A 420,635-nucleotide genomic window follows, 5' to 3' on the forward strand; every position below is an offset into this window, starting at 1 on the left:
GAGCGTTGCCGCGAGCACCATGCCCATGTCGCCGCCGTGCTCGAGCAGGGCGGCGCACATCGTATCGCTCAGTCCCATTCCGGACAGCAGCTCGCTCATTTCCCGGTCGAGAAAGGCATCCAGGGCGGACAGGATTCCCAGCATGAAATAGCGTGGTGCCGCAGCGGGTTCGTGGCGTGCCCCAAGCAGCTCGCAGAAGCGCGCCCGTGCCATCGCGATACGGGTGAGTTCGCGCGGTTTGCCGGCGATGTTGGCCAGCACCAGCAGATAACACCACCCGCGCACGCGCTCGAGCCCGAGACGGACGATCGCCTCGCGCAACGATTCGATCGGCAGGGCGCGCCGGTAGAGCGGCGAATTGACCAGCTTGATCAGATTGAAACCGAGCATCGGATCGGATGATATGGTCACCGCCAGCGAATCGAAATCGATTTCCGGACGCGCCAGCTGTGCCATCAGGCCGATGATCGCGTGGCGTGCCACGCTGCTCCGGTCGCCGTGCAGAAGCTGCGGGCGGGCGAGGAAATAACCCTGGAAATAGCTGAAACCGAGGTCGACGCAGTGATTGAACATCTCCCAGGTCTCGATCTTCTCGGCCAGCAGTCGCAGCGGGTAGTTTCTCAGCTGGCGGACTTCCGCGCGCAACTGCACCTCGCCCAGCTCCAGCACATCCAGCTTCACGATATCGGCGAGTTCCACCAGTGGCTCGAGCGAGGGATGGTGCTGGAAATCATCGAGCGCGATGCGAAATCCCTGGTCACGCAGCCGGCCGAGCCCGGCCAGGATCGCGGGCGTGACCTGTACATCCTCGAGCACCTCCACGATCAGGTGGCGTGGATCCAGGGGCGGCGGGTTGATGATCAGGTGGTGGGTGAAATTGATGAACGCGGGTTTTCCTTCGGTCACCTGCATGATGCCCACCGCCCCGAACGCAGTGAGCAGTACCCGCGAGGATGCCTCGTCGCCATCGCCGATGTTCGAGTGATCGGCATGCAGCGAACGGTGCAACAACTCGAATGCCACGACATTCATCGAGGCATCGTAGATCGGTTGTCGCGCGAGCAGAATCGCCTTGTCAGGCATGTGGAATTTACTCGGCCAGTGCCGTCTGCACGAAATAGGGATTGCGGATCAGCTGTTCGCCCGGTTGTACCAGCGGCGTGCTGCGACCCTGCAGGTAAGCGTAGACCACCGCGAACGAGAGCACATTCTGCACATACTGCCGGGTCTCGCGAAACGGGATGGTTTCGACGAAGCGATCGTGCTCCACCTTGTCCGGCAGGCGGCGCAGCCATTGGCGCACACGCCCCGGGCCCGCATTGTAGGCTGCCGCGGCCAGAATCCGGTTCTGCTGGAAGTCATCCAGCATCATGCGCATGTAGCGGCTGCCGATGGTCACGTTGGTGGACGGATCCAGCAGGTCCGAGCTGCCGCGGTAACGGATACCTGCGCGCCGCGCGGTAAGCTGCGCGGTAGCGGGCATCACCTGCATCAGCCCGAGAGCGCCAGCCGGCGATTTCACGGTGGCGTTCATCGCGCTTTCCTGGCGCGCGATCGCGTACAGCCAGGCATTGTCCATGCCCTGACCGCGTGCGGCGCCGTCGAACTGTTTGCTGAACAGGATCGGAAAGCGCAGCTCCAGGTCGTCCCAGTTCTGCACCGAGGCGAGCGTGGTGATCGCCAGCTGGTGCCAGCCCCACTGGTCGGCGAGCTTGGCCGCCGCCAGGCGCTCCGCGAGCGGCATGGCGAGAATCGTGTGCTGCCATTCGCGGCGGGATTCGGGACCGTTTCCGATCAGGAAGAATTCACGCGCGCGACTGATTCCGGGGTTGCGTCCGGTCGCGGCAAGCAGCTCGTCGCTGACCGGTACCGGAACATGCTGCATTTCGTAGGGCATGCCGAGCCGGTCGGCGGCGAGGAAGCCATAGTAGCTGCGTGTCGCGCGCACGCGGTGATAACTGTTGCTGATCTCTTCGCTCGCAGAGAGTGTGTTGCCGGCTTCCCTGGCGCGCGCGCTCCAGTATTCCCAGCGCTGTTCCGTGACCAGCGCGGGCGGCAGTATCTGCAGCGCGGACATCACCGGCTCCCAGCCGCTGCCACGCAGCGCGTAGCGCACGGCGTCCTCGCTCAGCGCATCGCTGCGTGCGGCCGGTTCCAGTCCGAGTATCCACTCCAGGGCCTCGCGCCCCGAGTTCGAGGCCATGTTGGCGGCGATGCGCGGTGCGACGTTGCGCATCGATTCGGTGTCGAGCACGCCACTGCGGGCGTAGCTTTCGAAATTGCGCCGGGCGCTGACGGTATTGGACCCGGCAAGTTTCAGCAGGCCAAACTCCACGATCTGCGAGTGCCGCGGATTGCCGCGCCTGAAACGCTGCGTGTTGCCCACCAGCGCCGGATTGTCCTTGATCTGCAGATAGAGCGTGGCATCGGCGGTATGCGCCGCATCCATGAAGCGCGTCAGGTAGCGTGCGACCTGGTATTCACCCGCTCCCATCGCGAGGTTGAAGCGCTGCCATGCCATTGCGGAGCCGGGGTTGCCGCGCTTGTACCAGGCCTGGAACAGCGCGTCGCAGCTCTTCGGCAACGAACGCGGACTGAGCCACAACGCGGAAATCCGTTGCTGTGCCGCGGCGCTCTGGCCGGTCTGCAGCAGCGCCCAGGCCTGTACACAGCGGCGCTCGATATTGGCCGGATCATCGACATAGTAGTGCAGGTAGTCGTCCCAGCGCTGCTGTGACTGCAACACTTGCAGCCACGCCGCGCGTAGCCGGGAGGCAGGCAGTTGTCCGGCATGGCGGGCGAGAAACCGGTCGATCTCGCCGGGGGAGGCGGAGGAGATGCGCCGGCGCAGTTCCTCCAGTTCGAGATAAGGGTAGAGCGGATAGCCCTGCAGGGAGGCACGATGACGCTCGAGTGGTTTCGCGTCGCCCCGCGTCAGGGCGGTGAAGGCGCTCCGGTACTGGGCGCGTTGTGCCTCGAGCGTATCCGCCACCACTGCCTGTGCCTGCAGCAGCAGCAAAAATGAAAAAAGCAGCCCAAACCGCAGACTGCCCACCATCAGCGCTTACCCTGCTTCACTTCTCCGGTGCGTTCACGCGCACTGCCAGCACGTCACGGCGCGCACCGTGCAACACGCCATTGGCGGTGGACCCCATCAACAGCGACAACCCGTGACGCCCATGACTTCCGACCACGATCAGGTCGGCGCCGATTTCCTCGGCCACGTGATGGATTTCGGTCTCGGGTCTGCCCACTACCAGGTGACGATTGCCCTGCGGAATATTGAGCGGGTCGCAGAGAGCGCTCATGTGCGCGCGCGCCTGTTTGTGGATTTCTTCCTGGATTCCCGAGAAATCCATCGGGATGTCACCGCCGTAGGCAAAGCTGAGCGGTTCGATCACGTGTATCACGCTGAGCGTGGAGCCAAAGGCATCGCGCAGCGCCACGGCACGCGCCACCACCTGCTGCGATTCACCGCTCAGATCCAGCCCCAGCAATATGTGTCGATATCCGCTCATGGCCCATGACTCCCTTTCGATTGACGTCCGGCGAACGCTTTCCGCTAACATAGCCGAAAATCCATCGTTGCCGCAAATGCGCCTCGGCGTGCCGCAGGCAGTTCCCGCTCGGGAGAAGGCGTGAGTACATTTGTGCTGGTCGCAGGCCTGACTTTCCTGTTCGTGTTCGGTGCTGCGCTCGGTATGCGACCCTCGCCACGCCAGGCGCAGCTGGCGCGGCTGCGCGCCGCCGCGACAGCCAGGGGTCTGCGGGTGCGGGTGGCACCCGCGACACCTGGCGGACAGATCTCGCCCAACCTGGTGGTATATGTGCTGTCATGGCGACTGGAGCAACTCGAACAGGCGCGCGAGCTGCGCTTTCAGGCCGTGCTCGAGCCGTCCGGCGGCTGGCGCGCGCAGGCGCCTCCCGGCTTGGAGCAAGAGCAGCTGATCGGGATTCTTGGCGACCTTCCCGCCGGTGTGACGGAACTCACGGCGGTGGCCGATGGTCTTGCCGCACGCTGGGATGAGCGCGGTGCGGAGCACGAGGTGGAGCGTCTTGCCGCCGCTCTCGTGACGTTGCGCGAAGCATGTCTCGGGGGAGGCAACCGATCGTCCCCGGCCCAGGGTCGCACTTGACCCTGCGGGAGGCAGCCCTTATATATGGCGCCTCTTTTGGATCCCTCCCGTCGCACAAAATCTGGAAATCAAGCACCAACATGGGCAAGGCACTGGTCATCGTGGAGTCGCCGGCGAAGGCGAAAACCATCAACAAGTATCTCGGCCGCGACTATGTCGTGAAATCGAGCATCGGACATATCCGTGACCTCCCGACCAGCGGCAGCGCCAAGACCACCGATCCGGCAGCGCGTGCCAGGAGCGCCGCCGCGACCCGCAAGATGGGGGATGCGCAGAAAGCGCGCCATCGGGAAAAAAAGGCCCGCGAACAACTGGTCAATCGCATGGGCGTGGACCCGGAACATGGCTGGAGGGCCAATTACCAGATCCTGCCGGGCAAGGAAAAAGTCGTCGCCGAGTTACGCAAGGCGGCAAGCAGCGCCGACACGATCTATCTCGCGACCGACCTCGATCGCGAGGGGGAGGCGATCGCCTGGCATCTGCGCGAGGCCATCGGCGGCGACCCGGGAAAGTATCGCCGGGTAGTCTTCAACGAGATCACGCAATCGGCGATCAAGGAAGCCTTCGCCGAACCGGGTGCCCTCGACATGGACCGGGTCAACGCCCAGCAGGCACGCCGTTTTCTCGACCGGGTGGTCGGTTATATGCTCTCGCCGCTGCTGTGGGAGAAAGTGGCGCGCGGTCTGTCGGCGGGGCGGGTGCAATCGGTGGCGGTGCGCTTGCTGGTCGATCGCGAGCGCGAAATACGGGCGTTCATCCCCGAGGAATTCTGGGAGCTGCACGCCGCTGTGCTGAGTGACGCGGATCAGCCGCTGCGACTCGAGGTGCGCCGCGAGGGCGAGCAGAATTTCCGTCCCGGCAACCGCGAGGACGCCGAGCGCGCGGTAGAGGCGTTGCGCAAGGCGCGCTTCGTGGTCAAGGCGCGCGAAGACAAGCCCACGCGTACCCGGCCCTCCGCGCCCTTCATCACCTCGACGCTGCAGCAGGCGGCCAGTACCCGTCTCGGGTTCAGCGTCAAGAAAACAATGATGATGGCGCAGCGCCTGTACGAAGCGGGATTCATCACCTACATGCGTACCGATTCCACCAATCTGAGCGCCGATGCAGTGGCCGGGGTGCGCGAGTTCATCGGCGAGAAGCACGGCGCACGCTATGTGCCCGAGAGCCCCAATGTCTATTCGAGCAAGGCGGGTGCACAGGAAGCGCACGAGGCAATACGTCCCTCGAACGTGCGGTTGGCACCCGAGGCCATCGACGGTGTGGAGCGCGACGCGGTGCGCGTCTACGAACTGATCTGGCGGCAGTTCGTGGCCTGCCAGATGCCTGCGGCCGACTACCTCGGCTCGGTGATCGATGTCGCAGCCGGAGACTTCGAACTGCGTGCCCGAGGCCGGATTCTGAAGTTCGATGGCTTTCTGCGGGTGCTGCCGGCGGGGCAGCGCAAGGACGAGGACATTGAACTGCCGGACGTGCCGGTTGGCGCCGGGTTGCGACTCCAGGAATTATTGCCGAGCCAGCACTTCACCAAGGCACCGCCGCGCTATACCGAAGCGACGCTGGTACGCGAACTCGAGAAACGCGGCATCGGTCGTCCTTCGACCTACGCCGCGATCATCTCCACCATTCAGGATCGCGGCTACGCCCGGCTCGAAAGCCGGCGTCTCTATGCCGAAAAGCTCGGCGATATCGTCAGTGACCGGCTGACCGAGAAATTCGAGGACCTGATGGACTACGGCTTTACCGCCGGCATGGAGGGCTTCCTCGACCAGATTGCCTCCGGCGAGCGCGACTGGATCAAGGTGCTGGATGATTTCTACGCCGATTTCTCCACCCGCCTCGCCGCGGCCAAGGCAGCGGACGGCGGGATGCGCGGCAATGTGCCGGTGGAAACCAGGATCGAGTGCCCGAGCTGTTCACGGCCCATGCAGATCAGGACCGGGAGTACCGGGGTGTTTCTCGGCTGTTCCGGCTATGCGCTGCCGCCTGCCGAGCGGTGCAAGGCCACGATCAACCTGGTCCACGGCGACGAAGTGGTGCACGACGAGGCCGAGGAAGACGAGGAGGCCGAATCCAAGGTGCTGCGCACGCGCCATCGCTGCGCTATTTGTGGCACGGCGATGGACAGCTACCTGGTTGATGCCCAGCACAAACTTCATGTCTGCGGCAACAACCCCGACTGCCAGGGCCACGAGGTCGAGGAGGGACGCTTCAAGCTCAAGGGTTACGACGGCCCGCTGATCCCGTGCGACAAATGCGGCCAGGACATGCAACTGAAGACCGGACGCTTCGGCAAGTACTTTGGCTGTACCGCCAGCGATTGCAAGAACACGCGCAAATTGCTGCGCAATGGCCAGGCGGCGCCGCCGAAGATGCCGCCGGTGCCGATGGAGCATCTGCGCTGCCTCAAGGTGGATGATTTTTACGTGCTGCGCGACGGGGCCGCAGGCTTGTTTCTCGCAGCCAGCCGTTTTCCGAAGAACCGCGAGACGCGCGCTCCGCTGGTCGAGGAATTGCAGTCGGTGCGCGATCTGATCGACCCCAAGTACGCGTATCTGCTCGATGCGCCGACGCGTGATCCGGACGGGAATCCGGTTCAGGTGCGCTACAGCCGCAAGATGCACAGCCAGTTCGTGATGAGTGAACACGAGGGCAAGGCAACGGGCTGGCGCGCCTATTTCCGCGACGGAAAATGGGTGGTCAGCAAGGAAGCGTAGAACCGCGGTTCGGGTCGCGATGGTCGCGGCCCGTCATACGATGGAGGAGGCCGATTTGGCGGCATCTCTGCTTGAAATCGTCGAAATCGCCAATGGCGAATTCGTGCTGCAACGTGCCGGTGGTGAAGGCGGGCCGCTGGTGAATATCCGGTTCTCCGATGAATCGAGGCAGTATCTCGCGGATGCGCGTCTGGAAATCGCCAAGGCAATGATCCAGGCGGGTATCCAGGCCGCGGCGCAGATGGCCGGCGGCGATGCGGAGCTCGATTTTGTCGGCGGCGCGGACGACGCGGATCACATCCTGCACTAGAAGTCTGCGTCCGGTTCTGCCGCGCCGGCTCCCCTGGCCCGCCGCGCTCAGGTGTCGAGCCTGAGCACCCCGACACTGATACCCTCGAGCGTGAAATCGTGCTCGCGCATATCGATGCGCAGCGGTGCGAAATCCGCGTTTTCCGGCAACAATTCCACGATATGGCGCTCGCGGGTGCGGTGCAGGCGCTTTACCGTCACCTCGTCATCGATGCGCGCGACCACGATCTGGTCCTGGCGTGCCTCGGTGGTGCGATGCACCGCCAGCAGGTCGCCGTCGATGATGCCCGCATCCTTCATGCTCATTCCGGATACGCGCAGGAAATAATCGGCACGCGGCGAGAACAGTGCCGGCGGAACCTGCACGTGCTGCTCGATGTGTTCGCTTGCCAGGACGGGACTGCCGGCAGCGACCCGGCCGACCACCGGAATTCCGGATTCGCCGCTGAGACGGATCCCGCGCGAGGCGCCGGCGGTCATTTCGATCATGCCCTTGCGTTCGAGCGCACGCAGGTGTTCCTCGGCGGCATTCGGTGAACGGAAACCCAGTTCGCGTGCGATATCGGCCCGGGTTGGCGGATAACCGGTGTTGTCGATGTAACCGCGGATCAATTCCAGTACCTGGTTCTGACGATCGGTCAGCTTGCTCATCGATGGTATCCCGGGGCAGTGATGAGCTGTAATTATATACAGTATCCGTTCGATCGCAAGCCGTGTCATTGCCGCGGTCGTCGAAACTGGCGGACGAGTCGATACCAGTTTCCCCTCCGATCACATACCGTCGCGGGATTGTCGAGACCGCTGGTGCTGGCGGTGCCCGGAAGGAGATCGGGTACTCTGGCGCAGCCGCAGCGCGGTGATCGACGGCGTGCTCGTTGCCGTTCGCTGCCGGTCGCTGCCAGGCGTGACGCTCAGGGAAAGGTTTCAGTGCCGCGATCGCGCTCCGCGAACGGACGGGCCACAGGAGTGCCGCTCAAACGCGATGCCGGCGTCTGTGACACTCATTCGCTCCAGTCGTCATCGATGCCGATCTCCTCGGGCTCGATCTGGTTCAGTGCGCCCGACCAGTCTTCCGGTCGCTGCGTATCATCGGGGTCGGCAGAATCCTCCTGGCTCAGCTCGAAGCCGCTGCGCCAGTCTTCAGGCGGTGCGATGCCGGCCAGGTTCATTTCTTTCCAGGTGTCGAGGTCGTACTCCTCGACTTCGCCATCGAGGTGCTGGATCTCGACAGTCTCCTCTTCCTCGTCAAAGGCGACGACTTCGAACACACTGCCGACTTCGGCATTCTGGTACCAGTTGCCGATGATGGGTTTGCTGCTAGCCATGACCAGCCCTCATTTGCCAGAACCTGTTCATGGGCCAAAATACCACGTTGACCGGGTGTGTCCAGCCCTTCCTCGATTTACCGGGCGGGAGCCTTACGCGAATTGCAGAACAGGAGAGTCCAAGGCATGACAGGTACGCGCAAACTGGCGATCATCGGCGGCAGCGGAATCAGCGGTATTGACGGTTTCACGCAGGATGACGAGGCGAATTCGCCGACCTCCTGGGGTCAGCCATCGGCGCCGATACACATCGGAACGCTCGCCGGGCTGCCCGCCTTGTACCTCGCGCGGCACGGCGAACCCCATGCATTGGCGCCACATCGCATCAACTACCGCGCCAACCTGCAGGCGCTGGCCGATCTCGGCGCCACCGATGTGATCGGTCTCGCCGCGGTGGGCGGAATCGAGGCGAGTGCCGCGGCGGGCACCCTCTGGCTGCCGCTGCAGCTCATCGACTACACCAGCGGGCGCGACAGCAGTTTTTTCGATGGCGCACCGCTGGCGCTGCACCATCAGGAGTTTGCCGATCCCTACGATCGCGGCCTGCGTTCGCTGCTGGAGCGAGCGGCCGAAGGCGCGGATATCCGCGTGCAGGCGCGCGGAGTCTATGGCTGCACCCAGGGGCCGCGCCTGGAAACCGCCGCGGAAATCGCCAGGATGCGGCGCGACGGGTGTGATCTGGTGGGCATGACCGGGATGCCGGAGGCGGTACTGGCGCGCGAACTCGGTTTGTCCTATGCGTGTCTCGCGATGGTTGTGAACCGTGCGGCCGGGCTGCAAGCGCAGCCGATCTCCCTGCAGCAGATCCAGAGTGAGGCGGCGGGGTGTGCGCAGCGGATCGCGCGCCTGCTCGAGCGGGCTGCGCGGATGCTCGCGGGCTCAGGGAGCCGGGGTTGACTCCGTTGCTACGGGTTGCGCGGCGGGATCATAGGGTTGGAGTTTCAACAGCACCGCAAACAACGGGTGATCGATGTAGTGCACTTCGCCGAGCCGTACCCGGCGCGTCTCGGCCAGCAGTACGGAGCGCGTGGCGCGTAGCGCCGCGGTGGCGATCTGCTCGATCGATTCGGGTTCGAGCAGATCCGCTACCGGCTGCGGGACCGCTGGCAGATCGACGCCCGCGGATTGCGCGCCCGGAACCGGCAGGGGTGTGAAATCATTGAGCCACAGGCGCGTTTCCACCTGCAGGGAACGCGAGCGTGTCACGCTGATCGAGCCCTCGAGCTCGAAATGGTCCGCGTAGGTTTCACCGCCGGTCAGCAGGATATTGGAGCGAGTGCCGCGCGCCGGCGCCGGCTGGCGCCAGGCAAACTGTCCCAGCAGCCGATAGGCCGCGGAGCCGGCAATACGCGCGGCGGCATCATCGAGCGCGCGCATGCCGTGCCCGAGCTGCACGAACGGCTGCTCCGGTGCAAGGAGTTCCGGGGAATCGGACGCTGCGGTGAGCGATTGATCCGGCACTTCGGGTTGACTGAGGATGTGGATGTCCTGCGGATAACCGAGATCGGGTGCGCTTGGCCAGGCTTCATCGCCAGCGAGCGAGCTGTCGAGCTGCCGGAACACGAGTACCTCGACTTGCAACCAGGGCGCACCGGAACCATCTTCTTCCTGCGCGCGTGCTGGCGAGCTGGCGCCGACGAGCGCTGCCGCGAGCAGTGTCAGGGCGCATCCGAGCGTGCGCAGCGAGCGTGAATCCGTGCTCATGTTTTTCTTGTCCGGGTCGGGGTCCCGGTGCCGGGTCGGCTCAGGCGATCCATCAGATCCTCCACGAAAGCGATGCGGGTGGATACCTCCTCGAGCGCCTCGACAAAGCGTAGCCGGGTGCCGCCATCGAGACGGTAACGGCGTGGATCGTGCTGTACCAGGTCCACGATCGTCAATGGGGCGACCGCGGTATCGGCGGTGAACTCCACCACGCCGCCCGTCGCGGACGCTTCGATGCGGGCAACGCCGAGGCCCTGGCAGCGCACCCGCATGCGCGCGATGCGCAACAGGTTGCGCGTGCCCGGGGGGAGCGCTCCGAAGCGGTCGATCATTTCGCTCTGCAAGCCGTCCAGTTCCGCATCGCAGGCGGCGGAGGCGAGCCGCTTGTACATGATCAGGCGATTGTGCACATCCGGCAGGTAATCGTCGGGAATCAGCGCCGGCACGCGCAGGTTGATCTCGATCGCCGGGCGGAATGCCAGCTCGGTATCGCTCATGCGCCCGGCACGGATCGCGGCGACCGCGCGCCCCAGCAGTTCCATGTACAGGCTGTAGCCGATCGCCTGGATCTGGCCGCTCTGTTCCTCGCCGAGCAGTTCGCCGGCGCCGCGGATCTCGAGGTCATGGGTGGCGAGCAGGAACCCGGCGCCGAGGGATTCGGTGCCGGCCAATGCGTCGAGCCGTTTCAGGGCATCGGGCGTCATCGAGCGTTCATCGGGCGTCAGCAGGAAGGCGTAGGCCTGATGGTGCGAGCGTCCGACCCGGCCGCGCAACTGGTGCAGCTGCGCCAGTCCGAACTTGTCGGCGCGTTCGATCACGATGGTGTTGGCGCTCGGAACATCGATGCCGGTTTCAATGATCGTGGTGCAGCACAGCACGTTGAAGCGCTTGTGGTAGAAGTCCGACATCACCCGCTCGAGTTCGCGCTCGCGCATCTGTCCGTGGGCAACGCCAATCCGCGCTTCCGGCAGCAATGCGCTCAGCTCGGCGGCGCGGCGCGCTATCGATTTGACCTCGTTGTGGACCAGGAACACCTGGCCGCCGCGGCGCAATTCGCGGCTCAGCGCATCCTTGACCAGGCTGTTGTCCTGGCGCTGCACAAAAGTCTTTACCGCGAGCCGTCGCGCCGGCGGGGTGCTGATGATCGACAGATCGCGCAAGCCCGCCACCGCCATGTTGAGCGTGCGCGGAATCGGTGTCGCGGTGAGTGTGAGGATATCGACCGTGGAGCGCAGCGCCTTCAGCTGCTCTTTCTGGCGCACACCGAAACGGTGTTCCTCGTCGATCACCAGCAAACCGAGATCACGATAGGCGACGTCGGCCTGCAGCAGGCTGTGGGTGCCGATCACGATGTCGATCTCGCCCCGGGCGACGCGCTGGAGTATGGCTTTCTGCTCGCTGCCCGATTTGAATCGCGACAGTGTTTCGATGGTGACCGGCAATTCCGCGAAGCGGTCGGAAAAAGTCTCGAAATGCTGTTGCGCCAGCAAGGTGGTGGGCACCAGTACCGCGATCTGCTTGCCACCGTGGACGGCGACGAAGGCGGCGCGCATGGCGACCTCGGTCTTGCCGAAACCCACATCACCGCAGATCAGCCGGTCCATCGCCCGCGGCGCACACATATCCTCCAGCACCGCATCGATCGCGCCGAGCTGATCGGCTGTTTCCTCGAACGGAAACGAGGCGGCGAAATTTTCATAGGCGATCCCGGGATGGGTGAAGGCATGGCCGGGGCGCGATTCGCGTCGCGCATGGATCTCGAGCAGTTCGGCGGCGACATCGCGGATCTTTTCCTCGGCCTTGCGTCGCGCGCGTTGCCACAGGTCGCTGCCGAGGCGAGCCAGTGGTACCTGCTCGGTATCGATGCCCGAGTAGCGATTCACCATGTCGAGCGCCGTCACCGGCACGAACAGCTTCGCTCCCTCGGCATATTCGATGCAGAGGAATTCGGCGCGCTGCCCGTCCACATCGAGCGCCTGCAGTCCGAGGTAGCGCCCGACACCGTGCTCGATATGCACCACCGGCACGCCGACGTTGAGCTCCGAGAGATTGCGGATCGAGGCCTCCCAGGACTCTCCCGCGCGCGCCCGACGCCGGCGCTGCAGCACGCGTCTCCCGAACAGCGCGGATTCCGCCACCACCGCCAGTGCCGGATCGTCCAGCACGAAACCATCGCCAAGCGGCGCGATGACCAGGGCGCAACGTGCGCTGCCGCCGATGAATGCGTCCCAGCTATCGAGCGGCTGCACGGTGGCGCCGGCTCGCGTCAGCAACTCGTGCAGCATCTCGCGCCGCCCCGGCGAATCGGCGCAGAACAGGATGCGTGGCACATCGAGGCCGAGGATTTGCGTCACCCGCGCCAGCGGTTCCTGCACGGCACGACCCGGCGCCTCGGGGAGCGGTGACACCGAAAAATTTCCCGCTCCGGCGCGCTCGGGCTGCGGGCCGGCGGAAAAGCCGATGCGGGTGAATCGCTTCAGTTCGCGACGCAACCCATCGGGTGGCAGATATATCTCGGCGGGTCCGAGCAGCGGGCGGGTGATGTCCGAGCCGAGGCTCTCGTGGCGATCGCGCACCGATTGCCAGACGCGGTCGGTTTGCTCGCGCACCGTATCCTCGACACACAACAGCGTTTCCCCGGCGAGGTAGTCGAACAGCGTGGCGGTGGCCTCGAAGAACAGCGGCAGGTAATACTCGATGCCGCCCGGTGCGATGCCCTGGCAGATGTCCTGGTAGTCGGGGCACAGGCGGTGGTCGTTGTCGAAGCGTTCGTGCCAGCGGCGACGAAACGCGGTGATCGCCTCGTCATGGAACGGAAATTCCCGGCCCGGCAGCAGACGCAGTGCATCGAGGCTGTCGAGCGAGCGCTGCGTTTCCGGATCGAAGCGGCGCAGGGTCACGATCTCCTCGTCGAACAGTTCGATGCGCACCGGGGCATCGAGCCCCATCGGAAACAGATCGACGATCGAGCCGCGTACCGCGAATTCGCCGTGCTCGAACACGGTATCCGTGACGCGGTAACCGGCCCGGTCGAGGGTCGTGCGCAGCCGCGCGATCGACAGGTTCTGGCCAGGTTGCAGCGCCAGCGCAGCCGCGCTCACGAAAGCAAGCGGCGCGACCCGCTGCATCAGGGTCGCGATCGGTACGATCAGTATCGCGGGCTGCGCATCGGCAAGCCGCGACAGTGCCAGCAGGCGGTCCGAGACCAGGTCCTGGTGAGGTGAGAAGCGGTCATAGGGCAGTGTTTCCCAGTCGGGCAGACGCAACACGGGCTTGGTGGTGTCGTTGCCGAGGAAAAAGCGCAACTCGTCCTCGAGACGCTCGGCGGCGGCGCTGTCGCCGCTCACCACCGCGACCATGCCGGGATGGGCGCGAGCCGCCATGGCGAGGGCCAGGGCATCGGTGCCCGGGAGCAGGCCACCCCAGCGAAGATGATCGCCGGGGCGCGGCAGGGGAGGCGAAAAAAGCGGTGTTTCATGCGGATGGCAGGCACTGGTCAACGGTGAATGGCGCTGTTGCGGTGGTAGTTGCGACTGACCATAATACGCCGCGACCGGCGTACCGATGAAGCCTTCGGGTGCCGTAGTACCGATCATTTTTCGAGGTTCCCTACATGAGCGAGCGCAAGCGGCCGAAACCAGCAGACTACTTTGCCGACTGGAAGCAGCGCGAAGCGCTTGCGGAGGCGATGATCCCGGTGGTGGGGAGGCTCTATCGCGAACGAAACCTCAAGGTCTATGTGTACGGCCGCTCGCTGGTGGCGCAATCGGTGCTCGATATCATGAAGACCCACCGTTTCGTGCGCCAGGTGGAGAAGAACGAGTTGTCGGAGTTCGATACCTGGCCGCTGGTCGAGGCGCTCGGTGCGATGGATCTCGGTACCGGGCATGTCGATATCGGGCGTCTGACCGTTGCCTACCACGCCGGGCCGCAGGCCGCCGGATTGTCACCTGCCCAGTATCTCGCGACGCAGCTTGCCGGGCTGGTTGGCAGCAAGGCGAAGCCGGTGACGCAACCACGCGACGTGGTGCTGTACGGCTTTGGCCGGATCGGCCGGCTGATGGCCCGGCTGCTGATCGAAAAAGCGGGGGGTGGCGACGTGCTGCGCCTGCGCGCGGTGGTGGTGCGTCGCTCGAGCAGCGATGACCTTGCCAAGCGCGCCGCGCTGCTGCGCCGCGATTCGATCCATGGTTCGTTCAAGGGCACGATCCGGGTCGACGACGAGCGCAACTCGTTCATCGCCAACGGCAACGAGGTCAAGCTCATCCATGCCGATGCACCCGAGAACATCGACTACACCGCCCATGGCATCAACGATGCGATCGTGATCGACAATACCGGCAAGTGGCGTGACGAGCAGGGGCTTTCCCGGCACCTGCAATCGAAGGGCGTCGCCAAGGTCATCCTGACCGCTCCGGGCAAGGGCGCGCTGAAGAATATTGTCTACGGCGTGAATCACGACACGATCACGGAATCCGACCGCATCATCACCGCGGCATCGTGCACCACCAACGCGATCGTGCCCGCGCTCAAGGCCATCGACGAGCAGTTCGGAATTGTCTCCGGTCATGTCGAAACCGTGCATGCCTATACCAACGACCAGAACCTGATCGACAATTTCCACCCGAAAAACCGTCGTGGACGCAGCGCCGCCCTGAACATGGTGCTCACCGAGACCGGAGCGGCCAGTGCGATAGCCAAGGTGCTGCCGTCGATGGCCGGAAAACTTACCGGCAATGCCATCCGTGTCCCGGTGCCGGACGTCTCGATGGCAATCCTGCACCTCACGCTGTCGCGCGAGACCTCCGTGGTCGAGGTGAACGAGTTCATGCGCTGGGCATCGCTGCATTCGCCGCTGAACAGGCAGATCGACTACACCGCGTCTCCCGAGGTCGTGTCATCGGATTTCGTGGGTTCGCGCTCCGCCTGCATCCACGACGCCCAGGCGACGATCGTCAGCGGCAACCATGCGATCCTGTACCTCTGGTATGACAACGAGTTCGGCTACGCCTGCCAGGTACAGCGGGTGCTGGAGCACGTCGCCGGCGTGCACTACGCGGTGTACCCGGCTCCCGAGGCAGTGAACTGGAACTGGCCACAACCATCCTGAAAGCCATGACCAGATCAATAATCGGTGATGTTTCCGGTGGCACGCGGCCGGTGCGCCCTTTATACTTGCGCGCCATTCGAGGGGTGCTCACCGTCCGGTGACCGATCCGGGCCGTAGAGACGCGTTGCCCCCTCTCTCCACCGCAGAGCGATGTCCACGGCAATGAATGAATGCCGCAGTCTGTAACTCGTGGTGGATTTCTGTTCAAGCCTGGCAGGGTAGCTATGATCTCGATACGCCGTGGACTGGATTTGCCCATCAGTGGAGCGCCGGAGCAGGTGATCCATACCGGCCCGAAAATCCGTACCGTGGCAGTGCTGGGCCCGGACTACCCGGGCCTGAAGCCCGGCATGCTGGTGCGGGTCGGCGACCGGGTGGCGAGGGGCCAGGCGCTGTTCATCGACAAGCGTGCCGAGGGGTGCAGTTCACGGCTCCCGCGGCGGGCACCGTCGCGGCGATCAATCGTGGCGACAAGCGGCTCCTGCTCTCGGTCGTGATCGATGTCGATGGCAGCGAGGAGCGTGAATTCGCGCGTTACGAGCCGGCACAACTCGCCACGCTTGGTCGCGAGCAGGTGCGCGACAACCTGGTCGATTCCGGACTCTGGACGGCATTGCGCACCCGCCCGTTCAGCAAGGTGCCCGCGCCGTCCACGACACCGCACTCGATCTTTGTCACCGCCATGGACACCAGTCCGCTGGCCGCCGATCCGGCGCTGGTGCTGGCCGCCGAAGCGGACTCGTTCAGGCAGGGCGTGCAGGTACTGGCCGCGCTCACCGACGGCAAGGTCTTCGTGGTCGGAGGCGCCGGTGGGGCGACGCCGCGCGTCGAGGCGCCGCGCGTGGTTCACGAGGAGTTCGCGGGCCCGCACCCGGCCGGACTGGTGGGTACCCATATTCACTTTCTCGATCCGGTGCACGAACGCAAGACGGTGTGGAGCATCGGCTACCAGGACGTGATTGCGATCGGCAAGCTGTTCACTACCGGTCGTTTGCATTGCGAGCGCGTCATCGCGCTGGGAGGCCCGTCGGTTGAACGCCCCCGGCTGCTGAAGACGCTCCTCGGAGCGAGCGTCGAGGAACTCTGTGCAGGCGAGATCGCCGGCGGCGAACCGCGGATACTGAGCGGCGGCGTGCTCGCCGGTCGTTCGGCGCGCGGATCGCTGGCCTTTCTCGGACGCTATCACACGCAGGTGTCGGTGTTGCCCGAAGGCCGGGAGCGCCTGTTGCTTGGCTGGCTTTCGCCCGGGGCAAAGCGTCACTCGATGATGCGCATCTACCTCTCCAGCCTGTTCGGGCTGAAGCCGGTGGCCATGAACACATCGACCAACGGCAGTCCGCGGGCACTGGTGCCTATCGGTGCCTACGAAAAAGTGATGCCGCTCGATGTGCTGGCAACACCGCTGCTCAAGTCGCTGATCGTCGGTGATGTGGAAGTCGCCGCGAAGCTCGGCGCGCTCGAACTCGACGAGGAGGATCTTGCGCTGTGTACCTACGTGTGTCCGGGCAAATACGAATATGGTCCGATCCTCAGGGACAACCTGACCCGCATCGAGATGGAGGCTTGAATGAAGGCTCTTAGGCGGTTTCTGGACCACGTCGTCGAACCCCATTTCGAGAAAGGCGGGCGCTTCGAAAAGCTGTTCCCGCTCTACGAGGCGCTGGACACCTTCCTTTATTCCCCGGCGAGCGTGACCGGAAGTGGCGCGCACGTGCGTGATGGCATCGATCTCAAGCGGGTCATGATCACCGTATGGCTGGCGGTGTTCCCGGCGATGTTCTACGGCATGTACAACCTCGGATTCCAGGCCAATACCGCGATGGAGGCGATGGGGATCGCGGCCAAGACCGATTGGCATGGCTGGTGGATCGCCCTCGCCGCGGGCTACGATCCGAACAGCGTGTGGGACTGCTTCTGGCATGGTGCCTGTTATTTCCTGCCGATCTACATGGTGACCTTCGTGGTCGGAATCGGCTGGGAGATCCTGTTTGCCTCGGTGCGTGGTCACGAGGTCAATGAAGGCTTCTTTGTCACCTCCATCCTGTTTGCGCTGATCGTGCCACCCGACGTCCCGCTGTGGCAGGCGGCACTCGGGATCAGCTTCGGGGTGGTGATCGGCAAGGAAGTGTTCGGCGGCACCGGCAAGAATTTCCTGAACCCGGCGCTGGTCGGGCGTGCCTTCCTGTTCTTCGCCTACCCCGCGCAGATGTCGGGCGACACGGTGTGGACCGCGGTCGATGGCTTCAGCGGCGCGACGGCACTGTCGCTCGGCGCCAGTGGCGGGCTGGACCTGATCACCCGGCATATGAGCTGGATGGATGCGTTCTTGGGGCAGATGCAGGGCAGTATCGGCGAAACCTCGGTACTCGCGATCCTGATGGGCGCGGCGCTGTTGCTGTGGACCGGCATTGCCTCGTGGCGAATCATGCTCGGAGTGGTCATCGGCACCGTGGCGATGGGCCTGCTGTTCAATGCCGTCGATTCTGCCACCAACCCGATGTTCGGGGTGCCGTTCTACTGGCATTTCGTGGTCGGCGGCTGGGCTTTCGGCACGGTGTTCATGGCCACCGACCCGGTGTCGGCGGCGATGACCGAAACCGGCAAGCTCGCGTTCGGCATCCTGATCGGCGTCATGGTGATGCTGATCCGGGTGGTGAATCCGGCATTTCCCGAGGGAATGATGCTCGCGATCCTGTTTGCAAATATCTTCGCGCCGTTGATCGACAGTTTCGTGATGCGCGCCAACATCAACCGGAGGCTGGCACGCAATGTCAACGCCTAAGAAGGAAACCACCGGGAAGACGCTGCTGGTCGCTTTCGTTCTGTGCATCGTGTGTTCGGTGATCGTGGCCGGCGCGGCCGTGTCGCTGAAGCCGATCCAGAGCAGCAACAAGGCCCTGGACCGCAAGACCAATATCCTGGCGGCCGCCGGCATGCTCCCCGGGGGCGAGCACAGCCGTGCCGAGGTCGAGGAACTGTTTGGCCACTTCGAAGTGCGCCTCGTGGACCTGGATACCGGCACCTATGCCACCGAGCAGGATTTGGCGCGTCCGGAACTCGATCCCGCGCGCTACGACCAGGTCAAGGCGGCGAAGGACGCCAAACTCTCGGCAGCGCTCGACGATGTCGAGGATGTGGCGAGCATCGGACGCCGCGAACGATTCGCGCAGGTCTACCTGATCGAGGACCAGGGCAGGATGGAGAAAATCGTGCTGCCGATCCGCGGTTACGGGCTGTGGAGCACGCTGTACGGCTTCCTGGTCCTGGAGGGCGATGCGAGCACGGTGGTCGGCCTGTCCTATTACGACCAGAAGGAAACCCCCGGGCTTGGCGGCGAAGTGGACAATCCCAAGTGGAAGGCGCTGTGGCCGGGCAAGCAGGTCTACGACCAGGACGGCAAGGTATCGATCGATATCGTCAAGGGTGGAGTGGATCCGGCGAGCCCGCTGGCGCGACACCAGGTCGATGCGCTGTCCGGCGCGACACTGACCAGCAACGGCGTCGAGAACATGCTGCATTTCTGGCTCGGTGAGCACGGTTTCGGACCCTATCTCAGCAAGATCCGCGGAGGGCAATCCTGATGTCCAGGACCCGGGAAATTCTTATTTCTCCGATATTCGTCAACAATCCGATCGCGGTGCAGATCCTCGGGATCTGCTCGGCACTGGCGGTCACATCCAGCCTCAAGACCGCGCTGGTGATGTCGATCGCACTGACACTGGTCACCGCGTTCTCGAATCTCGCGATCTCGCTGTTGCGCAACCACACGCCGAGCAGCATCCGCATGATCGTGCAGATGATCGTGATCTCCTCGCTGGTGATCGTGGTCGACCAGATCCTGCAGGCGGTGGCCTACAGCATCGCCAAGCAGTTGTCGGTGTTCGTCGGTCTCATCATCACCAACTGCATCGTGATGGGGCGTGCGGAAGCCTTCGCGATGAAAAACCCGCCGATCCCGAGCTTTCTCGACGGCATCGGCAACGGGCTCGGCTACAGCGCGATGCTGATGGCGGTGGGCACCGTGCGCGAGTTGTTCGGCAGCGGCAAGCTGTTTGGCTTCGATGTGCTGGCGCAGGTCAACAACGGTGGCTGGTACCAGCCAAACGGTCTGCTGCTGCTGCCGCCGAGCGCGTTTTTCATCATCGGCCTGTTCATCTGGCTGCTGCGCAGCTGGAAGACCCAGCAGGTGGAAGCCAGGGAATTTCACATGGCACCGCAGAGCAAGCCGCAGGAGGTAGTGTGATGGAACATCTCCTGGCGCTGCTGATCCGCTCCGTGTTCATCGAGAACATGGCGCTCGCGTTCTTTCTCGGCATGTGCAGTTTCATCGCGATCTCGAAAAAGGTGGAAACGGCGTTCCAGCTCGGGGTCGCGGTCGTGGTGGTACAAACCATCACGGTACCCGCCAACAACCTGATCTTCCATTTCCTGCTGCGCGACGGAGCGCTTGCATGGGCGGGGTTCCCGGAGCTCGATCTGGGTTTTCTCGGTTTCCTGAGCTATATCGGCGTGATCGCCGCGATCGTGCAGATTCTCGAGATGTTCCTCGACAAGTACATGCCGGCGCTCTACACCGCGCTCGGCGTGTTCCTGCCGCTGATCACCGTGAACTGCGTGATCATGGGCGGCTCGCTGTTCATGGTCGAGCGCGATTACGTGCTGAGCGAGAGCGTGGTCTATGGCTTCGGTTCCGGTCTTGGCTGGGCGCTGGCGATCACGGCGCTGGCAGGTGTGCGTGAAAAGCTCAAGTACAGCGATGTGCCGGATGGATTGCGCGGCCTCGGCATCACCTTCATCACGGTGGGACTGATGGCGCTCGGGTTCATGTCATTCGGCGGTATCTCGCTCTGAGCACGGCATTTCGGGACGATCGAACATGGTAGACGTAGGGACGATTTTTGCGGGTGTCGGGATGTTCACGGCGATCGTGATGTCGCTGGCGGTGCTGATACTCCTGGCCCGTTCGCGGCTCGTCAGCACCGACGATGTCAACATCGAGATCAACGACGATCCCGAGCGCGCGCTCACCGTGGAGGCGGGCGGCAAGCTGCTGACCACGCTGGCCAATGCGGGCATATTCCTGTCATCGGCCTGTGGCGGGGGCGGTACCTGCGGCCAGTGCCGCTGCCAGGTGCTCGACGGTGGCGGTACCTTCCTGCCGGTCGAGGAAGGCCATTTCACCCGTGGGCAGTTGCGCGACAATTGGCGGCTTGCCTGCCAGGTGGCGGTGAAGCAGGACATGAAAATTCATGTTGAGCCCGAGTTCTTCGGAGTGAAACAGTGGGATTGCACCGTGGTGTCGAACGACAACGTCGCGACCTTCATCAAGGAACTGGTGCTGAAGCTGCCCGAGGGTGAAAGCGTGGATTTTCGCGCCGGCGGTTATGTGCAGCTGGAAGCGCCGCCGCACACGGTGCACTACAAGGATTTCGCGGTCGATGCGCAATATCGCGCGGACTGGGAGCGTTTTCATTTCTTCGACCTGAGTTCGACCGTCAAGGAACCGGTGATCCGCGCCTACTCGATGGCGAACTATCCCGACGAGAGAGGGGTGCTGAAGTTCAATATCCGCATCGCGACGCCGCCGCCCGGTTCCAAGGGCATTCCACCGGGGCAGATGTCGTCCTACGCCTTCGGCCTGAAGCCGGGTGACAAGATGCGGGTATTCGGTCCGTTCGGCGAATTCTTTGCCAAGGACACCCGGGCCGAGATGATATTCATCGGCGGTGGTGCGGGCATGGCGCCGATGCGCTCGCACCTGTTCGACCAGTTGTGCCGCATTCACAGCGATCGCAAGATCACGTTCTGGTACGGTGCACGCAGCCTGCGCGAGATGTTCTATGTCGAGGATTTCGACAGGCTGGCCGCGGAAAATCCCAATTTCAGCTGGCACGTTGCGCTTTCCGACCCGCAGCCCGAGGACAACTGGAGCGGACTCAAGGGCTTCATCCACCAGGTGCTGTTCGACAATTACCTGAAAGATCACCCGGCGCCGGAGGACTGCGAGTACTACATGTGCGGGCCGCCGATGATGAATGCGGCAGTGATCAACATGCTGGAGCACCTGGGTGTCGAGAAAGAGAATATCCTGCTGGATGATTTCGGCGGCTGATACGCGCCGCGGCATCGCGCAGCGAACGGGAGCAACGGTGTTGCTCCCGTTGTTGTTTGTGCTGCTGGCGATTGCTGCCTGCACTCCCGGACCCGAGGTATGGCGTTTCGAGGGCGATACCATGGGCACGACCTACCACGTTACCGTGGTCGAGCCGCCCCGCCGGCTGAGCCAGCCGGCGGCGGGCGAGGGCGTCGATGCGGCGCTGCAGCAGGTCAATGCGCTGATGTCGACCTACCGCCCCGAGTCCGAGGTTTCGCGTTTCAACGCCGCGCCGCCCGATGCATGGTTCGCGGTATCGCCCGAAACACTCGACGTTGTCGAGACCGCGCTGGAAATCCACGCACTCAGCGCCGGAGCGTTCGACATCACGGTCGGACCATTGGTCGATCTGTGGGGGTTTGGCGCCGGCGCGAAGGGGGCGGACCGGGTGCCCTCGGAACAGGACATCGCGCGCGCAGCGGCACGCGTTGGTTCCGCGGCGCTGAGCGTGCGTCGCGAACCGCCCGCCTTGCGCAAGAGCGCCGAGCGCGAAATCGATCTGTCCGCGATCGCCAAAGGCTATGGCGTGGATCGTGCGGCGCTCTGGCTCGAGGCCGCCGGGGTTGCCAACTACATGGTCGAAGTCGGCGGCGAGGTACGCACCGCGGGCAACAATCCGGACGGTCATGAATGGCGCATCGGCATCGAGGCACCGGAGCTGATGCGCGGCCGGGCCCTGGCGGCGATCGCGGTGAGCGGGAAATCGATTGCCACGTCCGGTGATTACCGCAACTACTTCGAGCGTGATGGCAAGCGCTACTCCCACACCATCGATCCCGCCACTGCACGCCCGATCGAGCACGGTCTTGCCTCGGTCACGGTAGTGGCGCAGGACTGCAAGACCGCCGATGCGCTGGCAACCGCGATCGATGTGCTCGGTCCGGCCCGGGGCATGGAACTCGCCGAGCGCGAACAGATCCCGGTCTATATGCTGGTGCGCGTGGGCTCGGGCTTCGAGTCGCGGTCCAGCACCACGTTCCAGCCGTATCTGGATGGGTTAGAATGAGGGCGAGGTGAGCACAATGGCAACCCTGTTTTTCACGCTGGCTTTTTTTCTGTTGGTGACCGCGGCGATGGCCATCGGCGTGCTGGCCGGTCGCAAGCCGATCCAGGGCAGCTGCGGCGGCATGAGTGCGATGCTCGACGCCGACTGTCCGGTTTGCGGCGGCAATCCCGCCAAATGCGATGCGGTGGATCCCGATCTTCCCTACGACGCCAGCGACACCGCGGCGGGTCGGGCTGCGCCGCGCCAGTGATCAGCTTTCGGAACCCCGAAGACTGAGCCACAACGCCATCATGCGCGTGGGGTAATCGGTCACCACGCTGTCGATTCCGTGCGCGTGCAGGCGCCGCACCACCTTCGCGTCGTTCACGGTCCACGCCGACACCGGGAGGCCGCTGGCATGAGCGGCAGCGATACGCGCCGGTGTGCACAGCTTCCAGTGAAGGACCAGCAGCTCGACGCCCAGTTCGCGCGCCAGCGTCAGTGGATCGGGTCGCGTGCGATCGGTGATCAATCCGCGGGGGATCCGGGCGTCGCAATCGTGAACCGCACCGAGCAGCGCGGCGTCGAAGGATGTCACCGTGGCGCGCGGGTGCAGCGCGTGCTCGCGAAACAGCGCCGCGAGCCGCTCGGCCATGAGCGGCCGCTGGGCACTGCTTACCGGTTTCGCCTCGAGCTGGAAGTGGAGGATCTCCGGGAATTCCTCGAGCACGCGGCCAATCACCGGTACCGGTTGCGGGGTGGGGCAGTCAGGGCCGCCGCGTCGGGCATCGAGGCGGGCGAGTTCCTGCGCCGTCAGCTGCGCCACCGCACCACGTCCATTGGTAGTGCGATTCACGGTATCGTCGTGAATCACCACCAGTTCGCCATCGCGTGAGAGCCTGAGATCGAGTTCGACCCGGACCACGCCGGCACTGATCGCGCGGTGAAACCCCGCGAGGGTGTTTTCAGGTGCTTCGCCGCGTGCGCCGCGGTGACCGTAGATCAGCAAGCGCTTTGCGCCCACAGCCGCTGGCGCGCGAGATAGCTCTCGCGGCACAGCTTCACGTCGGCCAGAAAACGCGGCAGTTCATCGAGCAGCAATGCCTGCGGTCCATCCACCAGCGCCTCTCGCGGCCGGGGATGAAAATCCACCAGCACCAGGTTGGCACCCGCGATCACGCCCTGCGCGGTGGCGTGCGCGACATCGAGAATATGGTCGGGTGCCGCATCACGCGATCCCACCGAGTGCGAGGGATCGATGCACACCGGCATCCGCGTCAGGCGCTTGATCACCGGGACGTGGGCGAAATCGACCATGTTGCGATGTGGCGCTCCACCATCGCTCTTCATGCCGCGCAGGCAGAAAATCACCCGTGAATTGCCTTCGCTGGCAAGGTATTCCGCGGCATTCAGCGATTCGTTCAGACTGATGCCGAAACCGCGCTTGAGCAACGCCGGGTAGGTTTGCTGGCGGCCGATGGCTTTCAGCAGCTCGAAGTTCTGGGTGTTGCGGGTGCCGATCTGCAGCATCACGCCGGTGGGTCGGCCGAGTTTTTCGAGACAGGTGTCGATTTCCTCGATGTGGCTCTCGTGGGTGACCTCCATGGCGATCACGCGAATGCCGTGCTTGCCAGCGAGTTCGAATACCCACGGCAGGCAGCTGCCGCCATGGCCCTGGAACGAATAGGGATTGGTGCGCGGCTTGTAGGCGCCCATGCGGGTGCAGAGCTGGCCTTCGCTCGCGAGCGCCGCCAGCATGGTCTCGACGTTTTGCGGATTGTCGACCGCGCACAGACCTGCCATGACGTGCAGCGTATTCTGCGAAAAATTGACACCGTTATAATCGAAGCCCGCCAGCCGCTGCTCGTCCTTGTGCCGGCCGAGCATGCGATATTCCTCGGAAATCCGCACCGCGCGCTCGACCGCGGGCAGGGCTTCGAGTGCGTCCTTGTCGAGGGTGTGGGTGTCACCGAGGAGATAGATCTCGGTCAGTTTCTGTTGCTGGCCCTGCACCACGTGGCTGCGCATCTCGATGCGCGGCAGCGTCCGCAGGTATTCCCAGGTCTTGCGGTATTCCTCGCTGGATTCATCGGTGTTCGGGTGCAATATCAACAGCATGGAATTCTCTCGGGTGAAGGTGCCGCGCGCGCAACGGCATTCAGGGAGCAGGCGGTGGTGCAACCGGCGTGTGGCGCAGTACCGTGTGCAGCACGTGGTTGTACTCGAAATACACGAAGAATTCCGGGTAGTCCCAGCGACTGATCGGCGGCTGGCCGACCGCTGCCTGGCGTGCCGCGGGCTCACCCCAGCCGGCAAGCACGGTTTCCATGCTGGTGCCGCGTTCGGGCACGTGCGCGGCAACCGCGGCCGAGCCCTGCGCGCCGAGCGGTACCTTGATGACTTCCGCGCCAAGCAGTGCCGACCAGCCGAACAAGACCAACAAAGCGATTGCGCGGATCATTCCCGGCCCCCTTTCTTGCGTTGCTCCGCCATCTGTACCTGCATGACGTGACGGGCGATGATCTGGCGGTCCGCATCCTGCAACCGCTCGAAATTGACTGACACATGGGTGCTGCCGCTTCGTTCCGGCACCAGCTTGACCACGCTCGCGTAGACCGCGATGCCCACGTAGGCAGGCAGCAGCGTCATGCGGATCGCCAGCACGCTGCCCAACGCCGGTGGTGTGGCGCAGCTGAACGAGAGTCCGCCCTCACTGAGCGAAATGGTCTGCTCGCTGCCACGTCCGAGCTCCGGAGTCAGACTGGCGATATGGCGGGCCAGCAGATCGAGCTTGCGGTTGATATGGCCGAGATAGGCACCGAGCCCCCGATCCTGCTCGCCGAGTGTGTGCAGCAGGTGGCTGTTGTCCTGGTCGAGACGGCGCATTTCGCGCAACAGGTTGAAGTGCTCGTTGTCGGGAAAAAAATTCTCGGCCGGTTTGGCGGCGGGCGCATGATCCCCGACCAGGCAGTGGCTGATGATTACCGGGCAGTCCACCCGGTAGAAATCGCGCTGGTTGGCAGTGGGACTGGACATGATGGTACGCCAGGGATTTCGCGGTTTGCTTGCCCGGCAGTATAAGCGCCGTTTCGCGGACTAAAAAGTGCTGTAAATACCACGCCCGTGTGGGGGCTCGGACAATTGTGCTTAAATGCCGCGATGTTTCGTCCGTTCCCCCTTTTCATCGGTCTGCGCTATGTGCGTGCACGGCGGCGAACCCGGTTTATTTCGGTGGTTTCCGCAGTGGCGCTGTGCGGACTCGGGCTGGGCGTGATGGCGCTGGTGGTGGTGCTGTCGGTCATGAACGGTTTTGATCGCGAGTTGCGCAGCCGGATCCTGGCACTGGTGCCGCACGTATTGGTCGTCGGCTCTCGGGCAATCGTCGATTGGGAGCCGCTCGCGGCCGCGCTGGAGCGCGAACCGGGTGTCCGCGGCGCGGCACCTTTTATCGGCGGCACCGCGATGCTCAGCACGCCGGGAATCGTGCGTGGCGTCGAGCTGAGCGGAATTCGCCCGCAGTATGATGCGCGGGTGTCGGTCATCGGACAATACATGCAGCAGGGGGCGCTGGAAAATCTGCAGCCAGGAAAATTCGGAATCGTGATCGGCAATCTCGTGGCACGCTCGCTCGGCCTCGGGATCGGCGACTACGTCACGGTGATGCTGCCGGAAATATCACTGACGCCGGCCGGGGCGTATCCGCGGATGCGTCGTTTGACCGTGGTGGGCATTTTTGCAGTGGGCGCCCAGGTGGATGCCAGCACCGCGCTGATTCAGCTCGAGGATGCGGCGCGACTCTACCGCACCGGCAAAGGGGTGCACGGGGTGCGTCTCGCACTCGACGATCCGGACCAGGCGCCACGGGTACGCGCACGCATTGCCGGATCGCTGCCACCCGGTTTGCATGCCGAGGACTGGAGCACCACGCAGGGCACGCTGTTTGGCGCGATCCGCATGGAGAAACGCATGGTCACGCTGTTGCTGCTGGTGATCGTGGCGGTCGCGGCATTCAACATCGTTTCGATCCTGACCATGGTGGTTGCGGAGAAGCGTGGCGCGATCGCGGTGCTGCGCACCATGGGCGCCTCGCCGGCGCAGATCATGGCGGTGTTCACGGTGCAGGGCACGCTGATCGGCGTATCGGGAATCGCCGCGGGTCTTGCCGTGGGCATACCCGTCGCGCTCAACATCAGCGCGCTGGCCGCGTGGCTGGAGCAAGTGCTGGGGGTTCGCCTGTTCAATCCGGCGGTGTATTTCATCAGCTATATTCCATCCCATCCCGAGATGGGCGACCTGTTGCTGATAGCCGGGTGCGGGCTGGCGCTGAGCGTGCTGGCCACGCTCTACCCGGCACGGCGCGCGGCGCGTATCGGCCCGGCGGAGGCGCTGCGTTATGAATGATGGCGAGGCGGTGCTGGAGTGCCGCGCATTGCGCAAGCTCTACCGCCAGGGACCGCAGGAACTGGTGGTGCTGAACGACCTGAACCTGCGGGTAAGGCGCGGTGAGCGGCTGGCGATCATCGGTCAATCGGGCTCGGGCAAGAGCACCTTGCTCAATATGCTGGGCGGTCTCGATCTGCCGAACGCGGGCGAGGTGCGGGTCGAAGGGCGTGTCATCAGCGAGATGAGCGAGCGCGAGCGCGGGCTGCTGCGCAACCGTGCGCTCGGCTTCGTCTACCAGTTTCATCACCTGCTCGGTGAGTTCGATGCGCTCGAGAACGTGGCGATGCCGTTGCTGATCCGCGGCGAGGCGCCGCGGACTGCGGCGGCGCGTGCGCGCGTGCTGCTCGAGCACGTGGGTCTTGGCGCACGGCTCGATCACAAGCCGGGTGAGCTCTCCGGCGGCGAGCGCCAGCGGGTGGCGATTGCGCGCGCGCTGGTTGCCGAGCCGCGCTGCGTGCTGATGGACGAACCCACCGGCAATCTCGATCGCGGCACCGCCGCGGGCATCCACGCGATGATGGATGCGCTGAACAAGGATCTGGGCACCAGCTTCGTGGTGGTCACCCACGATCCGGCGCTGGCGGCACGCATGGATCGCGTGCTGACGCTGGCGGAGGGGCGCCTGCTCGAGGCTGCGGCATGAACCCCGGCGGATGGCGTTTTCCGCTGCGGGTCGGGTTTCGCTATGCGAGCAGCACGCATCGCGGTGCGCTGGTCGCGTTCATATCGCGTGTGTCGACGGCGGGCCTGGTGCTCGGTGTGGCGCTGCTGATCGTGGTGCTGTCGGTGATGAACGGCTTCGATCGCGAGCTGCGCGAGCGTATTCTCTCGCTGGTGCCGCATGTCTCGCTGCAACCCATCCAGCCGGTGCGTGACTGGCGCGCGCTGGTCGCTGCGGTGGAAGCGCATCCCGAGGTGCTCGCCGCGGCACCCTACGTCGATTTGCAGGCCCTGCTGATGTATCGCGGCAAGGTCGTGCCGGCACTGATCCACGGCACGGAGCCTGCGTTCGAACGGCGTATTTCCTCGATCGACCGCTATCTCGCCAAGGGCACCCTGGATTTGCTCGACGCAGACGCGGATACGCTGCTGCTGAGCGATACGCTTGCGCACAAGCTCGGCGTTGGCGTCGGCGAAAGCCTGCAGGTGATGGTGCCGGACGTGAACGCGGCGGGGCAGGTGATGCCGCGGGTGCAACGCGTGCTGCTCGGCGGCGTGTTCGATACCGGCACCGAGGTCGACAATGCGATGGCGCTGGCGGGCCTCGGCCTGGCAACGCGATTGCGCGGCGCGCCCGGTGTCGTGCAGGGCGTGCGCTTCCAGGTGCGTGATCTGTTCAGCGCACCGCGGGTGGAGCGAGAGGTGATCCAGGGGCTTGGCATCGAGATCCATGGCCTCGACTGGACCCGTACCCATGGCAATCTCTACGAAGCCATCCAGCTGTCGCGCAACATGGTCGGGATCCTGTTGTTCCTGATCATCGCGGTGGCGGTGTTCAACGTGGTCTCGACCCTGTTCCTGATCGTGAAGGACAAGGAGGGCGATATCGCGATCCTGCGTACGCTCGGCGCCAGCCCTGCCGACATCATGGGGGTGTTCATGGTGCAGGGCACGTTGATCGGCCTGGCCGGTGCCCTGTGCGGGGGGCTGATCGGCTGTGTCCTGTCGCTGTTGATCACCGATGCGGTGGCATTGCTGGAATCGTTGCTCGGCGTGCAGTTTCTCAAGGCGGAAGTGTACCCGGTGAGCTATCTGCCCTCGCAACTGGCGTTCACCGATGTGGCGAGCGTTTGCGCAGTGGCACTGGCGATGAGTTTCGTGGCGACGCTGTACCCTTCGTGGCGGGCCGCGCGCATGCAGCCAGCCGAGGTGCTGCGTTACGAGTGATCGCGTTTCGCGTCGCGGCGCTCACGCTGGCGCTGGCGCCATTTCAGCTGCACCCCGATGCGCCACGCCAGGCGCGTCAGTATGAACGCCAGGGTGCCGAGAACCAGTCCGGTGCTGAAGCTGCCGAGCAGCAGGGGCTGCCAGATCACGCTCATCTGGTGTTCGAGCCAGTTCAGGGATAACTCGAAGTCGCTCGCCTGGGGACGCAATCCGAGCATTTGGGCCCCGAGGCGATAGGTGGCGTAGTAGATCGGCGGCATGGTGAGCGGGTTGGTGATCCACACCAGCACTACCGCAAGCGCCACGTTGCAGCGCAGCATGATCGCGGCCGCGGCGGCAATGAGCATCTGCAGTGGCAGCGGAATGAAGGCCACGAACACCCCGACGAACATCGCCGTCGATACCGAGTGACGATTGAGGTGCCAGAGGTTGGGGTCGTGCAGACGCGTGCTCAGCATGCGCAGCGATTTGTGATCGCGGATTGCGTGCGGATGCGGCAGGTAGCGCCGGATGAATTTGCGTGCCATCGCTTGGTCCCGGAAATACGCGCGGGTCATCGAGGCAGGCGCAATGCCGACGCGCGGCGAAGCATAGGGGTTATGTCACAGCCAGACAAGCAGACCGCGGGCAAGGGTTTGGGCCGGTTGAATTCGCATACCTCGATGCTTTGACCCCCCGGGCGCGCCTGAAACACTTGCAGGACCGGAGCCGATAGGGCTCAATGGCCCACGCTCATCCAATGGACTGGAGAGACGCAGATGCTGGCAGGGATGCTGGCGGTCGCCACCGGCATCGTGGCGACTACCCGCCTTGGTTCATTGCCTGGTGCCGCCCCGTTGATCGCGGCGCTGCCGTTGCTCGTCCCGTTGCTGTTTTCCACGCGCGCCGCGCTGCGTACCGGCGGCTGCCTGTTGCTCGGGCTCGCCCTGGGCATGCTGCGCGGACACGAGATGCTCGCGCGCGCGTTACCGGCGGAGCTGGAGGGACAGGACCTGGCGGTGCGGGTCTGCGTGGAGGGTCTGCCCGAACGCTTTCTCGATGTCCGTGGCGAGCGTTGGCGATTTCGTGCCCGGGTGCTCGATGCCCTGCCGGGTGCGCGCGGTGCGTGGGCCGCACGCCAGGGACGCCGGGTCGAGCTGAGCTGGTATGGCGCAGGAGACTTTCGCCCCGGGGATGCCTGGTCGATGACGGTGCGGCTGCGGGCGCCGCGCGGATTCGTGAACCCGGGCGGTCGTGACTACCAGGCGTGGCTGCTGGCGGAAGGAATCGACGCCAGCGGTTATGTGGTGGGTAAGGCGCCGCATGCGCGACTCGCGGCGCGGGGGTGCGGCGCGCACCTCGACCGCCTGCGCTGGAGCCTGCGTACACGCCTTGCGGAACTGGTCGGCAACGAACCCCAATTCGGCAAACTGCTGGCGGTGACCATCGGTGACGATTCGCGGTTCCGGCCTTCCGACTGGGAGGTATTCGCGCTTACCGGCACCACCCACCTGATGGTCATCAGCGGCATGCATATCACTCTGGTCGCGATGCTGGCGCTGCTGGGCGCGAAGCGGGTTCTGCGGCTGTGGCCGGGACTGCACGGGCGGGTGCCGGCGCAAAGTGCGGCGATATGGGCCGCGTTCCCCTGCGCGCTGCTCTACGGTGGCCTGGCGGGCTGGTCGGTGTCAGTGCAGCGCGCGTTGCTGATGCTGGCGGTGGTGTTCGTCTTTGGTGTGGCGGAGCGCCATCTGCGCGCCTGGCTCGCTTTCGGGTGCGCGCTGCTGCTGGTGCTCGTGCTGCAGCCGATGGCCGCGCTGCAAACCGGGTTCTGGCTGTCATTTCTTGCCGTTGCGGCCTTGATATTCGTTTTTTCCGGGCGGGTGCGCCGGCCAACGCGGCTGCAGTTGCTGTGGCAGCCGCAGCTGGTGATCGCAATTGCGCTGGCGGGCCCGCTGCTGCTTGCCGGCCAGCCCCAGGCAATTCTGGCACCGCTGGTCAATGCGCTGGCAATTCCGCTGGTAGACCTGGTCGTGGTGCCATGCGCCCTGCTTGGTTGTCTGCTGTTGCCGCTGGGTGATGTCCTGGCATGGCCATTGTTGCGCATGGCGCTGCTCGCGCTCGATCTGTTGTGGTGGCTACTCGCGCACGCGGCGAGCTGGAACCCACCGCTGCCCGAGGGTGGTGGGGTGAGCGTGGAAACGTGGCGGGTACTGCTGGCACTGGGCGGGACGATCTGGCTGTTGCTGCCGCGTGGCTTCCCGGCGCGTGCCATTGGCCTGGTGCTGATGTTGCCGCTGCTGCTGCCGGCGCGCGCTGCACCGGCAATGCTCGAACTATGGGTGCTCGATGTCGGGCAGGGCTCCGCGGTGATCGTGCGCACCCGCGAACACACCCTGGTCTACGATACCGGCCCGCGCTTCAGCGAGCGCTTCGATGCCGGGCGGGCGATCGTCGCGCCGGCATTGCGCAACACCGGCGATCCGCGGGTCGATCTGTTGCTGATCAGCCATGCCGACGGCGATCACGCGGGCGGTGCGGCGGGCCTGATGGATGCGTTGCCGGTACGCGAGGTGCGTGGCGGCGAACCAGTTGCCGGTATCGAGCTGGCGCCGTGCGAACGCGGGCAGCACTGGTCCTGGGACGGGGTGGACTTCGAACTGCTGCATCCTCCCCCCGGGAGCAGCGGGACCCGCGACAACGACCGCTCCTGCGTCTTGCGGGTCAGTGCCGCGGGACACCGATTCCTGCTCGCGGGCGACATCGAAGCGCTCGCCGAGGCGGAGTTGTTGCGCCAGGATGCGCAGGCCTTGCGTGCCGAAGTGCTGCTGGTACCGCATCATGGCAGTCGCAGTTCCTCCACCGCGGCGTTCGTGGCAGCGGTCGCGCCGCGTTATGCGCTGGTCTCGGCAGGTTATCGCAATCGTTTCGGTCATCCGCATCCGGCGGTGGTCGAGCGTTATGCGGCACGTGGCACGCAGTTGCTGAATACCGCGTACGAAGGCGCGATCAGGATGCGTGTGGCCGAGGATGGCAGCCTGGAGCAGCCCGTGGGCTGGCGATCGCACCGGCCACGTTTCTGGTACGCGCAACCCGGCGGCGCACCGGATTGACGCTCAACGCCCCGCGAGCGGTGTCGCCGGTGCCACTCCGAGCCATTCGCGGATGCGCTGATCACGTTCGAGGCCGCTCACCATCGAGGCACCCGCATCGCGCAAGGCGATGATCGAGGCTGCCTTGATGGCGTCCTCGCTCGATTTCAGGAACGCCGTCGGGGTCTTGCCATACGCGGTGAATTGCCAATGACCGATCTCCGCGCCATGACCATCGCGGATACTGAGGTCGTACTTGATCCAGATCTCGAATACCGTGGCCCGGGTGTCGGCGGGCAGCGCGAACTGGAACTCGGCGATGCTCGGCACGATCACCGCCGCCAGCCCCTCGCCCGCCGCGTCGGCCGAATCCAGTTCGCGCACGCTGCGGAACATCGCCGCAAAAATGGTGCGGAACACCTGCAACTGGGTCGGCCCGATGCTGATGGTCCACTCGCCGCCGGCGACGTTGGGGCGCTCCTCATGGTGCGTGAAGCTGCCGAACTCGGGTGGAAAATACACCCCCACGCTGACCGGCAGCGGCTCGACCAGCGGCTGCGGAAACTCGTTCAGTGCCTGCATGTTCACCACGTTCGGACCGCAGCCGGCGACACCGATCAGCAGCATTCCCAACAGCAACAGGAGTCTGGGCATGGTCATCTCTCGTGAATTCGTCCAATCATAAGCGCAAGCGCGCCACGCCACAAAGCCAGCCTCAGCGGAAATCGTTCAATCCGACGAAGGTGCCATTGTTGCGCCACGAGAGGTCCCGCATCAGCGTCGCGAAGCGGATGCCGGTGATCTGCATGTTCGCCGGATTCGCGAACTGGGTCGGAAATCCGACCGCGTGGATGCGCACCAGGCGCTCGCCGTTGGCGGATTCGCCATTGATCCGGTCGACCACATCGATCACCTGCGCGATCGAGTTGCCGGTGAACTCATCGCCGAACACATAAAGACTGATGCGCCGCCCCGGTTGGTAGAACGTGCGGATGGCATGCACGATGCCCTCCACCGGGCTGCTGTTGCTGTACGGGTTCCAGCTGGCAAAGCGCTGGATGATGGCCTTGCGTCGTGCCGGGGTGTCCGGAATCCACTGTCCGCGATAACTCGAGAACATGTACCCGCCCTCGTCGTCGAGCACCTGTATGCCCTTGACCTTCGGATAGAGGTTCAGGATGTTGATCAACTCGCGCTGGGCGCGTGGCCAGGCGTAATTGAACATGCTGCCCGAGGTGTCGATGATGAAGATCACGTACTCGCTGTCGACCGGGATGCCGCCGATGCTGTCGTTGCGCCGTCGTCCCTGTGCCCCCAGCAACCGTTTCATCTCGTCGCTGAGACGCTGGCGCGCCTGTTCGAGCTGGCCAATCAGGCGGCTGTTCACGGCGGAATCCTTGGGTGTCGCGGCGTTCTCGCCCCGGATCGCGGAGAGATCACCATCGAGGCGTGCAACGTACTCAAGCACCTCGGACAATTGTTCGCGCCGGGCGGTGAGATCGCGGTTCAGCACCGTCGCTTCGCCGCGCAGGCGGTACAGTTCTTCCTGCAGTGCGGCGATGTGTCCGTTGAGGTCGCGGGTGCTGTCCTCGAGCACCATCGGCTCGGTGATCTTGGTGATCATCAGCAGCAGGATGATCGCGCCAAAGCCGCAGCAGATCACATCGAGAAAGGAGAGGTTGAATTCTTCCTGCGCGCGCCGTCTCCTGCTCATGGCCAGTCCTTTGCGGGTGCCAGAAACGCTCCGCGTGTCGCTTGCGCGAGTTGCCAGAACGCCGCTGCCGCCATCGGGTCGCCTTCCATTGGCGCGAGAATCACGTTGACCGGGATGCCGTTCGGCAGTCGATCGAGCGCCTGGTTGAAGAACTTCAGACGATCGCGCCCGCTCACCTTGCCGGTGCCGATGCTGCTGCCCTGGGTGGGCAGGCCGTCGGTGATCAGGTAGATATTGTCGGGTCGTGGCGACATCGCCGCCGCCGCCGCGAATGCCGCCGCGAGGCTGGTCCCTTCGGCGGGGGTGACCGAGCGCAGGCTCGCCACCGCGGTATCGAGTTGCTTGCGCTCACTGACCTTCAGCCATTTGCCCGCGCTGTCGGCAAGCGCCGGCTCGGCCCTGGTATTGAACAGGACGATCTGGTACTCGCTGTCGCGCGGGAACTGGCTGCTCAGCCAGTCCACGGTCGCCACCGCGCGCTGCCATTTGGCGGCGCGCCGCTGCACCGGTTCGGGCATGTTGCGCATCCGGATCACGTTGACCAGGCTGTGATCGAGCATGCTGGCCGAGCGGTCCAGCAGCACCAGGATGCGCTTGCCGCCCAGTTTCAGGCCGGTCAGGTACTGACGGTCACCGTCACCGCGGAATTCGCGCACGTTCTCGCCTGTCTGCTTGTCGGCCTCGGCGCGCAGCCGTTCGTTCTGCTTCTCGAGCTGGCTGAGGTCCGTCTTGAGCTGGTTGATGTGCTCGGTCTGGGCGAGAGTGTCCTTGTCGAGCGTGGAAAGTTCCTGCTTGCGCCGCTGGATCTCGCTGATGATCTGTTTCGAGCGCCCCTTGGCCTCGGCGGTCGAGTCATCGACCAGAGCGATCGTGTTGCGGAGTTCCGCCAGGTTGACTCGACCCTCGCGCACCTCGCGTTCGAGAAAATCGACCTCCCCGATCAGATCGTGATTCATGTTCCGGGATTTTTCCGCACCGGCATGGTCGATGATCAGGAACACCAGGATGGTCGCGCCGAAACCACAGGACATGATGTCCAGGAAGGACAGGCTGAATACGTTGAAGCCGCGTCGCTTACGCGCCATTGCCGGTGACGGATTCCTCGACGATCAGACGCATACCGGTGTCGCCGTGGTCGGGGAGGTTGATACGGGTACCGGCGCTCACACGCAGCGAGCGCTGCAGCGTCACGCCATCGACCTGCACCGTGGTGCCGTTGACGGAGCTCACCCACCATGCATTGGCCTCCCAGCTCAGCACCAGCGTTGCATGGTCCAGCGCCCGCCGGCTGAGTTGCCAGTTGGCGCGCTCGTCGCGGTGCAGGTACAGGCATCCCGGGGCGAGACGCCAGGCACGTGCACCGAGCACCAGGTGCGAGGGCACGACAGCGGGTGCGTGATTCACCGAAGCCTGAGGCCGCGCCGGGTCCGGGGCGACGCTGCCGCTTGGCACCGGCTGCGCCGGCAGGCGGGTCACGAAGCGCAATGCCTGATCGTCGCAGCGGATGATCGCGGCGTGGCGCAGGCAGGCACGCGTCACCGCGCCCGGTTCCAGCGCCGTGGCCGCGCCGAGGAACTGCCCGATCCGCGGCAAGCGCGCGATGCGCGGGCTGAGCAGCAGCGTGCCGGAGTCTGCGGCAAGGGCCTCGCTGAGTTGCAGATACAGCGGGCGCACGGCTTCGAGCATATCGGCAACGCGCAGCTTGGCGTGGTAGCTGTTGCCGCCGTTCAGCAGGCCCGCGCCGACATCGGACTGCTGGTTCAGGATGTCCAGCCATTGTGGCATCTGGTCATAGAGTTGCTGTTCGGTAGCCGCCGAGTGCAAGGGGTCGAAGCGGGTCTGCTGGATGAATTCCGCCGCCACGTGCCTTGCCCAGCGCTCCTGCATCTGCAGCAGGCCGGTACCCGGCAACACCCGTACCCCGACGCGCTGCAGGGTGTCGCCCTCACGTACCAGCCGGGTCAGCACGCACTGGTGCAATTGCAGGTCCAGGTGCAGTGCCGAATCGGCAATCGGGACGGAGCTTGCCGCGGCCAGCGCGGCATCGACCAGCCCTGCCGCCCGAAACGGACAGCGTTGCGCAATGCCGAGCAGGATCGCGAGTTGCTCCTTGCTGAAGCTGCCGGGCACCGCGAAGATCAGTTCATCCGGTTTGCCGGCTTCCTCGTGCAGCTGCAACAAGTGCAGGTAGGCGAGGTCGGCATGGTGGCGGGCCAGGGCGCGGGCATGGTGCAAGGGTTCGGTGCCAAGCCGCATCCAGAACTGGTTCAGTGTCTGGCGCGGATCGATGCGCGCCTGCGCCTGCGCCGCGGCGCCGATCAACACCGGTTCGCGACCGATGTTCGCGTAGCCCGGGCTGCTCGGGCACAAGCTCCGTTCATCGCCGAGCGCGAGACCGGTATCGTTGAATTCGAGCACGCACAAGGACACTCTCAGCTCTCCCGGGTGACCTTGAAGTGCCCCAGCAGGCGCAGATCGCAATAGGATTGTGCCGCGAGAACCAGGCGTTCCTGCTGGAGCTGCAGCTGGTGCATCAGGAACATCAGGAAAATGCTGATCACCAGCGCCACGAAGGTCGAGTTGAAAGCCACGCCGAGCGCGGCGGTCACGCCCGCGATATCACCCGAGACCGCACGGTGTGCCTCGCTGAGCGCCATGCCGATACCGCGTACCGTGCCGATGAATCCGATCGAGGGAATTGCCCAGCCGATATAGCGGATCATCGACAGTTCGGAATCGAGCCGATCGCCTTCGCTGTCACAGACCTCGTGTATTGCGGCTGCGGCATCCTGAATGCTGCGGGTCGAGGAGAAGCGCTGCAGCCCGGTCAGCAACGCACGCGCCAGCAAGCCCTCGCGCTCTGCCGTGGGCAATGCCTCGATCGGACGCAGGTACTCGCGCGCATCCTCGGGCAGGATGCTGGTGCCACCCGGAATCTGGATCAGGCGGCGCTCGAGCAACTGCCGTTCGTGCACCAGGGTGCGTGCCTTGAAACCCATGATCGCGATGCACCACAGCATCAGCACCAGGCAGCTTTCCTGTTCGTAGTCCTTGAGTATGGTGTAGGCGGATTGCTGCTGGGCACCGACATCACCGGCCGCGATGCGCTCCTGTGCCGCTTTCTGCATGAATTCGGCGCGGGGCCAGATGAGGCTCACGTACAGCGTGTGCACCACGATCAGCGACAGCAGCAGGGCAAACAGCTGGAACAGGAATTCGGAGGCGAAGATGCGTTTCATGATGGGCTGCCGTATTCAGATATCGGCGGGAAAGGAGACCGACAGGTCTTCGGAAATCTGTTCGCTCGGTTCAAAGCGCTCGCCGGCCGGTGCGCTGGCCGGGCTGGCTTCGGTCGTATTATCCGCCGCCTCGGCCGGCGCTTGGGGCGCCGGATCCTCGGCAGTTGCGTAGCCCGTCTGCAGACACAGCATCAGCAACAGCATTCGCATCATTCGAGGTACCTCGCAAGACGGAAGCCGACATCGGCGCGGGCCTCCTTGCCGTAATCGCGAAACGCAAGGCGCAACTCGGTGATGCCGCCGTGGCGCCAGCTGGCACCGCGAATCACGTGGAATTCGCCGAGCTCCGGGCCCAGCGGATCGCTCACGCGGGTTGCGGGCACGGCTTCGTAATAGTCGTTGACCCATTCTGCCGCATTACCGCTCATGTCGAAAAGCCCGTGCCGGTTCGGCGTGAAACGCTTGCGCGGTGATGACACCGGGAATCCGTCATCGTAACCGGCGATGACATCGCCGAGCAGCGAGGCGCTGCTCTGGTCGGCGAAATTGCCGGCTTTCGCGGGCGGTGGCAGCGTGGCTCCCCAGGAAAAACGCAGATTCGTCCCGCCGGGTTGCACGGTTGCCGCCCACGCCCATTCGGCTTCGCTCGGCAACCGGTAGCCGGGGCTGCCCGCGTTGAATCCGGTGACCGTATTGCCCTCGGTGCGGTAGAAATCGGGCAATCCGTCGCGCTTGCTGAGCCAGTTGCAGAACAGTGCCGCGTCTTCCCACGACAACAGGCTCGCCGGTTGGTCGTCGCCGTTCAGGCTCTTGCCCTTGAAATTGCCCGATGAGTGGGCGCCGCGATACATGCGGAATTCCGCGTTGCTGACTTCCGCGACGCCAAGATAGAACGGACGCCGCATCCGCACCTCGTGCAGGGCCTCGTTCGCGCGCCGCCCCGCCTCGCGTCGCGAGGAGCCCATCGAGAAGTCGGCAGGGCGCAGCAACACCAGCTCCTGGCCGATGCCAGTGGTGATGCGGGATTTCACTGCGGCGAGTTTTTGCTGTGCGACGGTGCGCAGGTTCACGTTGAACGTCTGGGGGAAGCCCGGGCGTGGCGTCACGCTGAGCGTTTCGCTGGCGAAACCGCTGCGCCGAATCGTCAGTTTCTGTGCGGTCGAGGGGAGCCGCAGCGTTTGCGATCCCTTGCCGAGCAGCCGCTCACCGGAAAAAATCTGCGCATCCGCCGGCTTCACGTCGAGGCGCACCTCGCCGGTGATCGGGCGCAATTCCAGTACGAGTTGCTGCCCGGCACCCGTGCCCGGGCCGAGTTTGCGGACGGCCCGTTCATAACCTGCCTTGAAGGCGATCAGTTCGTGCGTGGCGGAAGAATCAAGCGCCAGCTCCAGTGGCGTGCTGCCCTGGAACACCCCGTCCACGGTCACGCTCGCGCCGCTCGGACGCGAGCTGAGCTGCACCCGGGCATCAGCGCGGCGCAGCGCCACTGGCGGCAATTGTTGCCGCTCGCCGGCGCTGGCCTCGATGCTCAGCGCGGCATCGGCGAAACCGGCGAGTTGCAGGGCCAGCGTGCGCCGTCCGGCCATAAGTTCCACCTCGGTGGGCGTGACCCCGAGTTGGGTTCCGTCGAGCAGTATGCTGGCCCCTGCGGGTTGCGTTTCCACCCGGTAGGTTCCCCAGCCGGGCGCGAGATCCAGCGCCAGGCTTTGTTCGATCTCCATGCCTTCGATTTCGAGCGCCTGCTCGCGGGGCAAAAAGCGCTCCGCTTCGAGGCGCAGGCGGTGTGTGCCCGCGCTCACGCCGAGCGGGGCGGCATTGCTGTATCCGGCATCCACGCCGTCGATCAGCACCCGGGCGGGTACCGGGGCGGTGGTGATCAGCAGCAGGCCGGGGAGCTTGTCCAGTTCCACCGTCAGCTGCTGGTCGCGGGCCTTGCTGATCAGCAGTTGCTGTTGCCGGGTCGCGTAGCCTTTGGCGCTGACGGTCAATTGATAGTTGCCGGGGCGCAGCAGCAGCCGCGATCCGAGCGCCAGATACCCGCCGCCATCGATCGCAAGCTCGGCTTCGGCCGGCACGGTACGGATCTCGATGGCGCGTGCGCTGAGCAGAAACCACAATGCCAGCAGGGCGAGGATCAGGGCCGCTGCAATCGCCATCTGGCGGCGCCCGGGGCGTTTCAGCGCCGTGCCGGTGGCCGCGACCGGTGGCGTGTAATCATACGGACGGATGGGCTGGTCGTCCCCGGATGAGGGTCCGTTGCCGGGATTCATATCTTTTGGCTGCACTGGACGCTGACCGGAGCCGGAGCGAGGCCGGCACGCACCACGAACTCGATCCGCACATCGCGATACCCGTTGCGCTGCCCGACCGCGATGTATTTGCCGGGCAGCAGGTCCAGAGTGGTTGCGTCGAAACTGCCCAGGCTGCCGACCCGGAACACCGTTACCTCGGTCTTGTTGTCGGAGACCAGGCGCACCGCTACGCTGGTCCGCAGTTCCGCGAGCAATTTGCGACCGGCATCGATCTGGGCCAGCAGGCGCGGGCCGGGAACCGCAATGGCCGCGGCGCTGTCGAGCAGTTTCTGACTGGCATCGAGCGCCGCGGGGGAATTCAGACGTTCGGGCTCGGCGACCATGCGCTGCAGGGCACCATCCAGCGCCAGGCGCGTCTCGGCTACCTGCTTGCCCTCGCGGGCCGGGCCGAGCGAGGCATCGATGGCCAGTGCCGCGACATAGGCCTCGAGCGCAGCCTGCCACTGTTCGGACTGGCTCGCTTTGTCACCGCGCGCCAGCAGCTCGCCGATACGTTGCTGGCTCAACTGGAATTCCACCTGCTGCAGACCCTCGCGCGCTTCCGCACCGCCCGGCTTGAGCTTGAGAGCAGCCTGGAATTCGGTGCGTGCAGGCGCCAGTTTGCCCGATGCGAGCGCGGCGTAGCCGCCCGAGAGGCGGGCTCCGTACTGGTCCTGCGTGCGCCTGGCCTGCAATGCCGTCAGCGCCTGTTGCGCGGGGGCGAACGTGTTGTCGATGGCGAGCGCCTGGCGGTAGGAGACGGCGGCGGCATCAAAATCGCCGGCCGCCTCGGCGCTGGCGCCACTGGCCATCGCTGCGTTCAGCGGGGCGATATTGGCGGCGCGCTGCAAGCCGCTCTGGGCGTGCTGATTCGCGGCATCGATCGCCAGGGCGGAGTTGAAAGCGGCCGTTGCCGCAGGCTCGTCCGCGGCCGCAAGCGCCGCGTCGCCGGTGGCGAGTGCCGCTTGCAGGCGGGCATCGATGCCCTCGAGCAGCGTCTGCATCCGGTCGCGACCGCCGAGATAGTGTTGCTCCGCTTCCTTGAAGCGTTCGGTGCGATAAGCCTCGTCGCCGGCGTGTGCGCTGGCGATGGCCTCGGCATATTCGGTCGGGGCCCAATTTTCCGCACCGCGCTCCTGCAGTTCGAACTGCAGCGCCAGCAGCGCGTCGAGTGCGGTCTTGGCGGCCCCCCGTTCGCGCTCCGCCTGGGCCTTTTCCCACGGCGATACCGCGTTGGCTGGTGCTGCGGCACCGCTGCCCGCGGCAGCGTTGGCAGCTGCGGCGGATTCGGCTGGCGCGGCGGACGGTTCACCGACAAATTCGGGCAACACGAAAACAACGGCTGCGGCCACCAGCAGCAATGCCACCAGCAGCAGCGCGACCGGCGAGGGTTGCGCGGCCACGCGCGCCGGTGGCGTGGTGGAGGCGGCGGGGGAGGATATATCCAGACTGGCGGGCTGGATGCGTTCGAATTCGTCGTGGCCCATGAGTTGGCGGATCGCGGTCTCTTCGGTGTGCAGGGGCTCAGATACTACCGGTCTCGGCGGCATAGATGCCATGAAGGATTGCACGCCATTGGGTGTACTGGTCCTCGACGGTGCCGGTCAAGGTCACGCTGCGCTCGTCGAGGTCGATCACCTGCGGGCTGATTTCCGCGCCAAGCGAGCCACCGAGTTCCAGCAATGTCTCGGCGTGCATCTTGGACTCGGCACGCTTGTCCATTCCGCTCTTGATCATGGAGGCACCCCCGATGACACCGATCGTGCCGGCCGCGCGGCTGGTGCTGCTGTCGCCGGTGGTGGCTGCGGCGGCCCCTACCAGAACCGCGGCGATGCCGGCAACGGTGCGCAGTGTCGCTTGCTGGCGCAATTCCTTGTAGGCAAGCGACTCGGTGTAGCTTTCCTTGCGCCAGTCCTGGTAGGGACCCGACATCTGCCGGGCGAAGCCGTTGTAATAATCCTGCAGCGTGTCCACGAACAGGTTGTCACGCTCGCGGATCTGGCGGATGCGCGCGAGCATGGGGTCATTGTCCGCCGGCAGACGCTGGATCCGGGAGATGCCCTTCTTGTCGGTCTGCAGATAACCGCCAAAGGCCTGCGGCGAAAAGCTTTCGGCAAAACGCAACTCGCTGATGGTGCGCAGTTCGCGGACTTTTGCCGGCTGCAACCGGGCGCGATACAGCGCGAGATCATTGACGATGCGGTTGTAGACGTCCTGAAACGGGTCGGGGCCGCGCTTGGCATCGTAGCTGTATTTGCTCGCCGTGCCTTCATAGCGGCGCGTGTACCATTGCGCGCCGCTGGAATCGCTGGCGGTGATCTCCAGTTGCAGTTCCTCGCCGGTCGATTCGATGATCCTGCCGTCGAGCACGATATCGGTGACCCCGGTTTGTGCCGGCTCGACTCTCACCGCACCCCAGTGACCGCTGCGCTGCAGGGTATCGACCAGCACCGTCGGGAAAAAACGCGCCTCGGCCTTGCGGATTTCCGGGGCGGTCATGATCTCTTTCTCGTCCAGCATTTCGAGGCCCGGATCGAACAGCCGCACACCGACATCGAGCAATTGGTCCTCGGGCATCGCGGGGTCGCCGGTGATGACCGGCGTCGTCTCGGTGGTGCGCACCGTGCTCGAAGCACAACCTGCCAGCAGCAGCATCATCGCGGCGATCAATACGCCCGCGAGCCTCGGAAACCCGCGGCCTTGCGTCATCAGGATTTTCCCTTGGCGGTGTTCACGTACTTGCGGTATTCATCCCACAGCTTGGCACGCAGCTCCGGGTCCTTTTCCTTCATGGCCGCCTCGCGGATCTGGCGCGCCACCACATCGTCATCGGAGCCGTCGCGGATATCCGGCGGGACGGTGTTGGCACTGGCGGTATGCTGGTAATCACCCTGGCGCGCGCTGCCACCGCCCGCGCTGGACATGCCGCTGCCACTCGAGGTGTCCCCCTCGGTGCGCGCCGGCATCGCGGCGCCGTAACCGCCGGATTCCGTGCCTGCGCCCTCGGCGCCGTTGCCGTCGATCATTGCGACGCTCTCGTCGCGTGCCGCGGAGTTGCCCAGTTCCTCGCTTTGGGCCTGGCTGCGTTCGCGCTCGCCCAGCAGTGCGCCGTCAAAACGACCCAGCGAGGTGTTGAGTTCGCGATTCAGCTCGGCGAGTTCCCCGCCGCCGCCGCCCTGCTCGGCACCCTTCATCGCTTCGCGCACGCCTGACAGGGACCCGTCCCCGGTATCGATTGCGGAGCCCACCGCTGGCGTGGCATCCCCCGCAGTGCCGGCGGCGCCACCCTGCGCTGCACCATCGGTGTTGCCCTGCGCGCGGCTCTGCTCCTCGAGGCCGGGTTGCGCGGGTGTGCGTTGCATCGCCTCGAGCGCGGCGTCGAGCACCTCGGCCTCGCTCTCGGCCTTGCCCTCGGCTTCACTGCTCGCTGCCGCTGCCTGTTCGCTGTCCTCGAGGCTCACCTGGTCGCTGCTCGCGCTGTCCTGCCCGTCCGCGGACTCCGCTGCCTGTTCACCTGCTGGCGCATTTTCTTGCCCGGACTTCGCGGACGCTTCACTCTGCGATCCGGGGGAAGGGGTCCGCGACGCCGTCGAGGGTTGCGAGGCGCCCGGCGAACCCGAGGCCGCGGGCATCGAGGATGAACTCGACGGGCTGCTCGGTGGTGGCTGTGGCGTCGAGGGTGCGGTCGAAGTGGTCTTGCACGCGGCAAGCGTCAACATCAGCAGGACGATCGGCAACGATCCGGGACGCATGGCTATACCGCTCATGGTTGATAGAAATATCGGTAGGTCAGGCCCGAGGTGGCGGCGGGTTCGCCGTCGGCAAAGCGCGGCCTGAAACGGGTGGCGCGCAATTGCCTTTGCAACTTCGTGACACTCTTGTCGGCGGCGGCAGGAACCGACTCCAGCACCTGGAAATCGTCCGCCTGGCCTTTTTCGTTCACGGCGAAGCTGAGCAAAATGTACGCTTGCGGCCGGGTTGCGGGATTGACCGGCAGCGTGTAGTCCTGCGGCAGTAACGGCAAGGCCTGTGGCTTGCCGAATACCTGGTCGATGACGCTGGCCGGGTCATCGCCGCCCTGCATGCCTTCGGCATAGGCCTCGCGGTAGGTGTCGAGCGCGGTCTGGGTGCGATTGAAAAGCTGGTGCCAGTCGCCCAGCTCGGCCACTGCCTGACTGCGTTGCAGGGTGGTGCTGTCCGGATCCTGTCTGCGGATTTCCACCGCGCTGCTGAGCGCATCGCGACCGTCACTGAAGCTGTTGATCAGGTAGCTGGGCTGGCGCGTGAACGCGGCGTCATCCGCGGTGTCGAATCCGGTTTCCGGGATGTCCGGAGGTCGGTACGAGGCGAGGTAGTAATCGGCCAGCGCTCGCTGGCGCAGGCTGTCGGCGATCCGGGGGTCATTGGCGGGGTAGTTCGCGCGCATGATCGTTGTCGAGGAGTCGTTGAGATTGCGTGCCGTTATCAGGTGATTGAGCGGTTGCTCCCCGAGATCCTGCAGGTAGGCGCGCATATGCCATGCCGACAGCTTGTCCAGCATGGGCAGCAGGCGCGGATCGTTGTTGCCGTAATTGCGGTGATGGATCTGGAACATCTGGTGATAACGATTGCCGACTTCCTCCCATTCACCGAGCGCTGCGTAGCTCTCGATCAGCAACTCGAGGATTGGCAGGTCCGCGGTGCTGTACAGGCCCTCGTTGACACGGGTCACATGGGCGGCGCGATTGAGCACCTCGGCCGCCTCGGCGTGCTTGCCATCGTTCTGATAGGCAATGCCAAGCCCCAGCAGATATTGCGACAGGGCAGGATCGTAGGCGCCGCCCGCGCTCTCGACGGTGCTCACTGCGTCCAGGTAGCGTTGTTCGATGGGGTTGGCCGGTTCCGCCGCAGTGTCTGGTTGCGCGTCTTCGCCCGCCACGTCCTGTGCCGCGTCGATCACGGTTTCCGGAGCGGCGGCGGTCGGTGTTTTCTGCGTGGCCTGCGCCGGAGTTTGCGCTGCTGCTTCGAGTGGTGCTTGCGGCGCGGCGTCGTTCGAGTTTTGCCCTGTGGCATCGAGCGGCACCTCCTGTGCTGCATCGACCGTGGCTGGCGCTGCCGCTTCAGCCGGCATTGGCGCAGCGGCTTCGACAGGAGGCTGTGCTGGCGCGTCGATCGCTGCTTCCCGCGCAACGCCTGGCGTGGTGCCCGGAGCTGCTTCGACCGACACGTCCTGCACTGCGTCGACCGTGGCATGCTCGGTAGCTGCGGCAGGCACATCCTCGGCGGCGCTCGACGCGGATCCGCCGAGCAGGCAGCAACCCAGCAGCACCCGGCTGCCGAAACGTTGCAAACTGTCGCAAGAGCGCTTCACCCGTAATAAACCCTGTCTGCGTTGTGACGCTGGATTTGACCGCTTGCGGCTGCTGCTGGTTCCCCATTCTGCACCCGCCGGAGTTGTCTGCGGCTATTCTAGCGCCGCCGCTGCCATGCCGCGAGCATGGTCAGGGCAGGGTCGCAAGTTGGCCAAGGCGGATAGCCGCGCGATATAGTCGCTGCTGGCGGCGAGGGATATGGAGCAGCGCAATGACGGTCGAATCGCGTAACAAGGCTCTGGTCGAGCGTTTTTTCGCAGCACTCAGTGCCGGTGATACGGCGCATATCGTGGCGGCGTATGCCGAGGATGGCGCCGTCTGGACCTCGGGGCGCACCCTGATATCGGGCACGTTCGGCAAACAGCAGATCCGCGAGAGCAGCGGGCGGATCTTTGATGCGTTTCCCGATGGGCTGGAATTCACGATTCACGGGATGACGGCCGAGGGCGAGAGGGTGGCGGTGGAGGCAGAGTCGCGTGGCCGGCACGTCTCCGGCGCGATATACAACAACCTCTATCATTTCCTGTTCGAGTTCCGGGACGGGCTGCTGGTCAGGCTCAAGGAATACATGGATACCGAACTGGTCACCGAGATTCTGTGCGCGGGGCAGCGCCCCGCGACCAGGCACTGAAATATTCAACACGAGGAGGAGTCGGAAATGGCGAATTGCGAAGTTGCCGTAGGGATGTTCGGTTTGCACAACGTCTATGGTGGTGATGCGCGGGGTTATATCGAGGCGGCACGGCTGGCCGATGCCGCCGGCATCGATCAGGTAGTGTTCACCGACCATGTGGTGATGGGTGAGCACACCGAGCGTTATCCGTATGGCGCGTTCCCGTTGCCGCCGAGCGAGCCCTGGTTCGAGCCGCTGACCCTGCTCGCGGCAATCGCCGGCGGCACCACGCACATTCACCTTGCGACGGGTGTGCTGATCGCGCCGCTGCGACCGGCGGCGCTGCTGGCAAAGATCTGCGCCACGCTGGATGCGATTGCGCCGGGGCGGGTCGAGCTCGGCGTGGGCACGGGTTGGCAGCGCGAAGAGTACGATGCGGTCGGAGTCGATTTCGCGCAGTGCTGGACCCTGCTCGATGACGGGGTGCGCGCGATGCAACTGCTGTGGCGCGAGGCGCCGGCAAGTTTCAGTTCGAAGACGGTGAATTTCGAGCGTGTCTACAGTACGCCGTTTCCCGCCTCCAGGGGCATCCCGATCTGGTACGGCGTCAAGCCGACACCGCGCCAGGCGCAACGGATCGCGGAGCTCGGCGCGGGCTGGATTCCCATTTCCACCAGCTGCGATTACGTTCGCGAAGGTGTGGCGTGTATCCGCGAGGCGTTCAGCGCCGCCGGCCGCGATCCCGCGTCACTGCGGGTTCGTGCCCACGTGCCGACGCATTACGATGCCGGTGGCAACGGCGATCTGCAGCGCTCGATCGATGATATGGGGGCGATGCTGGAGGCGGGCGCCACGGTGCTGGAATTCGAGCACCACCCGTATATCCGCGAGCCGGCACAGCTCGCGGATTTCTATGCCCGGCTGGTGGAGGCGCGCGCTGCCTGCTGAGCTGCGATGCGGATTCCGGGCTCCCCTGGAGGGAGCCCGGTAGTTCGCGAGCAGAGACTCAGCGGCGACTGTAGGCGCTCATGCCCAGGCCAAACTGGGCGATGAGGTCACGCATGACCTCCGCGACGCCGCCACCAAAGGTGTTGATCTGGCACTTGCGGTAATGCTCCTCGAGATCGCCATTCAGCGCCGCGCCGGGCGATCCGCGGCGCAATCCTCCCGCCATGCCGGTCACGTTCAGCATCAGCTTGTCGACCGCGATCAGGCATTCGGTGCTGTAGGCCTTGATGGCGGAGGCAAACGCGGGGTCGGGTTCGCCGGTATCGAGCTGCCAGGCCATGCGCCAGTTCATCAGCCGCATCGCCTCGAGGCGCGCATACACTTCCGCCAGTGACGACTGGGCCCAGGGCAGGTCGGCGATCCGTTGTCCCCCGATCTCGGTGGTTTGTGCCCAGTTCAACACCCGTTGCAGCAGGCCCCAGCCCTGTATGCCGATTGCGGCGAGTCCTACCCGTTCGTGATTCAACTGCGCGGTGATCAGCTTCCAGCCACCGTTCAGGTTGCCGGCAATCATGCTGGCGGGGACCCGAACATTGTCGTAATAGCTGGCATTGCTGCGAACGCCGCCGACGGTGCGGATCGGGGTAAAGCTGAACCCGGGCAGAGTGGCATCGACGATGAAAATGGTGATGCCCTTGTGTGGCGGATTGACGTCGGGGTCGGTGCGGGTTGCGAGCCATATGTAGTCGGCCGCCTCCGCGCTGCTGGTCCAGATCTTGCTGCCGTTGATCACGTAGTCGTCACCGTCGCGCACCGCGCTGGTCTTCAGCGACGCCAGGTCGGTACCCGCGCCGGGTTCGGTATAACCGATGGCGAAATGCAGCTCGCCGGCGGCCATGCGCGGCAGCAGCGAACGCTTGTGCTCCTCCGAGCCGAGCGCGATCAGGGCCGGTGCCACGGTATTGATGGTCACGAAGGGGAGGGGGATGTCGGCGAGCTGTGCCTCCTCGAAAAACACCAACTGCTCGGAGCTCTTGCGCCCCTGCCCGCCGTATTCGCGGGGCCAGCCGAGTGCGAGCCAGCCATCCTTGCCCAACTGACGGATCACGGCCTTGTACGCATCGCCGCTCTCATTGCCGCGCGTGGCTTCGCGCAATTCGGGAGTCATCAGGCCCGCAAAATAATCGCGTAGTTCACGGCGCAGGGCTTTCTGGGTATCCGTATAGTCGATGTACATGGTGGTGCAATGCTCCTTGAGATGCCGGTCGTCACGAGCCGGCATGCACATGATATTGAAATTGGATTCAATTTCAACAACAATACGCCCAATGGAGCGGAAACACGAGATCATGGCCAAGACGCCTGCACCCGGACGGCCCGCGCGCGGCATCGCGCCGCGACGCGATCGCGCCGGGGCGCGCTCGGCCCACAGCGCGCGGGGCGAGCAGGCGCGGGCGCGCATCAAGGAAGCGGCCACGAGAGTGCTGGAGCGGGTTGGCTATCGCCAGATGCGGGTCAGCGATGTCACCGGCGAGGCCGGCGTGGCAACCGGCCTTTTTTACCATTACTTTCCCGATCTGAAAGCCCTGACCATCGAGGTGCTGGGCGATTTCATGACCCGCTTCGAGGCGCTCGAGGAAATCGAGCGCGGTGTGGCAAAGGGTGACTGGTACGCGCGCAGTCATGCGCACAACCGGCTGGTGGTGCGCAGCTATGCGCGCAACCCGGGCATCATGCGCTGCATGGTGCAACTCGGGGACGAGGCACCCGAGTTCGGCGAGCTGTGGCGCACGAGCTATCACCGGCGGCTCGAATTGCTGGTGCGCTCGTTGCCACACCTGTTTCCGGCGGCGCGTCTTTCGAGCGCCCGGGCGCGCATGATCACGATCATGCTGGCCGGCATCGGTGAACACCTGTTGTCGGAGTATTATATCGTGCGCACGCCGGAGCTGACGGCGCTCGCGCTCGGTGAGGAAGAAATGAGCGAGTGGATCACGGTGATGTTCTACCGTGCGCTGTTCCTGGAGAATCCGCCGCTCGAGCGTTTGCAGTTTGCCGCGCAGGTTGCGGACCTGCGCCGCCCGCCAGCAGTTTCGGCGCTGGCGGCGCGGCCATGAGCCCCCATTTCCGTTGTTGAGGACGTGTCATCGTGAGTGATTTGAACGAAAAGCTGCAGCAGTACCTGGGTCGTCCCTGCGGACCCTTCAACAGTTGGGACGAGGTCAACCAGGCCATGATCCGGCACTGGTGCGAGGCCATGGGCGACGCCAACCCGGTCTATACCGACCCCGAGGCGGCCGCCGCCTCGGTTCACGGTGGCATCGTTGCTCCGCCGACCATGTTGCAGGCATGGACGATGCGTGGTGTGACCGGCCAGTGGGCGACAGGCTCCGATAACCGTGAACCGTTCGAGGTGTTCGAGCTGTTGACCGAGCTGGGCTATCCGGCGGTGGTCGCGGTGAACTGCGAGCAAACCTATGCGCGCTACCTGCGACCGGGCGACCGAATTCATCACACCTCCCGGATCGAAGCGATTTCCGCGGAGAAAAGCACGGCGCTGGGTACCGGCTTCTTCGTCACCGAGCTCGAGGAATTCTGGGACCAGAACGACGAGAAAGTCGGCGACATGCGCTTCAGGGTATTCCGCTACCGGGCACCGGAGCGCGCGCAAAGCGCACCCGCCGCTACCACCGCGGCACCGGCGCAGGTCAAGCGCTTCCGCCCGGTCGAGAACCACGACACGCAGTTTTTCTGGCAGGGCGCGCGGGAAGGCAAGCTGTTGATCCAGCGCTGCACGAGCTGCGCCACGCTGCGCCACCCGCCTGGTCCGATGTGCCCGGCCTGCCAGTCGCTCGAGTGGGAGGCCGTGCAGAGCAGTGGCAAGGGCGTGGTCTACAGCTTTGTCGTGATGCATCACCCGCAGATCCCGCCGTTCGAGTATCCGAACACGGTGTTGCTGGTGGAACTGGAAGAGGGAACCCGGCTGGTGAGTCAGCTGGTGGATGCGAGCGCCGCGGACATCGATATCGGCACGCCGGTCGAGGTGGTGTTTCGCGAGGAGGATGGCCTCGCCTTTCCGCTGTTTCGTATCCGGGGAGGTGCGTGATATGGAATTTTCGATAGCGGAAGAAACGCGCTCGGTACAGGAACTCGCGGCACAGATTTTTGCCGACCAGAGCGGTGATGCGCAACTCAGGCGTTTTGACCGGGGCGAGGTCGCCTACCACCTTGAACTGTGGCGTTTGCTGGCGGAAGCGGGATTGGTGGGCGTTGCGCTGGCCGAGGACTATGGCGGCAGCGGCCTGGGCTTTTCCGGCTTGTGCGCGGTATTCGAGGAGCAGGGCAGGCACGTGGCCGCGTTGCCGCTGCTGGCATCGAGCGTACTGGCAGCGCTGCCGCTGGCGGAGTTCGGTTCCCCCACGCTGCGTGACCGTTGGTTGCCGCGGGCCGCGAGCGGCGAGGTGGTGCTTACCGGCAGCAGCCTCGCCATGAAAGGCGAGCTGCCCGGCTGCCGTGAGGATGGCAAGGACTGGATACTCGATGGCCGGCTCGATTTCGTGCCCTATGGTCTGGATGCCTCGGCGGTGCTGGTGCCGGCGCTTGCGGCGGACGGCTCCTGCAATCTGTTCATGATGGCGTGCGATGCGGCAGGCCTCGGGTTCGAGCGCCAGCGGGGCACCAATCACGAACCGCTCGATACGCTCACGTTTGACTCCGTGCGGGTGGCCGCGGACGCGATGCTGGGTGAGGCGGGCGCGGGCGAGGGCATCCGCGAATGGATCGCCGAGCGTGCGGCCACGGCGCTTGGCTTCATCCAGCTCGGGGTGCTCGCGGAGGCGTTGCGCCGCACCGCGGCCCATACCGTGGAGCGCAAGCAGTTCGGCAAGCAGCTGGCGGCTTTTCAGGCGGTCGCGCACCGCGCGGCCGACGCGTATATCGATATCGAGGCTCTGCGCTCGACCCTGTGGCAGGCGGCGTGGCGCATCGATCAGGGCTTGCCGCCGAGTTCCGCCGTCGCCGTTGCCTCCTGGTGGGCGTGCGAGGCCGGTCACCGGGTCGGCCATGCCTGCCAGCATCTGCATGGCGGGACCGGCGCGGATCTCGACTACCCGATCCACCGTTATTACCTGTGGGCACGGCAGAACGAGTTATCTCTGGGTGGCGGCAGCCGGATTCTTGCCGGCTTCGGAGCCGAACTTTCCAAACAGCAAATCGAGATCGGACTATGAGCACGCTGCAACCAACACGCAAATTTTCCGAGGTGAGTGTCGGTGATGAACTCCCGCCGCTCAGCATCGATATCACCACGCGGCTGATCGTGTCCGCCGCCATTGCGAGCGGTGACTTCCAGGATGTCCACCATGACAAACCCGGTGCGCAGGCGCTCGGCTCACCCGATATCTTCATGAACATTCTTACCAGCAACGGGCTGGTGGGACGCTACGTGACTGATTGGGCTGGTCCGAATGCGCTGCTGCGCGCGGTCAAGATCAAGCTCGGAGCTCCGAATTATCCGGGAGATACGATGGTGCTGAAGGGACGGGTCACGGCACTTGGTGGTGGCGACGAGCAGTTGGTCGAGATCGAAGTCGGCGGCAAGAACGGCCTTGGTTACCACGTCACCGGATCGGTGACGGTTGCCTTGCCCTGAGGAGAGCGCAATGAGCGGGAACAGATTTCTCGGCGGCAAGACCGCGATCGCCGGGCTGGGCGCCACCGAGTTTTCCAAGAATTCCGGTCGCAGCGAGATACAGCTCGGCGTCGAGGCCATCAAGATGGCGCTCGACGATGCCGGGATCGGTATCGACGAGGTCGATGGCATGGCCTCCTACACGATGGACAACAACCCCGAGATCGAGTTGTTTCGCCTGCTCGGCGGCAAGGAGCTCAAGTTTTTCTCGCGTACCCATTACGGCGGTGGCGCTGCCTGCGCGCCCCTGTTCCATGCCGCGATGGCGGTTGCGACCGGGGTCTGCCGCGCGGTGGTGGTGTATCGTGCGATGAACGAACGCTCCGGCTTTCGTTTTGGCCAGGGCGGTTTGATCAGTACCGATCCGAATTCTTTCGAAACCGTGCATTTTGGCTGGTACATGCCCTATGGTTTGTCGACGCCGGCATCCTGGGTGGCGATGTGTGCGAAGCGTTATCTGCACACCTACGGTGCCAGTCCCGATGATTTCGGCCGGGTTTCGGTATCCACCCGCGATTTTGCCGCCACCAACCCGGCAGCGTTTTTCCATGGCAAGCCCATCACGCTCGATGATCACCGCAACTCGCGCTGGATCGCCGAGCCGTTGCGGCTGCTCGATTGCTGCCAGGAGAGCGATGGCGCGGTGGCAATGGTGATCACGTCGCTCGAGCACGCTCGCGATCTGCGTCAGAAACCGGTGGTGATCCGTGGCGCGGCCCAGGGCGCGGCCGGTGATCTGCAGATGATGACCGGCTTTTACCGTCCGGACCTCACGGAAATTCCCGAGATGGGACTCGTTGCCCGGCAACTGTACGAGATGGCGGGTATCGGTCCTGACGATATCCAGACTGCCGTGCTGTATGACCATTTCACACCCTTCGTGCTCCCCCAGCTCGAGGAATTCGGCTTTTGCGGACGCGGCGAGGCCAAGGATTTCATCCGTGATGGTCATATTGCGCGCGGCGGCAAGCTTCCGGTCAACACCCATGGTGGACAGATCGGAGAGGCCTATATCCATGGCCTCAACGGTGTTGCGGAAGGGGCGAGGCAGGTGCGCGGCAGTGCGGTAAACCAGGTGTCCGGCGTGGAGCACGCGCTCGTTACCGCCGGCACCGGCGTTCCGACCAGCGGTCTGATTCTCGGGGTCGATTGAGGCGGCGTATTGTAAATTTGCCGCTTCGGGCACACGGTGCATCGCGGGCTTGCCGGCATAGTTGCTAGAATGGACGCATCAATTGGTCTGGATTGAAAATCCGATGCGTGGACTTACCGGTGTTTTTCTGCTGCTCTGCGCCCTCAACGCGAGCGCGCTGACCTTGAGCATGCCGCCGCCCGGCGAGGATATCGTCGGGGAACTCGTTACGGTGCGTATTGCCAGCTACAGCGATACCCTCCCGGTCTATGCCGAGCACTACAGCGTCGGATTCAGGGAGATCGTGGCGGCCAACCCGGGGGTAAACCCCTGGGTGCCGGGTGAAGGCCGCGAGATAGTGCTGCCGGTCGAGTTCATCCTGCCGCCCGGTAACCGCGTGGGCATCGTGATCAATCTCGCCGAGTTGCGCATCTATTACTACCAGCCCGATGGCCAGACGGTCGTCACCTACCCGATCGGTATCGGGCGTGAAGGCTGGGAGACCCCGCTGGTGAGCACCACGGTGCTGAGCACCATCAAGAACCCGACCTGGGTCCCCCCCCCATCGATCCGTGCCGAGCATGCTGCCGCGGGTGATCCGTTACCTTCGGTCGTGCCGCCCGGTCCGGACAACCCGCTCGGCGGCTGGGCGGTGCAACTGGGCGCCAAGGGCTATTTCATCCACGGCACCAACAAGGATCTCGGCGTGGGCATGCGTGTGAGCCATGGGTGCATGCGGATGTACAACGGCGATGTCGAGGAATTCGCGCAACTCGTCAAGCGTGGCACGCCGGTGCGCATCATCAATGCACCGGTCAAGGCCGGGTGGAAAGGCGGCAGTCTCTACGTCGAGGTGCATGATGCGCTCGAGGAGCAGCGTGCTATCCAGGTGCCCGAGGCCGATGTCGCGGATGCGATACATATGGCGCTGCGCGTCAATTCCGTCGATGTCAACTGGGTCCAGGCCAAGGCTGCCGCGGTTCACCGTTCCGGCCTGCCGGTGCGGGTATCGACCGAGAGCATCGCGATCCGCTAAAAGGGTTCCCACATTTTCTCTGCCCTCGCTTCGCAATGAAGCGGGGGTCACGTTTATCTCGCTGCTGAACCTGAACCGTTAGCCCTGGGTCGACGACGCGCCCTTCCCGGTTTATTGCTCGCAAATACTTGCACCGGCCTCCGCAATCCGATGTGGCGATCGCAGACCGGTGCGGTATGGGCGGCGTGGATCCAAAGAATTCTCGTAATTGCGGCACAAAAAAACCCCGCATCAGCCGGGTGTGAACACCAAGCCGTGCAGGGCGGTATCAGCAAGGTCGATTACTGGCCGAACCCGGCCAGTTTCAACTCACTTGCGGCAGCACTTCTCGGCCATGCGGCTGACAGCTTCAACTGCATCGTTTGCAGTCTTCTGTGCTTCGGCGGCAGCAGCGGCTGCGGCATCGGCAGAGGACTGGGCACGGTTTGCCGCAGCTTGTGCACTGTTGGCGGTCGTCTCTACGGTGCCAACGCGGGCTTCGAGAGCGTCAAGACGGTCGTTGCAAGCGCAGCCGCTCAGCAGGGTGACAGCCAGTGCTGCAGACAGGAGTGCAGCTTTCTTGGACATAGTACGCATCGTGGTCTCCTTGAGGTTCAATCATGCGAACGGGTGATAAGCAGGCAAATTTTTACATATTCCCCCCCGAAGTCAATGTGACATATTCATCATTTACGCCTCTAATCAGGTTTTCGGGCAAATTGTCCGGGAATAGTGATCGTTACCGACCATTTCGAGGGGCAAACCCGGGAGCGGGCACATGCCGACCTTCGCCGATGGCAAGCACCCTGACCCGTGCAGGGTCCATTCTGTTGCCGGCGATCGCCGCGGTAACACGGTGTTGCTGCACACGGTGCGGGGGGGGTTGCCGGCAGGTTTGCAAGCGCCAGGGCTGTGTTCATTGCGGCCGCCCACCCCGCGCAGCCATGCCGTAATACGCATCGTTGCAGCGCTTTGCCCATACTCCGTCGAGCAACTTCGGGAACACGCGATCAAGAAACATCGCGATACCCTGCGCAAGGGGTCTGCCGGAGACCACCACCACGTCTTCGGGATGTTCGATCAAGTGGCACAATGCCGCGGCGGGCTTTGCCACCGGGTGCGGGGTTTCGCCGCCCGGATTGCCGCCCGCCTCGGTCATGGCCTCGGTCATCGGGCTGCGGGTCGCGCCAGGGCAGAACGCGCTGACCTTGATTCCCGAGCCGCGCAATTCGCGACGCAGGGTACGGCTGAACGCAAACAGCCCCGATTTTGTCGCGCCGTAAGCGGCGAAACCCGGTACCGCAAGCAGCCCCGCCGACGAGAAGACATTGACGATGTGGCCCGATCCCTGGTGCCGCATCACCGGAACCGCCAACTGGCACATCCGCAGGGGTACATACAGGTTGACGTCGATCAGCTTGCGCAGCCGTGCCGCTGGCGCCTCCTCGAAATGACCGCCAATCAGCAGCCCGGCGTTGTTTATCAGGGCGTCGACCCGACCGAAATGCGCGATCAGTTCCCCGAAGACCACGTCGAGCCGAGCATCGTCCGTCAGGTCCAGTGCCCATCCGCGATGGCGCGAGGACTCACTCAGTTCCGAACGGAGCGCCTCGAGCAGTGCCGGGTCGCGGTCGAGCAATGCCAATCGAGCGCCGCCCTTTGCCAGCATCCGTACCGTGGCCGATGCGATGCCTCCGCTTGCCCCGGTAACCACGATCACCTTATTGGCCAATCTGCTGCTTCCTGCTTCAATCATGAGTCCAGCCTCCACCTGCGTCGTGCTTTCAGTATTGCCGATCAGTAATTTTCCTGTCCGTTACAGTACGGTTAAGCTTGGCAGGATGTCATTCGGGATACGATCATGAGCCTCTCCAGCGAACAGAAGATCGAAAGTCTGCGTCGAGTACTGCGTATCCGCTATTTCGAGGAGGCGGTCGGCAAAGCCGTGCGTGCCGGGCTCATTCCCGGCAGCTGCCACTCGAGCGCCGGACAGGAGGCGGCCATCGTCGGGGCCTGCATGGCCCTTGGCGCGGATGACTACGTGACCGGCACGCACCGTTCGCACGGCCACCCGATCGGCAAGGGCGCGCAACTCGACGCGCTGATGGCCGAGTTGATGGGGAAGTCGAACGGAATCTGCGGGGGACGCGGTGGTTCGATGCACCTCGCGGATGCCAGCGTCGGAATCGTCGGGGAATCGGCCATCGTGGGCGGCGGCATTCCGCTGGCAACGGGCGCCGGGCTCTCCGCACAGGTGCTTGGCAACGGCCGCGTATCGCTGTGCTTTTTCGGCGATGGGGCGGCAAACCAGGGCACGTTCCACGAAAGCCTCAACATGGCCTCGGTCTGGAAGCTGCCGGTCGTCTACTTCTGCGAAAACAACCGGTACGCGGCAACCACGCCGATGGCGCTTGCGCACAGCGTGACGGATATCGCTGCCCGCGCAGCTGCCTACGGAATGCCCGGCGAGATCGTGGACGGGCAGGATCTCTTCGCGGTGCACGCGGTTACGGCGTGCGCGGTAGAGCGCGCGAGAGAAGGTGGAGGGCCAACGCTGATCGAAGCCAAGACCTATCGCTACGATGAGCACGCGGTCAATCTCTTCATCCCGACACAGTACCGCAGCGACGAGGAGATGGCGCTTTGGCGTGCGCGCGATCCGCTCGTGTTGTTGCGTGCCCGGCTCGCTGCCGAAGGGGTCGCGCAGGAGGAGCAACTCCTGGATCTGGAAAAGGCGGCACGCGAGGAAGTGGCCGCGGCACTCGCGCACGCAAAGCGCAGTGCGGAGCCCGGTTTCGAAACCGTGTTCGAGCATCTCTACAGCAATCCGATTCACCCGGCGCCGGAGCTTCGCTAATGGAAAACAGCAACGGTGAAGTACGCGAAACCAGCTATTTCGAGGCGATCTTCGAAGCCGAACAGCAGGAAATGGATCGCGACGAACGCGTAATCCTGATCGGAGAGGATATCTATCTCTACGCCGGAAGCGGCCTGCTGAACGTGGATCCCAGGCGCTTGCGCAGCACGCCAATCTCGGAAAACAGTTTCTGTGGCATGGCGGTGGGCGCGGCGATGACGGGTCTGCGCCCGGTGGTCGATCTGACCATTGCGAGTTTTGCCTACCTGGGTTCCGACCAGATCATCAATCAGGCGGCCAAACTGCATTACATGACCGGCGGCAAGGCGCGGGTTCCCGTGGTTTTCCGCGCCTCCATGTGGCACAACGGCTCCAATGCGGCCCAGCACTCCGATCGCCCCTATCCGATGTTCATGAATGCGCCGGGGCTGAAGATCGTCGCACCCGCCACCGCCGCCGACATGAAAGGGCTGCTCAAGTCGGCGATCCGCGACGATGATCCGGTGATGGTGTTCGAGGACAACGATCTCTGGTTCCGCAGGGGACCGTGCCCGGCCGATCCCGACTTCCTCGTTCCGATCGGTGTCGCGGACATCAAGCGCGCTGGCGGGGATGTCAGCATCGTCTCGGTCGCCGGTTGCCTGCCACACGCGCTGTCGGCGGCCGATGCGCTCGCCGCAGACGGGATCGAGGCGGACGTCATCGATGTGCGGACGCTCGTTCCGCTCGATCGCGCAACCATACTGGCCTCGGTTTCCCGCACCGGGCGCCTCGTCATCGTGGACTACGCCCATCGCAGTTGCGGTGCCGCCGCGGAAATAGCCGCGATCGTGGCTGAGGATGGTTTCGAGTCGTTGCGCAAACCCATTCAGCGGGTCACCACACCGGACGTCAACATCCCCTTTGCACCTAGCCTGGAGAGGCCGCTGTACCCGTCTGCCGAGCGCATAGTGGCGGCCGTGAAGCGTTTGATCTGAGATGGCACCTTTCGCCACAGGAAACCGGAACATGACAACAACGGTCAGGATGCCCCAATGGGGCATGGGCATCACCGAGGGGGCCGTGCTGCGCTGGCTGAAGCAAGCGGGCGATGCCGTTGTGGAAGGCGAAGTGCTCGCCGAGATCGAAACCGCCAAGGCGGTTGAGGAGCTGGAGTCTCCTGCCAGCGGAACGATACGCGAACTGCTGGTCAAGGAAGGTCAGTCGGTGGCCGTGCGCGAGCCGATCGCCCTGATCGACGATTGATTGCCACCCGCTGCGGGTTCGGCTGCAAAAATAATGGTACCAGAGGGGGGACTCGAACCCCCACGCAGGGCTACTGCAACGGATTTTGAGTCCGTCTCGTCTACCAGTTCCGACACTCTGGCGTTTGGAAGGGCGGCATTATAGCAACGGACTTCGTGCCGGCAAGCGCAATTGCCATGGGGCGTCCCCATCTATACCCTTGCCGCCTTGTCTTCTCCGGTACGCCATGAAAGTCAGCGACTTCCGATACCCGCTTCCCGCCGAACTGATAGCGCGCGAGCCACCCGCGGCCCGTTCCGGCAGTCGTCTGCTGTGCCTCGATGCAATGCGCGCAACACTGCAGCACCGCTCGTTTGCCGAGCTGCCGCAGCTGCTGCGGGCCGGAGATCTGCTGTTGTTCAACGATACCCGGGTGATTGCGGCGCGGATGTTCGGCTGCAAGACCGCCACCGGTGGCGGTGTCGAGCTGCTGGTGGAGCGGGTGCTCGATCCGCACCGGGTGCTGGCGCAGGTCAGGGCCAGCAAGCCGCCGCGCCCCGGGAGCGAACTCGATCTGCTCGACGGGGAGGGCAATGCTGCGGTGCGGGTGCGCGTGATCGAAAAGCACCGCGACATGTACGAGATCGCATTCCCTGCCGATCGCACCGCGCTCGGCGTGATGCAGGCCATTGGTCATGTGCCACTGCCGCCCTATATCGAACGTCCGGATGACGCGCTCGACCGCGACCGCTACCAGACCGTTTACGCGGCGCGGGACGGCGCGGTTGCCGCACCCACGGCCGGCCTGCATTTCGACGAGGCGATGCTCGAGCGGGTGCGTGCCATGGGTGTCGAAACCGGTTTTCTCACCCTGCATGTCGGAGCCGGAACCTTCCAGTCGGTGCGTGTCGGCAACGTCGAGGAACACCTCATGCACGCGGAGTATGTGGATGTCTCTGCCGATTTGTGCGAATGCGTGCTGCGGGCGCATGATGAGGGGCGGCGCGTGATCGCGGTCGGAACCACCACCCTGCGGGCACTCGAGGCGGCAAGCACGGATTCGGGTATCCATCCGCTGCAGGGCGAAACCTCGATTTTCATCTACCCCGGCTATCGCTTTCGCTGCGTCGATGCGCTGATCACGAATTTTCATCTGCCGGAATCCACGCTGCTGATGCTGGTCTGCGCCTTTGCCGGCACGGTGCGGGTGCTCGATGCCTACGATTGCGCGGTGCGCGAACGCTATCGCTTCTTCAGCTACGGCGATGCGATGTTCATCCGGGGCGAGCGACCGGCGCTGCTCAAGACACGTAAAGGTCGTGCCAATGGCTGAGTGTTTCATGCAATTTTCGCTGGCGGCGAGTGATGGCGGCGCGCGTCTCGGACAACTGCGGTTCCCGCGCGGGGTGGTCGATACTCCGGCGTTCATGCCGGTGGGCACCTACGGCACGGTCAAGGGCATGCTGCCGCGCGATCTCGAGGAGATCGGCGCGCAGATCGTGCTGGGCAACACCTTTCACCTGATGTTGCGTCCTGGCACCGGGATCATCCGCCGGCTCGGCGATCTGCACGGCTTCATGGCGTGGCAGCGACCCATCCTCACGGACTCGGGCGGCTTCCAGGTATTCAGCCTCGGCGATATGCGGCGCATCAGCGAGCAGGGTGTGCACTTCAAGTCGCCGGTGGACGGAAGCCCGGTGTTTCTCGATGCCGAAACCTCGATGCGGGTGCAGCGCGAGCTCGGCGCCGATATCGTGATGGTTTTCGACGAGTGCACCCCGTATCCCGCGGACACCACGCAGGCGCGCCAGTCGATGGAGCTCAGCCTGCGCTGGGCGGCGCGCTCGCGCGCGGCGCATGCCGGCAACCCGGCTGCGCTGTTCGGCATCGTGCAGGGTGGCATGTACCCCGGGCTGCGCTCGGAATCGCTCGCGGGTCTGCGCGAAATCGGATTCGATGGCTACGCCATAGGCGGGTTGTCGGTCGGCGAAAGCAAGCAGGAAATGCTGCTGGTGCTCGATCACCTCGCGCCGCTGCTGCCGGTGCCGCGGCCGCGCTACCTGATGGGCGTCGGCACGCCGCAGGACATACTCGCTGCCGTGGCGCGCGGCATCGACATGTTCGATTGCGTGATGCCGACCCGCAACGCGCGCAATGCCTACCTGTTTACCAGCGAGGGTGTGCTGAAGATCCGCAACGCGGTCAATCGCGACAGCGAGCTGCCGGCCGATCCCGATTGTGCCTGCTACACTTGCCGCAATTTCAGCCGTGGCTACCTGCATCATCTCGATCGTTGCAACGAGATTCTCGGCAGCCAGCTCAACACCCTGCACAACCTGTTCTTCTACCAGTCGCTGATGCGCCGGATTCGCGAGGCGATCGCCGCGGGGCGGTTCGAGACTTTTTGTCGCGAGTTCCTGGCGCGTTACGAGCGCCCCGCAGTGGAGCGGGCCTGAGATGCTGCAGATACTGCGCGAACGTATTGCCGCAACGCGGGATGTCGATCAGCACGCCGATGCGGCGGTGCTGATCGCGATCACCCGCGAACCCGAGCCGAAGCTGATCCTGACGGTGCGCGCCGGTCACTTGTCTTCTCATCCCGGCGAAGTCGCGTTTCCGGGTGGCAAGCGTGATCCCGGCGATCGCTCCCTGGTCGCGACCGCTTTGCGCGAGAGCTTCGAGGAGATCGCGCTCGATCCTGCGGCGGTCGAGATCCTGGGTGCCGGGCTGCAGCGTCGATCGCGCTTCGGTTTGCAGGTGCGACCGTTCATCGGCATCGTCGCACCCGACCTGGTGCTTGTTCCCAACCTTGCCGAACTCGATTCGGTGTTCCGGGTGCCGCTGCGCCATTTTCTCGAGCGCGACAACCTGCGTCTCGATGAGGTCGAGCACGAGGGCCGCATCTGCGATCTGCCGCGGTATCCGTGGCGCGACAAGCAGGTCAGTGGGCTGACGGCGCTCATGCTGATCGATCTGCTCAATACCGCTTTCGATTTTGGCGTCGATATACGCCGCTGAACAACAAGGGGGCGACAGTGATATACGAACTCGACGGGCGCAGGCCGAAGATCGATTCGAGCTGTTTCGTCGCGCCCAACGCCGCGGTGATCGGTTCGGCGACAGTCCATGCCGGCGCCAGCATATGGTTCGGCGTGACGGTTCGCGCGGATCGCGAAACCATCACCATCGGTGCGCGCAGCAATATCCAGGACGGCAGCGTGCTGCATGCCGATCCGGGCTTTGCGCTGCATATCGGCGCGGATGTCACGGTCGGACACCAGGCGATGCTGCATGGCTGTACCGTAGGTGATGGCTGCCTGGTGGGAATCGGCGCGGTGGTGCTCAATGGCGCGGTGATCGGCAGAAATTGCCTGATCGGGGCCAAGGCGCTGGTGACCAGGAACATGCAGGTGCCCGATGGCGCCGTGGTGATGGGTTCGCCAGGTCGGGTGATACGCATACTCGATGAGAGCAAGCGTGCCGAACTGGCCGCGAATGCGGTGCGCTATGTGAGCAACGGGCGTTTGTTTCGCGAATGCCTGAAGGCGATGCACGATGGCTGAGCCGTCGACGGTCAAATCGCCATGCGTGAACATCTGCGCGCTGGACGAGGACGATATCTGCACCGGCTGTTATCGCAGCGCAGCGGAAATATCGGAGTGGACGCAATTGCCCGATGAGCAGAAGCGGGCGGTCATCGCCGCGGCCGATCGGCGTTATCGCGAGGCCTGGGAGCCTGTCGGTCCCGGCCGCCCGTAGCGCGACGCGTGCTCTACTGACGCAGCGCGCGCACCTGCTGGATCACCTTGCCCTGCAACTGGAGAATCTCCAGGTAGTAATTCCCGATACGCAGTCCGACATGCGCCTCCGGTATCGTTTCGAGGTATTCGAGGATCAGGCCGTTCAGCGTTTTCGGGCCCTCTACCGGAAGCGACCAGTGCAGCGAGCGATTGATCTCGCGGATGGATGTGGCGCCGTCGATGAGATAGCTGCCATCGCCCTGCTGGACGATTTCGGGTGAGTCATCGCCGAGATTCGAGGTGAATTCACCGACGATTTCCTCGAGGATGTCCTCGAGCGTGACCAATCCGCGCACCGAGCCGTACTCATCGACGACAATGCCGATACGCCGCTTCTGTTTCTGGAAATTGAGCAGTTGCGTGTTGAGCGGGGTGCTCTCGGGAACGAAATAGGGCTCGGAGCTGGCACGTTGCATGGCGTCGCGATCGAGTTCGTCATTGCGCACGTACGTGCTGACGGTACGCAAATGCAGCAAGCCCAGGATATTGCCGATATCCTCGCGATAGAGGACCACCCGGGTGTGTTCGCTGGCGCGGAGTGCGGCAATGATTTCCGCATCATCGCGGCCGAGATCGATACCGTAGATCTCGTGACGCGGCACCATGATGTCGTCCACCGTCACTTCCTCCAGATCGAGGATATTGAGCAGCATGCGTTTGTGGCGCGCCGGGATCATCGGCCCCGCCTCACCCACGATGATGCGCAACTCCTCGGAGTTCAACGCGTCATCGGGTCTTTTTTCCGCATCGACCCCGATCAGCCGCAGCAGGGTGTTGGATACCTGGTTGATGGCCCATACGGCCGGGTACAGCACGTACATCAGGGCGTTGAGCACGTAGGCGGCGGGCAAGGCGATCCGTTCCGGGTGCAGCGCCGCCAGCGTCTTGGGCGTAACCTCGCTGAAAATCAGGATCACCACGGTCAGCGTCACCGTGGCGATCACGATTCCGGCATCGCCCCACAGGCGGATCGCGATCACGGTTGCCAGCGCCGAGGCCAGCACATTCACCAGGTTGTTGCCGATCAGGATCAGGCCGATCAGCCGGTCGGGCCGCTCCAGCAGGCGCGTGGCAATACGCGCACTGCGGTGCGTTCTGCGCAGATGCTTGAGACGATACCGGTTCACGGACATCATGCCCGTTTCCGAACCGGAGAAAAAGGCCGACATCATCAGGCAAGCAGCGAGGATGCCAAACAGCAATTCCATCGAGGAATCGTTCAAGCGCGACAGGGCCTTGTTTCAGGACGGAAGTTCATGTTGAAGAAGTTTGCCCGTCAAGGCAACAGGGGTGGCATTTCAGAGGCCCGGACGATGCAGGACGAATTCGAGCACAATCTTGCTGCCGAAATACGCCAGGATCAGCAGCGAAAAGCCTGCGAGGGTCCATTTGATCGCGGTGATTCCGCGCCATCCCAGCTGGTGCCGGCCCCAGAGCAGGGTGGCGAATACCAGCCAGGCAATGATCGAGAGCACGGTTTTGTGGGCCAGGTGCTGTGCGAAAAGATTCTCGAAAAACATCGCGCCGGTCACCAATGACAGCGCCAACAGCACTTCTCCGGTCCAGATCAGGCGAAACAGCAGGCTTTCCATGGTCTGCAACGGTGGCATCATGTCCACCACGCCGTGCAGACGACGATGTTTGAGACGGTTGATCAGCAGCCCGAGCGCGGCCGCCTGCACCGCGGCAATGGTCAGGATGCTGTATGCCATGATCGACAGCAGGACATGACTGCCGATCCCCCAGCCCAGATGTTGCAGCTGTGCCTGGGGCGCGTGCAGGAACAGGGCGCAAAGCAGCGCGATGACGGTCAGCGGGTAGAGGATCAGCAGCAGGTTGGCCAGCGGCAAGCGCCAGCTGGCGCTATACGTCAGCGTGGCTATCATCCAGAAAAAAAGCGAGCCGGCATTGAACAGTCCGAAATCCAGCCCGTCGCCGGCGAACAGCGCCGGGCTGAGGCTGAGCATGTGCAGCAGCAGCGCGGGAGCGGCGAGCATCCTGGACAGTTGCAGGGCGCGCACGCGCGAGCCGCCCTCGTGCAGGGCGAACAGCTGCGCTGCGAGGCTCGCGAGATAGAGCAGGCAGGCCGCGATTCCGGGCAGTACCGATGTCATAACGCTGCGCAAATTCCGGATTGAGGTGTAACGGCGCGATTGCGGGGGAGTTCGCGCCATTCTACCGAGCGCGGGCGCATGCGTCACCCGGCGCGCGGGAAAGCGCCGGGCGTTTCTTCGCCCATGGTGCCTCGGCTATACTGCGCGGCGCCTTTTTTCTTTCTTGCCGCTTGCGGCTCTCACTCACGGATCATCCTGCCCATGTTCGAGAATCTCAGCGAACGCTTGTCGGAAACGCTGCGCCGTGTTGCCGGCAAGGCGACCCTGAACGAGGAAAACATCAAGGATACGCTGCGCGAAGTGCGCCAGGCCCTGCTCGAGGCGGATGTGGCGTTGTCGGTGGTCAAGGATTTCGTGGAGCAGGTGCGCGAACGGGCGCTGGGGCAGGAGGTCATGAAAAGCCTCAGCCCCGGACAGGCCTTCCTGCGTATCGTGCAGATGGAGCTCGAGCGCGCCATGGGCAGCGCCAACGAAACGCTCGACCTCGCGGTGCAACCACCCGCCGTGATCCTGATGGCCGGCTTGCAGGGCAGCGGCAAGACCACCAGCGCCGCGAAGCTCGCGCGCTGGCTGAAAGAGAAAGGCAAAAAGGTGCTGCTGGTCAGCGCGGATGTCTACCGCCCGGCGGCGATACGCCAACTCGAGAGCCTGGCCGAGACCGTGGGCGTCGGGTTCTTTCCCAGCAACGAGGGGCAACTCCCGGTCGCGATTGCCCAGAGCGCGCTGGCCAGCGCGCGCATCCAGTTTGCCGATGTGCTGATCATCGACACCGCGGGGCGCCTCGCGCTCGATGAGCGGATGATGCAGGAGATACGCGATCTGCATGCGGCCACGCGGCCGGTGGAAACACTGTTCGTGGTCGATGCCATGACCGGCCAGGATGCCGCGCAGACCGCGCAGGCGTTCAACCAGGCGGTGCCGCTGACCGGGGTCATCCTCTCCAAGGCCGATGCCGATTCGCGTGGTGGCGCTGCGTTGTCGGTGCGGGCGGTGACCGGCAAGCCGATCAAGTTCCTCGGCGTGGGCGAGAAGACCGACGCATTGGAGCCGTTCTATCCCGATCGTATCGCCTCGCGCATTCTCGGCATGGGCGACATCCTGTCGCTGATCGAGGAGGCCGAGCGCAAGCTCGATCGTGACAAGGCCGAGAAACTCGCGAAGAAGATCAAGAAAGGCGGCAAGGGCTTCGATCTCGAGGATTTTCGCGACCAGTTGCAGCAGATGCGTGACATGGGTGGTATCTCCAGCATGCTCGACAAGCTGCCCGGCATGGCCGGGCTCGCGCAGGCGGCGCAGCAGAATGTCGATGTGCGTCAGTTCGCGCGCATGGAGGCGCTCATCAACTCGATGACACCGAAGGAGCGGCGCAACCCCGATATGCTCAATGGCTCGCGCAAGCGCCGGATCACGCTCGGCTCGGGAACCTCGATCCAGGATCTCAACCGCCTGATGAAGCAGCACAAGCAGATGCAGAAAATGATGAAGAAGCTCGGCAACAAGGGCGCGATGCAGAACATGATGCGCGGCATCGGTGGCATGCTGCCGCCCGGAGCGGGTTTCCCGAGGCGGTAATAATTACCGTTCCCCTCGCGGACGACTCTCCAAGTATTTCAAAGCCAAAGGGTTTCCCTTAGAATGCTCGCCCTTTGCGGGTCCGGCCAAATGCAGTGTCGGGCCCTGCCCCAGCGATGCACCCGGCACCAGAAGCAGGAACAGCAGTAATGGTAACGATCAGACTTTCACGTACGGGCGCCAAGAAACGTCCTTTCTACCAGATCACGGTCACCGACAGCCGCAGCGCGCGTGATGGCCGGTTCATCGAGCGCGTCGGGTTCTTCAACCCCATCGCCACCGGCAAGGAAGAGCGTCTGCGCCTCAATCACGAGCGCATCGATTACTGGGTGGGGCATGGCGCCATCCTGTCCGAGCGCGTGGCCAAGCTCGTTCACGACGCCAGGAAGGGTGCGCAAGCGGCCTGAGGTGCGGGTGACGACACCAGCGGCGGACGACTTGGTGGTGCTGGGTCGTATAAGTGGTGTTTTTGGCGTCAAGGGCTGGCTCAAGGTCTGGTCCTATACCGATCCGGTTGAAGCAATTCTCGATTACCCGGTGTGGCAGATCAGGATGCCGCAGGGGTGGGAAAGTTGCGAGTGGGAAGGCGGACAGCGGCAGGGGAAGGGCATCATCGTCCGCCTGCCGGGCTGCGACGACCGCGATGCGGCGCGGCGCTTCGTGCAGGCCGATGTAGCGGTGCCACGCAGTGCGCTGCCGCGCCTGCCGGCCGATGAGTATTACTGGTACCAGCTGGAAGGATTGCAGGTATACGCGGTACGGCCGCAGGCGGAGCCAGTGTGGCTCGGGACCGTCGATCACCTGCTCGAGACTGGTGCCAACGATGTGCTGGTGGTGGAGCCCGCCGAGGGCAGCCTGGACGAGCGCCAGCGACTGATACCCTGGGTGCCCGGCAAGGTGGTGCTCGGGGTCGATCTGGCCAGGGGCGAGATGCAGGTCGACTGGGACCCGGATTTCTGATGCGCGGAGCGTCGTTGCAGCCATGTTGAATATCGGCGTGGTGACGATCTTCCCGGAGATGCTCGATGCGCTCACCGGGCATGGCATCGCAGGGCGCGCGTTTCGCGAGGGGCTCGCGGCGCTCAGTTGCTGGAACCCGCGTGATTACGCGCTGGACCGGCATCGCTCGGTCGATGATCGCCCCTACGGGGGCGGGCCGGGGATGGTGATGATGGCGGCGCCGTTGTGTGCGGCGATACGCGCCGCCAGAGCGGCATTTGGCGCCGGGGCGCGGGTGATCTATCTCTCGCCGCAGGGTGTGCCGCTGACCCAGGCGCGGGTGGCGGAATTGGCAACGGGCGGACCGATCATCCTGGTCGCCGGGCGTTACGAGGGCATCGACGAGCGCGTGATCGAGCGCGAGGTCGACGAGGAGTTGTCGCTCGGCGATTATGTGCTGAGCGGAGGTGAACTGGCGGCGATGGTCGTTGCGGATGCGGTGGTGCGATTGATTCCCGGAGCCCTCGGGCACGGCGAGTCGGCAGCGCAGGATTCCTTTTCCGGGGGCCTGCTCGATTGTCCGCATTACACGCGACCGGAGGTTTTCGAGGATTGTGGCGTTCCGGAGGTGCTGCTGAGCGGCAATCATGAACGCATCCGGCAGTGGCGGCACCAGCAGTCACTGGCCAGGACCCGGGCGCGGCGCCCGGACCTGATCGGCGCGGAGCAGGGCAAGGATCAGACAGAAGGGGTGGTGTGATAACACGCACCGCATGAAGGGCAGGCGCCCGGGCGTATACAACGTCGGGCAGATCATCGGAGGAGAGGGTCATGCAGAACACTATCATTGGGCAGATCGAAGCGGAGCAGATGAGCAAGAGCGTGCCGGAATTCTCGCCCGGTGACACGGTCGTGGTCGAGGTGCGCGTGGTTGAAGGCGAGCGCGAGCGTCTGCAGGCATACGAGGGCGTGGTGATCGGCAAGCGCAATCGCGGCTTGAACTCGGCATTCACGGTGCGCAAGATCTCGCATGGGGTGGGCGTCGAGCGTACCTTCCAGACCTACAGCCCGGCGGTGGCCAGCATCCAGATCAAGCGGCGCGGCGATGTGCGCCAGGCCAAACTCTATTATCTGCGCGAGCTGAGCGGCAAGGCAGCGCGCATCAAGGAAAAGCTGAGTGTGAAGCCAGCTGCCGAATAAGCGCTGCGACAGCGATTGACCAAGGTGGCTCCGGCCACCTTTTTTGTACCTGCCGTCACCAGCCATGACCCGCGAATCCGACGATACCGTGATCGAGAGCTTTCTCGATGCGTCGTGGATGGAAAAAGGACTGAGCGCCAACACGCTTGCCGCCTATCGTCGTGACCTGACGGGCTTTGCGCGGTGGCTGGAGCGGAATTCATCCTCGCTTGCCGGCGTCGACCAGGCACTGATACTGGAATACCTCGCATCCGGTTTGCAACGCGGCAGTTCCGCGCGCAGTGCCGCACGCTTGCTCTCCTGCCTGCGCAACTTTTATCGTCACCAGGTGCGCGAGGGACGCATCGACTCCGACCCGACGCTGCAGGTGCAAAGTCCGCGCATCGGGCGACCCTTGCCGAAGAGTCTCGGCGAGGACATGGTGGAGCGCCTGCTGGCCGCACCCGATGTGGCTACGCCGATCGGTCTGCGTGACCGGGCGATGCTCGAGTTGCTCTATGCTTGTGGCATGCGGGTGAGCGAGCTGGTTACACTCGAGGTGGCGCGGCTCAACCTCGGTCAGGGTGTGGTGCGGATAATGGGGAAGGGTGCGAAGGAGCGCCTGGTGCCGGTCGGAGACGAGGCGCTGGCCTGGGTGCAGCGCTATCTGCGCGAGGCGCGGCCGCTGATGGTACCCGATGGCAGCAGCCCGGTGCTGTTTCCGGGTCGCGCCGGCAAGGCGATGACGCGCCAGACATTCTGGCACCGGATCAAGCATCATGCGCGTACCGCCGGCATCGCCCAGGCACTCTCGCCGCACACGCTGCGCCATGCCTTCGCCACGCACCTGCTCAACCATGGTGCCGATCTGCGGGTGGTGCAGATGCTGCTCGGGCACAGCGATCTCTCGACCACGCAGATTTACACGCACGTGGCGCGCGAACGACTGAAACAGCTGCACGCGCGTCATCATCCGCGCGGCTGACATGAACCAACCGCCCGCCCCGGGTTCCAACCCGGCAGGCTTCCATGAAACCGAGGGAGATATACAGTGACGAACATCCGCAAACTCGTTGTGCCTGCGAGCGCAGCCATACTGATGATGGTGCTGGGCGCTGGCAGTGCGACGCTCGCCGCTGACGATGTTGCCGCAGCCATACTGGCGCGGCTGCAGGCGGCGCGTCCCGACCTGGAGTACGGGACACCCCAGCCGAGCTCCATGAGCGGTCTTTACGCGGTACAGGTCGTGGACGGGCCGCTGCTGTACGTGAGCGAGGACGGCGCGCGTTTCATCGCGGGTGACTTGTTCGAGGTGCAGGGTGCCGGACAGGGCTTTTCGAATCTCGCCGAGGTTGCGCGCCAGCAGGAGCGCAAACAACTGATCGCCGAGGTCAAGCCGGAGGACATGATCATCTTCGCGCCGCCCGAGCCGAAGGCGACCCTGACGGTGTTCACGGATGTCGACTGCGGTTACTGCCGCAAGCTGCATAACGAGATTCCCGAGCTCAATCGGCTCGGAATAGCGGTGCACTACCTGGCGTTTCCGCGCCAGGGTCTGTCCTCGCCTTCCTATCGCAAGATTGCCACTGCCTGGTGCGCTACCGACCGTCAGCAGACGCTGACGCGACTGAAGAACGGTGAGAAGGTGCCGGACAACGTGTGCACTCCCAACCCGGTAGCCGCGCAGATGCTGCTCGGCGAGCGTGTCGGAGTGAGTGGTACACCGGCGCTGGTGCTCGAGGATGGCACCCTGATATCCGGGTATCGTCCGGCGAAGGAACTGGCCCACCTGGTCGGGATAAACTGAAGCCGCTGCCAATGGCGGCTGGCGGCGCAATCGACGCGCCGTCCGCGGCCGGTTTTCACGGTGATTCCCCGCGGTAGTCCTGCTATCATCGCGCGCCGTGTCATGCGCCGGGCGATGGGTCCGGGCTTGCCGCCGGCGCCCCGTGCGGGCCCGATTGGCGCATCAATCAACGGGAGTGACTCTTGGATCCGATCAGGGTGGGCATCTGTGGTTTTGGGACGGTCGGTTCCGGAACCTTCCGGGTGTTGCAGCGTAACCGTGACGAAATCGCTGCCCGCGTGGGACGCGATGTCACTGTCACCCATATCGGCGCGCGTCGGGACAATTCGCAGTGCGACACGGGCAATACCCGGGTCAGCCGCGATGTGTTTGCGGTGGTGCGCGACCCCGAAGTCGATATCGTCGTCGAATTGATCGGCGGCTGCGAGGTCGCACGCACGCTGGTGTTGCAGGCCATCGAGGCCGGCAAGCATGTGATCACCGCCAACAAGGCCCTGATCGCCGAACATGGCAACGAGATTTTCGCGGCGGCCAGCGCACGCGGCGTCAGCGTGGCGTTCGAGGCGGCGGTCGGTGGCGGCATCCCGATCGTCAAGGCGATCCGCGAAGGCCTGGCCGCCAACCGCATCGAGTGGGTCGCCGGTATCATCAACGGCACCGGCAACTACATACTCTCCGAGATGCGCGAGCATGGGCGCAGCTTTGCATCCGCCCTCGCCGAAGCGCAGGCGCTGGGCTATGCCGAGGCCGACCCGACTTTCGATATCGAGGGGATCGACGCCGCGCACAAGGTGATGATCCTCGCCTCGCTCGCCTATGGCATCCCGTTGCAGTTCGACAAGGTCTACACGGAGGGCATCAGCACCCTGTGCGAGGAGGATCTGGCCTACGCGGCCGACCTCGGCTATCGCATCAAGCATCTCGGCATCTGCCGGCGTACCGCGCAGGGCATCGAGTTGCGGGTACATCCCACCCTGATCCCGGATGACCGCCTGATCGCCAACGTCAACGGGGTGATGAACGCGATCCTGGTGCAGGGAGATGCCGTTGGCCCGACGCTCTATTACGGGCCGGGTGCCGGAGCCGAGCCGACGGCGTCCGCGGTGGTCGCCGATATCGTCGATGTCGCGCGTACGCTGACTGCGGATCCCGGGCACCGCGTGCCGCATCTGGCGTTCCAGGCCGATCGGATGTCCTCGGAGCCGGTGCTGCCGATGGACGCGGTGCAGACCTCCTATTATCTGCGGGTCGCCGGCGTCGATCGCCCGGGTGTGTTGTGGCGGGTGGCGCAGATACTCGGCGAGGCCGGCATCAGCATCGAGGCGATGATCCAGAAGGAAGCTCCCGAAGGGCAGGAGACCGCGACGATGATCCTGCTGACCAGCCGTACCGTGGAGTTGCAGATGATGAACGCGATTCGTGCGATCGAGGCGCTGGACAGCACGCGCGGATCGGTCACCAGGATTCGCATGGAAAAGCTCGACGGTTGATGAGCGTGCAGCGAGGGGGAGGATTGCGGTGAGATACATAAGCACCCGCGGACAGGCACCGGCGCTGGCTTTCGAAGATGTGTTGCTGACCGGACTGGCGCCCGATGGCGGACTCTACGTACCCGAGACGCTGCCGCGCTTCGAGGCCGCGCAACTCCTGCGCTGGCGATCGCTTGGCTATGCCGAACTCGCCGCCGAGATCATGCAGCCCTTCGTGGAGGGCTTTCTCGAGCCCGCCGAACTGCGTGCCATTACCGCCGAGACCTATGCGGATTTCCGTCACCCCGCGGTCGCGCCGCTGGTGCAGCTCGGGCACAACGAGTGGCTGCTCGAACTGTTCCATGGCCCGACACTGGCGTTCAAGGATTTCGCGCTGCAGCTGCTCGGCCGGTTGCTGGAACGCTCCCTGGCGCGTCGCAATGAACGGGTGGTGGTGCTCGGTGCGACCTCCGGTGATACCGGCTCCGCCGCGATCGAGGGCTGCCGGCGCTCGCAGCACGTCGATATCTTTATCCTGCATCCGCACCAGCGCGTTTCCGAAGTGCAGCGGCGCCAGATGACAACCGTGGCCGGCGACAACATCCACAACCTCGCGATCCAGGGCAATTTCGACGATTGCCAGGAGATGGTGAAAAGCAGCTTTTCGGACCAGTCGTTTCTACCGTCCGGGCGCCGCCTGGTGGCGGTGAATTCGATCAACTGGGCGCGCATAATGGCCCAGATCGTGTATTACTTTTATGCCGCGCTGGCGCTCGGAGCACCGTCACGCAAGGTGTCGTTTGCGGTCCCGACCGGAAATTTCGGTGATATCTACGCCGGCTACCTGGCGCGGCGCATGGGTCTGCCGGTCGAGCAGCTGGTAGTCGCCACCAATGTCAACGATATCCTGCACCGTTTCCTTGCCAGCAATTGCTACCACCGGGCGCCGCTGGCGCACACCCTTTCGCCGAGCATGGATATCGTCATTTCCAGCAATTTCGAGCGCGCCCTGTTCGATTTCCACGATCGTGACGGTGCCGCGATCGCATCGCTGATGCAGCGCTTCCGCAATGAGGACGTCAGTGTTGCACCGGAGGTGATTGCGCGCGCGCGCGCCGAGTTCGGCAGCTGCAGCGTCGACGACGAACAGACCTGCGCGACTATCGCCACGGTGTTCCGCGAGTCGGAGTACCTGCTCGACCCGCACTCGGCGATCGCGGTGCGCGCGGCGCGCGCAACGCGTACCGACGCCGCGGTGCCCATGATCGCACTCGCCACCGCGCATCCGGCCAAATTTCCCGAGGCGGTGCTGCGTGCCGGCGTGACGCGCGCGCCAGGTTTGCCGCTGCATATGCAGGACCTGTTCGAGCGCCCGGAACGCTGCACCGTGCTGGCGCACGATCTCGCTGCGGTACAGTCTTTCATCCGCGCGAACCTGTAGGTCGTGCGCGAGGTCCGGCGCCGCACCAATCCGCACCGGTTGCCGGCGCTCGGAGCCCTCCCGGGATGGCTCACCCGCATCTATGCGGCGCGCGGCATCGATGATCCTGCCGCCCTCGATCTCCATCTCGACCGCTTGCATCCGCCCGCAGCCATGCGCGATCTGGATGTCGCCGCGCGTCGTCTTGCCGATGCGCTGAGTGCCGGGGAGGCGATACTGATCGTCAGCGACTATGACGCCGATGGTGCAACGGGTACGGCCCTGATGCTGCTTGCGTTGCGTGCCATGGGTTGTTCCAGCGTGGATTTCCTGGTGCCGAACCGGTTCGACTATGGCTACGGACTGAGTCCCGAGATCGTCGAGCTCGCCGCAACGCTGGATCCCGCGCTGATCGTCACGGTCGACAACGGCATTGCCAGTATCGCCGGTGTGGAAGCGGCCGCGCGACACGGCATCGAGGTGCTGATCACCGACCATCATCTGCCTGGAGCGCGCTTGCCCGCAGCCTGTGCAATCGTCAATCCCAACCAGTCCGGTTGCGATTTCCCGAGCAAGCACCTGGCCGGCGTGGGAGTGGTGTTCTATCTGATGAGCGCATTGCGCGGGGTGCTGCGCGAGCGTGGCTGGTTCGGCGCACGCTCTGTCGAGGAACCCAAGCTGGCGCAGTTTCTCGACCTGGTGGCGCTCGGCACCGTGGCCGATGTGGTGGCGCTCGATCACAACAACCGCATCCTGGTCGAGCAGGGCCTGCGGCGGATACGCGCCGGTCGGGCTCGCCCCGGTATCACTGCGCTGCTGGAAGTGGCCGGGCGCACCGTGGAGCGGACCGTCAGCACCGACCTCGGTTTCGTGGTGGGGCCGCGCATCAATGCGGCCGGGCGGCTCGATGACATGGCCTATGGTATCCGTTGCCTTGTCGAGGACGATCCGGCGCGCGCACGCGCGATGGCGAGCGAACTCGATGCGCTCAATCGCGAACGGCGCGAGATCGAGGCCGGCATGCAGCAGGAGGCGCTGCAGCTGCTCGATGAGGAGTTGCTCGGCGACAGCGAGCTGCGCTGGGGCTTGTGTCTGTTCCGGCCTGAGTGGCACCAGGGCGTGGTCGGCCTGGTGGCATCGCGCATCAAGGAGCGGCACCATCGCCCGGTCATTGCCTTCGCACCGGGGGGCGACGGTGAGCTGAAGGGATCGGCGCGCTCGATTCCCGGTTTCCACCTGCGTGATGCACTGGCTGCAATCGACGCACGCAACCCCGGGCTGATCGTGCGATTCGGCGGACATGCGATGGCTGCCGGGCTGACGCTGCACGCGCAACAGCTCGAGGCGTTCGCGGGAGCTTTCGACCAGGAGGTGCGACGGGGGCTGGACCAGGATGCGCTGCTCAGCGTGCTCGAATCGGATGGCGAACTGGCGCCCGATGAATTGTCGCTCGCCAACGCCGAACGCTTGCGCGAGGCGGGCCCCTGGGGGCAGCGTTTCCCGGAACCGCTGTTCGATGGCGAGTTTCATCTGCGCAGCCAGCGTCTGGTGGGTGAGCGTCATCTGCGCCTGGTGGTGACACCGGTCGGGGTCACGAATCGCATCGCGCTCGATGCGATTGCATTCAATGTCGACCCGAGCTGCTGGCCGGCACCGCAAACCCGCCGCGCGCGGCTTGCCTACCGACTCGATGTGAATGATTACCGCGGGGTGCGCAGCCTGCAGTTGCTGGTGGTGGATATCGTGCCGCTTGCCGCATCGCATCCGGAGGCGTCGTGATTCGGAGCAGCAGCCGGAGCTGGCGCCTGGGACTGGCGTTGTCGTTGACCACCGCGGTGCTGTGGGGAGCAGTGCCGTTGGCCATGGTGCCGCTGGTCGCTGCCGTCGATGCAGTGACGATCAGCTGGTTTCGTTTCGTCGGCTCCGGGCTGATGCTGCTGGCGCTGATCGCAGCCAGCGGCAATCTGCGTCGCCCCCGGCGCATCGCGCCAGTGGCATGGTGGCTGTTCGGTCTCGCCGTGCTGACGCTGGTCGGCAACTACGTCCTTTACGTGTCGAGTCTGCGTTACATAGGAGCCCCGGTTGCGCAGACCGTGGTGCAACTCGCGCCGGTACTGCTGATGCTCGGCAGTCTGTGGTTGTTCGGCGAGCGGTTCACGTGGCTGCAATGGACCGGTTTCATGGTGCTGGTGACAGGCATCGTGGGCTTTTGTGCGGAGCGGCTGCGCCTTACCGGATCCGGAGTCGATGTGTTCGGCACCGGCGTGCTGCTGATGGTGCTGGCGGCGCTGTTGTGGGCAGTTTACGGACTGGCCCAGAAACGGCTGCTGCATTTCCTGCCCTCGCAGATCGTGCTGTTGGGTATCTACCTGGCCGGTGGGATGGTGATGCTGCCGGCAGCCTCGCCGCGCGACCTGCTGCACCTCGACACGGTCCAGGTGGCGTTGCTGGTGTTCCTGGCGCTGAACACCCTGATTGCCTACGGTGCGTTCGCGGAGGCACTCAATCATTGGGATTCCTCCAAGGTGAGCGCGGTGCTGGCGGTGCAGCCGCTGACCACGCTGTTCGGTGCGCATCTGCTCGGCGTCTGGCTGCCGTTGCAGTTTCCGCAAACTACACTGACACCAGCCGTGCTGTTCGCCTCGCTTGTGGTGGTCGTGGGCTCGGTATTCTGTGCGCTCGGTGGTCAGTTGGGGGCCAGGCCGCCGCGCGGGCCAGACCGCTCATCCGGTTCCGATTAGGTCCGATGCCACGCCGGCGCAGTGCTTCGGTGACCTCGAATTCGAAATGGGTTGTCTAATTTGCATAACCGATGATTACGGCAATCAATACCAGTATCGTCATGATCAGGCTCAGGCGTCCGGTAGTGACGGCGCGACGCCACAGCTTGCTCTGTGACCGATCATCGAGATTCGGTGCATCCTGGGCGGGTGGCGAGCTGAAAAGAACCTGAAGAATCCCGGCTTTGCCTTCGGCCATGCCCAGATCGTGCAGGGGAAGATCATAGTGGCGCATGATTTCCGACACATGACTACCGAGTGTCGACATCTCATACGCAGTACCCAGGGCACGATCCTCGCCCAGAAAAATGGCATCTCCCGAGCGCAGACGCAAGGCGTAACTGCGATGCATATTCGAGGCAAGGAATCTACCGTAGGACTCCAGACGGGTCTCGATCGACTCCATTTGAATGGCTGGAATCCGCCCGCAATATCGATCGACATGATGAGACAGGGAACGTCCCGCAGGTAGCCGCAGATCAAGCTTGTCATCCTCGAGATGCACCTGCCAACCCCATACGCTGCGCATGTCGCGCAGCACATACAGAAACAGGATCACCATCACTGCGGCACACATATATCCCACTATACCAAGCACCACCTCACCGTTGATGAGTGCCAGGGTCGTGCCGGCAAGCATGCCCAGACAGATAACACCGATGAGGGTCGTGGCGAACACACAGAAAAACACCCGTGCGGCCGGCATACGCAGCGTCAGGGAATCGTCTTCGTCGTTTATCATGGAGGTCGCTCCCTCTGGCTTGAGTTCTTTTTGCGTCGACTGGCTGCGACGAGATCAACGCCTCGATGATCGATTTCAGAAGGATAGGGAAAACAGGGCGGACATGGGAGACAAATTTCAGGGTAAATCCGAACTGTGGATGTACGGCCCCGGCTTGCGGCGCAGCATCGGTGCCCGGGTATCGGGGGTGCGATCCCGGGGTCGCGATTTCCGGGCTTCGCACGCTGACTGCGGCGATCTTTTCCGGATAACTGGCTCGAAGCGGCTGGAGTCCGCGGCGCGCGCTCAGTTACACTAGCCGGCCTTTTTTGCATCCACCTTTACCGCGGGAGCGGCGTTGCATGGAAATCAATCCGCTGCAGAATCTTCTGACTGACCTTCGCGAGCGCGCGCAGGGCCTCAGGGGGTATCTTTGACTATGCCGTCAAGAAAGACCGGCTGACGGAAGTCGAACTCGAGCTGAGCGAACCGAGTGTCTGGGACAGGCCCGAGCGCGCCCAGGAACTCGGCCGCGAGCGGGCGGCGCTGGAAGTGGTGGTGCAGACGCTCGAGTCGCTCGACAGCGGTCTCAGAGACTCCTTTGACTTGCTCGAACTGGTGCACCTGGAAGACGATGCCGAGACCTTCGCGGCGCTGACCAGCGATGTGGCAGCGCTCGAGAAACAGGTCGAGACGCTCGAGTTCCGCCGCATGTTCTCGGGCGAGCACGACCCGGCCAATGCCTACCTCGATATACAGGCGGGATCGGGCGGCACCGAGGCACAGGACTGGGCCGAGATGCTGCTGCGCATGTACCTGCGCTGGGGCGAGGCGCGGGGCTTCGACACCGAACTGATCGAATGCAGTGCCGGCGAGGTCGCCGGTATCAAGAGCGCCACGATCCATTTTCGTGGCGAATATGCCTTCGGCTGGTTGCGTACCGAGACCGGTGTGCATCGGCTGGTGCGCAAGTCGCCCTTCGATTCGGGCAATCGCCGCCACACCTCGTTCGCCTCGGTGTTCGTATCGCCCGAGATCGATGACGAGATCGAGATCGACATCAACCCGGCCGATCTGCGCACCGATACCTACCGCGCGAGCGGTGCCGGCGGACAGCACGTGAACCGTACCGATTCCGCGGTGCGCATCACGCATATGCCGAGCGGCATCGTGGTGCAGTGCCAGTCACAGCGCTCGCAGCACCAGAACCGCGATTTCGCGATGAAACAGTTGCGCGCCAAGCTCTACGAGATGGAGATGCAGAAGCGCAATGCCGTGGCGCAGGCACTGGAAGACAGCAAGGCCGATATCGGCTGGGGCAGCCAGATACGCTCCTATGTGCTCGACCAGTCACGGATCAAGGATCTGCGTACCGGTATCGAAACCAGCAATACCCAGGGGGTCCTCGATGGTGACCTCGACCGTTTCATCGAGGCTTCGCTGAAAGCGGGGCTGTGATCGCCGAGGAGCGAACACCATGACCGAAACCAGTGCCACAGCGGCGGACGAGAATCGCCTGATCGCGGAACGCCGTGCCAAGCTCGACGCGTTGCGTCGCGTGCGCAATCCCTTTCCCAACGATTTTCGCCGTGACAATCTCGCCGACACGCTCCAGCGCGAGCACGCCGATGACACGCGCGAGCGGCTCGAGCAGCTGGGCAAGCGGGTCAAGGTCGCGGGGCGCATCATGCGCATGCGCGGACCTTTCCTGGTGATCAGCGACGTCAGCGGGCAGATCCAGCTCTATGTCAATCGCGAATTGCTTCCCGATGCAACACGGGCGGAGATCAAGACCTGGGACATGGGTGACATCGTCGGCGCCGAAGGCTTGTTGCACCGCTCCGGCAAGGGTGATCTGTATGTCGACATGGACCAGGCACGCCTGCTCACCAAGGCGCTGCGTCCGCTGCCCGACAAGTACCATGGCCTGGCCGATCGCGAATTGCGTTACCGCCAGCGCTACGTCGATCTGATCATGAACGAGGAAACGCGCCGGCTGTTTCGCGCGCGTTCGCTGACGCTGGACTCGTTGCGTGACTATCTCACCGACCGGGATTTCCTCGAAGTCGAGACGCCGGCCATGCAGAGCATTCCCGGCGGTGCCGCGGCGCGGCCTTTCGTGACCTATCACAACGCGCTCGACCTGGAGATGTTCCTGCGTATCGCGCCCGAGCTCTACCTCAAGCGTCTGGTGGTGGGCGGCTTCGAACGGGTGTTCGAGGTGGCGCGCAACTTTCGCAACGAGGGGCTGTCGACACGGCACAATCCCGAGTTCACGATGCTCGAGTACTATTTTGCCTACGCCGATTACCGCGATGCGATGGATCTCACCGAGGGCATGCTGCGGGCGGCGGCGCAGCGCGTGACCGGCGCCACGCTGCTCGACTACCAGGGCGAGCAGCTCGATCTCGGCAAGCCGTTTGTCCGTATCAGCGTGTTCGACTCGATCCTGCAGTTCAATCCGTCGTTGAGCGCGGCGGATATCGACTCGCTGGAGCGTGCCCGCACCACGGCCCGTCATCTGGGGGTCGAGGTCAGGCCGCAACACGGCTTGGGCAAATTGCAGATGGAGATTTTCGACAAGACCGTGGAGTCGCGTCTGCGCCAGCCGACGTTCATTACCGCCTATCCGACCGAGGTGTCGCCGCTGGCACGGCGCAACGACGAGAATCCGTTTATCAGCGATCGTTTCGAGCTGTTCATCGGCGGACGTGAGCTCGCCAACGGGTTTTCGGAGCTCAACGATCCGGAGGACCAGGCGGCACGCTTTCGCGAGCAGGTCGCGATGAAGGAGGCGGGCGACAGCGAGGCAATGCATTTCGACGCCGACTACATAACCGCGCTGGAATACGGCTTGCCGCCGACGGCCGGTGTCGGGATCGGGGTGGACCGGCTGGTCATGTTGCTGACCGATGCGCCGTCGATCCGCGACGTGCTGCTGTTCCCCCATTTGCGACCGCAGGCCTGAGTGTCGTGCGCGAGGTGACAGGCGTTATACTTCGGGCAGGTCGTGCGCCCCGCCCGATCCAAGCCGACAGGAGATCGCCAACGATGGCGCGAGCCGCTGCTTCCTGCCTGCCAGCATTGCTCGCGGCATGTTTGGTCGCGGGCTGTCAATCGGGGCACAGGTCGACGTCGCCGGTCAGCGTCGACGAACCACATTCCGGTGGCGCAAGGGTTGCCAAGCCATCTCCGGTTCCGCTTGCGGCGCCACCGCAGGGGCCATCGGCGCCGACACCGACCACGGCTCCCGAAGACTTCGGGCAACTGCTCAGAACTTCCTATGCCGCTTACCAGAGCGGCGATTACGAGAATGCAATGCTCGGTTACGAGCGGGTTGTCGGGCATGCGGAAGATCCCCGTGACCAGGTGCGCTCACTGATAAGCCTGGCGATGATCCGCCTGCTGCCCTCGTCGAAGATGAAGGATGCGCAAGCCGCGGCGATCATCATGGAGGAGCTCGAGCGCCGGGTGAAGCAGAACGATCTGCAATACGAGTTTTTCGGAGAGCTCGAATTGCTGGAGCTGATCCAGGGACGCGAAGGCGAGAATGCCCGGTTGCGTGCCGCCAATGCCCAATTGCGCAAATCCCTGGCCGACAAGGAAGAACTGGTGCGTCAGCTGCGCGCGCTCAGTGTCGATGGGGGTTGATTCGCGGCGTCATCCGCCAGCTGCCCGGTTCGCGCCAGCACCGAGTCGATATCCGTTCCCTCGTGCAGGATCAACTGGTCGAGCTGCGCCCCGAGACGCTCGCGCGCATTGGCATGAAGGCCCGCTCCCTCGAGTACGAATACCGGTACCTTGCGCAGCGAGCGGTTGCGTCCGAGTTCCTCCGCCAGCGAAAACACATCCTCGCTGGGCAACCCCAGTGACAGCAGTATCAGGTCGGGCGGATTCTGCCTCGAGATGGCCAGCGCCTCGCCGGTGTGTTCGGTCGAGCTCACGTACCATCCCTGGTTGCACAGGCCGGCGATCAGCTTGTCGCGCGCATCGGAAGCGCTCTCGATCAGCAATACATGGCCCGCGCGGTCCCTGGGCGTCAGCCGTTCGAGGGTCTCTGCCAGACGGCGGCGGTTGACAGGCTTGTCGAGAAATTCCGCCGCACCGTGCTTCAGACCCTTGTCGCGGGCATCGAGCATGGACTGCAGGATCACCGGAATATCGCGCGTTTCGTCGTTGTCCTTGAGCACCGAAAGTACCGCCCAGCCATCCACCCCGGGCATCACCAGGTCGAGCACGATCAGGTCGGGGCGTTGCTCGCGCGCCAGCCGCAGGCCATCGTTGCCGTTGTCCGCCTCGAGCACGTGACAACCTTCCTGGCGCAATACCCGCGCGGTGATATCGCGGGCATCGGCGTCATCATCGATAACCAGCACCGTGTGCGCCGCGGTGTGCCGGTTTTGCGCGGGTCCGGCATCCGCATTGGCGACGGGGTCTGCTTGCATATCGGCGGCTGCCGCAGCCGCATCGACCGGGAGCTCCACCACGAACGTACTGCCTTTGCCCGGCTCGCTGCCGGCACGGATGGTACCGCCCAGCAATGCGCAGAATTCATGACACAGCGACAGACCGAGGCCGGTACCGCCGTACTTCTTGGTGGTCGAGGAATCCGCCTGCACAAAGGGCTCGAATACCGCATCGAGCTGTTCCGCGGTCATGCCGATGCCGGTATCGCTCACCCGAAAGCGCAGCCAGGGCATGCCTGCCTGGTCGAAGCTCTCGAAATCGATGTCCACCATGCCGTTATCGGTGAATTTGCAGGCATTGCTCAGCAGGTTCGAGAAAATCTGCCGGAAACGCGTCTGATCGCTGACGATGCCGGCCGCGAGCGGTTCGCCCGTGATGCTGATGGTGTTGTTGTTGCGCCGGGCGAGCGATTGCATGGTGGTCGCGAGTTCGTGCAGCACATCCAGCGCATCGAAGGGTTCGCGATACAGCGTCATCTTTCCGGTCTCGATCTTCGCCAGGTCGAGCACGTTGTTGATCAGCGACAGGAGATGCTGGCCGGCGGTATGGATACGCTGCATGTCCGCCGCCAGTTCGTCCGCGGGCAGCTCGGGTTCTTCCGCTGCCATTTCCACCAGCATCTCGCTGTAGCCGATGATTGCGTTCAGCGGGGTGCGCAGTTCGTGACTCATATTGGCCAGGAAGCCGCTCTTGGCGGCGTTGGCACGATCAGCCTGTACCCGCGCTTCCTGTACTTCGGCAACCGCGGCCTGCAGCTTGGCCGCCATGTCGTTGAACGCCGTCGCCAGCTGGCCGAATTCATCGCTCGAGAGAATCGGTATGCGGTACTCGAGATCTCCGCCACCGACCCGGACGGTGCCTTCGCGCAGACGCCGCAGCGATTCGTTGGTATGGCGGGTCAGCAGGAAGCCGAGCAGCGCGGTGAGCGCGATGGAGCTCAGGAACACCGCCAGCGTGACACGCCCGGTAACCCGGCCGGTGCGTTCCACCAGCCCGCTCTGCGCCCGCGATACATCCACGACCGCCGTCTCGAAACGATTGAGCACGGCCAGTGTCTGCCCGTGGAGGGTTTTCAGATCCTCGGCCGAGATCGTGCGCCGTGCCGGCCGGCGCAGATCCTGCAGGAACTGCTCCCAGTCGCGAAACAGTACCGTGGACTGGGTCGCCAGTGCCTGGTAGGCGTCGCGTGAATTCTGGTTGGTGTTGCGCGCCATGCGCCCGATCAGCGCGCGCATCTCGGTGATCTCGCGTGCTGCGCGCTCGGCTTCACCGGCGGAGATACCCTGGCCGGCTGAATCGCGCAACGTGGCCAATACCAGCAGTTGCTTGTGCAGGCTGTCGAGATCCTGGCGCAGAGTCGCCGTGTTGACCTGTCCGCGCACCGCATCGCTGACCGCATCGAGCGACTCGCGGATGGTGTGATTGCCGATGGAGAAGGTCACCACGTTCACCGCGAACAGGGCGAGAACGCCGAAGATCGCGAGGCTGAGCCGTTTGGCCAGTGTCATGGGCGTGGCCCCGGTCCGCGCTCGAGCAACGCGGCGATTTTTGCCAGCAGGCGGGTGAAATCGAGCGGCTTGGTTTCGTAGTCGTCGCAACCCGCGCGCACTGCGCGCTCGCGATCGTCGGACATGGCATGCGCGGTGAGGGCAATGATCGGCAGGTGTGCGCCGCGCGGATCGTCCCTGATCTCGCGAGCCGCGCTCCAGCCATCCTTCAATGGCAGGTTCATGTCCATCAGCACGATGTCCGGCAACTCGCCGAGGGCGGTGCTGACAGCCTGTTCGCCGTCAATGGCCAGCAGTACCTCGAAGCCCTTGCGCATCAGGCGCCGCGACAGCATGTCGCGGTTCATCTCGTTGTCTTCAACCAGCAGGATGCGCTTCATGACGCGACTCCCGCACCGGTCTCGGCGCGCACTCCGGTGATCGAGTAGACGGTCACTTCCGCGGCCATGCCCTTGGGTTGGGCGGTAAAACGGCGTCCCGTTTCCACCGCGCCGCCAACCTCCCCGATGGTGCTGGCCGATGCGAGTATCTCGCCGCCGGCCGTATAGGATTCGATGCGCGCGGTGAGATTGACGGTGTGCCCGACCACTCCATATTTGCTGCGCCGCTCGGAACCGATATTGCCGGCCACCACCTCACCGCTGTTCAGCCCGATGCCGATGCTGATCGGCGGCAAACCCAGTTCATGGTTGCGCCGGTTGATCCCCTCGACTGCCTCCTGCATGCGCAACGCGCAGACGATGGCCCGCAGTGCGTCATCCTCGCGGGTGACCGGGGCGCCGAAAATGGCAAGGATGCCATCGCCGATGAACTCGTCCACGGTGCCGTGATGTTCCATGATGATCTCCGACATCACGCCCAGGTAGTTGTTGAGCAGTTGCACCACCTGCCCGGGTTCGTGGCGCTCGCAGATCAGGCTGAAATTGCGGATATCGGCCATCAATATCGTGACCCGGCAACTGCTGCCGCCGAGATTCAGTCCCTGCGGGGTCTCGAGCAGCGCATCGACGATCTCGTCGGAGAGATAACGGCCGAAGGTGTTGCGGATGAAGCGCTCGTTGCGTTCCAGTTCGCGCCGGTACGCCTCTTCGCGATCATGCCAGCGTTTGCGCTGCAGCCCGGCATTCAGGCGCGCCTGCAGCAGTGTCGGGTTGAAGGGCTTGTTGAGATAGTCCTCGGCACCGGCCTCGATGCAGCGGATGACACCGCCGGTCTCGCTGAAACCGGAGACGATGATCACCGGTACCGCGCGCAGGCGCGGATCCGCCTTGATTTGCTGCAGTACTTCCAGGCCACTCATCCCGGGCATGATCAGGTCGAGAAACACCAGGTCAACCGTGGTGTCCTCGAGGATTGCCATGGCCTCCGGGCCCGAGGCGGCCGTCAGCACGCGATGCCCCTGGCGCAGCAGGTAGCGGGTCAGCAACTCGCGGCTTTGTTCGCTGTCGTCGATGACCAGCAGCCGGCCGCCCGGCGTGCCCGCTTGCTGTTCGGACCCGGTGAGCGGGTGCTGCGTCGCCCCGGGTCCGGCGCGCGGTTCCCCGGCGAGCACCTCGCCCACCGTGTTGCGCAGATCCTCGAGCGCGCGCGCGAGATCGGGGTGCAACTCGGCGGCGTGATCCTCGACCAGGAGTTCCACGTAGCCGCTGATCGCCCCCAGATGGTTGCGCAGGTCGTGCAGCAGTCGCTGGTGGTCGGGCTTGTCTTGTTGCGGCGCGAGACTGTCGGCGGCGCGCGCGGCCGCAAGGCTGCATTTCTCGAGGTCGGGCAGCAGGGCGGGTGCGTGCAGGTCTTCGGCCAGGGAAATCGCGTAGGCGACCTGCCGCTCGATCGAGCCGATGGCGGACAGCAGCGAGACGGGATCGGCGGTTTCGGTGGCGGACATGTGCGGCCTTCGGCTGACGAAGTCTCTTTTATACCCGCATTGGGTGTGCGCAGGAAACCCTGCCCCGGGGCCTCATAGGGTAACCACGAGCCGATGGAGAACATGCCAGGACGGGGTCAGGGGCGATGCGATGATGGTGCTTTGGCCGGGGAACCTTGTGCTATAGTTCCCCGGAGTTGTCGGAGTGACGAAAATCTGCGCGTGACCGGGAGGTCGGAACCGCATGTCGATGCTACCAAAGGTGGAGTTGTTTGCGGGCCTGTCGGAGGACGAACAGGCCGCGCTCGAGGGTTCCTGCGTTACCCGAAACTATCCGCGAAATACCGTGGTGATCAACGAAAACGATTTCGCGGATTCGCTGTACGTGATCGAAAGTGGACGGGTGAAGGTCTATTGCAGCGACAAGAACGGCAAGGAATACATCATGAACACCCTTGGGCCGGGTGACTACTTCGGCGAGCTGGCCCTGCTCGACGATGACCGGCGCTCGGCCTCGGTGCGCACGCTCGAGAAATCGACCTTCACGATCATGTTCAAGGACGAGTTCCACGCAACCATGGGGCGGCACCCGAATATCGCCCAGACGCTGATGCGCAATCTCACCCGACGGGTGCGCAAGCTCACCGAAAACGTCAAGAGCCTGGCACTGCAGGATGTCTACGGACGGGTCACCAAGGTGCTGATGACGCTCGCGGAACCGCGCGGCGACAAGCTCTATATCGAGGAGCGTCTCACCCAGCAGGACATTGCCGACCGGGTCGGTGCGTCACGCGAAATGGTGGCGCGGATCCTCAAGGACCTGGCCATCGGCGAGTACATCAGTTTCGAAGGCAAGAACATCATCATCAACGGCAAGCTGCCCACCAGCTACTGAGCCGTTCGCGTAACTATTCACGAGCCTGGCGGCCTTTTCAGGCGTGGGCGCGATGTTATAGTCCGGTCATCGATGCATTCAGCCCCACGGGCCACTGTACATCACGATAGCCATGACCGGACGCAAGACAGAACATACCTGGTGGCAGGAGATCACCCGCAGCGATCGCTTCAACGGCGTCGAGTGGCTGTTGCTGGGCGTATCGGCATTTGCCCTTGCCGGTGCGCTGATGGTGCTGACGCAGGTGCTGGTCTGAGCTTGGGCTCAGCTCTCGGCACTGCCGAAAACGTCCAGAAGGTCCTCGCACAGACGATCGAGTTCCAGTGACATCAGGGCGAAATCCGCATCGAAGCGTGCGGCTGCGTCCAGTTCCTCGTCGTTGCCGCTCTCGCGTTGCACGATTTCCGCGAACTTCAACCCCTTCAGCGCCAGGTCCTCGGCGAGCACGAAGTTGAGCCGGTCGTTCCAGCACAGGCCCAGCCCGTTGACCTGCTTGCCGGCCTCGAGATGGCCGCGGACCTCCTGGGTGGCCAGCTCCTGCTGGCGGCAGCGCACCACATTGGCCTGGTGCAGGGTGTCGCGCATATCGACGTGCTGGCCGAGGCGAAATGGCCGTGGCAGCCTTCCTCCGGCCAGCCAGCGGGTCATCAACTCGGTCGGGTTGTGCTTGGGTACCAGGGGCTTGATCGGCAAGCGCCCGATGCTGTCGCGCAGCAGGTTGAGCAGATCCTCGGCCTTGGCCGGCGTGGCGGCATCCACCAGCAACAGCTCGCGTCGCGCGGCCAGGAACGCACCGGTCTGGTAAGAGCGGGTCAGCGCCCGTGGCAGCAGGGTCTGGATCACATCGTCCTTCAGGTCGGCACGTTCGCGGCGTCCGAGCTTGCGCGCTTCCCGGGTTTCCAGATCGAGGATTTTCTCGTCCAGCACCTCGCGTATCGCCGCGGGCGGCAGCAGCCGTTGCTGGGTACGGGCGCACAGCAGGTGAAAATCGCCGATCGTGTGCACCAGCTGCGCGGTGTTGGGCCCCATCGGCGGCACCCAGCCCATGCGCGAGGATTCCATCCCGGAGCAGGGCCGAAACGCCGATTCGAGCAATTTTTCGCCGAGTTCCCCGATCGGGCAGGGCAATGCTTCGCTGAGACGGTAGATACGCAGGTTCTTGAACCACATGGTCGGGGCCGGGCTGTTGCGAGGGCTGCGGATTATGGACGAACGTGCTGCCGATGACCACGCGCAATTGGTACCCCGATGAAGCCTCCACTACAATGCCCGGGTCCCGGAACCAGAAGAGTGCATGCCTGTGTGGGAGCTGATCAAATCCGGTGGCTGGCTGATGCTGCCGATCATTGCCTGCTCGATAGGCGCGGTTGCCATCGCCATCGAGCGCTGGTGGACACTGGATTACCACAAGGTGGTGCCGCGCAACACGCTGGCCGAATTGTGGGACTGGATCCGCAAGAACGAACTCAGCGCCGAGCGGCTGCGCGGTCTCAAGCTTTCCTCGCCGCTCGGGCGCATTCTGGCCGCAGGCATCAGCAACTCGCACCATGGGCGCGAGGTAATGAAAGAGAGCATCCAGGAAGCCGCCAGCCACGTGATCCATGATCTCGAGCGTTATCTCAACACGCTCGGCACCATTGCCGCGATCACCCCGCTGCTCGGTTTGCTCGGCACCGTGGTTGGCATGATCCAGGTGTTTTCCGACGTGATGCTGCACGGCACCGGCAATGCCGAGCTGCTGGCCGGGGGGATCTCCAAGGCGCTGATCACCACCGCGGCCGGGCTGAGCGTGGCGATCCCCTCGCTGATCGTGCACCGTCATTTCCTGCGCCGTGTCGATACCATCGTGGTGGGGCTGGAGCAGGAGTCGATCAAACTGGTCGATGCGATGCACGGCGGTCGCCCGGTGGATGTGAAAGAGAGCCGCGCCAGGTGAAGTTCCAGCGCAAGCAGCGCGTGGAGAGCGGCATCGATGTGACGCCGCTGATCGATGTCGTGTTCCTGATGCTGATTTTCTTCATGGTCTCGACCACGTTCACGCGCGAAGCGCATCTGCAACTGACGCTTCCCGAGGCCGATGCGACCCCTTCGGTGGACGAAGGCGAGCGCCTGGAGATCATCGTCAGCGCGACCGGTACCTACGCCCTGAACGGCAAGGTGCTGGTCAACACCCAGATCGAGACGGTGATGGCGGCGCTGCGCGATCAGTCGGGCGGCGATACCGCACAACCGCTGGTGATCACCGCCGATGCCAAGGCGACGCACGAGCTGGTGGTGCGGGTGATGGACGCGGCGGGGAGACTCGGCTTCGTGAACCTGAGCATCACCACGCGCCTGCCTGACGAGGGCGGTTGAGGCGCGGCCCCGGCTCCATCGACCACCACCCTGCGAGGACCGACCAGTGAGCTTTACGGTAGTGATTCCCGCGCGTTTTGCTTCGACCCGTCTGCCGGGCAAGCCGTTGCTCGAAATTGCCGGACGACCGATGCTCCGCCACGTCTACGAAAGGGCCTGCGCCTGTGCCGCCGGCCGCGTGGTGATCGCCACCGACGACGAGCGGATCCGCAGCGCGGCCGAGGCCTTTGGTGCCGAGGTCTGCATGACCTCGGCCGAGCATCCGTCCGGCACTGACCGGCTGCAGGAGGCGGTGGCCGCGCTGGGCCTGCCCGAGGAGGCGATCGTGGTGAACGTGCAGGGCGATGAGCCGTTGATACCGCCGCAGGTGATCGACCAGGTGGCGGCCAATCTCGCCGCGCACCGCGACTGCGGCATCGCCACCCTGTGCGAGCCACTGAGTGAACTCGCGCAGTTCAACGATCCGAATGTGGTCAAGGTGGTGCGCGGCGAGAACGGGCGCGCGCTGTACTTCAGTCGTGCCCCGGTGCCCTGGCCGCGCGATGCGTTCGCGCGTTCGCGCGATCGCATGCCCGCGGGCTTTCATGCGCTGCGTCATGTTGGCATCTACGCCTACCGGGTGGAATTTCTCAACCACTTCGTCAACTGGCGGGTGGGTTACCTGGAGGCGCTGGAGTCGCTGGAGCAATTGCGCGCGCTCGAACACGGCGTCGGGATTCACGTGGACGAAGCCTGCGTCGCGATACCCGCGGGTGTCGATACGCCGGGCGACCTCGAGCGGGTCAACCGCCTGCTGGCCGGCGCGCGCCGCTGATCATGGAAGTTCTCGAGAACGCGTCGCTCACGCATTGCAATACCCTGAGGCTCGAGTCACGCGCGCGCTGCCTGGTGGCGGTGGATTCGCCGGATACGCTGCGCGAAGTGCTGGCGCTGGCGCGCAGGCGCGCACTGGCGCTGCGGGTGCTCGGCGGTGGCAGCAACGTGGTGCTGCGCGAGCATATCGATGCCCTGGTGCTGCTGATGCGTCTGCAGGGGCAGGAGTTGTTGCAGAGCTCGGACCAGCGGGTGGTGGTGCGCGTGGCGGCCGGTGTACCGTGGCACGCGTTCGTGCTCGATTGTCATCGGCGCGGCTGGTACGGACTGGAAAACCTCGCCCTGATACCGGGAACGGTTGGCGCCGCGCCGCTGCAGAATATCGGTGCCTACGGGGTGGAGATCGGCGAATTCGTGCGCGAGGTCGCGGCCTTCGATCGCGCCTCGGGAGATGCCGTCACGCTCGATCACGCGGCGTGCCGGTTCGCTTACCGTCACAGCATCTTCAAGGGCGAACTGGCCGAGCAGCTGGTGATCGGCTCGGTGACGCTCGACATTCCGATCGCGCGTGCGCCGCGCAGCGACTATCCGGTCCTGCGTGAAAAACTGCAGGCAATCGAATCGCCCGCGGCGGGGGATGTGCTGCGCGCGGTGATCGCCATCCGCCAGGCGCGTCTGCCCGATCCGGCGGTGTTGCCCAACGCAGGAAGTTTTTTCAAGAATCCGGTCATCGACGAGCAGCAATTCGCACGCTTGCGTGTGCGTGCTCCCGGCGTGGTGCATTGGCCCTACCAGGGTGCGGTGAAACTCGCCGCCGCCTGGCTGGTCGACCAGGCGGGATGGAAAGCTCATCGCAGCGGTGATGCCGGTGTGCATGCCAACCAGGCCCTGGTGCTGGTGAACCATGCGCATGCCCGCGCCAGCGATATGCTGGCGCTTGCGGCACGCATCCAGGCATCGGTCAGCGAGCGCTTTGGCGTCGAGCTCGAACTCGAGCCCGCGGTGTATTGAATGAGTGTCACGGTGCGCCACGCGCACGGCGAGCGCATCCCGATCGATGACGGAGGACTGCTGCTGTTTGGCGACGCCTTTGCGAGTGACGGCGCGCAGCTGATGGAGTCGCTGCTCGTCGATGTGCGCTGGACCCGGCATCGATTGCAGCTGTTCGGGAAACGCATCGATGCGCCGCGCCTCAGCGCCTGGCACGCCGAGCCGGGGTGCAACTACCGCTATTCGGGTCTCGACCTCGAGCCCGAGCCCCTCGATCGTGCATTGTGTGCCATGCGTGAGCGCATCGAGCGGCTGACCGGCCAGGTGTTCAACAGCGTGTTGCTGAATCTCTATCGCGACGGACAGGACAGCATGTCCTGGCACAGTGACGACGAGCCGGAGCTGGGACCGGCGCCGGTCATCGCGTCGCTGAGTCTCGGCGCCACGCGCCACTTCCGTCTGCGCCGGCGCGGACAAACGCGTACCACGCTCAGCCTCGATCTCGAAGGCGGATCGCTGCTGCTGATGGAGGCGCCGCTGCAGCAACACTGGCAGCACTGCATCCCGAAGACCCGCCGGCAAACGGGCCCGCGCATCAACCTTACGTGGCGGCAAATCCTGCCGCATTCCAGTTCGCCGGTGAGTCTGACCCGAATGGGTCAATGATCGATTCGCGCGCGAGAAATCGCTGGACAGTATTCGCGCGGCTGTAATATTTTCGCTCTCCCTGTTTCCGCAAGCGCCACCGAGCAGGCAGTACCGCGGCGTTCCTTGCACCAGTCGGAGGGATTCGGCATGGGCACTGCAGCTTCCGAGCACGCCATTTCCGTGCTGATGGTCGATGATCACGACATCGTGCGTCGTGGCATCGCGAGCACGCTGGGGGAAATCCCCGATATACGCATTCTCGGCGAGGCAGCCTCGGGCGAGGAGGCCATCCGGCTCGCACGCAGCCTGTGTCCCGACGTGGTGCTGATGGATCTGCGCATGCCGGGTATCGGTGGACTGGAAGCCGCACGCCGAATTCATATCGCGCTGCCCGCGACCCGCATCGTCGCGGTGACTGCCTGGGATGCCGAACCGCCGCAGCGCTTGCACAAGAGCGGAATTTCCGCCTGTGTCGGCAAGAACGTGGCACGGGCCGAACTCGAGGCGGTGATTCGCCGCGTCTGCGAGGGGCGGCGAAGCGCGGCGTGCGCGGTCGCGACGGCGCAGGTGGACGCAGGCACAGCAAATCCCTTCGATCTCCTGACGGGCCGCGAAATGCAGGTTTGCGCACTGATGCTGACCGGCGAGAAAGCGGTGCAGATCGCCCGCGAGCTGTTCATCACCACCAAGACCGTGCACACCTTCCGCTACCGGATTTTCGAGAAACTCGGTGTCAACGGCGAGGTGGGGCTGACCAGGCTCGCGGCCTGCCACGGGGTGATAGGCGCACAACCGGCCTGAAGGCTGCGGCTATAATCCCGGCTGCCGCCGCGCAGCGGGCGCGGCTTCCTGCGGGAACTCACGATGACCGGCTTCGATGCCGCATCCTATGTGCGCAACCTCACCGAATTGCCGGGCGTCTACCAGATGTACGACGCCAGTGGTGCGCTGCTTTATGTCGGCAAGGCGCGCAATCTGCGCAAGCGCGTGGCGAGCTATTTCCGCGACAGCGGGCAGGGCGCCAGGACCGAGGCGCTGGTAGCACGTATCGCGGAGATCCAGGTCACCGTTACCGGCAGCGAAACCGGTGCGCTGCTGCTCGAGCAGAACCTGATCAAGAGCCAGCACCCACCGTTCAATATCCTGTTGCGCGACGATAAATCCTATCCGTACATATTCCTGTCGCAGGGGGAGCAGTTTCCACGGCTGGGTTTTCATCGTGGCGCCAAGCGCGCGAACGGGCGTTATTTCGGCCCTTTTCCCAGCTCCTCGGCGGTTCGCGAGAGCCTGAACCTGCTGCAGAAAGTGTTTCGCGTGCGCCAGTGCGAGGACAGTTTTTTCCGCAATCGCTCGCGCCCCTGCCTGCAGTACCAGATACAGCGTTGCTCGGGCCCCTGCGTGGGCCTGGTGGATGAGGCCGAATATGCCGAGTCCGTGCATGACACCGCATTGTTTCTCGAGGGCAAGAGCACGGTGCTCGCAAGCGAGTTGGCCGACCGGATGGAGCGGGCCGCGGCGGCACTCGAGTTCGAGCGCGCCGCCGTGCTGCGCGACCAGATCAGGCATCTGCAGGCGGTGCGCGAAAAGCAGTTCATCGAGAGTGGTGACGGCATCATCGACGTGATTGCCGCGGCCGCCGGCCCCGGAGCGGCCTGCGTACAGGCGTTGTTCGTGCGTGATGGCCGTATTCTCGGCAGCAAAAGCTATTTTCCGCGCTGTCGCATCGAGGAATCGGCGGCCGAGGTGCTGGCCGCGTTCGTGCCCCAGTTTTATTTCGGCGCCCGGGGCGAACGGCAGATTCCCGCCGAAATCCTCGTCAGCGAGCAGCTCGAGGACGCCGATCTGCTGAGCGAAGCCCTGGCCGGGGCGGCCGGGCGCAAGGTCGCCGTCAGCACCCGGGTGCGTGCCTCGCGCGCGCAGTGGCTGAAACTTGCCGTGCAGACCGCGCAGCAGAACCTCGGCGGCTTTCTCGCCAGCCGCCAGCGCATGCACGAACAACTCGCCGAGCTCCAGGACGCATTGGGTCTCGAGGCGGTGCCTGAACGTATCGAATGTTTCGACATCAGTCACAGCGCCGGCGAGCTGGCGGTGGCATCCTGCGTGGTGTTCGATGGCGGTGGTCCGCTCAAATCCGATTACCGGCGCTTCAATATCGAGGACATCACACCCGGTGACGATTACGCGGCGATGCGCCAGGCACTCGAGCGCCGCTATACGCGGCTCAAATCGGGCGAGGGCAGACTTCCCGACCTGTTGCTGATCGACGGTGGCAAGGGGCAGATGAGCGAGGCGCTGAAGGTGCTGGAAGAATTGCAGATCGAGGGCGTGACGGTGGTTGCGGTCGCCAAGGGAACGACCCGCAGGCCCGGCCTCGAGACCCTGGTCGTCGGACTGGAGCGCCGCGAACGCGTGCTGGCGCCCGATTCGACCGCGCTGCACCTGATCCAGCAGGTACGCGACGAGGCGCACCGCTTTGCGATCAGTGCCCTGCAGAAGCGGCGCGGCAAGAAAAGCCGTGCCTCGCCGCTCGAGGGTATTGCCGGGGTGGGACCCAAGCGGCGGCGCGAGCTGTTACGCTATTTCGGAGGCTTGCAGGGCATCGAGCGTGCCAGTCTCGAGGAACTCGTCCGGGTGCCGACGATAAGCCGCAGAATTGCCGAGGATGTGTATGCGGCGTTTCATAATCAATAGAATGTCCCGGCTACGGGCCTGACGGTGCTGCAATGAATATTCCGAATATGCTGACGTTGTTCCGCATCGCGCTGATCCCGGTGTTCGTGCTGGTGTTCTTCCTCCCGTTTCACTGGAGCTACATGGCCTCGGCGGTGATCTTCGTGCTCGCTTCGCTGACCGACTGGCTCGATGGGTACCTCGCGCGGCGGCTCGACCAGTCGACCTCCTTTGGCGCCTTTCTCGATCCGGTTGCCGACAAGCTGATGGTGGTGATCGCGCTGGTGCTGCTGGTCACCCAGCAGGATACCGTGTGGTTCACGGTGCCGGCTCTGGTGGTGGTGGGGCGCGAGATCCTGGTTTCGGCGTTGCGCGAATGGATGGCGGAAATCGGCAAGCGCACCAGCGTTGCGGTGTCCTACCTGGGCAAGGTCAAGACCTTTCTGCAGATGATCGCGATCATCGTGTTGCTGGCCGTGGACCCGCACAGCGGCGGTCATTACCTGGCCCTCGGCTACCTGATGTTCTACGTGGCGGCGCTGTTGACGCTGTGGTCCGCGGTGGTTTATGTGCGCGCCGCGTGGGGCGATCTGTCGGATGCGGCGACGCGGCGCGCGCCGGAAAAATGACCGGCACGCCGTTCTTGACACTCGGGCTTCGCTCACTAGAATACGCAGGCCTTCCAGTTGAAGTGCAGATACGCGGGAATAGCTCAGTTGGTAGAGCGCAACCTTGCCAAGGTTGAGGTCGCCGGTTCGAACCCGGTTTCCCGCTCCAGATTCTCCGGCCCTCCCAGAGGGTTGTTGAAAACTCTCAAGGCGCGGTGGCAGAGTGGTCATGCAGCGGACTGCAACTCCGCGCACGCCGGTTCGATTCCGACCCGCGCCTCCAAATACGGAAAACGCCCGGACGCGACGCTACCGCCCCTGATTTGGTAGCATCGCGCGGGCCAGTGTGTTCCGCATGCCTTCCCTGCCCGGGTGGCGAAATTGGTAGACGCAAGGGACTTATGACGATTGAGCACCCGGTTCGGAAACGGCCGGCGTGAATGGGGTCAAATTCGGGGAAACCTCAGCACCCAAGGTGGTGGCAATCCCGAGCTAAGCCCTGGCATTGCCAGGGAAAGTGTAGAGACTTGACGGCCCCCGCCTGCAGGCCCGCCAGGGTCCATGGCGAAGAGAAAGTCCAGACCACGAAAGCGCGCAAGCGCCGCGGCGAAAGCCGAAGTGGCAAGAAAATCCCTCGGCCGGTAACGGCCGTACCGGTTCGATTCCGGTCCCGGGCACCATATCCTCCTCTCATATCATCCAGTAAAGCCGTATAAAAACCTGTGAATACGGGATATTGTGCGATTCAATAATCCCAGGGGACTCGCGTGGACCGAAAAAGCGGTTTACGCCTCCTAATCTACCCGACTCACTTAGGGAGATCAGCATGAAGATCGTATTTGCTGCCTTGCTATTGTCCGTATTGCCGCTCGTCAGTCATGCCGACAACCTGGATATCAGGACCGGTGCCTGGGAGGTTACGCAAAGCACGGCGGTGGCGGGCATGATGATCCCGGAAGATACGCTGGCAAGCATGCCGCCCGCCCAGCGCGCCAAGGTCGAAGCGGCGATGCGCGCGCGTGCGGGCAAGGTGAACAAGACGGTGATGCACACTTGTGTGACCAAGCAGGATCTCGACCGCAATGAGCTGCTTGGAAAAGAGAACGCGAACTGCAAGCGCACGGTGATTACGCAGAACACACGGCACCTCGAGATCGAGGAGACTTGCACGGCACCGGAGCCCCGCACGTCCCGCTTCAAGTTCGATGCGACGTCGGCGGAGGCTTACACGGGCACCATCGACGTGACCCAGGGTGGCGGGGGTCAGGTACATGTCGATATGAGCGGTCGCTGGACCGCCTCGACCTGCAAGAAAGGCGACGATGACTGAGCCGCAGGAGGGCATTGTTACAGCTTGAGAAATCGCCGGAAAAACTGCCGCGCACCGGCCGCGGTCCAGTTATCGTGATCTTCGCCGTAGGCATCAAGACCATCAAACTGCCAGTGTGTCAGGCAGTTCCAGGTAAACAGGTTGGGATTGATATGAAACCCAATCTTGTTCAAGCCCCGGCCTTCAGCACGCAATGCGCGCCCCAGGGCATCCTCTGCCTCGATCAACACACGGGTCGGGCAACCCGTCCCGGGATCGCGTTCCAGCACCGTACGCTTGCCGCTCGCCAGTTTGGCATACTCGCCATTGCGCAGGTAATAACCGTGAATGTGGAGGTAATCGCCTTCGGTAAACGCCATGCTGATCATGTGAAACGCATTCCGGTCATCGGCGGTTGCATAGCTGTAGCCGCTGGCGACGGCACCGCTGCCGTGAATGTCGGCACCGAACTGGGTGCGGTGGGACCATGAGCGGTCACGCATACCGTAGCTATCGACCCGGTAGGTCTGATCCGCGAGGCGAATACTGCCCAGGTAACGACCTGGCTGCTCAAAATGACTGCCGGACAAATAGTTGGGCTCCGCGATCGCGCTAAAGCAAAGGTTCACCTCGGCTTCACCGGCATCGGGGTCCAGATAGTGCAATTCGAATTTTTGCATCGGCTCCAGGCAGCGAATACGCATGCCGTTGGCGAGTGAAATATCGCTGAGCTCCTGCCTGGGCATCGGCAGATGCCAGAAGTTTTTGCCAAACCGGATAGTGTGCGGCTGGTGCCCCGAATCGTCCCAGAAGAACGCGCCCGCCGCAGCAACATTCTGGTTGGTACGAAAAAAGGGATAGAGCTGGCCAGACAGGCGATGTTCAGGCACGGCAAACGTCCACCAGCAGGTTTCCGTCCAGTAGGGATCATCATCCTCGGGTGGATGAAAGCAATCATCAGGGTGCATTTCAGTCATCATCGCTCGTGCCCTTCCAGCATCGCCGTCATCATGGCCGCTACCGGATTTTCCAGCCAGATAGTGTGATCCTCCGGAATCACACCGCGCTTGACCCAGCGGTTCATTACCGACACCACCAGCACCGAATAGCGTACTGCCGCATACAATTCGTAAAAATGCAGGTCGCCAAACGCATGGCCGCTGCACTGCTCAAAACAAGCCTGTTGCTCCTGCCGGGTCAACTCCCCGGGCAGCCGCTCAATCCCCTGCGCCTCGTGGGCATAGCGATCGAACATCAGCCACCAGCCGATGTCCGTGGCAGCGGGCGCCAGCGTCATGGATTCGAAATCACAGACACACTGGCAGGTGAAATCCCGCCAGATCATATTGCCGGGGCGTGCGTCGCCCCAGCAAATGACCGGCTCGCCGACGTCAATCACACCGCTGCGCAATTGCTCGAACAACCAGGCAAACGCGCGATCCATATCGGGATGCACCCGCCCCGCCAGCTCCTGCCTCGCGTGCTCCCGCCAGAGCTGCAGATCGCGAACCAGATCGGGGCCGCCATCAACCAGCCACTCGGCGCCCGCTGCACGCCAGTCAACCCGGTGAATCTTCGCCATGGTCTCCAGACCGTGTTGCAGCATCTGTTTACGCTGCTGCGGCAAGGCTTCAGTGAAAAACCCTTCGAAGGTGTAAATTGGATCCTCGATAGGCACATCACCACCGATATACTCCATCGCAAAAAACGGCAACCCCAGCAACGAGGGATCCGGCTCCAGAGCAATCAGCGGAGCGACCGGCACTTCACTGTGGCTGTGGAGCAATTCAATCGCCCGGTACTGCTGCTCGATCGCGGAAGAAAACGCGCTGCAGTGCTTGGGGTAAACAATGCTGGACTCCGGTTCCATGCGCACTACGACGCGCTCCGTGCGGGTTTGACCCGCGCGAGTGACGCTTGCCGGAATAATCATCGTAGTCGCCGAGTAGCCACTGCCCTCCGGCTTTGCCATACCCTCGGCGATCGTCAACGCATCAACGCCCGCCCAATGTTGCAGCAGCCATTGCTCGAGCTTCAGGCTGAATTGCGTATCCGTTTCCATCGCCCGGGCTCTCTGCTGTTATTTTCAACCGCATGGTAATCGATAAGCGATGGCGTGGCTCCAACGTGTGACAGACCCAAGTCGGGGGACACCGCGTTTTGCCACGGCTGAACAGCGGCGGTTCATGCGTAACCGTGGCGAGTTTCATGGTCGGGGTGGATGACCGAGGTGCGTCCCGCGCGGTGCGGCAATCCCGATCACGGGGCTTGATATCGTGGTCAGCAAGGCAACTGTGACTGCAACAAGCTGCGGAAACTCACTTCTCGAACGCCCGGATGATCTGCCGCAGGCCGGCGAGAAACTGGGTATCCTCCGAGGAGGATGCAATCTGTGCGGCCAACTCGACGACCTTCGGGTATCGGTTACGCGAGAGCACTTCATAGCGGGCTTTGCGCTGGCGCAATTGCTCCTCGTCATCCCCATCCGTAGCCGCAAGCCCGGAGCCATGCCCCATCAACACCACGGCACCAATGGTATAGGCCATCGCCGTGTGAAACAGCCGGGCCGCCCGCTCGGCCGGCAACCCGGCCCGACACAGCACGGCGAGTATCTTTTCCATGACAGCCAGCGCGTTACCGGCTTGGTAGATGGCACCATTCAGCAACGGGATGATGCCTGGGTGTTCGCAAAGTGCCTTGCGCATCAGCAGGTAGGATTGCGCCAGCCACTCTCTCCAGTCTTCTGCCTCATGATTGGTGACGTCGTAATTTCCCACCACCAGGTCGACCAACTCGTCCTCGATCTCGGTCTTGTTCTTGTAGTGACGGTAGATCGCCATGGGGGTAACCCCCAGCGCGGCCGCCAGCTTGCGGATCGTCAAACCCTCCAGGCCGTCGCTGTCCACGATGGCCAGCGTCGAGCGCAGGATCAGCTCCCGCGACAGTGCCGTCCGTCCGGCTTTCGCTTTATCGAATTTCTTTGCAGCCATATCCGGTTTGAGTTCTTGATCGACTACAGGGTCGCCGCATTCTAGCAACCATCCTCCCTGCCGAGCCTATAGTCGCCGAAGTTGACTCAGATCAAGCGACAGGCACAAATTCCAGAAAGTGCATCTACATTGAAGTATACGATGTATACCGTATAAAAATCAGTACACCTCGCTTGAAGAATACGGGCAAACGACGGGAGATTGTCACCATGCACGCTAAAGGGCTGAGCATTCCTGCCAGTGAATTATCCCGGCCAGGTGCCGAAATCTGGCAACAGGCAGAGCGCACCAGAATACCCCTGGCCGGTGTTCCGCTGTCACTGCAGCCCACGGAATTCATTAAAAATACCTTCCGCAATCAGCCGGTTGGCACAACCGCGGAGCTGCAGTTCAGCGCTCTGCACAACGGCGAGGTGATCGCCCTGCGCCTGGAGTGGGCGGATCCCGATCGGGACACCGATATCGATGACAACGACCACTTCCCCGATGGCGCGGCGCTGATGTTTCCGTTCAAGGGCGATGCCCCCCTGGTCACCATGGGTTCCAAAGAGCAGCCGGTCAACGCCTGGCACTGGCGCGCCGACCGCGAGGGCGTGGCACATAACAATATCGCCGTCGGTCTGGGCACCAGCCGGGTGACCAGCGGAGCGGAGATCAGCACCCGTGCCAATCATGAAAATGCGCGCTGGCAGGTGGTATTCCTCCGTCAACTGCAGCGTCAGGGCGTGGATACCACCGTGCAATTCAGCCCGGGCCAGACCACCCGGATCGCCTTTGCGGTCTGGCAAGGCAGCAATGGTGAACGTGCCGGTCTGAAAGCCTTTTCTCCCGGTTGGCACGAATTCACCCTGGCCTGAATCGACAGGAGCGCAGTGATGTCTCGAAATCCCGGCGGATCAAGAAATCAGACCGGTCGCATGATCGACGGTGAGCTGCAGCAATCGAAGCGTCAGCTGGCCATGGTCTTTGACCTGAACAAATGCCTGGGCTGCCATACCTGCTCCATTGCCTGCAAGACCCAGTGGACCGGTGAAGAAGGCATGGAAAACATGTGGTGGACGGTGGTCAATACCATGCCCGGGGAAGGCACTCCGAAAAGCTGGGAAAGCATGGGCGGCGGCTTCGATGGCAACCACAATGCCAATCCCGGCCGGATCCCCTTGCGGGATGAATACGGCGAGGCGTGGAAGTTCAATCACAAGGAGGTCTTTGAAGGCGGCAAGGGCAAGAATGCTTATCTGCAGCCGGAGAGCAAGAAGGGGAAACCCGACTGGGGCGCCAACTGGGACGAGGATCAGGGTGCGGGCGAATATCCCAACTCCTACTATTTTTACCTGCCGCGCATCTGTAACCACTGCTCCCACCCGGCCTGCGTCGAAGCCTGCCCCCGGGGTGCGATCACCAAGCGCGAGAAAGACGGCATCGTGCTGATCAACGAGAAGCGTTGCAAGGGTTATCGCTTCTGCATGGCCGCCTGCCCCTACAAACGCATCTACTTCAACCCGTTGAAGGACACCAGCCAGAAATGTATTTTTTGTTTTCCCCGCATCGAGAAAGGGGTGGCACCGGCCTGTGCCCGCCAGTGTCCGGGGCGTATGCGTTTTGTCGGCTATCTCGATGACGAGGACGGACCGGTTCACCAGCTGGTCCACAAGTACAAGGTTGCGCTGCCGCTGCACCCGGAATACGGCACCGACGCCAATGTTTTTTATGTTCCACCGCTGTCGCCACCGAAGCTGGATATTGACGGCAAGCTGCTCGAGGACCAGCCGCGGATACCCATCGAGTACCTGCGCAATCTGTTCGGCGAGCGCGTCGACGGGGTGCTGGAGACCCTCAGACAGGAGATGGGCAAAAAACAGCGCGGCGAAAAATCCGGGTTGATGGACTCATTGATCGTCTACAGCTGGCCCAGGGACATCTTCCCCGGCTTCCCCGAAGATCCAGCCCGCCTGGAGCAGGTATTGAACAAGCCGATGGCCCGCAACATCGGCAATGGCCCAGGTGCTGCGGGCGTCAATACCCTCCCGGATGACGGCGTCTTGTATCAGGAAATAAAGCTTCAGTCATAAGGAGGTCGCCATGGCCACGGGTGTGAATCGGCGCTCATTCTTGAAAGGTAGCGCTAGCGCCTCGCTGATGCTCTGCATGGGGCAATTGAGCTGGGCAGCCGGAGCGGGCCGGACGGCCTTCACCGATCTGCTGGCGGGAGAGAATATCGTCTATGACGGCTTTCAGGATTTGTACCGGGAGAAGTGGCAGTGGGACCGGATTGCCAAGAGCACCCACTTCGTCAACTGCTGGTATCAGCGCAACTGCAGCTGGAATGTTTATGTAAAGAACAACATCGTCTGGCGCGAGGAGCAGTCGGCCACCTATGAGCAGGTTGACCCCAACGTGCCCGACTTCAACCCCCGCGGCTGCCAGAAAGGCGCCTGCTACAGCCAGCGCATGTACGACGCAGGGCGCCTCACCCATCCGCTGAAACGGGTCGGGGAGCGCGGCGAAGCCAAGTGGATGCGCATCTCGTGGGAGGATGCGCTCAACGAGATCGCCGACAAGTTCATCGATGTGGTCACCACTGATGGTGCCGGTGCGGTGACCTGGGATCCGGGCACAGCCAATGCGGGCGGTGGCGCCTCGGTGGCTACGCACCGGGTTGGTCATATCCTCGACACGCCGTTGATCGACGTAAACACCGAAGTGGGGGATCATCACCCCGGAGCCCAGACCACCGTCGGCAAGATCTCCTTCTCGGGTTCCATGGATGATCTGTTCTATTCGGACCTGATCCTGATCTGGGGTGGCAACCCGGTCTACACCCAGATCCCCAACGCCCACTTCATCAACGAGGCCCGCTATAACGGTGCCCACATCGTGACCATCGCCCCGGACTTCAACGCCTCCTCGGTGCACGCCGACACCTGGCTGGGGGTCAATCCAGGCAGCGATGCGGCGCTGGCCCTGTCGCTGGTGCAGGTCATCATCGAGGAAGGCCTGCACCAGAGCGAGTTCATCAAGGAGCAGACCGATCTGCCGCTGCTGGTGCGGATCGACAACGAGCTGTTCCTGCGCGAGAGCGATATGGAAGAGGGCGGAGCCGAGGATCTGTTCTATGTCTACGACGCGGCCAGCGGGCGAGTCAGGCAGATGAACAACAAGACCCTGGCACTGGCGGAACTGAACCCTGCGCTCGAGGGTGAATACACCGCCAACACCAGGGACGGGCCGGTGCGGGTCACCACGGTATTCAGCAAGCTGCGCAAGCAGGTCAACGACAGCTATACCCCGGAACAGACTTTCAGCACCACCGGCGTACACCCGGACAATGTGCGCAAACTGGCGCGCCGGATCGCCAACGCCAGAGCCGCGGTCTGCGTCGCCCAGTCCAGCTTCTCCAAGTACTACCACGGTATGGAGATGGAGCGCTGCCAGATCCTGGTGCTGACCATCTGCGGCCAGATCGGTAAAAAAGGCAGCGGTATCACTGGCTTCCCGGCCATTTCCCCGGACGGCGGCGCCTCGTTTGTGAACCTGCCGGGTGGTCTGCCCATTTCGCTCGGCACCCTGGCGGTGGCCAAGGATGTACTGCCCACCATCATCAAGGGCAAATTCAAGGGCAATACCATGGAGGCCATCCTCTATGAGATTGTCCAGGATGCGTACCGCGATGGCGGATACGTGGCGGGCAATCTGTTCTATTACAACGTCGGCTTGCAGGCGCTGTACGGCAGCGCGAAAAAATACGACCCCACGATGAAACGGGAGCTGAACGATTTTCTCGAGGAATCCTACAGCAAGGGCTGGCAGATCCGCCCGGAACAGACCCGACAGCGTATTTTCTTCGAGATCGGGGGCAATATCCTGCGTCGTGCCCGGGGCTACGATGTACTGGAGAAAACCCTGGTCAAGGAGCTGGACCTGCTCGTCACGGTGGACTGGCGGATGAGCAACACGGCCCTGCACAGTGACTACGTGCTGCCGGCGGCGGGCTGGTACGAGAAGGACGATATTCTCTGGGCGACTCCGCTGTCGCCCTATATTCATATCATCAGCCGTGCTACCGAGCCCCTGGCCGAATCCAGATCAGACTGGGCGTTTCATTGCCTGATGATGAAAGCGATACAGAATCGCGCCAAGGCGCGTGGTATCAAGTACTTCAAGGATCGCAAAGGTCGGGATCGCCGCCTGGACGATGTCTACGACCAGTTCACGTTCGGTGGCCAGTTCCACGAGGACAATCCCGAGGCGTTCCTGGAAAAAGTCTTGGAAAACACCACTAACCTGGACGGTATCACCTGGGAAGAAATCAAGGAAAAAGGCTTCCAGCGGGTCACCGGCCTGGGCAATCACTTTATCAATATCGGCAATGCCACCGATATCAAGCCCAATGAGACCATTACTGCCAATACCTGGCACACCGAAAAAAAAGAGCCTTGGCCAACCCTGACCCGTCGGCTGCAATTTTATATCGACCACCCTTATTACCTGGAGCAGCAAGAACAGTTGCCGGTGCACAAGGACAGCCCGAAGATCGGCGGTGACTACCCGCTGATGCTGGTGGGCGCGCACACTCGCTGGTCCATCCACGCGGCCTGGCGCGACCAGCCACATCTGTTGCGGCTCGGTGGTCGCGGCGAGCCAACGGTGTGGATCAATACCGAGGACGCCACAACTCGGGGTATCAAGGACAACGATCGGGTTCGCGTGTTCAACGACATCAACGGTTTCGAGACCTTGGCCAAGATCGTGCCCAGCCTGCGTCCCGGGCAGGTCATCATTTACCACGCCTGGGAGCCCTATCAGTACAAGAACCACAAGTCCTATGGCACACTGACGCCCAGCCCACTCAATCCGTTGTCGGTGGCCGGTGGTTATACGCATCTGCAGCCGATGCCGGATGCCAACACGGCGGGACCCACCGATCGCGATACCCGTGTCGAGGTTGAACTGATCAGAAACCTGGCGTCATGAGCAATACAGCGGTCATCACGGATAGCACCTGCGACCTGGAGTCCGCGACCGTCGTTCGCAGCAAGCTCCATCAATTGTTTGCGCTGGCGATCACCTACCCCGATAGCGAGTGGGTGGCCGCAGTAAAGGCTGGCGAACTGGCTGAGAACCTGATGGGACTGCTGGGGCAGCTGGATGAGAACCTGCTCAGGGAAATCGACCGCAACGCCCTGTGTGACAGCGGCGCCGACGAGACGGCCCTGGCGGTGGAGTACACCCGCCTGTTCGACGTCGGCGGTGGTGACTCGCTGGTTTCTCTCTACGGAGGCCACCACCATGGCGGGCGCACAACGGCCATGGAAGAGGTGCTGCGCTTCTACCATCACTTCGGCTTGCAGTTGGATCATTCCCGGAACGAGCTGCCGGATCATTTGATCAGCGAACTGGAGTTTCTGCACTTCATGACTTTCCAGGAGGCCAGAATTGAAGCCCGGGGACAGGACGCCAGCCACTACCAGCGGGGGCAGAAAGATTTCATTGAACGCCAGGTCGGGCGCTGGTTTCCCAAATTACGGGGCAAGCTGCAGGATCAGCAGCCACTGCGCTATTATGCGGTGCTTTTTGAATTGCTGGGCCGGTTCCTGCAGCATGAGCAGCAACGGCTGAGCCCCATATTTGTGCGTGCGGCAGGCTGAATGACGCGCCGATTGAGAGGCTAAAAGCCCGGCATGGAAGACATAGCCAAACTTGAAGGCCTGATGCAGGCCATGAAGGTGGACGGCAAGCTGATTGCCTTCGAATACACCCTGAGCACTGGTAATGGAGAGATCATCGATTCCAATGTCGGGCAGACCCCGATGTTCTTTCAAACCGGTGTCGATGAGTTGCTGCCGGACCTGGAGGAAGCGCTGCTCAGCATGGCGGTCGGGGAACGCAAGCAGGTGCTTATTCCGCCGGAACGTGCCTATGGTCCGATTACGGAAAAAGCCCACCGCGTGTTCCCGCTGGCATCGATACCCGAAAAGGCCCGCCGCATCGGGCACAAGCTGATGTCCCGCACGCGCGACGGCGCAGAGCGGATGGTGGAAGTGGTCGCCGTCGGGGACGACAAGGTGGTGCTGGATTTCAACCACCCGCTGGCAGGTCAGAGCCTGCACTTTGATGTGACGGTCATCACCAGCGAGCAACTTTCAGGCGCTTGACCTGACGCGTTGCAGCCTGTCACCGGGGCACAAGTGTCAGTGGCGAGCGCGTTCGCAATCCGCGCGCAGCCGAGCGTTTGCTGCAATTGCGCGAAGTGCTGCATACCCGGGTTGGCTCAATCAGAACGCCACCACGCGCTGATCATCGGTTGGGGCTTCACGCGGGCGGGACTCCGCTTCCTCTTCGCACTCGAGTTCCGGCCTAACGGTAGGTCCGGAACATGTCCCGGATGTCCGTTACCAGGATCGCGGGCTCCTCCGCCGGCGCGAAGTGGCCACCCTTTTCGTGGACCCGCAGGAAGACGCGGTTGTAGTAACTCTCGGTCCAGGCCGTGTCGCCGGGGGCCATGTCGGGCTCGAATAGGGTGATGCCGGTGGGGGCGGTGACGACGGGCTGACCCGCGTGGTCGGGCTTCCAGGGGTTGCGGCCCGCTTCGGCGTAGTAGCGGACGGAGGTCGCGAAGCTGTCGCTCAGCCAGTAGATCATCATGGTCGTGAGCAGCTCGTCCTTGGTGAAGCGGCTCTCGACGTCGCCGCGGGTGTCGGCCCAGCTGCGCCGACGCTCGAGGATCCAGGCGCAGAGGCCCATCGGCGAGTCCTGCATCGCCCAGGCGAGGGTCTGGGGATCGAGGTGCTGAACCGCGACGTGGCTCGCGAACTTGCGCTCCCAGGCGAGCAGCTCCTGCTTCTCGCCGGTGCCCCGCGCGATGGTGTCGAGGCTGCCGCCGATCGACCAGGGGCGGTCGCCGGAGAAGAACTCGAGGGGGGCGAGGCCGGTGATGTGGACGCCGTGGACGCGATCGGGGTAGCGGTGGCCGAGCTGGAGGGTGACGAGGGCGCCCCAGTCGCCGCCGTGGGCGCAGAAGCGATCGTGGCCTAACACATCCTTCATCAGGGTCGCCCAGAGGTCCGCCGTCCGCCACCAGTTGATGCCCGTCGTCGTCAGCGGGGTCGAGAACCCGAAGCCCGGAAGCGAAGGGACGACGACGTCGAAAGCGTCGTCCGGATCGCCGCCGTGGGCAGCGGGATCGGTCAGGGGACCGATCACCTTCTGGAAGTCCCAGAAGGTCCAGGGCCAGCCGTGGGTCAGGAGCAGAGGGCGTGTCCGACGTCCCTTTCCCTCGATCTGGAGGAAGTGGATCGGGATGCCTTCGATCTCGACGCGGAACTGGCGATGGGCGTTCATCGCCTTTTCCTGCGCTCGCCAGTCGTAGCCGTCCCGCCAGTACGCGACGAGCTCCCGGAGGTATTTTCCGTTCGTGCCATAGCGCCAGTCATCGTTCCCGAATTCGGGCGCCCAGCGGATGTTCGCGAGTCGCCGCTGCAGGTCGTCGAGGCGCTCTTCGGGAACCTGGATCGTGAAGGGAACGGGCTGCGGGGCGCTCATGCGGATTCCTCTCGTGACTCGCTGGAACAGGGTTCGGGATCGCCCGCGTTCCACGCGCCGTGGCGCGCGTGCTGGCGGCTTCCCTGCCGGGCCGTCGCGCTGGCGGATACCGCTGCATGGCTTGCCGTCGGCGACAAGCGACAGATGCCGTCGCAACTCTAGCAAATGCAATGACTCGACAGCGAGGGCGAACCGCTGGCGTCATGAAGCAGCAAGCGCCGATCAGCACCATGAATGTTTTGTGAATTGATCTTCTCGCGCGAATTCATGATCATGGTGCGATCAGTGTTGATTGCCGTACAACTTTCGAGGATTGATTCATGCCGACTCGCCAGCAGATCGAACACGCCATTCATACGCATTTCGATACGTGGAACAAGCAGGACAAAAGCGGTTGGATGGCCAATTTCGCCGTCGATGCCGTACTGGAGGATCCGGTCGGTGGTCCGGTCAAGACAGGCCGCGAAGGGGTGGAAAAAAGCTGGGATAATTCGTTCAAGGAAGGGCACTTCTGGACCATCGAGCCCGTGCTGATGCAGATCTGCACCAATCAGGCTGCACTGCACGTCAGAAGCAAAGGCAGCATCGACGGCAAGTCGATCGAAGTTGAAGGTATCGAAGTTTATACGATCGACGATGCCGGCAAGATCGCCTATATCCGCACGTACTTCAACCCGCCGGCCGGAGTGGCACTGGACCCATACTATTCGCAGGCGGCCTGTTCACCAGTGACCACGAAGATATCCAGCTGAGTTTCGCGGCACTCGACGACCCCACTCGGGTGACGCTGTACAACGCCGGCAAGGCGAGCATCAAGGGCGCCGAAGTCGATTTGACGGCAGTGCAGTCTCGTCTGTCGAACCGCGAACTCAGGCGATGCGCTGGCCGGCATGCCGACCCGCCCTGCGTCCGAAAAAGCTCGCCTGTCCGAGGCCGGTCCCGCTGGCATAGCCGATCCCATCCTGCGCGATTGTCGAGGCCGCGCTGCCTGCGGCGTATAACCCCGGTATTGCCACGCCCTGCGAATCCAGCACTTCGGCATGCTCGGATACCCGCAGCCCACCGAGCGTGAGTCCGCAGAGATACTGCGCCTTGCCGAGTGTCAGGTCGAAGGCCGCGAATGGAGCGGTATCGAGGGGTTTCAGCCAGTCCGGATACTTGTGAAAGACGGGGTCTGCTCCATTCGCTGCGTGGCGGTTGTAGTCAGCCAGTGTTTTCTGCAGCGAGCCGGGCGGCAGATTCAGCCCGGTTTCCATTTCCACGATGCTTTCCCAGCCGTCGATCAACGGCTGGCACTGGTATTCGGGATAGGCAAAGATCTCGGCATCCACGATCAGGTACGCGGCGCTGCCAGGTTGCGCGAGCGTCATCGCGCCGGTACGGCCGTGATAGGAATCTTCCGCGACAAAGCGCTCGCCACGGGTGTTGACCACGATTCCTTTCAGCAGGCGCGCATCGGGATAGAACGGTGAAGTGATCAGCGTGCCGTGCATATGCCGTGTTTCTCCGCCCGCGGCTTCGCCGATCAGGATGCCGGAGCCGTCATCATTTAACGTGCCCTGACGCTCGACCTGCGCGAGTTGGGGGATATAGCGTGCAACCAGTTCCTCGTTCCTGTTGAAGCCGCCGGTTGCAATCACGACGCCGCGGCGCGCGCGGATATCGCGTGGCCCGCCTGACATCATCAGGCGAACACCAACCACGCGCTGCTGCGCATCGATTACCAGCGCGCTGGCGCGTGCATCCACCACCAGACGGACACCCGCATTGTGTGCGCTCTCGCTCAGCGCACGCATCGCGAACGCACCGCCCTGATCTCCCTCGATCGCGACCTTGTGGCCGCGCGGCGCGGGCCTGGCCTGTTCGCGATAGGGCCAGACCTTTTCGTTGCCGCTCCAGATCAGGCAGTCCTTGCCCGCCTGCAGCACGGTTTTCTGCGGATGATAGCTGCGTTCGAACTCCACGCCGTGGGCTTCCAGCCAGTGGAAATGCTCAACGCTGTGCTCGCAGTAAGCGCGGATGATCGCGGGTTCGGGTTCGGGAGAAACCGCGACGAGGTATTTGTACATTTCCTCGACCGAATCCTCGAAGCCGCAGGCCGTCTGCACCGGCGTGCCGCCGCCGAGATAAAAATGTCCGCCCGCCAGTGCGCTGGTTCCCCCGGGCCCGGATGCGCGCTCGACCAGCAGCACATCGGCCCCCGATTCGCACGCCTCGATCGCCGCGCAGGTACCTGCCATGCCCGCACCGAGCACGATCACATCGGCCTCGTCGGACCAGTGCGCGATTGTCTCCTGATTCACCAGCATTTGCGTCTCTCCCTCTTCCACATGCTCACGACGCGTGATGATCGGCCGGAAAAGCGGTGATCGCAACGTCCTGCCTTTTCCAACGGAACATGAGCCTGAAGCGGAGCTTCAAACTGAATCACCCCTTCAGTATGATCTCGTAGTGGAAGATACTCATCATTTGCGTGAACTGATTCACGCCGAAGCGGAGTATCCGCAACGCGGGGCGGGCCATCTGCGGCTCTGTTTGCTCGCGGCCAGAGCGTAAGTATGTCAGCCGAGCAACGTTTTAAGACACTTCACCAATAAAAAGGAGGAACTGGAATGACGCCGGAAGACCTGGTTGAGATCGAGTTGATCAAGCAGTTGAAGGCCCGCTACTACATGCTGATGGACCAGAAGCGCTGGTCTGAATGGGCAAATGTGTTCTGTGAAGACTGCACGATCGACTCAACCCAGGACGGCGCCCCGCTGATTCACGGTCGCCAGGCCTTCGTCGATTTCCTGTCGCCGATGCTGCAGGAGGTCAAGACCTGCCATCATGGCCATATGCCGATCATCGACCTGACAAGCCCCACAACGGCTGTGGGCACTTGGGCCATGGAAGACATGCTCTGGTTTCCCGAAGGCCACGAGAGGCGTTTTCTTTGGGGCGTCGGCTGGTACTTCGAGAAGTATCGAAAGGACAACGACGGCCAGTGGCGCATCCTCGAGTTGAAACTCCGCAGGACACGCGTCGAAGTAGACGGCAAGGAAGTCTTCGCGCCGGACGCTCCCCCAATGATCGGGCTACGGTGAGCGGTACCCGGTTCTCAGTAATGATTCCGCCAGTGACAGACAATAAAACCCGCGCGTGGAAATCGTGATCTCTGATCAGGTTGGCCGCGCAGAGGCACGTTCACACTGCTTCATGCCAGGCTTGCAAACCTTCCCCCGGCTGGGCTGGGCGCATCCACCCCGGCCGGGGTTCCTTGACCCAAGCACTTTACTGGCGTAACACTGATTCAACGGCACCCATCAAGGGAGTTCACAATGAGCGTTTTGCTTCTGCTGATCAGCGCGCTGGTATTGATCTATCTGGGAATAGGCGGAACCCCTGCGGCCACCGTGCTGGTGATTGCAACGATCATCGGCGCAAGTATCGACGAGTGGCACTTTTTGAGTCTGTTTCTGGGCGGCGCTGCCCTCGCCCTGAGCTTGATGCTGCTGTTTCCCGGCAAGCTGCGCAAGGAAAGGCTGAGCAGCCCATTATTACTCTGGGTTCGAGGCAAACTGCCAAAGTTGTCCGATACCGAAGCGCAAGCGCTGAAGTCCGGCACCGTGGACTGGGACGGTGAACTGTTCTCCGGCCAGCCCGACTGGTCAAAATTACTCGATGCCGCCCCGGCCCACCTGACTGACGAAGAGCAGGCTTTTCTGGATGGACCGGTGGAAGAGCTGTGCGCCACGCTCGATGACTGGAAAATCACCAACGAACTCTACGATTTGCCGGAACAAGTCTGGGCCTTTATTCGCAATAACGGCTTTTTCGGTTTGGTGATCCCGAAACAAGACGGCGGCAAAGGCTTTTCCAACACCGCACACTCTGAAATCGTGATGAAGTTATCCACCCGCAGTGTGTCTGCTGCCGTTACCGTCATGGTGCCCAACTCTCTCGGCCCGGGCGAGCTGTTGATGCATTACGGCACCGACGCGCAGAAACAACACTACCTGCCCCGGCTGGCGGGCGGTACCGAGATTCCCTGTTTTGCGCTGACTTCACCGATTGCCGGTTCCGATGCGGGTGCAATCCCCGATAAAGGCATCGTGTGCAAAGGCGAATGGAATGGTGAACAGGTACTGGGTCTGAAAGTGACCTGGAACAAGCGTTACATCACCCTGGCCCCGGTCGCCACTCTGATCGGGCTGGCTATCAAGGTGTATGACCCCGACCGGCTGCTCGGCGGTGATGATGAAGTTGGTGTGACCTGTGTCCTGGTGCCTGCGGACCTTGACGGTGTGCACAGCGGTGCGCGCCACCTGCCCATGAACACCGTTTTCATGAACGGGCCTACCTGGGGCACGGAAGTGTTCATTCCCATGGATCAGGTCATCGGCGGGCAAGAGATGCTGGGCCGTGGCTGGACCATGCTGTTGGAGTGCCTGTCCATCGGTCGCTCTATCTCACTGCCAGCACTGGGCACCGGTGCCGGCAAGGTCGCGTGCCTGGCTGCCGGCTCCTACGCCCTGGTGCGGGAACAGTTTGGCCGTTCCATCAGTCAGTTTGAAGGCGTTCAGGAAGCACTGGAACCGATCGCCGGTTATACCTACATGATGGATGCCGCACGCTTGTTGACCGCGGGCATGCTCGATCGTGGCGTCAAACCGGCCGTGCCCTCGGCCGTGCTGAAGTACCGCAATACCGAGCTGATGCGCGAGGTGATCAATCACGCCATGGATGTGGTGGCCGGGCGCGGGGTTATTGGCGGGCCGCGCAACTTCCTGGCGCGCGCCTATCAGGCCGTCCCGATTGCCATTACCGTTGAGGGCGCCAACATCCTGACCCGCACCCTGATGATATTTGGTCAGGGCGCCATTCGCTGCCACCCCTATATCGTCGAGGAAATAGCAGCCGCCGGCATGGACGACCAGCATGCGGCGCTCGACAAGTTTGATGGCGTGTTCTACCGCCACCTCGCCCACACCACCCGCAACGCCTTGCGTGCTCTGGTTCTGGGCCTGACCCGCGGCATTCTGGAGCCGGTACCGGATCAGGGCGACATTCGTCCCTGTTACCGCCAGCTCGCGCGCTTCTCTGCCGCTTTTGCGCTGATGACCGATGTCACTCTGCTCACGCTCGGTGGTGGCCTCAAAGCCCGCCAGCGCTTGTCGGGGCGCATGGCAGACTGTCTGGTGCACCTGTACTACGCTTCCGCCATCATCAAACAATGGCATGAAGAAGGGTATCCGGCGGATCAACGCTCCCTTGTCGAGTGGGGGCTGAAAACCTGCCTGCGCGATCTGCAAATCCAGATGCGGGCGTTGATCATCAACTTCCCGGTACCCTCGCTGCGCTGGCCGCTGCGCTTGCTGGTCTTTCCCCTGGGTGCCACCGGGCTCAACGGCCCTGGTGACAAGCTGGGGACCAAAGTTGCCGCCACTATTGTGCAAGACAAACCAATCCGGGACCGTATCGCCCGCGGCTGCTACCGCACGGACGATCCGGACGACCCGCTGGGGCGGGTGCTCAATGCCTACAATCTGGCCAATGAGACCCATGAAATGCGCGAACGCCTGCACCAGGCCATCCGCAACCGCAATGAAGACGAGCTCGATGCCATTGCCCTGTTGATGGGCCACGAGCGTAAACAGCTGGTGGATTGGGCCTGTGAACAAAACATCATCCAGGGGGCAGAGTGTGACAAGCTGCTGGAAGCACTGACCGCACTGTACGACGTAATTCGGGTGGATGCCTTCGATGCCGACGGCCTCAAGGCACTGGCAACCGCTACCGCAGGCAAACGCCAGGTGATCGAACGACCGCCCATAGAGTAAGTGCGGTCCGAGGCAAGGAATTTCTTCAAGCCAACCAACTGCCTGCCCCAGTGCGGGCTCGGTTGTATCCCGACCGGGAGACCGTTGGTCTTTCTCAAAAATGCAACTCCGCCAGCCCCGGTCTCGAGGTGCAATGGGAATCGTCGCCAGTCCTTGCGGCTCTATGGGCCTGCGGCTATAGTCCCCGGAGCCTTTTTCCAGAGGCGGTCACGCCGCAGGGGGGTTGTTCGCCAATGGGATACATTCACGGAGGCAAGGTCGTTGCCAAGGCGCTGCGCGCCGAAAACGTTCCGTTCATCTTCACCCTCTGCGGTGGTCACGTGATGTCGATTTACGACGGATGCCTCGACGAGGGCATCCGGGTGATCGACGTGCGCCACGAGCAGACGGCGGGACACGCCGCCGACGGTTGGGCGCGTGTGACCGGGCAGCCCGGAGTCGCGGTGGTGACCGCCGGACCCGGATTGACCGACGCGGTGACCGCGGTGGCCAGCGCCCACCGGGCCAATGTTCCGATGATCTGCATCGGCGGCCAGGGCCCGCGGGCATTTCAGGACATGGGCTCGCTCCAGGACATGAATCACGTCGAGCTCATGCGGCCGATCACCAAATGGTCGGTGAGCGTTCCGTCCGCGAACCGCTTGGCGGAGTACGTTGCCACGGCCTTTCGCAAGGCGACCACCAACGTGCCCGGCCCGGTATTCCTGGAAATGCCGATCGATTTGCTATTCGAGCAGGTCGACGAGGAACAGGTGGTGTTTCCCAGGCAATACCGTACCGAAGCCGGAATCGCCGGCGATCCGCGGGCGATAGAGAAGGCCTTCGAACTGCTGCGCAAGGCCGAGCATCCGCTGGCGATCGTCGGCAGCCAGTATTGGTTCTCGAAGAATCGCGAAGCTTACGGCAAGTTCGTCGACACCTTCCAGATGCCGATCTACGTGAACGGCGCTGCCCGTGGCAGCCTGCCTCCGGGACATCCGCATTTCTTCCAGCAGACCCGCAAGGATGCGCTCAAGGGAGCGGATGTCGTCCTGATCTTCGGAACTCCACTCGACTTTCGCCTCGGTTACGGTCGTCCGTCGCACATCAACGCCTCCGCGAAGCTGATTCATGTCGATCTCGACGGCGGCGAGCTCGGCCGTAATCGCGCCTGCGAGGTCGGCATCATCGGCGACACCGGTGTGGTGATGAGCCAGCTCACGGAGCTCGCCGAGTCTGAGGGGTTCCAGTCGAGCCGCTACCAGCCATGGGTCAGCACTCTGCGCACGCTCGAGAACGACAAGTGGGAGAAGATGCAGCCGCAGATGAATTCCGATGCCGACCCCATCGATCCGCTGCGTGCCTGCAAGGAGATCGACAGCGTCGTCGATGACGATACCTTCATCATCGGGGACGGCGGTGACTTCGTGGGCACGGCCGCCTACACCGTTCGGCCGCGCAAGCCGGGGCACTGGCTCGATCCCGGGCCGCTAGGGACGCTCGGCGTCGGCCCGGGATACGCGATGGCGGCCAAGCTCGCCAACCCGAAGAGCAAGGTGTTCATCCTCTACGGGGACGGGGCCTTCGGCCTGCACGCCATGGAATTCGAGGCGATGGTGCGCCAGAAGATCAACGTGATCGGCATCATCGGCAACGATGCCGCCTGGATGCAGATCCGGCGCGGTCAGGAGCAGCTCTACGGCACGGAGCGGTCGGTCGCCTCGGCGTTGAGCCACACGCGCTACGACCGGGTCGTCGAGGCGCTCGGAGGCCACGGCGAATACGTGGAGAAGGCCAGGGACATCCGGCCGGCGCTCGAGCGTGCGATCGCCTCCGGAAAACCGGCGCTCGTCAACATCAAGCTCGGACGCAGCGACTTTCGCAAGGACTCGGTTTCGGTCTGAGCGGGGCCATGGATCGGACCGCGGGCATTGTCGCCATTGGCAACGAGACCCCGTCGGGCAAGGTCGCCGACACGAACTCGCCCTTTCTCGCGGGGGAACTTCGCCGCATCGGGGTGGACCCCAAGCGCAACGCGGTGATCCCCGACCGCGTCCTCGGTTGACAGAGAGTGGACGGCAGGCGGAGTTGCTGCCGTGGACATTCGTACTGGCCACCAACGCAGGGGCATTCAGGAGGTGAAAAATGAAAAGCTCGTGTCTGTTGACGCGCCGTGCAGACATGACACGGCAGGCGTTTCGTGAGTATTACGAGTGCAGCCATGCACCATTGGGAATGAGATATTTCCCATTTCAGAAGTATCTGCGCAATCACGTATTGGAGTCGTCTTCTGAAATCGACTTCGACGTGATCATGGAGAGCTGTTTCAGCGATCAGGTTGACGTTGCGGCCATCAACCATGGCGATGTGCGCTCGATCATGGATAGAGATGAGCGCACGTTCATGACGCAGGACTTGATCCGCTCGGCCAGTGTCGATGAAAAGGTACTTGGCGGGCCGCCGATCGATATCGCGGCACCGGGTACGCGGCGCCTGATGCTCCTCTTGAACGTGAGGGACTCAGCGATCCAGCCCTCTCTCGACGAGATTGCCCGCCCGTGGGCAACAGATTTGGCATGTCTGCCCGGGGTAAAACGCGTGAGTCTGGATACGGCCAAGCGGCAGGTTGCCGGATATGGAGGCTTTCCCTGCGCTGCGATCCTCAGTCTTTGGCTGGAAGGCAGCATTCCTTCGGTCAATGCACTCGCCGCTCCCGATCCCCTCAAACTTGAAACTTGCGTGCTGACACAAGTCTACGAGACGCCTTCGGAGGAGCTGGCCGCCCGATACCGTTCCTGATCGGCCGCCGACAATTTCCTGCGCGCCTGTGACGTCAAGACCGGTGAGCAATTGTGCTAAGGTCGGCTCAGTGAGCATTTGCTGCTTGCAGTATCGAATCAAGACGCAACATCGGGCCAGGCCCTAACAATCAAGGAGTTTTCAGATGAGCTTCAGCTTCGATTTCAAGGCCAAGGCGGTTCTGGTCACAGGCGGGGCATCGGGCATTGGCTATGCCACCGCCGACCTGTTTTCACGTTCAGGCGCGGATGTTGTTATTGCCGACATCAACGAGGAAGGCCTGAAGGCTGCCGCCGCAAAGCTGAAAGCAGCGCATGGCGGCAAGCTGTTCGCCGTGTCCTGCGATTCCTCCAACCCCGATAGCTGTACCCGGCTGATCGACGAAAGCCTGAAGCTGCTGGGCAAGCTGGACATCGTCTGCAATATCGCTGGCGTTCTGGCAAATGGCCCGACCGAGGATTTTTCGGATGAGAGGTGGCTGAAGGTGCTTTCCGTCAACCTGAACGGTCCCTTCTTCATCAGCAAGCGCGCGATCCCGCATCTGCTGGAAAGCAAGGGCTGCATCGTCAATGTGGCATCGGCTGCCGGGTTGGTCGGCATTCCTTATGGTGCCGCGTACAGCGCTTCGAAATCGGGCGTCATCGGGCTGACCAAGGCGATGGCCGCCGAATATGCACGCCGCGGCGTGCGGGTGAACGCCATTTGCCCGGGTCATGTACTGACGCCGATGACGGCGGGCGGCGCCGATTTCGGCCCCGGTAGCGACATGGAACTGTTAAGCCGCCTGTCTCCGCTGACCGGCAAGGGTTCAGACCCTTCGGAAATGGCGGCGGCGATCGCCTATCTGGCGTCGGATGCGGCGGTCAACGCCACGGGCACGATCCTGAGCGTCGACGGTGGGCAAACAGCAATCTGAGCGGGAGAGAATTTATATGATCGACCTGGAAACGCTGATCGCCGAGCGCGAAATCGCTCGTGCGCTCGCCGGCTTCGCCCGTGCGATGGACGAACGGAACTGGGCTGGCATTGCCGAGATCATGATCGCCGGGGCCAGCGCCGATATCGGTACCGGTCCATTGGCCAGCCGCGACGACATTGTCGCCAACATGCGCTCCTTCCTCGACGATTGCGGGCCGACGCAGCATCTGCTCGGCAATCTGGTGATTGATGTCGATGGCGATGAGGCATTGAGCCGCTGCTATGTCAGCGACATGCACCTTGGGCTGGGCGACAAGGCCAGGCTGAGCTTTTCAACGCTGGGCGAATATCACGACAATTGGCGCAAGATCGGCGGGCGCTGGTGGATGGTCCGGCGCCGCAAACTGAACCGTGCCCATATCGGTGACATCAGCGTGCTTGGGGCCGGGCCGGACAACTGGAGCGGTTGAGCGCCCGCTCTTGTCCGCCAAACGCAAAGCGTCGGCAGCTTATTACCGCCGACGCTTTTTGCTTTTCCGGTGCTGCCGTGCGATCAGCCATATTGCCTGACGATCTCTTCAGGCACCGGCTTTTGCATTTTTCGGGCGGGGTTTGGTCTTCTTGCGAATCGCAGCCTTGCCGGTGCTGCGTGGCTGCGGCTTCGAGCTTGCTTCGAGTTCCGCCAGTGAATCCTCCAGATACTGCAGTATGCGCTGCATATGGGGCACGGTCTTGCGACAGGCGACCAATCCGAAGTCGACCAGATCATGGCGACTGATCACGGTTATGTTGAGGGCGCCGCCATCGATGATCAGCGAAAGCGGATACAGGCCGCTGAGCCTGGCGCCCTGCCAGAACATATGCTGTCGCGGTCCAGGCACGTGCGAGACGATCACATTGGCGAGGTTTTTGTCGGGGTTGCGTCCCAGCAAACCGCTCAGTGCGCCAGGCATCATCATGGTGGCCGCGTAGGCCGTCAACTGGCCGGGAGACAGCTTCTTGATGCGCTCCTTGTTGTATTGCATACAGTTCTTGATCGCGACGAGGCGCTCGATCGGGTCTTCGACGTTGGTCGCCAGATGCGCCAGCGTGAAAGCAATCTCGTTGCCTGCCGCGTCACTGCGCCGGCGCCGGACCGATACGGGTACGCCGGCGATCAGGGGAGCATCCGGCAGGGTGTCGACCTCCGCGAGATAGCGACGCAGGGCACCGCCGCACATGGCCAGAATGACATCGTTACTGGTCGCCTCGTGGGCTTTGGCGACGGCCTTGATGCGTGGCGTCGAGTAGGACTGCGCCGCAAACCGTCGCGTACCCGTAACCGGCTCGTTGAACAGGCAGCGAGGCGCCTGGCCGCCAATTACCAGGTTTGGATTGGCGGCCCGGTAATCGTCGATGCTGCTGCGTAGTTCGCGCAGCAAGGGCATGACCGACTTCACGCCTTCGCGAGTCAGCGAACGCAATGCGGCAATGCCGCCGACCGCCGGCGTCGGTACGGGCAGCGGTTGCGCGTTGTCGGACTTCATCGTCTCGACTTCCCAAAAGGCAGGCAGGTGCAGGGAATCCTCGACGTTCGTCGCCATGCATTTCACCAGCAAGCGGATCCCGGCAACGCCATCGACTACCGCGTGGTGGATTTTCAGGTAAACCGCGATTCGACCGTCCTCGAGACCTTCGATCAGGTAGATGCGCCACAAGGGGTACGCGCGATCGAGGTGGCCTCCGTGGAGACGCGAAACCATGGAAAGCAGTTCACGGACACGACCAGGTTCGGGCAACGCCAGATGCACGAAGTGGTGTGCAAGGTCGAAATCGCTGTCTTCACGCCAGTAATGCAGGCCATTGCGGCGAACCAGGCGCCAATTGAAGGGTGGGGCGGCCTTGGTGGACTGGCGCAATTTTTCCGCGAGCCGGGTCGCGAAATCCCCGGGAGCGCCGGCGGGTGGCTCGAACAGCATGAGCATGCCCACGTGCAGCGGTTGCCTGCGGCTCTCCAGCCGCAAAAAGGTGTCGTCCATCATGCCGAGCTTTTTCATGGCGATTGCATCCCTCGACCTTGTCAGCGGTTTCGTGTCTTGCAGGATACCAGCCGAATGCCGGCTCCTGCGACTGCCCGGGCATCTCGTCGCATCCAACGGTAACAGTTCGAGGCGGATCGAGCGCAAGAGTTCCAGGTGATCGCGCGGTGCACCCCGTGCGCGATCACGTGACGCGCAATACGATCTGCAGCATTTGCGTTCACTGCCGCATAGGCAGACAGATACTCGACCGCGACAAGCGCACCTTGAATTCGTCGGATCCGGTTCTCCGCGGTGATGCTGCCGGACGGCTCGCCCACCCGCATCGATTCGTCGGATGCCTGCACGTTCGATGCGGGAGTGCCTCAGCAACAGCCTCAGGGCATAATGGGGTCCGGACGATGTCGAAGTTCTGGATTTTTGACTGCTGAAAAAGGGAGAAGCCATTGGACAAGGTAATCTATGCGGTTTGGCGCAAGGATGGCACCAGCCGGGAAGAGTTCAACCGAATCTTGAGGGAAGAGGCCGCACCGAAGATTGCCGCACTCGATAATGTGCGCGGGCTAAGGCTCAATCTTCAAGACGCGCATGTCGTCCGGGCCGAGCCGCTACGCCAGACGGCCACGGATCCGCAGATCGATGCCGGCGTTCAGGTGTGGATGGATGTCAGCCACGACGCTTTCCGCAAGCCGATCGACGATATTCTTGCCGGCATTTCGAAGAACATCGGTGCATGGCAGGTGACGGAATCCGCCATCATTCCCAACAGCAAGCACCCCCCATGCGCGGGCGAGCGCACCGCAGGCTGGTCGCAGTTCTGCTATCTTCAGAAGCCCGAACGCCTGAGCTACGACGAGTGGCGTGACCATTGGCAGAATAGCCATACGCGGGTGGGGATCGATACCCAGTCCAATTTCGAATATCGCCAGCATCTGGTGGTTCGCGCTCTTGTCCCCGGCCCCAACGACTATGTGGCCATGGTGGAGGAATGCTTCCCCGCCGATGCAATGGACCATCCGGAAGTATTCTTCGACGCTGCGGGCGACCCGAAAAAGTTCGAAGACAATGTCAGAATAATGATGAAAAGTTGCGAAGGCTTTATCGACATGGGCGATCCGCAGACGATCGACGTGCTGCCGACCAGCCAATATGAGATCAAAAGGCCGGTCTGGAAGTAAATTTCCGATCTGAATGAATGGCCTGCCGGAAAGCGTCCGGCATACGGCTCGGCCAAGATCATTGGCGATGCCAAACCGGTAGCGCCCAATGATACGGGCGAAGGCCCGGAGCAGAATCGCCGCGTTGCCGCAGTCATGCTGCCCGCCGGATAACGATTCGAGAAGCCCTGCCAGCCCCGTTCGGCGTGGATCACCCGTCCACCGGAACGGGTGCTCCGGCGTATCACCCGCGCAAACGAGTACCGTGCGAGGCGGATTTGCTGGCAAATGAGGTGGTGTCAGCACTGCTACCAGCATGGCAACCGGCAAGTTCTCCGATGTAGGGATCGAAAACCACTACCTGCGGAGCAGCTCCGGAAATTTGCCGTGACGAGATCGAACGGATTGGGGATAGCAATCCTTTCATACTGCAGAAGGGCGATTTTTCATGCGAAGGCAAGATTCGGGTGGGCGTTGACGGTCAAGGGCAAAAGCGCTGCGATGAATTTCCATACGTGGCAGCCAGAATGCGCTTGCGCTCTTCATCGCTGGCCAAGCCGTCAGTCATCATTGCGGTTGCGGCGGATTCCATCCTTTGTCTTAGATCGGCTCTGTTCCATCGTATATCCTCGATGCTGCACATCGCGGCAGCCAGTTTTTTCAGTTCGTGCTCGACGTTTCGCGGCAGCGGATCTTTCAGAATGATCAGATCCCGATCGTCGATGGGTCGATATGCGAAAAGAGGACCTTGCTGGTCCGGCAGGTATCGTTTCATTACCCGCTCGTTCGCTTGCACAAACGAGGCCCGTGCCATACTGACAATATCGGCGGGTAACAGGTTGTAACTCATTTTGGTTGCACCGGGTATCAATGTGGCTATCCGTGCAAACTCCTGGTGAAAGGCAGCGCCGGATACCATGCCGTTCAAGCTTTGTTTGAGCGCCACCATTGCCGGACTCAATCCTGAATTGGTATCCCGCGCCGGAAACTCGAAACCGGTCAGATCATTTGTACCGAGTGCGTCGAGAAAGTCCGCCCCGATGTCGTTGCGGATCAGGCGTGCCCGGTCATAAACCCGGACAGATATCTGCTCGCGGCCTGTTACCATTTCCTGCGTATCGAAATACTGGTCGTAGAAGCCACGACTCTTTGGGCCAAGCTTGAACGCGGGATTTCCTCGGATTTCCCCGCCCTTTATGGCTTGCACGTAGGCTGAAACCACGTCTTCCATCTGCTCCCGGATATAGGTGACAAGTCTTAGCTGGAGGTTCGTCCGAGCCAAGCCGGTGAGCAGTTGCCGGTACTCGTCCGGTGACCAGAGAAAAAAATACTCGCTGGACAGAATGAGACTTTCCGCTGGTGACTGGTTCAACGCCCATCGAACCTGATCGACATGGTTTCGACGTTCCTCACGCAGTTGGGACCACCTTCCATGCACGTCATGCGCGACGGGTAACAAGCTCTTCGCGAGTCTTACCGCGTTCCCGGACGTAGTATGTCCCCCGGCAGCTTTTGAAATATTTTTTGGATCGCCAAGCGTGGGGTAATCGAAGCCCGCTTCGAGCAGGCGCTCACGATTGAGTGCAAGGAATGTCTGCAGCGCCGATGTTCCCGTTTTCGGGTAGCCGGCGTGGATTATCAATTCCTTGACGGACATGTCATGAACTCCGGGATAGCGCGCGCCCCGCAAACTGATTGCGCCCGGACACCTGCGGACTCGTCTGCCCGCAATCCCGACACGTGTGTTGCCATGCTGTTTTCCCGAACTACGGACGAGTGGAAATCTGTAAAAGTGCAATATGATCAGTTGTGTTCATCGCGTCAACGATTGACCTTCAATGGGCCAGCGCCCGCACACCACGGCGAACTCGGCGCGATTTCCGGACATCAGCGCCTCCGCGTCTCCCGCGCACCGTCCCGCCGCGCGCTGGCGCGCCGGAACACGGATGCGCCAACGGATTCATTCTCCCGTGAATTGTGGCTCGCGCTTTTCCTTGAACGCGCGCGGCCCCTCGCGCGCATCGTGCGTCATCATGACTTTGGCGGACTCCTGCGCTTCGCGCGTGAACGCATCGCTCCACGACTCGGTGTGACTCTCGAGCGCGGTACGCTTGATGGCGGCAAGTGCGAGCGGGGCGTTCGCCGCGATGCGCGCGGCGAGTGCCTCGGTGCGTGCGATCAGTTCGTGCGGTGCGACGACTTCGCTGACGAGGCCCCAGGCGAGCGCGGTCTGTGCGTCGATGGGCTCGCCGGTCAGCAGCAGGCGCATCGCGTGCGCGTAGGGGATCTGGCGCATCAGCCGTACCATCGAACCGCCGCCGGGCACGATGCCGACCTTCGGCTCCGGCAGGCCGAACTGCGCATGGCTCGCGGCGATACGCACGTCGGTTGCCTGCAGCAATTCGCAACCGCCACCCAGCGCGCGGCCGTTGATGGCAGCAATCACGGGTTTGTAGAGCGGTTCGCCCTTCAGCAGCATCCTGTCGCTGATCGCGGGGTCGGCCAGCAGGCGCTCCTCGACCGCATTTTCCGGCTTGCGCGTGCCGGTCCACAGCGGTATCAGTCCACCCAGATCGCCGCCGCAGCAAAAGTCGCGCTCGCCCGCGCCGGTGAGCACCGCGACGCGGATATCGCTGTTGTCGCGCACCTCCTGCCAAGTGTCGGCGAGGGTGACGAAGGCCGCGGGGCTCAGTGTGTTGCGTGCCTCGGGCCGGTTGATCGTGATCCATGCGACCGCGCCGCGGCATTCGAACAGGATGTCGCTCATGGGGAGAATCCTCGCATTGATCGGGTGTCGGCGCCGGGCGCCAGCGCGATTGCGGCGCGAAGGAGCGGCGCCCGTCGGGGCGCATGCCCACGGAAGCATCCTTCACCTGGCCGTCGCGCATTGTAAGCACAGTCGGGACGCGGGCAACCCGGTACCGCTCGCACGGTACATGAAAGAGTGTTCACGTCCTGATTGACTTGTATCCGGGTCATTGGCAATGTTCAGACGCCAGATACGGGGGGGGCCGGCGTCGCCGACCCGGGCTGAGGCCCGATGGCAGGAAACGGCGAGGCATGAAATGAAGCAGCTGCAGACGATTTTTTCCGCCATGGTGTTCACCGGCGTGAGCCTGGCCATGACGGCGACCGGGGCGGGTGCGGGCGAACCCGGCCTGATGCAGGGCTTTCCGCCGGCGCCGGAGCAACAGGTGTTGCGCACGAACTTCATGGTTCCGCCGAACAACCGCTGGGCCTTCCAGCACATCCGCGAGTTGCAGCCCACGCGCGAGGTCTGGCGCGGCGATGGCCCCGTCTCGAAGCTGTCTGAAACAGCGGCGGATCTCGGCAAGATAACGGCAGCGGTGCGCGATGGGCGGATCATCAGCCTCGACCAGCTGCTCGAGGAGTCGCACACCGACGCGTTCCTGATCCTGCACCACGGCAAGCTCGTGTTCGAGCGCTATATGAACGGCCAGCAGCGCCATACCCAGCACCAGATGTTTTCGGCCACCAAGTCCTTTGTCGGCACGCTGATGCTGTTGCTGATCGAGCAGGGGCGAGTCGATCCGGCACGGACCGTTGCCTCCTACGTGCCGGAGCTCGAGGACAGCGGCTTTGGCGACGCCACGGTGCAGCAGGTGCTCGACATGACCAGCGCCATCGCGTACTCGGAAGTCTACGACGATCCGAACTCCGATATCTGGCGCTATGGCTGGGTATTCGGCCTGTGGGGCGCGCCACCGGCCGGCTACGACGGACCGCTGACGGTTTACGGTTACCTGCCCACGCTGAAGAAACAGGGCGAGCACGGACACGGATTCCATTACGTGACGCCGAACACCGATGTGCTCGGCTGGATCATCCGGCGGGTAACCGGCAAGTCGGTGGACCACAACATCGAGGAAGTGCTGTGGCAACCGCTCGGCGCCGAGCGTGACGGTTACATCTGGCTCGATGCCGGTGGCACCGAGATGGCCGGCGGCGGGCTGAACATCACGGCGCGCGATGCGGCGCGCTTTGGCCAGATGATCCTGCAGGGCGGCAAATTCAACGGCCGGCAGATCCTGCCTGCCGCGGTGACTACGCGAATCCTGCAGCACAAGGGCGATCCGGAGGTGTTCACGCGCATCTACAGCCAGTTCGAGGGCACCGAGTGGTACGGCACGATCGCTTACGCGTACCACGACCAGTGGTGGACCTTCAACAACGCGCACAAGGCAGTCAGTGCGATCGGCGTGCACGGCCAGTACATCTACCTGGATCCGGTTGCGAATATGGTAGTGGTCAAGCAATCCTCGAGCCCGGACGCCGAAGGTGGCGCCAACGAGTCGAACGACACCGACGGTCCGCTGCTCTATCAGGCGCTCGCCGAGCAGCTGATGAAGCGCTAGAGTTCAGCAGTCCCCGGGGCGTTGCACGACACGGCACGCGCCAGTGCCGATAACCTCAGTCCGGTTGGGCCTGTTCTCCGGATAGCTCCCCGAGATGGAACAGCCCATATCCTGAAAGCACCACCTGCGGCAGCGCCATGCCGACCACCACGCCCGGCTTGTCGGCGCGGATTTCGTTTGATGCGTCGGTAAAGGGATCCGTAACCGTCGCGAGCAATTGGCCACTGCTGACCGTATCGCCGAGCTTGGCTACCGGTAGATAGACACCACCCTGGCCGCGCGGCACGCGGACCCAGTATGACTTGCTCAGCAGCTGCGCGGTGCCCGTCGATTGCTCCGATTTGAGCATGCCGAGATGGGTCATGACACCGAGCACGCCTTGTGTGCCGCGGACGATTTCCGCCTCCACGAATATGTTTGGCGGTCCTGATTCGTAGATGATGGCGGGGATGCCGATATCCATGGTCTCGCGGCGCAGGCTGCCTTGCGGACCGCTGCCCGGCACGATGATTCCCAGGCCGAAGCTGCGCGCCATTGCCAGCGCACCGGGGTTCGTGGTGTCGACGCGAATCTGTGCCAGGTTGGTGCGCAGGTTCGAACCCGTGTGCAGGTCGACCAGGTGGGTGCAGCCGCGGATCACGCCGGAAAACACGGCGTCGGCGAGGATCGCCGCCACACTTCCGTTGGGGCTGCCCGGAAAGTAGCGATTGAGATCGCGCCGATCCGGAAGGTAGCGGTTTGCAGTGCGGAAGCCCGAGGCATTGATCGCCGGCAGAACGATCAGCGTGCCAGCCAGCGCGTTCGGGTCAACGCTGGAGAACACCCGGCGCGCGATTTCGACACTGTTGACCTCGTCGCCGTGAATACCCGACGTGACGCACAATGTCGGACCCGGCACCGTACCGCGGCTCGCGAAGATGACGAAATCGATGAAGCTGCCCTCGAAGCTGCGTGCGCCGCTGAAGGAGAATTTTTTTCTGACGCCGGGTGCGATCATCTCGCGCGCAATCTCGACCGGTCCCCAGTCGGCGCGGGCGCAGTCCGCCGCTGCCAGCCAGAATGCCAGCAGCGATGTGATCAGGGCGCGCTGTCGGAGGCGCGCAGCCGACTGCCGCCCTCGCGGGTGCCGGTGCTTGAACAGGTCGACGAGTGGCGCAACGAAGCGTCCAGGGAGCCGGATCATAAGCAGGGAATCCATCAATTTCAGGGGTGGTCAAGGTGGGAGGATAAGTAGCACAAAAGGGCTGTCTGCCGAAAGCCCCGGTTGCGCAGCGCGTCAGGCCCCTGGGTTGCTCAGTGCGTAGTCACGATTTCCAGGCGTAGCGATTCCAGCTCGGGCGCGTCCGGTGCGACCGCTTGTGCGCGCTCGAGAAATACCGTGGCCAGATCGCGATCGCCGCGCTCGAGCGCGCTGCGGATCATGAGCCGATATTGCGTCACGATGTGCTGCAGTCCGGTGTGCGCCTGGGCGTTGTCGGGGTCAATGGCCAGTACCGCGAGGTAGTTGGCCCAGGCGCTGTCCTCGAACGGTGTCGTCAGGCGCCGCTCGCGCAGTGCCACTTCCGCGCGCTGCACCACGTAGCGCGCCTGCTGCGCCAGCCGTGCATCGACCACGACCGGCGGCGGTGTTTCCGCCGGCGCCACTTCCGCGCTGTCAGCCACGAGCGGCGGCGCGTCTGCCGCAACCGTTGCAGCCGCATCCTGCGCGACAACCGGCGGCGCGGTCGCAACCGGTTGCGCTGGCGCCGGCAGCGGTTCGGTCGAACTCGCAGCCGCTGGCTCGCTTGCAGCATCGTTCGTTGCCGCGCTCACGAGTGCGTCGAGCGCGGCGACATCGTATTGCTCGGAGGGCAATTGCACCGGGTCGGAAAACATCAACTTCAGTGCCGCTGCCACCAGCAGTGCACACACCACGGCGGCAGCTGCCAATCGCTTCGGGCTCGCTCCCGGTTGGGCAGGTTGGGTTGGGCGCTGCTCGCTGGAGGGGGGGGCAGCGGTGGTGTCGTCATCATCATCATCATCATCGCCGGCAATATCGCCGAGCTGGTCCGCCACCGTGGCGTGCGGCAGCTTCAAGCCTCCGGCCTTGAAGCGCGCAATCAGGCGCGAAACCTCCTCGATCTCCGGAACCTTGTCTTCGACGGCCTCGGGAATGCTGTCGTTGCGCGGCGCTCGGATCCTGGCCTCACGCCCCAAACTGCCTGGCGGCAGCTGCAAGGCAGCGCCGTTCCCGGCATGGCGTGAGCTGGTCTTGCTTCCTGGCCCACTCAGCCCGGCACGCAACGTCGGCAGGCGAGCAACCACGACATGCTCGAAAGCGCCGAGCAGCAACTGGAGATGCTCGTGCTCGATATGCAGTTCGCCGCAGCAGCGCACGAACGACTCCACGCTCCGGCGTGCGGTCAGCGCCTGGGCGGGCAGGGTCGGATTGCCGCTGTCCCGGGTTTCGGCGTCGTGCTCATCCGCACGCTTCAGAATCATTTGCAATGTGTCGGCAAGCTCGCCCTCGAGCACGCTCGAATGCAGCGACGCAAACGGGACGACTACCGCGCCTGGGGCCGGCGCCTCGAGCAGGCGGCGGATATCGGCGCGGAACGCGGCGCTGATTGCCACCTGGCGCGCACGCAGTTCACGCACTGCCTCGATGCAGCGTCGGTGTGCGGCCTCCGGGGCTGCGCAGGCGGTGTAAAACAGGGCGTCAAGACAGTCATTGAATACCTCGGTGACTGCCGCGTCCATGGCGGTGCAGACCCGGTCGGTGACATGGGGTACAGGCACAGCGGACACCGGGTCGCGCAAGGCGCTCTCCGGGGCGATATTCTGCAAGCGCGGATCTGGGTGCATCATGCTGTTTAGCAAGATCCGGGCACAAAAACATTTTATCCAGGGAAAACATCGAGATATCTCCGCTGCCGGTATGACTCAGAGGCCCCGATAGTTAAATATCTCGACACTACTGTGCCGAGCGCTCGCGCCCCTCTTCGATGTTCACACCGCCTGCGTGCCGTGACACGCCTTGGCCTCAATCATTGCTTTGCGCCTGGTCTGCCCCCGACGCACGCGCCCTGTCCAGCGCGGCACGTGCGAGCGCTGCCCACTTGCGCAACATTTTTTCCGCTTCGGTGCGGTTGGTCAGCGATGTTTGCCAGGTCATCCGGCCCATGTCGCGGGCTTCCTCGCGGTCAGCCGCTCGCGCCAGGATCTCGCCGCTCGCGCCATCGAACAGCTCGATGTAGAGCGTCATCGCGCCGGCGCTGGTGGCGAAGCTGCGGCTCCTGCCGGCAGTCATCACATCGGGTGCGGTGATATCGAGGTCGATTATGGCGGGGCGCAGGATCAGTACATCGTCGCCGCCTTCGGTGACGATTTCATAACCGCCCTTGTCTTGCAGTTCCTCGACAAAGATCTTGCGGAACTCCTCGGCGAGATTTTTCTTGATCCGCTCCATATCCGCGCTGCCGATGCGCAAACCACTGCTATTCTGGTCGCGCTGCCAGTTCTTGCGAAACGCGACATGACAGTCGAGCAGCGCCACGCGTTTGTAGGACGAAAGGTCTGCACCGGGTCGGGTGTAGAGCATCTGGGCATTCGGGCTTTTCACCCGTTCCAGCCCATCGTAGCTGGTCTCGGCGGGCTCGCCGCCCGATGCCGCACCCGACAACAGGCACAGGAGCAAGGTCGTGGCGCAAATGCGTGGAATGCCGAAGTGCATAAATACCTCCCCAGGTCACATGGTGTTCAGCCACAGGATATCCGGTATCCATGCGGGTGCGCCAAGGCTTTTTCGCGCACGGCCTCTACCCGACCGGTACGCACCGTGCCTGCCGCCGCGCACAGCGGCACCCGCGCAACCCGGACGCGGCAAAAGTATACTGTCGCCCGTTGTGCACCCGAGGAGGCTCGCAATGAGCATCGACTGGAATCATTTCACCCCGTGGGCCTCGTTGTCCGGGGGTATCCTGCTGGGACTGGCGGCCGCGTTCTTTATCCTGGTGAACGGCCGCGTGCTGGGCATCAGCGGCATTCTTGGCGGAGTGCTGCGTCCGAGCCCGGCAGATGTGGGATGGCGCCTGGCGTTTTTGCTCGGGCTATTGGCCGCGCCGCTGGTGTACCCGCTGGTGGCCACCGCACCCGAGGTGCGCATCGATGCGGGCTGGATCACGCTGGTGGTTGCCGGGATGCTGGTCGGCGCCGGTACGCGTTACGGGTCGGGTTGCACCAGCGGACATGGTGTATGCGGGTTGTCACGACTGTCGCCACGCTCGCTGGTGGCCACGCTTGCATTCATGGGCGCGGGATTTGTCACCGTCTACCTGGTGCGTCACGCGCTCGGCTGATCACCGGATTTGCAGCAGGGGAGTCTTCCATGCAACGTGTTTCCGAATTCCTGGTCGGTTTGCTGTTTGGCATCGGCCTTGTTCTTTCCGGCATGACCGATCCTGGCAAGGTGCTCGGATTCCTCGACCTGGCGGGCGACTGGGATCCGTCGCTGGCCCTGGTGATGGGTGGCGCCATCATGGTCGGCGTGTTCGCATTCGCGGTTGCGAAGAAGCGCACCACGACCTTTCTCGGTGGTGCATTGCATCTGCCGACCGCCAGCGACATCGACCCGCCGTTGATCGTCGGCAGCCTGGTGTTCGGCATCGGCTGGGGCCTGGCGGGTTTCTGCCCCGGCCCGGCACTGGTATCGCTGGGTGCCGGGCAGCCGAAGGCGCTGGTCTTCGTGGCGGCAATGATCGCGGGAATGATGCTGTTCGACCGGGGCCGGCGGTGGCAGCCCGGCCGGTCGTGAATTGGCGCTTCATTGCACACGCATCGCGTCGAGCCGCGAATGCCGATGGCGCAGCCCGGCTGCGGTTGCCGGCAATAACCTGATCTGGCGCGTTGCGATCCCGGAGGCTGATGCATGAAAACCTGTTCCGTCGTTGCGCTGCTGGGCGGCACCGTTCCCGTTGGCGAAGTCGTGCGGGTCAATGGCTGGGTTCGTTCCAAGCGTGATTCGAAGGCCGGCATTTCGTTTGTCGAAATCCACGACGGCAGCTGTTTTCATTCGATACAGGCAGTGGTCCCGGACAGTCTTGGCAACTACCGGAGCGAGGTGCTGCAGATCGGCACCGGATGCTCGGTTTGCGTCACCGGTGTGCTGGCAGCTTCCGAGGGCAAGGGGCAGGCGGTTGAAATACAGGCGAGCGAAGTCGCCGTGCTCGGATGGGTGGAAGACCCCGAGTCCTATCCGATCGCCAAGAAACGGCACAGCTTCGAATACCTGCGGACGGTGGCGCATCTGCGGCCACGCACCAACACCTTTGGCGCAGTCACCCGGGTACGCACCACGCTTGCAAATGCGATCCACAATTATTTCTACCAGCGCGGTTTTCACTGGATCAACACTCCGATCATCACCGCCAGCGATTGCGAAGGTGCCGGTCAGCTGTTTCGCGTCAGCACCCTGGACCTGGCGAATCTTCCCGTGGGGCAGGGCGGCAAGATCGATTTCAGCCAGGATTTCTTTGGCGCCGAGTCATTTCTGACGGTATCGGGGCAACTCAATGTCGAGGCCTACTGTCTGGCGATGAGCAAGGTCTACACTTTTGGCCCCACGTTCCGCGCCGAGAATTCCCACACCAGCCGTCACCTGGCCGAATTCTGGATGGTGGAGCCGGAGATCGCTTTTGCCGATCTCGCCGCCAACGCCGACCTCGCGGAGGATCTGCTGACCAGCGTGCTGCGGACCGTGATGGACAGGTGCGAGGACGACCTGGCGTTTTTCCAGCAGCGTATCGACAAGGACGTGCTCGACAGGCTGCGACTGGTGATCGACTCCAGATTCGAGCGCATGGAATATTCGGAGGCCGTCGCGATTCTCGCCAGCTGCAAGGAACGCTTCGAATATCCCGTGAAATGGGGGCTCGATCTGCAATCGGAGCACGAGCGCTACCTGACGGAAAAGCATGTCGGGCGGCCGGTGATCCTGATGAACTACCCGGCCGGGATCAAGGCGTTCTACATGCGTCTCAACGATGACGGAAAAACGGTGGCGGCGATGGATGTGCTGGCACCGGGAATCGGCGAGATCATCGGCGGCAGCCAGCGCGAGGAGCGGCTGGATGTGCTCGACCGGCGCATCGACAACGAAGCGATGAAGGAACAGTTGTGGTGGTACCGTGATCTACGCCGCTACGGTACCGTGCCGCATGCGGGTTTTGGCCTCGGGCTGGAGCGCTTGCTGCTCTACGCCACCGGGATGGAAAATATCCGCGATGCGATTGCCTTTCCGCGTACGCCGGGCAGCGCGCATTTCTGAGCGCGTGTTGCCTGGCGGGGCGCGCGTCATGCCATGGCGCGGCATGATGCCCCGTACGCTCCGGGCATCCGGCACGGCGCGCACCGTGGCGCTTGCACGGGAATTGCAAGCGGCGGGAATCGAATCGAGGCAAGTCGTGCATGCGCTAACCATCAGCGAGCTTGGTGACAGCACGATCGTGCTGTGTTTCGGCAACCGTATCGAGGCGGACGTCAACGCGCGGGTTCTCGCGGTGTTCGGGCAACTCGCCGCCGCCGCCTTGCCGGGTATCGTGGACCTGGTGCCCGCCTACAGCACGCTGACGGTTTTCTTCGACCCCGATGTCCGGGATGCCCGGTCGTTGGGCGCCGTGCTGCGGCGTATCGTCGAAGAAACGCGGTTGCCGCCTGCACCGTTGCGACGGATCGAACTGCCGGTTTGCTACGAGGGTGAATACGCGGTCGATCTCGAAGCGGTCTGCGAGCACAGCGGGCTGAGGCGCGAGGAGGTGGTGCAGCGCCATCGACAGGTCGATTATCGGGTGTGTTTCATCGGCTTTGCGCCGGGCTTTCCCTATCTCTCCGGGCTCGATGCGGCACTGCATATGCCGCGTCGTGCCACAGCACGGCTTGCGGTGCCGGCAGGATCGGTGGCTATCGGCGGCGCCCAGACCGGTGTTTATCCGGGCGTCACACCGGGTGGCTGGCACATCATCGGACGCACCCCGCTCGAGCTGTTCGACCCGGCGCGCGAGCCCATGTGCCTGCTGCGCGCAGGTGATTCCTTGCGTTTCGTGCCGATTGCTGCTGCCGATTTTGTCCGGCTGCGAAAGAGCAAGTCCGCGGCTTACAACCCATGATCCGGGTAATCGCAGCCGGCATCTGCAGCTCGCTGCAGGATCTCGGGCGCATTGGATGGCAAGCGCAGGGTATCGGTCCATCGGGTGCCATGGATGCCTGGGCCGCACGGGTCGCGAACGTGCTGCTCGACAACGACGAGAACGCCACGCTTCTCGAGATGTGTGTGAACGGCGCACAGCTGCAGGTCGAGCGTGCGAACTGGTTTGCACTCACCGGCGCCGATATGGATGCACGGATCGACGGGCAGGCGGTGCCGTTGTGCCGGCCGGTGTGGTTCGAGCAGGGTAGCAGGATCATGTTTTCGGCCGCGCGTCGCGGTTGCCGCGCTTACCTGGCGGTGCGGGGAGGCTTTGCCGCCGATCGCTGGCTGGGCAGCACCGCCACCGATATCCGTGCCCGGCGTGGCGGCATCGACGGGCGCGTGCTGCGGCGCGATGATCTGCTGCGCTATCAGCGCGTTGCACCCGTCGCAAGCCCGCGCCGCGTTACCTGGTCAACCTGTCTCGCGCTTCCTGCGGCGGATTCTCCTGTTGAACTCGCGCTGATTCCCGGCCCCGCGCTGATGCAACTCGAGGTCGCGGCACGACGGGTGTTCGAGGAGCGTGGTTTCACGGTGAGCAAGGATGCCGACCGGATGGGACTGCGTCTCGGGGAATCGTTGCCCTCTGCCGACCGCGTGCCCGCGATACTGTCGCAGGCGGTGATGTTCGGCGCGGTGCAATTGCCGCCCGATGGAAAGCCGATAATACTGGGCGCGGATCGCCAGACCACGGGCGGCTACCCGCTGCTTGGCGTGGTGGCCGGCGTCGATCATCGGGGAGTGGCGCAGTTGCGCAGTGGCGATTGCCTGCGGTTCAGGCTGCTGGATGTGGCGGGCGCGCAAAGCGCGTGGCGGCTGCGCGAGCAGCGGCTGCGACGATTCCGCCTGGCGGCCCAGGCATGGTGGCGAGGGTGTGCATGAGTAGTGTGATCGACCTCAATGCGGATATCGGAGAAAGCCATGGCGCATGGCGCATGGGCGATGATGCGGCCCTGGTACCACTGGTTTCCTCGGCGAATATTGCCTGCGGTTTTCATGCCGGCGATCCGCGGGTGATGGCCGACAGCGTGGCGCTGTGCCTGCGCCATGGCGTGAATATCGGTGCCCATCCCTCCCTGCCCGATCGCGAGGGCTTCGGGCGCCGGCACATGGATATCTCGCTCAGCGAGATCTACCAGGGCGTGCTCTACCAGGTTGGCGCGCTCGCGGGGTTTGTGCGCGCGCAGGGCGCGGTGCTGCGTCATGTGAAGCCGCATGGCGCGCTTTACAACAGGGCGGCAACGGATCGCGCGGTTGCCGATGCGATTGCGCGCGCGGTGCACGATTTCGATCCGCGGCTCGCCCTGGTCGGGCTTGCGCGATCGCAACTGATCGAAGCCGGGCGCGCTGCCGGTTTGCGCATGCTCGCCGAAGGGTTCGCCGATCGGCGTTATGGCGGCGCGGCGTTGCTGGTGCCGCGCGCTGATCCGCGGGCGCTGATCGCGGACATTGACGAGGCTGAACGACAGGCGTTGCGCATCTGCCTCGAAGGCCAGGTTGTCGGCATCGAGGGAACGGTACTCGCGCTCGATGTGGACACGTTGTGTATTCATGGTGACGAACCGAACGCACCCGCGTTTGCGGCCCGGCTGCGCGAGCGCCTGCTCGCCCGGGGCGTGAGGATCGGGGCGCGCCGCGAATGACGCCGGCAGGCGGCTGGCACCCTGCTGATCGATCGAGGCGTGATGGGAGCCGGGTTTGCCCGGCTGACGCACGATTCTGAATGCAACGTAATCCGGCGGGCGTTTACTCGGATCGTGCTGCTGCTATATAAGAACTGCATACCGGCCGTCGCGGCCAGAACCGGAGCATATTCCCATGACGCTGTTACCGACCACCGAACTGGAAGTGTGCGAGTCCAAGCGCAGTCGCAATCCACCGATCCCGATCGGCTGGTATGCGGTCGCGTGGAGCAAGGAGCTGCGCCGTGGCGAGGTGCGGCCATTGCATGCGTTCGCGCGCGAGCTGGTGCTCTATCGCACACGTTCCGGTCAGGCGGTGGTCCAGGATCCGTTTTGTCCGCACATGGGCGCGCATCTCGGGCACGAGGGCAAGGTGGTTGGCGAGACCATTGCCTGTCCGTTTCATGGCTGGCGTTATGACGCTGCGGGGATTTGCGTGGAAATTCCCTATTGCGAGGAAATTCCCGCGCGCGCGCTGCGCAGCTGGCATGTCAGGGAAGTCAACGAGATGGTGTTCGTGTGGTATCACCCCAAGGGCTACGAACCGGCGTGGCAGGTGCACGCTGTGCCCGAGATCGGCGCACCGGACTGGAGCGAACCGCGCCACATCGAGTTCGAGATCCCGGTCCATGTGCAGGATATGTGCGAGAACACCTGTGACCCGGTGCATTTCAAGTATGTACACAAGATGGTCAGCGTGCCGCCATCGGATATCAGCTTCGATGACGACGGGCGCGTGATGACCATGGTCACCGAAAACAAGGCCGCCGAGTTTCCCTGCGTGCTGACCGCGACGGTGCACAATATCGGCCTCGCGGAAGTCCGCCTGAGCTACGGTCCCGGCGCGGAAATGATCACCTATTCGAGCTCCCTGCCGATCGACGAGAACCGTACCCTGACACGCTGGTCGCTCACGGTGTCCAACAGCATCGTGGATATAACCGGCGATCAGCACATCAATGGCATCATTGCCGGTATCCAGCAGGACCTGCCGATCTGGCGCAACAAGGTACACAAGACCCAGCCGGTGTTCTGCAAGGCCGATACCGGGCTGGTGCAGTTCCGCAAGTGGGTGCGTCAATTCTATGTGAACTGAAAAAACCGGTTAGGCGTGCCGGACAGGAAATTCCCATCCCATCGTTTCATTGGCGGGAGATATCGATGGCGACACAGAGCATTGCATCGTTGCGGCAGCGAGCGGGCAGTTTCGACTGGGGACATGCGGTCGAAATCGCCGATATTCGCGGCGCGGTGGCGATCACCGGCGTGGGAGAGAGCGCCTACAGCGGAGCCTCGGGCAGGAGTGCGAAGGCGATGGCGCTGGAGGCGGTCGAGCGCTCGATTGCCGATGCCGGCCTCACACCCGCCGAAATCGACGGTCTGATGTCGACACGCAATGTGGCGGACCAGATAACCCCCGCGGATTTTCACGCGCATTTCGGCACCGCGCATGAGCTGTGGTACAGCGAGGAGGGTGGCGCGATGATCTGGGCCGCCACCTGTGTGGCGCCGGCGGCGGCCGCGCTGCGCGCGGGCAAGGCGCGTCATATCGTGAACGTGTTCGCGGTCGACTGGGCATCGCGCCGCGCGGCCGGCACCGGCACACCGGGCGACTGGCATGCCGGGGAGTCGATGAAAGCCTGTTTCGAGTTGCCCTACGGCTGGTATCCGCAACCGGTGTACATGGCGACGCAGGCTTGCCGGCATATGCATGATCATGGCACCACCGCCGGGCAATTGGGGGAGATTGCGGTGGCATTCAGGCGCCACGCCAACGGTCATCCGGACGCCGTGATGCGCTACAAGAAGCTGGCGATGGAGGACTATCTCGCCAGGCCGATGTTTGTTGACCCGCTGCGCATCGAGGATTGCTGTCTGGTCTCTGATGGAGGCGCGGCGTTCGTCATGAGCACGCCCGAGCGCTCGCGCGATATGCCTCATGTGCCGATAGTGGCCGAGGGCGTGGGTCACGGCATGATCGACACCACGCCTTATATCAGCCAGCAGAAAATCCTGACTGCCACGCCGCAGACGTTCTCCGCGCCGTGGGCTTTCGCGATGGCCGATATCACGCCGCGGGAGATCGATGTGCTGGCACTCTACGACTGCTTCTCGATTACCGCGCTGATGATGATCGAGGACATGGGCTTCTGCGCCAAGGGCGAAGGCGGTGCCTTTGTCTCGGGAGGGCGTCTGCATTTCGATCGCCCACGCGCCAACGGCGGCATTCCCTGCAATACCCATGGCGGTTTGATGTCGCATGCTTATGTGCTCGGCATTGCGCACGTGGTGGAACTGGTGCGCCAGTTGCGCGGCGAGGCAGCCAACCAGGTGCGTGATGCGCGGGTTGGCGTTTACGGTGGCTTCACGGCGGCGGATGCGTCCGCGCTCGTTTTGAGGAGAGCCTGAGATGACACCGTTCGGACCCGAGAGTGACGATCCGCTTGTCGAACCTTTCTGGCGCGCCGCGCGCGAGGATCGGCTGGTGCTGCCCTACGATCGCGACAAAGACGCCTGGTGCTGGTATCCACGGGCGGGAGCACAATTGCAATGGCGTGAAGTGGGAGGTGGCGCGACGCTGGTTGCCTGGTCTGTCGTGCGCGGCCCGGTAAATCCCCTGTTTGCGCAGCCCTATGCACCGGCACTGGTTACGCTGGATGCAGCACCGGGCGTTCGCCTGGTAACGCGCATTGTCGATTGCGTGTTCGAATCGCTGCGCTGTGACATGCCGCTCGAACTCTGCTTCCGCACCCTGAAACCGCGCGCCAGGGCGGAGTTCCGCGCACCGGTTTTCCGTCCGCGTGATGCTGCACTGCGCCCGGTGGCGAACGGTTGATCCCAATGTGTCGGCGAGATGGGCACTGCGCCGCAATGCGTTTTTTTGCTGCAGTGACAATCGCCCGCGGGAAAAAAATTCGCGCCGTCCTCGCCGCGCGATCGGTGCGGAAGATTATTTTTCCTGGTGCGTTTGCGGATGCCAAATATTTCCACACGCGTTGGTTTGAAATGTGCTATTTAAGTTAGGTGGAATCCGCGTGGATTCCCATCCATCAGCAACGGGAGATAACCGATGGCAGAGACGAAACCGGCGAAGAAGCCTGCAGCCAAGAAGGCGGCAGCCAAAAAACCTGCAGCCAAGAAAGCAGCGGCGAAGAAGCCTGCTGCGAAAAAGGCGGCGAAGAAACCTGCAGCGAAGAAAGCAGTGAAGAAGCCTGCAGCGAAGAAGGCGGCGGCAGCGAAGAAGCCTGCAGCGAAGAAAGCAGTGAAGAAGCCTGCAGCAAAAAAGGCAGCCGCGAAGAAGCCTGCAGCGAAGAAGGCCGCAAAGAAGCCCGCAGCAAAGAAAAAAGCAGCTGCGAAGAAGTAAATTCTTCGTCTCGGGAGCACATGGACGTGCCAGGCTGATTTTTTCTCCGTGCTCCGCGACATCGCATCGGAGCAGCTTGCCGCTGACGCGGCGCAACGGTCCCGGGAAGCGGCCGCAACCCACATCAAGAGCGCATCGAGTCGCGCTCAGGGTGCTCGTCTCCCCCCTGATTTCATGATCGGTTTCCTCGTCTCCACCGGCAGCGCCCTGTTTCTTGCCTGGGTGATGGTTATCGCGGGAGCGCGCAAACTTTGCGCTCCGCTTAATCATGCCGCGCATATCGATGCCTATGAACTGCTGCCCGATGCGAGCGGCAGGCTGCTGGTGGTTCCGCTCGCGCTTGCCGAGATTGCCGCGGGTTGCGCACTGGTGATCGGGAGCACCCGGGATGCCGGTGCGGCGCTTTCGCTGTTGTTGTTGCTGATCTACAGTGCGGCGATCGCGATCAACCTGTGGCGCGGGCGGGTCGATATCGACTGCGGCTGCGGCGTCGGGGTGCGGCTCAGCGCCTGGTTGCTGCTGCGCAACGCGATACTCATGTTTTGTGCGGCGGTTGTCTGCTGCATTCCCGCTGGTGATGGGGAACGGCCAATCTGGCCGGCGGTGCTGGTCTCGATCCTGCTGGCGCTGTCATACAATACGGGCGAGTTCCTGCTGCGGCGCGATGAGTTGCTGCGCGATGACTGAGCGAACTGATTCCCGGAGGGGGCAATGGCCGAATTGAGTTTTGTGATCGAGAACGGTGTCGGAGTCATCACCCTGGATCGGCCCGAGACGCTCAACGTGTTCTCGAACCCGATGATCGAGGAACTCGGCGAGCTCTACCGGCGTTGTGATTCCGATGCCGAGATCAGGGTCGTGGTGCTTACCGGCACGGGAAAGGCGTTTTCCGCCGGTGCCGATCTTTCGCAGGGCGACGTATTCGCTGCGGCGGGCGAGATGGAAATCACGTCCTGCCCGCTGTCGATGCAGGCCTGGGAGGTGCGCAAGCCGGTGATTGCGGCATGCAATGGGCATGCGCTCGGTATCGGCCTGGGCATCGCGATGCAATGCGATATGCGGGTGTTCGCACTCGAGGCGAAGTACGGATTCCTCCAGAACCGCCGCGGTGTGGTTGCCGATTTCGCCATCGAATACCTGCTGCCCCGACTGATCGGCTTCGAGCGTGCGTTCGAAATGATCGTTCGCGGTGTCCGCATCGATGGCGCACAGGCCCTGCGCTGGCAACTGGCGGGGCGCGCCGTGGCTGCCGACGAGGTGCTGGCAACGGCGATGGAAATCGCCACCGACATGGTGGCGAACTGTTCGCCGCTGGTCATGGGCATGCACAAGCGCCTGCTCTGGCGCGGGCTCGATTCGCTGCGGGACGAATTCGTCGCGCTGGAAACACGGGCGTTGGTTCACAGCGTGCGTCAGGCCGATGCACTGGAAGGCGGAATGGCTTATGTCGAGCGGCGTGCTCCGCGCTGGCAGGCTTTCGAGGAGGCGAACTGGCCCGGATTTCTCTGAGCAATCACCGGCCGGCTTTGGCGTCGGTGTGTGGCGCCAGACCCATTCCGCCAAGCGGTTGAACGAACACTCCGTCACAGCTTGCGGTCAGGGTGTCGTTGGCACGCATTTCGGCGCGAACCCAGGTTTTGCGGCCCTCGACTTTTTCCACCCAGCCTTTCAGCGCGAGCACGGTATTGAGCGGCGTGCGTTGCAGGTAACGAATGCTCAGCGTGCCAGTCATGCCCGGTTTCCCGCCGAGTGCCTGCGCCATACCCATGAACTGGTCGAAGATGGCCGCCACATAGCCGCCGTGCAGGCTCTCGGGTGGTCCTTCGTAGGCCCAGCCGGTCGTGACCCTGCCGTGGGCGAGATTGTTTTCAAACCAGATGTTCAGCGGCGGTGCCAAGGGATTGCTGATCCCGGACAGTGGATTCAGCTCGTGCGCAAGTTGTCTGAAATTGCCGTGATTGCCATCCTTCACGAACGCCGCGCGCCCGAGTATGCGCGGCTGCGTGGCCAGCGAAGTCACGTTGGCTTCCAGCGCGGCGGCAAGCGCGTGAAGATCGGCTGTGGCAGGCGTGCTGCTGACCAGCAGATCGTTGAGTTCGCGCAACGCGCTTGCGACACGGCGCTTGGCTTCCCATTCCGCACTGATCGCCGGCGTGATTTCTTCCGCCGAGAATGGATCGATCTGTACTTCTTCGGTCACGACTGTGTCTCCATCTTCGGGGGCAACGCGGCACGGGCAGCACCGATCAGCCCGGGGTTGGCTGTTTCAATCAGGAAAACCGGGATTCGCCGCATGTAATCACTCCTTGGACCCTTTTCCTCGAAGCGCTGGCGGAAGCGGCTCGATTCCAGGAAGGGGCCGAAACGCGGCACGATGCCGCCCGCGATATAAACCCCTCCCTCGGCGCCGCAACACAAGGCCTGATCACCTGCGGCAGTGCCCAGGAAGGCACAAAACTGTTCCAGTGCGGCGGTGCACAGCGCATTCGATCCGTCGACGGCGCGTGCCTGGATCTCGGCGGCGCGCAAGCCGGGGTTATCGGCGCCGCTCTCTTCGCAGATTATACGGTAGATCCGTTCGAGTCCCGGGCCCGACAGCAGCGCTTCGCGGTACACGCCCTCGCCGGAGCGCAACAGCGCGCCAAGCAGGCGCAATTCCGTCGCATCGGATGGTCCGATCGAGGCATGCCCGCCTTCGGTTGCGATCGGCTCGAAGCCGGCGCGGGTCTCGATCAGTTGCGCGACGCCGAGACCGGTTCCCGGCCCCAGCACCGCTTTGGGACGCCCCGCGACCGGCGAGCCGCCGCCGAGTTGCCGCAACCCGGCGGGAGCAAGTGAGGGAAGCGCGATCGCGATCGCCTCGAAGTCGTTTATCACTCGCAGATCGTCGAGGCCGAGCGCCGCGCGCGTATCGCTGACCGAGAACGACCAGGGGTGATTGGTCAGCGACACGCGGTCGCCGTGCACCGGACCGGCAACTGCGAAGCACGCGTGGCGCGGTTTTCCGGTGCATTGGGCGAGATAGCTGCGCGCTGCATCGAGCAGCGTTGCGTGCTGGTGGGTGCCGAGGCTACGCATGTCGTGCAATGCGCCGTCGGAATCGGCCAGGGCGAAGCGGGCATTGGTGCCACCGATATCGGCAACCAGCCGCGGGACTGAAGCGGGCATGAAATCCGGAGTGCTCCTGCTCGACAAGGGCCAGGCGAGATTCTGGCTGCGCCAGCGGACGATATCAATGCATACTTGCCGAATGTCGTGCCAGTGAGCTCGAGAGCAGTCCGTTTCCGGAGACTTCGATGAGTACTGCTGCGGCCGGTGACCGCGTGCGTTGGAGCATCGCCTGAAGCGGCCTTAATTCGCCGGGCTGCAGATGAACACCGGGATATTGCGCCTGGTGCGTGCCTGGTAATCGTTGAAACCGGGATATACCCCGACCGCGATGGGCCACACGCGGGCTTTTTCCTCGGCACTTGCCTGGCGCGCGATCATGCGCCGGGTGATGCCCCGGGCGGTGATGCCGAGTTCGGGGTTCGCAGCGATGTTGTAATACCAAGACGGGTTCGTGCTCATGCCGCCCTGCGATGCGATCAGGATCACCTGTTCGCCGTCGGGCACGTGGATCAGCGGGACGATGCGCTTTCTGCCGCTCCTGCGCCCGGTCATTGTCACCAGGCAGATCGGTGTTCCGTCGGGAAAGCGGTTCATCAGGCGCCCGTTGCTGGCGCGGTAGACAAACACGTTGAGGCGGGTAAGAACTCTCATAGCGCCATGGATGAGCCCGTTGTACTTCTCGGGTATCGGTTTGACTGTTCTGGTGGTTCTGCCCATCGTTTCGCTCGGTGCTCGCCGACGAGGCAGGGAGCCGGCCGGGGAGATTTCTTGAAGGGCGCCATGGTATCCGCGGCGCCGCCGTTTTCCATCCCCTCGGCGAAGGGCGAAGGGCGAAGGGCGAAGACAAACGACTTGACCCTTGGCGCGCAGCGCGGTTGTATTGGCGCGGATGCTGTTCCGGACGCCGGCCCAATGACTGCCAGATTCACTTCGACCCGCGGCGTAGCGCTCGCGAGTCTGCTCATGCTGTTGTTCTGTGCCACGGGATCGCGCGCCGTGCCGGGACCAAAGCTGGACCTGCCTCTCGCCTGCCGCCTGACGCAAACGTGCTGGGTTGCCAATTACCCCGATGCGGATCCAACGCCGTTGGCGCGGGATTTCCGGTGCCGCGCGCGCACCTACGAGGCCCATGACGGTGTGGATTTCGCGCTACGCGACCTCGCCGCGATGGCCAGCGGGGTGGCGGTGCTGGCCGCTGCCGCCGGCACGGTGATCAATGTTCGCGACGGCATGCAGGATGTGGCGGTGACCGCGCAGGCCGCGCGGGCCCGGGTCGAGGGTCGCGAGTGCGGCAACGGTGTGTTGCTGCAACACGAGGACGGCTGGCAGACCCAGTACTGTCATTTGCGCCAGGGCAGTGTGAGCGTCAAGCCGGGTCAGCAGGTCGAGCACGGCGCGGTTCTGGGAATGGTGGGGCTGTCGGGGCAGACCGAGTTTCCCCACCTGCATTTCGCGCTTCGTTTCAACGGCAAGCCGATCGACCCGTTCACCGGCAAGCCCCTCGAGGCCGGTTGCGGAATCGCCGCACCTGCGCTGTGGCAGGGAGATATCGAATACGAGCAGGTTGCGCTCTACAACGCCGGAATCGCCGCAGGTGTTCCGGACATCGACGCGATCAGGCAGGGCAAGGGGGGCGGTCAGTCGCTGGATCCGGAGGCCAAGGCACTGGTGATCTGGGTCGATATGCTCGGCGTGCAGGCAGGTGATCGCTTGCGTTTGCGGATCGTGGCGCCTGACGGCACCAGCGTGGTCGATTCCGAACAGACACTCGAGAAGACCCAGGCACGGCGCTACGTTTATGTCGGAGCACGTCGCAGGAATACGCACTGGGCGCCGGGTGAGTACATCGGCGACATCATCCACACGCGCACGCTCGACGGCAGGCCGCAGGCAACGAAGCTGGAAATCCGGGAATCGGTGCAAGCCGCCCCGAATTGAGCACGTTGCGGCGCATTGATGCAGGTCAACACCATCAGCCAGCGATTGATCTTGAATTGGCGTGCGGAGGGTTTGCGCCAATGCAGTTCACCATTTCTGCGCGTGGCAAGGAAGCACGGCAGCCGATTCAGCAGTTCATCAAGATCAATTTTCCGGAAATTCCGCCTGGGCAAACGGAAAGTTTTTTTGGTTTTGCCGAGGCCTGCACGCTTTACGGTGGCCGCTTTTTCACCGCCCCGGAGATCAGCAGGTACGATCTGCGTTCCATGTACGAGATGGGTATCAACTTTCGCATCCCGCTGACCAATCATTACGCGACGGCCGAGGAATACCAGAGCTGCCGCCCGTTCCTCGACAAGCACCATCGTCCGGGAAACTCGGTCATCATCACCAACGATGAGCTTGCGCGCTGGATCCGCTCCGACTACCCGGATTACCGGATCGAGGCCAGCGTGATCAAGAACATCAAGAGCCTGATCCGGATCGAGCAGGCACTGGAACTGTATGACACGGTTATCCTGCCGATGAGCGCCAACGAGGACGAGGCCCTGCTGCGATCGATACCGGACAAGAGCCGCGTCACGCTGTTCGCCAACGCGGGCTGCGCGCTGTCCTGCCCGTCGAAGATCTGTTACACCAGCGTTTCCCGGGCCAACAAGAGCGGAGATTCCTCGCTGTGGCGCTGCTCGCAGTCGATCAAGCCGAGGGATATCCTTGGCATGATCGATTTCGATCTCGATCACCTGCGGAGTCTGGGTTTCCAGCGATTCAAGTTGCTGCGCTCGAGACCCGGTCAGAAGACCGGGTTCTGAGGACGGACGGCGCGCCGCCACGCAAGGCCGTTTTCAAGCCCCGGTCGCGCCGGATTCGGTTGCAACGAACGCGCCTATTCTTTCCAGGTAGCTCTGTACGGTTGCGGGCGCCAGGTTCCACATCGGCGGGGCGGGGCAGAGGTGGTTTGCCACGCTCCAGAGCGGCTCCAGCTTTGCCGCAACTTCCTTCATGGATCCCGTCGCAACGAAGGTCTCGACCATCTCGTCGCTGACATGATGATTGAACGACGAGATATCCTTGTTGGCCTCGATGCCTGCCTGGCAGGCGCGGGCCTCGGCTCCGAAACCGTTCATTTCAAAGAACGATTCGTACTGTACGGCGCTCGCATAATAGGCGACGGTGGAGCGCGCATCCGCAATGGCTTCGGCCTTGTTGTCGTTGATTGCGACCCAGGGCCAGATGCTGACACAGACATCTTTTCGCTCACGCCCGTGCTTGCGCAGTTCGTCCAGATAGGCGGGTGCCATATGCTCGATGGTCCAGTCGATGGACCACATCGGGTGCCCGATCACACCATCCGCTATCTCGGCGGCCAGGCGCACCAGCTTTTCCCTGAGGGCTGCTATCCAGATCGGAATTTTTGCCCGGTAGGGCGGGGCGGTTTGCAGCATCGCTTCGAAACCCGCCGCGAAGTAGGTTCCTGCATAAGGCGCCAGGCCCAGATGCGCGCCCGCCTCGATATGGCGGATGGCAGCCACGGTGTCGCGAAGATGTGCCAGGGGTTTGATCTCGGGCGTGCCGAAGACGCCCGATGTCCAGCTGGAAATGCTGCTGCCCAGACCCAGCACGGCCCGGCCCTCGCTGATGCGATCCAGATCCATGATCGCCATGGCGGTTTCCATGGGGCTGCGGGTGGCGGCAATGGCGATACCGGTGCCGAGCATCAGCTTGCTGGTGACGGTGCTCGCTGCAGCCAGCGCCACGAACGGAGGTCCGTATACCTGGGTGGCGAAGGTGCCCTCGAAGCCGAGCTTTTCATACTGTTGCGCCAGACCGGCGAGTTGAGGTGCTGGCAATACTGGAAGAACCGCCCAGAATTTTCTGGGTTCTCCGATGGCGTTGGTCTTTTTCATGGAATGGCCTCGTTGCCTGGGTTACGGGTATCGGCAAGGCAGCTTATCCAATTCCTGTTGGCGGCGAAAGGAACAGCTTCTCGCGCGCGGCGAGCCGCAGCGTGATCTTTCCCTGCGATTGCGGCTTGTGCATGACTTGCTCCAGGCGGCGGCTAATGCGCGGCAGTGGCGAATTGCGGATCCGCCGGTGCCTTCGCGTCCAGCGGCGGTGCCGAATGGCGCGAGCTTCTGAGCAGCATTACCAGCGGCAGCATCACCACGAAACTCACTGTCGTCAGCATGAAGACATCGATGATCGCGCCGATCTGTGCCTGTTGTCCGACCTGCTGCGCGATCAGCGCCATGGCGCTCGGATCGGCGGTCGTCAGGTGCAGCGGCCCGAGGTAGCGGCTGACCGCGGGATTGAACGGCGTGATATGCGCGCCGAGTTCGTTCCACAGCACCTGGCGCTGGTGGCTGAGCACGCTGGTCACGATCGAAATGCCGAGCGCTGAACCGAGGGTGCGCAGCAGGCTGTAGATACCGGCGGCCTCGGCCATCCGTGAACGTGCCAGGGTGGCGTAGGCGATGGTCGACAGCGGCACGAACATGAAGCCGAGCCCCATGCCCTGCACGCATGCGGGCCAGATCAGCCACCAGGTATCGATCTCGAGCGAATACCAGCTCATCGCCCAGGATCCGAATGCGCCGCACAGCATGCCGCCCGAGACCAGCACCCGCGCATCAACCTTGCCGACCAGACGCCCCGCCAGGAACATGCTGATCGCGCTGAACACGCCGCGCGGGGCCATCACGATCCCGGTGGTCATGATCGGATAGCCGAGCAGGGACTCGAGCAATATGGGCTGCAGCACCATCGAGCCGTACATCCCCACACCGAGCGCCATGATGATCAGGCACGCCGTCAGGAAGTTCCAGTCGGAGAAAATCCGCACGTCGAATATCGCCTTTGTGCCAAGCCGCAGGCTGTGCTCCACGAACGCGAGAATCCCGATGATGCCGAGCACGGCGGCCACGCGGATATCGGTAGCCGCGAACCAGTCCTGCTGGGTGCCGCGATCGAATACGTATTGCACGCCGGCGACGCCGCAGGCCAGATACAAGAGCCCTGGCCAGTCCATGCGGCGCGTCTTGCGCGCCGTGTCGGGTACGAAACGCGCCGCGAGTACCAGCGACAGGATGCCGACCGGCACGTTGATGTAGAACGCCCAGCGCCAGCTGGCCACATCGGTCAGCCAGCCGCCGAGCGTCGGACCCAGCACCGGCCCGACCATCACGCCCATGCCCCAGATCGCCATGGCCTTGCCACGCTCCTCCGGCGGATAGGCATCGCTCATGATGGCTTGCGACAGCGGTGACAAGCCGGCACCGAACACGCCCTGCAGCAGACGGAATCCCACGATCTCGGTCACGTTCTGCGCGATCCCGCACAGTGCCGAGGCCACCACGAAGCCTCCGATGCAGAGCAGCAGGAGGCGCTTGTGACCCAGGGTGTCGGCGAAGTATCCGGTGAGTGGCATGAAGATCGCGGACGAGACCAGGTAACTGGTGAGTACCCAGCTGATCTGGTCCGAATTGGCGTTCAGCTGCCCCTGCATATGCGGCAGCGCGACATTCACGATCGTGGTGTCGAGCACCTGCATCAGCGTTGCCGACATGACGGAAAAAATGATGAATATGCGCCCGGCCGAAGGGCGCGCGACAGCGTTCATGCAGCGGCGGGATCCATGGCTACCAGCACGCTGCACTTGACCCTGGCCAGCAGGATTTCCTCGTCCGACTGGCTCCACCAGCGCGCGAACACGCTGCGCGGCCGGTACCCGAGCACGATCAGATCGGCCCCGATGCGCTGTGCGGTTTGCGGGATATGATCGAAGGGGTTGCCGAACACCAGCGCGCCCTCGCAGCGGATTCCGCGCTCATTCAACCATTTCACGCCTTCCTCGAGGAGCGCTCGGGCAGTGCTCTCCTGGCAGCCGATCAACTCGGGGGTGACTCCCTCGGGTACCGCGGTCGACAGCATGCTGCGGCAGATCGCGAGCAGGAAGGTGTCGGCGTTCATGGCCGCCGCGATATCCGCGCCCTGGCGCAGCGCGCGTCGTCCTTCCTCGGTTGCGTCGTAGCAAAGCAGGATTTTATTGTACATGGCGTTTTTCCCTTGTTATTGAACCCGTACCGATACCTGCGCGCTGGTGCCGATCCGCAGCGGAAAGCGTGCATCGAGCGTGGTCAGGCGGATGCGAACCGGCACGCGCTGGCGCACCTTCACCCAGTTGCCGGTGGCGTTTTGCGGCGGTAGCAGCGAGAACGCGGCGCCACTGCCGCCGCTGATGCTCTGCACCTCGCCATCGAAGGGATGCTGTGGATACATGTCCACGGTGATGCTGGCATGCTGGCCGGGATGCAGCCGCTCCACCTCGGTTTCGAGGAAGTTCGCATCGACCCAGAATTCGTCAGCGTCGATGATCGTGAACAGCGGTTCCATCGCCTGTACCGTGCTGCCGGCGCGCAGCGTCAGGTTGGCGATCTGTCCATTGCCCGGGGCGAGCACATGCGTGCGCTTCAGATCGAGCGTGGCTTTTTCGACCCTTGCGATCGCTGCCTGGATCGTTGCGTTCTCGGGGCCGCGGCCACCGAGCGCGCTCTGTGTCTTCAGCAGGTTCGCGGCGGCGGCATCGACCGCGGCGGCGGCCGATTCGGCCTGTGTCTGCGCGGTTTCACCGGCCTGTTCGGACAGAAATTTCCTGTTTACCAGGTCGAGAATGCGCCGCTCGTTCGACTTTGCGATCTGCAGTTCCGCACGCCGCTGCACGAGTTCCGCTTCCGCGGCCTGCACACTCGCGCTCTCCTGGTTGACTGACTCGCGCGCGACCTGGAGCAGTGCCCGTGCCTCGTCGAGCGCCAGCTCGAAACTCTCGGGGTCGATGTCGAACAGCTCGTCGCCCGTGTGCACCGGCTGCAGGTCCTGTACGTAGAGCTGGCTCACGGGCCCGGAAACCTGTGCTGCGATCTGTACCACGTGCGCCCCGACATAGGCGTTTTCGGTGACGCAAAAGAGTTGTTCATGTTGCCAGTAGCGCCAGGCCATGAGGCCCGCGGCGCCGAGAATCAGCAATGTGATGAGAGGCTTGAGCAGCTTGCGTGGCGCAAAACGGCTGGCCGGCGCGCGCGGGGCGTGCGGCTCGTCGGTGGGTGGGCTTTCCTTCATGCTCGTTCGGTCTCAGCCGGATTGCCGGCGCAGTGGATGTCTGACAGGAGCGAGAGGCCGGGACGCGACTGGGCACGCTTGCCGACGACGCCATGATAACGCTGATCGTGAGGATCGTTCATTGCCACTGTGTTGCATGGCGATTTCATCCAGGCACCGGTGCCGGCTGGCCATCGTCCGGATTGCGCAGCACGAACCCCGGCACCAGCATGCCGCGTTCGAGCAGCGCCGCGTTCCATCGCGGATCGTGCGCGATCACGAAGCGAATCGTGGTGGAAGCCAGTTCCGTGGCAAACCAGGCGATCTGGGGATTGAGCTGCAGGTGATCCTCACCCGCCAGCAGTCCGATCAGCACCCCCTTGCCGCGGTGCTCGTGAAGATTGCGGGCGTTCCAGACGATATCTCCGAGAAAGGCATACTCGGCACCATCATGCATCCGCACATAGACGATCTGGCTGCCCGGTGTGTGACCGGGAGCCGCGATCAGCACCACGCCCGGTGCCAGCCTGTGCATGCCCGTGTAGGCGGCGGGTGGCAAAGCCGCGATATCGGCGGCGGTGAAGCCCGCTTCGAGCATGCGCCCGCTGCCGCGTTGTGCCGCGGTGATATACATGCGCGAGACGACACCGGGCTCGCCCATCGCCGAGGCCAGGCCACCGATATGATCGTAATGCTCGTGGGTCACCACGATCCGGCTGGCTTCGCGCAATGCCGCGCGCTGGTGTTCCCACGCGGCGTCGTGGTAGGAGCCCATCAGCGGCATGGTTTCGTGCAACGCCCGACCCTGCACCGCGTCGATCATGATCGACGGCCCGTTATCGTAGACCAGCTGATAACTGCGAAATTCCATCGGCTCGCGTGACCAGCCGCCGCCGGCCATCAGCATCCAGCCGAAAAATTCACCTTCTGCAACGAGTTCGGTATGCACGGAGCCCGGGCCGCCGGATCCGGCCAGGGCACGCGCCGCTTCCCAGTCCACCGAGTAATTGCCAGGCGCGGGCAGCGCATCGTATTCGAACAGGTACCACCACAGGCCGATCAACGATGCGCCGACGACGGCAAGTATCGCGCTGACTTTCATGCTGACTCCGCGACCGGGGGGGTGTAATCAGCAGCCAGTGTACTTAAATACCGCCGGATTTGAGTAAACTGTTCCGATTTGGGAGGTTGCGATGAAACAGACACCGCTGCATGCATTGCACCAGGCGTTGGGTGCGCGGATGGTTCCATTCGCGGGTTACGAGATGCCGGTGCAGTACCCGAATGGCGTGCTGCGCGAGCATCTGCATACCCGGACCCACGCCGGGCTGTTCGATGTGTCGCACATGGGGCAGGTACTGGTGCGCGGAGCCGGTGTCACCGCGGCGCTCGAGCGACTCGTACCCGCGGATCTCGAGGGACTTGGCGTCGGGCGGCAGGTGTATTCGCTGTTCACCAACGAGGCCGGCGGGATACTCGATGATCTGATCATCACCCGCTGGGGAGAGGAGGAGTTCTTCGTGGTGGTCAATGCCGCCTGCAAGGAGCTCGACCTGGCGCACCTGCGCGGCGGTCTCCCGGGGCAGGAGGTGACTGAACTCGAGGATCGCGCACTGCTTGCCTTGCAGGGGCCGCGCGCCGCCGAACTGTTCGGGTCCGTGGTACCGGCGGCGTGCGGACTGGTATTCATGAACGGAGTGCACGTGGATATCGACGGTGTCGCATGTTTCGTGACGCGCTCCGGCTACACCGGAGAGGACGGCTTCGAGATCTCGGTGCCGGCGCCGGCAGCAGCCGAACTGGCGCGGCGCCTGCTCGCCATCGACGGCGTGTGGCCGATCGGGCTGGGGGCGAGAGATTCGCTGCGTCTCGAAGCGGGCCTGTGCCTTTACGGTCATGACATGAACGCGACCACCACACCGGTGGAGGCCGGTTTGCAGTGGGCGATTGCCAAGGTGCGTCGCCCGGGAGGGGCGCGCGCCGGTGGTTATCCCGGTGCCGCGAAGCTGGCCGAGCAACTTGCGGGGGGTGCGGCGCGCAAGCGTGTCGGCCTGGTCGGCGATGGCAAGACGCCGGTGCGCGAGGGCACGGTGATCGTCGACGAGAACGCGGTTTCGGTCGGTCGCGTCTGCAGCGGTGGTTTTGGACCGAGCTTCGGCGGGCCGATTGCGATGGCCTATGTCGACAGCGCCCATGCCGCGATCGGCACCCGGCTGCAGGCGTGGGTCCGTGACAAGCCGCGTCCGGTCACGGTGGCAAAAATGCCGTTCGTGGCGCCGCGCTACTTCCGCGGCTGAGCCGCGAGTTCGGCAAGGATTCGCTCCAGCACATCCTCCATGCCGAGCCGGTCGCAATCGATGCGCAGTTCGGCATGGTGCAGATAGAGCGCGGTACGCTCGGCGAACAGCGCGGAAAACTCCTGGTCGGGCCGGCGTGCGATGCCGCGGGTTTCATAATCGCGGATGCGGGCGCGCAGTTCCGCGAGCGGTACGTCGAGATACACGATGCGACTGGCACTGGCGAGGTGGCGCATGGCGCGCTCGCTGTAGATCACGGAGCCGCCGGTCGCGACGACCCGCCGCTGCGGATCGAGCGCCAGCAGCACGGATTCCTCGATGGCACGCAGCCCGAGATAGCCTTCGCTGTCGAGGATCTGCTGCAGGGTGCGCTGTTCGCGTACCTGGATCACCAGATCGGTATCGACAAAGTCGAGCCCCAGGCGTTTCGACAGCAGCACCCCGATGGTGCTCTTGCCGGCGCCGGGCATGCCGATCAGGGTGATGCCGGTACGGTTCATCGCGATGCGCTATACATTATTGCCGGTAAGGGGCATTCTCCGGGCTGGTGCAGTCAATCGCAAGGTTAGAGGCAATCGTGATGGAAAAGAGCGCGCAAGCACGCCAGCTCGGCTGGCAGGCTGTGGAGACGCAGCGACGACGGCTGGAGAATTTCAGTCTGCGCGAGGCCTTTGGCAGCGATCGCGGACGGGCGGCCCGTTATCGTTTGGATGCGGCCGGCCTGACGCTCGACTATTCGAAAAACCTGTTCGACGAGCAGGCGCTCGCCTGTCTGCTCGGGCTTGCAGCGGCCTGCGAGGTCGAGCAGCAGGTGCGCGCGCAGCTCGGCGGTGCCACGGTCAATGGCACCGAACAGCGGGCGGTGCTGCATACCCTGTTGCGCGGCAGCGATGCGGGGGTGCCGCTGGCGCAATTCGAAGCGGTGCGGGCCACCCGCAGCCGCATGGCGGAACTGGTCACGCGGGTGCGCGAAGGGCAGTGGCGGGGCTGGAACGGCGCCGTGATCCGCAACGTGGTGAATATCGGTATCGGTGGTTCGCATCTCGGCCCGCAATTTGCCACCGAGGCACTCGCCTGGCTGGGCACGGCGGAACTGCGCTGTCATTTCGTGGCCAACGTGGACCCGCGTGACCTGGACGTCGCGCTGGCCGGACTCGACCCCGCGACCACGCTGTTCGTGGTTGCATCGAAAACCTTCGGCACCCTGGAAACCCTGGCCAATGCGCGTGCGGCGCGGGCCTGGCTGCTGCAATGCGGATGTCCGGAGCAACAGCTCGAGCGCCATTTCGTGGCGGTCTCGGCGAATCTCAAGGGTGCCGTGGATTTCGGTATCGCGCCCGCGCATGTGTTGCCGATGTGGGATTGGGTAGGGGGACGTTATTCGCTGTGGTCCGCGATCGGGCTGCCGATAGCGTTATCCATCGGCAACGAGCAGTTCGAGGCACTGTTGCTCGGCGCCCATCGCATGGATATGCATTTTCGCGATGCACCCCTGGCCGCGAACATGCCGGTGCTGATGGCGCTGCTCTCGGTCTGGTACCGCAATGCCTGGGGCTGCGCGTCGCAGGCGGTGATCCCCTACGACCAGGGCCTGGCACGCTTGCCGGAATTCCTGCAGCAGCTGGTGATGGAAAGTAACGGCAAATCGGTCGATCGCGACGGGCATGCGCTGGCGCGCGCGAGCTCGGGCGTGATCTGGGGCGCGCCCGGCACCAACGGGCAGCATTCATTCCACCAGATGCTGCACCAGGGCACGGACCGGGTGCCGGTGGATTTCGTGCTGCCGCTCGTGACCCACAGTCCCAATCATGAGCAGCACGCGCACCTGGTCGCCAATTGCATCGCGCAGAGCCAGGCGCTGATGATCGGGCGCACGCTCGGGGAGTCGCGCGCGGAGTTGCTCGAGCGCGGTGTCGAGCCGGCATCTGCTGAATCGCTCGCGCCGCACCTGGTGATGCCGGGTAACCGGCCGAGCAATATCCTGTTGCTGCGCGCCGTCACCCCGGAGACGCTCGGCGCCCTGCTTGCGCTGTACGAGCATCGCACCGCGGTCGAGGGCATGCTGTGGAACCTGGATTCCTTTGATCAGTTCGGAGTGGAACTCGGCAAGCGGCTCGGTACCGAGGTGCATCGCGCGATGTGCTCCGAGGCAAGCGCCGAAGTGGCCACCGACAGCTCGACTGCCTGGTTGATCGATGCCTATCGCCGGGCGCGGCAGCCGCAGTGAATACCACGATGGGACCCTTGCAGGGCAAGACCGCTCAACGAGCCGGCGCGGCCGCAGCCGCTACAGCCAGATCATCAGGCCCAGTTCGAAGCGATGGCTGAGTAGTTCGTTGAACGGGTACAGCCGGATGCGCATTTCCTGCAGACCGGAATTGACCGGTTGCAGATCGGTGGCATAAATGTGCGCGCCATCGGCGGCTTCACGCGCCTCCAGCACCACGCGCTGCGCCTTGCCTTCGGCATTTTCGGGTGCGGGATCGATCAGGCATTCCACCACCACTTCGCTCGCCTGCAACCCGTTCAGACCGACACTCACGCGCAACGGCACCCGCTCGTCATGGCGTACGGCGCTCGGTGGCTCGCTGGCGAGCCGCACGCTCACTCCCGGCCACTGGGCGCGCACCCGCTGTTTCCAGCCGGCGAGTTCGCGTGCCGCGCGGCAGTTGTCGGCGAGCAGGCGTTTGTGTTGCTCGCGCGCCGGGCAATAGAGCCGCGTTACGTAGTCCATCACCATGCGCAGCGAATTGAAGCGCGGGATGATCGACTTCATCGAAGCCTTTGCCTTCGCGACCCAGCCGGCCGAGAAGCCGCGCCCGTCGCGAGCGAAGTACAACGGCAACACCTCGTGTTCCAGCAGGTCGAGCAGATCCTTGGCCTCGTCGCGGTTGCGCTGCTCGAGGTCGAGACGCGGGTCGCGCGGCACGATGCCCCAACCGTTCTCGCCGTTGAATCCCTCGCCCCACCAGCCATCGAGCACGCTGAGATTGAGGACGCCATTGATGGCCGCTTTCTGCCCCGAGGTGCCGCTTGCCTCGAGCGGGTACTCGGGCGTGTTCAGCCACAGATCGACGCCTGATACCAGGTGCCGCGCGAGACGGAAGTCATAGCCTTCGAGCAGGATGATGTGGCCCTGGAATTCGGGCTGCTGCGAGAACTCGTGGATCACCTTGATCAGGTGCTGACCGGGGGCGTCGCTCGGGTGCGCCTTGCCACCGAAAACGATCACCGTGGGCCGCGCGGGATCATTCAGTATGCGTGCCAGGCGTGCCGGATCGGAGAACAGCAGGGTCGCGCGCTTGTAGGTCGCGAAGCGGCGCGCGAAACCCATCACCAGGGTATCGCTGTCGGGGTTGCTGATGAAGCGCGTGATGCGCGCGATGGTCGATTCGCTCTCCCCGTTTCTGCGGCATTGCACCACTACGCGGCGATGCAGTTCCTCCAGCATCCATTCCTTGAGCTGCTTGCGTACGCTCCAGAACTGGTAGTCGGAAATTTCCTCGATGCGTTCCCAGTAATCGGGATTCAGCAGCTCGCCGTGCCACTCGTCGAAGCGCAGGTCGAACAGGTTGAACCATTCCCCGGACAGGAAGGTCGGGACGTGCACGCCGTTGGTGACGTAGGTGATCGGGTTTTCCTCGGGTGGAATCTGCGGCCAGATCGCGTGCTCCATCTCGGAGGCGATGCCGCCGTGGATGCGGCTCACGCCGTTGTGGAAGCGCGAGCCATGCAGCGCCAGCGTGGTCATGTTGAAGCTGCCGTTCGGTTCGGGCACGCTGCCGAGAGCCAGCAGATCGCGGATGCCGACGCCGAGACCGCTCGCGTAGTCGCGGAAATAGGTCTCGAACAGGCTGCTGTCGAAAATATCATGGCCGGCTGCCACCGGGGTGTGGGTCGTGAACACCGTGCCCGCGGCCACGATTTCCAGTGCCGTGGCCAGTTCGTGCCCCTGTTCGACATGCTCGCGGCAACGCTCGAGTACCATGAAGGCCGCGTGCCCCTCGTTGATATGCCATGCGGTCGGCTTGAGCCCCATGCGCCGCAGCGCGCGTACGCCGCCGATGCCGAGCACGATTTCCTGTTCGATGCGCGTTTCGCGTCCGCCGCCGTAGAGTTGCCGGGTGATGCTGCGGTCGGCGTCGCGGTTCTCGGGCAGATCGGTATCGAGCAGGTAGAGGCGGATATGGCCGATCTTGGCTTCCCAGACGTGCGCCGCGACCACCCGCCCCGGAAAATCGAGATCGATGCGCAACCGCTGCTCGCCTTCGAGCACCGGGCGTATCGGCAAGTCGCGAAAATCTGAAGGCACGATCTGCGAGACCTGGTTGCCGTGGCCGTCGATGGTCTGGGTGAAGTAGCCGTTGTGATACAGCAGGCCCACGGCGATGAACGGAATACCGAGGTCGCTGGCTGCCTTGCAGTGATCGCCGGCAAGGATGCCGAGGCCGCCGGAGTAGATCGGAAAGCTCTCGTGCAGGCCGAACTCGGCGCAGAAATAGGCGACGAGGTCATCCTGCGGGTCGAGGTAGGCGCGACATTCCGGGCGGATGCTGCGCTCGATATACGCGTCATAACTGCTGAGCACGCGCCGGTATTCCTCGACATAGGTACGGTCCTGTGCGGCGTCGTCGAGAATCGCCTGCGAGACGCGGCGCAGGAACACGTGCGGATTTGCCCCGCAGGCTGCCCACAGCGGACGATCGAGGCGCGCGAAGAGGGCGCGCACGCGCCGGTCCCAGCTGTATATCAGGTCATCGGCGAGTTCCTCCAGGCGCACCAGTGCGGCCGGTGTGCGCGGTTGTACCTCGAGACTGAAACGGCTGCCGGGCATGATCACGTTACTCTTCTGGAATTGTGCACAGTATACCCGCATGACGTGGCGGATCCGTCAGGGTCGGATCAGGCATCGGCTGCCATTTCCGCAATGATTTCCTGGTAGAGACTCTCGTAGGCGCGGGCGCTGTGGCGCCAGGAGAAATCGCGGTTCATCCCGGCAATCTGCAGTTGCTGCCAGGCGCGGGGGTCGGCGCGCAGCGTCAGCGCGCGGCGCGTGGCCGCGGTCAATGCCGTCGCGTCCTCGCCGGCCATCACGAAGCCCGTGGCGCTGCCGTCGGCCAGTGTCGCGGCGTTGGCATCGGTCACGGTGTCGGCAAGCCCGCCCACGGCACTCACCACCGGGATCGTGCCGTAGCGCATGCTGTACATCTGGTTCAGACCGCAGGGCTCGAATCGCGAGGGCATCAGGAAGATGTCCGCGGCCGCCTCGATACGGTGCGCCAGCGCCTCGTCATAGCCGATGCGCAACGCAACCTGGCCCGGATACCTGCCGGCCACCCGCTCCAGTGCGGCCTGATACCGCGGCTCCCCGCTGCCGAGCAGAACGGCCTGTACCTGGTTCGACAGCAACTCCGGCAGGGCCTCGAGCAGCAGGTCGATGCCTTTTTGTTCGGCCAGCCGGCCGATGAATGCGAGCAGGGTCTGTTCCGGATCCGCATCCAGCCCGGTTTCGGCTTGCAGGGCGATCTTGTTGGCGCGTTTGCGCCCCAGGCTGGTGGCGCCGTAGTGCACCGCCAGCGCCGGATCGCTCATCGGGTTCCAGGCGAGGGTGTCGATGCCATTGAGAATACCGCTCAGCACCGCGCTGCGATGGCGCAGCAAGCCCTCCAGGCCGTGACCGAACCGGGTAGTCTGGATCTCGCGGGCGTAGCTCGGGCTCACCGTGGTGATGCGATCGGCAAGGATCAGGCCGGCCTTGATGAAACTCCATTGCCCATGAAATTCGAGGGCATCGGGGTGCCAGTACCTGCGCGGTATGCGCAGCGCATCGAACTTGTCCTCGCCGAACATCCCCTGGTAGGCCAGGTTGTGAATCGTGAACACCAGTGCCGGGCGCGGGCGGCGGCTCTGCAGCAGCAGCGGCACCAGCGCGCTCTGCCAGTCGTTGCAATGCACCACGTCGGGTTGCCAGTCGATGCCGAAGTCGCCGCTGGCGAGCCCCGCCGCGGCGCGGCACAGCAGCATGAAACGCTCGGCATTGTCGGGATAGGGATGGCCGGCGCCGTCATGGTAGGGATTGCCCGGACGGTCATACAGCGGCGGGCAGTCGAGCAGCCAGGCCTTGTTGCGGCTGTTCGGCAGATGGGTCTCGAGCAGGCGAACGGCGTGTCCGTCGATCTCGCCGCCGGCGACCGGCTTCAGGCCCAGCGCCGCGGCGGCCGCAAGCGCATCGCGATAGCCGGGCAGCAATACGTGGGCCTGGTGGCCGAGTGACTGCAGCGCCCGCGGCAGGCTCGCCGAAACATCGGCGAGACCGCCGGTCTTGATCAGTGGATACACCTCGGAACTGACAAACAGTATGCGCATGCGCGGATTGCCTTCAGGCCGGTTTCAGCACGATCGCGGCCAATGGCGGCAGCGTCAGGGTCAGCGAGAACGGGCGGCCCATATGAGAGCGCGGCTCGCTGTGCAGCTGCTCGGCGTTGCCGCTGTCGGAGCCGCCATAATAGCGCGAGTCGCTGTTCAGAAGCTCGCGCCAGGCACCACCCTGCGGCACGCCGATGCGATAGCCGTGGCGTGGTACCGGCGTGAAGTTGAGCAGCACCACGCAGACCTCGCCAGCCGCCCGGCGCAGGTAGGCGAGCACCGACTGCGTGGCATCGTGGCAGTCGATCCATTCGAAACCGTCCTGCTCGAAGCAGCGTGCGTGCAACGCCGGCTGCTCGCGATAGAGGCGGTTGAGATCGCGCACCAGGGTGTGGACGCCGCGGCCGCGCGGATCGTCGAGTGCCTGCCAGTCGAGGGCGCGGGCATGGGACCACTCGCGTTGCTGGGCGAATTCGCAGCCCATGAACATCAGCTTGGCACCCGGGTAGGTGTACTGGTAGGCGTAGAGCAGGCGCAGGTTCGCGAAGCGCTGCCAGGTGTCGCCGGGCATCTTGCCGATCATCGAGCCCTTGCCGTGCACCACTTCGTCATGCGAGAACGGCAGCAGGAAATTTTCGCTGAAGGCGTACAACAGCCCGAAACTCAGCGCGGAGTGGTGATAGTGGCGGTGTACGGGGTCGTGCGCCATGTATCCGAGGGTGTCGTGCATCCAGCCCATGTTCCATTTCATCGAGAAACCGAGTCCGCCGAGCCATACCGGCCGCGTTACCTGGGGCCAGGCGGTGCTTTCCTCGGCGATCGTGAGCGTACCCGGGTGCGTGCCGTGAGTCAGTTCGTTCAACTCGCGCAGAAACTGCATCGCTTCGAGGTTTTCACGCCCGCCGTGCACGTTGGGGCTCCAGTCATCGGCCTCGCGCGAGTAATCGAGGTACAGCATCGAGGCGACCGCATCGACCCGCAGGCCGTCGATGTGGTATTCCTCGAGCCAGAAATTGGCGCTCGCGAGCAGGAAGTTGCGCACCTCGTTGCGGCCATAGTCGTAGATCAGCGTCCCCCAGTCGCGATGTTCGCCGCGCCGCGGATCGGCATGTTCGTAGAGTGCCGTGCCGTCATAGCGCGCAATACCGTGGTCATCGCGCGGGAAATGCGCGGGTACCCAGTCGAGCAGCACGCCAAGGCCGCGCTGGTGACAATGGTCGACGAAGAAGCGGAAATCCTCGGGGCTGCCGAAGCGGCTGGTCGGGGCAAAATACCCGGTGGCCTGGTAACCCCAGGAATCGTCCAGCGGATGCTCGGTCACCGGCATCAGCTCGATGTGGCTGAAGCCGAGGTCGAGCACGTAATCGGCAATCCGCGGCGCCAGTTCGCGATAATTGAGGAATCCGCCGTCCGCGGCACGGCGCCACGACCCGAGGTGCAGTTCGTAGATGCTGAGCGGGGCGTGCAGCCAGTTCCAGTTGCGCCGCGCGTCCATCCACTGTTGATCGCCCCACGCCGGCGTCCCGTTCGCGCGGATCACCGACGATGTCGCGGGACGGAACTCGCATTGCTGCGCGTAGGGATCGGCCTTGAGATGCACGCTGCCGTCGCGGCGCGCGCGGATTTCGAACTTGTAGAGCACGCCCGGCCCCAGCCCGGGGACGAACAACTCCCATACCCCGCTGGCGCCGCGTGCGCGCAACGGGTGGCAGCGGCCGTCCCAGCGGTTGAAATCGCCGACCACGCTGACCCGTTCGGCGTTGGGCGCCCAGGTGGCGAAGCGGGTGCCGCTGATGCCGTCGACCTCGCAGGGATGGGCTCCGAGCACGCGGTAGATATGCCAATGACGCCCCTCGCCGAACAGGTGCAGATCCAGATCGCCGATCTGGGGGGCAAACTCGTAGGGATCGATCTCGCGGTGTTCGCCGCCGGTTTCATCGCGCCAACTGACTTTGGGGTGCGCGGGGAGGGAGCGGGCGTCGGCCACGAAAAGAGCCGTGTCGCCGACACGGCGCGCCTCGATGCGTAGCGCACCGAGCCAGACGCGATCCGCGTGCGGGCGCCAGATACGCAGGCTGTTCCCGTGCCTGCCGAGTACCGTGAACGGGTCATGCAGCCGCGCCCCGAGCAGGCGGCGCAGCTCCTCGCTGGCGAGCAATCTGGCGGCTGTACGCTTGTGATCCACGTCAAGGCTTGATTGTATCGGCATAATGCAGGTGTATTGCCTGGCGCTGAGAGATGTCATGATTAAAAAGGATTATCGGCGGGCTTACAAATACCGCGTCAGCGTACGGAGTCTTTTATGATCAATGCGAAGGGCAGTGGGCGCTTCGTCAGCCGCCTGACCCGCGACACGCTGGCGCTGATACTGGCCGGTGGGCGCGGGTCGCGACTGAAGCAGCTGACGGACTGGCGCGCCAAGCCCGCCGTTCCCTTCGGCGGCAAGTTCCGCATCATCGATTTTCCGTTGTCGAACTGCATCAACTCGGGAATCCGCCGCGTGGCGGTGCTCACGCAGTACAAATCGCATTCACTGCTGCGCCACATCCAGCACGGCTGGGGGTTCCTGCGCGCCGAGCTGGGTGAATTCGTGGAATTGCTGCCGGCCCAGCAGCGCATCGAGACCTCGTGGTACGAGGGCACCGCCAACGCGGTGCTGCAGAATCTCGACACCATCCGTCAGCACGATCCCGCGTTCGTGCTGATCCTCGCCGGCGATCATGTCTACAAGATGGATTACGGCAGCATGCTGGCCGCGCACGCCGAGAGCGAGGCGGATGTCACGGTGGGTTGCATCGAGGTGCCGCTCGAGCAGGCCGGTGCCTTTGGGGTGATGGCGGTCGACGAGCAGTACCGCATCACCGAGTTCGTCGAAAAGCCCGATCATCCCCAATCGCTGCCGGGGAACCCCGGACGCGCGCTGGCATCGATGGGTATCTACGTGTTCAGCACCGGCTTTCTCTACGAGGAACTTCTGCGCGATTGTGTCGCAGCCGATTCCTCGCACGATTTCGGACGCGATATCATTCCGTCCATCATTCACCGCAGCAGGGTGATGGCCTACCCGTTTCGCGACCCGCTCACCGGCATGCAGGCCTATTGGCGCGATGTGGGCACCATCGATTCATTCTGGGAGGCGAACATGGAACTGATCGGCGTTACGCCGGAACTCAATCTCTACGACGCCAAGTGGCCGATCTGGACGTACCAGGAACAGACACCACCCGCGAAATTCGTGTTCGACGACGAAGGCCGGCGCGGCATGGCTGTGGATTCGATGGTGGCCGGTGGTTGTATCGTGTCGGGCTCGCGGGTGCGCCGCTCGCTGCTGTTTACCGACGTGCACGTGCACTCATACTGCAGGATCGACGACTCGGTGGTGTTTCCGCAGGTCGATATCGGGCGCCATTGCCGGATCCGCCGCGCGGTGATCGACCGGCGCTGCATGGTTCCGCCTGGCACCGTAATAGGCTACGACCATGCCGAGGATGTGCGTCGTTTCAACGTCTCCTCCAAGGGGGTGGTGCTGGTGACCCCGGAAATGCTGGGCCAGAAGGTGCACCATGCCTGAGAACGCGCACATGCAGGTGATCCTTTGCTGGCATATGCACCAGCCCGAATATCGCGATCTGCGCAATGGCAGCTACCAGTTCCCTTGGACTTATCTGCATGCGCTGAAAGACTATGTTGACATGGCGGCGCACCTCGAAGCCGAGCCCGCGGCGCGCGCGGTGGTGAATTTCGCACCGGTGCTGCTCGATCAGATCGCCGATTACGCGAGCCAGCTCGAGGCGTGGATGCACCGCGGAGCGGCGCTCGGCGATCCCCTGCTCGCGGCCCTTGCCGAGCCGCCGGTCCCCGCCAATCCGGATCTGCGTCATGCGCTGATGAAGCAGTGCCTGCGCGCCAACGAGAAGCGCATCATCCAGCGCTTCCCGGCCTACCAAAAGCTCGCTGAAATGGCCGCCTGGATCGACAGCAACCCCGGCAGCCAGCTCTACGTCTCCGATCAGTACCTGATCGATCTGGTGGTGTGGTATCACCTCGGCTGGATGGCGGAGACCGTGCGCCGCGGTGACCAGCGGGTGCGCGCACTGCAGGACAAGGCGCAGGGTTTCACGGTGCACGAACGACGCGAATTGCTGCAGGTGATTCTCGAGCAGCTGCAGTCGGTCATACCGCGTTTCAGCCGTCTCGCCAAGCAGGGGCGGGTGGAACTGGCGATGAGCCCCTACGCGCATCCGATACTGCCGCTGCTGCTCGATATATCGGCCGGCCAGCAGGCGCAGCCCGATGCGCTGCGGCCCGCGGTCGATGCCTACCCGGGTGGCCGGGAAAGCGCGCGCTGGCACCTGCGCCATGGCCGCGAGGTGTTCGAGCGTCATTTCGGCATGCGCGCGGGCGGTTGCTGGCCGTCCGAGGGTGCGCTCAGTACCGAGACGCTCTGCCTGCTGGCGGAAGAGGGCTTTGCGTGGACCGCGAGCGGCGAGAGCGTGCTGCGCAACAGCATCGGCGCCGGCAGCGAGCTGCAGCGCCACGGTGCGGATGCCAGCTGCAGGCACCGTGTCTATCGCGTGGCGGGGCAGCCGATCGACTGCTTTTTCCGCGATGACGGGCTGTCGGACCTGATCGGTTTCGAGTATTCCGGCTGGCACGCCGAGGATGCGGTCGCGAACCTGGTTCACCATATGGAAAATATCGCCGGCTCCTGCCCGGATTGTCGCAACTGCGCGATCGTGGTGATACTGGATGGCGAGAACGCGTGGGAATACTACCCCGAGAATGCCTATCATTTTCTGAGTGCGCTGTACCGCGAGCTGGCCGCGCATGCCACGCTGGAACTCGGCACCTTCAGTGAATTTCTCGAGCGCAACAGGCCGCAGCCGGTGCAACTGCCGAGGCTGGTTGCGGGAAGCTGGGTCCATGGCACGCTGTCAACCTGGATCGGCAGTGCCGAAAAGAACCGCGGCTGGGAGATGCTGGTCGATGTCAAGCGCTGTTATGACAGCGTGCTTGCGGCCGGAGCGCTCGATCCGGAGCAGCTGGAACGGGCACGGATGCAGCTTGCCGTCTGCGAGGGCTCGGACTGGTTCTGGTGGTTTGGTGATTACAATCCGGCGCAATCGGTCAGCGATTTCGAGCGGCTCTATCGCCAGCATCTCGCCAATCTGTACCATTTGCTGGGCGTCGAACCGCCCGCCTATCTGTCCGAGTCGTTTACCCATGGCAATGGCGCACCGCAGCGCGGTGGCGTCATGCGCATTGCCAGCGACAAGCCTGCGTGAGCGCTGCCGGCGGTCTTCTGGCCGTACGGCGGGCAGGCGTGCTGCTGCATCCGAGTTCATTGCCGTCGCCCTACGGTGACGGCGATCTTGGCCATGCGGCCTATCGTTTCGTCGAATTTCTGCAGGCCGCGGGTTTCAGCGTGTGGCAGACCCTGCCGCTTGGCCCCACCCACGAGGATCGATCGCCGTACAACGCGCTGTCGGTGCATGCCGGGAATCCACGCCTGATCAGCGTCGACTGGCTGTACGATCGCGGGTTGCTGGATCGCGCACATCTCGATTCCCTGGTGCGCGAGCCGGGCGACCGCGATGCGGTACTGGCATCGGCGGCCGCGCGTTTTGCCACGCGTACCGCGACCGATCCCGTGCTCGCCGGACGCTATCATGAGTACTGTGCGGCGCATGCGCATTGGCTGGAACCGTATGCGCGGTTCGTGGCGCTGCGCGAGGCCCACGGCGGGCACCCGTGGCATCAGTGGCCCCGCGCGCTGCGCGATCGCTCGCCGGACGCCCTGCGCGGCGCCAGCGCCGCGATGCAGACGCGGCTCGCGGCACTGCGTTTCGAGCAATTCGTATTCGCCGAGCAATGGCAGGCATTGCGTGAATACGCCCGCGCCCGCGGCGTTTACCTATTCGGTGATGTGCCGATCTTCGTTGCCCATGACAGCGCCGATGTCTGGGGCTCGCGCAATCTTTTCCGGCTCGACGCCGATGGCATGCCGACGGTGGTGACCGGTGTGCCGCCTGATTATTTCAGCGCGCAGGGCCAGCGCTGGGGCAATCCGCACTACGACTGGGCGGCGATGGCAGGCGATGGATTCGACTGGTGGCGCCGGCGCATCGCCAGTGCGCGTGAACGCTTCGACCTGGTGCGCATCGATCATTTCCGGGGGTTCGAGGCATGCTGGGAAGTCCCGCGCGATGCGCCTGATGCGGTAACCGGGGCATGGGCCAGGGCACCGGGCGAGGCTGTGCTTGGCGCCCTGGTCGAACACAGCGGTGCGGGTACCCTGGTTGCGGAGAATCTCGGCATCATCACGCCCGAGGTGGAAAAATTGCGCCACGCGTACGGCTTGCCGGGGATGCTGATCCTGCAGTTTGCCTTCGATGGCGACTGCGCCAATCCCTACCTGCCGCACAACCACGAAGCGTTCAACGTGGTCTATACCGGCACCCACGATAACGACACCACGCGCGGCTGGTTCAAATCGCTGGATGCGGACACCCGTGACAGGGTGCTCGACTACCTCGGCTTGCCGGGCGAGCGAATGCCCTGGCCGCTGATTCGCAGCGCGCTGTGCTCAGTCGCCTGTCTCGCGATCCTGCCGTTGCAGGATCTGCTGGAACTCGACTCCAGCCACCGCATGAACCGGCCCGGGATCGCGGATGGAAACTGGCGCTGGCAATTCCGGGATGGGCACCTGGATGCGGCGCTCGCGGTGCGGGTGCGTGCGCTGCTGGACCGCTACGGACGGCTTGCCGTGGTGCCGGTGCCTGGCTGAGACGGTGCGCGAGGGGATTTCTGAAGAACCTTGCCGGCAGCCGCTTATCATTGACGTGCGTCATGGCAGTATCATGTGCGAGCGACGATACTTTTTCGCCTTGCTGAGAGAGGTGAGAGCGTGGAACGCCGCCATCATTTGCGTGTGCCGATCGATATCGAGACACTGATCTACTGTAGTGGTTTGCCTGTTGCCACCGGTCTGATCCGTAATGCCTCCCGTTTTGGCGTGTTGCTCGAGACCGAATGCCAGGAACTCCATCGTCACCAGCCTGTGCAGCTCGAGTTTCGGCGCAGTGGCGAGAGCACCGATATACGGCACCGGGTTACGGCGCATGTGTTGAGGCGCACGATTGTAGGTGTGGGGCTGGAAATCGATGATGCGGATAGTGTATCGACGCTTGTGATGGCTTCGCTGGTCGATGCGCATACGGTCACCGCGCTGGAGCAGGCGACCGACGACGAGCCGGGCGCCTGAATTTTTCAACCACTGTTCCCTGGAGGGATTTGTCATGGCACTCAAGGCAAAAAAGAAAGCGGGCACACGCGGCAAGACGCCTGCACCAGCGGGAAAGAAGTCGACATCGGTGTCGCGGGCACTGACGCCGTTCGAGGAAATGGACGTGTTGTTCGATCGCCTGTCGCGCGGATTGATGTCGCGCATGGGTTTCCCGGCGCTCGGCGAGGCCGGCTGGCCGTTCCAGGCGCACGCGCCCAAGGTCGATGTAATCGACCGTGGCAAGGATCTGCTGGTGCGGGCGGAGATTCCCGGTATCAGCAAGGAAGATCTCAGCATCTCGCTCGGTGACCAGACGGTTACCATTCGTGGCGAGACCCGCAAGGAGACGAAGGAAGAGAAGGGCGATTATTTCCGCCGCGAGATTTCCAGCGGCAGTTTCCAGCGTACCCTGGCGCTGCCCTCGGCGGTTGCGGGCGATCAGGCCAAGGCCAGCTTCAACAACGGGGTGCTCGAGCTGGTATTACCGAAAATCGAGAATGCCGGCGCACGCAAGCTGAATATCGACTGATCCATCGCGCCGCTCGGCGCAGGCGCAAGGACGCCCCGGGAGCGGTGCTTCATTTACCAGCGGAGTGCTCGGGATATGGCTGAGACAAATCGTGGCTTGCGTATCGGGCTGATGGGACTCGGCCAGATTGGCCGCCAGATCTACCGGCAAGCGGCTGCCAGCGAGGACATCGAGATCGTCGCGGTCGCCGATATCGGCAGGCCGGAAGTTCTGCAATACCTGCTCGAAACGGGTGGCGACAAGACGTTTCGCTGCCGGATCGAGGGTAATTTCCTGCGCGGCGAGGGCTCCTGTTCGCGGATGCTGCAACTGGTAGCGCCAGGAGACGTGCCGTGGGATGCCTTCGGGGTCGATTGCGTGATCGATGCCACCGGTCGTTATCGCCGTCGCGAACATGCCGAGCGTCAGCTCGCTGCGGGCGCTGGACGCCTGATCATGGCGACGCTGCCCGTGGATGCGCCCGATCGCCTGCTGGTACCGGGAATCAATGAGGCCGCAGCCAGTGCCGATGACCGCATGATCTCGGCGGGTTCGCCGACCACCAATGCGCTGGCGCTGCTGCTCGATGCGCTCGATGCGGCAGTGGGCGTGGAATACGCCACGATGACCACCATCCACGCTTATACCAGCGACCAGTCGCTGCAGGATTATGCCCAGGACGATCAGCGGCGCAGCCGCTCGGCCGCTCAGAACATCATTCCCAATGCCAACGAATCGGCTGCATGGGTCGAGCATCTGCTGCCGCGTTTTGCGGGGCGGCTGTCCGGATATGCACTGAATGTGCCGGTACAGCGCGGTTCGCTGCTCGACCTGAACTGCGTGCTGCGCAAGGGAGGTGTGGAAGTCGCTGCGATCAACGATGCCATGCGTGCCGCGGCTGCAGCGCGACCCGAACTGATCGCCGTGGCCGAGGATCCGATCGTGTCCTCCGACGTGATCGGTTGCCGCCATTCGCTGCTCTTCGATCTGATAGCCACCCAGCGGGCGGGCGCCCGCATGGCGAAAACGCTTGGCTGGTATGAAACTCTCGGGCATGCCTGGCGCGTGCTCGACGTGGCGCGCCTGTACGGGGCACTGTCTTCGGGAGACCCGCAATGAAAGTCGCGATCAATGGTTTCGGCCGTATCGGCCGTTCGGTTTTCCGCATTCTGGATCAGCGCGCCGATATCGACGTCGTCGCGATCAACGACCTGTTCGATGATGACGGCTTGTTGTACCTGTTGCGCTACGACACGGTGATGGGTCCGTTTCCCGGGCCGCTGGCGCTGGAAGACGGCTGTCTCGTGACTGCCAACGGCCGCACCCGGATGCTGTGCGAGAAGGACCCGACCGCGCTGCCGTGGAAGGCGCTCGGTGTGGAGGTGGTGATCGAGGCGACTGGCAAGTTCAGGCGTCGTGAACAGATTGCTCAGCACATCGTGGCGGGCGCCACGCGGGTCGTGCTCACGGTGCCGGCCAAGGATGAGATCGATTACACCGTGGTACCCGGCGTGAACGACGCCGGTCTCGATCCCGGGCACCGCATCATTTCCGCAGCCAGCTGCACCACCAACTGCCTGGCACCGGTGGCCAAGGTGCTGAGCGATCATTTCGGTATCGTCGAGGGCGTGATCAACACCGTGCATGCCTACACCAATGACCAGCGGCTGGCAGATGTGCCACACAGCGATTTGCGGCGCAGCCGCGCCGCGGCCGAGAACATCATTCCCACCTCGACCGGCGCGGCCAAGGCAGTAGGCCAGGTGCTGCCGGCACTGAAGGGCAAGCTCGATGGTATTGCCTCGCGGGTGCCGGTTCCCAATGGCTCGGTGGTCGATCTGTTTGTCGAACTCGCGCGGACAGTGACGCGTGCCGAGGTTCACGCCGCGATCGCGGCAGCCGCCGAAACACCCGCACTGAAGGGGATCCTGCAATACACGGAGCAGCCGGTGGTTTCTTCGGACATCATCGGTAACCCGCACTCGTCGATATTCGATGCCGGCTTCACCCAGGTGCAGGGCGGTCGCTTCCTGAAGTGCCTGAGCTGGTACGACAACGAGTGGGGCTATTCGAACCGCGTCTGCGATCTGCTGCGCATCATGGGGCAGTGGGGTTGAGGGAAGCGCGCCAACCTTGTGTGTTCGCCCGCGGCTAGCCCGGGTCGGCTTCCGCTCCGGCGCTGATTTTCAGCAGCGCGCGGAACGCCTGGCGCGCGCTGCCACCGGCAAGTACGCGGTCCACCTCCCGGATCATCGGTACCGCGACGCCATGCGCCTCGGCGAGTGCGAGTGCCACCGGCGTGCTGCGTACGCCCTCGGCCACCATCGACATTTCGTCGAGGATCTCCCCGATGCTGCGCCCGCGTCCGAGTTGCTCTCCCACATGCCGGTTGCGGCTGAGCGGACTGGTGCAGGTGGCGACCAGATCGCCGAGACCGGCAAGCCCCGCAAAGGTCTCCGCGGAGCCGCCAAGTGCTACCCCGAGGCGGGTAATCTCGGCCAGGCCGCGGGTGATCATCGCCGCGCGCGTGTTGTCACCGGCACCCATCCCGTCGCCCATGCCGCAGGCAATCGCGATCACGTTCTTGAGTACTCCACCGAGTTCGCAGCCGACGATGTCGGTATTGGTATAGACCCGGAACAGCCCGGAACTGAACAGCGGCTGGAGCTGACGCACGATCGCCGGGTCGTTCATCGCGAGCACGCTCGCTGCGGCACGTCCGGCCAGGATCTCGCCCGCGAGGTTGGGTCCGCTCAGCACACCCACCGGATGTCCCGGCAGAAGCTCCTGGACGAGCTGGCTCATGCGCAGGTGAGTCTGCTGCTCCAGGCCCTTGCTCAGGCTGATCACCGGTACCCATGGACGCAGGTGGTGATTCAGTTGTCCGAGAACCGTACGAAAGCCGTGGGAAGGCACTGCCATCACGATCACGTCGGCCTGCGCGACCACCGTTTCGAGGGAGGCGTCCGCGCGCAGTCGTGGCGGGAGCTTTATGCCCGGCAGATAGCGCTCGTTGGCCCGCCCGGAATTGATCTGCGCGGCGATCCGCGGATCGCGCGACCACAGCGATACCCGGGCATTGCGGCTCGCCAGTACCGCGAAGGTCGTGCCCCAGGAGCCGGCACCGAGAATGGCAACCGAAAGTTTCATGGCGTCGAGAATAGCATGGCGGCTGTTGCGGGCCGGCGAATGCGCCGCTTGCGATTGAGCTGCGGATGGGTTTCTGATAAGGTCGCCTCCCATCCTCGTGGAGCGTCGCTCTGCGTTTTTAGCCCCGGCTTATACCGATATTTGCAAGGCTTCGCATGACGCGCTTGATCTTCGTCACGGGTGGTGTGGTTTCCTCGTTGGGCAAGGGCCTTGCCTCGGCCTCGCTGGCGGCGATTCTCGAAGCGCGCGGTTTGCGCGTGACGCTGCTCAAGCTCGACCCCTACATCAATGTCGACCCCGGCACCATGAGCCCGTTCCAGCACGGGGAGGTGTTCGTGACCGAGGACGGCACCGAAACCGACCTCGATCTCGGGCATTACGAGCGTTTCGTGCGCACCCGCATGACGTGTCGCAACAACTTCACCACCGGCAAGGTCTACGAGGAGGTGCTGCGGCGCGAGCGTCGTGGCGATTATCTCGGTGGCACGGTACAGGTAATCCCGCACATCACCGACGAGATCAAGCGGCGTATCCTGGCCGGTGCCGAGGGTTTCGATATCGCGCTGGTCGAAATCGGGGGTACGGTGGGCGATATCGAATCGCAACCGTTCCTGGAGGCGAGCAGGCAGTTGCGCGGCGAGCTCGGTGCGGGCCACACCCTGTTCATCCATCTCACGCTGGTGCCCTATATCCGCTCCGCGGGTGAGACCAAGACCAAGCCGACCCAGCACTCGGTCAAGGAAATGCGCTCGATGGGCCTGCAGCCGGACATCCTGCTGTGCCGCTCGGAGGTGCATATCGACGTCTCCTCGCGGCGCAAGATCGCGCTGTTCACCGATGTGCAGGAGCGCGCGGTGATATCGGTGCCCGACGTCGACATGATCTACCGCCTGCCGTTGTTGCTGCACGAGGAACACCTGGACGATATCGTGGTCGAGAAATTCGGAATCGAGTGCCCGCGCGCCGATCTTTCCGAATGGCAGAGCGTGGTCGATCGCAAGCGCAATGCCACGCGCCGCGCCACGGTGGCGATGGTGGGCAAGTACATGGAGTTGCTCGATGCCTACAAGTCGCTGAACGAGGCGCTGCTGCACGCCGGCATCCATACCGGAACGAAGCTCGATATGCGTTATATCGATTCCGAGCAGATCTCGCGTGAAGGCACCGCGCTGCTCGAGGGCGTGGACGCGATCCTGGTGCCCGGCGGTTTTGGCGAGCGCGGCGTGGAAGGCAAGATTGCAACCGTTCGCTATGCCCGCGAGCAGCGTATTCCGTACCTCGGCATCTGCCTCGGGCTGCAGGTGGCGGTGATCGAATTCGCACGCAACATCGCCGGGCTCACCGCGGCCAACAGCACCGAGTTCAATCCCGCGACGCCGCATCCGGTGGTGGCGCTGATCACCGAATGGCAGAATGTGGATGGCAGCACCGAGCGGCGCAGCGAGAGTTCCGATCTCGGCGGGACCATGCGTCTCGGCGCGCAACTCTGCCATCTCGAGGAGGGCACCGCGACGCGTGCGATGTACGGCAAGGCGCAAATCATGGAGCGTCACCGGCATCGTTACGAGGTGAATGGCAATTACCTGGCGCGCCTGCAGGAGAAGGGCCTGCAGGTATCGGGCTGGTCCACCGACCGCTCGCTTGTCGAGGTGATCGAGCTGCCGGATCATCCGTGGTTCGTGGCCTGCCAGTTTCATCCCGAATTCACCTCCACGCCGCGAGATGGACATCCGCTGTTCAGCGGCTTTGTCGAGGCCGCTGCCCGCTGTGCAGAGGAGAACGGACGTGGCAGCTGAGCAATTGAACCGGGTCGTCAGGGTCGGAGCGATCGAGATCGCCAATGACCGGCCGTTCGTGTTGTTCGGCGGCATGAATGTGCTGGAGTCGCGCGATCTGGCGCTGCGGGTTGCGGAAAGTTATGTCGAGAACTGCGCGCGACTGGCCATTCCCTATGTGTTCAAGGCCTCGTTCGACAAGGCCAATCGCTCCTCGATTGCCTCGTTTCGCGGCCCGGGTCTCGAGGAAGGTCTGAAGATTTTCCAGGAAATCAAAAGCACTTTCGGCGTGCCGGTGATCACCGATGTGCACGAGGCGCACCAGGCAGCGCCGGTGGCGGAGGTGGCGGACGTGATCCAGTTGCCGGCATTCCTGTCGCGCCAGACCGACCTGGTGGTCGCGATGGCGAAAACCGGTGCGGCGATAAACATCAAGAAAGCGCAGTTCCTTGCGCCGCAGGAAATGGGCCACATACTCCGGAAATGCGAAGAAGCCGGCAATACCCGGCTGATGCTGTGCGAGCGTGGCAGTTCCTTCGGCTACAACAACCTCGTGGTCGACATGCTGGGTTTTGGCATAATGAAGCGCTTCGGCTATCCGGTGATGTTCGACGTCACCCATGCGCTGCAGATGCCGGGCGGGCGCGCGGACTCGGCCGGCGGGCGGCGCCAGCAGGTGGTGGAGCTCGGCAAGGCGGGTATGTCGCAGGGGCTGGCGGCACTGTTTCTCGAGGCGCATCCCGATCCCGACAATGCCCGCTGCGATGGCCCTTGCGCCCTGCCGCTCGATCGCCTCGGTGATTTCCTGGCCCAGATGAAGGCAATGGATGAACTGGTCAAGAGCCTGCCGCTGCTGGAGATTCGCTGAAGCGCCGAGCTTGCCCCGGAATTTCTGCAATTGGAGAGTGTGACGATGTCGCTAATCGCTGAAATCAGCGCCATGGAAATCCTTGATTCGCGGGGCAACCCGACGATTGAAGCGCGCGTGCGGCTGCAATCCGGTGCCGAGGCCAGTGCCTGCGCCCCGTCGGGAGCATCCACTGGTTCGCGCGAGGCGCTGGAACTGCGCGACGGGGACGCCGCGCGGTACAACGGCAAGGGTGTGCTGAAAGCGATAGCCGCGGTCAATGGCGAGATCCGTGCGCTGCTGCGTGGCCGGGACGCGATCGACCAGCGCGGTCTCGACGAGGCGATGATCGCGAGCGATGGCACCGAGAACAAGGCGCGGCTCGGCGCGAATGCGATCCTCGCGGTATCGCTGGCCGCTGCAAAGGCCGCGGCCATTGCCCGCGGGGTACCGCTCTACGCGCATATCGCGGAACTGAACGGCACACCGGGCAGGTTTTCGATGCCGGTACCGATGATGAACATCATCAACGGTGGCGAGCACGCCGACAACAATGTCGATATCCAGGAATTCATGGTGCAGCCGGTCGGGGTGAGCAGTTTCGCCGAGGCGCTGCGCTGCGGTGCCGAGATCTTTCATGCGCTGAAGAAGGTTCTGCACGGTCGCGGGCTCAGCACGGCGGTGGGGGACGAGGGTGGCTTTGCTCCCGACCTGCCGTCCAACGAGGCCGCGCTGCAGGCGATCATCGAGGCGACCACGGCTGCCGGCTACCGGATGGGCGAGGACGTGACGCTGGCGCTCGATTGCGCGGCTTCCGAATTCTATCGCGAGGGGCGTTATCGGCTGAGCGGCGAAAACCGCGAGTTCGATGCACCCGGATTCGCCGGGTATCTCGACGAGCTCGCGCGCCGTTATCCGATCCTGTCGATCGAGGACGGCATGGACGAGAGCGACTGGGATGGTTGGGCGGAGCTGACCAGGCTCAGTGGCTCGCGGGTTCAGCTCGTGGGTGACGACCTGTTCGTCACCAACACGCGCATACTCGCGACCGGTATTCAGCGCGGTATCGCCAATTCGATTCTGATCAAGTTCAACCAGATCGGCACGCTGAGCGAAACTCTCGATGCGATCGCGATGGCACGCAAGGCCGGCTATACCTCGGTCATCTCGCACCGCTCGGGGAAACCGAGGACACCACGATCGCCGATCTCGCGGTCGGTACGGCGGCCGGCCAGATCAAGACCGGTTCCCTGTGCCGCTCGGATCGCGTTGCCAAGTACAACCGCCTGTTGCGCATCGAGGCCGAACTCGGCAGCGCCGCGCCCTATCGCGGGCGCGCGGAGTTTGCACGTGGCTGAGCGCTGCCGGAAAAACACCGCGGCAATTGCCGCATCATGGACTAGACTCGCCTGATGATTTCCTGGAAGTGGATAGCCTTGTCGCTGGCAGTGCTGCTGACGGTACTGCAGGCGAGCCTGTGGATCGGGCAGGGAAGCATTGCCGAGGTGGTCGCGCTCGAGCGTCAGCTGGGCAGCATGTCCGCCACCAATGAAGAGCTGCGTGCGCGCAACGAGCGCCTCGAGGTGGAGGTGGCGGAGTTCAGGAACGGGCTCGACAGCGTGGAAGAGATGGCGCGTGAGGAACTCGGCATGGTCAGGCAGGGCGAGACGTTCTATGTTGTAGTCAAGCACTGAGCGTGGGCCGGCGATGAACATTTGCGTTCTCGTCGCTTCGTTCCATGCGCGTTGATACGCCGCGCAGTATTTGGGCGGTGGTGCCTGCCGCCGGCACCGGTTCGCGTATCGACGCCGCGCTACCCAAGCAATATCTCCGTATCGCCGGGCGCATGCTCGCCGAGCACACGCTCGAGGCGCTGCTTGCGGTTGCGCGGATTCGCGAACTCGTGGTGGCCATTGCGCCGGGAGACACCCGTTGGGCCACACTGCCCGCGAGCCTGCGCGAACGGGTGCGGGTGGTTGCGGGCGGTGCGGATCGCGCGGGGTCGGTGCTCGGCGCGCTGGGCGGTTTTTCGCGCCTGCCCGATGATGAGGACTGGGTGCTGGTGCACGACATGGCGCGCCCCTGCGTGCGCACGACGCAGGTCGAGGCGCTGATCGCCACGCTCGAGAACGACGCGGTTGGCGGCCTGCTGGCAATTCCGGTGGTCGATACCCTGAAGCGCGCCACTGCCGGACAGAGAGTGGAGGCGAGTGTTGCGCGTGAGGGCTTGTGGCGGGCGCAGACACCACAGATGTTTCGCTTCGGCCTGCTGCGGCGCGCACTCGGCGCCGCGCGCGATGCGGGCGTCGGCGTTACCGACGAGTCGATGGCCATCGAGCGTCTGGGCTACGCCCCGCGCCTGGTCATGGGCAGCACCGATAATATCAAGGTGACGATCGCGGAGGACCTGGCATTGGCCGAATACCATCTGAAGGGCGGCGCATGAGAATCGGCCACGGCTACGATGTGCACCGCTTCGGACCGGGTGAGGCGGTGGTGCTGTGCGGCGTGCGCATCCCGCATACGCACGGCGTGCTGGCCCACTCGGACGGCGATGTCGCGCTGCATGCCCTGTGCGATGCCTTGCTCGGGGCGATCGCCGCGGGTGATATCGGACACCATTTTCCCGACACCGATGCGCGTTACCGCGGCGCCGACAGTCGCACCCTGTTGCGTGCCTGCTTCGCGATGGTTGGCGCGGCGGGTTTTGCGCTCGCCAATGCCGATATCACCATCGTGGCGGAGCGTCCGCGCATCGCGTCGCACGTGGGGGCGATGCGTGCCCACATCGCGGCGGATCTCGACAGCCCGCTGGCGGCAATCAGCGTCAAGGCAACCACGAGCGAGGGGCTGGGTTTTTGCGGTCGCGGTGAAGGGATTGCGGCCCACGCGGTGGTGCTGTTGTGTCGGGCCGACGAGGCGGACGCGTGAATATCCGTGGCATCGGGATGACCTCGCAGCGCACCCGCGAGCGCCTGGTGGAGCGGCTGTTCGAACAGGGCATCAGTGACATTCGGGTGATCGAGATGATGCGCACCACGCCACGGCATCTGTTTCTCGACGAGGCGCTCGCGCATCGCGCCTACGAAGACGCCTCGCTGCCGATCGGCTTCAATCAAACGCTGTCGCAGCCCTATACCGTCGCGCGGATGACGGAGTTGCTGCTGGCCGGTGGCGGCATCAGGCGGGTGCTGGAGATCGGCACCGGCTCGGGTTACCAGACGGCGGTGCTGGCGCAGCTCGTGGACGAGGTCTACAGCGTCGAGCGGATACGCGACCTGCTGGAGCGTGCGCGCACGCGGCTGCGCGAACTGAAATTGCGCAATATCACGTTGCGCCACGCGGATGGCTTTTCCGGATGGGCGGAAAAGGCGCCCTTCGATGGCATTCTGACCACTGCCGCGCCGTTGGCGGTGCCGCCCGGGCTGGTTGCACAGTTACGTGTCGGTGGCCGCCTGGTGATTCCGGTCGGCAAGGATGATGCGCAGCAACTGAGCGTCGTGACCCGCACCGAAGACGGGTTCGAGACGCGCGTGGTCGAGCCTGCGCGTTTTGTACCGCTGCTGGGAGGAACCGTAAGATGAGCGCGAATTCGGGCAAGGCCATGTTTGCCGTTTATCTGCGCGGCATGGCAATGGGGATCGCCGACCTGATCCCGGGGGTCTCGGGCGGCACCGTCGCGCTGGTGACCGGCATCTACGATCGCCTGGTCGGTGCGATCGCGGCCTTCGGACTGCCCAGTCTGCGGTTGCTGTTGCGCGGAGAAATCCGCGCGTTCTGGACTGCGATCGACGGGACCTTTCTGCTGGTGCTGGTGGCCGGTGTCGCGAGCAGCGTGCTGTCGTTGGCGGGGGTGCTGGGACGCTTGCTGGAACAGGTGCCGCAACTGGTATGGGCGCTGTTTTTCGGGTTGATCGCTGCCTCGATCCTGCACTTGGCGCGGATCGTCGGGAGGTGGCGGCCGACCCTGCTGTTGGCGCTCGCCGCGGGTGCGGCGCTGGCATGGTGGATTACCCATCTCGGAGTGATGGAGCCGAGCGATTCGCGGCTGTGGGTCGTGTTCTGCGGCATGATCGCCATCTGTGCCTGGATTCTGCCGGGTATCTCGGGAAGCTTCGTGTTGCTGGTGCTCGGCATGTACGAGCACATCATCGGCGCGATACACGAGTTCGAACTGTCTACACTGGCATTGTTTGCGATCGGCTGTGCCAGCGGACTGATGTTGTTCACGCACCTGCTGCGCTGGGCGCTGGCGCGCTATCACGCGCTCATCATGGCGCATTTGACCGGTTTTCTGCTGGGATCGTTGCCGTTGCTGTGGCCCTGGCAGGCAGACAACGGACAACTCGGCCGGGAAATGCTGCTTCCTGCCGGCTACCTCGCCGCCAGCGGCCGTGACCCCCAGATCCTGGCCTGCGTGTTGCTCATGGTCTCCGGTTTCACGATCGTCCTGTTGCTCGAGTATCTGGGCCGAAAACACGCATCCTGAACCGCTTTATGGGCAGCCAGGCCTGCTCGGCAATGCCGATAATTCCAGGTTTTTGTGAATTAGTACCAATTTATCACCTAAATTGGGTTGACAAAGCCTTCGGATCGGCGCAAATTCGCTTTCAGCAAAGTTCAACAAAATCATACCGATAAAATAGGTTCTTAAACAGAACGCGCACCTAAGGCGCGCAACTTAACAAAAATGCGGGGCGTTGATATGACTACGCCGAGACACACTAGCTGTTGCTGAAATGAATGTTCGGAATCCTGATTCGAGTCGCATTGCTTACCGTCAGCCTGCTTGCAGGGCTGGGTGGGTGCGCGGGTCGAAACTATTACTCGGACGTGCCGGAGCCCAAGGCAAGTCCCGCGCAGACCAGGAATGCCTCGGCGGCGGGCGGATACACCGTCAAGCCGGGCGACTCGTTGTACTCGATCTCGTTCTCGACCGGTTCGGACTGGCGCGAACTGGCAGCACTGAACAGCATCGCACCCCCATACACGATCTACCCTGGGCAGACCCTGCGTCTTGGCGCCGTGGCACCTGCCCCGCAGCAATCGAGCGCGGCAGTGCCGGTGGCACGCACGATTGCGGCCCCCGATGCGGGTGGGCCCGTCAGCGCCGCGCCTGCGGGCTCGCTGCCGTCCGTCCCGGCGCCTCCGACTCCTGCTCCACCACCCTCGGCCAGCGCTCCCGTGATTGCGCTGGCCGCGCCGCCACCGCGCCCGGGGGCCTGGCAGTGGCCGAGTGCGGGACGCATGATTCGCGGCTTTTCGGGTGGCGCGCAACCGCACAAGGGTGTGGATATCGAAGGCAAGTCCGGCGATCCGGTGCTGGCGGCAAACAGCGGCAGCGTGGTGTATGCGGGCGACGGGGTACGCGGTTACGGCAACCTGCTGATCCTGAAGCACGATGCAACGTTTCTCAGCGCCTATGCGCACAACAGCAGGCTGCTGGTCAAGGAAGGCGATGTGGTTAACGGCGGGCAGAAGATTGCCGAAATCGGCGACAGCGGTACCGATCGTTTCAAGTTGCATTTCGAAGTACGTAAACAGGGGAATCCGATTGACCCCCTGACGATTTTGCCCCGTCGATGAACGGCGCAACAAAAACAACCACGAAGGGAGACAGACCCATGGGACTCGAGGCCAGCGTACAGTTCGAAGACGACCCCCGAATCGCGGCCGATGGCGAATTCGAGGCTGAACTCGTCGAGCAAGCGGATAACGAAACGGAGAGTGCGGACAGCGAGCGCGAGGACGATGCGCTGGCGACGCGGCGCGAGGAGCTCAGTGTCCAGCGAACCCTCGATGCAACCCAGATGTACCTCAGCGAGATCGGTTTCTCGCCGTTGCTCAGTGCCGAAGAGGAGCGCCACTTTGCGCGGCTCGCGCTGAAAGGCGATGCGGCGGGGCGCAAGCGCATGATCGAGAGCAACTTGCGCCTGGTGGTCAAGATTTCACGCCGCTATCTCAATCGCGGATTGTCGTTGCTCGACCTGATCGAGGAAGGCAATCTCGGTCTGATCCGGGCGGTCGAGAAATTCGATCCCGAGCGCGGCTTCCGTTTCTCGACCTACGCGACCTGGTGGATTCGCCAGACCATCGAGCGGGCGATCATGAACCAGACCCGCACCATCCGGCTGCCGATACACGTGGTCAAGGAACTGAACGTTTATCTGCGGGCAGCGCGCGAGTTGACGCAGAAGCTCGATCATGAACCGACCGCCGAGGAAATTGCGGAGCTGGTGGACAAACCGGTCGAGGACGTCAAGCGCATGCTTGGCCTGAACGAGCGCGTGACCTCGGTCGACGTGCCGCTCGGTCCCGATTCCGATCGCTCCCTGCTCGACACCATCGCCGACCAGCAGGTATCCGATCCGGCCGAACTGCTGCAGGACGAAGACATGCGCGAGAGCATCGCCTCGTGGCTGGAGGAACTGAGCGACAAGCAGCGTGAGGTGATCGCGCGGCGCTTCGGGCTGGCCGGCTACGAGGGCGCGACGCTGGAGGAAGTGGGACGCGAGATCGGGCTGACCCGCGAGCGGGTACGGCAGATCCAGGTCGAGGCCTTGCGGCGTCTGCGCGAGATACTCGAGCGTCAGGGGCTGAGCGGCGAGGCAGTCTTCAGCTGAGGCAAGGGGGGCCGGGCGTCGGCCCCGTTGTGATCAGCGTTCCAGGTATTTCAGCTTGTCTGGCACGCCGTTCCATTCGTCGGCGTCCGGTAACCCGTCTTTCTTCTCGGTGATGTTCGGCCATACCTGGGCCAGTTCCGCGTTCAGCTCCAGATACGCGGATTGGTCCGCGGGCAGCTCGTCTTCCGAGAAGATCGCATCCACCGGGCATTCCGGTTCGCACAGGGCGCAGTCGATACACTCGTCCGGGTGTATCACCAGGAAATTCGGGCCTTCATAAAAGCAATCGACCGGGCATACCTCGACACAATCGGTATGCTTGCACTTGATACAGTTGTCTCCAACGACGAAGGTCATGTCGGGTGCGCCTCTCGCTGACGGTTTGGGATGGAATTCAAGGGCCGCAAGTCTAGCATGACAAGCTTCGCTGCGAGCGCCGCAGGCTCATGAATATTCAGTAAATTGTGCGGGCCAGCGCACTGATTTCATAGAGTATTTCAAGAGCCTCCCGGGGGCTGAGCCGGTCCGGTTCGAGCTCCGCCAGCCTGCCGAGCAGCGCTTCGCGACGCGGGTCCTGGCTGCCGAACAACTGGCCCTGGGCGGGGCTGCCGGCGGCGGGGACTGCGACGATCGCGGCGGCGCCGCTTTCGAGCTCCTGCAGTTTGCGCCGCGCTTCCCCGATCACCGCTTGCGGCACACCGGCCAGTGCCGCCACCTGCAGGCCGTAGCTGCGGCTCGCCGGCCCCGGTCGAACCGCATGCAGGAACACGATCCGGTCGGCATGCTCGGTGGCATCGAGATGCACATTCGCAATGGACGGGATGGTCTCGGGCATTGCGGTCAGTTCGAAATAATGGGTCGCGAACAGCGTGAACGCGCGCTGCTGGCGCGCCAGGCGCGCGGCCGCTGCCCAGGCCAACGACAGCCCGTCGAAGGTGCCGGTGCCGCGGCCGATCTCGTCCATCAGCACCAGGCTGCGGGCGGTGGCGTTGTGCAGGATGGTTGCGGTCTCCGCCATTTCGACCATGAAGGTCGAGCGCCCGCCGGCGAGATCGTCGGAGGATCCGATACGGGTGAAGATGCGGTCGACCAACGGAATGCGCGCGCTTGCGGCCGGCACGAAACTGCCGATATGCGCGAGCAGCACGATCAGCGCGGCCTGGCGCATGTAGGTGGACTTGCCACCCATGTTCGGGCCGGTGATGATCAGCATGCGCCGCTCGTCGTCGAGTTCGAGATCGTTGGCGATGAACGGCTCGCTCGATACGCGTTCCACGACCGGATGTCGGCCACCGGTGATCAGCAAGCGCGGTTCGTCGCCGAGCAGCGGGCGGCAATAGTCGAGGGAGTGGGCGCGTTCGGCGAGTGCGGCGAGCACATCGAGCTCGGCCAGCGCGGCGGCGCAGTTCTGCAGCGCGCCGAGTTCCTCGAGCAGCGTGTCGATCAGTTCCTCGTAGAGTCCTTTCTCGCGGCTCAGCGCGCGCGCCTTGGCACTGAGTGCCTTGTCCTCGAAGCCCTTCAGCTCGGGCGTGATGAAACGCTCGGCATTCTTCAGCGTCTGGCGGCGAATGTAGTCGGCCGGTGCGCGCTCGGCCTGGGCGCGGCTGATCTCGATGTAATAGCCGTGCACGCGGTTGTAGCCCACTTTCAGGTTCGCCAGCCCGGTGCGCTGCTGCTCGCGCTGCTCGAGTGCGAGCAGATAGTCGCTGGCGCCGGTCGCGAGCTGGCGCAGCTCGTCGAGTTCCGCGTCATAACCGGCGGCGATTACCCCGCCGTCGCGAATCACCATCGGCGGGTTCTCGACCAGCGCGCGCTGCAGGCGTGCGACAAGGTCGGGAAATTCGCGGGCACGCGCCCCGAGTTCCGCCAGCAAGGTGGATTCGAAGCCAGCACAGGCATCGCGCAGCGCGGGCAGGCTGACGAGCGCGCCGCACAGCCGGCCCAGATCGCGCGGGCGCGCGGAACGCAGCGCGACCCGCGCCAGGATGCGCTCCATGTCGCCGATCGCGGCGAGCAGTTCGCGCGGGGCGCGAAAACGCGCATCGTCATGCAGTTCCGCGATCGCCGCCTGGCGCGCGTTCAGCACATCGAGCCGGCGCAATGGGCGCCGCAACCAGCGCCGCAGCCAGCGACTGCCCATCGCGGTACGCGTGGTATCGAGCACCGAGGCCAGGGTGTGGTCGTCACCACCGCTGAAATTGGTGTCGATCTCGAGGTTGCGCAACGACGCCGCATCGAGCGCGACCGAATCCTCGCGCGCATCGGCAACCAGGGCATTGATATGGGGCAGGGCGCCGCGCTGGGTTTCCTGCGCATAGCGCAGCAGGCAGCCGGCCGCGGCAATCGCCAGCCCGAGCTGGGCGCAGCCAAAGCCCTCGAGATCGCGGGTGCCGAACTGCTGGTTCAACAATTGCGTCGCGCTCTGCGGATCGAACTCCCACGGTGGGCGGGTACGCAGGCCGTTGCCGCCGCGCAGCGCCGCGCGCCGCGCGGTGTCCTCGCTGGCCAGCAACTCGGCCGGCTGCAGGCGGCGCAACTCGCTCGCCAGCGCGTCCTCGCCGTTGACTTCGAGCACCATGAAACGGCCACTCGAGAGATCGAGCGAGGCGATACCGAAGCGCTCGGCGGCTTCCGCCACCGCCACCAGCAACGTGTCGCGGTGGGCGTCGAGCAGCGATTCGTCGGTCAGCGTGCCCGGCGTGACGATGCGCGTGACCTCGCGCTCCACCGGGCCCTTGCTGGTCGCCGGGTCACCCACCTGCTCGCAGATCGCCACCGACACCCCGGCGCGCACCAGGCGCGCGAGATAACCATCGACCGCGTGGTACGGAACTCCGGCCATCGGGATCGGCACGCCATTCGAGGAGCCGCGGCTGGTCAGCGTGATGTCGAGCAGCTCCGCGGCACGCCTGGCGTCGTCATGGAACAGCTCGTAGAAATCGCCCATGCGGTAGAACAGCAGCTCGTGCGGGTGCTGCGCCTTGATGCGCAGGAACTGCTGCATCATGGGGGTAGGAGCGGATTGTTCGGCTGGCGCCTGGCTCACGTCCTGCGGTATCCCGAATGGCTGGTCAAAGGGCGGCATTGTAATGGGCCGCGGTCGGTTCCCGCCATTCGCGCGATGCGGCTGAAGACCGATTGTCGGCGTGCTTCAGAGGCCGGATTGAATTCCGCGCCGCGCCCCACAGTGTGCGCCGCCCACCTCAGAGTCGCGGCGGCAACTCCCGGGCCATGGCGAGTTTTCCAGTTTCACCGGAATACGCATCGGCCGCGCGACCGCTGAATTGTTCGCCGTGAACGGATGCCGCGTGCTGGCCGTGGAGCTTCCGCGTCACGGGCTCGGCGAGGCCTTCCTGGACGATCCGTCGTTCCGCGAATTCTGGGACAAGAAGGCACCGATGGGCCGGCTGGGCGAGGCGCAAGACGTCGCGCGCGCCGCGCTTTTCCTCGCCACCGAGGACACGCGCTTCGTCTCGGGCGCCGGCCTGCTGGTGGACGGGGCGCCTGGGTCAATTTCTAGCTGGATGTTGCGAAAGCGCCCTGCGGCGAACGAGCGATCCCCGACTCGGGGTTCGCACCGATCCTGTCAGCGAATACCGCGTGCACCCATCCGCGCCGGAGCCATCTCTGAGTCGGACAGGAAAGGCTGACCGTAGCGCGCGTAGCCGTCCTTCAGCATCAACTGCACGGCGGCGTACTGGCCCTTGCTGAAGTCGTAGACCTGCGCGGATGAGCCCACGACGACGCCGCCATGGGCGTAGTCGGGCAGGCCATTGCTGAGCAGCAGGCGGAACAGCTTGTCGGAATGGTCCCAGCCCTCGTATGCGAGCGCGAGCCAGGTGTCCTCGTCGAGATAGAAGCGCTTCTTCTTGGCCATGTGCCGTGCACCGGGCACTGGCGTCGCCTCGACTTCCCAGACGCGGCGCAGTTCGTAACGCATCTTGTCGGGATCGAAGTGGTGCGGACCCAGCAACTGCGACGGCTCGCCGCGCAGCAGGTGCATGCGGTAGTTGTTGTACGGCATGTACATGAACTTCCTGCCCTTGAGTTGGAAGTCGAAGCGGTCCATGCGTCCGGCAAACAGGTTGATCTCGTCGAAGAACATCACGCCGCCCATCTGCGCCACCGGGGTGTCGTAGGCGAACTCCGGTGCCAGGCGCACGCGGCGCTGCCCGGCCTGATAGCTCCAGGCGCGCTGGTCGTCGATGTCGTAGCGCAATGCGTACCAGAGCAGCGTCTGCGTGCCGGCCTCGCGCGTGGGCTGGATGGTCGTGGAGAGGGGGCGCAGGTAATAGATGCCCGCCCCCTCGTAGGGTTTCTGCTCCGGATTGAAGTAGGGGTAGTCCCCGATCGTTACCGTCTGGAGCAGCATCGTGGTCGCGCCATTGGAGTTGACCAGGAAGGCCGAGGAATTGAACTCACCCGGCGTGGTGTAGAACAGCAGGTGGTTCCACATGGCCTCGTAGCCGTTCTTCGGGATCGGAAACGGCGTGCCACCCCAGCAGCCGTAGACGCCGACACCGTTGGCGCTGGTCTTGCACTCGGGGTTGCGGGCGTTGGCAAGCGAGTTGTTGCTGATGTACTCGGGAACCCACGCACTGCGGCGCGTGGGGTAGATATCCATGCGGAAACTCGGATAGCGGCGCATGAGCTCCATCTGCGCCTCCATGAGCTTGTCCTTGTACTGCTCCATGTTCTTCGCGTCGATGGAGAACAGCGGTTTGTCCTCGGGATAGGGATCGGGCCAGATCCCGCTCTTCGGGTCGAAACCGGGTGGCGCCTTGATGCCGCCGGTATAGGCGGGGTAGCTCCCGTCCGGCGTGCCGGCAATCTCGGCGCCCCAAGGCGTCAGTGTCGTGCCGAGTTGCGCGAGTTCCTGCTCGCTCACGGCCGCGTGCGTCATGGCACACGCCAAGCCCAGTGTCACGCTCGCGCCAACAGCCCGCAGAATCCTGTGGAAGCTCATATCATCTTTATCCCCGTCTCGTTTTCTTGTTCCCCTCGATAAACGATTGCCGCAACCGCCATTGCGGGCGTGCCCCCGTCAACGCAGGCCGCGATGGGTCATGCTTGCCGGCGCCAGCTCGGTTTCGGACCACCACGGCACGTCCATCCGGATGTAGGAGCCGGGGTAGAGCTGCGTCTGCAGCGCGGTGTACTGCCCGCGGCTGATGTCATAGGACTGCATCGACGAAGCGAAGCTCAAGAAGCCGCCGTTGTGGTAGTTGATGGCGCCATTGCTGAACATCACGCGGAAGAGCTTGTTCGAGTGGTCCCAGCCCTCGTAGGCGATGGCCGCCCAGGTGTCCTCATCGAGATAGAAGCGCTTCTTCGAGGCCATGTGCCGCACGCCGGGGTAGGGCGTCGCCTCCACCACCCACACGCGGCGCAGCTCATGGCGCACCATCTCCGGCTTGTAGTGGTGCGGATCCAGCAACTGCGCAGGGTCGCCGCGCACGAGGTGCATGCGCCAGTTGTGGTAGGGAAGGTACATCAGCTGCTTGCCCTTGAGCTCGAACTTGAAGCGGTCCATGCGACCCTGGAAGATGCTGATCTCGTCGAAGAACATCGTGCCGCCCATCTGCGCCGAGGGCGTGTCGTAGGCGAACTCCGGCGCGAGGCGCACGCGGCGCTGCCCCGGCGTGTAACTCCAGGCACGCTGGTCTTCCTTGTCGAACTGTAGCGGATACCACAGCATCGTCTGCCCGCCGACGTCGCGCGCCGGTAGCAGGTTGAGGTTGTGCACGCGCTGGTAATACTTGCCGGCTCCCTCGTATGGGGTGATATCCGGGTTGTTGTAGCAGAACTCGTTGTAGGTTCGCGTCTGGACCAGCAGCGTGATCGCGCCGTTGGCATTGACCAGGTAGCCCGTGGAGACGTAATCGGCGTTCTTGTTGCTGCGCAGCGCGTGGTTCCACATAGCCTCGTAGGCGTTGCGCGGGATCGGGAACGGCGTGCCGTTCCAGCAGCCGTAGACGCCCACCCCGTCGGGGCTGGTCTTGCACTCGGGATTGCGCGCATTTGCCAGCGCGCCCTTGATCCAGTAGTCCGGAAACCACACGTCGCGGTGCGTGGGGTAGACGTCGATGCGGTAGGTAGGGTAACGGCGCATCAGCTCCATCTGCCCTTCCATCAGTTTGTCCTTGTGCTGCTCCATGTTCTTGGCGTCGATGGAGAACAGCGGCTTTTCGTCGGGATAGAGATCCGGCCACACCCCCTTGTCCGGGTCGAATTCCGGCGGCGCCTTGGCGTCGCCCGCATAGGCGGGGTAGCTGCCGTCCGGGCTGCCGGCCTTCTCCGTGCCCCATGGGGTCAGCGTCGTACCCAGCAACCTGAACTCCTCCTCGGTCACCGCAGCGTGCGATGCCGCGCAGATCAACCCCAGCGCGATTCCGGCCAGGCAAGCACCGATCTTTCTCGTAATCATGGCGTATGTTCCCGCTGTCCAGTAACGAATGGAAGTCGATCCACATTTGACGGCCCCGTTCGTCCGCCACGGATCGCGGCCCCGCGAGTACTCTCTTTTTCTGCCCGGGGGACACGCTCTCTTGTGACATTAAGCGAATTTCTGCAACAACCTTTGCGATGGATCAAGGTAGATGCACGAGACGACGGAATAGATTCCACAAGCACATTGCCCGTGTGCCGGTCGCCCGCGCAGCGCGGCGACCGACGCCAGGGCAAAGCCATTATTCGAAGCAAGAAACCAAGGGGGTTGCCGTGGATACTGACAAGCACTTCAGTCGCGCGCCCGCCAGGGCGCTTCGCCGCACTGCACTGGCGCTGGGCATCGCCGCCGCGGGTATCGGCAGCGGCGCCTGGGCGCTGGACATCGCCACCGGGAACCCGGACCTGGCGGTGAAGTGGGACAATACGGTGCGCCTCAGCGCGGGATGGCGCGTCGAGGAAATCGACGATGCCTTGGGCGACAACTTCCAGTACGACGAGAGCGACTACAAGTTCGAGCAGGGCGACATGATCGCGCAGCGCCTGGACCTGTATTCGGAGCTCGATATCATCTGGCGCCGCGACTACGGCGCGCGGGTGGCCGTCGCCGGCTGGTACGACTACGCCTACCACGACAGCGACATCGAACAGAACCCCGCGCTGGCGAACCTGCCGGGCAGCTACATCGGCAAGGAGTATTCGGACCTGACCGAGGACTTCTATTACGGACCCTACGGCGAGGTGCTCGACGCCTTCCTGTTCGCGAACCACACCGTTGGCGAGGTTCCGCTATCGTTGAAGGCAGGACAGTTCACCACGTACTGGGGCATGTCGCTGTTCTACTCCGGCGGCATCGCGCAGAGCCAGCACCCGATCGACGGGCGCAAGGGCGCCGCGAACCCGGGAAGCGAGGTCAAGGAACTGTTCCTGCCGCTGACGCAGATCAACCTCCAGGCGCAGTTCACGCCGACGATAGCGGCCGAGGTGCAGTACTACTTCGACTGGGCCAATACGCGTTCGCCCGAGGGCGGCACCTTCCTCGCGCCGGCCGACCTCACGCTCCAGGGGCCGCAGCAACTCGGCGGAGACCCGCTCGTGGGGGCCAACCTGCAGCGCCGCGCGCCGCTGGAACCGGAGCACCAGGAGGGCAACTGGGGCGTGAACTTCAAGTTCAACCCCGATTTCCTGCGCGGGCAGACGCTGGGCCTGTACTACCGGGAATTCGACGAAAAAATCCCCTGGGTGTTCCTCGCCCTGCCGACGATGGACAACCCCAAGCCGTTCGGTTACCGGGCGGTGTACGCCGAGAACACCAAGGTCGCTGGCGTCAGCTTCGATGGTCAGATCGGCCAGTGGGCGGTCGGCGGAGAAGTGGGCTACCACATGGACACGGGCCTCAAGTCCACGGGCTTCGCGTTCGCCGAGGACGGTGCGCGCGGCGACACCTGGCACGCATTGGTTAACGGAATCTATCTGCTCGACCGCGGCGCACTGTGGGACACCGGCAACCTCGTGTTCGAACTGAGCTACGACCGCCTCGACCACGTTACCGAGAACGAGGACCTGTTTGTGCGCGTCGATCACGGCGACACCTGCACCATAGGGCGCGGTGGCCCGCCCGGCAGCTGGAAGGACAACTGCGCGACCAAGGACGCGTGGGGCCTGAGCATCCGCTTATCCCCGCAATGGCTGCAGGTGCTGCCGAGTCTCGACGTCCAGATGCCGATCAGTTACCAGACGGGACTGGACGGCAACTCCGCGATCTCTGCCTACGGCGTCAACGAGAAGGCGACCACGCTGTCGATCGGCGTGCAGCTCGATTACAAGGTGATTCATCGCCTGACGCTGCAGTACGACGACTTCTTCAGCACGCGGCACACGGTGAACGACGTGGCCGTCAGCGGCAACGGCGGCAGCTACGCCACCACCGACCGCGGCCGCGTCAGCATCACCTACAAGGTAGCTTTCTGATCTACGTCGAGGGAGAGTAGCGCGTACGACAGGAACCCGGAACCGACAACAAGGGCGCAAGAGCATAATATGAAGTCGATCATCTGCAGCACCTTCGCGGCGTGCGTGGTTTCGCTGATGCAGGCAACCACGGCAGCGGCGCAGGGTGCGTTCGTTGACCCCCTCGACGCGCCGGCCGAAGCGAGCCCGCTCGCGCAGCACAGCCAGCTGCTCGCGATAACGCGCGCGGGCAGCAGGCTGGTAGCGGCGGGCATGCGCGGGCACATCCTGTATTCGGACGACGACGGCCGCACCTGGACCCAGGCCAAAGTGCCCGTCAGCGTGGCGCTGACCGCCCTTTCCTTCCCCACGCCGGAGCAGGGATGGGCTGCAGGTCACAGTGGCGTGGTGCTGCACTCCGGCGATGGCGGCCAGAGCTGGGAACTGCAGCTCGACGGGCGCCGCACGGCCACGGACATGATCGCCTTTTACAAGGGCCTGGCGGGCGGCGGTGACGAGGCCGCGGCACGGCTCGCGCAGGAGTTGCCGATCAACTGGCAGGACGGCCCGGAGCAGCCTTGGCTGGGCGTGTGGTTCGCAGACGAGCAGCAGGGATTCGTCGGTGGCGCGTTCAACCTGATGCTCGAGACGCGCGACGGCGGCCGGAGCTGGACCCCGTGGACGCATCGCGTCGACAACCCGGACGCGCTGCATCTCAATGCGATCGAGAAAATCGGTTCCGCGCTCTACATGCCATCTGAGCGGGGCGTGGTGTTCCGGATGCGCGAGGGCGAGGAGCGCTTCAGAGCGCTGCAGACCGCGTATACGGGGAGCTTCTTTGGCATCTGCGGCGACGAGCGCGTACTGCTCGCCTACGGGCTGCGCGGAACCGTCTACGCGAGCACCGACCAGGGCGCGAACTGGTCGGCACTGCCGCCGGCGATCCCCGTCGCGCTGACCGCCTGCGTACGCGGCGCTGACGGTCGCTTCCTGCTCGCCGCGGCATCGGGGCACGTGGTCGCGGTCACACTGGATGCCAACGGTCCCGGCGCCATGCCGCAGAACGGCGCGCCCTGGCCGCTGGCGGGCATCGCCCTCGGCGCCGACGACCAGCCGATCGGCGTCGGGATGCGAGGCATCTGGCGCGCAGGGCAGTGAGTCGCGAGGCATGCTGCCGGATCCGATCATGACAACAACAGGATTCACGACTCCATGAGCGCCAATATAGAACGCATCGACCTGCCGGTCATCAAGAATCCCGCCGACTTCGACGACCAGTCGGGCGACGCGCTGGAGCGGCTGATCTTCAACCACCGCCCCCTGGTGCTGCTGCTGGTCGCACTGGTCACGCTGGTGCTGGGCTTCCAGGCCACCAGGCTCAAGATCAACGCGAGCTTCGAGGACATGATCCCGCAGTCGCATCCCTTCATCAAAAACTTCTTCGCGTATCGCGACAGTATCAGCGGACTGGGCAATTCGCTGCGCATCGTGGTCGAGAGCAGGGATGGAGACATCTTCGACAAGGACTATCTCGAGGTAGTGCGCGAGGTCAACGACAGGATCTACCTGCGCCCAGGCGTCGATCGCGCGTGGATGAAGTCCGTCTGGACACCGGCCACGCGCTGGACCGAGATCACCGAGGAGGGCTACCGCGGCGGCCCGGTGATGCCCTTCGACTACGACGCATCGCCGGAGTCGGTGACCCAGTTTCGCGTCAACGTGCTGCGCGCGGGTCTCATCGGCCGGCTGGTGGGTTCGGACTACAAGTCGAGCATGATCGTGGTCCCGCTGCTGGAGCGCAATCCCGAGACCAACGAGCCGATCGACTATGCCCAACTGTCGGACTTCCTCGAGGACGAGGTGCGCAGCCTGCAGAGCGACCGCTACCCGATCCGCATCATCGGCTTCGCGAAGCTGGTCGGCGATCTCATCGACGGCATCGAGGTGGTGTCGGTTTTCTTCGCGATCTCCGCCCTGATCGCCACGCTGATCCTCTACCTCTACACGCGCGATGCGCGCAGCACGGCGTTGCTGGTCGGCGCCGCGCTGCTTGGCGTGCTGTGGCTGCTGGGCATGCTGAAGCTCTGCGGCTACGTGCTCAACCCGTATTCCGTGCTGGTGCCCTTCCTCGTGTTCGCAATCGGACTGTCACACGGCGCCCAGAAGATGAACGGCATCATGCAGGACGTCGGACGCGGTACGCACCGCTACGTGGCGGCGCGCTACACCTTCCGCCGGCTGTTCGTGGCGGGGCTCACCGCGCTGCTCACCAATGCCTTCGCCTTCGCAGTGATGCTGCTGATCGACATCCCCGCAATCCGCGACCTGGCGATCACGACAAGCATCGGCGTATTGATCCTGATCTTCACCAAGCTGATCCTGATCCCGGTTGCACTCTCCTACATCGGCGTCGGCGAGAAGGCCGCGAAGCGGAGCCTGGAGACGGGATCGACCACGGGCGACAAGGGCCTGCTGGGCACGGCTTGGGAAAAGATCGGCCATTGCTCCGAGCCCAGTTACGCGATACCGCTGGTCATCGCGGCGATCGGGCTCGGGATTGCATCCTTCGCGACCAGCCATGCATATCTGCAGATCGGCGATCTCGACCCCGGCGCTCCCGAACTTCGACCCGATTCGCGCTACAACAAGGACGTTGCGTACATCAACGCGCACTACCGCATCTCCGGCGACCAGTTCGCCGTGATCACCGTGACGGGGCCCGAGGGGATACGCGACTACGCGACACTGGTCGAGCAGGACCGCCTCGCCTGGACCCTGCAGCAACTGCCGGAAGTGATCGCCGTGGAGTCCCTCGGCAGCAGCGTTCCGCTGATAACCATGGGCACGAATGAAGGCAACCCCAAGTGGATGGACATTCCGCGCAGCAGGCAGGTGGCGAGCCTCGCGGTGAACACGGCCACGACCAACTCGCCCGAGCTGCTGAGCGGCGACGCCGCGGTGGCGCCGGTGGTCGCCTACCTGCGCGACCACAAGGCGGAGACGCTCGCGCGGGTTGCAAAGACGGCGCAGGATTTTTCCGACGCGCACGGCTCGGAGCAGCGCCAGTTCCTGCTCGCCGCCGGCTCGGCGGGCATCGACGCGGCCACCAACGAGGTGGTCGCCGTCGCCAACTACCGCATGCTCGCGCTGGTATACGCCTCGGTGGTGCTGCTGTGCTACATCACCTTCCGCAACTGGCGCGCCGTGATCGTGGCGCTGGTGCCGCTCGCGATCACCTCGTTCCTCTGCGAGGCGCTGATGGTGGCGCTCGGCATCGGGATCAAGGTCGCGACACTGCCGGTCATCGCGCTCGGCGTCGGCTGCGGCGTCGACTACGCGCTCTACCTGGTCTCGGTGCAGCTCGCCGCGCAGCGCAGCGGACGCTCGCTGGAGCAGGCCTACCGCGATGCGCTGAACTTCACCGGGCGCGTGGTCTGCCTTGTCGGCATCACTATGGGGGCCGGCGTGGTCACCTGGGCGTGGTCGCCGATCAAGTTCCAGGCCGACATGGGTATCCTGCTCGCCTTCATGTTCATCTGGAACATGATCGGTGCACTGCTGCTGATTCCCGCACTCTCACACTTCCTGCTGGAGACACCACATGCCGCGCGCTAGAGCCAAGCCGGTCCTGACGAAAGCCAGGCCTGTCCGCGCCGAAGCCGCGCAGGTCGCGACCAAAGTCAAATCGTTCCGAACCGGGGCGCCGACGCAGCGCAGGGCAATGAAGGTGCTGATCGCCGTCGACGGCAGCGTTTATACCCGCCGCATGCTCGACTTCCTGATCCGTAACTTCGGCGCCAATGCCGAACCACCGGATTTCACCGTGCTGCACGCCGTGACCAGGGTCTCGGCGCACGCGCTCACCGTGCTCGAGCGTAGCGTGATGAGGCATTATTATCAGGACGAGGCCGCCACCGTGTTCCGGCCGATCCACCGGCGCTTCGACAAGCTCGGGATCAAGGCGGATTTCATCTACCGGGTCGGCAATCCCGCGGCAGTGATCGCCACCGCCGCCGAGTCCGGACGCTTCGACGTGGTGATCATGGGCTCGCAGGGAAGCCACGCGCTGAAGCGGCTGGTCATGGGCTCGGTGGCCACCCGCGTGATGGCGCAGTGCAAGGTGCCGGTGCTGCTGGTGCCGTAGGCGCGGCTTCAGGGGGTCTCGCGAAACGCCTTCTGACCGCGCGAACACGCTGGCTTTCGGGTGTACGAGCGGGCCATGCCCGCGATATCGCGCGCATGGTGCGGGCGGAGCCCTGCCGACGCAAGGGTCCATGCGCCGAGCACATCGGGAAGTGGCCACAGCACGTCCAGCAGGCAGGCAGGCAGGCAGGCAGCGCCGCCGGCGGTGAGCGCCGTGTGCAGCGGCACCAGCAGCCACGCCGGACCGGGCCGCGAACGCGCGAAGGAATGGTCGACCACCAGGCACAGGAGCAGGGTCGCAGCGAGGAGCGCCAAGCCGGTCTGGACAGGCAGGAGCAGCGCCACCCACCCCGCCAATGCGGGTACCACGCCGCGCCATGCAGAAGCGCCCTCAAGGCCGTCACGAACCGCGTAGCCCCACTGCAGCGCACCGACGAAGCTCGCGATCACGGCAGCATAGGCCCGAGCACCTCCAGCCAGCGCTTCTCCGCCGTGAGCAGGTACAGTCCCGCGCTGCCAATGAAGGGGATCAGGCCTGACCACCCCAGCACCAGTGCCGGTAGCGGAGCGGATTCTGCAGCCTTTGGTGTCGTATCGTCGTTCATGCACCATCTACACTGCGGAATCGGCGTCGAATCGCCGGTGGCTGCGAAACGCAGCCCTCAGCACTCGACAATGGGCCAATCGGCCGCATCGACCACGTAGCGCGCTGTACCGGGCGCACGCCCCCCCCCAGGCGCGGTTGAATTCGCCGTTGGGGTCGAAGATCTCCGCCTGCTTCTCCAGGTTGAAATGCCGGCCTCCACGCGGGTCGCAACCGACGCCGGCGATGTGTTGCCAATTGCCGTAATTGCTCGCGACGTCGTAATCGACGAGGTGCATCTCGAAGAAGGCCGCGCCGTAACGCCAGTCGAGACCGAGTTCGTTCACGAGGCAACTCGCCGCGATCTGCCGGCCGCGGTTGCTCATCCAGCCCGTTTGCACCAGCTGGCGCATCAACGCGTTGACCAGCGGGTGATCGGTGTCGCCCGTGCACCAGCGCGCGAAGGCCCGCAGCTCGAAGCAGCACGGCGCGCGGTGCCTGCCGATGCCGTCCGACGCGAACAGGCGCACGCCATCGACGCGGGCGCGCCAGTGGAAGAACTCGCGCCACAGCAATTCCTCCCAGAACCCGCGCGTGGACTCGTTGCGCGTTTCGTCGCGCTCGAAGCGCAACAGCTCCAGCGCTACCTGGCGTGCCGACCAAGCCATGGCGACAGCCAGGCCGAGGCATAGAGGCCGTCCAGCGCATTGCGCGTGTTCTTGCAGTGCGCAGCCGCGCGTTCGCGCCACGTGCAGTCGTGCAAGCGTCGCTCGCCGGCAGAGCGGTGCCGCCGCGCGCGGCGAAGCGATCGCAAGCGCGAGGGCGGCGAACCTCGCCGCGCGCGGGGGATCACCACGCGTACCCGCAGTCCGGCCGCCGGGAGTGATCCGGGCTGACGGTACGCTCCTGCATTCTTGTTGACCTGCCGCAATGCAAGCGTGTCGTTTTTGGGCGCCAAATCACTCCTGCGGCGCGAGGATTCCGACATGGCCATCACGATACCCCCGCTGGATGCGATGTTCTTCCTGTCGGAAATGCCCGCGAGTCCGAAGCACGTCGGCGCGCTGCAGATCTTCGAGCTGCCCCCGCGCGCGCCGAAGGATTACCTGAAGAAGCTGGTCGCCCGCATGAAATCGCAGCCGCCCGTGCCGCCATTCAGCTACTGGCCACTCTTCCCGCGCACGGGCATGCCGCAGTGGCAGGTCGACGAAAACCTCGACATGGATTACCACGTGCGCCACTCGGCGTTGCCGGATCCGGGCGACACGCGCCAGTTGCTCGACACGGTAGAACGCCTGCACGGCGGCATGCTCGACCGCCAGCGGCCGTGCTGGTTCTGCCAGGTGATCGAGGGGCTGCATGGCAATCGCTTTGCCGTCTACACCAAGATCCACCATGCCTGCATTGACGGTATGTCGGGCGTGCGGCGCATGTACGCCGCGCTGTCGGCGTCGCCGACGAGCACGGTCTTCACGGCGCCGTGGGCCTTCGAGGAGAAGACAGCGCCGCCACGTGCGGAACCGGACATCGCCACGCGCGTCGCTGCCACCGGGCGCACGGCGCTGGCGCAGGCCAGGGCTGTGGCCGAACTGTCGGGGACCCTGGCGCGGATGAGCCTGCAATGGATGAAGGTCGAATACAGTTTCCACCAGGTTCCCTTCGACGCGCCGCGCTCGCTGATGAACCGTCCGCTCACCCGCGACGCGCGCGCGGTGGGGATCTGCACGCTGCCGCTCGATCGCGTCAAGGCTGCGGGCCGGAGGCTCGGCGGCAAGGTGAACGACGTGGTACTCACCGTGGTCGATGCGGCGCTGCACGAATATCTCCGGCACAGCGGCGCGCCGAGCGACGCGGCACTGGTGGCGCTGTGCCCGATGTCGCTGCGCGAGGATGGCGACCACGCGGCCAACACCCAGGTATCGGCGCTGCACGTGCGGCTGGGCGATCCGCAGGCGGACATGCGCACGCGCCTCGGCCAGGTGATCGACTCCTCGGCGAAGTCAAAGCAGCAAGCACGGGAAATGTCGCGCGATGCCCTGCTGGACTTCGCGGTACTCATGTTCGGAGCCTACGAGCTCCTGGAGCGGACCGGGCTGCAGGAGCGGATTCCCGCCTCCTATAACGTGCTCGTGTCGAACGTCCCCGGCCCGACGGGCAGCAGGATGTACCTGCTCGGTTCGCGCCTGATCGCCAGCTACCCGATATCGACCTTCCTGCCCGGCACCAACCTCAACGTTACCGTACTCTCGCACGGCAACAGCATCGATTTCGGCGTGCTGGCTGACCGGCTCGCGATGCCAGACGTGGCGCGCCTGACCGAGTCGATCGTGCAGCGCTTCGCCGAACTCGAGCGCGCGTTCGCGAAACCTCGTGCGAGCCGCGCGCGAGCGGGCAGCAATGCGCTCCGGAGCAAACCCGCGGCGCGGCGCTGAGCAGAGCGCCCGCGCATCACAGGTAGCCGATCTCGCGCGCGTTTGCGAGCGTCACGCGTCGCGCGAGTCGGCGCGAGATCCGCATCACGATCGCGCTGCTCCAGCGCGAGCAGATAGTCGCTCGCGCCGGTCGCGAGCTGGCGCAGCTCGTCGAGTTCCGCGTCATAACGGGCGGCGATCACCCCGCCGTCGCGAATCACCATCGGCGGGTTCTCGACCAGCGCGCGCTGCAGGTGTGCGACGAGGTGCTGCCCGCGCTGTCGCTCAGACAGTGGGTGGTGAGCTCCCCCCTTCGCGCTGCGTTTCCGCTTCGCGTCGCGCCCCGATGCGCTCGCCAAGGCACTGGAGGTGATCTGCCGGCTGCTCGGCACGCACCTCGCACAGGGCTGGCTTCACGCGCAAGGAGGCGGCCACCGGAGCGGTGACGCTGGTGCAGCGTTTCGCCAGCGCACCGAACCACCGCTGGCGGGCCGAGAGGGGTCGGAGGAAAGCGAAGGGAAGCGCGCAGTCCGAGCGCTCTGCCATAGAGCGCCACGCAGCCATGACGTGGGCCCAACGGCTGAAGCGCGTCTTCAGCATCGACGTCGAGACCTGCGTGCGCTGCGGCAAGGCAGTGCGGGTGATCACGAGCATCGAGGAGTCGGGGCTGATCGAGCGGATCCTGGCGCATGTGAGAGCGAACGCGCAGACGAGCACGGCCGCCGTCGACGGGGCCGCCGGAGAGTGCGTGAGCGGCGCACACGGAAGGCGCGCGAACTTGCGCGCGTGGAAGCTGCGATCAGGGATCGGCAGGGAGCTGTGCTGCGCTCCGGTGTGGTGCGGAGGGATCTGGGGGATTGATCGGACTGCGAAGGATCCTGACCATCCCCGGTATCGAGCGGCAGGTAGGGGAAATTCGCGGGTTGGCACCCGCCAGAACACCGTGGGGCAGAGGCCGGTATGGCGGGCCTCGGTCAGGTAGAGGCTTTATCCTTCCTATACTTCCGCTGATGGTCAAGCCCTCGGCCGAAGGCTCTATACTTACGCATATCTGTCCTTACGATCGTCTCCACGGTCTTCCAGTCCAGAGGTTTTCCGACGGACGTTGAGGACATCACAAATTGGATTTTTCTCGGGATTTGTCATGACTAAACGCTTTCAGCTATTGCTTGTCTTATCCTTGATCTTCGGAACTACCGGATACGCGTCTGTTGCGGACGATAGCGCGGACCTTCGAGCCAAAGATCACCTCGCTCGGGCGATCGATCTTCTCGATACCTATCGTGGCGATAGCACCAAGCTGGAAACAGCGAAAACGCTGTTGGAAGAGATCGTTCAGAAGGACCCGGACAATGCTGCCGCATTTCGCGAGCTTGCTCGGTATTACATAATGAGAGGACACATCAGTTACCAGGATTTCCGACCTGGTTCGCTGGATGCGGCCGAGGCTTCCTTGAAGAAGGCACTCGAAATCAATCCCGATTATGCAGAAGCATACGTGCTTGCTGGTCATTTGTATCGACTCATGAAGCGACCGGTCGACGCAAGGAATGCGCTGTCCAGGGCTGATGCTCTCGGCACCGAGGATCCCTGGCTTCAGAATAACTGGGCAGACGTTTTGCTGGATGACGGCAAGTACGAGGAAGCTGCACAGCGATATCAGAAGGTAATAGATAGTGAAACCAACAACCAAAAAGCCATGGTCGTGGCTTTCGAAGGGCTCGGTGCGTATTACAAAAGTATCGGTCGCCTTGACGAGGCGGATGCAATCTACAGAAAAACAATTGCGTACGAACCAGAAAGTGCGTGGAATCACGGCAACTACGCCCAATTCCTGTTGTGTATGCGGGATGATTACGAGACAGCCATGGAACAGGCAGCCCGCGCCTTGCAGATAATGAATTATGGTGTCGGACGCAACATTCTCGCTTCGGCCCTGTACAGGAAATGGGCCGATCAAATCATGAAAGGGGAGACCGTTGCGGCAAACGAGTCCTTCGCAAACGCAGCGGCGAAAGCGTCGGGATCGCCGACCCAGATAGTTGCCTCGATCTGCGGTAATTGCGCAGCACTAAAGGCAGTGCGCAATGTCGAAAGCTGGTCCGCGATCAGGCGTTGAGATTGGTTGACAGCAGTTCGTGGTGTAACTTTGTTTCCATGAATTGGAATTCGAGATACGGGAGAGACTTGACCTTCCTGATCTTGCCAGGTATCTCCCGGGATCGGAGGCGAAGCACTGGCTTTCTGTGCAGGTATGTATGGTGATTTCAGCTTTTTGGTGCGAAGGCGATGGCGAAAGAGCATTTCCTGTCACTGAAAACTGGAGTTGCGTAGTCGGCTTTTCCGGGCAGCGACACGAGCTCACGAAAGATGCCGTGCGGCTCACTGGTGAGGGCTTTGTATGAATGGATCAGGGTCAGGTCGCCTGCGAGCAGCTCGACGCATGAAATCGCCGCCCTGACTCGAATGGATAGGTCAGATTGGCCATTTGATTTAGAATTTTCCGGAAACCGCATCTGCCCCGTGATCCGAGCCTGGTCGCCATGCGTCCGGTCCATCCACGGTGCGCTTCTGGATATTCTGCAAGCAACAACATTCCATGAACGAATTGACGCCAGGGACTTTGGGTTGGGATAGCTGGTTCGAAGCACAAGCGGAAAGCATGTGTGGCACGGAACTGTCTGCCGCCCGCGTGGTGACGGTCGACCGCGATCGGTTTCTTCTGCTGGATTAGGCTGGGTCTTTCCCTGCAAAGCTGGCCGGAAAGCTGATGCATGCGTCCGAATCATCGGTGGAGCGGCCGTGTTTCGGTGACTGGGTTTGCGGCAGGAAACCCGAGTCCGAGTTCGATGATTCCGGCGTGATCCACGGGATCTTCGAACGGAGGACCTGGCTGCGACGCAAGTCTGCCGGCGATTCGATTGAATACCAGATGATCGCGGCAAATATCGATTTCGTCGTCGTGCAATCCTGCCACTACGATTTCAACCTCAAGAGGCTGGAGCGCTACCTGGTAATGATCGGGGAAGGTGGCGCGACACCTCTTGTGCTGCTGACCAAGACCGACCGGGTGACAGCGGATGTGTTGGAAGACCAGATTGCGCAAATCAGGAGTGCAGGCATTAGCGCGCGGGTTGCAACGTTGAGCAACCTCACGAGGGAGGGATTCGATGAACTGGAAGGGCATTCTTGCTCCCGGCAAGACCTGTTGCTTTGTCGGATCCTCAGGCGTCGGGAAGAGCACGCTGATCAATAGCCTTGCAGGCCGCGAGCTGCTCGAAACAAAGGCAGTAAGCAGCAGCGGTGAAGGCCGTCACACCAGCGTTCGAAGAGAACTCATTGTGCTTGAAAGTGGCGCACTGCTCATCGACAACCCCGGCATAAGGGAATTTGGTGTGCTCGGAGCGGAGAACGGAATCGAGGCGAGCTACGCTGACGTTCTGGCATTGGCGTCGCAATATGTGACGATCATGCCGCCCGTCGGGAATCAATTCGAAATTTACGATGTTCCCGCGACAGAGCTACGAGCAGTTCCTCCGCACCTTGAAAAAGGCCGAATTGAAGCGCGACGACACATGTCCTGCCCCGGGTTCCACAGCGTAGAAATCGCCTTACACTGGGCCCAAGGAATCCGGGGCAGGCCAGGATAGCCAATACACTGCCGGAGCGAACTTTGGTTTTCGCTCCCAGAGGAGGTCAATGTGGCGGAAATTCAGGTAGCGCATCCTCTGAGTCAGGCGATTTATGAGGGTGTGCTGGAAAAACCTCCCTGGAAGACACTGCTGAAATATCTCGAAGACTATATGCAGGTACCCAGCGCCACGCTGGTGTTGCGCCGGCCTCGATTGTCCGATCCGGGGCTTACGGTGTATCTGTACTCAGGCTCGGATACCGGCGCCCTGGAGAATTTTCAGACGCGAGGATATCTCGATTCGCCGTTTGCTGAGTTGCCCGAGAAAAAGGTCTTCACCCTCCACGACCGTGTTACACGTTCCGAGCTCGAATCTCTCGCTTTTTATGAGTACCTGAATGCCTATGGTGTGTCCGATCTGATTGGCTTTGATGTCCATGACAAGCAAAGCCATATACGGCTCAGATTGCGGTTGGTACGTATAGGTGATACTCCGGCATTTTCCCGGGATGATCGGGTCCGGCTGGAGAGCATCGTCCCGTTGATGAATAAAGCGCTGAAGCTATTTGGCGCATATGCGCATAACAGCTTTATCGAAGAGTTGTACGAGGAGCTTCTGGGCTCGATGGATATCGCTTCTGTAATTGTCAACGCAAAGCTGGAAGTGCTTTCGGCCAATTCACAGGCAAAGCAGATTCTCGTCTCCGGGGATGGCGTGTTTTTGCGGCACGATTCGCTTCGTTGCAGTCATAACTCCGATCAGAAGAAATTGGAAGAGGCATGTCAAGCGCTGTTGCGGGTAGCTCGTGACGATGAGCAGATCCGGCGCACATCCAGCATTTCAATCGATCGTACGAGTTCAGACATGAAATGGGATGTGCACATTCGCAGAGTATCAACGCAAAATGTGGTGTTCGATGACGGAGGGCCGGAACTGGTGTTGCTTTTGCAGGGGCCGGTCCGTGACTGTGCACCCAGTCAGTCACGCTTGATTCAAGTGTTCGGGCTTACCCCGGCCGAGGCGAAACTGACTGCACACCTCATCGACGGTCTGACACTTACCGCTGCGGCGGAGGCTCTGGGGATATCTCGAAACACTGCCCGGGCACAACTTTCGTCCATCTTTGCCAAGACAGGAGTCAATCGCCAGACGCAGCTCGTCAGGTTGGTTTCGGATGCATGCGCTACGCATTGGCAGTGAGTGCGGAGCCCCCGAGCTTTAGTACAAGTGTACGATGCTGGTCCGGCAAAGCCGCTGTTAGTATCGGTCCCAATGCTGCGTCTTGGACGTTTGTGACGCGTGGCAAGGGCGCATCATTCGGAAATATTCAATTCGTGTGGTTCATATGACGACTTACGCAACACTTGAAGATATCGAAAACTGCATGAATAACGGTTGGACGGATGGGCTTCCGGTCATCCCGCCATACGGCAGTCTTGTCGATGTGATGCTGGGCGCCATGGGCTGGCAGGCACACGATATCGTTGGGGAGATACCGAGTCAGAATATCGTCGTAAGGGCCGAAAAGGCTGCGGCAACCGCTGTGATGGCCGGTTGCAAGCCCGAATATGGCTCGTTGCTGAGAGCCCTGACCGAGGGGCTTCTGGATCCCCTTCTCAATCTCAGCGGGGCCGAAGTTACCACCGGTGGCGCAGCTATTCTGGTGATTGTCAGCGGCCCCGTTGTCGAGCAACTCGGCTTTGAACATGCGACGAATGCACTGGGCGCCAATTGTCGGGCCAACGCCACCGTTGGCCGGTTTGCGCAGATGATGCGCTACTTTTGCGGTCGGGGAGGTGGCGTTTTGCAATCCCACGGCACGATAGGCCATCCCGGACGAATCAGTTTTTGCATCGCCGAACACCCGCAAACGGAGTGGGGGCCTTATCACACCCAGTATGGCTTGCCGGAAGATGCGTCTGCTGTCTCCCTGATGTCCACTGAAGGCCCCAATTCAGTCAATAACCACTACGGTAATACGGGCGCCCAGATCCTGGACACCATTGGCGACTGTCTATGCCACTATGGTCAAACCGCCTGGTATTACAGATCCGGCGGATTCGTGGTTGTAATCCCGCCTGACCACATGGCCCTCGTGGGCAAAGACTTTAGCCGCGAACAGGCCGTGGAGTACATTTATCAAAACGCGAGACGCCAGACCGATCAGCTTGCCGTGGTGGGCCGTATTGCCAAGCCCCCGATTGCATTTGCTGAAGTCGAGCCAGGTGTGCTGCGTTCGCCGTTGAAAAGCCGCGAACAATTGACATTCATGGAGTGTGGGGCCGCTGGCGGCCGGTTTTCTGCGGTAATCCCGCGCTGGGTCGGCAGTACTCACGCTGTCTGCAAACAAATAGTTTAAACGCTGAAGAAAGGAGATTGTAATGACACAAACATCCAACAAGGGGCCGGGGAAGGAAGGCAACAATCCACCGGCCAGGCAGTTGACCAGTTGCGGCGATGTCAGCTGTGAGCTGCTGGTCGATCCCATCCCCAGGCCCACACCCGATCCGATAAAAGTCAGCCTCAAGCCCCGTGTGGCGCGGGTAACGTTCCTGGATCACCACAAGCCGAACTCCAAGGTCATCATGAAATATGCGCAAAGCATATTGCGCGACCGGGGAATTGAGGTCAGGGACGAGATCCTCATAAAGGATGACGCCAGCGTCCGAATGCCGGATGCCCTGCTGCGATCGCTCTCCGGGGAGGGGGGGCTGGTTCTCTGCGGCATATCGGATTGAGGCAGTTGTTCGTCGGGCAGTTCGCTTGACTCAATAGCATTACAGCGAATCGGTGTCGCCGGTTTCGCGATATTGACGCAACCTTTCGGGGACCAAGTCGATCGGTGCATGACCTATCAGCCTTCTGATAGACCATTGCCCGCGATTGTCGTGGATCATCCGACGCAAATGGTTGAAGACGATGTGTTGCATCGTCGCGCTGGGCAGATTGCCAATGCGGTCCAGCGCTTGCTCAATGATGAAGAACCGGAGAATCCGCAGTGATGAAAAATGTATTATCGATACTCGGCACCGGAGTGTATCTCCCGCCCGCACGAGCGGTGCGGGAAGTGGTGCTGGAGGCAGGTCAGGATCCCAGCGCTTACCAGGGGTGGGCCAACTGTTGTCACGCTCTTGCCGAGGATCATCCAAGCACCATGGGTACCACGGCCTTACGCAGGGCGTTGGAAGATGCCAAGGTAGAGCCCGCCGAGCTCAAGCTGGTTCTGTTTGCAGGCATGTCGCGCGATTACCTGCCTTCATGGTCTGTGGCGACTGAAATCATGAAAGCCTGCGGAACCGGGGGCCATTGTATGGGCCTGGACATGACTGCGGGTTGCCTGGGCGCGCTATCCGCACTGGATATGGCGCAGGGTTGGCTGGCGGCGCGCGGCGGCGGAGTGGCGGCAATCGTCGCGGCTGAGCGCTGGACCTACACCATCGATTACACGTCGATTGAAAATCTGGGGCTATGGGGGCACAGCGATGGCGCTGCAGCGACCATCGTCAGTCACAATACACCTCATGACGCAAAAGCCATTTTTTGCGGTGCCGAGTTTGTCAGCCAGAGCGATCTCAATGGCACAGTGCTCATTGAGTATGGGGGAACGCGTCATCCGATCGCACCGGCTGGCGTAAAGCCTTTCGAGCGCAAGCTGATGGGTCTGAGCCGGCATGATTTGCGCCAACGCTACTCCGATGGCTATGCCAATAGCATGCAAGCCCTCAAAGCACGGTTTGATTGCAACGTCGAGCGGGTGATCATCAATCAAACCGCCAATCTGTTTTTGAATTTGATTGCTTCGGTCATCGAGATACCTGTCGAGAATTTTATTATTACGGGTCACGAAACAGGGCATGTCGGTTCTGCGGATATTTTGATTGGATTGGACAGGCTTCTGCACGCCGGTGGTATGAACGAGCCGTACCTGATGGCGGGAAGCACGCCCTATGCATTCGGTTCGGGTTTGATGATGCCGGTGTAGGATTGGTTATTGCCACTGGAAAGTGGCGGAAGAGGCAGGAGTCGAACCTACCAGGCGCGTTACTGCGCGCCTCACTGGTTTTGAAGACCAGGCACCCCACCGGGGATATCGCTCTTCCGTTGTATCTGAAATCGTGTTCAGCCTCGCTGCTTTAGTCGGGCTGCATCCGGATCTGAAATCACTCGCAGGTTTCCGCTTCTTTTGGTAAAGCCGATTTGATCAAAGAACTCCAGTATTTCAATGCTCAGGTCTCTGCCCAGGCCAAATACCTGCTTTGCCTCGATGACCGAAATCCCGCCCGAGGCGTCCGTGAACTGCTCTACCAGCCGGGCCAGTTCCCTGAGCGTGGCCGGTAGCGCCAGTCGTTTCTCGCCGATCTCGAAGAGATCTCCCGTCTTGATTGCGGGGCGAGTCAGTGTTTCCAGTTGCTTGGCATCAAAACCGGTATCCCTCTGTATTTCAGAACGCAGGGGAATATTCAACCCCCTTGCCTTCATCCGCGTCTCGAGTTGCTGCCACTCCCGTTGCACCCGGGGAGACAGGGTGGGCCTGTGCCCGAGCGCCCGGATCAGTTGCTCCTGATGGACGATCCGAGCTGCGCGAACTCGGTCATCCAGCACCACCTTGAACAGGTGCGCAGGGACCCGAGGGTGTACCAGTGCCTGCAACGCCTCGGGCCGTATTCCGGGTTCCATGGGACGTGCGCCATGCCACTCGGCCAACTGCTGGTCCAGACAGTCAACATAGCTCTCCCACAGCTCGCGGGACAGGATAAGCTCGTCCCCATCAGTATGGATCCTGACGAGGTTGCCGGCGTTGAGCGGGGGACGGGCCAGCAAGCCGTTCATCTCTTCCTGAGACAGGTTCCAGATGCGTTTACACTGGCGCAGACTGACAATATCGCCATTGTTGAACAGCAGTTGACCGAGCACTGCTCCCGGCTGTCCCATTTCCAGCGCGTCGAGTTGCTTGAGACGATTGCTGCGCGATTTTCCCCGCTGTGGTGCTTGCGGATCGATTACGACACCGCCTCCCAGGGTAGAACTCTCATTGTCATCCCGCAGTACAAAACGGTCGCCGGCGAAAGCGAGCACGCCCCGGTCCAGGATCAATTGAACACGTTGGCCCGAAGGACTGTCTTCGCCGCGATCGAGGAAATAGGTTCGGGCACCCATGCGCCGGGTGCCAATGTAGAGTTTCACTCTACCCAGGTGTTTCAATGACCGTCCCGATCCTGCAACTGTCCAGCAGCGGGTATCCAGGCGACGGGCGGGCAAGGCAGTGGGATGCGCGCACAAAAAATCTCCCCTGTGGACCTGCTCCAGAGAGACCTTGCCGGCGAGATTCAGTGCACAGCGTTGTCCGGCGTGACCTGCGCTTGCAGGTCTTCCCTGGGTATGAATTTCTCGTACCCGGACCTTTATGTGCTGTGTATTGCTCCCGGCTGATGCGTGCAGTCGCAGCTCATCCCCGGCGTTGATGGAACCCGACAGGCAGGTGCCGGTGACTACCACTCCGGCACCTTTCTTGATGAATACACGGTCGATGTACAGGCGAAACTGCGCTTCGGTCGCGCGTTGGGGGCAGTCCCGCAATTGATTGTCCAGAATCGACCGAAGCTGATCCAGGCCCTCACCTGTGCGGTTGGAAATTTCGCACAGGGGCGCATCGGGAATGAGGGCGCCGGTCTGCTTTGCGACCTGGTCCAGTCGAGCCCTGTCGACGAGGTCGCTCTTCGTTATGACGCCCGCGAATCGCTTTACGCCCAGCAGGCGCAGAAGTTCCAGGTGTTCGAGTGTTTGCGGCATCGGCCCGTCGTCTGCCGCCACTACCAGCATGCCGAGGTCGATGCCACTGATCCCGGATATCATGGTGTTTATGAAGCGGTGGTGACCAGGCACATCAATAAAGCCAATGGGCTCGTTTGCCCCGGCTTCTCCAAATGCGTATCCGAGTTCTATGGTCAGCCCCCGCTGTTTCTCTTCCGCCAGCCGGTCCGTGTTTGTCCCGGTCAAGCGCTGTATCAGGCTGGTTTTGCCGTGGTCCACATGACCCGCTGTGGCGACTAGCATGACAGCGCATCCCTGAGTTGGGGAAGCTGTTGCAGGAAAAGCGATTCACAGTCCAGGCAGCGCAGGTCCAGCAATAACCTGCCGTCGTGGATCCGGCCAATTACAGGGCGTGGCAGCTTGCGCAGTTCCGTTGCCAGGCGTCTCAGGTCGCTGTCCCGCCCCGCGACGGATTCGATGGCGATGGCGAAGCCGGGAATCGTTTCGACCGGTAGCGCGCCGCTGCCGATCTGACTGAGGCAGGGGACTGTCGCCGCCCGGAATGGTTGTGGCAGGTAGCTGGCAAGTCCATCGCACAGCCGCACCGCTTGCGCTTCGATCTCGCTTGCCGGGCGCGTCAGTTGCCGCAGGGTCGGCAGTGTTTCCGTCAGGCTCTCCGGGTGCCGGTACAGTTTCAGTACTTCGGACAAGGCCGCCAGTATCATGCTGTCCACGCGGAGCGCGCGCTTCAGCGGATTCCTGCAAATGCGCTCGACCAGCGATTTCTTGCCGGCAATGATGCCGCACTGTGGTCCGCCGAGTAATTTGTCACCACTGAATGTAATCAAGTCCATGCCATTGGCGATGTAATCCGCGGCTCGCGGCTCCCCCGGCAGGCCGAGGGCGCTGAAGTCGACCAGACAGCCACTACCGAGATCCGCCACACAGGGCAGACCGTGTTCATGCGCCAGTGCCGCGAGGGCTTTCTCGTCCACCGCTTGGGTGAAACCCTCCAGCCGGTAGTTGCTGGTGTGAACCTTCATCAACAATGCAGTTTGCGGAGAAATTGCCGAGCGGTAGTCCTTTAGGTGCGTGCGATTGGTTGCCCCCACCTCTACCAAAGTGCAGCCTGAGGATTCCATTACCTCCGGCATGCGAAAGGATCCGCCGATCTCGACCAGTTCGCCCCGTGAGACCGGCACTTCCAGACCCCTGGCCAATGTGTTCAGCGCCAGCACTACGGCCGCCGCATTGTTGTTGACCACGGTGGCGGCTTCGCTGCCGGTGAGCTCGCAGATCAGTGACTCGACATGGCTGTCGCGGTTGCCCCTCTTGCCGGTCTCCAGATCGTACTCCAGGTTGTTGGGAAACATCGCGGCCTGGCAAGCCGCCTCGGCGGCTGCAGCCGGGAGGCAGGCTCGGCCCAGGTTGGTATGCAGGACGACGCCCGACAGATTGAAGACGGGGCGGATACCACGCGCGTCACTGGCGGACAGCTGTGCGCTTATTGCGGAATGAATTGCAGAAATGCTCCTGGCGGATCGCTGCTCCGTGTTGACGTTCTCGCGGATTTCGCACAAATGCGCGCGGATTGCCTTGCTTACCTTCTGGTGACCCCAGCGCGAGACCAGATCCTGCGACTCCTGCAGTACCCGGTCAACTGATGGCAATTCGCTTCTGATGTCCCGGTCGCCGGTCATCACATACGCCCTCTGCTAGTAACCCGCAGCCGTATCAACGACGCCCTGCAGTGGCTGATCGTTGGAAAAAGCCACCACATTGGCAAAAAATGGCGCCAGCAAACGCTCGACCATATTTGGTCCGCTCCAGGAGATATGGGGGCTGAGTAAAACTCGCGGGTGTCGGTAAATCCAGTGGCCAGCCGGCAGTGGTTCGGGTTCCACGACGTCGAGAGAGGCGCGGCTTATGTGGCCCTTGTCCAGGCTCTCGCGCAGCGCTTCCTGGTCGACAAGGTTTGCGCGGGACACGTTCACCAGGTGCGCGCCCGGTTTCAGGGCTTGCATGGACTGGGCTCCCATCAGCCTGTCGCTCTGGGGTGTGGAGGGTAGCGCGAGTACCAGGTGGTCTGAGCGCTGTAGCAAGTCATGCAGGTCCTCGAGTAGTTCGACGCCCGGAATCGGACTGGTGCGGTGTGTGCGAACCTTGGCAATGATGTTCATGTCAAATGCCAGTGCTCGTTTGGCGATAGCCTGGCCGATAGCCCCAAAGCCGATAATTCCCAGGGTCTTGTTTTCAAGGCACCCAAGATTGGCCGTGTACCAGGCCTGGGGCGGTTCGCTAATCCAGCGATCCGGCAACTGTTTTTCATGCGCCAGCAGCATGGCCATAACCCACTCGGCAATAGGGCCTGCGGTGGCACCGCGGGAGCAGGTTACCAGTTTGTCCTCGACCAGATGGAGCGGAAATTTGTCGACACCTGTTCCCAGGATATGGACCCAGCGCAGCCCCTCGCAGCGTTCGATGAGAGCCGGCAACCGGGTCCCTCCCGCAGCGGTACCGAGAAGGGCGTCAGCAACCATGCGCTCGCCCGGTTCATCCGTGCTCGGCAAAACGAAGGCCTCGATGCCGGGCGCGAGGCAGTGCAGTTGGTCGATCAGGCCGGGAAGTTCTGTCTGCAAGGCTATTCGCATGACCAGGTTCCAATGAACGAAGAGGAAACCATATCGCCTCCGTAATCGCTGAAGTATGGGGGATCGGAACTGCCGACGTATCGTACGACTGTACTATGTGCGAGACGTTTGCCGCAGTGCCGGATCGAATCGCGATTGCACCGCTTGTATCCTGCAAATATCAGATTCCGGTTTTCTCCCCCCAGTTGCTTTCGGTGCGCTGACAGATGATTTGCGGCAACTCGCTGTGATCACCCGCCGGTCGACGAACTGTTTCAGAGTCTTTCGCAGAATCATGCGCATTCACGATTTTAGCGACACCAATCGTACAGATGTACTAAGCGTGCTGTTGGCTCGGTCACTATACTCGGCGCCCTCAGGTGATTCATGGCTTCCGAAATCGGATCCCGATGACGCGATGATGTGGTCTTCAAGGGCTAAAGTGATGTTTTATGGTTGGCGTATAGCGGGTGGCAGTTTTCTCTCGCAGGCTTTTGCGGTTGGATTCTTCACGTATGCGGTAAGCCTCCTCACGCAGCCGGTGCGAGAGAGTTTTGATGTCAGCGTCGAAACGGTGATCTACAGCCCGACCCTCGGCAGTTGCCGCCACTCTGCTCGTTCCTCTTCGTCTACCACACTGATCCTGACCATGCGCTTCTTCCCGCAAGTGATCCTCTGTTTGTTGTCTGGCGGCTTGCCACCGCAGGCCGTTGGGAGAGGCGGTGATATATCCATACCCCTGTAGCAGGGGGTGACCTTCACATCGCAAAAGGAATCATTCGTGACAATACATCATCGTCTTATCATCCTGGGTTCGGGTCCGGCAGGGTACACCGCGGCGGTATACGCGGCGCGGGCCAACCTGAATCCAGTCGTGATCACCGGTATGCAACAAGGGGGGCAGTTGACGACCACCACCGAGGTGGAGAACTGGCCGGGTGGCCACGCGGAACTGCAGGGCCCGGAACTGATGCAGCATATGCAAGCCCACGTGGAGCGTTTTGGCACGGAGATCGTTTTCGATCACATCGACGAGGTGGATCTGAAGGCCCGCCCGATGGTACTCAAGGGCACCGCCAGCTATACCTGTGACGCCCTGATCATCGCGACCGGCGCCTCCGCGCAGTACCTTGGCCTGCCCAGCGAGAAAGCCTTCATGGGCAAGGGCGTCAGCGCCTGCGCCACCTGTGACGGTTTCTTCTACCGCAACAAGAAGGTGGCGGTCATCGGCGGCGGCAACACGGCGGTGGAGGAAGCTCTGTACCTCGCGAATATCGCCTCGGAGGTGGTACTGGTGCACCGCCGTGACGCCCTGCGCGCGGAAAAGATATTGCAGGATCGTCTGTTCGCCCGCGAGAAGGAAGGCAAGGTCTCCATACTGTGGGACAGTGCACTGGAAGAGGTACTTGGCGATGGCAGCGGCGTTACCGGTATGCGGCTGAAGTCGGTCAAGGATGGCGGCAGCACCAATATCGAACTCGCCGGCGTGTTTATCGCCATCGGCCACAAGCCCAATACCGATATTTTCGCCGGCCAGTTGGAGATGAGGGATGGCTACCTGAAGATCAACAGCGGTACCGAGGGCAATGTGACGGCTACCAGTGCACCGGGCGTCTTTGCTGCCGGTGACGTGGGCGACCACATCTACCGCCAGGCAGTCACGTCCGCAGGTTTCGGGTGTATGGCGGCGCTCGATGCAGAAAAGTTCCTGGACACCCTGGGCAGCGATCGGTGATCACACGTTGAGGCAGGTGGACTTCAGCCGCTTTCTCGGTCATACACTGGCTCGCTTGCGAGGCTCGTTCAAACTGATCGGGGCTCATGCAGCCAATATGGCTGTGGCGTCGCGGTCGGTGTTTTTCGCAGGAATATTGGTTCGTCATCGACCGGTGTTCAGGCCGCGTAGCCACCGCCCGTGTACCAGGTGATGAACTCTGCCGTGTGGGGCGCCTGCAACGCGTTGACCAGGGGGTCGACAGCAACCTGCACCACCGCCGGTCGCCCGGCCGCGAAGGCGCGCTCGACCGCCGGGCCGATGTCGGCGGTACGTTCCACGTACTCGCCATGGGCGCCATAGCCTTCCGCGATCTTGTCAAAGCGAACCTGCCCCCATTTCACCTCGACATCGTTATCGGGACCGAACGCCTGGTAGAAAACCGGGAGTTCCATGCCCCAGGCTGCGTCACTGTTGACGATGATCACGATCGGCAGATTCTTGCGGACCGCCGTTTCGAGTTCGGATATATGAAATTGGAAGGCGGAGTCTCCGGTGATCAGGCAAACCCGCCGCGTATCACCCACGGCGAGTTGCGCGCCGATGGCATAAGGCAGGCCGACGCCGAGGTGACCGAATTTCGATGTCCACAGGATGTCGCGTGATGCGCGCAAGCTGTAGAACAGCGCCCACAGCGCCGTCGAGCCGCCGTCGCGCACCATGACAGTATCCTCGGGCATTACCCGGGTAGCCTCCACGACCATCCGCCCGGGATGAACCGGATACGTATCCGGTGCGTTGGCCACCAGGCCATGAAAGAACGCGTCGAGTTCCTGTCGCCAGCCGGGCAGCCTGGGGTTGGGTGCACGCGCACCGCCCGCTTCAACCGCCTCGGACAGCTGGGGCAGCACTGAACGGAGATCGCCGACCAGCGGTACGTCAATCGCCCGGTTGACACCGATGGCAGCGGGGTCGCGCTCGATATAGATCCATTTGCGTCCGCTATTGCCATTGGCCCAGTGCATTCCGCAACCATAGTGCAACTGCTCGCCAATGGCGGTACCCACCGCCACGACCACATCGGCTTCGGCGACCGCTTCGTTGGCGGGTCCGACCGAATAGGGCAGCACCTGTGGATCCGAGATCGGCAGGCAGCCCAGACCACCCCAGGAGGGGATCACCGGACATTGCAGCGCCCGCGCCAGTCGTTCGAGTTCGGCGTGACCGCGCGCGGTATGAATTCCGGTACCCGCCAGCACAATCGGCGACTTCGCCGCGCGCAACAGCGCTACCGCTTCCGCAATGGCATCGGGGTCGGCCTTCTGGCGCACCAGGCGGTACGCCGCAGGTGGCGGCACGGGCCCGAGATTCACGGCCGTGTCGACGTGGTCCTGTGGAAACTCGACGTAGACCGGCCCCGGCGACCCGGTCATGGCCTGTCGAAACGCCTCGTGCATCACCTCGTCGACCTGGTGGGCAAATTCGATCACCCCGACATATTTCATCGCCGCTTCGAAATACCGCGGCTGGTCGGTGTATTGGAACTTGCTGCGTCGCACCTGGGCATCGAGCATGCGCGGTCGCTGACCCGCCAGAAAAATCACCGGGATGCGTTCCTTCGCGGCGCAGATCGCCGCGGGAACCAGGTTCGCGACGCCGGGACCCTGGTTGCCCACGATTACCGCCGGTTTGCCGGTCATCCGCGACAATGCGTCAGCCATGAACGCGCCGGCCTGCTCGTGGTGGGGTGCAATGACATCCCAGCCGCGTGCGGCCGCTTCGTGGTGCATGCGCGCAAAGCCCGGGTCGGGGATGCCAAACAGCGTGCGGATGCCTTCGGCCTCCAGCAGTTCGATGATGCGTTGGGATACGTTGGTGCGGGTGGTCATGGAACAGGTTCTCCGTGTCGATTCGGTTCGCGTCACAGCAAGGCGGATGTCTGCGCGGGCAGGTAGCCTAACGCCTCGGCCGCCGGTTGCCGGCGTCAGTTGCGGTCAACGCAACTCACAAATCCGGACAGCCACCGCCATATGACCGGAATAGTGACTGCCGCAGTCCACGGAAGTCATGGTGGCCGGTTCCGTGCTGCCGGACAATCGCGATGGCGGCGCCGGACAGCGCCTGGTTGAAATGATCGAGGACTCGCACAGCTCATGGAAAACCGGCAACCATTCAATCTGAAAGACAAGACGGCGTTCATCACCGGCGGTGCCTCGGGCATCGGCCTCGGTACCTCCATCCGCTTTGCCGAGTCGGGAGCAAGGGTCGTGATCGTTGATATCCAGCCGCCGCCGGAAGCGGTTCGCGAACTGGGTGCGATCTATCTCGATGTCGACGTCAGCGACCGGGAAAGCGTGCTGCAGGCATTCGAATCTGCCGAGAAAACGGTCGGCAAGCTCGACGTGATCATCCACAACGCCGGCAAGCCGGGCAAGGGTAAACACATAACCGAATCCGATGAGGCGGTGCTGGACGACGTCATCGCACTCAACTTTTACGGCACCTATTACATCCTCAAGTATGGGCCGGCACACATGAATGACGGTGGCTCGATCATCACCACCGCCTCCGTTGCGGGGTTGCAGCAGAACGAGGGATTTTTTGATTACAGCGCGACCAAGGCGGCGACCATCAGCATGACCAGGACCGCGGCGGTCGAACTGGGCGGCCGCGGCATTCGTTGCAATGCGGTGGCGCCCGGGCCGATCAGGACGCCGATGCTGCCACCCGGCCATCTGCTCAACACACTGGCCAGGCAGTTGTCGGCCGTCGGCCGGATTGGCGAAGTGGATGATCTGGTCGGCGTGTATCACTTCCTGGCCAGCGACGAGAGCAGGTACGTCACCGGGCACACGCTGGTCGTCGATGGCGGCAGACTTGTCGGCTTTCGCAACGAGGTCCTCGCCAGGTTGGCGGATTAGGAGCGTGCTGCGAGGCGTTCGGCGGGTTGCTCACATGGCAGGTCCGGATGGCCCTGGAGCATTGCGTGCGCATCGTGTCTGACGGGTATCGCTCCAGCGCTTGCTGCGCAACGAAAATCTCGTGACCATCGGGCGTGGCAGCGGAAAACAGCTCGATTGTCATGGCTGATCAGCCGGTAAAGCGAGCTCTATGCCCGGTTGGGTTTCGATCTGTGGAATGCCGTTCAGGTCGAAGGTCCACGGCATGGCCGAGCGGACCCAGATCTGCAGGCGGGGCACCAGTTCGGCGTGTTGCCGCGCGGTACCGAGGCGCAACGAGTAGTTCTTCGGGTTGCTGAGGTGCGCGCCGTGAAGCTGGGTGCCGCATTCGGGGCAGAACGATATCGCGCGCGTACTGCCGCTTTCCGCGGTCTTGAGGTAAACCCTTGGTGTGCCACTGAGCAAGCGGAATTTTTCGATATCGACCAGCACGCCGGTGCGGTACGCGCCCGTGCTGTTCTGGCAGTCGGCGCAATGGCAAATCATGACCTGTTCCGGGTCGATCTCGGCTTCGTACCGCAGATACCCACACATGCAGGCGCCGTCTATTTTCATTGCAAATCTCCTTGTTGCGAGCGGCTGACTGCCGCGAGGGAGGGATGCCGGTGCGGCTGTGTGCAACCGTTCCCGATGAGGTGCGGCAAACCACGCCGTGCATCGGGATCCCGAGAAGGTGACCCGGGTTCACACGCCATGCGCTAATGGATTTGGCAGCACGGTTTTCTGTTGTTGCATCGCCCGGTACTGGCGCGGACTGATGCTTTTCAATTCCAGAAAGCGGCGATTGAAATTCGACAGGTTGCAGTAGCCGCAGCGCTCCGCTCTTGATGATTGATGGCACTGCGCGACTCCGGATTGATACAACATGAGGACTCCACGGATTATATTCGCGGGCCGCGGGCGCGGCGACTAATTGTCCTATTCCCGGATGGCAATTTACGCGCCGCGCTTCCAGCAGGGATAAGCCCATGCTTCTCGATATGGCTCGCGTCGAGGAACATGGTTGCCCTCGTAAACAGCGCGGGCAAGGCCGTGCTGCGCAATGAGGCTGCCTCCGTTCTGATGACGAATCCGCTGTATACATGGCGTATTCGATGGAGCACCAGTCATGGAAAGGCTTGCGGACAAAGCTGACAGCAATACGTGATTTGCGCTGTTGCTTCCGGGCGTTGCAATCTACACTGCCCCGGCACATGCGATAGTTCGCCGTGTGCGATCCCGGATACAAGGAATGGCACAGACAGGGCAGCCGCATATGGTCATGAACAACAGCAAGTTTCTCGTCACGGGCGCCACCGGGCAGCTGGCTCCGTCGATCGTGCGCGAACTGGCGCGCAGCCACACGGTGCATGCGATCGCGCGTTTCGGTGCCGCGGGCAGCCGCGAAAAACTCGAGGCGCTTGGCGCGCGCTGCATCGCCTTCGACTACACCCGCGACGACCTCGACCAGCTCGATCGCGACTATGACTACGTGCTGCACTTCGCGACCTACCAGGTGCAGGGGAGCGAGGATTTCGACGAGGCCATCCGCGTCAACGCACTGGGCACCGGGCGGCTGATGTACCACTTCCGCAACGTGAAGGCCTTTTTCTTCAGCTCGACTGCATCGGTATACCAGCCGCGCGGGACCACTCCGCACAAGGAGACGGCGCCGCTCGGGGACAGCATGCGCGGCTTCACGCCCACCTATGCGATGTCCAAAGTGGCGGCCGAGGCGGTGGTGAAGTTCGTGTCGCAGCAGTTCGGCATACCCACCGTGATCGCGCGGATGAATGTGTCCTACGGCCCCAATGGCGGTCTGCCGGTGATTCACCTCGATGCACTGCGCAAGGGTGAGCCGATCCATCTGCACAGTAACAAGCCGAGCCTGTACAACCCCATACACGAAACGGACTACCATGAAAAGATGGTCGCGCTGCTGGCGCATGCCTCGAGCCCTGCACTCACCGTGAACTGGTGCGGCAGCCAGAGCGTCGGCGCGGAGCAATGGTGCGGATATCTTGGCGAATTGCTCGGCGTCACGCCGCGCTTTGTCTATTCCGACAGCATGATTCCGGGCACACCCTGCGATCCCGCACTGATGCACAAGCTGGTCGGCGAGACCCGCATCGACTGGCGCGACGGCATGCGCGAACTGGTCGAATGCGGCGCCATGGATCCGCGCACGCATTAGCCGCCCAAAGCCCAAGGAGCCCGAATGGAATTTGTGATCTGCTTCGATATGCGCGCACCGGATTTCGGCGCACCGCTGGATGAGTTGTACCGCGCCGCGCTGGAGATGAGCGCGTGGGCCGACGGGATCGGCTTCAACGTGGTCGCGCTCGGCGAGCACCACGCCGCCGACGATGGCTATCTGCCCTCGCCGTTGCCGATGGCCGCCGCGATCGCCGCGCGCACCACGCGGGTGAAGATCCGGCCCAATGTGCTGCTGGCGCCGCTTTATGAGCCGGTAAAGCTTGCCGAGGATCTCTCCATCGTGCAGCTATTGAGCGGCGGGCGCCTGCAGATCGTGATCGGCGCCGGTTACCGGCCCTACGAGTTCCAGATGTTCGGCACACGTCGCGAGGACCGCAAGGAGCGCTATCTCGAGGTGTTCGAAGTGTTGCGCAAGGCCTGGTCCGAACCCGAGTTCGAGTACCGCGGACGCAAGGTGCGCATCACGCCGCAGCCGGCAACAAAGCCGCCGCTGCTGATCGGCGGCACTCACCCCGCGGTCGCGCGCCGTGCGGCGCGCATCGCCGATGGCTTTTTCCCGCCGGGCGGCGAGAACTGGGATGTGTACCGTGCCGAGCGTCTCAAACTGGGCAAGTCGGACCCCGGCGAGAAATTTCATGCGCTCGGCCCGATCTATACCCACATCACCCACGATGTGGAGGCTGCCTGGGAAACCATTCTCCCGCACGCGCGGCACTGCGTGAATTCGTACTCGGAATGGACCGTGGAAGCCTACGGCGCCGCGGCCGGGCCGTTTGCGAAGGGCGTCGATCCCGCGGACCTGCGCAGGAGCGGTGCCTACCGGGTGCTCACACCGGCCGATGCGATCGAGATGATCAATGGTCTGGACGATTGCAGTACCTTTATCCTGACCCCGTTGCTGGGAGGCATCGATCCGCAATTTGCGTGGGCCGGGCTGAAACTCTTCGAGCAGGAAGTCTGGCCGCATGTACGGCAGCGCGCCGCCGATATGCCGATTCCGGGTGTGGATTGATGGCTGGATGTGCGTTCCGACGCCCTCGGCAACCAATCGAGGGCAGCGATACCGGTTTGCCAAGCGCGAAGGCACAGGCATCATCGGGCCGATTGGTCACCGGTTGTGCAATCCGCGATCCGAACGAAGTGGGTGGCGATGGGATCACGGCAAATGCGATCGTGCTCGGTCTGATCGGCACCGTGCCGGAAGAATGCTCGAGCGACGCCGAAAGGTATTTCTCCACGGGACGCATCGACACACCCTCGGATATAGGTGCCGCAGCGATTTATCTCGCCTCACCGGAAGCTTCGTGGGTGACCGGGTGAGTCGACCATCGACCTGCTGAACCGCCTGGATGCCGCAGTGGAAAGAGCCGTCGACGAACAAATCCATATCGACGAGATCCACGCCTGAGCTTTTGGCAACTGGGTATTCGCCGTGCGCTTGCGCTCGAGCGGGCGATCCGCTGCTCTGTTCGCGGCCTGACACGGCAGCTTTCCCGGCGACGCCGGCGGCGGTTTTTGCCCCGCCTCGATTGCAGTATAGTGAGGCTTGTTGCCGGTCCGGGCCGCCACGGCAGGGAATTCCGGGCAGGCAGCTGTCAGGGCTGGATATTTTCCGAAAACACTGTTTAAATATACAGCGCTGGGTTTTTCTGCACTATCAGCACTTCAAGGAATCGAAAATGGACGCGAACAAACAGAAAGCATTGGATGCGGCGCTGGCGCAGATCGAGCGCCAGTTTGGCAAGGGAACCGTGATGCGCATGGGTGACCGGCAGCACGTGGCGATCCCGGCGGTCTCGACCGGATCGCTGGGTCTCGACATTGCGCTCGGCGTCGGCGGCTTGCCGCGCGGACGGGTGGTGGAAATCTACGGGCCGGAGTCATCGGGCAAGACCACGCTGACGCTGTCGGTGATCGCGGAATGCCAGAAAATGGGCGGTACCGCGGCATTCATCGACGCCGAGCATGCGCTCGATCCGGGCTATGCCGAGAAGCTCGGGGTCAATGTCGATGACATGATCGTGTCGCAACCCGATACCGGCGAGCAGGCGCTCGAGGTCGTCGACATGCTGGTGCGCTCGGGTGCGGTGGATATCGTCGTGATCGACTCGGTGGCGGCACTGACGCCGCGGGCCGAGATCGAGGGCGAGATGGGCGATACCCATGTCGGCCTCCAGGCGCGCCTGATGAGCCAGGCGCTGCGCAAGATCACCGGCAATATCAACCGTTCCAACACGCTGGTGATCTTCATCAACCAGATCCGCATGAAAATCGGCGTGATGTTCGGTTCCCCGGAAACCACGACCGGAGGCAATGCGCTGAAATTCTATTCCTCGGTGCGCCTCGACATCCGCCGCATTGGCTCGGTGAAGGAAGGCGACGAGGTGATCGGCAGCGAGACGCGGGTCAAGGTCGTGAAGAACAAGGTGGCGCCGCCGTTCCGGCAGGCGGAGTTCGACATTCTTTATGGCCGTGGTATCTACCGCATGGGTGAAGTGATCGAGCTGGGCGTGAAGCTCGGCCTGATCGAGAAATCCGGTGCCTGGTATTCCTGCAAGGGCGAGCGCATCGGACAGGGCAAGGCCAATGCCGCGCGTTATCTCAGTGACAATCCCGAGCTGGCTGCCACGCTGGAAGGGGAGATCAGGGCACTTGCGCTGAGCGTGCCGGTAAACGAGGTCAGTGTCGAGGAAACCGAGGAAGCCTGAAACTTCGCGCGGGAGCTGATCGTTTGACGGGATTTCGCTCCACAAAGCAGCTCGATGCGGATCCGGCGGCAATCCGGCGCGCGGCAATGAACCTGCTGGCGCGCCGGGAATACGCTCCGGGGGAATTGCGGGCGCGGCTGGTTGCGCGTTTCGGCAGCGAGGCGCCGATCGACCCCGAACTCGAGCGGCTTGCCGGGGAAGGCCTGCTGAGCGAGTCCCGCTATATCGAGGCCTTCGTGCGCATGCACCGCAATCGCGGGCATGGGCCGTTGCGCATTCTGCGCGAACTGGAACGGCGTGGCGTGGAGCCCGGGCGGGCCGAGGCGGGCGTCGAGCCGGGCGCGCGCGAATGGTACGAGCTGGCTCGTGCCTGGCGGCTGCGGCGCTTTGGCGCCGGCGCGCCGGCGTCGGCCGCGGAATGGCAGAAGCAGTCGCGGCATCTGCAGCAGCGCGGATTCAGCGGCGAGCATATTCGCCATGCTTTGCGTGATTTGCCGGACGATGCTGTCGCACCTGGCAAGTATCCATAGGTGTTTCCGCTCTACGATGACAATATCCGGCTGCGCTGGCCGGTGGTCACCGCGCTGCTGATCGCCCTGAACCTGCTCGTCTGGCTGCTGCTCCAGGGGCTCGGCACGGAACTGCCGCTGGCGCGCTCGCTGTGCCTGCACGGGCTGATTCCCGCCGACCTGCTCGGCACCGCGCCGCTCGGTCTGCAGATTCCGCTGACTCCCGAGCTGAGTTGCGTGATCGACGGTGAAGGCAGCTGGATGAGTCTTTTCAGCTCGATGTTCATGCACGGTGGCTGGCTGCATCTGCTCGGCAACCTGTGGTTTCTGTGGGTGTTTGGTGACAATGTCGAGGACGTGATGGGCGCGCCCCGCTACCTGCTGTTCTACCTGCTGTGCGGGCTGACGGCAGCAGCTGCCCAGATCGTCACGAATCCTGCGAGCGTGGTGCCGATGGTCGGTGCCTCGGGTGCGATCGGCGGCGTGATGGGTGCTTATGCCCGCATGTATCCCCGGGCCCGGGTGCAGACCCTGTTCGTTCTCGTGTTCTATTTCTTCAGGGTGTCATTGCCCGCGCTGGTGCTGCTCGGCTACTGGCTGCTGGTGCAGGTTGCCGGCAGTCTGTACGCGCCGCGTGGCGGTGGCGGGGTCGCGTTCTGGGCCCATATCGGCGGATTCATGGGCGGAATGCTGCTGTCATTCCTGATGGTGAGCCCGGCCCGGCTTGCCGCACACAAGCAGCTGCAGGCCGAGCGGGCCCTGCTGGTGGATCACGACTTCTAGCGCACGGCCCGAGCGCGTAATCCGTCGCTCTCGTTACAGCGTTTTCAGTTCCGCATCGGCAAGCAGCGGATCTTTTTTCAGAGCCGCTGCGCCGGGCGCATTGGTAATCACCGCGAGGCTTGCGCGTGCCGGGTCGAGATAGCTCGCGCCCACCCGCTGCAGGTCATCGACCGTGACCGCAAGCACCCGGGCACGGAACTCGCGGTGCTGCGCACGGGTGCGTCCGAACAGGTTCTCGTGAAAATGCTTCTTGGCCTCGCCGGCCGGCGAGCCGGGCTTGTCGAGGCTGCTGATCACGCCGAGGATCGCTTCCTCGACCTGTTGCCACTGGTGGGGCGTATTCTGCAGCCAGTCGAGCGCGGCGTCGAAATCGTCGAGCGTGGCGCGGGTGCGCGGATCGCGGTAGGAATAGAAGCGAAATGCCGCGATTCCGGAATCCTGCGAGGCGCCGCCACCGTATGCGCCGCCCTGCTCGCGGATCGCCCGATGGAGGAAGCCGTTGCGCAGAAAGCCGCCGAGCACGGTCAGTGCGGCCGCATCGGCGTGCGCGATCGGAACTGTCGGATAGGACTTGGCGCAGAAATTCACCTGGGTGCTGGTCTGCCAGATTTCGCGGACCGTATCGCGCACCGGCGCCAGCGCCAGCGGCGTGTCCGCGGCGGGTGCTGCCGGGTTCTGCCAGCAACGCTGCAGTTCGTCCGCGTTGGCCTCGGTGTGTTCGGCATCGCTCACCAGCAGCAGCTGGCGCGGCGCGCCCAATATGGCCTCGTGCAGGGCCGCGAGCCGGGCTGCAAAGGCGGCGATATTGGCCTCGTCCTGGAAGCTTTTCTCGATGCGGCGGGTGCGGCGGATTCCCTCGAGTCCGGAGAGCGAATGCGCCAGCAACGCGGTCGGGCTCATGCGACTCGAGGCCGCGCTCATGGCCAGGGCATGACCGCTGCCGGTGATCGACTGGTCGCGCCGTGCACGCATCTGGCTCAGCAATTCCCCGATGCGCTGCAATTCATCGAAACGCGCGTGCTCGAGCGTTTCGCGCAACAGCGCGAACAGCTCGGTGGCATTGCGTGCCAGCGCTTTTGACGACAGCACCAGCACGCCGCGCGTGCGTTGCTCGTCATCGAGCGCACCGCGCACCGTGGAATGGGCGTTCAACCCGCCGCTCAGTGCCGCCTGCAGCGCCTGGGTCTGCAGATAATCGCGGCCGCCGCTGCCGAGTTCGGTCAGGAAGTCGGTGTAGTAGGGCAGCAGTTCCAGCAACTCGTTCCCGAGTGCGGGCAGTTCGACGATCACCTGCTGGTAGACGATCCCGTTGGTGCCGCGTGCGTAGGCCGTGATCGGGGTGCTGGCCGCAATGGGGCGTGATTCGATTTCCGGTACATCGGCCGGCACGTCCGCAATCGTGACCCGCGGCAGGCAGCTGTCGTCGGGGCGCCCGTTCTGCCGTTCCAGCAAGGTGCTGGCGGTCGCGACGATTTCCGCTGCCTGTTGCTCATCGAGCCCGGCGCGGATTTTCGCCAGGCGCTGCTCCTCGGCGTGGCGCCGGCGTGCGGCAAGTTCGGTGTCCGGTTTCAGCAGCAGGCGCACGCGGTGCGGATTGTCGAGCAGCAGCTCGCGTACCAGGCGTTTGACGTAAGCGGGATCCTCGATATCGCGGTGCAGCTTTTCCAGCACCGGCTCCAGATTCAGTACCGCCACCGGATCGCCGCGGTGCACCGCACCGGAAATCGCCATCAGGATCAGTTGCAGTCCGAACGGGTAGCCATCGCCGCCGATCTCGCGCTGGTGCAGTTCCAGCTGGTGCAGCACCGAGCGCACCTGCTCGATCGGCACGCCATTTTCGGCAATGTCCTGCAAGGTATCGAGTACCAGCGATTCGACATCCTGGGCCGCGCTGCTCGCGCAACCCTCCAGGCCGCAGCTGAACACGATCTCGCGGTGCGAGTCCTCGAGCCCGCACAGCGGCGAGGGTGCGCTGCCGAGTTCGCTGGTCTCGAGCGCCTTCTGCAACGGCGATGAGCTGTTGTCGAGCAGGATGCCGTTCAGCAGGTGCGCCTGCAGCAGTTCCTCGAGGCTGGTCGATTTGCCGAGCAGCCAGCCGAGCACCACGTGACTCTTCTCGCTGGCATCGCCTTCCTCTTCCCATGCATAGGATTCCTCCACCGCGAGCGGTGCGACGTAGCGCTTCTCGTCGGGCACCTCGATATGCACATCGAGCGCCTCGAAGCGCTGCAGCGCGCGGTCCTCGAAGCGCTGGTGCAGTTCCGCCACCGGGATGTCGCCGTAGCTCATGAACACCGCGTTGCTCGGATGGTAATGGCTGCGGTAGAAATCACGCAGGCCCTGGTAGCTCAGGTCCGGGATGTGTTCCGGATCGCCTCCGCTGTTGTAGTGATAGGTCGTGTACGGGAACAGGTATTTGCTCAGCGTCTGCCACAGGGTGCTCGAGATCGAGCTCATGGCGCCCTTCATTTCGTTGTAGACCACGCCCTTGAATTCGAGCGGGCTGCTGGTATCGCTGGGCGTGCTGAATTCGAGGCGATGTCCTTCCTGGGCAAAATCGAGGGGATCGAGATTGGCGAAGAACACCGCGTCGAGGTAGACATCGAGCAGGTTGAAGAAATCCTTGCGGTTCTGGCTCGCGAACGGGTAGGCGGTCCAGTCGCTGCTGGTGAACGCGTTCATGAAGGTGTTGAGGGAGCGGCGCGTCATCATGAAAAACGGATCGCGCACCGGGTACTTCTCGCTGCCGCACAGCGCCGTGTGCTCGAGGATATGCGCAACCCCGGTGGAATCCTGCGGCACGGTACGCAATGCCACCAGGAACACGTTTTCCGTGTTGTCGGTGGCAATATGGAAATGCTGGGCGCCGGTGACGCGGTGGCGATATTCCTCGATCACCGCGTTGAGCGCGCTGATCGGTTCGCTGCGCACCCATTCGAAGGCGTTGTGCGTGGTTTCGCTCGCGCGGGTTGCGGGGGCTTGCTGATCGGGACTGTTCATGACGGGTTCGGGATTTCCTGCGCTGATTCACGGTGCCCGGAGCTGCGGGCGATGAGACGGCGATTCTATTGAGGCGTGGCGGCGGGGGCAATCGGAGGTAATGCCACCTGCAGGCAGAACAGCCACGGCCAGTGTTTGCCGCTGACCCACAGTCGCCCGCTCGGCGCGTGCCAGGCAATCCCGTTGGGGACATCGGCCGTGCGGCGTTCCGCCGCGCTCAGCAGTTCGCCGACATCGATCTTCCAGGCGGCCTTCCCGGTCACCGGATCGATACCCACGATCCAGTCGCTCAGCCAGATATTGGCGAGAATCCAGCCCTGCGCCCATTCGAGCTCGTTCAGCAGTTTCAGTACCTTGCCGCCGGCGCGCACATGCAGTTCCTTCACCACGTGGAAATCGGCCGGGTCGCGCCAGCGAAGTATCGCGCTGCCATCGCTCTGGATCAGGTGCGTGCCGTCGCTGGTGAGCCCCCAGCCCTCGCCGCGATAGCGAAATCGCTGCAGCGGTTTGAGCTCCGGCAGGCTGTATTGCTGGGCGATGCCTTCCTGCCAGGTCAGCAGCAGCAATTGCCCGTTCTGGACCGTCAGGCCTTCGGCAAACCATTCGCGCTCGAGCCCGATACTGGCGACGGGTGCCGCTGAGAGCAGGGTGCGACTCACCAGCCGCGACTGCCGGTAACCGCCCCCGCTTTCGAGCAGGGTATCGCCGTCAAATGCCATTCCCTGGGTGAATAAGGTCTGGTCGTGCGCAATACGCTGCTCGATCACGAAGGGGAGTTCCGGCAGCGCCGCCAGCGGATCGTCGGCGCGGCACAGCGATGACCACGTCAGCAACAGCGACAGGATCGCTACGCGGGTGCCGCGATAGCTCATCGCGCGTTGCTCCTGACGATGCCGCGCAGCAGGAAGCGCGCGGGTGACAGGGCACGGCTGATGGCGTCGCTGACCGGCGCCGGCTCGCCGCACAGATGGGCGGCGATCATCTCGGCGCACAGCGGCGCGCTGGTCATGCCACGCGAGCCGTGGCCGATGCTGGCATAGAGGCCACCCTGATAACTGCCAAGGCGCGCGATGGGTTTGCGTGCGTTGCGTGCAAGCGCGGCAAATTCCGCCGCGCATGCCGCGGCATCGGGCACCGGTCCGGCCACCGGGAGACGGTCCGGCGTGGTGGCGCGCAGCCCCACCCGGGCCGCGAGATCGGCGGGTGCAATATCCCGCACCACATTGCCGGGCAACAAGCGCGCGAGGCGTTCGAGGTTGTCACGATGTTCGGAATCGGTGGCGCCGTGGCCGCTGCCGTGCGGCTCGAAACTCGCGCCGCAACAGAGCTGCCCGTCGAGCATCGGTGCGACATAACCGTCGCCGCTGATTACGCAGTGCGGTGCTTCGAGAATCAATGCGCGCGGCACCAGCGTGATCTGCCCGCGCACCGGCGTGAGTGGCACTGCAGCCGGGCCGAGCAGACTATTAGCGGCCAGGCTATTGGCAATGATCACCGCCGCGGCGGTGAAATCGCCCTGTCCATCGGTGCCTGCCAGCCAGCCATCGCCCGCGCGCCGCAGCGTTTCGACCCGCACCCCGAAGCGGGTACGGATGCGCGGATGGGCGAGTGCCCGGGTGCGGGCGGCGTTTGGCGCGACCCAGCCCGATCCCGGCAGGAACAAACCATCGTGCTCCACACGAGCGCCACACAGGCGCGAGGCCTGCGCCGCATCGACGAATTGCACCAGCCGATCGAGCGCGGCATAACGCTGGCGCAGGCGCGCGAGCAATGCCTGGTCTTTGCCGGTGGTATAGAGTTGCAGCATTCCGCAGGCCGAGCGCTGCGTGGCATCGTCCCCGAGCAGGGCGCGGTAGAAACGCAGTGCATGAAGATAACCGAGCAGGGTGAATTCGGCGTGCGCGGAATCGCCCAGCGCCAGCTGGGTGAACAGCATGGCCTGGGATGCGCCGGTAGCGGGGCCGTCGGCGCTTTCGAGCACGCTCACCTCCCAGCCGCGGCGCGCCAGTGCCAGGGCCGCGGTGCAGCCGGCAATGCCGGCGCCGATCACCAGCGCGCTGCGCTCGTTTGTGCGCGGGTGCATTGCGATATGCCAGGGTGTGCTGCGCGCTACAGGCGTCATGGGTGCGGCACGCTGATCACGATGCGCGCTGATCATGTCGCGCTTGCGTCCGAAGCCGGGAATCTTGCGCACCGTGAAGCCGTGCGCGGTGAGCGCGTCGCGTACCGGGGCGGCCGCGCTGAACGTACTGAGCGTGGTGCCGGGGCGGCTGAGCACCGCGATCTGGCGGAGGACCTCATCGCTCCACATCGCCGGGTTGCGCGCCGGCGCAAAGCCGTCGAGGAACCAGGCATCCGCCGTCGTGACCGGCGCCAGCGGGTGCGCCGGGCCGAACTCGCGCAGCGCATCCAGCACATCGCCAAAGAACAGCTGCAGGCTGACCCGGCCCGCCCCGAGTTCGATGCTGTGCAGGCCGGGCAGCAGGGGCGGCCAGTTTGCCGTCAGCTGCGCGCTGCAGGACGCGAGCTCGGGCCAGCGGGCCAGGGCCCGCGCGAGGGAAGCAGTCTCCAGCGGCCAGGCCTCGAGACTGCGAAATACCAGCCGTGCGCCGGGTGGCGCCACGCGCTCCCACAGTTGCCACGCCAGCAGGAAGTTCAGCCCGGTGCCAAAACCGGTCTCGCCGATCACGAAGACCGCGTGCGAATCGCGGGGCAGCGCGCTCCAGCGCGCCTCGAGTGCGTTCTGTTGCAGAAACACGTATTGTGATTCGGCCAGTCCGTCGTCGCGGCTGTAATAGACATCGGCGAACATTTGCGAGTACGGCGTGCCGTCATCGAGCCATTGCGGTTGCGCGGGTACGACGGCCAGAGGAGGGAGCGTGGAATCAGCAGACATCTGCAGCGCACTTGCCGGTGGAAGCGGCGATTGTAGCAATCGCGGGTGCCGATGACGACGCGGATGAAGCCGGGTTGGCGGCAGGCGGTTGTACGCTGCGCTGCCGCACTGTTGCTGGTGGCTGCGGCAAACAGTGCGGGGCAGGGCGCGGCGATCGATGACCGCGAGGGCGTGGTGCGTCTGGCATTGGCCACCGAGCCGCCGAGCCTCGATTCGGTACGCGCGACCGACCAGGTCAGTGCCTTCGTGCTGGCGCATATCGGTGAGGGCCTGCTGCAGTACGATCGCGACAACCGGCTCGCGCCGGCGGTTGCCGAACGCTACGAGCTGAACGATCGGGGAGCCACCTTCTGGTTGCGCCGCGATGCGCGCTGGGAGGACGGCTCGCCGCTCACCGCCGGGGATTTCGTGTATGCATGGCGCGAAGTGCTGCGCCCCGCCAACGGCGCGCAGTATGCACCGCTGCTGTTTCCGCTGCTCAATGCCCGTGCCATAGCCGCGGGCGAGGCGGCGCTCGAGACGCTCGGCGTCAGCGCAGCGGAAGATTACCGTCTCGAGCTGCGGTTCGCGGAACCCTGTGCCTGGTTTCCGGCGCTGACCGCATTGATGACACTGCTGCCCCTGCCGCGGGAGTTTCATGCCCGCCAGGGCAGTCGCTACGCGGCCGATGCCGGCCGCATGCTGGCCAACGGACCGTATCGGCTGGCACGCTGGGTGCACGGCGCCGAGTTGGTGCTGGAGCAAAACCCCTGGCACCGCGACGCTGCTACGCTCGGCATTCGCCGGATCGAGATTCCCTATATCACCAGCGACTCCCGCGCCGAGCTGAACCTGTTTCTCGACGGGCGTATTGCGCTGGCCAATGTGCCCGGCGATGCGCTCGGCCAGGTGCTGGCGCAACGCCTGCGCTTGCGCCAGTTCCGCGATGGTTACGTGTGGTTTCTCGGCTTCAATTTCCGCGCCGGGCGCTTGACCGGGAACCGTGCGTTGCGCCAGGCGATACAGGCGGCGATCGAGCCGCGCGAAGTGGTGGATCAGGTAGTGCGCCTGCCCGGAGTGCGGCCGGCAGAGTCGCTGTTTCCCTCGGTGCTGCGTGCCGGCGAGCGGCGTTTCATCGATGCCTGGCCGCTGGCGCCGGTCGAGCGCTCGCGCGCGCGGGCGCAGGAGCTGATCGAACAGGCGCGGCGGGAACTGGGCGGCGACGAGGTGGCGCCGCTGTACCTGCTGAGTTCGGAAGATCCGGTTTCGGTCAAGCTCGGCGAGTATCTGCAGGCGCGGCTGGCGCAGACGCTGGGTCTGGATGTGCGCCTCGACCGGCAGATTTTCAAGCAGCGTATCCAGAAGATGAACAGTGGCGACTACGATATGGTGCTGGCCAACTGGGGCCCGGATTTCGATGACCCGCTCACCTTCGGCGAGTTGTTCGCCTCGTGGAACCCGGTGAATCGTGGCCGTTTCAGCAGCAGGGAATACGATCGCCTGGTACGTGCGGCGCAGACCGCGAGCGATTCCGCGGCGCGCCTTGCCGCGATGAACGGGCTGCAGATATTGGTGCGCGATGAAGTGCCGGTGATTCCGCTCTACGAGAACGCGCGCCTGTATGTCCAGCATCCGCGGCTGCGCGGTGTGGTGCGCGCGCCGTTCGGCGGTGATCCGATTCTGCGCCATGCCTGGCTGGGCCCGCCCTGAGGATGCGCGGCTCAACCGGCTGGTGGAGCAGCACTACCCCGGTTTCGTCGCGCACTGCAAAAGCCCTCTCGCGATTTCTCGAGCACACTCACTGACCGCGTCCCGGCATTGGTGTACGCTGCCGCACTGGATGCGCGCATGACGCGCGCAATGCACCCACAGCAGTCCGGAGACTTGCCATGCCGCGTCTTGTACGCACCCTCGCGATCTGCCTTGCTCTAGCGCTCGGTATCACGCTGCGCGCCGGCGCCGAAGACGGCGCCAGACCCGTTCTGGACGTCTACAAGAGCCCCAGCTGTCATTGCTGCGGGGACTGGATGAAACATCTCGAGCAGCAGGGTTTCAGCACCATCGCCCATCACCCCGCCGACCTCGACAAGCTCAAGGCCGACAGGGGAGTGCCTGAGGGCTACACCTCCTGCCACACCGGTGTCAGCGCGGGGGGCTATGTGTTCGAGGGCCATGTGCCGGCGAAATTCATCCGCCGCTTTCTCGCCGATCCACCGGCCGGCGCACGCGGACTCGCGGTGCCCGGCATGCCGCTGGGCAGTCCGGGCATGGAGAGCGACGACTTCTTCATGCCCTACAAGATCTGGTTGCTGAAGAGCGATGGCTCGGTGGAGCTCTACGCGAGCATCGGCAGCGCCGCCGAGCAGTTCGACGATTGACCGCGCAGCGCGCGCATGCGCCGCAGTGTGAGTCCTTTCCAATCCAGAGATGAGCCTGAAGAGGCCGGGTTGAGCGGATAATCGCTGCCGCGCCGCGCTACACCAGGCAGCAAGCCTGATACGACATCGAGATGCGTATGGTCATAAGCGAAGCGCATAACAAAACACCGGCCGCCGCGGAGCCGGAGCAAGCCCGCAGCACACCCATGGCTGCTCTTGGCCTCGCGGTACTCGGCGTGGTGTACGGCGATATCGGCACCAGTCCCATTTACGCCCTGCGCGAAACCTTCTCCGGCAGGCACCCCTTGCCTGCCACGCCAGACAATATCCTGGGCATCCTGTCGCTGATTTTCTGGTCGCTGGTGCTCATCATCTCGCTCAAGTACATGGTCTTTGTGTTGCGCGCTGACAATCGCGGCGAGGGGGGCATTTTTGCCCTTATCGCCTTGCTGCGGCCCGACGCCGACCGCGGCAATCCGGCGCGGCGCGGCCTGATCCTGCTCGGTATATTGGGTGCGGCCATGTTGTATGGCGGCGCCATGATTACCCCGGCCATCTCGGTGCTCAGCGCCGTCGAAGGCTTGGAGGTTGCTGCGCCCGCCCTGGAGCGCTTTGTCATCCCGGCGACCATCGGCATCCTGGTGGCACTGTTTGCGTTTCAAAGCCAGGGCACGGCCCGGGTGGGCGCCATCTTCGGTCCCATTACCTTGCTGTGGTTTCTGGTGTTGGCGGTGTTGGGGGTGCACGGCATCGCCCAAGCCCCCGAAGTGTTGCTGGCCATCAACCCGACCTATGCCCTTGCCTATTTCCACACCAACGGGGTGAATGGCTACCTCGCCTTGTACGGCGTATTTCTGGTCACCACGGGCGGCGAGGCGCTGTACGCCGACCTGGGCCACTTCGGCCGAGTGCCGATCCGCCGGGTGTGGTTCGCGGTGGTGCTGCCTGCTCTGTTGATCAATTACTTTGGCCAGGGCGCGCTGCTGGTTGCGGACCCCCAGGAAAGCCTGCACCCGTTCTTTCACCTGGCCCCGGAATGGGCGCTTTATCCGCTCATCGTGCTCGCCGCTGCAGCCACCTGCATCGCTTCGCAGGCCGTCATTACCGGGGTGTACTCGCTGACGCGCCAAGCCATTCAGCTAAACCTGATGCCGCGGTTTACGGTGCGGCAAACCTCCGCCGAGGTGCGTGGCCAAATCTATATGCCAAGCGTCAACTGGATCATGATGGTCGCCGCCATCAGCCTGGTGCTGGCATTCAAAACCTCGGGGAACCTCGCCGCCGCCTACGGGGTAGCGGTCAACTCCACCATGGCCATTACCACCATATTGGCCTTCCGGGTGGCGCGGGAGCGCGGCGGCTGGGGTTGGCCGTCCTCACTGAGCTTCCTGCTGGTGTTCATCGCCATCGATCTGGCTTACCTCGGCTCCAACCTGATGACGATCCCCGATGGCGGCTGGCTGCCCATGGTGATTGGAGTGGTGTTGTTCAGTGTGATGACCACCTGGCGCCAGGGTTCCTTCCTGGTGGCCGAGCACATTGCAAAATCGACCATCACGCTGGAGACCTTCATCGGCCGCATCGCCGCGGAGTCGATCCCGCGGATCGCCGGCACGGCCATTTTTTTTACGGGCAGGCTGGAGCACACACCCCCGACCTTGCAGCAGTTCCTGCACCGCACCGGGGTACTGCATCAAGACATTGTGCTCACCACGGTGCTGATCGAGCCGGTCCCCAAGGTGGATGCGGAGAGCCGGATCGAAATCAGCCCCCACGAAGCCGGATTTACCCGGCTCGTCATTCGCTACGGTTATATGCAGGGCATCAATATTCCATCGGACCTCGCCCTGTGCGCCGAGCGCGGGCTGGCCCTGGACCTGGCAACCCTCAACTACTTCGTTGGGCGCGTGAGCCTGCTTGCTGACCGCAAGCAAAAGGGCATGGCGCCCTGGCGAGATCGCTTGTTTTCCCGTATGGCCGCCAATACCGAGGACGCCACCGCTTCCTACCAGCTGCCACATGCACAGACGATGACGATAGGCTTTACGATCGGTATTTGAAGTGCGGAAGCAGCCGCGCACGGCATTCACCCGGCGAGCATGTAGCCTGCCATGCCCATCACAAAGCCCAGCACTGCGCCAAGTGGCGGTGCCCAGTGTTGCTCCAGCCTGACCTTGGGGGCGATATCCTGGAAGATGGAATACAAAATCCCGCCCGATGCCATCAATACGATCACCGCGACCACGCCTGGTGTATCGCGCAACCAAAGATAACTGCCGACACCTGCTGCCGGTCCCAACAAGGCCATCAGGCAAAAAATAACGATGATGGTTTTCCCGTTCATCAGGGCGGGCTGCTTCAGTTCCCGATAGGCATTGAAGCCCTCGGGGATATTTTGCAATGCGATCAAGCCGGCGATCAGCAGGGCATCATTGCTCTCCATCTCGAAGGCCGCACCCAAGGCTATGGACTCCGGCACAAAATCCATCAGCATGGCCGCCAGCTGGCTGGCCGGAGTATTGAGCTTCACCAGGTAGATATCCAGGGCCATAAAGCCCAGCGCCCCGGCTACCACGCACGTGGAAGCTGCCAGCGGAGTCAACTCGGCAATACCGGTAGGTACCAACACCAGAGCCACAGCGGACAGCAGTGCCCCGCCGCCAAACGCAATGGCGCTGTGGCGAAACTCCTCTTCCAGCCAATGTGGATGGATGTTTTCTACACGCGCAAGAAGAGCGCCCAGTGGCATCGCCAGACCGGCGCCCAGGGTCAAGATCACAAGAATGAGCAACTCGGTCATGGCTGTGCCTTGCGTCCTGGAAGCGTGTCTCGATGCGCGCCAGGGCCTCGCTGACCAACCATTGGTAGCCGACCAACATGCATCACCGAGTGGCAAGCGATACCATACCCGAACCAAGAGACGATTAACCAGCCGGGTCCTGACGCAATATCAAGGCACCATGAAAACAGGCTCTTCCGCAGAATCTGTGGGTTGAATCCATGGATTTGTGGACAGTCGGCTGCGCCGATACCCGCCTGAGCGCATTCGCGCTCTCCCGTGGATAAGCCGTGGAAAACACTTCGCGTTTGCCACCGCTTACCCACCGGCCGGCGGCTGTCCACAAGCTCCACAGCACAACAACAATTTGCTGCTGAAAATCGAAATACAAAAATCGATCGCCACGATTGATTCGCTCGACGGCACACCGGATACGTCGCGGCGCCATCACGGCGTCCACACAGAGAAGCATCCCGACCCCGACTCTGAGAAAATGCAGGTGCTAGCCAAACACTTGTCACAGACCGGGAGCCGGGATGCAACTGACGACTATCCTCAATCGCGTGCAGAAATTCAAATGCTTTGTGTATACGTCGATACGCTGGGCAGGCAGCCCCGCGCGGCCAGAGCTGGAAGTCCTGGTGAGCGAACGACGGAACAGCCGTGCACGGTGCTCGGGTTGCGAGGCGCCGCGCGCGGGATATGACCGCTTGGCGCAGCGCCGCTTCGAGTTCGTGCCGCTGTGGGGGATCAAGGTGTTTCTGCTGTATGCACCGCGGCGCGTGGACTGCCCGCGCTGCGGCGTGAAGGTCGAGCGCATGCCGTGGGCCTCCGGCAAACATCAATTGACCGACGCCTATGCCTGGTTTCTCGCCCGCTGGGCGCGGCGCTTGTGCTGGAAGGAAGTGGCCGAGGTGTTCGGCAGTTCGTGGGACAGCGTGTTTCGTGCCGTGGAAATGGCTGTCACATGGGGTCGAGCCCACATGAGCCTCGACGGGGTGAGCGCCATCGGCATCGACGAGATCGCCTGGCAGCGCGGGCACCACTACCTCACGCTGGTCTACCAGATAGATGCGCACTGCAAGCGCCTGCTGTGGATCGGCGAGCACCGCAAGATCAAGACCCTGCTGCGCTTCTTCCGCTGGTTCGGCCCCGCGCGCAGCCGGGAGCTCAAGACCATCTGCTCGGATATGTGGAAGCCCTACCTGAAAGTGATCGCCAGGAAGGCTGGCGCCGCGGTGCATGTGCTCGACCGCTTCCACATCATGACGTACTTCAGCAAGGCGATCGACGAGGTGCGCGCCAGCGAGGTCAAAACGCTCAAGGCGAAGGGCTATGACCCCGTGCTCACCAAAACACGCTGGCTGCTGCTCAAGCGCCCGGAGAATCTCAATGACAAACAGGAGACGCGGTTGGCCGATCTGCTGCGCTACAACCTCAAGTCGGTGCGCAGTTATCTGCTGAAGGAGGAGTTCCAGTTCTTCTGGCAGTATCGATCGGCGTACTGGGCCGGGAAGTTCCTGGATCGATGGTGCACGCAAACGATGCACTCGCAGATCGAGCCGATGAAGAAAGTCGCACGCATGTTGCGCCGTCATCGGCCGTTGCTGCTCAACTGGTTTCGGGCCAAGGGGCAGTTTTCCAGTGGCATTGTCGAGGGATTCAACACCAAGGCGAAACTGACCTCCAGAAAAGCCTTCGGTTTTCGGACCTTCCACGCCATGGAAATCGCCTTGTATCATGCACTTGGCGCTCTACCCGAGCCGAAATTTACCCACAGATTCTGCTGACGAGGCGTTTTTGTAAGTGGGCTCATGACGGCTTGCACGCTTATATTCTCGTGATCCATCCGTTGGGCGGCTCGACGATCGCCTTGCGGAGCCGGTAGGCCCTCTGGGTGATGGGAAATTGGCAAAGTCGCGTTCATGGATTCGACCACTGGCGGCGGTCGTCAGCTGGCGGCGGTCGTCAGCTGGCAGCGGATTGTCATCAACCGGCAGCGGAGCGTGCACACCAGAGCTTGGCGGTCTCGAGATCGGGTTCGACACCCTGGCCCAGCTCGTAGACTATGCACAACTGCCACATCGCTTCGCGCGATGCGCCATCGGGCGCTTCGGCCGCCATTCGCAAGCAGGCCAGCGCCGGCTCGTAGCGGGCGTTTCGATAGAAGCTCATTCCCGCTCCATACAACTCGGCGGGAGAACGCTCGTCGGACGCGCTGCAGAGGGGTGTCTCCGGTAGCGGTTGAACCTCGCTAACGGCCAAGGATGCGGGTAGCGTCCGGCGTTGCGCGGCGAGTTGCCCGAGGTCGGCGGCATCGTACAGAAACCAGTCGTCCTCGACGGTCTTCCGACTGTAGAACACTACCATCAACACACCCGACTCGAGTTTGTTGCGCCTGAGCGCGAGCGAACCGTCGTCGGTTACTGCGAAACTGAACCTCCACCAATCGGACAGGGGCATGGCGAGCAGACCCAGACCCATGGTGGCAATGGGCATTGTGACCATGAACAGCGGATCGTAGTTTTCCTGCCCGCTGCCAACCCAACTCGTATGCGTCGGGGTTGTCGCAATCGTCCAGCGACCCTCGTGGCAGCTCGAGTCGGCGAGATCGAGCAATTGCTCTCCGACCTTGAGTTGCGCGCCATCGACGATATCGAAGCTGCTGATCCTGAGCTTGTTTCCGGGCGCGTTCTCGATGGCGACATGGGTCACACCGTCGCCCTGGCTGTGGACGCCAAGGACCTGGGCAAGCGTTGGCGCCGCAAAGCCCGAATCCTTGCCAAGATTCTCGCGACCGCTGGCGTTGGCAAACATCCCGAGCGGCGGCGCACAGCGTCGGCTCGCGGCAGGCGGGAGCGATGGCCACTGCGCCGAATAGGCGGTACGCTCCGGCGCGACGATTCCGCAGGCGTTCAGGAATATCGTGGTCAGGCAAAGTGCTGACGCGGCTATTGGCCGATTCATCTGCAGATCCTCCGCTGCCCGGGCGTGTCGTGCATTTGTCGCGTGGCACATGGCCTCCGCCGAGCCTGGCACCCGGCGGCAATCATGCAGGGTGATGGGCTATCGCACATCCTTCCATGACGGATGTCAACCGGAACGCGGAACATGGGCAGCCATGGTCGGGGATACGGGTCCAGCATCCGCGGCTGCGCGGTGTGGTGCGTGCGCCCTTCGGTGGTGATCCGATCCCGCGCCATGCCTGGCTGAGCCCGCCCCGAGACGCGCGGTGGCGATTGCCACTCGCCGCTTTTGGTCTTAACTTGGCGTAATGGCAAACAGGGCGCGCAGGGAGATCTCGAATGCACTATCGGTCCGGCGGCCCGCGTCCGTGATTCGCGTGGCCCCATGACGCTCGAGCCATTCACGGATTTGCTGCACCTGCTGGTATTGCTGCTCGGCGTGGCGGCATCGGCGCTCGGCGCCGGCCATGCGTTGCTGACCAAGCGCGATCCGCGCAGCGCGGCCGCGTGGGTGAGCCTGTGCCTGTTTTTCCCGCTGCTCGGGGTATTGCTGTACCTGGCGCTCGGCAACAACCGCATCCGCACCCGTGCCCAGCGCCTGCACCCGCTCATGACGATTGCGCAGCCCGGTTCGCTCGCAGAGCCGGATCCGTGCGACGCCGAGAGCCTCATCGCGGCCGAATACCGCAACCTTGCGCAACTGGGACGCGCCGCCAGTGGCAACGCGCTGCTGACGGGTAACAGCGTCGAGGCTCTGCACAACGGCGACCAGGCCTACCCCGCGATGCTCGCAGCGATCCGTCGTGCCCGCCGTTATGTCTACCTGGCTACCTATATTTTTGATTCGCGCGGTATTGGTCGCGAGTTCGTCGCTGCGCTGGCCGAGGCGCAGCAGCGTGGTGTGCAAGTGCGGGTGCTGCTCGATGGTTTCGGCGAGTTGTATTCCTTTCCACGGGTCGGGGCCGCGCTGCGCCGTGCCGGTGTCGAGGTGCAACGCTTTCTGCCACCGCGTCTGTTTCCACCCAATTTCTCGATCAACCTGCGCAATCACCGCAAGATCCTGGTGGTCGACGGCGCGGAGGCATTTACCGGTGGCATGAATCTGCGCACCAAGCATGTCTCCGGGTCCGAGGACCACCCGCCACGGGTTATCGATGTGCATTTCCATCTTTGCGGACCGGTGGTCGCACAGATCGAGCGGGTATTTCGTGCCGACTGGACGTTCTGCTGTGGGCGCGTGCCCCTCGTGGAGCCGGGTCCGCAGATGTTATCGGGCGATGCGGCCGAATGTCGCGTGATCGTGGACGGCCCCGATGAGGACCTCGACAAGCTGATGTGGGTACTGCTCGGGGCGATCTCGCTGGCGCGCACCAGCATCCGTATCATGACGCCTTATTTCCTGCCGCCACGCGAGTTGGCCGTGGCGCTGCAGATCGCGGCCCTGCGCGGCGTGGCAGTCACGATCGTGCTGCCCGCGCACAATAATTTCCCGTTCATGACCTGGGCCGCCATGCACAGCATCGGCTTTCTGCTGAAATCGGGAGTCAGGGTGCATTTCCTGGACGGCCCCTTCGTGCACAGCAAGCTGTTCCTGGTGGATGATTACTATGCCCAGATCGGTTCCTCGAACCTCGATCCACGCAGTCTGCGACTCAATTTCGAAATCGCGGTGGAGGTCTACGATCACACCTTCGGTGCAGAGTTGGCAGCGCATTTCCGTACGAGCCTCGAACACGCGCGCGAACTGCAGCACGGCGACTGGCGCGGTCGGAGTCTGCCGCGCCGTCTGCGCGATGCCTTTTTCTGGATGTTCTCGCCGTATCTCTAGCCCTGTGCGACGTGATCGGCTAATTTAGGCGCCCCTGCAATCCCGGACAGCTTCGGCAATGAGCGATACCCAGAACGTCAGCATGGAACCCCACCGCGTCGTGACTGCAGCGGTCAACCTGCTGCACGTCGCGTTCATCAAGGCCTCGCGCGCCCAGGCCAAGCGTCATTTTGCACGGGTCCAGGGCGGAGGCGTGCTCGATCTGGCCAAGCTGCGGCTGGAGGATCGCTCGGAGCTCCTGTTCCGGGTGGCGCTCGATCATGGCCAATACCGTGGCCGCCTGAGTTTTACCGCATTTCGTCACGCGCTGCCGCAACTGCTGGGGCGGCTGGCCGAGCGGGTGCGCATGAAGGGCGATCTGAATATCTACAGCAGCGAGGAAACCGGCGCCCTGCTGTTCAATGTGCCGGCGATCATTACGGCCGATGGCACCAGCAATGTACTGATGCTCGGCATGGACAAGCCCGAGGCCGGCGTCGCGGTTCTCAGGTTGCAGTTCCTCGATCCGACGCAGTTCGAACAGCCGAAGACCACGTCGTAGGAATCCGCGCCGGCGCTTTCAGCCGAGCACGCTGACGCGTGGCTCCGCGGGCCGCTCGATGCGTATCTTTTCCGCTGCCGGCAACACGTTGGCCACACCCGACACCACGGTCTTGCCGTGCTGGTTGCGCGCAACGGTCTGCAACTGCACGAAGTTTTTGCCCGGTGTCTTGCCGCTCACGGTCAGCTCGACGGTGATCGTGTCGCCGATGCGCACGGGTCGCTCGAAGCGCAGCTCCTGCCCGAGATAGATCACACCGGGCCCGGGCAGCTCCATTGCTATTGCCGCCGAGATCAGCCCCGCCGTGAACATGCCATGGGCGATGCGTCCCTTGAACTGAGTTGTGGCGGCGAATTCCTCGTCCAGGTGTACCGGATTCACGTCGCCCGAGACCGCGGCGAAAAGCCGCACGGCCTCGTCGGTGACCACCCGGCTGTAACTCGCGCTCTGGCCGATCACGAGTTCATCGAAGCTAAAATTCTCGAGCAGGCTCATCGCTGTTTCTCCGCTGGCTTGGCGCGCGGATTATTGCAGCGGCGCGGGTCGATTGCCAGTTGCAAAGCTTCTTGGGTAGAGTGACCGCCTGTTTCGCAGCCCTCAGCACAAAGGCATCGCCATGAGCATCCAGACACTCGTCGAGCAGGCGCGCAGCGCCGCGTCCATGCCGCGGCAGATGGGCGATCCTGCCTACACCAGCATCAATGCGCTGCTGGCGAGCGCGGTCGCGCGCTTCCCCGACAACCCGGCGTTCACCAGCCTCGGGCGCACGATCAGCTATCGTGAACTCGATCGGCTGTCGGCAAATTTCGCGGCGTGGCTGCAGCAGCACACCGATCTCGAGCCCGGCGACCGGATCGCGATACAGATGCCAAACCTGATCCAGTATCCGGTGGTGTTCTTCGGCGCGATGCGTGCCGGACTGATCGTGGTGAACACCAACCCGCTCTACACGCCGCGCGAGCTGGAGCACCAGTTCCGCGATTCGGGCGCCAGGGCGCTGGTGTTGCTGGCCAATATGGCGGCCGGCGCGCAGCAGGTCCTGAAGGACATCGGTATCCGTCACGTAGTGATCACGGAGCTGGCCGATCTGCATCCGTTGCCGCGCCGCCTGCTGCTGAACGCCGGGGCCCGCTACCTGAAAAAAATGGTGCCAGCCTACGACATTCCGGGCGCGGTTGCTCTCAATCGCGCGCTCGCGCTCGGTGCGCGCGCGACACATCGGGAAGCGCAGTCTTCACTCGATGATGTCGCGGTGCTGCAGTACACGGGTGGCACCACCGGCGTGTCGAAGGGCGCGATGCTCAGCCACGGGAATATCGTCTGCAACGTGCAACAGGCCGGCGCGCTGTTCTCGACCTACCCCTTCCGCGAAGGAGAGGAATTGCTGGTGCTGCCGTTGCCGCTGTACCACATCTATGCCTTCAATGCCTGCATGACGATGATGGCACGCGGCTGCCATACCGTGCTGATTCCCAACCCGCGTGATCTGCAGAGCCTGGTTGCGGCGTTTCGCGAGTTTCGCCCGAGCGGATTCGCCGGGCTCAACACGCTGTTCGTGGCGCTGTGCAACGACGATGGATTCCGGGCGCTCGATTTCACCCGTCTCAAGCTGACGATGTCGGGAGGCATGGCGCTCACGATGGATGCGGCGCGGCGCTGGCAGGAAGTCACCGGCATCGAGATCGTCGAGGGCTACGGCATGACCGAAACCTCGCCCTGCATATCGGTGAACCCGGTCAACGCCAACCGGCTCGGCACCATCGGCGTGGCCGTGCCTTCGACCGAAGTGCGCATACTCGATGACGCCGGCGTGGAGCTCGGCCCGGAGCAGCCCGGCGAACTGTGCGTGCGCGGGCCGCAGGTGATGCTCGGCTACTGGCAGAATCCCGCCGAGACCGCCAAGGTCATGACCGACGACGGCTGGTTGCGCACCGGGGATATCGCGATCGTGACGCCGGAGGGTTATCTGAAAATCGTCGACCGCAAGAAAGACATGATCGTGGTGTCCGGGTTCAACGTGTACCCCAACGAGATCGAGGATGTCGTGGTAGCGCACCCTGATGTGCTCGAATGCGCCGCGGTGGGCATCAAGGACGAGCGCACCGGCGAGGCGGTCAAGGTCTTCGTGGTCCCGCGTAACCAGACCCTGACCGAGCAGTCGCTGAGTGATTATTGCCGCGCGAATCTGACCGGCTACAAGATGCCGCGTCAGTTCGTGTTCCGCGGCGAGCTGCCCAAATCGAATGTGGGAAAAATCCTGCGCCGCGAGTTGCGTGACGCATGAAGCCGCATGCCCGATGAACTGACGCCGGACAGGCAATCCGCACCCGCCAATCGCGAACTCGGAGAACGCATCGGGCAGGCGATGAGCGCCGCACGCGGTGCGCTGCTGCGCCAGTTGCGCCAGCTGCGTGATCTGCAGCAACGCGGCCAGGCGCACGACCAGGTGCTGGCGCGGCTGCTGGAAGGAATCGCGAAATCCGAGGCGGAGCTCGTGCGCCGTCGCGGCTTGCTGCCGCAGGCCCTGAGTTACCCGGAGGAATTGCCGGTCGCGCAGCAGCGCGAGCGTATTCGCGAGGCGATCGATACACACCAGGTGGTGATCCTGGCCGGTGACACCGGTTCCGGCAAGACCACCCAGGTGCCGAAACTGTGCCTCGAGCTCGGACGCGGTGCGCGCGGCATGATCGGGCATACCCAGCCGCGACGCATCGCGGCCCAGGCGGTCGCCGCGCGTATCGCCGAGGAACTCGGCAGCGGCGGCGATACGCGCGTTGCATCGCAGGTGCGATTCAGCGACCGCTCGACGCCGGATACGCTGATCAAGCTGATGACCGATGGCATCCTTCTCGCGGAAATCCAGCACGACCGGCGTCTCGGGCGCTACGACACGCTGATCATCGACGAGGCGCACGAGCGCAGTCTCAATATCGATTTCCTGCTCGGCTACCTGAAACGCCTGTTGCCCGAGCGCCCGGACCTCAAGCTCATCGTGACCTCCGCGACCATCGATGTGCAGCGTTTTGCGCGCCATTTCGACGATGCGCCGGTGATCGAGGTGCAAGGGCGCACCTACCCGGTGGAAGTCTGGTACCGCCCGCCGCCCGAGCAGGATGCCGATATCCCGCAGGCCATCGTGGCGGCAATCGAGGAGCTGATTGCCGGCGAGCGCGGCACGGCGCATGCCGGTCGTGGCGATGTGCTGGTGTTTCATGCCGGCGAGCGCGATATTCGCGAAACTGCCCTGGCAATCCGCAAGTCCGCGCTCGAGCACATCGAGGTGCTGCCGTTGTATTCGCGGCTGTCGCAATCGGAGCAGGCGCGCGTGTTGCGTCCCCGGAGCCGTGCCGGGCGACGCATCGTGCTCGCCACCAACGTGGCCGAGACCTCGCTCACGGTGCCGGGCATCCGCTACGTGATCGATCCGGGGATGGCGCGCATCAGCCGCTACAGCGTGCGCTCGAAGGTGCAGCGCTTGCCGATAGAGTCGATTGCACGCGCCAGCGCCGATCAACGCAAGGGCCGCTGCGGACGGCTCAGTGACGGTATCTGCGTGCGGCTCTACAGCGAGGTGGATTTCGCGGCCCGCGCGGCATTCACCGACCCGGAAATCCTGCGCACCGGCCTGGCCTCGGTGATCCTGCAGATGCAGGCGCTCGGCCTCGGCGAGGTGGCGCGGTTTCCGTTTCTCGATCCGCCCGATGAGCGTCAGGTCAATGACGGCGTGCGCCTGCTCGAAGAGCTCGGCGCGCTCGAAGGCAAGCGTCTGAGCGCCACCGGGCGCAAGCTCGCTCGCCTGCCGGTCGATCCGCGTAGCGGGCGCATGTTGCTGGCCGCGGCCGGACTCGGCGCGCTGAGCGAGATGCTGGTGGTGGCGAGTTTTCTCAGCATCCAGGACCCGCGCGAGCGACCGGTGGAAAGGCAGCAGGCCGCCGACCAGAGCCATCGGCGTTTTGCCTGCGAGAGTTCCGATTTCGTGTCGGTGCTGAACTTGTGGCGCCATGTCGAGGCGCAGCGCCAGGAGACGAGTGCAGGGCAGTTCCGGCGCATGTGTCAGCGGGAATTCCTGTCATGGCTGCGGCTGCGCGAGTGGCGCGATATCCATCATCAATTGCGCCTCGTCGCGCGCGAACTCGGGCTGCGGGAGAATCGCGAGGCGGCCAGTGACGAGACCCTGCATCGCGCGGTGCTGGCCGGCATGCTGACCCATATCGGTATCCGCACCGAGGAGCGCGATTACGAGGGGGTGCGCAACCGGCGCTTCTCGGTGCACCCCGGATCGTTCCTGTTCCGCAAGCAGCCGAAGTGGGTGGTGTGCGCGGAGCTGGTTGAAACCACCCGGCTGTATGCGCGCGTGGTGGCCGCGATCGATCCGGACTGGGTGTTTCCATGGGCCGATCCCCTGGTCAAGCGCGAACATCATTCGCCGCGCTGGGCGGCGCGCAGCGGCAAGGTGCTGGCCGCGGAGTGCGTGCGTCTTTTCGGCCTGGTGCTGTCGGACAATCGCAGCATCGATTTCGCCCGCGTGGATCCACCCGCGGCGCGGCGCATTTTCATCCAGAGCGCACTGGTGGAAGGTGATTACCGCAGCCAGCGCCGTTTCTGGACCCACAACCGGGGCCTGCTGGCGGAGATCGAGGCGCTCGAAGCCAAGGGACGCCGGCGTGACCTGCTGGTCGAGGACCGGGTGATCTTCGAGTTCTACGACGAGCGCCTGCCGGATTCGGTACTCGATCATCCGACGCTCGAGAAGTGGCTGCGCCAGGAGCTGCCGCGCCAGCCCGAGGTACTGTGCATGCAGCGCGAGAGTCTGCTGCGCAAGCTCGGCGACGAGGTGTCCGGGGCGCAATTCCCCGACCAGCTGGAGTGGCGCGAGTTACGCATCCCGCTGATCTATCTCTACGAACCCGGGCACGCCGCCGACGGCGTCACGGCTGTGCTGCCGCTGGCGCTGCTGGAGAAGTTTCCGCGTTGTCTGGCCGAGTGGCTGGTGCCGGGCCTGTTGCGCGACAAGGTAATCGCGTTGCTGAAGGCGCTGCCGAAACACTATCGCCGGCTGCTGGTGCCGGTGCCGGATGCCGTCGACCGGCTGCTCGCGAACCTGGAGCCCCGCGACGAGCCGTTGACGCAGGTTCTCGGAGAGCGCATCAGGCAACTGTGCGCGGTGCAGATACCGCGTGAAGCGTGGCGCGGCGAGGAGGCGCTCGATCCGTTCTATCGCATGAACCTGCGCCTGGTTGCGGCCGATGGCGCGGTGGTTGCGCAGGGCCGTGATATCGGCGCGTTGCGGGTGGCCAACGTGGATCGCGCGCGCGGCGAGGTGCAACGCGCGGCGCCGGCAGCGCTGGCCCGCGTGGACATCCGCACCTGGGATTTCGGGGCGTTGCCACAGGACGTGCGCGTGGCTGGTGCCGGCGTCGAACTGCATGCCTACCCGGCGCTGTGCGACCGTGGCGAGAGCGTCTCGATCGAGACGCTGCCGGATGCCGATGCGGCGCATGCGATGCATCGCGCCGGGGTGCGTCGCTTGCTGCTGATCGAGTGCGCGCAGGCCGCGACCTACCTGCGGCGCAACCTGCTGCGCAATGCGCGCACCCTGCTGCCACTCGGTGCGCGTTTCGAGCGTGCGGCGCTGATCGAGGACCTGTTGCTCGGCGCGGTCGATGCGTGTCTGCCGGAAACCGGCGATTTGCCGCGCGAGGCGGGGGAATTCGCGGCGCTCGTTGCCCGCTGTCGTGCTGGCATCACGCCACAGGCACAGGCGCTCGCGCAACTGCTCGAACGCATTGCGGAGCAGATGCAGGCCATACAGGCCGCGCGCGCAGTGCTGCAGCAGGGTGCGAGCGCCGGGGCCCGCCGCGATATCGAGGCCCAGCTCGAACGCTTGCTGCACGCCGGTTTCCTGCATGCGACGCCAGCGCGCTGGCGCGAACGCCTGCCGATATACCTGAAAGCGATCGCGTGCCGTCTCGAGAAGATCCCCCTGCGCCGTGCGCGCGATCTGGAGTGCGTACACGAACTCGAACTGCTGCAAACGCGAATGGAAGCATTCCTGGTTCGCCATCCGGAGGCGGCGGCGCGCTGTGTGGAATACCGCTGGATGCTCGAGGAGTACCGGATTTCCCTTTTTGCGCAGCAGCTCGGCACCGTGGTGCCGGTATCGCGCAAGCGGCTCGACAGGTTGTGGGAGGATGTCACGCAAGGATCCTGACGTGTCGTCATTATCGTTGTCGATGGGCTACACTTGCGCCTTCCCGCGCCCCGACCAGTCATGTCAATGCCCGAACTCGTCAATCAGGAATCGCTGATGGTCCCCGTGACCGGCAAGGTGCAGCTGCATCTGCGCCGTCTGTGGTGCGGCAACAAGGGCGCGGGCGAGCCGGTGTTGATGCTGCACGGCGCGGCCGAGGACGGCCATATTTTTTACTCGCATGCGGGGCGCGGACTCGGTTGCTACCTGGCCCGCGAGGGTTTCGATGTCTTCGTGGCGGACCTGCGCGGCAAGGGCAAGAGCTGGCCGGCGATCAACCAGAACAGCGATTTCGGCTTCCATGAGCTGGTGACCGAGGACATCCCGGCGCTGTCGGCGACCGTGGCGCGTCTTGCCGGCGGCCGTGAACAGACCTGGATCACGCATTCGCTTGGCGGCGTGCTGGCGGCCGCCGCGCTGGCGCGCAGCAACCCTGCGGCGCTCGGTGTGCGCCAGCTGGTGCATTTCGGGGCGCGTCGCCAGATCCATGTGCGCGGATTGCGCCGACGCCTGCTGGTCGACCTGTTGTGGAACCGGATCGGTCGTATCGCGGTGGCCTACGAGGGATACCTGGCGGCCGACCGTCTGCGTCTCGGAACGGCACGCGAATCGGAGCGCTGTTATCACGACGGCGTCAACTGGTCGAGCCGCGAGCAGTGGATCGATTCGGAAGACGGCTTCGATTATGGCGCGTCCCTGCGCAAGCGCGTATGGGTTCGCAGCCTGTATTTTGCCTCCGCCAGCGACCGCGCTTTCGGCAGCCCGGATGATGTGCGCGATTTCATGCACGAGCTCGGGCGCCATGATGGGCGGATGCTGGTGCTCGGTCGGGCCGGCGGAAACCTGCACGACTACTCCCATACCGGCATGCTGCTGCATCCGGACGCCGAAACCGATCACTTCCCGCAACTGCTGGCCTGGCTGCGCGAGGCCTGAGTCGGCATTCTGTACCCGCCACGCCAAATGAAGTAAAAGGGTGAGGCGGAACCGCGAACCATCCGTACCTGTTGCGGTCGTATCGGACTGACGGGTCGAATTGCGAGCGTGGCCCTGCGTTTGATTCAAACAGTGACCATTGCGAGGAGCAAAGACATGACAAGCAAATCCATCAATCCGCTGGCGGCAGCAATCGGGGCCTCTCTTCTGGCGAGCACCCTGTCTCCGCTGGCCTCGGCCGACAGCAATCCGTTTGCGCTGAGCGAGCTGACGGCGGGGTACCAGCTGGCCCAGGGTGAAACAGCCGAGCCGGCCGAGGGAAAGTGTGGCGAAGGCAAGTGCGGTGACAAGAAAACCGATGCCGAGGGCAAATGCGGTGACAAGGCCGATACCGAGGGCAAATGTGGCGATGCGAAGCCGGCCGAAGGCAAGTGCGGCGCCGAGGGCAAGTGTGGCGAGAATACGCCCGACGGATACTGAAGACGGATTGTCGCTGTGAATACCCGCCTGTTCGGAGCGGGCCTGGGCTTGCGGCGGGCCCTGCTGGGCCCGATTGCCACCCTTGATGCCGGTGCCATCGATTTTCTGGAAGTGGCCCCGGAGAACTGGATCGGCGTGGGCGGGCGGCTTGGGCGGCAGTTTCGCGCGCTCGCCGGGCGCTACCCGGTGATGCTGCATGGCCTGTCGCTCAATATCGGCGGTTTCGCACCGCTCGACTTCGACCTGCTGCGGCGCATCAAGGCGTTCATGCGCGAACACGATTGCCCGGGTTACAGCGAACATCTCAGTTACTGCGGTGACGAGGGGCATCTCTACGACCTGTTGCCGATCCCGTTTACCGCCGAGGCCGTGCGCCACGTGGCCGCGCGGGTGCGCCAGGTGCAGGATGTCCTGGGGCAGCGCATCGCACTTGAAAACGCCTCTTACTACGTAGCGCCTGGCCAGGAGCTGAGCGAGCTCGAATTCATCAACGCGGTGCTGGCCGAGGCCGACTGCGAACTGCTGCTGGATGTGAACAACATCTATGTGAACAGCATCAACCATCGCTACGACGCCGGTACATTTCTCGCGGGTCTGCCCGTCGAGCGTACCCGCTACATGCATGTCGCGGGGCATTATGTGGAGGCCGAGGATCTGCGCGTCGATACCCATGGTGCCGATGTGATCGACCCGGTGTGGGAACTGCTCGACCGGGCCTGTGCTCGCTTCGGCGTGTTGCCCACCCTGCTCGAGCGCGACTTCAATATCCCCCCGCTCACTCGATTGCTGGCGGAAGTCGGCGAGGTACGCCGCATCCAGCAGCGCCACCTCGAGCGCGCGCCGCTCAGGCAGGGACTGGGCGCATGAGCGATGGCGTCGCCGCGCAGCAGCGCGCATTCACCCGCCATATCCGCGACCCCGGTGCCAGTCCGTGCCCCGACGGTGTCGAACAGCGGCGCATGCGCATCTACAACGAACTGGTATACAACACCATCGAGGGCTTCGTGGCGGGCGGATTTCCGGTCCTGAGAGCGCTGTTCGATGAGCGCGAATGGCAGCAACTGATCCGCCGCTTCGTGAGCAGCCATCGCTGCCAGACGCCGTATTTCCTGGAGATTGGCCAGGAGTTCCTGCGTTTCATCGAATCCGCACCCGACAGCGGCGGAACACGGCGCCCGTTCCTGCTGGAACTGGCGCATTACGAGTGGGTGGAGATTGCGCTGGACGTGGCGGACGCTGAAATCGCGGCGCCGGACATCGATCCAGGCGGCGATCCGATGACGGGCATCCCGGTGCTCAGCCCGCTCGCCTGGCCGCTGTCCTACCGGTTCCCGGTGCACCGTATCTGCCGTGATTTCCAGCCGCCGCAGCCGGGCCCGGATCCGACTTGCCTGGTCGTGTATCGCAACGCCGCCGATGCGGTGAAATTCATCGAGAGCAATGCGGCCACGCTGCGCATGCTGGCGCTGATGGATGGCGAGCAAAGCAGCGGGGAAGCAATCTGCGGCACCATCGCGGGCGAGCTCGGGGTTGCGCCCGCGCAGTTGCTCGAATCCTGTCGTGACACCTTGCTGCGTTTGCAGGCGCTGGGCGTAGTTGCCGGCACCCGCGCCCCGCGCCGATACCCGACGGAAGACCGGTTTCACATCCTGTGCTAACCTTGCGCTCCGATTGCGCAGGGTGGCTCGCATATGAGACTTCGGTTCGCCTGGGCTGGCACCGTTACGGCGTTGATGTTCGGCCTGCTGCTGGGCAGTGCGGCGGCATGGTGCGAAGTGGGAGAGCCGGATCCGCTGGAGGGTTTCAACCGGGGCGTGTTCGAGTTCAACGATGTGCTCGATCGCAACCTGCTGAAACCTGTCGCCAAGGGTTACCAGACAGTCACGCCGCAATTCGTCGATACCGGTGTCAGCAACGTCTTCACCAACCTGGGCAAGGTGCCGGCATTCATCAATCACGTTTTGCAATGGCGCCTGGCCGAAGCGGGCAGTGACGGGCGCCGTTTCGTGGTGAACAGCACGCTCGGCTTGTTCGGGCTTTTCGATGTGGCCAGCAAGCTTGGTATCGAGCAGTACGATACCGACCTGGGAGTGACCCTGGGCCGCTGGGGTGTTGGCCCGGGCGCCTATATCGTGTTGCCATTGCTCGGGCCGAGCACCGTGCGAGATGGCGTCTCGCGCGGGGGAGACTTGTTCCTGCACCCCTTGTTCTACGTCGATGACGACACCACGAAGTGGTCTCTGCGCGCACTCGAGATGGTCGATTTGCGCGCCGATCTGCTGTCGGTCGAGGAGTTGATCACCGGTGACCGCTACGTCTTCCTGCGCAATCTCTACCTGCAGCGCCGCGAGTTCCTGATCACCGGCGAGTTGCCCGAGGATGATTTCGGCGACGAGGATTTCTGAGGCGTGAGGCGCCACCCGCTTGCGTGAAACGCCCCGCAGCGTGGCGCACGCGCCCCGATTGCCGCCGCACCTGATCGGTGCTTCAGGAGCGCTGGGCGGCGGCACCGGCCTCGAGCTTGGTACGGATGAATTCGGAATGCGGAACGTAGATCAGCCCCGCGATCTTGCGGATCAGGTGCTCCTCGTACCTGTCGACGTCGCCATCGGCATACGCCACCTGCCACATCGAGCGCAACAGCGCGGATTTTTCCGCATCCGTGAACTCCTCGTTGATCACCCGGGTGAACGCGTAGCTCGAGGTCGCCTCGTGTGCTTCGGCCTCTGCCAGCGCCAGCAGGGTGTCGAGTTCCTCGTGACTCAGCCCGAAGCAGCGGTGCAGCATTTCGCGCATGGTGACCTGTTCGCGCGGATCGTGCCGGTAATCGGCGCGTGCGACCTCGATCAGCAGCGCCGCCGCGGCCAGGTGCCGGCCGTGCGCACTGTGCGCGGGCGCCTCGCCCGGCGCCAGCGAGGCGGCGATGAAATCCCGGATTCGTGACAGCATGACGTGGTCCTCAGGCCGATAGTCGGGCGTCGTCAGGCAGTGTCATGCGCGATACGCAGGCCGCCGCATCACGCAGCACCTCGATACCTGCCCCGTCGCGATAACCGTGCTCCGCGATATGACGGCGGAAGCGCCGCCCGCCCGGGCAAGCCTGGAACAGGCCGAGCACGTGGCGGCTGATCTGGCACAGGCGCCGCCCTCCGGCGAGCTGTCGCTCGACGTAGGGCAGGAACGCCTCGAGTATCTCGTGACGCGACGGCACCACGTGATGGTCATCGAACAACAGCGCATCTGCCGCGGCCAGCAGGTACGGATTGTGATAGGCCGCGCGCCCCAGCATGACGCCATCGACCGAGCACAGATGCGCCGCGGCCGCCTCCAGGCTGTCGATTCCGCCATTGATCACAACCGTGAGCGTCGGAAAATCCTGCTTGACGCGATAGACCGTCGGATAATCGAGTGGCGGTATTTCGCGGTTCTGCTTCGGGCTCAGCCCGCTCAGCCAGGCCTTGCGCGCATGGATCACGAGGGTCTCGCAGCCGGCCTCGGCCACCTGGCTCACAAACTGCTGCAACTCGGCATAACTGTCACGGTCATCGATACCGATCCGGCATTTGACCGTCACCGGTACGCTCACCGCCGCGCGCATGGCTGCGACGCAGTGCGCCACCAGTTCGGGCTCCGCCATCAGGCAGGCGCCAAAACGCCCCGATTGCACCCGATCGGAGGGGCAGCCGACATTGATGTTGATCTCCCGGTAACCCCATTGCTCGCCGATGCGCGCGCTTTCGGCCATCTCGCGCGGATCGCTGCCGCCGAGCTGAAGCGCCAGCGGCTGCTCAAGCGCATCGAAACCCAGCAGGTGCTCGCGATCACCGTGCACGATTGCGGCGCTGGTTACCATCTCGGTGTAGAGCAGGGCGTGCCGGGTGATCAGGCGCAGGAAATAGCGGCAATGGCGATCGGTCCACTCCATCATGGGCGCGACGCACAAGCGCCACCTGAGCGCATCGTGTTCCAGCAGGCTTTCAGCCACGGTTGATCCCCGGTTCGAAGATTCGCTGCGCAATTTGGCGCGTTGCGTTGCGTGCATTGTCGCAGCAATTTCAGTCGAGAAAAACGCCGGACAGACTGGTAGGACAGGTTCCGGGATGAATGTCTGGCAATGGAGTGGTTTCGCACACGCGCCGCCATAGCGGTACGGGCAGCCTCAATGACATGCGGTGAGCGGTCGTCAGCCAGCCATTTTTACGGCTGACAACTGCCTCGCAGGGCTCGCCGCGAGCATCTCCACCCCGTCGACAAGTTGTTCGAACACAGCAGAAAAATCTCGATTTCTTCCAGCGCTCCTTCATCATGAAATCTTCGGCGCTGGCCGAATCGAGTATCCGAATCGATGTCTGGATGACTTCTTCCCTGGATATGCGAGGGGGCCTGCCCCGCCTCTTTCTGTTCTTTTCCGCTTGCGATCCAATTATACTTACTAATAAGATATTACGATATTTTATCGTGCGGCTATTTTGAATGACAGCGCGCCGACGCCGACTTTCCGGAGAAATTTGCCTGCCAAAAAGGAACCATCATGACCCAGAGACTTGAAGGTAAAGTAGCCATCGTCACTGGCGCCAGCCGCGGTATCGGCGCCGCCTTGGCCATTCGCCTGGCGGCGGAAGGCGCGAAGGTGGCGCTGGTCGCGCGCACCGTTGAAGAGGGCGACAGCCGCCTGCCCGGGTCACTAAACTCCGTGGCCGGGCGTATCCGGGATATGGGTGGAGAGTGTATCTGCATCGCCGCTAATCTTGCGAAGGAGAAGGAGCGCAGTCATATTGTTCCCGAGACCATTGCCCGGTTCGGTGGCGTCGATATTCTGGTCAACAACGCGGCGTGGTGCCGCTACCAAGCCACGCACGAACAGCGGCTGAAAGACGTTCGGCAGACCTTCGAGATAAATGTGGTCGCCCCTCTTCACCTGACGCAACAGGCAATTCCAAGCATGAAGGAGCGCGGCGCGGGATGGGTTGTCAACCTGTCAAGCGCGACCGTTAATCTCCCCGATCCGGCCCCGTACGATTTCGAGAAGCGCTACACGATGTTCAACCTGCATGCCGGTCCTTCCATGTATGCCGCCACCAAGGCGTGCCTGGAGAGAATGACCGCGGGGCAGGCCGTTGAATTGGCCCAGTACAACATTGCTGTCAATACACTGGCTCCGGTGGAGGCGGTGATGAGTGAAGGCGCCATTGAAATCGGTACCGTCGACGCGGAAGCGCACCTCGAGCCGGAAGAAGCGATGGCAGAAGCATGCCTGGAACTCAGCTCCCGTCCGGCCAGTGAGCTGTCGGGTCGAATACTACTCAGCCTGGACTTGTTGCGAGAGCTGGGTATGAATACTGTCAGGACGCTGGGCGGAAAGGAAATACTACCTGACTATACTTTCTGACAATGGCAGCGGCCACTTCGCTTCCGAGCGCCAAAGCACGGGCGGGAAGCCCGGCGATCATTGCAAATGAAGCGGCGACCTCTAACCAGATCTCGTCGCGATTTTTTAGCGGACCGGCTAACGCGCCGCGGCGATCGTGCTTGCGTCCTTCGTGGAATGCCAGACGCAGTAGCGCTCCTCTTTCTTCAAATCCTGGAAACCCGGGGGAAGGTCGATTGACAGCTTGCAGCTGGGGAAAAAAGGCTGGGATATGCGCTCTTCGTACAGGCAGGTCTTCCACATGGCAATCGAAAGGAATCGCCATGCACTGCTGACTGGTATGGTCCCGGCCGTGTGGAGCCAGGAAGTTGGCAAGCGGCATGGCCGTGCGCCCGTTGTATTTCCCTGCGATCTGTTTCTATTTCAGGACATGAGTTTTCAATGATGGTCATTGATAACCGGACTCTGGCCCCGCTTGCATGAAATCACCGGCAAGCTGTCTATCCCATCCCGTAAGCAGAGCCAGGTAAGCTGGCGGAAGCCCACTCATGTATATAACGACGCTACCGCATACCATCGATCACCGATTGTCTACCGGTAACATGGAAGTCACCGTGCTCACCTGCAGCCACCCCGCATCCTTTGAAGCCGTCCTGGACGTGCCCGCCCACACGCTGAGCATGTCACTGTCACCACTCGCACGGGTGCTACCTGGACAAGCACGGCAACGAGGGACCATGGCTGCAGATGGGTGATGTGGCCTGCATGCCCAAAGGCAAGCAACTGAAGGTCATCGCCCTCGGGGGGTAATCACTCCTGTCGTGGAGAGTATGGTCGACCACAGCCCGTCTCCCAGCGATCGCGGTCGGCGGCTGGAATCGCCCCTGCGGGTCAAAAAGTCAACCAATCGAGATCATATCGAGCTTCGCTTGTTTTATTTTAATTATCGATAAGCTATATTTACACAAATAGCAGCATTATCGAGGAACAAGCCCTTGTGTCACAGGAGATAGCCACCAATCTCCGCCCCATTGCCGACCCGCTGCACGCCCAGTCGTTCATCGCACGACGGATTTCAGTATACGACGTCGGCATACCTTCCAATTGTTGTCTCGCGGCTCCGGGCCCCCTGCAAGCAGCCGGATAACAACGCGAGGATCGCCGGGCCCTGTGTGCTCGCCTTTTGCAGGAGCAAGCAAACCATGGACAATACCGTTAGTCCCAACAGCAATCCCGTTGGGCATCTCCTTGAAGCTGACGAACTGTTTTGCCACCAGATCATGGATTCCTTCGCCTGCGTCGGCACAACCGACCGGGACTGGACCGAGAAGGTTTGCGCCATGGCCATGGCGCGCGACGGTAGCCTGCAACTCGGATTCGGCCTCGGCAAGTACCCCAATCGCAATGTCATGGATTGTTACGCCGGAATTTCCCGCGGCAAGGAGCAAATTACCGTGCGGGCGAGTCGCCAACTCTCGCCCAAGCCAAACCTGACGGCAATCGGACCGATTCGCTATGAAGTCGTGGAGCCTCTGAACAAGGTGCGTTTTATCCTGGAGCCCAATGAGGTTCAGCCCATCGCATTCGACTGCCTTTTCGAGGGTCGCGTACCGGCAAGATTCGAGGACCGGTCTCACATTCGCCAAGGCTACCGGGTCATGACGGAACTGGTGCGCTACCACCAAACCGGCGTAGCTTCCGGCTGGATCGAGGTCGACGGGATTCGCAGCGAGATCACGTCCGAACACTGGGTCTCCACCCGCGACCATTCCTGGGGAGTGCGCTACGGCGTGGGGCGATCACCGGGCGCACTGGAACCTGCCAACGATGGCTCAGGTGAGGGTTATGAGTTTTTCTGGAGCCCGAGCTACCTGGAGCGTGCCGACGGCAGTCACTATGCCCTGTTCCTCAACTTCAGCAGGGTGACCAGCGGGCAGAGCCAGACTAGAACGGTGATGTCCGCCGTGGAGCATCCGGACGGTCGGGTCGAGCGCATCGCCGACATCGTGCCTGACCTGGACTACGACCCGGCCAACCGTCGCTTGAGGGGAGGGCAACTCGACTGCACCATGGCAGATGGCTCTGTGCGCGTGATAACGCTGGAAGCCATGTCTGAGACGGGCTTTCACCTGGGGGCCGGTCTGTATTTCGGTTTCGAGGGCAACTACCACGGCGACTGGCGCGGAAAGCGCCATGCGGATGGAGAGCGCATCGAAGACTGCACGACGTTTGAAAACACCCGGCGCCTGCACCAGATTCGCGACACCGTGATACGGATTCACGACCCCGTCGGTGGAGGCTCGGGCTGGGGTAACTGGCAGCCGATCATCATCGGCGACCACCGGCGTAGCGGACTGAAAGCGGCGGATTCTTTCTGGTAAGCACGGATTCATCGATCGCCTGGTGCGATGCGGGCAACATGACATTGGACAAAACCATGATCACAATAGACCTGTCAGGGAAAGTAGCTCTCGTCACAGGGGGCAGCAGGGGGCTGGGCAAGGCCATGTCACTCGGACTGGCCTTAGCAGGCGCTGACGTGATTGTCGCCAGCCGCAAGCTGGAAAGCTGTGAGGAGCTCTGCAAGGAGATCCGCAAGCTGGGCGTCAGGGCACTGCCTGTCGCTGCACACATGGGTGACCTCGGCGATATCGACAACCTGATCGAACGCGCCGTATCGGAGATGGGCAAGGTCGACATCCTGATCAACAACGCGGGCATCAACCCCGCGGTGGGCGGGCTCTCCGACCTGCAACCGGAGATGTTCGACAAGCTCTACAACGTCAACCTGAAGGGCCCCTGGTACCTGGCATCAAGGCTTGCGCCCAAAATGGCGGCAACCGGCGGCGGCAGCATCGTGAACGTCATCTCCGTCGGGGGTATCAAACCATCCGCCTACATGGGTTTCTACGCCATCCTGAAGGCCGGTCTCAACGCCATGACGCGCATCATGGCGGCAGAGTGGGCGCCCATGAAAATCCGCGTCAATTCCCTCGCACCCGGCAGCTATCACTCTGACCTGTTCGACAAGAGTGCAGCCGTTTTGCCTGGTTTCGAACAGGGCGCTATCGACGCCTGCCTGATGAAACGGGTTGCCGACACAGAGGAAATCGTCGGTCCGATACTGTACCTGGTCAGTGACTTCGGCAGTTATACCACCGGCACCACTTTGGTGGCCGATGGCGGCTATCTCGTATTGTGAGGCAAGCAATATGTACGAAACGGTAATCCTCGAAAAAGTCACTCCCGCCATAGCCAGGCTGACGCTTAACCGTCCGCAAGCGCGGAACGCTCTGAGCTGGCAACTCATGCAGGAACTCAAGCAGGCGCTTCACGATATCGACATCGATAACGACTGCCGCGTGGTGATCCTGACCGGCGCCGGGAGGTCTTTCTGCGCAGGACTCGATCTGATGGACCAGGCTGATCCGGCAAGTATCGAGGCTGCGGTAGGAAAGATGAAAGCCGGGCCCCGACTTGGCATGCGGTCCCAGGAGTACATGTCGGAAATGACACTCATGCTGCGAAAAATCCAGCAGCCGGTGATCGCCGCTGTGAACGGTCATGCCTACGGCGGCGGGCTGGGGCTGGCGCTGGCCAGTGACATACGTATTGCCGGTAAATCCGCAACATTCTGCACCCAATTCATTCGCCTGGGCATATCGGGCTGCGACGTGGCCGTCAGCTATACCCTGCCACGGCACATCGGGGCGTCGAGGGCGCACGACATGATACTGAGCGCGAGGGTCGTCGATGCCGCGCAGGCGGAATCCTGGGGACTGATCACGCGGTTGGTGGAAGATGAGGCGCTACAGGATGCGGCACTGGAACTGGCCGAAACACTGTGCGATTTCAGCCCTTACGGTCTTGTCTCCACGAAGCAGGGCATGTGGGCCAACCTGGATGCCGGCTCCATGGAAGCAGCAATGCATCTCGAGAACCGGAACCAGATACTCAACGGACTTTCCGGAGATGTCGAAGAGGCCGCCGCTGCATTCTTTGAAAAGCGAAAACCCGATTTCGATTGAGCAAGTCAAGCAACACACAGCTCCCGGGAAAGAGTCACATCAATGGCGCCGGCATGCCGCGCATGGCTGCGAAAAAAGGAGTAATTCGTGAACTTTGATTTTTCAGCCGACCAGCGTCTGCTGCAGGAGGCGGCGCACAGGATGCTGGCTGCAACCAGCACTTCGACGGCGGTGCGCAAGATCCTCGAGGGAGACGCACCTTATTCTGAAGCCGTTTGGCGCGAGCTGATCAACATGGGGGCGGCCTCGGCGGCGATCCCGGAAGTGTATGGCGGTTCCGGTATGGGCTATCTGGAGCTGTGCCTTGTTGCGGAGGAAGCCGGCCGCCACCTGGCGCCCGTACCATTGTCGTCGAGCTTCTACCTTGCCGCCGAGGCGCTGATTCATGGCGGCAGCGACGTGCAGAAACAACAATGGTTGCCACGCCTGGCCTCGGGTGAATTGATCGCCACGGCGCACCTCGGAAGCGTTGAAAGCTACCTCGACGGCAGCGCAAACAAAGTCGCCGGAGGAAAACTGACGGGAAGATATGTGTTGCCGGATGGTATGGTGGCGGGCCTGGCTATCGTGCGTGTGGAAGAGAATCTGCTCGCCGTTGACCTGACAGCACAGGGCGTCACGAGAAAAGCCATTACGTCACTGGACCCCACCCGCCCCTACGCGCAAATAAACTTTGATGCGACTCCGGTCGACGTACTCGCCGGTGAGGCATCGACCGGGGCCGTTGCGGCCAGGGTGCTCAACGGCGCGGCAGTGTTGCTGGCATTCGAACAGTTGGGCGGCGCCGACCAGGTGCTGCAAAACACCAAAGAGTACTCCCTGGAACGCAAGGCGTTTGGGCGGCAGATTGGCAGTTTCCAGGCGCTGAAACACAAGATGGCGGATATCTACACCGCCAATCAACTGGCACGTGCGCATGTTTACTACGGCGCGTGGGCCCTGTCCTCGGAGGCGCCGGAGTTGGCATTGGCGGCCGGTGCCGCGCGTGTTTCCGCGACAGTGGCATACAACAGTGCGGCGGAAGAAAGCATCGAAATTCACGGCGGTATCGGTTTCACCTGGGAGATGGACTGCCACCTGCACATGCGGCGCGCCCGCTTTCTGGCGCAAGTCATCGGTACTGAACATGCCTGGCGCGCCCAACTGGCGAACGAACTGATCGGGGAGGCCGCGTAGGCGGGAGAAACAGCAATGGATTTCAGAGACACCCCTGAGGAAGCGGCATTCCGGGTAGAGGTTCGGGCATGGCTCGGGGTCAATGCCACGCCTCGCACCAGCGATGATGAGCGATTTGACGCGGGCATGAGTGAAGCGGAACGCATAGCTGCCGCCCGTGAGTGGCAACGCAAAAAGGCGCAAGCCGGTTACGCAGCTATCACCTGGCCAAGGGAATTCGGGGGAATGGGCGGCACGCCGATACAGCAGGTTATTTACGGGCAGGAGGAAGAGCAGTTCCTGGTACCCCGCCAGGTGTTTGAAAACAGTTTGGGACAATGTTTGCCCACGGTGGCCATGTGGGCAAAACCTGAACTGACGGCGCAGTATATTCCACGGGGACTGCGCGGCGATGACATCTGGTGCCAGCTTTTCTCCGAGCCGGCGGCCGGCTCGGATACCGGCGGCATTCGCACCCGTGCCGAGAAGCGGGGTGACGAGTGGATTGTCAATGGACAAAAGGTGTGGACCTCCGGCGCCCACTTCTGCGATTACGGCATACTTCTGGCCAGGAGTGACTGGGAAAAGCCCAAGCAGAAGGGCCTGACCATGTTCATGCTGGACATGAAAGCGCCGGGTATCGAAGTTCGTCCCATTCACCAGATGTCCGACGAGTATGAATTCTGCGAGGTTTTCCTCACCGATGTACGGATTCCCGACAGTCATCGCCTCGGCGACGAGTGTGACGGCTGGAAAGTCATGCTGAGCACGCTCATGCACGAGCGCATGTCGCTGGGTGGAGTACTGCCATCAAACCTCCATGAAGGCCTCATCGACCTGGCACGCAAAGCGCTCTGGAACGGAAAGCCGGCTGTGGAAGATGATCGCGTCAAAGCCCGCATTGCCGACGCCTACCTCAGTCAGAAGGGTGTCGAACTCATTATTTCCCGGGGGATTACTGCCCTTTCCAGGGGACAGCAGCCGGGGCCGGAAATGTCGATTCTCAAGCTGGTCGCGGGCAAGGGTATTCTCGATATCGCGGGGTTCGCCATGGAACTGGCCGGGCCGGAGGGCATGCTCAGCCACGAGGTCCTCGGCAAGGAGTGGGCCTTTCTGCAGCGCCTCTGGCTATCTGCTCCCGGAATACGCCTGGCCGGTGGCACCGATGAGATCATGAGAAACACGGTCGCGGAGCATGTGCTGGGCCTGCCGCGCGAAATGCGGACAGATCGCGATATACCCTTCCGGGAGTTGGAGCGCTAGACGGAGACATATGAAATGAGCAGCATCAGGACGTTCAATTTGGCTGATCTGCTAGGCGTGGTGGTGGAAACGGTGCCACGGGGACGGGAAGCGTTGGTCTGTGGCTCTAGGCGGGTAAGCTATCAGGAGTTTTACGAGCGGGCGAAGCAATTGGCGCTTTGGCTGCGCAGCCAGGGGATCGCGGCCGGCGATACCTTGGGCATCCACGCGTACAGCAGTATCGAGTTCATGGAAGCAACGTTCGCTGCCTATATGATCAAGTCGATACCGGTCAACGTTAATTATCGTTATACGGCCAGCGAGGCCTGCTACATCTACGACAACGCCCACCTCAAGGGGCTGGTCTATAACTCGGCAGTGGAAGATTGCGTCGCAGACGCCTTGCTGCCAAACCACAAACTCAAGGTGCTGCTGCGCATCGGTGAGCCGGGCAATCGCCTGACACATGCCGTTGCTTTCGAGGATGCGGTTGCTGCGGGCACCGGATCCCTGGAAGACATCGAAGTCAGTGATGATGACCTGTTCATGCAATACACGGGCGGCACGACCGGCAGGCCAAAAGGCGTGCTGTGGTCCCACAAGGCAATCTTCCATGCAGCGTTCGCCGGTGGCGGCAGTCTTTGCGAAGCGGGTCCAATCGAGCATCCGCAAGAGTTGGCGGATCGCGTCAGGGAGACATACCCTTTACGCATTTTCGTCCTGGGTCCATTGATTCACGGCAATGGCATGTGGGCCACGACCATAGCACTGCTGGCGGGCTGCACCGCTCTGTTGAACGATCGGCCCGATCTGAATATCGAAAACATCCTGGATGTGGCGACCCGGGAGAAAGTGAACGTTCTAAACGTGATCGGCAACGCCATGGTGATTCCTCTGCTTGACGCCCTTAAGAGCCACCCCGAGCGCTGGGATCTTTCCAGTATCGTCTGCGTCGCCAACGGTGGTGCCATGCTTTCTCCCGACGCGGCTGATCGCCTGCGTGCTTGCCTGCCGTCCGCTGCCGTAATCGTGAATTCGATGGGCTCAACCGAGACAGGTGTCTCGGGTGCTGGATGCAAGCCTGGCGACGGCGGCCTGATTCGCCTCAAGTCGAGCGATACCGTTGACGTGGCCGTCGGTGGCGAGCGTTTTGCGCACCCTGGGGAGATGGGCATTCTGGTTCGGATGGGCTACATACCAGAGGGCTATTTCCGCGATCCCGGAAAGACTGCCGAGACGTTCGTAACCATCGACGGCAAGCGCTGTGCCATCAGCGGCGATATCGCCCGGCGGGAAGAGGACGGATCCATCACCATATTCGGACGTGATTCCCAGTGCATCAACACCGGCGGCGAAAAGGTGTTCGTTGAAGAGGTTGAGGAAGTACTACTTGCCAACGACTCGGTCAAGGATGCCCTGGTGTTGGGAATTGAAGATTCCCGCTGGGGCCAGAAAGTCGTGGCAGTGATAACCACCACCAGCGCTACCGGTGAAAATGTTGCTGCCTTGAAAGATCATTGCCGAATGAAGCTGGCGGGTTACAAAGTGCCCAAGGAAATCGTCTTTGTACCCGAGGTACCCCGTAGTCCCGCGGGAAAAGCCGATTACGCCGCAGCTCGGTCCCTGGCCGAGAGTGCGCTGGCAACCACACAATAGTTGCGCCACCCTTCGCATCCGCAGCGATTCACGGTCCAGTCTCAAAACACCCCTCTCGCAATGTTTGACATCATCAACCTGCGGTCTGGGCACCGTCTATGGGCAGAGCGATGCCGGTAACAAACCGCGCTTCGTCCGAAGCGAGGTAAGCCACGGCCGCGGCAATCTCCTCCGGCTCGGCCCCTTCCAGCAACGGCGCCAGCCTGCCCATCAGTGCCATGTCTGCTCCATCGGGCATCGCGAAATTCGCGGTGAGGGGCGTCTTGACCAGACCGGGGCAAACCGCATTGACCCGTACCGCCTGCCCCGAGTACTCCAGAGCCAGCGACTTGCTGAACATCAACACTCCTGCCTTGGTCGCACAATAGGCTGAATTGTATGCTTGGCCCACCAGGCCCGCACTGGATGACATGTTGACGATATTTCCTTTGCTCTCGATCAGATGCGGCATGGCGGCGCGACACATGAAAAACACCCCGTCCAGGTTGATACCCATGGCGCGATGCCACTGCTCGTCGGTGATTGACGTCAGGTTGTTACAGATGGCGATGCCGGCGATATTGCAGAGGATATCCAATCGGCCAAACCGTTCGATACAGCTGTCTACCGCTTTCCGACAATTGGCGGAGTCGGTGACGTCGAGCTGCACCGCCCGACTCTTTGTGCCTTGCGCAAGCAACCCGGCTGTTTTGGCGAGCCCCTCTTCGTTGATATCAGCCAATAGTAGACTGGCGCCTTCATTACCCAGGCGAAGGGCTGTGGCTCGCCCGATTCCCGAGGCAGCACCAGTGACCAGCGCGACTTTTCCTGTAAATCTGTTCATTGTTTCTCCCTGGAATATGAAGGCCCCGCCGCTAGAAGACAGTACCCACGCGCTGACCCGAGTTGCATCTTCCGACAACAAAAAAGCTGCGTGGAGGCGAAAGCTCTCGGCACCTCCCACGCGTGCCTGGTTTTCGCGCCCCCAGCGCGACGCTACGTGGCGCACAACCGCTCGGAAGTTGGCAGTGTGTGCACCACGATTCTGCCATTTTCAGTGTGTTTTGGCTCAAATGCCGGCGTTCACCCGGTGCAGAACCACCAACCGCCAGCGGATGAGTGCAAACGGGACGGATCAGATCGTGCTTTGGACGAACTCCGCCACTGCCACCGGATCGTTGACCGGACGAGGGTTGAACATGGTACTCGGATCACTCATGACGCCAGTTACAAATTGCTCGAACTGTGCCTCGATCTGATCGCCGGCAACGAGTTCGGACAGGCGCCGTGGCTGCCCTATTTCCTTCATGAGCACCTCAACGGCGTCAGCGGCCGCTTCGGCCGCGGCAACGGCGCTCATATCATGGGTATCGACGCCCAGGGCAATTGCGACTTCAACCAGCCTGGTCGTGGCGAAATCCCGGTTGAAACGCATTGCCGCGGGCAGTGCGATGCCACAGCCGGTACCGTGGTGCAAGCCAAACAGAGTGCCGACCGTGTGAGAGTAGCAGTGAGCAATGCCCAGACCCGTGTTAAGTGCAATGCCGGCCAGCGTCGACGCCGCCAGCATGTTCTGACGGGCGACCAGATCACTGCCATTTGCCACTACTTTCGGCAGATTATCTTTGATCATCCGGATCGACTGTAGCCCGAGGGCGATACCGACAGGATTCGCATCCGGGTTTACCACACTTTCGACAGCATGTGTCAGCGCATCCATCCCGGTCCCTATACTCAGGGATTTTGGCAGTCCGGTCACCAGCGTCGGATCCAGGATGGCAACGTCCGGATATAGATTGAGACCGTTGAGGAAAAATTTCCGGTGCAGGCGGCTGTTGGTGATCACCGCCGTCGCCGAGACCTCGCTTCCGGTGCCGTGCGCAGTGGGAATCGCGATGTGCGGCAGAAGTTTATTTTCGAAACGCAAAAGATTCATATTCTGGATTGCCGAGCCCCCGTTTGTCAGGGCTACCAGCGCAAGCTTGGTGCAGTCAATGCAACTGCCGCCCCCCAGGCTGATCAGACTGTCCGCACCGATCTCGCGGCAGTAATCAAGGGCTGCCTGAGCACATTCGTAAGGGGGGTCCGGCACTACCTGATCGAATACACCAGCGCAGCGATCACCAGCGGCTTGCAGGGCGCGGTCAAGCAGGCCCGCTTTGCGTACCCCGGGATCGGTGATTATCACGGCTCTTTTTGCTTCGAGCTTGCGCAGTTCGCTGTTGAGACCGGCCAATGCTTTCGGTCCACAGACAATCTTGGTTGGCGATAGATGAGTGAACTTCTCACCCTTGGGATAGGGAAACACCGAGCCGAAGGTGCTGCGGTTGACAGTGGCTTCGTTAGAGGTGTAGATCGACTTTAGCTGTGTATAGTGCTTCAGTCCTTCCTCGCCGAACTCACGGCCGATACCGCTGGCCTTGCAGCCACCGAACGGAACAAAATCGGAAAGCATGGATATGTCATTGATCGACAGGATACCGGTACGGACCCGGTTGGCAATGGTGCGCGCCCGCTTTATGTCGGTGGAGTAAACTGCTCCGGCGAGGCCATAATCACTGTCATTCGCGATGCCAATGGCCTCGTCGTCGGTTTCAAACGGGATAACCACCAGTACAGGTCCGAAAATTTCCTCGCGAGCCACCTGCATGGTGTTGCTTACGCCGGTGAGAATGGTGGGAGCGTAGTAATGGCCATTTTCATACTCGGGCCCTGTCAACCGGTGGCCGCCGCAGGCAACCGTGGCACCTTCGGCCCTGCCGATCTCGACATAGCGCTCAACAGTTTCAAGCTGTTTTTTGCTGCTCAATGGTCCCATTGCAGTATCGGGCAGCAGTTGGTAGCCAACTTTCAGATCCTGAATCCGCTCACACAGCCGTGCGATGAACCGGTCATGGATCTTGCCTGATAACAGCAGGCGCGAACCGGAGATGCATACCTGACCGGCATTCTGGAAGTTCGCAGCGATGGCGCCATCGACGGCAACATCGATGTCGGCATCATCCAGGATGATATTGGCCGATTTTCCACCCAGTTCCAGGGTCACCGGCGTAAGGTTTCTGGCAGCAAACGCCATGGAGATCCTGCCTACCTCACTGCTTCCCGTCAGTGAAACCTTGTCTACCCCCGGATGCGAACAAAGCGCTTGACCAACACTCCCGCCCGGACCGGTGATAACGTTCAGAACCCCCTTGGGAATACCGGCCTGGTTTGCCAGCTCGGCGATCATCAGCGCCGAGAGCGGCGTAGACGAGGCGGGTTTGAGCACCATCGTGTTGCCCATGACCAGAGCGTGAGCTATTTTCCACATTGCCATGGAGTACGGTACGTTCCATGGCGTGACGGCTGCACAGACACCAAGAGGCTCTCGACGGACAGTATTTTCGCCAAAAGCGAAAACCGAGCCCGACATTGACACATTTTCCTCCCAGGGAAATTTGTTGGCGGCATACCAGGCCAGATTGCGCGTCGAGTTGCAGGCGACCCACAAGCCACCGGCGGCCCAGCTCAAAGGACTGCCGTTGCTGCGGCTGTCGGCAATGGCTATCTTGTTGCAATTCACCTCAACAAGGTCGGCAAACTGGAACATGATGTCGGCACGGTCGCTGGCTGACATACGGCTCCATATGCCAATGTCAAAGGCCTCGCGCGCGGCTTCCACGGCAGCATTGACGTCGCGTTCATCGCAACATGGAACTTCTGCGAAGAATTCTCCGGTCCCCGGATCGATGACTTGCATCGTTTGGCCGCTCGCCGCACCGACTGATTCACCGGCAATAAACATTTTGTAACTATCCATGGATCCCCCTTGGTACTGCTGTCTCAATAAAATACCGCTTCAGGTTGATGTCCGGCTGAAGCCGCGCGCACATCATCCCGATCAACGTCAGGCCCACACGTCGCGGTCACCGGAAACCACCTGCCCGATCAGGCGGCGGCTGTAGATGTATTCGTCAGTGCACGCGGGGCGCTCCATTTCGCCGAACAGGATGCGTCGCTGCGAGAGGCGGATCTCGACCACCGCCTGCTGCAGCAGGCCATAGCTGATATACCAATCAATGTCGTGCAGTCGAGCGCCGGTCCGTCGCTCGTAGGCCGCGACAACCTCGTCGCGGCGCAGGAAACCGGGCATCGCGTCGATGCCCGCCATCAGCTTCGCCACGTGGCGGAAATACCGGTGGAAGAAAATCAGGTAGCCGACGTCCATCTCGCGCGGACCGAGCATCGCGAGTTCCCAGTCCAGCACGCCAACCGCCCGGAAATCTCGCCACAGCACGTTTGCCGGGCGCGCGTCGCCCCAGTTCACTACCGCCGCGCCTTCGTGCGAGGGCCAATGCGCTTCCAGCCAGTCGAAGAGTCGCTCCACGGGTGCGAAGCGCATGCCACTGCGACCCCACTCGTAGAGCGCGCGTTCGCGGGCGAAATGGCGCCTGAGCGGGGTGACGCCGTCATGAGCTATCTGCAGGAATGCGGTTTCTTCCGCGCTCGCCTTGATGCCATGGATTCCCGCCATCACGCAAAGAAGTTCCTGCTCCACCTGATCCTGCTGCGCCGCCGGCGCCCCGGCGAGCCAGCCACCGAAGACATAGGGAGGGTTGTCGGGAACCATCTCGCCGTCGATGCGTTCCATCACGAAGAACGGGACGCCGAGCGCCTCGCTTTCGCATTCCTGCCACGGCACCTTCGGGACCGCAACGGCGCTCCTGCTGCCGACGAGACGCATTACTCTCGTCTGCATGTCGAAGTCGTAGCGCGGAAACAGCGGGAACGCATCGGCGGGTGGCGGCAACCGTGCGACGAAGCGACCGTTGCGTGCGGCGCCGTTTTCGTTCCAGCGCATGTCGAAGAGCAGTGTCTCGCTGGACATGCCGGCCTTGCCGGGGCTGGTGAGCGGCGAAAGACGCGGATTACTTCCCGGACCCAGCGTTCGGGCGAACCACGCACCAAGCCGCGCGTGAAGTTCGACGGGATCGCGGTTGGAGGTGCGCATCTGATCGAGGTGCTGGCGAATCGCTGCCGGCTCAGTGAATCGCCGGTGAAGGCTTGATCTGCCCGGCTAGGCGCGCCTCCTCGGCGCGCAGGAAACGCTCCAGCAACCGGACGAGCTCGATGTAAAAACGCGGAGCCCCGTGCGCCTTCAACCGCGAGTGCAGGACTGGTATCCAGGCGCCCGGGTGGCGCGCGATGAAATCGTGCTGCGCGCGCAACACGCCTTCGGTACTCTCGCCCGCGCTGGCGAGTCCGGCCTCCTGGTATGCGAGGTAGTGCAGGAACTCGAGCTCGGTCAGCAGGTGATCGGGTTCCTCGCGCTGCCCCTCGGACAACGACAGGCCGAAGAAGTCGTAGAAACGCACCAGTTCCTCGGTTGCCTCCATGCCGGCGCTGCCGTAGCAACGGCCCTCGAGGGAGCAGCACGGTCCGTTTTCGCCGGCCACGAAGAGACGGGTGAATTCGACCGGCAGGAACTCGTCGTGCGCGCCGCAGTCCTGCAGCGCCTCCCAGTCCACTCCCACGAGCAGTGCCGGGTCGACTGCGCCGAGCAACTGTCGCAGCGCGCCCGCCAGCACGCCGGATCGTATCGCGTCCATGCCTTCATGATCCGGGTGCGAGAGCGCCGCGGTGAAAGCCGCATAGACAAGGCTGCGCGATGCATCTGCCAAGGGGTGTGCCGGCGTTTCGACTGCGTTCATGCCACGTACTTCTTCATCTCGACGCGGGTATCCCGGTCGTTTCCGGTGAACTCGTACCAGCCGACCTCGTTTTGCAGGTGACCGTGTTTGCCCGCGAACTGCGTCACTTTCACCGGGCTCGCGGATACAGAATCGTTGCTCCTGCCGGTCAGGAACTGGTTAGCCATCCAGGCGTGGTAGATGTGGACCTGTTCCGGTCGCATGCCCGGTGTCAGCTTCACGCGTGCCACGAACACGCCGACGTCGTTGCGGAACTCGGCGAAATCATGATCGGCAATACCCCGCCGTGCGGCATCGCCCGGGTTCACGAATACCACCGGCTCGCCGCGCTGCAAGCGCAACAGCAGGTCGAGATCGCGCCACATGGTGTGGATGCTCCAGCGCGTGTGGCCGCAGGTCATCGTGAGCGGATAGGCGCCACCCGACTGCGGAGGCTCCTTGTGAACCGGGAATTCCTCGCCGACCTCGATGAAAAACGGATGGTCCACGTAGAACTGCTGCCGCCCCGTGGCTGTTGGCCACGCCATCTTCTTCACCACCATGTCCTGATAGGGCACCAGGGGCTCGTCGATGCGGTAGTCGCTCGTGCCGCACCACATCTTGCCCATCTGGCTGACGCCTGTGTAGCGCATGGCGCCCTTGTTTGCGCGCAAACCCTCCAGCGTGATGCCGCGCGTCGCCGGTGACAGCGCGAGAATCATGCGCATGAGCTTCTCGTCCTCGCGTGGTCCGATGCGCTCCTTGTCGCTGAAGCGCCAGTACGCCCTGGACAGGTCGTAGGGCACACCGCGATAGGTACGTACCTCGGTGATCTCGCGTCGCCTGGCTTCGGCGCTCACGCGCTTCATCAGCAGCGAGAGGATTTCCCAGTCGGCTTTTGCCTCGCCCAGCGGCTCCACCACCTTGTCGCCGAGATGCAGATAGGGCGGATACGCGACCGAGTACTTGAAGCCGAGCTTCTCGTAGGGTCCGGCCGTGGGCAGCAGGATGTCGGAATGCCGTGCGGTGTCGTCCATGCGCAACGTCACGTCCACGACCAGCTTTGCGGTCTTGAACAGCGTGTTCTCCAGCTGATCGCCCATGCGGCGATGGCGGAACGGGTTGCCGAACATGTTGAAGATGATGTCGGGTTTCCCGAGTTCCGGGCCCGGCACATTGTGGATCTGGCCCGAGGCGATCGCTTCCTCGAGAAACTGCTCCGGCGTACGCGGCAACGTGGGGTCGTTGTAGGCGGGATCGAGCTGCACCTCGCGGGTGCCGCCGTTCAACAGCATCATCATGGATCCGGAGATGTAGGCCGGGCTCGCCGCCTGCTGCTTGCCGACCTCGGCCAGTGCTCCCCAGATTGCCGCGGGATCGTCGGGTGTCAGATCGCTCGGATGATCAACGAACGCGGCGAGCATCTTGCCGTCAAGCTCGAAGAATGTCATTTCCTGCCAGCCGCCACCCATGCGGCCGTTGTTGCCGGTGAGCGCCGCCATCAGGATCTGCGAGCGCTGTACCAGATCGCCGTGCAGGATCTTGCCCATGGCGGCACCGGCATAGATCATCGCCGACTTGGCGGTGGCGAATTCACGCGCGAAGCGCCGGATGACGTTGGCATGCACTCCGGTGATCTTCGCCGCACTCGCGAGGTCGTAGGCCGCCAGCTTGTCGCGCATGATCGAGAAGCCACTGCGCAGTGTCACCTTGGCGCCCGTGAGCAACGTCACGGTCGCGCCTTGCGGCTCCAGCACCGGGTGATCGTCGGGCGTCAGCTTCAGCGTCCGCTGTTCCGCCGCCACGGCCATGGAACTGCTGGACCACACCACCTGCTGCCTCTTCCCGTCCCACCAGCCGAAACACTCCTGCCGTCCGCCGGTCACCACGTCGGCCTCGCGCAGGAACTGCCGCGTGTCCGTGCGCACCAGCAGTGGCAGGTCAGTCTGCTCGATGATGTACGGCACATCGTGAAGATTCTCGTCGACGATGACCTTGCAGGCGGCGAGCGCCAGCGCCGCATCGGTGCCCGGCCGCGGGGAAATCCATAGGTCGGCGTGTATTGCGGTGGGGTTGAAATCCGGCGTGATCGAGACAATCTTCGCGCCGCGGTAGCGCACCTCGGTCATGAAGTGGGCATCGGGGATGCGCGTGGATACCGGGTTGCCGAACCAGTTGACGAAATAATCGGTACGGAACCAGTCATCCGACGAGGCCCCCGGTACCGGCATGCCCAGCGTGGAGGTCGCGCCGGTCATCAGGTCGCCGACGCCGGCGAAGTTCTCGGTGACGGGGATGCCCAGCTGGTTGAAGAAACGCACCATCGCGATCCAGCTCGGACCGAAGTCGCTGTTGTTGCCGTTCTCGCAATAGGCACCGACGCCGCCGCGCGTGGACAGCGTATCGACCAGCGCCGTGGCGATCTCCCCCAGCGCTTCGTCCCAGGTGATCCGCTTCCAGCGGTTTTCGCCCCGTGCCCCGACGCGCCTGAGTGGATAACGCACCCGGGCCGGACTGCGATATAGCGCAGCGGCGGAGGCGCCTTTCTGACACCCGCGCGGACTGTAATCGGGCACACTGGCATTGGTTCGGGTGTAGGGCGCGGCCTGTTCCTCGCGCCACACGATGCCGCCGCGCACGTACAGGTTCCAGGCGCAGCCGCCACTTGCACAGTTGTTGCAGGAATGAGTCCCCACTCCCACGCGGTCCCAACTCCATTTCTTGCGGTAGACGTCCCGGTAATTCCGATACTCGCGCGCGCCCGGCGGCATGCGTCCGTCGGCGAAGGCGGGCTTGAGGTTGTGCAGGTCCAGCAACAGCGTGGCCGCTCCCACGGCCGCGCCCTCGAGAAACCTGCGCCGGCTGATGCCAGATGAGGATTGCATCGCTCTCTCCTTTGCGACCTGGGCGCAGTGGCGCTATTCGACCCAGCGCACGACGGACGCCGCCGCGGGATCCTGGTCAAAACCACCGAACATGTCCTTCCATTCGTAGGCGATCAGCAGCTGCATCAGCTCTGAACTGCCGGTGACACGCATCTTCTCGCGTTCGGCCTTGACCGTGGCCAACGCATCCAGCACCTTCGGACCGAAGAGGCCCACGAGGTATTCATCGGGAATGCGCGGTGCGTTATCGTCGATATCGCCATCGGCGCCGAAGCTGGCCGGACCGATCGGTGGGACGTAGAACACGTTCGGCTCGGTGCCGTATTCGGGGTGCAGGGGCAGCGCCACTTTCCACTTGTCCACCAACTTGTAGATGGGCGCATCGGGATCATCGCGATACCCGACGAAGCGCACCCGGCCAGGGCACTGCCGCGCACAGGCCGGCGCAACGCCGGCGTCGATACGGGGAAAACAGAAGATGCATTTCTGCGCGACTTTCTTCTGGTGGTTGAAGTAGATTTTCTTGTACGGGCAAGCCGCCTGGCAGAAGCGGTAGCCGCGGCAACGATCCTCATCGACCGTGACGATGCCGTCGTCCTCGCGCTTCTCTATGGCCTGGCGCGGGCAGGCTTCCTTGCACGCCGGATGCGTGCAGTGATTGCAGATGCGCGGGAGGTAGAAGTGGAACGAATTGGGAAATGTGCCGCCACCCTCGTCCTCTTCCCAGTTCGGGCCCCATTGGGGTGCCTCGCCCAGGATCTCCAGGCGCGTGCTGCCGCCCTTTCCCTCGTAATAGATCTCGTCGTGGTTGAAATTCCATGCCTCGCCGTAATCGTTTCGCCCGGGCAGCTGGCCAGGCCTGGCGTTGCCGCCGGCATCGAAGCCACCACCCATCGTTTCCCAGTTTTTTGGCGTGCCCTTGCCGGGAACGGTATTGACGGTGTTGAACCACATGTAGTCCATGCCGTCACCCTGGGTCCAAAGCGTCTTGCAAGCCACGGTGCAGGTGTGGCATCCGAGACACTTGTTCAGGTCCATTACCATTGCGAGCTGGCGTTTGCTTGTGCTCATGTCTTTCTCTCCAATCAGGTGATGCCGTCCAGCACGAGTTCATGCCAGCCTTCGTGTGGCCCCAGCGCGAAGGCCTTGATACCCGCGCGCTCACCCTGGCTACCTTCCCAGATCGCGAGGCTCACGCCGATACGGCCGCCCGCGCCCAGCTGCGCAACCGGGCGCGAAGCCGTGGCCCGCATTGCTCGCGCGATCACCACGCGCCATTCGCCATTGCGATGCTCGCCCTGCACCTTGACCAGCTCGCGATCCAGGGTCTCGGTCGTGCCCAGCCCTTCGCCGCTGACGTGGCGACCCTGGCCGGCCTCGTCGGCACGCCAGTACCAGGCATTCACCGGCATGCCGGGAGCGCCCATGCTCATCAGGGGAGCTTTGGGGACGGTCGGAAACAGGATCGCGGCGGCATCCGGAAAGCCGGTGTCATCCTGCCCTGCGGCGCCAGTATCGGCCGAGGCATCCTGCCATTGCAGGCGGAAGGCGATATCACTGCCGTTGTGCGCCACCGCCACTGTCACGGACTTTATCGCACCTATCGTGCCGTCCGGAAAGGCGGCACGCACCGCCGATGTGGGCTGCAGCGCCGAGGGTGTGCCGCCAAGCGCAATCACCTCGACAGGTACCGGACGCCATAGCTCAGCCTCCGGGTCCAGCAGGGCCTGTAACCGCGCATCGCGCAGGAAAAGCGCTCTCATCGTTTGCTGCCTCCAGGTCGTACCGCACGTCGGTTCGAGATGTTTCCGCGTCCGGGGCTGACGCCCAGCGCCCCGAACGCTTTACTTATAGATAAGTTTTATCCGGATCGAGACGATCTGGATCAAGATTTTGTGGGACTGTTCCGAATTTCATTCCGCGGACCTGGATATCGCCCTGTCGTTCAGCCCGCGCATCGCCCTGCCGTAGCGCGGGCAGCGGGCCGCACGGCGCCGGAAGCGGCGCCGACGCAATCGCCTGTCCACCAACGCCGTGGCCAAGTTTTTTCCATAGGCCTACAATCAGGCGCAGCGGCGAGCTGCTGGCATGAAGCCAAATCGGCGTCCGCAGCCGTGAGTTCATGAATATTTCGGGCTAGTATTCATGGCGTTCGTCACATCCGGGGAATTCGTACATGCCACGACCCACCAAGCCGAAACCTGCGGCGCTACGCAAGATCGCGGCCAAGCCTGCTGCCGGGCATTCCACGCGTGCGGCAAATACGCCGGCCCGCAAGGGCCGTGTCGGCCGCCCGAGCCGGCTGTCGCGGGAGATGATCATCGATGCCGCGCTGAAGTTGCTGGCGACGCACTCTGTCGAGGAGTTCACCCTGGCGCAGGTGGCCAAGCAACTCGACACCGTGTCGATGGCGCTCTACAACTACTTCCCGAGCCGCGAGGCGTTGCTCGTCGAAGTTGCCAATCACATCGGCAAGCAGTTCACCATGCCGCCGCCGAAGCCTGCACAGGACTGGAAAACGACGCTGCGTGACTGGCTGTGGACGCTGCGCGAACTCGGCGAGAAGTATCCGGTGATTTTCAAGATCGCCGGCGTCGACGGCAAGACCTCGGCCGGCTGGCTTCGTATCACGCGGGTCCCCGGGAGGACGCTCTACGACCTGGGCTTCCGCGGCAAGGAGCTGGTGCTCCACAACTGGCTCTTCTGCCTCAAGGCACACGCGCTGCTGCATGCGGAGATCAGTGACGCCCGGTTCCATTCACCGGTGTCGCTGTCGCGTCTCGAGGAGCTCGAACCCGAGGAGCAGCAACACTTCCTCATGTTGCGGCCGTTCCAGGCACAACTCACCGGCAGCGACGTGATGGAAGCGGGATTCGCCGACCTGGTGGACAACATCGAACGCAAGCTCCCGATCAAGGCAAGGCGGCGGCGCTGAGGGGCGCATTGCGAGTCTGATCAGTCGACGCTCCACAGCACGCCACGATCAACGGAGCGCAGGTCCCGCGTACCGGTCAGGGCCATGGTCACGTCGAGCTCGGCGCGGATCAGTTCCAGCGCGCGCGTCACGCCGGAGTTGCCCATCGCACCAAGCCCATAAAGAAAAGCCTTTCCGATCATTGTGCCGTGCGCACCGCGCGCCAGCGCCTTCAGCACGTCCTGACCGCTACGCACGCCACTGTCGAACAGCAACTCGGTGTCGCTGGCCACCGCATCCGCGATTTGCGGCAGTGCCTCGATGGCGGCCGGCGCGCCGTCGAGCTGCCTTCCACCGTGATTCGAGACCACGATGGCATCAGCACCGGCGCGCACGGCGAGGCGAGCATCTTCCGGGTCGAGGATTCCTTTGATGATCAGTTTGCCGGGCCAGAGGCTTCGCACCCACTCCACGTCCTTCCAGCTGAGCGAGGCATCGAACTGGCCTGCGATCCACTGTGACAGCGTGGTGAGTCCGCGCCCGGTTGGTGCATAGCCTGCCAAGTTGCCGAAGCTGCGACTCTTCGCCGCAAGCATGCCGAGCGCCCAACGTGGCCGACACATGCTGTCGAACAGCGTGCCAAGCGTGAGCCGCGGCGGCACGGATAGCCCGTTTCTGATGTCGCGGTGGCGCTGGCCCTGTACTTGCAGGTCAGCAGTCAGGATCAGCGCGGGACACTCGGCGGCCATGGCGCGCTTGATCAGTTCAGCGATGAAGCCGCGATCGCGCATCACGTAGAGCTGGAACCAGAAGGGCTGCCGCACCGCCGCGCGCACCTGCTCGATCGAGAGAATCGACATGGTGCTCAGCGCGAAGGGTACGCCAAAGGCCTCCGCGGCCTGTGCCGCGTGGATTTCGCCGTTGGCGTGCATCAGTCCGGCGAGCCCGGTCGGTGCGAGCGCGACAGGCATGGAGACCGGGGCGCCAAGCAACGTGCTTTGAGTGTCGCGTGTCGAAACATCGATCATCACCCGCTGGCGCAGCCGGATGCGGTTCAGCTCTTCGGCGTTGGCGGCAATCGTGATTTCGTCATAGGATCCGCGGTCGACGTAGTCGAAGATCGCGCGCGGTACGCGGCGCATCGCGAGTTGCCGCAGGTCCTCGTTACAGGTGATCACCGCCATCTCAGACGATTCCGGAGTGGCTGCCGGCCGCTTGCGGGCGTTGCGACGAGATGCCGGCGCGGTACCCTGCGGCACGGAAGCAGGCGACGGGGTCGATCGCGCCGCCGGCCCGACGCCGGGCCTCGGCCAGGATCGGTGAGACGTCGCAATGAAAGGCGCGCTTCAGCGTGTTGCTGGCCATCAGCGCGTCATTGGTTTCCTGGAATCCCTCCAGCGCCGGGCGGTCGACCAGCAGGGCCTGCACGTAGCAGCGCTGCACGGCGCCTGCCGAATTGATCAGGCTTTCGATCGGGTCGGTTACGTTGTGTGACTGGTCGAGCAGGTAGGAGGGATCGAAGCCCGCCGCCGCGCGGTACTCGGCATCCACCAGTTCGTTGAAGATCAGGAACAGCTGGTAGGGATTGATCGAGGCGCTGTCGAGATCGTCGTCGCCGTACTTGCTGTCGTTGAAGTGGAATCCGGCCAGCTTCCGGAACTGGATCAGCCGTGCCACGATCATCTCGATATTGACGTTCGGCGCGTGATGCCCGAGATCGACCAAGGAATGGGCCTTCGGACCGAGCTGCATCGCGCACAGCGCGCTGGTGCCCCAGTCCTGGATCACGGTGGAGTAGAAAGCCGGTTCGTACAGCTTGTGCTCGATGAACATCCGCCAGTTGTCGGGCAGCGCGGCATAGATCACGCGCGCCGATTCGAGATAGCGTTCCAGCGCGCGCACCAGATGCTGCTGGCCCGGGAAGTTGCCGCCGTCGCCCACCCATACGGTCAGCGCACGCGAGCCAAGCTGGCGACCGTACTCGATGCAGTCCAGGTTGTGCGCGATCGCCTGCTCGCGTGCCTTCGCCGAGGTGTGCGTCAGCGAGCCGAACTTGAAGGACTCGCATTGTCCGGGCTGGTCCTGGAACGTATTGGAATTCACGGCGTCGAAGCCGAGCCCGAGTGCCGCCGCTTGCTCGCGCAGCGCGGCGTAGTCCGTGACGCAGTCCCACGGAAAGTGCGGTGACACGGTTGGCGTGCAGCGGGCAAGCGTGTGGATGACGGCGCAATCCTCCAGTTTCTCGAAAATATTGCGCGGCTCCGCAATGCCCGCAAAGCGCGCGAAACGCGTTCCCCCGGTGCCGACGCCCCAGCTCGGCACCGCGACCGCGAAAGCCTGTGCTCGCGTGGTGATCTCCTCGATATCAATGCCGGTGCGTGCGAGCTGCTCGCCGAGCGAGGCGTAGTCTTGTGTCAGAAAGGCCTCCAGCGGGCGATTCTGCGCGGCGATGAAATCGACGCTAAACGCGTTCATGATCGCACTCCTCAGCGGGTGAACGACGGCGCGTGGCCGGCGTCGACGTTGATGATGTTGCCGGTGGATTTGGCGGAACGCTCCGAGACCAGGAAGTACACGGCTTCGGCGACGTCCTCCGGGTAGACGTTGAGCTTGAGCAGGCTGCGCTGGCGATAGTGTTCCTCGAGCTCGTCCTCGTCCATGTTGTAGGCATCGGCGCGCTCCTGGCGCCATTTGCCGCTCCAGATCTTCGAGCCGCGCAGCACCGCATCGGGATTCACGACGTTGCAGCGGATGCCGAGCGGCGCACCTTCCAGCGCCACGGCGCGGGCCAGCTGGACCTCGGCTGCCTTGGCGGTGCAGTAGGCCGAGGCATTCGGCGAGGCGACCAGCGCATTCTTGCTGGCGATAAAGGCGATGGCACCTCCGCAGGCCTGGCGCTTGAGCAGACGGAAAGCTTCGCGCGTGATCAGGAAGTAGCCAGTTGCAAGGATCGAGATGTTGCGGTTCCAGAGTTCGAGGCTGGTGTCCTCGAGCGGTGCGGAGTTGGCAATTCCGGCGTTCGAGACCAGGATGTCCAGGCCGCCGAATTCCACGGCGGTTGCGATGCCCGCGCAGGCAACTGATTCCTCGACGGTGACATCGCAAACCACCGCGCGCACCGCATCGGAGCCGTATTCCCTTGCGAGCGCCACGCGCGTTTCCGCGAGTGCCGCGGCGTCGATATCCGCCAGCACCACGCAGGCGCCATCCTGGAGCAGGCGGCGCGCGGTTGCGGTACCGATGCCGCCCGCGCCGCCCGTGACCAGTGCCACGCGTCCCGCGAGGCTGCGCGGCTTTGGCATGCACTGCAGCTTTGCTTCCTCCAGCAGCCAGTACTCGATATCGAAGGCTTCCTGTTCCGGCAGCGCAACATAGGTATCGGCATGTTCGGCCTCGCGCATCACATTGATGGCGTTCACATAGAATTCCGCGGCGATGCGCGCGGTGGCCTTGTCGCGTGCAAAGCTGAACACCCCTACGCCGGGAACGAGATAGATCACCGCATTTGCATCGCGCATAGGGGGGCTGTCGGGGCGAGCACAGCGCCGGTAATACGCGGCATAGTTCTCGCGGTAGGCTTCGAGCGCGCCCGCGAGCGTGCTTTCGCAACGTGCGATCTCGGCCTCGCGCTCCGCGGCTGACGGATCGAAATCGATCAGCAGCGGACGAATCTTTGTGCGCAGAAAATGATCCGGGCAGGAGGTGCCCAGCGCGGCAAGCGCCGCGAGCCCTGCGGAGTTCACGAATTCGAGCACCGCGGGCGAATCGTCGAAGTGGGCGATCTTGTGTTGCGAACCACTGATCAGCCCGCGTATGCGCGGCATCAATGCGGCGGCGACACGGCGTCGCTCCGTGGCTTCGGCAATACCGGCATGACGCGTGCCACCGAATGCTTCTGCACTGCCGTTAGCCGCGAGCCACTCGCCGGCACGGCGCACGATGCGCAGGGTGGTTTCGTAACAGACCCTGGACGTATCGCCCCATGTGAACAGGCCGTGCCCCTGCAGCACCGCGCCGGCAAGCTGCGGGTTGGAGCTCGCCAGTTCGCCGAGCCGCAATCCCAGATCAAATCCCGGGCGCTGCCACGGCAGCCAGCCGATCTCCACGCCGAAAATGGTCTGCGTGAGTTCGCGGCTGCGCCTTGTGCAGGCGATCGCGATCACCGCATCCGGATGCACATGATCCACATGCGTGTGCGGGATGAAGGCATGCAGCGGGGTGTCGATGCTGGCTGCGCGCGTGTTCAGCGCAAAGGTGCAATGCGCCAGGTAGCCGACCATCTCGTCCTCGTGTGCGAGGCCGCGGTAGAGCTTTTGCATCTGTTCGAGTTTTTGCAGATAGAGCGTGGCAAAACCATCGAGCTTCATGCTGCCGAGATCGTCGCCAGAGCCCTTGACCCACAGCACCGGGACCTCCGCGCCGGTCAACGGATCCTTGTCCGGCAGCTTGGCCGAGGTATTGCCGCCGCCGAAATTCGTGATGCGCAGATCCGCGCCGAGCAGGTTTGAGCGGTACAGCAGCAGCTCCTGCTCGCTCAGCCGGGCGGCGCGCGCTTCGTCCCAGAGATTTTCGATCGTGTGCAACAGGAGGGCCTCGCGCGGGTGAATATTAAAATAGTTTATCAGTCCGATGGATCACAAACAATCACAAACAATCACAAACGGTCATCCGTAAAATGATCATCATCGACGGTTTCAAGGTGCGTTTCAGCTGCGAGCCTTGTCGATCAGGATTTCCGCGTTGACCCGCACCTCGAGCTCCCGCTCCGGCGTGAGCCGTATTCGCCGCCACCGCCCCGGCACCGAGGCGCCCGACCCACAGGGTATTGATCAGCTGATGGCCGGCCTGGACCGTGTTGGCCAGCACGATCGGCGCGGCCATCTCGGCCAGCGGCCGCAGGGTGGAGCCCTTGCGCACGCTGTTCACCACGTCATGGTTGTCGCAACCAGCAGTTCCTGCACCTCGGGCAGCCATTGTTCGTCAAAGCCTGCGGCGTCGGAGCTGTAGCCGAGCAACTGGCGCAAGATCACTGAGCGTCGCTTCAGCAGTGCCAGATCGGTGGTCATCGGTCGCCACCACCGCGCGCAGCTCACGGGCGAGCTGCGGATCGAACACATTGGCCGCGATCGCGTAGCCGGCATGATTCGAGGCCGGCCTTGAACTGCGCGAGCTCCGTGGTCGGTTCTGGCAGCGGGCTCTCGACCTCCAGCGCGATCATCGGCCCGTTGCTGGCAGGGAAGCAGGGCTGGGAGTGCGAGTTGCCCGTGGACATTGACTGTTTGTTTCCAGTCTGGTGGGAGGGTAGCAGCATAACTTACTACTAAAACAATCAAAAGTAATCAATAGATTGCAAAATAGATCGTAGTTGAGTAAGGTTGATCCTCCGCAATCACGCCACGCGCGTTATGGCGGCTCTGCACCGCCGCAAGGAGCGAGTGGGGCAGGGATCATAACAACCGGACGGGTCAGCCATGCTGGAGCAACAACGTCAGCGCCTCATCCTCGATCTTCTTGAAGAGAAGCAGTTCGTGCGCCTGCAGGAACTGGTCGACACCCTGAATGCCTCGCCGGCAACCGTTCGCCGTGATATCAACAAGCTCGCCGCGGAGGGACTGCTGAGCAAGATCCACGGCGGCGCGCAACTGAGCGCGTCCGGGCTGGCTCCCAGAGCGCCGCGCCAGCAACTGCAGGGTGCGGCGTTCCTGGCGAACCTGGAGCGCCAGGTGGCCGAGAAGCGCGCGATCGCAGAGCGTGCCGTGGCGCTGTGCCAGGACGGGGAAACGATCCTGATCAACGGCGGCAGCTCCACCTTCATGATGGCCGAATTCCTGTGCGCGCGTGATATCAACGTGCTCACCAACTCCTTTGCACTGGCCGGCGTGCTGCTGGAATCCGGGCGGTGCCGGGTCACCCTGCCCGGCGGGGAGCTGCATCGCAAGCAGAACATCATCGTCAGCGCCTTCGACGAGGACCTGATTCAGCGGTATCACGGGCGGCGCATGTTCATGGGCACGCCTGCCATCGGTGCACACGGTGTAATGGAGTCCGACCCGATATTGATACAAGCCGAGCAGAAACTGCTGCGCCAGGCCGAACAGCTGGTGGTCCTGGCCGACAGCAGCAAGCTCAATGCACGCGCCGAACTGGTGTTCTGCCCGCTGGAGGAAGTCGATATCCTGATCACCGACAGCGGTATCGATGCGGACACGCGCGTGCTTTTCGAAGACGCCGGTATCGAGCTGATCGTGGTCGAACCCGTTGCAGGCAACACGCAAACGCGTGTCGCAGGAGAACAAGGCTGATGCAGAACGACGAATTCGAGCGCACGCCCGTCACACCCGGACGGCTGCAGCCGGCGCGGCATTTCGCGGCAAATTATGCCGGCGAGCATGTGGCCGGGACCGAGTTCGTGATCGGCGCGATGTTCGTGGCCTGGGGCGTATCCACGGGCGACATCCTGTGGGGGCTCCTGTGGGGCAACCTGATGGCGGTGCTCAGCTGGGGGCTGGTGTGCGCGCCGATCGCGGTGCAGACGCGGCTCACGCTGTACGCCTATCTGGAGAAGATCGGTGGCCCAGGCATGATCCGCGTCTACAGCGTGGTCAACGGCGTGCTCTTCTGCATACTCGCGGGAACCATGATCACGGTCTCCGCCTCGGCGATGCGCATCCCGCTGGGCATTGCCCCGCAGGTCGACTGGTACCCCACGAGCGTGGCTTTCGTGGCGCTGGTGCTCGTGATCGGTGCGGTGGTGGTGTGGATCGCACTGCGCGGTTTTCGCGGCGTGGCGCGTTTTGCCACGGTCTGTGCACCATGGATGGTTCTGATGTTCGTGCTGGGCGCGATGGCGATGCTGCCGGTGCTGGCGGCGAGCACGGATGGCGTGCAGGCGAGTTCGGGGATTGCCGATTTCGGCACCATCGCCGATCGCTGGATCTGGCAGGGAACCGGTGCCGGTTCGGTCGGTATGTGGCATGTGGCGGCGTTTGCGTGGATCTGTAATCTCGCGATGCATGGCGGTCTGTCCGATATGAGCGTGCTGCGTTTCGCGCGCAGCCCGAGCTATGGCTTTCTCTCCGCGAACGGCATGTTCATCGGGCATTACATGGCGTGGGTCTGTGCCGGCATCATGGGCGCGGGCGCCGCGCTGCTGTTGAAGAGCAGCATCTCGGTACTCGATCCGGGTGCGGTGGCCTACCAGGCGCTTGGTTCCGCGGGCATTGTTGCAGTGATCGTTGCCGGCTGGACGACCGCAAACCCCACGATCTACCGCGCCGGGCTGGCGTTCCAGTCGCTCAACCCGCGCTGGGGTCGCGCGCGCGTCACGATGATCACCGGCGGCGTCACGACCGTGATTGCGTGTTTCCCGTTCGTGTTCAGCCGGCTGATGGATTTTGTCGGGATCATGGGGCTCACGCTGGCGCCGGTCGGCGCGGTGATCGTGGCCGAACACTGGCTGTTTCCGCGTCTCGGGCTCACGCGTTACTGGGCGCACTACGCGGGTCTGCGCACGAATTTTGCCGCGCTCGCGGCATGGGCGCTGTCGTTGCTTCTCGCGCTGGCGCTGGTCTGGAGCGGGACGCTGCATCTCTTCTTCCTGCTGATCCCGACCTGGATCGCGGCAACCGTGATCTACCTCGTCCTCGCCAGCTTCAGCGGTGCGCGCGTCGCGCACGCCGAGCAGGCTGCCCGGGATGAGGGCGCGCTGCGACAGCAACAGGCCGCGGAGCGGCAATACCTGGATAACGAGCAGTTGTGGCGCGCCAGCACGGCGCGCGCCAGCGCAAACCCGCGTCTGCAGTTCAGCCGGCTGTTTACCCTGCTTGCGCTCGCGTGTTGCGTGTTCTCGGGGCTGGCGGTCTTCAACGGGACGATCGAACTGGCAACGCTGCGCGACTGGTTGATCGCGCCGACCGTGATTTACCTCGTGGCCGCGACGATCTGGATGCGCGAAAAGGAATGCCGTGATTCGGAAATCCCGCCGGCATGAGCTGCACGCTGATTTTCGACATCGGCAAGACGCATGCGAAGGCAATCGTGTTCGATGCCGTTCTGCAGCCCGTCGCGCGCCGCCAGCGTGCAAACAGCGTGCTCACTACCGCGCCCTATCCGCATCTCGATGTCGACGGCCTGTGGCAGTGGATGCTCGAGGCGATGCGCGATAGCGCAGCGCAACACCGGATAGAGCACATCATTGTCACAACGCATGGTGCAACGGCGGCGCTGATCGATCCGGCGCGCGGCGAGAACGGGCTCGTTCTGCCGGTGCTCGACTACGAACACTCGGGGCCGGAAGAATTCGCGGACTACGAGGCGCGGCGACCCGCCTTTGCGCAAACCTTTTCGCCGGCGCTGCCGGGTGGCCTGAATCTCGGGCGGCAGTTGCACTGGCTGCGCACACGGTTTCCGAAGGACTTCGCGCGTGCGCAGGCCGTGCTTCTCTACCCGCAATACTGGACATGGCGTCTGAGCGGCGCGCTGCTGAGTGAATGCAGCTCGCTCGGTTGCCATACCGATCTGTGGTCGCCGCGGGCGCGGGATTTTTCCGTGCTGGTTCCCGCACTCGGGCTGCTGGGCAAAATCCCCCCGCGGCGTGTGGCCTGGGGGTCAGTGCAACTGCATGCCGATATTGCCGATCGCACGGGGCTTACGACGAACTGTGCGGTGCATGCCGGAGTGCATGACAGCAACGCGGGTTATGCACGTCAGCTGAAACTTGCGCTGGGCCGGCCATTCGTGCTGGTCTCGACCGGTACATGGGTGGTGTGCATGGCATCGCATGGGGCGCTGGAGGCGCTCGACGAGACGCGCGACATGCTCGCCAATGTCGATATCCACGGCAACCCGGTCGCCTGCGCGCGCTTTATGGGCGGGCGCGAGTTCGCCGCGATCTGCGGATTGCTCGGCGCCGATCCGGACGCCGATGTGAGCGTCGAGGATGTGCAGGCCGTTGTGGATGCCGGCGCGCTGGCGCTGCCAAGTTTTGGCGGCGCCAGCGGACCGTTTGCCGCATCAGCGGGACGAATCGTCGGCCAACCCGCCAACGGTGCCGCGCTTGCCACGCTCTACACGGCGCTGATGATCGATCAGCTGCTCGATCTGCTGGCGGCTCCCGGCGAGATCGTGATCGAAGGTGCGCTTCTTGCGAACTCCGTGTTGTGCCGGTTGGTGGCGGCGCTGCGCAATACACCCGTGGGCCTGTGCGGGACCGGCGATTCGAGCGCGCTCGGCGCGGCCATGCTGTGCCATTGGGAGCGCGAACCCGAAATGGCGCCCCTACAGCACTGCGAGCCGTGCACGCTGCGTGGACTCGTGGATTACCGCGCGCGGTGGCGCATGGCGGCTGCGGACCAACCACGGCAGCGATCAGGACAATCGGAGATCAATGCATGAAGACTGGATGGAAGTGGTTCTGGGGTGTGACGGCGCTGCTGGTGCTGCTCGCACTGGTGGCCGGTGGCGCCTACTACAGTGAGATGCGTGCGAACGGCTTTTTCCGTGACCCCGTATTCGAGACCGAAAGGCCGGCGCTGCCGCCGCTGGAGCATCCGGCGGTGCTGGTTTTCTCGAAAACCAATTCCTTCATTCACAAGGAGGCCATTCCGGCGGGGAAGCAATTGTTTGAGCAGATCGCGGCGGAGCAGGGCGCGAGCATTTTCCTGAGCGACAGTGGCGGCGTTTTCAATCCGGAGGATCTCGCGCATTTTGATGTGATCGTCTGGAACAATGTGACCGGCGATGTGCTGACCGCGCAGCAACGCCAGGCCATGCGGCATTGGCTCGAACAGGGCGGCGGCTTCCTGGCACTGCACGCGGGTGGCGACAACAGCCATGAGGTCTGGCCCTGGTACCTCGACACCGTGATCCGCGCGCGCTTCATTGGCCATCCGCTGTACCCTCAGTTCCAGCAGGCCACCCTGCACATCGAGCAGCCCGCCGATCCGATCGTTGCGGCTCTCGAGGAAGACTGGGTTCGGACGGATGAGTGGTACTCCTTCGACAACAGCCCGCGCGCGTCGGATGTCCGCGTGCTCGCAACGATCGACGAAAACACCTACTCCCCCGGCAGCTTTTTCGGGAAGCCGCTGGCAATGGGCAGCGATCACCCGATGATCTGGAAGCACTGTGCTGGCGCCGGCCGGGTGTTCTATTCGGCGCTGGGGCATACCGCGGAGAGCTATTCGGACCCGAAGTACCGGGAAGTGCTCATGCGCGCAATTGTCTGGGCTGGCCGCCTGGACCCAGCTGCCGCGCTGCCCGCGGATCCGCTCATCTGCGAAACCAATTGAACAGGAGGAGAAAATCATGATGAACCGACGGAAAATGTTGCTGGCAGTTGCCAGCGCGATGGGCGGTGCCATGCTGGGATCGGCGACGCTGCGGGTGCTGGCCGGCGAGGTGCCCGCCGCCGCAGCTTCGCGCGCGCTGTTTGACGCGAATACCTCGCAACTGGTCAGCGTGCTCGCGGAGATGATCATTCCCGAGACCGATACGCCCGGCGCAATCGCCGCGGGCACTCCGCAATTCATCGAGATGATGGTCGCGGACTGGTATACCGATATCGAGCGCGGGATTTTCTTCGACGGACTGAAACAGCTCGACACGTTCTGTAAAGCCTCGCTCGGAACCAGCTTCATCGAGGCGAACGCGAAGCAGCGCATTGCCGCGCTGGACGAGGCGGAAAATCAGGCGGCTGCCTATGTGAGTCCCTTTCCGGGTGGTACGGTTGCCGCCGCGATCTCAAAAATCGTCGACGAGAACACGCCGTTTTTCGCCAAGCTAAAGGAACTGACCGTGATCGGCTATTACAGCTCGGAAGTCGGCGCGAAGCTGGAACTGGCCTACAACCCGATGCCGATGCGCTACGAGGGCGATTACGCCTACGTGAAGACAGGGGGACGCCAGTGGAGCTATTGATCATGCGCCGCGCCGGATACGGCCACTGGGCAGGAGTCCGCAAACAATGAAAGAACAATTCGACGCAATCGTTGTTGGTTCCGGCGTGACCGGTGGCTGGGCCGCCAAGGAATTGACCGGCAAGGGTCTGAAAGTGCTGATGCTGGAGCGCGGTCGCCCGCTCACGCACGGCAAGGACTACGTGACCGAGCACATGCCCCCGTGGAAGATTCCCTTCGGTGGCAAGCCTCTGCGCGAACTGTATGCGCGCGATTATGCGGTGCAGAGCAAATGCTACGCCTTCGACGAGACCACGCGCCATTTCTGGGCCAAGGACAGCGAGCAACCCTACACGCAGGCACCCGATGCGCCGTTCAACTGGCTGCGCGCCGACGTGGTGGGGGGCAAGTCGCTGCTGTGGGGGCGCCAGGTGTATCGCTGGAGCGATCTGGATTTCGAGGCCAACAGATGCGACGGGCACGGTATCGACTGGCCGATACGCTATAGCGACATCGAGCCGTGGTACTCCCATGTCGAGCGCTTTATCGGCGTCAGCGGACAGGCGGAGGGTCTCGCGCAGCTGCCGGACAGCGAATTTCAGCCGCCCATGCAGATGAACGTGATGGAAGCGGCCGTCAAGCAGCGCATCGAGGCGCAGTTCCCGGGACGCAAAATGACGATCGGGCGAGTGGCGAATCTGAGCGAGCCGCTCGGGGATCGTGGCGCGTGTCACTACTGCGGCATATGCCAGCGCGGTTGCTCGACCGGAGCATATTTCAGCAGCCACAGCTCCACCTTGCCGGCGGCACGCAAGACCGGCAATCTCGAGCTGCGCGCCAACAGCGTCGTGGAAGGCCTCGATTACGATCCTGCGGGCATGCGGGTCGCGGGCGTGCGGATCGTCGATACCGTGACCGGCGAGCGTACGCGCCTCACCTCGAAACTGGTGTTTCTGTGCGCTTCCACGATTGGCAGTCTGCAGGTGTTGCTCAACTCGCGCTCGGACAGCTTCCCGGACGGATTGGCCAATCGCAGCGGCATGCTCGGCCGCTACGTGATGGATCACCAGAACGGGGTATTCGGTTTCGGGATGTCCACGGAGTTTACCGGCAAGTACTACTACGGTTACCGGCCAAACGGGATCTACATCCCACGCTTTCGCAATCTCGATCCGCGGCGGCCCGAGGGCGAGTTCCTGCGCGGTTACGGTTTCCAGGGCATGGCGCTGGCGATGGAGGGACGCATGATGGCGCCTTCGATCCCTGGCTTCGGGGCGGTGTTCAAACAGGCACTGCGTCAGGCGCCGATGTGGTCGATGTTTCTTGCCGGCTTCACCGAGTGCCTGCCGTACCGCGACAACCGCGTGACGCTGGACAGCAGCCGCGTCGATCGCCATGGCATACCGCAGGTCCGCTTCGACGTGCGTTTTCGCGAGAACGAGGAAAAGCTGCGCCTCGATGCCGCGGCCCAGGCCGAGCAAATGCTGAAGGCGGCCGGGCTACTGAACGTGATGACCATGGCCAATCCCTCGGTTCCGGGTGACGCGATACACGAGATGGGCGGCGCCTGCATGGGGCGCGATCCGGAGAGCTCGGTGCTGAACGGCTGGAACCAGGCGCACGACGTGCCGAACCTGTATGTCACGGACGGTGCCAGCATGAGTTCCGCCAGTTGCGTGAATCCGTCGCTGACCTTCATGGCGCTCACGGCACGCGCGGCAAACCACGCCGTCGAGCAGCTGCGCGCCGGCGCGGTGTAGCGCGATTCGGACGCGCGAGGGCCAGGACAATGACAGGTGTGCGCGCACGGCTCGGGCTCATGATGTTCCTGCAGTTCTTCGTGTGGGGTACGTGGTTCGTGACACTCGGCACTTTCCTCGCAACCAATCTGCAGGCCAGTGGCGCGCAGACCGGCATGGCCTTCGCCACGCAGTCTTGGGGCGCGATTATCGCGCCGTTCTTTATCGGGCTGATCGCGGACCGCTTTTTCAATGCCGAGCGGATTCTGGGTATCCTCCACCTTGCAGGCACGGTGATGCTTTACTGCCTGTTCTCGTCCGCGGATTTCGCGACGTTCTATCCGGTCGCGCTTGCCTACATGATCACCTATATGCCGACGCTGGCATTGGTGAATGCCGTCGCGTTCAGGCAACTGGTCGATACCCGCGAGGAGTTTCCGGGCATACGCATGTGGGGCACGATCGGCTGGATAGCGGCGGGTCTTTGCATCAGTTTCGTGTTCGGGTGGGATGATGCATCGGGCCTCGCCGCCGGCGCGCTGCGCAACACGTTTGCGCTGGCGGCGCTCGCGTCGGCGTTGCTCGGCGTATACAGTTTCACGCTTCCGGCGACCCCGCCCCTTGGCAATGCGGCAGCGGGCATCGGCGAACGCCTCGGCATCACCGCACTCGGCATGCTGAAAGATCGCAGTTTCGCGGTGTTCTTCTGCTCCGCCATACTGATCTGCGTGCCGCTGGCGTTCTACTACCAGAACGCCAACCTGTTTCTCGTTGAGAGCGGAGTGGCGAATCCTGCCGGCAAGATGACGATCGGCCAGGTTTCGGAGGCGGGATTCATCTTGCTGCTGCCCGTTTTGTTCAGTCGGTTCGGATTCAAGACCACGCTGCTGATCGGCATGTTCGCCTGGAGCCTGCGCTACACCTTGTTCGCGCTGGGCAACGCGGGTGATTTGCTGTGGATGTTGCTGGCGGGCATTGCGTTGCACGGTATCTGCTACGACTTCTTTTTTGTCGCCGGTCAGGTATATACCGACGCACGTGCCGGGGAGCGATTCAGGGCCTCGGCACAGGGCTTGATAACGCTCGCGACCTACGGGATCGGCATGCTGATCGGCTTCCAGGTCGCGGGTATGGTCAGCGATCTCTATACGCTCCCGTCCGGTCACGACTGGCGGCTGATCTGGCTGTTCCCGGCAGGTTTCGCCCTTCTGGTGTTCAGCGTTTTTCTGCTGTTGTTCCGTGACAACACCACGATAGGGGAGACGAACCGGTGAGCGCACGGCGTATCCCGCTTGGCTTCATCGGTGGCGGCCCGCGTTCGCTGATCGGCGGCGTGCATCGCGCCGCGGTGATGCTTTCGGGTGAATTCGAGCTGCGGGCCGGGGTGTTTGGCACTGACCAGGCGCGTGGTCGCGCGTTCGCCGAGCGCATTGGCGTCGCAGCCGGGCGCAGTTACGCGGACCTGGAGGAAATGCTCGCTGGCGAGAGCCGCCGCGCGCCGGGGGAGCGAATCGAGGTGGTCTCTGTGCTCACGCCCAACCACCTGCATTTCCCAATGGTGGACCGGCTGCTGGATGCGGGGCTGCACGTCTTTTGCGAGAAACCCTTGAGCTTGAGCGTGGTCGAGGCGCTGGCGCTCGAGCGCAAGGCCGTGACGCGGGGGTGCCAGGTCGGCGTGGCCCATACCTACACCGGTTACCCGATGGTCCGGCAGATGCGCGCACTGATCGCGGGCGGTGCGATTGGCGCGGTCCAGAAGATCGATGTGCAGTACTACCAGGGCTGGATCAATCCCGCGATGCACGACGCGGCACTGCGCGACGAGGTGTGGCGTCTCGATCCCGCACGCTCCGGGCCCAGCTGTTGCATCGGCGATATCGGCGTACATGCTTTCGATCTGGTTGAGTACGCCACGGGCCTCAGGATCCGGCGGGTGCTTGCCGAGCTCGACAGCTTTGGCCCCGGAAAAGCGCTCGACGTCGACGGCACGGTGCTGTTCCACACCGACAACGGCGTGCGCGGGCTGCTCCGTGCCAGCCAGATTGCCACCGGCGAGGAGAACAATCTCCGGATCGCAGTCTACGGACGCAGCGGCGCGCTCCGCTGGTGTCAGGAGCAAGCTGCCGAACTGCTGCAGTTGCGCGAGAACGGTCCGCGGCAGCTGTACACGCCGGGGCACGGGTTCAACACCGAGCTCGCGCGCATGGCCAGCCAATTGCCACCGGGGCACCCGCAGGGTCTGGCCGAGGCCATGGCCAACCTCTATCGCGGTTTCGCCGACGGACTGCGAGGGATTCCCGGTGCCGACACGCGTTATCGCGACATTGGTGCGGGTGTGCGCGGCATGCGCTTTATCGAGGCGGCGCTCGCCTCGAGCCGTGACGGGTCGAAATGGACAGACATCGAGCGAGTGCAGGGGCAGGCATGAACACGCCCGCGCGCTTCGCGCCGCGTCACATGAAGCTGGGAGTGCTCACGGCCGCGTTGCAGGAGCTTACGCCGCGCGCGCTGCGTGATGCCGACCCCGACCTCGCGATCGAGCACTGGCTGGATTTCGCGCGCGACATCGGCGCACCCTGGATCCAGCTATCGGCGGCCTTGCACCCGCATATGAGCGACGTGCCTGAAGCTGCACTGCTGGACCCTGTCGCGAACACGCTGGATCTGCGCCAGCCGTTCGACACGCACCGCGCCGCGCGCGTTCTCGCCGCAATGCACTCGAGTGGAGTGGGCCTGTCGGATCTGGGGTACTTCGACAACATGCTGGTTGCGGACGATAGCCTGCGGCGGCGCAAGCACGAATTCATGTTGCGCGTGTTCGATGCCGCGGTGCTGCTTGGCGTGGATGCGGTCTGCGGTTTCGTGGGGCGCAATGCGCAGCTGCAGATGGACGCAAACCTGCTGATGTTCGAGGAGGTCTTCGTGCCGCTGCTGCGCGAGGCAAAAGCGCGTGACCTGGTGTACCGCGTGGAGCAGTGCCCGATGCCCGGCTGGACCGTCGGCGACACCTGGTACAACAACATTGCCTATGCGCCCGGTCCATGGATCGCGTTGTACCGGATTTGCGAGAAGCACGGTGTCGGCGAGCAATTCCGTATCCATTACGACCCCTCGCACGCGATCCTGATCGGACAGGACACGCGCTCGGTATTTCGCTATCTCAAGGACAGCGGTTACGCATTCCTGATCGCCGGCTTCCATGTCAAGGGGCAGGTGATCGATCCACGTGGGCTTGCGGCCTGGGGTTACGGCGGGCAGACCATGCAGCGTGGCGACTGGTGCGGCGCCGAGCCTGCGAAGGATCCTGCCGACTTGGCCCAGGCGTGGAAGAAACAGACGGTTTTCGCCGAGCACGAGTTGCCTGGAACGGCACGCCATGACCCGCTCGCCTACCTGCAGAACCGCTCGGTCGACTGGCTGGACCACCAACTCGCGGCACGCGAGTTGTTGCCGCTCGATCCTGCGAATACTTTCCTGATCGTGGAACATGAGTATCCGCCGGCACGGATACAGGATCGTGCGCTCCTCGCGCCGATCCTTGCGGGTTCGCTTGCCTTTGTGAAGGCGATCGACCAGGCCGCCGCCGCGATGTACGCGCTGCAGCACGAGGTGCTCCCGAGCCAGGATATCCCGGTGCAAGGTGTTGGGCGTGAAGCGTTCCGGTCCTGACGCGGGTTGCGCGGTGCGGGGCGCGCGGGGTCGCGGCGATCTGCTTCGCGCAATGATTCCATCATCTTGTCCGGAAGTCACAATTAATTTATTATTAAACTAATAGTAAGATACAATGGATTGCACCTGGGTTTCACGAAGATAACTGTCGATACGATAACCGACAATCCGATGTCCGCGATGCGGCGGCTGAGCCGGGATCTTTCAAACCACAATTTGTCCACGAGACGGGAGATTGAGCCAATGAAAAGTTCTGCCATGATGCTGTATCGGCAAGCTCCACCCGGCGCAGCGGGTAAAACGACCCTGCGCCACAGCGCGTTGTTCCTCGGCATTGTCGCCGGGGTGGCAGCGATGGCGCCGGCAGCGGCGCAGTCACCCGGGAGTGTCCTGGAACTGGAAGAGATCGTCGTCACCGCGACCCGGCGCGAGGAGAGTGCGCAGGACGTGGCGGTCTCGATTGCCGCCCTGAGCGGCGAACAGTTGGAGAAGCTCAAGTTCTTCGAATTCGACGACATGGCCGAAGCGACCCCGGGACTCTCGATGACGAACACCTCGCGCGAGCCCGGCGTGATCGCGGTGCGAGGCGTGGGTTATGCTCCCAATTCATCTGCGCCGCCGGCCGTCGATATCTACATCAACGAATTGCCGGTGAACTCGGTTTACGCGTTCAACAGCATCTTCGATATCGAGCGGATGGAATTGCTGCGCGGTCCGCAGGGCACTCTGCGTGGCCGGCCCTCGCCGGCTGGCGCGGTGACCCTGACTACCCGGCGCCCGGATGTTTTGGAATTGGGTGGCACGGTCTCCGGCTCGTTCTCGGACGCCGACGCACAGAACTACCAGGGCGCGCTGAACGTCCCGATCGTGAAGGATAAGTTGGCGCTGCGCGTGGCGGGGGTCAAGAACACCAACGAGGGCCCCGGGGGAAAGACCATTGGCGGCGATGAACCATCGGTTGATGACGAGGGCGTGCGTGCCACGCTGCTTTTCCAGGCGACGGACGATCTGAGCTTTCTGCTCACCCACCACTACATGGAGCGCGAGCTCGAGCACTTCACTCTGGTCGAGGGGCCGGGTGCCGGGTACAACGGGCCGGCCATCAAGTCGCGGGATCGTCGCGGCGTGGTTGACGGTATCGGAGCGCAGGAGCTGGATATCGCCATCACCTCGCTGCAGGCAAACTGGGATATCGGAGAGAACCGACTCGTCTATATCGGTGGCTACCAGGATCTCGAGGACAAGGACGCAGATGATCTGGATGCCGCCAACGCGGTCGCGAACTACTACGCCCCGAAGCAGGTTGCGACGGATTTCAATGTCACCACGCACGAGTTGCGGCTGGAATCCACGGGTGACCGGCGTGTCGATTACAACGTCGGGCTCTGGTACAGCGATACCGAGACCAAGACCTCGGTACAACAGGTCGCAGAACTCTCCGGTGCCTTCGGCTACCCGGGTGTACCGCAGGGGCCGGCAAACCCGGATTTTCTGCTCGGTGTCGATATCCTCATTCCCACCGATTCGGAGAACACGGCGGTATTCGGGCATCTCGAGTTTCATGTGAGCGACAGCCTGGACATCGGCATGGGTGCCCGCTATCTCGAGGAAAAGTCCACGCGCGCGCAGACCCTCGCAACCGGCTCCGCGCTAAACGCGGTCGATATGAGGGCATACGGGCTCACGGAACCGCTGATCGGGATCGTGTGTAACGCAGGTCTTTTCCCGCCTCCCTTTGCAACAGGGCAGTCCTATCCGAACACCTGCAATGTGCAGGTGGATGCCTCCACGTTCTACCAGCCGGTCGATGATGAGTGGGACACCTGGGTCTATGATGTGTCCATCAAGTATCACCTGGACGACGACACCCTGCTGTACCTCACGGCCGCGCACTCCTGGCGTCCGCCCGGCGTCACGGTCGGGATCACGGCGCCGATACCCGATAACATCCTGTTCGGCCCGCCCGAGGAATCCGATGCCTTCGAACTCGGCTTGAAGTCCGAGTGGCTGGATCGGCGCCTGCGCCTGAACGCTGCGCTTTTCTACCAGGAGTTCGACGGTTTCATCGGACGCTTCGAGGATGTTCCCTACCTCAACTCGGACACGGATCTGGTCTCCTCGGGTGGCTTCACCTACAGTGGCGATGCGATCACCTATGGCGCCGAAGCCGACCTGTTATTCCTGGTCAGCGAGAACTGGACCGCGCAGCTGATGCTGAGCACCCAGAAGGGCGAGTTCGACGATGCCAGCGTGCCGTGCCGCGACACGAACTTCGACGGATCGGCCGACAACGGTCCCAATCCGCCGGCGGCGGACTGGGGCGCGCCGGGACCTGTCGCTTTCTGTACCAGCAGCGATCCTATCTCCAACCTGCCTGACTGGAGCACGACGCTGCAATCCGAGTACGTTATTCCGGCAGACTCGCTCGAGTACTACCTGCGCGGCCTGCTCAACTACCAGCCCGAGAACGACAACTTCACGACGGGTTTCGAGCGTGACTCGTTTGCGCTGCTCAATCTCTATGCCGGCGTGCGCAGTGCCGACGGGCGCTGGGACCTGACGCTATGGGCCAAGAACGCGCTCGACGAGGATACGCTGCTGCAACTCGATTCCGAGTGGGTGCTGGCGGGATTTTCTTCGGGATACCGCGGTGTGAGTGTGCAGCCCGAGCGCGAGATCGGCCTGAGCCTGCGCTACGCCTTCGGGTCGGGCTGAGAGCATCGAAGTAAAAGGATGACGCTGCAGATCGATAGGATTCGGGAATCTAACCGGCCGCCTGCGACGACCCTTGGATGACTCGACGCAGCACCGGCTCAAGGTCGGCGCAGCGCACACGACGGATGGACTTGCGGGAGCAAAGCGCATGTTGCGTCGCATAGTGATCATTTTCGCAGCGCTTGGCGCGCTAGTCGTGGTGCTGGCGGTTGCCGGTGGCGGATGGTATCTCCACAAGACGGACCAGCTGCTCGTACCGCCGCCGGATCCTGCGGGACAGGCGAGTATCGCTTCCCGCGCACTTCCCGAACCGACGCTTGCGGCGCCTGCACCCGACCTGGCTGGAGCTTTCAGCTGGGATACGATTCTCGCGCCGCCGAAGTCGGCACGCGCGTGGACGCGCTGGTGGTGGCCGGGCGGCGATGTGGACGTCGCCGGACTGACGCGTCAGCTCGAGGAGCTCGACATGGCCGGTTTCGGTGGGGGCGAAATACAGCCCTTTATCAGCGGCATGATCGCGATAAAGGACCAGCCCACCTGGGACCGGGTCTACGGATTCGACAAGCCCGATTACTACCGGACGCTGGACGCCTTGCTGTCGGAGGCCGAGGCGCGCGGCCTGCAGTTCGACCTCACGCATTTCAGCGGCTGGCCACCGGGGGGTCCCGAGATCAATCTCGATGACAGCCTGACCGTGATCGTATATGGAGAGGAACGCATCTCGGGTGGCAAGAATATCGTGCTCGAGTTGCCGAAGCCGCAAGCGGGCGCGAGCGAGTACATGTTCACGGCGGTCGAATTCGCGGGTGCGGACTTCATCAATTTTCCCTCCGATCATGCCCGGCTGCTGAGCGTTGTGGCGGCGCATCCGCAGGGGGAACATGCCTGGAGTCCGTACAATCTCGATGACACGGTGCGTCTCGACCCGGATTCCCTGCAGGTACTGACGGACAAGGTCCAGGACGGAACGCTGCGCTGGGACGCGCCGCCCGGCGAGTGGCAGATCATCGCGAGCTACCTGATGCCCTCCGGCGAAGTGCCGATGGGTGCGGCGCAAAAACCGCAGGGTTTCGTGGTCGACCATCTGCGCAAGCCGCAGGTGTTGGGGCACTATGAATACGCATACGGAAAACGCACTGGCTTGGCGGCACATTACGGTAAGGGCTTGCGTGGTTTCTTCAATGACAGCCTGGAGTTCCGCCTGACGCGCATGAGCGTCGAGGACATCCTGTCCGAGTTCCGCGCGCGTCGCGGCTATGCGCTCGAACCCTGGCTCCCGGCCATATATGTCGAGGGCAAGGACAGCGTGTATTTCACCGAGATTCTCGACGTACGCGCGGCGCCCGAATTCTCGCTGACGGCGCTTGACGATCGTATCCGTCACGATTACCAGAAAACGTTGTCGGATCTGGTGATCGAGCGTTTTGTCGATGGTTCAGCTGCATGGGCGCACAATCGTGGTCTTGTTTCGCGCGCGCAAAGCTATGGCATGGATATCGACATCCTGCGCGCCCTCGGTGCCAACACGATTCCCGAAACCGAGCAGCTCTGGGCGGGTGGATCGGACCTGGGTCTGAAGATGGCGAGCTCCGCGGCGGTGCTCTATGGCCGGCCGCTGGTGAGCGCCGAGTCCTTCGTCTGGATCCAGCGCGACTGGACCACCACCGCGCGCAAGCTCAAGGCCGCCACTGACAAGCTGTTGCTGGCCGGCGTGAACCACATCATCTACCATGGAACGCCATACTCCTGGAGCGGAGGGCCCGACAAGCCCTTCGGCGAGGAGGGCTGGTCGCCGTTCAGCGGCCCGCAGAACCCCGCTCATTTCTCCTCGATCGTCGGGCCGGGAAATACCGCGCTCTGGCCCGATGTGCCCGAAATCAATCGCTATATCGCGCGCAGCCAGAACCTGCTGCGTCAGGGCAAACCCGCGATCGACGTGCTTATCTACTATCCGTTTCTCGGTTTTCACGGCGCGAACCCGGAGGGTGGCGCAACCGAGCCGCTGCTCAATGGTTCGTTGCCCGACGCGGATCCTCCGGGCGCGGCCATTGAAAGCCCGTTGCTGACCAGCGGCAAGAAGCTGCTCGATGCGATATTCACCGTTCCTGCCGAACACCAGGACGCGCGCGATGCATGGGTGCGCCAGCTGCAGCCGATCGTGCGCGAGCTCGACGCTCGCGGCATCAGCTGGGGCTGGGTCAACGACCATGCGCTGCAGCATGGGGATGTCGGTGTGCGCAAGCTGCCGGCGTCAGGCGGCAGCTACGGGGCAATATTGCTCGCCGATGCGCCGATGATCGAACAGCAAACGCTGGATGCGCTCGCGGGGCTTTCCGCCGCGGGGGTGCCGATCGTGTTCAGCGGTGAACTGCCTGCGCGCCAGCCCGGCTTTCTCGACGCGGAGAAGGGCGACGGTGAAGTGCGGCAAGGCGTTTCTCGCTTGATCGCGGCCGGTGCACAGCACCTGTCTGCGCAAGCCGGGGCGCTTGCAGAGGCGCTGCAATCCCGGCTGGTGTCGCCGCTGCGTCATCTGACAAAGGGCTCGATCCGCAGCTATCGCCGGCAGCTCGATCAGGACCAGGACATCATCCTGTTTGCCAATCAGGATGCCGGCAGCACCCGCCTGAAGATCGACCTTGTTGCGGGGCCGCCCTTGTGGTGGTTCGATGCGATGAGTGGTGCGGCGTGGCCGGCCGAAACCGCGGATGGCGAGCTGTCGCTGTCCTTGCGCGGCTTCGAGAGCCGTTTCCTGGTTCGCGGCGTTGCGATGCCGGAATCGATGGCCGCGCGCGAATCCGATGGCGCGGCTAGCGAGCATGCCACGCGCCGCTGGGCGCTCACCGATTGGTCGCTTGCGATCGACGGGCAACCGGGTGTGCGCAAGACGCTCGCCGACTGGCGCGATGATCCGCAATTGCGCCACGCCGTCGGTCCGGGTGTCTACACGCACGCTTTCACGCTCGATGCACCTGTGGCCGGCGCGCGTTACCTGCTCGATCTTGGGCTGGTGCAGGGCTCGGCGCTGGTGCGGGTCAACGGCGCGGACATCGGACGCGCGAGCATGCCGCCGTTCCTGCTCGATATCGGCGCGGCCCTGCTGCCGGGAGAGAACACCATACAGATCGAGGTGCTTGCACCGTTGCGTAACCACTTTGCGGGACGTGGGCTGAACGGTGATCCGCGCTATGCCCACATGAAGGTATATGCGAACCAGTTGGTCGCCGCAGGGCTGGTGGGTCCGGTCAGCGTCGCGGAGCTTGGGCAGTAGGTACATCGCCTGCGCTTGAGATGTGCGTGCTCTCGGAATGCGCATGGGAGCAGGCGCCGCCCGCGACAAAAACCGACAGTGAGGAGCAGGACATGATCTTGGCGCGGGATCGTATCGAAATCTCGGCCAATGCGCTGCCGCGCCTGCAGGCGCTTTACAGGGAGCGCTACATGCCGGCAGTGCAGCCGCGTGGACTCGCGCTGCTCGACGAGCGGGTCGCACCACTGCTCGTGCTTGCCGATCGGCTCAACATCTTGTGGCTGCGCACCGCGGTGCTGCTCGCTTCGTGCTACGACCCGGTGCGTCTTGCGGAGGATCTCGCAGTGGCCCAGATCGTCAGCGATGGACGCATGGAACTCGGACTCGGTTTTGGTTACCGCAATAGGGAATTCGCGATGTACGGTCGCCGCGTGGAGGATCGCTTCGATTTCACCTGCACTACAGCGAAGCTGCTCAAACGCGCGTGGACCGGTGAGCCGTTTGACTACGAGGGGCGCCCGTGCCGGGTTTCCCCGGTGCCCGGCAAGCCAGTCCCGATCCTGCTTGGAGGCATGGCGCCGCGGGTTGCGCGCGCAGCAGCGCAGCTTGCCGATGGTTTCCTGGTGCCGTTGTTCACGGCGGATGTCTGGCAGCCGTATCGCGACGAGTGCCTGAAACTCGGAAAGCTGGACCCCTGTGCCTACCCGACGCAGGGGCCGACGTTTCTGTGGATCTCGGAAGAACCCGAGCGGGACTGGGAATGGATCGCGCCCCACGTGCTGCATGTGCTCGACTCCTATTCGCGCTGGACCAGCGAGGCCTATGGCAAACCCACGGGGCCTTACGCGGGCGGCATGACCGCTGAGACGGTGCGCCAGAGCGCGGCCTACCATGTGCTGAGACCCGCGCAAACGGTCGAGCTGGCGCAGGGTCTCGGAGATCACAGTTCGCTCTATCTCACGCCATTGCTGGGCGGCATCGATCCGGCACGGGCCTGGAAGATGCTGCGCCTGTTCGAGCGCGAAGTGTATCCGCATCTGCCGCGCGGCAACACACCGCGCTGGGGCATGGCCGAGGGCTGATGGCGGCGCGGCGCAAATCGAACGTGCCCCGGAAAAAATTCAGACTGGGGAGGAGCTACTCATATGGCCATCAAGACATCGGGCATCGATCACATCCACCTCAATGTCCGTGACCTCAAACGCCTGCTCGGCATCATGAACCGGTTGTTCTGCACCGAGACGACACCAGTCGGTCGTCTCGAGCCGCTTGGCATGTACAACGCGACTATGAAGCTCACGGGAGCCGACACCAGGCAACCGTTTCTTGACCTGTTCCAGCCGGCGAGAGAGGACAGCGATGTCGCAAGGATCATCCGCGACCGGGGTCCCTCGGTTTCCTGCATTTCGTTTCGCGTCGAGGACATCGATTCCGCCGCGGAACACGCCGCGAGTTGCGGCTTGTGCGAAGTCTCGCGTTTCGGTTTTCGCGGCATGAAACAGGTACAGTACGACACGATCGAGGAACTCGGATTCGATCTCGAGTTCGTTGAGTATGCCGCGGATTTCGAGGAGCAGCTCGATGCGATCAAGCTGCGGTTACGGGCCGGCGAAAGCGTCGATGGATTGAAATATGTGGACCTGTAGAAAGAAGCCCGCCCCACGCACCAGGAGCACGACATGAGCAGCAGACTGAAAGGCAAAGCGATCATCGTGATTGGATCCGGCAGCGGTATCGGTGCCGCGACGGCACGCCGCCTCGCGGAGGAGGACGCGCGGGTCTGCGTGGCCGATATCAATATCGAAGGCGCCGAGACTGTCGCGGCCGGGGTCGTTGCTGACGGCGGCGACGCCTTTTCCCTGTACATCGATCTGGCGGACGAGGGTTCGGTACAGGCAGCGGTTGGCGCGGCGATCGAGCGTCTCGGCGGTCTCGACGGCGTGCATATCAATGCCGCGGATCTGCACGTGATCATGAGCGACAGCGATGCGCTGAGCGTGGACCTCGAGGTCTTTGATCGCACGCTGGCCATCAATCTGCGCGGCCATCTGCTGTGCACGCGCGCGGTGCTGCCGCACCTGCTGGCGCGCGGTGGCGGGGCGATCGTCTACACCTCCTCCGGCGCCGCGGACTCTGCCGAACCGGTGCGTCCGTCCTACGCGGCCTCGAAGAGCGGTCTGAATGCGCTGATGCGCCACGTGGCCTCGCGTTGGGGTGCCGAAGGCGTCACTGCGAACTGTGTTGCGCCTGGTTTTACCGTGACGCCGGAGATGGCGGCAAGCGGAAATCTCACACCGGAACTGCTGGACGGCTTCAAGGCACAACTACCCAATAGCCGTCTCGGCCGTCCCGAGGACATCGCTGGCGTTGTTGCGATGCTGCTCTCCGAGGATGGGCGCTGGATCAACGGTCAGGTCTTTAACGTAAACGGTGGTGCGCTGATGCGCTGATCTCTGCATCCGTGATTATGTGCTTCGAGGCAATGAAAACCGATGACAATGAAGCGCAATGCCGGTGTTTGCGTTCTTGCCCTCGTGGCTGCGCTGGCCTCTCTGACCAGCTGCGACGACATGAATGACGAGGGTGCGAATCGGCCCGTCATCGCCGGGGAGGCGCTCGCGGATCCTGCCGTCATTCAACACGAGAGTTTGTACTATCTCTACGGCACCGCGGCGAATGCGAATCACTACGATGTCTTTGTGTCGCAGGACGGACAGTCGTGGGAAAAGCACGGAACCGTCTTCGCCAGGGACAGCAATCTGCTCTGGGCACCGGATGTCTTTCCTGATCCGCCGAGCGGCAGGTTTTACCTTTATTATTCGCTCGAATTCAGCGCCGGCGTTGCGGTTGCCGATTCTCCGCTGGGCCCGTTCGTGGACACGGGCATCCTCATCGAGGATGCCATTGACGCACACATGTATTTCGAGGACGGACATTACTTTCTGTATTACGCGACGACGGGAGAGAAGATCAGGACTCTCGAGCAAATGGGCAAGCGGATATTCGGCGGAATGCTCGAGAGTCTTTTCGGCGATGAGGAGAGCATGCTCAGCTCTAATATCTATGTTCAGCGCATGCGCTCTCCCACGGAGACCTCCGGCGAAGCCGCGCTCCTGCTGCAGCCCTCAGAGCCATGGGAAAAGGGTTACAGCATGTGGGTGGTCGAGGCCCCTTGGTTGCTCAAGGAAAAGAACCGCTATTACCTGATGTACTCGGGCGGCCCCACGCACGAGAGCAGCTATGCGATCGGCATTGCGACCGCCGACAGTCCGTTGGGTCCATTCCATAAAAGTGCACAGAATCCGCTTCTGTACAGCACATCCGATGCTGCTGTGTTTGGCAGAAAGGTTGATGGACCGGGCCACCACAGCGTGGTCCGCGAGAACGACGGCAGGTACCGGATCTATTTTCACCAGAATGCCTCCCGCCTGAACCTCGGCATGGGGAGACGCTATACGGCCCGTGGCGAGTTGCTCATCGATGACGCCGGAACGCTTGAAGTGCGACTCGGAGACGATTCGCAGTTACCGAGAAATCACGCGGGAACCCGCGGCTCCCGCCATGGCGCACGGCCTTGAGCAACCGGTGATGCTGGTCTTCAGTTTAGGCGCCGTCGATGATCTGCGGTGGGGCAACGGGACGGAAGTTTTCTGCGAGCTCGGGAATGATGTCGATTCTCCCTTGATGCATGGGAATCAGCTGACGTCCATCTGGATTACTTCGTTGATGTGCCCTTCCGGGTCCAGCACGAAGGCGACGCGCAGACCGAATTCGGGGATGTCGCGGATCGGCTCCGGTACGCTGCCTCCGGCGGCCGTGGCGCGCCCGACCAGTGCTTCCAGATTCTCGGTGACATAGCCCTGCACCGATTCCCCGGCCGATGGGCCGATCGAGTCCATGTACGTGATCAGGGTCAGCGCCGGTCCGCCCTGGTAGGTCGACTGAAAAGTGATCTCGTCGATAGCGCGACCGAACATCGCATCCTGGTGCCGGTTGAATGGAATCAGCCCGAACACCTCCTGGTAGAACGCGGCCATCGCGTCGAGGTCGTGCACGAAGGTTTTGGCAAAACCGTATTGCGTCGCACGAGTGGTACCGAATGGGCGGGGGTCTGTCATCGAAATATCCTTTGCTCATGTTCGTTCTGCGTCGGTTGCGGCCAGTTTCTTCCCGTCTTGTCGAGACCCGGATCATGACCATATGCGACCTGTGTGTAGAGCGGCGTGACGCTTGCGCCCTCGGGATAGCTGCACGGCCCGCCGATATCGTATGCCGCATTCAGCGTGGCGATGAATTCCGCATCGTGCAGCGGATCGCTCGGCGTGCTGATCTCGATGCCCTTGGCACGCACGTCATCGATCAGCATGTTGATCGCCTGCTCGTGCGTGAGATCGTGCGTGCCCTCCATGTTTTTCTTCAGCTCCGTGAAGTCCTCGAACACCTCGGCCGACCAGTGCACCAGGAAGCGCAGTTCGCTCGTGTGGTGGCGCGCGATGACGCGATCGCCGGTCTTCAGCAGCCAATGATCGCGGTCCGCGGGGTCGCCGGAAAAGCGGGTGCTGAAGTCGAGGCCGGCCGGACGCTGCTGTTCCAGCGCTCCGTTAGCCTCGCCGCGGTGGAACATCATCTCGTTCTGCACCAGCACGCCACGGTTCCACACCGGCGGGGCCAGGCGTTGCGGCGGCATCAACGGGCCGTCCGGCCAGTAGCTGAAGCCGCTGTGCGGATCGAGCGAGAACCAGGTGATGACCTGCGCCATCTTGATCAGGTAGTCCGTGAACAGCCCCGACTTGCCCATCACGCTGCACAGCCACGTCGGCGAATTTTCGTAGCGCACGCCGCGGAAGCTCGGCGAGTCGAGGTGCCCCGGGTCGGTGTTGCCACAGGGTCCATTCACGTTGAACAGCATCATCTGCGGCTTGGCGTATTGCGCGCCCCAGTAGGATTTCGCGAGCTCTAGGAAGCAGGCGTTGTAGAAGCAGTCCTCGATCTCGGGATGGAGCGCGGCCGAGTAGTTGGCGTAGAAGCCGCGAAAGGTCGGCGTCAGGAACATATCCAGCGTGGGTGTGATGCCCGGCGGAAAGCTGCCGGACATGGTCGCCAGCAACTCGTCTGCCGAGGCGAAGTGTTGCGCAATGATCAGCTTCCAGGGGCCGTGCCGGCGTACCACGTCGAGCAGTCGCTCGCGCTGGTCCTCGGTGTAGACATCGTGCAGTTCGCGGGGCGGGGCCGCCGGCTGCAGCAGGTCGGACAATTCCTTGCGTCGTGCGTCGCTCAACATGAGTGGTCCTCGTGTGTGGATTGTATTCGGGGATGGATTGGCAGTGCTTCAGTAATGAGCAGACAGAAAAGCACAGACTTCGCTGATTGCGATTCGCGCCAGTGGCGGCAGGCCGCGCGGGCGTGCTCCGCAACTGCGTCACGGCCCGGCAGTCGTCAGAACCTGCGGGGAAGGGGTGTTCCGGCGCCAGGCGGTAGTCGACCGAAACCAGCATGGAGTTTGCGCCGCGGGCGAGTGGTTGCGGCAAGGGTTGCGAGCGTGTGGGCGGCCATGGAGGCGCAGCACCGTGACGCCGAGATAGGAACGCGGGTCGTCCTCGCCCAGCTCCTCGCGTTCGAAGCATGTCAGCACTATCAAGAGCGTTGGCACATTGCCTTCGGTGAGCGCGACTCGCAGATCGGCGGTCGGTGATGGGCAGCGCTGCGGTATGGGCGATCGATGAGAGTGGGGCGAGAGCGTTCATTTGAATCTCGGGTTGCGGTGGGGCAACGTAGTGACTATTGAGCATTCTAGCAGTGGCGACGGTTAATTTACTTACAAATATATTAAATATTTCACGAGATCCTTTCCGGTTGGCGTGGCATGCTGATAAAGGTAAAACGTGCGGAGATTGCGCGTGAGGATCTTGCCGCCGGGATTGCGCGGCAGGGCGTCGGTGAAATCACCCGCTTTGGACACTTGACATGATAGAGATTTTGTACCGAGAGCTCCCCGGCTGATGCTGAAGAGCCAATCTCGCCGATAAGCGGGGATCTAATCGCAAGGACCTGGCGATGTGGGCGATTGCCGGCGGGACACCGCGAGCTTTCCTGTGCCCAGTGCCACACTCCTCTTGGCGGCGGCAACGAGCGGCCGCTGCCGGCCCTGAGCGCAGGAGTGGGACGCGAAGACTATGCTCGTGTCAGTCATGCAGGAATCGAACATGGACAATGACGGACTCGCGGATATCCGCCAATCGGTGCGAAAGCTGTGTGAGGGCTTTCCGGGGGAATACTGGCGCAAGCTCGATCGCGAGCGCAGTTACCCGAGCGAGTTCGTCGCGACGCTGACGCGCGCGGGCTTCCTGTCGGTACTGATCCCGGAACAGTACGGCGGCGCCGGGCTCGGCATCGAGGCGGCGGCCGCGATACTCGAGGAGATTCACCGCTCGGGCTGCAACGGCGGTGCCTGCCACGCCCAGATGTACACCATGGGTGCGCTGCTCAAGCACGGCACGGCGGAACAGAAGGCGCGTTACCTGCCAAAGCTGGCGAGTGGCGAGTTGCGCCTGCAGGCCTTCGGCGTGACCGAGCCCGACAGTGGCACCGACACCACGCGCATCACCACCTTTGCGCGCCGCGAGGGCAAGAGCTATTTCGTCAGCGGCCAGAAAATCTGGATCAGCCGCGCCGAGCATTCGGACCTGATGGTGCTGCTGGTGCGCACCACGCGTCGCGAGGAGTGCGCCCGGTCATCGGACGGGCTGAGCGTGCTGCTGGTCGATATGCGCGAGGCGCTCGGCAAGGGGCTCGTGATCCGCCCGGTCCGCACCATGATCAACCACGCCACGACCGAGCTGTTCTTCGACGAGCTCGAGGTTCCGCTCGCCAATCTCATCGGCCAGGAAGGCAATGGCTTTCGGCATATTCTCGATGGCATGAACGCGGAGCGCATCCTGATCGCGGCGGAATGTATCGGCGACGGGCGTTTTTTCGTGGATCGTGCGGCGGCCTACGCCCGCGAGCGCTCGGTGTTCGGGCGGCCGATCGGTCAGAACCAGGGTGTGCAGTTCCCGATCGCGCGCGCCCATGTGCAGCTCTCGGCTGCCGCCGAAATGGTGAACAAGGCAGCGGCGATGTACCAGTCGGGCCAGCCCTGTGGCACCGAGGCCAACATGGCCAAGATGCTCGCCTCGGAAGCCAGCTGGTATGCTGCCGACATGTGCGTGCAGACCCATGGCGGTTTTGGTTTCGCGGAGGAGTACGACATCGAGCGCAAGTTCCGCGAGACGCGCCTTTACCAGGTCGCACCGATAAGCACCAACCTGATCCTGAGCCATGTCGCCACGCATGTGCTGGGATTGCCGAAATCCTTTTGAAGACTGGCGGAGCAGCGATGCCGGACCTCGCACATCTGCGCTCCTGGATCGGGCGCGAAGAAATTGCCCACGATGTGGCGGGCGCGGGCCCGCTTGCCGGGTTGGCGGCGCTGCTCGATCGCGAGCAGCCGTTTGCGCAAAGCCTGCCGCCGCTGGCGCACTGGCTCTATTTCCTGCCGTATGTACGCCAGTCGCTGATCGGTGCCGACGGTCATCCGCTGCGCGGCGGCTTTCTGCCGCCGGTAGCGCTGCCACGGCGCATGTGGGCCGGCGGGCGGATACGTTTCGTGACGCCGATCGGGCTCGGTGCGCGCATGCAGCGCCGTTCCGTAATCGATGAGATCAAGCGCAAGAGCGGCGCCTCGGGCGATCTGGTTTTCGTGACGCTGCGTCATGAAATCAGCGCCGACGGCGAACTCGCACTGGTCGAGGAACAGGACCTGGTGTATCGGGGCGAGCAGGGCGAGGCGCGCCCGGAGGCTGCAACCGAAGCCAGACGCACGGCTGATCGCGAGGAGATCGTGAGCGTGGATCCGGTGCAGTTGTTTCGTTTCTCGGCGCTGACCTTCAACAGTCACCGCATCCACTACGATCGCGACTATGCGCGCGTGGTCGAGGGCTACCGCGGGCTGGTAGTGCACGCTCCGTTGCTGGCGACCTTGCTGGTGCATTTCTGGCTGGAGCAGGATTCAACCGCACCGATCCGCAACTTCAGTTTCCGCGCCCTGCAACCGTTGCTCGACGATGCACCGTTTGCGTTGTGTCTGAAGCGGCGGGTCGCGGGGGGCGAACTGTGGACGCGTGACCATGCCGGGCGGGAAACGATGCGTGCGGAGCTCGATTGCGCGCCAGGGTAGAGGTGCGCGGCGACCCGGCTCAGCGCATCACGCCCACCGGCGGCGGGGTGCCGGGTGGCGGGTAGGCGGGCGCATGACTGGCCGCCGCGGTGTGCTGCGACACGAATTGCCCGGGCAACTGATTGCCTTTGGCGTACATGCATTGCATATAGGCGATGTCGTAGCTGCGCTGCATCTGGTACGACGATCCATACATGCCATCGCTGCCCGCCGCGCTGCCGATCAGCAATCCGGTGCCGGCGCCAATCGCCGCACCTGATCCCGGCTCGCCGGATGCGGAGCCGATGATTGCACCGGCGGTCGCGCCGAGTGCCGTACCCACCGCCGCGCTGCGAACGGCATTGTCCTCGGCGGCGCTGGCGGCGGGGGCCACCACACCCTGCGCATACTGCTGACAGCTCAGAGAGTCATTCTGGAACTCGTTGAAGTTCTTGTGCGCTCCCGGGAGGACCATCACGGTAGGTGCAGTGGGCACGCTCGCGCAGCCATTCAGAAGCACGCTCGCGGCCAGTGACAGTATCGGGACGCTCAGGGTCGGGGCAATTTTCATATAACACCTATCGCGCCAGCTGTGGCGCACCTCCGGTTTGCGGGACGACTGACAGCCAGGTCGTATTGCAGTGCTGTACGTAGGGGTGGTAGCCGGCGGGATCCTCGCAGTAGAACCAGTAATTGCTGGTCGCGGGTGCCGCCGGCTCCCGGGAAACGTAGACCTCGGGCGCGGGCTCGGGGATATACACGCGCGATTCGATCACGCGCTGAACCGGGTACGCTCCATAGGCATAGGGGTACGGATAGCCGACGCCATAGGCATACGGATAAGACCATGCTCCCCACCAGCCCGGCCCACCCAGCGCGACACCCCAATAGCTGCCGTGCCAGTTGCCACCATGCCCGCCGCCGCCGTGCCAGCTACCGTGGTGGCCACCACCGCGATGACCGCCGCCTCCACGGCCGTCGGCCAGTACGGAGCTGCCCGGCGCCAGCGCCAGCAGCATCGCGACCCCCACGACAAAAGCCTTTTTCATGCAATTCGCTCCATGGCCGGAAAAACATCTCTCGATCACGATCGAAAGACGGTTGTCGCAGTAGGTAACGAAGAGCGATGCCCGCGGTTGACAGTTTCGTGAAAAGATTCGATGGGGGAGAGCCGGGGTCTGGCCGAATCCACCGAAGGAACATCAGGCGGACAACACACGGCATCGATGTCTATACCTGCCCGGTCGATGTGCTGCGGCGCTGATTTTGGTGATGCGCTTGAGTTAATATCGACCAAACAGCACGACCTAACGTCGTCAAGTTCACATCGATGTCCCCTCGCTGAGATAGACAAGGCCTTTATCCAGCAGGCGAACAGTGAACAATCCATCAACGTGATGTTGCAGATCCAGCGAGAAATTATGAAAATTGATCTGAGCAATAACGTAGCGATTATTACCGGTGCTGCTTCCGGTATCGGTGCAGCCAGTGCGTGCCAGTTTGTTGAAGCCGGTGCTCAGGTCGTGGTCGCTGATCTCAATGATGAAAACGGTGAAGCACTGGTTGCCGGGTTAAATGCGCTACGGTCCGGCAGTGCGATTTATCAACATTGTGACGTGACCGATCCGGTCGCGCTGGAGCAGCTGTGTCAGCTGGCGGTTGATCATTTCGGCCGTTTGACGATCATGGTCAATAATGCCGGTCGCGGTGGCTTGGGGGAAACGCCGGACATTCCCATCGAAGAATGGAAAAGCATTATCGATATTGATTTGAACGGTGTGTTTTATGGTTCTCGTGCCGCGATCCCTCATCTCAAGCAGGCGGGGGGCGGTGTAATCATAAATACAGCGTCTTTATCGGGCCAGCGCGCGGATTACGGGTTTGGTGCTTACAATGCAGCCAAGGCTGCAGTCATCAACTACACGCGCACTTTGGCGCTGGATCACGGCAAGGATAATATCCGGGCCAATGCGATTTGTCCCGGCTGGATTGCTACGCCGCTTACTGCTGCTATCGGGGAAATTGAGCAGATTGCTTCTGCCTTGCAGCAGGCGATTCCTTTGCAACGGCCTGGCAAACCCGAAGAAGTGGCCGCAATGATCAGTTTTTTGGCATCGCCTCTGGCTGGCTACATTACCGGCGCTGATATTGTGGTTGATGGGGGTTTGGGGGTAAGTAATGGCCAGCCGAATATTCCGGCGATCTTGGCGGGGATGTCTTAGAGGGGCGGGCGAGGCGCAGGGTTTCTCCATGGGACAACCGAAGTGACAGCGACTGACGAAACCAGCAAGATCACCGCCTGGCTTGAATCGAATTTGCGAGGGACGGTCGTGCGCATCGCCCGGCAGGCGCGCTGGCGGCCGGTATGGTTCGCGGATCTGGAACGCGAAGACGAACGGCTCGAACTCTGCGTCCGGGGTGACCGTACGGACATGCGGCTGATCTTCCCGCTCGATCACGAGATGCGGTTCCAGTCACTCTTGCATGGCCACGGCATCCCCGCGGCCAAGGTGCATGGGTGGATCGATGACCCGTGCGCCTATGTCATGGACCGCGTGCCGGGACGGGAAGACTTTGGCGGGCTAACGGATGCGCAGAAGTGCGCGGTCGTGGATGACTATGTCCAGATTCTTGCCCGCATGCATCGCCTCGACATCAATCCATTTGTGCAGGCCGGGATCGCGCGCGCTGCACGCCCGGAGGACTCGGGACGCATCGGCCTGCGGCGATACGAGGAAATGTTTCGCGCGGCGAAGCAGCATCCCGAGCCGTTGATGGAATTCTGTCTCGGGTGGTTGCGACGCCACCCGCCCGACTCCAGGGGTCGGGAAGCGCCGATCGTCTGGGACTCCGGACAATTTCATCATCAGCACGGCCGCATCACCGCGGTGCTCGACCTCGAGCTCGCGCACATCGGTGATCCGATGATGGACCTCGCGGGCTGGCGCATACGCGACACGGTGCTCGGGTATGGCGATTTCACTTCGCTCTACCGGAAATACGCCGAACTCACGGGGGTCCCCGTCGACCTCGACGCCATCCGCATTTACCTCATCGCTTTTACCTTGACGAATCAGCTTGCGTTCGCCGCCGCGCTGCGCAACCCGCCGCCGGAATCCGATCTGATGATGAACCTGCGCTGGTGCGGTGAAACCAATCTGTTCGCGACGGAGGCGTTGGCAGAGTACCTCGACATCGAGCTTCCGACGGTGGATATGCCGGCGCCGCGCGGCTCGCGCGCCGCGCCAGGCTACGGGCAACTTGCGGGGTCGTTGCGGCAGCTCGAGACCGACGACGAATTCCTGCGCTATCGGGCGCGAATGGCGTTTCGCCTCTCCCGCTATTTGCAGCGTCACGACGAGATCGGCGCGGTCGTGGCAGAGTCCGACCTCGACGACCTGCACCAACTTCTCGGCAAACGGCCGCCAACGTGGCAGGACGGTGAGACGGAGCTGGAGCGTTTCGTGCTGGCAGACGCCGATCAGGGCCGTCATGACGAAGCACTGATCCAGTTGCTGCATCGGCGCAACCTCCGGGCGCAAATGCTGTTGGGACCGCCCGGATCGGCCATGACCCGTCACATTCCGATGCAGCGTTTCCCGCGCACATGAAACGCCGCACGGATCTACAGGAAAGCGTAAATATGTATAGCGGCAAAGATTCCAGCCCCTTCGCAGCGGAGGGTGGCAAGACAACTCGTTATGGTGAAGATGGCTACGAGGTGCTGCTGATCGATGAGCCCTCTGCCGGCATCCGCCGACTTACCCTCAATCGGCCCGAGAAACGAAACGCACTCAATCACCAGTTGCGTGGTGAGCTGCTGCATGCCCTGCAGGCCGGCGATGTCGACCCATCGGTCAAGGTCATGATCGTGCGCGGCGCCGGCAAATGCTTCTCTGCCGGCTATGACCTCGGTGGCGGCAATGCCGGCCAGGACTACCCTTTCCCCACCGCCGGCGGCGACAGCCAATGGCCGCGTCACGTGGTGGAAGGCTGGATGAAGATCTGGGATCTCGCCAAGCCGGTGATTGCACAGGTCCACGGCTATTGCCTTGCGGGTGGCAGCGAGTTGGCCACTGGCTGCGATCTGGTCTACGTCGCCGATAACGCGCAGATCGGGTACCCGGCCGTTCGCTTTGGTGTGCCCGATATGCAATTTCACCCATGGCTCATGGGCATGCGCAAGGCAATGGAAATGCTCTTGACCGGAGATTCCCTGAACGGCAAGGAAGCGGTGAGTTATGGCTGGGCCACCCGCAGCTTTGCCGAAGAGGAGCTTGAATCAGGAACCGTGGAGCAAGCGGAACGTATCGCCAAAATCCCCGGCGATGTTCTCGCGCTCAACAAGCGTGCCGTTCACCGACAGATGGAAGTCATGGGTTTGCGCGATGGTTTGCGGCAAGGAACCGAAATTTGCGCGCTGGCCACTCACCAGGCGAGTTTCAAGGCGTTTATCGAAGCCACCGAGGGTGGCAGGAAGCTGACGAACGCATTGCAGGACCGGGATCAGGAATTCGGTGATTACCGGACCGACAATGCTGAAAAATCATGATCAGCAGACGCGACTGACAAGATTTTGTGAATGAATATCTGGATTATTTCGAGGATATCGATATCGGCAAGCGCTATGTCGCCACTCAGCCGTTTCGCGTGAGCCGGGACGATATCGTCGCGTATGCGTTGATGTGGGATTGGCGCCCGCATCATGTTGACGAGCAAGCGGCGAGTGAGTCCTTGTTTCAGGGGCTCGTTGCGTGTGGCTCCCATGTGTTCGCGATCTGGACGCGCCTTTCGCTTCAAGCCCAGAGCGAGTCCCGGGCCCAGGCGGTGATGGCGGGTCTCGGTTGCGAGATGCGCATTAGGCTTCCAGTGCGGCCCGGCGACGAGATTTCCTATTCCGGCGAGGTCGTGGCCAAACGCGAATCGAAGAGCCGCGGCGACGCAGGAATCATCGAGACGCATCATGAATTGCACAATCAGAACGGAGACCTGGTATTTCAAGTGGATGCCGTGACCCTGGTTCGAACGCGGCCGAGCCGGTGAATCGGCAGGATGTGTGAGAGGGGCGCGTTGGCTTCGGGGGGGGGCGTGGCTTTATTCTTGCTTCGGAGGAGATTCACGAATGATTCCGCCAGTCGTTTCGAGCCGAGTGAATTGAAGTGGTCCCGGTCTCTGTACAAAAAACTGATACCGTCGTCGGGATAACAAAACTGTAAAACTGGTGGGCAGACTTGCGCGAAAATATCAAAAATCAGAATATTTTTATTTGCGTTCCGCAGTCTGGTTAGTTGTTTCATCACTGCGTCAATGGCCGGAGCAATGTCTGCTCGCGCTACAGCACAATTTTTTCTCTCGTCGATGTCGCATTCGCGCACATCCGTAAAATTGAACATCGGCGGCGGGCCTGCAAGTACCAACGACACGCCTCGTTTTTCAAGTTCTTTGGCCAACCCGGAGACACGGTCACTCCATTCGGAAATGTTTCCTTGGGGTGTTGTGGGGTTTGTGCGCGCCAAATATAACCGTGCAATGAGTACAATATCGCCCGGTTTCAGATTATCCAATACCTCGTTGAACAGCATTTGTCTCGGAGCATACTCAATGCCGTTGCTGGCGGGAAAAGAGTGACCCGGCGTCTCGACCAAGTGCACCCCGAATCCCTTCGCCTGATGCAGTTCGTAAAGAAGTCCCTGCAGATGACCAGCGTGACTATCCCCAATGGCCCAAATCATCGGCATTCCGGAGCCGGGTACGGGTGGAATAGTACATCGCTCAAACGTCTGTGGCGTCAAAGGTCGTCGATCGTCGACTGCACACGTGTTGCCATACGGCAGCCCAGAATCCAGAAGTGGAAGGAATGCTTCCGGGTGGAGTACCACCGCATCTTGCCCAACCGGGGAATCTTCGCTGTTGAGTGCGAAAAACGCAGACAGGCCCAGTACAAAACTGCAGGTAAAGGCCATGGCTATGTCCAGCGGCTTGCTCCTGCTCCAGTTCGCCGCTCGCAAAGGTCGTTCTATGAACTGGTATGAAAAAATCGCGGCAATTCCCATGGTTACCACATAGATGCCGGAAATTCGCCAACTTGCACTCAGCAATAGCGGTCCCAAAGCAACCACAGGCCAGTGCCAGAGATACAGCGAATACGAAATTTTGCCAACGTACACCGCAGGAGGCAATGAAAGCATCCGCCAGGAAATATTATGGCTGGAATTGAAAAGTAGCAGGCCAGTCAAGCCGACCGCCACAGGGGTGGAGAGCGTCGCATAGCCCTGGGGCACGAAAAAACAAAGCACAAGCGCAACTAGTGCGCAAGGAGATGCGAGCGCCAGGATTCGATGAATTCGTGTGGAATCAAATCTGTTTGTAGCCTGATATATCAGCGCGCCAGTACCAAGTTCCCAGAAGCGTGTCGGCATAAGATAATAAGCGGCTACCTGATTGACATCGTACAACCAGAGGAAAAATAAAAATGAGAGCAGGCTCATTAGCACTATGGAGGCCGGGTATATATTCGGGGGTCTACGTGCTTTTCCAAAAATTGTCAGCCAAACGATAATCGGAAAGACAACATAAAATTGTTCCTCAACCCCCAGTGACCACATATGAGTGAACGCATTGAACTTGGATGAAGGGGAAAAATAGTCGAGTTCAAAATTGAAAAGTGTGATATTGGCAACGCCAAAAAGCGCGGAAATTCCAGTTAGTATCGAATGTCGCGGGAAAGGATCGATCAAAAACACCACGACACCGGTAGTCGCCACACAGGCGATCAACGCAGGCATCAGTCGCTTAACCCGTCGGGAAAGAAAATTCGAATAGAAACCGGAAAAAGTCGCTTGATTCTGTCCCAGAATAGAAGCGGAAACGACAAAGCCGGAAATTACGAAGAATACGTCCACCCCAAGAAATCCGCTGGATAGAAGCGTCTTTGGAAGGTGGTTTGCGATTACCGCAAGGACTGCAATAGCTCTCAATCCGTCAATATCAGAGCGATAGGTCGGCTTATTATTATTCAACTCTGCCGGTGCCCTAACTGATCGAACGATTGTTGGTATTATGGCGCGGCGGTTTGTTTTCGAACAGCAGAATTACATCCCGATTATGAAATGGCCTGGTAACTACTCACCCCTCCCGCTCGGGCGTACAACTCGCCGGATAGGGCCAGTTGGATCGCGAAGAGCGGGTTGACGCCTTGATAGGCCATCGATTGCAAATAGCTCGATATCCGACAACAGGCCTCGGCGTAGCGTTGCTGTCGGAAGCGGCCAGAGACCTCCCTTTCGCTTCAAGCCCAGAGCGAGACCCGGGTCCAGGCGGTGATGGCGGGTCTCGGTTGCGAGATGCGCGTAATGCTTCCAGTTCGGTCCGGCGACGAGATTTTCTATTCCGGCAAGGTCGTGGCCAAACGCGAATCGAAGAGCTGCGGCGACGCAGGAATCTTCGAGACGCATCATGAATTGCACAAGAAGAACGGAGACCTGGTATTTCAAGTGGATGCCGTGACCCTGGTTCGAACTCGACCGAGCCGGTGAGTCGGCAGCATGTGGGAAAGGGGCGGGCAGGAGGAGAGGGGCTCTATGCTTCCTATACTTTTACAGTCCGTGCGTCCCGCGGCGTGCGGGATACTTGCATCGACCACACCCCTGCCCGGTGGCGGCGGCATCCTCGAGCCCCACTTGCCGACCGCGCCACCGGCAGGCATGGCCGTTGCCATGGTGCGCCCCACCTCCTGCCGATGAACGACACCCTGGTGCAAACCGTCACCCTCAGCACTCATGGCCTGGCCATGCTGGCCTTCGCCGCGATCGTGTTCGCGATCTTCATCAGCGACCGTGTGCCCATCGCCACCGTCAGCATCGGCATCCTGGCCCTGCTGCCGATCGGCTTCGTGCTCTTTCCGCTGCGCACCGCCGACGGCTCCTTTGACCCGCTGACACTTTTCTCCGGCTTCGGCCATCCGGCGCTGGTAGCGATCTGTGCGCTGATGATCGTCGGCCAGGGCCTGGTCGTCACCGGAGCGCTGGAGCCGGCGGCGCGGGTGCTGGCCCGCTGGATGGCAGCGAAACCGGCGCTGGCGCTGGCCGCGCTGCTGCTCGGCGCCGCGTCGATCAGCGGCCTGGTCAACGACACGCCGGTGGTGGTGCTGCTGATCCCGCTGATCATCGCAGCCGCGGCACGCGCCAAGATGTCGCCAGCGGCGATGCTGCTGCCGATGAACTACGCGGTGCAGATCGGCGGCATGACCACGACTATCGGCACTTCGACCAACCTGATCGTCGTCGCGATCGCGGCCGAACTCGGCGTCGGCCCGTTCTCCCTGTTCAGCTACTACTCGCTGGTGGCGCTGGCAGCGCTGCCGGCGATCGGCTACCTGTGGCTGATCGCGCCGCGGCTGCTGGCAAAAGTGAAGGTACCGACCGAGCAGATGTCGAGCGAGGTCTTCGACGCCGAACTGCATGTCGAGCCCGACAGCTGGCTCGACGGTCGCGAGCTGCGTGAGGCGCTGAAGGCCACTGGCAACCGTATGCGGCCAGTCGAGATCCGCCGCGGCGCGCGCACTGTCGTGCCGCTGCCGTCGCTGAAGTTCTGCCCCGGTGACCGCATCGTGCTGCAGGACACGCCTTCGGACCTGAAGGACTTCGAGACCAGCCTGAAGGCGGCGCTGCACCGTGTCGGCGACAGGCCCGAGAACCTGGTGCCGAAGAAGGGCGACGACGAAAACAAGGACAAGGACAAGGACAAGGACAAGGACAAGGACGAACCGAAGGATGAGCCGAATGACGAGCCGGAACCTTCGAAGTCGGTGGTGGCGCAGATGATTATCTCGCCTACCTCGCCGCTGGTCGGCCGCTCGGTACGCCAGGAGCACATCGCGCGCCGCTACGACGTCGTCGTCGTCGGCCTGCGCCCGCGCGCCGACAGCAGCGCCTGGCAGCGCGAGAACCTGCCCGACCGTGCCATCAACGCCGGCGACATCCTGCTGCTGCAGGGCGAGCCGGCGGCGATGCAGCAGGCGCAGCGCGACCGCATCGGTCTGCTGCTCGACGAACGCTTCGCGTTGCCGCGCCAGGACAAGGCAGCGCTGGCCCTGATCACGATGGCCGCGGTGGTGCTGCTGGCCGCGATCAAGGCGCTGCCGATCGCGCTGGCCGCGCTCGGCGGCGTCGTCGTGCTACTGCTCGGGCGCTGCTTGTCCTGGGAGGACGTGACGCACTCGCTGTCGGTCAAGGTCATCCTCCTGGTCGCCGCCAGCCTGGCGCTGGGCAACGCCCTGCTGGTCAGCGACGCCACCGCCTGGTTGGCACAGCAACTGGCGTCGGCCTCGCAGGCGCTGTCGCCGGCCTGGGTGCTGGTGCTGCTGATGGGCCTGATGGGCCTGCTGACGAACTTCGTTTCGAACAACGCCGCCGCAGCCATCGGCACGCCGCTGGGCATCGAGCTGGCGCGCCAGCTCGGCGCGCCGCCCGAGGCCTTCGTGCTGGCGGTGCTGTTCGGCTGCAACCTGTGTTACCTGACGCCGATGGGCTACCAGACCAACCTGCTGGTGATGAACGCCGGCGGCTACCGCTTTGGCGACTTCGTGCGCGTCGGCACGCCGCTGTTCCTGATCATGTGGGTGGGTCTGTCGTACGGCCTGATACTGAGCTACGGTATGTAGGCATGTCGGCTCCGGCCTGGTCCTTGGCGTGGACCAGCTCGTGGGTGCGCTACTGGATGCGCTGCTACTTCCCCTCCGATTCCTGCACGTCATGAACGATGGCAAGGTTGTCATGGGACAAGGCCGGGAGTATTTTGGCCCGGGGGAGAAATTCGTCCGAGGATTGCGGGGTTTGGGAAGGATCGGGACGAAAGATTTTCAGGCAAATCTTATTTTGGCTGTGATTTTCATTGGCTGAAAAGGTGCGGACGGAGGACGAGGACTCCTGCTGACCCTCGATGACATGGCGGCCGGCAATCACGTCACCGGTGGAAAATCCGCAACGGGAATTCATGCGCGGCTCCTCGCTCGGAAAAGCAGAGGGTCACAAGGACGGCGTCGGTCTCCCGGACCAAACCGGAACGGCGGGATTTCTACCTTGGTTTGGCACGGATTGTTTGGGAGACGATGCCCGATGGCGCATGAATTGAGCAAATCCATCATGAAGTCCCTGCTCCAGGCCAGACAGGCTTTGGACGACTTCCTCGCCCAACCCGCCCATGTCGGGGATATTCAGAAGATGGCCGGTCTTTTGGCCGACTGCTTCCACCAGCGGGAATTCACCCAATGTCATCCGTGCCTCCGAAACTGCCCGCAAGGCGGAGCTGAAGGTTTTGCTGTTACTGGGCAAGGGCGGCGGGGCTTTGCAGGGTTTTTGGGGCGATGAACTCTGGGTTGGCACCACAGCCACGCAACGGGTTCAGGATGTCCACATGACCGTCCTCCACATCCTGGTTGAATCGGTGGAACGGCTGCTTTTTCCCGAAAATTACGGCGAAGAGTAAAGATCCGGACCGGTCAGGGAAGATTCAACGCGATTTCATTTTCGCCAGGGCCCTTTCCGGCAAAATTGTGCATTCGCGAAGCGCACACGCGAAGGTGGTGTGCCCGCTGAAGATGCAGTACCGCAACGGGACGACACGCATGAACGGACACTGCTGCGCGAGGCAATGGGTGATATGGCCGGACGACGTATCAGTTACTGAACAGGAAATCCTCTGATGAATGACAGCACAAAGCCCCTGAGCTTCCCCGCCGCTGCGCTACCGTGGATCGAGAGCGCCACGGGGGGACGCATTCTCGAACTCACGCGCATGGTGGTGCGCCGCGAGGCATGGCGCGTCGTGGTGGACGACGGCAGCGCCACGCCACGATCCTGGTTCCTGCGGATCGATCGCGCGATCGCCGCGGGCAAACCCTATCCGCGCGATCTGGCGCGCGAGACCGGGTTGATCCGGTTTCTGCAGGCAAATACCGGGATCCCGACCCAGCGCATTCTTGGCTGGAACGACGAGCACGCGGTGGCGATCCAGTCCTTCGAGCCGGGACGCGCGGACCTGCACAACGTCTCACGCGAGGAACAGCATGACGTGATGATGCATTTCATGGACATCATGGCGGAGATGCACTCCCTCGATGTACACGGGATCGGACTGCCACGCTTCGAGATCCCGCCCACGCCGGAGCAGCATTCGCTGATGGAGCTGCACGCGGTGGACGATCCCCGACTGGCGACGCTGCCGGTGGATTCCAGTACGGTATTGGGGGCGTTTGGCAAACGCTGGTTGCTCAACCATGTGCCGACCAGCGTGGAGCGCACCGTGCTGTTGCAGGGCGACACCGGACCCGGTAATTTCCTGTTCGAGGATCATCGCGTGACCGCGGTCGTGGATTGGGAGTGGGCGCATTATGGCGACCCGATGGAAGACGTGGGCAATCTGTGGGTACGCGATTTCTTCACCCCGAGCTGTGGTGGCGACCTCACGCCATATATCCGGCACTACACGCAAAACGCCGGCATCACACTCGATCGGCAGAAGGCGATCTACTATCTCGTGCACCAGCTGGTGCGCTCGGTATTCACGCTCCCCGGGCTGGTGCGCCGACCCGACTGGAGGAGCACGGTCGCCCTCAACCTGGGTTACCAGGCGGTTTGCGACATCACCTGCTGCGAGGCGCTGGGCATGTACCACAGCCTCGCGGAGCCGCGCTTCGAACTCCTCGATATCCCCGAAGACATTCACGACGGACGACCCGGCATGAATGAGGACGGCGAGCTCTACCAGTTGCTGTCCGAACAGCTGGAACGCGGCATCGCACCGGAGTTGCACAACGACTTTGCCCGCAACATGGCCCTGGGCGCTTCCGGCATCACACGCTACCTGGAGCGGCGGCACCTGTACGGCGCGGCCGCGGATTCGCTGGAGCACTCGGGTATCGATGCGATTCTCGGCGTGCGCCACGCATCGCTGAAAGAAGCCCGCCAGGCGTTCATGACCCGGCTGCCGCAACTGCAGGCTGCAGACGAGGAGCGCGTGATTCGCCACTGCTGGGGTGTGGCGCGGCGCAACATGCAACTGATGGAACCGCTGGTTGCGCGCTGGAGCTACTGCAAGCTGCCCACGTTGAACTGATCCGTGTTCCGGGCGTGGCTGCATCCGCCCGGGTGTGCCACGTAACAGGCAATTCGCAGGCATTGCTCCTTGAGGATTGCCGTGGCTCCCCCTGATCACCCGCAATGCTATGCTCTGGCCTTCTTCGGAATCGATGACAGGGAGCTTGCCGTGCAACGACGTGACACGCTGAAAGGATTGCTGCTGCTCGGCGGTTTCGGTTTCCCGGCAGCGGTGCAACGGGCACTGGCCGCGGGCCTCACGCCAGAGGGTAGCGCCGCCGGTATGTTCGATGTGCCGGCGCGGGCGCTGGTCGCGGCGCTGGCCGAGCGCATCATCCCGGCGACCGATACGCCGGGCGCCGTGGAGGCTGGGGTGGTCGATTTCATCGAACAGATCGTGTTCAGCTGGTACACGGATGCCGAGCGCGCGATATTTCTCCAGGGACTGGAGGACGCCGGGGCGATGGCCACGACGCGGTTTCAACAAGACTTCGCGACGCTTGATGGCGAGCGTCAGGACCAGTTGCTGGGCGAACTCGAGCAGCGTGCGCTGGCTGTGGCAAAGCCTGCTGCGTTTTCCCTGCAACCCGACCTCGACGAGGACCTCTCACCGTTTTTTTCCAAGCTGAAGGAACTCGTCGTGGTGGGTTATTACACCTCCGAAATCGGCGCCACCCGGGAACTGCGCTACGAGCGCATGCCGATGGTTTATCGCGCCGATGTGCCGCTGGCCGAGATCGGGCGTGCCTGGGCAAACGGCATGAAGGACTGAGGGCGATGCCGATGAATACGGATTTCGATGCAATCGTGGTGGGTTCGGGCATCAGCGGTGGCTGGGCGGCGAAAGAGCTGAGCGAGAAGGGCTTGAAAGTTCTGGTGCTGGAGCGCGGCGCGCCGTTGACGCACGGCGAGGATTACGTTGGCGAACATCGCGCGCCGTGGGAAACACCCCTGCGTGGCAAACCGCTGCGCGAGCTGTACAAGAGCGATTATGCGGTGCAGAGCACCTCGTTTGCCTTTGGCGAGAACAACCGCCCGTTCTGGAACAACGATCGTGAAAACCCCTATGTGATGGATGGCGAATCGCCGTTTCTGTGGATGCGCGGCGCCGTTGTGGGCGGCAAATCGCTGATGTGGAGCCGCCAGGTTTATCGCTGGAGCGATATGGACTTCGGCGCCAATGCCCGCGACGGGCACGGCATCGACTGGCCGCTCCGCTACGCGGATATCGCGCCATGGTATGCGCATGTCGAACGCTTCATCGGGGTCAGCGGCGCAGCCGAGGATATCCCGCATCTGCCGGATGGCGAATTCCTGCCGGCCATGGACATGAACGCCGGCGAGAAGCACCTGAAACGCGAGGTGGAGCAGAAATTCGCCGGTCGCCGCGTGATCATGGGTCGAGCGGCGGTGCTGACCCGCGAGCACAACGGGCGCGGCGCCTGTCATTACTGTGGACCATGCGAGCGCGGCTGCTCGGTGGGTGCGTATTTCTCGAGCCTGAGTTCCACCTTGCCCGCCGCGGCGAAGACCGGGCGCTTGACGCTGCGTGCCAACAGCGTGGTCGAAGGGCTCGATTACGATCCCGCCACGCGCAAGGTGAGTGCCGTGCGCGTCATCGACAGCACAAGTGGAGAACGGCTGCGCTTCAGTTCCCGCCTGGTATTCCTGTGTGCCTCCACGGTTGGCAGCACCCAGATCCTGCTCAATTCACGCAGCGACAGCTTTCCCGAAGGGCTTGCCAACGGCAGCGGGACGCTCGGTCGCTACCTGATGGATCACACCAACGGTCTTGGTGCGTTCGGCCTGTTTCCGAACCTGCTGATGGATCGTTATTACAGTGGCAACCGTCCCAACAATATCTATATTCCGCGCTTCAGGAACCTCGGTGCCGGGGGTGATGCAGCGGAATTCGTTCGCGGCTATGGTTTCCAGGGCGCCGCGTTTCGCACCAACTGGTCGATGAACTACCGGATGCCCGGTTTTGGCGCCGGGTTCAAGCAGACGCTGCGTTATCCCGGGTACTGGGCCATGTTCCTGGCGGGATTCGGCGAGTGCCTGCCGCAGCAGCGCAATCGCATGTATCTGCACCCGAACAAGGTAGACCGCTTCGGCATTCCCCAGGTCGCATTCGATTTCGCCTGGCACGACAACGAGAAGCGCATGTGCCGCGATATCGTCAACGAGGCAGAGGCGATGCTGAGAGCGGCAGGCGCGCAGATCGTGATGCGCCTGGAGGAACCGGAACCGCCCGGCGGCGCGATTCACGAGATGGGGAGCGCGCGCATGGGTCGCGATCCGGCGCAGTCGGTTCTGAACGGCTGGAACCAGGCACATGAGGTCGAAAACCTGTTCGTCACCGATGGTGCGGCGATGAGCTCGACCGCATGCGTCAACCCCTCGCTGACCTACATGGCGCTGACCGCGCGCGCCTGTGATTACGCCGTGGCACGGCTCCGTAGTGCGTAGCACCGCACCCATCCGCTTCGCGGGTCGAGACGAGGAGACACTTCGAGCATACGTCCGTCACCAGGAGCACGAAGATGAGCGCCTGGGGCAGATGAATCGGCTGCGTTGATTAGCCGCCGCGCTTGCTCAGGGCTGACTCCGTTTGCCTAGCCGACCCTGCCAGGTATCACCACCCACTCGGGTTCATCGAATTCCCCGATGATATTGATTTCGCATTTCTGGTAGTGCTCTGCGAGGATGTCGCGGACGATCTTGCTTCTGTTGTCGTCCTTTTGGTCTCGCGCCTGGCGGGATTCCCAGTTGGCGATAGCCAGCAACCGGTTTGGATTGTTGAGGTCACGGTGCAGGCGAGTGCCGAGAGCGCCCGGTGTTTGCTGGATGATTTCGCTGGCGCGAATCCAATTGGCTGCGTATTGCTCCACGGTGAAGCCCGGTTTGACAATAACTTCGAAGATAAATTTCATGTATATCCGACGCCCCCCGCTTCGAGTAGCGATATTGTTCAGAGTCTTCCGGGCATTATAAGAGCGTCGTCGCGCAGTCGTTCCATTGAACGATTCCACATGGGCACTCTGATTGGGTTTTGCCCGGCTCGATCAGCTCGAGCCACGATGCTCAGCCCGCGCAGAGACCGCCGTCCAGTGCCAGCGCCTGTCCGGTCATGAAACTGTTCTCGCGCGCACAGGCCCACAGCATGGCCTGCACGATCTCGGGTGGTTCGCCGAGACGCCGCATCGGAATGGCCGCCGCCATGTTGTCCAGGGTGCGGCTGTGTCCGCTGTGCAGCAGCTCGCCGAGGATCGGGGTGCGGGTGTAGGCGGGGCATAGCGCGTTCACCCGGATGTTGCGTTTCGCATACTCGAGCGCGGCGGTCCTGGTGAGGCCGATCACTCCATGCTTGGCCGCGGCATAGGCGGCCATCATCGGGGCGCCGCGGATACCGGCAACCGAACTCACGTTGAGGATCACGCCGCCGCCCTGCCTGAGCATATGCGGCAGTTCGGCGCGCATGCACAGGAACACGCCTTTCAGGTTGACCGCCACATTGCGATCGAAGGTCTCCTCGTCGCAGTCGGCCAGCCGCGTCAGCGCATGCCCGATGCCGGCATTGTTCAGCGCCACGTCGATGCGACCGAAACGCGCGATGGTTGCGGCCACGAATTGCTCGACCTCGCTTGCGCGCGCCACATCGCAACCCATGCTGAGTACATTGCCCTCATCGAGCCCCTGCCCGCGCACCGTTTCGTGCAATGCCTCCACATTGATGTCGCTCAGCGCGAGCTGTGCCCCCGCGGCAGCAAAGCTCTTCGCCGCGAGCCGCCCGAAGCCGCTGCCCGCGCCGGTTATGAGGACCACCTGGCCGGTGAAATCGCAAGCTGTCATACAACACTCCCCGTGGACCGGAATTCAACCGGGCATTGGCAAACCGTTTGCCGGGTTCTCAGCCGGGAGCTTGCGCCCCGGTCTGCGGTGCCGCGGCGCGACGCGCGAGCGTCACCCGGGAACCGTTGCGCCGCCCCAGCACGCCGCAGATCCACACCGAGCAATCCATCAGCCGTTCGAGGTCGATGCCGGTGTCGATGCCCATGCCGTGCAGCAGATAAACCACGTCTTCGCTCGCGACGTTGCCCGAGGCGCCGGCCGCGTAGGGACAGCCCCCCAAACCGGCGATGGCGGCATCGAACACCGCGACGCCGGATTCGAGCGAGGCGTAGATGTTCGCGATCGCCATGCCATAGGTGTCGTGGAAATGACCGGCCAGCTGCGCCACCGGAACCTGCGCGCTCACCGCCTCGAGCATGGCGCGGGTGCCGCCCGGGGTGCCGGCGCCGATGGTGTCTCCGAGGCTGATCTCGTAACAACCCATGCCGTGGAGGGCCGCCGCCACCGCGGCCACGGCGCGCGGTTCGATGGCGCCTTCGTAGGGGCAGCCCAGCACACAGGATACGTAGCCGCGCACCCGCACGCCGGCATCGATGGCGGCTTGCATCAGGGGTTCGAAGCGGCCCAGCGATTCGGCGATCGAGCAGTTGATGTTGCGTTGCGAGAAGGATTCGCTGGCGGCCGCAAACACCGCGACCTCGGTGGCGCCGGCTGCCAGCGCCGCCTTGAAGCCCTTGAGGTTCGGCGTCAGCACCGGGTACGAGACACCGGGCAGGCGCACGATCCGCGCCATCACCGCGGCATTGTCAGCCATCTGCGGTATCCATTTGGGCGAGACGAAGGAGGTGGCCTCGATGGTGCGCAGTCCGGCCCGGCCCAGGGCGGCGATCAATTCCACCTTGAGCTCGGTGCCGAGCAATTGCGGCTCGTTCTGCAGTCCGTCACGCGGACCCACTTCGACCAGCCGGACCTTCGTTGGCAAAGTCATGGCGCTCTCCACGGACGGCGGGTGCGTTGCTCAGACCGTTTCGGTCAGCGCGAACTCCATTGAGGTTACGGTCACGAATTTGTCGGCGCTGAGGCTGCGCTCGCCGTCCCAGCGGTAGGCGGCAAGCTTGCCGCCCGGCTTGGCAACGCTGTAATCGAGACAGCCGATATTCGGTGCCAGTGGCGCCGGCTGGCCGCTCAGCCAGTAATGACCCATGAATACCGGAGGATCCTGGCGGCTGTATTCGAGCAGGTGATCACCGGTGATATCGTCATCCGGAATCTGGGTGGCGAGCTTTTCCGAGCCGAGGTAGGCGGCGCGGTAATTGCGCGCCTCGCCATCCCACCAACGCACCCGGATGTGATGCCGCTCGGTGCCTTCCTTGTCAAAGAAACTGTGGCCGCTCGGCAGCGCAATCTCCTTGCCCTTGAGCAGGGTTTCGACCGCCTTGAACTCCCAGTTGCCGTGGGTGCAGGAGGAGTAGAGCAGGCTGTTGCTGAGGCCGCCCGCGTGGTTGTAGTTGTTGCTGATCCGGGCAATCGCCTCGCGGTCCCAGCAGGCATGGACGATGCGCAGGTCGCCGAGGTCCAGCCACATCGGCAGCCGCCCGAACCAGTCGATCAGCTCGTGGTAATCGTCGGTGTATTCGTAGGCATCGAGGAATACCCGGTGCTGCTGGTAATTCTTGGCGTTGTGGTCACGGAAAAAACCGCCGCCGGAGCGTGGCGTGGCATAGGCAATCGCGTTGAATTCATGGTTTCCCATCACCGCGAGTGCGCTGCCGCGCTCGATCATCGGCCGCACGATGCGAATCACTCCGCGCTGGTGCGGTCCGCGGTCGATGAAGTCACCGAGAAAGATCACCTTTCTTTCGGGGTGGCGATAGACGCCGTCAAACAGCGAGTACCCCAGCCGCCCGAGCAGGGCCTCCAGTGTTCGCGCGTGTCCGTGGATATCGCCGATGATGTCGTAGCCTGCTTGCACTGCCGCCTCGGTCGGGGGTGGATTCGATATTTATTCTAGTCGAGGAGACGGTCGGGGCGCGACCGCGCGGCGCTCCTTCACCCGGAGGCGTGGCGTCGCGACTGCCCGCGAAAGGCCAAAACATGATCAAATCGCCTCCAACGGCGTAAATAAAGGGGCTGAGGTGATGAAAAAATGGCTGTTGCGGATCGCGCTCTTCCTGCTGGTACTGACCCTGAGCGGTGCCACGGTGATCTACTTCGGCTTGCGCGAGCTGGGCTTTTTCCGGGAGCCGGTTTTCGAAACCGGAGCGCCGCTGCTGCCGGAGCTGCGCCATCCCGCCGTGCTGGTATTCTCGAAGACCAATGCATTCATCCACCGCGAGGCCATCCCGGCCGCGCAATCCGCGCTGCGCCGGATCGGCAAGGCACGCGGCTGGTCAGTGTACCTTTCCGACAATGGCGCGATCCACAACGCGCGCGATCTGCAGCGCTTCGATGCCGTGGTCTGGAACAATGTCACCGGTGAGGTACTCGATGCCGGACAGAAACGCGCACTGCGCGACTACCTCGAGCAGGGGGGTGGATTCGTGGCGCTGCACTCGAGCGGCGACAGCAGCCACGAGGACTGGCCCTGGTACATGAAATCGATCATTCGCGTGCGTTTTGTCGGACATCCGATGCTGCCGCAGTTCCAGCGCGCCACGGTGCGCATCGAGCAGCCCGCGGATCCGATCATGGCCGGGGAAGAGCGCGCGTGGACCCGCGAGGACGAGTGGTATTCCTTTGCCGGCAGTCCGCGCGCGGACGGGGTGAGAATCCTCGCCACGCTCGATGAACAGAGTTATCAACCCGAGGCCTTTGGAAAGTCACTGCGCATGGGTGCGGACCATCCGGTGATCTGGAAGCATTGTGTGGGCGCCGGGCGCGTGTTCTATTCCGCGATGGGACACACCGCCGAGAGCTACGCCGAGCCGCGCTATCTGCAGCTGCTCGAGCGGGCCGTGACCTGGGCGGCGCGGCTCGAGCCGCAGGCTGCCGCGGGCGGAGCGCCATTGTCGTGCGAGGAAGACGCCGGTGGCTGAGCCCGTACCGTCCGTCTCGTGGATGAAGAGTACCGGTATGCGCGGCGGGTTCAGGCTTGTCAGCTATCGGGTTTGATTACCCTGATGGCGTTTTCAGGCAGCAATTTTGGCCAGACCGCGTCGCGCCACGGGACACCGGGCATATTGCCCCGGATGCGAGCGAGTGCAAGGCCCATCGGTAAACCCATCGGTAAAGGCGTTGACCCGGACCGGCCGCATGATATTATGAGTACCGGTAGTTTCGTAAATTGGGGTGCTTGCGATGACGATCGACTACGATCCCTTTTCGGATGCGGCGATGCGCGATCCGTTCCCGCTCTATGCCGCGATGCGGGCCGAGGGCGGTCCCCACTACATCGCGAAGTACAACGCCTGGGCGCTGGCGCGCTTCGAGGATGTCTGGGAAGCCAGCATGCATCACGAAGCCGATGTGACCTGGACCGCTGGCGCGACCCCCGCGCAGCTGCTGCTCGGCGATCCGATACCGCGCGCCTTCACCACGATGGACGCGCCGGAGCATCGCAAGTGGCGTGGCGTGATCAGGCGCGAATACACACCCGAAGCCGTGCGTTTGCATGAGCAGCGCTTGCGCACGCTCGCCCGCGAGGTGCTCGATCCGCTACTGGCGCGCGGGGAGTTCGATGCCTATGCCGATTACGCCAACCGCGTGTTCTGCCTGAACTCGGGATTCAACCTCGGCCTGCCGCGCGAGGATGCCCTCACCTGGCGCGCCCTGATCGACGAGCTGATGCACCGCGATCCCGGACAGTGCGGTGGCAGTTCGTCGCGCAATCAGTACGCGGCGACGCAACTCGCGGCCTATATGCACGACTACGTACAACGTTTGCGTGTGGATCCCGGGCTCGCCAGCGGTCATACGGCGGCCTATCTGAACGCCGAGATCGATGGCGAGCGGCTCGACGACGAAGGAATGGTCAATATCCTGATGAATTTCCTGATTGTCGGATCCGAGACCACGCCGATGGTATGCGCTGGCGCGCTGCATTACCTCGAGCAGCATCCGGCGCAGAAGGCGGCGGTGCTGGCGGACCATGCCCTGATACCGAGGTTGTTTTTCGAGACCTGCCGTTATGACCAGCCGACGAACATGTTGTGTCGGCGCGCGAAACGTGATTTCACGCTGGGGGGTGCGCAGATCCGTGCCGGGCAGGACCTGCTGTATATCTACGCCTCGGCCAACCGCGACGAACGGGAATTCGTGAACGCCGCGCAATTCGATATATTCCGCAATCATGAGCGCGACCTGACGTACGGCGCCGGCGGGCACAAATGCCTGGGGATGCATCTGGCCACCATGGGCGCGGTGATCGTGCTCGAGGAACTGCTGGCATCGATACGGGATTTCGAGGTTCGGCTCGACGGCTGCCGGCGCGCCTACGGTGAGCATCTGTCCGGATTCGAACGGGTTCCGGTGCGGGTGCATCTTGGTTGAAGCGCCGGTCCGCGCGGTGCCCCGCGGGGCCATGGAGGAACATTGAAAATCTGCTCCCTCGGTTATATCGGTATCGCTGCGCCCGATCCGCTGGCGTGCCTGGAGTTCGCCACCCACATCGTCGGAATGATGCCGGCGCGGGCCTGTCCGGGCGAGGACTGGGGCGTGCCGGCACGGCCGGGCAGGGGTCCCGCCAGTGCCGGCAGCGGTAAACTTGCCGATGGCAGCGTGTATCTCAAGCTCGATGACTGGCAATGGCGCATCGCGGTTCATCTGCGGGCGGGGCGCCCGGGACTGCTGTACCTTGGCCTGGAGCTTGCGAGCGAACTCGCGCTCGAGCAGGCGCTCGCCGAGTTGCGTGCCGCCGGATGCGAGGCCCGGCGCGGCACCGATGCCGAGGCGCATGCACGCGCTGTCGCCGGTATCGTCCATACGCGCGACCCGATGGGCAATGCCATCGAGCTGTTCTACGGCCCGGTCAAGGATCGCAAGTTCAACTCGCCACGGGGCACGCGTTTTTGCGCCGCCGGTCTCGGACTCGGGCATCTGAACCTGCTGGCGGCGCCGCTGGTCGAGGCGCGTGATTTCTATACCCGCGTGCTCGGATTCCGGCTGACCGACTTTATCCGTTTTGGCGCCGGTGACTCGGCCAATTTCTTTCATTGCAATGCCCGTCATCACAGTATCGGCTTGCTGAAAGTGGGAGAGCTTGCGGGTGTCCATCACCTGATGCTGGAACTCGAGAATATCGATCTGGTCGGTCAATGCCTGGAGCGGGTCGAAGCCGCCGGTTTGCAGATCACCTCGACGCTGGGCCGCCATGCCAACGACCGCATGCTGTCGTTCTACATGGCGAGTCCCTTCGGCTTCGAACTCGAGATCGGTTGCGAAGGATTGCGGATCGACGAGCAGTGGACGCCGGCGGAGTTTGTCGAGGGCGATATCTGGGGCCATCGCGGGCTGGATCCGGAAACGATCCAGCGCAATCTCGCAGCGGTGGGTGACGAATGACAGGCAGTGGCTGCGCGGCAGCGCGCGTAATATCCAGCCTGCGCAAGCACGCCATTGCAGGGGAGTCGAATCGATGGCGGTGAAATTGCAGAAGGCTGCACTGGATGCGGGTATCGTTACCATCGATGGCGAGCGCGCGGCGCACTTCTACGGTGAGGTGCTGGGGCTGCCGCTGGCCGGTGAGGTGCGGCTGCCCGATATCGGCCTGATTCGCCGCTACGCGGCCGGTGACAGCACGCTGCGGGTATTCGTGCCGGATACCAGGCCGCAACGGGAGAGCAGCCGTGATGGCATGGCCAGCCAGACCGGGATCCGTTATCTCACGCTGACGATTTCCAACCTCGATGAAACAGTTGCCGCGGTGACGGCTGCCGGATACAAGGTACCCGTTGCGATCCGCGACCTGCGACCGGGGGTGCGGGTGGCGCAGGTCGAGGATGCCGACGGCAATGCCATCGAATTGATGCAGCAGGACTCCTGAGTACACGCCATGAAATCCGAAATGTCGACCCGGTCGCGCCGGCGCATCGATACCCATCGTGGCGTCGGGCAGGCGTGAACCGCACCGTGAAGAAAAATTCGGTTGCGGGAGTCCGCCGTGGACGCCCGCGCAGCGGGGCATCGGAGCAGGCGATCCTGTCCGCGACTCTGGAGTTGCTGGCCGAACTCGGTTTTCGCGCGGTAACGGTCGATGCGATCGCTGCCCGTGCCGGCGCCAGCAAATCGACCATTTATCGCCGCTGGCCGACCAAGGAGTACCTGGTCATCGCGGCATTCGCGCAGACACCGAACCTCGCACCCGGCAGGCAGGGTACGATGGCGGAGCAGTTGATAGACGTGATCGCCCAGTTCGCCGGGTTCATGCAGGCCACGCCGCTCGGTGGCGTGCTGCCCGCGTTGGCCGCGGAGCGCACCCACAACCCGGCGCTCGATGGTGCCTTCGGTCCACTGGTGCGCGCGCGGCGCAAGCCGCTGCTCGATATCGTTCGCGCAGGGATCGCCGGTGGTGAATTGCCCGCGGGAACCAATGCGGAATTTGCCGCGGACATGTTTACCGGACCGGTGCTGCAACGACTCATGGTCCTGGGGCTGAAAACCGATCGGCGCTATGTGCGCCAGGTGGTGCTGACCGCCTGCGCCGGGCTGCGTGCGGCGCAGCCAGGTCGCGCGGTGCGGCGGCGCAGCGCAACGGAGGTGACGGGCGGATGATATTGTTGCAGGGCAGGGCGGCGGCCATAAGCGGCGCGGGTGGCGGCATCGGTCGCGCGCACGCGCTGCTGCTGGCGGCACACGGTGCCGCGGTGGTGGTCAACGATATCGACCTCGAGCGTGCGCAACAGGTGGTGGCGGAAATCGTCGCCAGCGGTGGTCGCGCGCTGGCCAATGGCGCGAGCATCGCGACGCGCGCCGGCGCCGAGGCGCTGGTGAGTGCCTGTGTGCAGGAGTTCGGCGCGATCGACCTGCTGGTGAACAACGCCGGGAACCTTCGTGACCGATCCTTTCTCAAGATGAGCGACGAGGAATTCGACAGCGTCTGGCAGGTGCACGTGAAAGGCAGTTTCTGGTGTGCCCAGGCTGCGGCTCGTCAGATGTGCGTTCAGGGCCGCGGCGGGGTCATCATCAATACCTGCTCGGGCTCGCATTTCGGCAATTTCGGGCAGAGCAATTACGCCGCGGCAAAAGGTGCCATCGCGTCGCTGACCTATACCTGGGCCATCGAACTGGCGCGCCACGGCATTCGCGTCAATGCGATCTGTCCGGTCGCGGCAACGCAGATGACACAGGGGATCATCAGCGGTCCGGATCCGGAGCAGGCGGCGATCTTCTGGGCGCCGGAGCGTAACAGCCCGCTGCTGGTCTACCTGGCCTCGGACGAGGCGGCCAACGTCAGTGGCCAGATCTTCGGTACCGGTGGCGAGCGGCTCGCGCATATGGTGCAGCCGCATTACGGCAAGACGCTGATCCGCCCGGGAGGATGGACCGTGGAAGCGGTGCGTGAGCAATTTCAGCAACAGATGCCACAGGAGTTCGATGTGTTCGGTATTTCCGCGAAACCCTATCCATTTCACGACGGGGTCAAGCCCCCGTCCCGGGATTGAGTCCATGGTTGGCATCATCGCCTGTGGCGCCGCGATACCGGTGCGCCGTTTACCGTTGTCATTGCTGGCCGGCAGGAGCGCAATGCCAGGCTCGCCGGAGCGCGCGCTGGCGTGGTCCGACGAGGATGCAATCACCCTGGCGGTCGCGGCGGCGCGCGACTGCCTGGTCGATTGTGATCGCAGCCGGATCGATTTGCTGCTGTTTGCCAGTACCACCGGCCCCTATGTCGAGAAGCTGGGCGCGGCGATCGTCGCGGCGGCGCTGGCGCTGGCACCGGGCACGCGCACCCTCGATGTCGCGAATTCGCTGCGTGGCGGCACCCAGGCGCTGCTGCTGGCGCTCGATGCGGTGCGTGCCGGTTCGGCGCACAGCGCACTGGTCGTGGTCGCTGATTGCCGCCAGGGAGCCCCGGGTTCCGCGCTGGAAGCAAACGGCGGTGATGCGGCTGCCGCGTTTCTGGTGGGCAATGGCGATGCGCTGTTCGAGGTGATCGACAGCGCCACGTGCAGCGCCGAGATCGTGGATGTGTGGCGCCGCCCCGGTGATCGTTTCGCCCATTCCTGGGAAGAGCGCTTCGTGCTCGCCCACGGCTACCTCGAGCCGATGCTCGCGGCGCAGGCGCAACTCGCGGCAAAAGCCCGGATCGATCTGTCCGCCTGCACCCATCGGCTGTTCTCGGCGCCCGATCGCAAGGCGCACCAGGCACTGCAGCAAGCGCTCGGTCCCGGTGCGTTGTCCCGGGAACCGTTGTTCGGCAGCGTGGGCAGTTGCGGCGCGGCGCATGTGCTGCTGCAACTGGTCGCGCTGGCCGAGACCGCGAGCCCCGGCGATACCGCGCTGCTGCTCAATCACGGCGACGGTGCCGATGCGCTCGGGCTGCGTTTTCATCGTGCGGCAAAAGCCCGCTTTCCCGCCCGGATCGCTCACCGCCTGGCGCTCTCGGGTATCGAGCAGTACCGGCGTGCCCGCGAACTGCTGGTCGAGGAGTACCAGGGGCACGATTTCCAGGGGATCTCGGCCACGGTCCATTATCGCGATCGCGGTGACGATCTAGCGCTCGCGGGGCAGCGCTGCGAGTGCGGGGAACCGCGGTTTCCGCGCGCCCGAATCTGTGTTCGCTGTGGCCTTGCGGACCGCTTCGGGGAGGAGATCTATGCCGAACGCGGCGCCACGTTGCTGACCTATACGCTCGATGCATTTTTCCCCTCTCCGGATCCGCCCACCGTGGTTGGCGTGGTGCAGGTGAACGACGGTCCGCGCATCCATGTGCAACTCACCGATATGCCCGCGGGCGAGGTGCGGATCGGCATGGCGCTGGAATTCGTGCTGCGGCGCATGCATTGTGTCGGCGGACGACCGAATTATTTCTGGAAATGCCGGCCACCGGGAGCTGCGTCATGAGTCTGAGAGACAAGGCCTCGATCGTCGGCGTGGGTTGCAGCGCGTTTGCCGAGCACTGGGATCGCAGCGCCGAGGACCTGATCGTGGATGCGGCTCTGGAGGCCTATGCCGATGCCGGCATCGACGAACCGCGCCGCCAGATCGATGCGATCTATGCCGGTTCGCTGTACGCGCCGATGGGCCCGGTTCATGTCACCGAGGCGCTCAGGCTCTACAAGCCGATCACCATGGTCTACAACTACTGTGCCACCGGTACCGAGGCGCTGCGCGCCGCGGTCATGGCGGTCGCGGCCGGTGCCCACGATACCGTGCTCGCGCTCGGTTTCGACAAGCCCAAGGATCGTGGTGTGTCGGGCCCGAGCGTGAATATCCGCGGCGTGCGCGGCCTGCCGGAAACACCGGCCGGCTGGTTTGCGTTGTGCGCGGCGCCGTACTTCGAGCGCTACGGCGCGGGGCGCGAGGACCTGGCGCGGATCGCGGTAAAGAATCATCACAACGGTACGCTGGCACCGAAGAGTTTCCTGAAGCGCGAAATAAGCATCGAGGACGCGCTCACGGCGCGCATGATCGCGTGGCCATTCGGGCTCTACGATTGCGCGGCGCAGACCGACGGCGCCGCGGCGGTAATCGTGACCCGACGCGATCTGGCCCGCCGTCACCATGATCGTGCGGTACAGGTGCGCGCTATCGCCAGCGCGTCGGCGGCGCATCCGCATGGCGATCCTGATCATGATTTCCTGCGCTGGAAACCGACCATCGCGGCGGCCGAGGCGGCCTATGCTATGGCAGGCATCGTGAATCCGCTGCGTGAAATTGATGTTGCGCAGTTGCACGACTGTTTCACCCTGACCGAGCTGCTGAGCTACGAGGATCTCGGTTTCATCGCCAAGGGCGCGGCCCGCGAGCACATCGCGGCCGGCACTTTCGCGCTCGGCGGCGAGTTGCCGGTCAACACCGACGGCGGGCTGAAGTCCTTCGGGCACCCGACCGCCGCCACCGGTCTGCGCATGATCTACGAGAATGTGCTGCAATTGCAGGGGCGTGCGGGCGCGCGCCAGGTGTCGGGTGCGGGCACGGCGCTCAGCCACAATATCGGCGGTTATCCGACCGGGTGTGCCGTCTGTATCCTGAGCATGGAGTAGGCAATGGCGTTCAGCACCCTGAACTATCGGGTCGAGGATGGCGTGGCGCTGATCACGCTCGACCGGGTGGCGGCACATAACGCGGTCAATTCGGTGATGAGCCGCGAATTGCCGCTGGCATGGCAGCGCTTCGACAGCGATGACAGCGCGATCGTGGCAATCGTGACCGGGGCCGGTGAACGCGCTTTCTGCGTAGGCGCGGATCTCGCGGATCAGCCGCAAATGGACGGCGAAGGTCGTGACGGTACGCTCGCGAGCATGCGCTGGACCTCGTTGCAGAACCGGGTCTGGAAACCGGTGATCTGCGCCGTGAACGGCATGACGGTGGGCGGCGGTCTGCATTTCGTGGCCGACAGCGATATCGTGCTTGCGGCCGAGCACGCGACGTTTTTCGATACCCACGTGAAGGTTGGTCTGGTGGCTGGGCTGGAGCCGGTCTGCCTCGCGCGCAGAATGCCGCTGGAGGCGGTACTGCGCATGACCCTGGTCGGCGGTGGAGAGCGGATTCCGGCGGCGCGTGCGCTGGCCCTGGGGCTGGTCGGCGAGTTGGTGCCGGCAGCGGATTTGCTCCGGCGCGCCCTGGAAATCGCCGCCATGATCAAGACCAATTCGCCGGCGGCGATGGCACGCAGCAAGCGCACGATCTGGGAAGCCGCGGACCGCGGACTTGGCGCGGCACTGGAAAACGCCTGGCACAGCATCATGGAACACAACACCCATCCGGATGTCGAGGAGGGTGCACGCGCGTTTCTCGACAAGCGCGCGCCGTGCTGGCGGCCCTACAGCGAGCGCTGAGCGTGGAGTACCAGGATATCCGGGTCGAGCGTATCGGAGCCGTGCTGCTCATCCATCTCGATCGCCCCGCAAAGCTCAATGCCTACACGCCGGACATGGGCGATGAACTGGTGCATGCTTATCGCGCAGCGGCCGCCGATCAGAGCCTGCGCGCGGTGATCCTGACCGGCAGCGGCAGGGCGTTTTGCGCCGGCGCGGACCGCGCGTTCCTCGCTGGCGAAAAAGCGCGTTCGGGCAAGCGTCTCGGCGAGGAGGAATTCATCGGCGGGTTTGCCGCGGAGCTCGCCGCATTGCCGTTGCTGAGCATTGCCGCGATCAACGGCGTGGCGGCGGGCATCGGTGTCACGGCAACCTTGCCGATGGATCTGCGCATCGTCGCTGCCGATGCGCAACTGGTATTGAATTTCGCGGAACTCGGCATCATGCCCGGCCTTGGTTCGACCTATTTCCTGCCGCGCCTGGTCGGTGTGGCGCGGGCCAGCGAACTGTTGCTCTGCAGCCGCCGCATCGATGGCGAGACCGCGGCGGCAATGGGCCTGGCGAACCGCGCGGTGGCGGCCACGCAGGTGCTGCCCGCGGCGCTGGAGCTGGCGCATGCGCTGGGCGATTGCCGGCGCGAGGTGGTGACGGCGATCAAGCAGGGCCTGGCGCAGGGTAGCGCGGGCACGCTGACCGAGGCGCTGCGGCACGAACGCCAACTCGCGGCGCGACTGCGTGGGTCAACCTGAGGTTCCGATGCGATGACAGAGATCAGCCTGGATGACAAGTACACCGCCACCGGCGGGCGCGTCTACCTGAGTGGCGCGCAGGCGCTGGTGCGCTTGCCGTTGATGCAGCACCGGCGCGATCGTGCGGCGGGGCTGAACACCGCGGGATTCATCTCGGGTTATCGCGGCTCGCCGCTCGGCGTCTACGATCTCGCGTTGTGGCAGGCGCAGAAATTCCTCGACCAGAACCAGGTCCGCTTCGTGCCGGGCATCAACGAGGACCTGGCCGCAACCGCGGTGTGGGGCTCGCAGCAGGTCAGGGAACTCGGCGAATCGCCGTATGACGGCGTGTTCGCGCTGTGGTATGGCAAGGGCCCGGGTGTCGATCGCTCCGGCGATCCGCTGAAGCACGGCAATTACGCCGGCAGCGCGCGCCACGGCGGCGTGCTGGTGCTGTGTGGCGACGATCACGGTGCCCGTTCCTCGACCACCGCGCACCAGAGCGATCATGCGCTGATCCATTTCGGCATGCCGATTCTTTATCCGGCGACGATCCAGGAATACCTCGATTTCGGGCTGCACGGGTTTGCATTGTCGCGCTATGCCGGCTGCTGGGTGGGTTTCAAATGCGTAACCGACGTGGTGGAAGGCTCGGCATCGGTCAGCGTCGAGCCGGGGCGTGTGCGCTGCGTGGTTCCCGAGGACCATGTGCTGCCCGCCGCGGGTCTCAATATCAAGCTGGGACTCTTTCCGCTGGCCGCCGAAGCGCAGATGCTGGCGCGGCTCGAGGCGGCGCAGGCTTACGTGCGCGCCAATCGCCTCGATCGGGTCATCTGGCCGCAGCCGCGCGCGCGCCTCGGCATCGTCAGCACCGGCAAGACCTGGCTCGACGTGATGGATGCACTGGCGCAGCTCGGAATCGATGCCGTGCGTGCCGCCGAGCTCGGTGTGTCGGTCTACAAGGTGGCGCTGGTGTGGCCGCTCGAGCCGCAGGGCATCGCGGCCTTTGCCCGCGACTGCGAGCAACTGCTGGTGATCGAAGAAAAACGTGCGGTGATCGAGGAGCAGATCGCGACGCTGCTGTACAACCTCGATGGCGCGAGCCGTCCGCGGCTCAGTGGCAAGCGCGACACGGAGGGTGCGGCGCTGGTCCCGGCCGGGGGTGAACTGAACCCGATGCTGCTGGCACGAATCATCGGCGGACAGTTGCTGCAGCTGGTACCGGATGCGCGGCTCGCAGAATCTTTGGACGCATTGCAGGAGTCGGTGCAACAGACCGGTTTTGGCAGCGGGCAGGGCGCGCTGATGCGCTTGCCGAGTTTCTGCGCCGGGTGTCCGCACAATACCTCGACCCACGTACCGGAGGGTTCGATTGCGATGGGCGGTATCGGCTGTCACGGACTGGCGTCGTGGCTACCCGATCGCAGGACCATCGGCATGTATCACATGGGCGGCGAGGGGGCGGCGTGGATTGGGCAGGCGCCGTTCCTGCAGCGTGAGCATATATTCCAGAATCTCGGCGACGGCACATATTTTCATTCCGGGCTGCTCGCGATCCGCGCCAATGTTGCGGCCGGCAGCAACATCACCTACAAGATCCTGGTCAATGGTGCGATCTCGATGACCGGTGGGCAACCGATCGAGGGGCAGAGTTTCGACGGCGGTATCACCGCGCCGAATATCGCTCGCCAGGTCCATGCCGAAGGCGTGCAGCGCATTGCGCTGGTGACCGAGGATCTGTCGCGCCATCGGCAGCGCTCGAACTATCCCGCGATCACCACATTTCATCATCGCGACGAGCTCGATGCCGTGCAGCGCGATATCCGCACCCATCCCGGCGTGTCGGTGATCATCTACGAACAGGCCTGTGCCACCGAGCGCAAACGCCTGCGCAAGCGGGGCAAGTATCCCGATATCGCGAAGCGCTACCTGATCAGCGAAGAAATCTGCGAAGGGTGCGGCGATTGCGGGCTGCAGTCGAACTGTATTGCACTGGAACCGAGCGAGACCGCGTTCGGGCGCAAGCGCCAGATCAACCAGTCGGTCTGCAACAAGGATTTTTCCTGCGTGAAGGGCATGTGCCCGAGTTTCGTGACGGTTTATGGCGGCAGTCTGCGCGGCGCCGTTGGCGGCGCATCCGATGCATTCGACGAATCGATATTCGGCGATTTGCCGCAACCCCGGCAGCTGGCGCAGGCGAGCGCCTGCAATATCCTCGTCGCCGGTATCGGCGGCAGCGGGATCATCACGCTCGGTGCGCTGCTTGGCATCGCCGCGCACATGGAAAACAAGCCGGTGAGTGTGCTCGATATCACCGGCCTCGCGCAGCGCAACGGTGCCGTGACCAGCCATATCCGTTTCATTGCCGGCGAGGAACTGGAGCTCGCCACGCGCATACCCGAGGGCGCAGCGGACCTGGTATTGGCAGCTGATCTCGTGGTCGCGGCCGGAACCGATGTGATGGCGCGCATGTCGGGTACGCGCTCGGCGCTGGTGTACAACTTCCATATCGCACCCACCAATGCCTTTGCGCTCAATCCGGATCTCGATTTCGACAGCAGCGGCATGGAGAATTCGCTGCGTGCACGCACCCGCGACGGTGCACTGCTCGGTGTCAATGCCACGCGCATCGCCACCATCCTGCTCGGCAATGCGATTGGCGCCAACCTGTTCCTGCTCGGCGCGGCGTGGCAGCGGGGCCTGATTCCGCTGTCCTGCGCGAGCCTCGAACGGGCCATCGAACTGAACGCGACCGCGATCGAGATGAATCGCCGCGCGTTCCGGCTCGGGCGCCTCTCGATAGCACATCCCCAACGCCTCGATGCGCTGCTCGAGCAACAACAGCCGCTGCGCATCGTCGCGGCACCGCGGGATACGCTCGCGGAACTGATCGCACACCGGGTCGCGTGGCTGGTCGCGTACCAGGACGAGGCTTACGCGGCGCGTTTCGAGAAGCTGGTGCGCCGGGTGATGGCGGTGGAGCGCGATACCTGTGGCAGCGCCGGGCGACTCAGCGAAGCGGTGGCGCGCTACTACTCCAAGGTGCTGGCCTACAAGGACGAATACGAGGTCGGGAGGCTGCTCGGTGGCGAGGCGCTGAAACGCCAGCTCGAGACCCGGTTCGAGGGCGATTACCGCATCGCGTTCAACCTGGCGCCACCGTTGCTGGCCCGGCGCGACCCGCTTACCGGACGCTACCGCAAGAGGGAGTTCGGTGCCGGCCTGATGCCGCTGTTCGCGCTGCTGGCGAAACTCAAGTTCCTGCGCGGCACCGCGTTCGATATCTTCGGCTATTCCGCGCACCGGCGGCGCGAGCGCGCGCTGGTGGCCGAGTACGAACAACTGGTGCAAACGCTGCTCGGCGGGTTGCACCGCGGCAACCAGGACATCGCGGTGAAGCTGGCGTCGCTGCCCGAGCGGGTGCGCGGCTTCGACGTGGTGAAGGAAGCGAGCATGGACGAGGCGCGGCAATTGCAGCAGACACTGCTGGCGGAGTTCGCTGCCGCCGCGGTTCCGGTCACGGTCGCGGCATGACATCGCTTGCCGATGAGTTCGACAGTACAGTCTGACAACCGCATTGCCGAGGGCTTATGGATCGTTCACTGACAGACACGGAAAAGAACCATTACGTGGCGTGGCTGCACTCGCCCAGCGTCTCTTCCCGGACCCCTGACGAAGGGATCATCGCTTTCAAGCTGGGTTGCTTGCTGCATGTGCCGCCGTCGCGCGTGCTCAAGGCATTGCGCGGGGTGCCGGGAGTCGATCCGCAGCTGTGCCGCACCGTCGAGGAATTTGTCGCGGACGATCCGACGTTGCATTTCGTCGGTGAGGCTCCCGATCGGCTGATCAGCCTGCAAGGCGCTCCGCGAGTTGCTCGATAGCCCCGATTATATCCGGCATGCAACGGGTTGGTGCCGTTCTCCGGCGTGTACTAAACGTCGAACGTCACCATCACCTTGGCCGAATGCGTGGTGTCGCGTGCCATCGCCAGGGCCGCCATGAACTGCGGGAACGGGAAGCGATGGCTGATGATCGGATCGACATCGAGGGCGGTATCCGAGAGCATCCCGATCACCTCGGGAAATTCCCGCGGATAGCCGATCGATCCCTTGATCGCGAGTTCCTTCATCAGCAGCAACTGCAGATCGAGCGGCGCGGGCTTCTTGTGCAGTCCGACCACGACCACGCGCGCCCCGACAGGAGCAATGCGCACGATTTCCTCGAATACCGGAGTGACACCCGCCGCGTCGATGAACAGCGTGCTGCCCACGGTCGGCATGCCGTACAGATCGGCGTGTCCGTGGGCGCCGGAAAGTCGCTCGAAGGTGTTGTCGCGGACACCGTTTATGCACGTGTTGGCACCGAGTTCGGCGGCTCGGCGCAACCGTTCATCGGACAGGTCCACCACCGCGATATCGCGCACACCCTTGTGGCGCAGCGCCACGATTGCGCCGAGCCCGATGCAGCCGGCGCCGAAGATCACCACCTTGTCGGCAGGTGTGGGCAGACCGGTGTTGACCGCGTGCATCGCGACTGACAGCGGCTCGACCAGGGCCGCGCGTTCGAACGACATGGTTTGGGGGATCGCGTGCACATTCACGCCCAGCCGGGCGTTGCGTACCACCAGGCGCGGGGTGAAGGCTCCTTCCGGGCCGCCATTGCCGATATTGTCGGCGCTCATCGGATCGACCACGATGCGCATGCCGGCGTGGATTCCCTCCACCCGCTCGCCAAGCTCCACCACGGTGCCGGAGAATTCATGGCCAAGCGCCATCGGGCCCGCGGTCGCTACTGGCATGCCGCCCATTTCCACGTAGCCGACGTCGCTGCCGCAGATGCCGCAAGCCGCGGTGCGCACCACGATATCGTCGGCACCTGCCCGAGCCTCGCGCGCGGCGTCGAGACGCACATCGTCGGGGCCATGGATGTTTACCTGCAACATGGAATTCTCCTTTGAAAACGATGACACTCAGGCGTCCGCACGCACCTCGGGGAAGGCCTTGAAATAGAAATCGAAACGCGCGCGCAGCCTGGCCGGATCGACGCCGAAATCGCCTTTCAGATCGTAGACTACCCGACCGTCCTTGCCGCGCGGGTGCTGCTCGAGATAATTCAGCAGCCCGGCGCGGATATCTTCGGGCATGCCACTGCCGGCGAGCGCGTGGATGCGCTCTACCGTCTCCAGTTCATCGGCCATGAAGCAGTGGAACGGGACATCGAGGCTTTGAGTGGCGGGCCACACGGGGCGATCACGCACACAGGCGCGCAGCATATGCTCCACCCGATCGCTCCAGTAGCGGATCAAGGCTTCTGTATCGACGTGTTCGCGGCGCATGCGCTCTCCATAGGCGACCATGGTGACCGATGACTGGATCACCGCGACCGGATCGCGGTGCGTGATCACCACCGTGGCATCGGGAAAAACCGAGCGCAGCACCGGCAACTGCTCGAGATGCTGCGGGCACTTGAGTACCCAGCGATCCGGGCCGTGCAAATGCTGCAGCGTTTTCAGCACGTTGCGCATATAGCGGTAATGCGGGGTCTGGTCGCTCGCGTAGTAATGATCGCGCCAGCGCGGGGAGGGACTCAGCCATTCGAAGTTGTAGGACGCGAAATCGGGCCCCATCAATTCGAGTTCCTCGTGGATATGATCGGGGTGCATCGGATGCATCGCGGCGAGGCGCGGCAATATCGCCTGCATGCCCTCCCACGCCTCCATGCAGCGCCGGTAGCGGGGGTCGGTACCGTCGGCGAGCGGTGCTTCACCGGGCAGCGGCAGCGGCTCGTAGGATTCCCACAACGGCAGCGAGCGAAAACGCCGGTCGGTGGCCAGCAGATTGACCAGGTGGGTGGTGCCCGAGCGGGGCAGACCCGCGACGATGATCGGCTGGCGGATCTCGGTGTCGAGGATTTCCGGATGACGGTTCCACAGGTCCTGCAACAGGAGGCGGTTGCTGGCATAGCGCACCAGGTAGTTGCTGAGAGTCAGGCGCTGCAGCGGAATCATTCCGGTATCGGCGCCCCATTCGTCGACGAGCAGGCGGAGGCGGGTGCGGAAATCCTCCGGACCGAAGTCCGCGAGTCCGGTTCGCGCGCGCGCTGCGTCCAGCACCGCCTGCTCGCTCAGTTCGACCACGAGGTTGCGGGTGGCAGCGATCGCCGCGCTCTGGGGCGCGCTCAGGCGCGGATTGCACAAATCGTCCAGGCGTATGATTTCGCTCATTGCCATGATTACCCTGGCGAAGTGGATCGAAGGGTCGTTATCGATGGCATGCGAACCCCGGGATGAAAAATCTGGCCAGCGCGCAATATAGCCGATCGCCACACGGTTCTGGCAAGGATGCCGCGGGTGATCGATTGCGTTAACGTTTGTTCATATGCGCGGACGGCAGGCTCCGCGAATAGCGAGCAATTTCCACGTCCTGACCGCGGTACCGGCCAACGGCCGAGTTGCTGTCGGGGATGGGTGTCAGCGTTGTGGCAGTGGCAATTGCCGGCACCCCGGTCCCGAGCGGAGGCGGCGAGGAGGACCGGAAACCCGGGGCGCTGCACTGCCTGGCGTTTGCCGCCGTGTTCCTGGCCCTGCTGCTGCGTCTCCTGGTGCCGCGGAACGCGCGATCGAGGGTGGATCGGGCAGGTAGGTATAGCCGTGGCGCAGCTCCGGGCCTTCATTTATGCCGCTGGAATGGATGGCGGCAGCGCCTCATGTGGCGTATGCTGTGCACATGAATGAATCAAAATCCCTGCCAAGAAAGGCGTCTTTCTGGAAGACCGAGCCGTTCAAACTGATCGAACTTCGTGAAGTCGCAGCACCTGATGGCATCGAAAATGAAGACGGTACCTGGTATCGCTACCTGATCAGCCAGGGCGACAAGCCCATCCAGGGACATCGCCAAGGCACGCTCGCCAGCGTCAAGGAAGCGGTTGACGAGTTCGTGCTGCGGCTGAACGAGCGCCGCCTTGGGACCACCGGGCGCGTGCATTTCACGACCGGCGCGCGCAAGAGCACGCGTCAGCCCGCCGCAGAGGCTGCCTCCAAGAGCGACTGATCCCGGACGGATCGGCCCGGATCTCCTTTACTACCTGCAGACCGCAGGTGCGCGGCGCGTTGCTCATGCCTGTCAGCGCGTGGCTGGATTCCTCAGTGCTCGACGTGGGACTGCAGTATACCCGGGTGGCGTGGGTATACTGGCAACCGGATTCGCGGGAGTGCCGATGAAAATACACTTGGGCGGATGTCATTGCGGCGCGGTGCGCTTCGAGGTCGAGGCGTCTGCGCGGGTGACGGTGACCGAGTGCAACTGTTCGATCTGCCGGATGACCGGCTTTCAGCACCTGATCGTGCCGGCGGCGCGCTTTCGCCTGCTGTCGGATCCCGCGCTGCTGGAAAGTTACAGCTTTGGTACCGGTGTGGCCAGACACCTGTTCTGCAAACACTGCGGCATCAAATCGTTTTACGTGCCGCGTTCGAATCCCGACGGATTCAGCGTCAACCTGCGTTGCCTCGACGAGGGCAGCGTGGAGTCGGTCAGGATCGTGCCCTTCGACGGGTGTCACTGGGAGCAGCATGCGCAGGAACTCGCGCACCTGAGCAAGGACGGATGAGCGCGATCACGCTGCGACCCTGCACCGCGAACGATGTGGATATCGCGGTGCCGCTGATCCACGACTCCGGTCCGATCGCGTTTCGCTACGTTTTCTCGCAGGACCACGAAGCGCAGTCTCTCGAATTCCTCCGCTCGGCGTTCGTGAAGGGCTCCGGGCAGTTCGGTTGCGCCAATCACCTCGCGGTGGAGCGTGATGGCGCCATGGTTGCCGTGGCGGCGTCGTGGGATGCGCGCGCCAACCTGCGCCACACCCTGATCGCCGCACGCCAGATCCTCGGCTTTTACGGCCTCGCTGGCGTGGGGGTGATCGGACGCGGCATCCGCATGGAGCGTGTGGTCAAACCTGCCGTGGCGGGAGTGGCTTATCTCGGGCACCTGACGGTCGCGCCTGAATGCCGCGGCCAGGGCATCGGGCGCGAAATGCTCGGGCAATTGCTGCAGCGCGCGCGCGCTGCCGGTCATGTGCGCGCGGCACTCGATGTGGCGGTGAGCAATCCGCGCGCCCGCGCGCTCTACCAGGGGCTCGGGTTTCGGGTGCTCGACACACGCCGGTCCCGCCTGGTCGGGCGCTGGGGCAGCGTGGTGGATCACGAGTACATGGAATGCGATCTTGCGCGGTCCAGCCTGGATGCGCGTGGAGCGTCGCCGTGATCGAACCGGAACCGCTGCCGCTACTCGCGGCAGCGGCCGGGTCCCTGACAACAACAATGTACCTGCGGAAAAGGAGAACACTGCGTGGAAGATTTTGATGTTTGCGTGATCGGCGCGGGTTATGGCGGAGCAACGGTTGCCGCCTTGCTGGCACATGCGGGCTGGCGCGTCGCGCTGGTCGAGAAAACGGCGCGGGCGGGCGGCAAGACCCAGACCACCGAGCGCAAGGGATATCACTTCGAGATGTTCGGGGCGGTGGGCATTCCGGCGCACAATTCGCGCTTCCACGAATTGGTGGAACTGCTCGGGCTGGGCGACAGGGTGCACTTCGTGGTGCCCGAGGGCAATGCCGCCTCGGTGCGCTACAAGGCGACCGATGGCGAGTGGCGCACGATGTACGCACCGCTGATCGCCAGTGGCAGCGCCGGGGAAATGGAGAGCCTGAAGCGCGTGTACGGGGTGAATGATGTCGAGTTGGGAGCGCTGGCGGCGTTTTACGTTGCGCTGTTCGCGGTGGATGATGCGGCGCTCGCCGAACTCGAGAACACCGGGATGCTTGGCTGGATGGCGCAGTTCGATCTTGCCGCGCCGCTGCTGAGCCAGATCTGCATGAACCTGAATACCCTGTTCGTGGTGCCGGTGAACCGGCTCGCGGCCTCGGAGGCGATCCCGGTGCTGCGCGCCCAGGCGCTGGGTGGCGCGGGGCGCTACCACATGGGCGGTTACGGCCGCGTGGCCGAGGCCTGCGCGGATTATGTGACGGCGCATGGCGGTGCCTACTTCACCAAGCGGCGGGTGCGGCGAATCGTGATCGAGAACGGTCGCACCAGCGGCGTCGAAACCGATGACGGTGTGATCCGGGCGCGCGTGGTGGTCTCCAATGCGGGCATCCAGCCGACGGTCCTCGATCTCGCGGGTGCGGCCAGCTTCCCGCCGGAGTACGTGCAGCGAGTCGAGCGGCTCGAGCCGAGCTGGGCGATTGCCGGATATCGCTACGTGCTGGATGCGCGGGTGTTCGATGCGGCACTGATCCCGGTGTTTTCCGACCAGAGCTGGCTCGATGACGAGCGCTTCGCGCGGATGGAACGTGGTGAGTGGCCCGATGTTCCGTTGATCGCGATCGACGTGGCATCCGAGTTCGACGCCTCGCTGGTCCCGGTGCCGGGGCACCAGGTGGCGAACTGCCAGGTGTTCTGCTCTGCCGATCCCCGGTCCACGATGTGGGAGGAAGCGATCCGGCGGGCCGATGACATCCTGAACGAGCTATGGCCCGAACTGAAGAACCACATTCTGCGCAAGGAGCCCTACGGGCCAAAGCAGGTGTCGGGAATGAGCCGTGATTCAGCCGTACCCGGGGCCGGCGGCGAGGCGGTGGGCATCGCCCAGGTGGTGGGGCAGGTGGGACGCGACAAGCCTGCGGCGCGTACGCCGTTGCCGGGCCTGTACCTGGTCGGGTGCGATGCCGGAGGCAGCGGCTCCGGAACCCACCAGGCGGTGGATTCCGGATTCCGTGTTGCGCAGATGATCGACGCGGATCTGCGGGCCTGAGCGCTTCGCTCAGGATTGCTGCTCGCGCTGGCGGTGGATCTCGGCCGAGGTGAACGCGCTCATGTTGAATATGCCGCGGGGCGATACCGAGGGAATCACCACGTGCGCGGGCTTGCTGAAGCCGGTGAAGAACGGTCCGATCAGCAAGGCATCGGTGAGCGAGCGGATGATTCCGAGCGCGATATTCGCCGCGTCGAGGTTCGGCATCACCAGCAGATTGGCGCTGCCACTGAGATTGGCGTCCGGAAAGATGGTCTTGCGCAGCTGCTCGTTCATTGCGGTGTAGGCATGCATCTCGCCATCGATCTCCACCTCGGGGTGCGCCTCGCGCAGGACCCGCGCGGCAGAGCGCATTTTCAGCGCACTCGGGTACTGCGAGGTGCCGAAATTCGAGTGTGCCAGCAGCGCGACTTTCGGCGTAACCCCGAAATGGCGTACCAGGTCGATACTGGCGAGCGTGGTCTGGATGATCTGCTCCTCGCTCGGGTCGGGTGTCAGGAAGGCATCAGTCAGAAACAACGGTCCGCTCGGCAACAGCAGCGCGCACAACGATGACACGTGCTGTGCGGGATCGCCCGGTCCGAACGCACCGCGCACCGTGCGCAGATGATCCGCGAACACCCCGACCTTGCCGCAGATCATGCCGTCGGCCTCGCCCAGTTCGACCAGCACCGTCGCCAGCGCGGAGGCATTCGATCGCATCGCCATCCTGGCCGCGGCAACCGACACGCCCTGGCGCCCGACCATGCCGTGATAACACTCCCAGTAGCGCGGGTTGGTGTCGGCTTCCTGCGGATCGACGACGAGCACGTCGCGGCCGATCTCGAGATGCATCGACAGCTTGTCCATACGTGCGCGGATCTCGGTCGTACGCCCGATGAGAATCGGCTGGGCAACGCCTTCGTCCACGACCGATTTGACCGCCAGCAACACGTCCTCGTTTTCGCCTTCGGCGTAGACGATGCGTGCCTGGTGCTTGCGCGCGATGTCGATGAAAGGCTGCATGAACAGCCCGGAACGATTCACGAATTCGTGGAGCTTGCGGCGGTAGGCTTCCAGATCCTCGATCGGGCGGGTTGCGACACCGCTCTCCATCGCCGCTTTAACCACCGCAAGTGGTACGTCCTCGATCAGGCGCGGGTCGAAGGGCTTCGGAATCAGGTACTCGGGGCCGAATTTCAGCGTTTCGCCGGCGTAGGCCAGCATGACTTCGTTCGGTACCTCCTTCTCGGCGAGTCCGGCGATCGCCTTGACGCAAGCGGCCTTCATCGCATCGTTGATGGTGCTCGCGCCGCAATCGAGCGCGCCGCGGAACATGAACGGAAAACACAGCACGTTGTTTACCTGGTTCGGATAATCCGATCGTCCCGTGGCCAGTATTGCGTCGGGACGCGCCGCCAGGGCTTCCTCGGGCATGATCTCCGGGGTGGGATTGGCCATCGCGAGGATCAGCGGATGGGGCGCCATCTTCCTGACGGATTCGGCTTTCAGCACGCCCGGGCCCGACAGGCCCATGAAGATATCCGCGCCATCCATCGCCTCGTCGAGCGTGCGCAGGGGGGTTTCGCGCGCGTACTTCTGCTTCCACGGGTTCATGCCCTCGGTGCGCCCGAGATAGACGACGCCGGAGCGATCCACCAGAGTGACGTGTTCCGGCTTGAGCCCCATCGTGACCAGCAGGTCGACGCAGGCGATACTGGCGGCGCCGCTGCCCGAAACCACCATCTTCACGTCGCCGATCTGCTTGTCGACGATGCGCAGTCCGTTGTAGACCGCCGCCCCGGCGACAATCGCGGTGCCATGCTGGTCATCGTGGAATACCGGGATCTTCATCCGCTCGCGCAGTTTCTGCTCGACCAGGAAGCACTCCGGCGCCTTGATGTCCTCCAGGTTGATCCCGCCGAAGGTGGGTTCCAGCGCGGCGATGATATCGACCAGCTTGTCTACGTTCTTTTCGTCGATCTCGATGTCGAATACATCGATGTCGGCGAATTTCTTGAACAGCACGGCCTTGCCTTCCATGACCGGCTTGGCGGCGAGCGGCCCGATATCACCGAGCCCGAGCACCGCGGTGCCATTCGTCACCACCGCCACCAGGTTGCCGCGGATAGTGACGTTGGCGGCTTCGTTGGGATCCTTCTCGATCAGCTCGCAGGCATAGGCCACGCCCGGCGAGTACGCGCGCGCCAGGTCGCGCTTGTTCGCCAGCGGCTTGGTCGGAACGATGGCCAGTTTCCCCGGTGCGGGGTCGGTGTGGTAGCGGATCGAACTCTCGCGGAACGAGTCTTCCATGGGTCGGGGCTCCAGCAGGCGTGGTGCGGGTGCCTGCGGCACCCGGGTTTCAGAGAGGGGCGGGATTATAAGGAGTGCGGGCGCCCGCTGGCTACGCGGATCTACTTTTTGACCCAACTGCCGTCGGCGCCCTGGATATATTGTCCGGGCGGGGTTTTCTGAATGGCTTTCTGCGCTGCCAGCGCCTCGACCGCGCGCAGCTCGAGCTGGTTCTTGTTCGCGATTTCCTGGTAGCTGCTCCGCCGTTCCTGGTTGACTCGGGCGAGCAACTTGCCGATATCGCCCGGTGCCTGTTCCGTCACCAGACCGAGATAACCGTCACGCTGCTCGCCGATCCATCCCGCGCTCTTGGCTTCCTGCACATCGAGCGCCTGCACGCCGATCGCCCACAGCAGTGCCGTCAGTGCCACGAACATTTTGACTGTGTTACGCATGGTAGTCTCCATTGGATGTCCGTTCAGGGCGTGGTGGAATCCTCCCCGCCGCTAGAACAGACCGTTGTCCTCGTCGAACAGGGTGTCGAGTTCGCGATCGACCTTGACGCGGATCTCGTGCTCGATCTTCACGTTGAGGTTGATGGTTATGGGCTCGTCGGGTGCCTCGACCTTGACCGTGGGGGTGCAGGCGAGCAGAACCACGCTGGTGGTGAGGAGGGCGATCAGGGTCTGCTGGTTCACTGGGTTCTCCCGGGTATCGGTTTGCGCACGGCGCCAGCCGGCAGATTCAGCGTTTGGGATCCGCGACGCGCTTGTCCAGCCACTCGGTTACCCGGTTGCCGGCGCGCAGGCCTTGCAACAGGGTGCGCAAGTTGGTCTCGACTGTCAAATTCAGATGCACCGGTCGCGTGGCGTCGAGTTCGGGATTGCGTCCGCGCAACGCGGTCTGCAGGGAGAGCTTGCCATCGGCTGCGTAGTCGAGCGTTGCCTCGATTGCATCGAACTGCAGGTTCGAGAGCGCCTTGCGCGCCGTGACCAGTTCGGCCGGTTCCGCGGCACTGCCCGCAGCCGGGCGGTAACGGATCACGCCACCGTGCTCGCTCGCGACCCGGCCGGCCTCGACGGTCAGCTTGCCAGCGCTCAACTTGAGCGGGAGGCTGCCACCCACGGAGCCACTGAAGCTCAGATCCGGATTGTCGAGCAGGCGGGCGATGCGCTCCATGTCGATGGCCTTCAGGGTCAGCGTTGCGGCCAGTGGATCGGCATCCAGCGGCCCGGTATCGGACAGCTCGAAGCTGCCGCCGAGCACTTCGCCGCCGACCTGGTTCAGCCGCCAGCCGTCCGGCGCGTGCTCGAGTCGGCCGTGCAGGCGGTTGAGCGTGATACCGGCGTTGACGCTGTCGATGCGCGCCTCGAGCGGGGCGAATGCCGCCATTGCTCCATCACGGTAATCCACGCTGAACGGCGTGATATCGAGGCCTGCAATACCGATGCCCGATACCATCGCGAACATGCGCGTGGCCTCGCCATCGGCGCGCATTCGCAGGTGCCCGGGGGCCTGGTCGAGACGCAGCGTGGCGCGCACCCTGGCAGCCTGCAGGTCGCCGCCAAACAGTGTCTGCCGTGGGCCGAGCAGCGTGCCCAGCAAGCCCTCACCCCATTTCCATGGGTCCGTATCGAGCGTGGCGCGGGCACGGGTGGTGGATTTCGTGTTGTCATGGGTGACGCTGAAATCCAGCAGCCGGCCGATTGCCTTCGTGTCGAGCTGGCCGCGTGCGGTGAGCGCCGCGCTGTTCCCGCTTGCGTTCAGCAGCAGGGCGAGAGGCGCAACCTCGTGCTTGCGGTAATTGGCATGCAGCACCGCGTTCAGTGCGCCTTCCCAGCGACCGTTCTGCCAGGATGCGTTGTCGATTGCACCCTCGGCGTCGATCGTGGTGGCGAGCGTGCTGTTGGCGAGCTGCGCGCTGAAGCGCAGCGGTGGGGCGAGCAACGGGGTATCACCGCCGGCCCAGACGGCGGCCGCCGCGATATCCGCGTGCAGGGTGTCCAGGTGCCACTCCTGCCAGGCCGCGTCTTCGATGTGCAGCGCTCCGCTGTCGAAGCGCAGTGTTTGCGGGTTGAAATCGGCATCGAGATGCAGCGTCAGCGGGGCCCCCAGTATCAGTCCGGTGTTACCGGAGCTCGCGGTGCAGCTGTCAACGGTAGCACTCGAGACTCCCGTGGAAAGAACCTCGAGCCTGGCCTCGCAATGCCAGCTTGCCGCGCCGTCCGCGGTTGCGAGCTTGCCACTCGCCTGCAGCGTGGCCTGCGCCAGTGCGGTTCGGGCAGCGAACAGATCGCTGCTGCCGGCAGCGCGGATCTCGAGCTCGCGCAGCTGTTGATCGCGCAGGGTGATTTCCGCCGCCTGCAGCGTGAAGCGCCAGTCGGCGCCGCTGTCATTGGCGAGAATCGTCAGCGTTCCGGATGCCGCAAGCGGGGCGCCGCTTTGCCATGTCAATTGCCACGCCGGTTGCTGCGCGGAACCGGTGTCCGCCTCCCATTGCAGCGACACCGCCGGTGAGCCAGGCGCGCGCAACAGCGCGTTGCCGCTGGCGGCGCCGTGCTCGAAGTCGATGCTCCCTTCGATCAGCGGCGCGCCGTCGGCGTCAGCAATGGAGAAATGGCTGGCCTGCGCGTGCATGCCCGCGATGCGCGGCCACCACTCGCTGTTCCAGAAGCGTGGCAGCGGCGTGAGGCTGGCGTTCGCGGGGTCCGTGGCCGCGAGGCGCAATTCGAGTTGCCCGGTTTCGATCGATTGTGGCGCCAGCGTCAGCGGCCACCAGTGCTCGATGCTCCAGCGCCAGCGTGTGGCACCCAGTTTCAGCGCGTGGCCATCCTGTTCTGCGGACAGCAAAGCGAGTTCACCGCCGAATGCCGAAACCCGCAACCCGCGTACCTCGTGCACCACCATGCCCGCGGGCAACTGCCGGTTCAGCATGCCCAGCAGCGTTTCCGGGTGACGGTTGAGCCACATCGCGGTTGCCGCCATCAGCAGCGCGAGGCACAACAGCAACAATGACAGTATGGTTCGGATGCGATGTTTGAGCATGGGGGCGATTGTGCCGCTTTTGGACGGTTTATACGATGCCGGCGCACGCTAACCGCACCCGCTTGCCTCGCTGCGTCGAATCGTTGCTGCGCCGCTATCGTGCGCACCAGGGGCGCGCCCTCGAGGCGCGAACACCGCGGGAACTTTGTGCGCTTTCGCGAGCCCAATGGTTCGTTATACCCGTGACTGGAAATCGACGGGCGTGGCGGTCGACTGGGCGCCACGCGGCGCAGCTCGCAGTGGGCGAGGGTATTGCGTAGCTCGATACTTTTTGACGCCGCCGTGGAAAAAGGTAATTGAACATGGACTACCAGGCACGAACGCTGGCCAGCGGTTTTGCATTTCCGGAGGGGCCGCGCTGGCGCGAGGGGTATTTGTGGTTTGCGGATCAGCACGATGGACTGGTGCGCTGTCTGTCGCCTGTTGGCGCCGTGATCGAGGTGTTCCGCCTGCCGGGAAATCCCTCGGGCATCGGCTGGTTGCCCGATGGTGACATGCTGGTGGTGTCCATGCATGAGCGGCGTCTCTATCGCCGCACTTCCGGAGCGCTCGTGGTGCATGCCGAACTGGGCGTGGTGCACGCGCACCACAGCAACGATATGGTGGTCGATGGGCAGGGGCGCGCCTATGTGGGCAATATCGGTTTCGATTTTCATGGCGGAGAAGAAGTACGCAGTACGGCGATGGCGCTGGTTCTGCCCGATGGCACGGTGGAGCTCGCGGCAGATGGGCTGGCGTGCCCCAATGGCACCGTGATCACGCCCGACGGCCGCACCCTGATCGTCGCGGAGTCCCTGGCCAGTCGTCTCACCGCGTTCACCATCGACGAGGCGGGGCGTCTTGCGGACCGACGGGTGTTTGCCGAGCTGGCCGAAGCGGGTGTGCCGGACGGCATCTGTCTCGATGCCGAGGGTGGTGTGTGGGCCGCGCTGCCCTATGCCCGGGCAGCGGTGCGGGTATGCCAGGGCGGAGCGATCACGGACCGGGTGCCGGTCGAGGGTGCGCTGCCCTACGCCTGTATGCTGGGCGGCGATGATCGGCGCGATCTCTACCTCTGCGTTGCGCCCGATCACGATCCCGCAAAAACGCTGGAGTTGCGTGGCGGGCGCATCGATGTGGCCCGCGTCGCGGTGCCGGGCGCCGGTTGGCCGTGAGCGCCCGCGAGTGATCGGATGCGATGCGGATTGCGTATCCGGCATGTATGCGCCGTCGCGCAAGGAGCGAACATGAATCGACGCAAGGTATTGAGCGGGTCGCTGAAGTTGCTGGCGGCGAGTCTGCTGCCGTCAATCCCGAGAACCGTGCTGGCCTTCGACAAGCTCGCCAAGTCGAACGCGGAATGGCGTGCCCTGCTGCCCGCGCCAGCCTACCGTGTGTTGTTCGAGGAGGCGACCGAGCCGGCGCGAAGCAGCCCGCTCGATGAGGAGAAGCGCGCCGGAACCTTTGTCTGCGCGGCCTGTTACCTGCCGTTGTTCGACAGCGAGAAGAAGTACGAGAGCGGCACCGGTTGGCCCAGTTTTTTCGATGTGCGCGCAGACGCGATCGGCACCCGGACCGATTACCGGCTGATCTTGCCGCGAACCGAGTACCATTGCGCGCGTTGCGGCGGGCACCAGGGACATGTGTTCAAGGACGGCCCGCCACCGACCGGGCTGCGTTATTGCAACAACGGGCTTGCGCTGCGCTTCGTGCCCGCCGCCGACGCCCTGCCGGAGTTACGCACATGAGCCTGTTGCGGATACTCGTCCTCGGGCTCGCCGCAGCTTTTGCGGTGGTCCCGGCGATTGCCGAGGAGAAACTGGTGGAGGCGCCTGCCACGGCGGTGTTCGCCGGTGGCTGCTTCTGGTGCATGGAGGCCGACTTCGAGAAATTGCCGGGTGTGATTGCCGTTGAGTCGGGCTACAGCGGCGGGCATACCGCGAACCCGGACTACAAGACGGTGGGCAGCGGCGATACCGGCCATGCCGAGAGCGTGCGCGTGCATTACGATCCGGGTGTCGTGAGCTACGCTCGACTGCTCGATTATTTCTGGCGTCATATCGATCCGACCGTTGCGGATCGCCAGTTCTGCGATATCGGCAGCCAGTATCGCGCCGTAATTTTCTACGCCGATGAAGCGCAACACCAGGCGGCCGAGAGCAGCAAGGCTGCGCTGCTCGCTTCGGGCCGCTTCAAGCAAATCCGCACCGAAATCGTGCCCGCCGCGGAGTTCTTCGTGGCCGAGGACTATCACCAGGACTACTACAAGAAAAATCCATTGCGCTAGGCCTATTACCGGCGTAGCTGCGGGCGCGATGCGCGCGTCGCCGAGCTGTGGGGAAGCGCGTACTGACGCGCGGTGCGCCGCGGGTGCCTACAGGCAGATCCGGGTGACCCGTTTGCTGACGCCGGTGAGCAGCTGATAGGCGATGGTTCCGGCATGAGCGGCGATGGTCTCGACCGGCAAACCCTCTCCCCACAACACGGCAGCATCACCGATACGCACATCGGGCAACTCGCCGACATCGACCGTGATCATGTCCATCGAGGGTCGGCCAGCCAGCCGTGCCATGCGGCCATTGATCAATACCGGCGTCCCGTCGGGCACCTGGGTCGGATAACCGTCAGCATACCCTGCACTGATCGTCGCGATACGGGTGTCATGCGGTGCGACCCAACGCCCGTTGTAGCCCACCGCCGCACCTGCGGGCACATCGCGCAAGGCGATCACCCGCGCGGTCAGCGTCATCACCGGACGCAATTCGCGGTAGCCGGCAATCGGGGTGACACCGTAGAGCATCAGGCCCGGGCGCACCCAGTCACGATGACTTGCGGGCCAGCCGATGATGCCGCCCGAGTTGGCAATGCTGGCCGGCAGGCACGCCGTTGCATTGGCGCTGTCGAAGCGCTCGATCTGGGCCACGGTCAGCGGGTGAGCAGCTTCCTCGGAGCGTGCGAAATGCGTCATCGCCACCAGCCGGGTTGTCGCCTGGGCGTCGAGCAGCCGCTGGCGCACCGCGGCGAGTTGCGCGGGCGCAAAGCCGAGCCGGTTCATGCCGGTGTCGATCTTGATCCATGCGCCGAAATCCGCCGCCGGGGGTTCGTGTCCGAACAACGCCAGTTGCTCGGGCTGGTGCAGTACTGGCGTCAGTGCATGGGTGCGGCAGAGCTGCCACTCGGCGCGGTCCAGGAAGCCCTCGAGGATCACGATCGGACGCGTGGTTTGCTCGCGCAGTTCCATGGCTTCGTCGATATGCGCCACCGCAAACGCGTCGGCTGCATCGAGTGCCGGCAGCAGGCCGCGCAGGTCGTGGCCGTAGGCATCGGCCTTGACCACGGCCAGCAACTGGCTGCGCGGTGCCAGGCGACGTACACACTCGAGGTTATGCCGCAGGTTGTCGAGATGGATGTGGGCTTCGATCTTTAGCGCCATGAATCGTTGATGCTGCGTGCTGTCGGGACGCGCATCATACCCCGCCGGGCTGGGGCAGGTACTCAACTCGCTGAGCAGTGGCGTGCCGATTGCGGAACGGGTCAGTCACGATATCGTGAAAGGGGTATGGGGGCGCATCATCGAACCACTGCACGAGATCATCCAGATCAAGTGCCTCGTGGCTGGACAATGATACTGTAAATACATACAGTTATTCCCGGGGCGAAGTTAATGCCCGGGAGGAATCAGGTGAACGTTGCAGCGGGACCACAAAAGGGTCGTGGCGCCATCGGCAATCCCCGGGGGCGCTTCGACGCCATTACGCGCGAGCGCGTCGATGACGGATGGGAGCAGGATGGAGCCGCGCCGGCGCGTGCGCTCCAGGAACTGCTCCCGGAGCAGGCGCGCACCATCATCGCGCGCAACAGCTCGCCCGACGTTCCGTTCAGCCAGTCGATAAACCCCTATCGCGGTTGTGAGCACGGCTGTATCTACTGCTACGCGCGTCCGACCCACGCGTATATCGACCTGTCGCCGGGGCTCGATTTCGAACGCCGTATCCGGTTCAAGCAGAACGCACCCGAATTGCTCGAACGTGAACTCGCGCATCCGCGTTATCGCTGCGAGCCGATCATGCTCGGCGCCAACACCGATCCCTACCAACCGGCGGAGGCCGGACTCGGCATTACCCGGCGTTTGCTGGAAGTGTGCCTGAAGCATTCGCAGCCAGTTTGCGTGATCACCAAGTCGGCGCTGGTGCTGCGCGATGCGGACCTGCTCGAGGAACTGGCACGCCGCAGGCTTTGCCATGCCCATATCAGCGTCACCACGCTCGATGACGCATTGAAAAGAAAACTCGAACCGCGCACGGCTTCGGGCAGGGCACGCCTGCGCGTCGTGGCGGATCTCGCCGCGCGCGGTATCGCGGTAGGTGTGCTGGTGGCGCCGGTCATTCCGCTGATCAATGACGCCGGGATCGAGGCCATTCTCGAGTACGCTGCACAAGCCGGTGCGCGTCGTGCCGCCTGGATCCTGCTGCGGCTGCCACACGAAGTCGGACCGCTGTTTCGCGAGTGGCTCGCCACGCACTATCCAGAGCGCGCGGAGCATGTGATGAGCCTGATCCGCCAGAGCCGCGAGGGGCGCGAGAACGACTCGCGTTTTGGCTCGCGAATGCGCGGTTCGGGCCCCTACGCCGACTTGATCGGACAGCGCTTCAAGCTGGCCGCGCGGCGTTTTGGCTTGAATGATGCAAACTGGCCGGCACTCGATACCGGCCAGTTTGCCGCGGTCCACAACCCGCCGCCCCAGCTTCTGCTGTTCTGATCCGATGAGGTATGCTGCGCGCTCGAGATACTGACGGGGCCGCGGCGGATCCCGCAGCCATTGACGATTCGCACGCTGCGTTTGTATATCGGCTTTCGCAATCCGGTGCGCCTGCACTCGGCGCTGAGTTAGCGGTGACCAATGGAGTTTGAGCGGACGTGCAGCTAACCAGAGAGTGTCGACTTTTTCGCAGGAATTCCCCCGCCATACCGCTTCGCGGGCCCGTCGTCGGTTGAACTCAAACGCTATGCGTCAACACCGCGGACTGGAAGCTTGTTCATGAGTCCAACAGTTTTTCGCAAAGGCGGATTCCGGTTCTACTTCTTCTCGCGCGAAGAGCCCCGCATACACGTCCACGTGCACTGCGCAGACGGAGAGGCAAAGTTCCGGCTTGAGCCTCAAGTCGGACTGGCGCAGAATCCTGGCTTAAACGACCGCCAGCTTCGGGCTGTGCAGTCACTCATTGAGGCACACGAGCATGAAATCCGCGCCGCGTGGGCAAAGCATTTCGGAGGCTGAAGTTACAAACGTATCGGTTCACGGCTTTTGGTTGCTGCTCACTGAGGAAGAACTGTTTGTTCCATTTGCACATTTCCCCTGGTTTCGGAACGCTACTTTCGGTGCCATCACGCGCGTTGAATGGCCGTCTCCAAACCACTTGTACTGGCCGGACCTGGACATCGACCTGGCCGTTGAATCGCTCCGTCATCCAGAGAGATTCCCTCTGGTATCCAAAGTTGACGCATAAACAAATCGCGGCAGCCAAGGTGATCCTGGTCGCTTCGCTCCCCGCGCCGTGAGTCTGAGCTCGGCCGCGGCAACGTACTGACTTGCGCTGTCCTTGACCCGGAGATGCCTGCCCCGCAAATGTTTGGCGCGTGCGTTGGTGCAGAAGAAGGTAGCTCGTGTGCGTCCGCTATCCAGGGCCGTTCTGTCGTGGGGCATTGCAACAGGGGCAGGCATTATGAGCAGCTTATTTGTCGTCCTGGTCCATGGCCGTGGCACGACTAACAGGTGCTCCATACAGTCAGTCCTGCCTATGGTCGACAATGCGCTACAGCCGACGTTGGTCTCCTCGCTTCACTCCTCGACCCTCGCGACCGAACTCCACCGTTACAGGTCATTTGAATGAATATCTCCCAGTCTCAAAGACCCCACGCGTTTTCGTCGAATCTGGTTCGCAAGTTTTTTGCATGGATCTGCTTGGCAGTTTCTGTCCCATGGTTACTTTGGGTAATGGCTGCGGGCATCATCGCAGTTCCGCCGCCGTCTTTTCTTTCTATTAACGGTCTGCACAGGTGAGGTGCGCGCTTTCACAGGAACCAATGAATCCTACAAAGTGGTTGCACTCATGCAGGCAACTTTCGTCAATGTCAGCAGATGACGCCTGACCATTCATAAATGGACTCCCCCCCGAAAAGCCACTCGCTCAACCGGCCTCATGCGCATGCTGGACACACCCGACTCACCGATGCGGGCAGCCTCAACTGCTTTGTGATCGAGCCGAAAGACTGCCTGGAACGAATCCCCTGAACCAGGCGCTCTTGTCAGGGATCGAGCTCCGCTGCGAGCGCCGCCTCGATTGCGAACGGATCAAAACCGTGGATCCTGCGACTCCCGATCACCACGAGCGGCGTGCCCTGGCCGCCCATGGCGTAGAACGCCTCGCGCGTCGCGAGTGCTTCATTGATATTGTGCTCGCGATAACTGATGCCGCGAGCCTGGAGATAGGTGCGTAGTGCACGGCAGTAACCGCATCCCGCCGAGCTGTAGAATTCGACCCGCGGCACCTCCTCAGCGCCCGGTGAATAAGTATCGGAAGGGGCCTGTTCCGCGACGGAAAATCCCGGCAGAAGCAGCGTGAACAGCATCGCGACCACGGCCCTGTGCAACGTCATTTGGCTCATCCCGAACAGCTGAAAACATCTTGTCATGCGCCGTACTCGTTTGCCTTATGACACGCTGGTGTCGAGCCAGTCCGCGGCCATGCGTCGGGTAGAGTAACATCCCGGTTGGCACTTGCGCTCGGGCTTCCGACACCCATCTCCAACCGAGCATGCCAATGCTGGCGCTTCCGGGGAAAGCGCACTCACGCCGGTGACCTGCCTGGTTTCCTCGGCCCATCCGCCAGAGCAAAAGAACTTCGGACGCGTCACACCGGCGCTTGTTTCCGGCGGCAACGCCCCGGCTTCTGCTGTTCCGATCCGATGAGGTATGCTGCGCGCTCCAGTTACTGACGGGGCCGCGGCGGATCCCGCAGCAATAACACCATCCGCCCGCGGTCATTGTCGCAATGGCGCGCGAACCGCAATCGCGTTCGCGCCCTTGGGGGAAGCCCGGTGTTTGCGAACCTGCCCGAAATGCGGTCACTCATCTGCGCGTTCTGTTCCCGGGGCCGTGCATGAAGCTCGGTATCCGGTCCAGCGCGCTGCTGATGATCCTGGTGCCGACACTGTTGCCGGCGCTCGTGCTGAGTTCCTGGCTGACCCGCGAACGGGTCAACGACGCACGCGCGGAGCTCGAATCCCGCGGCGAGCGCGAGTCGATGTACCTGGCGAACGCCAGCGAACTGGCGCTGCTGGTTGGTGACAGCGAGACGCTGAAGCGCCTGGCGGAGAGCAACCTCAGGTCTACAGGTGCCGCGAAGGCGGTGCTGTTTCTGGATCCGGAGGGCGCGGTGCTTGCCGCCGCGGGATCGGCATGGGAAGTCGGGCTTGCGCGGCAATGCTGGATGCATGCGGCGGATTGCTCGGGTGGAGAGCAGCGCTACCTGTTCGATCGCGCGGTGCAGGCAAACGAGTTCGCCGAGGATGCCGCGGCTTTTGCCGGCGCGCAGCGGACCGGGGTTGCGAATCCGCAGCTGATCGGTCTTGTGGTCCAGTCCTTCGACCCTCATGCTCTGGCAACGATCCAGCGCGCGATGCTGCTCAAGAGCCTGCTGATCACCATCGCCGCGCTGCTGACCGCGGCGGTGCTGGCGCAGCTGTTCGCGCAACGCCTGACCGAACCGATACGCCGCCTTTCAGCGGTGGTGGCGCGCATCCGCGCCGGCGAACTCGGAGCGCGTACCACGCCGGGCGGCGCCGGGGAATTGCGCGAGCTCGAAGAGGGTGTCAATGCAATGGCGGACCGGGTCGAGGAGGCCAGTGCGGAGCTGAGCCGGCGTGTCGACGAAGCTACCGTCGAACTGTCACACTCCCTGATCGAAGGCAAGCTGCGCAACCAGGAACTCGATCGGGCCCTGGTGCGCGCCGAGGCGGCGGCCCGTGCCAAGGACCTTTTTCTGGCCAGGATGAGCCATGAGTTGCGAACGCCGCTCAATACCGTCACCGGGTTCGCCCAGCTGATGCATCAATCGGAAAGTCCGGAGCAGCGCGCGGATTTCTACCGCGCGATCGCACAGTCCTCGGGCATCCTGATCAGGACCGTCGATGACATCCTGGATTTTGTAAAGCTCGAAAGTGGTGCGATGCACCTCGAGCGCCGTGAGTTCGACCTCGAGAGCTGTGTCGAGGACGCGGTGATGATGCAGGCGCTGGTGGCCAAGCAGAAAGGGCTGGACCTCGTATGCCATTTCGGGCGCGGGCTGCCGTCGCGCGTGATCGGCGATTCGCTGCGCCTGTCGCAGGTTCTCGGCAATCTGATCAGCAACGCGATCAAGTTCACCCATAGCGGCCATGTCGAAGTGGATGTGAGCGCCTTGTCTGCACGAGCCGGCGAGCGACGCCTGCTGTTCGAAGTGCGTGACACCGGTATCGGCATCGATGCGGAAAGCGTACACAATCTCTTTCAGCCATTCGCACAGGCCGACGAAAGCATGACGCGGCGTTTCGGAGGCAGCGGCCTCGGGCTGTCGATCACCTCGCGGATCGTCGAGGCCTTCGGTGGCAACATTGCCTTGCACAGCGAGGCCGGGGTGGGAACGCACGCCAGGGTGGAGATTCCGCTGCCACTCGTGGAGCCGCAGCCCGATCAGCTGTCCGCCCCGGTCGATGCCCGCATCTGGCTGCTGTGCGCCAGCGACAGTCCTCACCTCCGCGTGTTGCTCGACTATCTCGAGCGCGGCTTCGCGCATGTCGAGATCCATGATCCGGCTCGCGAAGCGCCGTCGATCTGGCCACCGCGGCACGCCGACCTGCTGGTCGTGGTGCAGGGGTGTGGCGAGAACTGGCGCGCAGGCACCGTGCCGGTATTGCGGCTGGAGTCAATCGAGGCGCTCACTGCTCCCACGCAGCAGTACCTTGCCGACCAGCTGCCGCTTCCGGCCCGGCGGCGCGAGTTGATCGCGGCCTGTCTGCACCGTCTGCCGGGCGCCAGCGATATTGCGGAGCCGCTGGTGACGGCGAGCAATGGTGCGCGTCGCCGGTTCAATCTCTCCTGCCTGGTGGTCGAGGACAACGAGTTGAACCGGCGCATGATCGCCACGCGCCTGCGTGACTTCGGACTGCGGGTGGATGAGGCAGCGAGCGGAAGCGCGGCGCTGGAGTGTTTGTCCGTGAGCCTGCCCGATCTGTTGCTGCTCGATGTGCATATGCCGGAGATGGATGGCATCACGCTCGCACTGAAGGTGCGCGAACAATTTCCCGGGTTGCCGGTCTACGCCCTGACCGCCAACGTGATCGGCAACGAGGAGCAGGCGTTGCGCGCGGCTGGCGTGCGCGAGGTGCTCTACAAACCGGTCGATGAAGAGCGCTTGCTGGCGGTGCTCGCGCAGCACGAGGCGCAGTTGCGGGGGGAGTTTGAAATCCTCGAACACAGGGGTATCAGACGCGAGGAAATCGTGGCCGAGTTTGACAGGCTGTGCGCACGGCTGGGGGGCGCGCTCGCACGCGACGACACTGCTGCGGCGCTGGACGCAGCGCATCAGTTGCTCGGTGCGGCGCGTATGTTCAGCAGCGGCAGCCTGCAGGCGCTTTGTCTGCGGATCGAGACGCGGTTGCGTGAAGGTGAACCGGTAGCGGAACAATTCGCGGCTTTGGGCGCGGCGCTCGAAGTTGGCGCGTGCCGGGGCTGATGCTCGGTTGGCGCTCTTCGTGCCGCGTCAGCGCACGAACACCATGCACAGGATCATCCGGCAAGGTCGATAAATCTGATACAAATCATGATATTCATTGCTGATTTTTGTATCATCAGCGCGACTTCGGGATCGGGAGGCGCGGGAATTCCCCCCCGCCTGACGGTGGAAGTCGCGTCCATTTCGTTGGGAAATCACATGACAGGGGGTGGCAGGTGAGCGAGGAAGAGTCGGCGACGTCCTGGCTGCGCGGGGGTCGGTGTGTCGAGCACGTGGTGCGCTGCCTTGCAGCTTGCTGCGTTCGCGACGAATGACAACAAGTCGAAATCCATTGCATGTCACAGCTAGCTGAAACGGGCACCTGGTCGAAACCGGTTGCCAACGACTTGGCTCCGGAAAACCGGCAGTCATCGCGCCCGATGATGGGGAACGAAGCCATTGCCCGCGGAGCCTGGGAAGCGGGAGTGAAAATCGCCGCTGCCTATCCGGGAACGCCAAGCACGGAAATCCTCGAGAACCTGGCCAGATACCCGGCCTCGGACCTGCATGCGCAATGGTCCACCAATGAAAAAGTCGCCTTGGATGTTGCCATCGGGGGTTCCTTTGCCGGGGTGCGCTCCATGACCGCGATGAAACACGTGGGTCTGAACGTCGCTTCCGATTCGTTGATGTCGCAGACCTATATCGGCGTGAACGGCGCATTGGTGCTGGTGGTATGTGACGACCCGGGCATCCACAGCTCGCAAAACGAGCAGGACACGCGCTGTTTCGGACAGTTGGCAATGGTGCCCGTGCTGGAACCGTCCGACGCGCAGGAGGCGCTCGATTTCACCAGGCTGGCCTTCGATCTCAGCGAGCGCTTCGATAGCCCGGTGATCGTCAGGAGCACCACGCGCCTGTCCCATACCCGTAGTCTCGTCCGTACCGGCGAGCGACGCGAGCATGCCGGCAAGGGATTTCTCGAACTGCCAGGCAAGAACGTGATGATTCCCGGTCATGCGCGGATACGCCATCGGGCACTCCTGGAGCGCGAACGGCAATTACAGGATTATTTTGAAACTTCCGAATTGATTCGATGGGAGCCGGGCAGCGCGGAAATCGGTGTGGTCACGCTGAGCACCGCCTACACCTATGTGAAGGAAGTCCTGCCGGAGGCCAGCGTATTGAAGCTGGGTGTCTCTTACCCCTTGCCCGAAGCCAGGATTCGCGAGTTTTGCGCCTCGGTAAAACGCGTCATCGTCGTCGAGGAACTCGAGCCGGTGATCGAGAACCAGCTGAAGGTGATGGGGCTGGCGGTGGAAGGGAAGACCTTGTTCCCGCGCGCAGGCGAGTTTTCGATCGAAGTGGTGCTGGACGGTTGCGAGGCGGGCGGATTGTTGCCGCCGAGGCCAAAACCGGAATTGATCGAGATGGCAGCGATGACGCGTCCGCCCCTGTTGTGCGCGGGATGTCCACACACCACGGCCTTCATGGCGCTACGGGCGCTCGACTCACGCGTTTCAGGCGATATCGGCTGCTACACCCTGGCGGCGGTGGAGCCCTTGAAGGCGATCGATACCTCGGTGGCGATGGGTTCGAGTATCGCTAACGCGACGGGTATCGCGCTTTCGGGTACCGAAACACGTCCGGTCGTGGCCACGATCGGCGACTCGACCTTTTTGCACGCCGGCATTCCGCCGTTGATCAATGCCGTTTACAACAACGCCAATATCACCGTTGTGCTGCTGGACAATCATATTACCGCGATGACCGGGGGACAGGATCACCCTGGAACCGGCAGGAACCTGCGTGGCGAGCCGACACATAAAGTCGATTACGAGGCGCTGATCAAGGCTATCGGGGTCAAGTGGCTAAGGAAGATCGACGCCTACAACATGGGCAGCGTCTATCAATCCTTGCGCGAATCGACCCAATACAAGGGCGTGTCGGTGATCATCCTGGATCGACCCTGCGTGCTGGACCCCGTGAAGCTGAAGGGACCTGCGTTCCAGGTAAAGGCCGAAAACTGTACCGGTTGCCAGGCCTGCATGAACCTGGGCTGCCCCGCGATATCGTGGAGCGATGAAATGTACGAGGGCCACCACAAGGTCAAGATCGATGAAGCCGCCTGCATCGGCTGCAGTCTTTGCGCCCAGGTGGGTTCCACCAACTGTATTCAACCGGCGGATGCCGGGCAGTTGCAATGAGCGACCTGGGCCAGACCCAATTGCTGGGCTCGCAACCGACGGCGGATCCGCGGCTGGTGAAAGTGCCGGTCAACGTGCTGGTGGTGGGAGTCGGTGGCCAGGGCGTGATCATGATTTCGAAGGTGCTGGCCACGTTGTGCCAGCAGCAGGGATTCCAGGTCAAGCAGAGTGAAGTCCATGGCATGGCCAAGCGGGGCGGCTCGGTATTCAGCCATGTCCGTTTTGGCGAGCAGGTGTACTCGCCGACCATTCCCCAGGGACAAGCGGATGTGCTGGTTGCACTCGAGTGGGCCGAGGGTCTGCGCTGGTTGCCGTATCTGAAACCCGGGACCGGTATTTTCATCGCGGACACGCAACAGATCGTGCCGCCTTTCGCCTGTCGGGACCGCAAACACGGTGCACGCAGTGGCTACGCAAAGGAATCGGTAGCCGATATTTCGGAACTGATCAGCAATTGCTTCGCCGCGGATGCCGGAAAAATGGCCACCGAACTGGGCAATGCCAAGGCGGCAAATACCCTGCTGCTGGGCATGTTGTCGACGGCGCTGGATTTTCCGGCGGATGCCTGGCGGGAGGTGATTGCGCGGTTCGTGCCGCCACGCACGGTCGATACCAACATGGAGGCCTTTTCTCGTGGCAGGGACTGGGTCGAACGTTATGACCCGGCGGCGCTCGATGGTGGCAAAGGAAGCGCCAGGGGCGTGCCGGAAGGGGATGCCCCTCACGAAGTGCAATTCGAGTTGCCGGTGATAACCGAAGCCTGGTGCAAGAGCTGCAATATCTGCGTCAAGTTCTGCCCGGAACGTTGCCTGAGTCTGGATGAAAACCAGATTGCCGTGTTGAGCCGGCCCGATCTGTGCACCCTCTGCCGGATTTGCGAACGCCTCTGTCCCGATTTTGCAATTGCGCTGAATTACAAGAATTGATATCCGTGGCAATCCCCATGTCCAACGCATCCGAACCTGGCCCGGTCAACCTGGAAGGCAACCATGCCTGCGCGCTGGCAGCCATTGCGGCGGGTTGCCGCTTTTATGCGGGTTATCCGATTACGCCGTCCTCGGAAATCGCCGAACGCCTGTCGCTGGAACTGCCCCGGGTCGATGGCATCTTTATCCAGATGGAGGACGAGATCGCCTCGATGGGCGCGATACTCGGCGCATCCATGGGGGGCATGAAGGTGATGACGGCGACCAGTGGTCCGGGGTTTTCGCTGAAGCAGGAAAACCTCGGCTATGCCGCGGCGGCGGAGATCCCCTGCGTGATCGTCAATGTCATGCGCGGTGGGCCGAGCACCGGGCTGCCTACCCGTCCGGCACAAGGCGATATCATGCAGGCCCGCTGGGGCACGCATGGCGATCATCCCATTGTCGTAATCACGCCGGCTTCCGTGCCGGAAATCTATGAACAGACCATCCGTGCCTTCAACCTGGCGGAAGCCCTGCGGGTGCCGGTCATCCTGCTCTATGACGAAGCAATCGGTCATCTGCGGGAAACCGTCGAGATCAGGGACAGCGCCAGTATCGAGTTGCGCGAGCGCAAATGGGCAAGCGGGCCCGCTGCCGGTTTCCAGCCCTATGCCGCCGGAGAGGATGGAGTTCCGCAAATGGTTAGGCCGGGCGACGGATTCAGAACCCATACCAACGGCCTGACCCATGCTCCCGATGGTTTCCCTACCCAGGATCCGGTACTGGTGCAGCAGTACATGCGGCGCTTGCTGGGCAAGCTCGAGCAGCACCGGGAACTGGTCGAGAGTTTTGAAGCCGTCGCTGCCGGGGACGCGGAAATTCTCCTGGTGTGCTATGGCATCACCTCGCGCGCCGCGCGTCGTGCGCTCAAACTGGCACGCAACGAGGGAATCAAGGTCGGGATGTTCAGGCCGATCACTGTCTGGCCGTTCCCGGCGCAAGCCCTGAAAGCGGTGCTGGGCTCCGTGAAAAACCTGCTGGTGCCGGAAATGAATGCCGGTCAGCTCATCCAGGAGATCGAACGCCATTGTCCCGCCGGTTGCCGGGTGGAAGGGTTGAACCGGATCGACGGCGAAACCATTACCCCCGATCAGATCCTGCATCGCATACGAGAGCTGGCATCCCATGAGTGAGGTCGACGGAAAATTCAACATTCGCGATTACCTGAGGCTACAGCTGTTTCCGCATTTCCTGTGCCCGGGCTGCGGACACGGCATCGCCCTGAGAGCCTTGCTCTGGGCGATCGACGAACTCGAAATCCCGAAAGACAAGCTGGCCTTTGTCTGCGGCATCGGTTGTTCGGGCCGGCTGGGCGCCTATATCGATGCCAATACCTTCCACGTCACGCATGGCCGCCCCCTGGTCTTTGCCACCGGGCTGAGGCTGGCGCGTCCTGACCTGAAAGTGATCGTGATCACCGGGGATGGAGATTGTCTGGCGATCGGGGGCAACCACATGATCCATGCCTGTCGGCGCAATCTCGATATCACCTGCATGATGCTGAACAACGAAGTCTATGGAATGACCGGAGGCCAGGTTTCACCGACCACCAGCAATGACCGTTTCACCACCACGACTCCCAACGGCAACTACGAGCCCGTCTTCGATGCCTGCGCCCTGGCCCAGGCCGCCGGAGCAGGTTTTGTCGGGCGCGAGATCACCTTGCAGACACCGGCGCTGAAAAACCTGCTCAAGGAGGGGCTTGCGCATTCCGGCTTCTCGTTCATCGAGGTCATGTCGGATTGCACGGAAGTGTTCGGACGCAAGAATGAATTGGGCGATTCCGCGGAAATGGTCCTGACGCAAAAATCCTCGGTGCGACCGGATGTACACGACAACCTGGTGGAGCAACCCTTCCGCCCGAATTTCCTCAGGACCGGGGTCATGGCACGCAACGAGCGTCCTGAATACGCGGCGGCCTATCGCCAGCACATGTTATCGATGAGGGAACGCAAACAGCATGGCTGAAATGGAAATTCGCCTCAGCGGCAGCGGCGGGCAGGGTATCCTGCTGGCCGGGCGCATCCTCGGCGAGGCGCTGACGATGAATGGCTTGAAAGTCGCGCAGTCACAAAGTTATGAACCGACGTCACGCGGCGGTTTGAGCCGCTCCGACCTGGTGGTCAGTGATCACGCGGTCGACTACCCATTGGTGAGCGTGCTGGATTATCTCGTGGTACTGGACAAGATCGCCGCCGGCGCTTCCGATGCGCTGCTCAAATCTGCGACGCTGGTGATTGTCGACCGCGCTCTCGAGGCGTCCTGGCGCGCCACCCGGGGGCAACTGCTGTTCTTGCCGATCGCCGAGAGCGCAAGGCGTCTCGGCAATATCCGATCGACCAATATGGTTGCCTTGGGTGCCCTGCTGGCGCTGGGGGATATCTGCGACCAAGCGGGCGTGTTTGCCGCCATCGCACGGGTGGCGCCATCCAAGCTGGTGGAGTCCGCCATGGAGGCGGTCAAGGAAGGCTATGCGATTGCACGCAGCGCTCCGCCGCCGATGGCTGTTGCGCGGAACGGAGAGATCGAGCGGCTACCCCTGGTCCCGGTATGATGTCATTGCCGCGCGATGCTCGATTCGGGATCGGCATATTCCATGACCTCGGGGTAGTAACACATATAGCCCGATTCACATAAATCCGTTCTGGCCCTGACCCTTGTCGCGTAATCGAAAATCTCTTTCCCGGTATTGCCGCCTGCAACCCGGTCACGCACCGATCTGACCAGCTCGATGCTTTTTATTTTTCGCTCCAGAGGCGCTTCCCGGCCGGCGATCTTGATTGCGCTCAAGCCGACGCGCATGAAGTCGTGAATTGCGCATATGCCGCAGGGGCCAAAGGTGTAGCCCTGCTTCGATGTGCTGAAGCCACAGCTGAATTTGTACCAGGTCCATTCGACGTAGTCCTGCTCGTTTGCGAGCAGCAGGGCTTGCTCTTGCGGCTCGATCGCATTGCCGTCGCAGCGGTAATGGCTGTAGCGGTAATTGTCCATGCAGATCGGGCCGCCGTACTGCTGGGGCAAATGGATGGTATGACAGACACCTTCCTCATAAATGCAGCCGTCGTTGAGCACGAAGGCTTCGAACTCGAGCGCTGGCAGCGCGCGGGTCATGGCTTCGATCTCGGCCAGTTTCATGTAGCGCGGAAATATGATGCGGTTGGCGCCGATACTCTCGAACAGTTTGGCGGCCTGCGCATTGCGGCAAGCGGCAATCGAGCTGAGGTGCAAGCGGGCGTCGAGGCGCAGCTCCGAAATTTCGAGCAACAGCGCGGTGTCGGCAATGATGATGGCATCGCCACCCGCGTCTGAAAATCGCTCGGCAAGGCGCATCAACGATTCCGCCTGCGCTTGGGTGTAATGTTGCGCGTTGAGTACCAGCATCGCCTGTTTCCCGGCGCGATGGGTGATCGCGATGATCTGCTGCATATCCCGGTAGTCGCTGATGTTGCCGAACATGCGGCGGCTGATACTGGAAAGCCCGAACTGGCTCGCCCATTCCGTCGGCACCATGCCAAAGTAGATCTCGTCGGCGCCGGCCTCGAGAACCGCTCCGAGTTCCCTGATATGGCTAATTGGCGCGACGATTTTCATTCCAGTCTCCCGCCAGGATCAGTCTGCTGATCCAGCCCTTGTCGATTGCGATGCCCAGAACACGCTCCTGCTCTTCAGCGTAACGGTAGAAAACCGTATTGCCCCGCATGAAAGTCTCGAGTTCGTGCTGGCTGCGCTTTGCCGTGCGTTCCATCGTGCTGAAGTAGCTCAGACACTCCTTCTGACAGCTGTGCCCCGGCGTGAACTTTTTCTGCTTTGGAAGATGCAGGGAACCGGGGCGACAGATTCTGCCCTTGAGCGTGTAGCCGAAAGGAATGTGCACCGACAAATCCAGCCCGTTTGGCCTGAAATCCGTAGTTTCGGCAAAAGGGCGCACCTCGGTTTCCATGCGGGAAATCCTGAAGCGATGCAACATCCTGCTGAAAAAGGACGATTGCAATCCCGGTGGTATGGCCTGTGCCCAATCGGCCGATGGCAAGCGGGGATCCTTGATCATCTTGCACATCTGGCGACCGGCAACGGGATGCAGGCTCGCGAAATCCTGCATCAGCAATCGCAACGTCCCGAAATCATTGCAGACCACTTCGCTCGCCGCCGGCAGCAGAGGCAACAGCCGGCCCAGTTGCGCGATGCCCTTGTCGGCGAGCATTGGCGTGCACAGGCAGATCGACAAACCCCGCGATCGGCACCATTCGACCACGGCTTTCAGTTGCCCGGAGGTGGGCAGCAATCGCTCGCAGAACTCGTTGCCGAAATGAATGCCGTCGATGGGGTGCCCGGCCAGGGTCTCTGCGAACGGAATCCATTGCCAGCCGAGCGCCGTCAAGCAGGCCGAGGCCGTGAGTTCGCCGATCGGTGCCAGGTCTTTCACCCGCGCCACATCGCTGATTGCCAGGGCTAGCCCCGGAATCCGGGCATCCGTTGAAACTGCGGTACCGAGCATATGAATCACCCCCGAAACGCCGTACGCCTGGCTGCCGCTCGCTGAATCGCGGTTCATGCACGCCTCTGCGTGCGCCGATTTTCGCCGAGATGGATGTCTGGAATCATTTGATCAGCACGCATGGGGCTGACACGGATCAAGGTTTTTGCGCTTGCACCGATCACAAGGAGCCGGATGAGCGGTGGGCCGCTGTTGCCTGGGTAAACACCTGCCGGTCACGCGAACCCGTGGCAGCGTTTGTTGCCGGGCACGGCCAGGGCGGCGCACGACGGTTCCGTCTTGAGCTGTGCCGGGTTCTGGGCTAGCGTGACGGCTCGGCAGTTATCCAATGAGGTAGAAGACCGTGAAGAATCGGACCACGCTGCTTGGCGCGATACTCGTGTACACCCTTTGCGCCTGTGGCGCCGATTCCGGCACAGAGACTGCGGCCGCCACGGCCGAATCGTCAGCTGCTGCGAGCTCGGCCGCGGCGCCGCAACAGGTCGCCGATGTCGATGGCGCGCGGATAGTTGCGTCCGACAGCGAGCCCTTCAACTGGATGAGCCATGGCCGAAGCTATGACGAGCAGCGCTTCAGTCCGCTCGCGCAGATCGACGAAAGCAATGTCGCGCAGCTCGGCATCGACTGGTCCTTCGATTTTCCGACCCGGCGCGGCATGGAAGCAACACCGATCGTGGTGGATGGACGCATGTACGTCACCAGCACCTGGAGCAAGGTATACGCCTTCGACGCCGCGAGTGGCAGCATGTTGTGGCATTACGATCCCGAAGTGCCGGGAGCGTGGGCGGTACACCTGTGCTGCGATGCGGTGAATCGCGGCGTTGCAGTGTGGCAGGGCAAGGTGTTCGTCGGAACGCTCGACGGTCGTCTGGAAGCGCTCGATGCCGAAAACGGAAAGCGGCTGTGGTCGGTGCAGACCACGCCGACTGACAAACCCTATTCGATAACCGGCGCACCGCGCGTGGTCAAGGGCATGGTGATCATCGGCAATGGCGGTGCGGAGCTCGGGGTGCGAGGTTTTGTCAGCGCCTACGACGCCGCCACCGGCGCCCTGAAATGGCGTTTCTACACGGTCCCCGGTGATCCCGCACAACCATTCGAATCCGCGGCAATGGCAAAGGCCGCGGAAACCTGGAAAGGCGGCGAGTGGTGGAAATTCGGCGGCGGCGGCACGGTGTGGGATTCGATGGCCTATGATCCCGAGTTGAACCTGCTGTATATCGGTGTCGGCAACGGCTCGCCGTGGAACCAGCAGATACGCAGCCCCGGCGGTGGCGACAACCTGTACCTGTCATCGATCGTGGCGCTGAACCCGGATACCGGCGAGTACGTGTGGCATTACCAGACCACTCCCGGAGAGACCTGGGACTACACCGCCACGCAGCACCTGATCCTCGCCGATATCGAAATCGCCGGCGTGCCACGCAAGGTCATCATGCAGGCACCGAAGAACGGATTCTTCTATGTGCTCGACCGCAGCACCGGGGAATTCATTTCCGCCGAAGCCTATGCGCAGCAGAGCTGGACCACCGGCATCGACAAGACCACCGGGCGCCCGATACCGGTGGAGGAGGCGCGCTATCGCGGCAAGGAAGCGATCGTGTTCCCCTCGCCGCATGGTGCGCACAACTGGCACCCGATGAGTTACAGCCCGAAGACCGGGCTGGTTTACCTGCCGGTGCAGGAGATTCCGTTCGTGTACAAGCACGATGACAAATTCAAATTCACGCCCGGGCTGTGGAATATCGGCGTGATCGCGGAAGCGGCGGGAATGCCCGAAAACGCCGCGGCGGCCGCCGCCATACTGAAGATGGTTGAGGGTCGCCTGGTGGCCTGGGATCCGGTGGCGCAGAAGGAAGTCTGGCGGGTCGAGCAAGGTGTGCCGTTCAACGGTGGCGTGCTCAGCACCGCGGGCAACCTGGTGTTCCAGGGCAGTGCGCGTGGCGAATTTGCGGCTTATCGTGCGACCGACGGCGTGCAACTCTGGAGCAAGCCGGTGCAGACCGGCGTGGTGGCTCCGCCGATCAGTTATGCGGTGAATGGCAAACAGTATGTGGCGGTGGTGGTTGGCTGGGGTGGCGCATTGCCGCTTGCCGGCGGTGAAGTCGCGGCGCTGGCGGGTGTGGTCAATCGCAGCCGCCTGATCGTGTTCAGTCTGGACGGGAAGCAGCAGCTGGCGGAGCCGGTCGCCGAGGTGCGTGAACTCGCGCCGCCACCGCTGGAAGCCAGCGCCGAACAGGTGGCCGTCGGAAAAACGCTGTTTGCGGCCCGCTGCATGCCGTGTCATGGCGATGGCGCGGTCGGTGGTGGCGTGGTGCCCGACCTTCGTTACATGAGCGCGCAGACGCACGCCGAATTCGATGCAATCGTGCTCGGTGGGCTGCGCCACGAGAAAGGCATGGTCGGTTTCGCGAATGTGTCGGGCGGCGAGGTACTCGGCAAGGATGAGGTGGATGCGATACACGCCTACGTGACCAAGCGCGCCCACGACGCAATGGCCAGGCAATAGGCGCTGTCGGCAACAACTCTGACGGCGTTGGGGGGGAACATGGGCAGGAACTTGAAGCCTGGTGGATCGCCCGCTTCGGTTAGGGGTTCGATCGGCTCACAGAATCCGAAGCCCGATACCTATTACGATCCCCAGATGCTGACACCATCAGAGCTCGAATCATTGAAACAGGCAACGCAAGCGGCCTTCGATGAGGCAAACGCGCTGCTGACTGAAGGCGGGTACGGCAAGCGGCTCAAGTAATCTGCAGCCTATACTGCGATCTGTCCGCTCGCGACACGGTGAAATTCTGGGGGCCGTAGCCTGGTCCTTCGGGGCTTGCGCGCATTGTGGGGTTTCTCCCAGGCCCCACCGGGCGGGCACTGATGCTTGACTGGTCCTTAGTGACGCCCATGTCGGAAAGGGCTTTTGGTGGGTTTGATGGTAAAGCCCCGCGACCGTCTAACTGTGTTCGACCACCGTAATCAGACCCCTTCGCCTACTCCATCTCCGCCAGCAGCGCGCGACACCTCGGTCGCAGTGTTCGACCGGTGGTACTGCTCGCCACGTTCACCGTCTTACGGTTTCGCCGCGGCTGAATCCGGCGCGCGACAGCTTGGCAGCCATCTCAGCGAGGCGTTGTTCCTCTGTGGCGCTCAGGTGTCCGTCGGCGTATCCCCAGCCCCGGAAGCGCAGCCGCCGCCGCTACGACAGGGTATCCATGGTGGACGTTGCTCCGGCGTTGTGTCTGACAGGAGTGCAATTGTTTCCGCGACCCACGACACGCGGGACGGCATTGCCTCGCGTCACGCCGAGATCGGCGCGATCGTCGAGGCGCAAGCCGGTATCAACACATCGCACCGGGTCATGGCCGCCAGCTGAAACTCGCTCAGGCTCGGGCGCGCAATGCCTTCTTGTCGATCTTGCCGACCGCCGTCAGCGGAATCGCATCGAGCAGCACGATTTGCTTCGGCACCTTGAAGGTTGCCATGTTGGCACGGCAGAAATCGAAGATCTCCCGGCGTACCACTTCCGGGTCGCGCAGTTTTGCGGCGGCGGTGAGCTCGACATGGAGATTCACGATATCGTTGCCGGGCCGCCTGGTGTCCGGAGTGCCGATTAGCGCTGATTGGGCGATGCAATCCAGTGATTTGAGCTTGTCCTCGACTTCCACCGAAAACACCTTGTAGCCGCCCACGATCAGCATGTCCTTGGCCCGGTCGCAAACCGTGATGTAGCCCTCCTCGTCCATGAAGCCCACATCGCCGGTGAACATCCACGTCTTGCCGTCGAGTTCGCGCAGCGCACGCGCGGATTCCTGTGGCAGGTTCAGGTATCCGAGCATCACCTGCGGCCCGCTGGTGATGATCTCGCCGGCCTCGCCGAAAGCGAGCTCGCGGGTGCCGGTTTCGAGATCCACGATGCGGGTGTCGGCGCCGGCGACCGGAATGCCGACAGTGGCCGGTTTGCTGCGCATCGGTGGGTTGCAGACATGCACCGGGCCGGATTCGGTCATGCCGAATACATCCGACAGCCTGTTGGGGCCGATGATCGCCTCGATGCGCTTGCGGTCCTCGCCGGGTAGCGGGGCGGCTCCGCTCAGCGCGATCCGCAATCCTGAAAAATCGATCTCGCTGAAAGCCGGTGCAGCGACCAGCATCTGGTAGAGAGTGGGCACTGCCGCCATCCGTGTCGGCGCGAAGTGTTTCATCTGTGCGCACATGAATGCAACATCGCGCGGATCGGGTATCAGCAGCGTCAGGCAGCCGTAGCGGATGGCGGCGATATGGATTGACAGTCCCGCCATGTGGAACATCGGAAACGCCGACACCACCACTTCGTGTCTTCCGTCCCACGGCGCATAGGCCTCGCACTGCGCGGGGTTGTGCATCAGGTTGCGCACCGAGAGCATCGCGCCTTTCGGGCGCCCGGTGGTGCCGCCGGTGTACTGGATCATGAAGATGTCGTTCCACGCCACCGGTGTCTGCGCGCATTCGGGGAGTGCGTCGGCGAGCAGATCGGGATAACGCCACGTGCGGACGCCGGCGATGGCGGGCGCATCGCCACAGGGTTTGCCCAGGTGATCGGCGGCCCCGGTGACGATAATCGTGTGCAGGCAGGGCGGCAGCGGATCGATTCGTGCGAGCACGGCGCTCGCCAGCGAATCCAGCGTCAACAGCACCTTGATATTGGCATCCTGAACCTGGTACGCGATTTCGCCGGGTGCCATCAATGGCGACACGCCGGAGCCGATCGCCCCGAGACGCGACAGCGCGACCACCGCCACCAGGTATTGGGGAATATTCGGCAGATGGATGCCGACTGCATCGCCCTTGCCGATGCCCGCGCCTTTCAACGCGTTGGCAAAACGGCTCGCCAGTTCGTCGAGCGCGCGATAGGTGATCGCCAGATCGTGGAACTGCAGCGCCGTGGTCTCGGGCTGGCGGGCAGCGTGCAGGGAAATATGTTCCGCCAGTGGGCGGTCATCGAAGGGCGGTGGTGGTTCGAGTCCGAGCGATTCATGCAGTGCAAGCCAGGGGGCGGGACGAAACATGGTCTGAAGTACCTGCAGGTCGATCGAATCATGTGCCCTCAAGGCTAACGGTGTGGCCGGATAGCCGCAAGCAGGGCCGTTGGCAGTGGGTGATTCTGTTGCCTGTGGCAGCGCGGAGCGATGAATCACGTTGCGCATTGCCGGCGCCCGATCCGGGGGTATTGCATCACGCCACGATCACGTAACCTGTGCATCGGGCAGGCCGGGATGCACCAGCCGATGCAGGTGGATGAAGCGTGAAATGACAGCGAAACGGTTGCGCCATGGCGCGTGGATACTGCTCTGCCTGATCGCGACGGCAGCGGCAGCCGTCGAACCGGCAGGCTATGCCGGCTCGGCCGTCTGCGGCGAATGCCACGCCACGCAGTTCGAGGCCTGGTCCGGTTCGCATCATGCGCTCGCGATGGCTGAGGCGGACCGCAAGAATGTGCTCGGCGATTTCAACGATGCGCGTATCGATTACGCCGGGGTACAGACCCGATTCTTCGAACGCGGCGGGCGCTTCCACGTGCTGACCGACGGGCCCGACGGCAAGCTCACCGAGTATCCGCTGGTGTATACCTTTGGCGTCACGCCGTTGCAGCAGTATCTGATCGCATTTCCCGGTGGCCGTTACCAGGCGCTCGGTATTGCCTGGGATTCGCGCGCCAAAGCGGACGGGGGGCAACGCTGGTTTCATCTCTATCCGGAGGAACGGATCACCGCTACCGATCCGCTGCACTGGACCGGCCCCTACCAGCGCTGGAACAGCCGCTGCGCGGAGTGTCATTCCACGGGCCTCGACAAGGGCTATGACCGGCAGGCGCAGAGCTGGAACACGCGCTGGGCGGAAATCAGCGTGGGGTGCGAGTCCTGTCATGGCCCCGGCAAGGCGCATGTCGACAGCGCGCGCGCGGGTGGCCGCAGCGCTCTTCCGGTCGACCCGGGGCGCGCGGGCCGCTGGACCTTTGCCGCCGGCGCAAGGATTGCGTCACGTGTCGATGCATCCGCGCAGGGTCCGCAGCTCGCGGTGTGCGCACCGTGCCATTCGCGACGCCAGAACATTGCCGCCTACCGTCCGGGCACGGCCTATCTCGATGCGCACGTGCCGGCGCTGCTGGATACCTCGCTCTATTTCGCCGATGGCCAGATCCGCGACGAGGTGTTCGAGTACGGATCCTTCCTGCAGAGTCGCATGGCGCAACGCGGCGTGAGCTGCACCGATTGCCACGAGGCGCACAGCGTCAGGCTGCGTGCCGAGGGCAACGCGGTATGCCATCGATGCCACGAGCCGGACGTATTCGACAGCGTGGCGCATCATCACCACGAACCGGGCAGCACGGGTGCGCAGTGCGCCAATTGTCATATGCCCTCGCGTACCTACATGGTGGTGGATCCGCGGCGCGACCACGGATTCCGGGTGCCCGATCCGTGGTTGAGCGAAGCGGCGGACAGCCCCGATGTCTGCACCGGCTGCCATCGGGAGCGGGATCACGCATGGGCACAAAAGACCTTCGCGGCCTGGGGCTTGCAGGCGCATCCCGATACCCCGCAACGCCTGCTGGCGCGCTCGCGCAATCCGACCGTCGAGGGCGTGCGTGCCGGGCGCCAGCTGGCCGGCGATCCGGGCGCGCCGCCGATGCAGCGGGCCACGGCATTGGCCGAACTGCGGGTCATGGCGGAATCCGATCTGCAACTTCTGGCCGCTGCGCTGCGCGAACCCGAGCCGCTGTTGCGTCTCGGTGCCGCGCAGGCGCTCGCCGGTTTGCCGCCCGAGTATGCGCATGCGATGGCGTGGCCGCTGCTCGATGACGCCACCAGGGCCGTGCGCCTCGAAGCCACGCGCGTGCTGGCGCCGTTGCCGGATGCCCAGCTCTCGGCGGCGCAGCGCGCGCGCCGCGAACAGGCGTTGAAGGAATACATAGAGGCCCAACACGCGGCGGCGGACCTTGCCGGTGGACCGATGAACGTGGCCGCGCTGGAACTCGCGCGCGGGCGCCTCGACGAGGCCGAGAAATCCTATCGCGAGGCGTTGGTGCTGGAGCCCGCGCTGGTGCCGGCGTGGCTCAATCTGGCGGATCTCTACCGGGCGCGCGGAAACGAGGCGCAGGCCGGCGAGGCGATCGCCCGTGCGCTGGCAGTCGCGCCGGAAGCAGCCTCGGTACACCATGCGCTTGGCCTGCACCTGGTACGTGCCGGGCAGCAGGCGAGGGCGCTGGAGGAACTGGCGCGGGCGCAATCACTGGCGCCCGATGATGCCCGCTATGGTTATGTGCTGGCGGTCGCGCTGCACTCCGCGGGGCGTGGCAGCGAGGCGATCGATGTCGCACGCGAAGCGAGCCGGCGCAATCCCGTCGATGCGTCGCTGCTGCAGTTGCTGGCCTCGCTGTACCGCGACCAGGGAAAATTGCCGGAGGCTGGCGCCGCAATGCGCCAGCTCGGCGAACTGAACGCCGCGCTCGCGAAGTAGCGATGGCGCGTCGGCAGTGTTTTTTTGTTTGCGGCTTGCAATTTCCCGCGCTCGCGTCAATGATTGATGTGGACGTGTCACACAGGAGCAACAACACCCAGCCAGGCTATCCAGACATCAGTGCAATACCAGATCTTCTCCCATATCGATGAGGTTCCCAACCTATGCCGAAGAGATCCCAAGCACGACGCAAGGCCTACCAGCGACAAAACCACGAAGACAGGAGTTTCAGAGACAAGAAAACCCGAACCGGGCGACGACAGGACACGAACAGTGCAGTGGTTGTCGATCTGAACGCCCGAACCCACAACCTCTACACCGCCTACGCCGCCCCCCGAGTCCCGGTTCCGCTCGAAGCCCGCACACCCTCCCAGAAACGCTATATCTCCGCCATCCGCGAACACAACCTGACTTTCGGTATCGGCCCCGCCGGCACCGGCAAGAGCTATTGTGCCGGCGCGCTCGCGGCGCAAGCGCTCGAGGGAGGTCATGTGGACCGCATCATCCTGACGCGTCCCGCGGTGGAGGCCGGCGAGCAACTCGGTTTCCTGCCGGGTGACATCAACGAGAAGTTTTCACCCTACATCGATGCATTTCGCGACATTCTCAACGAGCGGCTTGGCGCCGGTACCGTCGATTATTGCCTGCGGCACGGGCGCATCGTGGCCTCACCGCTGGCCTATATGCGTGGCAAGACTTTCGATTCACGGACTTTCGTGGTGCTCGACGAGGCGCAGAACACCACGCCTGCGCAGATGAAGATGTTCCTCACGCGTATCGGCGAGGACAGCAAGGTGGTGGTCAACGGAGACATTCGCCAGAGCGATATCCGCGGCGCCAACGGGCTTGCCGACGCGGTCATGCGCCTCGGTGGCCTGTCCGGCGTGTATGTGCACCGTTTCGAGCGTGCGGACATCGTGCGCAGCGGACTGGTGCGTGAAATCATCGATCGCTACGAGCCCGAAGACTAGACTCCGCCTTCGTGCTCCGAGGATGGAACGCAGCGTGCCCGGGCGCACGCTGCGTCTCCCGGAAAAATCACCTCGGATCCGCCACCCTCGCTGCGCGCGATCATGAATAATCCCGGCTAATCGGTGTGCAGGTGCTGGTGCACGCGGAACACCAGTACGCTGGTCGGAATCATGATCAGCGTGGTCAGCACATACGGGTAATGAGGATCGAGCTGGTACAACGCCGTGCCGGCGATCGGACCGAGGATGAATCCCAGCGCCGGGATCGCAGTGACGATGCCCGCGGCGGCACCCTGCTCGCGCGCGCTTACGGCCAGTGAAGTGGCGGCGCTGAAGCCCGGACCGCACAGACCCATACCAAGGCCCATCATCGCCATGGCGATAAAGAACGCGGGCAGCGTCGCGCTCCAGATCAATCCGGCGAATGCGCACAACAACAGCGGCAAGCCGATGCGCAGCAAAATCATCGGTGCGAACTTGAGCTGCTGAACCAGGGCCACTTGTGCAAACAACGAGGCTGTTGCGGATACCATCATGGTGTAGCCATAAGTCTGTGCGGTGGCACGGGTGTCGAGCACCAGCGTGTCCTGGATGCGGAAGGCGAGCGTCTGCTGCACGATCGAAAAACCCGTGAACACGGCGAGACTCAGCGCAAGATAGGGCAGTATGCGGCGATCACGCATATGCAGCTTGCCGCTGTGGTGCGCCATCGGCGGGAGTGCGGCCCGGTCATTGAGCAGTCGTTGGACCAGCAATGCCGCGGCGGCAGTCGCGAGTGCGGCGAACACCAGTGGCAGCAGCAGGCTCAGAGCCGCCAAGGTGCCGGCAACAGCCGGGCCGAGTATCGAGCCGACATTGCTCGAGGCACTGAGCCGCCCCATGCCGGCGGCGCGTGTTTCAGGCGTGGTGATATCGGCGATGTACGCCGCGGTTCCGGGGGCGGTACCTGACATCATGGTCGACTGGATCATGCGGGTGCCGACGATCAGGCCATAGAGCAGCGTGCCACCCAGTACGCCGGCCATGCCGAGACCAAACAGGACGGCGAAAACCAGGGTGCCGATCGTGTACCCCCACAAGCCGATCAAGATCACTTGTTTGCGACCCGAGCGATCGCTCAGCCGGCCCCACATCCGGCTGCTGATGAAGAATACCAGCGAGGACAGCGAGATGATCGCGCCGATGGCAACCTCCTGAAGACCGATCTCGCGCCCCAGCGAGGGCAGGATCGCCATCACGATGCTTTGCCCCATGCCGTGCGCGAATACGCCGGCATAGGGGACCATATCGCGCAACCGGTTGCTGGCTCGTGCCCGTCTCATCGGCGGTCCTGCCAGCGAAACCACGCGAGTGCGCCGCGCAGATACCACAGCCGCAGGCTGGCCAGCGGAATTCCGGGTGCCGGGCCGCGCATGACCAGGGGAATATCGCCGGACGTGCATACGCCCGCGGCAAGCCGTGCCAGCAGGCGGCCGGTCCACGGCGCCGCCGCGACGCCGTTGCCATGATAAGCCAGCCCATAGAGCACGCTGCCAGCCGCGTCGAGCGCGCCTAGCGCCGGGGTGCCGTTGGCGGTCATGCACACGAAGCCACGCCAGTAGTGGCTGATCGGCACCTCGCGCCAGGCCGGGAACACCTCGCCCAGGCGCCGTGTCATCCAGGCGCGCATCCGCGCGGCGTCCGCGGGCGAACCGGTGGTATCGCCGCGCGCACCAAACAGGAATCGTCGGTCCGCGAGCAAGCGGTAGTAGAACAGCAGCCGTCGGGTATTCGAGCAGGGCATCTCGGTATGCCACTTCTGCTCGGTGAGTTCCTGCGGGCTCAACGGACGGGTGGTGATGATGTTGGAAATCACCGGCACGGTTCGCCCGGCCAGTCCCGGCACCAGTGGTTCCGGCGTGTAGCCATTGGTCGCGACGATCACCTTGCGGCAACTCACCGAGCCGTGCGCGGTGCGCAGCCGGTGGCGATTTCCTTCCCGATGCCAGTCGGTGACGGCGCTCGCTCCATGACATTCGGCGCCGTGGCGGGCGGCCGCGCGGGCGAGCCCACGCACCAGCGCCAGCGGATTGAGACCAAAGCCGGCACCCACGTGCAGGGCCCCGAACTGCTCGCTCGAATCGTGGACCGTGGCGGCGAATTCCTCGCGCCCGATGGTGCGGGCCGGAATTCCGAAACGGGTGCCGAGTGTGCGCGCGTAATCGCGCAACTCGGCCAGCCGGCCAGGAAGGTGGGCAACTTCGTACAGGCCATCACCCTGCGGAGAAAAATCGATGGCCTCGGTTTCGCCGAGTTCGCTTACCAGTTCGATGGCTTGCAATTGACTGCGCACGAATTCCAGTGTCGCGGCCTCGCCGTAGCGCTGGCCCATCTGTTCCAGCGACAGCGTGGACGGGTACAGGCAGCAGAATCCCCCGTTGCGTCCCGAGGCACCCCAGCCGGGCTCGCCGGCCTCGAGCACCCGCACGCTGAGCGCATGGTCGCGCGCGAGGTGCAGTGCCGCCGACAATCCGGTGAAGCCGCCACCGATGACCGCGACATCGCATTGCACGTCCTCGCGGAGCGGTGGCGCTTCTTTGGCGGGTGCGCACATAGCCTGCCAGCAGCTGGGAGCAGGGGTGTCGAAGTGGTACATCGCGGAGTGGTAAAGGGACACGGATCGATACCAGGTGCATGGCGCGAGGGAACGATGGTAACGGGACGATTGGCCTGCGGCACCAAAAGCGGCAGAATTGCCTTGGTATGGCTGGAGGCCAGGTCCGGAAATAACCATATGCGAGTTGGTTATTGGGCAGCGGGGATGCTTTTTTTATAATGCGGCGTACTCCGGATCATCGGTAATCTGCAATGGGCCTGACCGCCATCAAGGAAACGATCGTTGCCATGGACCTGGACCGCGTCAACCGGGAGCTTGCCGGGCGTTCGCCGCAGGACGTCGTGCGCTGGGCACTGGGACTCGGCATGCGCCCGTTCATGAGCACCAGCTTCGGCCCCAATTCCGCCGCCCTGCTGCACATGGTGAGCGAGATCGATCGCTCGGTGCCGGTGGTCTGGGTGGATACCGGCTACAACCTGCGCGATACCTATATCGTGGCGGAAAAGCTCATGACGACGCTGCCGCTGAACATGCAGATCTATACGCCGCGGATGACCGCGGAGCGCTGGAACAAGGTCTATGGCGGAGTACCGCTGGACGATCCGGAACTGCATGCGCAGTTCACCCGCGCGATCAAGCTCGAACCCTTCGAGCGGGCATTGGCCGAACTGCGCCCGGAGCTGTGGCTGAGCGGCATACGCCGCGGTGACACGGAGTTCCGCAGCACGCTGGATATCGTGTCATGGGATGCGCGGGGATTGTTGCGGGTGGCACCGATTTTCGACTGGAGCGACGAGGCCCTGGCCGCTTACGTCGACAGCCACGGTTTGCCGAGCTGCAAGCACTACTCGGATCCGACCAAGCCGCTCGACAATTCGGAGTGCGGAATCAACACCGGACTTTGATCCGGGCCGGCGGTTCAGCGCTTCCTTGCCGCGCGCGGTGGCTTGATGCGGATCACCTCGCGCTCGTTGATCTTGCCGCCGAGACGCGAGAAAAAATCCAGGGTGTGCATCTGCCAGCCGTATTTCTCGCGCAACGCGCGGTAGGCGGCATCGCGTTCCGGCCCCTCGCTCACCAGGCGCGCCTCGGCGTCGCTCCACTCGCCGAGCAGCTTGCCGCGCATATCGCAGGGCGCGACGCGAGCCTTCGAGGAGTTGCGCAGACGTTTGACCTTGCCCACGTTGCCGGCAGAAAAAACGTAGTAGCTGCCATTGCGCTCGGCGAACCAGACCGGTGTCGCCACGGATTCACCGTTCCTGCGGAAGGTCGCAAGATTGAGATAACGCGCGTTGTTCAGGGCTTTGATCATCGATGCGACTCCGCTCGCGGGAAGCGGCATGGTAAGCGAGCATGCCGCCCCGCACAATCAGCACCGCGAACGTTTACGGGAAGTCGGTATCGATCGGGTTGCCTGGACTGTTGCAGCCGGGGGAATCTTCAGCCCTGCCCCCAGCGGTGGCCCCAGTGACTGGTGCGCGCGCTCGTGGTGGGCAGATAGTTTTTCCAGTCGATCTGGACCCCGTCGAAACCGTATTCGAGGGCGAAGCCCGCCGGCGTTTCGACATAAATCGAAACCATGCGATCGTTGGTGTGACGTCCGAGGCCGGTGATCACGCGTACCTGTTCGGAGTGCACCCGGTCCATCATGCGCCCCAGCGTGTCGAGGTCCGGCACCTCGACCATCAGGTGCACCAGATCACCCGGGTGCGGGTTGCTGTCCTGGAACAGCGCCAGGCTGTGGTGGCGGGGATTGTTGCAGTGCAGGAAATGCAGACCCTGTCCCGGGTCCTGCGGATCGGGCGCAAAATGCAGGTGCATGTAATCGGTCTGGCCAAAGCCCATAGTCTCGGTAAAAAAGCCATGCGAGGCCTGCAGGTCCGGAGTTGCCGCGGCGAGGTGGCCGAGCCCCATGCAGCCGTGGTAGCCCGTCACGAAAGCGCTGACACCGACCGGCGAGATCAACGGCAGGTAATCGAGCTCCATGTGGTAGAAGATCTCGCACCGCAAGCCCCCGGGTGCGGTGAATGAAATCAGGTCGTGGACCTTGCGGGCGGCTGCGGTGGCCGGAGCGGCGCGTTCCCAGGCAATTCCGGCGGCATCGAGTTCAGCCATCGCATGCGACAACTCGCGGGCCCCGGCGACTTCCCATCCGGCGCACGCAAAGCGATCCTGCTTGCCGTGCTCGATGCGCATGCGGTAACAGTATTCATCCATCTTGAGATACAGCACGCCGTCTTCGGCAATCGACGGTGCCACCATCATGCCGAGCACGCGGGTCGCGAAATGCTTCCATTTCGCGAGGTCCGTGGACTCGATCACCACATAGCCAAGCGCTCTTGTATCGATCATAACGATTACCGTGGCGCCTGAAGCGTCACGTGCTCCTTGTGTTTGACGAGTTCCTCTCCGGCATCGGCAATATCGAGACGGAACCGACGGTACCATTGGTGCCGCATGTTCACCGGGCCATTACCATCGCACACTATCGGTTTGCCGTAAACGCTGCCCGTCAGGCAGGTGAATTCCGTGCTCTGGCAGAGCGCATGCCAGCTGCGCGCATAGCCATCGGGCAACGTCTCGGCGCTGCTCAGCCACCGGGTCTGTACGCGAGGAATAGCGCCCTTCGCGGTGCCGGATAGCCTTCGACGGTGAGTTCGGGGCGTTGCGGGTCGAGAAAATCCGCAAGCGACTCGAAGCGCATCCATGGCGTGGCGCGCTGCTCGTCGGGGCCGGTGGCACGTTCGTCGATCAGACGCGCAGCATGGAACCCGGCGCGCCGGAGCCAGCGCAGCATCGCGGGGGCAGACGGAATGAACCAGACATTGCGCATTTTCGCGTAGCGCTCCTCCGGTATCAGCACCTGCTGGGCATCGCCGGGGATGACCAGGGTCTCGAGTACCAGTTCACCGCCGGGGCGCAACGCCTCGAGCAGCTCCGCGAGGTGTTCCAGTGGTGCCCGCCGGTGGTAGATGACGCCCATGGAGAATACCGTGTCGAAACAGCCCATGCGCGGCGGCAGATCTTCGCCGCGCAGCGGCAACAGGACCGCGGGCGGAGTGGGCATCATGTAGTGGCGCAGTGCCTGGAACTGGGCGAGGAAACGCAGCGTTGGATCCACGCCCAGCACGAATCGCGCTCCGGCGCCGAGCATGCGCCAGATGTAGTAGCCGTTGCCGCAGCCCACATCGAGCACCACGCGGCCTGCGAGCGGCGCGATGTGATCCTGCAGGCGGCACCATTTGCGATCCGAGCGCCACTCGCTGTCGATGGTGACGCCGAACAGCGAGAACGGCCCCTTGCGCCATGGGTGCAGTGCCTGCAGCGCCGTCTCGAGCTGTGTACGTTGCGCGGCTGTCGCATCGCTCTCGAGCCCGATACGCACCACGTCCTGTGCGAGTTCGATGCGCGAGGGCCGCAGTTCGGGCAGGGCTGCGATGGCGGCCTCCCAGGCAGCGGCATCGCCGTGACGCGGCGCCGCGAGGCAGCGCTCGAGCAGCATGCACAGGGCCGGTCCCGCGCTGCCGAGCGGCGCCGAGCGAAGCACCTCGATATCGTCCGCGAGCTTCATTTCAGGGCCAGCAGAGACACAAAGTTCAGGCATTGCAGCCATACCGTGACCCGGCTGAAACCGGCTGCCGCGAGGCGGCGTCTGTGGGTGTCGAGAGTCTCCGGCAGCAGCACGTTCTCGAGTGCCGCGCGCTTCTGCGCGATCTCCAGTTCGCTGTAACCCCGCATGTGCTTGAAGCCATGATGCAGCGTCTGCAGCAGCTCCTGCTCGCGCGGGTCATCGAACGCGATTTTTTCCGACAGGACCAGGCAGCCACCGGGATCGAGCGCCTCGGCCAGGCGTCCGAGCAGGGGTTCCCTTGCCTGCGGTGGGATGAACTGGAGGGTGAAATTCATCGTGATCAGCGCGGCCTCGCCAAACTCGCACTGCAACAGGTCCGCGCAGCGTATATCCACCGGTATCGGGCAGGGATCCACCGCCACGATGGCACGGCAGCGCTCGACCATTGCGGGCGAATTGTCGATACCGACGACCCGCGATCCGGCGGGTGCATGGTGGCGGATACTGAGCGTTGAAGCGCCAAGCGAGCAGCCGAGGTCGTAACAGATCCGGCCCGGGCGGGCGTACTCGCGGGTTGCGACGGCGATCATCTGCAGGGTGAGCGCGTAGCCTGGCACCGAGCGGGCAATCATGTCCGCGAACACCCCGGCAACCTCGGCGTCGAAATGAAATGCCCCGACCTGGTCGCGGGGCGCGGCATATACCGCGTCGCGCTCGGGTTGCGCGCTGGATTCCGTCATCGCATGTCTCCATCGGCTGGCACGCGCCCGATCACGCCCGGCGTCATCGATCGGGTCAATCGCAAGCCTGATGGGCAGGCGCATTATAGTCCCGATGCGTTACATTATCGTGATAGAGCGCGAGGCGAACATGAGCGGGAAAAAAGCCGATACCCTGAATCGAATCAAGACGGGCAGCTTCGAGCGTCGCCTGAGTCTCACCCGCATGGGTTTGCTGGCGGGAACACGCTACGTCGCCAGTTCGGCATCCACGATGTTCCTGCCGCGCGAGCAGCGCGAGGCGCGCCGTCGTGAAGCGCTCGGCGAGCAGGCGCGCTACCTGGTGGAGGAACTGGGCAAGCTCAAGGGCAGCGTGGTCAAGATCGGGCAGATGATGGCCCTGTATGGAGAGCATTTCCTGCCCGAGGAAGTGACCGCTGCGCTGCATACGCTCGAAGACCGGACCGTGGCACTCGAATGGCCGGTGATCCGGCGCGAGCTCGAGCGCGAAATCGGACGCCGGCGCATCGCCGAGCTCGAGATCGATCCGGTGCCGATCGGAGCGGCATCGCTTGGCCAGGTTCACCTGGCGCATCGCAAGCTCGACGGGAAGGCGCTGTGCCTGAAGATCCAGTACCCGGGCGTGGCGGCGGCGATCGATTCGGATATCGATGCGGTGGTCGGGCTGTTGCAGATTGGCAGGATGCTGGGCAGCAGCGAAGAATTCGGCGCGTGGCTCGACGAGGTGCGAGCCATGCTGCACCGCGAGGTCGATTACGTCCGCGAGGCGCGCAAGACGGCGCAGTTTCACGATCATCTGCGCCGTGACACCCGCTTCGTGGTTCCCGAGGTTCTGGCCGACTATTCGAGCGCGCATGTGCTCGCGACCAGCTTCGAGCATGGTTACAGCGTTACCAGCGCGGATGTCGAGGCGCTGCCGCTCGAGCGACGCAACGAACTCGGACGCGCGTTCCTGGAACTGTTCCTGCGCGAGATATTCGAGTGGCGTGAACTGCAGACCGATCCGAACTTCGGCAATTACCGGGTGCGTCCCGCCACCACCCGGCGCGGGCACGATCGGCTGGTGTTGCTCGATTTCGGCGCGGTCCAGGAATATCCGGACAGCTTTATCGATCCGCTCGCGGAGATGATCCGCGGGGCGTACCACGGCGACATCGAGCGCGTGATGCAGGGGGCGCTCGACCTGCGTTTCATGCAGCCGCACTTTCCGCAGGCGGTGCAGCGCTCGTTCGCGAAAGTCTGCGCGGGAGTGATCGAGCCGCTGGTCGGACACGCGGGCAATGTGCCGCGCGAGGCGCTCAGCGCCAGCGGTCAATACCGCTGGAAGCACAGTGATCTGCCGCGAAGGATTGCGCGGCAGGCCTCGCGCGCGGCATTCAGCACCTGGTTCCAGGTGCCGCCCAGCGAATTCGTGTTCCTGAACCGCAAGCTGATCGGTGTCTATACGTTCATCGCGGTACTGGGCGCGGAATTCAATGGCGCCGATATCATCGAGAAGTACCTGTAGCGCGGTTTGCCCGCTCTCAACCGCCGAGCGAGGCGCGCAGCCTGCGCACGCGGTCGAGCACCAGTTCGCGGTTGCGCGGACCCATGCGTATCAGCAATTTCTGGGTTTCCGGCAAGGCCTCGAGTGCGGGATCGGCGAACTTGTAGAACACGGACGGACGGACCAGTTCGATTTCCGCGTCCGGGGTGGGTGCCGCCAGCATCAGGTCGAGCCCGGCAAGCAACAGGCTGCGGACATTGCGATCGCCGTTGCCGAGTTCGCTGACCGCTTCCTGCAGCAGCGGTTCGTAGCGGTTGAACCAGCGCGCCAGTGCATCGGTATCGAGCTCTGCCGCTGCGTCGGCCAGCGCATCGTAGCGCGCGAAATTGGCCGGTGCGAGAAACCATTGGTCGCCACGTTGCTCCACCATCAGCTTGCCGGGAACCGCCGGCAACGGCAGTTTGTCGCGCAGCAGCTTGCCGTGCCCGAAGCCATCGGCCTGGATCGAGGCGCGGCGCAACAATTCATCCGCCTGCAGGCTTGGCTGCGCGATTGCGGGCAGGATGTCGGCGAGCGTGGCCCGTACCTCCGGATCGCTGTGCTCGAGTTCGGGCAGTGGCGGTGCACCCTCCGCAGCCTCTGTCGCCGCGCTCGGTGGCGGCGAATTGCCGGCGGCCTGCCTTGGCTCCAGGGTGGATATCGTGCCCGTAGCGGCCGGTGCATTGCTGATCTCTACCGCGGCCGGTTCGGGCGAACTCAGCAGCGCGCGCAGGGCGAGGCCAAGCGCGCCGATCACCAGGACGGCAATCACCAGAAACAGCAGGGGACGGCGACGCGAGGCGCTGCCGTCGTCATACGTTCCCAGTCGGTCGTCTTCGCGGGCTTTCATACGGGGATCCCTCGATTGAGGTTGCAGGCTAGCGCGCCCCCCGTGCAGGGTCAACCGATACGGGTTGGCGCGCGCCGCGGCTTTCGATTAATGTGCCCCACATTCCCGGGCACCGTTGCGGAGAGAAAGAGAAGATGAACTGCTGGTTGTTTGCGATTGCGCTGCCGAGTGCGCTGCTGACCCTCAATCTCTACCATCCGATGCTGCGCCACAAGTGGGGGCACATGCTCAGTTTTGTATTTGGCTGGCTGGTCGGCGAGTTGCTGCCGTTCGTGCTGGTGGTGCAGGTCCTGCTGGTGTTGCTGTTGCTGGCCAAGCACGATGTTCACGGCTTCGGCGATGCGCTGAGCGTCTGTGCCTTGCTGGCATCGTGGGCGGCCATGCTGGTGTATTTCGTGCGCTCCGGCAATGCCGCTGCAGTGATGGAAGCCGCCTTGCAGCGCGCGCTCGGGGTGGATTATCGCAGTCGTATCCGTCCCGGACTGAGCGCGCGGTTTCCGGTTTCGGTATTGCCGCAAAATCTGCTGCACCCGTTCCGGCTCGATCTGCCGGAGGTGCTGCGCATCCGGGACATCGTCTACGCCGAGGCCGAAGGCATGCGGCTGAAGCTCGATGTCTACCAGCATCGGGACAAGCCCGCCGATTGCCCGGTACTGTTGCAGGTTCATGGCGGGGGCTGGACCGAGAAAATGGGCAGCAAGAACGAGCAGGCCAGGCCGCTGATGAACCATATGGCAGCGCGCGGCTGGGTCTGCGTGAGCGTCGATTACCGCCTCAGCCCGACGTCGACATTCCCGGCGCATATCATCGATTGCAAGCAGGCGCTGGCGTGGGTCAAGGAGAATATTTCACGCTATGGCGGCAACCCCGATTTCATCGTCGCCACCGGCGGCTCGGCCGGGGGCCATCTGTGCTCGCTGCTCGCGCTGAGCGCCAACGATCCGCAGTTCCAGCCCGGTTTCGAACAGGCCGACACCAGTGTCCGTGGCTGCGTACCGTTCTACGGGGTCTATGACTTCACCAATCACCTGGGACTGAAGCCGAACCAGGTGCTGCTCGATGCCCTGGAGTCCTACATTCTCAAGACTTCCTATGCCGAATCGCCCGAGCTGTATCGCCAGTCCTCGCCGATATCCCGGGTGCATGCCGGGGCACCGCCGTTTCTGGTCATCCATGGTGACAAGGACAGCCTGTGCGCGGTGGCGGAAGCCCGTCGCTTTGCCGAGGTGCTGGGTGGCGTTTCGGGCCAGGCGGTCGGTTATGCCGAGATCGCCGGTGCGCAGCACGCATTCGATATTTTCCGCTCGTTGCGCAGTGAGTTGGTGATGTACGGCGTCGAGCGCTTCCTGGCGTTTCTGTACAGCCGCTATCTCGACGAGCAGGCCTGAAGCGCGGTCCGGAGGAGCGATCCTGCCGTCAGTTGCCCATGCCGGAGACAGCGGCAAGACGCAAGACGGTTGCTGCCTCGCTCGCGCGAGGTCTTGCAGTCTGCCCTCGCTCAGCCAGGAGCCTGGTGGAGTTCCCAGGCGCGGGCGAGTGCTTCGCCGATGCTCGCGCCGAGCGGCGCCAGCGCGGTGGCGTTCGCGGGCGGTTCGTCGCTGGCGAGCAGTTGGTCCAGCATCCGCACGATCCGTCGCACCAGCCAGAGCACTTCGCGGGTCGTGGCCTGGATCTCGATCAGGCTGGCGGCTGTCGCCGCGTCGCTGTCGCCAGACTCCAGCCAGGGTTCGAGCGCCTCGTTGCCAAGCCCCGATGACAGCGCGACCCACTGTACCTGTGCAATGAGATTCTGCAGGCTGCCCGCGAGACGATTTCCGCCGCAGTCATCCAGCACGCGGCGCAACCCGGAAATCGATTGCAGCAGCGCGGTCAGTGAGCGGTTGGCCTCGATCAGCTCCCGCGCCGAGGGCGGCTCTGGTCCGCTGTTTGCGGGTGCCGGCGCTGACCGGGAACCGAACAGCACGCGCGCTGCCGCCACGTAGTTTGCCTCGGCAAAAGTGCGGCGGTTCACACGCAGGAACGGCATGCAGTCGGTGAGTGTCGCCGTGGCGGGCAGCGCATCGGGGAAGCGCAACCCATGGACCATGTCGCTCAGCGAGATGATCAGCGCCGGCGCTTCGAGTTCGGCAATGGCGCTGCCGCGCGGGTAACCGGCGCCATCGGCGCGCTCGTGATGCTGCTCGAGCACCTGGGCCAGACGCTCCTGGTCGGGCGCAAACCGGCGCACGATGGCCGCACCGATCGGCACGTGACTCTGGATGGACTGCCAGTCCTCGGCGGAAATTCCGGATCTCCTGTCGGCCAGCGCCGGATCGATATGCAGCAGGCCGAGGTCGTGGAACAGTCCTGCCTGGAACACCAGGGCGAGGTCCTCGGGTTCGAAGTCGCGCTCGCTGGCGATCAGCGAGCCGAGCCAGGCCGAGAACAGCGCGCGATGGAACACGCGCGGCAATGTATGCTGCATCACGCCCAACTGCTGCAGCAGGGCAGGTTGCCAGTCGATCGCGTGGCACAGATGATGCACCCGACCCTCGAACCGGAAGTGCTCGTTGATCCGGCGCAGATCGGGCTCGGTGCCGGGAAACTCCAGGAAGATCCCGGCCAGGCGCGCGGCATCGGGGGGGCGGCGCAGGCGAAGTACCTCGTCGACCGGCCTGTTCAGGCGGTGACCGCGCATCTTCTCCGCCGCCAGTGCACCCAGCGGCGTTCCGCGGCGCAGCAGCACGATACCGAACTGGTTGATGACATCTTCGCTGGCAACCACCATCTGGTGGTGCACGCTGGTGTGGGCAAGATGCTCGAGATAGCGAGCGCAGTCGCAGACCGAGAAGTCGGTCAGGGGATCGTCGGGCGCGTTCAGCCGATCTGCCCCAGGCATTGTCGATAGGCGCGCACCGCGCGCTCGAAGCCGAGATGGAGCGCATCCACCGTGAACGCATGTCCGATGGATACCTCCAGCAAGCCCGGGACACGGGCAAAATCGGGCAGGTTCAGCAGGTTCAGATCGTGCCCCGCATTCAACCCGAGGCCTGCGTCGAGGGCGCTGTTGGCGGCGGCGATATAGGGTTCGAGAATTTTCCGTGGTGCTGCGCCGGCCGCGAAGGCCGCCGCATACGGGCCCGTGTACAACTCGATGCGATCGGCGCCGACTGCGCGCGCCAGCACCATTTGTTGCGGATCCGGATCCATGAACAGGCTTGCGCGGATGCCCAGCGCATGCAACTCGTCGATGACCGGGCGTAGCCGTGCGCCGTCGCGGCGCAGGTCGAAACCGTGATCGGAGGTGAGTTGCTGCTCGTCATCGGGAACCAGGGTGCATTGCGCAGGTTTTACCGCGCGCACCAGCGGCAGGAATCCCGGATAGTCGCCCACGTCCGCGCGCGTGCTGCGGGCCGCTCCCGCAAAAGGGTTGCCTTCGACATTGAGTTCCACGTCCAGAATGGCGGCCAATGCCGGCACGTCGCTGGCGCGAATATGGCGCTGGTCGGGTCGCGGGTGCACGGTGATTCCATCGGCGCCCGCCGCTACCGCCAGTCGCGCGTGCGCGGTCACGCTCGGGTAATCGCCCGGGCGTGAATTGCGGATCAGCGCGATCTTGTTGAGGTTGAGCGACAGGCAGATACTCATTCGATGCGTTGGGCCTTCTCGATGATGATCGGGTTGCGCGGCACATCGTCATAGGCGGCAACGGTGTGGGTTTCGACCAGGGCGATTCCGTCGACCACGTCCATTCCCTCGATCACCTTGCCGAATACGGTGTAGCCCGGTTTGCGGCTGACGTAGTCGAAATCGAGCCTGAGGTTGGAGCGCACGTTGATGAAGAACTGTGCAGTGGCGCTGTCGGGATCCTCGGTGCGCGCCATCGCGATCGTGCCGCGTTCGTTGTGCAGATGGTTGCGGGATTCGTTCGGCACCGGGTCGCGAACCGGCTTCTCGATCATCTTGTCGGTGAATCCTCCACCCTGGATCATGAAATTGGGAATCACGCGGTGAAAGATGGTGCCCACGTAATGGCCGCTGTCGACATAGGCGAGGAAATTGGCCACTGCCTGTGGCGATTCGAGCGGGTACAATTCCAGGCGGATTTCACCGGCATTGGTCTTGATGAGCACCTGCGGGTTTGATTCGGCGCCGAGCAGCGGGGACAGCAGGGCGCCGAGCAGGAGCGCGGCAACGGATAACAGTCGTGTCATGTGATCTCCTGGATCAGGGAATGCGCGGGACCTCGTTCAGCCCCACTCGGAGCGGCGTTTGCGGCGCGGGATGATGCGTGGCAGCACCAGCGTGAGGAATCCGCCGATCCCGGTCGCCCAGACGCCATTGATGAACCATTTTTGCCAGGCTTCGTCGTGCAGGCGTGCGTTGTCGGCCTCCAGCACGCTGATCTGGTTTTTGAGCATCTGCACCGTCTCGGTGAGCGTGCGGTTGTTCGCGTCGAGCGTTGTTGCATTGTTCGAAAGCTGGCGCAACTCGACCAGTTCGGTCTGCAGGGCATCGCGGGTCGCCATCGCTGCGTCGGCGTCCTTGCGCAGTTGCTCGATGGCAGTGCTCAGGCTCACGCTGCCATCCTCGGGTTGCCCGAGCGCGTGCAACGCGCTCAGCACCTGATAGCGGGCACCGGGTTCGCGCTTCAGGTAGCGGCTTGGCAGCCAGCCTTCGTTGCCGTCGTGAGTACGTACCCGGCTCCAGCCCAGTTCCCGGTCCTCCTCGAGCACGGTCACCGCGGTGCCGCTCGGCAGACCCTGGTGAACGACCCGGTGTTCGGTGCTGCCACCGGTGCGCAGCGGCACGAACACGGTATCTTCGATGTAGCGTTCCTGTGCCTGGGCGGAAACCGCAATGGTGCCTGTAAGCAGGAGCAGGCAGAGCAATCGGGAGAACATGGGGAAATACTCTGGGAAATTGTTCAGTTTCATCACTAACTCATTAATTTAGCTAGATTCAGTGGCCTGTCAAATGGTCTCGCTCGTTGCCGGATGCGGGCCTCAGGGTAGCACCTTGCGAAACGGCTTGACGCTGACACGGGCATATACGCCGGCCGCCACATAAGGGTCGGCCGCGGCCCATTGCTCTGCCGCGTCAAGGCTGTCGAAGTGCGCGACGATCAGGCTGCCGGAAAAGCCCGCTTCTCCGGGATCCTCGCAATCCACGGCGGGGTGCGGTCCGGCCAGCAGCAGGCGTCCTGCATCCTGCAGCGCCCGCAGCCTTGCCAGATGCTCCGGGCGGGCCGCGAGACGCTGTGCCAGGGTGTCGGCGTTGTCTTCGGCGATGATGGCGTAAAACAGCATGGTTTGATGATCTCGCGCAGGCGTCAATTGGAATCCGCTGGCGGCCCGTCCTTGTCCGCCTCGAGGTGCGGCATGATCAAAAGCACGGTCAGCGCACTCAATACCAGCGTGAAGCCGATGGCACTGTAGAGCTTGTAACTCACCCAGGTCGCTTCGCTGAAACGGTAGGCAACGTAGAGGTTCAGCGCGCCAACCACCAGGAAATTCGCGATCCACAGCAGGTTCAACTGGCGCCAGACGCGCTCGGGCAACGTGAGTTGAGCCCCCATTGCGCGCTGCATGACCGTTTTGCCGGTCCACATCGAGGTGCCGGCAAAAATGCCCGCCAGCACCCAGTTGAAGATGGTTGGCTTCCACTGGATGAACAACTGGTTGCGCAGGGCCAGCGTCGCGCCGCCGAACACCAGCACGGTTGCCGCAAGCAGCAGCAGGCGTTTCTCGATGTGACCGGTGATCAGGCGGGTCAGGACGACCTGTCCCAGTGTCGCGAGGATCAGAATCCAGGTGGCGGAATAGATGCCGTCGAAGCGATAGTGCCAGCCCCACAATTCGACGGTGCGGCCATCGAACTGGTAGACCGCAAAGAAAAGAATGATGGGAACGAGTTCCGCAATTTGCTTCATGTTGTGTCGCTGATCGCCGGGTCGTGAAAAGACGCTGGTGAGAGTATGGCAGCGCAAATCCGTTATTCTAGCCGCCGCGCTCATGTTCCACACAGGCAAATTTCGTGCTCGTCGACTTGCATACCCATACTCTCGCCTCCGACGGAGAGCTTTCGCCACAGGCAATGCTGGCGCTGCAGGCCGCCGAGGGCACCGCCCTGACGGCCTTCACCGACCATGACACGCTGGACGGCTGGGATCAGGTCCAGGCCGGCGCAGCGGTGGCCCACGGCGGTCCCAGGCTCATTTCCGGGATCGAGTTCTCCAGCGCCTCGAACGGACGCGAGATCCATGTGGTGGGGCTCGGCTTCGATGCGGATCATTTGCCGCTGCGTAACGCGGTTGCGATGCAGGCACAGTGTCGGCGCGAGCGCGCGGAGCGTATCGGTGCGCGGCTCGAGCATCTCGGGGTGCGCGGTGCGCTCGAGGGTGCCGAACGGCTGGCGCAGGGCAGCATGCTGGGACGCCCGCATTTCGCCCGCTTCCTGGTCGAGAGCGGTCGGGTGCGCAATATCGAGGCCGCGTTTCGCAAGTACCTGGGCAAAGGCAAGCCGGCGGCCAGCGCGGTACTGTGGCCGGAACTCGAGCACGCCATTGCCTGGATCCGGGCGGCCGGTGGAATCGCGGTGCTGGCACATCCGCTGGCCTACGAGCTGTCACGCCGCCAGCTGAATGCGCTGGTCGGTGCCTTCAGGGAGTGTGGTGGAGAGGCGATCGAGGTGGCGCTTCCGGGCCTGGAGGAGGCGAAGCTGGCGCTGGCCGCCGGTCTTGCGCGCTCGCACGGACTGCGCGCCTCCGCTGGCAGCGATTTGCATTCGAGCGAACAGGGCTGGCGCTTGCCCTCGCGGATTCCGCCGCTCCCGGACTTTCTCGAACCGGTCTGGAACGCATGGGTTTGATCGACCCGCGGGCAGGCCGTACACTCGCCGCCCGTCCGGGTTGCCTCGACGACCCGGTCTCGCGGGCCCACTATTCAGCGGAAGCGATGCCTTGAGCCAGTTTTTCCAGATCCATCCCCTCAATCCCCAGCCGCGGCTGGTGAGCCTGGTCGTGGAGCAGTTGCGGCGCGGGGCGGTGATCGTCTATCCCACGGATTCCGCCTACGCGCTGGGTTGTCATATTGGCGACAAGGCCGCGCTCGATCGCATCCGCGCGATCCGGCGTCTCGATGTGCGGCACAATTTTACCCTGATGTGCCGCGACCTGTCCGAACTCTCCACCTATGCGCAGGTCGACAACGCCAGCTACCGCCTGCTGCGCACCCATACTCCGGGTCCTTATACCTTCATCCTGCGCGCGACCCCGGAGGTTCCGCGACGGCTGATGCATCCCAAGCGCAAGACCATCGGCATGCGGGTGCCGGACAATGCCATTGCGCTGGCGCTGCTCGAGGCGCTCGATGAGCCGATCATGAGCGTCACGTTGTCACTGCCGGGCGAGGAGTTGCCGTTGAATGACCCGGAGGATATCCGCGAGCGGCTCGAGCACCTGGTCGATGTGATCGTCGACGGAGGCAGTTGCGGGCTCGAACCCACGACGGTGATCGACCTGGCGGGCGAAGCGCCCGAGATCATCCGCCGCGGCAAGGGTGATGCGGCGGTCTTCGAGTGATATACGGGTGGGCCGGCGCCATCGCGCCCGTTATAATCGCCCGTCTTCTGTCTGCATGGAAATCTGCCCGAATGGAGCCCACTTGACGCATTCTGATGCCAGTGACAACTGCGCGCAGGAATTGATCGAACCGCTGGCATCGGTCCCGGTTCAGGCGCCGACGTCGCGAAGAAGCGTCCGGGCAACAGGAATTGCCGTTCGCGCTGGTGCATGGCAAGCCGCTCATGGTGCTGCCGCGCGATCTGTATATCCCGCCCGAGGCACTGGAGGTCTTTCTCGAGACCTTCGAAGGCCCTCTCGACCTGCTGCTGTACCTGATAAGGCGCCAGAATCTCGATATTCTCGAGATCAACGTGGCCCGGATCACCGAACAGTACATGCAGTACGTCGAGCTGATGGATGCAGTGCACTTCGAGCTGGCGGCGGAATACCTGGTGATGTCGGCGATGCTCGCCGAGATCAAGTCGCGCATGCTGCTGCCGCGCCAGGAAAGCGGGCTGGATGAGGAACTCGATCCACGCGCGAGCCTGATCCGGCGCCTGCAGGAGTATGAACAATTCAAGCAGGCGGCCGAGGACATCGATTCGCTGCCGCGCCTCGAACGCGACGTGTTTGCGGCCAATGCGGAGCCACCGGAAATTCGCCGCAGCCGCGTCCATCCGCAGGTCGATCTGCGCGAATTGCTGCTGGCCTTCAGCGATGTGGTACGTCGTGCCACACTGCACGGCAGTCATCATATCCAGTTCGAGAAGTTGTCGACGCGCGAGCGCATGGCACAGGTTCTGGCGCGCCTGCAGACACCGCACTTCGTGCCCTTTGTCGCGCTGTTCACGGTGGAGGAGGGACGCATGGGCGTGGTCGTCACCTTCCTCGCGATCATGGAGCTGATCAAGGAGTCGCTGGTAGAAATGGTGCAGTCGGAACCGTTTGGACCCATTCACGTAAGGCCGCGAGGGCAGGATGCAATTGAAGTCGATAATTGAAGGTGCGCTGCTGGCGGCGGGGCGGGCACTCACGCTGGCGGAAATCGCGGACCTGTTCGATGCCCCGAGCCGCCCGGGCGACGAGGAGCTGGGTACGGCGCTGGAGGAATTGCGGGCCGATTGCGCCGGGCGCGCGCTGGAACTGCGCGAGGTCGCAAGCGGCTACCGGCTGCAGGTGCGCCAGCAATTTGCGCCGTGGATAGCCAGGCTGTGGGATGAAAAGCCCGCGCGTTACTCCCGCGCCCTGCTCGAGACGCTGTCGCTCATTGCTTATCGCCAGCCGATCACGCGTGGCGATATCGAGGAGATCCGCGGCGTGGCGGTCAACCCGAACATCATCCGCACGCTGCAGGAGCGCGAGTGGGTGCGGGTAGTCGGGCAGCGTGATGTGCCGGGGCGCCCGGAACTGTTTGCGACGACGCGCCAGTTTCTCGATCATTTCGGGCTGAGCGGGCTCGACCAGTTGCCGACGCTGGCCGAGATCAAGGACTTCGAGCAGGTGAGCCCGGTGCTGGAGCTGGCGATCGATGTGCAAAGCGCCCCCGCGGAGGATGTCCTCGCCGGGTCGGACGGGGCCTGCGAGGCGGACGCAACCGCAATCGCTCGATTCGATGTCGAGCCGGACGCGGATATGGATACCGCAGAGCAGGAATTCGGTGCCGGGACGGGGGACGAACCGGAACCCTCAGCGGCCCCCGAAGCGGACGCTGATCCGGATCACTCCGGGGCAACCGATGCGTTCCGGGACGAGCGATCGTGACCGATCCGGTGCGTCTGCAGAAAGCCCTTGCGGACGCCGGGCTGGGTTCGCGACGCGAGATCGAGCGCTGGATAGAGGCGGGGCGTATCCAGCTGAACGGGCGCGTGGCCACGTTGGGGCAGAAGGTCGGACCCGATGACAGCGTGCTGGTCGATGGCCGGGCGGTGCGCGTGGCCCGGGCCGCGGCGAGCGCGCCCCGGGTGCTCGCCTACAACAAGCCGGAAGGGGAAATCTGCAGTCGTCGCGATCCGGAGGGGCGGCCAACCGTGTTCGGCGCTTTGCCACGGATACGCGATGCGCGCTGGGTGATCGTGGGCCGACTCGATTTCAACACCAGCGGCCTGCTGCTGGCAACGGACTCCGGTGAACTGGCCGCGCGATTGATGCATCCGGGCCGGCAAATCGAGCGCGAGTACCTGGTGCGGGTGCTCGGCGAGGTGGATGCGGCGCTGCTGGCGCGGTTGCGCGAGGGCGTGGCCCTGGACGATGGCATGGCCTCGTTCGACGAGGTACGTGAACAGCCGGGAGGCTCGGGCAGCAATCGCTGGTTCTCGGTGGTGTTGCGCGAGGGCCGTAACCGCGAGGTGCGGCGGCTTTGGGAATCGCAGGGCTGCAAGGTCAGCCGCCTCAAGCGGGTACGCTTCGGGGGCGTGGTGCTCGGGCCGCGGGAGCGCCGCGGCACCTGGCGCGAATTGACCGAGGCAGAGGTTGCGCTGCTGGGTGCCAGCGTGGGTTTGCAGCAGGCAGCGGAAGCGGGCGAGCCGCAACAGCGTCGCGAGCAACGCGCCAGGCGCGCACCGGTTACCCGCGTGGCAACCACGCGGTCGGCAAGCGCGCGTGCCGCGACCACCCGGCGCAAGCGCTGATCAGCTGGCGGCGACGACCCGGTTGCGGCCCTGGTTCTTGGCGGCATAAAGCGCACGGTCCGCGCGATCGAACAGCTCGCCGATGGTTTCATCGTGACGGAATTCGCCGCAGCCGATACTCACCGTGATCGTTGGTGCCGATCCGCCGTCTGGCTTGCGATGCGTCGCGATACGCTGGCGGATACGCTCCGCGATTTCCATGCCCTTGACCTGGGCCGTCTGGCTCAGCATCACCACGAATTCCTCGCCACCAAAGCGAAACGCCTGATCGTAGGGACGCAGACAATCGGTGATCTGCGCCGCCACGGTGCGCAGCACCTGATCGCCCGCGCTGTGTCCAAAGCAGTCGTTGATGCGCTTGAAGTGATCGATGTCGACCACCAGTAACGCGAACGGATGTCCGAAGCGATGCGCGGGCCAGTTCGGTGGCGAGTGATGCGTCGAGCGCCATGCGATTGCCGAGGCCGGTGAGCGAATCCTTGCGTGCCAGCAGCTTGAGCCGGTGATGGCACAGCGCATTGCTCAAGGGCGCACTCAGCAGTGAAAGCGCGTTCGCCAGCGGTGCCCGGGCCTCCAGCGCGGTCTGCAGTTCGATATCGCCGATGTGTGCGCCGCCGTGTTGCAGGCGCGAACGCAGGCTGTAGCGCCCGCCATTGCCGACCAGAAAGGCCTCGCCGGTATCGGGCGCGGTGTAGCAGAGTCCCTCGATCGGCAGCGAGGTACGCGTCTCGATCAGGAACTCCTCGAGCAGCGTATGGATATCGAGATGCCGGTGCAGGCGATTGATGAGTTGCAGCTCCGCGAGGGCCGGACTGCGATCCTCGGGCGTATCGAGGAACATCGCCGCGGGACGGGCATTGGGGCAGGGAAACTGGAGAATGTCTGCTCCTGGCATACGCGGTATTACCGTGGAGTGGAATTTGGTAGCGGGCAGCGAAGCGATATTCATGCCAAAGAAGCAAGGCACCGGCTAACCCATTGAAAATAATAGGCTTGGTCTGGGTGCGCTGACGCACCTGAAAAGTGGGGGGCGAATTCCTGATCGTAACGACAGGAAATTGGCGTGGTGTGCGGATGCTTGCGTCGTCAATTCGTCGCGGTGGCAATGGTTATCCGGGCTGGGCATCCAGCGAGCGGCCAGAAACCCCCGCGCTTGCCGGCCCCATCAGGTATAGATAGCTGGGCATGATCGCCGCGGGCGACGGGTTGCGTTGCGGCGGTTCGGCCGGATAGGCGGTGCGCCGCATGGTGGTGTTGGTGGCGCCCGGATTGATGCAGTTGACGCGGATCCGCGTGGTGTTCTGCAATTCGTCCGCAAGCACCTGGGAAAGTCCTTCGACCGCAAACTTCGACACTGCGTAGGCACCCCAGTAGGCGCGACCGCGCCGCCCGACGCCGGAGCTCGAGAACAGCACGGATGCCTCGGGTGCGGCCATCAGCGCGGGCAGCAGGGCGCGGGTGAGCACGAATGCCGCTTCCACGTTGACCTTCATCACCTCGCGCCACTGCTCGAGGGGATACTGCTCGAGCGGGGTGCGCGGCCCGAGCAGCGCCGCGTTGTGCAGCAGCCCATGCAGACAACCGAGTTCCGCGCCCAGTTGCCCGGCGAGCGCGGCAAAATCGCTCTCGGTGGCGCGCGCCAGGTCGAGCACCTGGATGACGGGCTGCGGCGCTCCGCTGGCGACGATCGCGTCGTAGCAACTTTCGAGCTTTGCCTGGGTGCGTCCCAGCAGCACCACGGTCGCGCCATGGGTCGCGAAGCATTCAGCCGCGGCGCGTCCGATACCGTCGCCGGCGCCCGTTACCAGGATATTGCGGCCGTCGAGCAGTGCCGGTGGTGCTTGATATCGATGTGCTTCGGTTGTCATCAGCTCTTCCGCGTGATCAATGCCCGTAGAAATGTCGCGCGAGAACGTCTTGTATTCCGGCCACGGTATCGGCGTAGAAATCGGCGTTCCAGTCGCTGGCGAGTTCGCCCTGGTCGAGGTAGCCATAGGTCGCGGCTATGGTTGCCATGCCGGCCTGGCGCCCGGCCTCGATGTCGCGGCGATGATCGCCCACATAAACCGACTCCTCGACCGCGCAGCCCAGCCTGCTGCAGGCGAGCAGCAAGGGCTCCGGGTCGGGCTTGGTGCGCGTGACGTGATCAGGGCAGACCAGCACGCCGGGCGCAGGCCGCAGCGCCACGCGTTCCATCAGCGGGGCCGCCAGATAACTCGGCTTGTTGGTTACCACGCCCCAGGAAATTCCACGCAGCCCAAGTTCTCCGAGCAGCTCGACGATGCCCGGAAACGGCACGGTATCCACCAGCAGGTGGCCATCGTAGAGCTCCAGCAAACGCAGCCTGAGAGCTTCGAAGCGGGGATGATCCTCGGCGATGCCAAAAGCCTGCCGGACCAGGGCCCGGGCCCCGTTCGAAACCGTGCGTCGCACCAGATCGTAAGCCATGGGCTCGCGGTCGTTCTCGGCCAGCAGCAGGTTGATCACGGTTGCGAAATCGGGTGCCGTATCGAGCAATGTGCCGTCGAGATCGAACAGCACGCTGCGCAGGCGCGCGCGCTTGCTCATCCGGGGCGGCGCGCATGCACGAGATAATTCACATCCACATCGCTGCCGAGGCTGAACGCCTGGGTGAGCGGGTTATACAGCATACCCGAGATGTCCTGGGTATCGAGCCCGGCGCGCCGGGCCCAGCCTGCCAGCTCGGAGGGGCGGATAAAGCGCGCGTAATCGTGGGTTCCCTTGGGCAGCAGGCCGAGCAGGTGCTCTGCCCCCACGATTGCGAACAGGTAGCTCTTGGGATTGCGATTGATGGTTGCGAAGTACACGTCTCCACCGGGCCGCACGAGTTGCGCGCAGGCATCGACCAGCGAGGCAGGGTCCGGCACGTGCTCCAGCACTTCCAGGCAGGTGACGATGTCGTAGCTCCCGGCCGCTTCGTTCGCCAGATCCTCGGCGGTGGACAGCCGGTAATCGATATCGAGGCCCGATTCGAGCAGGTGCAGGCGCGCCACCGCCAGTGGTGCCTCGCCCATGTCGATGCCGGTCACGGTTGCGCCGCGCTGCGCCAGGCCCTCGCTCAGGATGCCACCGCCGCAGCCCACATCGAGCACCCGTTTGCCGGCCACCGCCGAACGCCGGTCGATGTAGTTGGCCCGCAGGGGATTCATCTGGTGCAGGGGACGGAACTCGCCGGATGGGTCCCACCAGCGGCTTGCAAGCGCCTCGAACTTGGCGATCTCCGCGGCATCGATATTGGCTCGGGTATCGGCATTCATCCGTCGTGGTACTCCTCAGGCATTGGCGATGCGATCGTGCCACACACGCATCTGCGCAAGCAGCCGGTCGGTGTCGAGTTCGCAAGGACGGCCCTCTTCCAGCAACAGGCGCCCCTCCACCCACGCGTGGCTTACCGCGCTGCGGTTTGCGGCGTAGACGAGCGCTGAATGCATATCGTAGAGCGGGTTGCAGTCGATGCGCTGCATGTTCACGGCGATCAGGTCGGCGTCCTTGCCCGGCACCAGGCTGCCGATGCGCTCGGCGATGCCGAGTGCTTGCGCGCCGCTCAGGGTCGCCATGCGGATCGCGGCGTGCGCCGACAATGCGGTCGGATCGCCGCTGCTGCCCTTGGCCAGCAATGCGGCAAGGCGTGTTTCCGCGAACATGTCGAGCGCGTTGTTGCTGGCAGCACCGTCGGTGCCGAGCGCGACGTTGATTCCGGCACCGAGCAGGCTGCGCACCGGGCAGAAACCGGCTGCGAGCTTCAGATTGGAACTCGGGCAATGCACGATCTGCACGCGGTTGCGCGCCAGCTGCTCGAGGTCCTCGACGGCAACCTGGGTCATGTGCACCGCCTGCAGGCGCGGCGACAGCAGGCCCAGGCGGTCCAGCCGGGCAAGCGGGCGCAAGCCATGCTGCGCGATCGAGTCGCGCACTTCGTCGGCGCTCTCGTGCAGGTGCATCTGCACCGGGGCGTCGAGTTCGGCGGAAAGCGTCGACACGCGCGCCAGCGTGGCGTCGCCGGTGGTGTAGGGGGCATGTGGCCCGAAGGCAAAACCGAGCCGCGGGTTGCCCTTGAAGCGATCACGCACCTGCAGCCCCTTGCCGATGTATTCATCGGCGTTGGCGGCCCAGGCGCTGGGAAGATCGAGAATCGGGAAAGCGATCTGCGCCCTGCATCCGCTCTCGAGCACTGTCGCGGCGACCACATCGGGGAAGTAGTACATGTCGCTGAAACAGGTGGTGCCCCCGCGCAGCATCTCCGCGATGGCCAGGCGCGTGCCGGTACGGACGAAGTCCTCCCCGACCCAGCGCGCCTCCGCCGGCCAGACATGGTTTTGCAGCCAGTCCATAAGGGTGTGATCGTCCGCGAGCCCGCGCAACAGCGTCATCGCCGCGTGCCCGTGGGTGTTGACCAGCCCCGGCATCAGCAGATGATCCGGCAATTGCCACTCGCGTGCCGCCCGATAGCGCCCCGCCACCGAGGCGCTCGGCAGGATCGCCGCGATGCGACCCTTGTCGATCACCACGCAATGCCGCTCGAGCACCACATCGGAGGGCTCAACCGGCAGGACCCAGCCCGCGTGGACGATCTGTTCGACCGGTTCCAGATCCATTGCTTCCCGTGCGCGATCCGCGATTGACGAAGCGCGCAAGTATAACCGCAAGACCACTGCCCCGGTGCCCGCGTACCGCGCCCGTGAGGCCTTATCCGCGCCGCCACCTCGTGTGCTATGATGCCGCCTTTTTTGAGGGGCCCGGAGGATGATCCCGGGCAACCTTCCCCCCGACTTCCGGCGGGACAGGAATCAAGTTGTTTTTCAGGTGGTTATGGGCGAATCAGCAAAAGAGATCGTAGCGGTCAGCATCGAAGACGAGTTGCGTCAGTCCTATCTCGATTATGCGATGAGCGTGATCGTCGGACGGGCGCTTCCGGACGTGCGCGACGGCCTCAAGCCAGTGCATCGCCGGGTGCTGTTCGCGATGAGCGAACTGGGCAACGACTGGAACAAGGCCTACAAGAAATCCGCGCGCGTGGTCGGCGATGTGATCGGCAAGTACCACCCTCACGGTGACTCGGCGGTCTACGACACCATCGTGCGCATGGCGCAGTCGTTCTCGATGCGCTACGTGCTGGTCGACGGGCAGGGCAACTTTGGCTCCGTCGACGGTGACTCGGCCGCCGCGATGCGCTACACCGAGATCCGCATGCGCAAGATCGCCCACGATCTGCTGGCGGATCTGGACAAGGAAACCGTCGATTTCGTGCCCAATTACGATGGCACCGAGATGATCCCCGCGGTGATGCCAACGCGCATCCCCAACCTGCTGGTGAACGGTTCGGCCGGCATCGCGGTCGGCATGGCGACCAATATCCCGCCGCACAACCTGACCGAAGTCATCCGCGGCTGCCTGGCGCTGATCGATGATCCGGATATCGATATCGACGCCCTGATCGAGATCATACCGGGCCCCGACTTCCCGACCGGCGGGATCATCAACGGCCGCCTCGGGATCGTCGAGGCCTATCGCACCGGGCGCGGACGCATCTATGTGCGGGCACGGGCCGAAGTCATCGTCGACGACAGCAGCGGCCGCGAAACCATCATCATTTCGGAGATTCCCTACCAGCTCAACAAGGCGCGCCTGATCGAGAAGATCGCGGAGCTGGTCAAGCAGAAGCGTATCGAAGGCATCAGCGAGCTGCGCGATGAATCCGACAAGGACGGCCTGCGCGTGGTCATCGAGCTGCGTCGTGGCGAGTCCGGCGAGGTGGTGCTGAACAACCTCTACGCGCAAACGCAGCTCGAGAGCGTGTTCGGTATCAACGTCGTGGCGCTGGTCGATGGTCAGCCGCGCACCCTCAACCTGAAGGAAATGCTGGAAGCGTTCCTGCGTCACCGGCGGGAAGTCGTCACCCGGCGTACCGTCTATCTGCTGCGCAAGGCGCGTGAGCGCGGGCATCTGCTGGAAGGACTGGCGATTGCGCTGGCCAATATCGAAGCGGTGATCGAACTGATCCGCAGTTCGCCGAGTTCGGTGGAAGCGCGCGAGCGGCTCATCGCGCGGTCGTGGGAGCCGGGCTCGGTGCTGGTCATGCTGGCCAAGGCCGGTTCCGATGCCTGTCGCCCGGAGGATCTCGCGCCCGAATACGGCTTGCGTGAAGGCGTCTATCGCCTGTCACCCGAGCAGGCGCAGGCAATTCTCGATCTGCGTCTGCATCGCCTGACCGGCCTCGAGCATGAAAAGCTGCTCGAGGAATACCAGCAGAAACTCGCCCAGATCGCGGATTACCTGGATATCCTCGGCGATCCGGGGCGGCTGATGCGGGTGATCCGCGAAGAGCTCGAAGTCGTGTCCGCGGAGCATGGTGACGCGCGCATGACCGAGATCGTTTCGAGCCGCCTCGATCTCAGCGCCGAGGACCTGATTCCGGTGGAAGAACGCGTGGTCACGGTGTCTTTCGGCGGCTACGCGAAATCCCAGCCGCTCGAGACCTACCAGTTGCAGCGCCGCGGCGGTATGGGGCGCTCCGGTGCACCGGTGCGCGACGAGGACTCCATCGAGCACCTGCTGATCGCGAGCACCCACGATACGATCCTGTGTTTTTCGGATCGCGGCCGGGTTTACTGGCTCAAGGTCTACGAGATTCCGGTGGCCTCGCGTATCGCCAAGGGCCGTCCGCTGGTGAACCTGCTGCCGCTGGTGGACGGCGAACGCATCACCTCCTTGCTGCCGGTAACCAGCTACAGTGCGGATCGCTGGGTATTCATGGCGACATCGGATGGTACCGTGAAGAAGACGCCGCTCGATGCGTTTTCGCGCCCGCGCGGTGCCGGCCTGATCGCGATCGGTCTCGGCGAGGGCGATCACCTGGTCGGTACCGCGATCACCGATGGCGACAGCGATGTGATGTTGTTCAGCAGCGGCGGCAAGGCCGTGCGCTTCAAGGAATCCGCGGTGCGCGCGATGGGACGCAGCGCCCGAGGCGTCAGGGGGATCCGTCTTCGCGAGGGGCAACGGGTGGTTTCCCTGATCGTGCCCGATTCGACCTCCGCCCATGTGCTGTCCGTAACCGAGAAAGGCTACGGCAAACGCACCGCGACCGGGGACTTCCCGTTGCGCGGACGCGGCGGACAGGGTGTGATCGCGATGCGCACCGGCGCGCGCAATGGCAATCTGGCGGTTGCCATTGGTGTCGCGCCCACGGACGAGGTGATGCTGATCAGCGACCAGGGAACCCTGTTGCGCACGCGCGTCGAGCAGATTTCATTGCTCGGCCGCAACACCCAGGGTGTACGGATCATGAATATCCGCGAAGGCGAGAAGCTGGCGCGCCTGGCGAGCATTTCGGAGTCCGAGCAGGTTGCCCGTGACGACGAGGGTGATGATGAGGTGGCAGCGGGCGATGAAGCCGAGTGACGGTCTGCCGGCGTTTTTTCAGCATATGAGGTCAGCATTACGATGAGCAGGGTGTTCAATTTCTGCGCGGGACCGGCCGCGCTGCCAGAGTCAGTTCTCGAGCGCGCACGCGATGAGCTTCTCGACTGGCACGGACGCGGACTTTCAGTGATGGAAATGAGCCATCGCAGCCGCGAGATGGTCGGCATAGCCGAACAGGCCGAAGCGGATTTTCGCGAGCTGATCGGCATCGGCGACGATTATGCGGTGCTGTTTCTGCAAGGTGGTGCCACAGCGCAGTTCGCCGCGGTGCCACTCAACCTGCTGGGTGCGTGCACCTCGGCCGATTATGTGAACACCGGGCAATGGTCGATAAAGGCGATCGCCGAAGCGCAGAAATTCTGCAAGGTCAATGTGGCGGCGAGTTCCGAAGCCGAGCGCTTCATGAGCGTTCCCGCCGAGCAGTCGTGGCAGCGCTCGGCCGACGCCGCGTATCTCCATTACACCCCGAACGAAACCATCGGCGGCGTGGAATACGGCTGGGTTCCCGAGGCCGGCAAGGTGCCGCTGGTGGCCGATATGTCCTCGACGATCCTGTCGCGCCCGCTCGACGTCACGCGCTTCGGTGTGATCTATGCCGGCGCCCAGAAAAACATCGGGCCGGCGGGGCTGGTGCTGGTCATCGTGCGCCGCGACCTGCTGGGGCATGCCGATCCGCGCACGCCCGCCGTGCTCGACTGGACATTGCAGGCCAAGAACGCCTCCATGTACAACACGCCGCCGACTTTCTCGATCTATCTCGCCGGACTGGTCTTTCAATGGCTGAAAGCGCGTGGCGGACTTGTTGCCGTCGGCGAGGAGAACCGGCGCAAGGCGCAGACCTTGTACAGCTATATCGATGGCAGCGGTTTCTACGCGAACCCGGTCGATCCGGCGGCCCGGTCATGGATGAACATCCCGTTCACGCTGGCGGATTCCGCGCTCGAGAAGCCGTTCCTGGCGCAGGCGAATGAGCGCGGCCTGCTCAATCTCGAAGGACATCGCTCGGTAGGTGGCATGCGTGCCAGCATCTACAACGCGGTCGGCATGGACGCGGTGGAGGCGCTGGTCGGTTTCATGAAGGACTTTGCGGCGCAGAAGGGCTGAGCAAGGTGGTGTCAGAGAGTACGCCGGCAAGCGCCGACCTGGAGCGGATCCGCGGCGAGATCGACCGCATCGATCGGCAGTTGCAGGAACTGCTCAATCGCCGTGCCGAGTGCGCGCAGCAGGTCGCCGAGGTAAAGAAAGCCGAATTGTCCGGTGCGGGACCGCAGCCCGACGGGTCGGGCGCGGCATTCTATCGCCCGGAACGCGAAGCGCAGGTTCTGCGGCGCGTGATGCAGCGCAACAGCGGGCCATTGCCGGCGGCGGAAGTCGCGCATATTTTTCGCGAGATCATGTCGGCCTGCCTGGCACTCGAAAAGCCCATGACGATTGCCTTTCTCGGGCCGGAGGGAACCTTCACCCAGGCCGCCGCGATCAAGCATTTCGGGCACGCGGTGCAGAGCCGCCCGCTGGCGACGATCGGCGCGGTGTTCGACGCGGTGGAGTCCGGAGAGGCGGACTACGGCGTCGTGCCGGTGGAAAATTCCACCGAAGGTATGGTCACGCACACCCTGGACAGCTTCATAAAGTCCTCGCTGAAGATTTGTGGCGAGGTCGAACTGCCGATCCGCCTGCACCTGCTGGGAGCGCCCGATTGCCGCGTGGAGAAGCTGAGACGTATCTGTGCACACCAGCAGGCGCTGGCACAAAGCCGCAATTGGCTGGAGAAAAACTGGCCGGACATCGAGCAGCAGCCCACCTCCAGCAATGGCGAGGCGGCGCGCCTGGCCGCGGCAGATGTCTCGGTGGCGGCGGTGGCGGGCGATATGGCCTGTGATACCTACGGATTGGTCCGGCTCGCCTCCAATATCCAGGATTATGCCGCCAATACCACTCGCTTTCTGGTCGTGGGACGCGAGCAGGTGCGCCCGAGCGGCAGCGACAAGACATCGATCATCGTCTCCACCCGCAACAAGCCGGGGGCTTTGTTCCGCCTGCTCGAGCCGTTCCAGCGCGAGCAACTGATGCTGACGCGGATCGATACGCGGCCCTCGCGTTCGGAGACCTGGACATATCTGTTCTTCATGGAATTCGAAGGTCACCAGGAGGACCCGAAGGTCGCGGCGGTGTTGCGCGAGCTCGAGGAGCAGACGGTGATGATGAAGATTCTCGGCTCCTATCCGCAGGCTGTCATCTGAGAATGAAAAACGACGCGCTTCGTATCGACAACCTGCTGGTGATCGGTCTCGGACTGATCGGTGGCTCGCTGGCAATGGCCTTGCGCGGGCGCGGTTTCGCCGGCTCGTTCAGTGCATTCAATCGCAGTCCGTCCGGTATCGAACTGGCATTGCGGAGCGGCATCATCGATGTGGCTCCGGCATCGCTCGAGGAGGCGATTGCTGCCGCTGACCTGATCGTGATCGGTGTGCCGACCCTTGCCGTCGAGCAGGTGATGGAAGCCATCGCCCGGCATCGGCGCCCCGGCGCGGTGGTGACGGATGTCGCCAGCGTCAAGGGAAGCGTGGTCGAGGCTGCGCGGCGTGTATGGGGTGAAGTTCCCGCATGGCTGGTGCCGGGCCATCCCATTGCGGGTTCGGAAAAATCCGGTGTGCAGGCGGCGCGCGTGGACCTGTTCGAGCGTCATCGCGTGATCCTCACGCCGCTCGCTGAAACCGCTCCGGCGGCGCTCGAGCTGGTCGATTCGATGTGGCGTCTGACCGGCGCGGAGGTGGTGCACATGGGTGTCCTCGAGCACGATCGCGTGCTCGCGATGACCAGCCATTTGCCGCATGTGCTGGCATTTTCGCTCGTCGACAGCCTCGCAAGACAACCCGCGAGCGCGGATATTTTTCGCTTTGCCGCGGGCGGATTCCGCGATTTCACCCGCATTGCCTCGAGTGACGTGGTGATGTGGCGCGATATCGCGCTTGCCAACCGCGATGCCCTGCTGGGAGCGATCGATGGCTTTTGCGCACAGCCTGTCCGGGTTGCGCGAGGCGATTGCCGCAAGCGACGGGAGCCGCATCCAGGAGGTGTTCGAGCACGCCCGCAGCGCGCGTGAAATCTACCTGCGCTGGCACGAGGAAAGCGATCAGCAGCGATCGCGCACGGGAGCGGGGGAGTGAGCGTGCAGGACGGCAGACTTGATTTCGTGGCGCGTGGTGGCGGCTCGTTGCAAGGTGTGCTGCAGGTGCCCGGTGACAAATCGATCTCGCATCGCTCGATCATGCTCGGCTCGCTTGCCGAGGGAGTGACGCAGATCAGCGGTTTTCTCGAAGGCGAGGACAGCCTGGCGACGATTGCGGCCTTTCGTGCGATGGGAGTGCGCATCGCGGGGCCCGACGCGGGCGCGGTGCGCATCGACGGTGTCGGGCTGCACGGCCTGCGTGAGCCGCAGGGCGAGCTGTACCTCGGCAATTCGGGCACCTCGATGCGGCTGTTGACGGGGCTGCTGTGCGCCCAGCGTTTCCCGACCCGCCTGACCGGCGATGCCTCGCTGAGCCGTCGCCCGATGGCGCGCGTGGCCGATCCCCTGCGCCTGATGGGTGCCCGGATCACGACCGCCGAAGCAGGCCGTCCACCGCTGCTGGTCGGTGGCGGGGCGAAGTTGCATGGCATCGCATACCGGATGCCGGTGGCGAGCGCACAGGTGAAATCCGCGCTGTTGCTGGCCGGCCTGTATGCCGCCGGCCGCACCAGCGTCATCGAACCTGCCCCGACGCGCGATCACACCGAGCGCATGCTGCAGGGGTTCGGCTATGAGTTACAGCGTGAAGGGGCAAGTGTCACGATCGAGGGCGGCGGCAGCCTGCGCGCCACCGCCATCGCAGTGCCCGCCGATATTTCCTCGGCCGCTTTCTTTCTGGTGGCCGCATCGATTGCCCCCGGCTCGGATCTGCTGTTGTGCAATGTGGGGGTCAACCCGACCCGAGTCGGCGTGATCAACATCCTGCGCGCGATGGGCGCCGATATCGAGATGCTGAACCCGCGCGTTTCGGGTGGCGAACCGGTGGCCGATCTGCAGGTGCGCGCGGCGGCACTGCGCGGCATCGAGATTCCGCTCGATCAGGTACCCCTTGCCATCGACGAGTTTCCGGCACTGTTCATCGCTGCCGCCTGCGCCTCGGGCACGACGGTGTTGCGCGGGGCGGAGGAACTGCGCGTCAAGGAGAGTGACCGCATCGATGCGATGGCGCGCGGGCTAGGCGAACTCGGTATTGTCAACGAACCCGCCGCCGATGGAATCCGCATCATTGGCGGCAGCCTGGGCGGGGGTCGCATCGACAGTCGTGGCGATCACCGCATTGCCATGGCGTTTGCCGTTGCCTCGCTGCGCGCCGCGCGGCCGATCGAGATCCTCGATTGCGCCAACGTTGCAACTTCGTTTCCGGGCTTCACCGGCCTGGCTGGCCTGGCCGGCCTGGACATCGAGGTGCGCCGCAACGAGCCCGGTGGCGAGGCGCAGGCACAATGCTGATGGCGAAACGAGTGAAAGAAGACATACCGGTAATCGCGGTGGACGGGCCGAGCGGGTCAGGCAAGGGGACGATCTGTCGCTTGCTGGCACGCGAACTGGGATGGAACCTGCTCGATAGCGGTGCACTTTATCGACTGGTCAGCCTGGCGGCGCGTAACCATGGTGTAAGTCTCGACAATCATGCCGCGCTCGAGGTGCTCGCCGGCCATCTCGATGTGCAGTTCCGGCCGGGCAACGAGGAATCGGCCGAGGCACGCATCATCCTCGAGGAGATGATGTGACGGAGCAGGTACGCAGCGAGGAGGTCGGTGCGCTGGCCTCGCATGTCGCGGCCATCGGCGTGGTGAGATCGGCGCTGCTCGTGCGCCAGCGTGCGTTCAAGATCCGCCCGGGACTGGTTGCCGATGGCCGTGACATGGGCACCGTGGTATTCCCCGAGGCGCAATTGAAGGTATTTCTCACGGCAAGCGCCGATGAGCGGGCCAGCAGGCGCTACGAGCAGTTGAAAAACACAGGGGGAGCTGTTAGCCTCCCGCGGCTTGTCGCGGACATAGAAGCACGTGATCGACGCGATACCGAGCGTTTGGTCGCACCACTGAAACCGGCTGCGGATGCGCTGACCGTGGACACCACGGGAATCAGCATCCAGGCAGTGTTCCAGTGCTTGCTGACGGAGGCGAGAGACAGGGGAATCGTGTGATTTCCCGGAAATGGTCGCGGTGCGTTTGCGCCGTGGCCCAAGGTGCCAGACATCGGGCAACCAACCAGCATCCCGATGGCTGGTATTTTATTTTCTGACCCTGTGCCGGCTGGGGCGTGGGCAAGATGTCATGCGGATGATCCGCATCAGGAACCAATCAATGAGCGAGAATTTTGCGCAGCTTTTCGAGGAAAGTCTCAGGACGGTAGAGATGGACGTCGGATCCATCATCACGGGTGTGGTGATTGCGATCGACAGCGAATCCGTCACGGTGCACGCCGGCCTGAAATCCGAGGGTGTGATACCGCGAATCCAGTTCCTTGACGACAACGGCGAATTCCATCTGGATATCGGCGATGAGGTACAGGTGGCACTCGAAGCCATCGAGGACGGTTACGGGGAAACCAAGCTCTCGCGCGAGAAGGCGCGGCGTTCCGAGACCTGGAAGAGCCTCGAAGGTTCGTTCGAAAACGGCGAAGTGGTGCGCGGCGCGATCAACGGCAAGGTCAAGGGCGGGTTCACGGTCGATATCCAGGGTATCCGCGCGTTCCTGCCCGGTTCGCTGGTCGACGTGCGGCCGGTGCGTGATACCGGGCACCTCGAAGGTCAGGCGCTCGACTTCAAGGTCATCAAGCTCGACCAGAAACGCAACAACATCGTGGTCTCGCGCCGTGCCGTACTCGAGCAGGCCAACAGTGCGGAGCGCGAGGCGCTGCTGGCCAACCTGCAGGAAGGCGCCCAGCTCAAGGGCATTGTCAAGAACCTCACCGATTACGGCGCGTTCGTGGACCTCGGCGGAGTCGACGGCTTGCTGCACATCACCGACATGGCGTGGCGCCGGATCAAGCATCCCAGCGAAGTCGTCAAGGTCGGCGACGAGATCGATGTCAAGGTGCTCAAGTTCGATCGCGAGACCAACCGTGTGTCGCTCGGTCTGAAGCAACTCGGCTCCGATCCATGGGTCAGCATCAAGGACCGTTATCCGGAGAACAGCCGGGTCAAGGCGCGTGTCACGAACCTGACCGACTACGGCTGCTTTGCCGAACTCGAGCAGGGCGTGGAAGGCCTGGTCCACGTTTCCGAGATGGATTGGACCAACAAGAACATCCATCCGTCGAAAGTCGTGCAGGTAGGTGACGAGGTCGAGGTCATGATTCTCGACATCGACGAGGAGCGCCGTCGTATCTCGCTCGGCATGAAGCAGTGCAGCGAAAACCCGTGGGATGTGTTCGCAGGGCAGCATGCGAAGGGCGAGAAGATCAGCGGCAAGATCAAGTCGATCACCGACTTCGGTCTGTTCATCGGCCTCGACGGCAATATCGACGGGCTGGTTCACCTGTCCGACATCTCCTGGCACGAAGCAGGCGAAGAGGCGGTGCGTGCCTACAAGAAAGGCGACGACGTCGATACCGTGATTCTTTCGATAGACCCCGAGCGTGAGCGTATTTCGCTGGGCATAAAGCAGCTGGAAGGAGATCCCTTCAACAGCTTCGTGGCCATTCACGACAAGGGTTCGATCATCAACGGAACGGTCACCGCGGTCGATGCCAAGTCGGCAACCGTGCAGCTTGCCGAGGATGTGCTGGGTGAGCTCAAGGCTTCCGAGATCAGCCGCGACAAGATAGAGGACGCACGCAATGTCCTCACCGTGGGCGAAACCGTCGAAACCAAGATCATCAATGTGGATCGCAAGAACCGCAAGATCGCCTTGTCGATCAAGGCCAAGGACGTGCAGGACGAAAAGGAAGCCATGAAGGCGCTGAAAGAGCAGGAAGCCGAATCGGCCCCGACCACCATCGGCGACCTGATCAAGGCGCAGATGGAAAGCGGCAAGGGGCGGGCAGAGTAGGGAAGCCACATGCGGGGCCGCGAGGCCCCGTATGCCTTCTGGCCGAGCTTCGCGCGTTAGACGCCCGCTGCAAACTGGTCTATATTGGGGCTGTCTGGTTTTTGCAATAAAAACAGAGAGTTGAACATGACCAAGTCGGAGCTCATCGAGCGCATTGCGACTCATCAGAAGCAGCTCTCGCCAAAGGATGTCGAACTCGCGGTCAAGATGATCATCGAGTACATGGCGCTCAGCCTGGCGGGTGGCAACCGTATCGAGATCCGTGGCTTCGGCAGTTTTCGCTGCACTATCGCGAACCGCGGCGCGGTCGCAATCCCAAAACCGGCGATGCGGTCGACCTGGTCGGAAAATACGTACCGTACTTCAAACCGGGCAAGGAAATGCGTGAGCGCGTCAACCAGAATGCCAACCAGGAGATCCATGGCTGAGGCGTGGCGATGAATATGCTGTTCAGGGCGCTGTTGCTCGCCCTGGTGCTTGCGGCAGGTACTTGGGCACTGCTGTTCTCTCTTGCCAACAACAGTCCGGTGCCGCTGGACCTGGTGCTGGTGTCATTGCCGGAGGCTTCTTTAGCGGTCTGGGTGATCGGCGCTTTTGTCCTCGGGGGCGTATGCGGGCTGGTGGCCGCCAGTACCGCCATCTGGCGTGCCCGCCTCGCGGTGTTGGCGTTGCGCCGGGAACTCAGGAAGGCCTCGTCGGCGCCGACCGGACCCGGCGTGTCCCGCGCGCGCTGATCGCGTATTGCTTCCGCAGGGGCATGAATGGAGGCGCGCTCGATAATGTCAGATCATCCCTCCGGCGCTGCACCTGATCCACGGATCATCGTCGCACTGGATTACGCCACCCCTGCGCAGGCCCTGCAACTGGCCGCAAAACTGGATCCCCGGGAATGCCGCCTCAAGGTGGGCAAGGAATTGTTTACGGTAGCCGGGCCGGCGCTGGTGCGCGAGTTCGTGGGCCGTGGTTTCGGGGTGTTCCTCGATCTGAAATTCCACGATATCCCGAACACGGTCGCGGGTGCGGTCCGCGCCGCAGCCGGGCTCGGGGTGTGGATGGTGAATGTACATGCCTGTGGTGGGCGCCGGATGCTGGAGGCAGCAAGTGACGCGTTGCAGGCGTCGGGAGATGCGCGCCCGTTGCTCACGGCGGTTACGGTTCTGACCAGCATGACACCGCAGGACCTGGCGGAAACCGGGGTGGATGGCTCCGTGGAGGACCAGGTGCTGCGCCTGACGCGCCTGGCGCTCGAGAGCGGGCTGGACGGCGTGGTGTGTTCGGCGCGCGAGGCGCCGCTGTTGCCGTGGCGCAGTGGGCGGCTCCGCGGTACTGGTCACGCCGGGCATCCGCCTCGAACAGGGCGCTTCCATGCACGACGATCAACGCAGAACGCTGTCTCCGGCAGAGGCCCTGGCGGCCGGCAGCGACTACCTGGTGATCGGTCGCCCGATAACCGCAGCCGCTGATCCTGCGGCGGTACTGCGTTCGATTTTGTCCGATATCTCCTACAGCAATCGCTGAGACCCTGTGCTAGATTTCTTCCCCGGCGCAATGGATGCGCCGGTTCAAGCTTCATCATTCAAGGAGGATCGCGATGAAACTCGCAAATGTTTTCAAGGCATGCGTCATTGGTGCGTCACTGCTGGCATTTCCGCCTGGCTATGCGGCGGCTTCCGCGGACAACGCCGCCGAGGCAAGCACCCGGCAGGCGCCTCGATCGGTCAATATCAATACGGCCGATGCGGCAACCCTTGCTGATGCCCTGCAGGGCGTCGGGCTGAAAAAGGCGGAGGCCATCGTTGCGTACCGTAATGAGCACGGACCCTTCAAGTCGGTGGACGATCTGGTCAACGTCAAGGGAATCGGCGAGAAATCGCTGGAGAAACTGCGTCCGCAGGTCGCGCTCTGATTTTCATCCGGGTTTTTTCCGGGGCGCCTTCGGGCGCCCGTTCTTTCCGCCGCAAGCCCCACGACACCTGTCACGTCCCTGTCTCGCAGGCAACAGATTGCCGGCCGGTGACGCGGGAAACACCGCGTGCGGGCGTTGCGTGTCGCCTGGTCGGCCGGACGCCCGGCCAGCGCTGTGCCCGGCAAGGCGCTGATCATGGAATTGACGAGGCTGGCGGGGGTTGTTGCGGTTTCGTTTGCAGTGGCCTGGGCAACGACCGGGTGGTATCTGGGGCGCGCGCTTCGTGAGGGCATCCTCGATGTTCCGAACCAGCGCAGCTCGCATCGGCAACCCACGCCAACCGGCGGCGGGCTCGGCATCATTGTGGGCACCCTGGTGGCCATGGCAACAGCCTGGTGGTTCACGGACGTTGGCGCGGACTGGTTATTGGCATTGCTGTTGTCCCTGTTGCTTGGACTGCTCGGATTTGTCGATGACCGCGTGCATCTGGGCGTGGGCGTGCGCATCGTGTGTCAGGTGTGCGCCGCACTGGCGGTGGTGACGTTCGGCATGCTTCAGTATGCGGGAACGGGTGTCCAGATGCGCCCCGGACTGTTATTGCTGGTGCCAGGTGTCCTGTACCTGGTGTGGATGACCAACCTGTTCAATTTCATGGATGGCATAGATGGTCTGGCGGGTACCCAGGCGATCTTTGTCGCAGCGGGCGGGGCGTTGCTCGCGAGCCGGGCTGGCGCTGCTCCCGACTCGGTGCTGCTGTTCGCCGGGGTCGGGGCTGCGGTTGCCGGCTTCCTGTCTTACAACTGGCCGCCGGCGCGCATATTCATGGGCGATACCGGCAGCCTGTTTCTCGGTTTCCTGCTGGCGGCGTGTTCGTTGCTGAGCGCGGCGCGCGGCGAGCTGGCGCTGCCCGTCTGGTTGATACTCTGGGCGCTGTTCGTGTGCGACGCGAGCATCACGCTGGCCGCGCGCATGCTGCGCCGGCAACCGCTGCACGTGGCCCATCGTGAGCACGCCTATCAACGTCTCGCCCGCCGTTTCGGCGCGCATCGGCGGGTGACGGCGCTGTTCCTGGCCGTGAACCTGTGCTGGCTGTTGCCGCTGGCGGTTCTCGCGCTCGGAGTGCCCGGACGGGAAATGCAAATCCTGTTGCTCGCCTACGCACCGATCATCGCCGGCGTGGTCTGGGTGAACATACGTTTGGGTCACGAATAACGGCCACATTTGCACAAATGACCGGGTAAGAGAGTCGCCCCGGGCAATTCCGGATACAATGGCGCAACGATACCGGCGCCGCAGTCACAGCTTCCTGGAAATTGCCGATGAACCGCATTTTTGCCAAGTTGCGCCAGCAGTCTCTAGCCGTCGGCGCATTCATTGCCCTGCTCTACGGCCGCCTTCTGGAGTTGCCGTCCAATATCAAGGAAGCGGTACTGCTGGCGCTTGACCTGGTGGCCATCCCGTTGGCGCTGACCGCCGGCATGGTCCTGCGTTACGGACATTTCGGTTTTGCGATCGGGCAGCGGGAAATCCTGGCCGGCCTGCTGACGGTGCTGATTTCGGCCATCATATTCCTGCGTCTCGGACTGTATCGCGCGGTGGTACGGTTCATGGGGCACGAAGCAATCATCGCAATCGTCAAGGGTGTGACGCTTTCCGCTCTTACCCTGTCGCTGATGATGCTGTTGAGCCAGGCGCATACGCCACGCTCGTTGCCGGTACTCTACTGGTTCCTGATGATGGTCTGCGTGGGTGGCTCACGACTCGCGCTGCGTTCGTGGTACCGGCATCACATGAGGCGCAACCTGCCGCGCGTCGCCATCTACGGTGCGGGCTCCGCCGGTCGCCAGTTGCTCACGGCGCTGCAGTGTGGCGAACAATGCGACCCGGTACTTTTCATCGATGACAATCCCGGGCTGCACGGCAAGGTGATAAACGATGTTCCGGTCATTTCGTCGCGTGAATTGCCGGTGCAGCTGAAGTGCCATGCAGTCACCGAAGTGTTTCTTGCCATGGCCTCGCTGAGTAATTCGCGGCGCCGGGAAATCATCAACTCCCTGTCCGAATACGCGGTGCAGGTGCGTTCCATCCCATCGTTCGAGGACCTGGTGCGCGGCCGCGCCGCCATCTCCGAGGTGCAGGAGATATCCCTGGAGGATCTGCTGGGGCGGGTGCCGGTGCCGCCGCGCCCCGAGCTCGTGGCACGCTGCATTGCCGGGAAGACGGTCATGATCACCGGTGCCGGGGGTTCCATCGGCGCGGAACTTTGCCGGCAGATCCTGGCCGAGTCTCCGCGGCAGTTGCTGCTGGTCGATTGCAGTGAATATGCACTCTATTCGATCGATCGCGAACTGCAGGAGCTCGCCGTGCGCCGCGGATTCCATGCGCGCATCGTGCCGCTGCTGGGCTCGGTTCAGGATTATGTGCGCATGCGCATGATCATCGACAATTTCGCGGTGGAAACGGTCTATCACGCGGCGGCCTACAAGCATGTTCCGATCGTCGAGCACAACGTCGTCGAGGGAGTGCGCAACAATGTGCTGGGTACCGTGAATGTGGCGCGTGCGGCGGCGGAATGCTCGGTGAGCACCTTTGTGCTCGTGTCGACCGACAAGGCCGTTCGTCCGTCGAACATCATGGGCGCGAGCAAGCGCGTCTCCGAGATGGTCATGCAGGCGATGGCGGCTGCGGGCGGCAGGACGCGATTCGTGATCGTGCGGTTCGGCAACGTGATCGGGAGCTCCGGCTCGGCCATCCCGCTGTTCACCAGGCAGATCAATACGGGTGGGCCCGTGACCGTCACGCATGCCGATGCCGAGCGCTATTTCATGACCATTCCCGAGGCAGCGCAACTGGTGCTGCAGGCGAGCGCCATGGGCAGCGGGGGTGATGTGTTCGTGCTGGACATGGGCGAGCCGATCCGCATCGTTGAGCTTGCCCGGCGCATGATCCACCTGGCGGGTATGGAAGTGCGCGACGAGCAAAACCCCCAGGGCGATATCGAGATCCGCATGATCGGGTTGCGACCGGGCGAGAAAATGCGCGAGGAGTTGCTGATGGGCGATGATGTGGGAGCGACGGGGCACCCCATGATCCTGCGTGCGCTGGAAGAGTTTCTGCCGTGGGCGGAATTGAAACCGGTCATCGAGCAGCTCGAGGCGGCATGCGTGGCTTATGATTGCTCCCGCATACGCGAAATCTTCAGTGCCACGGTGCGCGGCTTCGACAATCGATACGGTTGTTCCGATCCGATGGCTGAACGTGTTCGCCGCAATGCTCCCGCCGAGAGTGCCCGGGTGGAGCAGCTTTTCGCGCACAGGGCACGTTGACGCCGGCGCTGGATCAGCGGTTCGGCGTGGCGCGAGGCCGGCAACGGAAATCAACTGGAAATTCGGGAGTGATCGCGGATGCGTTATGTCGATGTGTTCAACGGCGATGCGGACGGCATCTGTGCGTTGCTGCAATTGCGGCTCGCGAGCCCGCGTGACAGCGAGCTGGTGACCGGGGTAAAGCGCGATATCGATCTGTTGCGCCGCGTGCGCGCCGGTGACGGAGACAGCATCACCGTGCTCGACGTCTCGATGGAGAAAAACCGCGAGGACCTGGATCGGCTGCTGGCAAATGGCGCCAGGGTATTTTATGCCGATCATCATTTTTCCGGCGAGGTGCCGCTGCATCCGAACCTGCAGTCGCTGATCAATACCGCGCCCGAGGTCTGCACCAGCCTGCTGATCAATGGCCACCTGCGCGGCACGCACGCCGCCTGGGCCGTGGTCGGTGCGTTCGGCGACAACCTCGGCACCAGCGCGCGGGCTCTTGCCACGACCATCGGCATGGCTGGCGATGCGCTCGCGGCGGCCGAAAATCTCGGCAACTACATCAATTACAACGGCTACGGCCCAAGTCTCGAGGATCTTCATTTCGCGCCCGATGCACTGTTCGAGCGCTTGCGGAGTTTTCCGGATCCCGCGGACTTCATGGCCGGTGACCGGGAGACCTTTGCCCGGCTGGAAGAGGGTTTCCGCAGTGATATGCATGCCGCTGCCGCGATCAAACCGCTGCGCGGCACGGCCAGCAGCGCGGTTTATCTTTTGCCTGACGAGGCATGGGCGCGGCGGGTAAGCGGCGTGTTCAGCAACGACCTCGTGAACCAGTATCCGGAGCGGGCTCATGCGGTGCTCACCGAAATCGGCGGTGGCGACCTGCTGGTCAGCGTGCGCGCACCGCTCGCCAGGCGCACAGGCGCGGACGAGATCTGCCGGCAATTTCCGACCGGAGGAGGGCGCAAGGCCGCTGCCGGCATCAATCGTCTACCCGGTGCGGATCTGGAGCGTTTCATCGCCGTGTTTGCCGGCTACTATGCGGCGGGCGCTTGAGGAAGACCGGATCACCAGTGACCGGTGATGCAAGACTGGTTCGGACCGACGGCTCGGTGGTTGATACAGGTCGAATGACCTACAGTGGTGCGGTCGGGCTGCGTTACCCGGACGCGGTCGTTCCCGGGAGGCGGGCGAGCATGAGCGAAAACCGGTTTCGAATGTCGCTTGCGATGCCGAGCCTCGCCTGTATCCTGCTCGCGGCCTTCCCGCCCACGGCAAATGCCGCCCCGCAGGCAGAGTCGGATGAGGTTTGTGCCGCGGGAAGTGATTGTGCTTCGACTCCTGTCGACGAATCATGGGTCGATGACTCCTATGAGTATGTAACCTCGCGCACCGATTCATTGGCGGTCTGGCTGGATTCTTTTTTTGCAACGCCCGAAGCGGACCTGGAATCGGCCGATTCGGTGCTCCGATTGCGCACCGAGTACCAGTGGGACGAAGAAGACGGCAACGATGTCAAGGTGCGTCTGCGCGGGAAAGTGGATCTTCCGCGCATCAACCGGCGGCTCAGCCTGGTGTTCGCCGAGGAGGACGAGGATCGCGATCAGGTGATCCCCAACGACGACAGCAGCGACAACGATGTGGGCCTGCAATACCGCTTGAGCGAGCGAACCCACTCGCGTCTGTATTTTTCGGTGGGCACCAATTCCTCGCTCGATTTCAAGTCGAGCCTGCGCTACCGCTTCGTCTATCCGATCAGCCAGGATTGGCGTTGGCAGTTCAGCGAGCGCCTCTATTACAAGCAGAACGACGGCTTCGGAGCCCTGACTCGCACTGACCTGGACTACAGCCTGAGTGACAACCGGATCATACGCTGGACCAACCAGGTGGATTACGGCGAGGAAACCGATGGGTTGGAGTGGGGCTCCAAACTGAATTACCAGATCCGTCTGAACGAGAAGGAAGCCTTGAGTTACTTCACGGGCGTTTCCGGCGAGACCGATCCCAGCCTGACCAAGGCCTATGCCGTGGGCGTACGCTACCGGCGCAATCTTTTCCGTCCCTGGATATTCTTCGAGATCGAGCCGTCCCATGAGTGGCGGCGCGAGTCCACCGAGGAACAGCGCCAGTCGGTGTGGATACTGACTTTCCGTCTCGAGTTCCTCGAGGAACTGAAAAATCGCCGGGGATCCCGGGAGGGTACAGTGCAGGGCGGGAATCCATGATCTAGAATGGATCGATGTTGCTTGGATTGACCCGTTTGGGTCTTTTGGTGAAAGCCGATGGCTGAATTGACTTCCGTCGTTACCGCGGTATCCGATCTCGAGATCGGCATGTACGTCACCGCGCTCGACCGCCCCTGGATGGAAACCTCCTTCATGGTTCAGGGCTTCTATATCACCAGCCAGGCGGACATAGAGGAACTCGAGCGGCACTGCAAGTTTGTATACATTGACGTCTACCGCAGCAAACTCGGCAACGTGCGTCGCACCAGCCGCGTGATGGGACGGCCCAAGATCCTGCAGCAGCGCATGCAGGAGCCGGCAATCGAGACGGTGAAATTCCGCTCGCGCAGCACTGATATCGGCAAGGAGCTGTTCGGACACCTCAAACTGAAGAAATACGAGGACACGGTGGGCTTCGGAGAGGAGCTTGGGCGGGCCAAGGCGGTGTTCGCGGATCTGTCGCGGGCATTTGCCGACATGATGGAGAAATTCCTGGCGGATAGCGTGCTGGATCTCTCGGGTATCCGCGAGGCGGTCAACCCGATGGTCGAAAGCGTGTTGCGCAATCCCGATGCCTGCGTGTGGCTGGCCGGTCTCAGGAACGAGGATGGCTATGCCTACCGGCATGCGGTCAGTGCATCGGCATGGGTGGTTGCGTTCGGGCGCCGGCTCGGATTGCCGGCCGTGGTGTTGCAGCGCCTTGCCACCGGCGGGTTGTTGTTCGACATTGGCAAGTTGCGGGTGCCGAAGGAGTTGCTGGAAAAATGCGAGCGTCTGACGCCGGGCGAATTCCAGTTGCTCAAATCGCATGTGGAATTCGGCATGGAGATGCTGAAGGATACCGGTACCCTCAATCGCACGGTCGCGGACATGATCGAGTCTCACCACGAGCGTCATGGGGGGCACGGTTATCCGCACGGGCTCAAAGGTGACGATATTCCGGTATTCGCGCGCATTGCGGCGATCGTCGATTGCTATGACGCGATCACCAGTCAGCGCCCCTATGCGACGGTCCTGTCACCCAGCCATGCGGTCAAGAAAATGTATGCCTGGCGCGGCGTCGATTTCCAGGCGGAACTGGTCGAGGAATTCATTCAGGCCGTTGGCGTGTATCCGGCGGGCACATTGGTCGAACTGAGCAATGGCGAGGTTGGCGTGGTGCAGTCGGGATACCGCACACGCGGCTTGCGTCCGCAACTGCTGATGGTGCTGGATCATGACAAGCAGCCGTTGCGCGAAATGCATCCGGTCGATCTGGGCGCGGTCAGGCAGGACGCGACCGGCGCCGCGCTCGATATCTCCACCAGCCTGGAGCCCGGCTCATTCGGCGTCTACGCGGACGAACTCAATTACTGAAATCGCGACGAGAGGTGTGGACACATCGAGCGGCGGGCGAGCATCGGCTTGGCGCTGCCCGGGTTATGCACAGATTCTGTGGATAAAACAGTGCACAAGTTGTCCACACGGACCTGAAAGCCGCCAGTCAAAGCAAGATGAAGCATTGAGCAAAAAATAATCAAATCTATAAAAACGTTTAAAAACAAATAGATATAATTCAATTATAAGAAAACACATTCGCTGTATCGTCCAATAGACTGTGACACGGGCGCTCCATGGGAGCTGTTGATAATCGGTCGCATCCTGCGTTGCCGCGAGCAGCAACGCCGAACTGCGTCCAGCGTCTCGGGCCATTGCATATCCGTTGGAGCGGGGACGCGCAAACGCCATTTCCGGGCAGGATTTGTCGGCATGCGCGCGGCTGCATCATGAGGACGAATTCTTTTTTGACTTCAAAGGCCAAGTATGTAGAATGCGCGCTTCGCCTGAAGGGGTGGTTAGCTCAGCTGGTAGAGCACCTGCCTTACAAGCAGGGGGTCAGCGGTTCGATCCCGTTACCACCCACCATTCGGGAGACGATCAAAACGGAGCGGTAGTTCAGTCGGTTAGAATACCGGCCTGTCACGCCGGGGGTCGCGGGTTCGAGTCCCGTCCGCTCCGCCATTTTGAAGGCTCTGCGTTGGTAGTGACAACTAACGTAACCAATCGTAAGTGCAATGTAAGTGTAACGGGGACCTTGACGAGAGGGTTCCCGCTCGCTTTCTACACAACGAATTTCTTCCTGAATCCTCAAATCGATCAGATGCTTGCGCGGCCGTCACCGAACACTTGTGCAGGCGTTAACCGCAAAGCTCGCTGTGGGCCGCTGTGAGCGCGTAGGAGCTATGGGGCCGTCAGGAGTTGCTGCGTTGCTCCTGCAGCATCAGAAGCGCGTTCTCGATGGAGAAGGCCGATTGTTCCCGGCGAGGCTGCGCGTAATCCCCGTCCATCTTATTCAGTTCCCTGATCGCCTCGATGGCCGTCCGCGCATCTTTGATCCTCAGCTGCTGTCGCACAACTCGCGTCACAGCCCCGTCAGCGTCGCGTGTGACGTCGATCGACTGCCCGCATACTTCCACCCTAGCGCACTCCTGCGCGATCTCCCAGAGCTTCTGGCGCTTGTCCTGTGTTGCGATAGTTACCTGGTCGCGGATCTCATGTTGACGACGTTCGATCGCTTCTCGAATGTAAAGTCTATTCAGGTTTTCGTGGGCTACGCTGCCGAGAGTTTGAGGGTTGCCTTTGTAGCCGGCCGCCCGCGCCGCGGTCGCGCCACGGCCACCGTTCTGGACGTAGTACTCAACGAAAAGGGTTTGACGTTGATTGAGCGAAGTTCCCATCGGCTTGCACCGCTAACTAGTAAAACTGTATAAGAGTACAGTAGATGCCTCCCCAATTGAAGGCTATTCGCTACCGCTCGACAAACAAGCAATCACCGTTCCTTCACTCAATCCCTATCCGCACTGTTGCCTGAAATGCGACTGCACGCGTTTCCGTTGCGCCATTCACATTGAATCGTGCTTGGCTTTTTTTTGGGGCATACACGATTTGATAGGCATCTTTGTTGAGGACAGCGCGCTCGCCAGCGTCGGTGCCCGGCGCTTGCCCCACGGATCAAAACTGAACGCCTCGAGCTCGGCCCCACTTTCGTCGGTGATTGCGGTGATCGAGCCCAGGTGATCCTTGTGCAGGTAGCGCGTCTTCGTGGTGCCAGCCACACTCGCCGTGCGCCCGGTGATCGTCACCAGCACGCTGCCCCCGATGTAGTGGCGCTCCTCGGTCGCCGTCGGACTCACCACCTTTTCATACAGCCCTCCGACAAAGGTCGCCGTGGTGGCACTGAACCTCCTCAACTCGGTCACTCCGAATAAATAAATCCGTCCCCTTTTCCGGTCCGATTTATGTTGTAGGTTTCGCGTACCTGAATCCGCCATGCACTGGAAATACGTGCGTGAAATATTCTCCTTTGTCTCTGCCGTCGTTACGTCTCGGATTCAATATGTCGAATATTGCAGCTTGAGCGGCCTCCCGAGCAGTCTTGTACGGCGCCCCATTTGCAAAGTTAACACTATGTCATTGCTGCTTGTATTCCCCCTTAATTTTCATGTTAGCGCAATCCACATGAAGAAAGAATGATGAACCAATGCCGCCGATCCCGATTGGTGTTTGGTAAGTGTCTATATGCGATACGCGAAAAACTTGATCCCCGCTTTCGCGATCTAATCCGTCAAATGAAATATTGTAGTTCTCCTCTTTCCACAGCTTCTGCGTCGCAACGTATTTGTTCACCATCACTGCGCATTCTGAGTATTCAGGTGGTGCCTTGATCTGAGGCTGCGACAAGAACTCTTCGGCACCATGATCTGACGCCCGATGACAACCTGAAACCGTAGCCAGACCAGGGAAGAAATAATTATTATAAAAACCGGAAAGGGGCTGGCTCGCGACGCCACATCGATGTTTCGCATGGTGCTAATTGCCTTCATAAGGTATCGCTTGGTAACTGCCCCCCGGCTTGTCAGGGAACGTCACGATTATTCCGAGTATGTCCAGACTTTTGGAATGCTTTAGATCTGCGTCGCTCGGTCTGAATGGATCCCACGGACCATCCTTCCCGCGTAGCGGGTGAGAATGAATCACGCCCCTCACTGTGCAGAAACAAAATCGGGGTGGATAGCCCAACCAAGGTTGTTTGTGCGGAAGGCCAGGCAGGACTCTAATAACACTCACGTCTCCGTCTCTAGCCCACCAGCGCTCCACAACCCATCCGCCCTGCTCGTACCGCTGCGTTGGGGGGAGATCGGTTCTCGACTGATTCCAGATGCGTCCCATCTCGCGTTTCACATCGGGATCGCTTGCCCAAACGGGCATTGGGATTCGCCACGGCTCTACCGGGGTATCCGGTGATACCCCATTTGCGACTTTCGCCTCTGCTACAGCATGTCCCACATCCACAAACGCCTCGGCTGGACTTTTAGGCCGGGTCGCGTCGTTGATTGGCCCACCCATCGAATCGTTTTGAATCTGCAAAATATAGCGGCTCGACGCGTTCCGGTTCCCGCGGGACCACCAGGGGCTGGATTCATAGCGCGCCTGGATGTTGCCCGTGGAACTCGTGCTATCGTGCTTGTCACGCGTCCCGCCGTTGGCGGAATTCGCTACCACATCCACCACGCCATCGACGATCTGGGCGCATGCGCTGGAATCCTCTATGGAACTGCACACATAATAGCGCGCTACGATCTTTATGGTATCGATTAGGTTCCCGCGTAGCACTTTGACGAGCGCCTTTTTGACCGCGCGGCCAATCGAACTGAGCGCATCCCCTAGCGCATCACCCACTTTATTGAACAGCTTCTTCAGAAAGAACCCGCTCGGGTCCGTGTAGCTGAGCGGGTTGTTCTCCACATAGGAGTAACGGTTCAGCCCCTGCAGATTGGTGATGTCCTGCACAAACGGATCGGCACTCAGGAAACGCCCGATCTCGGCATCATAGACGCGCCCGCCCATGTGGATCAGCTCCACGCCGTCGAGTTGCTCGTGTCCCGTGAAGCCTTTGTTGGTCAGGGTAGAGGACAGCGCGCTCGCCACCAGCGTCAGGTTGCCTTTCTGGTAGGTGCTCATGCTCGTCCACGGGCTGCCGATCTTGGCAATCAGGCTCGCCAGCGTCGGTGCCCGGCGCTTGCCCCACGGATCAAAGCTGAACGCCTCAACCTCGGCCCCGCCTTCGTCGGTGATTGCGGTGATCGAGCCCAGGTGATCCTTGTGCAGGTAGCGCGTCTTCGTGGTGCCAGCCACACTCGCCGTGCGCCCGGTGATCGTCACCAGCACGCTGCCCCCGATGTAGTGGCGCTCCTCGGTCGCCGTCGGACTCACCACCTTTTCATACAGCCCCCCGACAAAGGTCGCGGTGGTGGTGCCTCGTCTCCGGTGACAACGATCTGCTCGTGATCGGCGACTATCGCGGCATCCGCATCGTCACCGCCACAGAGGCACTGAACCTCCCCACCTCGGTCACTCCGAACAAATAAATCCGTCTCCTTTTCCGCGCTGCTGTCGTACACCAGGTTGCCGTTGGCGTCGTACTGGTACGTCTTGCCCCCGTGCTGGTCGCCGTCACCGTGTGCGGACCCGCCGCGTTAGCGTAGCTGTACGTGCCGATCCCCGTCTTCGTCTTGATGTTGCCGAAGGCGTCGTAGCCGATCGCATCAGTCTGCGCTCCCGCGCCTCATTCTTTCACGAGTGGATTCAATTTTCCGAGTATGTTGCCGGGCATATCCGTGATCTCCATTGTCGTTAAGTCGATGACGAAATAGTGAGCCGGATGCTTGCTCCAAAACTCATCCTCCTCCTTTTCCGTATCGAATTCGTATGGATAGGCCGAATACTGATAACGGACTTCATGACCGGGATAGAGAGAATACGCTGCAAGAATCACCCGTCGATCATTTACGGACAAGTAACAGTTCGCATTCATGCCGTCCACAACGCGCAGTCCTCGGCTAAGAAAACGCCGACATACGGAAGCCCCTCATAATAATCGACGCTTGCTCGCTTCATGCCATTAGAAATACCCAGTTCCGCGGGATCATACACGTGTGGGTTTCCAATTGTTTTCTGGGCAGAAATACACGTAGCTAATGCCCAAGACAACGATTCCGGCACCTGTTGTTCCTGGCTTCTCAGAGGCATGCAGCCGGCGATGAATAACCAACCAAATATCAACAACCGCCAGATACTGTTCATGGCACAGGGTCCCCGATTGCATAGCGTTGGTCTTGCGGGCGATTAAACCGGTGTAATTGTCGTATCCGCGACAGATTGCAGGTTATCCGTTCCGGTGTGCAAACTCTGACTTCGCCCTCGTAGGAGACGTAAAGAGGCGTAGGACGGCCGGCGTAGACCCATTCCGCGTCGGGCGTGGAAAACACCGCCCCGTGTCCCGGTACATGAGTATGCACTCCCGCCACAGTACTTGGCGGTTTGCCAATACCGTGAATCTCAATTTCATTGCCAATGACAATCGTCGACAGGTCCACATAAACGTTGTCCCCACGGTGGTTGATGATCGCGCCAATCTCCACGCGGTGTCGTCGGGAGATTTCGTCGACCACACCGAGAAAGTACTTCGCAGCAGTCGGAACGTCACCAAATGCATTTCTGGGATTCAGTACGCCTTTGACGATCGCATTATTGATTTCTGCCCGCGCCATGTCGCTGGTGCTAGCCCCATCTGCGACTTTCGCCTCTGCTACAGCATGTCCCACATCCACAAACGCCTCGGCTGGACTTTTAGGCCGGGTCGCGTCGTTGATTGGCCCACCCATCGAATCGTTTTGAATCTGCAAACATAGCGGCTCGACGCGTTTCGGTTCCCGCGGGACCACCAGGGGCTGGATTCATGGCGCGCCTGGATGTTGCCCGTGGAACTCGTGCTATCGTGCTTGTCACGCGTCCCGCCGTTGGCAGAACTCGCGATCACATCCACCACGCCATCGACGATCTGGGCGCATGCGCTGGAATCCTCTATGGAACTGCACACATAATAGCGCGCTACGATCTTTATGGTATCGATTAGGTTCCCGCGTAGCACTTTGACGAGCGCCTTTTTGACCGCGCGGCCAATCGAACTGAGCGCATCCCCTAGCGCATCACCCACTTTATTGAACAGCTTCTTCAGAAAGAACCCACTCGGGTCCGTGTAGCTGAGCGGGTTGTTCTCCACGTAGGAGTAACGGTTCAGCCCCTGCAGATTGGTGATGTCCTGCACAAACGGATCGGCACTCAGGAAACGCCCGATCTCGGCATCATAGACGCGCCCGCCCATGTGGATCAGCTCCACGCCGTCGAGTTGCTCGTGTCCCGTGAAGCCTTTGTTGGTCAGGGTAGAGGACAGCGCGCTCGCCACCAGCGTCAGGTTGCTTTTCTGGTAGGTGCTCATGCTCGTTCACGGGCTGCCGATCTTGGCAATCAGGCTCGCCAGCGTCGGTGCCCGGCGCTTGCCCCCACGGATCAAAGCTGAACGCCTCAACCTCGGCCCCGCCTTCGTCGGTGATTGCGGTGATCGAGCCCAGGTGATCCTTGTGCAGGTAGCGTCTTCGTGGTGCCAGCCACACTCGCCGTGCGCCCGGTGATCGTCACCAGCACGCTGCCCCCGATGTAATGGCGCTCCTCGGTCGCCGTCGGACTCACCACCTTTTCATACAGCCCCCCGACAAAGGTCGCGGTGGTGGCACTGAACCTCCTCACCTCGGTCACTCCGAATAAATAAATCCGTCTCCTTTTTCCGCGGAATCGACCCCAGCACGCCGAGACCCAAGTCGATAGCACTGCATTCGTCGCCGCGAATGTAGGCCCTAAGGTCATACCCGGGCCACAGAATCTGTGCGCCTTGGTCTACGCCATCAACAGTCACCCCGAAAGAATTCAAGCCAGCCTCATTTCCGAATTTACCTTCGTGACCATCTCGTTATTTTTTCGCGCACCTGCTCGGCGATTTCGTCACTGAGGTCAACATACTTTCCAGAAAACGAAATTTCAGCTTCGACATCTGTAAGCAAAACGCGTGTTTTGCACGTGATATTACTCATATCTTGAGACTCGTTGGTGAAAGGTGGCACGGAACAGTCCGCGATCCACATCGGCGCAGACTTGGAGTCCTCCACTGGTGAATTTTGAAGTAGCTCCAAAGCTTTGGATCCCCGCCTTTGGATAAACTCTAAAAAGTCCGCCCTGGTCTCGATCAACAATCCTGTCCCTATAGAGTCCCGTACCTGTCCATGCATTTAGGGCGGTCGGATTTAATCTGAACTTATTCTCATAGGAGGATGGCTGAGAAATAAACACATGCACATGTGTGTCAAACGTGGACACATCACCTAGTGTCGCCTTCAAGCCCAAGGCATTCAATGGAATCTCAAGAATTACACCCTCATCCTTGTCCATTTGTTTGTTTGATGGCGCCAAAGAGTCCGGCAATTCAGGCATCACATATTGCGACGGTATCCGGAAATATTTCCCCGCAATTTCCAAATCCTGAGTCTCGGGATTCCCCCCGGTCTGACCACAACCTGAATTGATAACGGTCAGCAGGATCCAGACGTAGTATCGAAATTTGCACTTGTTCATTTTGACCGTCCTCAGGGCGCAGTGTCGCAGCCGGAACACCAAGCTCCATCATATAGTCCGGCAGGGAGAGTTGAATTCCCTACTCCCCAAGTTCCACCAAAAAGTGATCGTGGAATTCCATACCTTCCGAATACACGCCAGTGATATGACGCAACCTGGCTTGGGCTTAACAGGTTTGGAATACTGATCGCATCCGCCATTACCGATTGCGCGTGCTCGAATGCCAAGTCAGCGCCAATCTGCTCGGTCGTAACCTTGATTCGGTGAGAATCAATGTAAGTCCGCAATTGCTCCCAAGTATAATAAGCAGCATTTCGTTCCCAATCCTGCGCATCAACAAGGCTGCCATACCCCCATCCGATTAGGGCGGTTCGCGCAACCGGATCTCGACCGTTCTTCCATCGTGACTTCCAGAAATCGATGTACTTTCCAGACTTCGCCAGTGCACGCTCATCCTCAGTGATTGGAGCGCCTACTCGCTCTAACGCCCCATTTGCAAACTTCGCCTCTGCTACAGCATGTCCCACATTCACAAACGCCTCGGCTGGACTTTTAGGCCGGGTCGCGTCGTTGATTGGCCCACCCATCGAATCGTTTTGAATCTGCAAAATATAGCGGCTCGACGCGTTTCGGTTCCCGCGGGACCACCAGGGGCTGGATTCATGGCGCGCCTGGATGTTACCCGTGGAACTCGTACTATCGTGCTTGTCACGCGTCCCGCCGTTGGCGGAATTCGCTACCACATCCACCACGCCATCGACGATCTGGGCGCATGCGCTGGAATCCTCATGGAACTGCACATAATAGCGCTACGATCTTTATGGTATCGATTAGGTTCCCGCGTAGCACTTTGACGAGCGCCTTTGACCCGCGCGGCCAATCGAACTGAGCGCATCCCCTAGCGCATCACCCACTTTGTTGAACAGCTTCTTCAGAAAGAACCCACTCGGGTCCGTGTAGCTGAGCGGGTTGTTCTCCACATAGGAGTAACGGTTCAGCCCCTGCAGATTGGTGATGTCCTGCACAAACCGGATCGGCACTCAGGAAACGCCCGATCTCGGCATCATTAGACGCGCCCGCCCATGTGGATCAGCTCCACGCCGTCGAGTTGCTCGTGTCCCGTGAAGCCTTTGTTGGTCAGGGTAGAGGACGCGCTCGCCACCAGCGTCAGGTTGCTTTTTCTGGTAGGTGCTCATGCTCGTCCACGGGCTGCCGATCTTGGCAATCAGGCTCGCCAGCGTCGGTGCCCGGCGCTTGCCCCACGGATCAAAACTGAACGCCTCGACCTCGGCCCCGCCCTCGTCGGTGATTGCGGTGATCGAGCCCAGGTGATCCTTGTGCAGGTAGCGCGTCTTCGTGGTGCCGGCCACACTCGCCGTACGCCCCGGTCACCACCACGCTGCCCCCGATGTAGTGGCGCTCCTCGGTCGCCGTCGGACTCACCATCTTTTCGGCCAGCCCCCGACAAAGGTCGCGGTGGTGGTGCCTCGTCTCCGGTGACAACGATCTGCTCGTGATCGGCGACTATCGCGGCATCCGCATCGTCACCGCCACAGAGGCACTGGTTTGCGTTCATCCCGGCCAAAGACGTGATCGACTTCATTTCGCACGCGTGGAAAACGAAGTTCGCCCACGCTCCCATGAAATGAGACATCGCGATCGCCGATCAATAACGGCGTGGTTTGAACGGTTCCTTCGTGCGGCCTGGCGAGTTGCGGAAAGCTGAACGGGCCGGCTTTGACCTGGATACGAAGGAGTGGGCGTACACCGCGACCAAGACCAACACGCCGCACATCGTCCCGCTCGCATGGCAGGCAGTGGAGATTCTGTACCCATCAAAAAAGGTCGGTGACAACGAGCGGCCGGATTTGATGGCCCACGTAGCCCATATGGGACACGATTTTTGCGCGTGTCTTATTGTATGGTATCCGTTGATCTGCTCGCGTTCGGCGACGAACCGGAAGAGCAATGAGTCAATGGTGAGCGGGCGGGAACGCAGACCTGTTACCTGAGCTGGCGGCCCGACTCAAAAATAACCATCTCCGGGAAACCCCGGGGCGATTCAGTTTGCAGCTTGACTGCCACGCCAGGGGCGCTCGTCGACATGAAAAGACATCTCATTCCATTGATGGCAACACTTGCCGTGTCGGGCGCGACCCATGCCGGCTGCACCGCTGATACTCCTCCCGCCACCCCAGACGCACGCAGGGCTACCGAATTCGAGATGCTGGACGCCCAGCTCGCGCTGAACACCTACCTTACCAACAATAATGACTATCTCGCGTGCCTCGACCGGGAAGGGGCCGAGGCGAGCGAGGACAGATGGTGGCGGTGAGCGCGGCGCGCACGGCCGCCTACAGCGCTGCCGTCGAGGAAATGACCGCGACCACCAGCGCGTTCAATGACGCGATGGCGACATTCAGAGGCGTAAGTCGATGAAGAAAATTTGCGGCCGACCGCGAAAGGCTCCGCAGAGTCGCCACGCCGCCGTCACGATATTTGAATGGAACATTATGAGCATTTCATTTGTTGCGCGATTCGTTGGCCTTGCGTTAATGCTGGCCCCGCTTGCGGAAGCACAGATTTCCCCATTGGTGAAATGGGATAACTCGAGTTGCTTGCCTACAATTTTAGGCGCGTCAGTGCAATCGGTAGCTGAGCAGATGGTCGCTATTGCGAATGCAAACGCACTCTCTTGTAATGAGCCCGTCCAGTGCACAAATAAAATGTCGCTGGGCTCAGTAGCCTCAACCAGCTTTGAAGTCATCTCCCAATGCACAGGTACGCACTATCAGCAGCCAGTAGGCAGCACCTGTCCCGATGGATTTGAAATTGTCGTTGGCGGCACACAATGCACGCGTGCCCATTCGACCTTCGACAAAGATAAGCAACTCCATCAGCCGTGTTCGGTTGGCAATCCGATAGATATGTTGTCCGGAAACAAATTTGCGTCCGAGGTTGACTACAGAAGCAGCGTTGAATTTCCCCTTGAAGTAATCCGTTATTACAACAGTACACCCAATTTGAAAGCCATTGCGACATCGACTAGTTTTGGTGGCTACTGGCGATTTTCCTATGACCGATCGCTTGACATAGGGTCCGGCGTCATCATTGCCGTCAGGCCAAACGGCGCGGTTTTCTACTACGGGCTTAGCAACGGAATCTGGTCTTCTGATCCAGATGTGAATGCTTCTCTGAAGCAAACTGCAGCTGGGACCTGGGAGCGCACTGACGAGAATCGGTTTGTCGAGACATATTCGAGTAGCGGTAAATTAATTTCTATAGCGGATCCAGTCGGGCGGACGCAGAATCTCACTTACACCAATGGTGTATTGGTCTCGATCACAGATTCTGCCGGTAACGCCCTGATTATTGGCCGCGATACCAATGGGCGCGTTGCATCTATACAGCTGCCAACCAACGAGTACATCAATTATGGTTATGATCTGATTGGCAATCTGAAAACCGTCTCGTTCCCCCCCAGCGCACCGCTTACGTATCTTTATGAGGATTCCAACGGTCCCCGCCGTTTGACGGGTATCACTGACGAAGCAGGCATTCGATTTGCAACGTACCAATACGACAGTGTGGGGCGTGCAATTAAATCGGAGCATGCGGGTGCAGCGGGAAAAGTTAGCATCGATTACACGATGCTCGAGAATCCGGGTGCTCCTGCTTCGACTGTAACCAACTCTCTCGGCAAGACGACGACATATCACTATTCAACTATTCAAGGTGTTCGGAAGATTACACACGTGGAGGGGCACGCAAGTACAAATTGTGCTGCCGCCAACCGCCTCATCACGTACGACTCGAATGGCTTCGTGGAATCCAGCACGGACTGGAAAGGCATCGTCACAACCTATGTTCACGATGCGCGCGGCCTGGAAACCTCGCGCACAGAGGCGGTGGGTACGTCGGCCGCGCGGACGATCACGACTGAGTGGCACCCCACCTGGCGATTGCCAACAAAGATCACAGAGCCCGGTCGGGTTACCGAATTCAGTTATTACACGAATGGTCAGTTGAAAGACCGCACCGAGCGAGCTGTTCCATGAAGACTGGTATAAGTCGTTCAACAATTGCGCGTTCCAGTGAACAAACGCTAACCACGACACGAGAAGCCGCACCATGAACCACCCCCTGCGCCGATTGCTCAGCCTCACGGTCCTCGCGCCGGTGTGCTTGCAGGCTGCGAGCGCGCTTGCGGTAGACGATCGCGTCACCAAGTACACCTACACGGCTTCCGGGCAGGTCGCAACAATCGACGGCCCGCGCACGGACGTTGCGGACATCACGAGCTACACCTACAACGCAGGGCAATCCCGCGACCCGTACCAACGCCCTGGGGCATGTCACCCAGTGGACCGATTACAATGCCAGCGGCCAGCCCACGCGGATGGTTGATCCGAATGGGGTGATTCGCGGGAGTTCACCTACTGGCCGCGCGGCTGGCTCAAGACCATCAAGGTGAAGGCGAGCGGCATTCCCGGCGCCGTCGATGCCACCACCACCGTGACGTACAAGCCCTTTGGCAAGCCGCAGCGGATCACCCTGCCCGATGGGAGTTATGCCCTGTACACCTATGACGCTGCCCAGCGCCTGACGAAAATCACCGACGCGGCCGGCAATTACCTGTCCTACACCTTGGACGCGGCCGGGAACGTGACATGGGAGCGGATCCGCAAGACGGACAATTCGCTGATGTATGCCTACAACCGGGTGTATGACGAGCTGAGCCGCCAGATCGGAGACAACGGGACGACGACGGTGCTGTCCTACGACGATAACGGCAACCTGACGCAGACGATCGCGCGCCCGGGGGGCGCACGACGCAGCAGGCGTTCGATGCGCGCGACCGGCTGAGCACGCTCAGCGATGCGAATGTCCCGGTGACCGGGGTCACGCAGTATGGCTACAACGCTCAGGACGCGCTGGCCACGGTGCAGGACCCGCGCGGCGCCACGACCAGCTACCAGGTCGACCCGCTCGGCAATCTCACGCAGCTCAGCAGCCCCGACACCGGCATCACGACCTTCACGCCCGACAGTGCAGGCAACGTGACCAGCCGCACGGATGCGAGCGGCAGGACCTGGACCTACACCCACGACGCGCTGAATCGCCTGCGCGTGGTGAACTGGGCAAGCGGACCAATCGATTACCAGTACGACCAGACGGGCAACCAGCGCCTGGGGTTGGGCGTCTGACGACGATCACCGAGACCGGCACGCATCTCGCGGCCCTGAGTTCCGGAATCGAGACCCGCTACTACTACGATCTGCGCGGCAACGTGGTTCGCCAGGAAGGCAATGTTGGTGGTTATGCCTACAGCGTGGGTTACCGCTGGGATCTGGCCGACCATCTGACGGGGATCACCGATCCCGATGGACGCGAGATCAGCTACGGCCGTAACGGGGTGGGGCAGATCGGTTCTGTTCAAAGCAGTGATGGCATCCCGGCTGTTACGCTGGCCGGCACCATCAGCCCACGCGCCCTTCGGCGGGCCGAGCGGGTGGCAGTTCTGGAACCAGCAGACCGTGAGCGTGGGGCGTGACCCAAATACCGGATAACCAGGCTGCAATCGAGCCGAGGCGCCGGCGGGGGCGGTGGCCCAGGACCTGACGCTGACCTACAACACCGCCAACCTGGTGACTGTGATCACGGACAACACGGCGGCGCTCTCCGGAGAGAGCTTTGGTTACGACAAGCTCTACCGCCTGGTCAACAGCACGGGCAGCTACGGCGCCTGGTGTGGAAATACGACGCCACGGGCAACCGCACGAAGCAGACGCTGAACACCACGGTGTCGAATCTTGCCTATCCCGCCACCAACAACCGCCTGACGAGCGTGGGGAGCCTGACCCGACAATACGATGCCGCCGGCAACCTGAGGCAGGAATTGCGGTCCGATGGCAGCACGCGCAGCTATGCCTACAACGCAATGAACCGGCTGAGCGCGGTCACCCGCACCGTTGGCGGCTCGGGCGCGATGCCGGTGGCCTCGTATACCACAACGCGCTCGGGCAGCGGTGGCGAAGTACGTGGCGGCGAGCGGGCAGTGGACCTATTATGTATGATCTGGACGGGAAGCTGCTGGTCGAGCAGCCGGGCAACAGCACGGCGCACCGCGATCATGTGTATCTCGATGCCTTACCCCTGGCGCTGATCGATGTACCCGTCAACCCCACTACACAAGCGACCAAGGCCTATGCGATCCACACCGATCATCTCGGCACGCCGATGCGGCTTACGGACACCACCGGAACGGTGGTCTGGGCGCTCGACAGCACGCCCTTCGATGCGATCCACGGTGCTTTCGGCCTGCCCAACGAGGACGTCGATCTGAACGGCATCTCGATCACCTACAACGCGCGCTTCCCGGGGCAATACTTTGATGCCGAGACGGGGCTGAACTACAACTACTTCCGGTATTACGACCCATCTACAGGAAGGTACGTAACTTCCGACCCCATCGGTCTGAATGGTGGTCTAAACACTTATGCGTACGTCGGTGGGAATCCGTTATCTCGCATTGATCCATATGGATTGAGATGTATTCAAGGGGTTGGTTGCTACACCACTCCAGAAGAAGCTACAGCAGCTAATTCCGGTAATTATAATAAATACTATCAGCTTGCATGTGCTGGGGTGATGCTTACGCATGCTTTGCTCAGCACGTTGCTGCTAATGATGATTTGGATGGTCATCTAGCCACTTGGTGGCTGAATCGCGCTTTGGATGAGCATGCTGAAGAAAGCAAGCAATGCATAGACAAAGAAGGAACCATGGAACAGATTCGCAAAGATCTTGCAAATGCCTATGCTGATTATTTGCCGCAATCACAAGACCAAGCGGCTTGGCCAACAGTTAACGGGGTAACTCAATTTCATTGGAATGAATTTGCGAAATATGGATTGCCCCCATCGACATTTGGTGGAACTCCAGGCGGATCAACGCCAGTCTGGTCTAGCCATTGGTGCCCAAATTGTCGTTGATGTTTGAATATCGCTATGGATGACGCACCAGTGATGAAACCAGGATTTTTACGCGCGTTAGTTGGATTTATTTCTAGCTGGGCTGTATCTGTGTTGATTGCATTCTTTTTTGGTTTTTTATTTTCTCTTTACATGCTAGAAGGTCATCGGGTTGATTTTATTAAAGCGATTGGTCAGGGTAGTACAGATGCGTATGATGTATTGCTTTTTGTGGCAGGAACAATAACTATTGTCGCTGCTGTTGTATCTTTGGTGATAACTATTTTTATTGCAGCGCCGCTCTATGTTTTGTCATTGCATAAACAAAAAACTTCAATGCGTATTTATGTGGCTGCGGGTTTGATTATTGCGCTTTCCGCTGCTGTTGTAGTAATCACGATTCAGCAAATCGCATTTCCTCAAGCAGTGTCTGAGGTTTATTGGCTTGAGTTTGTTTCAATGCTTACGGCTGGGCCTGCATATACCACAACGTTCTGGGCGCTTGTGTTTCGCCAGCGATCCTTTATTTAGTAGCGAACACCCCACCCAAGCCCCGCTGTCGCGGGGCTTGTCGTATCGTAAGCGTACGGCGAATACCGTCTGGACAATCAGATGCGTAGGCGTCCGAGTTTCCGGTTTACGATCTCAATGTCGAATTCAGTGGGATCGAACCCATCACCACACCAGGCAAGCATGTCGGCATGCTCCTCGTGCGTGGGGTCTGTGATAGCCTCAAAAAAATATTGATAGCCCGGCGGGCCACCGACATCTTCCGGCGGGCAGGCATTTTCACCGCCAACGCACATGGCTCCCTGCGCCGATTCTGTTGCCGGCAACACCTTTTCGATCTTTATCTTGTGTTCCCACCCGTCACCGAAGTCGTAGACGTAGCGGCAGGTTTTTCCGCGTCCCAAGGCGGAAACGAGCGCAACACCTTTTTCCGCCGTTACGCTCCCGGGTGCATCCCAGTCCGGATCTGGCACGCCATAGCGGCGCTGACCAATCTCGAATTCATGCAGGTGACTATCCGTCCAGCCCATCGCGTACTGGATTACATCGTGCAGTTGGTGGAGTTTGATCGTCTGCGGCACGAGGAGAACCCGCCAGACCTTGGGCTCGACCCATGCGAGTTCGATGCGCAACTGCAGCCATGGACGCGGGGGACGTATCGGACGCACCTTCGTTGCCATGGTTCAGGCCGCCTCTTGCTGATGTCCTGGGATCGCGATCTGCACATTCCACGGCAACAACTCATCGACCCGATTGATTGGATGCTCGCCAATGCAGCCGATCACGTGCCGCAGGTACGCCTCCGGGGTCGAGTCCGCTCAGTTGCGCGCTGCCGATCAGGCTGTACATCGCCGCCGCACGCTCGCCGCCGCTGTCGGAACCGGCAAACAAATAGTTCTTGCGCCCGAGCGCCACGGGACGCAGCGCGCGCTCGGCGGCGTTGTTGTCGATCTCGAGGTGCCCGTCGTCGCGGTAGCGCGTTAGCGCCGCCCAGCGCCCGAGTGCGTAACGCACAGCCTCGGCCAGCCCCGATTTGCGCGGCACCTGGGTCAGGATGTTGTCCAGCCACGCGTGCAGTTGCTTGAGTATCGGACCGGCCCGCGCCTGGCGAACCGCGCGACGCGTATCGGGCGGGTGGCCCCGAATCTCGGCCTCGACCGCATACAGCGCGGCGATTTGCGCCAGTGCGGCAGCGGCCAGCGGGCTGCCCTGAGCCTGGTGCACCTCGTAGAGCTTGCGCCGGGCGTGCGCCCAGCACGCGGACTCGACGATTTGCTCACTCGCAAACAGTTTGCCGAAGCCGGCATACCCATCGGCGTGCAGGGTGCCGTGGAAGGCTTGCAGGTGCCGTTGCGGATGCACGCCCTTGCGATCCGGCGAATAGGCAAACCACACCGCCGGTGCGCTGTCGCCGTGGGCGGGGCGTTCATCACGCACCAGGTCCACAGCCGTGCGGTCTTCGTGCGGCCACGTCCGGGTGCGAGTACCGGCACCGGGGTGTCATCGGCGTGCAGCGTCGCGCCGGCGAGCACATGACGGCGGGTCGCGTCGACAAGGGGGTGCAGCAGGGTTGAGCATTCGCCTACCAACCGGCCAGCGTCGAACGCGACAGATCCACGTCCTCGCGCATAGATCCCGCTCTGCCGGTACAGCGGCAGGTGGTCGCGGCACTTGAGACCAGCACGTGCGCCAGCAATCCCGGACCGGCCTTGCCGCGCGCGATCGGGCGCGCTGGCGCATCGGCCTGCACGATCGCTCACCGCCGCCAGCTTCGGGCGCACATGGCGAATCACCTTGCAGCGCGCCGGTACATACTCCAGCATCTCGGCGACATCCTCGCCAATCAGGCGTAACCGACCCCGCAGTCGGGGCAGCAGGTGCCGGCAGGGTGTGGATCTGCATCTCGCGCGGCAGATGGGCCGGGAGCGGTTTGCGTACGGGAATGCGGGGCCCGGCACGCGCGGCACCCGGATCGACCGCAACCGAACCGATCGTTGGGGTAGGCTGCGTGGTGGCCAACAGATTGAGCTGATCAACATGGCCCTCGAAGCGCTCGGCGCGGCGGCCAAAGTGCAGGCGCTGCAACGGCGATCATCAGCTTCAGATGGGCGATCTCGCTGCGCTGCGTCGCAATAACAGCCTGCAATTTGGCGGTGTTATCGGGGTGGTTATCAGCAGCGTTTTGCATGCGTGCATTATAGTTTTGCATAAATCGCCGCAAAAAACGCCGTGAATTTGCGAGCCAGACGTGGCGCGGTGCGCACCGGACGGCGCCAATCGATGCCCCCGAGCAGCATCGATAATTGCGCGTGCGACAACGCCACTTTGCCCGCTTGTGCCTGTGGCCACGAAGTGTCCGCGCTCGAGGCGCTTGGCAAACAAACACATCCCGTCGCCATCCCACCACAGCACTTTGATGCGATCGCCGCGTCGACCGCGGAAGACAAACAACTGCCCCGAGAACGGGTCGGCGAGCAGCTGCGACTGCACCAGTGCCGCCAGGCCATCGAAGCCGCGGCGCATATCCGTCGCACCCGCCGCAATCCAGATCCGGGTGCCCGCCAGCAATGCCATCATCGCAGCAACTGCTCGAGTACCACGCGCAGTGTCGACATGCGGTTGCCCTTCGATATGCAGCCGGCCACGCGAACACTCGATGAGCAGTGAACCGTTGCCCTGAGCACGTGCATGATGTGCAGTCGCAGACGGCTGTGTGACTGCGCTGTGGACGATCTCCACTTGAACACCTGGTTGGCATTGATGCCATGATGACGGGCAATCCGCGCGACCGACAAGGCTCCCGGACGAAAGGTCTCCTCGACGACGACACGTTTGAATTCCTGAGAATGATGCCGATACCGACTGCGACCCCGCGCAGGTGAAACAGGATCAAGCGAATTTGTGTCCATAAATCATTCGTGGACTCAATTGGTGTGTCCCCTCCAGAGGGTATGCTTACGAACCGCTACCGTCGCGTCGAGAGGGTGCTGGCCGGACGCTTACGTCGTATCTGCCTTTAGCGGCGGGTTGTTTTATTTACTCCCTTGTGCCGCCTTCGCGGTGCTCCTTGTAGCGGCCTGGCTTTGGGTGCGTTGCACCATGCGCTTGGCCTGGTGCTTCAGGATCAGGCCGTCCAGCACCTCCAAAGCCGTCTTACGCTCTTCCTCGTCAAATTGACGCAGGGCTTCAAACTGGAGTTTCAGCTCATCGTCCGGCCCGCGCTCGTCTTCCTCGAACAATAGCCAGTCCGTGCTGGCCGTCAACGCCGCCAATTTCTTCATCACGTCCGGTGTCGGCTGGGCGGTGCCCGCCTCATAGCGCTGAATCTGCGTCAGATGCACCCTGGACAGGTCGGCCGTCCCTGCTACGTGGAAAAAAGGGGACAGATTCTGATGTATCCCCACAAATTACGTAGCATGGAGTTCATTGTAAAACGCCTCGATGGCGGAGCAGAGCAGCTTGGGGTCTGGCATTCGTGAAGCGGTTCCCGGCAGCTGTCAAGCGACACCCAGTATTGCGCACTAAGGCGACGCAGTCTTGCGCATGGTTTCCGGGATTTGTGTCGCTGAATCAAGGAGTTGAAGGGTAGATCCCGTTGTCCAGCGACACCGGGATGTGTGGTGGCTATTGATTGGCGGCAGCGAGCGCAGTCTCGAGGTCACGGAGCCGGTAGGATCGCCCGCGGATATTCAGTACATGGCTGTGATGCAGCAACCGATCCAGAATCGCGGTGGCGAGGATTTCATCGCCGGCAAGGATGTCGGGCCACGCTTCGACGCCCTTGTTGGTGGTGATCAGAATGGCGCCCTTCTGATAGCGGTGTGCAACTAGCCGGAAGAACAACGAGGCGTCCTGTCGCGTCATCGGTTCAAAGCCCACTTCGTCGAGGATCAGCAAGCTCGTGTTGATGTACTTCTTGCGCCGCAGCAGTGCGGCACTGAGCGCGGCGTCACGACGCATCACGGCGAGTAGCTCGTCGAGCCGGTAGAACACCACGCCGAACCCGTGCTCGATCGCCTTCACGCCGAGCGCGACCGCAAGGTGTGTTTTGCCGACCCCAGGCGGCCCTTGGATCAGGAGTGTGCGGTTCTCACGGATCCACTGGCAGGTCGCCAACGTCTCTATGCGCGAGCGCTCGACCGAGGGCTGGAACGAGAAGTCGAAGGAAGCCAGGTCGGCAACCCGGAGAGTCGCAGCGAGGTCTGCAGGCGACGTTCCTCACGCCGATCGAGTTCGGCATCGAGTAGCTGATCGAGCAGTTGGTGCGGCGCGCTGTTGTCTTTGACGGCCTTGCTGATGAGTTCGTCGAGTTGCTCGGCGGCGTACAGGCACCCAATGCGCTCAAGACGGTTTCGGGTGGCGTCGAGATCGACCGTGGTGGTGTGAGCTTTGCGGTTCATCGGGCCACCTCCGCGAGTGCCGCGTAGAGATTGAGCGGGCGCTGCTCGGGGCGCAGGGCATTGATGGCCTGCAGCTTGCGGCCCATGCGCCCGAGTGGCTGCGGTGCTTGCACGGTGGGGGTGGACGGACCGTCGTAATGCGCCGGATCGATCAGGATGCGCTCGGGCGTATGACGCGGGTGCACGGCGATCACGCGGTAGTCGGCCAGTATCTGCACGCGCCCGGCACCGCCGCGGATCTCGACGCGCTGACCAATCCGGGTGAACGGCACCGAGTAGCGTCGTTGTTCGAAGCCGATGGTGGCATCGGGGGCAACGGTGCGTGTGACGGCGATGTCAAAGGGCTCGGGCAGGATCGGCAGCGGCGCGAGCTGGCGCTGCTCCAGGGCAAAGCTCTGCGCCACGCTGAGCCCGGTCGCCGGACAGATGCGCAGTGCGCTGAGGCGGACGATGTGTTCATCGGTCGCCTGCTGCAGTTCGGCCAGGCTGTCCCAGTGGCGCGCATACGGCGAGAAGCGGCCACGCAGGTCACGCACCAGTCGCTCGACCTTGCCCTTGGCCTGCGGGGCACGTGGCAGGCAGGCATCGATATGAAAGCCCACGCTGCGCGCATAGGTGCGGTAGTGTTCATTGATCATGCCCCAAGGGCCGGCGCCACGCGCCATCCCGGTCTTGAGGTTATCGATGTTATGTGCCCGCCACCGTTATGTGGCGGTGGCAGGCAAAGCCGATGACAATCATCGGTGGAGCACGC

383 protein-coding genes, 6 tRNA genes and 12 pseudogenes (1 of these 401 running past the window's edge) are annotated in these 420,635 nt (G+C 63.1%); 246 read left to right on the forward strand and 155 right to left on the reverse strand.

All coding sequences use genetic code 11. The features are described from left to right. The 3 genes in view from IPF49_03995 to IPF49_04005 are tightly spaced (at most 16 nt apart) and all read right to left on the reverse strand, a layout consistent with a single transcriptional unit that may run on beyond the window. Positions 1-1,083 carry the 5' portion of an HDOD domain-containing protein gene (locus IPF49_03995; protein MBK6286802.1) on the reverse strand. Its footprint begins 141 nt before the window's first position, so only the first 1,083 of its 1,224 coding nucleotides appear in the window; the start codon lies at positions 1,081-1,083; the stop codon falls past the left edge of the window. Between the two features lie 7 nt (positions 1,084-1,090). Beyond that, positions 1,091-3,058, reverse strand: a complete 1,968-nt coding sequence (locus IPF49_04000) for a transglycosylase SLT domain-containing protein (protein ID MBK6286803.1) — start codon at positions 3,056-3,058, stop codon at positions 1,091-1,093. A gap of 16 nt (positions 3,059-3,074) precedes the next feature. Beyond that, positions 3,075-3,518 carry a universal stress protein gene (locus tag IPF49_04005; GenBank protein ID MBK6286804.1) on the reverse strand — a complete coding sequence of 148 codons (444 nt, stop codon included), beginning with the start codon at positions 3,516-3,518 and terminating at the stop codon, positions 3,075-3,077. Between the two features lie 120 nt (positions 3,519-3,638). On the opposite strand from IPF49_04005, the gene IPF49_04010 reads away from it, so the two are divergent. The 3 genes from IPF49_04010 (at position 3,639) to IPF49_04020 (ending at position 7,160) form a co-directional block, all read left to right on the forward strand. Continuing rightward, positions 3,639-4,136 carry a hypothetical protein gene (locus IPF49_04010; GenBank protein ID MBK6286805.1) on the forward strand — a complete coding sequence of 166 codons (498 nt, stop codon included), beginning with the start codon at positions 3,639-3,641 and terminating at the stop codon, positions 4,134-4,136. A gap of 80 nt (positions 4,137-4,216) precedes the next feature. Beyond that, positions 4,217-6,850 (forward strand): type I DNA topoisomerase, encoded by a 2,634-nt coding sequence (gene topA / locus IPF49_04015; GenBank protein ID MBK6286806.1) that lies wholly within the window; start codon positions 4,217-4,219, stop codon positions 6,848-6,850. A gap of 55 nt (positions 6,851-6,905) precedes the next feature. Continuing rightward, complete coding sequence (locus IPF49_04020; GenBank protein ID MBK6286807.1) at positions 6,906-7,160, forward strand: hypothetical protein; 255 nt, start codon at positions 6,906-6,908, stop codon at positions 7,158-7,160. Positions 7,161-7,207: 47 nt separating this feature from the next. Here IPF49_04020 and lexA read toward each other — a convergent pair whose 3' ends face one another. Together lexA and IPF49_04030 are read right to left on the reverse strand one after the other, a co-directional pair. Beyond that, positions 7,208-7,810 (reverse strand): transcriptional repressor LexA, encoded by a 603-nt coding sequence (lexA, locus tag IPF49_04025; GenBank protein ID MBK6286808.1) that lies wholly within the window; start codon positions 7,808-7,810, stop codon positions 7,208-7,210. Positions 7,811-8,160: 350 nt separating this feature from the next. Next, on the reverse strand, positions 8,161-8,484 hold the full coding sequence (locus IPF49_04030) for a hypothetical protein (GenBank protein MBK6286809.1): 324 nt from the start codon (positions 8,482-8,484) through the stop codon (positions 8,161-8,163). A 126-nt stretch (positions 8,485-8,610) separates the two neighbouring features. Between IPF49_04030 and IPF49_04035 the strand changes: the two genes are divergently transcribed. Further along, complete coding sequence (locus IPF49_04035; GenBank protein MBK6286810.1) at positions 8,611-9,381, forward strand: S-methyl-5'-thioinosine phosphorylase; 771 nt, start codon at positions 8,611-8,613, stop codon at positions 9,379-9,381. Here IPF49_04035 and IPF49_04040 read toward each other — a convergent pair. Together IPF49_04040 and mfd are read right to left on the reverse strand one after the other, a co-directional pair. Beyond that, the gene (locus tag IPF49_04040; GenBank protein ID MBK6286811.1) at positions 9,364-10,188 is read right to left on the reverse strand and encodes a hypothetical protein; all 825 of its coding nucleotides are present in this window, start codon (positions 10,186-10,188) and stop codon (positions 9,364-9,366) included. The genes IPF49_04035 and IPF49_04040 overlap by 18 nt on opposite strands. Then, positions 10,185-13,784 (reverse strand): transcription-repair coupling factor, encoded by a 3,600-nt coding sequence (gene mfd, locus IPF49_04045; protein ID MBK6286812.1) that lies wholly within the window; start codon positions 13,782-13,784, stop codon positions 10,185-10,187. The genes IPF49_04040 and mfd overlap by 4 nt, the downstream gene beginning before the upstream one ends. Before the next feature lie 17 nt (positions 13,785-13,801). Between mfd and IPF49_04050 the strand changes: the two genes are divergently transcribed. The 9 genes and pseudogenes from IPF49_04050 to nqrM all read left to right on the forward strand — a co-directional run bounded on the left by IPF49_04050 (position 13,802) and on the right by nqrM (position 22,708). Further along, a complete protein-coding gene (locus IPF49_04050; protein MBK6286813.1) occupies positions 13,802-15,298 on the forward strand; it encodes a glyceraldehyde-3-phosphate dehydrogenase in 1,497 nt (498 codons plus the stop codon). A 224-nt stretch (positions 15,299-15,522) separates the two neighbouring features. Beyond that, positions 15,523-16,865 (forward strand): annotated as a pseudogene (locus IPF49_04055) (Na(+)-translocating NADH-quinone reductase subunit A). Continuing rightward, positions 16,866-18,080, forward strand: coding sequence for an NADH:ubiquinone reductase (Na(+)-transporting) subunit B (locus IPF49_04060; protein ID MBK6286814.1), 1,215 nt, complete (start codon positions 16,866-16,868; stop codon positions 18,078-18,080). After that, positions 18,067-18,879 carry a Na(+)-translocating NADH-quinone reductase subunit C gene (locus IPF49_04065; GenBank protein ID MBK6286815.1) on the forward strand — a complete coding sequence of 271 codons (813 nt, stop codon included), beginning with the start codon at positions 18,067-18,069 and terminating at the stop codon, positions 18,877-18,879. The genes IPF49_04060 and IPF49_04065 overlap by 14 nt, the downstream gene beginning before the upstream one ends. Beyond that, positions 18,879-19,541 (forward strand): NADH:ubiquinone reductase (Na(+)-transporting) subunit D, encoded by a 663-nt coding sequence (locus tag IPF49_04070; protein MBK6286816.1) that lies wholly within the window; start codon positions 18,879-18,881, stop codon positions 19,539-19,541. Before IPF49_04065 ends, IPF49_04070 begins: the two co-directional genes overlap by 1 nt. Further along, the gene (nqrE, locus tag IPF49_04075; GenBank protein ID MBK6286817.1) at positions 19,541-20,149 is read left to right on the forward strand and encodes an NADH:ubiquinone reductase (Na(+)-transporting) subunit E; all 609 of its coding nucleotides are present in this window, start codon (positions 19,541-19,543) and stop codon (positions 20,147-20,149) included. The genes IPF49_04070 and nqrE overlap by 1 nt, the downstream gene beginning before the upstream one ends. A gap of 25 nt (positions 20,150-20,174) precedes the next feature. After that, the gene (gene nqrF, locus IPF49_04080) at positions 20,175-21,410 is read left to right on the forward strand and encodes an NADH:ubiquinone reductase (Na(+)-transporting) subunit F (GenBank protein MBK6286818.1); all 1,236 of its coding nucleotides are present in this window, start codon (positions 20,175-20,177) and stop codon (positions 21,408-21,410) included. Then, a complete protein-coding gene (locus IPF49_04085; GenBank protein ID MBK6286819.1) occupies positions 21,394-22,458 on the forward strand; it encodes an FAD:protein FMN transferase in 1,065 nt (354 codons plus the stop codon). Before nqrF ends, IPF49_04085 begins: the two co-directional genes overlap by 17 nt. 16 nt (positions 22,459-22,474) lie before the next feature. Beyond that, the gene (nqrM, locus tag IPF49_04090) at positions 22,475-22,708 is read left to right on the forward strand and encodes a (Na+)-NQR maturation NqrM (GenBank protein MBK6286820.1); all 234 of its coding nucleotides are present in this window, start codon (positions 22,475-22,477) and stop codon (positions 22,706-22,708) included. On the opposite strand, the gene IPF49_04095 is transcribed toward nqrM, so the two are convergent. Genes IPF49_04095 through IPF49_04110 form a run of 4 tightly spaced genes read right to left on the reverse strand, consistent with a single transcriptional unit; the run spans position 22,709 to position 25,473 of the window. Then, positions 22,709-23,446 (reverse strand): glycerophosphodiester phosphodiesterase, encoded by a 738-nt coding sequence (locus tag IPF49_04095; GenBank protein ID MBK6286821.1) that lies wholly within the window; start codon positions 23,444-23,446, stop codon positions 22,709-22,711. Further along, entirely contained in the window at positions 23,440-24,555 is a 1,116-nt protein-coding gene (locus IPF49_04100; protein ID MBK6286822.1) for a 3-deoxy-7-phosphoheptulonate synthase, read from the reverse strand. Before IPF49_04100 ends, IPF49_04095 begins: the two co-directional genes overlap by 7 nt. Positions 24,556-24,595: 40 nt before the next feature. Next, the gene (locus tag IPF49_04105) at positions 24,596-24,898 is read right to left on the reverse strand and encodes a phosphodiesterase (GenBank protein ID MBK6286823.1); all 303 of its coding nucleotides are present in this window, start codon (positions 24,896-24,898) and stop codon (positions 24,596-24,598) included. Next, positions 24,895-25,473, reverse strand: a complete 579-nt coding sequence (locus tag IPF49_04110; GenBank protein MBK6286824.1) for a PilZ domain-containing protein — start codon at positions 25,471-25,473, stop codon at positions 24,895-24,897. Before IPF49_04110 ends, IPF49_04105 begins: the two co-directional genes overlap by 4 nt. A 123-nt stretch (positions 25,474-25,596) precedes the next feature. Between IPF49_04110 and IPF49_04115 the strand changes: the two genes are divergently transcribed. Genes IPF49_04115 through IPF49_04125 form a run of 3 tightly spaced genes read left to right on the forward strand, consistent with a single transcriptional unit; the run spans position 25,597 to position 28,767 of the window. Continuing rightward, entirely contained in the window at positions 25,597-26,838 is a 1,242-nt protein-coding gene (locus IPF49_04115; GenBank protein MBK6286825.1) for a lipoprotein-releasing ABC transporter permease subunit, read from the forward strand. Then, positions 26,831-27,523, forward strand: coding sequence for an ATP-binding cassette domain-containing protein (locus IPF49_04120; GenBank protein ID MBK6286826.1), 693 nt, complete (start codon positions 26,831-26,833; stop codon positions 27,521-27,523). The genes IPF49_04115 and IPF49_04120 overlap by 8 nt, the downstream gene beginning before the upstream one ends. Further along, positions 27,520-28,767 carry a lipoprotein-releasing ABC transporter permease subunit gene (locus IPF49_04125; GenBank protein MBK6286827.1) on the forward strand — a complete coding sequence of 416 codons (1,248 nt, stop codon included), beginning with the start codon at positions 27,520-27,522 and terminating at the stop codon, positions 28,765-28,767. The genes IPF49_04120 and IPF49_04125 overlap by 4 nt, the downstream gene beginning before the upstream one ends. Here the strand turns inward: IPF49_04125 and IPF49_04130 are convergent. Next, on the reverse strand, positions 28,758-29,294 hold the full coding sequence (locus IPF49_04130; protein ID MBK6286828.1) for a DUF2062 domain-containing protein: 537 nt from the start codon (positions 29,292-29,294) through the stop codon (positions 28,758-28,760). The genes IPF49_04125 and IPF49_04130 overlap by 10 nt on opposite strands. A 231-nt stretch (positions 29,295-29,525) precedes the next feature. On the opposite strand from IPF49_04130, the gene IPF49_04135 reads away from it, so the two are divergent. Beyond that, a complete protein-coding gene (locus tag IPF49_04135) occupies positions 29,526-31,859 on the forward strand; it encodes a DNA internalization-related competence protein ComEC/Rec2 (GenBank protein ID MBK6286829.1) in 2,334 nt (777 codons plus the stop codon). Between the two features lie 3 nt (positions 31,860-31,862). Here IPF49_04135 and IPF49_04140 read toward each other — a convergent pair whose 3' ends face one another. The 11 genes from IPF49_04140 to IPF49_04190 all read right to left on the reverse strand — a co-directional run bounded on the left by IPF49_04140 (position 31,863) and on the right by IPF49_04190 (position 44,432). Further along, the gene (locus IPF49_04140) at positions 31,863-32,492 is read right to left on the reverse strand and encodes a hypothetical protein (GenBank protein ID MBK6286830.1); all 630 of its coding nucleotides are present in this window, start codon (positions 32,490-32,492) and stop codon (positions 31,863-31,865) included. Positions 32,493-32,553: 61 nt separating this feature from the next. Next, positions 32,554-33,552 (reverse strand): VWA domain-containing protein, encoded by a 999-nt coding sequence (locus tag IPF49_04145; protein ID MBK6286831.1) that lies wholly within the window; start codon positions 33,550-33,552, stop codon positions 32,554-32,556. Then, positions 33,549-34,637 (reverse strand): VWA domain-containing protein, encoded by a 1,089-nt coding sequence (locus tag IPF49_04150; GenBank protein ID MBK6286832.1) that lies wholly within the window; start codon positions 34,635-34,637, stop codon positions 33,549-33,551. The genes IPF49_04145 and IPF49_04150 overlap by 4 nt, the downstream gene beginning before the upstream one ends. After that, a complete protein-coding gene (locus IPF49_04155; protein ID MBK6286833.1) occupies positions 34,627-35,982 on the reverse strand; it encodes a hypothetical protein in 1,356 nt (451 codons plus the stop codon). Before IPF49_04155 ends, IPF49_04150 begins: the two co-directional genes overlap by 11 nt. 2 nt (positions 35,983-35,984) lie before the next feature. Then, on the reverse strand, positions 35,985-36,791 hold the full coding sequence (locus IPF49_04160; protein MBK6286834.1) for a MotA/TolQ/ExbB proton channel family protein: 807 nt from the start codon (positions 36,789-36,791) through the stop codon (positions 35,985-35,987). A 15-nt stretch (positions 36,792-36,806) separates the two neighbouring features. Continuing rightward, positions 36,807-36,995: a hypothetical protein gene (locus IPF49_04165; protein ID MBK6286835.1), complete on the reverse strand. Its 189-nt coding sequence runs from the start codon at positions 36,993-36,995 to the stop codon at positions 36,807-36,809. A 5-nt stretch (positions 36,996-37,000) separates the two neighbouring features. Next, positions 37,001-39,061: a PEGA domain-containing protein gene (locus IPF49_04170; protein MBK6286836.1), complete on the reverse strand. Its 2,061-nt coding sequence runs from the start codon at positions 39,059-39,061 to the stop codon at positions 37,001-37,003. After that, positions 39,058-40,569, reverse strand: a complete 1,512-nt coding sequence (locus IPF49_04175; protein MBK6286837.1) for a hypothetical protein — start codon at positions 40,567-40,569, stop codon at positions 39,058-39,060. Before IPF49_04175 ends, IPF49_04170 begins: the two co-directional genes overlap by 4 nt. Before the next feature lie 37 nt (positions 40,570-40,606). Continuing rightward, positions 40,607-41,659 carry a hypothetical protein gene (locus tag IPF49_04180; GenBank protein MBK6286838.1) on the reverse strand — a complete coding sequence of 351 codons (1,053 nt, stop codon included), beginning with the start codon at positions 41,657-41,659 and terminating at the stop codon, positions 40,607-40,609. A gap of 131 nt (positions 41,660-41,790) precedes the next feature. Then, a complete protein-coding gene (locus IPF49_04185; protein ID MBK6286839.1) occupies positions 41,791-42,849 on the reverse strand; it encodes a hypothetical protein in 1,059 nt (352 codons plus the stop codon). Then, a complete protein-coding gene (locus IPF49_04190) occupies positions 42,846-44,432 on the reverse strand; it encodes a hypothetical protein (GenBank protein MBK6286840.1) in 1,587 nt (528 codons plus the stop codon). Before IPF49_04190 ends, IPF49_04185 begins: the two co-directional genes overlap by 4 nt. A 212-nt stretch (positions 44,433-44,644) precedes the next feature. On the opposite strand from IPF49_04190, the gene IPF49_04195 reads away from it, so the two are divergent. Both IPF49_04195 and IPF49_04200 read left to right on the forward strand, forming a co-directional pair. After that, entirely contained in the window at positions 44,645-45,064 is a 420-nt protein-coding gene (locus IPF49_04195) for a nuclear transport factor 2 family protein (GenBank protein ID MBK6286841.1), read from the forward strand. A 27-nt stretch (positions 45,065-45,091) separates the two neighbouring features. Continuing rightward, positions 45,092-45,994, forward strand: coding sequence for a TIGR03619 family F420-dependent LLM class oxidoreductase (locus tag IPF49_04200; GenBank protein MBK6286842.1), 903 nt, complete (start codon positions 45,092-45,094; stop codon positions 45,992-45,994). A 58-nt stretch (positions 45,995-46,052) separates the two neighbouring features. Here the strand turns inward: IPF49_04200 and IPF49_04205 are convergent, their stop codons facing one another. Further along, positions 46,053-47,231: an acyl-CoA dehydrogenase family protein gene (locus IPF49_04205; GenBank protein ID MBK6286843.1), complete on the reverse strand. Its 1,179-nt coding sequence runs from the start codon at positions 47,229-47,231 to the stop codon at positions 46,053-46,055. Positions 47,232-47,343: 112 nt separating this feature from the next. Between IPF49_04205 and IPF49_04210 the strand changes: the two genes are divergently transcribed. From IPF49_04210 to IPF49_04235, 6 genes are all read left to right on the forward strand, one after another. After that, complete coding sequence (locus IPF49_04210) at positions 47,344-48,111, forward strand: TetR/AcrR family transcriptional regulator (protein ID MBK6286844.1); 768 nt, start codon at positions 47,344-47,346, stop codon at positions 48,109-48,111. A 116-nt stretch (positions 48,112-48,227) separates the two neighbouring features. Beyond that, the gene (locus IPF49_04215) at positions 48,228-49,100 is read left to right on the forward strand and encodes a MaoC family dehydratase N-terminal domain-containing protein (GenBank protein ID MBK6286845.1); all 873 of its coding nucleotides are present in this window, start codon (positions 48,228-48,230) and stop codon (positions 49,098-49,100) included. 1 nt (position 49,101) lies between these two features. Then, positions 49,102-50,223, forward strand: a complete 1,122-nt coding sequence (locus tag IPF49_04220; GenBank protein MBK6286846.1) for an acyl-CoA/acyl-ACP dehydrogenase — start codon at positions 49,102-49,104, stop codon at positions 50,221-50,223. After that, positions 50,220-50,645, forward strand: coding sequence for a MaoC family dehydratase (locus IPF49_04225; GenBank protein MBK6286847.1), 426 nt, complete (start codon positions 50,220-50,222; stop codon positions 50,643-50,645). The genes IPF49_04220 and IPF49_04225 overlap by 4 nt, the downstream gene beginning before the upstream one ends. Positions 50,646-50,655: 10 nt before the next feature. After that, the gene (locus IPF49_04230; protein MBK6286848.1) at positions 50,656-51,837 is read left to right on the forward strand and encodes a lipid-transfer protein; all 1,182 of its coding nucleotides are present in this window, start codon (positions 50,656-50,658) and stop codon (positions 51,835-51,837) included. A 103-nt stretch (positions 51,838-51,940) separates the two neighbouring features. Beyond that, the gene (locus IPF49_04235; protein MBK6286849.1) at positions 51,941-52,852 is read left to right on the forward strand and encodes a L,D-transpeptidase family protein; all 912 of its coding nucleotides are present in this window, start codon (positions 51,941-51,943) and stop codon (positions 52,850-52,852) included. Between the two features lie 309 nt (positions 52,853-53,161). Here IPF49_04235 and IPF49_04240 read toward each other — a convergent pair whose 3' ends face one another. After that, positions 53,162-53,428 (reverse strand): outer membrane lipoprotein OprI, encoded by a 267-nt coding sequence (locus IPF49_04240; GenBank protein MBK6286850.1) that lies wholly within the window; start codon positions 53,426-53,428, stop codon positions 53,162-53,164. 319 nt (positions 53,429-53,747) lie between these two features. After that, positions 53,748-54,563, reverse strand: coding sequence for an SDR family oxidoreductase (locus IPF49_04245; protein MBK6286851.1), 816 nt, complete (start codon positions 54,561-54,563; stop codon positions 53,748-53,750). Positions 54,564-54,692: 129 nt separating this feature from the next. Between IPF49_04245 and IPF49_04250 the strand changes: the two genes are divergently transcribed. Genes IPF49_04250 through IPF49_04260 form a run of 3 tightly spaced genes read left to right on the forward strand, consistent with a single transcriptional unit; the run spans position 54,693 to position 56,933 of the window. Beyond that, positions 54,693-55,688, forward strand: coding sequence for a thiamine pyrophosphate-dependent dehydrogenase E1 component subunit alpha (locus tag IPF49_04250; GenBank protein MBK6286852.1), 996 nt, complete (start codon positions 54,693-54,695; stop codon positions 55,686-55,688). Further along, on the forward strand, positions 55,688-56,665 hold the full coding sequence (locus tag IPF49_04255; GenBank protein ID MBK6286853.1) for an alpha-ketoacid dehydrogenase subunit beta: 978 nt from the start codon (positions 55,688-55,690) through the stop codon (positions 56,663-56,665). Before IPF49_04250 ends, IPF49_04255 begins: the two co-directional genes overlap by 1 nt. Positions 56,666-56,696: 31 nt before the next feature. Beyond that, positions 56,697-56,933 carry a biotin attachment protein gene (locus IPF49_04260; protein ID MBK6286854.1) on the forward strand — a complete coding sequence of 79 codons (237 nt, stop codon included), beginning with the start codon at positions 56,697-56,699 and terminating at the stop codon, positions 56,931-56,933. 34 nt (positions 56,934-56,967) lie between these two features. Here IPF49_04260 and IPF49_04265 read toward each other — a convergent pair. Then, positions 56,968-57,055 (reverse strand) — tRNA-Leu (locus IPF49_04265). A gap of 104 nt (positions 57,056-57,159) precedes the next feature. Here IPF49_04265 and queA point away from each other — a divergent pair. The 5 genes from queA to IPF49_04290 are packed head-to-tail and all read left to right on the forward strand — an operon-like array spanning position 57,160 to position 60,671. Continuing rightward, positions 57,160-58,245 (forward strand): tRNA preQ1(34) S-adenosylmethionine ribosyltransferase-isomerase QueA, encoded by a 1,086-nt coding sequence (gene queA, locus IPF49_04270; protein ID MBK6286855.1) that lies wholly within the window; start codon positions 57,160-57,162, stop codon positions 58,243-58,245. Beyond that, positions 58,238-59,368 carry a tRNA guanosine(34) transglycosylase Tgt gene (gene tgt / locus IPF49_04275; protein MBK6286856.1) on the forward strand — a complete coding sequence of 377 codons (1,131 nt, stop codon included), beginning with the start codon at positions 58,238-58,240 and terminating at the stop codon, positions 59,366-59,368. Before queA ends, tgt begins: the two co-directional genes overlap by 8 nt. Position 59,369: 1 nt before the next feature. Continuing rightward, positions 59,370-59,930, forward strand: coding sequence for a CoA pyrophosphatase (locus tag IPF49_04280; protein MBK6286857.1), 561 nt, complete (start codon positions 59,370-59,372; stop codon positions 59,928-59,930). A 17-nt stretch (positions 59,931-59,947) separates the two neighbouring features. Next, on the forward strand, positions 59,948-60,475 hold the full coding sequence (locus IPF49_04285) for a gamma carbonic anhydrase family protein (GenBank protein MBK6286858.1): 528 nt from the start codon (positions 59,948-59,950) through the stop codon (positions 60,473-60,475). Beyond that, the gene (locus IPF49_04290) at positions 60,468-60,671 is read left to right on the forward strand and encodes a DUF1289 domain-containing protein (GenBank protein MBK6286859.1); all 204 of its coding nucleotides are present in this window, start codon (positions 60,468-60,470) and stop codon (positions 60,669-60,671) included. Before IPF49_04285 ends, IPF49_04290 begins: the two co-directional genes overlap by 8 nt. Positions 60,672-60,684: 13 nt before the next feature. Here the strand turns inward: IPF49_04290 and IPF49_04295 are convergent, their stop codons facing one another. Further along, positions 60,685-61,935, reverse strand: a complete 1,251-nt coding sequence (locus IPF49_04295; GenBank protein MBK6286860.1) for an HlyC/CorC family transporter — start codon at positions 61,933-61,935, stop codon at positions 60,685-60,687. A 75-nt stretch (positions 61,936-62,010) separates the two neighbouring features. Then, the gene (gene ccsA / locus IPF49_04300) at positions 62,011-62,826 is read right to left on the reverse strand and encodes a cytochrome c biogenesis protein CcsA (protein MBK6286861.1); all 816 of its coding nucleotides are present in this window, start codon (positions 62,824-62,826) and stop codon (positions 62,011-62,013) included. Positions 62,827-63,027: 201 nt separating this feature from the next. Here ccsA and ffh point away from each other — a divergent pair, with 201 nt between their 5' ends. The 11 genes from ffh to IPF49_04355 all read left to right on the forward strand — a co-directional run bounded on the left by ffh (position 63,028) and on the right by IPF49_04355 (position 73,953). Then, positions 63,028-64,398: a signal recognition particle protein gene (gene ffh, locus IPF49_04305; GenBank protein ID MBK6286862.1), complete on the forward strand. Its 1,371-nt coding sequence runs from the start codon at positions 63,028-63,030 to the stop codon at positions 64,396-64,398. Between the two features lie 149 nt (positions 64,399-64,547). Further along, a complete protein-coding gene (gene rpsP, locus IPF49_04310) occupies positions 64,548-64,805 on the forward strand; it encodes a 30S ribosomal protein S16 (protein MBK6286863.1) in 258 nt (85 codons plus the stop codon). After that, the gene (gene rimM / locus IPF49_04315; protein MBK6286864.1) at positions 64,735-65,358 is read left to right on the forward strand and encodes a ribosome maturation factor RimM; all 624 of its coding nucleotides are present in this window, start codon (positions 64,735-64,737) and stop codon (positions 65,356-65,358) included. Before rpsP ends, rimM begins: the two co-directional genes overlap by 71 nt. Before the next feature lie 22 nt (positions 65,359-65,380). Beyond that, entirely contained in the window at positions 65,381-66,097 is a 717-nt protein-coding gene (trmD, locus tag IPF49_04320; GenBank protein MBK6286865.1) for a tRNA (guanosine(37)-N1)-methyltransferase TrmD, read from the forward strand. Between the two features lie 71 nt (positions 66,098-66,168). After that, positions 66,169-66,537, forward strand: coding sequence for a 50S ribosomal protein L19 (rplS, locus tag IPF49_04325; protein MBK6286866.1), 369 nt, complete (start codon positions 66,169-66,171; stop codon positions 66,535-66,537). Positions 66,538-66,601: 64 nt separating this feature from the next. Beyond that, positions 66,602-67,501 (forward strand): site-specific tyrosine recombinase XerD, encoded by a 900-nt coding sequence (xerD, locus tag IPF49_04330; protein ID MBK6286867.1) that lies wholly within the window; start codon positions 66,602-66,604, stop codon positions 67,499-67,501. 114 nt (positions 67,502-67,615) lie between these two features. Then, on the forward strand, positions 67,616-68,323 hold the full coding sequence (locus IPF49_04335) for a thioredoxin fold domain-containing protein (GenBank protein ID MBK6286868.1): 708 nt from the start codon (positions 67,616-67,618) through the stop codon (positions 68,321-68,323). Between the two features lie 182 nt (positions 68,324-68,505). Further along, positions 68,506-69,813: a homoserine dehydrogenase gene (locus IPF49_04340; protein MBK6286869.1), complete on the forward strand. Its 1,308-nt coding sequence runs from the start codon at positions 68,506-68,508 to the stop codon at positions 69,811-69,813. 28 nt (positions 69,814-69,841) lie between these two features. Next, on the forward strand, positions 69,842-71,233 hold the full coding sequence (locus IPF49_04345) for a threonine synthase (GenBank protein MBK6286870.1): 1,392 nt from the start codon (positions 69,842-69,844) through the stop codon (positions 71,231-71,233). 3 nt (positions 71,234-71,236) lie between these two features. Beyond that, on the forward strand, positions 71,237-72,991 hold the full coding sequence (gene recJ / locus IPF49_04350; protein MBK6286871.1) for a single-stranded-DNA-specific exonuclease RecJ: 1,755 nt from the start codon (positions 71,237-71,239) through the stop codon (positions 72,989-72,991). Then, positions 72,988-73,953, forward strand: coding sequence for an EamA family transporter (locus IPF49_04355; protein ID MBK6286872.1), 966 nt, complete (start codon positions 72,988-72,990; stop codon positions 73,951-73,953). Before recJ ends, IPF49_04355 begins: the two co-directional genes overlap by 4 nt. Positions 73,954-74,008: 55 nt before the next feature. On the opposite strand, the gene IPF49_04360 is transcribed toward IPF49_04355, so the two are convergent. Beyond that, positions 74,009-74,734, reverse strand: a complete 726-nt coding sequence (locus tag IPF49_04360; GenBank protein MBK6286873.1) for a hypothetical protein — start codon at positions 74,732-74,734, stop codon at positions 74,009-74,011. 341 nt (positions 74,735-75,075) lie between these two features. Here IPF49_04360 and prfB point away from each other — a divergent pair. From prfB to IPF49_04375, 3 genes are all read left to right on the forward strand, one after another. Further along, a protein-coding gene (gene prfB, locus IPF49_04365) for a peptide chain release factor 2 (GenBank protein ID MBK6286874.1) occupies positions 75,076-76,171 on the forward strand; the annotation gives its coding sequence in 2 pieces (ribosomal slippage) (positions 75,076-75,147 and positions 75,149-76,171; 1,095 coding nt in all). Between the two features lie 19 nt (positions 76,172-76,190). Continuing rightward, the gene (gene lysS, locus IPF49_04370) at positions 76,191-77,681 is read left to right on the forward strand and encodes a lysine--tRNA ligase (GenBank protein ID MBK6286875.1); all 1,491 of its coding nucleotides are present in this window, start codon (positions 76,191-76,193) and stop codon (positions 77,679-77,681) included. Positions 77,682-77,764: 83 nt separating this feature from the next. Beyond that, positions 77,765-78,364 (forward strand): hypothetical protein, encoded by a 600-nt coding sequence (locus IPF49_04375; protein ID MBK6286876.1) that lies wholly within the window; start codon positions 77,765-77,767, stop codon positions 78,362-78,364. Here IPF49_04375 and IPF49_04380 read toward each other — a convergent pair. From IPF49_04380 to IPF49_04390, 3 genes are read right to left on the reverse strand one after another with little or no spacing between them, the layout of a single operon-like run. Then, positions 78,331-80,688, reverse strand: a complete 2,358-nt coding sequence (locus IPF49_04380) for a response regulator (protein MBK6286877.1) — start codon at positions 80,686-80,688, stop codon at positions 78,331-78,333. The two genes, IPF49_04375 and IPF49_04380, sit on opposite strands and share 34 nt — an antisense overlap. Further along, positions 80,685-81,068 carry a response regulator gene (locus tag IPF49_04385; GenBank protein MBK6286878.1) on the reverse strand — a complete coding sequence of 128 codons (384 nt, stop codon included), beginning with the start codon at positions 81,066-81,068 and terminating at the stop codon, positions 80,685-80,687. The genes IPF49_04380 and IPF49_04385 overlap by 4 nt, the downstream gene beginning before the upstream one ends. Beyond that, positions 81,065-82,573: a response regulator gene (locus IPF49_04390; protein ID MBK6286879.1), complete on the reverse strand. Its 1,509-nt coding sequence runs from the start codon at positions 82,571-82,573 to the stop codon at positions 81,065-81,067. The genes IPF49_04385 and IPF49_04390 overlap by 4 nt, the downstream gene beginning before the upstream one ends. Before the next feature lie 229 nt (positions 82,574-82,802). On the opposite strand from IPF49_04390, the gene IPF49_04395 reads away from it, so the two are divergent. Continuing rightward, positions 82,803-83,447: a Crp/Fnr family transcriptional regulator gene (locus IPF49_04395; protein MBK6286880.1), complete on the forward strand. Its 645-nt coding sequence runs from the start codon at positions 82,803-82,805 to the stop codon at positions 83,445-83,447. A gap of 112 nt (positions 83,448-83,559) precedes the next feature. Beyond that, on the forward strand, positions 83,560-83,703 hold the full coding sequence (locus IPF49_04400; protein ID MBK6286881.1) for a hypothetical protein: 144 nt from the start codon (positions 83,560-83,562) through the stop codon (positions 83,701-83,703). An 8-nt stretch (positions 83,704-83,711) separates the two neighbouring features. Here IPF49_04400 and IPF49_04405 read toward each other — a convergent pair whose 3' ends face one another. Beyond that, on the reverse strand, positions 83,712-84,617 hold the full coding sequence (locus IPF49_04405) for a recombination-associated protein RdgC (GenBank protein MBK6286882.1): 906 nt from the start codon (positions 84,615-84,617) through the stop codon (positions 83,712-83,714). Between the two features lie 130 nt (positions 84,618-84,747). Between IPF49_04405 and IPF49_04410 the strand changes: the two genes are divergently transcribed. The 11 genes from IPF49_04410 to IPF49_04460 all read left to right on the forward strand — a co-directional run bounded on the left by IPF49_04410 (position 84,748) and on the right by IPF49_04460 (position 92,861). After that, entirely contained in the window at positions 84,748-85,383 is a 636-nt protein-coding gene (locus tag IPF49_04410) for a MotA/TolQ/ExbB proton channel family protein (protein MBK6286883.1), read from the forward strand. After that, the gene (locus IPF49_04415) at positions 85,380-85,802 is read left to right on the forward strand and encodes a biopolymer transporter ExbD (GenBank protein ID MBK6286884.1); all 423 of its coding nucleotides are present in this window, start codon (positions 85,380-85,382) and stop codon (positions 85,800-85,802) included. The genes IPF49_04410 and IPF49_04415 overlap by 4 nt, the downstream gene beginning before the upstream one ends. 46 nt (positions 85,803-85,848) lie before the next feature. Further along, positions 85,849-86,616 carry a 3-deoxy-manno-octulosonate cytidylyltransferase gene (kdsB, locus tag IPF49_04420; GenBank protein ID MBK6286885.1) on the forward strand — a complete coding sequence of 256 codons (768 nt, stop codon included), beginning with the start codon at positions 85,849-85,851 and terminating at the stop codon, positions 86,614-86,616. Then, a complete protein-coding gene (gene murB, locus IPF49_04425; GenBank protein ID MBK6286886.1) occupies positions 86,613-87,626 on the forward strand; it encodes a UDP-N-acetylmuramate dehydrogenase in 1,014 nt (337 codons plus the stop codon). Before kdsB ends, murB begins: the two co-directional genes overlap by 4 nt. Next, positions 87,627-88,271, forward strand: coding sequence for an alpha-ketoglutarate-dependent dioxygenase AlkB (locus IPF49_04430; protein ID MBK6286887.1), 645 nt, complete (start codon positions 87,627-87,629; stop codon positions 88,269-88,271). 129 nt (positions 88,272-88,400) lie between these two features. Further along, positions 88,401-89,054: a response regulator gene (locus tag IPF49_04435; protein ID MBK6286888.1), complete on the forward strand. Its 654-nt coding sequence runs from the start codon at positions 88,401-88,403 to the stop codon at positions 89,052-89,054. A gap of 63 nt (positions 89,055-89,117) precedes the next feature. Continuing rightward, positions 89,118-90,944, forward strand: a complete 1,827-nt coding sequence (gene uvrC / locus IPF49_04440; protein MBK6286889.1) for an excinuclease ABC subunit UvrC — start codon at positions 89,118-89,120, stop codon at positions 90,942-90,944. A 32-nt stretch (positions 90,945-90,976) separates the two neighbouring features. Then, positions 90,977-91,552, forward strand: coding sequence for a CDP-diacylglycerol--glycerol-3-phosphate 3-phosphatidyltransferase (pgsA, locus tag IPF49_04445; protein MBK6286890.1), 576 nt, complete (start codon positions 90,977-90,979; stop codon positions 91,550-91,552). Positions 91,553-91,624: 72 nt separating this feature from the next. Further along, positions 91,625-91,700, forward strand: a tRNA-Gly gene (locus IPF49_04450). A 40-nt stretch (positions 91,701-91,740) separates the two neighbouring features. Then, a tRNA-Cys gene (locus IPF49_04455) sits at positions 91,741-91,814 on the forward strand. 543 nt (positions 91,815-92,357) lie between these two features. Then, positions 92,358-92,861 carry a DUF3617 family protein gene (locus IPF49_04460; protein ID MBK6286891.1) on the forward strand — a complete coding sequence of 168 codons (504 nt, stop codon included), beginning with the start codon at positions 92,358-92,360 and terminating at the stop codon, positions 92,859-92,861. A 17-nt stretch (positions 92,862-92,878) separates the two neighbouring features. Here IPF49_04460 and IPF49_04465 read toward each other — a convergent pair whose 3' ends face one another. From IPF49_04465 to IPF49_04475, 3 genes are all read right to left on the reverse strand, one after another. Beyond that, a complete protein-coding gene (locus IPF49_04465) occupies positions 92,879-93,820 on the reverse strand; it encodes a hypothetical protein (GenBank protein ID MBK6286892.1) in 942 nt (313 codons plus the stop codon). Then, the gene (locus tag IPF49_04470; GenBank protein ID MBK6286893.1) at positions 93,817-94,902 is read right to left on the reverse strand and encodes a phosphotransferase family protein; all 1,086 of its coding nucleotides are present in this window, start codon (positions 94,900-94,902) and stop codon (positions 93,817-93,819) included. Before IPF49_04470 ends, IPF49_04465 begins: the two co-directional genes overlap by 4 nt. Before the next feature lie 256 nt (positions 94,903-95,158). Further along, complete coding sequence (locus IPF49_04475) at positions 95,159-95,878, reverse strand: TetR/AcrR family transcriptional regulator C-terminal domain-containing protein (GenBank protein ID MBK6286894.1); 720 nt, start codon at positions 95,876-95,878, stop codon at positions 95,159-95,161. A gap of 161 nt (positions 95,879-96,039) precedes the next feature. Here IPF49_04475 and IPF49_04480 point away from each other — a divergent pair, with 161 nt between their 5' ends. The 5 genes from IPF49_04480 to IPF49_04500 all read left to right on the forward strand — a co-directional run bounded on the left by IPF49_04480 (position 96,040) and on the right by IPF49_04500 (position 101,985). Continuing rightward, positions 96,040-96,687, forward strand: coding sequence for a hypothetical protein (locus IPF49_04480; protein ID MBK6286895.1), 648 nt, complete (start codon positions 96,040-96,042; stop codon positions 96,685-96,687). A 102-nt stretch (positions 96,688-96,789) separates the two neighbouring features. Then, positions 96,790-97,902 (forward strand): respiratory nitrate reductase subunit beta, encoded by a 1,113-nt coding sequence (locus tag IPF49_04485; protein ID MBK6286896.1) that lies wholly within the window; start codon positions 96,790-96,792, stop codon positions 97,900-97,902. Between the two features lie 10 nt (positions 97,903-97,912). Further along, positions 97,913-100,804, forward strand: a complete 2,892-nt coding sequence (locus IPF49_04490; protein MBK6286897.1) for a molybdopterin-dependent oxidoreductase — start codon at positions 97,913-97,915, stop codon at positions 100,802-100,804. Then, positions 100,801-101,478: a molecular chaperone TorD family protein gene (locus IPF49_04495; protein ID MBK6286898.1), complete on the forward strand. Its 678-nt coding sequence runs from the start codon at positions 100,801-100,803 to the stop codon at positions 101,476-101,478. Before IPF49_04490 ends, IPF49_04495 begins: the two co-directional genes overlap by 4 nt. A 33-nt stretch (positions 101,479-101,511) precedes the next feature. Beyond that, entirely contained in the window at positions 101,512-101,985 is a 474-nt protein-coding gene (locus IPF49_04500) for an FKBP-type peptidyl-prolyl cis-trans isomerase (protein ID MBK6286899.1), read from the forward strand. 202 nt (positions 101,986-102,187) lie between these two features. Here IPF49_04500 and IPF49_04505 read toward each other — a convergent pair whose 3' ends face one another. Then, positions 102,188-103,372, reverse strand: coding sequence for an alpha/beta fold hydrolase (locus IPF49_04505; protein MBK6286900.1), 1,185 nt, complete (start codon positions 103,370-103,372; stop codon positions 102,188-102,190). A gap of 320 nt (positions 103,373-103,692) precedes the next feature. On the opposite strand from IPF49_04505, the gene IPF49_04510 reads away from it, so the two are divergent. Next, positions 103,693-104,124 (forward strand): nuclear transport factor 2 family protein, encoded by a 432-nt coding sequence (locus tag IPF49_04510; GenBank protein MBK6286901.1) that lies wholly within the window; start codon positions 103,693-103,695, stop codon positions 104,122-104,124. A 117-nt stretch (positions 104,125-104,241) separates the two neighbouring features. Here the strand turns inward: IPF49_04510 and IPF49_04515 are convergent, their stop codons facing one another. Then, a complete protein-coding gene (locus IPF49_04515) occupies positions 104,242-105,681 on the reverse strand; it encodes an FAD-binding protein (protein MBK6286902.1) in 1,440 nt (479 codons plus the stop codon). A gap of 318 nt (positions 105,682-105,999) precedes the next feature. Here IPF49_04515 and IPF49_04520 point away from each other — a divergent pair, with 318 nt between their 5' ends. The 7 genes from IPF49_04520 to IPF49_04550 all read left to right on the forward strand — a co-directional run bounded on the left by IPF49_04520 (position 106,000) and on the right by IPF49_04550 (position 113,360). Continuing rightward, the gene (locus IPF49_04520; protein MBK6286903.1) at positions 106,000-106,458 is read left to right on the forward strand and encodes a nuclear transport factor 2 family protein; all 459 of its coding nucleotides are present in this window, start codon (positions 106,000-106,002) and stop codon (positions 106,456-106,458) included. A 234-nt stretch (positions 106,459-106,692) separates the two neighbouring features. After that, entirely contained in the window at positions 106,693-109,194 is a 2,502-nt protein-coding gene (locus tag IPF49_04525) for an acyl-CoA dehydrogenase (GenBank protein MBK6286904.1), read from the forward strand. 233 nt (positions 109,195-109,427) lie between these two features. Beyond that, the gene (locus tag IPF49_04530; GenBank protein MBK6286905.1) at positions 109,428-111,077 is read left to right on the forward strand and encodes an acetolactate synthase; all 1,650 of its coding nucleotides are present in this window, start codon (positions 109,428-109,430) and stop codon (positions 111,075-111,077) included. Positions 111,078-111,085: 8 nt separating this feature from the next. Beyond that, the gene (locus IPF49_04535; GenBank protein ID MBK6286906.1) at positions 111,086-111,238 is read left to right on the forward strand and encodes a hypothetical protein; all 153 of its coding nucleotides are present in this window, start codon (positions 111,086-111,088) and stop codon (positions 111,236-111,238) included. Between the two features lie 80 nt (positions 111,239-111,318). Further along, a complete protein-coding gene (locus tag IPF49_04540; GenBank protein ID MBK6286907.1) occupies positions 111,319-111,972 on the forward strand; it encodes an EthD domain-containing protein in 654 nt (217 codons plus the stop codon). 145 nt (positions 111,973-112,117) lie between these two features. Then, positions 112,118-112,888 carry an SDR family oxidoreductase gene (locus IPF49_04545; protein ID MBK6286908.1) on the forward strand — a complete coding sequence of 257 codons (771 nt, stop codon included), beginning with the start codon at positions 112,118-112,120 and terminating at the stop codon, positions 112,886-112,888. A 16-nt stretch (positions 112,889-112,904) separates the two neighbouring features. Continuing rightward, positions 112,905-113,360 (forward strand): nuclear transport factor 2 family protein, encoded by a 456-nt coding sequence (locus IPF49_04550; protein MBK6286909.1) that lies wholly within the window; start codon positions 112,905-112,907, stop codon positions 113,358-113,360. Positions 113,361-113,468: 108 nt separating this feature from the next. Here the strand turns inward: IPF49_04550 and IPF49_04555 are convergent, their stop codons facing one another. Next, a complete protein-coding gene (locus IPF49_04555; protein MBK6286910.1) occupies positions 113,469-114,926 on the reverse strand; it encodes a wax ester/triacylglycerol synthase family O-acyltransferase in 1,458 nt (485 codons plus the stop codon). A 428-nt stretch (positions 114,927-115,354) separates the two neighbouring features. On the opposite strand from IPF49_04555, the gene IPF49_04560 reads away from it, so the two are divergent. Further along, a complete protein-coding gene (locus tag IPF49_04560) occupies positions 115,355-116,086 on the forward strand; it encodes an EthD domain-containing protein (GenBank protein ID MBK6286911.1) in 732 nt (243 codons plus the stop codon). A 460-nt stretch (positions 116,087-116,546) separates the two neighbouring features. Here IPF49_04560 and IPF49_04565 read toward each other — a convergent pair whose 3' ends face one another. Together IPF49_04565 and IPF49_04570 are read right to left on the reverse strand one after the other, a co-directional pair. Further along, the gene (locus IPF49_04565) at positions 116,547-117,722 is read right to left on the reverse strand and encodes a hypothetical protein (protein MBK6286912.1); all 1,176 of its coding nucleotides are present in this window, start codon (positions 117,720-117,722) and stop codon (positions 116,547-116,549) included. 303 nt (positions 117,723-118,025) lie between these two features. Next, entirely contained in the window at positions 118,026-118,832 is an 807-nt protein-coding gene (locus IPF49_04570; protein ID MBK6286913.1) for an enoyl-CoA hydratase/isomerase family protein, read from the reverse strand. Between the two features lie 298 nt (positions 118,833-119,130). On the opposite strand from IPF49_04570, the gene IPF49_04575 reads away from it, so the two are divergent. After that, the gene (locus IPF49_04575) at positions 119,131-120,441 is read left to right on the forward strand and encodes a serine hydrolase (GenBank protein MBK6286914.1); all 1,311 of its coding nucleotides are present in this window, start codon (positions 119,131-119,133) and stop codon (positions 120,439-120,441) included. Positions 120,442-120,496: 55 nt separating this feature from the next. Here the strand turns inward: IPF49_04575 and IPF49_04580 are convergent, their stop codons facing one another. The 3 genes from IPF49_04580 to IPF49_04590 form a co-directional block, all read right to left on the reverse strand. Further along, positions 120,497-121,624: a succinylglutamate desuccinylase/aspartoacylase family protein gene (locus IPF49_04580; GenBank protein ID MBK6286915.1), complete on the reverse strand. Its 1,128-nt coding sequence runs from the start codon at positions 121,622-121,624 to the stop codon at positions 120,497-120,499. Between the two features lie 110 nt (positions 121,625-121,734). Beyond that, positions 121,735-123,288 carry a hypothetical protein gene (locus IPF49_04585; protein MBK6286916.1) on the reverse strand — a complete coding sequence of 518 codons (1,554 nt, stop codon included), beginning with the start codon at positions 123,286-123,288 and terminating at the stop codon, positions 121,735-121,737. Between the two features lie 175 nt (positions 123,289-123,463). After that, complete coding sequence (locus IPF49_04590) at positions 123,464-124,153, reverse strand: DUF3313 domain-containing protein (protein ID MBK6286917.1); 690 nt, start codon at positions 124,151-124,153, stop codon at positions 123,464-123,466. Between the two features lie 193 nt (positions 124,154-124,346). On the opposite strand from IPF49_04590, the gene IPF49_04595 reads away from it, so the two are divergent. From IPF49_04595 to IPF49_04650, 12 genes are all read left to right on the forward strand, one after another. Further along, the gene (locus IPF49_04595; GenBank protein MBK6286918.1) at positions 124,347-124,778 is read left to right on the forward strand and encodes a YeeE/YedE family protein; all 432 of its coding nucleotides are present in this window, start codon (positions 124,347-124,349) and stop codon (positions 124,776-124,778) included. A gap of 29 nt (positions 124,779-124,807) precedes the next feature. Then, positions 124,808-125,233 carry a YeeE/YedE family protein gene (locus IPF49_04600; GenBank protein ID MBK6286919.1) on the forward strand — a complete coding sequence of 142 codons (426 nt, stop codon included), beginning with the start codon at positions 124,808-124,810 and terminating at the stop codon, positions 125,231-125,233. Positions 125,234-125,347: 114 nt separating this feature from the next. After that, the gene (gene asnS, locus IPF49_04605; GenBank protein MBK6286920.1) at positions 125,348-126,745 is read left to right on the forward strand and encodes an asparagine--tRNA ligase; all 1,398 of its coding nucleotides are present in this window, start codon (positions 125,348-125,350) and stop codon (positions 126,743-126,745) included. A 46-nt stretch (positions 126,746-126,791) separates the two neighbouring features. Then, positions 126,792-127,583, forward strand: coding sequence for a 5-oxoprolinase subunit PxpB (pxpB, locus tag IPF49_04610; GenBank protein MBK6286921.1), 792 nt, complete (start codon positions 126,792-126,794; stop codon positions 127,581-127,583). Next, positions 127,580-128,545, forward strand: a complete 966-nt coding sequence (locus IPF49_04615; protein MBK6286922.1) for a biotin-dependent carboxyltransferase family protein — start codon at positions 127,580-127,582, stop codon at positions 128,543-128,545. The genes pxpB and IPF49_04615 overlap by 4 nt, the downstream gene beginning before the upstream one ends. Further along, positions 128,542-129,306 carry a LamB/YcsF family protein gene (locus IPF49_04620; protein MBK6286923.1) on the forward strand — a complete coding sequence of 255 codons (765 nt, stop codon included), beginning with the start codon at positions 128,542-128,544 and terminating at the stop codon, positions 129,304-129,306. Before IPF49_04615 ends, IPF49_04620 begins: the two co-directional genes overlap by 4 nt. A gap of 175 nt (positions 129,307-129,481) precedes the next feature. Beyond that, positions 129,482-130,441, forward strand: a complete 960-nt coding sequence (locus IPF49_04625) for a Rieske 2Fe-2S domain-containing protein (protein MBK6286924.1) — start codon at positions 129,482-129,484, stop codon at positions 130,439-130,441. A gap of 65 nt (positions 130,442-130,506) precedes the next feature. Then, complete coding sequence (locus IPF49_04630; GenBank protein MBK6286925.1) at positions 130,507-131,754, forward strand: hypothetical protein; 1,248 nt, start codon at positions 130,507-130,509, stop codon at positions 131,752-131,754. 1 nt (position 131,755) lies between these two features. Continuing rightward, entirely contained in the window at positions 131,756-132,181 is a 426-nt protein-coding gene (locus IPF49_04635; GenBank protein MBK6286926.1) for an OB-fold domain-containing protein, read from the forward strand. Positions 132,182-132,415: 234 nt separating this feature from the next. Continuing rightward, positions 132,416-132,709: a hypothetical protein gene (locus tag IPF49_04640; protein MBK6286927.1), complete on the forward strand. Its 294-nt coding sequence runs from the start codon at positions 132,416-132,418 to the stop codon at positions 132,707-132,709. Positions 132,710-132,883: 174 nt separating this feature from the next. After that, on the forward strand, positions 132,884-133,396 hold the full coding sequence (locus IPF49_04645) for a methylamine utilization protein MauE (GenBank protein ID MBK6286928.1): 513 nt from the start codon (positions 132,884-132,886) through the stop codon (positions 133,394-133,396). Between the two features lie 24 nt (positions 133,397-133,420). After that, positions 133,421-134,218 carry an enoyl-CoA hydratase/isomerase family protein gene (locus IPF49_04650; protein ID MBK6286929.1) on the forward strand — a complete coding sequence of 266 codons (798 nt, stop codon included), beginning with the start codon at positions 133,421-133,423 and terminating at the stop codon, positions 134,216-134,218. A 4-nt stretch (positions 134,219-134,222) separates the two neighbouring features. Here IPF49_04650 and IPF49_04655 read toward each other — a convergent pair whose 3' ends face one another. The 3 genes from IPF49_04655 to IPF49_04665 all read right to left on the reverse strand — a co-directional run bounded on the left by IPF49_04655 (position 134,223) and on the right by IPF49_04665 (position 136,537). Then, positions 134,223-134,909 (reverse strand): PaaI family thioesterase, encoded by a 687-nt coding sequence (locus IPF49_04655; protein MBK6286930.1) that lies wholly within the window; start codon positions 134,907-134,909, stop codon positions 134,223-134,225. Continuing rightward, positions 134,906-135,877, reverse strand: coding sequence for a glucokinase (gene glk / locus IPF49_04660; GenBank protein MBK6286931.1), 972 nt, complete (start codon positions 135,875-135,877; stop codon positions 134,906-134,908). The genes IPF49_04655 and glk overlap by 4 nt, the downstream gene beginning before the upstream one ends. Positions 135,878-136,060: 183 nt before the next feature. Further along, entirely contained in the window at positions 136,061-136,537 is a 477-nt protein-coding gene (locus tag IPF49_04665) for a nitroreductase family deazaflavin-dependent oxidoreductase (protein ID MBK6286932.1), read from the reverse strand. Positions 136,538-136,732: 195 nt separating this feature from the next. On the opposite strand from IPF49_04665, the gene IPF49_04670 reads away from it, so the two are divergent. Next, on the forward strand, positions 136,733-137,758 hold the full coding sequence (locus tag IPF49_04670; GenBank protein MBK6286933.1) for a M23 family metallopeptidase: 1,026 nt from the start codon (positions 136,733-136,735) through the stop codon (positions 137,756-137,758). 80 nt (positions 137,759-137,838) lie between these two features. Then, positions 137,839-138,570, forward strand: a complete 732-nt coding sequence (locus IPF49_04675) for a hypothetical protein (protein MBK6286934.1) — start codon at positions 137,839-137,841, stop codon at positions 138,568-138,570. A gap of 33 nt (positions 138,571-138,603) precedes the next feature. Here IPF49_04675 and IPF49_04680 read toward each other — a convergent pair whose 3' ends face one another. The 5 genes from IPF49_04680 to IPF49_04700 all read right to left on the reverse strand — a co-directional run bounded on the left by IPF49_04680 (position 138,604) and on the right by IPF49_04700 (position 143,954). Continuing rightward, the gene (locus IPF49_04680) at positions 138,604-139,665 is read right to left on the reverse strand and encodes an LLM class flavin-dependent oxidoreductase (protein MBK6286935.1); all 1,062 of its coding nucleotides are present in this window, start codon (positions 139,663-139,665) and stop codon (positions 138,604-138,606) included. A 152-nt stretch (positions 139,666-139,817) separates the two neighbouring features. Next, positions 139,818-141,377 (reverse strand): DHA2 family efflux MFS transporter permease subunit, encoded by a 1,560-nt coding sequence (locus tag IPF49_04685; GenBank protein MBK6286936.1) that lies wholly within the window; start codon positions 141,375-141,377, stop codon positions 139,818-139,820. Continuing rightward, a complete protein-coding gene (locus IPF49_04690) occupies positions 141,374-141,811 on the reverse strand; it encodes a universal stress protein (protein ID MBK6286937.1) in 438 nt (145 codons plus the stop codon). The genes IPF49_04685 and IPF49_04690 overlap by 4 nt, the downstream gene beginning before the upstream one ends. Positions 141,812-141,826: 15 nt before the next feature. Continuing rightward, entirely contained in the window at positions 141,827-142,873 is a 1,047-nt protein-coding gene (locus tag IPF49_04695; GenBank protein ID MBK6286938.1) for an HlyD family secretion protein, read from the reverse strand. A gap of 145 nt (positions 142,874-143,018) precedes the next feature. After that, on the reverse strand, positions 143,019-143,954 hold the full coding sequence (locus IPF49_04700; GenBank protein MBK6286939.1) for an MBL fold metallo-hydrolase: 936 nt from the start codon (positions 143,952-143,954) through the stop codon (positions 143,019-143,021). A gap of 91 nt (positions 143,955-144,045) precedes the next feature. On the opposite strand from IPF49_04700, the gene gcvT reads away from it, so the two are divergent. Then, positions 144,046-145,149 carry a glycine cleavage system aminomethyltransferase GcvT gene (gene gcvT / locus IPF49_04705; GenBank protein ID MBK6286940.1) on the forward strand — a complete coding sequence of 368 codons (1,104 nt, stop codon included), beginning with the start codon at positions 144,046-144,048 and terminating at the stop codon, positions 145,147-145,149. Here gcvT and IPF49_04710 read toward each other — a convergent pair. After that, on the reverse strand, positions 145,134-145,649 hold the full coding sequence (locus tag IPF49_04710) for a shikimate kinase (GenBank protein MBK6286941.1): 516 nt from the start codon (positions 145,647-145,649) through the stop codon (positions 145,134-145,136). The two genes, gcvT and IPF49_04710, sit on opposite strands and share 16 nt — an antisense overlap. Before the next feature lie 80 nt (positions 145,650-145,729). Between IPF49_04710 and pgi the strand changes: the two genes are divergently transcribed. Next, entirely contained in the window at positions 145,730-147,376 is a 1,647-nt protein-coding gene (gene pgi, locus IPF49_04715) for a glucose-6-phosphate isomerase (GenBank protein ID MBK6286942.1), read from the forward strand. Between the two features lie 60 nt (positions 147,377-147,436). On the opposite strand, the gene glgP is transcribed toward pgi, so the two are convergent. From glgP to glgB, 3 genes are read right to left on the reverse strand one after another with little or no spacing between them, the layout of a single operon-like run. Beyond that, the gene (glgP, locus tag IPF49_04720; GenBank protein MBK6286943.1) at positions 147,437-150,025 is read right to left on the reverse strand and encodes an alpha-glucan family phosphorylase; all 2,589 of its coding nucleotides are present in this window, start codon (positions 150,023-150,025) and stop codon (positions 147,437-147,439) included. 26 nt (positions 150,026-150,051) lie between these two features. After that, positions 150,052-151,515, reverse strand: coding sequence for a glycogen synthase GlgA (gene glgA / locus IPF49_04725; protein ID MBK6286944.1), 1,464 nt, complete (start codon positions 151,513-151,515; stop codon positions 150,052-150,054). Positions 151,516-151,528: 13 nt separating this feature from the next. Further along, the gene (gene glgB / locus IPF49_04730; GenBank protein ID MBK6286945.1) at positions 151,529-153,724 is read right to left on the reverse strand and encodes a 1,4-alpha-glucan branching protein GlgB; all 2,196 of its coding nucleotides are present in this window, start codon (positions 153,722-153,724) and stop codon (positions 151,529-151,531) included. Positions 153,725-153,817: 93 nt separating this feature from the next. Between glgB and glgC the strand changes: the two genes are divergently transcribed. The 7 genes from glgC to gap all read left to right on the forward strand — a co-directional run bounded on the left by glgC (position 153,818) and on the right by gap (position 161,425). Further along, the gene (gene glgC / locus IPF49_04735) at positions 153,818-155,086 is read left to right on the forward strand and encodes a glucose-1-phosphate adenylyltransferase (protein ID MBK6286946.1); all 1,269 of its coding nucleotides are present in this window, start codon (positions 153,818-153,820) and stop codon (positions 155,084-155,086) included. Continuing rightward, complete coding sequence (locus IPF49_04740; GenBank protein MBK6286947.1) at positions 155,079-156,800, forward strand: glycoside hydrolase; 1,722 nt, start codon at positions 155,079-155,081, stop codon at positions 156,798-156,800. The genes glgC and IPF49_04740 overlap by 8 nt, the downstream gene beginning before the upstream one ends. Next, positions 156,797-158,302, forward strand: coding sequence for a 4-alpha-glucanotransferase (malQ, locus tag IPF49_04745; GenBank protein MBK6286948.1), 1,506 nt, complete (start codon positions 156,797-156,799; stop codon positions 158,300-158,302). The genes IPF49_04740 and malQ overlap by 4 nt, the downstream gene beginning before the upstream one ends. A gap of 120 nt (positions 158,303-158,422) precedes the next feature. Beyond that, a complete protein-coding gene (locus tag IPF49_04750) occupies positions 158,423-158,779 on the forward strand; it encodes a PilZ domain-containing protein (GenBank protein ID MBK6286949.1) in 357 nt (118 codons plus the stop codon). Positions 158,780-158,813: 34 nt separating this feature from the next. Continuing rightward, positions 158,814-159,329 (forward strand): Hsp20/alpha crystallin family protein, encoded by a 516-nt coding sequence (locus IPF49_04755; protein MBK6286950.1) that lies wholly within the window; start codon positions 158,814-158,816, stop codon positions 159,327-159,329. A 111-nt stretch (positions 159,330-159,440) separates the two neighbouring features. After that, complete coding sequence (locus IPF49_04760) at positions 159,441-160,427, forward strand: glyceraldehyde-3-phosphate dehydrogenase (GenBank protein MBK6286951.1); 987 nt, start codon at positions 159,441-159,443, stop codon at positions 160,425-160,427. Beyond that, a complete protein-coding gene (gene gap, locus IPF49_04765) occupies positions 160,424-161,425 on the forward strand; it encodes a type I glyceraldehyde-3-phosphate dehydrogenase (protein MBK6286952.1) in 1,002 nt (333 codons plus the stop codon). Before IPF49_04760 ends, gap begins: the two co-directional genes overlap by 4 nt. A 34-nt stretch (positions 161,426-161,459) precedes the next feature. Here gap and IPF49_04770 read toward each other — a convergent pair whose 3' ends face one another. Beyond that, positions 161,460-162,458 (reverse strand): NAD(P)H-dependent glycerol-3-phosphate dehydrogenase, encoded by a 999-nt coding sequence (locus IPF49_04770; protein MBK6286953.1) that lies wholly within the window; start codon positions 162,456-162,458, stop codon positions 161,460-161,462. A gap of 155 nt (positions 162,459-162,613) precedes the next feature. Here IPF49_04770 and IPF49_04775 point away from each other — a divergent pair, with 155 nt between their 5' ends. The 10 genes and pseudogenes from IPF49_04775 to rpoS all read left to right on the forward strand — a co-directional run bounded on the left by IPF49_04775 (position 162,614) and on the right by rpoS (position 171,703). Next, on the forward strand, positions 162,614-164,254 hold the full coding sequence (locus IPF49_04775; protein ID MBK6286954.1) for a CTP synthase: 1,641 nt from the start codon (positions 162,614-162,616) through the stop codon (positions 164,252-164,254). After that, positions 164,181-165,101, forward strand: coding sequence for a 3-deoxy-8-phosphooctulonate synthase (kdsA, locus tag IPF49_04780; protein ID MBK6286955.1), 921 nt, complete (start codon positions 164,181-164,183; stop codon positions 165,099-165,101). Before IPF49_04775 ends, kdsA begins: the two co-directional genes overlap by 74 nt. A gap of 45 nt (positions 165,102-165,146) precedes the next feature. Then, a pseudogene (eno, locus tag IPF49_04785) lies at positions 165,147-166,438 on the forward strand (phosphopyruvate hydratase). Positions 166,439-166,492: 54 nt separating this feature from the next. After that, on the forward strand, positions 166,493-166,774 hold the full coding sequence (locus IPF49_04790; GenBank protein ID MBK6286956.1) for a septum formation initiator family protein: 282 nt from the start codon (positions 166,493-166,495) through the stop codon (positions 166,772-166,774). 44 nt (positions 166,775-166,818) lie between these two features. After that, positions 166,819-167,526 carry a 2-C-methyl-D-erythritol 4-phosphate cytidylyltransferase gene (locus tag IPF49_04795; protein MBK6286957.1) on the forward strand — a complete coding sequence of 236 codons (708 nt, stop codon included), beginning with the start codon at positions 166,819-166,821 and terminating at the stop codon, positions 167,524-167,526. Beyond that, on the forward strand, positions 167,523-168,011 hold the full coding sequence (gene ispF / locus IPF49_04800; GenBank protein MBK6286958.1) for a 2-C-methyl-D-erythritol 2,4-cyclodiphosphate synthase: 489 nt from the start codon (positions 167,523-167,525) through the stop codon (positions 168,009-168,011). The genes IPF49_04795 and ispF overlap by 4 nt, the downstream gene beginning before the upstream one ends. Before the next feature lie 17 nt (positions 168,012-168,028). Continuing rightward, complete coding sequence (locus IPF49_04805; protein ID MBK6286959.1) at positions 168,029-168,664, forward strand: protein-L-isoaspartate(D-aspartate) O-methyltransferase; 636 nt, start codon at positions 168,029-168,031, stop codon at positions 168,662-168,664. Further along, positions 168,661-169,569, forward strand: coding sequence for a DUF368 domain-containing protein (locus IPF49_04810; protein MBK6286960.1), 909 nt, complete (start codon positions 168,661-168,663; stop codon positions 169,567-169,569). Before IPF49_04805 ends, IPF49_04810 begins: the two co-directional genes overlap by 4 nt. A 266-nt stretch (positions 169,570-169,835) precedes the next feature. Continuing rightward, positions 169,836-170,666 (forward strand): peptidoglycan DD-metalloendopeptidase family protein, encoded by an 831-nt coding sequence (locus IPF49_04815; GenBank protein ID MBK6286961.1) that lies wholly within the window; start codon positions 169,836-169,838, stop codon positions 170,664-170,666. A gap of 38 nt (positions 170,667-170,704) precedes the next feature. Next, on the forward strand, positions 170,705-171,703 hold the full coding sequence (gene rpoS, locus IPF49_04820; protein ID MBK6286962.1) for an RNA polymerase sigma factor RpoS: 999 nt from the start codon (positions 170,705-170,707) through the stop codon (positions 171,701-171,703). A gap of 33 nt (positions 171,704-171,736) precedes the next feature. On the opposite strand, the gene IPF49_04825 is transcribed toward rpoS, so the two are convergent. Together IPF49_04825 and mutS are read right to left on the reverse strand one after the other, a co-directional pair. Further along, positions 171,737-172,060, reverse strand: a complete 324-nt coding sequence (locus IPF49_04825) for a ferredoxin family protein (protein ID MBK6286963.1) — start codon at positions 172,058-172,060, stop codon at positions 171,737-171,739. Between the two features lie 97 nt (positions 172,061-172,157). Next, positions 172,158-174,710, reverse strand: a complete 2,553-nt coding sequence (mutS, locus tag IPF49_04830) for a DNA mismatch repair protein MutS (GenBank protein ID MBK6286964.1) — start codon at positions 174,708-174,710, stop codon at positions 172,158-172,160. Positions 174,711-175,011: 301 nt separating this feature from the next. Between mutS and IPF49_04835 the strand changes: the two genes are divergently transcribed. Further along, positions 175,012-175,353 carry an SDR family oxidoreductase gene (locus IPF49_04835; protein ID MBK6286965.1) on the forward strand — a complete coding sequence of 114 codons (342 nt, stop codon included), beginning with the start codon at positions 175,012-175,014 and terminating at the stop codon, positions 175,351-175,353. On the opposite strand, the gene IPF49_04840 is transcribed toward IPF49_04835, so the two are convergent. Together IPF49_04840 and IPF49_04845 are read right to left on the reverse strand one after the other, a co-directional pair. Then, positions 175,290-176,669 carry a DUF1329 domain-containing protein gene (locus IPF49_04840; GenBank protein MBK6286966.1) on the reverse strand — a complete coding sequence of 460 codons (1,380 nt, stop codon included), beginning with the start codon at positions 176,667-176,669 and terminating at the stop codon, positions 175,290-175,292. The genes IPF49_04835 and IPF49_04840 overlap by 64 nt on opposite strands. Positions 176,670-176,747: 78 nt before the next feature. Further along, entirely contained in the window at positions 176,748-178,130 is a 1,383-nt protein-coding gene (locus tag IPF49_04845) for a DUF1329 domain-containing protein (protein ID MBK6286967.1), read from the reverse strand. A 293-nt stretch (positions 178,131-178,423) separates the two neighbouring features. On the opposite strand from IPF49_04845, the gene IPF49_04850 reads away from it, so the two are divergent. From IPF49_04850 to IPF49_04865, 4 genes are all read left to right on the forward strand, one after another. Next, a complete protein-coding gene (locus tag IPF49_04850) occupies positions 178,424-180,121 on the forward strand; it encodes a DUF1302 family protein (GenBank protein ID MBK6286968.1) in 1,698 nt (565 codons plus the stop codon). A 69-nt stretch (positions 180,122-180,190) separates the two neighbouring features. After that, positions 180,191-181,258: a glycosyl hydrolase gene (locus IPF49_04855; GenBank protein ID MBK6286969.1), complete on the forward strand. Its 1,068-nt coding sequence runs from the start codon at positions 180,191-180,193 to the stop codon at positions 181,256-181,258. 54 nt (positions 181,259-181,312) lie between these two features. Further along, a complete protein-coding gene (locus IPF49_04860) occupies positions 181,313-183,715 on the forward strand; it encodes an MMPL family transporter (GenBank protein ID MBK6286970.1) in 2,403 nt (800 codons plus the stop codon). A 106-nt stretch (positions 183,716-183,821) separates the two neighbouring features. Further along, on the forward strand, positions 183,822-184,244 hold the full coding sequence (locus tag IPF49_04865; GenBank protein ID MBK6286971.1) for a universal stress protein: 423 nt from the start codon (positions 183,822-183,824) through the stop codon (positions 184,242-184,244). Between the two features lie 8 nt (positions 184,245-184,252). Here the strand turns inward: IPF49_04865 and IPF49_04870 are convergent, their stop codons facing one another. The 3 genes and pseudogenes from IPF49_04870 to IPF49_04880 all read right to left on the reverse strand — a co-directional run bounded on the left by IPF49_04870 (position 184,253) and on the right by IPF49_04880 (position 185,820). Further along, entirely contained in the window at positions 184,253-184,693 is a 441-nt protein-coding gene (locus tag IPF49_04870) for a DUF3429 domain-containing protein (protein ID MBK6286972.1), read from the reverse strand. Next, on the reverse strand, positions 184,690-184,848 hold the full coding sequence (locus IPF49_04875) for a hypothetical protein (protein ID MBK6286973.1): 159 nt from the start codon (positions 184,846-184,848) through the stop codon (positions 184,690-184,692). The genes IPF49_04870 and IPF49_04875 overlap by 4 nt, the downstream gene beginning before the upstream one ends. A gap of 57 nt (positions 184,849-184,905) precedes the next feature. After that, positions 184,906-185,820 (reverse strand): annotated as a pseudogene (locus IPF49_04880) (hypothetical protein). On the opposite strand from IPF49_04880, the gene IPF49_04885 reads away from it, so the two are divergent. After that, positions 185,813-187,258 (forward strand): wax ester/triacylglycerol synthase family O-acyltransferase, encoded by a 1,446-nt coding sequence (locus tag IPF49_04885; protein MBK6286974.1) that lies wholly within the window; start codon positions 185,813-185,815, stop codon positions 187,256-187,258. The pseudogene IPF49_04880 and the gene IPF49_04885 sit on opposite strands and share 8 nt — an antisense overlap. Positions 187,259-187,522: 264 nt before the next feature. On the opposite strand, the gene IPF49_04890 is transcribed toward IPF49_04885, so the two are convergent. Beyond that, on the reverse strand, positions 187,523-187,891 hold the full coding sequence (locus IPF49_04890; protein MBK6286975.1) for a hypothetical protein: 369 nt from the start codon (positions 187,889-187,891) through the stop codon (positions 187,523-187,525). 490 nt (positions 187,892-188,381) lie between these two features. Here IPF49_04890 and IPF49_04895 point away from each other — a divergent pair, with 490 nt between their 5' ends. Next, positions 188,382-189,356, forward strand: a complete 975-nt coding sequence (locus tag IPF49_04895; GenBank protein MBK6286976.1) for a tetratricopeptide repeat protein — start codon at positions 188,382-188,384, stop codon at positions 189,354-189,356. A 148-nt stretch (positions 189,357-189,504) separates the two neighbouring features. On the opposite strand, the gene IPF49_04900 is transcribed toward IPF49_04895, so the two are convergent. Continuing rightward, on the reverse strand, positions 189,505-189,795 hold the full coding sequence (locus IPF49_04900; GenBank protein MBK6286977.1) for a hypothetical protein: 291 nt from the start codon (positions 189,793-189,795) through the stop codon (positions 189,505-189,507). A gap of 41 nt (positions 189,796-189,836) precedes the next feature. Between IPF49_04900 and rsgA the strand changes: the two are divergent. The 6 genes and pseudogenes from rsgA to IPF49_04930 all read left to right on the forward strand — a co-directional run bounded on the left by rsgA (position 189,837) and on the right by IPF49_04930 (position 194,851). After that, positions 189,837-190,887: pseudogene (gene rsgA / locus IPF49_04905) on the forward strand (GTPase RsgA). A gap of 51 nt (positions 190,888-190,938) precedes the next feature. Beyond that, entirely contained in the window at positions 190,939-192,069 is a 1,131-nt protein-coding gene (locus tag IPF49_04910) for a helix-turn-helix transcriptional regulator (protein MBK6286978.1), read from the forward strand. 145 nt (positions 192,070-192,214) lie between these two features. Continuing rightward, positions 192,215-193,228: a hypothetical protein gene (locus IPF49_04915; GenBank protein MBK6286979.1), complete on the forward strand. Its 1,014-nt coding sequence runs from the start codon at positions 192,215-192,217 to the stop codon at positions 193,226-193,228. Between the two features lie 22 nt (positions 193,229-193,250). After that, on the forward strand, positions 193,251-193,607 hold the full coding sequence (locus IPF49_04920; GenBank protein MBK6286980.1) for a hypothetical protein: 357 nt from the start codon (positions 193,251-193,253) through the stop codon (positions 193,605-193,607). 108 nt (positions 193,608-193,715) lie between these two features. Next, complete coding sequence (locus IPF49_04925) at positions 193,716-193,871, forward strand: hypothetical protein (protein MBK6286981.1); 156 nt, start codon at positions 193,716-193,718, stop codon at positions 193,869-193,871. Then, positions 193,868-194,851, forward strand: a complete 984-nt coding sequence (locus IPF49_04930) for a hypothetical protein (GenBank protein MBK6286982.1) — start codon at positions 193,868-193,870, stop codon at positions 194,849-194,851. Before IPF49_04925 ends, IPF49_04930 begins: the two co-directional genes overlap by 4 nt. Positions 194,852-194,874: 23 nt before the next feature. On the opposite strand, the gene IPF49_04935 is transcribed toward IPF49_04930, so the two are convergent. The 4 genes from IPF49_04935 to IPF49_04950 form a co-directional block, all read right to left on the reverse strand. Beyond that, positions 194,875-194,969 (reverse strand) — tRNA-Sec (locus IPF49_04935). A gap of 19 nt (positions 194,970-194,988) precedes the next feature. Next, positions 194,989-196,923 (reverse strand): selenocysteine-specific translation elongation factor, encoded by a 1,935-nt coding sequence (gene selB / locus IPF49_04940; GenBank protein ID MBK6286983.1) that lies wholly within the window; start codon positions 196,921-196,923, stop codon positions 194,989-194,991. Beyond that, entirely contained in the window at positions 196,917-198,323 is a 1,407-nt protein-coding gene (gene selA / locus IPF49_04945; GenBank protein ID MBK6286984.1) for an L-seryl-tRNA(Sec) selenium transferase, read from the reverse strand. The genes selB and selA overlap by 7 nt, the downstream gene beginning before the upstream one ends. A gap of 12 nt (positions 198,324-198,335) precedes the next feature. Then, the gene (locus tag IPF49_04950; GenBank protein MBK6286985.1) at positions 198,336-199,271 is read right to left on the reverse strand and encodes a hypothetical protein; all 936 of its coding nucleotides are present in this window, start codon (positions 199,269-199,271) and stop codon (positions 198,336-198,338) included. A gap of 274 nt (positions 199,272-199,545) precedes the next feature. Here IPF49_04950 and IPF49_04955 point away from each other — a divergent pair, with 274 nt between their 5' ends. Together IPF49_04955 and trxB are read left to right on the forward strand one after the other, a co-directional pair. Then, positions 199,546-199,995 (forward strand): hypothetical protein, encoded by a 450-nt coding sequence (locus IPF49_04955; GenBank protein MBK6286986.1) that lies wholly within the window; start codon positions 199,546-199,548, stop codon positions 199,993-199,995. Positions 199,996-200,031: 36 nt separating this feature from the next. Beyond that, complete coding sequence (trxB, locus tag IPF49_04960; GenBank protein ID MBK6286987.1) at positions 200,032-200,985, forward strand: thioredoxin-disulfide reductase; 954 nt, start codon at positions 200,032-200,034, stop codon at positions 200,983-200,985. A gap of 158 nt (positions 200,986-201,143) precedes the next feature. Here trxB and IPF49_04965 read toward each other — a convergent pair whose 3' ends face one another. Then, positions 201,144-202,853 (reverse strand): thiamine pyrophosphate-binding protein, encoded by a 1,710-nt coding sequence (locus IPF49_04965; GenBank protein ID MBK6286988.1) that lies wholly within the window; start codon positions 202,851-202,853, stop codon positions 201,144-201,146. A gap of 264 nt (positions 202,854-203,117) precedes the next feature. On the opposite strand from IPF49_04965, the gene IPF49_04970 reads away from it, so the two are divergent. Then, entirely contained in the window at positions 203,118-203,885 is a 768-nt protein-coding gene (locus IPF49_04970) for an SDR family oxidoreductase (GenBank protein MBK6286989.1), read from the forward strand. A 159-nt stretch (positions 203,886-204,044) separates the two neighbouring features. Here the strand turns inward: IPF49_04970 and IPF49_04975 are convergent, their stop codons facing one another. After that, positions 204,045-204,479 (reverse strand): GFA family protein, encoded by a 435-nt coding sequence (locus IPF49_04975; GenBank protein ID MBK6286990.1) that lies wholly within the window; start codon positions 204,477-204,479, stop codon positions 204,045-204,047. A gap of 129 nt (positions 204,480-204,608) precedes the next feature. Further along, entirely contained in the window at positions 204,609-204,791 is a 183-nt protein-coding gene (locus IPF49_04980) for a helix-turn-helix transcriptional regulator (GenBank protein MBK6286991.1), read from the reverse strand. A gap of 364 nt (positions 204,792-205,155) precedes the next feature. Between IPF49_04980 and IPF49_04985 the strand changes: the two genes are divergently transcribed. From IPF49_04985 to IPF49_05005, 5 genes are all read left to right on the forward strand, one after another. Next, positions 205,156-206,097, forward strand: coding sequence for an NAD(P)-dependent oxidoreductase (locus IPF49_04985; protein MBK6286992.1), 942 nt, complete (start codon positions 205,156-205,158; stop codon positions 206,095-206,097). 24 nt (positions 206,098-206,121) lie between these two features. Further along, positions 206,122-207,132 carry an LLM class flavin-dependent oxidoreductase gene (locus IPF49_04990; protein ID MBK6286993.1) on the forward strand — a complete coding sequence of 337 codons (1,011 nt, stop codon included), beginning with the start codon at positions 206,122-206,124 and terminating at the stop codon, positions 207,130-207,132. Between the two features lie 667 nt (positions 207,133-207,799). After that, on the forward strand, positions 207,800-208,828 hold the full coding sequence (gene recA, locus IPF49_04995) for a recombinase RecA (GenBank protein ID MBK6286994.1): 1,029 nt from the start codon (positions 207,800-207,802) through the stop codon (positions 208,826-208,828). Between the two features lie 86 nt (positions 208,829-208,914). After that, positions 208,915-209,358, forward strand: coding sequence for a regulatory protein RecX (locus IPF49_05000; GenBank protein ID MBK6286995.1), 444 nt, complete (start codon positions 208,915-208,917; stop codon positions 209,356-209,358). Next, entirely contained in the window at positions 209,359-210,120 is a 762-nt protein-coding gene (locus tag IPF49_05005; GenBank protein ID MBK6286996.1) for a rhomboid family intramembrane serine protease, read from the forward strand. Between the two features lie 33 nt (positions 210,121-210,153). Here IPF49_05005 and IPF49_05010 read toward each other — a convergent pair whose 3' ends face one another. The 3 genes from IPF49_05010 to mnmC form a co-directional block, all read right to left on the reverse strand. Then, entirely contained in the window at positions 210,154-213,120 is a 2,967-nt protein-coding gene (locus tag IPF49_05010) for an insulinase family protein (protein ID MBK6286997.1), read from the reverse strand. A 65-nt stretch (positions 213,121-213,185) separates the two neighbouring features. Beyond that, positions 213,186-213,992 carry a glutaminyl-peptide cyclotransferase gene (locus tag IPF49_05015; protein MBK6286998.1) on the reverse strand — a complete coding sequence of 269 codons (807 nt, stop codon included), beginning with the start codon at positions 213,990-213,992 and terminating at the stop codon, positions 213,186-213,188. Next, a complete protein-coding gene (gene mnmC, locus IPF49_05020; protein ID MBK6286999.1) occupies positions 213,989-216,016 on the reverse strand; it encodes a bifunctional tRNA (5-methylaminomethyl-2-thiouridine)(34)-methyltransferase MnmD/FAD-dependent 5-carboxymethylaminomethyl-2-thiouridine(34) oxidoreductase MnmC in 2,028 nt (675 codons plus the stop codon). Before mnmC ends, IPF49_05015 begins: the two co-directional genes overlap by 4 nt. Positions 216,017-216,067: 51 nt before the next feature. On the opposite strand from mnmC, the gene IPF49_05025 reads away from it, so the two are divergent. The 3 genes from IPF49_05025 (at position 216,068) to IPF49_05035 (ending at position 220,433) form a co-directional block, all read left to right on the forward strand. Continuing rightward, positions 216,068-217,705, forward strand: a complete 1,638-nt coding sequence (locus tag IPF49_05025; protein ID MBK6287000.1) for a peptide ABC transporter substrate-binding protein — start codon at positions 216,068-216,070, stop codon at positions 217,703-217,705. Positions 217,706-217,884: 179 nt separating this feature from the next. After that, positions 217,885-218,373: a DUF411 domain-containing protein gene (locus IPF49_05030; protein ID MBK6287001.1), complete on the forward strand. Its 489-nt coding sequence runs from the start codon at positions 217,885-217,887 to the stop codon at positions 218,371-218,373. 206 nt (positions 218,374-218,579) lie between these two features. Beyond that, positions 218,580-220,433, forward strand: a complete 1,854-nt coding sequence (locus IPF49_05035) for a KUP/HAK/KT family potassium transporter (protein MBK6287002.1) — start codon at positions 218,580-218,582, stop codon at positions 220,431-220,433. A gap of 26 nt (positions 220,434-220,459) precedes the next feature. On the opposite strand, the gene IPF49_05040 is transcribed toward IPF49_05035, so the two are convergent. Beyond that, positions 220,460-221,173, reverse strand: coding sequence for a divalent cation transporter (locus IPF49_05040; protein ID MBK6287003.1), 714 nt, complete (start codon positions 221,171-221,173; stop codon positions 220,460-220,462). A gap of 515 nt (positions 221,174-221,688) precedes the next feature. On the opposite strand from IPF49_05040, the gene IPF49_05045 reads away from it, so the two are divergent. Next, positions 221,689-222,942, forward strand: a complete 1,254-nt coding sequence (locus IPF49_05045; protein MBK6287004.1) for an ISL3 family transposase — start codon at positions 221,689-221,691, stop codon at positions 222,940-222,942. A gap of 199 nt (positions 222,943-223,141) precedes the next feature. Here IPF49_05045 and IPF49_05050 read toward each other — a convergent pair whose 3' ends face one another. Then, complete coding sequence (locus tag IPF49_05050) at positions 223,142-224,119, reverse strand: SEL1-like repeat protein (GenBank protein ID MBK6287005.1); 978 nt, start codon at positions 224,117-224,119, stop codon at positions 223,142-223,144. 384 nt (positions 224,120-224,503) lie between these two features. On the opposite strand from IPF49_05050, the gene cls reads away from it, so the two are divergent. Together cls and IPF49_05060 are read left to right on the forward strand one after the other, a co-directional pair. Continuing rightward, complete coding sequence (gene cls, locus IPF49_05055; protein MBK6287006.1) at positions 224,504-225,946, forward strand: cardiolipin synthase; 1,443 nt, start codon at positions 224,504-224,506, stop codon at positions 225,944-225,946. Between the two features lie 58 nt (positions 225,947-226,004). Further along, positions 226,005-226,487: a hypothetical protein gene (locus tag IPF49_05060; GenBank protein MBK6287007.1), complete on the forward strand. Its 483-nt coding sequence runs from the start codon at positions 226,005-226,007 to the stop codon at positions 226,485-226,487. A gap of 18 nt (positions 226,488-226,505) precedes the next feature. Here IPF49_05060 and IPF49_05065 read toward each other — a convergent pair whose 3' ends face one another. Next, complete coding sequence (locus tag IPF49_05065) at positions 226,506-226,982, reverse strand: MaoC family dehydratase N-terminal domain-containing protein (GenBank protein ID MBK6287008.1); 477 nt, start codon at positions 226,980-226,982, stop codon at positions 226,506-226,508. Positions 226,983-227,148: 166 nt separating this feature from the next. On the opposite strand from IPF49_05065, the gene IPF49_05070 reads away from it, so the two are divergent. The 7 genes from IPF49_05070 (at position 227,149) to IPF49_05100 (ending at position 236,558) form a co-directional block, all read left to right on the forward strand. Continuing rightward, complete coding sequence (locus IPF49_05070) at positions 227,149-228,771, forward strand: AMP-binding protein (protein ID MBK6287009.1); 1,623 nt, start codon at positions 227,149-227,151, stop codon at positions 228,769-228,771. A 6-nt stretch (positions 228,772-228,777) separates the two neighbouring features. Continuing rightward, entirely contained in the window at positions 228,778-232,698 is a 3,921-nt protein-coding gene (gene hrpA / locus IPF49_05075) for an ATP-dependent RNA helicase HrpA (protein ID MBK6287010.1), read from the forward strand. 96 nt (positions 232,699-232,794) lie between these two features. Then, positions 232,795-233,673, forward strand: a complete 879-nt coding sequence (locus tag IPF49_05080; protein MBK6287011.1) for an alpha/beta fold hydrolase — start codon at positions 232,795-232,797, stop codon at positions 233,671-233,673. A 156-nt stretch (positions 233,674-233,829) separates the two neighbouring features. Beyond that, positions 233,830-234,153: a hypothetical protein gene (locus IPF49_05085; GenBank protein MBK6287012.1), complete on the forward strand. Its 324-nt coding sequence runs from the start codon at positions 233,830-233,832 to the stop codon at positions 234,151-234,153. Positions 234,154-234,159: 6 nt separating this feature from the next. Beyond that, positions 234,160-235,020 (forward strand): DUF692 domain-containing protein, encoded by an 861-nt coding sequence (locus IPF49_05090; protein MBK6287013.1) that lies wholly within the window; start codon positions 234,160-234,162, stop codon positions 235,018-235,020. Beyond that, positions 235,017-235,811 (forward strand): putative DNA-binding domain-containing protein, encoded by a 795-nt coding sequence (locus tag IPF49_05095; GenBank protein MBK6287014.1) that lies wholly within the window; start codon positions 235,017-235,019, stop codon positions 235,809-235,811. The genes IPF49_05090 and IPF49_05095 overlap by 4 nt, the downstream gene beginning before the upstream one ends. A gap of 33 nt (positions 235,812-235,844) precedes the next feature. Then, a complete protein-coding gene (locus tag IPF49_05100) occupies positions 235,845-236,558 on the forward strand; it encodes a VacJ family lipoprotein (GenBank protein MBK6287015.1) in 714 nt (237 codons plus the stop codon). An 82-nt stretch (positions 236,559-236,640) separates the two neighbouring features. Here IPF49_05100 and IPF49_05105 read toward each other — a convergent pair whose 3' ends face one another. Together IPF49_05105 and dusA are read right to left on the reverse strand one after the other, a co-directional pair. Then, positions 236,641-237,102 carry a TerB family tellurite resistance protein gene (locus tag IPF49_05105; GenBank protein MBK6287016.1) on the reverse strand — a complete coding sequence of 154 codons (462 nt, stop codon included), beginning with the start codon at positions 237,100-237,102 and terminating at the stop codon, positions 236,641-236,643. 10 nt (positions 237,103-237,112) lie between these two features. Next, a complete protein-coding gene (gene dusA, locus IPF49_05110; GenBank protein ID MBK6287017.1) occupies positions 237,113-238,195 on the reverse strand; it encodes a tRNA dihydrouridine(20/20a) synthase DusA in 1,083 nt (360 codons plus the stop codon). Positions 238,196-238,684: 489 nt separating this feature from the next. On the opposite strand from dusA, the gene IPF49_05115 reads away from it, so the two are divergent. From IPF49_05115 to IPF49_05145, 7 genes are all read left to right on the forward strand, one after another. Further along, positions 238,685-239,542 carry an SDR family NAD(P)-dependent oxidoreductase gene (locus tag IPF49_05115; GenBank protein ID MBK6287018.1) on the forward strand — a complete coding sequence of 286 codons (858 nt, stop codon included), beginning with the start codon at positions 238,685-238,687 and terminating at the stop codon, positions 239,540-239,542. Between the two features lie 1,181 nt (positions 239,543-240,723). Next, positions 240,724-241,902 (forward strand): hypothetical protein, encoded by a 1,179-nt coding sequence (locus IPF49_05120; protein MBK6287019.1) that lies wholly within the window; start codon positions 240,724-240,726, stop codon positions 241,900-241,902. A gap of 56 nt (positions 241,903-241,958) precedes the next feature. Continuing rightward, positions 241,959-242,723: a glucose 1-dehydrogenase gene (locus IPF49_05125; GenBank protein ID MBK6287020.1), complete on the forward strand. Its 765-nt coding sequence runs from the start codon at positions 241,959-241,961 to the stop codon at positions 242,721-242,723. Between the two features lie 10 nt (positions 242,724-242,733). Next, a complete protein-coding gene (locus IPF49_05130; protein MBK6287021.1) occupies positions 242,734-243,549 on the forward strand; it encodes an enoyl-CoA hydratase/isomerase family protein in 816 nt (271 codons plus the stop codon). Positions 243,550-243,636: 87 nt separating this feature from the next. Then, positions 243,637-244,725, forward strand: coding sequence for an acyl-CoA/acyl-ACP dehydrogenase (locus IPF49_05135; protein ID MBK6287022.1), 1,089 nt, complete (start codon positions 243,637-243,639; stop codon positions 244,723-244,725). Between the two features lie 15 nt (positions 244,726-244,740). After that, positions 244,741-245,967, forward strand: coding sequence for an acyl-CoA dehydrogenase family protein (locus tag IPF49_05140; protein ID MBK6287023.1), 1,227 nt, complete (start codon positions 244,741-244,743; stop codon positions 245,965-245,967). Between the two features lie 15 nt (positions 245,968-245,982). Continuing rightward, complete coding sequence (locus IPF49_05145) at positions 245,983-247,602, forward strand: AMP-binding protein (protein ID MBK6287024.1); 1,620 nt, start codon at positions 245,983-245,985, stop codon at positions 247,600-247,602. A gap of 73 nt (positions 247,603-247,675) precedes the next feature. Here the strand turns inward: IPF49_05145 and IPF49_05150 are convergent, their stop codons facing one another. From IPF49_05150 to IPF49_05185, 8 genes are all read right to left on the reverse strand, one after another. Beyond that, the gene (locus tag IPF49_05150; GenBank protein ID MBK6287025.1) at positions 247,676-248,425 is read right to left on the reverse strand and encodes an SDR family oxidoreductase; all 750 of its coding nucleotides are present in this window, start codon (positions 248,423-248,425) and stop codon (positions 247,676-247,678) included. Between the two features lie 291 nt (positions 248,426-248,716). Beyond that, complete coding sequence (locus IPF49_05155; protein ID MBK6287026.1) at positions 248,717-251,380, reverse strand: aldehyde dehydrogenase family protein; 2,664 nt, start codon at positions 251,378-251,380, stop codon at positions 248,717-248,719. An 87-nt stretch (positions 251,381-251,467) separates the two neighbouring features. Continuing rightward, positions 251,468-252,571 (reverse strand): phosphotransferase family protein, encoded by a 1,104-nt coding sequence (locus IPF49_05160; protein ID MBK6287027.1) that lies wholly within the window; start codon positions 252,569-252,571, stop codon positions 251,468-251,470. 31 nt (positions 252,572-252,602) lie between these two features. After that, positions 252,603-253,271 (reverse strand): molecular chaperone TorD family protein, encoded by a 669-nt coding sequence (locus tag IPF49_05165; GenBank protein MBK6287028.1) that lies wholly within the window; start codon positions 253,269-253,271, stop codon positions 252,603-252,605. Continuing rightward, positions 253,268-256,135 (reverse strand): molybdopterin-dependent oxidoreductase, encoded by a 2,868-nt coding sequence (locus IPF49_05170; GenBank protein MBK6287029.1) that lies wholly within the window; start codon positions 256,133-256,135, stop codon positions 253,268-253,270. Before IPF49_05170 ends, IPF49_05165 begins: the two co-directional genes overlap by 4 nt. A 33-nt stretch (positions 256,136-256,168) precedes the next feature. Beyond that, on the reverse strand, positions 256,169-257,179 hold the full coding sequence (locus IPF49_05175; protein MBK6287030.1) for a respiratory nitrate reductase subunit beta: 1,011 nt from the start codon (positions 257,177-257,179) through the stop codon (positions 256,169-256,171). 41 nt (positions 257,180-257,220) lie between these two features. Beyond that, positions 257,221-257,898: a hypothetical protein gene (locus IPF49_05180; GenBank protein MBK6287031.1), complete on the reverse strand. Its 678-nt coding sequence runs from the start codon at positions 257,896-257,898 to the stop codon at positions 257,221-257,223. A gap of 85 nt (positions 257,899-257,983) precedes the next feature. Continuing rightward, positions 257,984-258,259 carry a hypothetical protein gene (locus tag IPF49_05185; protein ID MBK6287032.1) on the reverse strand — a complete coding sequence of 92 codons (276 nt, stop codon included), beginning with the start codon at positions 258,257-258,259 and terminating at the stop codon, positions 257,984-257,986. A gap of 52 nt (positions 258,260-258,311) precedes the next feature. Between IPF49_05185 and IPF49_05190 the strand changes: the two genes are divergently transcribed. Beyond that, the gene (locus tag IPF49_05190; GenBank protein ID MBK6287033.1) at positions 258,312-259,070 is read left to right on the forward strand and encodes a helix-turn-helix transcriptional regulator; all 759 of its coding nucleotides are present in this window, start codon (positions 258,312-258,314) and stop codon (positions 259,068-259,070) included. A gap of 20 nt (positions 259,071-259,090) precedes the next feature. Here the strand turns inward: IPF49_05190 and IPF49_05195 are convergent, their stop codons facing one another. The 5 genes from IPF49_05195 to IPF49_05215 are packed head-to-tail and all read right to left on the reverse strand — an operon-like array spanning position 259,091 to position 264,115. Continuing rightward, on the reverse strand, positions 259,091-260,233 hold the full coding sequence (locus IPF49_05195) for an alpha-hydroxy-acid oxidizing protein (GenBank protein MBK6287034.1): 1,143 nt from the start codon (positions 260,231-260,233) through the stop codon (positions 259,091-259,093). A gap of 1 nt (position 260,234) precedes the next feature. Beyond that, positions 260,235-261,524: an L-rhamnose catabolism isomerase gene (gene rhaI / locus IPF49_05200; protein ID MBK6287035.1), complete on the reverse strand. Its 1,290-nt coding sequence runs from the start codon at positions 261,522-261,524 to the stop codon at positions 260,235-260,237. 11 nt (positions 261,525-261,535) lie between these two features. Next, the gene (locus IPF49_05205; GenBank protein ID MBK6287036.1) at positions 261,536-263,635 is read right to left on the reverse strand and encodes a bifunctional rhamnulose-1-phosphate aldolase/short-chain dehydrogenase; all 2,100 of its coding nucleotides are present in this window, start codon (positions 263,633-263,635) and stop codon (positions 261,536-261,538) included. Positions 263,636-263,693: 58 nt separating this feature from the next. After that, the gene (locus tag IPF49_05210) at positions 263,694-263,975 is read right to left on the reverse strand and encodes a hypothetical protein (GenBank protein MBK6287037.1); all 282 of its coding nucleotides are present in this window, start codon (positions 263,973-263,975) and stop codon (positions 263,694-263,696) included. Beyond that, positions 263,972-264,115 carry a hypothetical protein gene (locus tag IPF49_05215; GenBank protein ID MBK6287038.1) on the reverse strand — a complete coding sequence of 48 codons (144 nt, stop codon included), beginning with the start codon at positions 264,113-264,115 and terminating at the stop codon, positions 263,972-263,974. Before IPF49_05215 ends, IPF49_05210 begins: the two co-directional genes overlap by 4 nt. Positions 264,116-264,520: 405 nt before the next feature. On the opposite strand from IPF49_05215, the gene IPF49_05220 reads away from it, so the two are divergent. The 15 genes from IPF49_05220 to IPF49_05290 all read left to right on the forward strand — a co-directional run bounded on the left by IPF49_05220 (position 264,521) and on the right by IPF49_05290 (position 284,892). After that, complete coding sequence (locus IPF49_05220) at positions 264,521-265,351, forward strand: DeoR/GlpR transcriptional regulator (protein MBK6287039.1); 831 nt, start codon at positions 264,521-264,523, stop codon at positions 265,349-265,351. Next, positions 265,351-267,039, forward strand: coding sequence for a nucleoside transporter (locus IPF49_05225; GenBank protein MBK6287040.1), 1,689 nt, complete (start codon positions 265,351-265,353; stop codon positions 267,037-267,039). Before IPF49_05220 ends, IPF49_05225 begins: the two co-directional genes overlap by 1 nt. Then, positions 267,036-268,442, forward strand: coding sequence for an L-fuculose kinase (locus IPF49_05230; GenBank protein ID MBK6287041.1), 1,407 nt, complete (start codon positions 267,036-267,038; stop codon positions 268,440-268,442). The genes IPF49_05225 and IPF49_05230 overlap by 4 nt, the downstream gene beginning before the upstream one ends. Continuing rightward, positions 268,439-269,338 (forward strand): ThuA domain-containing protein, encoded by a 900-nt coding sequence (locus IPF49_05235; protein ID MBK6287042.1) that lies wholly within the window; start codon positions 268,439-268,441, stop codon positions 269,336-269,338. Before IPF49_05230 ends, IPF49_05235 begins: the two co-directional genes overlap by 4 nt. A gap of 16 nt (positions 269,339-269,354) precedes the next feature. Continuing rightward, positions 269,355-269,966 carry a gluconate 2-dehydrogenase subunit 3 family protein gene (locus IPF49_05240; GenBank protein ID MBK6287043.1) on the forward strand — a complete coding sequence of 204 codons (612 nt, stop codon included), beginning with the start codon at positions 269,355-269,357 and terminating at the stop codon, positions 269,964-269,966. A 46-nt stretch (positions 269,967-270,012) separates the two neighbouring features. Continuing rightward, positions 270,013-271,704, forward strand: a complete 1,692-nt coding sequence (locus tag IPF49_05245) for a GMC family oxidoreductase (GenBank protein ID MBK6287044.1) — start codon at positions 270,013-270,015, stop codon at positions 271,702-271,704. A gap of 29 nt (positions 271,705-271,733) precedes the next feature. Beyond that, a complete protein-coding gene (locus tag IPF49_05250) occupies positions 271,734-272,957 on the forward strand; it encodes an MFS transporter (protein MBK6287045.1) in 1,224 nt (407 codons plus the stop codon). Then, positions 272,954-274,111 carry a Gfo/Idh/MocA family oxidoreductase gene (locus tag IPF49_05255; protein ID MBK6287046.1) on the forward strand — a complete coding sequence of 386 codons (1,158 nt, stop codon included), beginning with the start codon at positions 272,954-272,956 and terminating at the stop codon, positions 274,109-274,111. Before IPF49_05250 ends, IPF49_05255 begins: the two co-directional genes overlap by 4 nt. Continuing rightward, a complete protein-coding gene (locus tag IPF49_05260; GenBank protein ID MBK6287047.1) occupies positions 274,108-275,352 on the forward strand; it encodes a TIM barrel protein in 1,245 nt (414 codons plus the stop codon). Before IPF49_05255 ends, IPF49_05260 begins: the two co-directional genes overlap by 4 nt. A gap of 243 nt (positions 275,353-275,595) precedes the next feature. Continuing rightward, entirely contained in the window at positions 275,596-278,067 is a 2,472-nt protein-coding gene (locus IPF49_05265) for a TonB-dependent receptor (GenBank protein ID MBK6287048.1), read from the forward strand. 148 nt (positions 278,068-278,215) lie between these two features. Then, entirely contained in the window at positions 278,216-281,335 is a 3,120-nt protein-coding gene (locus IPF49_05270) for a hypothetical protein (protein MBK6287049.1), read from the forward strand. A 92-nt stretch (positions 281,336-281,427) separates the two neighbouring features. After that, a complete protein-coding gene (locus IPF49_05275; protein MBK6287050.1) occupies positions 281,428-282,396 on the forward strand; it encodes an LLM class flavin-dependent oxidoreductase in 969 nt (322 codons plus the stop codon). A gap of 63 nt (positions 282,397-282,459) precedes the next feature. Continuing rightward, on the forward strand, positions 282,460-282,960 hold the full coding sequence (locus IPF49_05280; GenBank protein MBK6287051.1) for a VOC family protein: 501 nt from the start codon (positions 282,460-282,462) through the stop codon (positions 282,958-282,960). Between the two features lie 33 nt (positions 282,961-282,993). Next, entirely contained in the window at positions 282,994-283,764 is a 771-nt protein-coding gene (locus IPF49_05285) for an SDR family oxidoreductase (protein MBK6287052.1), read from the forward strand. Positions 283,765-283,806: 42 nt separating this feature from the next. Next, positions 283,807-284,892, forward strand: a complete 1,086-nt coding sequence (locus IPF49_05290; protein ID MBK6287053.1) for a family 43 glycosylhydrolase — start codon at positions 283,807-283,809, stop codon at positions 284,890-284,892. Between the two features lie 117 nt (positions 284,893-285,009). Here IPF49_05290 and IPF49_05295 read toward each other — a convergent pair whose 3' ends face one another. The 3 genes and pseudogenes from IPF49_05295 to IPF49_05305 all read right to left on the reverse strand — a co-directional run bounded on the left by IPF49_05295 (position 285,010) and on the right by IPF49_05305 (position 287,103). Continuing rightward, positions 285,010-285,432 carry a VOC family protein gene (locus tag IPF49_05295; protein MBK6287054.1) on the reverse strand — a complete coding sequence of 141 codons (423 nt, stop codon included), beginning with the start codon at positions 285,430-285,432 and terminating at the stop codon, positions 285,010-285,012. 104 nt (positions 285,433-285,536) lie between these two features. Beyond that, positions 285,537-286,595: pseudogene (locus IPF49_05300) on the reverse strand (hypothetical protein). 139 nt (positions 286,596-286,734) lie between these two features. Then, positions 286,735-287,103, reverse strand: a pseudogene (locus IPF49_05305) (alpha/beta hydrolase fold domain-containing protein). Between the two features lie 414 nt (positions 287,104-287,517). Here IPF49_05305 and IPF49_05310 point away from each other — a divergent pair. Both IPF49_05310 and IPF49_05315 read left to right on the forward strand, forming a co-directional pair. Beyond that, positions 287,518-288,672, forward strand: a complete 1,155-nt coding sequence (locus IPF49_05310; protein MBK6287055.1) for an acyl-CoA/acyl-ACP dehydrogenase — start codon at positions 287,518-287,520, stop codon at positions 288,670-288,672. A 17-nt stretch (positions 288,673-288,689) separates the two neighbouring features. Further along, on the forward strand, positions 288,690-289,529 hold the full coding sequence (locus tag IPF49_05315) for an acyl-CoA dehydrogenase (GenBank protein ID MBK6287056.1): 840 nt from the start codon (positions 288,690-288,692) through the stop codon (positions 289,527-289,529). Between the two features lie 19 nt (positions 289,530-289,548). Here the strand turns inward: IPF49_05315 and IPF49_05320 are convergent, their stop codons facing one another. After that, a complete protein-coding gene (locus tag IPF49_05320; protein ID MBK6287057.1) occupies positions 289,549-290,079 on the reverse strand; it encodes a glycine zipper family protein in 531 nt (176 codons plus the stop codon). A gap of 7 nt (positions 290,080-290,086) precedes the next feature. Beyond that, positions 290,087-290,557, reverse strand: coding sequence for a hypothetical protein (locus IPF49_05325; protein ID MBK6287058.1), 471 nt, complete (start codon positions 290,555-290,557; stop codon positions 290,087-290,089). Positions 290,558-290,668: 111 nt separating this feature from the next. Between IPF49_05325 and IPF49_05330 the strand changes: the two genes are divergently transcribed. The 4 genes from IPF49_05330 (at position 290,669) to IPF49_05345 (ending at position 294,551) form a co-directional block, all read left to right on the forward strand. Continuing rightward, a complete protein-coding gene (locus IPF49_05330) occupies positions 290,669-291,730 on the forward strand; it encodes an SDR family oxidoreductase (GenBank protein ID MBK6287059.1) in 1,062 nt (353 codons plus the stop codon). Between the two features lie 108 nt (positions 291,731-291,838). Further along, entirely contained in the window at positions 291,839-293,119 is a 1,281-nt protein-coding gene (locus IPF49_05335; protein MBK6287060.1) for a phosphotransferase family protein, read from the forward strand. Positions 293,120-293,151: 32 nt separating this feature from the next. Then, entirely contained in the window at positions 293,152-294,060 is a 909-nt protein-coding gene (locus tag IPF49_05340; GenBank protein ID MBK6287061.1) for an enoyl-CoA hydratase/isomerase family protein, read from the forward strand. 26 nt (positions 294,061-294,086) lie between these two features. Then, positions 294,087-294,551, forward strand: a complete 465-nt coding sequence (locus IPF49_05345) for a MaoC family dehydratase N-terminal domain-containing protein (protein MBK6287062.1) — start codon at positions 294,087-294,089, stop codon at positions 294,549-294,551. Here the strand turns inward: IPF49_05345 and IPF49_05350 are convergent. Then, positions 294,506-296,527: an acyltransferase gene (locus IPF49_05350; protein ID MBK6287063.1), complete on the reverse strand. Its 2,022-nt coding sequence runs from the start codon at positions 296,525-296,527 to the stop codon at positions 294,506-294,508. The two genes, IPF49_05345 and IPF49_05350, sit on opposite strands and share 46 nt — an antisense overlap. Before the next feature lie 333 nt (positions 296,528-296,860). Here IPF49_05350 and IPF49_05355 point away from each other — a divergent pair, with 333 nt between their 5' ends. Together IPF49_05355 and IPF49_05360 are read left to right on the forward strand one after the other, a co-directional pair. Continuing rightward, positions 296,861-297,043 (forward strand): hypothetical protein, encoded by a 183-nt coding sequence (locus IPF49_05355; protein ID MBK6287064.1) that lies wholly within the window; start codon positions 296,861-296,863, stop codon positions 297,041-297,043. A 203-nt stretch (positions 297,044-297,246) separates the two neighbouring features. Continuing rightward, positions 297,247-299,169: an SLC13 family permease gene (locus IPF49_05360; protein MBK6287065.1), complete on the forward strand. Its 1,923-nt coding sequence runs from the start codon at positions 297,247-297,249 to the stop codon at positions 299,167-299,169. Positions 299,170-299,233: 64 nt separating this feature from the next. Here IPF49_05360 and IPF49_05365 read toward each other — a convergent pair whose 3' ends face one another. Continuing rightward, on the reverse strand, positions 299,234-299,503 hold the full coding sequence (locus tag IPF49_05365; GenBank protein ID MBK6287066.1) for a hypothetical protein: 270 nt from the start codon (positions 299,501-299,503) through the stop codon (positions 299,234-299,236). 205 nt (positions 299,504-299,708) lie between these two features. Here IPF49_05365 and IPF49_05370 point away from each other — a divergent pair, with 205 nt between their 5' ends. From IPF49_05370 to IPF49_05385, 4 genes are all read left to right on the forward strand, one after another. Next, the gene (locus IPF49_05370; GenBank protein ID MBK6287067.1) at positions 299,709-299,993 is read left to right on the forward strand and encodes a hypothetical protein; all 285 of its coding nucleotides are present in this window, start codon (positions 299,709-299,711) and stop codon (positions 299,991-299,993) included. Between the two features lie 216 nt (positions 299,994-300,209). Next, positions 300,210-301,622, forward strand: coding sequence for a phosphotransferase (locus tag IPF49_05375; GenBank protein MBK6287068.1), 1,413 nt, complete (start codon positions 300,210-300,212; stop codon positions 301,620-301,622). Positions 301,623-301,772: 150 nt separating this feature from the next. Continuing rightward, the gene (locus IPF49_05380; protein ID MBK6287069.1) at positions 301,773-302,375 is read left to right on the forward strand and encodes a gluconate 2-dehydrogenase subunit 3 family protein; all 603 of its coding nucleotides are present in this window, start codon (positions 301,773-301,775) and stop codon (positions 302,373-302,375) included. 11 nt (positions 302,376-302,386) lie between these two features. Next, complete coding sequence (locus tag IPF49_05385; GenBank protein MBK6287070.1) at positions 302,387-304,072, forward strand: GMC family oxidoreductase; 1,686 nt, start codon at positions 302,387-302,389, stop codon at positions 304,070-304,072. A gap of 146 nt (positions 304,073-304,218) precedes the next feature. On the opposite strand, the gene IPF49_05390 is transcribed toward IPF49_05385, so the two are convergent. The 4 genes from IPF49_05390 to IPF49_05405 all read right to left on the reverse strand — a co-directional run bounded on the left by IPF49_05390 (position 304,219) and on the right by IPF49_05405 (position 307,427). Continuing rightward, positions 304,219-304,536: an antibiotic biosynthesis monooxygenase gene (locus IPF49_05390; GenBank protein ID MBK6287071.1), complete on the reverse strand. Its 318-nt coding sequence runs from the start codon at positions 304,534-304,536 to the stop codon at positions 304,219-304,221. Positions 304,537-304,687: 151 nt separating this feature from the next. Further along, the gene (locus IPF49_05395) at positions 304,688-305,455 is read right to left on the reverse strand and encodes a glucose 1-dehydrogenase (GenBank protein MBK6287072.1); all 768 of its coding nucleotides are present in this window, start codon (positions 305,453-305,455) and stop codon (positions 304,688-304,690) included. 58 nt (positions 305,456-305,513) lie between these two features. Next, the gene (locus IPF49_05400) at positions 305,514-306,443 is read right to left on the reverse strand and encodes a hydroxymethylglutaryl-CoA lyase (protein MBK6287073.1); all 930 of its coding nucleotides are present in this window, start codon (positions 306,441-306,443) and stop codon (positions 305,514-305,516) included. A gap of 30 nt (positions 306,444-306,473) precedes the next feature. Continuing rightward, entirely contained in the window at positions 306,474-307,427 is a 954-nt protein-coding gene (locus IPF49_05405; GenBank protein MBK6287074.1) for a metallophosphoesterase, read from the reverse strand. 166 nt (positions 307,428-307,593) lie between these two features. Here IPF49_05405 and IPF49_05410 point away from each other — a divergent pair, with 166 nt between their 5' ends. From IPF49_05410 to IPF49_05465, 12 genes are all read left to right on the forward strand, one after another. Continuing rightward, complete coding sequence (locus IPF49_05410; protein ID MBK6287075.1) at positions 307,594-308,490, forward strand: ThuA domain-containing protein; 897 nt, start codon at positions 307,594-307,596, stop codon at positions 308,488-308,490. A gap of 268 nt (positions 308,491-308,758) precedes the next feature. Beyond that, on the forward strand, positions 308,759-309,943 hold the full coding sequence (locus tag IPF49_05415; protein ID MBK6287076.1) for a cytochrome P450: 1,185 nt from the start codon (positions 308,759-308,761) through the stop codon (positions 309,941-309,943). Between the two features lie 42 nt (positions 309,944-309,985). Next, positions 309,986-310,954 (forward strand): VOC family protein, encoded by a 969-nt coding sequence (locus IPF49_05420; protein MBK6287077.1) that lies wholly within the window; start codon positions 309,986-309,988, stop codon positions 310,952-310,954. A 73-nt stretch (positions 310,955-311,027) separates the two neighbouring features. Beyond that, complete coding sequence (locus tag IPF49_05425) at positions 311,028-311,435, forward strand: VOC family protein (GenBank protein MBK6287078.1); 408 nt, start codon at positions 311,028-311,030, stop codon at positions 311,433-311,435. Positions 311,436-311,509: 74 nt separating this feature from the next. Then, positions 311,510-312,163: a TetR/AcrR family transcriptional regulator gene (locus IPF49_05430; GenBank protein MBK6287079.1), complete on the forward strand. Its 654-nt coding sequence runs from the start codon at positions 311,510-311,512 to the stop codon at positions 312,161-312,163. After that, positions 312,160-313,053, forward strand: coding sequence for an SDR family NAD(P)-dependent oxidoreductase (locus IPF49_05435; GenBank protein MBK6287080.1), 894 nt, complete (start codon positions 312,160-312,162; stop codon positions 313,051-313,053). The genes IPF49_05430 and IPF49_05435 overlap by 4 nt, the downstream gene beginning before the upstream one ends. Positions 313,054-313,057: 4 nt before the next feature. Beyond that, complete coding sequence (locus IPF49_05440) at positions 313,058-314,455, forward strand: OB-fold domain-containing protein (protein ID MBK6287081.1); 1,398 nt, start codon at positions 313,058-313,060, stop codon at positions 314,453-314,455. After that, complete coding sequence (locus IPF49_05445) at positions 314,452-315,597, forward strand: acetyl-CoA acetyltransferase (protein ID MBK6287082.1); 1,146 nt, start codon at positions 314,452-314,454, stop codon at positions 315,595-315,597. The genes IPF49_05440 and IPF49_05445 overlap by 4 nt, the downstream gene beginning before the upstream one ends. A 3-nt stretch (positions 315,598-315,600) precedes the next feature. Continuing rightward, on the forward strand, positions 315,601-316,392 hold the full coding sequence (locus tag IPF49_05450) for an enoyl-CoA hydratase/isomerase family protein (protein ID MBK6287083.1): 792 nt from the start codon (positions 315,601-315,603) through the stop codon (positions 316,390-316,392). Positions 316,393-316,394: 2 nt separating this feature from the next. Next, positions 316,395-317,120, forward strand: coding sequence for an enoyl-CoA hydratase/isomerase family protein (locus tag IPF49_05455; protein MBK6287084.1), 726 nt, complete (start codon positions 316,395-316,397; stop codon positions 317,118-317,120). Between the two features lie 12 nt (positions 317,121-317,132). Then, complete coding sequence (locus IPF49_05460) at positions 317,133-320,633, forward strand: indolepyruvate ferredoxin oxidoreductase family protein (protein MBK6287085.1); 3,501 nt, start codon at positions 317,133-317,135, stop codon at positions 320,631-320,633. 56 nt (positions 320,634-320,689) lie between these two features. Continuing rightward, entirely contained in the window at positions 320,690-320,980 is a 291-nt protein-coding gene (locus IPF49_05465) for a hypothetical protein (GenBank protein ID MBK6287086.1), read from the forward strand. Positions 320,981-321,030: 50 nt separating this feature from the next. Here the strand turns inward: IPF49_05465 and IPF49_05470 are convergent, their stop codons facing one another. Beyond that, positions 321,031-322,041: a zinc-binding dehydrogenase gene (locus tag IPF49_05470; GenBank protein MBK6287087.1), complete on the reverse strand. Its 1,011-nt coding sequence runs from the start codon at positions 322,039-322,041 to the stop codon at positions 321,031-321,033. A gap of 27 nt (positions 322,042-322,068) precedes the next feature. Then, complete coding sequence (locus IPF49_05475) at positions 322,069-323,322, reverse strand: sulfotransferase (protein ID MBK6287088.1); 1,254 nt, start codon at positions 323,320-323,322, stop codon at positions 322,069-322,071. A gap of 451 nt (positions 323,323-323,773) precedes the next feature. Between IPF49_05475 and IPF49_05480 the strand changes: the two genes are divergently transcribed. From IPF49_05480 to IPF49_05495, 4 genes are all read left to right on the forward strand, one after another. Beyond that, on the forward strand, positions 323,774-324,148 hold the full coding sequence (locus IPF49_05480; GenBank protein MBK6287089.1) for a hypothetical protein: 375 nt from the start codon (positions 323,774-323,776) through the stop codon (positions 324,146-324,148). A gap of 166 nt (positions 324,149-324,314) precedes the next feature. After that, positions 324,315-324,704, forward strand: a complete 390-nt coding sequence (locus IPF49_05485) for a GFA family protein (protein MBK6287090.1) — start codon at positions 324,315-324,317, stop codon at positions 324,702-324,704. After that, positions 324,701-325,357, forward strand: coding sequence for a GNAT family N-acetyltransferase (locus IPF49_05490; protein MBK6287091.1), 657 nt, complete (start codon positions 324,701-324,703; stop codon positions 325,355-325,357). The genes IPF49_05485 and IPF49_05490 overlap by 4 nt, the downstream gene beginning before the upstream one ends. Positions 325,358-325,441: 84 nt before the next feature. Beyond that, the gene (locus IPF49_05495) at positions 325,442-326,905 is read left to right on the forward strand and encodes an NAD(P)/FAD-dependent oxidoreductase (GenBank protein ID MBK6287092.1); all 1,464 of its coding nucleotides are present in this window, start codon (positions 325,442-325,444) and stop codon (positions 326,903-326,905) included. Between the two features lie 9 nt (positions 326,906-326,914). Here the strand turns inward: IPF49_05495 and IPF49_05500 are convergent, their stop codons facing one another. The 4 genes from IPF49_05500 to IPF49_05515 form a co-directional block, all read right to left on the reverse strand. After that, positions 326,915-329,197, reverse strand: coding sequence for an NADP-dependent malic enzyme (locus tag IPF49_05500; protein MBK6287093.1), 2,283 nt, complete (start codon positions 329,195-329,197; stop codon positions 326,915-326,917). A 101-nt stretch (positions 329,198-329,298) separates the two neighbouring features. After that, on the reverse strand, positions 329,299-329,643 hold the full coding sequence (locus IPF49_05505) for a YdbL family protein (protein ID MBK6287094.1): 345 nt from the start codon (positions 329,641-329,643) through the stop codon (positions 329,299-329,301). A 39-nt stretch (positions 329,644-329,682) separates the two neighbouring features. Continuing rightward, positions 329,683-329,874 carry a YnbE family lipoprotein gene (locus tag IPF49_05510; protein ID MBK6287095.1) on the reverse strand — a complete coding sequence of 64 codons (192 nt, stop codon included), beginning with the start codon at positions 329,872-329,874 and terminating at the stop codon, positions 329,683-329,685. Between the two features lie 46 nt (positions 329,875-329,920). Further along, positions 329,921-332,221, reverse strand: a complete 2,301-nt coding sequence (locus IPF49_05515; protein ID MBK6287096.1) for a YdbH domain-containing protein — start codon at positions 332,219-332,221, stop codon at positions 329,921-329,923. A 302-nt stretch (positions 332,222-332,523) separates the two neighbouring features. On the opposite strand from IPF49_05515, the gene IPF49_05520 reads away from it, so the two are divergent. The 3 genes from IPF49_05520 to msrA all read left to right on the forward strand — a co-directional run bounded on the left by IPF49_05520 (position 332,524) and on the right by msrA (position 334,487). Next, positions 332,524-333,375 carry an SMP-30/gluconolactonase/LRE family protein gene (locus IPF49_05520; GenBank protein MBK6287097.1) on the forward strand — a complete coding sequence of 284 codons (852 nt, stop codon included), beginning with the start codon at positions 332,524-332,526 and terminating at the stop codon, positions 333,373-333,375. 72 nt (positions 333,376-333,447) lie between these two features. Then, a complete protein-coding gene (gene msrB, locus IPF49_05525) occupies positions 333,448-333,948 on the forward strand; it encodes a peptide-methionine (R)-S-oxide reductase MsrB (protein MBK6287098.1) in 501 nt (166 codons plus the stop codon). Then, the gene (msrA, locus tag IPF49_05530; GenBank protein ID MBK6287099.1) at positions 333,945-334,487 is read left to right on the forward strand and encodes a peptide-methionine (S)-S-oxide reductase MsrA; all 543 of its coding nucleotides are present in this window, start codon (positions 333,945-333,947) and stop codon (positions 334,485-334,487) included. The genes msrB and msrA overlap by 4 nt, the downstream gene beginning before the upstream one ends. An 87-nt stretch (positions 334,488-334,574) precedes the next feature. Here the strand turns inward: msrA and alr are convergent, their stop codons facing one another. Next, a complete protein-coding gene (alr, locus tag IPF49_05535) occupies positions 334,575-335,633 on the reverse strand; it encodes an alanine racemase (GenBank protein MBK6287100.1) in 1,059 nt (352 codons plus the stop codon). A 16-nt stretch (positions 335,634-335,649) separates the two neighbouring features. Between alr and IPF49_05540 the strand changes: the two genes are divergently transcribed. From IPF49_05540 to IPF49_05555, 4 genes are all read left to right on the forward strand, one after another. Next, on the forward strand, positions 335,650-335,826 hold the full coding sequence (locus IPF49_05540) for a hypothetical protein (protein ID MBK6287101.1): 177 nt from the start codon (positions 335,650-335,652) through the stop codon (positions 335,824-335,826). Between the two features lie 38 nt (positions 335,827-335,864). Continuing rightward, positions 335,865-336,959, forward strand: a complete 1,095-nt coding sequence (locus IPF49_05545) for a PA0069 family radical SAM protein (GenBank protein MBK6287102.1) — start codon at positions 335,865-335,867, stop codon at positions 336,957-336,959. Between the two features lie 279 nt (positions 336,960-337,238). Next, on the forward strand, positions 337,239-337,478 hold the full coding sequence (locus IPF49_05550) for a DUF4160 domain-containing protein (GenBank protein ID MBK6287103.1): 240 nt from the start codon (positions 337,239-337,241) through the stop codon (positions 337,476-337,478). Beyond that, positions 337,438-337,707, forward strand: coding sequence for a DUF2442 domain-containing protein (locus IPF49_05555; GenBank protein MBK6287104.1), 270 nt, complete (start codon positions 337,438-337,440; stop codon positions 337,705-337,707). Before IPF49_05550 ends, IPF49_05555 begins: the two co-directional genes overlap by 41 nt. A 799-nt stretch (positions 337,708-338,506) precedes the next feature. On the opposite strand, the gene IPF49_05560 is transcribed toward IPF49_05555, so the two are convergent. Continuing rightward, entirely contained in the window at positions 338,507-338,857 is a 351-nt protein-coding gene (locus IPF49_05560; GenBank protein MBK6287105.1) for a glutaredoxin family protein, read from the reverse strand. A gap of 503 nt (positions 338,858-339,360) precedes the next feature. Between IPF49_05560 and IPF49_05565 the strand changes: the two genes are divergently transcribed. The 6 genes from IPF49_05565 to IPF49_05590 all read left to right on the forward strand — a co-directional run bounded on the left by IPF49_05565 (position 339,361) and on the right by IPF49_05590 (position 347,678). Then, on the forward strand, positions 339,361-341,973 hold the full coding sequence (locus tag IPF49_05565; protein MBK6287106.1) for a response regulator: 2,613 nt from the start codon (positions 339,361-339,363) through the stop codon (positions 341,971-341,973). A 335-nt stretch (positions 341,974-342,308) separates the two neighbouring features. Next, complete coding sequence (gene iorA, locus IPF49_05570) at positions 342,309-344,159, forward strand: indolepyruvate ferredoxin oxidoreductase subunit alpha (protein ID MBK6287107.1); 1,851 nt, start codon at positions 342,309-342,311, stop codon at positions 344,157-344,159. After that, the gene (locus tag IPF49_05575; GenBank protein MBK6287108.1) at positions 344,156-345,085 is read left to right on the forward strand and encodes a 2-oxoacid:acceptor oxidoreductase family protein; all 930 of its coding nucleotides are present in this window, start codon (positions 344,156-344,158) and stop codon (positions 345,083-345,085) included. Before iorA ends, IPF49_05575 begins: the two co-directional genes overlap by 4 nt. A gap of 17 nt (positions 345,086-345,102) precedes the next feature. Continuing rightward, complete coding sequence (locus IPF49_05580; GenBank protein ID MBK6287109.1) at positions 345,103-346,257, forward strand: 2-oxoacid:acceptor oxidoreductase subunit alpha; 1,155 nt, start codon at positions 345,103-345,105, stop codon at positions 346,255-346,257. Then, the gene (locus tag IPF49_05585; protein MBK6287110.1) at positions 346,250-347,092 is read left to right on the forward strand and encodes a 2-oxoacid:ferredoxin oxidoreductase subunit beta; all 843 of its coding nucleotides are present in this window, start codon (positions 346,250-346,252) and stop codon (positions 347,090-347,092) included. Before IPF49_05580 ends, IPF49_05585 begins: the two co-directional genes overlap by 8 nt. Next, positions 347,085-347,678 (forward strand): 2-oxoacid:acceptor oxidoreductase family protein, encoded by a 594-nt coding sequence (locus tag IPF49_05590; GenBank protein ID MBK6287111.1) that lies wholly within the window; start codon positions 347,085-347,087, stop codon positions 347,676-347,678. Before IPF49_05585 ends, IPF49_05590 begins: the two co-directional genes overlap by 8 nt. 2 nt (positions 347,679-347,680) lie before the next feature. Here IPF49_05590 and IPF49_05595 read toward each other — a convergent pair whose 3' ends face one another. Then, positions 347,681-348,715 carry a U32 family peptidase gene (locus tag IPF49_05595; GenBank protein ID MBK6287112.1) on the reverse strand — a complete coding sequence of 345 codons (1,035 nt, stop codon included), beginning with the start codon at positions 348,713-348,715 and terminating at the stop codon, positions 347,681-347,683. Continuing rightward, positions 348,693-349,676 (reverse strand): hypothetical protein, encoded by a 984-nt coding sequence (locus IPF49_05600; GenBank protein ID MBK6287113.1) that lies wholly within the window; start codon positions 349,674-349,676, stop codon positions 348,693-348,695. Before IPF49_05600 ends, IPF49_05595 begins: the two co-directional genes overlap by 23 nt. 286 nt (positions 349,677-349,962) lie before the next feature. On the opposite strand from IPF49_05600, the gene IPF49_05605 reads away from it, so the two are divergent. Then, positions 349,963-352,128: a PQQ-dependent dehydrogenase, methanol/ethanol family gene (locus IPF49_05605; GenBank protein MBK6287114.1), complete on the forward strand. Its 2,166-nt coding sequence runs from the start codon at positions 349,963-349,965 to the stop codon at positions 352,126-352,128. A 723-nt stretch (positions 352,129-352,851) separates the two neighbouring features. After that, a complete protein-coding gene (locus IPF49_05610) occupies positions 352,852-352,989 on the forward strand; it encodes a hypothetical protein (protein MBK6287115.1) in 138 nt (45 codons plus the stop codon). 7 nt (positions 352,990-352,996) lie between these two features. Here the strand turns inward: IPF49_05610 and IPF49_05615 are convergent, their stop codons facing one another. Beyond that, a complete protein-coding gene (locus tag IPF49_05615) occupies positions 352,997-354,661 on the reverse strand; it encodes an AMP-binding protein (protein ID MBK6287116.1) in 1,665 nt (554 codons plus the stop codon). Positions 354,662-354,902: 241 nt separating this feature from the next. Between IPF49_05615 and IPF49_05620 the strand changes: the two genes are divergently transcribed. Next, on the forward strand, positions 354,903-357,110 hold the full coding sequence (locus IPF49_05620; GenBank protein ID MBK6287117.1) for a hypothetical protein: 2,208 nt from the start codon (positions 354,903-354,905) through the stop codon (positions 357,108-357,110). A 164-nt stretch (positions 357,111-357,274) separates the two neighbouring features. Continuing rightward, positions 357,275-358,081 carry a PhoH family protein gene (locus IPF49_05625; protein MBK6287118.1) on the forward strand — a complete coding sequence of 269 codons (807 nt, stop codon included), beginning with the start codon at positions 357,275-357,277 and terminating at the stop codon, positions 358,079-358,081. A gap of 116 nt (positions 358,082-358,197) precedes the next feature. Here IPF49_05625 and IPF49_05630 read toward each other — a convergent pair whose 3' ends face one another. Both IPF49_05630 and IPF49_05635 read right to left on the reverse strand, forming a co-directional pair. After that, the gene (locus IPF49_05630; protein MBK6287119.1) at positions 358,198-359,403 is read right to left on the reverse strand and encodes an MFS transporter; all 1,206 of its coding nucleotides are present in this window, start codon (positions 359,401-359,403) and stop codon (positions 358,198-358,200) included. Beyond that, on the reverse strand, positions 359,400-360,737 hold the full coding sequence (locus IPF49_05635) for an FAD-binding oxidoreductase (protein MBK6287120.1): 1,338 nt from the start codon (positions 360,735-360,737) through the stop codon (positions 359,400-359,402). Before IPF49_05635 ends, IPF49_05630 begins: the two co-directional genes overlap by 4 nt. Positions 360,738-360,928: 191 nt before the next feature. Here IPF49_05635 and IPF49_05640 point away from each other — a divergent pair, with 191 nt between their 5' ends. Continuing rightward, positions 360,929-361,582, forward strand: a complete 654-nt coding sequence (locus tag IPF49_05640) for a phosphoadenosine phosphosulfate reductase family protein (protein ID MBK6287121.1) — start codon at positions 360,929-360,931, stop codon at positions 361,580-361,582. Positions 361,583-361,596: 14 nt separating this feature from the next. On the opposite strand, the gene IPF49_05645 is transcribed toward IPF49_05640, so the two are convergent. The 5 genes from IPF49_05645 to cmoA all read right to left on the reverse strand — a co-directional run bounded on the left by IPF49_05645 (position 361,597) and on the right by cmoA (position 364,988). Next, a complete protein-coding gene (locus IPF49_05645) occupies positions 361,597-361,989 on the reverse strand; it encodes a PPOX class F420-dependent oxidoreductase (protein MBK6287122.1) in 393 nt (130 codons plus the stop codon). A gap of 128 nt (positions 361,990-362,117) precedes the next feature. Further along, the gene (locus tag IPF49_05650) at positions 362,118-363,029 is read right to left on the reverse strand and encodes a VOC family protein (protein MBK6287123.1); all 912 of its coding nucleotides are present in this window, start codon (positions 363,027-363,029) and stop codon (positions 362,118-362,120) included. Positions 363,030-363,034: 5 nt separating this feature from the next. After that, positions 363,035-363,253 (reverse strand): hypothetical protein, encoded by a 219-nt coding sequence (locus IPF49_05655; protein MBK6287124.1) that lies wholly within the window; start codon positions 363,251-363,253, stop codon positions 363,035-363,037. A gap of 14 nt (positions 363,254-363,267) precedes the next feature. Next, positions 363,268-364,281 (reverse strand): tRNA 5-methoxyuridine(34)/uridine 5-oxyacetic acid(34) synthase CmoB, encoded by a 1,014-nt coding sequence (gene cmoB / locus IPF49_05660; GenBank protein ID MBK6287125.1) that lies wholly within the window; start codon positions 364,279-364,281, stop codon positions 363,268-363,270. Then, positions 364,245-364,988 (reverse strand): carboxy-S-adenosyl-L-methionine synthase CmoA, encoded by a 744-nt coding sequence (cmoA, locus tag IPF49_05665; protein ID MBK6287126.1) that lies wholly within the window; start codon positions 364,986-364,988, stop codon positions 364,245-364,247. The genes cmoB and cmoA overlap by 37 nt, the downstream gene beginning before the upstream one ends. A 130-nt stretch (positions 364,989-365,118) precedes the next feature. Here cmoA and IPF49_05670 point away from each other — a divergent pair, with 130 nt between their 5' ends. Beyond that, positions 365,119-366,495 (forward strand): AarF/ABC1/UbiB kinase family protein, encoded by a 1,377-nt coding sequence (locus IPF49_05670; GenBank protein MBK6287127.1) that lies wholly within the window; start codon positions 365,119-365,121, stop codon positions 366,493-366,495. Between the two features lie 16 nt (positions 366,496-366,511). Here IPF49_05670 and IPF49_05675 read toward each other — a convergent pair whose 3' ends face one another. Next, positions 366,512-367,363, reverse strand: a complete 852-nt coding sequence (locus IPF49_05675; protein MBK6287128.1) for a DUF3014 domain-containing protein — start codon at positions 367,361-367,363, stop codon at positions 366,512-366,514. A 134-nt stretch (positions 367,364-367,497) separates the two neighbouring features. Between IPF49_05675 and IPF49_05680 the strand changes: the two genes are divergently transcribed. Next, the gene (locus tag IPF49_05680; protein ID MBK6287129.1) at positions 367,498-368,751 is read left to right on the forward strand and encodes an alpha/beta hydrolase; all 1,254 of its coding nucleotides are present in this window, start codon (positions 367,498-367,500) and stop codon (positions 368,749-368,751) included. A 110-nt stretch (positions 368,752-368,861) separates the two neighbouring features. On the opposite strand, the gene IPF49_05685 is transcribed toward IPF49_05680, so the two are convergent. The 6 genes from IPF49_05685 to IPF49_05710 form a co-directional block, all read right to left on the reverse strand. After that, the gene (locus IPF49_05685) at positions 368,862-370,241 is read right to left on the reverse strand and encodes an HD domain-containing protein (protein ID MBK6287130.1); all 1,380 of its coding nucleotides are present in this window, start codon (positions 370,239-370,241) and stop codon (positions 368,862-368,864) included. Continuing rightward, entirely contained in the window at positions 370,220-370,990 is a 771-nt protein-coding gene (locus IPF49_05690) for a pyridoxine 5'-phosphate synthase (GenBank protein MBK6287131.1), read from the reverse strand. The genes IPF49_05685 and IPF49_05690 overlap by 22 nt, the downstream gene beginning before the upstream one ends. After that, positions 370,987-371,556 (reverse strand): peptidylprolyl isomerase, encoded by a 570-nt coding sequence (locus tag IPF49_05695; GenBank protein MBK6287132.1) that lies wholly within the window; start codon positions 371,554-371,556, stop codon positions 370,987-370,989. Before IPF49_05695 ends, IPF49_05690 begins: the two co-directional genes overlap by 4 nt. A 36-nt stretch (positions 371,557-371,592) precedes the next feature. Next, a complete protein-coding gene (locus IPF49_05700) occupies positions 371,593-372,279 on the reverse strand; it encodes a TIGR04211 family SH3 domain-containing protein (GenBank protein ID MBK6287133.1) in 687 nt (228 codons plus the stop codon). Between the two features lie 69 nt (positions 372,280-372,348). Then, the gene (locus tag IPF49_05705; protein ID MBK6287134.1) at positions 372,349-372,648 is read right to left on the reverse strand and encodes a YciI family protein; all 300 of its coding nucleotides are present in this window, start codon (positions 372,646-372,648) and stop codon (positions 372,349-372,351) included. Between the two features lie 26 nt (positions 372,649-372,674). Then, the gene (locus IPF49_05710; GenBank protein MBK6287135.1) at positions 372,675-373,274 is read right to left on the reverse strand and encodes a septation protein IspZ; all 600 of its coding nucleotides are present in this window, start codon (positions 373,272-373,274) and stop codon (positions 372,675-372,677) included. 104 nt (positions 373,275-373,378) lie between these two features. On the opposite strand from IPF49_05710, the gene IPF49_05715 reads away from it, so the two are divergent. The 5 genes from IPF49_05715 to IPF49_05735 all read left to right on the forward strand — a co-directional run bounded on the left by IPF49_05715 (position 373,379) and on the right by IPF49_05735 (position 377,533). Beyond that, the gene (locus IPF49_05715; protein ID MBK6287136.1) at positions 373,379-374,212 is read left to right on the forward strand and encodes a PHP domain-containing protein; all 834 of its coding nucleotides are present in this window, start codon (positions 373,379-373,381) and stop codon (positions 374,210-374,212) included. Between the two features lie 91 nt (positions 374,213-374,303). After that, the gene (locus tag IPF49_05720; GenBank protein ID MBK6287137.1) at positions 374,304-374,924 is read left to right on the forward strand and encodes a threonylcarbamoyl-AMP synthase; all 621 of its coding nucleotides are present in this window, start codon (positions 374,304-374,306) and stop codon (positions 374,922-374,924) included. 224 nt (positions 374,925-375,148) lie between these two features. Further along, positions 375,149-375,907 carry a segregation/condensation protein A gene (locus tag IPF49_05725; GenBank protein ID MBK6287138.1) on the forward strand — a complete coding sequence of 253 codons (759 nt, stop codon included), beginning with the start codon at positions 375,149-375,151 and terminating at the stop codon, positions 375,905-375,907. Further along, entirely contained in the window at positions 375,885-376,667 is a 783-nt protein-coding gene (gene scpB, locus IPF49_05730; GenBank protein ID MBK6287139.1) for an SMC-Scp complex subunit ScpB, read from the forward strand. The genes IPF49_05725 and scpB overlap by 23 nt, the downstream gene beginning before the upstream one ends. Beyond that, positions 376,661-377,533 carry an rRNA pseudouridine synthase gene (locus tag IPF49_05735; GenBank protein MBK6287140.1) on the forward strand — a complete coding sequence of 291 codons (873 nt, stop codon included), beginning with the start codon at positions 376,661-376,663 and terminating at the stop codon, positions 377,531-377,533. Before scpB ends, IPF49_05735 begins: the two co-directional genes overlap by 7 nt. On the opposite strand, the gene IPF49_05740 is transcribed toward IPF49_05735, so the two are convergent. Further along, positions 377,534-378,052 (reverse strand): GGDEF domain-containing protein, encoded by a 519-nt coding sequence (locus IPF49_05740; GenBank protein MBK6287141.1) that lies wholly within the window; start codon positions 378,050-378,052, stop codon positions 377,534-377,536. Between the two features lie 97 nt (positions 378,053-378,149). Here IPF49_05740 and IPF49_05745 point away from each other — a divergent pair, with 97 nt between their 5' ends. Further along, positions 378,150-378,515: a hypothetical protein gene (locus IPF49_05745; protein MBK6287142.1), complete on the forward strand. Its 366-nt coding sequence runs from the start codon at positions 378,150-378,152 to the stop codon at positions 378,513-378,515. A 127-nt stretch (positions 378,516-378,642) separates the two neighbouring features. Here IPF49_05745 and IPF49_05750 read toward each other — a convergent pair whose 3' ends face one another. The 4 genes from IPF49_05750 to IPF49_05765 are packed head-to-tail and all read right to left on the reverse strand — an operon-like array spanning position 378,643 to position 382,149. Further along, on the reverse strand, positions 378,643-379,401 hold the full coding sequence (locus tag IPF49_05750; protein ID MBK6287143.1) for a YciK family oxidoreductase: 759 nt from the start codon (positions 379,399-379,401) through the stop codon (positions 378,643-378,645). A gap of 16 nt (positions 379,402-379,417) precedes the next feature. Next, a complete protein-coding gene (locus tag IPF49_05755) occupies positions 379,418-380,101 on the reverse strand; it encodes an HAD-IA family hydrolase (protein ID MBK6287144.1) in 684 nt (227 codons plus the stop codon). Beyond that, a complete protein-coding gene (gene ubiG / locus IPF49_05760) occupies positions 380,098-380,811 on the reverse strand; it encodes a bifunctional 2-polyprenyl-6-hydroxyphenol methylase/3-demethylubiquinol 3-O-methyltransferase UbiG (protein MBK6287145.1) in 714 nt (237 codons plus the stop codon). The genes IPF49_05755 and ubiG overlap by 4 nt, the downstream gene beginning before the upstream one ends. Before the next feature lie 15 nt (positions 380,812-380,826). Further along, positions 380,827-382,149 (reverse strand): TRZ/ATZ family hydrolase, encoded by a 1,323-nt coding sequence (locus IPF49_05765; GenBank protein MBK6287146.1) that lies wholly within the window; start codon positions 382,147-382,149, stop codon positions 380,827-380,829. Between the two features lie 214 nt (positions 382,150-382,363). On the opposite strand from IPF49_05765, the gene gyrA reads away from it, so the two are divergent. The 17 genes and pseudogenes from gyrA to IPF49_05850 all read left to right on the forward strand — a co-directional run bounded on the left by gyrA (position 382,364) and on the right by IPF49_05850 (position 401,493). After that, on the forward strand, positions 382,364-384,955 hold the full coding sequence (gene gyrA / locus IPF49_05770) for a DNA gyrase subunit A (GenBank protein ID MBK6287147.1): 2,592 nt from the start codon (positions 382,364-382,366) through the stop codon (positions 384,953-384,955). A gap of 42 nt (positions 384,956-384,997) precedes the next feature. Beyond that, positions 384,998-386,080 carry a 3-phosphoserine/phosphohydroxythreonine transaminase gene (gene serC / locus IPF49_05775; GenBank protein ID MBK6287148.1) on the forward strand — a complete coding sequence of 361 codons (1,083 nt, stop codon included), beginning with the start codon at positions 384,998-385,000 and terminating at the stop codon, positions 386,078-386,080. Between the two features lie 8 nt (positions 386,081-386,088). Continuing rightward, complete coding sequence (gene pheA, locus IPF49_05780; protein ID MBK6287149.1) at positions 386,089-387,216, forward strand: prephenate dehydratase; 1,128 nt, start codon at positions 386,089-386,091, stop codon at positions 387,214-387,216. A gap of 2 nt (positions 387,217-387,218) precedes the next feature. Continuing rightward, a pseudogene (locus tag IPF49_05785) lies at positions 387,219-389,495 on the forward strand (bifunctional prephenate dehydrogenase/3-phosphoshikimate 1-carboxyvinyltransferase). Then, positions 389,495-390,195 (forward strand): annotated as a pseudogene (cmk, locus tag IPF49_05790) ((d)CMP kinase). The pseudogenes IPF49_05785 and cmk overlap by 1 nt, the downstream one beginning before the upstream one ends. A 160-nt stretch (positions 390,196-390,355) precedes the next feature. Then, positions 390,356-392,044, forward strand: a complete 1,689-nt coding sequence (gene rpsA / locus IPF49_05795) for a 30S ribosomal protein S1 (protein MBK6287150.1) — start codon at positions 390,356-390,358, stop codon at positions 392,042-392,044. A gap of 126 nt (positions 392,045-392,170) precedes the next feature. Then, a pseudogene (gene ihfB / locus IPF49_05800) lies at positions 392,171-392,472 on the forward strand (integration host factor subunit beta). 9 nt (positions 392,473-392,481) lie between these two features. Further along, positions 392,482-392,778 carry a LapA family protein gene (locus IPF49_05805; protein ID MBK6287151.1) on the forward strand — a complete coding sequence of 99 codons (297 nt, stop codon included), beginning with the start codon at positions 392,482-392,484 and terminating at the stop codon, positions 392,776-392,778. 45 nt (positions 392,779-392,823) lie between these two features. Continuing rightward, a pseudogene (gene pyrF / locus IPF49_05810) lies at positions 392,824-393,562 on the forward strand (orotidine-5'-phosphate decarboxylase). Between the two features lie 73 nt (positions 393,563-393,635). After that, positions 393,636-393,950 carry a helix-hairpin-helix domain-containing protein gene (locus tag IPF49_05815; protein MBK6287152.1) on the forward strand — a complete coding sequence of 105 codons (315 nt, stop codon included), beginning with the start codon at positions 393,636-393,638 and terminating at the stop codon, positions 393,948-393,950. Positions 393,951-394,076: 126 nt separating this feature from the next. Beyond that, positions 394,077-395,162, forward strand: a complete 1,086-nt coding sequence (locus tag IPF49_05820; protein ID MBK6287153.1) for a glycosyltransferase family 4 protein — start codon at positions 394,077-394,079, stop codon at positions 395,160-395,162. A gap of 107 nt (positions 395,163-395,269) precedes the next feature. Continuing rightward, complete coding sequence (locus tag IPF49_05825; GenBank protein ID MBK6287154.1) at positions 395,270-397,276, forward strand: polysaccharide biosynthesis protein; 2,007 nt, start codon at positions 395,270-395,272, stop codon at positions 397,274-397,276. 78 nt (positions 397,277-397,354) lie between these two features. Further along, positions 397,355-398,323 carry a DHH family phosphoesterase gene (locus IPF49_05830; GenBank protein ID MBK6287155.1) on the forward strand — a complete coding sequence of 323 codons (969 nt, stop codon included), beginning with the start codon at positions 397,355-397,357 and terminating at the stop codon, positions 398,321-398,323. Between the two features lie 140 nt (positions 398,324-398,463). Beyond that, positions 398,464-399,492 carry a hypothetical protein gene (locus IPF49_05835; protein MBK6287156.1) on the forward strand — a complete coding sequence of 343 codons (1,029 nt, stop codon included), beginning with the start codon at positions 398,464-398,466 and terminating at the stop codon, positions 399,490-399,492. 57 nt (positions 399,493-399,549) lie between these two features. Then, entirely contained in the window at positions 399,550-400,848 is a 1,299-nt protein-coding gene (locus IPF49_05840) for an HD-GYP domain-containing protein (protein MBK6287157.1), read from the forward strand. 473 nt (positions 400,849-401,321) lie between these two features. Then, positions 401,322-401,397: transfer RNA gene (locus IPF49_05845), tRNA-Val, on the forward strand. A 19-nt stretch (positions 401,398-401,416) separates the two neighbouring features. After that, positions 401,417-401,493 (forward strand) — tRNA-Asp (locus IPF49_05850). A gap of 230 nt (positions 401,494-401,723) precedes the next feature. On the opposite strand, the gene IPF49_05855 is transcribed toward IPF49_05850, so the two are convergent. The 11 genes from IPF49_05855 to IPF49_05905 all read right to left on the reverse strand — a co-directional run bounded on the left by IPF49_05855 (position 401,724) and on the right by IPF49_05905 (position 409,367). Then, a complete protein-coding gene (locus IPF49_05855; protein MBK6287158.1) occupies positions 401,724-402,209 on the reverse strand; it encodes a terminase small subunit in 486 nt (161 codons plus the stop codon). 165 nt (positions 402,210-402,374) lie between these two features. Further along, complete coding sequence (locus IPF49_05860; protein MBK6287159.1) at positions 402,375-402,803, reverse strand: hypothetical protein; 429 nt, start codon at positions 402,801-402,803, stop codon at positions 402,375-402,377. Positions 402,804-402,942: 139 nt separating this feature from the next. Beyond that, the gene (locus tag IPF49_05865) at positions 402,943-403,164 is read right to left on the reverse strand and encodes a hypothetical protein (GenBank protein MBK6287160.1); all 222 of its coding nucleotides are present in this window, start codon (positions 403,162-403,164) and stop codon (positions 402,943-402,945) included. Positions 403,165-403,341: 177 nt separating this feature from the next. After that, a complete protein-coding gene (locus tag IPF49_05870; protein MBK6287161.1) occupies positions 403,342-404,745 on the reverse strand; it encodes an RHS repeat-associated core domain-containing protein in 1,404 nt (467 codons plus the stop codon). Positions 404,746-405,097: 352 nt separating this feature from the next. Beyond that, the gene (locus IPF49_05875; GenBank protein MBK6287162.1) at positions 405,098-405,355 is read right to left on the reverse strand and encodes a hypothetical protein; all 258 of its coding nucleotides are present in this window, start codon (positions 405,353-405,355) and stop codon (positions 405,098-405,100) included. Further along, a complete protein-coding gene (locus IPF49_05880; GenBank protein ID MBK6287163.1) occupies positions 405,343-405,615 on the reverse strand; it encodes a hypothetical protein in 273 nt (90 codons plus the stop codon). Before IPF49_05880 ends, IPF49_05875 begins: the two co-directional genes overlap by 13 nt. After that, entirely contained in the window at positions 405,612-406,136 is a 525-nt protein-coding gene (locus tag IPF49_05885) for a hypothetical protein (GenBank protein ID MBK6287164.1), read from the reverse strand. Before IPF49_05885 ends, IPF49_05880 begins: the two co-directional genes overlap by 4 nt. Beyond that, on the reverse strand, positions 406,121-406,810 hold the full coding sequence (locus IPF49_05890; GenBank protein ID MBK6287165.1) for an RHS repeat-associated core domain-containing protein: 690 nt from the start codon (positions 406,808-406,810) through the stop codon (positions 406,121-406,123). The genes IPF49_05885 and IPF49_05890 overlap by 16 nt, the downstream gene beginning before the upstream one ends. A 641-nt stretch (positions 406,811-407,451) precedes the next feature. Further along, complete coding sequence (locus IPF49_05895; protein MBK6287166.1) at positions 407,452-407,997, reverse strand: hypothetical protein; 546 nt, start codon at positions 407,995-407,997, stop codon at positions 407,452-407,454. 830 nt (positions 407,998-408,827) lie between these two features. Then, on the reverse strand, positions 408,828-409,037 hold the full coding sequence (locus tag IPF49_05900; GenBank protein MBK6287167.1) for a hypothetical protein: 210 nt from the start codon (positions 409,035-409,037) through the stop codon (positions 408,828-408,830). Then, complete coding sequence (locus tag IPF49_05905) at positions 409,038-409,367, reverse strand: hypothetical protein (GenBank protein ID MBK6287168.1); 330 nt, start codon at positions 409,365-409,367, stop codon at positions 409,038-409,040. It lies immediately after the preceding gene. Between the two features lie 734 nt (positions 409,368-410,101). Between IPF49_05905 and IPF49_05910 the strand changes: the two genes are divergently transcribed. From IPF49_05910 to IPF49_05955, 10 genes are all read left to right on the forward strand, one after another. Beyond that, positions 410,102-410,332, forward strand: a complete 231-nt coding sequence (locus IPF49_05910) for a hypothetical protein (protein MBK6287169.1) — start codon at positions 410,102-410,104, stop codon at positions 410,330-410,332. A 100-nt stretch (positions 410,333-410,432) separates the two neighbouring features. After that, on the forward strand, positions 410,433-412,055 hold the full coding sequence (locus IPF49_05915; GenBank protein MBK6287170.1) for an RHS repeat protein: 1,623 nt from the start codon (positions 410,433-410,435) through the stop codon (positions 412,053-412,055). Between the two features lie 227 nt (positions 412,056-412,282). Further along, complete coding sequence (locus IPF49_05920) at positions 412,283-412,471, forward strand: hypothetical protein (protein MBK6287171.1); 189 nt, start codon at positions 412,283-412,285, stop codon at positions 412,469-412,471. After that, the gene (locus IPF49_05925; protein MBK6287172.1) at positions 412,468-412,863 is read left to right on the forward strand and encodes an RHS repeat protein; all 396 of its coding nucleotides are present in this window, start codon (positions 412,468-412,470) and stop codon (positions 412,861-412,863) included. Before IPF49_05920 ends, IPF49_05925 begins: the two co-directional genes overlap by 4 nt. A gap of 26 nt (positions 412,864-412,889) precedes the next feature. Continuing rightward, complete coding sequence (locus IPF49_05930) at positions 412,890-413,204, forward strand: RHS repeat protein (GenBank protein ID MBK6287173.1); 315 nt, start codon at positions 412,890-412,892, stop codon at positions 413,202-413,204. Between the two features lie 83 nt (positions 413,205-413,287). Further along, positions 413,288-413,551 (forward strand): RHS repeat protein, encoded by a 264-nt coding sequence (locus tag IPF49_05935; GenBank protein ID MBK6287174.1) that lies wholly within the window; start codon positions 413,288-413,290, stop codon positions 413,549-413,551. 52 nt (positions 413,552-413,603) lie between these two features. Continuing rightward, positions 413,604-413,792, forward strand: coding sequence for a hypothetical protein (locus tag IPF49_05940; protein ID MBK6287175.1), 189 nt, complete (start codon positions 413,604-413,606; stop codon positions 413,790-413,792). Beyond that, positions 413,747-414,163 (forward strand): RHS repeat protein, encoded by a 417-nt coding sequence (locus IPF49_05945; protein ID MBK6287176.1) that lies wholly within the window; start codon positions 413,747-413,749, stop codon positions 414,161-414,163. Before IPF49_05940 ends, IPF49_05945 begins: the two co-directional genes overlap by 46 nt. A 74-nt stretch (positions 414,164-414,237) precedes the next feature. Beyond that, the gene (locus IPF49_05950; GenBank protein MBK6287177.1) at positions 414,238-414,708 is read left to right on the forward strand and encodes an RHS repeat-associated core domain-containing protein; all 471 of its coding nucleotides are present in this window, start codon (positions 414,238-414,240) and stop codon (positions 414,706-414,708) included. A gap of 317 nt (positions 414,709-415,025) precedes the next feature. Continuing rightward, positions 415,026-415,502: a hypothetical protein gene (locus IPF49_05955; protein ID MBK6287178.1), complete on the forward strand. Its 477-nt coding sequence runs from the start codon at positions 415,026-415,028 to the stop codon at positions 415,500-415,502. A gap of 77 nt (positions 415,503-415,579) precedes the next feature. On the opposite strand, the gene IPF49_05960 is transcribed toward IPF49_05955, so the two are convergent. The 8 genes and pseudogenes from IPF49_05960 to IPF49_05995 all read right to left on the reverse strand — a co-directional run bounded on the left by IPF49_05960 (position 415,580) and on the right by IPF49_05995 (position 420,519). Next, complete coding sequence (locus IPF49_05960; protein ID MBK6287179.1) at positions 415,580-416,161, reverse strand: plasmid pRiA4b ORF-3 family protein; 582 nt, start codon at positions 416,159-416,161, stop codon at positions 415,580-415,582. Between the two features lie 3 nt (positions 416,162-416,164). Further along, a pseudogene (locus IPF49_05965) lies at positions 416,165-417,669 on the reverse strand (IS66 family transposase). Next, positions 417,582-418,058, reverse strand: coding sequence for an IS66 family insertion sequence element accessory protein TnpB (gene tnpB, locus IPF49_05970; protein MBK6287180.1), 477 nt, complete (start codon positions 418,056-418,058; stop codon positions 417,582-417,584). Before tnpB ends, IPF49_05965 begins: the two are co-directional and overlap by 88 nt. Then, positions 418,055-418,390, reverse strand: a complete 336-nt coding sequence (locus tag IPF49_05975) for a transposase (protein MBK6287181.1) — start codon at positions 418,388-418,390, stop codon at positions 418,055-418,057. Before IPF49_05975 ends, tnpB begins: the two co-directional genes overlap by 4 nt. Positions 418,391-418,513: 123 nt before the next feature. Then, the gene (locus IPF49_05980) at positions 418,514-418,885 is read right to left on the reverse strand and encodes a helix-turn-helix transcriptional regulator (protein ID MBK6287182.1); all 372 of its coding nucleotides are present in this window, start codon (positions 418,883-418,885) and stop codon (positions 418,514-418,516) included. Positions 418,886-419,105: 220 nt separating this feature from the next. Beyond that, positions 419,106-419,663, reverse strand: a pseudogene (locus IPF49_05985) (ATP-binding protein). Next, positions 419,603-419,881, reverse strand: coding sequence for a hypothetical protein (locus tag IPF49_05990; protein ID MBK6287183.1), 279 nt, complete (start codon positions 419,879-419,881; stop codon positions 419,603-419,605). Before IPF49_05990 ends, IPF49_05985 begins: the two are co-directional and overlap by 61 nt. Then, a complete protein-coding gene (locus tag IPF49_05995; GenBank protein MBK6287184.1) occupies positions 419,878-420,519 on the reverse strand; it encodes a hypothetical protein in 642 nt (213 codons plus the stop codon). The genes IPF49_05990 and IPF49_05995 overlap by 4 nt, the downstream gene beginning before the upstream one ends. Positions 420,520-420,635 lie beyond the last annotated feature (116 nt).

This window comes from Gammaproteobacteria bacterium (genome assembly GCA_016705365.1).
Lineage (GTDB): Bacteria > Pseudomonadota > Gammaproteobacteria > Pseudomonadales > UBA5518 > UBA5518.

What these genes read in the sequence shown, in the direction of transcription:
- ispF (MBK6286958.1), top strand. Translation starts at nt 167,523, where the DNA reads ATGAGAATCGGCCACGGCTACGATGTGCACCGCTTCGGACCGGGTGAG.
- IPF49_04160 (MBK6286834.1), bottom strand. Translation starts at nt 36,791, where the DNA reads ATGAAACGCATCTTCGCCTCCGAATTCCTGTTCCAGCTGTTTGCCCTG.
- IPF49_05060 (MBK6287007.1), top strand. Translation starts at nt 226,005, where the DNA reads ATGAGCGATACCCAGAACGTCAGCATGGAACCCCACCGCGTCGTGACT.
- uvrC (MBK6286889.1), top strand. Translation starts at nt 89,118, where the DNA reads ATGACCGGCTTCGATGCCGCATCCTATGTGCGCAACCTCACCGAATTG.
- IPF49_04550 (MBK6286909.1), top strand. Translation starts at nt 112,905, where the DNA reads ATGATCGACCTGGAAACGCTGATCGCCGAGCGCGAAATCGCTCGTGCG.
- IPF49_04115 (MBK6286825.1), top strand. Translation starts at nt 25,597, where the DNA reads ATGTTTCGTCCGTTCCCCCTTTTCATCGGTCTGCGCTATGTGCGTGCA.
- IPF49_05825 (MBK6287154.1), top strand. Translation starts at nt 395,270, where the DNA reads ATGAACCGCATTTTTGCCAAGTTGCGCCAGCAGTCTCTAGCCGTCGGC.
- IPF49_04040 (MBK6286811.1), bottom strand. Translation starts at nt 10,188, where the DNA reads ATGAGCACGGATTCACGCTCGCTGCGCACGCTCGGATGCGCCCTGACA.
- IPF49_05565 (MBK6287106.1), top strand. Translation starts at nt 339,361, where the DNA reads ATGAAGCTCGGTATCCGGTCCAGCGCGCTGCTGATGATCCTGGTGCCG.
- IPF49_05805 (MBK6287151.1), top strand. Translation starts at nt 392,482, where the DNA reads ATGAATATGCTGTTCAGGGCGCTGTTGCTCGCCCTGGTGCTTGCGGCA.
- IPF49_04220 (MBK6286846.1), top strand. Translation starts at nt 49,102, where the DNA reads ATGGAATTTTCGATAGCGGAAGAAACGCGCTCGGTACAGGAACTCGCG.
- IPF49_04195 (MBK6286841.1), top strand. Translation starts at nt 44,645, where the DNA reads ATGACGGTCGAATCGCGTAACAAGGCTCTGGTCGAGCGTTTTTTCGCA.
- IPF49_04670 (MBK6286933.1), top strand. Translation starts at nt 136,733, where the DNA reads ATGACTGCCAGATTCACTTCGACCCGCGGCGTAGCGCTCGCGAGTCTG.
- IPF49_04770 (MBK6286953.1), bottom strand. Translation starts at nt 162,458, where the DNA reads ATGAAACTTTCGGTTGCCATTCTCGGTGCCGGCTCCTGGGGCACGACC.
- IPF49_05095 (MBK6287014.1), top strand. Translation starts at nt 235,017, where the DNA reads ATGAGCGATGGCGTCGCCGCGCAGCAGCGCGCATTCACCCGCCATATC.
- IPF49_05410 (MBK6287075.1), top strand. Translation starts at nt 307,594, where the DNA reads ATGAAAAAATGGCTGTTGCGGATCGCGCTCTTCCTGCTGGTACTGACC.
- IPF49_04680 (MBK6286935.1), bottom strand. Translation starts at nt 139,665, where the DNA reads ATGAAAAAGACCAACGCCATCGGAGAACCCAGAAAATTCTGGGCGGTT.
- IPF49_04235 (MBK6286849.1), top strand. Translation starts at nt 51,941, where the DNA reads ATGCGTGGACTTACCGGTGTTTTTCTGCTGCTCTGCGCCCTCAACGCG.
- IPF49_05040 (MBK6287003.1), bottom strand. Translation starts at nt 221,173, where the DNA reads ATGACCGAGTTGCTCATTCTTGTGATCTTGACCCTGGGCGCCGGTCTG.
- IPF49_04180 (MBK6286838.1), bottom strand. Translation starts at nt 41,659, where the DNA reads ATGCCCGAGGACCAATTGCTCGATGTCGGTGTGCGGCTGTTCGATCCG.
- IPF49_04200 (MBK6286842.1), top strand. Translation starts at nt 45,092, where the DNA reads ATGGCGAATTGCGAAGTTGCCGTAGGGATGTTCGGTTTGCACAACGTC.
- serC (MBK6287148.1), top strand. Translation starts at nt 384,998, where the DNA reads ATGAGCAGGGTGTTCAATTTCTGCGCGGGACCGGCCGCGCTGCCAGAG.
- IPF49_04895 (MBK6286976.1), top strand. Translation starts at nt 188,382, where the DNA reads ATGACTAAACGCTTTCAGCTATTGCTTGTCTTATCCTTGATCTTCGGA.
- IPF49_04990 (MBK6286993.1), top strand. Translation starts at nt 206,122, where the DNA reads ATGGAATTTGTGATCTGCTTCGATATGCGCGCACCGGATTTCGGCGCA.
- IPF49_05000 (MBK6286995.1), top strand. Translation starts at nt 208,915, where the DNA reads ATGAACCTGCTGGCGCGCCGGGAATACGCTCCGGGGGAATTGCGGGCG.
- IPF49_05375 (MBK6287068.1), top strand. Translation starts at nt 300,210, where the DNA reads ATGAATGACAGCACAAAGCCCCTGAGCTTCCCCGCCGCTGCGCTACCG.
- IPF49_04855 (MBK6286969.1), top strand. Translation starts at nt 180,191, where the DNA reads ATGAAGTCGATCATCTGCAGCACCTTCGCGGCGTGCGTGGTTTCGCTG.
- IPF49_05830 (MBK6287155.1), top strand. Translation starts at nt 397,355, where the DNA reads ATGCGTTATGTCGATGTGTTCAACGGCGATGCGGACGGCATCTGTGCG.
- IPF49_05050 (MBK6287005.1), bottom strand. Translation starts at nt 224,119, where the DNA reads ATGAATCGGCCAATAGCCGCGTCAGCACTTTGCCTGACCACGATATTC.
- IPF49_04955 (MBK6286986.1), top strand. Translation starts at nt 199,546, where the DNA reads ATGCGCATTCACGATTTTAGCGACACCAATCGTACAGATGTACTAAGC.
- IPF49_04570 (MBK6286913.1), bottom strand. Translation starts at nt 118,832, where the DNA reads ATGAGCGACATCCTGTTCGAATGCCGCGGCGCGGTCGCATGGATCACG.
- nqrM (MBK6286820.1), top strand. Translation starts at nt 22,475, where the DNA reads ATGGCAACCCTGTTTTTCACGCTGGCTTTTTTTCTGTTGGTGACCGCG.
- IPF49_04965 (MBK6286988.1), bottom strand. Translation starts at nt 202,853, where the DNA reads ATGACCACCCGCACCAACGTATCCCAACGCATCATCGAACTGCTGGAG.
- IPF49_05645 (MBK6287122.1), bottom strand. Translation starts at nt 361,989, where the DNA reads ATGATCAAAGCCCTGAACAACGCGCGTTATCTCAATCTTGCGACCTTC.
- IPF49_05485 (MBK6287090.1), top strand. Translation starts at nt 324,315, where the DNA reads ATGAAAATACACTTGGGCGGATGTCATTGCGGCGCGGTGCGCTTCGAG.
- IPF49_05070 (MBK6287009.1), top strand. Translation starts at nt 227,149, where the DNA reads ATGCCGCGGCAGATGGGCGATCCTGCCTACACCAGCATCAATGCGCTG.
- IPF49_05230 (MBK6287041.1), top strand. Translation starts at nt 267,036, where the DNA reads ATGAGCTGCACGCTGATTTTCGACATCGGCAAGACGCATGCGAAGGCA.
- IPF49_05445 (MBK6287082.1), top strand. Translation starts at nt 314,452, where the DNA reads ATGAGTCTGAGAGACAAGGCCTCGATCGTCGGCGTGGGTTGCAGCGCG.
- IPF49_04335 (MBK6286868.1), top strand. Translation starts at nt 67,616, where the DNA reads ATGATGGTGCTGGGCGCTGGCAGTGCGACGCTCGCCGCTGACGATGTT.
- IPF49_05680 (MBK6287129.1), top strand. Translation starts at nt 367,498, where the DNA reads ATGAACTGCTGGTTGTTTGCGATTGCGCTGCCGAGTGCGCTGCTGACC.
- IPF49_04435 (MBK6286888.1), top strand. Translation starts at nt 88,401, where the DNA reads ATGGGCACTGCAGCTTCCGAGCACGCCATTTCCGTGCTGATGGTCGAT.
- IPF49_05580 (MBK6287109.1), top strand. Translation starts at nt 345,103, where the DNA reads ATGTCCAACGCATCCGAACCTGGCCCGGTCAACCTGGAAGGCAACCAT.
- IPF49_05505 (MBK6287094.1), bottom strand. Translation starts at nt 329,643, where the DNA reads ATGGAGACTACCATGCGTAACACAGTCAAAATGTTCGTGGCACTGACG.
- IPF49_04405 (MBK6286882.1), bottom strand. Translation starts at nt 84,617, where the DNA reads ATGTGGTTCAAGAACCTGCGTATCTACCGTCTCAGCGAAGCATTGCCC.
- IPF49_04380 (MBK6286877.1), bottom strand. Translation starts at nt 80,688, where the DNA reads ATGACACTGGCCAAACGGCTCAGCCTCGCGATCTTCGGCGTTCTCGCC.
- IPF49_04205 (MBK6286843.1), bottom strand. Translation starts at nt 47,231, where the DNA reads ATGTACATCGACTATACGGATACCCAGAAAGCCCTGCGCCGTGAACTA.
- IPF49_04650 (MBK6286929.1), top strand. Translation starts at nt 133,421, where the DNA reads ATGGCCGAATTGAGTTTTGTGATCGAGAACGGTGTCGGAGTCATCACC.
- IPF49_04230 (MBK6286848.1), top strand. Translation starts at nt 50,656, where the DNA reads ATGAGCGGGAACAGATTTCTCGGCGGCAAGACCGCGATCGCCGGGCTG.
- IPF49_04100 (MBK6286822.1), bottom strand. Translation starts at nt 24,555, where the DNA reads ATGCTGTTGATATTGCACCCGAACACCGATGAATCCAGCGAGGAATAC.
- IPF49_04585 (MBK6286916.1), bottom strand. Translation starts at nt 123,288, where the DNA reads ATGATGCACCCAGATCCGCGCTTGCAGAATATCGCCCCGGAGAGCGCC.
- IPF49_04615 (MBK6286922.1), top strand. Translation starts at nt 127,580, where the DNA reads ATGATCCGGGTAATCGCAGCCGGCATCTGCAGCTCGCTGCAGGATCTC.
- IPF49_04085 (MBK6286819.1), top strand. Translation starts at nt 21,394, where the DNA reads ATGATTTCGGCGGCTGATACGCGCCGCGGCATCGCGCAGCGAACGGGA.
- IPF49_05470 (MBK6287087.1), bottom strand. Translation starts at nt 322,041, where the DNA reads ATGTTGCAGGTAAACATCCATGGCCCCGACGATGTGCGTCTCGACGCC.
- IPF49_05025 (MBK6287000.1), top strand. Translation starts at nt 216,068, where the DNA reads ATGACGACGCGGATGAAGCCGGGTTGGCGGCAGGCGGTTGTACGCTGC.
- IPF49_05120 (MBK6287019.1), top strand. Translation starts at nt 240,724, where the DNA reads ATGGACAATACCGTTAGTCCCAACAGCAATCCCGTTGGGCATCTCCTT.
- IPF49_05425 (MBK6287078.1), top strand. Translation starts at nt 311,028, where the DNA reads ATGGCGGTGAAATTGCAGAAGGCTGCACTGGATGCGGGTATCGTTACC.
- IPF49_05740 (MBK6287141.1), bottom strand. Translation starts at nt 378,052, where the DNA reads ATGCGCTGTGCCATCACCGGCTCAAGCTGCTGGCACGCAAGGATTCGC.
- IPF49_04810 (MBK6286960.1), top strand. Translation starts at nt 168,661, where the DNA reads ATGAGCGCGAATTCGGGCAAGGCCATGTTTGCCGTTTATCTGCGCGGC.
- IPF49_05695 (MBK6287132.1), bottom strand. Translation starts at nt 371,556, where the DNA reads ATGACACGACTGTTATCCGTTGCCGCGCTCCTGCTCGGCGCCCTGCTG.
- IPF49_04110 (MBK6286824.1), bottom strand. Translation starts at nt 25,473, where the DNA reads ATGTCCAGTCCCACTGCCAACCAGCGCGATTTCTACCGGGTGGACTGC.
- IPF49_04175 (MBK6286837.1), bottom strand. Translation starts at nt 40,569, where the DNA reads ATGGGCCACGACGAATTCGAACGCATCCAGCCCGCCAGTCTGGATATA.
- rimM (MBK6286864.1), top strand. Translation starts at nt 64,735, where the DNA reads ATGGCGCCATCCTGTCCGAGCGCGTGGCCAAGCTCGTTCACGACGCCA.
- IPF49_04280 (MBK6286857.1), top strand. Translation starts at nt 59,370, where the DNA reads ATGCTGCAGATACTGCGCGAACGTATTGCCGCAACGCGGGATGTCGAT.
- IPF49_05130 (MBK6287021.1), top strand. Translation starts at nt 242,734, where the DNA reads ATGTACGAAACGGTAATCCTCGAAAAAGTCACTCCCGCCATAGCCAGG.
- pgsA (MBK6286890.1), top strand. Translation starts at nt 90,977, where the DNA reads ATGAATATTCCGAATATGCTGACGTTGTTCCGCATCGCGCTGATCCCG.
- IPF49_05625 (MBK6287118.1), top strand. Translation starts at nt 357,275, where the DNA reads ATGCCGAAGAGATCCCAAGCACGACGCAAGGCCTACCAGCGACAAAAC.
- IPF49_05700 (MBK6287133.1), bottom strand. Translation starts at nt 372,279, where the DNA reads ATGAAACTGAACAATTTCCCAGAGTATTTCCCCATGTTCTCCCGATTG.
- IPF49_05515 (MBK6287096.1), bottom strand. Translation starts at nt 332,221, where the DNA reads ATGCTCAAACATCGCATCCGAACCATACTGTCATTGTTGCTGTTGTGC.
- IPF49_05500 (MBK6287093.1), bottom strand. Translation starts at nt 329,197, where the DNA reads ATGGAAGACTCGTTCCGCGAGAGTTCGATCCGCTACCACACCGACCCC.
- IPF49_05975 (MBK6287181.1), bottom strand. Translation starts at nt 418,390, where the DNA reads ATGGACACAAATTCGCTTGATCCTGTTTCACCTGCGCGGGGTCGCAGT.
- IPF49_04485 (MBK6286896.1), top strand. Translation starts at nt 96,790, where the DNA reads ATGGTCTTTGACCTGAACAAATGCCTGGGCTGCCATACCTGCTCCATT.
- IPF49_05600 (MBK6287113.1), bottom strand. Translation starts at nt 349,676, where the DNA reads ATGAACCGCGATTCAGCGAGCGGCAGCCAGGCGTACGGCGTTTCGGGG.
- IPF49_05545 (MBK6287102.1), top strand. Translation starts at nt 335,865, where the DNA reads ATGCCCGGGAGGAATCAGGTGAACGTTGCAGCGGGACCACAAAAGGGT.
- lysS (MBK6286875.1), top strand. Translation starts at nt 76,191, where the DNA reads ATGACCGAAACCAGTGCCACAGCGGCGGACGAGAATCGCCTGATCGCG.
- IPF49_04985 (MBK6286992.1), top strand. Translation starts at nt 205,156, where the DNA reads ATGGCACAGACAGGGCAGCCGCATATGGTCATGAACAACAGCAAGTTT.
- IPF49_04050 (MBK6286813.1), top strand. Translation starts at nt 13,802, where the DNA reads ATGAGCGAGCGCAAGCGGCCGAAACCAGCAGACTACTTTGCCGACTGG.
- IPF49_05615 (MBK6287116.1), bottom strand. Translation starts at nt 354,661, where the DNA reads ATGTTTCGTCCCGCCCCCTGGCTTGCACTGCATGAATCGCTCGGACTC.
- IPF49_05370 (MBK6287067.1), top strand. Translation starts at nt 299,709, where the DNA reads ATGTCGGGGATATTCAGAAGATGGCCGGTCTTTTGGCCGACTGCTTCC.
- IPF49_04480 (MBK6286895.1), top strand. Translation starts at nt 96,040, where the DNA reads ATGCACGCTAAAGGGCTGAGCATTCCTGCCAGTGAATTATCCCGGCCA.
- IPF49_05385 (MBK6287070.1), top strand. Translation starts at nt 302,387, where the DNA reads ATGAATACGGATTTCGATGCAATCGTGGTGGGTTCGGGCATCAGCGGT.
- IPF49_04900 (MBK6286977.1), bottom strand. Translation starts at nt 189,795, where the DNA reads ATGGACCGGACGCATGGCGACCAGGCTCGGATCACGGGGCAGATGCGG.
- IPF49_05290 (MBK6287053.1), top strand. Translation starts at nt 283,807, where the DNA reads ATGACAATGAAGCGCAATGCCGGTGTTTGCGTTCTTGCCCTCGTGGCT.
- IPF49_04590 (MBK6286917.1), bottom strand. Translation starts at nt 124,153, where the DNA reads ATGCACTTCGGCATTCCACGCATTTGCGCCACGACCTTGCTCCTGTGC.
- nqrE (MBK6286817.1), top strand. Translation starts at nt 19,541, where the DNA reads ATGGAACATCTCCTGGCGCTGCTGATCCGCTCCGTGTTCATCGAGAAC.
- IPF49_04595 (MBK6286918.1), top strand. Translation starts at nt 124,347, where the DNA reads ATGAGCATCGACTGGAATCATTTCACCCCGTGGGCCTCGTTGTCCGGG.
- IPF49_05280 (MBK6287051.1), top strand. Translation starts at nt 282,460, where the DNA reads ATGGCCATCAAGACATCGGGCATCGATCACATCCACCTCAATGTCCGT.
- IPF49_05765 (MBK6287146.1), bottom strand. Translation starts at nt 382,149, where the DNA reads ATGGATCTGGAACCGGTCGAACAGATCGTCCACGCGGGCTGGGTCCTG.
- IPF49_05460 (MBK6287085.1), top strand. Translation starts at nt 317,133, where the DNA reads ATGACAGAGATCAGCCTGGATGACAAGTACACCGCCACCGGCGGGCGC.
- IPF49_04620 (MBK6286923.1), top strand. Translation starts at nt 128,542, where the DNA reads ATGAGTAGTGTGATCGACCTCAATGCGGATATCGGAGAAAGCCATGGC.
- tgt (MBK6286856.1), top strand. Translation starts at nt 58,238, where the DNA reads ATGGCTGAGTGTTTCATGCAATTTTCGCTGGCGGCGAGTGATGGCGGC.
- IPF49_04290 (MBK6286859.1), top strand. Translation starts at nt 60,468, where the DNA reads ATGGCTGAGCCGTCGACGGTCAAATCGCCATGCGTGAACATCTGCGCG.
- IPF49_04805 (MBK6286959.1), top strand. Translation starts at nt 168,029, where the DNA reads ATGACCTCGCAGCGCACCCGCGAGCGCCTGGTGGAGCGGCTGTTCGAA.
- IPF49_04645 (MBK6286928.1), top strand. Translation starts at nt 132,884, where the DNA reads ATGATCGGTTTCCTCGTCTCCACCGGCAGCGCCCTGTTTCTTGCCTGG.
- IPF49_04390 (MBK6286879.1), bottom strand. Translation starts at nt 82,573, where the DNA reads ATGTCCGCCACCGAAACCGCCGATCCCGTCTCGCTGCTGTCCGCCATC.
- IPF49_04430 (MBK6286887.1), top strand. Translation starts at nt 87,627, where the DNA reads ATGAGTGTCACGGTGCGCCACGCGCACGGCGAGCGCATCCCGATCGAT.
- IPF49_05475 (MBK6287088.1), bottom strand. Translation starts at nt 323,322, where the DNA reads ATGAGCGAAATCATACGCCTGGACGATTTGTGCAATCCGCGCCTGAGC.
- IPF49_05650 (MBK6287123.1), bottom strand. Translation starts at nt 363,029, where the DNA reads ATGATCGATACAAGAGCGCTTGGCTATGTGGTGATCGAGTCCACGGAC.
- IPF49_05080 (MBK6287011.1), top strand. Translation starts at nt 232,795, where the DNA reads ATGGTCCCCGTGACCGGCAAGGTGCAGCTGCATCTGCGCCGTCTGTGG.
- IPF49_04525 (MBK6286904.1), top strand. Translation starts at nt 106,693, where the DNA reads ATGAGCGTTTTGCTTCTGCTGATCAGCGCGCTGGTATTGATCTATCTG.
- IPF49_05910 (MBK6287169.1), top strand. Translation starts at nt 410,102, where the DNA reads ATGAAAAGACATCTCATTCCATTGATGGCAACACTTGCCGTGTCGGGC.
- IPF49_04135 (MBK6286829.1), top strand. Translation starts at nt 29,526, where the DNA reads ATGCTGGCAGGGATGCTGGCGGTCGCCACCGGCATCGTGGCGACTACC.
- IPF49_05085 (MBK6287012.1), top strand. Translation starts at nt 233,830, where the DNA reads ATGACAAGCAAATCCATCAATCCGCTGGCGGCAGCAATCGGGGCCTCT.
- IPF49_05030 (MBK6287001.1), top strand. Translation starts at nt 217,885, where the DNA reads ATGCCGCGTCTTGTACGCACCCTCGCGATCTGCCTTGCTCTAGCGCTC.
- IPF49_04665 (MBK6286932.1), bottom strand. Translation starts at nt 136,537, where the DNA reads ATGGGCAGAACCACCAGAACAGTCAAACCGATACCCGAGAAGTACAAC.
- IPF49_04130 (MBK6286828.1), bottom strand. Translation starts at nt 29,294, where the DNA reads ATGGCACGCAAATTCATCCGGCGCTACCTGCCGCATCCGCACGCAATC.
- IPF49_05890 (MBK6287165.1), bottom strand. Translation starts at nt 406,810, where the DNA reads ATGAGCACCTACCAGAAAAGCAACCTGACGCTGGTGGCGAGCGCGCTG.
- IPF49_04540 (MBK6286907.1), top strand. Translation starts at nt 111,319, where the DNA reads ATGAAAAGCTCGTGTCTGTTGACGCGCCGTGCAGACATGACACGGCAG.
- IPF49_05365 (MBK6287066.1), bottom strand. Translation starts at nt 299,503, where the DNA reads ATGAATTCCCGTTGCGGATTTTCCACCGGTGACGTGATTGCCGGCCGC.
- msrB (MBK6287098.1), top strand. Translation starts at nt 333,448, where the DNA reads ATGAATCGACGCAAGGTATTGAGCGGGTCGCTGAAGTTGCTGGCGGCG.
- IPF49_04740 (MBK6286947.1), top strand. Translation starts at nt 155,079, where the DNA reads ATGCCTGAGAACGCGCACATGCAGGTGATCCTTTGCTGGCATATGCAC.
- IPF49_05880 (MBK6287163.1), bottom strand. Translation starts at nt 405,615, where the DNA reads ATGAACAGTATCTGGCGGTTGTTGATATTTGGTTGGTTATTCATCGCC.
- IPF49_04165 (MBK6286835.1), bottom strand. Translation starts at nt 36,995, where the DNA reads ATGCTGTTGCTGATGCTGTGTCTGCAGACGGGCTACGCAACTGCCGAG.
- IPF49_04515 (MBK6286902.1), bottom strand. Translation starts at nt 105,681, where the DNA reads ATGCTGGTGAATCAGGAGACAATCGCGCACTGGTCCGACGAGGCCGAT.
- glgC (MBK6286946.1), top strand. Translation starts at nt 153,818, where the DNA reads ATGATCAATGCGAAGGGCAGTGGGCGCTTCGTCAGCCGCCTGACCCGC.
- IPF49_04225 (MBK6286847.1), top strand. Translation starts at nt 50,220, where the DNA reads ATGAGCACGCTGCAACCAACACGCAAATTTTCCGAGGTGAGTGTCGGT.
- IPF49_05585 (MBK6287110.1), top strand. Translation starts at nt 346,250, where the DNA reads ATGAGTGAGGTCGACGGAAAATTCAACATTCGCGATTACCTGAGGCTA.
- IPF49_05835 (MBK6287156.1), top strand. Translation starts at nt 398,464, where the DNA reads ATGAGCGAAAACCGGTTTCGAATGTCGCTTGCGATGCCGAGCCTCGCC.
- IPF49_04260 (MBK6286854.1), top strand. Translation starts at nt 56,697, where the DNA reads ATGACAACAACGGTCAGGATGCCCCAATGGGGCATGGGCATCACCGAG.
- IPF49_05620 (MBK6287117.1), top strand. Translation starts at nt 354,903, where the DNA reads ATGACAGCGAAACGGTTGCGCCATGGCGCGTGGATACTGCTCTGCCTG.
- IPF49_05440 (MBK6287081.1), top strand. Translation starts at nt 313,058, where the DNA reads ATGGTTGGCATCATCGCCTGTGGCGCCGCGATACCGGTGCGCCGTTTA.
- IPF49_05675 (MBK6287128.1), bottom strand. Translation starts at nt 367,363, where the DNA reads ATGAAAGCCCGCGAAGACGACCGACTGGGAACGTATGACGACGGCAGC.
- IPF49_04865 (MBK6286971.1), top strand. Translation starts at nt 183,822, where the DNA reads ATGAAGGTGCTGATCGCCGTCGACGGCAGCGTTTATACCCGCCGCATG.
- IPF49_04695 (MBK6286938.1), bottom strand. Translation starts at nt 142,873, where the DNA reads ATGAAGGAAAGCCCACCCACCGACGAGCCGCACGCCCCGCGCGCGCCG.
- cmoA (MBK6287126.1), bottom strand. Translation starts at nt 364,988, where the DNA reads ATGACGGAATCCAGCGCGCAACCCGAGCGCGACGCGGTATATGCCGCG.
- IPF49_04790 (MBK6286956.1), top strand. Translation starts at nt 166,493, where the DNA reads ATGATTTCCTGGAAGTGGATAGCCTTGTCGCTGGCAGTGCTGCTGACG.
- IPF49_05575 (MBK6287108.1), top strand. Translation starts at nt 344,156, where the DNA reads ATGAGCGACCTGGGCCAGACCCAATTGCTGGGCTCGCAACCGACGGCG.
- IPF49_04150 (MBK6286832.1), bottom strand. Translation starts at nt 34,637, where the DNA reads ATGGCGCGTAAGCGACGCGGCTTCAACGTATTCAGCCTGTCCTTCCTG.
- IPF49_05245 (MBK6287044.1), top strand. Translation starts at nt 270,013, where the DNA reads ATGAAAGAACAATTCGACGCAATCGTTGTTGGTTCCGGCGTGACCGGT.
- IPF49_04915 (MBK6286979.1), top strand. Translation starts at nt 192,215, where the DNA reads ATGACGACTTACGCAACACTTGAAGATATCGAAAACTGCATGAATAAC.
- IPF49_04530 (MBK6286905.1), top strand. Translation starts at nt 109,428, where the DNA reads ATGGGATACATTCACGGAGGCAAGGTCGTTGCCAAGGCGCTGCGCGCC.
- glgB (MBK6286945.1), bottom strand. Translation starts at nt 153,724, where the DNA reads ATGCCGATACAATCAAGCCTTGACGTGGATCACAAGCGTACAGCCGCC.
- IPF49_04145 (MBK6286831.1), bottom strand. Translation starts at nt 33,552, where the DNA reads ATGAGCAGGAGACGGCGCGCGCAGGAAGAATTCAACCTCTCCTTTCTC.
- IPF49_04545 (MBK6286908.1), top strand. Translation starts at nt 112,118, where the DNA reads ATGAGCTTCAGCTTCGATTTCAAGGCCAAGGCGGTTCTGGTCACAGGC.
- IPF49_05465 (MBK6287086.1), top strand. Translation starts at nt 320,690, where the DNA reads ATGGATCGTTCACTGACAGACACGGAAAAGAACCATTACGTGGCGTGG.
- IPF49_05755 (MBK6287144.1), bottom strand. Translation starts at nt 380,101, where the DNA reads ATGAGCAAGCGCGCGCGCCTGCGCAGCGTGCTGTTCGATCTCGACGGC.
- IPF49_04120 (MBK6286826.1), top strand. Translation starts at nt 26,831, where the DNA reads ATGAATGATGGCGAGGCGGTGCTGGAGTGCCGCGCATTGCGCAAGCTC.
- IPF49_05710 (MBK6287135.1), bottom strand. Translation starts at nt 373,274, where the DNA reads ATGAAGCAAATTGCGGAACTCGTTCCCATCATTCTTTTCTTTGCGGTC.
- IPF49_04860 (MBK6286970.1), top strand. Translation starts at nt 181,313, where the DNA reads ATGAGCGCCAATATAGAACGCATCGACCTGCCGGTCATCAAGAATCCC.
- IPF49_05690 (MBK6287131.1), bottom strand. Translation starts at nt 370,990, where the DNA reads ATGAGTATCTGCCTGTCGCTCAACCTCAACAAGATCGCGCTGATCCGC.
- IPF49_04675 (MBK6286934.1), top strand. Translation starts at nt 137,839, where the DNA reads ATGCAGTTCACCATTTCTGCGCGTGGCAAGGAAGCACGGCAGCCGATT.
- IPF49_04215 (MBK6286845.1), top strand. Translation starts at nt 48,228, where the DNA reads ATGATCCGGCACTGGTGCGAGGCCATGGGCGACGCCAACCCGGTCTAT.
- IPF49_05685 (MBK6287130.1), bottom strand. Translation starts at nt 370,241, where the DNA reads ATGCCTGGGGCAGATCGGCTGAACGCGCCCGACGATCCCCTGACCGAC.
- IPF49_05250 (MBK6287045.1), top strand. Translation starts at nt 271,734, where the DNA reads ATGACAGGTGTGCGCGCACGGCTCGGGCTCATGATGTTCCTGCAGTTC.
- IPF49_04565 (MBK6286912.1), bottom strand. Translation starts at nt 117,722, where the DNA reads ATGTCCGTCAAGGAATTGATAATCCACGCCGGCTACCCGAAAACGGGA.
- selB (MBK6286983.1), bottom strand. Translation starts at nt 196,923, where the DNA reads ATGCTAGTCGCCACAGCGGGTCATGTGGACCACGGCAAAACCAGCCTG.
- IPF49_04970 (MBK6286989.1), top strand. Translation starts at nt 203,118, where the DNA reads ATGGAAAACCGGCAACCATTCAATCTGAAAGACAAGACGGCGTTCATC.
- IPF49_05175 (MBK6287030.1), bottom strand. Translation starts at nt 257,179, where the DNA reads ATGGTAATGGACCTGAACAAGTGTCTCGGATGCCACACCTGCACCGTG.
- IPF49_04600 (MBK6286919.1), top strand. Translation starts at nt 124,808, where the DNA reads ATGCAACGTGTTTCCGAATTCCTGGTCGGTTTGCTGTTTGGCATCGGC.
- IPF49_05185 (MBK6287032.1), bottom strand. Translation starts at nt 258,259, where the DNA reads ATGAACTCACGGCTGCGGACGCCGATTTGGCTTCATGCCAGCAGCTCG.
- IPF49_05170 (MBK6287029.1), bottom strand. Translation starts at nt 256,135, where the DNA reads ATGCAATCCTCATCTGGCATCAGCCGGCGCAGGTTTCTCGAGGGCGCG.
- IPF49_05125 (MBK6287020.1), top strand. Translation starts at nt 241,959, where the DNA reads ATGATCACAATAGACCTGTCAGGGAAAGTAGCTCTCGTCACAGGGGGC.
- IPF49_04760 (MBK6286951.1), top strand. Translation starts at nt 159,441, where the DNA reads ATGGGACTCGGCCAGATTGGCCGCCAGATCTACCGGCAAGCGGCTGCC.
- IPF49_04125 (MBK6286827.1), top strand. Translation starts at nt 27,520, where the DNA reads ATGAACCCCGGCGGATGGCGTTTTCCGCTGCGGGTCGGGTTTCGCTAT.
- IPF49_04920 (MBK6286980.1), top strand. Translation starts at nt 193,251, where the DNA reads ATGACACAAACATCCAACAAGGGGCCGGGGAAGGAAGGCAACAATCCA.
- IPF49_04875 (MBK6286973.1), bottom strand. Translation starts at nt 184,848, where the DNA reads ATGAACGACGATACGACACCAAAGGCTGCAGAATCCGCTCCGCTACCG.
- IPF49_05340 (MBK6287061.1), top strand. Translation starts at nt 293,152, where the DNA reads ATGTATAGCGGCAAAGATTCCAGCCCCTTCGCAGCGGAGGGTGGCAAG.
- IPF49_04185 (MBK6286839.1), bottom strand. Translation starts at nt 42,849, where the DNA reads ATGAGCGGTATAGCCATGCGTCCCGGATCGTTGCCGATCGTCCTGCTG.
- IPF49_04685 (MBK6286936.1), bottom strand. Translation starts at nt 141,377, where the DNA reads ATGAACGCTGTCGCGCGCCCTTCGGCCGGGCGCATATTCATCATTTTT.
- IPF49_05240 (MBK6287043.1), top strand. Translation starts at nt 269,355, where the DNA reads ATGATGAACCGACGGAAAATGTTGCTGGCAGTTGCCAGCGCGATGGGC.
- IPF49_05435 (MBK6287080.1), top strand. Translation starts at nt 312,160, where the DNA reads ATGATATTGTTGCAGGGCAGGGCGGCGGCCATAAGCGGCGCGGGTGGC.
- IPF49_05295 (MBK6287054.1), bottom strand. Translation starts at nt 285,432, where the DNA reads ATGACAGACCCCCGCCCATTCGGTACCACTCGTGCGACGCAATACGGT.
- IPF49_05270 (MBK6287049.1), top strand. Translation starts at nt 278,216, where the DNA reads ATGTTGCGTCGCATAGTGATCATTTTCGCAGCGCTTGGCGCGCTAGTC.
- IPF49_04210 (MBK6286844.1), top strand. Translation starts at nt 47,344, where the DNA reads ATGGCCAAGACGCCTGCACCCGGACGGCCCGCGCGCGGCATCGCGCCG.
- IPF49_04690 (MBK6286937.1), bottom strand. Translation starts at nt 141,811, where the DNA reads ATGTACAATAAAATCCTGCTTTGCTACGACGCAACCGAGGAAGGACGA.
- IPF49_04925 (MBK6286981.1), top strand. Translation starts at nt 193,716, where the DNA reads ATGACCTATCAGCCTTCTGATAGACCATTGCCCGCGATTGTCGTGGAT.
- IPF49_04700 (MBK6286939.1), bottom strand. Translation starts at nt 143,954, where the DNA reads ATGAAAGTCAGCGCGATACTTGCCGTCGTCGGCGCATCGTTGATCGGC.
- tnpB (MBK6287180.1), bottom strand. Translation starts at nt 418,058, where the DNA reads ATGATGGCATTGCTGGCGGGCACCCGGATCTGGATTGCGGCGGGTGCG.
- IPF49_05285 (MBK6287052.1), top strand. Translation starts at nt 282,994, where the DNA reads ATGAGCAGCAGACTGAAAGGCAAAGCGATCATCGTGATTGGATCCGGC.
- IPF49_04825 (MBK6286963.1), bottom strand. Translation starts at nt 172,060, where the DNA reads ATGACCTTCGTCGTTGGAGACAACTGTATCAAGTGCAAGCATACCGAT.
- dusA (MBK6287017.1), bottom strand. Translation starts at nt 238,195, where the DNA reads ATGCACGCAACGCAACGCGCCAAATTGCGCAGCGAATCTTCGAACCGG.
- IPF49_05265 (MBK6287048.1), top strand. Translation starts at nt 275,596, where the DNA reads ATGAAAAGTTCTGCCATGATGCTGTATCGGCAAGCTCCACCCGGCGCA.
- IPF49_04510 (MBK6286901.1), top strand. Translation starts at nt 103,693, where the DNA reads ATGCCGACTCGCCAGCAGATCGAACACGCCATTCATACGCATTTCGAT.
- IPF49_05065 (MBK6287008.1), bottom strand. Translation starts at nt 226,982, where the DNA reads ATGAGCCTGCTCGAGAATTTTAGCTTCGATGAACTCGTGATCGGCCAG.
- IPF49_04030 (MBK6286809.1), bottom strand. Translation starts at nt 8,484, where the DNA reads ATGGCTAGCAGCAAACCCATCATCGGCAACTGGTACCAGAATGCCGAA.
- IPF49_04250 (MBK6286852.1), top strand. Translation starts at nt 54,693, where the DNA reads ATGAGCCTCTCCAGCGAACAGAAGATCGAAAGTCTGCGTCGAGTACTG.
- IPF49_05155 (MBK6287026.1), bottom strand. Translation starts at nt 251,380, where the DNA reads ATGGATAGTTACAAAATGTTTATTGCCGGTGAATCAGTCGGTGCGGCG.
- IPF49_05595 (MBK6287112.1), bottom strand. Translation starts at nt 348,715, where the DNA reads ATGAAAATCGTCGCGCCAATTAGCCATATCAGGGAACTCGGAGCGGTT.
- IPF49_04535 (MBK6286906.1), top strand. Translation starts at nt 111,086, where the DNA reads ATGGATCGGACCGCGGGCATTGTCGCCATTGGCAACGAGACCCCGTCG.
- cls (MBK6287006.1), top strand. Translation starts at nt 224,504, where the DNA reads ATGACGCTCGAGCCATTCACGGATTTGCTGCACCTGCTGGTATTGCTG.
- queA (MBK6286855.1), top strand. Translation starts at nt 57,160, where the DNA reads ATGAAAGTCAGCGACTTCCGATACCCGCTTCCCGCCGAACTGATAGCG.
- glgA (MBK6286944.1), bottom strand. Translation starts at nt 151,515, where the DNA reads ATGCGCATACTGTTTGTCAGTTCCGAGGTGTATCCACTGATCAAGACC.
- IPF49_04640 (MBK6286927.1), top strand. Translation starts at nt 132,416, where the DNA reads ATGGCAGAGACGAAACCGGCGAAGAAGCCTGCAGCCAAGAAGGCGGCA.
- IPF49_05950 (MBK6287177.1), top strand. Translation starts at nt 414,238, where the DNA reads ATGCGGCTTACGGACACCACCGGAACGGTGGTCTGGGCGCTCGACAGC.
- IPF49_05160 (MBK6287027.1), bottom strand. Translation starts at nt 252,571, where the DNA reads ATGCGCACCTCCAACCGCGATCCCGTCGAACTTCACGCGCGGCTTGGT.
- IPF49_05260 (MBK6287047.1), top strand. Translation starts at nt 274,108, where the DNA reads ATGAACACGCCCGCGCGCTTCGCGCCGCGTCACATGAAGCTGGGAGTG.
- IPF49_05590 (MBK6287111.1), top strand. Translation starts at nt 347,085, where the DNA reads ATGGCTGAAATGGAAATTCGCCTCAGCGGCAGCGGCGGGCAGGGTATC.
- IPF49_05325 (MBK6287058.1), bottom strand. Translation starts at nt 290,557, where the DNA reads ATGAAAAAGGCTTTTGTCGTGGGGGTCGCGATGCTGCTGGCGCTGGCG.
- IPF49_05315 (MBK6287056.1), top strand. Translation starts at nt 288,690, where the DNA reads ATGCCGGACCTCGCACATCTGCGCTCCTGGATCGGGCGCGAAGAAATT.
- hrpA (MBK6287010.1), top strand. Translation starts at nt 228,778, where the DNA reads ATGCCCGATGAACTGACGCCGGACAGGCAATCCGCACCCGCCAATCGC.
- IPF49_04710 (MBK6286941.1), bottom strand. Translation starts at nt 145,649, where the DNA reads ATGAACCGTACCGGCATCACCCTGATCGGCATGCCCGGCGCCGGCAAG.
- IPF49_04065 (MBK6286815.1), top strand. Translation starts at nt 18,067, where the DNA reads ATGTCAACGCCTAAGAAGGAAACCACCGGGAAGACGCTGCTGGTCGCT.
- IPF49_05400 (MBK6287073.1), bottom strand. Translation starts at nt 306,443, where the DNA reads ATGACTTTGCCAACGAAGGTCCGGCTGGTCGAAGTGGGTCCGCGTGAC.
- IPF49_05555 (MBK6287104.1), top strand. Translation starts at nt 337,438, where the DNA reads ATGAAATCCGCGCCGCGTGGGCAAAGCATTTCGGAGGCTGAAGTTACA.
- IPF49_04170 (MBK6286836.1), bottom strand. Translation starts at nt 39,061, where the DNA reads ATGAATCCCGGCAACGGACCCTCATCCGGGGACGACCAGCCCATCCGT.
- ccsA (MBK6286861.1), bottom strand. Translation starts at nt 62,826, where the DNA reads ATGACATCGGTACTGCCCGGAATCGCGGCCTGCCTGCTCTATCTCGCG.
- IPF49_05225 (MBK6287040.1), top strand. Translation starts at nt 265,351, where the DNA reads ATGCAGAACGACGAATTCGAGCGCACGCCCGTCACACCCGGACGGCTG.
- IPF49_05480 (MBK6287089.1), top strand. Translation starts at nt 323,774, where the DNA reads ATGCCGCTGGAATGGATGGCGGCAGCGCCTCATGTGGCGTATGCTGTG.
- IPF49_04460 (MBK6286891.1), top strand. Translation starts at nt 92,358, where the DNA reads ATGAAGATCGTATTTGCTGCCTTGCTATTGTCCGTATTGCCGCTCGTC.
- IPF49_05995 (MBK6287184.1), bottom strand. Translation starts at nt 420,519, where the DNA reads ATGATCAATGAACACTACCGCACCTATGCGCGCAGCGTGGGCTTTCAT.
- IPF49_05235 (MBK6287042.1), top strand. Translation starts at nt 268,439, where the DNA reads ATGAAGACTGGATGGAAGTGGTTCTGGGGTGTGACGGCGCTGCTGGTG.
- gcvT (MBK6286940.1), top strand. Translation starts at nt 144,046, where the DNA reads ATGAAACAGACACCGCTGCATGCATTGCACCAGGCGTTGGGTGCGCGG.
- rpsA (MBK6287150.1), top strand. Translation starts at nt 390,356, where the DNA reads ATGAGCGAGAATTTTGCGCAGCTTTTCGAGGAAAGTCTCAGGACGGTA.
- IPF49_04240 (MBK6286850.1), bottom strand. Translation starts at nt 53,428, where the DNA reads ATGCGTACTATGTCCAAGAAAGCTGCACTCCTGTCTGCAGCACTGGCT.
- IPF49_04470 (MBK6286893.1), bottom strand. Translation starts at nt 94,902, where the DNA reads ATGGAAACGGATACGCAATTCAGCCTGAAGCTCGAGCAATGGCTGCTG.
- IPF49_05180 (MBK6287031.1), bottom strand. Translation starts at nt 257,898, where the DNA reads ATGAGAGCGCTTTTCCTGCGCGATGCGCGGTTACAGGCCCTGCTGGAC.
- rpsP (MBK6286863.1), top strand. Translation starts at nt 64,548, where the DNA reads ATGGTAACGATCAGACTTTCACGTACGGGCGCCAAGAAACGTCCTTTC.
- ubiG (MBK6287145.1), bottom strand. Translation starts at nt 380,811, where the DNA reads ATGAATGCCGATACCCGAGCCAATATCGATGCCGCGGAGATCGCCAAG.
- IPF49_05895 (MBK6287166.1), bottom strand. Translation starts at nt 407,997, where the DNA reads ATGAACAAGTGCAAATTTCGATACTACGTCTGGATCCTGCTGACCGTT.
- IPF49_05815 (MBK6287152.1), top strand. Translation starts at nt 393,636, where the DNA reads ATGAAACTCGCAAATGTTTTCAAGGCATGCGTCATTGGTGCGTCACTG.
- glk (MBK6286931.1), bottom strand. Translation starts at nt 135,877, where the DNA reads ATGCCCGCTTCAGTCCCGCGGCTGGTTGCCGATATCGGTGGCACCAAT.
- iorA (MBK6287107.1), top strand. Translation starts at nt 342,309, where the DNA reads ATGTCACAGCTAGCTGAAACGGGCACCTGGTCGAAACCGGTTGCCAAC.
- IPF49_05035 (MBK6287002.1), top strand. Translation starts at nt 218,580, where the DNA reads ATGGCTGCTCTTGGCCTCGCGGTACTCGGCGTGGTGTACGGCGATATC.
- IPF49_04555 (MBK6286910.1), bottom strand. Translation starts at nt 114,926, where the DNA reads ATGAAAAAGCTCGGCATGATGGACGACACCTTTTTGCGGCTGGAGAGC.
- IPF49_05195 (MBK6287034.1), bottom strand. Translation starts at nt 260,233, where the DNA reads ATGGCGGTGATCACCTGTAACGAGGACCTGCGGCAACTCGCGATGCGC.
- IPF49_04885 (MBK6286974.1), top strand. Translation starts at nt 185,813, where the DNA reads ATGGCCATCACGATACCCCCGCTGGATGCGATGTTCTTCCTGTCGGAA.
- rplS (MBK6286866.1), top strand. Translation starts at nt 66,169, where the DNA reads ATGCAGAACACTATCATTGGGCAGATCGAAGCGGAGCAGATGAGCAAG.
- gap (MBK6286952.1), top strand. Translation starts at nt 160,424, where the DNA reads ATGAAAGTCGCGATCAATGGTTTCGGCCGTATCGGCCGTTCGGTTTTC.
- IPF49_04490 (MBK6286897.1), top strand. Translation starts at nt 97,913, where the DNA reads ATGGCCACGGGTGTGAATCGGCGCTCATTCTTGAAAGGTAGCGCTAGC.
- IPF49_04840 (MBK6286966.1), bottom strand. Translation starts at nt 176,669, where the DNA reads ATGAGCTTCCACAGGATTCTGCGGGCTGTTGGCGCGAGCGTGACACTG.
- IPF49_04980 (MBK6286991.1), bottom strand. Translation starts at nt 204,791, where the DNA reads ATGTTGTATCAATCCGGAGTCGCGCAGTGCCATCAATCATCAAGAGCG.
- trmD (MBK6286865.1), top strand. Translation starts at nt 65,381, where the DNA reads ATGTTGAATATCGGCGTGGTGACGATCTTCCCGGAGATGCTCGATGCG.
- IPF49_05140 (MBK6287023.1), top strand. Translation starts at nt 244,741, where the DNA reads ATGGATTTCAGAGACACCCCTGAGGAAGCGGCATTCCGGGTAGAGGTT.
- IPF49_05855 (MBK6287158.1), bottom strand. Translation starts at nt 402,209, where the DNA reads ATGGGAACTTCGCTCAATCAACGTCAAACCCTTTTCGTTGAGTACTAC.
- IPF49_04975 (MBK6286990.1), bottom strand. Translation starts at nt 204,479, where the DNA reads ATGAAAATAGACGGCGCCTGCATGTGTGGGTATCTGCGGTACGAAGCC.
- IPF49_05990 (MBK6287183.1), bottom strand. Translation starts at nt 419,881, where the DNA reads ATGAACCGCAAAGCTCACACCACCACGGTCGATCTCGACGCCACCCGA.
- IPF49_05275 (MBK6287050.1), top strand. Translation starts at nt 281,428, where the DNA reads ATGATCTTGGCGCGGGATCGTATCGAAATCTCGGCCAATGCGCTGCCG.
- IPF49_04635 (MBK6286926.1), top strand. Translation starts at nt 131,756, where the DNA reads ATGACACCGTTCGGACCCGAGAGTGACGATCCGCTTGTCGAACCTTTC.
- alr (MBK6287100.1), bottom strand. Translation starts at nt 335,633, where the DNA reads ATGGCGCTAAAGATCGAAGCCCACATCCATCTCGACAACCTGCGGCAT.
- IPF49_04845 (MBK6286967.1), bottom strand. Translation starts at nt 178,130, where the DNA reads ATGATTACGAGAAAGATCGGTGCTTGCCTGGCCGGAATCGCGCTGGGG.
- IPF49_04400 (MBK6286881.1), top strand. Translation starts at nt 83,560, where the DNA reads ATGACCGGACGCAAGACAGAACATACCTGGTGGCAGGAGATCACCCGC.
- IPF49_05960 (MBK6287179.1), bottom strand. Translation starts at nt 416,161, where the DNA reads ATGGCAACGAAGGTGCGTCCGATACGTCCCCCGCGTCCATGGCTGCAG.
- IPF49_04000 (MBK6286803.1), bottom strand. Translation starts at nt 3,058, where the DNA reads ATGGTGGGCAGTCTGCGGTTTGGGCTGCTTTTTTCATTTTTGCTGCTG.
- kdsA (MBK6286955.1), top strand. Translation starts at nt 164,181, where the DNA reads ATGGACATCCGCTGTTCAGCGGCTTTGTCGAGGCCGCTGCCCGCTGTG.
- IPF49_04575 (MBK6286914.1), top strand. Translation starts at nt 119,131, where the DNA reads ATGAAGCAGCTGCAGACGATTTTTTCCGCCATGGTGTTCACCGGCGTG.
- IPF49_04005 (MBK6286804.1), bottom strand. Translation starts at nt 3,518, where the DNA reads ATGAGCGGATATCGACACATATTGCTGGGGCTGGATCTGAGCGGTGAA.
- IPF49_04505 (MBK6286900.1), bottom strand. Translation starts at nt 103,372, where the DNA reads ATGAGCGCCCCGCAGCCCGTTCCCTTCACGATCCAGGTTCCCGAAGAG.
- IPF49_05490 (MBK6287091.1), top strand. Translation starts at nt 324,701, where the DNA reads ATGAGCGCGATCACGCTGCGACCCTGCACCGCGAACGATGTGGATATC.
- ffh (MBK6286862.1), top strand. Translation starts at nt 63,028, where the DNA reads ATGTTCGAGAATCTCAGCGAACGCTTGTCGGAAACGCTGCGCCGTGTT.
- rpoS (MBK6286962.1), top strand. Translation starts at nt 170,705, where the DNA reads ATGGGACTCGAGGCCAGCGTACAGTTCGAAGACGACCCCCGAATCGCG.
- IPF49_05750 (MBK6287143.1), bottom strand. Translation starts at nt 379,401, where the DNA reads ATGACAACCGAAGCACATCGATATCAAGCACCACCGGCACTGCTCGAC.
- rhaI (MBK6287035.1), bottom strand. Translation starts at nt 261,524, where the DNA reads ATGAACGCGTTTAGCGTCGATTTCATCGCCGCGCAGAATCGCCCGCTG.
- IPF49_05520 (MBK6287097.1), top strand. Translation starts at nt 332,524, where the DNA reads ATGGACTACCAGGCACGAACGCTGGCCAGCGGTTTTGCATTTCCGGAG.
- IPF49_05100 (MBK6287015.1), top strand. Translation starts at nt 235,845, where the DNA reads ATGAGACTTCGGTTCGCCTGGGCTGGCACCGTTACGGCGTTGATGTTC.
- IPF49_05955 (MBK6287178.1), top strand. Translation starts at nt 415,026, where the DNA reads ATGAAACCAGGATTTTTACGCGCGTTAGTTGGATTTATTTCTAGCTGG.
- IPF49_04060 (MBK6286814.1), top strand. Translation starts at nt 16,866, where the DNA reads ATGAAGGCTCTTAGGCGGTTTCTGGACCACGTCGTCGAACCCCATTTC.
- IPF49_05320 (MBK6287057.1), bottom strand. Translation starts at nt 290,079, where the DNA reads ATGAAAATTGCCCCGACCCTGAGCGTCCCGATACTGTCACTGGCCGCG.
- IPF49_05640 (MBK6287121.1), top strand. Translation starts at nt 360,929, where the DNA reads ATGGGCCTGACCGCCATCAAGGAAACGATCGTTGCCATGGACCTGGAC.
- IPF49_05395 (MBK6287072.1), bottom strand. Translation starts at nt 305,455, where the DNA reads ATGACAGCTTGCGATTTCACCGGCCAGGTGGTCCTCATAACCGGCGCG.
- cmoB (MBK6287125.1), bottom strand. Translation starts at nt 364,281, where the DNA reads ATGCCTGAACTTTGTGTCTCTGCTGGCCCTGAAATGAAGCTCGCGGAC.
- nqrF (MBK6286818.1), top strand. Translation starts at nt 20,175, where the DNA reads ATGGTAGACGTAGGGACGATTTTTGCGGGTGTCGGGATGTTCACGGCG.
- IPF49_05390 (MBK6287071.1), bottom strand. Translation starts at nt 304,536, where the DNA reads ATGAAATTTATCTTCGAAGTTATTGTCAAACCGGGCTTCACCGTGGAG.
- IPF49_04375 (MBK6286876.1), top strand. Translation starts at nt 77,765, where the DNA reads ATGGCGCGAGCCGCTGCTTCCTGCCTGCCAGCATTGCTCGCGGCATGT.
- IPF49_05330 (MBK6287059.1), top strand. Translation starts at nt 290,669, where the DNA reads ATGGGGGAGAGCCGGGGTCTGGCCGAATCCACCGAAGGAACATCAGGC.
- IPF49_04105 (MBK6286823.1), bottom strand. Translation starts at nt 24,898, where the DNA reads ATGATCCGCGCAATCGCTTTGTTGGTCTTGTTCGGCTGGTCGGCACTG.
- IPF49_05630 (MBK6287119.1), bottom strand. Translation starts at nt 359,403, where the DNA reads ATGAGACGGGCACGAGCCAGCAACCGGTTGCGCGATATGGTCCCCTAT.
- glgP (MBK6286943.1), bottom strand. Translation starts at nt 150,025, where the DNA reads ATGCGGGTATACTGTGCACAATTCCAGAAGAGTAACGTGATCATGCCC.
- IPF49_05310 (MBK6287055.1), top strand. Translation starts at nt 287,518, where the DNA reads ATGGACAATGACGGACTCGCGGATATCCGCCAATCGGTGCGAAAGCTG.
- IPF49_05915 (MBK6287170.1), top strand. Translation starts at nt 410,433, where the DNA reads ATGAAGAAAATTTGCGGCCGACCGCGAAAGGCTCCGCAGAGTCGCCAC.
- IPF49_04890 (MBK6286975.1), bottom strand. Translation starts at nt 187,891, where the DNA reads ATGCTCGTGATCACCCGCACTGCCTTGCCGCAGCGCACGCAGGTCTCG.
- asnS (MBK6286920.1), top strand. Translation starts at nt 125,348, where the DNA reads ATGAAAACCTGTTCCGTCGTTGCGCTGCTGGGCGGCACCGTTCCCGTT.
- IPF49_04495 (MBK6286898.1), top strand. Translation starts at nt 100,801, where the DNA reads ATGAGCAATACAGCGGTCATCACGGATAGCACCTGCGACCTGGAGTCC.
- msrA (MBK6287099.1), top strand. Translation starts at nt 333,945, where the DNA reads ATGAGCCTGTTGCGGATACTCGTCCTCGGGCTCGCCGCAGCTTTTGCG.
- IPF49_05045 (MBK6287004.1), top strand. Translation starts at nt 221,689, where the DNA reads ATGCAACTGACGACTATCCTCAATCGCGTGCAGAAATTCAAATGCTTT.
- IPF49_05670 (MBK6287127.1), top strand. Translation starts at nt 365,119, where the DNA reads ATGAGCGGGAAAAAAGCCGATACCCTGAATCGAATCAAGACGGGCAGC.
- IPF49_05360 (MBK6287065.1), top strand. Translation starts at nt 297,247, where the DNA reads ATGAACGACACCCTGGTGCAAACCGTCACCCTCAGCACTCATGGCCTG.
- mfd (MBK6286812.1), bottom strand. Translation starts at nt 13,784, where the DNA reads ATGATCGGTACTACGGCACCCGAAGGCTTCATCGGTACGCCGGTCGCG.
- IPF49_05860 (MBK6287159.1), bottom strand. Translation starts at nt 402,803, where the DNA reads ATGGCGGATTCAGGTACGCGAAACCTACAACATAAATCGGACCGGAAA.
- IPF49_05150 (MBK6287025.1), bottom strand. Translation starts at nt 248,425, where the DNA reads ATGAACAGATTTACAGGAAAAGTCGCGCTGGTCACTGGTGCTGCCTCG.
- IPF49_05115 (MBK6287018.1), top strand. Translation starts at nt 238,685, where the DNA reads ATGACCCAGAGACTTGAAGGTAAAGTAGCCATCGTCACTGGCGCCAGC.
- IPF49_05190 (MBK6287033.1), top strand. Translation starts at nt 258,312, where the DNA reads ATGCCACGACCCACCAAGCCGAAACCTGCGGCGCTACGCAAGATCGCG.
- IPF49_05355 (MBK6287064.1), top strand. Translation starts at nt 296,861, where the DNA reads ATGCTTCCAGTTCGGTCCGGCGACGAGATTTTCTATTCCGGCAAGGTC.
- IPF49_05105 (MBK6287016.1), bottom strand. Translation starts at nt 237,102, where the DNA reads ATGCTGTCACGAATCCGGGATTTCATCGCCGCCTCGCTGGCGCCGGGC.
- IPF49_05450 (MBK6287083.1), top strand. Translation starts at nt 315,601, where the DNA reads ATGGCGTTCAGCACCCTGAACTATCGGGTCGAGGATGGCGTGGCGCTG.
- IPF49_04755 (MBK6286950.1), top strand. Translation starts at nt 158,814, where the DNA reads ATGGCACTCAAGGCAAAAAAGAAAGCGGGCACACGCGGCAAGACGCCT.
- recA (MBK6286994.1), top strand. Translation starts at nt 207,800, where the DNA reads ATGGACGCGAACAAACAGAAAGCATTGGATGCGGCGCTGGCGCAGATC.
- IPF49_05215 (MBK6287038.1), bottom strand. Translation starts at nt 264,115, where the DNA reads ATGACCACCGATCTGGCACTGCTGAAGCGACGCTCAGTGATCTTGCGC.
- mutS (MBK6286964.1), bottom strand. Translation starts at nt 174,710, where the DNA reads ATGATGCAGCAGTTCCTGCGCATCAAGGCGCAGCACCCGCACGAGCTG.
- IPF49_04140 (MBK6286830.1), bottom strand. Translation starts at nt 32,492, where the DNA reads ATGCCCAGACTCCTGTTGCTGTTGGGAATGCTGCTGATCGGTGTCGCC.
- IPF49_05550 (MBK6287103.1), top strand. Translation starts at nt 337,239, where the DNA reads ATGAGTCCAACAGTTTTTCGCAAAGGCGGATTCCGGTTCTACTTCTTC.
- IPF49_04580 (MBK6286915.1), bottom strand. Translation starts at nt 121,624, where the DNA reads ATGATCCGGCTCCCTGGACGCTTCGTTGCGCCACTCGTCGACCTGTTC.
- IPF49_04625 (MBK6286924.1), top strand. Translation starts at nt 129,482, where the DNA reads ATGACGCTGTTACCGACCACCGAACTGGAAGTGTGCGAGTCCAAGCGC.
- IPF49_05840 (MBK6287157.1), top strand. Translation starts at nt 399,550, where the DNA reads ATGGCTGAATTGACTTCCGTCGTTACCGCGGTATCCGATCTCGAGATC.
- pgi (MBK6286942.1), top strand. Translation starts at nt 145,730, where the DNA reads ATGGAAAAGAGCGCGCAAGCACGCCAGCTCGGCTGGCAGGCTGTGGAG.
- IPF49_04035 (MBK6286810.1), top strand. Translation starts at nt 8,611, where the DNA reads ATGACAGGTACGCGCAAACTGGCGATCATCGGCGGCAGCGGAATCAGC.
- topA (MBK6286806.1), top strand. Translation starts at nt 4,217, where the DNA reads ATGGGCAAGGCACTGGTCATCGTGGAGTCGCCGGCGAAGGCGAAAACC.
- pxpB (MBK6286921.1), top strand. Translation starts at nt 126,792, where the DNA reads ATGCCCCGTACGCTCCGGGCATCCGGCACGGCGCGCACCGTGGCGCTT.
- gyrA (MBK6287147.1), top strand. Translation starts at nt 382,364, where the DNA reads ATGGGCGAATCAGCAAAAGAGATCGTAGCGGTCAGCATCGAAGACGAG.
- scpB (MBK6287139.1), top strand. Translation starts at nt 375,885, where the DNA reads ATGCAATTGAAGTCGATAATTGAAGGTGCGCTGCTGGCGGCGGGGCGG.
- IPF49_04255 (MBK6286853.1), top strand. Translation starts at nt 55,688, where the DNA reads ATGGAAAACAGCAACGGTGAAGTACGCGAAACCAGCTATTTCGAGGCG.
- IPF49_05725 (MBK6287138.1), top strand. Translation starts at nt 375,149, where the DNA reads ATGGTGCTGCCGCGCGATCTGTATATCCCGCCCGAGGCACTGGAGGTC.
- xerD (MBK6286867.1), top strand. Translation starts at nt 66,602, where the DNA reads ATGACCCGCGAATCCGACGATACCGTGATCGAGAGCTTTCTCGATGCG.
- IPF49_04070 (MBK6286816.1), top strand. Translation starts at nt 18,879, where the DNA reads ATGTCCAGGACCCGGGAAATTCTTATTTCTCCGATATTCGTCAACAAT.
- IPF49_04395 (MBK6286880.1), top strand. Translation starts at nt 82,803, where the DNA reads ATGCTACCAAAGGTGGAGTTGTTTGCGGGCCTGTCGGAGGACGAACAG.
- IPF49_05220 (MBK6287039.1), top strand. Translation starts at nt 264,521, where the DNA reads ATGCTGGAGCAACAACGTCAGCGCCTCATCCTCGATCTTCTTGAAGAG.
- IPF49_05145 (MBK6287024.1), top strand. Translation starts at nt 245,983, where the DNA reads ATGAGCAGCATCAGGACGTTCAATTTGGCTGATCTGCTAGGCGTGGTG.
- IPF49_04360 (MBK6286873.1), bottom strand. Translation starts at nt 74,734, where the DNA reads ATGATAAACGACGAAGACGATTCCCTGACGCTGCGTATGCCGGCCGCA.
- lexA (MBK6286808.1), bottom strand. Translation starts at nt 7,810, where the DNA reads ATGAGCAAGCTGACCGATCGTCAGAACCAGGTACTGGAATTGATCCGC.
- IPF49_04795 (MBK6286957.1), top strand. Translation starts at nt 166,819, where the DNA reads ATGCGCGTTGATACGCCGCGCAGTATTTGGGCGGTGGTGCCTGCCGCC.
- IPF49_05560 (MBK6287105.1), bottom strand. Translation starts at nt 338,857, where the DNA reads ATGACGTTGCACAGGGCCGTGGTCGCGATGCTGTTCACGCTGCTTCTG.
- IPF49_05015 (MBK6286998.1), bottom strand. Translation starts at nt 213,992, where the DNA reads ATGAGCTATCGCGGCACCCGCGTAGCGATCCTGTCGCTGTTGCTGACG.
- IPF49_04500 (MBK6286899.1), top strand. Translation starts at nt 101,512, where the DNA reads ATGGAAGACATAGCCAAACTTGAAGGCCTGATGCAGGCCATGAAGGTG.
- IPF49_04950 (MBK6286985.1), bottom strand. Translation starts at nt 199,271, where the DNA reads ATGCGAATAGCCTTGCAGACAGAACTTCCCGGCCTGATCGACCAACTG.
- IPF49_04465 (MBK6286892.1), bottom strand. Translation starts at nt 93,820, where the DNA reads ATGATGACTGAAATGCACCCTGATGATTGCTTTCATCCACCCGAGGAT.
- IPF49_05010 (MBK6286997.1), bottom strand. Translation starts at nt 213,120, where the DNA reads ATGAACAGTCCCGATCAGCAAGCCCCCGCAACCCGCGCGAGCGAAACC.
- IPF49_05165 (MBK6287028.1), bottom strand. Translation starts at nt 253,271, where the DNA reads ATGAACGCAGTCGAAACGCCGGCACACCCCTTGGCAGATGCATCGCGC.
- IPF49_04630 (MBK6286925.1), top strand. Translation starts at nt 130,507, where the DNA reads ATGGCGACACAGAGCATTGCATCGTTGCGGCAGCGAGCGGGCAGTTTC.
- IPF49_04385 (MBK6286878.1), bottom strand. Translation starts at nt 81,068, where the DNA reads ATGAAGCGCATCCTGCTGGTTGAAGACAACGAGATGAACCGCGACATG.
- IPF49_04775 (MBK6286954.1), top strand. Translation starts at nt 162,614, where the DNA reads ATGACGCGCTTGATCTTCGTCACGGGTGGTGTGGTTTCCTCGTTGGGC.
- mnmC (MBK6286999.1), bottom strand. Translation starts at nt 216,016, where the DNA reads ATGTCTGCTGATTCCACGCTCCCTCCTCTGGCCGTCGTACCCGCGCAA.